At 54.8% G+C, this 461,373-nt stretch carries 440 protein-coding genes, 6 tRNA genes, 2 other RNA genes and 3 pseudogenes (2 of these 451 running past the window's edge); 185 read left to right on the top strand and 266 right to left on the bottom strand.

The genetic code is table 11. From position 1 onward, the window contains the following. Positions 1-246, bottom strand: partial view of a YebC/PmpR family DNA-binding transcriptional regulator gene (locus DY252_RS09960; RefSeq protein ID WP_064790152.1) — the 5' portion only. Its footprint begins 501 nt before the window's first position; only the first 246 of its 747 coding nucleotides appear in the window; its start codon is at positions 244-246; its stop codon lies off the left edge, out of view. A 509-nt stretch (positions 247-755) separates the two neighbouring features. On the opposite strand from DY252_RS09960, the gene DY252_RS09955 reads away from it, so the two are divergent. Together DY252_RS09955 and DY252_RS09950 are read left to right on the top strand one after the other, a co-directional pair. Beyond that, entirely contained in the window at positions 756-2,930 is a 2,175-nt protein-coding gene (locus DY252_RS09955; RefSeq protein WP_064790150.1) for a HAMP domain-containing methyl-accepting chemotaxis protein, read from the top strand. 374 nt (positions 2,931-3,304) lie between these two features. Next, the gene (locus DY252_RS09950; RefSeq protein WP_064790147.1) at positions 3,305-5,542 is read left to right on the top strand and encodes a methyl-accepting chemotaxis protein; all 2,238 of its coding nucleotides are present in this window, start codon (positions 3,305-3,307) and stop codon (positions 5,540-5,542) included. 81 nt (positions 5,543-5,623) lie between these two features. Here DY252_RS09950 and DY252_RS09945 read toward each other — a convergent pair whose 3' ends face one another. The 4 genes from DY252_RS09945 to DY252_RS09930 all read right to left on the bottom strand — a co-directional run bounded on the left by DY252_RS09945 (position 5,624) and on the right by DY252_RS09930 (position 7,468). Further along, entirely contained in the window at positions 5,624-6,439 is an 816-nt protein-coding gene (locus DY252_RS09945; protein WP_064790145.1) for a TIGR00282 family metallophosphoesterase, read from the bottom strand. A 112-nt stretch (positions 6,440-6,551) separates the two neighbouring features. Further along, positions 6,552-6,712: non-coding RNA, 6S RNA (gene ssrS / locus DY252_RS09940), on the bottom strand. 144 nt (positions 6,713-6,856) lie between these two features. Continuing rightward, positions 6,857-7,198 carry a cell division protein ZapA gene (locus DY252_RS09935; RefSeq protein ID WP_064790143.1) on the bottom strand — a complete coding sequence of 114 codons (342 nt, stop codon included), beginning with the start codon at positions 7,196-7,198 and terminating at the stop codon, positions 6,857-6,859. 3 nt (positions 7,199-7,201) lie between these two features. Then, positions 7,202-7,468, bottom strand: coding sequence for a hypothetical protein (locus tag DY252_RS09930; RefSeq protein ID WP_063087178.1), 267 nt, complete (start codon positions 7,466-7,468; stop codon positions 7,202-7,204). A 410-nt stretch (positions 7,469-7,878) separates the two neighbouring features. Between DY252_RS09930 and tkt the strand changes: the two genes are divergently transcribed. The 11 genes from tkt (at position 7,879) to DY252_RS09875 (ending at position 19,149) form a co-directional block, all read left to right on the top strand. Then, a complete protein-coding gene (tkt, locus tag DY252_RS09925; protein WP_064790141.1) occupies positions 7,879-9,861 on the top strand; it encodes a transketolase in 1,983 nt (660 codons plus the stop codon). Positions 9,862-9,974: 113 nt separating this feature from the next. Continuing rightward, on the top strand, positions 9,975-10,982 hold the full coding sequence (gene gap / locus DY252_RS09920) for a type I glyceraldehyde-3-phosphate dehydrogenase (RefSeq protein WP_063087176.1): 1,008 nt from the start codon (positions 9,975-9,977) through the stop codon (positions 10,980-10,982). A 113-nt stretch (positions 10,983-11,095) separates the two neighbouring features. Beyond that, positions 11,096-11,818, top strand: a complete 723-nt coding sequence (locus DY252_RS09915) for a polyamine aminopropyltransferase (RefSeq protein ID WP_064790139.1) — start codon at positions 11,096-11,098, stop codon at positions 11,816-11,818. Positions 11,819-11,829: 11 nt separating this feature from the next. After that, entirely contained in the window at positions 11,830-12,279 is a 450-nt protein-coding gene (locus tag DY252_RS09910) for a hypothetical protein (RefSeq protein WP_129542709.1), read from the top strand. Between the two features lie 63 nt (positions 12,280-12,342). Beyond that, positions 12,343-12,984: a thiamine phosphate synthase gene (gene thiE / locus DY252_RS09905; RefSeq protein ID WP_064790135.1), complete on the top strand. Its 642-nt coding sequence runs from the start codon at positions 12,343-12,345 to the stop codon at positions 12,982-12,984. Positions 12,985-13,150: 166 nt separating this feature from the next. Next, the gene (gene efp, locus DY252_RS09900; protein WP_008891362.1) at positions 13,151-13,717 is read left to right on the top strand and encodes an elongation factor P; all 567 of its coding nucleotides are present in this window, start codon (positions 13,151-13,153) and stop codon (positions 13,715-13,717) included. Between the two features lie 54 nt (positions 13,718-13,771). Beyond that, on the top strand, positions 13,772-14,581 hold the full coding sequence (locus tag DY252_RS09895) for an inositol monophosphatase family protein (protein WP_197482600.1): 810 nt from the start codon (positions 13,772-13,774) through the stop codon (positions 14,579-14,581). Positions 14,582-14,848: 267 nt separating this feature from the next. After that, positions 14,849-16,066, top strand: a complete 1,218-nt coding sequence (locus tag DY252_RS09890) for an OmpA family protein (RefSeq protein WP_064790133.1) — start codon at positions 14,849-14,851, stop codon at positions 16,064-16,066. A gap of 12 nt (positions 16,067-16,078) precedes the next feature. After that, positions 16,079-17,263 (top strand): hypothetical protein, encoded by a 1,185-nt coding sequence (locus DY252_RS09885; RefSeq protein WP_008891359.1) that lies wholly within the window; start codon positions 16,079-16,081, stop codon positions 17,261-17,263. A 4-nt stretch (positions 17,264-17,267) separates the two neighbouring features. Continuing rightward, the gene (locus DY252_RS09880) at positions 17,268-18,431 is read left to right on the top strand and encodes a peptidoglycan -binding protein (protein WP_008891358.1); all 1,164 of its coding nucleotides are present in this window, start codon (positions 17,268-17,270) and stop codon (positions 18,429-18,431) included. A 145-nt stretch (positions 18,432-18,576) separates the two neighbouring features. Then, positions 18,577-19,149, top strand: a complete 573-nt coding sequence (locus DY252_RS09875) for a hypothetical protein (protein WP_064790225.1) — start codon at positions 18,577-18,579, stop codon at positions 19,147-19,149. A gap of 176 nt (positions 19,150-19,325) precedes the next feature. Here DY252_RS09875 and DY252_RS09870 read toward each other — a convergent pair whose 3' ends face one another. After that, complete coding sequence (locus DY252_RS09870) at positions 19,326-19,979, bottom strand: peroxiredoxin (RefSeq protein ID WP_064790131.1); 654 nt, start codon at positions 19,977-19,979, stop codon at positions 19,326-19,328. A gap of 328 nt (positions 19,980-20,307) precedes the next feature. Here DY252_RS09870 and DY252_RS09865 point away from each other — a divergent pair, with 328 nt between their 5' ends. Next, the gene (locus DY252_RS09865; protein WP_064790129.1) at positions 20,308-21,498 is read left to right on the top strand and encodes a benzoate/H(+) symporter BenE family transporter; all 1,191 of its coding nucleotides are present in this window, start codon (positions 20,308-20,310) and stop codon (positions 21,496-21,498) included. Positions 21,499-21,526: 28 nt separating this feature from the next. On the opposite strand, the gene DY252_RS09860 is transcribed toward DY252_RS09865, so the two are convergent. The 5 genes from DY252_RS09860 to DY252_RS09840 form a co-directional block, all read right to left on the bottom strand. Continuing rightward, positions 21,527-23,293, bottom strand: a complete 1,767-nt coding sequence (locus tag DY252_RS09860) for a SulP family inorganic anion transporter (protein WP_064790127.1) — start codon at positions 23,291-23,293, stop codon at positions 21,527-21,529. A gap of 64 nt (positions 23,294-23,357) precedes the next feature. Then, on the bottom strand, positions 23,358-25,031 hold the full coding sequence (locus DY252_RS09855) for a bifunctional protein tyrosine phosphatase family protein/NAD(P)/FAD-dependent oxidoreductase (protein WP_064790125.1): 1,674 nt from the start codon (positions 25,029-25,031) through the stop codon (positions 23,358-23,360). A gap of 24 nt (positions 25,032-25,055) precedes the next feature. Continuing rightward, on the bottom strand, positions 25,056-25,940 hold the full coding sequence (locus tag DY252_RS09850) for an MBL fold metallo-hydrolase (protein ID WP_008891352.1): 885 nt from the start codon (positions 25,938-25,940) through the stop codon (positions 25,056-25,058). Positions 25,941-26,162: 222 nt separating this feature from the next. Beyond that, complete coding sequence (locus tag DY252_RS09845; protein ID WP_064790124.1) at positions 26,163-26,816, bottom strand: Crp/Fnr family transcriptional regulator; 654 nt, start codon at positions 26,814-26,816, stop codon at positions 26,163-26,165. A gap of 167 nt (positions 26,817-26,983) precedes the next feature. Further along, the gene (locus DY252_RS09840) at positions 26,984-27,430 is read right to left on the bottom strand and encodes a VOC family protein (protein ID WP_064790122.1); all 447 of its coding nucleotides are present in this window, start codon (positions 27,428-27,430) and stop codon (positions 26,984-26,986) included. Positions 27,431-27,822: 392 nt separating this feature from the next. Between DY252_RS09840 and DY252_RS09835 the strand changes: the two genes are divergently transcribed. Beyond that, the gene (locus DY252_RS09835) at positions 27,823-31,308 is read left to right on the top strand and encodes an indolepyruvate ferredoxin oxidoreductase family protein (RefSeq protein WP_064790120.1); all 3,486 of its coding nucleotides are present in this window, start codon (positions 27,823-27,825) and stop codon (positions 31,306-31,308) included. 45 nt (positions 31,309-31,353) lie between these two features. On the opposite strand, the gene DY252_RS09830 is transcribed toward DY252_RS09835, so the two are convergent. From DY252_RS09830 to DY252_RS09795, 8 genes are all read right to left on the bottom strand, one after another. Further along, positions 31,354-32,532, bottom strand: a complete 1,179-nt coding sequence (locus DY252_RS09830) for a patatin-like phospholipase family protein (RefSeq protein WP_064790118.1) — start codon at positions 32,530-32,532, stop codon at positions 31,354-31,356. 404 nt (positions 32,533-32,936) lie between these two features. Next, positions 32,937-33,407: a cache domain-containing protein gene (locus DY252_RS09825; RefSeq protein ID WP_008891347.1), complete on the bottom strand. Its 471-nt coding sequence runs from the start codon at positions 33,405-33,407 to the stop codon at positions 32,937-32,939. Positions 33,408-33,486: 79 nt separating this feature from the next. Then, positions 33,487-35,187 carry a methyl-accepting chemotaxis protein gene (locus tag DY252_RS09820; RefSeq protein WP_008891346.1) on the bottom strand — a complete coding sequence of 567 codons (1,701 nt, stop codon included), beginning with the start codon at positions 35,185-35,187 and terminating at the stop codon, positions 33,487-33,489. 36 nt (positions 35,188-35,223) lie between these two features. After that, complete coding sequence (locus tag DY252_RS09815; RefSeq protein WP_064790117.1) at positions 35,224-35,661, bottom strand: hypothetical protein; 438 nt, start codon at positions 35,659-35,661, stop codon at positions 35,224-35,226. Positions 35,662-35,957: 296 nt separating this feature from the next. Continuing rightward, positions 35,958-36,404: an MmcB family DNA repair protein gene (locus DY252_RS09810; RefSeq protein WP_064790115.1), complete on the bottom strand. Its 447-nt coding sequence runs from the start codon at positions 36,402-36,404 to the stop codon at positions 35,958-35,960. Between the two features lie 78 nt (positions 36,405-36,482). Further along, a complete protein-coding gene (locus DY252_RS09805; protein WP_007090950.1) occupies positions 36,483-36,728 on the bottom strand; it encodes a DUF2312 domain-containing protein in 246 nt (81 codons plus the stop codon). Positions 36,729-36,840: 112 nt separating this feature from the next. Next, on the bottom strand, positions 36,841-38,010 hold the full coding sequence (locus DY252_RS09800; RefSeq protein WP_008891343.1) for a carboxylate-amine ligase: 1,170 nt from the start codon (positions 38,008-38,010) through the stop codon (positions 36,841-36,843). A 1-nt stretch (position 38,011) separates the two neighbouring features. Beyond that, on the bottom strand, positions 38,012-38,812 hold the full coding sequence (locus DY252_RS09795) for an N-formylglutamate amidohydrolase (protein WP_064790113.1): 801 nt from the start codon (positions 38,810-38,812) through the stop codon (positions 38,012-38,014). Between the two features lie 294 nt (positions 38,813-39,106). On the opposite strand from DY252_RS09795, the gene DY252_RS09790 reads away from it, so the two are divergent. Further along, entirely contained in the window at positions 39,107-39,856 is a 750-nt protein-coding gene (locus DY252_RS09790; protein ID WP_063087159.1) for a FadR/GntR family transcriptional regulator, read from the top strand. 44 nt (positions 39,857-39,900) lie between these two features. Further along, positions 39,901-41,163 (top strand): glycerate kinase type-2 family protein, encoded by a 1,263-nt coding sequence (locus DY252_RS09785; RefSeq protein WP_082923583.1) that lies wholly within the window; start codon positions 39,901-39,903, stop codon positions 41,161-41,163. 10 nt (positions 41,164-41,173) lie between these two features. On the opposite strand, the gene otnI is transcribed toward DY252_RS09785, so the two are convergent. The 3 genes from otnI to gcvA all read right to left on the bottom strand — a co-directional run bounded on the left by otnI (position 41,174) and on the right by gcvA (position 44,349). Next, positions 41,174-41,965, bottom strand: a complete 792-nt coding sequence (gene otnI / locus DY252_RS09780) for a 2-oxo-tetronate isomerase (protein WP_064790109.1) — start codon at positions 41,963-41,965, stop codon at positions 41,174-41,176. Positions 41,966-42,044: 79 nt separating this feature from the next. After that, complete coding sequence (locus DY252_RS09775; RefSeq protein WP_064790107.1) at positions 42,045-43,304, bottom strand: NAD(P)/FAD-dependent oxidoreductase; 1,260 nt, start codon at positions 43,302-43,304, stop codon at positions 42,045-42,047. 136 nt (positions 43,305-43,440) lie between these two features. After that, positions 43,441-44,349, bottom strand: coding sequence for a transcriptional regulator GcvA (gcvA, locus tag DY252_RS09770; RefSeq protein ID WP_064790105.1), 909 nt, complete (start codon positions 44,347-44,349; stop codon positions 43,441-43,443). Positions 44,350-44,469: 120 nt separating this feature from the next. Here gcvA and DY252_RS09765 point away from each other — a divergent pair, with 120 nt between their 5' ends. From DY252_RS09765 to hemN, 4 genes are all read left to right on the top strand, one after another. Continuing rightward, a complete protein-coding gene (locus DY252_RS09765) occupies positions 44,470-45,162 on the top strand; it encodes an FMN-dependent NADH-azoreductase (protein ID WP_245960877.1) in 693 nt (230 codons plus the stop codon). A 153-nt stretch (positions 45,163-45,315) separates the two neighbouring features. Further along, a complete protein-coding gene (locus DY252_RS09760; RefSeq protein ID WP_064790103.1) occupies positions 45,316-45,744 on the top strand; it encodes an HIT domain-containing protein in 429 nt (142 codons plus the stop codon). Between the two features lie 61 nt (positions 45,745-45,805). Next, positions 45,806-46,162, top strand: coding sequence for a DUF3088 domain-containing protein (locus tag DY252_RS09755; protein WP_064790101.1), 357 nt, complete (start codon positions 45,806-45,808; stop codon positions 46,160-46,162). Between the two features lie 69 nt (positions 46,163-46,231). Then, the gene (gene hemN, locus DY252_RS09750; protein WP_064790221.1) at positions 46,232-47,587 is read left to right on the top strand and encodes an oxygen-independent coproporphyrinogen III oxidase; all 1,356 of its coding nucleotides are present in this window, start codon (positions 46,232-46,234) and stop codon (positions 47,585-47,587) included. A gap of 53 nt (positions 47,588-47,640) precedes the next feature. On the opposite strand, the gene DY252_RS09745 is transcribed toward hemN, so the two are convergent. Continuing rightward, positions 47,641-48,591 (bottom strand): EamA family transporter, encoded by a 951-nt coding sequence (locus DY252_RS09745; protein ID WP_064790099.1) that lies wholly within the window; start codon positions 48,589-48,591, stop codon positions 47,641-47,643. Between the two features lie 82 nt (positions 48,592-48,673). Further along, positions 48,674-49,663 carry a mitochondrial fission ELM1 family protein gene (locus DY252_RS09740; protein WP_064790097.1) on the bottom strand — a complete coding sequence of 330 codons (990 nt, stop codon included), beginning with the start codon at positions 49,661-49,663 and terminating at the stop codon, positions 48,674-48,676. A 302-nt stretch (positions 49,664-49,965) separates the two neighbouring features. Between DY252_RS09740 and DY252_RS09735 the strand changes: the two genes are divergently transcribed. From DY252_RS09735 to DY252_RS09700, 8 genes are all read left to right on the top strand, one after another. Continuing rightward, positions 49,966-51,918 (top strand): sensor histidine kinase, encoded by a 1,953-nt coding sequence (locus DY252_RS09735; protein WP_231959805.1) that lies wholly within the window; start codon positions 49,966-49,968, stop codon positions 51,916-51,918. A gap of 47 nt (positions 51,919-51,965) precedes the next feature. Then, positions 51,966-53,315 (top strand): sigma-54-dependent transcriptional regulator, encoded by a 1,350-nt coding sequence (locus DY252_RS09730; RefSeq protein ID WP_064790095.1) that lies wholly within the window; start codon positions 51,966-51,968, stop codon positions 53,313-53,315. A 322-nt stretch (positions 53,316-53,637) separates the two neighbouring features. After that, complete coding sequence (locus tag DY252_RS09725; RefSeq protein ID WP_064790094.1) at positions 53,638-54,630, top strand: TRAP transporter substrate-binding protein; 993 nt, start codon at positions 53,638-53,640, stop codon at positions 54,628-54,630. Between the two features lie 43 nt (positions 54,631-54,673). Next, a complete protein-coding gene (locus DY252_RS09720; RefSeq protein WP_008891328.1) occupies positions 54,674-55,243 on the top strand; it encodes a TRAP transporter small permease in 570 nt (189 codons plus the stop codon). A gap of 22 nt (positions 55,244-55,265) precedes the next feature. Further along, entirely contained in the window at positions 55,266-56,675 is a 1,410-nt protein-coding gene (locus DY252_RS09715) for a TRAP transporter large permease (RefSeq protein ID WP_008891327.1), read from the top strand. A 165-nt stretch (positions 56,676-56,840) separates the two neighbouring features. Then, complete coding sequence (locus tag DY252_RS09710) at positions 56,841-57,353, top strand: DinB family protein (RefSeq protein ID WP_082923582.1); 513 nt, start codon at positions 56,841-56,843, stop codon at positions 57,351-57,353. A gap of 198 nt (positions 57,354-57,551) precedes the next feature. After that, positions 57,552-58,769, top strand: coding sequence for a Bcr/CflA family multidrug efflux MFS transporter (locus DY252_RS09705; RefSeq protein WP_064790092.1), 1,218 nt, complete (start codon positions 57,552-57,554; stop codon positions 58,767-58,769). A 52-nt stretch (positions 58,770-58,821) separates the two neighbouring features. Continuing rightward, positions 58,822-59,331 carry a DinB family protein gene (locus DY252_RS09700; RefSeq protein ID WP_082923581.1) on the top strand — a complete coding sequence of 170 codons (510 nt, stop codon included), beginning with the start codon at positions 58,822-58,824 and terminating at the stop codon, positions 59,329-59,331. Between the two features lie 27 nt (positions 59,332-59,358). Here the strand turns inward: DY252_RS09700 and DY252_RS09695 are convergent, their stop codons facing one another. The 3 genes from DY252_RS09695 to DY252_RS09685 form a co-directional block, all read right to left on the bottom strand. Continuing rightward, the gene (locus DY252_RS09695) at positions 59,359-60,144 is read right to left on the bottom strand and encodes an enoyl-CoA hydratase/isomerase family protein (protein ID WP_064790091.1); all 786 of its coding nucleotides are present in this window, start codon (positions 60,142-60,144) and stop codon (positions 59,359-59,361) included. Positions 60,145-60,261: 117 nt separating this feature from the next. Further along, positions 60,262-61,986, bottom strand: a complete 1,725-nt coding sequence (locus tag DY252_RS09690; protein ID WP_064790090.1) for a SulP family inorganic anion transporter — start codon at positions 61,984-61,986, stop codon at positions 60,262-60,264. Positions 61,987-62,114: 128 nt separating this feature from the next. After that, positions 62,115-62,387 (bottom strand): helix-turn-helix domain-containing protein, encoded by a 273-nt coding sequence (locus tag DY252_RS09685; protein ID WP_064790089.1) that lies wholly within the window; start codon positions 62,385-62,387, stop codon positions 62,115-62,117. 262 nt (positions 62,388-62,649) lie between these two features. On the opposite strand from DY252_RS09685, the gene DY252_RS09680 reads away from it, so the two are divergent. Next, positions 62,650-63,339 (top strand): orotate phosphoribosyltransferase, encoded by a 690-nt coding sequence (locus DY252_RS09680; protein ID WP_044828964.1) that lies wholly within the window; start codon positions 62,650-62,652, stop codon positions 63,337-63,339. Positions 63,340-63,430: 91 nt separating this feature from the next. Here DY252_RS09680 and DY252_RS09675 read toward each other — a convergent pair whose 3' ends face one another. Both DY252_RS09675 and DY252_RS09670 read right to left on the bottom strand, forming a co-directional pair. Continuing rightward, positions 63,431-64,138, bottom strand: coding sequence for a glutathione S-transferase family protein (locus tag DY252_RS09675; RefSeq protein WP_064790088.1), 708 nt, complete (start codon positions 64,136-64,138; stop codon positions 63,431-63,433). 39 nt (positions 64,139-64,177) lie between these two features. Next, positions 64,178-64,549: a VOC family protein gene (locus DY252_RS09670; protein WP_064790087.1), complete on the bottom strand. Its 372-nt coding sequence runs from the start codon at positions 64,547-64,549 to the stop codon at positions 64,178-64,180. Positions 64,550-64,668: 119 nt separating this feature from the next. Here DY252_RS09670 and DY252_RS09665 point away from each other — a divergent pair, with 119 nt between their 5' ends. The 7 genes from DY252_RS09665 to DY252_RS09635 all read left to right on the top strand — a co-directional run bounded on the left by DY252_RS09665 (position 64,669) and on the right by DY252_RS09635 (position 71,305). Beyond that, positions 64,669-65,544 (top strand): LysR family transcriptional regulator, encoded by an 876-nt coding sequence (locus tag DY252_RS09665; RefSeq protein ID WP_064790086.1) that lies wholly within the window; start codon positions 64,669-64,671, stop codon positions 65,542-65,544. A 192-nt stretch (positions 65,545-65,736) separates the two neighbouring features. After that, positions 65,737-66,345 carry a hypothetical protein gene (locus DY252_RS09660; RefSeq protein ID WP_064790085.1) on the top strand — a complete coding sequence of 203 codons (609 nt, stop codon included), beginning with the start codon at positions 65,737-65,739 and terminating at the stop codon, positions 66,343-66,345. A 157-nt stretch (positions 66,346-66,502) separates the two neighbouring features. Further along, positions 66,503-67,345, top strand: coding sequence for a universal stress protein (locus DY252_RS09655; protein ID WP_063087139.1), 843 nt, complete (start codon positions 66,503-66,505; stop codon positions 67,343-67,345). Positions 67,346-67,953: 608 nt separating this feature from the next. Beyond that, positions 67,954-69,171: a 5-aminolevulinate synthase gene (hemA, locus tag DY252_RS09650; protein WP_063087138.1), complete on the top strand. Its 1,218-nt coding sequence runs from the start codon at positions 67,954-67,956 to the stop codon at positions 69,169-69,171. 27 nt (positions 69,172-69,198) lie between these two features. Continuing rightward, on the top strand, positions 69,199-69,804 hold the full coding sequence (locus DY252_RS09645) for a hypothetical protein (RefSeq protein WP_064790084.1): 606 nt from the start codon (positions 69,199-69,201) through the stop codon (positions 69,802-69,804). Positions 69,805-69,921: 117 nt separating this feature from the next. Beyond that, positions 69,922-70,461: a hypothetical protein gene (locus DY252_RS09640; RefSeq protein ID WP_008891313.1), complete on the top strand. Its 540-nt coding sequence runs from the start codon at positions 69,922-69,924 to the stop codon at positions 70,459-70,461. Between the two features lie 337 nt (positions 70,462-70,798). Continuing rightward, positions 70,799-71,305, top strand: coding sequence for a GNAT family N-acetyltransferase (locus DY252_RS09635; RefSeq protein WP_064790083.1), 507 nt, complete (start codon positions 70,799-70,801; stop codon positions 71,303-71,305). A gap of 26 nt (positions 71,306-71,331) precedes the next feature. Here the strand turns inward: DY252_RS09635 and DY252_RS09630 are convergent, their stop codons facing one another. Beyond that, the gene (locus DY252_RS09630; protein ID WP_008891311.1) at positions 71,332-72,075 is read right to left on the bottom strand and encodes an SDR family NAD(P)-dependent oxidoreductase; all 744 of its coding nucleotides are present in this window, start codon (positions 72,073-72,075) and stop codon (positions 71,332-71,334) included. 175 nt (positions 72,076-72,250) lie between these two features. Here DY252_RS09630 and DY252_RS09625 point away from each other — a divergent pair, with 175 nt between their 5' ends. Then, a complete protein-coding gene (locus tag DY252_RS09625; RefSeq protein WP_231959804.1) occupies positions 72,251-72,973 on the top strand; it encodes an SOS response-associated peptidase in 723 nt (240 codons plus the stop codon). Between the two features lie 61 nt (positions 72,974-73,034). On the opposite strand, the gene DY252_RS09620 is transcribed toward DY252_RS09625, so the two are convergent. Next, the gene (locus DY252_RS09620) at positions 73,035-73,214 is read right to left on the bottom strand and encodes a hypothetical protein (RefSeq protein ID WP_063087136.1); all 180 of its coding nucleotides are present in this window, start codon (positions 73,212-73,214) and stop codon (positions 73,035-73,037) included. Between the two features lie 207 nt (positions 73,215-73,421). Further along, complete coding sequence (locus DY252_RS09615) at positions 73,422-74,279, bottom strand: universal stress protein (RefSeq protein WP_064790082.1); 858 nt, start codon at positions 74,277-74,279, stop codon at positions 73,422-73,424. 340 nt (positions 74,280-74,619) lie between these two features. On the opposite strand from DY252_RS09615, the gene DY252_RS09610 reads away from it, so the two are divergent. Further along, positions 74,620-74,928 (top strand): ArsR/SmtB family transcription factor, encoded by a 309-nt coding sequence (locus DY252_RS09610; protein WP_008891308.1) that lies wholly within the window; start codon positions 74,620-74,622, stop codon positions 74,926-74,928. Positions 74,929-75,009: 81 nt separating this feature from the next. Here DY252_RS09610 and pdxH read toward each other — a convergent pair whose 3' ends face one another. Then, entirely contained in the window at positions 75,010-75,630 is a 621-nt protein-coding gene (gene pdxH / locus DY252_RS09605; RefSeq protein ID WP_008891307.1) for a pyridoxamine 5'-phosphate oxidase, read from the bottom strand. Positions 75,631-75,776: 146 nt separating this feature from the next. Between pdxH and DY252_RS09600 the strand changes: the two genes are divergently transcribed. The 7 genes from DY252_RS09600 to DY252_RS09570 all read left to right on the top strand — a co-directional run bounded on the left by DY252_RS09600 (position 75,777) and on the right by DY252_RS09570 (position 83,196). Beyond that, positions 75,777-76,253, top strand: a complete 477-nt coding sequence (locus tag DY252_RS09600) for an RT0821/Lpp0805 family surface protein (protein WP_008891306.1) — start codon at positions 75,777-75,779, stop codon at positions 76,251-76,253. 216 nt (positions 76,254-76,469) lie between these two features. Beyond that, positions 76,470-77,399, top strand: coding sequence for a DnaJ C-terminal domain-containing protein (locus DY252_RS09595; RefSeq protein ID WP_064790080.1), 930 nt, complete (start codon positions 76,470-76,472; stop codon positions 77,397-77,399). A 171-nt stretch (positions 77,400-77,570) separates the two neighbouring features. Continuing rightward, complete coding sequence (locus DY252_RS09590; RefSeq protein ID WP_064790079.1) at positions 77,571-78,911, top strand: mechanosensitive ion channel family protein; 1,341 nt, start codon at positions 77,571-77,573, stop codon at positions 78,909-78,911. A gap of 101 nt (positions 78,912-79,012) precedes the next feature. After that, positions 79,013-79,711, top strand: coding sequence for a thermostable hemolysin (locus tag DY252_RS09585; protein ID WP_064790078.1), 699 nt, complete (start codon positions 79,013-79,015; stop codon positions 79,709-79,711). A gap of 8 nt (positions 79,712-79,719) precedes the next feature. Next, entirely contained in the window at positions 79,720-81,756 is a 2,037-nt protein-coding gene (locus DY252_RS09580; protein ID WP_064790077.1) for an AMP-binding protein, read from the top strand. Continuing rightward, positions 81,728-82,531 carry an SDR family NAD(P)-dependent oxidoreductase gene (locus DY252_RS09575; protein WP_231959802.1) on the top strand — a complete coding sequence of 268 codons (804 nt, stop codon included), beginning with the start codon at positions 81,728-81,730 and terminating at the stop codon, positions 82,529-82,531. Before DY252_RS09580 ends, DY252_RS09575 begins: the two co-directional genes overlap by 29 nt. Further along, positions 82,528-83,196, top strand: coding sequence for a tetratricopeptide repeat protein (locus DY252_RS09570; RefSeq protein ID WP_064790075.1), 669 nt, complete (start codon positions 82,528-82,530; stop codon positions 83,194-83,196). Before DY252_RS09575 ends, DY252_RS09570 begins: the two co-directional genes overlap by 4 nt. Positions 83,197-83,542: 346 nt before the next feature. On the opposite strand, the gene DY252_RS09565 is transcribed toward DY252_RS09570, so the two are convergent. Next, positions 83,543-84,901 carry a YihY family inner membrane protein gene (locus DY252_RS09565; protein ID WP_064790215.1) on the bottom strand — a complete coding sequence of 453 codons (1,359 nt, stop codon included), beginning with the start codon at positions 84,899-84,901 and terminating at the stop codon, positions 83,543-83,545. Between the two features lie 202 nt (positions 84,902-85,103). On the opposite strand from DY252_RS09565, the gene fabI reads away from it, so the two are divergent. The 7 genes and pseudogenes from fabI (at position 85,104) to DY252_RS09530 (ending at position 91,063) form a co-directional block, all read left to right on the top strand. After that, positions 85,104-85,934: an enoyl-ACP reductase FabI gene (fabI, locus tag DY252_RS09560; RefSeq protein WP_008891298.1), complete on the top strand. Its 831-nt coding sequence runs from the start codon at positions 85,104-85,106 to the stop codon at positions 85,932-85,934. Positions 85,935-86,017: 83 nt separating this feature from the next. Continuing rightward, positions 86,018-87,120 (top strand): annotated as a pseudogene (gene aroC, locus DY252_RS09555) (chorismate synthase). Positions 87,121-87,180: 60 nt separating this feature from the next. Then, a complete protein-coding gene (locus DY252_RS09550; protein ID WP_129542708.1) occupies positions 87,181-88,431 on the top strand; it encodes a prolipoprotein diacylglyceryl transferase in 1,251 nt (416 codons plus the stop codon). A gap of 181 nt (positions 88,432-88,612) precedes the next feature. Then, positions 88,613-89,227 carry a dioxygenase family protein gene (locus tag DY252_RS09545; RefSeq protein ID WP_064790072.1) on the top strand — a complete coding sequence of 205 codons (615 nt, stop codon included), beginning with the start codon at positions 88,613-88,615 and terminating at the stop codon, positions 89,225-89,227. 143 nt (positions 89,228-89,370) lie between these two features. After that, positions 89,371-89,988: a TetR/AcrR family transcriptional regulator gene (locus DY252_RS09540; protein ID WP_064790071.1), complete on the top strand. Its 618-nt coding sequence runs from the start codon at positions 89,371-89,373 to the stop codon at positions 89,986-89,988. Positions 89,989-90,028: 40 nt separating this feature from the next. Then, positions 90,029-90,505, top strand: a complete 477-nt coding sequence (locus tag DY252_RS09535; RefSeq protein WP_064790070.1) for a DUF2269 family protein — start codon at positions 90,029-90,031, stop codon at positions 90,503-90,505. A 129-nt stretch (positions 90,506-90,634) separates the two neighbouring features. Next, positions 90,635-91,063 carry a GlcG/HbpS family heme-binding protein gene (locus DY252_RS09530; protein ID WP_008891292.1) on the top strand — a complete coding sequence of 143 codons (429 nt, stop codon included), beginning with the start codon at positions 90,635-90,637 and terminating at the stop codon, positions 91,061-91,063. Between the two features lie 34 nt (positions 91,064-91,097). Here DY252_RS09530 and DY252_RS09525 read toward each other — a convergent pair whose 3' ends face one another. After that, positions 91,098-91,838 (bottom strand): TlyA family RNA methyltransferase, encoded by a 741-nt coding sequence (locus DY252_RS09525; RefSeq protein ID WP_064790069.1) that lies wholly within the window; start codon positions 91,836-91,838, stop codon positions 91,098-91,100. 62 nt (positions 91,839-91,900) lie between these two features. Continuing rightward, positions 91,901-92,578, bottom strand: a complete 678-nt coding sequence (locus DY252_RS09520) for a GntR family transcriptional regulator (protein WP_064790068.1) — start codon at positions 92,576-92,578, stop codon at positions 91,901-91,903. Between the two features lie 318 nt (positions 92,579-92,896). Here DY252_RS09520 and dctP point away from each other — a divergent pair, with 318 nt between their 5' ends. The 7 genes from dctP to DY252_RS09485 all read left to right on the top strand — a co-directional run bounded on the left by dctP (position 92,897) and on the right by DY252_RS09485 (position 100,750). Next, positions 92,897-93,904: a TRAP transporter substrate-binding protein DctP gene (gene dctP, locus DY252_RS09515; protein ID WP_064790067.1), complete on the top strand. Its 1,008-nt coding sequence runs from the start codon at positions 92,897-92,899 to the stop codon at positions 93,902-93,904. Between the two features lie 106 nt (positions 93,905-94,010). Then, positions 94,011-94,700: a TRAP transporter small permease gene (locus tag DY252_RS09510; protein ID WP_008891288.1), complete on the top strand. Its 690-nt coding sequence runs from the start codon at positions 94,011-94,013 to the stop codon at positions 94,698-94,700. Positions 94,701-94,712: 12 nt separating this feature from the next. Beyond that, complete coding sequence (locus DY252_RS09505) at positions 94,713-96,029, top strand: TRAP transporter large permease (RefSeq protein ID WP_008891287.1); 1,317 nt, start codon at positions 94,713-94,715, stop codon at positions 96,027-96,029. Continuing rightward, on the top strand, positions 96,029-97,345 hold the full coding sequence (locus tag DY252_RS09500; protein WP_064790066.1) for a malonyl-CoA decarboxylase: 1,317 nt from the start codon (positions 96,029-96,031) through the stop codon (positions 97,343-97,345). The genes DY252_RS09505 and DY252_RS09500 overlap by 1 nt, the downstream gene beginning before the upstream one ends. Before the next feature lie 12 nt (positions 97,346-97,357). After that, entirely contained in the window at positions 97,358-98,884 is a 1,527-nt protein-coding gene (locus DY252_RS09495) for a malonate--CoA ligase (RefSeq protein WP_064790213.1), read from the top strand. Between the two features lie 267 nt (positions 98,885-99,151). Then, positions 99,152-99,859, top strand: a complete 708-nt coding sequence (locus DY252_RS09490; protein ID WP_064790065.1) for a YkgJ family cysteine cluster protein — start codon at positions 99,152-99,154, stop codon at positions 99,857-99,859. A 102-nt stretch (positions 99,860-99,961) separates the two neighbouring features. After that, positions 99,962-100,750, top strand: coding sequence for an SDR family oxidoreductase (locus DY252_RS09485; protein WP_064790064.1), 789 nt, complete (start codon positions 99,962-99,964; stop codon positions 100,748-100,750). A 78-nt stretch (positions 100,751-100,828) separates the two neighbouring features. Here DY252_RS09485 and dxs read toward each other — a convergent pair whose 3' ends face one another. From dxs to DY252_RS09455, 6 genes are all read right to left on the bottom strand, one after another. Beyond that, positions 100,829-102,748, bottom strand: coding sequence for a 1-deoxy-D-xylulose-5-phosphate synthase (gene dxs, locus DY252_RS09480; RefSeq protein ID WP_064790063.1), 1,920 nt, complete (start codon positions 102,746-102,748; stop codon positions 100,829-100,831). Positions 102,749-103,113: 365 nt separating this feature from the next. Next, a complete protein-coding gene (locus DY252_RS09475; RefSeq protein ID WP_064790062.1) occupies positions 103,114-104,082 on the bottom strand; it encodes an alpha/beta hydrolase family protein in 969 nt (322 codons plus the stop codon). A gap of 25 nt (positions 104,083-104,107) precedes the next feature. Further along, positions 104,108-104,989: a polyprenyl synthetase family protein gene (locus DY252_RS09470; protein ID WP_064790061.1), complete on the bottom strand. Its 882-nt coding sequence runs from the start codon at positions 104,987-104,989 to the stop codon at positions 104,108-104,110. A gap of 43 nt (positions 104,990-105,032) precedes the next feature. Further along, the gene (locus DY252_RS09465; RefSeq protein ID WP_008891279.1) at positions 105,033-105,296 is read right to left on the bottom strand and encodes an exodeoxyribonuclease VII small subunit; all 264 of its coding nucleotides are present in this window, start codon (positions 105,294-105,296) and stop codon (positions 105,033-105,035) included. A 139-nt stretch (positions 105,297-105,435) separates the two neighbouring features. Continuing rightward, positions 105,436-106,368, bottom strand: a complete 933-nt coding sequence (locus DY252_RS09460) for a histone deacetylase family protein (RefSeq protein ID WP_064790060.1) — start codon at positions 106,366-106,368, stop codon at positions 105,436-105,438. A 306-nt stretch (positions 106,369-106,674) separates the two neighbouring features. After that, a complete protein-coding gene (locus DY252_RS09455) occupies positions 106,675-106,923 on the bottom strand; it encodes a hypothetical protein (protein ID WP_129542707.1) in 249 nt (82 codons plus the stop codon). A gap of 133 nt (positions 106,924-107,056) precedes the next feature. On the opposite strand from DY252_RS09455, the gene DY252_RS09450 reads away from it, so the two are divergent. Further along, on the top strand, positions 107,057-107,374 hold the full coding sequence (locus DY252_RS09450; protein ID WP_008891276.1) for an ArsR/SmtB family transcription factor: 318 nt from the start codon (positions 107,057-107,059) through the stop codon (positions 107,372-107,374). A gap of 77 nt (positions 107,375-107,451) precedes the next feature. On the opposite strand, the gene DY252_RS09445 is transcribed toward DY252_RS09450, so the two are convergent. Both DY252_RS09445 and DY252_RS09440 read right to left on the bottom strand, forming a co-directional pair. After that, complete coding sequence (locus DY252_RS09445) at positions 107,452-108,306, bottom strand: EipB family protein (RefSeq protein ID WP_008891275.1); 855 nt, start codon at positions 108,304-108,306, stop codon at positions 107,452-107,454. Continuing rightward, positions 108,306-109,247: an SPOR domain-containing protein gene (locus DY252_RS09440; RefSeq protein ID WP_231959801.1), complete on the bottom strand. Its 942-nt coding sequence runs from the start codon at positions 109,245-109,247 to the stop codon at positions 108,306-108,308. The genes DY252_RS09445 and DY252_RS09440 overlap by 1 nt, the downstream gene beginning before the upstream one ends. Positions 109,248-109,467: 220 nt before the next feature. Between DY252_RS09440 and DY252_RS09435 the strand changes: the two genes are divergently transcribed. Beyond that, positions 109,468-110,013 (top strand): hypothetical protein, encoded by a 546-nt coding sequence (locus tag DY252_RS09435; protein WP_064790059.1) that lies wholly within the window; start codon positions 109,468-109,470, stop codon positions 110,011-110,013. Positions 110,014-110,064: 51 nt separating this feature from the next. Here the strand turns inward: DY252_RS09435 and aspS are convergent, their stop codons facing one another. Both aspS and DY252_RS09425 read right to left on the bottom strand, forming a co-directional pair. Further along, the gene (gene aspS / locus DY252_RS09430; RefSeq protein ID WP_064790209.1) at positions 110,065-111,852 is read right to left on the bottom strand and encodes an aspartate--tRNA ligase; all 1,788 of its coding nucleotides are present in this window, start codon (positions 111,850-111,852) and stop codon (positions 110,065-110,067) included. Positions 111,853-112,094: 242 nt separating this feature from the next. Beyond that, positions 112,095-112,631: a SixA phosphatase family protein gene (locus tag DY252_RS09425; RefSeq protein WP_064790207.1), complete on the bottom strand. Its 537-nt coding sequence runs from the start codon at positions 112,629-112,631 to the stop codon at positions 112,095-112,097. Between the two features lie 190 nt (positions 112,632-112,821). Between DY252_RS09425 and DY252_RS09420 the strand changes: the two genes are divergently transcribed. The 4 genes from DY252_RS09420 to DY252_RS09405 all read left to right on the top strand — a co-directional run bounded on the left by DY252_RS09420 (position 112,822) and on the right by DY252_RS09405 (position 117,887). Further along, positions 112,822-114,969: an RNA degradosome polyphosphate kinase gene (locus DY252_RS09420; protein ID WP_008891271.1), complete on the top strand. Its 2,148-nt coding sequence runs from the start codon at positions 112,822-112,824 to the stop codon at positions 114,967-114,969. Between the two features lie 26 nt (positions 114,970-114,995). Continuing rightward, positions 114,996-116,477, top strand: a complete 1,482-nt coding sequence (ppx, locus tag DY252_RS09415; protein WP_064790058.1) for an exopolyphosphatase — start codon at positions 114,996-114,998, stop codon at positions 116,475-116,477. Between the two features lie 97 nt (positions 116,478-116,574). Continuing rightward, positions 116,575-116,916, top strand: a complete 342-nt coding sequence (locus tag DY252_RS22465) for a hypothetical protein (protein ID WP_231959800.1) — start codon at positions 116,575-116,577, stop codon at positions 116,914-116,916. Continuing rightward, positions 116,916-117,887, top strand: coding sequence for a DUF1835 domain-containing protein (locus tag DY252_RS09405; RefSeq protein ID WP_064790056.1), 972 nt, complete (start codon positions 116,916-116,918; stop codon positions 117,885-117,887). The genes DY252_RS22465 and DY252_RS09405 overlap by 1 nt, the downstream gene beginning before the upstream one ends. 23 nt (positions 117,888-117,910) lie before the next feature. Here the strand turns inward: DY252_RS09405 and DY252_RS09400 are convergent, their stop codons facing one another. Then, positions 117,911-118,825, bottom strand: coding sequence for a LysR family transcriptional regulator (locus DY252_RS09400; RefSeq protein ID WP_064790055.1), 915 nt, complete (start codon positions 118,823-118,825; stop codon positions 117,911-117,913). A gap of 100 nt (positions 118,826-118,925) precedes the next feature. Here DY252_RS09400 and DY252_RS09395 point away from each other — a divergent pair, with 100 nt between their 5' ends. Further along, positions 118,926-119,792, top strand: coding sequence for an SDR family oxidoreductase (locus DY252_RS09395; protein ID WP_064790054.1), 867 nt, complete (start codon positions 118,926-118,928; stop codon positions 119,790-119,792). 334 nt (positions 119,793-120,126) lie between these two features. Here DY252_RS09395 and DY252_RS09390 read toward each other — a convergent pair whose 3' ends face one another. Continuing rightward, positions 120,127-120,591 carry a nuclear transport factor 2 family protein gene (locus DY252_RS09390; protein WP_064790205.1) on the bottom strand — a complete coding sequence of 155 codons (465 nt, stop codon included), beginning with the start codon at positions 120,589-120,591 and terminating at the stop codon, positions 120,127-120,129. A gap of 95 nt (positions 120,592-120,686) precedes the next feature. Next, the gene (locus DY252_RS09385; protein ID WP_064790053.1) at positions 120,687-121,235 is read right to left on the bottom strand and encodes a carboxymuconolactone decarboxylase family protein; all 549 of its coding nucleotides are present in this window, start codon (positions 121,233-121,235) and stop codon (positions 120,687-120,689) included. A 176-nt stretch (positions 121,236-121,411) separates the two neighbouring features. Between DY252_RS09385 and DY252_RS09380 the strand changes: the two genes are divergently transcribed. After that, positions 121,412-121,990 carry a TetR/AcrR family transcriptional regulator gene (locus tag DY252_RS09380; RefSeq protein ID WP_064790052.1) on the top strand — a complete coding sequence of 193 codons (579 nt, stop codon included), beginning with the start codon at positions 121,412-121,414 and terminating at the stop codon, positions 121,988-121,990. Between the two features lie 86 nt (positions 121,991-122,076). On the opposite strand, the gene DY252_RS09375 is transcribed toward DY252_RS09380, so the two are convergent. From DY252_RS09375 to DY252_RS09340, 8 genes are all read right to left on the bottom strand, one after another. Then, positions 122,077-122,709, bottom strand: coding sequence for a hypothetical protein (locus DY252_RS09375; protein ID WP_064790051.1), 633 nt, complete (start codon positions 122,707-122,709; stop codon positions 122,077-122,079). Between the two features lie 144 nt (positions 122,710-122,853). Further along, positions 122,854-124,017: a ribonuclease D gene (gene rnd / locus DY252_RS09370; RefSeq protein ID WP_064790050.1), complete on the bottom strand. Its 1,164-nt coding sequence runs from the start codon at positions 124,015-124,017 to the stop codon at positions 122,854-122,856. Between the two features lie 103 nt (positions 124,018-124,120). Continuing rightward, positions 124,121-125,209, bottom strand: coding sequence for a succinylglutamate desuccinylase/aspartoacylase family protein (locus DY252_RS09365; protein ID WP_082923579.1), 1,089 nt, complete (start codon positions 125,207-125,209; stop codon positions 124,121-124,123). 17 nt (positions 125,210-125,226) lie between these two features. Next, positions 125,227-126,132, bottom strand: a complete 906-nt coding sequence (rimK, locus tag DY252_RS09360; protein WP_064780554.1) for a 30S ribosomal protein S6--L-glutamate ligase — start codon at positions 126,130-126,132, stop codon at positions 125,227-125,229. Between the two features lie 132 nt (positions 126,133-126,264). Then, positions 126,265-126,765, bottom strand: a complete 501-nt coding sequence (locus DY252_RS09355; protein ID WP_008891259.1) for an ATP-dependent zinc protease family protein — start codon at positions 126,763-126,765, stop codon at positions 126,265-126,267. 90 nt (positions 126,766-126,855) lie between these two features. After that, positions 126,856-127,578, bottom strand: a complete 723-nt coding sequence (locus tag DY252_RS09350) for an HdaA/DnaA family protein (protein ID WP_082923578.1) — start codon at positions 127,576-127,578, stop codon at positions 126,856-126,858. A 35-nt stretch (positions 127,579-127,613) separates the two neighbouring features. Beyond that, positions 127,614-128,708 (bottom strand): AI-2E family transporter, encoded by a 1,095-nt coding sequence (locus DY252_RS09345; RefSeq protein WP_064780553.1) that lies wholly within the window; start codon positions 128,706-128,708, stop codon positions 127,614-127,616. A 40-nt stretch (positions 128,709-128,748) separates the two neighbouring features. Further along, positions 128,749-129,873, bottom strand: a complete 1,125-nt coding sequence (locus DY252_RS09340; protein WP_231959799.1) for a DUF2066 domain-containing protein — start codon at positions 129,871-129,873, stop codon at positions 128,749-128,751. A gap of 370 nt (positions 129,874-130,243) precedes the next feature. Between DY252_RS09340 and purM the strand changes: the two genes are divergently transcribed. From purM to DY252_RS22350, 4 genes are all read left to right on the top strand, one after another. Continuing rightward, positions 130,244-131,317 carry a phosphoribosylformylglycinamidine cyclo-ligase gene (purM, locus tag DY252_RS09335; protein ID WP_064790201.1) on the top strand — a complete coding sequence of 358 codons (1,074 nt, stop codon included), beginning with the start codon at positions 130,244-130,246 and terminating at the stop codon, positions 131,315-131,317. Further along, on the top strand, positions 131,305-131,979 hold the full coding sequence (gene purN, locus DY252_RS09330; protein ID WP_064790048.1) for a phosphoribosylglycinamide formyltransferase: 675 nt from the start codon (positions 131,305-131,307) through the stop codon (positions 131,977-131,979). The genes purM and purN overlap by 13 nt, the downstream gene beginning before the upstream one ends. Positions 131,980-132,157: 178 nt before the next feature. Beyond that, positions 132,158-132,538, top strand: a complete 381-nt coding sequence (locus tag DY252_RS09325) for a hypothetical protein (protein WP_165374902.1) — start codon at positions 132,158-132,160, stop codon at positions 132,536-132,538. A gap of 143 nt (positions 132,539-132,681) precedes the next feature. After that, positions 132,682-132,810 carry an aa3-type cytochrome c oxidase subunit IV gene (locus tag DY252_RS22350; protein WP_197482599.1) on the top strand — a complete coding sequence of 43 codons (129 nt, stop codon included), beginning with the start codon at positions 132,682-132,684 and terminating at the stop codon, positions 132,808-132,810. Between the two features lie 101 nt (positions 132,811-132,911). Here DY252_RS22350 and DY252_RS09315 read toward each other — a convergent pair whose 3' ends face one another. Next, positions 132,912-134,234, bottom strand: a complete 1,323-nt coding sequence (locus DY252_RS09315) for a HEPN domain-containing protein (RefSeq protein ID WP_064790045.1) — start codon at positions 134,232-134,234, stop codon at positions 132,912-132,914. An 81-nt stretch (positions 134,235-134,315) separates the two neighbouring features. Then, complete coding sequence (locus tag DY252_RS09310) at positions 134,316-134,870, bottom strand: P-loop nucleotide/nucleoside kinase family protein (RefSeq protein WP_231959798.1); 555 nt, start codon at positions 134,868-134,870, stop codon at positions 134,316-134,318. A gap of 333 nt (positions 134,871-135,203) precedes the next feature. Here DY252_RS09310 and DY252_RS09305 point away from each other — a divergent pair, with 333 nt between their 5' ends. Next, positions 135,204-135,341 (top strand): aa3-type cytochrome c oxidase subunit IV, encoded by a 138-nt coding sequence (locus tag DY252_RS09305; protein ID WP_114129841.1) that lies wholly within the window; start codon positions 135,204-135,206, stop codon positions 135,339-135,341. A gap of 91 nt (positions 135,342-135,432) precedes the next feature. On the opposite strand, the gene ndk is transcribed toward DY252_RS09305, so the two are convergent. Beyond that, positions 135,433-135,855 carry a nucleoside-diphosphate kinase gene (ndk, locus tag DY252_RS09300; protein WP_064790043.1) on the bottom strand — a complete coding sequence of 141 codons (423 nt, stop codon included), beginning with the start codon at positions 135,853-135,855 and terminating at the stop codon, positions 135,433-135,435. A 427-nt stretch (positions 135,856-136,282) separates the two neighbouring features. On the opposite strand from ndk, the gene DY252_RS09295 reads away from it, so the two are divergent. Continuing rightward, on the top strand, positions 136,283-138,190 hold the full coding sequence (locus DY252_RS09295; RefSeq protein ID WP_064790042.1) for an ABC-F family ATP-binding cassette domain-containing protein: 1,908 nt from the start codon (positions 136,283-136,285) through the stop codon (positions 138,188-138,190). 27 nt (positions 138,191-138,217) lie between these two features. Here DY252_RS09295 and DY252_RS09290 read toward each other — a convergent pair whose 3' ends face one another. Further along, entirely contained in the window at positions 138,218-139,414 is a 1,197-nt protein-coding gene (locus tag DY252_RS09290) for a DUF3644 domain-containing protein (protein ID WP_064790041.1), read from the bottom strand. Between the two features lie 516 nt (positions 139,415-139,930). Between DY252_RS09290 and DY252_RS09285 the strand changes: the two genes are divergently transcribed. Further along, the gene (locus DY252_RS09285) at positions 139,931-140,596 is read left to right on the top strand and encodes a hypothetical protein (RefSeq protein ID WP_129542705.1); all 666 of its coding nucleotides are present in this window, start codon (positions 139,931-139,933) and stop codon (positions 140,594-140,596) included. Between the two features lie 8 nt (positions 140,597-140,604). On the opposite strand, the gene DY252_RS09280 is transcribed toward DY252_RS09285, so the two are convergent. After that, the gene (locus DY252_RS09280; RefSeq protein ID WP_129542704.1) at positions 140,605-140,793 is read right to left on the bottom strand and encodes a hypothetical protein; all 189 of its coding nucleotides are present in this window, start codon (positions 140,791-140,793) and stop codon (positions 140,605-140,607) included. Positions 140,794-140,906: 113 nt separating this feature from the next. Here DY252_RS09280 and DY252_RS09275 point away from each other — a divergent pair, with 113 nt between their 5' ends. From DY252_RS09275 to DY252_RS09245, 7 genes are all read left to right on the top strand, one after another. After that, a complete protein-coding gene (locus DY252_RS09275; protein ID WP_064790038.1) occupies positions 140,907-141,218 on the top strand; it encodes a type II toxin-antitoxin system RelE/ParE family toxin in 312 nt (103 codons plus the stop codon). Positions 141,219-141,231: 13 nt separating this feature from the next. Next, a complete protein-coding gene (locus DY252_RS09270; protein ID WP_231959797.1) occupies positions 141,232-141,540 on the top strand; it encodes a HigA family addiction module antitoxin in 309 nt (102 codons plus the stop codon). Positions 141,541-141,677: 137 nt separating this feature from the next. Then, positions 141,678-142,064 carry an ArsR/SmtB family transcription factor gene (locus DY252_RS09265; protein ID WP_064790036.1) on the top strand — a complete coding sequence of 129 codons (387 nt, stop codon included), beginning with the start codon at positions 141,678-141,680 and terminating at the stop codon, positions 142,062-142,064. Beyond that, positions 142,064-142,540 carry an SRPBCC family protein gene (locus tag DY252_RS09260; protein ID WP_064790035.1) on the top strand — a complete coding sequence of 159 codons (477 nt, stop codon included), beginning with the start codon at positions 142,064-142,066 and terminating at the stop codon, positions 142,538-142,540. Before DY252_RS09265 ends, DY252_RS09260 begins: the two co-directional genes overlap by 1 nt. Positions 142,541-142,760: 220 nt before the next feature. Then, the gene (locus DY252_RS09255) at positions 142,761-144,410 is read left to right on the top strand and encodes an MFS transporter (protein WP_064790034.1); all 1,650 of its coding nucleotides are present in this window, start codon (positions 142,761-142,763) and stop codon (positions 144,408-144,410) included. Between the two features lie 93 nt (positions 144,411-144,503). After that, positions 144,504-145,232 (top strand): DUF899 domain-containing protein, encoded by a 729-nt coding sequence (locus DY252_RS09250; RefSeq protein ID WP_064790033.1) that lies wholly within the window; start codon positions 144,504-144,506, stop codon positions 145,230-145,232. Between the two features lie 349 nt (positions 145,233-145,581). Then, positions 145,582-146,889: a calcium-binding protein gene (locus DY252_RS09245; protein ID WP_064790199.1), complete on the top strand. Its 1,308-nt coding sequence runs from the start codon at positions 145,582-145,584 to the stop codon at positions 146,887-146,889. A 121-nt stretch (positions 146,890-147,010) separates the two neighbouring features. Here DY252_RS09245 and DY252_RS09240 read toward each other — a convergent pair whose 3' ends face one another. From DY252_RS09240 to DY252_RS09215, 6 genes and pseudogenes are all read right to left on the bottom strand, one after another. Continuing rightward, positions 147,011-147,811 carry a MetQ/NlpA family ABC transporter substrate-binding protein gene (locus DY252_RS09240; RefSeq protein WP_129542703.1) on the bottom strand — a complete coding sequence of 267 codons (801 nt, stop codon included), beginning with the start codon at positions 147,809-147,811 and terminating at the stop codon, positions 147,011-147,013. Between the two features lie 80 nt (positions 147,812-147,891). Beyond that, positions 147,892-148,551, bottom strand: a complete 660-nt coding sequence (locus tag DY252_RS09235; RefSeq protein WP_064790032.1) for a methionine ABC transporter permease — start codon at positions 148,549-148,551, stop codon at positions 147,892-147,894. A 90-nt stretch (positions 148,552-148,641) separates the two neighbouring features. Continuing rightward, a pseudogene (locus DY252_RS09230) lies at positions 148,642-149,370 on the bottom strand (methionine ABC transporter ATP-binding protein); the annotation flags it as partial. A gap of 285 nt (positions 149,371-149,655) precedes the next feature. Then, a complete protein-coding gene (locus DY252_RS09225) occupies positions 149,656-150,111 on the bottom strand; it encodes a DNA polymerase III subunit chi (protein ID WP_064790030.1) in 456 nt (151 codons plus the stop codon). An 85-nt stretch (positions 150,112-150,196) separates the two neighbouring features. Continuing rightward, positions 150,197-151,666, bottom strand: a complete 1,470-nt coding sequence (locus DY252_RS09220; protein ID WP_064790029.1) for a leucyl aminopeptidase — start codon at positions 151,664-151,666, stop codon at positions 150,197-150,199. 146 nt (positions 151,667-151,812) lie between these two features. Continuing rightward, entirely contained in the window at positions 151,813-155,613 is a 3,801-nt protein-coding gene (locus tag DY252_RS09215) for an SIR2 family protein (protein WP_064790028.1), read from the bottom strand. Positions 155,614-155,801: 188 nt separating this feature from the next. On the opposite strand from DY252_RS09215, the gene DY252_RS09210 reads away from it, so the two are divergent. Further along, positions 155,802-157,034, top strand: a complete 1,233-nt coding sequence (locus DY252_RS09210) for an NnrS family protein (protein ID WP_064790027.1) — start codon at positions 155,802-155,804, stop codon at positions 157,032-157,034. 10 nt (positions 157,035-157,044) lie between these two features. Here the strand turns inward: DY252_RS09210 and DY252_RS09205 are convergent, their stop codons facing one another. The 3 genes from DY252_RS09205 to amrS all read right to left on the bottom strand — a co-directional run bounded on the left by DY252_RS09205 (position 157,045) and on the right by amrS (position 159,102). Further along, on the bottom strand, positions 157,045-157,509 hold the full coding sequence (locus tag DY252_RS09205; protein WP_064790026.1) for a GNAT family N-acetyltransferase: 465 nt from the start codon (positions 157,507-157,509) through the stop codon (positions 157,045-157,047). 82 nt (positions 157,510-157,591) lie between these two features. After that, the gene (locus tag DY252_RS09200) at positions 157,592-157,990 is read right to left on the bottom strand and encodes a (R)-mandelonitrile lyase (protein WP_064790025.1); all 399 of its coding nucleotides are present in this window, start codon (positions 157,988-157,990) and stop codon (positions 157,592-157,594) included. Positions 157,991-158,025: 35 nt separating this feature from the next. Further along, entirely contained in the window at positions 158,026-159,102 is a 1,077-nt protein-coding gene (gene amrS / locus DY252_RS09195) for an AmmeMemoRadiSam system radical SAM enzyme (RefSeq protein WP_064790024.1), read from the bottom strand. A gap of 399 nt (positions 159,103-159,501) precedes the next feature. Here amrS and DY252_RS09190 point away from each other — a divergent pair, with 399 nt between their 5' ends. From DY252_RS09190 to DY252_RS09145, 9 genes are all read left to right on the top strand, one after another. Continuing rightward, positions 159,502-160,341, top strand: a complete 840-nt coding sequence (locus DY252_RS09190) for a HEPN domain-containing protein (protein ID WP_064790022.1) — start codon at positions 159,502-159,504, stop codon at positions 160,339-160,341. A gap of 228 nt (positions 160,342-160,569) precedes the next feature. Continuing rightward, on the top strand, positions 160,570-162,036 hold the full coding sequence (gene amrB, locus DY252_RS09180; RefSeq protein ID WP_064790197.1) for an AmmeMemoRadiSam system protein B: 1,467 nt from the start codon (positions 160,570-160,572) through the stop codon (positions 162,034-162,036). 5 nt (positions 162,037-162,041) lie between these two features. Continuing rightward, positions 162,042-162,425, top strand: a complete 384-nt coding sequence (locus DY252_RS09175) for a DUF2750 domain-containing protein (protein ID WP_064790021.1) — start codon at positions 162,042-162,044, stop codon at positions 162,423-162,425. Positions 162,426-162,536: 111 nt separating this feature from the next. Beyond that, positions 162,537-163,352, top strand: a complete 816-nt coding sequence (gene cysQ / locus DY252_RS09170; RefSeq protein WP_064790020.1) for a 3'(2'),5'-bisphosphate nucleotidase CysQ — start codon at positions 162,537-162,539, stop codon at positions 163,350-163,352. A 426-nt stretch (positions 163,353-163,778) separates the two neighbouring features. Continuing rightward, positions 163,779-164,774, top strand: a complete 996-nt coding sequence (locus tag DY252_RS09165) for an L-threonylcarbamoyladenylate synthase (RefSeq protein WP_064790195.1) — start codon at positions 163,779-163,781, stop codon at positions 164,772-164,774. 12 nt (positions 164,775-164,786) lie between these two features. Next, complete coding sequence (locus DY252_RS09160) at positions 164,787-166,208, top strand: FAD-binding oxidoreductase (protein WP_064790018.1); 1,422 nt, start codon at positions 164,787-164,789, stop codon at positions 166,206-166,208. A gap of 68 nt (positions 166,209-166,276) precedes the next feature. After that, positions 166,277-167,398, top strand: a complete 1,122-nt coding sequence (locus DY252_RS09155) for a hypothetical protein (RefSeq protein ID WP_064790017.1) — start codon at positions 166,277-166,279, stop codon at positions 167,396-167,398. 196 nt (positions 167,399-167,594) lie between these two features. Then, a protein-coding gene (locus DY252_RS09150) for an IS3 family transposase (RefSeq protein ID WP_086013190.1) occupies positions 167,595-168,727 on the top strand; the annotation gives its coding sequence in 2 pieces (ribosomal slippage) (positions 167,595-167,844 and positions 167,844-168,727; 1,134 coding nt in all). Between the two features lie 38 nt (positions 168,728-168,765). Further along, complete coding sequence (locus tag DY252_RS09145) at positions 168,766-169,515, top strand: DUF4336 domain-containing protein (protein WP_064790796.1); 750 nt, start codon at positions 168,766-168,768, stop codon at positions 169,513-169,515. Between the two features lie 15 nt (positions 169,516-169,530). Here DY252_RS09145 and DY252_RS09140 read toward each other — a convergent pair whose 3' ends face one another. The 8 genes from DY252_RS09140 to DY252_RS09105 all read right to left on the bottom strand — a co-directional run bounded on the left by DY252_RS09140 (position 169,531) and on the right by DY252_RS09105 (position 177,525). Continuing rightward, entirely contained in the window at positions 169,531-170,451 is a 921-nt protein-coding gene (locus DY252_RS09140; RefSeq protein WP_064790793.1) for a DMT family transporter, read from the bottom strand. 158 nt (positions 170,452-170,609) lie between these two features. Further along, positions 170,610-171,461: a 5'-nucleotidase, lipoprotein e(P4) family gene (locus tag DY252_RS09135; protein ID WP_064790791.1), complete on the bottom strand. Its 852-nt coding sequence runs from the start codon at positions 171,459-171,461 to the stop codon at positions 170,610-170,612. Between the two features lie 171 nt (positions 171,462-171,632). Next, the gene (locus DY252_RS09130; protein ID WP_064790784.1) at positions 171,633-171,947 is read right to left on the bottom strand and encodes an acylphosphatase; all 315 of its coding nucleotides are present in this window, start codon (positions 171,945-171,947) and stop codon (positions 171,633-171,635) included. A gap of 39 nt (positions 171,948-171,986) precedes the next feature. After that, a complete protein-coding gene (locus DY252_RS09125; protein WP_231959831.1) occupies positions 171,987-172,370 on the bottom strand; it encodes a DUF1244 domain-containing protein in 384 nt (127 codons plus the stop codon). Further along, a complete protein-coding gene (locus tag DY252_RS09120; RefSeq protein ID WP_064790782.1) occupies positions 172,363-173,097 on the bottom strand; it encodes an HAD family hydrolase in 735 nt (244 codons plus the stop codon). Before DY252_RS09120 ends, DY252_RS09125 begins: the two co-directional genes overlap by 8 nt. Positions 173,098-173,282: 185 nt before the next feature. Further along, a complete protein-coding gene (locus tag DY252_RS09115) occupies positions 173,283-173,837 on the bottom strand; it encodes a hypothetical protein (protein WP_129542702.1) in 555 nt (184 codons plus the stop codon). 132 nt (positions 173,838-173,969) lie between these two features. Further along, complete coding sequence (gene accC, locus DY252_RS09110; RefSeq protein ID WP_064790776.1) at positions 173,970-175,970, bottom strand: acetyl-CoA carboxylase biotin carboxylase subunit; 2,001 nt, start codon at positions 175,968-175,970, stop codon at positions 173,970-173,972. Between the two features lie 22 nt (positions 175,971-175,992). Next, positions 175,993-177,525 carry an acyl-CoA carboxylase subunit beta gene (locus tag DY252_RS09105; RefSeq protein ID WP_064790774.1) on the bottom strand — a complete coding sequence of 511 codons (1,533 nt, stop codon included), beginning with the start codon at positions 177,523-177,525 and terminating at the stop codon, positions 175,993-175,995. Positions 177,526-177,875: 350 nt separating this feature from the next. Here DY252_RS09105 and DY252_RS09100 point away from each other — a divergent pair, with 350 nt between their 5' ends. Further along, complete coding sequence (locus DY252_RS09100) at positions 177,876-178,841, top strand: ABC transporter ATP-binding protein (RefSeq protein ID WP_064790771.1); 966 nt, start codon at positions 177,876-177,878, stop codon at positions 178,839-178,841. 25 nt (positions 178,842-178,866) lie between these two features. On the opposite strand, the gene DY252_RS09095 is transcribed toward DY252_RS09100, so the two are convergent. Both DY252_RS09095 and DY252_RS09090 read right to left on the bottom strand, forming a co-directional pair. Continuing rightward, positions 178,867-181,056 (bottom strand): diguanylate cyclase domain-containing protein, encoded by a 2,190-nt coding sequence (locus DY252_RS09095; RefSeq protein ID WP_064790768.1) that lies wholly within the window; start codon positions 181,054-181,056, stop codon positions 178,867-178,869. 289 nt (positions 181,057-181,345) lie between these two features. After that, on the bottom strand, positions 181,346-182,059 hold the full coding sequence (locus DY252_RS09090) for an ATP12 family chaperone protein (RefSeq protein WP_231959830.1): 714 nt from the start codon (positions 182,057-182,059) through the stop codon (positions 181,346-181,348). Positions 182,060-182,342: 283 nt separating this feature from the next. On the opposite strand from DY252_RS09090, the gene DY252_RS09085 reads away from it, so the two are divergent. The 3 genes from DY252_RS09085 (at position 182,343) to DY252_RS09075 (ending at position 185,039) form a co-directional block, all read left to right on the top strand. Then, complete coding sequence (locus tag DY252_RS09085; RefSeq protein WP_064790765.1) at positions 182,343-183,365, top strand: ABC transporter substrate-binding protein; 1,023 nt, start codon at positions 182,343-182,345, stop codon at positions 183,363-183,365. Between the two features lie 98 nt (positions 183,366-183,463). Further along, the gene (locus DY252_RS09080; RefSeq protein ID WP_064790763.1) at positions 183,464-184,249 is read left to right on the top strand and encodes an ABC transporter ATP-binding protein; all 786 of its coding nucleotides are present in this window, start codon (positions 183,464-183,466) and stop codon (positions 184,247-184,249) included. Positions 184,250-184,268: 19 nt separating this feature from the next. Continuing rightward, positions 184,269-185,039, top strand: a complete 771-nt coding sequence (locus DY252_RS09075) for an ABC transporter permease (RefSeq protein ID WP_008892212.1) — start codon at positions 184,269-184,271, stop codon at positions 185,037-185,039. Positions 185,040-185,107: 68 nt separating this feature from the next. On the opposite strand, the gene DY252_RS09070 is transcribed toward DY252_RS09075, so the two are convergent. Beyond that, positions 185,108-185,932, bottom strand: coding sequence for a dienelactone hydrolase family protein (locus tag DY252_RS09070; RefSeq protein ID WP_064790761.1), 825 nt, complete (start codon positions 185,930-185,932; stop codon positions 185,108-185,110). A 281-nt stretch (positions 185,933-186,213) separates the two neighbouring features. Here DY252_RS09070 and DY252_RS09065 point away from each other — a divergent pair, with 281 nt between their 5' ends. Continuing rightward, positions 186,214-186,828 carry an HAD family hydrolase gene (locus tag DY252_RS09065; RefSeq protein ID WP_082923639.1) on the top strand — a complete coding sequence of 205 codons (615 nt, stop codon included), beginning with the start codon at positions 186,214-186,216 and terminating at the stop codon, positions 186,826-186,828. Here DY252_RS09065 and DY252_RS09060 read toward each other — a convergent pair whose 3' ends face one another. Both DY252_RS09060 and DY252_RS09055 read right to left on the bottom strand, forming a co-directional pair. Further along, positions 186,829-187,302: an SRPBCC domain-containing protein gene (locus DY252_RS09060; RefSeq protein ID WP_064790760.1), complete on the bottom strand. Its 474-nt coding sequence runs from the start codon at positions 187,300-187,302 to the stop codon at positions 186,829-186,831. It lies immediately after the preceding gene. Further along, positions 187,289-187,987, bottom strand: a complete 699-nt coding sequence (locus DY252_RS09055; protein ID WP_064790759.1) for an HAD-IA family hydrolase — start codon at positions 187,985-187,987, stop codon at positions 187,289-187,291. The genes DY252_RS09060 and DY252_RS09055 overlap by 14 nt, the downstream gene beginning before the upstream one ends. Positions 187,988-188,217: 230 nt before the next feature. On the opposite strand from DY252_RS09055, the gene DY252_RS09050 reads away from it, so the two are divergent. Continuing rightward, the gene (locus DY252_RS09050; protein WP_063087045.1) at positions 188,218-188,484 is read left to right on the top strand and encodes a hypothetical protein; all 267 of its coding nucleotides are present in this window, start codon (positions 188,218-188,220) and stop codon (positions 188,482-188,484) included. A gap of 94 nt (positions 188,485-188,578) precedes the next feature. Here the strand turns inward: DY252_RS09050 and DY252_RS09045 are convergent, their stop codons facing one another. From DY252_RS09045 to DY252_RS09025, 5 genes are all read right to left on the bottom strand, one after another. Next, positions 188,579-189,682: an RluA family pseudouridine synthase gene (locus tag DY252_RS09045; protein ID WP_064790756.1), complete on the bottom strand. Its 1,104-nt coding sequence runs from the start codon at positions 189,680-189,682 to the stop codon at positions 188,579-188,581. Beyond that, positions 189,679-190,071, bottom strand: coding sequence for a fluoride efflux transporter CrcB (gene crcB, locus DY252_RS09040; RefSeq protein ID WP_063087043.1), 393 nt, complete (start codon positions 190,069-190,071; stop codon positions 189,679-189,681). Before crcB ends, DY252_RS09045 begins: the two co-directional genes overlap by 4 nt. 131 nt (positions 190,072-190,202) lie before the next feature. Further along, entirely contained in the window at positions 190,203-190,745 is a 543-nt protein-coding gene (locus DY252_RS09035) for a DUF1499 domain-containing protein (RefSeq protein WP_129542701.1), read from the bottom strand. A 178-nt stretch (positions 190,746-190,923) separates the two neighbouring features. Next, entirely contained in the window at positions 190,924-191,529 is a 606-nt protein-coding gene (locus tag DY252_RS09030; RefSeq protein WP_064790752.1) for an FMN-dependent NADH-azoreductase, read from the bottom strand. Positions 191,530-191,647: 118 nt separating this feature from the next. Then, entirely contained in the window at positions 191,648-192,961 is a 1,314-nt protein-coding gene (locus tag DY252_RS09025) for a replication-associated recombination protein A (protein WP_064790799.1), read from the bottom strand. A gap of 206 nt (positions 192,962-193,167) precedes the next feature. On the opposite strand from DY252_RS09025, the gene DY252_RS09020 reads away from it, so the two are divergent. Further along, positions 193,168-194,391 (top strand): MFS transporter, encoded by a 1,224-nt coding sequence (locus tag DY252_RS09020; protein ID WP_064790749.1) that lies wholly within the window; start codon positions 193,168-193,170, stop codon positions 194,389-194,391. 65 nt (positions 194,392-194,456) lie between these two features. On the opposite strand, the gene DY252_RS09015 is transcribed toward DY252_RS09020, so the two are convergent. The 44 genes from DY252_RS09015 to DY252_RS08800 all read right to left on the bottom strand — a co-directional run bounded on the left by DY252_RS09015 (position 194,457) and on the right by DY252_RS08800 (position 228,579). After that, the gene (locus tag DY252_RS09015) at positions 194,457-195,914 is read right to left on the bottom strand and encodes a DegQ family serine endoprotease (protein WP_082923637.1); all 1,458 of its coding nucleotides are present in this window, start codon (positions 195,912-195,914) and stop codon (positions 194,457-194,459) included. 188 nt (positions 195,915-196,102) lie between these two features. Next, positions 196,103-196,531, bottom strand: a complete 429-nt coding sequence (gene rplQ / locus DY252_RS09010) for a 50S ribosomal protein L17 (protein WP_064790747.1) — start codon at positions 196,529-196,531, stop codon at positions 196,103-196,105. A gap of 197 nt (positions 196,532-196,728) precedes the next feature. Then, entirely contained in the window at positions 196,729-197,745 is a 1,017-nt protein-coding gene (locus DY252_RS09005) for a DNA-directed RNA polymerase subunit alpha (protein WP_008892197.1), read from the bottom strand. Positions 197,746-197,868: 123 nt separating this feature from the next. Continuing rightward, the gene (rpsK, locus tag DY252_RS09000) at positions 197,869-198,261 is read right to left on the bottom strand and encodes a 30S ribosomal protein S11 (protein ID WP_008892196.1); all 393 of its coding nucleotides are present in this window, start codon (positions 198,259-198,261) and stop codon (positions 197,869-197,871) included. A 15-nt stretch (positions 198,262-198,276) separates the two neighbouring features. Further along, positions 198,277-198,645 carry a 30S ribosomal protein S13 gene (rpsM, locus tag DY252_RS08995; RefSeq protein ID WP_008892195.1) on the bottom strand — a complete coding sequence of 123 codons (369 nt, stop codon included), beginning with the start codon at positions 198,643-198,645 and terminating at the stop codon, positions 198,277-198,279. A 119-nt stretch (positions 198,646-198,764) separates the two neighbouring features. Continuing rightward, a complete protein-coding gene (locus tag DY252_RS08990; protein WP_008892194.1) occupies positions 198,765-199,409 on the bottom strand; it encodes an adenylate kinase in 645 nt (214 codons plus the stop codon). A gap of 29 nt (positions 199,410-199,438) precedes the next feature. Next, positions 199,439-200,785, bottom strand: coding sequence for a preprotein translocase subunit SecY (secY, locus tag DY252_RS08985; RefSeq protein WP_064790745.1), 1,347 nt, complete (start codon positions 200,783-200,785; stop codon positions 199,439-199,441). An 80-nt stretch (positions 200,786-200,865) separates the two neighbouring features. Further along, on the bottom strand, positions 200,866-201,351 hold the full coding sequence (gene rplO / locus DY252_RS08980; RefSeq protein ID WP_008892192.1) for a 50S ribosomal protein L15: 486 nt from the start codon (positions 201,349-201,351) through the stop codon (positions 200,866-200,868). A gap of 29 nt (positions 201,352-201,380) precedes the next feature. After that, positions 201,381-201,575, bottom strand: a complete 195-nt coding sequence (rpmD, locus tag DY252_RS08975; RefSeq protein WP_007091489.1) for a 50S ribosomal protein L30 — start codon at positions 201,573-201,575, stop codon at positions 201,381-201,383. Positions 201,576-201,581: 6 nt separating this feature from the next. Further along, positions 201,582-202,157 carry a 30S ribosomal protein S5 gene (gene rpsE, locus DY252_RS08970; protein WP_008892191.1) on the bottom strand — a complete coding sequence of 192 codons (576 nt, stop codon included), beginning with the start codon at positions 202,155-202,157 and terminating at the stop codon, positions 201,582-201,584. 11 nt (positions 202,158-202,168) lie between these two features. Next, positions 202,169-202,522 carry a 50S ribosomal protein L18 gene (gene rplR / locus DY252_RS08965; protein ID WP_008892190.1) on the bottom strand — a complete coding sequence of 118 codons (354 nt, stop codon included), beginning with the start codon at positions 202,520-202,522 and terminating at the stop codon, positions 202,169-202,171. Positions 202,523-202,533: 11 nt separating this feature from the next. Then, complete coding sequence (gene rplF / locus DY252_RS08960) at positions 202,534-203,067, bottom strand: 50S ribosomal protein L6 (RefSeq protein WP_008892189.1); 534 nt, start codon at positions 203,065-203,067, stop codon at positions 202,534-202,536. A 12-nt stretch (positions 203,068-203,079) separates the two neighbouring features. Beyond that, positions 203,080-203,478: a 30S ribosomal protein S8 gene (gene rpsH / locus DY252_RS08955; RefSeq protein ID WP_008892188.1), complete on the bottom strand. Its 399-nt coding sequence runs from the start codon at positions 203,476-203,478 to the stop codon at positions 203,080-203,082. Positions 203,479-203,490: 12 nt separating this feature from the next. Further along, the gene (gene rpsN / locus DY252_RS08950; RefSeq protein WP_008892187.1) at positions 203,491-203,796 is read right to left on the bottom strand and encodes a 30S ribosomal protein S14; all 306 of its coding nucleotides are present in this window, start codon (positions 203,794-203,796) and stop codon (positions 203,491-203,493) included. Positions 203,797-203,809: 13 nt separating this feature from the next. Further along, on the bottom strand, positions 203,810-204,349 hold the full coding sequence (gene rplE, locus DY252_RS08945) for a 50S ribosomal protein L5 (RefSeq protein WP_008892186.1): 540 nt from the start codon (positions 204,347-204,349) through the stop codon (positions 203,810-203,812). 11 nt (positions 204,350-204,360) lie between these two features. After that, positions 204,361-204,678, bottom strand: coding sequence for a 50S ribosomal protein L24 (gene rplX, locus DY252_RS08940; protein WP_008892185.1), 318 nt, complete (start codon positions 204,676-204,678; stop codon positions 204,361-204,363). Beyond that, the gene (rplN, locus tag DY252_RS08935; protein WP_008892184.1) at positions 204,678-205,046 is read right to left on the bottom strand and encodes a 50S ribosomal protein L14; all 369 of its coding nucleotides are present in this window, start codon (positions 205,044-205,046) and stop codon (positions 204,678-204,680) included. Before rplN ends, rplX begins: the two co-directional genes overlap by 1 nt. 34 nt (positions 205,047-205,080) lie before the next feature. Then, on the bottom strand, positions 205,081-205,314 hold the full coding sequence (gene rpsQ / locus DY252_RS08930; RefSeq protein WP_008892183.1) for a 30S ribosomal protein S17: 234 nt from the start codon (positions 205,312-205,314) through the stop codon (positions 205,081-205,083). A 26-nt stretch (positions 205,315-205,340) separates the two neighbouring features. After that, entirely contained in the window at positions 205,341-205,541 is a 201-nt protein-coding gene (gene rpmC, locus DY252_RS08925) for a 50S ribosomal protein L29 (RefSeq protein ID WP_008892182.1), read from the bottom strand. A gap of 6 nt (positions 205,542-205,547) precedes the next feature. Continuing rightward, a complete protein-coding gene (gene rplP, locus DY252_RS08920; RefSeq protein WP_008892181.1) occupies positions 205,548-205,967 on the bottom strand; it encodes a 50S ribosomal protein L16 in 420 nt (139 codons plus the stop codon). A 12-nt stretch (positions 205,968-205,979) separates the two neighbouring features. After that, positions 205,980-206,666, bottom strand: coding sequence for a 30S ribosomal protein S3 (gene rpsC, locus DY252_RS08915; protein ID WP_008892180.1), 687 nt, complete (start codon positions 206,664-206,666; stop codon positions 205,980-205,982). Next, positions 206,666-207,046: a 50S ribosomal protein L22 gene (gene rplV / locus DY252_RS08910; RefSeq protein ID WP_008892179.1), complete on the bottom strand. Its 381-nt coding sequence runs from the start codon at positions 207,044-207,046 to the stop codon at positions 206,666-206,668. Before rplV ends, rpsC begins: the two co-directional genes overlap by 1 nt. Before the next feature lie 2 nt (positions 207,047-207,048). After that, entirely contained in the window at positions 207,049-207,327 is a 279-nt protein-coding gene (gene rpsS / locus DY252_RS08905) for a 30S ribosomal protein S19 (RefSeq protein ID WP_008892178.1), read from the bottom strand. Positions 207,328-207,343: 16 nt separating this feature from the next. Then, on the bottom strand, positions 207,344-208,171 hold the full coding sequence (gene rplB / locus DY252_RS08900; protein ID WP_008892177.1) for a 50S ribosomal protein L2: 828 nt from the start codon (positions 208,169-208,171) through the stop codon (positions 207,344-207,346). A gap of 4 nt (positions 208,172-208,175) precedes the next feature. Continuing rightward, positions 208,176-208,478, bottom strand: coding sequence for a 50S ribosomal protein L23 (locus DY252_RS08895; RefSeq protein ID WP_008892176.1), 303 nt, complete (start codon positions 208,476-208,478; stop codon positions 208,176-208,178). Then, complete coding sequence (gene rplD, locus DY252_RS08890; RefSeq protein WP_008892175.1) at positions 208,475-209,095, bottom strand: 50S ribosomal protein L4; 621 nt, start codon at positions 209,093-209,095, stop codon at positions 208,475-208,477. The genes DY252_RS08895 and rplD overlap by 4 nt, the downstream gene beginning before the upstream one ends. 5 nt (positions 209,096-209,100) lie before the next feature. Then, the gene (gene rplC, locus DY252_RS08885; protein WP_008892174.1) at positions 209,101-209,817 is read right to left on the bottom strand and encodes a 50S ribosomal protein L3; all 717 of its coding nucleotides are present in this window, start codon (positions 209,815-209,817) and stop codon (positions 209,101-209,103) included. A 16-nt stretch (positions 209,818-209,833) separates the two neighbouring features. Then, positions 209,834-210,142 (bottom strand): 30S ribosomal protein S10, encoded by a 309-nt coding sequence (gene rpsJ, locus DY252_RS08880; protein WP_008892173.1) that lies wholly within the window; start codon positions 210,140-210,142, stop codon positions 209,834-209,836. 120 nt (positions 210,143-210,262) lie between these two features. Continuing rightward, on the bottom strand, positions 210,263-211,453 hold the full coding sequence (gene tuf, locus DY252_RS08875; RefSeq protein WP_120225142.1) for an elongation factor Tu: 1,191 nt from the start codon (positions 211,451-211,453) through the stop codon (positions 210,263-210,265). A 28-nt stretch (positions 211,454-211,481) separates the two neighbouring features. Further along, positions 211,482-213,563: an elongation factor G gene (gene fusA, locus DY252_RS08870; RefSeq protein ID WP_064790826.1), complete on the bottom strand. Its 2,082-nt coding sequence runs from the start codon at positions 213,561-213,563 to the stop codon at positions 211,482-211,484. A 27-nt stretch (positions 213,564-213,590) separates the two neighbouring features. Further along, entirely contained in the window at positions 213,591-214,058 is a 468-nt protein-coding gene (gene rpsG / locus DY252_RS08865) for a 30S ribosomal protein S7 (RefSeq protein ID WP_007092426.1), read from the bottom strand. Positions 214,059-214,070: 12 nt separating this feature from the next. After that, complete coding sequence (gene rpsL / locus DY252_RS08860) at positions 214,071-214,442, bottom strand: 30S ribosomal protein S12 (protein ID WP_007092427.1); 372 nt, start codon at positions 214,440-214,442, stop codon at positions 214,071-214,073. 371 nt (positions 214,443-214,813) lie between these two features. After that, complete coding sequence (gene rpoC / locus DY252_RS08855) at positions 214,814-219,001, bottom strand: DNA-directed RNA polymerase subunit beta' (RefSeq protein ID WP_008892338.1); 4,188 nt, start codon at positions 218,999-219,001, stop codon at positions 214,814-214,816. A 108-nt stretch (positions 219,002-219,109) separates the two neighbouring features. Then, positions 219,110-223,276: a DNA-directed RNA polymerase subunit beta gene (gene rpoB, locus DY252_RS08850; RefSeq protein ID WP_064790827.1), complete on the bottom strand. Its 4,167-nt coding sequence runs from the start codon at positions 223,274-223,276 to the stop codon at positions 219,110-219,112. Between the two features lie 378 nt (positions 223,277-223,654). After that, on the bottom strand, positions 223,655-224,032 hold the full coding sequence (rplL, locus tag DY252_RS08845) for a 50S ribosomal protein L7/L12 (protein WP_008892336.1): 378 nt from the start codon (positions 224,030-224,032) through the stop codon (positions 223,655-223,657). Between the two features lie 55 nt (positions 224,033-224,087). Then, entirely contained in the window at positions 224,088-224,606 is a 519-nt protein-coding gene (rplJ, locus tag DY252_RS08840; protein WP_008892334.1) for a 50S ribosomal protein L10, read from the bottom strand. A gap of 279 nt (positions 224,607-224,885) precedes the next feature. Then, on the bottom strand, positions 224,886-225,584 hold the full coding sequence (rplA, locus tag DY252_RS08835; RefSeq protein ID WP_063087032.1) for a 50S ribosomal protein L1: 699 nt from the start codon (positions 225,582-225,584) through the stop codon (positions 224,886-224,888). 4 nt (positions 225,585-225,588) lie between these two features. Continuing rightward, positions 225,589-226,017: a 50S ribosomal protein L11 gene (gene rplK, locus DY252_RS08830; RefSeq protein WP_008892332.1), complete on the bottom strand. Its 429-nt coding sequence runs from the start codon at positions 226,015-226,017 to the stop codon at positions 225,589-225,591. A 107-nt stretch (positions 226,018-226,124) separates the two neighbouring features. Further along, the gene (gene nusG / locus DY252_RS08825) at positions 226,125-226,655 is read right to left on the bottom strand and encodes a transcription termination/antitermination protein NusG (RefSeq protein WP_008892331.1); all 531 of its coding nucleotides are present in this window, start codon (positions 226,653-226,655) and stop codon (positions 226,125-226,127) included. A gap of 2 nt (positions 226,656-226,657) precedes the next feature. Continuing rightward, complete coding sequence (gene secE / locus DY252_RS08820) at positions 226,658-226,855, bottom strand: preprotein translocase subunit SecE (RefSeq protein ID WP_040824880.1); 198 nt, start codon at positions 226,853-226,855, stop codon at positions 226,658-226,660. A 50-nt stretch (positions 226,856-226,905) separates the two neighbouring features. Then, positions 226,906-226,981 (bottom strand) — tRNA-Trp (locus DY252_RS08815). Positions 226,982-227,112: 131 nt separating this feature from the next. Next, positions 227,113-228,303: an elongation factor Tu gene (tuf, locus tag DY252_RS08810; protein WP_129542700.1), complete on the bottom strand. Its 1,191-nt coding sequence runs from the start codon at positions 228,301-228,303 to the stop codon at positions 227,113-227,115. An 81-nt stretch (positions 228,304-228,384) separates the two neighbouring features. Further along, positions 228,385-228,458, bottom strand: a tRNA-Gly gene (locus tag DY252_RS08805). Between the two features lie 36 nt (positions 228,459-228,494). Beyond that, positions 228,495-228,579, bottom strand: a tRNA-Tyr gene (locus DY252_RS08800). A 194-nt stretch (positions 228,580-228,773) separates the two neighbouring features. Here DY252_RS08800 and rlmB point away from each other — a divergent pair. Next, a complete protein-coding gene (gene rlmB, locus DY252_RS08795; RefSeq protein ID WP_008892100.1) occupies positions 228,774-229,646 on the top strand; it encodes a 23S rRNA (guanosine(2251)-2'-O)-methyltransferase RlmB in 873 nt (290 codons plus the stop codon). Positions 229,647-229,754: 108 nt separating this feature from the next. After that, positions 229,755-229,831, top strand: a tRNA-Thr gene (locus DY252_RS08790). A gap of 131 nt (positions 229,832-229,962) precedes the next feature. On the opposite strand, the gene DY252_RS08785 is transcribed toward DY252_RS08790, so the two are convergent. Next, complete coding sequence (locus DY252_RS08785) at positions 229,963-230,778, bottom strand: alpha/beta fold hydrolase (protein ID WP_231959821.1); 816 nt, start codon at positions 230,776-230,778, stop codon at positions 229,963-229,965. 151 nt (positions 230,779-230,929) lie between these two features. On the opposite strand from DY252_RS08785, the gene DY252_RS08780 reads away from it, so the two are divergent. Beyond that, on the top strand, positions 230,930-231,448 hold the full coding sequence (locus tag DY252_RS08780) for a sigma-70 family RNA polymerase sigma factor (RefSeq protein ID WP_064790547.1): 519 nt from the start codon (positions 230,930-230,932) through the stop codon (positions 231,446-231,448). 18 nt (positions 231,449-231,466) lie between these two features. Then, positions 231,467-232,111: an NrsF family protein gene (locus DY252_RS08775; protein ID WP_064790546.1), complete on the top strand. Its 645-nt coding sequence runs from the start codon at positions 231,467-231,469 to the stop codon at positions 232,109-232,111. Between the two features lie 84 nt (positions 232,112-232,195). Here the strand turns inward: DY252_RS08775 and DY252_RS08770 are convergent, their stop codons facing one another. The 8 genes from DY252_RS08770 to DY252_RS08735 all read right to left on the bottom strand — a co-directional run bounded on the left by DY252_RS08770 (position 232,196) and on the right by DY252_RS08735 (position 238,375). Next, positions 232,196-232,603: a GFA family protein gene (locus DY252_RS08770; RefSeq protein ID WP_064790556.1), complete on the bottom strand. Its 408-nt coding sequence runs from the start codon at positions 232,601-232,603 to the stop codon at positions 232,196-232,198. A gap of 15 nt (positions 232,604-232,618) precedes the next feature. Beyond that, positions 232,619-233,503 (bottom strand): isocitrate lyase/PEP mutase family protein, encoded by an 885-nt coding sequence (locus tag DY252_RS08765; protein WP_064790545.1) that lies wholly within the window; start codon positions 233,501-233,503, stop codon positions 232,619-232,621. A gap of 6 nt (positions 233,504-233,509) precedes the next feature. Next, positions 233,510-234,781: a TRAP transporter large permease gene (locus DY252_RS08760; protein WP_008892103.1), complete on the bottom strand. Its 1,272-nt coding sequence runs from the start codon at positions 234,779-234,781 to the stop codon at positions 233,510-233,512. Further along, entirely contained in the window at positions 234,778-235,266 is a 489-nt protein-coding gene (locus DY252_RS08755; RefSeq protein ID WP_064790544.1) for a TRAP transporter small permease, read from the bottom strand. The genes DY252_RS08760 and DY252_RS08755 overlap by 4 nt, the downstream gene beginning before the upstream one ends. Before the next feature lie 165 nt (positions 235,267-235,431). Beyond that, a complete protein-coding gene (locus tag DY252_RS08750; RefSeq protein ID WP_064790543.1) occupies positions 235,432-236,421 on the bottom strand; it encodes a TRAP transporter substrate-binding protein in 990 nt (329 codons plus the stop codon). Between the two features lie 301 nt (positions 236,422-236,722). Beyond that, on the bottom strand, positions 236,723-237,277 hold the full coding sequence (locus DY252_RS08745; RefSeq protein WP_064790542.1) for a GNAT family N-acetyltransferase: 555 nt from the start codon (positions 237,275-237,277) through the stop codon (positions 236,723-236,725). A 14-nt stretch (positions 237,278-237,291) separates the two neighbouring features. Beyond that, a complete protein-coding gene (locus tag DY252_RS08740) occupies positions 237,292-237,846 on the bottom strand; it encodes a helix-turn-helix domain-containing protein (protein ID WP_064790541.1) in 555 nt (184 codons plus the stop codon). Between the two features lie 124 nt (positions 237,847-237,970). Then, a complete protein-coding gene (locus DY252_RS08735) occupies positions 237,971-238,375 on the bottom strand; it encodes a RidA family protein (RefSeq protein WP_064790540.1) in 405 nt (134 codons plus the stop codon). 143 nt (positions 238,376-238,518) lie between these two features. Between DY252_RS08735 and DY252_RS08730 the strand changes: the two genes are divergently transcribed. Next, entirely contained in the window at positions 238,519-239,121 is a 603-nt protein-coding gene (locus tag DY252_RS08730; RefSeq protein WP_064790539.1) for a TetR/AcrR family transcriptional regulator, read from the top strand. A gap of 80 nt (positions 239,122-239,201) precedes the next feature. Here the strand turns inward: DY252_RS08730 and DY252_RS08725 are convergent, their stop codons facing one another. Beyond that, complete coding sequence (locus DY252_RS08725) at positions 239,202-239,540, bottom strand: rhodanese-like domain-containing protein (RefSeq protein WP_008892110.1); 339 nt, start codon at positions 239,538-239,540, stop codon at positions 239,202-239,204. Positions 239,541-240,151: 611 nt separating this feature from the next. Between DY252_RS08725 and DY252_RS08720 the strand changes: the two genes are divergently transcribed. From DY252_RS08720 to DY252_RS08705, 4 genes are all read left to right on the top strand, one after another. After that, positions 240,152-242,095 carry a PrkA family serine protein kinase gene (locus DY252_RS08720; RefSeq protein WP_064790538.1) on the top strand — a complete coding sequence of 648 codons (1,944 nt, stop codon included), beginning with the start codon at positions 240,152-240,154 and terminating at the stop codon, positions 242,093-242,095. A 97-nt stretch (positions 242,096-242,192) separates the two neighbouring features. Next, positions 242,193-243,530: a YeaH/YhbH family protein gene (locus DY252_RS08715; RefSeq protein ID WP_064790537.1), complete on the top strand. Its 1,338-nt coding sequence runs from the start codon at positions 242,193-242,195 to the stop codon at positions 243,528-243,530. Beyond that, positions 243,527-245,095 carry a SpoVR family protein gene (locus tag DY252_RS08710; RefSeq protein WP_064790536.1) on the top strand — a complete coding sequence of 523 codons (1,569 nt, stop codon included), beginning with the start codon at positions 243,527-243,529 and terminating at the stop codon, positions 245,093-245,095. Before DY252_RS08715 ends, DY252_RS08710 begins: the two co-directional genes overlap by 4 nt. A 170-nt stretch (positions 245,096-245,265) precedes the next feature. Further along, a complete protein-coding gene (locus DY252_RS08705; protein WP_231959820.1) occupies positions 245,266-246,141 on the top strand; it encodes a hypothetical protein in 876 nt (291 codons plus the stop codon). 102 nt (positions 246,142-246,243) lie between these two features. Here the strand turns inward: DY252_RS08705 and DY252_RS08700 are convergent, their stop codons facing one another. Continuing rightward, positions 246,244-247,059 (bottom strand): type 2 periplasmic-binding domain-containing protein, encoded by an 816-nt coding sequence (locus tag DY252_RS08700; RefSeq protein WP_064790534.1) that lies wholly within the window; start codon positions 247,057-247,059, stop codon positions 246,244-246,246. Positions 247,060-247,349: 290 nt separating this feature from the next. Between DY252_RS08700 and DY252_RS08695 the strand changes: the two genes are divergently transcribed. The 3 genes from DY252_RS08695 to DY252_RS08685 are packed head-to-tail and all read left to right on the top strand — an operon-like array spanning position 247,350 to position 250,108. Beyond that, positions 247,350-248,477, top strand: coding sequence for a zinc ABC transporter substrate-binding protein (locus DY252_RS08695; protein ID WP_082923615.1), 1,128 nt, complete (start codon positions 247,350-247,352; stop codon positions 248,475-248,477). Continuing rightward, positions 248,437-249,132 (top strand): DUF1007 family protein, encoded by a 696-nt coding sequence (locus tag DY252_RS08690; RefSeq protein WP_064790533.1) that lies wholly within the window; start codon positions 248,437-248,439, stop codon positions 249,130-249,132. Before DY252_RS08695 ends, DY252_RS08690 begins: the two co-directional genes overlap by 41 nt. Beyond that, a complete protein-coding gene (locus tag DY252_RS08685) occupies positions 249,080-250,108 on the top strand; it encodes a nickel/cobalt transporter (protein WP_231959819.1) in 1,029 nt (342 codons plus the stop codon). Before DY252_RS08690 ends, DY252_RS08685 begins: the two co-directional genes overlap by 53 nt. A 79-nt stretch (positions 250,109-250,187) precedes the next feature. Here DY252_RS08685 and DY252_RS08680 read toward each other — a convergent pair whose 3' ends face one another. The 4 genes from DY252_RS08680 to DY252_RS08665 all read right to left on the bottom strand — a co-directional run bounded on the left by DY252_RS08680 (position 250,188) and on the right by DY252_RS08665 (position 253,084). Then, a complete protein-coding gene (locus tag DY252_RS08680; RefSeq protein WP_129542699.1) occupies positions 250,188-250,634 on the bottom strand; it encodes a DUF7282 domain-containing protein in 447 nt (148 codons plus the stop codon). A gap of 125 nt (positions 250,635-250,759) precedes the next feature. Continuing rightward, the gene (locus tag DY252_RS08675; RefSeq protein ID WP_064790531.1) at positions 250,760-251,500 is read right to left on the bottom strand and encodes an anti-sigma factor; all 741 of its coding nucleotides are present in this window, start codon (positions 251,498-251,500) and stop codon (positions 250,760-250,762) included. After that, positions 251,497-252,039 (bottom strand): sigma-70 family RNA polymerase sigma factor, encoded by a 543-nt coding sequence (locus tag DY252_RS08670; RefSeq protein ID WP_064790553.1) that lies wholly within the window; start codon positions 252,037-252,039, stop codon positions 251,497-251,499. The genes DY252_RS08675 and DY252_RS08670 overlap by 4 nt, the downstream gene beginning before the upstream one ends. Before the next feature lie 175 nt (positions 252,040-252,214). Next, a complete protein-coding gene (locus DY252_RS08665; RefSeq protein WP_008892128.1) occupies positions 252,215-253,084 on the bottom strand; it encodes a LysR family transcriptional regulator in 870 nt (289 codons plus the stop codon). A gap of 149 nt (positions 253,085-253,233) precedes the next feature. Between DY252_RS08665 and DY252_RS08660 the strand changes: the two genes are divergently transcribed. Next, complete coding sequence (locus DY252_RS08660) at positions 253,234-253,467, top strand: hypothetical protein (protein ID WP_064790530.1); 234 nt, start codon at positions 253,234-253,236, stop codon at positions 253,465-253,467. Positions 253,468-253,578: 111 nt separating this feature from the next. On the opposite strand, the gene DY252_RS08655 is transcribed toward DY252_RS08660, so the two are convergent. The 10 genes from DY252_RS08655 to DY252_RS08610 form a co-directional block, all read right to left on the bottom strand. After that, complete coding sequence (locus tag DY252_RS08655) at positions 253,579-254,220, bottom strand: bifunctional 4-hydroxy-2-oxoglutarate aldolase/2-dehydro-3-deoxy-phosphogluconate aldolase (RefSeq protein WP_064790529.1); 642 nt, start codon at positions 254,218-254,220, stop codon at positions 253,579-253,581. 23 nt (positions 254,221-254,243) lie between these two features. Further along, positions 254,244-255,182, bottom strand: coding sequence for a glucokinase (glk, locus tag DY252_RS08650; protein ID WP_064790528.1), 939 nt, complete (start codon positions 255,180-255,182; stop codon positions 254,244-254,246). Next, entirely contained in the window at positions 255,182-257,014 is a 1,833-nt protein-coding gene (gene edd / locus DY252_RS08645) for a phosphogluconate dehydratase (RefSeq protein ID WP_064790527.1), read from the bottom strand. Before edd ends, glk begins: the two co-directional genes overlap by 1 nt. Before the next feature lie 5 nt (positions 257,015-257,019). Beyond that, complete coding sequence (pgl, locus tag DY252_RS08640; RefSeq protein ID WP_064790526.1) at positions 257,020-257,739, bottom strand: 6-phosphogluconolactonase; 720 nt, start codon at positions 257,737-257,739, stop codon at positions 257,020-257,022. Between the two features lie 74 nt (positions 257,740-257,813). After that, positions 257,814-259,307: a glucose-6-phosphate dehydrogenase gene (gene zwf, locus DY252_RS08635; RefSeq protein WP_064790525.1), complete on the bottom strand. Its 1,494-nt coding sequence runs from the start codon at positions 259,305-259,307 to the stop codon at positions 257,814-257,816. Between the two features lie 125 nt (positions 259,308-259,432). Further along, positions 259,433-260,563 (bottom strand): ABC transporter ATP-binding protein, encoded by a 1,131-nt coding sequence (locus DY252_RS08630; protein ID WP_064790524.1) that lies wholly within the window; start codon positions 260,561-260,563, stop codon positions 259,433-259,435. Positions 260,564-260,589: 26 nt separating this feature from the next. Further along, positions 260,590-262,221 (bottom strand): alpha-glucosidase, encoded by a 1,632-nt coding sequence (locus DY252_RS08625; protein ID WP_064790523.1) that lies wholly within the window; start codon positions 262,219-262,221, stop codon positions 260,590-260,592. Between the two features lie 38 nt (positions 262,222-262,259). Beyond that, positions 262,260-263,099 carry a carbohydrate ABC transporter permease gene (locus DY252_RS08620; RefSeq protein ID WP_231959818.1) on the bottom strand — a complete coding sequence of 280 codons (840 nt, stop codon included), beginning with the start codon at positions 263,097-263,099 and terminating at the stop codon, positions 262,260-262,262. A gap of 1 nt (position 263,100) precedes the next feature. Next, entirely contained in the window at positions 263,101-264,024 is a 924-nt protein-coding gene (locus DY252_RS08615) for a carbohydrate ABC transporter permease (protein WP_064790522.1), read from the bottom strand. Positions 264,025-264,191: 167 nt separating this feature from the next. Continuing rightward, positions 264,192-265,466: an ABC transporter substrate-binding protein gene (locus DY252_RS08610; protein WP_197482611.1), complete on the bottom strand. Its 1,275-nt coding sequence runs from the start codon at positions 265,464-265,466 to the stop codon at positions 264,192-264,194. A gap of 276 nt (positions 265,467-265,742) precedes the next feature. Between DY252_RS08610 and DY252_RS08605 the strand changes: the two genes are divergently transcribed. From DY252_RS08605 to DY252_RS08595, 4 genes are all read left to right on the top strand, one after another. Beyond that, a complete protein-coding gene (locus DY252_RS08605) occupies positions 265,743-266,732 on the top strand; it encodes an AraC family transcriptional regulator (protein ID WP_064790521.1) in 990 nt (329 codons plus the stop codon). A 252-nt stretch (positions 266,733-266,984) separates the two neighbouring features. Beyond that, on the top strand, positions 266,985-267,116 hold the full coding sequence (locus DY252_RS22675) for a hypothetical protein (protein WP_255356223.1): 132 nt from the start codon (positions 266,985-266,987) through the stop codon (positions 267,114-267,116). A gap of 701 nt (positions 267,117-267,817) precedes the next feature. Then, a complete protein-coding gene (locus DY252_RS08600; protein ID WP_064790520.1) occupies positions 267,818-269,107 on the top strand; it encodes a polyhydroxyalkanoate depolymerase in 1,290 nt (429 codons plus the stop codon). 157 nt (positions 269,108-269,264) lie between these two features. After that, complete coding sequence (locus DY252_RS08595) at positions 269,265-269,987, top strand: SDR family oxidoreductase (RefSeq protein ID WP_064790519.1); 723 nt, start codon at positions 269,265-269,267, stop codon at positions 269,985-269,987. 7 nt (positions 269,988-269,994) lie between these two features. On the opposite strand, the gene DY252_RS08590 is transcribed toward DY252_RS08595, so the two are convergent. The 4 genes from DY252_RS08590 to DY252_RS08580 form a co-directional block, all read right to left on the bottom strand. Continuing rightward, a complete protein-coding gene (locus tag DY252_RS08590; protein WP_064790518.1) occupies positions 269,995-270,609 on the bottom strand; it encodes an NUDIX domain-containing protein in 615 nt (204 codons plus the stop codon). Between the two features lie 15 nt (positions 270,610-270,624). Beyond that, positions 270,625-271,413, bottom strand: coding sequence for an alpha/beta fold hydrolase (locus DY252_RS08585; RefSeq protein WP_064790517.1), 789 nt, complete (start codon positions 271,411-271,413; stop codon positions 270,625-270,627). Between the two features lie 163 nt (positions 271,414-271,576). After that, entirely contained in the window at positions 271,577-271,738 is a 162-nt protein-coding gene (locus DY252_RS22145; protein ID WP_156518953.1) for an RSP_7527 family protein, read from the bottom strand. 496 nt (positions 271,739-272,234) lie between these two features. Further along, a complete protein-coding gene (locus DY252_RS08580; protein ID WP_231959817.1) occupies positions 272,235-273,785 on the bottom strand; it encodes an NAD-dependent succinate-semialdehyde dehydrogenase in 1,551 nt (516 codons plus the stop codon). 199 nt (positions 273,786-273,984) lie between these two features. Here DY252_RS08580 and DY252_RS08575 point away from each other — a divergent pair, with 199 nt between their 5' ends. Then, positions 273,985-274,449 carry a c-type cytochrome gene (locus DY252_RS08575; protein WP_064790516.1) on the top strand — a complete coding sequence of 155 codons (465 nt, stop codon included), beginning with the start codon at positions 273,985-273,987 and terminating at the stop codon, positions 274,447-274,449. Positions 274,450-274,558: 109 nt separating this feature from the next. Here DY252_RS08575 and DY252_RS08570 read toward each other — a convergent pair whose 3' ends face one another. Further along, a complete protein-coding gene (locus DY252_RS08570; RefSeq protein ID WP_064790515.1) occupies positions 274,559-275,260 on the bottom strand; it encodes a cytochrome b/b6 domain-containing protein in 702 nt (233 codons plus the stop codon). Between the two features lie 341 nt (positions 275,261-275,601). On the opposite strand from DY252_RS08570, the gene DY252_RS08565 reads away from it, so the two are divergent. The 4 genes from DY252_RS08565 (at position 275,602) to DY252_RS08550 (ending at position 280,798) form a co-directional block, all read left to right on the top strand. Beyond that, complete coding sequence (locus DY252_RS08565) at positions 275,602-276,870, top strand: imelysin family protein (RefSeq protein WP_064790514.1); 1,269 nt, start codon at positions 275,602-275,604, stop codon at positions 276,868-276,870. A gap of 92 nt (positions 276,871-276,962) precedes the next feature. Further along, positions 276,963-278,426 carry a di-heme oxidoreductase family protein gene (locus DY252_RS08560; protein ID WP_064790513.1) on the top strand — a complete coding sequence of 488 codons (1,464 nt, stop codon included), beginning with the start codon at positions 276,963-276,965 and terminating at the stop codon, positions 278,424-278,426. Between the two features lie 80 nt (positions 278,427-278,506). Then, positions 278,507-279,634: an imelysin family protein gene (locus DY252_RS08555; protein WP_064790512.1), complete on the top strand. Its 1,128-nt coding sequence runs from the start codon at positions 278,507-278,509 to the stop codon at positions 279,632-279,634. 24 nt (positions 279,635-279,658) lie between these two features. Beyond that, positions 279,659-280,798, top strand: coding sequence for a DUF1513 domain-containing protein (locus DY252_RS08550; RefSeq protein ID WP_064790511.1), 1,140 nt, complete (start codon positions 279,659-279,661; stop codon positions 280,796-280,798). A 455-nt stretch (positions 280,799-281,253) separates the two neighbouring features. On the opposite strand, the gene DY252_RS08545 is transcribed toward DY252_RS08550, so the two are convergent. The 6 genes from DY252_RS08545 to DY252_RS08520 are packed head-to-tail and all read right to left on the bottom strand — an operon-like array spanning position 281,254 to position 285,443. Then, complete coding sequence (locus DY252_RS08545) at positions 281,254-282,012, bottom strand: IclR family transcriptional regulator (RefSeq protein ID WP_064790510.1); 759 nt, start codon at positions 282,010-282,012, stop codon at positions 281,254-281,256. Between the two features lie 41 nt (positions 282,013-282,053). Then, positions 282,054-282,440 (bottom strand): RidA family protein, encoded by a 387-nt coding sequence (locus tag DY252_RS08540; protein WP_064790509.1) that lies wholly within the window; start codon positions 282,438-282,440, stop codon positions 282,054-282,056. A gap of 18 nt (positions 282,441-282,458) precedes the next feature. Beyond that, a complete protein-coding gene (locus DY252_RS08535; RefSeq protein WP_064790508.1) occupies positions 282,459-283,223 on the bottom strand; it encodes an amino acid ABC transporter ATP-binding protein in 765 nt (254 codons plus the stop codon). A 10-nt stretch (positions 283,224-283,233) separates the two neighbouring features. Continuing rightward, positions 283,234-283,893, bottom strand: a complete 660-nt coding sequence (locus tag DY252_RS08530) for an amino acid ABC transporter permease (protein ID WP_064790507.1) — start codon at positions 283,891-283,893, stop codon at positions 283,234-283,236. A gap of 11 nt (positions 283,894-283,904) precedes the next feature. Continuing rightward, positions 283,905-284,567 (bottom strand): amino acid ABC transporter permease, encoded by a 663-nt coding sequence (locus tag DY252_RS08525; RefSeq protein ID WP_064790506.1) that lies wholly within the window; start codon positions 284,565-284,567, stop codon positions 283,905-283,907. 27 nt (positions 284,568-284,594) lie between these two features. Beyond that, positions 284,595-285,443: a transporter substrate-binding protein gene (locus DY252_RS08520; RefSeq protein ID WP_064790505.1), complete on the bottom strand. Its 849-nt coding sequence runs from the start codon at positions 285,441-285,443 to the stop codon at positions 284,595-284,597. Between the two features lie 172 nt (positions 285,444-285,615). On the opposite strand from DY252_RS08520, the gene DY252_RS08515 reads away from it, so the two are divergent. Together DY252_RS08515 and DY252_RS08510 are read left to right on the top strand one after the other, a co-directional pair. Then, the gene (locus DY252_RS08515; protein WP_064790504.1) at positions 285,616-286,662 is read left to right on the top strand and encodes a D-TA family PLP-dependent enzyme; all 1,047 of its coding nucleotides are present in this window, start codon (positions 285,616-285,618) and stop codon (positions 286,660-286,662) included. A gap of 21 nt (positions 286,663-286,683) precedes the next feature. Beyond that, positions 286,684-287,595, top strand: coding sequence for a sugar kinase (locus DY252_RS08510; RefSeq protein WP_064790503.1), 912 nt, complete (start codon positions 286,684-286,686; stop codon positions 287,593-287,595). An 81-nt stretch (positions 287,596-287,676) separates the two neighbouring features. On the opposite strand, the gene DY252_RS08505 is transcribed toward DY252_RS08510, so the two are convergent. Both DY252_RS08505 and DY252_RS08500 read right to left on the bottom strand, forming a co-directional pair. Next, positions 287,677-290,097, bottom strand: coding sequence for a heavy metal translocating P-type ATPase (locus DY252_RS08505; RefSeq protein ID WP_064790502.1), 2,421 nt, complete (start codon positions 290,095-290,097; stop codon positions 287,677-287,679). 179 nt (positions 290,098-290,276) lie between these two features. After that, positions 290,277-290,711: an ArsR/SmtB family transcription factor gene (locus DY252_RS08500; protein WP_082923613.1), complete on the bottom strand. Its 435-nt coding sequence runs from the start codon at positions 290,709-290,711 to the stop codon at positions 290,277-290,279. Between the two features lie 177 nt (positions 290,712-290,888). On the opposite strand from DY252_RS08500, the gene DY252_RS08495 reads away from it, so the two are divergent. The 4 genes from DY252_RS08495 (at position 290,889) to DY252_RS08480 (ending at position 293,090) form a co-directional block, all read left to right on the top strand. Next, positions 290,889-291,443 carry a DUF2975 domain-containing protein gene (locus DY252_RS08495; protein WP_064790501.1) on the top strand — a complete coding sequence of 185 codons (555 nt, stop codon included), beginning with the start codon at positions 290,889-290,891 and terminating at the stop codon, positions 291,441-291,443. Continuing rightward, positions 291,443-291,652, top strand: a complete 210-nt coding sequence (locus DY252_RS08490) for a helix-turn-helix domain-containing protein (RefSeq protein WP_064790500.1) — start codon at positions 291,443-291,445, stop codon at positions 291,650-291,652. The genes DY252_RS08495 and DY252_RS08490 overlap by 1 nt, the downstream gene beginning before the upstream one ends. A gap of 130 nt (positions 291,653-291,782) precedes the next feature. Beyond that, on the top strand, positions 291,783-292,199 hold the full coding sequence (locus DY252_RS08485) for an MAPEG family protein (protein ID WP_064790499.1): 417 nt from the start codon (positions 291,783-291,785) through the stop codon (positions 292,197-292,199). 132 nt (positions 292,200-292,331) lie between these two features. Next, positions 292,332-293,090 carry an SDR family NAD(P)-dependent oxidoreductase gene (locus DY252_RS08480; protein ID WP_064790498.1) on the top strand — a complete coding sequence of 253 codons (759 nt, stop codon included), beginning with the start codon at positions 292,332-292,334 and terminating at the stop codon, positions 293,088-293,090. Positions 293,091-293,266: 176 nt separating this feature from the next. Here DY252_RS08480 and DY252_RS22775 read toward each other — a convergent pair. From DY252_RS22775 to guaA, 4 genes and pseudogenes are all read right to left on the bottom strand, one after another. Further along, positions 293,267-293,404: pseudogene (locus DY252_RS22775) on the bottom strand (GSCFA domain-containing protein); the annotation flags it as partial. 520 nt (positions 293,405-293,924) lie between these two features. Then, positions 293,925-294,620, bottom strand: a complete 696-nt coding sequence (locus DY252_RS08470; RefSeq protein ID WP_064790496.1) for a Wzz/FepE/Etk N-terminal domain-containing protein — start codon at positions 294,618-294,620, stop codon at positions 293,925-293,927. Positions 294,621-294,856: 236 nt separating this feature from the next. Further along, positions 294,857-295,531, bottom strand: a complete 675-nt coding sequence (locus DY252_RS08465; RefSeq protein WP_064790495.1) for an FkbM family methyltransferase — start codon at positions 295,529-295,531, stop codon at positions 294,857-294,859. A 1,216-nt stretch (positions 295,532-296,747) separates the two neighbouring features. Further along, positions 296,748-298,301 (bottom strand): glutamine-hydrolyzing GMP synthase, encoded by a 1,554-nt coding sequence (gene guaA / locus DY252_RS08460; protein WP_064790494.1) that lies wholly within the window; start codon positions 298,299-298,301, stop codon positions 296,748-296,750. Between the two features lie 290 nt (positions 298,302-298,591). Between guaA and DY252_RS08455 the strand changes: the two genes are divergently transcribed. Further along, the gene (locus DY252_RS08455; protein WP_064790493.1) at positions 298,592-298,885 is read left to right on the top strand and encodes a hypothetical protein; all 294 of its coding nucleotides are present in this window, start codon (positions 298,592-298,594) and stop codon (positions 298,883-298,885) included. A gap of 131 nt (positions 298,886-299,016) precedes the next feature. On the opposite strand, the gene DY252_RS08450 is transcribed toward DY252_RS08455, so the two are convergent. The 5 genes from DY252_RS08450 to DY252_RS08430 form a co-directional block, all read right to left on the bottom strand. Then, the gene (locus DY252_RS08450) at positions 299,017-300,354 is read right to left on the bottom strand and encodes an RsmB/NOP family class I SAM-dependent RNA methyltransferase (RefSeq protein WP_008892167.1); all 1,338 of its coding nucleotides are present in this window, start codon (positions 300,352-300,354) and stop codon (positions 299,017-299,019) included. Between the two features lie 199 nt (positions 300,355-300,553). Next, complete coding sequence (gene guaB, locus DY252_RS08445; protein ID WP_064782292.1) at positions 300,554-302,020, bottom strand: IMP dehydrogenase; 1,467 nt, start codon at positions 302,018-302,020, stop codon at positions 300,554-300,556. Between the two features lie 197 nt (positions 302,021-302,217). Next, positions 302,218-302,742 carry a PAS domain-containing protein gene (locus tag DY252_RS08440; RefSeq protein ID WP_040824713.1) on the bottom strand — a complete coding sequence of 175 codons (525 nt, stop codon included), beginning with the start codon at positions 302,740-302,742 and terminating at the stop codon, positions 302,218-302,220. A 188-nt stretch (positions 302,743-302,930) separates the two neighbouring features. Further along, positions 302,931-303,737, bottom strand: coding sequence for an RlmE family RNA methyltransferase (locus DY252_RS08435; protein WP_082923611.1), 807 nt, complete (start codon positions 303,735-303,737; stop codon positions 302,931-302,933). A gap of 60 nt (positions 303,738-303,797) precedes the next feature. After that, positions 303,798-304,988, bottom strand: coding sequence for a Ppx/GppA phosphatase family protein (locus DY252_RS08430; RefSeq protein ID WP_231959816.1), 1,191 nt, complete (start codon positions 304,986-304,988; stop codon positions 303,798-303,800). Between the two features lie 245 nt (positions 304,989-305,233). On the opposite strand from DY252_RS08430, the gene DY252_RS08425 reads away from it, so the two are divergent. The 3 genes from DY252_RS08425 to DY252_RS08415 all read left to right on the top strand — a co-directional run bounded on the left by DY252_RS08425 (position 305,234) and on the right by DY252_RS08415 (position 305,950). Continuing rightward, positions 305,234-305,307 (top strand) — tRNA-Gln (locus DY252_RS08425). Between the two features lie 80 nt (positions 305,308-305,387). Continuing rightward, a tRNA-Gln gene (locus tag DY252_RS08420) sits at positions 305,388-305,461 on the top strand. A gap of 123 nt (positions 305,462-305,584) precedes the next feature. Next, positions 305,585-305,950: a GFA family protein gene (locus DY252_RS08415; RefSeq protein WP_064789850.1), complete on the top strand. Its 366-nt coding sequence runs from the start codon at positions 305,585-305,587 to the stop codon at positions 305,948-305,950. Positions 305,951-305,973: 23 nt separating this feature from the next. Here the strand turns inward: DY252_RS08415 and DY252_RS08410 are convergent, their stop codons facing one another. The 3 genes from DY252_RS08410 to DY252_RS08400 all read right to left on the bottom strand — a co-directional run bounded on the left by DY252_RS08410 (position 305,974) and on the right by DY252_RS08400 (position 307,919). Beyond that, on the bottom strand, positions 305,974-306,645 hold the full coding sequence (locus tag DY252_RS08410; protein WP_064789851.1) for a 5-formyltetrahydrofolate cyclo-ligase: 672 nt from the start codon (positions 306,643-306,645) through the stop codon (positions 305,974-305,976). Positions 306,646-306,786: 141 nt separating this feature from the next. After that, entirely contained in the window at positions 306,787-306,993 is a 207-nt protein-coding gene (locus DY252_RS08405; protein ID WP_008892097.1) for a cold-shock protein, read from the bottom strand. A gap of 200 nt (positions 306,994-307,193) precedes the next feature. Beyond that, positions 307,194-307,919 carry a hypothetical protein gene (locus DY252_RS08400; protein WP_129542698.1) on the bottom strand — a complete coding sequence of 242 codons (726 nt, stop codon included), beginning with the start codon at positions 307,917-307,919 and terminating at the stop codon, positions 307,194-307,196. Positions 307,920-308,463: 544 nt separating this feature from the next. On the opposite strand from DY252_RS08400, the gene DY252_RS08395 reads away from it, so the two are divergent. After that, on the top strand, positions 308,464-309,489 hold the full coding sequence (locus DY252_RS08395) for a GGDEF domain-containing protein (RefSeq protein ID WP_064789853.1): 1,026 nt from the start codon (positions 308,464-308,466) through the stop codon (positions 309,487-309,489). A gap of 212 nt (positions 309,490-309,701) precedes the next feature. Beyond that, a complete protein-coding gene (locus DY252_RS08390) occupies positions 309,702-310,736 on the top strand; it encodes a hypothetical protein (protein ID WP_064789854.1) in 1,035 nt (344 codons plus the stop codon). A gap of 84 nt (positions 310,737-310,820) precedes the next feature. Here the strand turns inward: DY252_RS08390 and DY252_RS08385 are convergent, their stop codons facing one another. Both DY252_RS08385 and DY252_RS08380 read right to left on the bottom strand, forming a co-directional pair. Beyond that, positions 310,821-311,153, bottom strand: a complete 333-nt coding sequence (locus DY252_RS08385; protein WP_008892093.1) for a hypothetical protein — start codon at positions 311,151-311,153, stop codon at positions 310,821-310,823. Between the two features lie 130 nt (positions 311,154-311,283). After that, positions 311,284-311,907 carry a LysE family translocator gene (locus DY252_RS08380; RefSeq protein ID WP_064789855.1) on the bottom strand — a complete coding sequence of 208 codons (624 nt, stop codon included), beginning with the start codon at positions 311,905-311,907 and terminating at the stop codon, positions 311,284-311,286. Between the two features lie 629 nt (positions 311,908-312,536). Here DY252_RS08380 and DY252_RS08375 point away from each other — a divergent pair. From DY252_RS08375 to rodA, 7 genes are all read left to right on the top strand, one after another. Continuing rightward, positions 312,537-314,087 (top strand): 2-isopropylmalate synthase, encoded by a 1,551-nt coding sequence (locus tag DY252_RS08375; protein WP_008892090.1) that lies wholly within the window; start codon positions 312,537-312,539, stop codon positions 314,085-314,087. A 116-nt stretch (positions 314,088-314,203) separates the two neighbouring features. Continuing rightward, on the top strand, positions 314,204-315,127 hold the full coding sequence (locus DY252_RS08370; protein WP_064789857.1) for a dienelactone hydrolase family protein: 924 nt from the start codon (positions 314,204-314,206) through the stop codon (positions 315,125-315,127). Positions 315,128-315,309: 182 nt separating this feature from the next. Next, a complete protein-coding gene (locus tag DY252_RS08365) occupies positions 315,310-316,350 on the top strand; it encodes a rod shape-determining protein (RefSeq protein ID WP_008892088.1) in 1,041 nt (346 codons plus the stop codon). A gap of 126 nt (positions 316,351-316,476) precedes the next feature. Then, the gene (gene mreC, locus DY252_RS08360; protein WP_064789858.1) at positions 316,477-317,472 is read left to right on the top strand and encodes a rod shape-determining protein MreC; all 996 of its coding nucleotides are present in this window, start codon (positions 316,477-316,479) and stop codon (positions 317,470-317,472) included. Beyond that, positions 317,469-317,984, top strand: a complete 516-nt coding sequence (mreD, locus tag DY252_RS08355; protein ID WP_008892086.1) for a rod shape-determining protein MreD — start codon at positions 317,469-317,471, stop codon at positions 317,982-317,984. Before mreC ends, mreD begins: the two co-directional genes overlap by 4 nt. 165 nt (positions 317,985-318,149) lie before the next feature. Further along, positions 318,150-320,066, top strand: coding sequence for a penicillin-binding protein 2 (gene mrdA, locus DY252_RS08350; protein WP_064789859.1), 1,917 nt, complete (start codon positions 318,150-318,152; stop codon positions 320,064-320,066). A 3-nt stretch (positions 320,067-320,069) separates the two neighbouring features. Continuing rightward, positions 320,070-321,233, top strand: a complete 1,164-nt coding sequence (rodA, locus tag DY252_RS08345; RefSeq protein ID WP_064789860.1) for a rod shape-determining protein RodA — start codon at positions 320,070-320,072, stop codon at positions 321,231-321,233. Between the two features lie 56 nt (positions 321,234-321,289). On the opposite strand, the gene DY252_RS08340 is transcribed toward rodA, so the two are convergent. From DY252_RS08340 to DY252_RS08320, 5 genes are all read right to left on the bottom strand, one after another. Next, positions 321,290-322,756, bottom strand: coding sequence for a GGDEF domain-containing protein (locus DY252_RS08340; protein WP_064789861.1), 1,467 nt, complete (start codon positions 322,754-322,756; stop codon positions 321,290-321,292). Between the two features lie 47 nt (positions 322,757-322,803). After that, positions 322,804-323,889, bottom strand: a complete 1,086-nt coding sequence (locus DY252_RS08335) for an ABC transporter substrate-binding protein (RefSeq protein WP_269451533.1) — start codon at positions 323,887-323,889, stop codon at positions 322,804-322,806. 308 nt (positions 323,890-324,197) lie between these two features. Beyond that, a complete protein-coding gene (locus DY252_RS08330; protein ID WP_064790000.1) occupies positions 324,198-324,398 on the bottom strand; it encodes a hypothetical protein in 201 nt (66 codons plus the stop codon). Positions 324,399-324,635: 237 nt separating this feature from the next. Further along, the gene (locus tag DY252_RS08325; protein WP_064789863.1) at positions 324,636-324,977 is read right to left on the bottom strand and encodes an Hpt domain-containing protein; all 342 of its coding nucleotides are present in this window, start codon (positions 324,975-324,977) and stop codon (positions 324,636-324,638) included. A gap of 86 nt (positions 324,978-325,063) precedes the next feature. Then, a complete protein-coding gene (locus tag DY252_RS08320; protein WP_231959782.1) occupies positions 325,064-325,957 on the bottom strand; it encodes a phytanoyl-CoA dioxygenase family protein in 894 nt (297 codons plus the stop codon). A gap of 117 nt (positions 325,958-326,074) precedes the next feature. Here DY252_RS08320 and cobD point away from each other — a divergent pair, with 117 nt between their 5' ends. Next, positions 326,075-327,175, top strand: a complete 1,101-nt coding sequence (cobD, locus tag DY252_RS08315; RefSeq protein WP_064789865.1) for a threonine-phosphate decarboxylase CobD — start codon at positions 326,075-326,077, stop codon at positions 327,173-327,175. A 6-nt stretch (positions 327,176-327,181) separates the two neighbouring features. On the opposite strand, the gene DY252_RS08310 is transcribed toward cobD, so the two are convergent. Then, entirely contained in the window at positions 327,182-328,792 is a 1,611-nt protein-coding gene (locus DY252_RS08310; RefSeq protein ID WP_064789866.1) for a sigma-54-dependent transcriptional regulator, read from the bottom strand. A gap of 182 nt (positions 328,793-328,974) precedes the next feature. Between DY252_RS08310 and DY252_RS08305 the strand changes: the two genes are divergently transcribed. Continuing rightward, positions 328,975-329,280, top strand: a complete 306-nt coding sequence (locus tag DY252_RS08305; protein ID WP_063090454.1) for an STAS domain-containing protein — start codon at positions 328,975-328,977, stop codon at positions 329,278-329,280. Between the two features lie 3 nt (positions 329,281-329,283). Beyond that, the gene (locus DY252_RS08300) at positions 329,284-331,341 is read left to right on the top strand and encodes a SpoIIE family protein phosphatase (RefSeq protein WP_064789867.1); all 2,058 of its coding nucleotides are present in this window, start codon (positions 329,284-329,286) and stop codon (positions 331,339-331,341) included. A gap of 12 nt (positions 331,342-331,353) precedes the next feature. Here DY252_RS08300 and DY252_RS08295 read toward each other — a convergent pair whose 3' ends face one another. The 4 genes from DY252_RS08295 to DY252_RS08280 form a co-directional block, all read right to left on the bottom strand. Further along, positions 331,354-331,965: a hypothetical protein gene (locus DY252_RS08295; RefSeq protein WP_064789868.1), complete on the bottom strand. Its 612-nt coding sequence runs from the start codon at positions 331,963-331,965 to the stop codon at positions 331,354-331,356. Between the two features lie 164 nt (positions 331,966-332,129). Then, complete coding sequence (locus DY252_RS08290) at positions 332,130-334,082, bottom strand: putative bifunctional diguanylate cyclase/phosphodiesterase (protein WP_064789869.1); 1,953 nt, start codon at positions 334,080-334,082, stop codon at positions 332,130-332,132. A gap of 140 nt (positions 334,083-334,222) precedes the next feature. Next, positions 334,223-334,579, bottom strand: coding sequence for a TfoX/Sxy family protein (locus tag DY252_RS08285; protein ID WP_064789870.1), 357 nt, complete (start codon positions 334,577-334,579; stop codon positions 334,223-334,225). Further along, entirely contained in the window at positions 334,563-335,267 is a 705-nt protein-coding gene (locus tag DY252_RS08280; protein ID WP_008892071.1) for a helix-turn-helix transcriptional regulator, read from the bottom strand. Before DY252_RS08280 ends, DY252_RS08285 begins: the two co-directional genes overlap by 17 nt. 124 nt (positions 335,268-335,391) lie before the next feature. On the opposite strand from DY252_RS08280, the gene DY252_RS08275 reads away from it, so the two are divergent. Continuing rightward, positions 335,392-335,829 carry a VOC family protein gene (locus DY252_RS08275; RefSeq protein ID WP_064789871.1) on the top strand — a complete coding sequence of 146 codons (438 nt, stop codon included), beginning with the start codon at positions 335,392-335,394 and terminating at the stop codon, positions 335,827-335,829. A 67-nt stretch (positions 335,830-335,896) separates the two neighbouring features. Here the strand turns inward: DY252_RS08275 and DY252_RS08270 are convergent, their stop codons facing one another. After that, positions 335,897-336,529 carry an alpha/beta family hydrolase gene (locus DY252_RS08270; protein WP_231959783.1) on the bottom strand — a complete coding sequence of 211 codons (633 nt, stop codon included), beginning with the start codon at positions 336,527-336,529 and terminating at the stop codon, positions 335,897-335,899. 146 nt (positions 336,530-336,675) lie between these two features. Between DY252_RS08270 and DY252_RS08265 the strand changes: the two genes are divergently transcribed. Next, a complete protein-coding gene (locus tag DY252_RS08265; protein WP_231959784.1) occupies positions 336,676-337,875 on the top strand; it encodes an AbrB family transcriptional regulator in 1,200 nt (399 codons plus the stop codon). Positions 337,876-337,893: 18 nt separating this feature from the next. Here the strand turns inward: DY252_RS08265 and DY252_RS08260 are convergent, their stop codons facing one another. Together DY252_RS08260 and DY252_RS08255 are read right to left on the bottom strand one after the other, a co-directional pair. Then, positions 337,894-339,327: a methyl-accepting chemotaxis protein gene (locus DY252_RS08260; RefSeq protein WP_064789872.1), complete on the bottom strand. Its 1,434-nt coding sequence runs from the start codon at positions 339,325-339,327 to the stop codon at positions 337,894-337,896. Between the two features lie 232 nt (positions 339,328-339,559). Then, the gene (locus DY252_RS08255; RefSeq protein WP_064789873.1) at positions 339,560-340,480 is read right to left on the bottom strand and encodes a DMT family transporter; all 921 of its coding nucleotides are present in this window, start codon (positions 340,478-340,480) and stop codon (positions 339,560-339,562) included. Positions 340,481-340,655: 175 nt separating this feature from the next. Between DY252_RS08255 and DY252_RS08250 the strand changes: the two genes are divergently transcribed. Further along, positions 340,656-341,447 (top strand): hypothetical protein, encoded by a 792-nt coding sequence (locus DY252_RS08250; RefSeq protein WP_064789874.1) that lies wholly within the window; start codon positions 340,656-340,658, stop codon positions 341,445-341,447. Between the two features lie 40 nt (positions 341,448-341,487). On the opposite strand, the gene DY252_RS08245 is transcribed toward DY252_RS08250, so the two are convergent. The 4 genes from DY252_RS08245 to DY252_RS08230 form a co-directional block, all read right to left on the bottom strand. After that, positions 341,488-343,104: a fumarate hydratase gene (locus tag DY252_RS08245; protein WP_064789875.1), complete on the bottom strand. Its 1,617-nt coding sequence runs from the start codon at positions 343,102-343,104 to the stop codon at positions 341,488-341,490. Positions 343,105-343,284: 180 nt separating this feature from the next. After that, positions 343,285-343,824 carry an SspB family protein gene (locus DY252_RS08240; RefSeq protein ID WP_064790003.1) on the bottom strand — a complete coding sequence of 180 codons (540 nt, stop codon included), beginning with the start codon at positions 343,822-343,824 and terminating at the stop codon, positions 343,285-343,287. A gap of 139 nt (positions 343,825-343,963) precedes the next feature. Next, positions 343,964-344,331, bottom strand: a transfer-messenger RNA (tmRNA) gene (gene ssrA, locus DY252_RS08235). A gap of 78 nt (positions 344,332-344,409) precedes the next feature. Next, positions 344,410-344,970, bottom strand: a complete 561-nt coding sequence (locus tag DY252_RS08230; RefSeq protein WP_231959785.1) for a putative glycolipid-binding domain-containing protein — start codon at positions 344,968-344,970, stop codon at positions 344,410-344,412. 209 nt (positions 344,971-345,179) lie between these two features. Between DY252_RS08230 and DY252_RS08225 the strand changes: the two genes are divergently transcribed. From DY252_RS08225 to DY252_RS08205, 5 genes are all read left to right on the top strand, one after another. After that, on the top strand, positions 345,180-345,974 hold the full coding sequence (locus DY252_RS08225) for a thymidylate synthase (protein WP_064789876.1): 795 nt from the start codon (positions 345,180-345,182) through the stop codon (positions 345,972-345,974). Continuing rightward, a complete protein-coding gene (locus DY252_RS08220; RefSeq protein ID WP_064789877.1) occupies positions 345,974-346,498 on the top strand; it encodes a dihydrofolate reductase in 525 nt (174 codons plus the stop codon). Before DY252_RS08225 ends, DY252_RS08220 begins: the two co-directional genes overlap by 1 nt. A gap of 117 nt (positions 346,499-346,615) precedes the next feature. Beyond that, a complete protein-coding gene (locus DY252_RS08215) occupies positions 346,616-347,197 on the top strand; it encodes a TetR/AcrR family transcriptional regulator (RefSeq protein ID WP_064789878.1) in 582 nt (193 codons plus the stop codon). A 109-nt stretch (positions 347,198-347,306) separates the two neighbouring features. Beyond that, complete coding sequence (locus DY252_RS08210) at positions 347,307-347,930, top strand: class I SAM-dependent methyltransferase (protein ID WP_064789879.1); 624 nt, start codon at positions 347,307-347,309, stop codon at positions 347,928-347,930. A 124-nt stretch (positions 347,931-348,054) separates the two neighbouring features. Beyond that, positions 348,055-348,612, top strand: coding sequence for a peroxiredoxin-like family protein (locus tag DY252_RS08205; RefSeq protein ID WP_064789880.1), 558 nt, complete (start codon positions 348,055-348,057; stop codon positions 348,610-348,612). 92 nt (positions 348,613-348,704) lie between these two features. Here the strand turns inward: DY252_RS08205 and DY252_RS08200 are convergent, their stop codons facing one another. Then, positions 348,705-349,343 (bottom strand): glutathione S-transferase family protein, encoded by a 639-nt coding sequence (locus DY252_RS08200; protein WP_064789881.1) that lies wholly within the window; start codon positions 349,341-349,343, stop codon positions 348,705-348,707. A 269-nt stretch (positions 349,344-349,612) separates the two neighbouring features. On the opposite strand from DY252_RS08200, the gene DY252_RS08195 reads away from it, so the two are divergent. Then, positions 349,613-350,866: a DUF2235 domain-containing protein gene (locus DY252_RS08195; RefSeq protein WP_064789882.1), complete on the top strand. Its 1,254-nt coding sequence runs from the start codon at positions 349,613-349,615 to the stop codon at positions 350,864-350,866. 8 nt (positions 350,867-350,874) lie between these two features. On the opposite strand, the gene DY252_RS08190 is transcribed toward DY252_RS08195, so the two are convergent. The 5 genes from DY252_RS08190 to cyoA all read right to left on the bottom strand — a co-directional run bounded on the left by DY252_RS08190 (position 350,875) and on the right by cyoA (position 355,986). Further along, positions 350,875-351,654 (bottom strand): SURF1 family protein, encoded by a 780-nt coding sequence (locus DY252_RS08190; protein ID WP_064789883.1) that lies wholly within the window; start codon positions 351,652-351,654, stop codon positions 350,875-350,877. Positions 351,655-351,748: 94 nt separating this feature from the next. Then, positions 351,749-352,129 (bottom strand): cytochrome o ubiquinol oxidase subunit IV, encoded by a 381-nt coding sequence (locus DY252_RS08185; RefSeq protein ID WP_064789884.1) that lies wholly within the window; start codon positions 352,127-352,129, stop codon positions 351,749-351,751. Continuing rightward, complete coding sequence (gene cyoC / locus DY252_RS08180; RefSeq protein ID WP_008892053.1) at positions 352,126-352,746, bottom strand: cytochrome o ubiquinol oxidase subunit III; 621 nt, start codon at positions 352,744-352,746, stop codon at positions 352,126-352,128. Before cyoC ends, DY252_RS08185 begins: the two co-directional genes overlap by 4 nt. A gap of 10 nt (positions 352,747-352,756) precedes the next feature. Further along, entirely contained in the window at positions 352,757-354,766 is a 2,010-nt protein-coding gene (cyoB, locus tag DY252_RS08175) for a cytochrome o ubiquinol oxidase subunit I (RefSeq protein WP_062957991.1), read from the bottom strand. Positions 354,767-354,855: 89 nt separating this feature from the next. After that, a complete protein-coding gene (cyoA, locus tag DY252_RS08170; protein WP_165374901.1) occupies positions 354,856-355,986 on the bottom strand; it encodes a ubiquinol oxidase subunit II in 1,131 nt (376 codons plus the stop codon). 450 nt (positions 355,987-356,436) lie between these two features. On the opposite strand from cyoA, the gene DY252_RS08165 reads away from it, so the two are divergent. Next, complete coding sequence (locus tag DY252_RS08165) at positions 356,437-357,777, top strand: MFS transporter (RefSeq protein WP_064789885.1); 1,341 nt, start codon at positions 356,437-356,439, stop codon at positions 357,775-357,777. 80 nt (positions 357,778-357,857) lie between these two features. Here the strand turns inward: DY252_RS08165 and DY252_RS08160 are convergent, their stop codons facing one another. Further along, positions 357,858-358,550, bottom strand: coding sequence for a glutathione S-transferase family protein (locus DY252_RS08160; RefSeq protein WP_064781919.1), 693 nt, complete (start codon positions 358,548-358,550; stop codon positions 357,858-357,860). Positions 358,551-358,704: 154 nt separating this feature from the next. Between DY252_RS08160 and DY252_RS08155 the strand changes: the two genes are divergently transcribed. Beyond that, positions 358,705-359,406 carry a glutathione binding-like protein gene (locus DY252_RS08155; RefSeq protein WP_064789886.1) on the top strand — a complete coding sequence of 234 codons (702 nt, stop codon included), beginning with the start codon at positions 358,705-358,707 and terminating at the stop codon, positions 359,404-359,406. Positions 359,407-359,482: 76 nt separating this feature from the next. Here DY252_RS08155 and DY252_RS08150 read toward each other — a convergent pair whose 3' ends face one another. Further along, positions 359,483-361,174, bottom strand: coding sequence for a methyl-accepting chemotaxis protein (locus tag DY252_RS08150; protein WP_064789887.1), 1,692 nt, complete (start codon positions 361,172-361,174; stop codon positions 359,483-359,485). A 245-nt stretch (positions 361,175-361,419) separates the two neighbouring features. On the opposite strand from DY252_RS08150, the gene DY252_RS08145 reads away from it, so the two are divergent. The 3 genes from DY252_RS08145 to zigA all read left to right on the top strand — a co-directional run bounded on the left by DY252_RS08145 (position 361,420) and on the right by zigA (position 364,507). Beyond that, complete coding sequence (locus DY252_RS08145) at positions 361,420-362,640, top strand: alpha/beta hydrolase (protein ID WP_064789888.1); 1,221 nt, start codon at positions 361,420-361,422, stop codon at positions 362,638-362,640. Between the two features lie 21 nt (positions 362,641-362,661). Then, complete coding sequence (locus DY252_RS08140; protein ID WP_082923563.1) at positions 362,662-363,177, top strand: TspO/MBR family protein; 516 nt, start codon at positions 362,662-362,664, stop codon at positions 363,175-363,177. A 115-nt stretch (positions 363,178-363,292) separates the two neighbouring features. Beyond that, entirely contained in the window at positions 363,293-364,507 is a 1,215-nt protein-coding gene (gene zigA, locus DY252_RS08135; protein ID WP_082923574.1) for a zinc metallochaperone GTPase ZigA, read from the top strand. An 84-nt stretch (positions 364,508-364,591) separates the two neighbouring features. Here zigA and DY252_RS08130 read toward each other — a convergent pair whose 3' ends face one another. Beyond that, positions 364,592-365,431: a DUF3750 domain-containing protein gene (locus DY252_RS08130; protein ID WP_231959786.1), complete on the bottom strand. Its 840-nt coding sequence runs from the start codon at positions 365,429-365,431 to the stop codon at positions 364,592-364,594. A gap of 137 nt (positions 365,432-365,568) precedes the next feature. Beyond that, entirely contained in the window at positions 365,569-366,543 is a 975-nt protein-coding gene (locus tag DY252_RS08125; RefSeq protein WP_064789891.1) for a helix-turn-helix domain-containing protein, read from the bottom strand. Positions 366,544-366,935: 392 nt separating this feature from the next. On the opposite strand from DY252_RS08125, the gene DY252_RS08120 reads away from it, so the two are divergent. Beyond that, positions 366,936-368,393, top strand: coding sequence for an aldehyde dehydrogenase (locus DY252_RS08120; protein WP_064789892.1), 1,458 nt, complete (start codon positions 366,936-366,938; stop codon positions 368,391-368,393). 129 nt (positions 368,394-368,522) lie between these two features. On the opposite strand, the gene DY252_RS08115 is transcribed toward DY252_RS08120, so the two are convergent. The 6 genes from DY252_RS08115 to DY252_RS08090 all read right to left on the bottom strand — a co-directional run bounded on the left by DY252_RS08115 (position 368,523) and on the right by DY252_RS08090 (position 373,269). Then, positions 368,523-368,996 carry a YaiI/YqxD family protein gene (locus DY252_RS08115; protein ID WP_064789893.1) on the bottom strand — a complete coding sequence of 158 codons (474 nt, stop codon included), beginning with the start codon at positions 368,994-368,996 and terminating at the stop codon, positions 368,523-368,525. A 38-nt stretch (positions 368,997-369,034) separates the two neighbouring features. Continuing rightward, the gene (locus DY252_RS08110) at positions 369,035-370,291 is read right to left on the bottom strand and encodes an MFS transporter (protein WP_082923564.1); all 1,257 of its coding nucleotides are present in this window, start codon (positions 370,289-370,291) and stop codon (positions 369,035-369,037) included. A gap of 127 nt (positions 370,292-370,418) precedes the next feature. Further along, the gene (locus DY252_RS08105; RefSeq protein WP_064789894.1) at positions 370,419-371,147 is read right to left on the bottom strand and encodes an amino acid ABC transporter ATP-binding protein; all 729 of its coding nucleotides are present in this window, start codon (positions 371,145-371,147) and stop codon (positions 370,419-370,421) included. Beyond that, on the bottom strand, positions 371,134-371,787 hold the full coding sequence (locus DY252_RS08100; protein ID WP_064789895.1) for an amino acid ABC transporter permease: 654 nt from the start codon (positions 371,785-371,787) through the stop codon (positions 371,134-371,136). Before DY252_RS08100 ends, DY252_RS08105 begins: the two co-directional genes overlap by 14 nt. Continuing rightward, positions 371,780-372,451 (bottom strand): amino acid ABC transporter permease, encoded by a 672-nt coding sequence (locus tag DY252_RS08095; protein ID WP_008892037.1) that lies wholly within the window; start codon positions 372,449-372,451, stop codon positions 371,780-371,782. Before DY252_RS08095 ends, DY252_RS08100 begins: the two co-directional genes overlap by 8 nt. Before the next feature lie 35 nt (positions 372,452-372,486). Further along, positions 372,487-373,269, bottom strand: coding sequence for a transporter substrate-binding domain-containing protein (locus tag DY252_RS08090; RefSeq protein ID WP_064789896.1), 783 nt, complete (start codon positions 373,267-373,269; stop codon positions 372,487-372,489). Between the two features lie 209 nt (positions 373,270-373,478). Here DY252_RS08090 and DY252_RS08085 point away from each other — a divergent pair, with 209 nt between their 5' ends. Continuing rightward, complete coding sequence (locus tag DY252_RS08085) at positions 373,479-374,156, top strand: FadR/GntR family transcriptional regulator (RefSeq protein WP_064789897.1); 678 nt, start codon at positions 373,479-373,481, stop codon at positions 374,154-374,156. A gap of 91 nt (positions 374,157-374,247) precedes the next feature. Here the strand turns inward: DY252_RS08085 and DY252_RS08080 are convergent, their stop codons facing one another. The 5 genes from DY252_RS08080 to DY252_RS08055 all read right to left on the bottom strand — a co-directional run bounded on the left by DY252_RS08080 (position 374,248) and on the right by DY252_RS08055 (position 380,689). Continuing rightward, positions 374,248-374,457, bottom strand: a complete 210-nt coding sequence (locus tag DY252_RS08080; protein ID WP_008892034.1) for a cold-shock protein — start codon at positions 374,455-374,457, stop codon at positions 374,248-374,250. A gap of 78 nt (positions 374,458-374,535) precedes the next feature. Continuing rightward, complete coding sequence (locus DY252_RS08075; protein WP_064789898.1) at positions 374,536-376,344, bottom strand: DEAD/DEAH box helicase; 1,809 nt, start codon at positions 376,342-376,344, stop codon at positions 374,536-374,538. 950 nt (positions 376,345-377,294) lie between these two features. Beyond that, a complete protein-coding gene (locus DY252_RS08065) occupies positions 377,295-378,506 on the bottom strand; it encodes a YeeE/YedE family protein (protein WP_064789899.1) in 1,212 nt (403 codons plus the stop codon). Positions 378,507-378,875: 369 nt separating this feature from the next. Next, positions 378,876-379,799 carry a sulfurtransferase gene (locus DY252_RS08060; protein WP_064789900.1) on the bottom strand — a complete coding sequence of 308 codons (924 nt, stop codon included), beginning with the start codon at positions 379,797-379,799 and terminating at the stop codon, positions 378,876-378,878. A 155-nt stretch (positions 379,800-379,954) separates the two neighbouring features. Continuing rightward, positions 379,955-380,689 carry a TetR/AcrR family transcriptional regulator gene (locus DY252_RS08055; protein WP_064789901.1) on the bottom strand — a complete coding sequence of 245 codons (735 nt, stop codon included), beginning with the start codon at positions 380,687-380,689 and terminating at the stop codon, positions 379,955-379,957. Between the two features lie 214 nt (positions 380,690-380,903). Between DY252_RS08055 and DY252_RS08050 the strand changes: the two genes are divergently transcribed. Continuing rightward, a complete protein-coding gene (locus tag DY252_RS08050) occupies positions 380,904-381,671 on the top strand; it encodes an NAD kinase (RefSeq protein WP_040824675.1) in 768 nt (255 codons plus the stop codon). Continuing rightward, positions 381,668-382,846 carry an acetylornithine deacetylase gene (argE, locus tag DY252_RS08045; RefSeq protein WP_064789902.1) on the top strand — a complete coding sequence of 393 codons (1,179 nt, stop codon included), beginning with the start codon at positions 381,668-381,670 and terminating at the stop codon, positions 382,844-382,846. The genes DY252_RS08050 and argE overlap by 4 nt, the downstream gene beginning before the upstream one ends. A 305-nt stretch (positions 382,847-383,151) precedes the next feature. Here argE and DY252_RS08040 read toward each other — a convergent pair whose 3' ends face one another. The 5 genes from DY252_RS08040 to DY252_RS08020 all read right to left on the bottom strand — a co-directional run bounded on the left by DY252_RS08040 (position 383,152) and on the right by DY252_RS08020 (position 389,341). Next, entirely contained in the window at positions 383,152-384,114 is a 963-nt protein-coding gene (locus DY252_RS08040; protein WP_064789903.1) for a hypothetical protein, read from the bottom strand. A 157-nt stretch (positions 384,115-384,271) separates the two neighbouring features. After that, a complete protein-coding gene (locus DY252_RS08035) occupies positions 384,272-384,832 on the bottom strand; it encodes a sarcosine oxidase subunit gamma (RefSeq protein WP_064789904.1) in 561 nt (186 codons plus the stop codon). Next, positions 384,825-387,800 (bottom strand): sarcosine oxidase subunit alpha family protein, encoded by a 2,976-nt coding sequence (locus DY252_RS08030; protein WP_064789905.1) that lies wholly within the window; start codon positions 387,798-387,800, stop codon positions 384,825-384,827. The genes DY252_RS08035 and DY252_RS08030 overlap by 8 nt, the downstream gene beginning before the upstream one ends. Beyond that, positions 387,797-388,075, bottom strand: coding sequence for a sarcosine oxidase subunit delta (locus tag DY252_RS08025; protein WP_064789906.1), 279 nt, complete (start codon positions 388,073-388,075; stop codon positions 387,797-387,799). The genes DY252_RS08030 and DY252_RS08025 overlap by 4 nt, the downstream gene beginning before the upstream one ends. Before the next feature lie 12 nt (positions 388,076-388,087). After that, positions 388,088-389,341: a sarcosine oxidase subunit beta family protein gene (locus DY252_RS08020; protein WP_425451909.1), complete on the bottom strand. Its 1,254-nt coding sequence runs from the start codon at positions 389,339-389,341 to the stop codon at positions 388,088-388,090. 138 nt (positions 389,342-389,479) lie between these two features. Here DY252_RS08020 and DY252_RS08015 point away from each other — a divergent pair, with 138 nt between their 5' ends. The 4 genes from DY252_RS08015 (at position 389,480) to DY252_RS08005 (ending at position 394,908) form a co-directional block, all read left to right on the top strand. Further along, positions 389,480-390,490: a GlxA family transcriptional regulator gene (locus tag DY252_RS08015; protein WP_197482593.1), complete on the top strand. Its 1,011-nt coding sequence runs from the start codon at positions 389,480-389,482 to the stop codon at positions 390,488-390,490. Between the two features lie 306 nt (positions 390,491-390,796). After that, complete coding sequence (locus DY252_RS08010) at positions 390,797-392,143, top strand: ammonium transporter (RefSeq protein ID WP_064789907.1); 1,347 nt, start codon at positions 390,797-390,799, stop codon at positions 392,141-392,143. Between the two features lie 36 nt (positions 392,144-392,179). Continuing rightward, complete coding sequence (locus DY252_RS22140) at positions 392,180-392,344, top strand: hypothetical protein (RefSeq protein WP_165374900.1); 165 nt, start codon at positions 392,180-392,182, stop codon at positions 392,342-392,344. Positions 392,345-392,523: 179 nt separating this feature from the next. Then, positions 392,524-394,908 carry a trimethylamine N-oxide demethylase gene (locus DY252_RS08005; protein ID WP_064789908.1) on the top strand — a complete coding sequence of 795 codons (2,385 nt, stop codon included), beginning with the start codon at positions 392,524-392,526 and terminating at the stop codon, positions 394,906-394,908. Between the two features lie 127 nt (positions 394,909-395,035). Here DY252_RS08005 and DY252_RS08000 read toward each other — a convergent pair whose 3' ends face one another. From DY252_RS08000 to DY252_RS07980, 5 genes are all read right to left on the bottom strand, one after another. Beyond that, entirely contained in the window at positions 395,036-396,397 is a 1,362-nt protein-coding gene (locus DY252_RS08000) for an NAD(P)-binding domain-containing protein (protein WP_064789909.1), read from the bottom strand. 70 nt (positions 396,398-396,467) lie between these two features. Further along, positions 396,468-397,508: a heme-dependent oxidative N-demethylase family protein gene (locus DY252_RS07995; protein ID WP_064789910.1), complete on the bottom strand. Its 1,041-nt coding sequence runs from the start codon at positions 397,506-397,508 to the stop codon at positions 396,468-396,470. A gap of 14 nt (positions 397,509-397,522) precedes the next feature. Further along, positions 397,523-398,488, bottom strand: a complete 966-nt coding sequence (locus tag DY252_RS07990) for a PDR/VanB family oxidoreductase (RefSeq protein ID WP_064789911.1) — start codon at positions 398,486-398,488, stop codon at positions 397,523-397,525. Beyond that, positions 398,485-399,096 (bottom strand): dimethylamine monooxygenase subunit DmmA family protein, encoded by a 612-nt coding sequence (locus DY252_RS07985; RefSeq protein ID WP_064789912.1) that lies wholly within the window; start codon positions 399,094-399,096, stop codon positions 398,485-398,487. Before DY252_RS07985 ends, DY252_RS07990 begins: the two co-directional genes overlap by 4 nt. 80 nt (positions 399,097-399,176) lie before the next feature. After that, a complete protein-coding gene (locus DY252_RS07980; protein ID WP_064789913.1) occupies positions 399,177-400,310 on the bottom strand; it encodes an aminomethyl transferase family protein in 1,134 nt (377 codons plus the stop codon). Positions 400,311-400,702: 392 nt separating this feature from the next. Between DY252_RS07980 and DY252_RS07975 the strand changes: the two genes are divergently transcribed. The 6 genes from DY252_RS07975 to purU all read left to right on the top strand — a co-directional run bounded on the left by DY252_RS07975 (position 400,703) and on the right by purU (position 406,945). After that, a complete protein-coding gene (locus DY252_RS07975; protein ID WP_174713875.1) occupies positions 400,703-401,407 on the top strand; it encodes a helix-turn-helix domain-containing protein in 705 nt (234 codons plus the stop codon). Between the two features lie 118 nt (positions 401,408-401,525). After that, a complete protein-coding gene (locus DY252_RS07970) occupies positions 401,526-402,422 on the top strand; it encodes a class II glutamine amidotransferase (RefSeq protein ID WP_064789915.1) in 897 nt (298 codons plus the stop codon). Between the two features lie 83 nt (positions 402,423-402,505). Then, positions 402,506-403,192, top strand: a complete 687-nt coding sequence (locus tag DY252_RS07965) for a GltB/FmdC/FwdC-like GXGXG domain-containing protein (protein WP_064789916.1) — start codon at positions 402,506-402,508, stop codon at positions 403,190-403,192. 66 nt (positions 403,193-403,258) lie between these two features. Beyond that, on the top strand, positions 403,259-404,587 hold the full coding sequence (locus DY252_RS07960; protein ID WP_064789917.1) for an FMN-binding glutamate synthase family protein: 1,329 nt from the start codon (positions 403,259-403,261) through the stop codon (positions 404,585-404,587). An 86-nt stretch (positions 404,588-404,673) separates the two neighbouring features. Then, the gene (gene glnT, locus DY252_RS07955; RefSeq protein ID WP_064789918.1) at positions 404,674-405,978 is read left to right on the top strand and encodes a type III glutamate--ammonia ligase; all 1,305 of its coding nucleotides are present in this window, start codon (positions 404,674-404,676) and stop codon (positions 405,976-405,978) included. An 82-nt stretch (positions 405,979-406,060) separates the two neighbouring features. Then, positions 406,061-406,945, top strand: a complete 885-nt coding sequence (purU, locus tag DY252_RS07950; protein WP_064789919.1) for a formyltetrahydrofolate deformylase — start codon at positions 406,061-406,063, stop codon at positions 406,943-406,945. A gap of 85 nt (positions 406,946-407,030) precedes the next feature. Here purU and DY252_RS07945 read toward each other — a convergent pair whose 3' ends face one another. Both DY252_RS07945 and DY252_RS07940 read right to left on the bottom strand, forming a co-directional pair. Beyond that, complete coding sequence (locus DY252_RS07945; RefSeq protein WP_064789920.1) at positions 407,031-409,193, bottom strand: dihydroxy-acid dehydratase domain-containing protein; 2,163 nt, start codon at positions 409,191-409,193, stop codon at positions 407,031-407,033. Between the two features lie 73 nt (positions 409,194-409,266). Continuing rightward, a complete protein-coding gene (locus tag DY252_RS07940) occupies positions 409,267-410,028 on the bottom strand; it encodes an SDR family NAD(P)-dependent oxidoreductase (protein WP_064789921.1) in 762 nt (253 codons plus the stop codon). 241 nt (positions 410,029-410,269) lie between these two features. Between DY252_RS07940 and xylF the strand changes: the two genes are divergently transcribed. The 5 genes from xylF (at position 410,270) to DY252_RS07915 (ending at position 416,041) form a co-directional block, all read left to right on the top strand. Then, positions 410,270-411,301: a D-xylose ABC transporter substrate-binding protein gene (gene xylF / locus DY252_RS07935; RefSeq protein WP_064781950.1), complete on the top strand. Its 1,032-nt coding sequence runs from the start codon at positions 410,270-410,272 to the stop codon at positions 411,299-411,301. 101 nt (positions 411,302-411,402) lie between these two features. Next, positions 411,403-412,668: a sugar ABC transporter permease gene (locus DY252_RS07930; RefSeq protein ID WP_082923566.1), complete on the top strand. Its 1,266-nt coding sequence runs from the start codon at positions 411,403-411,405 to the stop codon at positions 412,666-412,668. Positions 412,669-412,679: 11 nt separating this feature from the next. Beyond that, entirely contained in the window at positions 412,680-413,507 is an 828-nt protein-coding gene (locus DY252_RS07925; RefSeq protein WP_008892004.1) for an ATP-binding cassette domain-containing protein, read from the top strand. Positions 413,508-413,524: 17 nt separating this feature from the next. Continuing rightward, complete coding sequence (locus tag DY252_RS07920; RefSeq protein WP_064789923.1) at positions 413,525-414,706, top strand: fumarylacetoacetate hydrolase family protein; 1,182 nt, start codon at positions 413,525-413,527, stop codon at positions 414,704-414,706. Between the two features lie 57 nt (positions 414,707-414,763). Then, a complete protein-coding gene (locus DY252_RS07915) occupies positions 414,764-416,041 on the top strand; it encodes an ROK family transcriptional regulator (RefSeq protein WP_064789924.1) in 1,278 nt (425 codons plus the stop codon). Positions 416,042-416,106: 65 nt separating this feature from the next. On the opposite strand, the gene DY252_RS07910 is transcribed toward DY252_RS07915, so the two are convergent. From DY252_RS07910 to araD, 3 genes are all read right to left on the bottom strand, one after another. Beyond that, complete coding sequence (locus DY252_RS07910; RefSeq protein WP_064789925.1) at positions 416,107-417,621, bottom strand: aldehyde dehydrogenase (NADP(+)); 1,515 nt, start codon at positions 417,619-417,621, stop codon at positions 416,107-416,109. A 69-nt stretch (positions 417,622-417,690) separates the two neighbouring features. Beyond that, positions 417,691-418,410, bottom strand: a complete 720-nt coding sequence (locus tag DY252_RS07905) for a ribonuclease activity regulator RraA (protein ID WP_064781953.1) — start codon at positions 418,408-418,410, stop codon at positions 417,691-417,693. An 11-nt stretch (positions 418,411-418,421) separates the two neighbouring features. Further along, the gene (araD, locus tag DY252_RS07900; protein ID WP_064789926.1) at positions 418,422-420,155 is read right to left on the bottom strand and encodes an L-arabinonate dehydratase; all 1,734 of its coding nucleotides are present in this window, start codon (positions 420,153-420,155) and stop codon (positions 418,422-418,424) included. Between the two features lie 209 nt (positions 420,156-420,364). Between araD and DY252_RS07895 the strand changes: the two genes are divergently transcribed. After that, positions 420,365-421,093, top strand: a complete 729-nt coding sequence (locus DY252_RS07895) for a GntR family transcriptional regulator (RefSeq protein WP_231959787.1) — start codon at positions 420,365-420,367, stop codon at positions 421,091-421,093. Positions 421,094-421,118: 25 nt separating this feature from the next. Here the strand turns inward: DY252_RS07895 and DY252_RS07890 are convergent, their stop codons facing one another. The 8 genes from DY252_RS07890 to DY252_RS07855 form a co-directional block, all read right to left on the bottom strand. Further along, positions 421,119-422,030: a dihydrodipicolinate synthase family protein gene (locus DY252_RS07890; RefSeq protein WP_064789927.1), complete on the bottom strand. Its 912-nt coding sequence runs from the start codon at positions 422,028-422,030 to the stop codon at positions 421,119-421,121. Positions 422,031-422,267: 237 nt separating this feature from the next. After that, a complete protein-coding gene (fdhD, locus tag DY252_RS07885) occupies positions 422,268-423,077 on the bottom strand; it encodes a formate dehydrogenase accessory sulfurtransferase FdhD (RefSeq protein WP_231959788.1) in 810 nt (269 codons plus the stop codon). Beyond that, positions 423,074-423,298, bottom strand: coding sequence for a formate dehydrogenase subunit delta (locus tag DY252_RS07880; RefSeq protein WP_063090392.1), 225 nt, complete (start codon positions 423,296-423,298; stop codon positions 423,074-423,076). The genes fdhD and DY252_RS07880 overlap by 4 nt, the downstream gene beginning before the upstream one ends. Positions 423,299-423,391: 93 nt before the next feature. Next, positions 423,392-426,271: a formate dehydrogenase subunit alpha gene (gene fdhF / locus DY252_RS07875; protein WP_064789929.1), complete on the bottom strand. Its 2,880-nt coding sequence runs from the start codon at positions 426,269-426,271 to the stop codon at positions 423,392-423,394. 4 nt (positions 426,272-426,275) lie between these two features. Beyond that, the gene (locus DY252_RS07870; RefSeq protein ID WP_064789930.1) at positions 426,276-427,832 is read right to left on the bottom strand and encodes a formate dehydrogenase beta subunit; all 1,557 of its coding nucleotides are present in this window, start codon (positions 427,830-427,832) and stop codon (positions 426,276-426,278) included. Beyond that, complete coding sequence (locus DY252_RS07865) at positions 427,829-428,293, bottom strand: formate dehydrogenase subunit gamma (RefSeq protein WP_064789931.1); 465 nt, start codon at positions 428,291-428,293, stop codon at positions 427,829-427,831. The genes DY252_RS07870 and DY252_RS07865 overlap by 4 nt, the downstream gene beginning before the upstream one ends. Before the next feature lie 111 nt (positions 428,294-428,404). Next, the gene (locus DY252_RS07860) at positions 428,405-429,298 is read right to left on the bottom strand and encodes a LysR family transcriptional regulator (protein ID WP_064789932.1); all 894 of its coding nucleotides are present in this window, start codon (positions 429,296-429,298) and stop codon (positions 428,405-428,407) included. 300 nt (positions 429,299-429,598) lie between these two features. Further along, positions 429,599-431,323 carry an OFA family MFS transporter gene (locus DY252_RS07855; RefSeq protein ID WP_064789933.1) on the bottom strand — a complete coding sequence of 575 codons (1,725 nt, stop codon included), beginning with the start codon at positions 431,321-431,323 and terminating at the stop codon, positions 429,599-429,601. Positions 431,324-431,740: 417 nt separating this feature from the next. On the opposite strand from DY252_RS07855, the gene DY252_RS07850 reads away from it, so the two are divergent. Next, a complete protein-coding gene (locus tag DY252_RS07850) occupies positions 431,741-432,289 on the top strand; it encodes a GNAT family N-acetyltransferase (RefSeq protein WP_064789934.1) in 549 nt (182 codons plus the stop codon). Positions 432,290-432,358: 69 nt separating this feature from the next. On the opposite strand, the gene DY252_RS07845 is transcribed toward DY252_RS07850, so the two are convergent. The 4 genes from DY252_RS07845 to DY252_RS07830 form a co-directional block, all read right to left on the bottom strand. After that, positions 432,359-434,371, bottom strand: coding sequence for a sensor histidine kinase (locus DY252_RS07845; protein WP_064789935.1), 2,013 nt, complete (start codon positions 434,369-434,371; stop codon positions 432,359-432,361). After that, the gene (locus tag DY252_RS07840) at positions 434,368-435,801 is read right to left on the bottom strand and encodes a sigma-54-dependent transcriptional regulator (protein ID WP_064789936.1); all 1,434 of its coding nucleotides are present in this window, start codon (positions 435,799-435,801) and stop codon (positions 434,368-434,370) included. Before DY252_RS07840 ends, DY252_RS07845 begins: the two co-directional genes overlap by 4 nt. A 138-nt stretch (positions 435,802-435,939) precedes the next feature. After that, positions 435,940-436,698 carry an SDR family oxidoreductase gene (locus DY252_RS07835; protein ID WP_064789937.1) on the bottom strand — a complete coding sequence of 253 codons (759 nt, stop codon included), beginning with the start codon at positions 436,696-436,698 and terminating at the stop codon, positions 435,940-435,942. A gap of 36 nt (positions 436,699-436,734) precedes the next feature. Beyond that, a complete protein-coding gene (locus DY252_RS07830; protein ID WP_064789938.1) occupies positions 436,735-437,469 on the bottom strand; it encodes a TSUP family transporter in 735 nt (244 codons plus the stop codon). Positions 437,470-437,665: 196 nt separating this feature from the next. Between DY252_RS07830 and aptA the strand changes: the two genes are divergently transcribed. After that, on the top strand, positions 437,666-438,985 hold the full coding sequence (gene aptA, locus DY252_RS07825) for an omega-aminotransferase AptA (RefSeq protein ID WP_064789939.1): 1,320 nt from the start codon (positions 437,666-437,668) through the stop codon (positions 438,983-438,985). 54 nt (positions 438,986-439,039) lie between these two features. Here aptA and pdxR read toward each other — a convergent pair whose 3' ends face one another. Next, the gene (pdxR, locus tag DY252_RS07820; RefSeq protein ID WP_064789940.1) at positions 439,040-440,554 is read right to left on the bottom strand and encodes a MocR-like pyridoxine biosynthesis transcription factor PdxR; all 1,515 of its coding nucleotides are present in this window, start codon (positions 440,552-440,554) and stop codon (positions 439,040-439,042) included. A 234-nt stretch (positions 440,555-440,788) separates the two neighbouring features. On the opposite strand from pdxR, the gene DY252_RS07815 reads away from it, so the two are divergent. The 4 genes from DY252_RS07815 (at position 440,789) to DY252_RS07800 (ending at position 445,277) form a co-directional block, all read left to right on the top strand. Then, positions 440,789-441,931 carry a substrate-binding domain-containing protein gene (locus tag DY252_RS07815; RefSeq protein WP_008891981.1) on the top strand — a complete coding sequence of 381 codons (1,143 nt, stop codon included), beginning with the start codon at positions 440,789-440,791 and terminating at the stop codon, positions 441,929-441,931. A 158-nt stretch (positions 441,932-442,089) separates the two neighbouring features. Then, entirely contained in the window at positions 442,090-443,187 is a 1,098-nt protein-coding gene (locus DY252_RS07810) for an ABC transporter ATP-binding protein (RefSeq protein ID WP_064789941.1), read from the top strand. A gap of 12 nt (positions 443,188-443,199) precedes the next feature. Next, entirely contained in the window at positions 443,200-444,120 is a 921-nt protein-coding gene (locus DY252_RS07805) for an ABC transporter permease (RefSeq protein ID WP_064789942.1), read from the top strand. Beyond that, positions 444,117-445,277 (top strand): ABC transporter permease, encoded by a 1,161-nt coding sequence (locus DY252_RS07800; protein ID WP_064789943.1) that lies wholly within the window; start codon positions 444,117-444,119, stop codon positions 445,275-445,277. Before DY252_RS07805 ends, DY252_RS07800 begins: the two co-directional genes overlap by 4 nt. Positions 445,278-445,362: 85 nt before the next feature. Here DY252_RS07800 and DY252_RS07795 read toward each other — a convergent pair whose 3' ends face one another. The 15 genes from DY252_RS07795 to DY252_RS07725 all read right to left on the bottom strand — a co-directional run bounded on the left by DY252_RS07795 (position 445,363) and on the right by DY252_RS07725 (position 460,080). Then, positions 445,363-445,758: a RidA family protein gene (locus tag DY252_RS07795; protein WP_008891977.1), complete on the bottom strand. Its 396-nt coding sequence runs from the start codon at positions 445,756-445,758 to the stop codon at positions 445,363-445,365. Then, the gene (locus tag DY252_RS07790) at positions 445,751-446,182 is read right to left on the bottom strand and encodes an acyl-CoA thioesterase (RefSeq protein ID WP_064789944.1); all 432 of its coding nucleotides are present in this window, start codon (positions 446,180-446,182) and stop codon (positions 445,751-445,753) included. The genes DY252_RS07795 and DY252_RS07790 overlap by 8 nt, the downstream gene beginning before the upstream one ends. A 1-nt stretch (position 446,183) precedes the next feature. Next, the gene (locus DY252_RS07785) at positions 446,184-446,873 is read right to left on the bottom strand and encodes an ABC transporter ATP-binding protein (protein ID WP_064789945.1); all 690 of its coding nucleotides are present in this window, start codon (positions 446,871-446,873) and stop codon (positions 446,184-446,186) included. A 1-nt stretch (position 446,874) separates the two neighbouring features. Next, on the bottom strand, positions 446,875-447,624 hold the full coding sequence (locus DY252_RS07780) for an ABC transporter ATP-binding protein (RefSeq protein ID WP_064789946.1): 750 nt from the start codon (positions 447,622-447,624) through the stop codon (positions 446,875-446,877). Further along, positions 447,617-448,603, bottom strand: coding sequence for a branched-chain amino acid ABC transporter permease (locus DY252_RS07775; RefSeq protein WP_064789947.1), 987 nt, complete (start codon positions 448,601-448,603; stop codon positions 447,617-447,619). The genes DY252_RS07780 and DY252_RS07775 overlap by 8 nt, the downstream gene beginning before the upstream one ends. Further along, positions 448,603-449,520: a branched-chain amino acid ABC transporter permease gene (locus DY252_RS07770; RefSeq protein WP_008891972.1), complete on the bottom strand. Its 918-nt coding sequence runs from the start codon at positions 449,518-449,520 to the stop codon at positions 448,603-448,605. Before DY252_RS07770 ends, DY252_RS07775 begins: the two co-directional genes overlap by 1 nt. A 79-nt stretch (positions 449,521-449,599) precedes the next feature. Further along, the gene (locus DY252_RS07765) at positions 449,600-450,739 is read right to left on the bottom strand and encodes an ABC transporter substrate-binding protein (RefSeq protein ID WP_008891971.1); all 1,140 of its coding nucleotides are present in this window, start codon (positions 450,737-450,739) and stop codon (positions 449,600-449,602) included. 137 nt (positions 450,740-450,876) lie between these two features. Further along, positions 450,877-451,725, bottom strand: coding sequence for a tryptophan 2,3-dioxygenase (kynA, locus tag DY252_RS07760; RefSeq protein WP_064789948.1), 849 nt, complete (start codon positions 451,723-451,725; stop codon positions 450,877-450,879). Between the two features lies 1 nt (position 451,726). Then, complete coding sequence (gene kynU, locus DY252_RS07755) at positions 451,727-452,920, bottom strand: kynureninase (RefSeq protein ID WP_064789949.1); 1,194 nt, start codon at positions 452,918-452,920, stop codon at positions 451,727-451,729. After that, positions 452,917-454,542 carry an AMP-binding protein gene (locus DY252_RS07750; protein WP_064789950.1) on the bottom strand — a complete coding sequence of 542 codons (1,626 nt, stop codon included), beginning with the start codon at positions 454,540-454,542 and terminating at the stop codon, positions 452,917-452,919. Before DY252_RS07750 ends, kynU begins: the two co-directional genes overlap by 4 nt. A 25-nt stretch (positions 454,543-454,567) precedes the next feature. Then, positions 454,568-455,719 carry an acyl-CoA dehydrogenase family protein gene (locus DY252_RS07745; RefSeq protein WP_064789951.1) on the bottom strand — a complete coding sequence of 384 codons (1,152 nt, stop codon included), beginning with the start codon at positions 455,717-455,719 and terminating at the stop codon, positions 454,568-454,570. Further along, a complete protein-coding gene (locus DY252_RS07740; protein ID WP_064789952.1) occupies positions 455,719-456,531 on the bottom strand; it encodes an enoyl-CoA hydratase family protein in 813 nt (270 codons plus the stop codon). The genes DY252_RS07745 and DY252_RS07740 overlap by 1 nt, the downstream gene beginning before the upstream one ends. Next, on the bottom strand, positions 456,524-457,018 hold the full coding sequence (locus DY252_RS07735; protein WP_231959789.1) for a MarR family winged helix-turn-helix transcriptional regulator: 495 nt from the start codon (positions 457,016-457,018) through the stop codon (positions 456,524-456,526). The genes DY252_RS07740 and DY252_RS07735 overlap by 8 nt, the downstream gene beginning before the upstream one ends. Before the next feature lie 2 nt (positions 457,019-457,020). Further along, entirely contained in the window at positions 457,021-457,779 is a 759-nt protein-coding gene (locus tag DY252_RS07730) for an SDR family NAD(P)-dependent oxidoreductase (RefSeq protein ID WP_064789954.1), read from the bottom strand. A gap of 6 nt (positions 457,780-457,785) precedes the next feature. After that, positions 457,786-460,080, bottom strand: coding sequence for a bifunctional salicylyl-CoA 5-hydroxylase/oxidoreductase (locus DY252_RS07725; protein WP_064789955.1), 2,295 nt, complete (start codon positions 460,078-460,080; stop codon positions 457,786-457,788). 180 nt (positions 460,081-460,260) lie between these two features. On the opposite strand from DY252_RS07725, the gene DY252_RS07720 reads away from it, so the two are divergent. Continuing rightward, the gene (locus DY252_RS07720; RefSeq protein WP_064789956.1) at positions 460,261-461,097 is read left to right on the top strand and encodes an alpha/beta hydrolase; all 837 of its coding nucleotides are present in this window, start codon (positions 460,261-460,263) and stop codon (positions 461,095-461,097) included. A 1-nt stretch (position 461,098) separates the two neighbouring features. Then, positions 461,099-461,373, top strand: partial view of a 3-hydroxyacyl-CoA dehydrogenase NAD-binding domain-containing protein gene (locus tag DY252_RS07715; RefSeq protein WP_064789957.1) — the beginning only. The gene runs 1,687 nt beyond the window's last position; only the first 275 of its 1,962 coding nucleotides appear in the window; the start codon lies at positions 461,099-461,101; its stop codon lies beyond the right edge, outside the window.

The following is a 461,373-nucleotide window of genomic DNA, read 5'->3' as shown; positions in this document are numbered from 1 at the left end:
CTCATAGTTGTCGCCCTCGCCAGCACCGGTCGCCTTTTTGATCGCGCGATCGATATTGTCCTTGGGCATGTTCTGCGCACGGGCAGCAGAGATCGCGGCGCGCAGACGCGGGTTGCTGTCGATATCTTCGCTGATTTTTGCAGCAACCGTGATCTCGCGGGCGAGCTTGGTGAAGATCTTGGCGCGCTTTTTATCCTGCGCACCTTTGCGATGCATGATGTTCTTAAATTGGGAATGGCCGGCCATAACCTGTAACCTGTCGTCATTGAACTCATATTGGAACGGTATCGGGCGATACCATGCCGGTCATACGGGTGTTCCCTGAGAGACCAGCCCGTTCGGGCATGAAGAGCATGCGCATCCGCAGGCGCGACACACGCGAACGAAAATTTCGAACGCTCCTATATCCTGTTTACCAGGCAAGGTCCAGCCATGCGTGGTTGGCGGGCAGAACATCGCGAAAAATGGCGACCGTTTTAAACTTTTACTGGCATACGCCACGCCCCTATCCCGGAATAGTCCTGTCCTATACGTGGATAGATGTTGCAGACACGTTGATATTCTTTCATTAATAATCCGATAGTAGAGATTAAACTAAAGAAGTACACGCCACGTGGTCCAATTCATGGGGCCAACTCAGGGGGTCCAAGCTGGCGCTACCCATACAGGATGCCATTTTATCCTGTGGCGTCAGAAACACCCTGCAGGGACACAGAAGCCATGCGGGGACAGCCAGGAAACAAAGGTTAGATAGAATGGGAACTAAATTCGGGGTTCAAAGCAAACTGTTGATATCGTTTGCGGTTGTCGGATTGATGGCGGTTATCTCCGCTATTGTCGGCGCAGTATCCTTCAATCAGTTTGGCAGCGCGCTGAGGACGATTACGGAAGAAAAGCTTCCGCCGATTGCAGCAGCGCAAGCGCTGGCGACCGGTAGCGCAGAAATCGTCGCCATTGCCCCGCGTATCGTCGCAGCAGCCAATCCGGAAGAAGAAACCGCCATCAATGACGAACTGGCGGTGCGCCTTGAAGAGCTTGGTGCTCTGATCAGTGAAATCGAGTCAACCGGCTTCATGCCCGCTGTCATCGCAAGCATCAATGACAATCGCACACTGCTTGAGGACAATCTCAAACAGTTGCATGATGTCACCCAGGAACGCTTCCAGATCAGTGATGAAAAGGCCGGAAAGCTTGAAGAGTTCCAGAACCTCTCCAAGCGGTACGGTGATACCCTCAAGCCGGTTTTGTCCTACACCCAGAATGACATTGCGCAAGGAAACGAATATGTCTCCTCCTTTGCTGATGATCCCTCGAAAAAATACAGCGCGGACAAGGACGAAATTCTTTCAACCTTCCAGAAATTCGCATCCGCAATCGATACACGCACCCCGATTCTCGAGCTTGAACGCCTGGGATCAGCGGCATCGAACATGATTATTGCCAGCACCACCGAGACACAGGCTGTACGCCTGTCAATCATCCCGGTGCGTATTCGCGGCACATATACCGACGCACTCAGCCAACTTGATCAGCTTGAAAATGACCGCCTCAAGGCATTTTATGTCGATCTGATCGACAAGATGCAGAAGCTTTCGGTTGGTGATGGCAGCCTGCCGGATCTGCGCAAACGTGAACTTGAGGCGACGGAAAAAAGCCAGGCACTTGTTGTTCAGAGTGGTGAATATGCCGACGCGATGCGTAACAGCGTCGCCGAACTGGTCGCCGGTCTGAATGCCGAGGTAGACCAGGCTGCGGCAGAGGCGTCAGTGGTTGAAAAGCAGAGCCTGACCGCACTGACTGTTGTTGCTGCCATTGGTGTTGTGATTTCGCTTCTGATTTATGTTCTCTATGTCCGTGGCAACGTTTTGCGTCGCCTTGGTCTTTTGCAGAAAACCATGGTTCAGCTTGCTGATGGCAACCTTGAGGTCGCAGTTCCGGCAAAAGGCAATGATGAAATCAGTGCCATGGGCCGTGCTGTTGAGGTGTTCAAGAAAAACGCTCTCAAAGTTCAGGAGATGCAGGCCGAGGAAGAACGGCTTAATCATGAACGCAACGAAGCGCTGCGTGATGAATTGCTGTCGCTTGCAGACACCTTGCAGAACGAAGTTGAAAGCGCCGTCAACGAGATCGCAGCCCTTGGTGATCAGCTGCAGGGTGTTTCCGGGCAGATGACGTCAAGCGCGGAGCTGGTTTCGGGTCAGACCGAAGAAGTTGCAAGCTCTGCACAGGAAGCGACCGGCAATGTTGAAACCGTTGCCGCCGCAACCGAACAGCTGTCGGCATCGAATGCGGAAATCAACCGTCAGATGGCAGAATCGACCCGCATTTCGAACGAGGCATCCAACCGTGCGCAGGAAACCAACGAACTGGTTGTCAGTCTGTCGCAGTCGGCAGATCGCATTGGTGAAGTGATCGCGCTGATCACTGATATTGCCGAGCAGACCAACCTTCTGGCCCTCAACGCCACCATCGAGGCGGCGCGTGCAGGTGACGCCGGCAAAGGCTTTGCCGTTGTTGCGGCCGAGGTCAAAAACCTTGCCAACCAGACGGAAAAAGCCACCGAGGAAATTTCTGGCCAGATTTCGGGCATTCAGAAAGCCACCGGTGAGTCCGTCAATGCCATCGGCGATATCGGCCGTATCATTGAAAACATCAATGAGATCGCGACCACCATTTCGGCTGCGGTCGAGGAACAGGGTGCCGCCACCGACGAGATCACGCGCAACGTGCGCGGGGCTGCGGATCGCACGCGTTCTGTATCGGCCTCGATCAACGAGGTTGCCAATGAAACCAGTAAGACAGGCGAACTGTCCAGTCAGGTTCTGGCAACTGCACAGGATGCATCGCAGAAGGTCGAAAACCTGCGTTCGCGGATCAACGGTATTCTGGATGATCTGCGCAAACAGGCACATGATCGCGCAGCGTCCTGATCACAGGCAAAACTTGATGACAAAAGGCCCGCCATTGGCGGGCCTTTTTGTTTGACGGCAACACTGAAAAACATCGCCTTGCGGGCTGAAAAAGCACAGGCGTCGCAAAACTACTTGCTGGCCTGCGCATGAAATCTATACGGCCTCGCAGAATTGGCCGAAAATTCATGATCTCCCTGAGATTACTGTGCTACATTGGACAACAATAATAATAGTTCGAGCCCCAATTTTTTTCCCGAGATCCTTTCAGGGTCGGATATCGGGTATTCCCCAATGTGGCTTGGCAGGGAACAGACGTTCAGACGACGTACATGCATGCGTCGGCACCAGATGTGGCGACGCATGTCTCTTTGGTCTACGGGGTAGGTTTAATTATGGGTTTAAGTTTCAAGCGCGGCGCAAAGCCGTCATCGTCAAAAAAGAAGAACACAACAAAGACGAACAAAGCAGGGCTTGGCGTACGTGAAAAGCTGGCTGGTGCCTTCTTTCTTGTCGGTCTGATTGCAATCTTGGCTGCGGCTGTATCGGTCTTCTCTTTTACCAAATTCGGCAACCAGCTTGACACGATTGCCTACGAGCAACTTCCGCCAATGTTTGCTGCCCAGCAGCTTGCAACAACCAGTGCGAAAATTGTGGCCTCCGCACCACGCATTATCGCGGCATCCACCGTTGAAGAAGAACAGGCGGTCAAGGCTGACCTTGATGTGATGCTTGCAAACTTGCAGGAAAATCTTGCGGTGCTGAGCCAGTCCGGACTTCCGGAAGAAACGCTGTCGGTGATCGAAACCAATGGCCAAAGCCTTGCTGAGTCGCTTCAGGAACTTCATGACACGACGATTGAACGTTTCGAGGTCGCAGGCCAACTTTCGGATTCCCTTGCCAAGTTCCAGCAACTGACCGGCAAATACAACTCGATGATCCAGCCGATCCTGTCGGCATCCCAAACCAAAGTCACCGAAGTTACCAGCCAGGTTCATGACCTGCGTCAGGCCGGCGCTTTCTTGACCGAGGAACAGGAAGCCTCAACCAAGGGACTTCTGTTCAAACTTGATGAATTGATGGCAGCCCAAGCCCCTATTCTGCAGCTTGCGAATAGTGGTGCTGAAATCAGCAACACCGTTCTGTCCGCCGCGTCATCAGACGATCGCATGCAGCTTCGCATCATGGGCGTTCAGGTTCGTGGGGCGGTTGGTGTCGTTGCCAATACCATTGGCGAACTTGAGAACGAGAAGCTCAAGAAATTCTATGAAGGCCTGCTTGGCGATATCAAAAAGCTGTCGATGGGCCGCAAAAGCATTTCATCCCTGCGCAGCGAAGAACTTAAGCTGGCTGACGACCAGATCGACATCGTTGAAGACAGCGCCGAATTTGCCGCCGCGATGGAAGATGGTGTGAACGCGCTTGTCGCCGATCTTCAATCCGGCGTCGACAAATCAGCTGATACCGCAAGCACCCTGACCCAGCAAAGCTCGCTGGTGATGTACGGCGTTGGTGCCGCGGCGATCATTATCCCGCTTCTGATCTATCTGGTTTATGTGCGTGGCAACCTGTTGCGTCGTCTTGCCGGTCTTCAGAAATCGATGATTTCGCTGGCCGATGGCGATCTTGACGCGGCCGTTCCATCAGGTGGCAGTGACGAGATTTCTGCCATGGGCCGGGCAGTTGATGTGTTCAAGGCAAACGCAATCAAGGTCCGCGACATGCAGGCCGAGGAAGAGCGCCTGAACCGTGAACGCAACGAGGCACTGCGCGATGAATTGCTGTCACTTGCCGATACCCTTCAGGGTGAGGTCGAAAGTGCGGTAACTGAAATTGCCACCCTTGCCGAACAGCTTCAGGGCGTATCAGGTCAGATGACCGACAGTGCCGAACTGGTGTCAGGTCAGAGTGACGAGGTTTCGAAATCGGCCGATGAAGCCACCGGCAATGTCGAAACCGTTGCCTCGGCGACCGAGCAGCTTTCAAGTTCGAACGCGGAGATTAACCGTCAGATGGCGGAAACGACGCGTATTTCGAACGAAGCCGCGCAACGCGCGCAACACACCAACGAACTGGTCAACAGCCTGTCGCAGTCGGCAAGCCGCATTGGCGAGGTGATCGCGCTGATCACCGACATTGCCGAGCAGACCAACCTCCTGGCCCTGAACGCCACCATCGAGGCCGCGCGTGCCGGGGATGCGGGCAAGGGCTTTGCGGTGGTGGCGGCAGAGGTCAAGAACCTCGCCAACCAGACCGAAAAAGCGACCGAGGAAATCTCGGGTCAGATTTCCGGCATTCAGAAAGCGACCGGTGAGTCTGTCACCGCCATTGGTGAAATCGGCTCGATCATTGATAGCCTCAATGAAATTGCCACGACGATTTCGGCCGCAGTCGAGCAGCAAGGGGCCGCAACGGACGAAATCACGCGCAACGTGCGTGGGGCGGCGGACCGTACCCGTGCAGTTTCCGCATCGATTGCCGAGGTTGCCAACGAAACCGGTCGCACCGGCCGGTTGTCTGGCGAAGTACTGAACACGTCGCGTTCAGCATCCGAGAAAGTCAGTGAACTGCGCACGCGCATTACTGTCATCCTTGATGATCTGCGTCAGCAGGCACGTGACCGCGCGGCGTAATTTGCAACCAACATCTGAAACGACAAAGGCCCGTCATCTGGCGGGCCTTTTTCTTTGATCGTTTGACTGTTGCCCTGGGCGTCAGGCGCTGGGCCAGCTGCCTTTCAGGCGGCCACCGATACGCACCGCTTCAATCCGCTTTGCCAGCCCGGTCTTGTCATCGGTTTCAACATAGACGCCACACACCGTTGCCGGACCTTCTGCCGGTTCGAACCGGCCGGCCGGCATCTTGGTGATGAATTTGCGAACCGAGTTTTCTTTTTTCATGCCAATGACGGAATCAAAATCGCCGCACATGCCAACGTCGGTCTGATAGCCGGTGCCATTTGGCAGGATCTGGGCATCGGCCGTCGGCACGTGAGTGTGGGTTCCCAGTACAAGCGACGCACGCCCATCGCAATGATGGCCAAACGCCATTTTTTCCGACGTGGTTTCGGCGTGGAAATCGACAATAACGGCATCGACATTCTTGCCAAGCTTATGCTTGTTAAACAGCTTGTCCGCGCCTTGGAACGGGCAGGACAACGGATCCATGAACAGACGGCCCATCATGTTAATCACGCAGACCTTCTTGCCCGACTTGGTCTTGAAGACATAATCGCCGTTGCCCGGCGTTCCATCGGGGAAGTTCCAGGGACGCAGCAGTTTTTCATCTTCGTCGATATAGGCCATGATTTCGCGCTGATCCCAGACATGATTGCCCGTGGTCAGGACATCGGCACCGGCGTCATAGAATTCCTTGCAGATTTTTGCCGTGACGCCAAAGCCGTGCGCTGCGTTTTCGACATTCACCACCGCGATATCAACCGACAACCGATCACGTAGCATCGGGAGCGCTTCAAGCGCTGCCTTGCGACCGGACTGCCCCAGAACGTCGCCAAGATGAAGTAAACGCATTGTGCTTCCTGTATTGCGTCAGCCAGCAGGCAGACATGTTTCGTTTAATGCACCCTGCCCCGGGACGCATGACCGGCATCACGAAATGGAAAAGGGATTTTTAGCAGAATAAGCGGGAGCCACCACTGCCGTTGGCCATTTGGTAATTCCTCGTGACCTGCGAGTGCAGGTGGGCGCCGTATAACGAGACCACGGCCTCGACAGGGACAGCTCCCTAGAGAAATGAGCATCGGCCCCGGGAATTAGCGAACCTGACGAACAGGGCAGCTCCCTTGTGCTGGGTTCTTGATCGCCGCGAACGACGCATCGCAAACTGTCAGCGACCGGAACTTAGTCCTCGACCAGCTGAATTTCAAGTAGATTGCATGAATTCAGCCCGTGATCAGACCAGCCATGCAGCAGAAAACAGTCGCCTGATCAGCCTTTGCCAAGACGATCGGCAAGCACCTCGACCCTTTCGGCCATGCTTTCGATATTTTCTGCCAGTGCGTCACCTTCGGCGGCGGACAGGCTGCCGACCTCTGCAACCGCTGAGCTTTGGCCGGTATTGAGTTTTTCCTGTGCCATGCTCAGCTCGTCGGCAATCAGAAGACTTGTCATGACCAGCAGACGCTGTTCACCGATCTGGCCCACCGCATCGGAGATTTCCTTGACCCGCTCGTCGACATAGCTGGCAAGCGCGTGAATGCGTTCTTCCTGGCCGTCGTCACATGCGATGTCGTAGCTGCGACCGTTAATACGAATGGAAACCTGTGCCATGAATTATGCCTGTTTCTTTGCGGGTTCTTCATCAAGGACGAGTTTGAGCTGATCAACAGCGCCATCAAGGCGGTTTGAAACCGTTTCGGTGGTGCGGCAAAGCCGATCATAATCTTCGCGCAGTGCCGAAAGTTGCCCGCGCAGGGTTTCGACCTCTGCCGTGTCAGCGTCTGTAGCCTGGCTTTTGGCTTCGATTGCCGACTCCGCAGCCGTTTCCAGACGTTCCAATGCTGCTTTCAGCCGATCACTTGCCTGTTGCAACCGCGACATAACCCTACCCGAATGTTTGCTGTTTACCCAAAGAACGCAGACATTGATTGTCTGCGGCGACTCATCGAAAACCGATCTGACCTGTCGAAGATGTCATGATCATGGCTGATTTGACATCACAGATTCCGATCAACAACCGTTTTGCCCCGGCGAAGTCAAACCGCGTCAACGATGCCCGATCCCCTGCCCCTGTTCAAAACATAGAACTGGCGCGCTAAACTGGTCAACAGTACGGCCAATCTGCGATGGCGAAGGACGGCGTGGTTAATCTGAATCAAGATAACATGGCAGATTTTCGATAGAAGCGGTTGACGTATGCCCCCTGTAAGGGCATCTTCCGCGCGAATTCCGTTAATAAATGGAAAAGTGTTTTCATCGCCCGACCGCGAAACCCCCAGGAACCGCATCACATGACGACGCAAGTAGAACACAACCGCATGGCCAATGCCATCCGCTTCCTCTCGGCAGACGCTGTTGAGAAGGCCAAATCCGGTCACCCGGGCATGCCGATGGGCATGGCAGACGTTGCGACTGTTCTTTATACCAAATTCTTGAAATTCGATCCGAAGCACCCGAACTGGCCGGACCGCGACCGTTTCATCCTGTCCGCAGGTCACGGTTCGATGCTTCTTTATTCGCTTCTGCACCTGACCGGGTACGAAGACTTCGATCTTGATCAGATCAAGAATTTCCGTCAGATGGGCTACCGCACCGCGGGCCACCCGGAATACGGCCACGGCGAAGGCATTGAAACCACCACCGGCCCGCTGGGTCAGGGTATTGCGACCTCGGTCGGTTTCGCCCTTGGCGAGCGCATCATGAATGCCCGTTTCGGTGACAGCGTTGTTGACCACTACACCTATGTGATTGCCGGCGACGGTTGCCTGATGGAAGGTATTTCCCAGGAAGCCATTTCGATGGCCGGTCACATGAAACTGTCGAAACTCATCGTTCTGTTCGATGACAACGGCATTTCGATTGATGGCCCGACCTCGCTTTCGACATCGGAAGACCACAAGAAGCGCTTTGAAGCTGCTGGCTGGGACGTTCAGCAGATCGACGGCCACGATCCGGCCGCGATCGAAGCCGCGATTGCCAAAGCCAAAACCACCAACACGCCGTCGATGATTGCCTGCAAAACCGAAATCGGTTTTGGCGCACCGACCAAGGGTGGCACCTCGGCAACGCATGGCTCCCCGCTTGGTGCCGAAGAACTTGCTGGTGCACGCAAGAAACTCGGCTGGGATTCCGAGCCGTTTGAAATCCCGGCAGATGTCCGTGACGCATGGCTTTCTGCGGGCGCACGCGGTGCCGAGGACTTCAATGCCTGGGGTTCGCGTTTCGAAGGTCTGGAAGCAGCCCTGAAAGACGAGTTCGAGCGCCGCATCGAAGGCAAGCTTCCGGAAAACTGGATCGAAGCCTTCAACGACTACAAAAAACAGATCACCGAAGACAAGCCGAAGGTCGCAACCCGTAAGGCGTCCGAGAATGTTCTCGAAGTGCTGACCAAGGCGATCCCGGAAATGATCGGCGGCTCTGCCGACCTGACCGGGTCGAACAACACCAAGACCAGTGTTCAGGCACCGATCACCGCCGATGGCGGTTATGAAGGTGGTTATATCTATTACGGCATCCGTGAGCACGGCATGGCAGCCGCCATGAACGGTCTGGCACTGCATGGTGGCGTTCTGCCTTATGGCGGTACCTTCCTGGTGTTCACCGACTATTGCCGCCCGGCGATCCGTCTTTCGGCGCTGATGAACCAGCGCGTTGTTTACGTCATGACCCATGATTCCATCGGTCTTGGCGAAGATGGCCCGACCCACCAGCCGGTCGAACATGTTGCGTCGCTTCGCGCCATGCCGAACGTCACCGTGATCCGCCCGGCCGATGCGGTTGAAACCGCCGAAGCATGGGCAATGTCGATCACCAACGAAACCGGCCCGACCATTCTGGCACTGACCCGTCAGAACCTGCCGGTTCTGCGCACCGAATACCGTGAAGACAACCTTGTCGCACGCGGCGGTTATGTGATTTCCGATTGCGATGGCGACCGTCAGGTCACCCTGATCGCGACCGGTTCGGAAGTCGAGATCGCGATGGACGCGCAGGCGAAACTCAAAGCAGACGGCATCAAGGCCGCTGTTGTTTCACTGCCGAGCTGGGAACTGTTTGACGCCCAGTCGCCGGAATACCGCAAGGACGTTCTGGGCAGCGCACCGCGCGTTGCCATCGAAGCGCTTTCGGTGTTTGGCTGGGAAAAATATGTTGGCGATAACGGCAAGGTTATCGGCATGCACGGCTTTGGTGCCTCGGCACCGGCACCGGTCCTTTACGAGCATTTCGGCATCACCGCCGACGCGCTGGTCAAAGCGGCCAAGGAACTGGTTTAATTTACAGGGCCGGATCGGTAACATGCCGATCCGGCCTTTTTTCTATGGGTTCTTTACCCTAAGCCGTGATTGATACTCCCCAGGTACCAATCATTATAATTTTGGAGGGATGAATGGCTATTCGCGTAGCGATTAATGGTTTTGGCCGTATCGGCCGTCTGGTTCTGCGTTCTATCGTTGAAAGCGGCCGCACCGACGTTGAAGTTGTTGCCATCAACGACCTGGGTGACGTCAACACCAACGCACATCTTCTGAAATATGATTCCGTTCATGGCGTTCTGGCCAATGACGTCAAAGCCGAAGGCGAAAACCTCGTCATCGACGGCAAGACGATCAAGGTTTGCTCCGAACGTGACCCGGCGAACCTGCCGTGGGCCGACCTCAAAGTTGACATCGCGTTTGAGTGCACCGGTATCTTCCTTGACGAAGCTGGTGCTGGCAAACACCTGACCGCAGGTGCCAAGCGCGTCCTGATTTCCGCCCCGGCAAAGGGCGACATCAAGACCGTTGTTTACGGTGTTAACTCCGACACCCTGACCGCTGATGACGTGATTGTTTCAAACGCATCCTGCACCACCAACTGCCTTGCACCGGTTGCAGATGTTCTGAACAAAACCGTTGGCATCACCAAGGGCTTCATGACCACTGTTCACGCCTTCACCGGCGACCAGAACACCGTGGACAGCCTGCATAAAGACCTGCGTCGTGCACGTGCGGCATCGCTTTCGATGATCCCGACCTCGACCGGTGCTGCAAAGGCTGTTGGCCTTGTTCTTCCGGAACTTAAAGGCAAGCTCGACGGTACCGCGATCCGCGTTCCGACCCCGAACGTCTCCATGGTTGACCTGACCTTCGTTGCTGGTCGTGACACCACGGTTGACGAAGTCAACGCGGCGATCAAAGAAGCAGCAAACGGCCCGCTCAAAGGCGTTCTTGGCGTTTGCGAAGCACCGCTGGTTTCGGTTGACTTCAACCACAACCCGAACAGCTCGACCTTTGATGCGACCCAGACCCAGGTCATGGACGGCAACTTCGTTCGTATCCTGTCCTGGTATGACAACGAGTGGGGCTTCTCCAACCGTATGAGCGACACCGCTGTCGCCATGGCGAAGTTCCTCTAAGCGTCGCTTAGGTTCAGATTTACGAAGTGCCCGAAGTTCTGCTTCGGGCACTTTTCTTTTGTCCGATGATCGGTCACTCTTGGCACAAGCCATCCAGCAGACAGGAGAAGGCCGTGAGCCATTTATTCAAGGAACTTGATTACCGCCCGACACCGATGGGGGTGCTGAGTCTGCGTCGCCGACGTGAGCTGAGCCTTGATATCGATGTCTACGAGATCAAGCTTGATGAAGAATATCTGATGTCGAGCCTGTTTACCGATGCCGAGATCGCGCTGGCCGACCTTGGTCTGGCGGAGCTTGATCGCGCCAACCTTGATGTCGTGGTCGGCGGGCTTGGCCTTGGTTATACCGCAAAGGCTGCGCTCGATAATCCCAAGACTAGCAAGCTGACCGTGCTTGATACCCTGCCCGAGGTCATCGAATGGCATCAACAAGGGTTGCTGCCGCTGGGCGAACAGCTTTCAAATGATGCGCGCTGTGCGCTGGTGCATGGCGATTTCTTTGGCGTGTCGCTTTCCGAGACACCGGGGATGAACCCGGATGCGCCCGAGAAACGGCATGACGCCATCCTTTTGGATGTTGATCATTCGCCGGGCAATGTCCTGCATGAAGACCACAAGCGCCTTTACACCAAGGATGGTCTGGCAAAGCTCGCGGCCCATCTTGTGCCGGGCGGGATTTTTGCCCTGTGGTCGACCGAGATGCCCGAACCGTGGTTTGAAGAAAACCTCGGGTCCGCGTTCGAGACGATCCGGGCTGATGTCATTAAATTCAAACACCCGCTGATTGACCGTGAAGATATCAACACGGTCTATGTCGCGCGCACCAAAGCATAAGAACAACGCAAATGAGTCCCCTGCCCGATCCTGTCATTCGCATTCATGGTATAACCGGCGCCAGATCAGCCTGCCGGGTGATGGGGGATCGCGCCTTTGGGTTGCTGTCGGCGGAACATGCCGCACAAACGCACGGGGCACAGTGGTTTGCCGATCTGGTCAAGCTGGTGCGTGAAGAATTCCCGGCATGTGATTTCACAGCGATCCTTGATTGTCGTGGACGGGTTTCTGGCGCGTTGGCCGCAATTGAGCTGGGCATGGACGCGGTAATCGTCGAGCCCACATCAGATAACCGGATTGAAAAACTGGCGGATATAGCGCGTCAGGCCAATTGCAGCGTCATCACCGATTTACCGGCGACTGATACAATTTATCAGATGGCAGATGATCTGCTACCCGATCACGAGTTGGATAGGCGATTGCGCGCCCATATCGATGGCCTTAGGTCGCAGATGCCCTAGGCAATTGCCAAAACCGGCGTCAAAGGTTACATAACACGCAGGAAATCATCAGGAATTATCATCGTGAATTCAGACGAACTTGCCGGTCTTTATCTTCTGACCCCGCCGAAAATCGACCTTGCACCCTTTGGCGAGAAGCTGAAATCTGTGCTGGACACCGGTGCGGTTGATTGCCTGCAATTGCGCCTGAAGGATGTCAGCGATGACGAAATCCGCAAGGCGATTGATACCATCCTTCCGATGTGTGCGGATCGTGACATTCCGCTGATCCTCAATGACCGTCCTGACATTGCCAAGAAATCGGGCTGTGACGGTGTGCATGTCGGCGAAGAAGACGCAAGTTACGACGAAGCACGCGCCATCATGGGCGAAGAACATATCGTTGGTGTGTCGTGCTATGACAGCCGCCATAAGGCGATGATCGTTGGAGACAAAGGGGCCGATTACGTCGCATTCGGCGCGTTCTATCCGACCGAAACCAAAGAAGCCAAAACCAGCGTCACCCCGGAAATCCTTGAAATCTGGACGACCTTTACCACGGTGCCCTGTGTGGCGATTGGTGGCATCACGGCTGATAATGTTGCGCCGCTTGTTCTGGCAGGTGCCGACTTCATTGCCGTTACCGGCGGTGTCTGGAACCATCCGGACGGGCCAGAGGCCGGTGCAAAGGCCATCAAGGCGGCGATTGCAGCAACCGAGATCTGATTCCGTTCATTGGTCCAGCCATGCGCGAATGATGGGGTGTTATGCGCGCAAACCCGGATCAATCTGCTTGCAGCAAAACAGCCAAACTGGTAGGTAGAGCGCCTGAAATGGGGCGCTTGCCCCTTATTGCATTGTGAATCTGTGATCTGAAAGAACGGTTTGTGCCATGAAAATCAACGGCAACGAAATCCGTCCGGGTAACCTTATCGAACATAAAGGTGCCCTGTGGCGTGCAGTAAAATGCCAGGCTGTGAAGCCGGGTAAAGGCGGTGCTTTTAACCAGGTTGAACTCAAAGACATTCGTACCGGCACCAAGCTGAACGAGCGTTTCCGCGCTTCGGAAACCGTCGAAAAGGTTCGTCTTGAGCAGAAAGAGTACACCTATCTGTTCGCCGATGGTGACATGATCACCTTCATGGACAGCGAAACCTATGAACAGATCACAGTAAATGCCGACCTTGTCGGTGAAGCGGCTGTCTATCTTCAGGATGGTATGGTTGTGACCATCGAATCCTTCGAAGGTGAGCCGCTTGGTGTGACCCTTCCCGAGCATGTCGTCTTCCAGATTGTCGAAGCCGACGCGGTTGTCAAAGGTCAGACCCAGTCTTCTTCTTTCAAACCGGCTGTTCTTGAGAACGGTGTTCGTGTGATGGTGCCCCCGCATATTGAATCGGGTACGCGCATTGTCGTGAACACTGTTGAAGGCACCTATATCGAGCGTGCCAAGGACTAAGGGCGAAACCCGCCCTCTGGTTTTCATTTTAATTCAAACACCGGGAGATATGCCGTGCGAGGCGCCGCCCGTCGTTCTGCGAACATCAATGTGATGTACAAGGCTGTCGAAAAGGCAGCCTACGGACTGAAACGCGACTTCGGTGAAGTCGAGAACCTTCAGGTTTCGATGAAAGGCCCGGCAGATTTCGTATCTGCGGCTGATCACCGTGCCGAAAAACGCCTGCGTGAAGAGCTTGAGCGTTCCCGCCCCGGTTATGGCTTCCTTATGGAAGAAGGTGGCGAGATCAAGGGCACCGATCCTGAACACCGCTGGATCATTGATCCGCTTGATGGCACCACCAACTTTCTGCATGGCATCCCGCATTTTGCGATTTCGGTTGCCCTGCAGAAGGGTGACGAAATCATTGCCGGCATGATCTATGACGTCGCCAAGGACGAATGCTTCTGGGCGGAAAAGGGCGTTGGTGCGTTTCTTGATAACCGCCGCCTGCGCGTTTCGGGCCGTCGTCGTCTGAACGAATGCGTTCTGGCATGCGGTGTTCCGCATCTTGGTCATGGTGATCACGCGGTATTTGAAAAGCAGCTGCACTCGGTCATGGATCGTTGTGCCGGCGTGCGTCGTATGGGGGCCGCGGCCCTTGATATGGCCTATGTCGCGGCCGGTCGTTATGACGGTTATTGGGAATCCCACCTTAATGCGTGGGATATTGCAGCCGGGATTATCCTGATCTCCGAAGCTGGCGGTTATATCCGCGATGACAAAGGCGGCACCAACATGCTTGGTACCGGCAGCGTCGTTGCAGCCAATGACTATATCCAGCCGGTGCTGGCCAAAACGCTTAAAAAGGCAATCGCGGGCTAACACCCGGCTTTTGTTACTGTTTTTTGAAAGGGGCGCTTCGCAATTTGCCGAAGCGCCCCTTTTGCGTTTTCGGTCAAAGCGGTTGTCCATCATCTGTCTCTAAGCTATGGTGCTTGGGACTGTGCGGTCTGATTGCGGGCCCACGGACACCAAGGGGGGGCATTCGGAAAGTTTTGCGGGTGCCTAATGATCGACACAAAACTGTGTGAAATAGAACAACGTTACCAAACGATTTCAAACACAGGGTATTAAGGGGCCTGCGATTTGATGATGGGGTATTCCAAGATTTCGGTGCTTGCGATGACGGCTGCACTGGGCACAACCGTGTTCTTTGCGTCAAACGCATCGGCGCAACAATACTCCCCCGTTTCGAATGACAGCAGCGTTCAGGTAAACTGGGACGTTGCAGATGGCTATGGAGGGCAGCCGACCGTTCCGCAATATCTGTCTCCCACCGTTTCACGCGATCATATCGTCATGCCGGGCGCTGATCTGATTTTCCCGGAAACCCGACCGAAATCGACATTCCTCGCCGCTGAACAATTTGCCAGTGCTACCGGCAACGCTGGCTATGACGGCGGGTTTGAAACCGTTGTCATCGACGGATCAAGTGGCGGCGGCAATGCCTTCCCGACCCAATCAGAATTTTATGGCGTTCCTGGCGTCGTCCCAAATGCAAACCAGCGTGTCGCGGACATGGACGATGGCGCAAACCAGACCATTGCGCTGACCCAGCCGGAACCGACCGCCGCACCGCGCAGCAAACCGGTTGCACCACCTGTGACTGAAAGCAGCGCATCGAACGCACCGACGCCGCTGACCAAGCCTACTCCGGCACCGGAGCCTGCGCCGACTGTCGCACCGGCGGCACCGGAACCAACCCCGGCGGCCCCGACCACTTCCCCGGCGACCGAGACGGCAGAAGTATCTGATGCCCCTGTGGCACCGCCCGCCCCGGTCGAGCAAAACAACGCAGCACCCGCACCGGCAGCACCGAAAGTCGCACCGATTTCCGACACACCTGCGCCCCCGGCAGCCCCTGCACCAGACACCACCCAGCCTGCGACCGAGATGGCAGAACCGGCCCCCGCGCCGACTGTGCCACCGGCACCGGCTGAAGAAGCATCCATCCCGCCAGAAACCTCTGCACCGGCTGCAATGCCGGCCACCGGTGGCGATGAATACAGCCTTGGCTTTGCCGCTGACAGCTTCGAGCTGAGTGCGGCCGCCAAAAGCCAGCTCGACAGCGTGATCGCAACGATGGGGCAGGATGAAGATCTTCGAATTCAGTTGCAGGCCTATGCGCAGGGTGACGGGGCGAATGCCTCCAAGGCGCGCCGTCTGTCGCTGTCACGCGCGCTTCAGGTGCGTTCCTATCTGATTGACAGGGGTGTGCGCTCCACGCGCATTGATGTTCGTGCCCTAGGTGCGAATGTTCCGTCCGGCCCCGCAGATCGCGTCGATATCAAAACCGTTCAACGCTAGGATTAATCCGCTATGAGCAGCAATTCGGCCAGTGGCACGGGATCCCTCCCGCCTATTACCAAACCCGGTAGTTATCTGACACGCATGGCAATCTTTGTTGCCATCATCGCCGGGGTTGGCGCCCTGCTGTTCCCGGCACTGTCTGATGCCTTTATGGCCAATGCTGTTCTCAATGGCCTGATCCTTGGCGTGTTTGTTGTAGGTGTCATTTACACCTTCCGCATGGCCGCAAGCCTGTCACCCGAAGTGACATGGATCGAGGATTTTCGTCGCTCCCGCCCTGGTCTGACGTCGCAGGTGCCACCGAAACTTCTGGCCCCGATGGCCAGCATGATGGCCGAACAGCGCCGCGATCGCCCGCAGCTTTCGACCACCTCGACCCGGACCATCCTTGACTCGATCCGCTCCCGCCTCGATGAAAGCCGCGAATTGTCGCGCTATGTCGTTGGCCTTTTGGTGTTCCTGGGTCTGCTCGGTACCTTCTGGGGCCTGCTTCAGACCGTGAACTCGGTCGCTGGGGTGATCAGCAACGTCAATGTCGGCAGCGGGTCCAACATGGACCTTTGGTTCTCTGAACTCAAAGACGGCCTGTCCGAACCGTTAAGCGGCATGGGCACGGCGTTTTCGTCCTCGCTGTTTGGTCTTGCAGGATCCCTTGCCCTTGGCCTTCTCGACATGCAGGCCGGTCAGGCGCAGAATCGGTTCTTCAACGATCTTGAAGAATGGCTTTCAAGCTTTACCCGCCTTGGTTCGGGTGGCGGCATTTCCGATGGTGAACAGTCTGTTCCGGCCTATCTTTCGGCCCTGATCGAACAGATGGCCGATAATATGGAAGGGTTGCAAAACTCTATCCAGCGGTCGGAAAGTTCACAGATCAAATCGCACAACACGCTGATTGATCTGGCGGATAAGCTATCGACCCTGACCGATCAGATGAAGGCGGAACAGCAATTGATGGTCAAGCTGGCGGAAAACCAGATGCACCTCAAACCGGTTCTCGATCAGTTGGCAGATTCGATGAAAATGGGCAGCTTCGGGATTGATGATAATACCCGCGCCCACATTCGTTCGCTTGATAATACGCTTGGCCGTATTGGCGAAGAACTGACCATGGGCCGCCAGCAATCCACACAGGAAATCAGAAGCGAGATCAAGCTCCTCGCCCGTACCATCGCCGCCATCGCCGAGGAGGGCTGATCGAATGATCGGGCTTTCGCGCCGTCGTAACCGCGATGTAAATACCTGGCCGGGCTTTGTTGATGCGCTTGCCACACTTTTGATGGTGATCATCTTTCTTCTGATGATCTTTGTCATTGCACAGGTGTATCTGGGTGCAGCCCTTTCCGGGCGTGACGAGGCGCTAAGCGATCTGACCGCCCAGGTTAACGAGCTGACCAACTTGCTGTCGCTTGAGCGTGGCAACAATCAGCGTATGGAACTCGAACTCACCCAGTTAACAACCGAGCTTTCCAATACCGCTGATCAGCGTGATGATCTGCGTGCACGCGCTGCCACCCTTGCCGATCAGTTGGCGGCGGCTGAACTTTCAACTGACGAAATCGAACAGAAACTTTTGGCCGCCCTGGCATCGCTTGAAGACAAGGAAGCCGAACTGACCGAGCTTCGCGAAACCACGGGTGAAAAGATCACCGATCAGGAAACCCGCATTGACGAGCTTTCGGCCCTTCTGGCATCGCGCGCAGCCGAGTTGGAAGAACAAAAGAACCTGAGTGACGAAGCCAAGGCACAGGTCGCGGCGCTTAATCAGCAGATGTTGGCCCTGCGCCAACAACTCGCACGGATCGAAGCAGCCCTTGAAACGTCCGAACGCGAGAACGAGGAAAAGGACGCCCAGATCGTCAATCTTGGCAATCGCCTGAATGCGGCCCTTGCCACCAAGGTTGCCGAGTTGCAGCGATATCGTTCTGAATTCTTTGGCCGCCTGCGTGAAGTGTTGGGTGATCGTCAGGATATCCGCGTGGTGGGTGACCGCTTTGTCTTCCAGTCCGAAGTGCTGTTTGGATCGGGTGAGGCAGAGCTTGGCGAAGAAGGCAAGGATCAGTTGGCCAAACTGGGCGAAACGCTGACCACGATTGCCGCCGACATTCCCGATGACATCGACTGGGTGATGCGCGTTGATGGCCATACCGACAAGGTGCCGATCCGAAACCTTCAGTTCGCCTCGAACTGGGAGCTTTCGGCTGCACGTGCGATTTCAGTGGTGAAGTTCCTGATCGATCAGGGCGTCCCACCGAACCGTCTGGTTGCCGCAGGTTTTGGCGAGTATCAGCCGCTTGATAACCGCGATGATGAAATCGCCTATCGCCGCAACCGCCGCATCGAGTTCAAGATTACCGAGCGGTAAGTTAAGGCACCACAATATAGCGTTTAACGGCACCCTTTAGGGGTGCCGTTTTCATTTGGGGCATTGAAATCCAAGAAAAATGGAACCAATCCGCGTTGTGTTACGTTCAATACAGATGAGCCTTTCAACAAAAAAGGAGGCCCAAATGACCAAAACACATCGCGAGACCGTTGGCGTTTTTGACGACATCAAAATACTCCAACAGGCGGCTGATGATCTGGCGCAAGCCGGGTTTGATCAGCAAAAGGAGCTTAGCCTTCTTGCGAGCGAGAAAACCGTCGAAGACAAGCTTGGCCATATTTATCGCAAGGCCGAAGATGTCGACAACGATCCTGATATGCCACCACTGGCCTATACAACGCCAACACCAATTGGTAATGCCGAAGGCGCACTGATCGGTGCCCCGATGTATGCGGCGGCCTTTGGTGCAGCTGGTGCGGTGATTGCGGCGGGTGGCCCGATTGCCCTGACAATTTCGGCAATCCTCGGTGCGGGCGGCGTTGGTGCCGCAGCAGGCGGGGTGATTGCCGCAATGGTTGGAAAGAAGTACTCCACCAAACTGCAAGAAGAGCTTGATCAAGGCGGCTTGTTGCTGTGGGTCAGAACACCCGATCCGCAAACCGAGGAACGCGCCAAGGATGTACTTGGTCGTCACGACGCGCGCCTGATTGAAACCCATGAGGTATCAAATGCCACGACCAAGCGTGACGTGGTCTGATACGCGTTCGCCACCAACAGAGTGAGCGCAGCATTCCAGATGGGCGCAATTGCAGGCGTCCCCAAACCGACGTCGCGTGATGCCTGACAAACGAAACAAAACCCCGCCAGAGCAATCCGGCGGGGTTTTGCCTTTGCACGGTCCCTTGCCCCCGGGACCGCACATCGGAGTTTTGATCAGAGGGACTTTGTGCAGAAATAGAAGTCCACATAATCATAGGCGGGATTGGATGCGCGTTCTGCGGCGGCCTTGGCGGTATGGGCCGGCGGAACAATAACCTTGTCGCCCGGTTTCCAGCCTTCTGGCGTGGCAACGCCGTTCTTGTCACTGGTCTGCATGGCGTCGATCATGCGCAGGCATTCGGTAATGGAGCGCCCGTTGCTCATCGGGTAATAGACCATGGCGCGCAACATGCCATCCGGGTCAATGATGAAGGTCGCACGCACAGCAGATGTGTCCCCCGCCCCCGGATGGATCATGCCATAGGCCTGGGCGACTTCCATCTTCAAGTCTGAAATAATCGGAAACTGGATTTCCACACCGAAATTCTGCTGGATGTTACGCATCCAGGCGATGTGCGAATGGGTGCTGTCAATCGACAGGCCCAGCAATTCGCAATTACGCTTGGCGAATTGGTCGGCATGTTTGGCAAAGGCGATAAATTCGGTCGTGCAAACCGGGGTGAAATCAGCAGGATGGGAAAACAGGACAAGCCATTTGCCGCGATAGTCTGAAAGGGCTCTGACACCATCGGTGGTCGGGGCCGTAAAATCCGGTGCGGGTTCATTGATCCGCGGCAGACCGACACGAATCTGGGGGGATACAGTCATTGTCAGGCTCCTTGGTCAGGAAATATCGTCCACTCCATCTGAATACATTATAATTATTTAATTCTTCGTCCTAGACGATGATGTAAATCAATCATGTGTTGGTTTTTTACGCAGAAGTTCGCCAAGCAACGCCGTTTCTGGTTCGTGTAACTATGTTGGTCCTGCGCCATGACATCCCATCTGGGCAATACCGCGCTGCGACCGCCGAGCACAACCGGGTACCACCATTGCGCCTTGTGCTTTTTCACTGGCCTGCCTTCTTGCTTCTGGTTAAGGTCAGCGCGCTTGCCACCATACTTTCAACGACTTACAACCCTGCGGAGCTCCCATGCTGCGTGATATTTCGCCCCAAAGTATTTTCATGGGCCTGCTGGCCGGTTTTGTTGGCTCTGCCAGTTCGTTTGCGGTTGTGCTGCAAGGCCTTACCGGCGTTGGTGCCAGCCCGGAACAGGCGGCATCGGGCCTGATGGCGCTTTCCATTTCGATGGGCCTGTGTGCGATTGTTTTATCCCTTAAAACCCGCCTTCCGATCAGCATCGCCTGGTCCACACCCGGTGCGGCCCTTCTGGCGACATCCGGTGCCATTGAGGGCGGCTTTGCGGTTGCCGTTGGCGCGTTCATCGTTTGCGCCATCCTGATTATCATCAGTGGCGTTTGGAAGCCGCTTGGCCGCGCGGTTGCTGGTATCCCTGCCCCCTTGGCAAACGCGATGCTGGCCGGTGTTTTGCTGGGTCTGTGCCTTGCCCCGGTCAAGGCGGTTGCCTTTGATCCGTTGCTTGGTCTTCCGATTGTGATTGCATGGATTGTCATGGGCCGGTTCAACCGGTTGCTTGCCATCCCGGCCGCTTTGTTGGCCTTTGTTGCCGTGATGGTTTTCGGCATCGAGTTCCCTGAAAATGCGCTTGCCGATCTTGGCGGAGCGATTGCGCCGCCCGTTGAATTCGTCATGCCGGAATTCACATTGGCCGGACTGGTCGGCATTGCCTTGCCGCTTTTCATCGTCACCATGGCATCACAAAACATTCCGGGCACAGCGGTTCTGCGTGCCAATGATTATGATACCCCGCCGGGGCCGCTCTTTACCGTGACCGGGATCTTCTCGTTACTTTCAGCCCCGTTTGGTGGGCATGCGGTAAACCTTGCGGCGATCACCGCTGCCCTTTGCGCAGGCAAAGATGCCCATCCAGATCCGGCCAAACGGTATTGGGCCGCTATTTCGGGCGGTGTTTTCTATATCGTGTTTGGCCTTTTGGCCGGGCTGGTTACGGCGTTTATCAGTCTGGCACCGGGCATCCTGATCGAGGCGGTTGCAGGTCTCGCCCTGATTGGGGCATTCGCCGGATCAGCCGTTGCGGCCTTCAAGGACGAAGACGGACGTGAAGCGGCCGCAGTGACCTTTATCGTCACCGCAGCTGGCCTGACATTCTATGGGATCTCGGGTGCGTTCTGGGGCTTGCTGGCCGGTGGTTTGATTTACTTCCTGACCCATCTGCGCAATGGCAAAAAGAAACCGGACTGAAGACTCAATCCGGTTTCGATCTTTGGTCCTAGACCAGTTTGATTTTGGGTTCGGTGCTTGGTGGTGTTTCCGCCACCTGCCCGTCTGTCAGTTTCGAAACAGCTTCGAACTGGGACAGGAAAACCTCGCCGGTCAGTTCATCAAGGAAGTGGGTCTTTTTCAGTCGGTCCATGACCGGGCCTTTGACCTCGGACATGTGAAGGGAAATCCCCATTTCCTCAAGCCGGTGATTGATCGCCTCAAGCGATTCAAGCGCGCTTAGATCAATCTCGTTCACAGCCGAGCACATCAGAACCACATGTTTGAGGTTCTTGCACCCGACCACCCGGTCATAGAGGTAATCCTCGAGGTATCGGGCATTGGCGAAATAGAGGCTTTCATCAATCCGGATCGTCAGAACCGACGGATGGGTGATGACCTTGTGGCGCAGGATGTTGCGGAAATGCTGGGTGTCCGGCACAAGGCCGACCTCGGCAATATGCGGGCGCGATGTTTTATACAAAAACAGCCCGATCGACAGAACAACGCCGGCGGTCACCCCGACCTCGACCCCAAGACCAAGGGTCAGAAGGATGGTGGCCAGAACCGCAATGAAATCTGCCTTGGAATATTGCCAGCTGGTTTTCAGGATCGAGAAATCGACCAGCGACAGCACCGCAACAATGATGGTCGCGGCAAGGGTAGCTTTGGGCAGGAAATAAACCAGCGGCGTCAGCGCCACGGCAGCAATCGCCAAACCAACGGCGGTAAAGGCACCGGCAGCAGGTGTCTGCGCCCCGGCATCAAAGTTCACGACCGAGCGGGCAAAACCACCCGTCACCGGATAACCGCCCGTAAAGGCCGCCCCAATATTGGCCGCCCCCAGACCAATCAGTTCCTGATCCGGGTTGATGCGTTGACGGCGCTTGGCGGCAAGTGTCTGCGCGACAGAGATCGATTCAACAAATCCGATCACAGAAATGAGGATCGCGGGTACCAGAAGATCGGCCATCAGCCCCGGGCTGAAGTCCGGCATGGTGAGCGGCGGCAGGCTTTGCGGTACCTCGCCCACGATCTTGACCCCTTTATCAGCCAGACCAAGATACCAGGTCGCCGCCGTAGTCGCGAACACAGCAAAGACCGGACCCGCCTTGGTCAGGACATCAGCCATCCGCACGCCAAGGCCAAGTTTACGTAAAGTGGGTTTAAGGCCCTTGCGCACCCAGAACAGAAAGCCCGTGGCGCAAATGCCGATGATCAGGGTCGTCTGATTGGTTTCCGGGATATGGGCAATCAGGGAGGTGACAATTTCCCAAAGGTTATGGCCACCGGCATCCACACCAAGGATGTGTTTGAGCTGACTGGCAGCAATGATCATGCCCGATGCTGTGATGAAACCGGCAATCACCGGGTGGGAGAGGAAGTTGGCCAGAAAGCCCAGCTTGAACACCCCCATCGCAAGCAGGATCGCCCCGGACAGGGCGGCAAGCGTCAGGGCGGCCAGTGCATAGCCCATGGTGCCGGTTTCGGCAATATTGCCCACGGCTGCCGCCGTCATCAGGGAAACAACCGCAACCGGACCGACCGCAAGCGCGCGGCTGGTGCCAAAGATGGCATAAAGAATGATCGGCGCGATGGAGGCATAAAGCCCCGCCTCGGGCGGCAGACCGGCCAGCAACGCATAGGCAAGCGATTGCGGGATCAGCATGATCGTCACGATCACGGCTGCAATCATGTCATTGCCAAAGGCCGTCCTGTCATAGGTCTGTCCCCAGTCAAAAATCGGGACATATTTCCGAAGCATTTTGAAACGCATTGATCGATCTCTTAGATCAAGGTTGATCCAAGGCAGCATGATCGCTGCCTTGGACGAAGGGGTTTTAGGTGCCGGTAACTTTTTCAGGCTTGGCCAGCCATTCCTTGCCGCGCAGCATTGCCTTCCAATAGATCGGCGGCAGCAGCTTTTCCTTAAGCAACCAGGCAAGGTGCGAAGGTTTGGTGCCATCAATCAGCCACTTCGGGAAGGACGGCAAAAGTGTCCCGCCATACCCGAATTCAGCCAGAACGATGCGGCCACGTTCCACGGTGAGCGGGCAGGACCCATAACCGTCATACTGCGCGACTGGGGATTTGCCATCGATATCGGCAACCACGTTTTCGGCAACAACCGGGGCCTGTTTGCGGGCCGCAGCAGCCGTTTTGGCATTGGGCGCATTCATCACATCACCCAGCGACCAGATGTTTGTAAATGACTTGTGGCGAAGGGTCGCCTGATCGACATCCACCCAGCCAGCAGCATCTGCCAGCGGCGAAACGCGAATGAAGTCCGGTGCCACCTGCGGCGGGCAGACATGGATCATGTCAAAGGACTTCTCAACGCGTTCGACCTTGGTGTCGGGTTTGGCCACATCGAACCAGGCCTTTTTCGCCTGCCCGTCAATCGCCACCAGATTGTGGAAGAAATCGAGATGTGCATCGTATTTCTTCACATAGCTTTCAAGCGCCGGGACATAGTCCTTAACCCCGAACAGAACCCCACCGGCATTGCAGAAATCGATATCAATGTTCTTCAGAACACCGGTGCGATGCCAGTGATCAGCCGAAAGGTACATCGCCTTTTGCGGCGCACCGGCACATTTGATCGGCATGGGTGGCTGAGTGAAGATCGCCTTGCCTTCACGCATCGAGGAAACCAGTTCCCACGTGTAAGGGGCAAGGTCATAACGATAGTTCGACGTCACACCATTACGACCGAGCGTCTCGACCAGACCTTCAACCCGGTTCCAGTCAAGCTTCAGTCCCGGACAAACGATCAGACGGTCATATTTGACCACCCGGCAGCCATCAAGGATGACAGCATCGTCTTGCGGCTCAAACGCGGCCACCGCCGCCTTGATCCAGTGCACGCCCTTGGGGATCAGCGATCCCATGGTCTGGGCTGTCGTGCTGGCTTCAAACACGCCACCACCAACCATGGTCCAGCCCGGCTGGTAATAGTGGATATCGGCCGGGTCGATTACTGCGATCTCAAGCCCCGAACGACGCGCGATCAAGCTGGATGCCACAGAAATACCGGCAGCACCGCCACCGATGATCACGACGTCATATTTTGCATCGCCCTGATCGGTCGGCGTTTTACCGCCATTGACAATCCGGCGAACAACCCCGCCCATGTCGTAACCGGCCGCCTTGGTGGCGCGAAGGATTTCGCTGGTATCAAGATGCGCAGCCTGGCTCAGCGACCAAAGTGTCGTTGAACGGGTGCCGGTGCGGCAATAGGCAAAGACCGGCTTGGGCAATTCATCATAAAGGCGACCAAAGTCGCGGGCGTCATCATCGCTGACCTTGCCCGAAACAATCGGCTGATAGCGAACCTCAAGCCCGGCTTCCTTGGCCGCGTTTGAAATCTCTTCAAAGGTTGGCTGATCGGCGCCCTCGCCGTCCGGCCGGTTACAGACGATGGACCGGAAGCCGCGCTTGGCGATTTCCTTGATATCGTCTGCAACGATCTGCGGACTGACTGAGAACCCGTTGCTTATTGTTTTGATTTCCATGGCTTTTCCTCACCTGAGTGTTGATCAGAGCCCGTTTACCGGGACTTTCAGCATTTTTTTGCCGCTGCTATCCGTCGGCACCTGACCGGCGCGCATATTGACCTGAAGCGACGGGATGATCAGACGCGGCATATCAAGCTGGGCATCACGCTCGGTGCGGAACTTGATGAAGTCTTCGCGGGTCTTGCCTTCACCAACGTGGATGTTGTGTTTTTTCTCTTCGCCGACGGTGGTCTCCCACTTGATCTCGCGACCGTTGGGGCCGTAGTCGTGGCACATGAACAGACGCATATCGTCCGGCAGGGCCAGAAGCTTCTGAATGCTGTCATAAAGCGTCCCGGCATCACCGCCCGGGAAGTCGGCACGGGCCGATCCGCCATCAGGCATGAACAGGGTATCGCCGACAAAGGCGGCATCGCCCATGACATGCACCATGCAGGCCGGGGTGTGGCCCGGGGTATAGATGGCAAAGCAGGTCATGGAGCCAACCTGATAGGTATCGCCATCTTCAAACAGGCGATCAAACTGGCTGCCATCGCGCTGGAATTCGGTGCCTTCGTTAAACACCTTGCCAAACGTGTCCTGCACAACGGTAATCTTGCTGCCGATGCCAAGCTTGCCGCCGAGCTTTTGCTGAATATAGGGTGCTGCCGACAAGTGGTCGGCATGGACATGGGTCTCGATGATCCATTCCAGTTTCAGGCCGTTATCCTTGATAAAGGCAATGATGTTATCGGCGTGGGTAAAGGTGATCCGACCCGCTGCATAATCGATATCCATCACGGAATCGACAACCGCACAGGCGTTGCTTTCCGGGTCCTTGACCACATAGCTGATCGTGTTGGTGTCTTCGTCGAAAAAGGCCGTAACTTCGGGTTTTACGGACATATTGACCGGGTATGCAGACATGGAGTCCTCCTAAACAACTGCCTCCGTGCCGCCTTATGACTGGCGCGCACCGGATGGATTTGCGATGTCCCTTGCCCGCCTTGTTTGCGGACAAAACATCTGGCTATGGTCTTTATTTTAGGAGTTCGCGATGTGCACTTCAGTGATGAAGTCACCAAACATCGCAATATTAACACCTAATAATTCTAGAGTCGTAGGGTGGCCGGGCTTGCGGCTGAAATTCTAGCTCTGCGCCAGTTTTTCCAATTCCGCGCGATCAATCAGCCGGATGGTGCCGCGTGATTGTTCGATCCAGCCGCGACGCTGGAATTCCTGAAGCTGTCGCGAAATCACTTCACGGGCAGAACCGAGTTCGACGGCCAGTTTCTGATGGGTTGCCGACACCGTATCATTGTCCCCGGCCAGTTCGATCAGCTTGTGGGCCAGACGGATATCAAGCTTCTGGAACGCGATTTCCTCGATCACCATGAACAGGTCGGTGATGCGCTTTGAATAGGCGGTAAAAACGAACTGGCGGAACTCGATTGAGTCCGAGACAAGCTTGTCAAACACCTTGCGCGGGATCGCCACCGCACGGGTTTCGGTTTCAGCAATCCCCTCGGCCGAGTAATCCTCATAGGCCAGAAGGCAGGCCGTGGTCAGAACGCAGCTTTCGCCCGCATGAACCCGATAAAGAACGATTTCACGACCGGTATCGGATGTCTGCTGCACACGCACAGTGCCATCAAGTAGCAACAGCAGGTGCTCCGGCGATTTTCCCGGTCCGAAAATGACCGTATTGGCCGGAACGGTGACGATCTTGCTTTCTTCGACAAGGTAGGATCGGATGGCATCGGGCAAACGTGACAGACCCGGAAACTGGTCGATCCAACTCAAAACCTTATCCCCCTTGGAAGCGTGGATTAAAACTACATCCCGTTCGATGTAAAAGCAAATTATCCCCGATGCAACTGTACTTTGGAATATCTATGAAAACGGGCAGCAAATTGCTGCCCGTGCTGTGTAAGTATGCAGCGATGCCGTGATGGCGCGATGGACGCGCCCTACTCGGTTTTCTGTGACGGGATGTGCAGATTGCCCTTGTCATCAATTTCCCAGAACGGATTAAACGCCACTTCCCACGCATGGCCATCCGGATCACGAAAATAACCGGAATACCCACCCCAAAAGACCTTTTCGGCAGGCTTCTGGATTTTGGCCCCGGCCTTCTCAGCCTCTGCCATAACCTGATCGACTTCTTCTTCGCTGCGCGCGTTATAAGCCAGCGTCAGCCCGGCAAAACTGGCACCTGTGTCGTCATCAAACTGCCCGTCTTCCTTAAGCGCTTCGCGCCCGAACAGACCAAGGGCCAAACCATTGGACAGCTGGTAAAACACTACTTGCCCTTCAACCATTTCGGTCATCTGCCAACCAAGGCCACCTTCGTAAAAACGCCGCGATCGATCCAGATCCGCAACACCCAGAGTAATCAGCGAAACACGCTGTTCCATTTCACGCTCCTTGCTGTGCGCACCCGAAACCCGACTAAACTTAACACGCCAGATTTTCACCGCCGAGCACAGACTCGGCCCTATTCGCAATTTCGCAGCGCAACAGCGCCGCAATTTTATTGCGCGCAAATTGGTACCGGAATAAGTAAATAATAAGTTGACCTTACGTCAACAGATGCAATCAGGCGTTTTGCATAGTGCGATGCGACTTCGCTTTGAAAAAAGGTCAGTCTTTATTACCATTTCAAGGTCAGGCACAGGTCCCGCACACCAGACCTGACAGATAAATTAAAGGTCATACCGAAACACTGCACAAACACCCATATCAATAAAAGCAGTGCATTGGGCCCGAAATGACCCCGCATATCAGAGAGATCCCAGGGAGACCGGTCATGGCACAACAATTGGCGGCAGTCCAACTCGACGACAAATACACGCTTGAGGAAGGCCGGGTTTACCTTACAGGTATCCAGGCACTGGTCCGTTTGCCTCTGATGCAGCGCCAGCTTGATGCGCGCGCAGGGCTTAATACCGCCGGGTGCATTTCGGGTTATCGCGGATCGCCGCTTGGTGGACTTGATCAGCAACTTTGGCGCGCCCAAAAATTCCTGACCAAACAGCAGATCGAGTTTCAACCGGGTGTGAACGAAGACCTTGCCGCCACCGTCGTTTGGGGCAGTCAGCAGGTTAATATGTACAAGGATGCCAAATATGATGGCGTCTTTGGCATGTGGTATGGCAAGGGCCCGGGCGTTGACCGGTCCGGTGACGTTTTCAAACACGCCAACCATGCCGGCACGTCCAAGCATGGCGGTGTTCTGGTTCTGGCCGGTGATGATCACAGTTGCAAATCATCTACCCTGCCCCATCAGACCGAATATGCCTTTATCGATGCGCAGATCCCGGTTCTGAACCCGTCCGGTGTTCAGGACATTCTGGATTACGGCCTACATGGCTGGGCAATGAGCCGCTATTCCGGTTGCTGGGTGGCGATGAAAACCATTGCTGAAACGGTGGAAAGTTCGGCCGCGGCCGATGTCGCCCCGGATCGCATTACCCCCATCATCCCGACCGACTTCCCCATGCCCGAGGGCGGCCTGCATATCCGCTGGCCCGACACGCCCAAGGAGCAGGAACATCGCCTGATGAAATACAAGCTCTATGCCGCACTGGCATATGCGCGGGCGAACAAGCTGAATAAAACCGTGATCGACAGCCCGAATGCGCGGCTTGGTATCATCACCACCGGCAAGGCTTATCTTGATGTCATGCAGGCATTCGATGACCTTGGCATTTCCGAAGAAGACGCCGCCAAGATCGGCATTCGCGTGCTCAAGGTCGGCATGAGCTGGCCGCTGAACCGCGAGGATGTCCGCGAATTCGCCCTGGGGCTTGAGGAAATCATCGTCGTCGAGGAAAAGCGCGCGGTGATGGAAAACCAGGTCAAGGAACAGCTTTATAACTGGCGCGAAGACGTTCGTCCGACCGTGATCGGCAAGTTCGATGAAAAGGGCGAATGGATTCTGCCATCGATGGACGAACTGACCCCGGCCCGAGTTGCCGTGGTTCTGGCCGAACGGATCAAGCGGTTCTATGACAGCCCGGCCATTCATGAACGCATCGACTGGCTTGCCGAAAAAGAAAAGGAAATTGCCGAACCGCGCCCGGATGTTGCACGCATTCCGTGGTTCTGCCCGGGTTGCCCGCATAACAGTTCGACCAAGGTCCCCGAAGGCAGCCGTGCGATGGCCGGTATCGGGTGCCATTACATGGTCAACTGGATGGATCGATCCACCGAAACCTTTACCCATATGGGCGGCGAAGGTGCGACATGGATCGGACAGGCACCGTTCACCCATACCAAGCACGTCTTCCAGAACCTGGGCGATGGCACCTATTACCATTCAGGCTCCCTTGCCGTGCGGGCCGCGGTCGCATCGGGTGTGAACATCACCTATAAAATCCTGTTTAACGACGCAGTCGCCATGACTGGCGGACAGCCGGTTGACGGGCCACTGACCGTGCCGCAGATCACGCGCCAGATGTTTGACGAAGGTGCCAAACGCATCATCGTTCTGTCAGACGAGCCCGAAAAGTATCCAATGGGTGCGGACTTTGCGCCAGGCGTTGATATCCGTCATCGCGATACGCTGGAAGACACCCAGAAAGAACTGCGTGAAATCGAAGGCGTTTCGATCCTGATCTTTGATCAGACCTGTGCGGCCGAAAAACGCCGTCGTCGAAAACGCAAACTGATGGTTGATCCGCCCAAGCGCGTGTTTATCAATGATCTGGTCTGCGAAGGCTGCGGTGATTGTGGCGAACAATCCAACTGCCTCGCCGTTGTGCCGGTCGAGACCGAGTTTGGCCGCAAACGCGCGATTGACCAGTCGGCGTGCAACAAGGATTTCTCCTGCCTTAAGGGCTTCTGCCCAAGCTTTGTCACCATCGAGGGCGGCGAACTTCGCAAACCCGATGCCGCCGCCAAGGGGGATACAGGTACGGACGCAGTCTTTGCCAGCTTGCCGCGCCCGACCCTGCCTGAAATTGACGAACCCTGGTCGGTTCTGGTCACGGGTGTTGGTGGCACCGGTGTTGTCACGATCGGTGCGTTGCTTGGTATGGCCGCCCACATCGAGGGCAAGGGCATTGTTGGTCTTGATATGGCGGGCTTGGCACAAAAAGGCGGGGCGGTTGTCAGCCATATCCGCTTTGCCAATGACCAAAACAAGCTGCATGCTGCGCGCATTCCGGCCGGTGAAGCCAATGTGGTTCTGGGTTGTGACCTTCTGGTTGCGGCAAGCTATGAAGGGCTTGCCAAAATGCGCCGGAACTTTACCCAGGCGGTGATCAACACCCATGAAACCGTTACCGGTGCCTTTACCCATAACCCGGATTTTGAGCTTAAAACCAACGAGCACATGAAGGTCATCAATGATGCCTGTGGTGCTGATGCGGTGCATTTCGTCGAAGGCAGTGACATTGCGACCCGCCTGATGGGCAATTCGATTGCGACCAACCTGTTCATGCTGGGCGTTGCCTGGCAGCGCGGCCTGATCCCGATCAGTGAAGAGGCGCTTATGCAGGCGATTGAGCTTAATGGCGTGTCGATTGACATGAACAAGCAGTCCTTCCATTGGGGCCGCCTGTATGCCCATGACCGCGACCGCGTGATCGGGATCGTCGGCCCGAACGAGGCCGAAGCCCACCCGATTGCGACCGAGCTTTCCGATATCATCGCCAAACGCCGTGCGTTCCTGTCCGATTATCAGAACGTGGCCTATGCCGATCGTTTCACCGACCTTGTTGATAAGGTTGCAGCCGCCGAGAAACGCCTTGGCGACGAAGATGATCTGGCCCGGACAGTGGCAAAATACTACTTCAAACTGCTGGCCTATAAGGACGAGTATGAGGTTGCCCGTCTTTACACTGATCCGGCGTTCCTTAAAAAGGTCACCCAGACCTTTACGGGGGATTACAAGATCAACTTCCATCTTGCCCCGCCGTCACTTGCCAATGCCGATCCGGAAAGTGGCAAGCCGCAAAAGTCGGTTTACGGTCCGTGGATGATGTCGGCGTTCCGCATGCTGGCGAAACTGAAGTTCCTGCGCGGCACCAAACTTGATCCGTTTGGCCGCAACCCGGAACGCAAGATCGAACGCCAGTTGATCACCGATTACGAAAAACTGGTAACCGAAGTCCTTGATGGCCTTAGCCACGAAAATGTCCGCATCGCCAAGGCGTTGCTGGCCCTGCCCGAACACATCCGTGGTTACGGCCACATCAAGGAAGACCACATCGCCAAGGTCAAGGTGCGCGAAGCCGAACTGCTTGAACAGTTCCGCAACCCGCCCGAACATCTCAAGGCGGCGGAATAAGCCAAAAATCAAAAGGGCCGCATCATGCGGCCCTTTTTTTATTGCTCACACAAAGCGCGGAAAGCGGCTTTGGAATTCAGGCAGAATGCGCATCGCCCCTTCGCGCAAACTTTTAACAGACTTTTCCTGACGTTTGCGTTGGCGGTAATCCGCAATCATGTGATCGGTTGAATCAAAGCCATCCTCGATCCCGCGATCAAGGTTTTCCCACGTCCAGTCATAGTTGATGTGCGGCGAAACCGGGATTTCAACGATATCGATCTTGCGGCCACTTTCGGCGACTTCACGTTTGAAGGCTGCAACAGCATCTTCGCTGGCCGATGCGGCAAACAGCATGATCAGGTTATTCAGTGCGTCATAAAGGTTTTCAGGCTGACGCACCTGCTTAAGATCAAGAATACGGCTGACCCACACCTCATCGACATCCGGATGCAGGCGCAGGAAGTCAAAGAAGTTGACCGTATCAACAGTCGCCCCCTCACAATAGGTATCGCCGTTGATTTCGACCGGCTCTTCGATAAACGGCAAGGCAGAACAGGCACACAGCGTCTGCGCGTTCATCTGTGGCAAGTCGTAGTGATCGGGTTTGTTGGTGAAAAGTTCAAGCCGCTGCTTGGAAAGGTTATAGGCGTTGTGGAACATGGCCGGCTTGTCGGGCTGATACAGCCGATCAAAGTTCAGCCGGTCCAAAAACATGCTGTCTGGTGAATAGATCTTGGCCAGTCCCTTGGTCTGGGTCTGATAGATCGATCCGACCAGAAGACGCGACAGGGGATTTGCCGCCAGAAAACCGTTTAGCAAAACATCGTTGAAATTGTGCGGCGTCCAGTATTTCGGATTGCCCATGAAATGCTGCACATGTTCAACGGCCTCGCCGATGGCGTCCGGCACGATCAGCCCTTGATAGCTGTTGGGGTTAAAGAAGTAATTGAGTTTGTTGGTGAAATCAGAAAAGAAGTCCGGTGCAAAGGCCGATGCAATCGGGAACCGTTCATAGACACTTGCAGGTCGGAAAATTTTACGAAAGAAGGCGATGGTCTGGTCAAGTTCCTGACCCTCGTCGGCCTGATGCCAGGCAACCGAGAGCCAAGCGCCGATACAGGCAGACGACCAGATATCAAATTTTATATCCGGTTCCTGCTGCAGACGCTTAAGCACCCCGATGCTTAAGCCAACAGCAGGCCCGCCGCCTGACAGAAAGATAGCTCGTTTGATCTTTTCCACGTCGCGATCTCCTTGTTGAAAACCGAATGGTTCGGTCCAAACAACATGGCGCAAACGATAAGAATGCCATCGCGTGCACCACCGCTCACCCCCAGGAGATACCAGTCCGTCTTTGCGGACCTGTAGATACAGCCATCATTATAATGATTTTAAGCCGCTACATTTGAGACAATTCTTCAATAGTGATGTGACAAAACACGCGATTACATATACTTAAATATATTAAATATATTAATTCATATACTAAATCGCACTTTTGATCAGAGTCATGTTAAGTATTTTCTAAACTATTCGCTCAAACACCTACCCATTTAACTTAACAAATATTTTACAAATCGATCCATTTTACTTGAAACACAAAAACCGCCCGAAGGCGGTTTTTGCTTTCTGGATATGATTACTTTTTAGTCGTAATAACCCACCATGAAAATCTTGCCGTCATGGGCTTTCACCCAGGTTTTCTTTTCGGCAAGTTTTTTGGTCTGCGGATGAGTCCAGGTGTAGTTGGACCAACCACCATCCGGCGATGCCTTTCCGGTTTCGACCATGTCACGAATGATGAACTTGCTGTTCACATCCTGAAGATCCCAAAGGCCCGGGTTGTTAACAAGCTTCGGGTTGATCGCGTGTGTCAGGAACGTGCCTTTTTCGCCATCAGCAACAATGACGTAAAACTCGTCAAATACGAATTCACCGGACTTGTCGTTGAACATATCAAAGGATTTCTCCTGCCCGACGTCGTCATAAAGGGCGATTGCCTTATCCACCAGATCCTTGGCGGTTGCTTCCTTATCCTGGGCCATGGCCGACGATACACTCAAAACCATCAGCAACGACGCCAGAGCCGCACCGAAAGAACGCAAAACCTTATTCATCCTGAATTTCCCTTGTTGATCATATATAGATGTCGTGATTGACGATTGGTTGGTTGAAACAAATGAACACAAAGGTCCGTCAGACGGCGCGCAGCCGTGCAACAAGACCATCAACCGAACTGCTTAGCCCTGCCATTTCGCGGCTAAGCTCAGCGGTTGCCTCGCCCACACTTCCCGCAGAATCACGGGTCGCCCGGGCAATGTCGCGCACATCACCAATGCCGCCTGACACGGTTTCCGCATAACCGGCAGCCTCGGTGATACTGGTGCTGATCTGGCCTGTCGCATTGCCTTGCTCCATAACAGATTCAGCCGTCAGTCTCAGAATTTCATTGATGCCTTGAACGCTTTCGACAATCGTTCGGATCGCCTCGACCGCCTGCCCGGTTTCGGCACGGACATTGGCAATTTCAGATGCAATTTCCTCGGTCGATTTCGCCGTCTGGCTGGCAAGGTTTTTGACCTCGTTGGCAACAACGGCGAACCCTTTGCCGGCCTCACCGGCACGGGCCGATTCAATCGTGGCATTAAGGGCCAGAAGGTTGGTCTGTTCGGCAATATTGCCGATCAGGGCTGCGACATCCTCGATACGGATGCTGGCTTCTTCAAGACGGCGGATTTTCTCATCCGCGTCGCGGGCCTGCTCGCTGGCTTCCTGTGCCTGACGGCTACTTTTCTGGATTTCCTCGCTGATATTGGCAATCGCCGAAGCCAAGCCGGATGCCGCCTGGGCGATCTCGCCCATGTTGTGGCTGGATTTGCCGGATGCATCAAAGGCGTTCTCGCTCTGATGATCGGTGCGTTCGGCATTGTCGAGAAGGGCCGATGCAGAAGCGCCGATCTCCTCGATCGCGGCACTGACCGCCGTTGCTGTGCCCTGTACCGACGTTTCAATATCGCGCGCCAGTTCCTGCATGATCTGGCGTTTTTCCTCGACTGCGCGGGCTTCGTCCTGCAGGCGCTGTTCTTCGGCGGCTTCAAGGCTTTCAGCGTTCTGGCGGAACACTTCAACCGCATCTGCCATCTTGCCCATCTCATCCTTGCGTGCGGTATAGGGAACCGAAATATCGGTTTTGCCTTCGGCAATTTCGCGCATGACATGGGTCAGCTTTTTGACCGGCGCCCCGATCAGGCTTGCGATGACAAAACTGATCACCGCCATGGCGATCGATGCCGACACAGCTGCGATAATTGTCTGATCCTGTGCAGAACTGCCAACCGCCATGGCCGCACCGCTCGCACTGTCCATTCTGAGTTCTGCGGTTCCCCGCAGCTTGGAAAGAATATCCATCAGTGCTTCATAGTCGGACTGTGCAGACCAGGAAAAGCTGAGCGCCCCGGTATAGTCGATGTCGAGCATGCCAAGGACCTGATTGACCTTGCCAAGATAGCCATCAAAGCGTTCCTGCGCATCAACCGACATCTGGCGACCGGATTCTGGGAGACTTTCGTTTTCAAGCAACGTCACAAAGGACTGACGCGCTTCTTCGATCTGGGTTTCAAGATCCTGGGAAACGGCTTCCATCCGGTCGCCTTCAACACCGGCGGCCGACCAGGACAGCATGCGATAAAGGGTTTGGTGCACCCGGGTCACATTACGATCAATCTCGCCAATATCCTTGACCTCGGGATATGCCTTGCTGACAGCGAATTCCAGACCATCAGAAAGTGACATGATGGCCCGCCCGCCAATCAGGCTGACAGCGATGATCGCAATAACCGCAATAACCGGCAAAATGGAAAGTTTGGTCCCGATATTCAGATTCGCAAAAGTCTTCATTCTTTGGATATCCAAAATTGACATTCACAGATGACATCAGGCGGCGTCGTTACTTGCCGCCAGAAGTTTGGCAACAGTCACGTCGCCGGTGGTATTTCGATATGCAGAAAGAACATCGTTGGTCGCGCGATAGCCGTCCTCGATGCTTTGATCGAGGTTTTCCCACGTCCAGTCGTAGCTGATATTGGCTTCAACCGGGATTTCGATGCCCCGGATATCGAGCCCGCTTTCGGCGACCTTGTATTTGAAGAGCTTGACGTCATCTTTGCTGGTGGTTGCGGCAAACAGCATCACCAGATTGTTCAGCGCGTCATAAAGATTTTCGGGTTGGCGGATCTGTTTGATGTCGAGGATACGGCTGACCCACACCTCGTCGAGATCGGGGTTCAAGCGCAGCCTTTTTAAGGCGCCGATGCTCAAACCAACTGCTGGTCCACCCCCAGCCAAAGCGATCGCACGTTTCTTTTCCGCCATGTCATCGTCCCCCGACGAAGGAACCGGGCGTTACACCCAACACGGGCCAGTCGACACAAAGGTCAAAGACAGAAATCGAAAACTGCTCAGTCTGGCCCAAACGTTCTCGCAATGCTTATATTGCATCGCACAAACACAACCCTTAGACCAGTGCGCTTCGTCACACCTAAACCTATACGTTTTGATGCCATTCCGATGTATATTGCAAGTTGAAATCTATATTTTCACTTATATATCAATAACTTATTTGTATTCATAAATATGAAATAATAACAGGAAACTATCCTTTCGAGAGCCTATCCCAATACATTTTCCTTTGAAGAAAACTTGTTCACTCGCCCTGCTGCGGTCTGTCCGAAGGAGATCAGGAGCTTTTTTCGACGCGCTGCGGAAAGCTTTTTTTCCGCACTTGCACGGATGATCGCGGCCTCGAACCGGTCGGCAACGATCAGTCCGACATCCTCAGGAATCAGATCCTTGGGAAAGTGCATCGGAACGGCAAAAAAGAACCGGTCACAGTAATCCAGATAGCTCTGCCATTTTTGGTCGACACGGAAATCCTCGACCGATGACTTGACCTCGACCGCCCAAAGTTCCCCTTTGGGGCCAAGCGCCAACACATCAAGCCTGCGACCATTGCCCAGACGAAGCTCCGTCAGGCAGGCCATTTCATGATGATATAACAGCCGACAGACACCTTCGGTGACTTCAGCGGTGATTTCGGGGCGGGATGCGGTTGACATGTGCCAAGATTACAAAAGCAAAAGCCCGCTTGAAAGCGGGCTTTTGGTATTCTCGGCACGTCTTCTGACAGGATGGTGTCAGCTCATACCCAGCGCACGTTTGTAGACTTCCAGGATTTCTTCCTGTTCGGTGCGCTCGTGGTCTTCCATTTTGCGTAGACGAATGATCTGGCGCAGAATTTTCACGTCATAGCCAAGCGCCTTGGCTTCGCCGTAGACTTCCTTGATATCAGCCATCAGGTTGGCTTTTTCTTCTTCAAGACGTTCGATACGCTCGACATAACTCGCAAGCTGATCGGCTGCGATACCACCGACTTCGGTCATCAATTCTTCTCCGATGATGGATTGCACAGCGGATATCCGATGCGCGGAATTCAAAGGGCCCAAACCCGTTTCGGCGCGACGATACTCAATGCACCGGTCGCTGACAAGCCCGTTAGGTGTCCGATCTTGCGTTGGGATCTGTCCGTTCAATCAGCACATCGGCAACCGCAATCAATGCGTCCTTTGACGAGGCGCCGAGTTCGATTGCTGCGTCATAGATTTCGCGCTGTCTGCGCGCACTGGTGCCGCGTTTTATAATGGTGCGCGCATGTTCGACTTCATCGACACAGCCAAAGAATTCGGCGTCGGGTCGGATCAGCTCCAAGATTTCCTCAAGCAGATCGGCATAGGGCACGATTTCACCCCGGCCAAAATCGATCAGCCCGGCCTTCTCGCCCGGATCGCTGCCATAACGACACGCCCGCCAGCGGTTTTCACGCACAAGCATGTTGGCATAAATCCGCCAGCGTTGATTGTTGCGCCGCAAACGATACAGCATGCGCATCAAACATCGCGTAATCGATGCAACACAGACCGCGTCCTCAAGGTCGGTACAAACATCGGCGATCCGCATCTCAAGGGTCGGCCAACGATCAGAGGGCCGCAAATCCCACCAAAGCTTCGTGCCATCTTCGATCACACCGGCATTAATCAGCATATCGACATGGCGGCGATATTCCGCCCACGAGCCAAATACTTCCGGAAGGCCGGTGCGCGGCAGGTTATCAAACACCGACAAACGGAATGTCTGAAGCCCGGTCTCCTTGCCGCGCCAGAATGGCGAGCTTGTGGTGAGCGCGAGAAGATGGGGCAAGAAATAGCTCGCCTGCGCCATCAGTTCGATGCGCAAGTCATCATCTTCGATCCCGACATGGACATGCATGCCGCAAATCAGCAACCGGTCGACCACGGTGCGCAGATCGCGCGCGATGGTGTTGTACCTTTCGCCATCGGTATGTTTCTGATCGTCCCACTGGGCAAAGGGATGGGTCGATGCCGCCAGCAGCGCCATATCGTATTTCGCCGCCACCTCGGAAAGCGTGCTGCGCATTTCAATAAGCTGCTCGCGCGCCTCAAGTGCGCTGTTGCACACCTTGCTTCCAGTTTCGACCTGACAGCGCATGAACTCGCTTGAGACCTGATCGCCAAGCTTTGCCTTGGCATCCTTTAGGAATTCGGCAGGCGGGTCTTTGGCAAGATCGCGGGTTTCACGATCCACGAGCCAGAATTCTTCTTCTATGCCGATGGAAAATCCCGGCTCACGCGCGTTGGCCCCTGCCAAATCAGTCTCTCCTGATCTTGTATAGGTTCGGATCCGCAAGGATGTCAGCAAAGGCATCGCCAAGGATTTTTGCCCATTTTTCACATCCCGCATCAGTATCAATCAGATCCTGACGGATTTCAATCGACACACAGGGAAGACCAGCCGCCTCGCCGTGATGGTCAATCGTGTAATCGGCCAAATGACGCCCGGAATAAGGTTCGTTATCGCCGATGGTCAAATCCGGGTTTTGCGCCCGAAGAGTCTCAAGCAACGGCACCGGAATGCGATCATCCTGATCCCACAAAACACCGATTTCCCAGGGGCGTTCAAAGCCCTGAAACACGGGTGTAAAACTGTGAATGGCGATCAGCGCCGGGGCAATTTTATGGGCGTGGAAATTGGCAATCTGTTCTTCGATCGCCCAGTGATAAGGCAGAAAAATCTCGCGGATGCGCTGCATATGTTCGCTGGGCGAGACGTTCTTGTTGCCCGGCACCACCGTCTGATCGGCAATTTCAGGCATCCCGGTCGGATCCCATAGCTGGCGGTTGCAATCAATGACAAGGCGTGAAAATCCGCCCAGAACTGCGCGGCAATCAAACCGTTCGACCAGAATTTCGGTCACCTTGCGTGCACCGATATCCCAACCGATATGGCGTTTGCGCTCTTCCTCGGGCAGGCCAAGCGTACCAAGGCTTTTGGGGATTTCCCGGGACGCGTGGTCACAGACAAAAAGCGAATGACCCTTGCCGTTTTCGTTCAATACCTCAAACGGGGCTGGATCATCATGGCCCAAAAGGGTCCCGGCTTGGTTCGGCACGCGAGTTCTCCTGAAATCTGGTGGTCTTTGGGTATCTGCAAGGTCCGATGGCGGTATCCCTCGGTATCACTGCCGCCGAAGCGCCAGTGAAAGTGGGGCGGATACGCCACTCATCCCCTGTTGAACTATCAATTTATCCCTACCGAAACAAGATTGCACTGCAATAAGCGCGAGTGGTGCATATCGACACTTTGCGTCGCCGCCAAACATCTCGTAAACTGGTATGACCATTGCGCGAACCAATATCGATATCGCTGCACTGGCAGAGAAAAACACGATTGGAGACAACCCAACATGCCGTCTGCCAAGACGCTTCAGGCACAAGACGACGCGGAAACCAAGCGTCCCAAAAGGATTGCCGATCAGGTTGCCGATCAAATTCTTGAAAAGATCTCGGATGGCATTTTTCTGCCCGGTGATCGCCTGCCCGGCGAACGTCAGCTTGCCGAAAGCATGTCGGTCAGCCGCGTGTCTGTGCGCGCCGCCTTGCAAAAGCTCAAGACACGTGGGTACTTGCGTGCGGTTCAGGGTGGCGGCACGGAAATCCTGTCATCCACCGGGATCGACATGGACACCGCGATGACCGATCTGGTGCGCGATTCGATCAGTAATCTGCGCGATCTTCAGGAAATTCGCTGCACACTTGAAACGTGGGCCGCACGGCGGGCTGCGATCAACGCCAGTGACGAGGATATCAAACTTCTGCGCATGGCCTATCGTCAGGCGCATGACCCACGGCGGGCCGCCAAATACCGTGCGGACGATGACCACCGCCTGCACATGATGATCGGGCGGGCGACGGGCTCGATCATTTACTATCACGTGATGAAAATGCTGCATGATGTGTTGCAGGCAGCACTCAATGAAATCCGCTTCAACGGCATGGTCGGCCCGACCTTTGATCGCATGGTGCAGGAACATCACCGCGATATTATCGAAGCCATCGCGGCCCACGACCCCGACGCCGCCGAAAAGGCGATGTCAAACCATCTGCAGGCCGTGATCGATTTCTTCAAGACCGCATCTGACAAGCAGGCGACCTAAAAACCCGGACCAAACCGGCCACAATCCAATCAGGGAAACCCGATATGACGACTTCGCGCGAAAAACTTCTGGCTTTGATGGATGCGGCACTGAAGGCCGCCGACCCCGGGGTTCAGATCCCGCGCAATCTGCCCGAACCGCCAAAGGGCAAAACCATCGTCATTGGTGCGGGCAAGGCATCGGCCAATATGGCACGCGCGTTCGAGAAAGCCTGGAAAGGTGACGTCGAAGGTCTGGTCGTCACCCGCTATGGCCATGCGGTTGAGTGTGATCAGATCGAAATTGTCGAGGCATCCCACCCGGTCCCCGATGCTGCGGGTGAAAAGGCGGCCAAGCGTATCCTTGATATTGTTTCCGATGCCGGCCCCGATGATCTGGTTGTCTGCATGATTTCCGGTGGTGGATCGGCCCTTCTTGCCCTGCCCGGTCCGGGTTTGACTCTTGAAGACAAGCAGGCAATCAGCAAGGCGCTTTTGCGCAGTGGCGCAACGATTTCGGAAATGAACTGTGTGCGCAAACACCTCTCCGCGATCAAGGGGGGCCGCCTGGCCAAGGCATCGGCACCGGCGCGCATGGTGACCTATCTTGTATCTGATGTGCCGGGCGACGATCCGGCGATCATTGCATCCGGGCCGACGGTGTCTGATCCGACGACCGGACAGGATGCACTTGATATCATCCGCCATTATCAGATCGACATCCCGCAGGCCGCCAAGGACCTTTTGCAAAGTGCCGGGGACGAAACGATTAAACCCGATGATCCCTGCTTTGACGGCCATGAAACCATCATGCTTGCCCGCCCGCAGGACAGCCTCGAGGCCGCAGCATCGGTTGCACGTGACATGGGGCTGAATGCCGTCATCCTTGGTGACGCCATCGAGGGTGAGGCACGCGAAGTCGCCATCGTTCATGCCGGGATCACCCATCAGGTTGCCAATCACGGCCAACCGGCGGCAAAGCCCTGTGTTCTGCTTTCGGGCGGTGAAACGACCGTCACCGTGCGCGGCAAGGGTGGCCGCGGTGGTCGCAATAGCGAGTTCTTGCTGTCACTTTTGCTGCAACTTCGTGATCAACCGGGTTTCACGGCACTGGCAATTGATACCGATGGCATTGATGGCAGCGAAGACAACGCCGGGGCAATCATTGACGCCAAAAGTTGGCAAAACGCCAAGAAGGCCGGTATCGACCTTCGCGAATATCTGGCCAACAACGATGCCTATAGCGCGTTTGCCAAGATCGATGATCTTCTGGTGACCGGCCCGACGCTAACCAACGTCAACGATTTCCGTGCCATCCTGATCGAATAAATCCGGGCGATCAGGCGCCGGGTTTTGGCATCCATGGCCGGACCCAGCCAAGCCCGTCTTCGGTCTTGCCGTGCGGCTTGTATTCGCAGCCGATCCAGCCTTCATAGCCAATGCGATCCAGCATATAGAACAGGAAGGGGTAATTCAGTTCCCCGCTGTCGGGTTCATGCCGTCCCGGCGCTCCCGCGACCTGCACATGGGCGATGCTGTCGATATGCTTGTCCAATCTTGCGGCGATGTTCCCGCCAACAATCTGGGCGTGATAAATATCGAACTGCAGTTTCAGGCGCGGGTGATCAAGCTGTTCAAGGATCACGGCCGCCTGTTCGATGGAATTAAGCAGATAGCCCGGCATATCGAGCGGATTGATCGGCTCGATCAGGATATCGACGCCGGCCTGATCGGCAAGATCGGCAGCATAAAGCAGATTGTCGCAATAAAGCCGGGCGAGTTCGTCGGGATCTTCGCCCTTGCCGATAAGCCCCGCCATGCAATGGAGCATCTTGCAATCGGTTGCCGCCGCGTAATCAAGCGCCTGCACGACAGAGTCGCGAAAAGCTTCCTCGCGCCCGGGACGACAGGCTAGACCGCGGTCACCCGCCTCCCAGTTACCGGCGGGCAGGTTAAATAAAACCTGTTCCAGACCATTGTCATTCAAAAGCGATTTGACCATCGATAACGGCATGTCATAGGCGCCGATATATTCCACCCCGACAAAGCCTGCATCTGCCGCCGCGGCGAACCGTTTTTCAAACGGCAAGTCGGCAAACAGAAACGAAAGGTTGGCGGCAAAGCGGGGCATGGGTCACCTGATGGGAGTTGCTGAAATCGCGTCGATGGTTTCGCATCCACACAATGAGGTCAACGATATTCGGTTAGCCTTACGGTTTTGACTGCGCATCAGAGCCCGTGATCAATCGCGCGCCCTTTTTGCGGAACAGGTAACTCCAGACCCACTGCACCATCACAAGTGCGGGGGCCCGAATGCCGATCAGGAAGTAAATATGGGCCAAGCCCCATATCCACCAAGCCAGCCAGCCCTTGATCTTGAACCCGTTCAGATCAATCACAGCACGGTGGCGACCAATGGTCGCAAGGTTGCCTGCATGGCTGTACTTGAACGGCGGCGTGCTTTGTCCTTTCAAAACATCAAGGATACGACCGGCAACATATTTGCCTTGCTGCTTGGCCGCAGGGGCAATACCCGGAACGGTCTGATCGTTGCCCCACTTCACATGCGCCGCATCGCCAATGACAAAGACATTGTCATACCCCGGCAAAGACAGATCGCTTTCGACAATAACGCGCCCGCCACGATCAACTGGCTTTTCCGTCCAGTCCTTAAGGTCGGGCACCTCGACGCCCGCGGCCCAGATGACATTCGCACTGGGGATGAAATCATCGCCAATCTTGGCACCTTCCACTGTAATATCGGAAACTTGCTGCCCCAGACGGACATCGACACCCATCGTCTCAAGCGACTTTTGGGTATAGTCCGATAAATCATCCGGAAAGGCTGCCAGAAGCTTCGGTCCGCCTTCTGCCAAGATGATATTGGCATCGCGCGGGTCGATACGGCGGAAATCATGGGAAAGGGCCTGCTTGGCGAGCTCTGCAATCGCGCCTGCCATTTCAACACCCGTCGGCCCGCCGCCAACCACGACGAAATTCAACAGTTTGCGTTTTTCTGCTTCGTCCTCGCTGTTTTCAGCGCGTTCGAACGCCAGCAAAAGCCTTTTTCGGATATCGGTGGCCTCGGAGATGTTTTTCAATCCTGGCGCCGCCCGCGCCCAGTGATTTTTCCCAAAGTAGGATGTCACCGCCCCGGTCGCGAGAACGAGAAAGTCATAACCCAATTCCCGATCACCACCGATGATCCGTTTGCCGTCAAGGTCAATGCCGGTCACTTCCCCCATAAAAACAGAAACATTCGCAGACCGACTGAAAATGCTGCGGACCGGCCAGGCGATTTCCGCTGGCGAGAGATCGGCTGTTGCCACCTGATAGAGCAAGGGCTGAAACAGGTGATGATTGCGCTTGTCGATCAAAACGACGTCGACATCTTTGCCCGCCAGTTTTTTGGCGACACTCATACCAGCAAAACCGGCTCCAACAACAACGACCCGTTTGCGTTCTGACATGAGTTTTGTGCTCCTGCTGTGCTGACAAACCTTATGCGAAAACACCGTTGTTACGCATGTCGCAAAAGGGCGTCGATTAACTGCCTTTAAACAGAACGCGAAACATCCCAATGCGTTCCATCCACACGGTCAATCGTCAATCACTGGACTGATCGGTAACCGGGACCGAAGCGGAAACCTCGCTTTCAATCCAGGCACCGAATGCTTCAACTTCGCGGAGGTTATCGCCCCGGCCGGTATGCACATAGTGATAACAATGACCTTTGATTTCCGGGCCAAATGGCATCACCAGCAATCCTGCATCAATTTCTGCGCGTGCCATCACCGGACTGGCCAAAACAACGCCTTGGCCTGCAATCGCCGCCTGAATGGCGTGACTGTCATCAGAAAAACTGATCCCGGCGGACGGCAAGTGATCGGCAACACCTGCCACCTGCCCCCATCTTTGCCATGTCGGAGTCGCATCATCGGGGCGTAACCAGTCAAAATGCAGTAAGGTCGCATTGCGCAAGTCTTCCGGCTTTTTCAGGCCCAGTGCCGGACTGCAAAGTGGCACGAACTGTTCACGAAACATCGTGTGTGCAACCAGTCCCGGATAGGGTCCGACACCATATCGAATGGCAGCATCCGCCACACCACGGTCAAGGTCGACGGCCTCTGGCGAGGTGTGAAGTCGCAAGTTGATATCGGGGTATTCTGCCTGAAACCGCGACAGGCGTGGCAACAGCCATTTTGCCGCAAAGGATGGAATGACCGAAACCGTCATGCTGCGCGATACCGGGCGGTTCCGCACCCGATCAACTGCCTTGGCAAAGGCGGCAAAGCCATCACGCAAAACCGGATACAACTCCTGCCCGACATCGGTCAGAACAACCTGCCGTGGCTTGCGGTCAAACAACCGGACACCCAGCGTGTCTTCAAGAAGGCGCACTTGATGGCTGATCGCGGTCGGCGTGACGCCAAGCTCGGATGCGGCATTCTTGAAACTTTGATGGCGTGCTGCGGCTTCAAAGGCGCGCAGCGTCGCAAGCGGCGGCAACGACATATGAATGAATTCAACTCATCTGTTGGCTGAGGAATTCGATTTTGCCGTGTGAATGAAATTCCGTCAATCCTTGGTCATCAAACCAAAACACAGATGAACCATTTTCATCACATGGAGAACATGATGACCAGAATTCTTCATATCGACAGCAGCGCCCGGCCCGGCAGGTCCGATCAGAAACAACATGGTTCGCACAGCCGCCGCTTGACGGCCAAGTTCATCGAACACTGGCTGGCCAAGCGACCGGAAACCGAAATCATCTATCGCGATGTCGGCGCAAATCCGCCAAGCCCGGTGACCGGAGATTGGGTTCATGCAGCATTCACCAAACCCGAAGACCGCGAAGAATGGATGCGTCACACCTTGCGCGAAAGCGATCAACTGGTCGACGAACTGCTTGCCACCGACATCATCGTTGCCGGGGTACCAATGTATAATTTCGGCATGCCGTCACAGATGAAGGCCTGGGTCGATAACATTGTCCGCGTTGGCCGGACATTCGGCTTTGACCGTACGCGTGGCGACGTCCCCTATTGGCCAATGGTGACCGGCAACAAATCGATTGTCGCCCTGTCATCACGTGGCGACTATGGCTATGGGCCCGATGGTCGTATTGCGCACCTGAACTTTGTCGAAGGCGGGCTGTTTACCCCGCTGCAATATATCGGCATCACCGATCAGTTTGGTGCCGCCATTGAATATGACGAGTTCGCCGACGAACGAACCGAGGCCTCCATTCACGCAGCCGAACAAGAAGTCATCGGTCTTGTTGATCAGCTTCTTGCCAAACATCGCGATGTAAAGGTCGCATGACTTCCCTGGCGGGAGGGCCCGACCTTCCCGCCAATTTTCGCACCTATCCGCAAAGCTATCTGACGGATTTCACACCACAGACCAAGACAGAGAAAGCACGGCAGGTTATAAGCAGGGACATTGATCGGGCTATCACGATAACAAGGACTGACCATGAATAACGCATTCACCCTTCATCCCCAGCTTGCCGCCGATACCACCCTCGTCACCGACGGGCCGCTATCGCATGTGCTTTTGATGAATGATGCGCGTTATCCTTGGCTCATTCTTGTACCCAGACGCCCCGACCTTGTCGATTATGACGATCTGAGTACGGAAGATCGCAAAATCCTGGGCGATGAAGTGGCTGCCGTTTCAAGCGTCATCAAACGTCGCTTTGATGCCTTCAAAACCAATGTCGCGATGCTGGGTAATATGGTGCCGCAGCTTCATTGCCACGTCATTGGCCGCTTCAAGGACGACGCCGTATGGCCAGGCCCGGTTTGGGGTGTTGGCACCGCCAAACCCTATGACGAAGACGAGGGCCGTGACCGTCTGGCCGCCCTTCGTGCCGATCTGATATCGGCCTTCAAGCATCTTTGAAGGCCGCCCCTGACATCGCCACGGCGCAAGCACAGTGCCACCACCAAAAGGGCCACACCCGATGCCGGATCTTGAACGCGATACGATATTCCTGCTCAAACCCGACTTTGAAGATCCCGCATGGCCAAACCAACGCTTTTACTGCTGGCATTGTGCGTTGATTGATGGGGTTTTGGGATCTTTCCCAGACTTGCTTGCCGGGCTTGATATTCGTCATATCAATTGGCCCCGTCCTCGGCACGATGTGATTGCGCTTCTGGGCGAAGATCATCAGTCACTTCCGGTAATGATCCTGAAATCCGGCGATACATCATCGCTTCAAACCGGCACCGCAAATGGTCATGCCTTCATTGATGGCAAGGACAACATTTTGCTGGCGTTAAGCGAACGACACGGCTTCCCTGTTCCCCACCCTTGACGCATATCAAGGAAGGCAAGTTTGGAATAATGCAAAAGACGGACAGAACGAATTATCGGGATGTCCGTCATGCAGCTTGCCCTTTACGAAAAATACGACCTGCGACTGCCGCGCTATACCAGCTATCCGACCGCGCCGCATTTCCATGCCGATGTGAATGGCGAGGTGTTTGAAGGTTGGCTGGGTGATCTTGATCCCGCACAGCCGCTTTCGCTTTATCTGCATGTCCCCTATTGCGAGGAAATGTGCTGGTTCTGCGGCTGCAACACCAAGATCACCAAAACTTACAAACCGGTGAATGGCTATGTCACAGCCCTTCTGACAGAGATCGAAGGCACCCTTGGCAAACTGCCCACAGATCAGAAATTCACGGTGTCGCACATTCACTTTGGCGGCGGCAGCCCGACCATCCTCAAGGCCGACGATCTGCGCGCCATCATGGCCGCAATTCGTTCTCGCCTTGATATCCTTGATGATGCCGAAATTGCCATTGAAATGGATCCGCGCACCGCGACCGATGATTTCATGGAAGCCATGGTCGAATGCGGCTTTAACCGTGCCAGTATCGGCATTCAGGATTTCAACCAACAGGTCCAGACAGCGGTTAACCGCATTCAAAGCATGCAGCTTGTCCGTGATGTGATTGCCAAATTGCGCTCGCACGGGATTGCCGGCATCAATGTCGATCTGATGTATGGCCTGCCGTTCCAGACCGTCGACTCACTGCGCGAAACGGTTGATCAGACTGTGGAGCTTTGCCCCGATCGCCTGTCGGTCTTTGGCTATGCCCATGTGCCATGGATGAAAAAGCATCAACAGCTTATCCCGACCGAGGCCCTGCCAGATACCGGGGAACGCTGGGCGCAGTATGAGGAAATTCAGAACCGCCTTGCCAAGCATGGCTTTGTCGCCATCGGCCTTGATCACTTCGCCCATCAGGCCGACAGCATGGCGCGCGCCCTGTCTGATGGCCTGCTGCACCGGAACTTTCAGGGCTACACCACCGACCGGGCAGAAGCCCTGATCGGGTTTGGCCCGTCTGCAATTTCGTCCCTGCCGCAGGGTTATGCGCAAAATGACCCGGCGCTGGCCCGCTGGCAGCGCGCGGTCGAAGACGGCAAATGCGCTATTGAAAAGGGTGTTGCCCTGACCAATGAGGACAAATTGCGCCGCGACATCATTAATGAGTTGATGTGCAATCTTGCCGTTGACCTTGACCCGGTTTGCGCTAGCCACGGCATTTCGGCCGATCGCTTCGCACCAGAACTTGAGCGCATCAAGGCAATGACCCGGGATGGCATTGTCGAGGTTCAGGGGAACTACATTAAACTGAGCGAGTTGGGCCGTCCGTTGGTGCGTGCAGTCTGTGCCGCATTTGATACCTATCTCAACCACGCGCACGGGCGGCATTCACAAGCCGTCTGATAAAACAAACACACTGCAAGAAGGGAGCCAAATGGCTCCCTTTTTTATTCAGCTCATGCCCCTTTGCGCAGGGTCAGGATGACAATGCCGCTGACCACGACCAGCCCGCCCAGCATCTGGATCGGGCTGATCATCTGCCCCAGAATGACCCAGCCAAACAGCAATGTCGCGATTGGCTCCATATTCATTACTGGCGCATTGCGCGCCATATCAAGACGCGGCACATTGATGAACAGAACCGCGAACGCCCCGCCATAAAGCAGCATCAAGGCCAAAAGCCCCATCCATCCGGGCGTGGCATTCGGAAGCCCCATGCCACCCGGCACAACATCGCCGATCCCGGCAATGATCATCGAAACAAAAACAACCAGCATGGTGAACATCGAGCGCACCGGCCCGCTGATACCGGCAAGCTTGTGATCGGTTACCCAGAAGGCCACCGAAAGAACGGTCGCTGCCATCAGCGCAAAGCCGATGCCCAGCCACCAGCTTGACGTCACCTCTGCCCCACCGCCGAGAATACCCGGCAGATCAAGCGCCAGCACAAGGCCCGACAGGATAAACAACATCAAACCTGCCGCACGCAAGGTCGGGCGTGGACCGCCAAGCCCCCATGTCAGCAAGGCCAGAATGATCGGAAACGTATTTGCCGTCAGCAACGCCAGGGCGACCGGCACACGGGCCACTGCGGAATAAAGACACAGGCTCTGGATCGTGATCATCAGGCCAAGCACCAATTGCCAGCGCACCAGACCACGCGGCAAACGAATGGAATGACGTTTGAAATAGACAATCGCAATCAGGATCGAAAGCGCAACAGCCGAGCGGCATAAAACAGCCAGAAGCAGCCCTGTCCCGTTTTCAAATGTCAGACGTGCGGCAACATGGTTTGCCGCAAAAAAGCAGGCAACAGCAGCCAAAATCGCAACCGCAATGTGGCGTGGAAACAATTGCGGTGCGTTTAACGCACGCACAGCGGTGGGATCGGTCGGGGACGAAGACATCGGGGCGATATTCCTTGGTGGTGGTGCCCGGCGAATAGACCCGATACACCACAACAAAACAAGGTGTTATCGACCTTTCAGGTCAGGGGGCGCCCAAAAGCTCCAGACAGCGCTGCGCAACCATGCGGGCTGGCTGCAAGGACGGATGCTTGAATGGCACCAGTTCGGTGTCGGGCAAAAGCGGTCTGGCGTAGCCGCCTTCATAAAGGCTTTGATGCAGGCGTTTGTGCCGCTTGTTGGCCAGACCATCGGGATCAAAGATATAGACACCACCCGGTGCCGCCGCCGCCTCGCAGCACATCGAAACGGAATCACTTGTCACGATCTTCACATCGGCAAGCGCGAGATAGCCGAAATACGGGTTTTCGGCCCGGGATGTCCAGTCATGCAGGTGATAAGGCACACCGGACGCTGCCAACCGCTCGGCAATCAGGGCTTCGTTTTCCACACCCGTACGGCGGCTGGTGGTGACAAGCAAAGACCCGTTGACCGCACTTGCAGCCTCAACCGCCTTGTCGATCAGTTGTTCTGCCATGTCTTTGGTAAAGGTCGTGCGCTTGGTACTTCCGCCAATGATCAGGGCGAACTTTGGCTCCGGCAGGCCTTTGAAATGTGGGCGCCATTTGTCGGCCTCGATCAAAAGCCTGCTTTCGGTCACACGGTGCGGCGCACCCGGAATTTCGACGATATTTTCACGAATGACAGAACGGTCATGTGCCGGCACGGCAATCAGGTCAAAGGCACTTTCGAAGCCATCCGGTCGCATGATGATGCAAATGCGAGTATGGCCGCGACTTTGCTTTTTGATCCAGCGTGCCACGGGTGCAGAACGCCGCCCGCAACAGATGACAAGATCCGGCCAGGGCGCCACCAGTCGCCTGCGCGATGCCTCATCAATCCCGATCAGACTGGTTCTGCGGATAAAGTTCGGAAGACGCACAAATTTCGTAAACCCGATATCAATGCGCTTGAAAGGCTGTGCCAATGCCTCGGCAACCCCCAAACACTGATTGACATTGCCGGTCCGGTCATCGGCCAGAACCCAGATCAGGTGTGTGTCTTCGTCGTTCATGCAGGGAACTTTCCTGACAGGTTTGTTCGGGCTTGATCAACCGTGCATAAATATGGTTTGAAAATCCCGCGGATGCTTTCCTGATAGGTACAGCCTGATCCAACGATTATCAAGCATGAGAAACATCGGTAAAATTTGCGCTGGGCTTTGAAATCTTTTTGTAATCTAATCCCGGCGCCCCACCTTTAAGGGAAGACTTCCCACCCTTAAGAAGGGGTCGATCAAAGCCCAACGCCAACGTGGACAGAATGCTGAACTCTTCGGTTTCAATCAAAAGAATATCCCGGATCGTATTATGCGGTTTGCTTGCACTGCTGCCGGTAACCGTGTGGTTGGTCACGACGTTCTGGCATGAGGCAAAGCTGATCGACATCACGGAAGATGGGCGCAACAAGCTTGAACTGTATCGATCCAACCTTCAGGGCGCGATCAAGGAACACGAATATCTGCCGATTACGCTGGCATCGGATAAGCGCATCATCGATCTTGCAATCTATGCCGATCCGGTGATTGCCAAGGCCGTCAACATTTACCTTGAAAAACTGGCAGCCGACAGCGGCGCCTCAGACATCTATTTCATGGATCAAAATGGCGACACCCTGGCTGCCAGCAACTGGAACAGCGATGCGTCCTTTATCGGGCGCAACTTTTCCTTCCGCCCCTATTTCCAGCAGGCCAAAAGCGGCCTGACCGGTCATTACTTTGCCTTCGGGATTACCTCGAACGTACCGGGTTATTATATCTCCCACCCGGTGCGCCCGGACGGGACGCGTTTTGCTGGGGCCGTGGTGGTCAAGACCCACCTTGAAACCCTTGTGCAACGTTGGGCGCGCGGCAGCGAAAGCGTTCTGGTCACCGATCAGAACGGCGTCGTTATCATTTCATCCAACCTCGATTGGCGGTTTCGCGACCTTGCCGGGCTCGGTAACAATGACCGTCCCCGCCTGATCGCGTCGCGCAAATATGGTGACTATCCGCTTGAACCCATGCCGTTGCTGGATGGGGCATGGCCGGTTGACGATAACCCGGCAATCCTCAGCCTCGGCCCGGTTGCCAGCGAAGACGAGGCACGAACCGCCAACGAACAAGCAACCGGCAAACCGCAAACGCGCCAGACCACGCCAGACAAGACAACCTATCTGGTCACGGCAAGCACACTTCCCAAGCAGGGCTGGCGGATGTTTCTTTTGACCGATAAATCCGTGCTGGATCGATCCGTGATCAGTGCCGGTGCAATGGGCGGGGCTGCGCATATCATTCTGACCGGTCTGATTTTCATCATCCTGCAACGCCGGCGCGCGATGCTTGAACAGCTTGAAATCCGCGACTGGTCGCAACGCGAACTGGAACGTCAGGTTCGCCTGCGCACGACCGATCTTATGAACACCAACCAGCGCCTGGCAGAGGAAATTACCGAGCGATCCCGTACCGAAGACGCGCTTCGCACAGCCCAGGCCGAACTGGTCCAAACCAGCAAGCTTGCCGCCCTTGGTCAGATGTCCGCCGGGATCGCCCATGAAATCAACCAGCCCCTGACCGCCATTCGGAACTATGCGGAAAACGCGATGAAGTTCATCGCGCGCGACAATAAGGAAACGGCGAACCGCAATCTGCAACGGATTTCAGAACTGACCGACCGCATGGGGCGGATTACCGGCAACCTCAAAACATTTTCGCGCCGCCCGGAACAGGATAATCATCCGGTCGATGTCCCGGCCCAGATGCAGATGGCAATTGATCTTGCGATTGAAAGCGGACGTGCGGGTGTCGAAAACATCACCCTGCACCAGCACGGCGATGTCAAACACGTCATTGCCGAGGCCAATCAGCTGACCCAGGTCTTTACCAATCTCATCAATAACGCGGCGGATGCCTGCCAGAATATGGCCAACCCCGAAATTGATATCGCGATCACCGGCGGCGAAGACCGTGTGATTGTGAAGGTTAATGACAACGGGCATGGCATTTTGCCAGACAACCTGCCCAAGCTTTTTGATCCCTTCTTTACCACCAAACCGTTTGGTGATGGCCTGGGGCTTGGCCTTTCAATCTGTTATGGCATCATTCGAAGCTTTGGTGGAACGCTCCGTGCGGAAAACCGCCCGCAAGGCGGCGCATCCTTCATTGTCGAGCTCCGCTATGATGGCCCCGGCGATACGGAACCGAAAAACAGCATCTCGACGCCCGCCTTCACGGCTGCTAAAACACCCTCAGAAACCCGCACATACCTTGCAAACCATCACGATCAGGGCTGACAAGCAAATTGTCCTCTGATCGTGTTATCGGGTCAAAGGATAAGCCAGTGCCAACCAGTGCCGAATGCGTTCTGTTTGTTGACGATGACGAAGATGTGCGTGAAGCCGCACACCAAACGCTGGAGCTTGCCGACATCCCTGTCGAAGTTTTCTCGGACGCCGCGTCTGCGGTTGAACGCCTGAAAAAAGGCTGGCCGGGCATTGTGATTTCCGACATTCGCATGCCGAAAATGGACGGCCTTGATCTGCTGACAGAGGTCAAAAAGATCGATCCGGAAATGCCGGTAATTCTGGTCACCGGGCATGGGGATGTCGCAACCGCCGTTCAGGCCATGCATGACGGGGCATTTGATTTTATCGAAAAGCCCTATGCCCCGGATCTGTTCATCGACATTACCCGCCGCGCAATGAGCCACCGCGCCCTTGTGCTTGAGAACCGCACACTCAAGATCGAACTCGCGCGCCATTCCAAAAACGCATCGGACTTCATTGGTCGTAATCCGGCGATGGAAAAGCTGCGCACCCTCATCGGCAATGTCGCGGCCACCAACGCCCATGTCCTGATCAACGGCGAAACCGGATCGGGCAAGGAAGTAATCGCACGAAATCTGCATGAAATGTCGGGGCGCCCCGGCCCGTTTGTGGCGGTGAATTGCGGCGGCATGCCCGAACATCTGATTGAATCAGAACTGTTTGGCCACGAAGCCGGCGCCTTCACCGGGGCCGATCACAAACGCATCGGCAAGTTCGAATTTGCCGACAAGGGCACGCTGTTCCTTGATGAAATCGAAAGCATGCCGCTAGCGCTGCAAATCAAGCTTCTTCGGGTTTTGCAGGAACGCGCGGTTGAACGGCTTGGATCAAACCGGGTTCTGCCAATCGACTTGCGGGTTATTGCTGCCACCAAGGTTGATCTGCGGTCCGCATCGGCACGCGGTGCGTTTCGCGAAGATCTTTATTATCGCCTGAATGTCGTGCAACTGCATATCCCGCCACTTCGTGATCGCAAGGATGACATCGCGCTGTTGTTTGAATATTTCACCCGTGATGCCGCCAAGCGGTTCGACCGTACCGTCACCGCCTTGAGTGCGGCGGAACTGGCACGGTTCAATGCCTATGACTGGCCGGGCAATGTGCGCGAGCTCCGCAATGCCGCCGAACGCCGTGTTCTTGGTCTTGATCCCCTGACAAACAACGAGGATGGCGAAGACAATTATGCCGTCCCCCTGCCCCAGCAAGTCGAGGCATTTGAAAAAAGCCTGATTACCGAAGCCCTGCGCGAACATGGCGGCAATGTTACGGCCACGGTCAGTGCGCTTGGCGTGCCGCGCAAGACGTTTTACGACAAGCTGACCAAATACAACATTGTCCCGGCCGAATTCCGACGCCCGCGCTAATCAACCGATCACGAGCCCGTCAGTTAGACGGGCTTTTTTCTGTCGTCCGGTCCGTCAAATCCGCGCCCGGCATAGTGTGCGGCAGTCCGCACACTGCCGCGAAATACGTGTGCGCCTTCACGCACGAAATAGCTAAAATTTGTTGCGCCGCAGCAACATGAAATCAACCTTATTTCATTGATATAATTACATAAATCCAACTGATTTCGAACTGGCCCGGTGCTTGCTGATTACGGCACAGCGCCAAACGGCGTTTTAGAACGACGCCAAAAATGGCGCGCTAACGGGAAAACAGATTTAATTCATCAAGGGAGACGTTTTGATGCGTCCTATCAGCAAAAGCATTCTTGCTGCTGGCGTTGCCGCCGCAGCACTTCTGGGGTCCAACTTTGCCGCCTCGGCACAGGAAGTGATCAAGTTCGCGCACGTTGTTGCGCCGAACACCCCGAAAGGCCAGGGTGCCGACTTCTTCAAAAAACGCGCCGAAGAAATTCTTGGCGACAAGGTCCAGATCGAAATCTATCCGAACTCGCAGCTGTTTGATGACGACAAGGTTCTTGCCGCCATCCTGCGTGGTGACGTTCAGTTCGGTGCACCGTCGCTCGCAAAATTCGGCAAATGGACCAAGAAACTTCAGGTCTATGATCTTCCGTTCCTGTTCAAGGACATGGATGCGGTTTCCTGCTTCCAGAATGGCGAAAAAGGTCAGGAATTGCTGAACGCAATGTCGTCCAAAGGTCTGACCGGTGTTGGTTACTGGCACAACGGCCTGAAACAGCTTTCGGCCAACAAGCCGCTGCGCGCACCGGAAGATGCTGCTGGTCAGAAATTCCGTATTCAGTCGTCTGACGTGATCGCCGCCCAGTTCGAAGCTGTTGATGCGGTTCCGCAGAAAATGGCCTTCTCGGAAACTTATTCGGCCCTTCAGACCGGCGTTGTTGACGGTCAGGAAAACACCTGGTCGAACATCTATTCCAAAAAGTTCTTCGAAGTTCAGGATTACATCACCGAATCCAACCACGGTCTGCTTGACTACATGGTCGTTACCTCGACCAAGTGGTGGGAAGGTCTGGATCCGGAAATCCGCGACGGCCTTGCGCAGGCGATGAAAGAAGCCAGCGATTACGCAAACGGCCTGTCGGCGGAACTAACCGCAGAACAGCGTCAGGCAGTTATTGACTCCGGCGAAACCGAAATCCTGCAGCTTTCCGGCGAAGAATTCGCCAAATGGCAGACTGCAATGAAACCGGTTTGGGATGAGTTCTCTGGCGATATCGGCCAGGACATCATCGACGCCGCTGCTGCGTGCAACTGATCCGTACTTTTTTCCCAACATCATCGGAAAAGGGCCGTTCAAGATGATCTCAACGGTCGTTAACCGGCTGGAGGAGGGCATTATTGCCCTCCTGCTCGCCGCTATGACGTCGCTTACCTTTGTAAACGTCGTCATGCGTTACGTGTTCAATTCCGGCCTGACCTGGGCCTTGGAAACCACGGAATTTCTTTTTGCCTGGCTGATCCTGTTTGGCATGTCCTATGGGGTCAAGGTTGGGTCGCACATCGGGGTGGACGCCCTCGTTCGCCTGTTCCCCAAGAATGCCCAGCGCGTCATCGGTCTGATCGTTGTCGCGGCCGGCATTCTGTATTCAAGCTGGCTGATTATTGGCGGCTGGGAGCTGGTCAGCTTCAACCACATGCTTGAAATGGAAGCTGAAGACAGCCCGATCATGCTGTGGATCGTCTATCTGATCATGCCGGTGGGTGCCGCTTTGCTGGCATTCCGTCTGGCACAGGTTGGCTGGCGCATCATTACCGGCCAACAGGTTGGCTTCAATCTGGCTGACGAAGCGCGCGAAGCGATTGATCAGCTTGGCGCAAGCACCGTGGAGGACGACAAGTCCGCCACCGCTTCGACGCCAAAGTCGTAAGCCGGACAGGGGGAACATTCAAATGACTATCGCATTCCTGTTTATCCTGCTGTTTGGCTTGATGGCGCTTGGCGCACCGATTGCCATTTCGCTGGGTGTTGCGTCGCTTTCGACCATCCTTCTTTTTGGCGACGATAGCCTTGCCACCCTGGCAGAAAAGCTTTTTGGCGGGATGGAACACTACACCCTTCTTGCCATTCCCTACTTCATTCTGGCATCGGCCTTCCTGTCGACCGGCGGGGTTGCCCGCCGTCTGATCCGCTTTGCCATTGATACCGTGGGCTGGTTCCCCGGTGGTCTTGCCATGGCATCGGTTCTGGCCTGCATGCTGTTTGCGGCTGTTTCGGGGTCAAGCCCGGCAACCGTCGTTGCCATCGGCTCCATCGTGATTGCCGGTATGGTGCGCGCAGGTTACCCGCAAAGCTTTGCGGCTGGTGTGATCTGTAATGCCGGTACGCTTGGTATTCTGATCCCTCCATCCATCGTGATGGTTGTTTACGCCGCCGCGACCGAGGTTTCGGTTGGTCGCATGTTCCTTGCTGGCGTTATTCCGGGGATCATGGTCGGCCTGATGTTGATGATTGCGATCTATATCGTTGCACGCATCAAGAAACTGCCAAGCCAGCCCCGCCCGACCCTTGGTGAATGGGGCGGTGCGCTGTTTTCGGCATCGGGTGGCCTGTTGCTGGTTCTGCTGATCATGGGTGGCATTTATGGCGGGGTCTTCACCCCGACCGAGGCCGCGGCGGTTGCCGCGTTCTATGCCATGTTTGTTGCGGTGCTGTTTTACCGCGATATGGGCCCGATCAAGGAACTTTCATGGGTGCCAGAAAACGGCAATACCGGCATTGGCAGCCTGATGGCGCACAACCTTCCGAAAATGGGCAAGGCACTGGTCCTGATCCCGTTTGACAAGGAAGTCCGTCACGTCCTGCTGGATGCCGGTAAAGTCACTATCATGCTGATGTTCATCATCGCCAACGCGATGCTGTTTGCCCATGTTCTGACCTCTGAACGTATCCCGCACACCATTGCCGAAACCATCATTGGATGGGGCCTGCCGGCATGGGGCTTCCTGATTGTTGTTAACATCGTTTTGCTGATTGCCGGCAACTTCATGGAACCATCGGCGATCCTTCTGATCATGGCGCCGATCCTGTTCCCGATTGCCATGCAGTTGGGCATTGATCCGATCCATCTGGGCATCATCATGGTGGTCAATATGGAAATCGGCATGATCACACCACCGGTCGGATTGAACCTGTTTGTGACATCCGGGATTACCGGCATGCCGTTGCTCAAGGTCGTGAAGGCTGCCTTCCCGTGGCTTCTGATCCTGCTGGGCTTCCTGATCCTGATCACCTATGTCCCGGTGATATCGACTTGGCTTCCGACCACCCTGATGGGCCCGGAACGGATCATGACCCACTAACCGGGTTTGATCGCAAACACACAAAAAGCAAGGGCGGCATTCAATCGGATGCCGCCCTTGATGTATTTCAGTGCCACGGCCCGCGACATGCGGTAGTATTGGTTAAACCCATGACAACCAAGAAAAACCAGGCCTGATTGCGCCTCTGGAAGGAGCGGTTTCAAAATGTCCAAGATGAATTTCAACGACTATGGCCGCTGCATGGCGACCTATAACAGCTGGCAGAACGGCGTGCTGTTTGACCTCTGCGATCAGATCGGCGATGTCGAACGGCGGTTGGATCGCAATATGTTCTTTGGCTCCATCCACAACACCCTAAACCACATCCTGTATGTTGATCTGCGCATTCTGACCATACTGCGTACCGGTGAAGCTGGTCCGTTCGCACCAACCACCATCGTTGCCGACGATTTCGAAACGCTCAAGGCCATGCGGGCCGAAGTCGATGCCGACATAACCGAATTCGTCGAAGGCGCCGATCACAGCTGGCAGGATGAAATCCGCGAACTTCCCTTCCCCGATGGCGTCACCCGCAAGCTGCCCCGACAGCTGTTTCTGGTGCAACTGTTAAATCATCAAACCCATCATCGTTCCCAGATCACAAGCGAACTGCACAAGATGGGCCTTGATTACGGCAACACGGACGTGCCCTACACGCCCGATCTGCCAATAAGCTAAGACGCAATCCAAGCAACCGCTGGCAGAAGCCTGAATTTTATGGATAATACAGGGCTCGGGATTATCACACCCGACGCCCCACATTGCTGCGCCTTGGTCACTTTGCTTACCTGCGCGTGCTTGCATACTCCGCGCAACGCGTGTCCTCTGCTCGGGGACTCTGACCCGCCGCCAAACACTGAACGGAATTGATTGCGCATGTCCACGCCCCTGCCCAGCGCATCGCTTGACCCGAAAAAGCTTGCCATCTTGCTTGCCGCACTGGTTGCGACGGCACCATTTGCCATTGATACCTATCTGCCGGCGATCCCGGCAATGGCGCGCGACTTTGGCGAAGCCACCCATGCTGTTGAAGTTTCCGTCAGTACCTTCTTGATCGGATTTGCCTTGGGACAACTGATCGGCGGACCTTTGTCTGACCGGATTGGTCGACGTCCCATCGCCTTGGTCGGGTTGGTAATCTATATCGTCACCAGCGCGATTATCACCACCGTCGACAGCGCCTTTTCGCTGAATGTCATGCGTTTTTTCCAGGCGATTGGCGGCGGATTTTCGATTGTGATTGTCGGTGCGTCGGTGCGCGATCTGTTTGATGGCAAGGAAGCTGCGCGCATGTTTGCGCTGATTGCGGTGATCATGATGATTGCACCGCTTGTCGCACCAACCATCGGCTCGTTATTACTGGTCTGGTCAACATGGCAATCGATCTTCGTGCTGCTGATTGTCTATGGCAGCCTGATGCTTGCCATCGTTTACCTGAAACTGCCCGAAACAAGCTTGATGCGCCGACGCCATCCCGGCCCGGTACGCCGGGTTTGGTGGACCTATCTGGAAGTCCTGCGCACGCGCAAGGCGGTTGGCTTTATGCTGACCCATGCCGGGGCCAGTGCGGTGATGTTCAGTTTCGTCACCGACAGCCCGTTTATGTATATCGATTTCTTTGGCGTGCCGCAGGCATACTTCCCGTATCTGTTCGGGGCCAATGTTGCGGTGATTATCATCTGTAACCGGCTCAACAATCCGTTGCTCAAACGCCTCGAATGTCATCAGATTCTAAAAATCGGTACCGGCATTCAACTTGTCGCGACCATCGGCTTGTTCATTGCGACAAATGTCTTTGAGCCAAGCTTGTGGACGGTGGTGCCGTTCATCATGTTCTCGGTCGGACTGATCGGTCTGACGGCCCCGAATGCCACGGCGTCCTTCATGCAATACTTCCCGTATATCGGCGGTACGGCGACGGCCCTGTTGGGGACGATCCAGTTCGCCACCGGCGCGGTTGCAGGCATCGTCATCGGTCATTTTCATGACAACACTTTGTTTCCACTGACCGTATCGATGCTGGGCTTTGCGATTTTTGCCAATCTGATGGTCCATTTTATGGCCGACGCAAAACAGACAGAATCCCCCACCTGATCAAGCTGCTGATCAAACTGACCCCGCCACCACTTATTTCAGGATATCTTCAATGGCCCGGATGACATTTGACGACTATGGCTGCGCAATGGCCAAATACAACACGTGGCAGAACAACGTGCTTTATGATCTTTGCGATCAGATTGGCGACGAAGAACGCCGCCGTGATCGCGGCATGTTCTTTAAGTCGATCAATGCCACCCTTAACCATCTGGTGCATATAGACCGTCGTATTCTCAGCATCATGAAAACTGGAAACGCCCCGGTCTATGATGCCCACACTCAGGTCGCCGATGATTTTGATGAGTTGCGCCAAATCCGCCGCGACCTTGATGCCGAGATCGAGGCTTTTGTCGCCTCGGACGATCGTGACTGGCAGGATGGATATCGCAAGTTCACCGGTGTCGACGGCATCACGCGCACCCTGCCCCGCCCGCTATTTTTGGTGCAGTTTTTCAATCACCAAACCCATCACCGTTCCCAGATCACCAGCGAATTGCACAAGATGGGCATTGATTACGGCATCACCGACGTGCCGTTGACACCGGATTTGGGACTTTAACAGGCCGACTGTTAAAGCCCTCGATGCCTATTTCCCGGTGAAGATCGGTTTACGCTTTTCAAGAAACGCGGTGTAGCCTTCCTTGAAATCGGCACTTTCAAAGGCGCGGTAGCCTTCATCAAATTCATGCATGTCAATTGAGCCACCCTGGCGCAGACGGTTCAGCATGCTTTTGTGCGCCCGCTGCGTCAGCGGCGCGCCACCGGCAATACGTTTGCCGGTCTTGGCAACTTCCTCGTCAAACGCCTCAAGTGTGACATGACGGGCGATAAAACCGATCTCGCGCGCCCGGACGACATCAAACACCTGCCCTTCAAGCAGGATTTCGAACAATGCCGCCTCGCCCAGCAGATCAAGCATGATTTCGAGCTCGGGATAGCCAAGTGTTGCGCCAAGCTTCATCGGCGGTACAGCGAACTTTGCGTTATCGGCGGCAATGCGCATGTCGCACGCTGCCGCCAGCACGAATGACGCCCCCATGCACGGGCCATCAATCGCGGCAATCACCGGATGGGTGCAGTTCTGGATGGTCTGAAGCGCCTCGGCATGCAACATGCCGTAATCGCGCGCTTTGTCGAACCCGGACCGTTCCCGCACGAACTCATGGATATCTGCCCCGGCGCCAAAACCGGCGCCCTCGCCACCCCGAATAATCACGCAACGCAGATCAAGATCATCCGACAATTCGTGGACAATCGTCGCCAACGCACCCCACATCGGTTTGGTCAGGGCGTTCTTGCGTTCCGGCTGACAGATCGTGATGGTGGCAACGCGATCATCAATGGTGACATTCAGTCCGGTCTGATCAGTCATGGCATTTCCTTTTGGGGCTTGCTGTTTGGGCACAGCTTAAATCGGCATAACGATACCGAATAAACCCAAAATGCTGTTTTGCCAACAAAAGACCAATTGGTTGCGCCCGACTGCGGGTTAATCCCGCAATGTGCCAAGCTTCTCGCCCAGCCATTTGACAGCCTGTTCAACATCGGCCTCATAATGGATTGCTGGCGGCTTCATCCCGTGCACAAACAAATCGCGCCGGATATCGTGTTTCGTGCCGCTAAAGACAATCAGCCCGCCCCGGCTGCGCACTTTTTGAACCAGGCTTGCCAGCGTATTGGCGGCTGTGGAATCAAGAAAAGGCACGGCTGAAAAATCAACAACCAGTGCGCGGCGCGTATCACCGATACGATCCAGCACCGACCCGAAGGCCGCCGTCGCCCCAAAGAAAAAGACGCCGGAAATTCGGTAAACAACGATGTCGGGATCACCAGCCGATACAGGATCCGATGCCATCAAGACGACCTGATTATCCGCCCGGTCTTCGGCAACAAAAGGTGTGGCACTTTCGATATCGGCCATGCGTGACATACGCCGGATGAACAGAACCGATCCCAATGCAAACCCGACAACAATCGCTTCAAGCAGGTCGCGAAACACGGTCAGAAGCAACGTTGTCAGCAAAACCGCCGCATCACCACGCGATGATCGCAGCAAAGTAACGATGGCGTGCTTTTCGATCATGTTCCAGGCAACGGTCGCCAACAGACCGGCAAGGCATGCCAGGGGAATGAACCCCGCCAAGGGGGCCGCAATCAGAATGAACAGCAACAGAAACACGCCGTGTAAAATTCCGGCGACCGGACCATGCGCCTTGGATCGCACATTGGTTGCTGTGCGCGCGATGGTGCCGGTGACGCAAATGCCCCCGAACAGGCCCGAGGCCACGTTTGCAACACCCTGTGCTACCAGTTCGCAGTTCGATCTGTGCCGACGTCCGGTCATGCCATCGGCCACCACAGCAGACAACAACGACTCAATCGCCCCCAAAAGCGCAAATGCAATTGCGTTCGGCAGCACCGCCTGCGCCTTGGCAAAATCAATTTCGGGCAAGGATGGCATTGGAAAACTGCTTGGAATGCCGCCGTAAATACTTCCGATCGTTGCGACCGGAAGATCAAACACAGCCGTTATCAACGCGGCACCGACCACGGCAATCAGCATGCCCGGCCAATGCGGGCGAACATATTTAAGCCCGACAATCACCAGAATAGTCGACCCTGACAACATCACGGTAGCAAGATCCATACTCGGCAAAGCGGCCCAGATAACCGGCAGCTTTTCAAGAAACGGTCCTGGCTCCGCACCACCAAGATCAAGTCCAAGCAGATCCTTGATCTGGCTGGCAAAGATGATGAAGGCAATTCCGGCGGTAAAACCAACCGTCACCGGATAGGGAATAAACTTGATATAGGTGCCCAGCCTGAAAAGGCCGATTAAAACCAGAATCCCGCCCGCCATGATCGTTGCCAGCAACAGGCCATCCATGCCGTGCGCCTGAACGGTGGCTGCGACCAGAACAATAAAGGCACCAGCCGGTCCCCCGATCTGAAACCGGCTCCCGCCCAGAAGCGAGACCAGTATCCCGCCAATAATTGCGGTATAAAGGCCTTGTGCCGGTGTCGCCCCGGATGCAATTGCAATCGCCATCGACAATGGCAAGGCAACGATGGCAACGGTCAGCCCCGCAATCGCATCTGCACGCAATTGGGCAAGACCGTACCCTTCACGCAGAACGGTGATCAGTTTCGGTGTAAACAGTTCGACAAAATCCGGTTTTGGATACCAGCTTTTCTCTGGATTTTCTGGCTTCATTTTGCTTGGCACCCTCATTGGGTGATTGCACACATCAATTCCCCGGCCGGGCCGGGATGATACAGGCTCTTACCGATCAGCCGTCACCAAATTTGGCGACTGCACGAACCGGCATTTTTGACTGCACGCTAACCGTTACCCGAATGTCGGGTTTCCGCTTCCTTCAGCCGAACACCCCGACCAGCCCCCATACTCGGAGCCTGTTCGCCAATAAGCTCGATACCGGCACGGTCAAGCGCCTCAACCACCTTTGAAAGGGTATCTACGACTCCTCGTACATTGCCCTGACTGGCTTCCATGCGCTGAATGGTCGGAACCGAGACGCCTGACATTTCTGCCAGCATTTTCTGGTCAATTCCCAAAAGGGCCCGCGCGGCCCGCATCTGTCCGGCTGTAATCATCAAGTCACCCTTCCAACAGGCAGATCATCAAACTCCAGATGTAACAAATTCACCTTATAACTTCAATTATGATATCTCAGATATCACTACTGGTGCATTATGTATCATCATAATGACAACAGAACCCCACTTGCATCCCCTTGCTCGGGCAACAGAAACCGCAAAGAAACCTGACCAAATGGTCAGCGGCTTTTCTTTGCGCTTTTCGGTCAAAAGCGCTAAGAGGTCCGCAAATAGTCGATCCGGAGAAGGTATAGCCGCCATGACCACTGAAAAGCCGACCGCGCATTGCACCTATGCTGCCAAAACTGTCGCCAAGATTTTGCTGGATATCGGGGCTGTGAATTTCCGCCCGGAAGAGGCCTATATCCTGACATCCGGCTGGGCCAGCCCGGTTTACATCGATTGCCGCAAACTGATTTCCTTCCCGCGCGCCCGCCGCAAGGTCATTGAACTCGCCGCCCGTCAGGTATCCGATGCGGCTGGCTACGAGGCCTTTGACGCGGTTGCTGGTGGTGAAACGGCTGGTATTCCCTATTCCGCATGGCTCGCCGATGCGCTTGACCTGCCGATGCAGTATGTGCGCAAAAAGCCCAAGGGCTTTGGCCGCAAGGCGCGCATCGAAGGCGACATCCACGAGGGACAGCGCGTTCTTCTGGTCGAAGACCTTGCCACCGACGGCGCATCAAAGGTCAACTTCGTCAACGCCATCCGCGAAGCCGGTGCCGAGTGCAAACATGCATTTGTCGTCTTCTTCTATGACATCTTCGAAGGCGCGCTTGATGAACTGCGCAAGGACGACATCGAAATGCATTATCTTGCGACCTGGGCCGATGTCCTCGCCGTTGCCGAAGAAGGCGAATATTTCAGCAAGGATGCTATCGAAGGTGTGCGCTCCTTCCTGAACGACCCGATCGGCTGGTCAAAGGCCAATGGCGGCAAGCACGACTGATCCAACGGATCCCAAACACGAAAAACGCCCGCACGATAGATTCGGCGGGCGTTTTTGTTATGCCTTTTTGGCGGCTCACGGCGCAATCACATCACCGACTTGGTGATGCAAGCATGATGTTGTCTTGCGGTATCATGCGTAAACGGTTTGCCAGATATCCGTCCTTGCACGCGATGAATTCGTGCAGTTCCCGATAATAGGTGGCGGGCACTGCGTTTCGGACCGTCTCGTGCTTGGCCAAATCGCTTGCCCAGCCACGCAACCCGGGAAAGCCGGCAAACAGATCCCGGTTGAGCCCGACCGCGATCAGGGCAAACGGCCGAAAAACCGTCGCAAAAACGATATCAAGCATCGAAAGCTCTCTGTCCGCGTCCAGGGCCTGTGGCGATATCAGATCCGACACAATCGACATCTGTTTGTGGATCTGATGCATCGTCGCATCGACGCTGCTTTCAGACAGATCGCGATAAATCAGATCCGCGGTAAGGGATAATAACTTATCCCCTATCGCAACCACCGCCTGCGCCAAGGCAAGGTCATAGGCATCCGCCCCACACGGTTTTTTACCCGTAATTGTCTCAAGGTACTGGCAGATGGCTGCGGCCTCAAACAAGGTCCGCTCATCATCAACCACCAGAACAGGAACGTTTCCCGTCGGACTCAGTGCCAGAAACCAGTCCGGCTTGGCATCAAGGGCAATGTCGGTGCGTTTATGGGCAATGCCATTTTGCGACAGAACCATCGCCACACGCTGGACATAGGGGCAAAGCCGATGACCAATCAAATGATATGATGACATCAGCCCCACTCCCGCGCCGCATCACAACCAATCATCGCCTTAGCCCATATGATGGATGTTGAGTTTGTTACCATCGAGATCGCGGAAGTAAGCCGCGTAAAACCCATTTTCATGGCGCTGCCCCGGCTCACCTTCCGACGATGCACCAAGCGAGATCGCCTTTTTATAAAGCGCATCGACTTGGTCACGTGACGCGGCGGAAAGGGCGATCATCGTGCCGTTTCCAACCGTTGCCGCATTCCCGTCAAACGGAACATGCACCGAAAATGCCGGGCTGCTTTCGCCAGCACTCCAGACGATAAAGTCCGGCTGTTCAAAGACGCGTTGCGCCCCAAAATCGGCAAGCAATGCGTCATAAAACGCGCCCGAACGCGATAGGTCATTGGTGCCGAGTGATGTGTATCCGATCATGTTTTCTTTCCTGACATATGAAGGTGAATTCCTTGATACCGTCACCGTAAGGAATTTCAATTTTGCAATACATAGGCAATTTTGTAGTATCTGATTGCAAATTTGAAACGGAGCACCGATTGGACTGGAACTATATCAAGTCGTTTCTCGCCATCGCGGAAACAGGGTCGCTTGAATTGGCCGCGCAGAAAATCCGGGTCAGCAACACCACGGTGTTTCGCCATATTCATGCGCTTGAAGAACAGGCAGGCACCCGGCTTTTTGATCGCATACGCGGCCAGTACAGCCTGACCGATGCCGGGACAGAAATGCTTGTTCCCGCCCGTCAGATCATGAACAGCTTTGATGTCATCAACACCACCATTGCGGGGATAGATGCCGCTCCGGCCGGTTTGGTACGCATCACCGCACCAACCAGCTTTTCCTATTTCTTTCTGCCAGACCATCTTGCCCGGTTTCAGGACCAATGGCCCGACATTCAGATCGAACTGCTTGCCAGCAACCTCGAATTCAATATGACGCAGCGATATGCCGATATTGCCGTTCGGGTTGCGGCCAACCCACCCGAACATCTTGTTGGCAAGGAAATCCGCACACTGGAATGGGGCATCTATGGTGCCGCAGAAAAATATCAGCCCGCAAAGCTTGATGACCTGCTGGCGGAACCCTTCATCGGCGCGTCCGGAACGCTGGCAAGCTACGCACCTTATAAATGGCTCGATGCGAACCGCCGCACGCCGCATAAACAGCAAACCGATGATCTGATCGCGATGGCGCATCTGGTGCGCGCCGGATGCGGTCTGGCCTGTTTGCCATCCGACCTTGCCCTTCCGGGTTTGCGGTTGCTTGCGCCGTTGCCGGAAATACCGGCAAACAAGCTTTGGGTTTTAACCCATCCTGATCTGCGCAACATTTCGCGGATCCGCGAAACCATGCGATGGATCGCCAAATCATTAAAGGACGAACCGCGGCTGTCGCCGGGCAAAGAACGGTGAATGTGACGGAGGCTCGATATTACCGTCTGATTGCGTTCCTTGGCCACGCACTTGCCCGGACTGGACAGACTCCGTAACGACGTTCAATATGTTCGCAAGCAAAAGCAAAGTCATAGCAGCGACTGTGGCAGAGTTCGGGACAACAAACTGACGTGACCAAGGCGCGCCCGCCACCGGTCGGAGGAACAACGCATGTCGATGCGCAAGATTGCCAAATGCCTGCCCGCAATCGGACTGGGCCTTGCCCTGTCGGGGTGCATGGCCCCGGTCGAAGAACCGGTCACGATGTCCAACAGTTCCGACACCATCGTTACCCCGTGGGGTGCACCGGCCCAGAATACCCGCCCGGTATCATCCCCGGCCACCATGCAGGGGGCTACGTCTGCGGGGGGAAATGATAATCTGGTCATGATGGACGATCCCAATCGCAAGGCGATGGATGAAATGCGCCAAAAGCAGATCGACGAAGCCCGTATTGCGCTGGGCATTCTTGATCGGATGGCGCAGCGCTGCGTTCAATCCGGCGATGCCGCGGCCTGCACCACGCTTCAAACCAATTGGAGCACCCTGTCACAGCAACTGCACAAGACGCTTTCGATGATGTCAGGCGACACAATGCAGATGCCAAACAGTGTCCCGACCGATGATCCGGCGATGCCCGCCATGCCCGCGATGAACGACAGCGCACCGATGACACCTGCCCCCGTCACGCCCCCTGCCACCACAGGCGTTCCGGCTGGCGGCGACATTCCGACCATGGAAAAAACCATCCCGATGACCGAACCGGGTGCGGACGGGTGATACTTGGCCCGAAATTACAACTTGGAATAATTTAATTTGAGATAGAGCAAAGAAACCATACCGAGACGACGATAGGGTAGCCACAGACATTAAGGCCAAGGGCAATTTGACAGATTTCGGGTCAGCCCCACGCCACCTACCGAATGGAGATCGGATCATGTATCGGGATATTCTTGTTCATATCGACACCTCAGCTGCCTGCAAGGAACGCCTTTCTGTTGCGTTGAAAGTTGCCAAGGCGCAGGACGCGCACCTTACCGGTCTTTTCCTGCTGCCCTATCCTGAAATTCCGCGCTTCATGGAAGTCCAGATCACCGAGGAAATCATCAATCAGCAGCGATCTGCGATGGCGGAAACCGCAAAGGCTGCACGCACCCAGTTTGAAGAAACCTGCAACGCGGCCGGTGTTGCTTTCAGTTGGCAAGAAACCTCCTGCCCGGCGTCCGAAATTGCCGACACCACCGCAATGTATGCCCGCCATCATGATCTGACGGTTCTTGGCCAGCACGACCCGGAAAGTTCCGATCCGTGCTCTGTTTCGGAAATGCCGGACAAAGTCATCCTGACCGCAGGCGCGCCGGTTCTGCTTGTGCCCTATGTCGGCAAGTTTGATACCATCGGTGATCGCGTCATGGTCGCCTGGAAGCCCTATCGCGAGGCCGTGCGCGCGATGAATGACAGCATGCCGTTCCTCGAGGCCGCAAAATCCGTTCTGGTTCTCTGTGCCGACCCGAACAAGGGTGCCCGCGATACCATGCCGGTTCCGGGTGTCGATATTGGCGAACGCCTGAAATGCCATGGCGTGAATGCCAAGAAAGAAAGCATGAACGCATCCGGCATCAGTGTTGGCGATCTAATTCTGTCGCGCGCAGCCGATGAAAGCATCGACCTGATGGTGTGCGGCGCCTATGGCCGTCCGCGCCTGCGTGAACTGATGCTTGGTGGCGTCACCCAGCACCTTCTGCGTCACATGACCGTTCCTGTCCTGATGTCACACTAGGCAACAACATTTCGCATTCCCAAAAACCGGCTGGAACTTTCGGCCGGTTTTTTATTGGCTATGCCGATTGCAAGCTTGCTAACAAGCAGCCGCACACAGACTAATCCCTTGTCTAGCCACGGAAAAATCAAGCAATCCGTTTTTAGCTCCGCCATCAAATCCAAAATTTACCCGCAAATTTATCTGATCATCAACATTAATACATATTGAAAATCATATGTAATTTCTGTCATGATTGATTTTTCCGATGGATGAAAACGATTTAATTGTGGCGCAAAAGCTGTTCGAATCCTTGCCAAATGACGCCAACGAGGCCAAATTGGGTCTTAAGACAAAACGGAGCTTGCTCCGAAAAGAGATCGACACAAGAGAGATGGATCGCCTTCTCTGATCTGATGGTTCCAAACAAGACTGGAATCGCTTTAATTTTTGACAAGGGTCAATGCCGTATCCGCCGTCATGGTTGATAAGGGAACCATAAAGACCCGGTCGAACCGGAGGATATGTCCAGAATCAGGTCGCTGATCTGGACGAGACCAGAGCTTTGTGATGCCACGACCAGATACAAAGTCCGTGACACTGCAAAGAGACAGGCGAAAGAAACAAGTATGAATTACAACACCTTCTTCAAAGATGCGCTGTCCGGCCTCAAGGCTGAGGGCCGCTATCGTGTATTCGCCAATCTCGAACGTATTGTCGGAAAATTCCCCAAGGCGCTTTATCACCCCGATAACGGCGAAGCCCCGCGTGAAATCACCGTATGGTGCTCGAACGATTATCTTGGCATGGGCCAACACCCCAAGGTGCTTGAAGCCATGCAAAACGCCATCACCGGTCAGGGTGGCGGTGCGGGTGGCACGCGCAATATTTCCGGTTCCAACCATCTGCATGTCGCGCTTGAGCGGGAGCTCGCCGACCTGCATGGCAAGGAAGCCGCCCTTCTGATGACCTCGGGCTATGTCGCGAACTGGACCACGCTGTCAACGCTGGGATCGAAGCTCCCGGATTGCGTGATCATTTCCGACTCCGAAAACCACAATTCCATGATCGAAGGCATGCGCCACTCCAAGGCAGAGCGCCGCATCTGGAAACATAACGACGTCGCCCATCTTGAGGAAATCCTCAAGGATCTCGGGCCGCAGCGCGCCAAGATCGTCGCGTTCGAGTCTGTCTATTCGATGGATGGCGATATCGCGCCGATCAGCCAGATCCTTGATCTTTGCGAAAAATACAACGCGCTTTCCTATCTGGACGAAGTTCATGCGGTTGGCATGTATGGCCCGCGCGGCGGCGGTGTTGCCGAACGTGATGGCGTCATGCACCGCGTCGACATCATTCAGGGCACCCTTGCCAAGGCCTTTGGCGTGATTGGTGGCTATATCGCAGCCAAGCCTGAAATCGTCGATTTCGTGCGCAGCTTCGGCAATGGCTTTATCTTTACCAGTTCCCATCCGCCAAGCATCGCGGCGGGTGCGCTGGCAGCCGTGCGTCATCTGAAAGAAAGCAATGTCGAACGCCTCGCCCAGAAGGAACGCGCCGATACCCTGCGTGCACGCATGCGCGCGGTCGACCTTCCGGTCATGGACGCGCCAAGTCATATCGTTCCCCTGATGGTGGGCGATCCCGCCATGTGCAAGGAAGCCAGCGACCGTCTGTTGTTCGAACATGACATCTATGTCCAGCCGATCAACTATCCAACCGTCCCGCGCGGCACCGAACGCCTGCGCTTTACGCCGGGCCCGCTGCATAATGACGAATTGGTCGATCACTTGATCGACTCGCTCCTGTCGGTCTGGAGCAAACTGGGCATTTCCAAGGTCGCCTGAGGCAATTCCAGATTTAAGTGATCAAGGATGAACGAAAACAGCGGCAACCTCTATTCTAAAGGTGTTTTGCGTTTAGTAAATCTGCTAAGCGCACTCATTTTCTTTGGCTCTGTAACATACGTGGTGTATTTCGCTTTCAATTATGAGCAGATGCCTGCTCCCGCTGAGCTAGGAATACCATACTTCCTTATATTGTCGGCAGTTTGCGCACTTCTTATCAATGCAAATCACGAACGTCTCAGTTCAATTTTCACAAAAATTGGGCCTGTAGAGTTTCGTGAAATGCTTGAAGAACAAACTGAAGAAGCGAACGAGGTAATTCTCGGAATTGAGGAACGGTTTGAATATATTGAACACAGTCTCAAAGAAAATGATGATCCCGCCGGTTGGCAGCATATGTTCTCTCATGACAGAATTTCGAAGCTGATTATCAATTATTTGGATTTCTCCAACAACAAGCCAATCTCAGCCCTGCGTCTGCAACGGGTAGCAGGCAAACAACACGGTTACGAAGAATTAGCGACGACGAATTCACTAGCTCTCCGAACAACACTTAGTGAAATGGTTCGAAACGGAACACTTACAACATCTCTTAGTGCCCGAGGAAACCGCTTGTATCAGCTTGCCAACTAGCAGCGAAGGCCTTGCAGTTCCTTACCATCACAATATATCTAGTGTGCATAGAGCTATAGTTTGCAATTAAGAACCGTTCGCCTTAATGTCGGACCTGTCATCAAACAGGGACCGCCCATGTATTCGGATAAAACCTTGCTCCCCAAAGAATGTCTCCGCCTGTGCGCACTTGGCACCCTTGCCCTTTCCGAAAAGCCGATCAGCTATGGCGATCTGGCCAACGAGGTGCGCCATTTCATGTCGCACATCATGGGGCCGTCCTTGGATATGATGGGAAGTTCGCTTCAGCTGCTCAAGCTTGAAGGCCTGGTCAAGGAAGATACCTCAAGCGGCGGGTTGTCTGACGCGCAACTGAGCCTGACCGATGCCGGGCACAAGAAGTTCATCGAACTAATGCAGGGCAATGTCCGCGATACATCGGGCGAGCTTTCGCGCCTGATCATGGCGCTCAAGATGCGGTTCCTGCATCTGCTTGATCATGACATCCGCACCGAACAGATCGAAATCCTGCAAGACGTCTGCGAACTTGATCTCGAACGCGTCCTGGCCCTGCGGGACGAGCACGCAAACGAGGCCGAAAACTTCACCAGTTGGCTTGAAATGGAAGTCAAACGCCTGGAGCAAAAACGCGACTGGCTTAAAAGCCTTTCAGCGTAAACCGTTTTCCCGTTATAGTCGTGATGTAGACCATAATGCATTAACTCTGATGCACTTTGCCGGAGGCATGGTTTTGTCGAGCAAGGAAAGGTTCGCCGAGCGTAGCGGGGCTACGGTCAAGAGCCTTGACGCTGAGCGGCAAAACCATGTCCCGGCCCGAAGGGTTTGAAGTTGGCGGCCTTTGGCGACGTTACAACACTTGAACGATGCGCCGCATCGTCCTGCATGCTGTGCCTTGCCAAGCGACACGCCAATTTCAAACAAAGTGAACCAGACTTAATGCATTATGGTCTGAACCCGCAGGAAGCAGGTCCAACGTCACAGGCAGGGACGGAAAATGTTGATACGTGAAGAAACCGAAAAAGATATCGCGGCGATTCACGCGTTGCTGGATGGTGCCTTCGCAACTGCACCCCACAGTCAGCAGACCGAACATTTGATCGTCGATGCGCTCCGAAAAAGTGGTCAACTCACCCTTTCCCTGATCGCGGAACAGGACGATGAAATTGTTGGCTGCATCGCGTTTTCACCGGTGAAGATCGATGGCAAAGCCTGTGGTTGGTTTGGCCTTGGCCCCGTTGCGGTCACGCCGGATCGCCAAGGCTTGGGCATTGGCTCCGAGCTGATCCAAAGCGGTATCCGCCATTTGCGCGCAGATGATGCCCACGGCTGTGTCGTGCTGGGCGAGCCGGATTATTATGGCCGGTTTGGCTTTGCGCCCCTGCCCGATCTGAAACTTGAAGGCGTGCCCGACGAATATTTCATGGCACGCCCATTGGTTGATGAAATCCCGGCGGGTTTGGTCGAATACGATCCGGCCTTTTACGTCAAGGCTGACAGCTAAGAAGTCATCCAATCCCAATCGGCTGATCAGTACAGATGCTGCCCGCCGGTGACAAAGATTTCCGTGCCGGTGACATAGGTACTGTCATCCCCCACCAGATAATGCACCGCCGCCGCCACGTCTTCGGGCGTGCCCATCCGGTTCATCGGAATACGTGGCACAAGCGCCTCATATTCCGGGGAAATCATATCAGTCTTGATTTCGCCCGGTGCCACTGCATTGACCCGCACCCCAAGCTCGGCAAACTCAACGGCCATTTCACGCGTCAGGCCCGAAAGCGCTGCCTTTGAGGTCGAATAGGCCGACCCGGCAAACGGATGGACATAATGCCCCGCGATCGAGGTAATGTTGCAAATCGCCCCCTTGCCCCGATGCAGTGCTGATGCAAACCCGCGCGAAAGTGTAAGCGGCGTAAAGAAGTTCAGCTCAAACACATCACGCCAGGCGGCAATATCACCATTCAGACAACCAAGCCGCTCCTTATAGGGGGTCTTTGGCGACACACCGGCATTGTTGATCAGGGCATGCAACGGATCATCGCCCAGAACTTCGTTCGCCTCGGCGATAAAGGCTTCGACCTCTGCCGGTTTGGACAGGTCAGCACGGATGTGGATGCCCAATGCCGGATCGCGCGGGCAACTTGGCGGCGGGGCTTCGCGTGAACAGCAAATCACCCGCCAGCCGCGCTTGGCAAAATATCCAACCGTAACATGGCCGATGCCACGACTGGCACCTGTCAGAACGACTGTTTTCGGGGCATTGCTGCTCATTGGTGTACTCACTTCACAAGATACGCAGGCAAACAGAATTTTGCTGACTTTCTTATAGCACCACAGGCCCCGCCATCGAAGGAAAAGCCTTGTACTGTAAGATTTTTCTGCAGTCACCGTCGCGATATAGGCTGCCCTACAGGCATTTGGCAAGGGATGCGAAACAGGCTATGTTTTGGCCATTGTAAAGATGGGCAAGACCATGTGCAGCCGCTTTGATCTTAACAGCGATATCCGCGCCTTTCAGGTTCAGCTTGGCCTGGAAATGGAAGATATCATTCGCATGCCATTACCCGACGGGTTCAGTCGCAACGGATCAGATGACGAGGACGAAGACGCCGCCTTCGACAGCCTGACCGGTACGCGTCGGCCGACCGATCCGATTGCCGTCATTCTGCCGCATCAAAAGGCCGTCATTCGATATTGGGGGCTGAGCATCCCGGGCATGAACAGCCCGATGATCAATGCGCGCGCCGAAACCCTGAGCGAGAAGCCAACCTTCCGACCACTTTTGAACCGCCGCTGCCTGATCCCGGCAAGCGGTTGGTATGAATGGCGCAAGGACGGCACGGCAAAGCACAAGAACCGGATCACCCTGCCCGATCATCAACCGTTTCTGTTTGCGGGCCTCGAAAACGGTCGTGAGGCCACGATCATCACCTGCGCGCCATCGGGCTCAATCGCCCATATTCACAACCGGATGCCGGCTGTGATCGGCCCGAACCATCTGGCGGCCTGGCTTGATCCGCACATGGCGTTCGAAGATCTGGGATACATGCTGGGTCCGCTTCCTGATCATGTTCTGTCATGGCAGGAAGAAAGGTCGGATCGTCCCAAAACAGATCAGAATACGGATGCGGATGAGAAAACAAACCAGATTGATCTGTTTTCAAAATAGGCTGCTTGGGCAGGCATGCAGCCTGTCTGGCCCAATCAGTCCAAAATTGAGAATAAGATGATCAGTCGCTGTCAACGTCGTTGGCGGCACATGGTGCCGCATTGCATGACTGCAACGCACCGCCAGCTTGACCAGACAGCAACGCAGCAAGATCAGGCACACCAACATTCGGATTGTTAAGTTCCTGTGCCAGGTCTTCGGACATCGAAGCGAAATCGATGATATCGCGCAATGACAACATGGGTTTTCCCCTGTCAGACGTTGATTTCCCACAATGCGAAACACCTCGTTCATCGGGGTTTCGTCACTTTCTTATTTCTGTAACCCTGTTCCTATTTATCCCGCAACGCAACAAAAAAAGGCGCATCAAAAATGCGCCTTTTCAGTCATATACCATCGGTTAGGTAATATAATTTCGCGATATCAGGCGCTTAAGCAGCCCCTTGGCTTAGTGCATTATCCAAAGCGGCAAGGCACATTTTGCCAACATATCCTGCGTCACACCGCCAAGGATCATCTCCTTGAAGCGTGAATGGCTGTACGCCCCCAGAACAATGGTATCAGCACCGCATTTTTCTGCCTCGGAAATCAAGGTATTAGCAACCTGTCCGGTTTCCGTGCTCTCAACCACGGCCGCATCGACTCCGTGCCAGCTGAACTGTTCAGCCAACGCCTTGGCGCATGCACGGCCATAGGGAACCTCGCCGACACTGACAATCGTGACTTCCTTGGCATTGCGCAACATCGGCATGGCGGAAGTAACCGCGCGCGCGGCCTCGATCCCGCCATTCCAGGCGATCATGACTTTTTCACCGATGGTCGCCGGGGTTACTTCTGGTGCCACCAGGATCGGACGTCCGGTTTCCATCAGGGCCGCATCAAACGTCAGCGATGCGGAGGCTTCCTTGGGATCCCGGCCAATCACCACCAGATCAAACAGACGCCCGCGCCGCGCCACTGTTTCGTCTTCGCGTCCGCTATCCTTGCGCCAGGCGCAGGTCGGCTTGGCATCTGCGCTCGGTGTGTTGGACTCTTCAATGCCGGCCTCTTTAACGGCGGCGGCAAAGGATGCCTTGCCGCTGGCTTCGCGTTTTTCGGTTTCGGTGGTGGCGGCCTGGATCATTTCTTCGATGATCAGGCCGGACATGCCTTCGCCAACAATCGGAATGGCGTCTTGTGGTTCGGCCGCAACAAAAAGCGCCTCAAGATGCGCGTTGAATGACTTGGCCAGCTTAAAGGCTGTCGCCATCACACGTTTGTCGATTGCCGTGCCTGCTACCGGTGCCAGAATGGTGCGAATTGCCATGTTAACTACTCCCGCCTGTCGAACAGGTCATTGAACCTGCCTGAAATACCGACTGATGATGCCTTTACTGCCAAGCAGTCTGAGGTCTTTTGCCCCAGCTTTCTTTGTTCAAGATCAAAAATTTGCGAAAGTTATTATTATTCTTATACTTTGTTGGTGTCGGTGGTTGGTGCCGGATCGGTTTTTCTCAATCGACCGTGCACAAAATGATTGTAACATGAATGCCAACGATTACGATGACGCTTTAAAGATCGAGATATTATTCTCTTGGGTAGGATACCGGGCATTCAAAGCAAAAATGCGACCTGGTGTGCAGAGTTAAGAACGGGGTTACTCGCGGATGGACTATACGGCACTGCACGAGAATGCACGTGAAGCTGCAGAATTTCTCAAAACGCTCGGCAATGAGTGGCGTCTGCTTATTTTGTGCTCTCTCGGCGACACGGAAAAATCCGTTGGCACGCTGGAAAATGAACTGGGCATCAAACAATCCGCCCTGTCACAGCACCTTGCACGCCTGCGCCGCGAAGGGCTTGTGAAAACCCGCCGCGATGCGCAAACGATTTATTACTCGCTGGCCAATCCTGACATCATGAAAATCATCGCCGTGCTGCAGGACACCTTCTGTCCGCCAGAACCCGCAGTCTAAAGTGCACCGATCCAAAATACAAAAACGCACAAGGCTTGATCCCCTTGTGCGTTTTTTGCGTTCTGGAGTCTCGTGGCTTCCTTACGGAAACAGCTTTTGCGTATCCCAGCCGCTATCGGCGTCATCGCGGGTAAACAGCTTGCGGTCATGCAGGCGGAATTTGCCCTCTGCCCAGAACTCGATCCGGTCCGGGACAAGGCGATAACCGCCCCAATGTTCCGGACGCGGCACTTTGCCAAGACCAAATTTGGCGGTGAATTCCGCAACCCGTTTTTCAAGATCAAACCGGCCACTCATCGGGCGCGACTGAATGGATGCCCACGCCCCCAACTGGCTGCCACGCGGGCGGGATGCAAAATATTCATCTGACTCGGCCGCATCGACCTTGGCAACCTTGCCCTCGATACGCACGCACTTTTCAAGCGTCTTCCAGTGGAAACACAGGGCGGCAAAACCGTTCTCGGCCAGTTGATCCCCCTTGCGGCTTTCATAGTTGGTATAGAAAACAAATCCGCGCGGATCAAAACCCTTAAGCAGCACAATGCGCGCCGACGGGCGACCTTGCGCATCGGCAGTCGCAAGCGTCATCGCATCCGGATAGGCAGTCTCGACCTTTTTTGCGTCCGCAAACCAGGTTTCGAACATGTCGAACGGGGCATCGTGGGGTTCATGCCCAATTTTTGGCGCATTTTTCTCGTTCATTGCGAAAGGATTTCCTTTGGCTGATTAAATTTGTTGCCGTCAGGACGACATATTTCGGAACTACGGTGGCAGCAACAACGTTGGATCAATATATATACCCAAAGAATATCGGTTGGGACTGTAAAGACAAGATGGGCAAATTAAACATGAAATTCCGTCAGATCGTTATCCCGGTGGTCATGACCGCCTTTATCGCTGGCTGCGCCCAGGATCAGGGTCAGAAGCAAACGGCCGGCACACTTCTTGGTGCCGTCGGTGGTGCCGTCGCAGGCGCACAGTTCGGCAAGGGCAGTGGCCAGCTTGTCGGTGTTGCGCTTGGTACGCTTGCTGGTGCCTTCATCGGCAGCGAAGTCGGCAAGTCGCTTGACAATGCCGACCGCGCCATCATGGCAAAAAGCACCCAGCGCACGCTGGAAGCCACCCCGACTGGTCAAACCACCACTTGGAACAACCCCGATACCGGTGTTCAGGGTACGGTGACCCCGACCCGCACCTATCAGGAACCGAAAACCCAGGAATATTGCCGCGAATACCAGCAGACGGTGATGATCGGTGGTCAGGAAGAAACGGCTTATGGCACCGCCTGCCGTCAGCCGGATGGCAGCTGGAAAGTCGTCAACTAAGCCTTGCTAAAAATCTGAAATGACAGGCGGTGCGGTCCTTGCGATCTGCGCCGCCTTTTCATATCTGGTCATCGGTTCGGGCGACAAACCCGTCTTAATGTCATTGTTTCGGATCAGATGCGGCAAAATGGTTCATCTTTTGCGGCGCATGATCTAATAATGAACACAACGTGCAAATCACATAACGTGCTTTTAGTTTCTGGAACCGGTCAGTAAATGCAGGATCCCTACAAGACACTTGGCGTTGCCAAAAACGCCAGTCAGGAAGAAATCAAAAAGGCCTATCGCAAACTGGCGCGTGAACTTCACCCCGATGTCAATCCGGGCGATGCCAAAATCGAAGAACGCTTCAAAAAGGTATCGAGCGCCTATCATCTTCTCGGTGATGCGGAGCGCCGCAAGAAATTCGACAATGGTGAAATCGACGCCGATGGTCGCGAAACCAGCCCGTTTGCCCGTGGCGGCGGACATGCCGGTGGCGGCTTTGGCGGCGGTGATCCGTTCGGCGGCTTTTCCGGTGCCAATGCCGAGGACATCTTTGACGAAATTTTCGGCAAGGGACGCGCACGTTCTGGCGGCGGCGGTTTCGGTGGCTTTGGCGGGGAACGCAAACCCAGAAAGGTCAAAGGCCCGAACATCTCCTATGAGCTGAGCCTTGATTTCGCTGAGGCCATCCTTGGCACGACCAAGCGTATCAATCTTGCCAGCGGCAAAAGCCTTGAGGTCCGCATTCCACCCGGAAGCGAAAACGAACAGACGCTCCGTCTTAAAGGCCAGGGTATGGCGGGCATGAATGGTGGCGAGGCCGGTGATGCGCTGATCAAGCTGCATGTCCATCCGGATAAAACCTTCCGACGCGAAGGCAATGACCTGCATTGTGATCTGGCAATCAGCCTGTCTGAGGCCATTCTGGGTGGCTCCATCGAAGTGCCGATTGTCGATGGCAAGGTCAATATGAAGCTGCCAGCCAACGCCAACAGTGGCACCAAACTGCGCCTGCGCGGCAAGGGCGCGCCCTATGACCGGGGCAACAAACGCGGTGATCAATATGTTCACCTGACGGTCAAGCTGCCCGAAGAACGCGATGATGAATTGGTCGAGTTCATCAAGGACTGGTCTGAAAAGCACCCCTACAAGGCGCGCTAACCCATCCATCCAAAGCCGGCATTCGCCGGCTTTTTTCTTGGTCCGTTGGCACTCGGGGTTGGGCGATACAAAAGGCCCTGCGTTGAAAGGTGCCTGTTAATCCCGTTCCGTGTTACCATATTGTTTTAACGGGCTTTGTCGCAAAGAACGAAACCTATCATCAGGGACAATATGGAACAGCTCAGCAATCCGGACATCTATTTGCAATGGCTTGAACAGGCAATCGCCTGGATCTCTGCAAATGTCCTGCTGGTCCCGATCCTGATCCAGATTGCTGCCTGCCTGCTTGCCACCATCCTGGCCTTTTTGCTGCGTGGTCGTCTGGCGTCGCTTCTCGCACGCTTGCAGGACTGGAAGCCGCTTTTACCCTATGCCGGGTTTCGACGCTTTGCGTTGGTGCTGCCCAGTCTTGCCTTCCCGCTGATTTTTGTCACTGCCATCTGGCTGCTCGATGCCATCGCCATTCAGGCTGGCTACCGCCATAACATCATCCGGTTGGTGGCAAGTCTTCTGAATGCATGGATTGTCATTCGTCTCGCCGCGGCCGTTGTGAATGATCCTGTCTGGTCACGCACCATTGCCACCGTCGCCTGGACGTTGGCAGCACTCAACATTGTCGGATGGCTGGAACCAAGTATCGCAATACTCGACGGGCATGCGATTGAATTCGGCGAATTCCGTATTTCGGTCTATGGCATCATCAAAGCCGTTCTCTCGCTTGCGGTTTTGCTGTGGGTGGCATCCTTTGCCTCACGCCTGTTTGAACAACGCATCCGCAAGGTCCATCACCTGACCCCGTCGGTGCAGGTTCTGATGGCAAAGCTTCTTAAGCTTGTCTTGCTCTCAATCGCCGTTTTGTTTGCGCTTTCGACCATGGGTGTCGATCTGACGGCACTTGCCGTATTTGGTGGTGCGGTCGGTGTCGGGATTGGATTTGGTCTGCAACGCATTTTCGCCAACCTGATAAGCGGCGTGATCCTGTTGCTCGACCGCTCGATCAAGCCCGGTGATGTCATTGCAATTGGCGATACCTTTGGCTGGATTCAGTCACTGGGCGCACGCTATACCGCCGTTCGGACCCGCGACGGAACAGAGTTCCTGATCCCCAACGAAGACCTGATCACCAATCAGGTCGAAAACTGGAGCCACTCGGACGTCAAGCTGCGCCTGAAAGTCCCGGTCGGCATTTCCTATAACTGCGATCCCCATCTTGCGATCAAGCTGTGTAACGAGGCGGCGGCAAAATGCGCACGCGTGCAGGACAATCCCGGGCCCAATACCCTGATGCGCGGTTTTGGGGATAACTCGGTCGATCTTGAAATCCGGTTCTGGATCAACGACCCGCAAAACGGACGCGGCAATATCATCAGCGAAGTTTTGCTCAATGTCTGGGATGCCTTCATCGAACACAATATCGAAATCCCGTTCCCGCAACGCGATTTGCACCTGCGCAGCAGCGATGAACCGATCCGCGTGGAAATGACACAAAGCCCCTCCTCCAAACGATCCTGACCCTGCCCAACACCTCGATTTAAGTTGATTTCAGCTCTTCAGCTTGCTGTCAGGTTGCGACGCCAGAATGCGTTATTCACGTATCAAAAGGCGTCCACTGAATGCTGCAGCTTAATTACAACGAAAACGGCAATCCCTCGGCCAGACTTCGTTTGCAGAAGAACGGGTTTCTGTCCCGCGTGCCGACGCATGCTTGCGCCATTTCAATCCTGACCAATACGGCGCGCGAACGCGCCGAGGTCGAGGATTTTATCTCTGGCATCTATGCCCGCACTTATGAGGCAAAAATATCGGTTCATTACGACACACTGATGAGTGTGCGCGATGATCACGGCGATATTGTCGCGGCCCTTGGTTTTCGATCCGCCGGGCATGGTCCGCTGTTTCTCGAACAGTATCTCCGCCGACCGATCAATTCGATTCTGGGCATTCCCCGCCACGAGATTGCTGAAATCGGCAATCTGGCATCAAACGGATCAGGCGCGTCATCCTTCCTGTTCACCGCCCTTTCGGCTTATTTGCATCATAGCGGCTTCAAACAGGCGGTCGTAACCGGTACCGCAAGTCTTGAAAAACGGTTCCAGAAAATGGGGTTGGCGCCGGTGCGTCATGCACTCGCCGACCCGGCCCTGCTTGAATGCGGCAACACCGATTGGGGCCGGTATTACGACACGCGCCCGCATGTTCTCTCGGGCTCGGTCTCTTTGGGATATCTGCGCCTGCAATCGCTTTTTGGCGCCGAATACAGCCACATGCGCCCGCGCCTTTATCCCCGTCTCCAACATAATGGCGAGGTCTGAGTCTGATCATGCTGTTTTCACGCATCGGCCAACACCCGGCCGACAAAATCGCCCTTAAAAGCCAGACCGATCAGATCACCTATGGCGACCTGATCAAGCGCATTGACGACCACGCCAAAGACCTTACCGATGTCGATGTTCTTGGCATCGCGCTTGATAACGGTATCGACTGGGTACTTTGGGACTTGGCGGCACTCAAATCGGAAACCATCTGTGTTCCGATCCCACCCTTCTTTACCAAAGCACAGATTGATCACGCCGCCGCAGCCGCTGGCATCACTCACATGATCACACCAGATGGCATGGTGCGAACCGGTCTTGCCAAATCCACGACCATCCCGGCAGGAACTGTAAAAATCACCTTCACATCCGGCACCACCGGCACCCCCAAAGGGGTCTGTCTGCCTGCAACCGCCATGATGAATATCGCAAGCTCGATCTATCAGATGCTGGGCGACGGATTTGCCGGCACGCATTTTTCCGCCCTGCCCCTGGCCGTCTTGCTGGAAAATGTTGCTGGCGTCTATGCCGGACTTCTCGCCGGTTGCACCGTGCATCTTACGTCCTTGCGGAACTTTGAGGCGCAGTACGAAAACCTGCATGGCTTGCTCAAGGGGGCTGATGCCACCTCGGTCATTCTGGTGCCGGAACTGCTGCGCGCCCTGATGATGCAGGTCATGCAATATGGCCCGCTGACCAAACTTGATTTCATTGCCGTTGGCGGCGCGCGGATTGATCCCGCCCTGATTGCCAAGGCCCGTCAGATCGGACTTCCGGTTTACGAAGGATATGGCCTTTCTGAATGCGCATCGGTGCTGTCGTTGAACGTTCCAGGCAAGGACAAACCGGGCACGACGGGCACGCTGTTGCCGCATGTCAGCGCAGAAATCGTCGATGATGAAATCGTCATTCGCAATCCAGGCTTCCTTGGCTATGTCGGCGATCCGTCCTCGGCAAACGCGTCCCTTTCGGAACGCTTCGCCACCGGTGACCTTGGCCAGATTTCGAACGATGGCTTTGTGTCCGTTACCGGACGGCGCAAAAACGTCCTGATAACCTCAAACGGGCGCAACATATCACCCGAATGGCCCGAGGCCGCCTTGCTGGCCCAAACCGCCATTTATCAGGCAATCGTTTTTGGCGACGGCCAAGCCCATCTTGAAGCCCTGATCGTACCAAGCAGCACTGATGCTGACATCCCTGCCGCAATTCAGGCCGCAAATGCCAGCCTCCCCGACTATGCCCAAATCAAACATTTCACGCTTTGCGCACCCTTCACCGCGCAGAACGGCTGCCTGACCGGAAATGGTCGGCCCAAGCGTGATGTGATCGTCAAACAATTTGTCTCCTCACAAAACACTTCGGAGCTCCCCATGAATTTCTATGATCGTTTGGTTGCCCAGACCGCTGACGCCCGCAACGCGCTTTATCACGTTCCGCAACTCGTTGACGGACTGTCGGGCAATATTTCGAGATCGACCTACGTCGCCTACCTGACGGAGGCCTATCACCACGTCAAACATACCGTTCCATTCCTGATGGCAATGGGATCGCGCCTGCCCGATGACAAACGCTGGCTGCACAAGGCGGTGATTGAATATCTCGAAGAAGAAGAAGGCCACGAAGAGTGGATCCTTGATGATATCGAGGCCGCCGGTGGCGATCGTGAAGCGGCGCGCAACGCAACGCCCAACCTCGAAACCCAGGTGATGGTCGCCTATAACTACGACTACATCGCGCGCAAAAACCCGGTCGGTTTCCTTGGCATGGTCTTCATGCTTGAAAGCACCTCGACCCAGATCGCAAGTCAGGGTGCAGACGCCGTCATGACCGGTCTTGATTTGCCGAAATCGGCCTTCAGCTATCTGTTCTCGCACGGATCGCTGGATATCGAGCACATGAAATTCTTCGAGAAAACCGTCAACCAGATCACTGACCCGGACGATCAGGCCGCGATCATCGAAGTCGCCAACAACACCTTCCGCCTGTTTGCCAACCTGTTCGCAGCGATCCCGCATGAAGGACAACGGAAAAATGTTGCTTGAGGGAAAAGACATCTTTCTCACCGGTGCAACCGGCGGGATTGGAAAACCCCTTGTGGAAATCCTGAAAGAACGCGGTGCGAATGTCCGGTCTTATGACCGGGCATCCGAAGGCGATCTGATGGAACGGATCGATACGACCTGCAAGGCGCTTCGCGAAAACACGCCTGATATCCTGATCAATCTCGCCGGGATCAATGATTTCGGCTATGCCGAAGATCAGGATTACGACGCGCTGTTAACCCTGAACCTGCTGGTGCCGATGCGTCTTTGTCAGGCGGTTCTGCCCGCCATGCGACGCCGCAACCACGGTCAGATCGTCAATATCGGCTCGATGGTCGGCTTGATCCCACTGCCGCACATGACGGGTTACGCCGCCGCCAAATCCGGCCTCAAAGGCTATAGCGACGCGCTTCGCCGGGAACTGTGCGGCACATCGATTACGGTCAGCCATATTGCACCCCGTGCTGTCAGTACCAGCATGAACAGCGGCAAAATTGGCATGCTTAATCGCATGACCAAAGCCAGCGAAGATACCCCGCGCGATGTTGCACTTCGCATTGCCAACGCCATTGAACGCAACGCCAGCGATTTTCGCATTGGCTGGCCAGAACGCCTGTTTGCCTCGCTCAATGCACTTGTCCCCTCGATGATCGACAAAGGACTGCGCAAGAACACCCGGATCGGCGAAGAAATACTCCAGACCGGTACGATACCAACCCGGCCGGAACTGATCACAAAAGCCGACCGGCAAGACGCACAGAGGAACATCGCATGAAAATCAAACGCCAGATTACCTCATTCGCCATTGCGACCGGTCTTCTTCTGGGTCTGTCGGCAGCGACATATGCCCAAAGCGCACCCCCTGCTGCAATGGACGGTGTCCGACATTTGCAACGCGAATGGGCGCATATCAAATACGACATCACAGACGAGGATGCGCAACTCGATGCCATTCACAAGCTTGAGGCCGACGGCGAAAAGCTGCGCGCACAGTTCCCCGACAGCCCGGAAGTGCAAATCTGGCAAGGCATCATTCTTTCGACCGATGCCGGAATTGTCCGTGGCATTTCAGCACTTGGCAAAGTGCGCGATGCCCGTGAACTTTTTGAAAACGTGATCGAAACGGCCCCGACCGCGATGGATGGCTCTGCCTATACCTCGCTCGGATCGTTGTATTATCAGGTCCCGCCCTGGCCACTGGCTTTTGGCAGTGACACCAAGGCCGAGGAAAACCTCAAAAAGGCGCTGGCGCTTAATCCAAACGGTATTGACCCGAACTTTTTCTATGGCGATTTCCTGCGCCAACAGGAACGCTATGACGACGCCCGGGTCTATTTTGAAAAGGCACTGGATGCGCCTGATCGTCCTGACCGCCCGCTTGCCGATGCCGGACGCCGGGCCGAAATCGCCCGTGCGCTCAATGAAATGGCCAGCCGATAACGACTGCCAATCATCAGCTCATCAAAAAGGCCGGGAAGACTGCAAATCCCGGCCTTTTTCCTAAAGCACGTCGCGTTTAATCGGTACCATTTTGCCGGAGGCAGCCTTCTGTCGCACAAGGAAAGATCCGCAGAGCGTAGCGGGGCTACGGTCAAGGATCCTGACGCAGTGGGTACGAAGGCTGTCCCGGCCCGACGGGTTTGATTTTGGCGACGTTTCGCGGCGTTACACCGTTTGACCGATGCGCCGCATCGCTCTGCACGCTGTGCCTTGCCAAACCACTCGCCAAAAACAAACAAAATGATGCCGATTAAACGCGACGTGCTTTAAAGCTGCGAAACAATGATCAGTTCATGATGTCTGTCATGTCTTTCTGATCAATGTCGTTCCGCCCGTCCTCATCGGAGTCTTTCCTGGTTCGTTCGGGGATCTTGTCTTCGGGGCGCGGGGTATCAAGCAACTCGCCCACTTTCACATCCAGAACCGTTTTGCGTTTTTCTTCCAGTTCGATCAGGCGTTCACGCATGGCAATCGGCCAGCCGCTATCGGTCTGCACGACCAACAACCGGTCGTAATCCAGAAACAGGCCAAGGCGGCTCATCAGATCCATCAACGAAATCCGCGACAGGTCGCCCGAAAGCAGCCAGCGATGATTTTCGGAACGATCAATCAGCTTTTCACGCCGCAATGCTGCCAACGCCCAGTTCAGGTCACGCCCACCCAGTTTGACGTCGCGCATCATTCTGCGATAGGTCGGCGGTTTGGCGGCCTCGTGGAAACGACTTTGCAGATATTCCAGAACGCGCAGCACGGCGATAATGCGCTCCATATGCCCCGGCACGGCCCCCCGCGGATCGGGGATCAGACCAGCCGCCCGTGCAGCCCGCCATTCGGACCGCGCAGCTGCCACCTGTGCGCCCAAAAGGATCACGATCCAGGTCAGATACATCCACAACAGGAAGATCGGCACAATCGCCACCGCACCATAGATGGTCTGATAGGTCGGGAATGTCGTGACATAGAATGCGAAGCCCTTTTTCAGGGTTTCGAACAAAACGGCGGCCACCACGCCACCGGCCACACCATCAATAATCTCGACCGAACGGTTCGGCATGCCGATAAACAGCAATGAAAAGGCCACCGCCGACAGGACAAACGGCGCAAGAAACGTCAGTTGACCGATATGCTCGGCAACCGCTTCGCCGCCCACCAAGTATCGCATGGCAAAGAAATAGGACGCCAGTGACAAACTCAAGCCCAGCAACATCGGCCCAACCGTCAAAAGTGTCCAGAACACCACAAGACGCGCCAGGAGTTTCCGTGGGCTGGTCACGCGAAATACATCGTTCATCGCCCCTTCGATGGCGCTGAGCAACATGACCGCCGTCAGGCCAAGAACGATTGTGCCAATCGCGGTCATCTGTCCGGTGTTTTGCAGGAAATTGCCAAGATAGTCTGTGACCTGCGCGCCGGTTTCTGGCAGGAAATTGCTCAGAACCACCGTCATGATCTGGTCCTTGAACTGGTCAAACACTGGAAAGGCCGACAAAACCGTCAGGGCAATCGCCAGAAACGGCACCATCGCCAAAAGCGTCGTATAGGACAAACCGGCAGCACGTTGTATAGATTTGTCATGGACAAAACGCATACCGGCATAGCGCCAGAATGCGGTTCGATCAGCGAGCAATTTCTGAATTTCGGCCATTAAACGCTTATCCCCACGCATTTTCCGGTTATACTGCACCTGATCAACAAGATAACGTGCCTGCACAGGTTATGACAGGTCAGATTGACCTTGGCCGCGCTTTGTGTAGGATGCGCAAAATGTCTAATGCCTTCTGGGCCGGTCGCGGCTTTTCTTGAATGCCTCTACCTGCCAGAGAGAGATCGTGGGAACGAGAGGAAATATGAGCCTGTCCACCGACAATATTTCGGGCCTTATGGCCGGTAAACGCGGCCTGATTATGGGTGTCGCCAACGATAAATCGATTGCCTGGGGCATTGCACGTGCGGCTGCTGCGGCCGGCGCCGAAGTGGCCTTTACCTTCCAGGGCGAAGCCCTTGAAAAACGTGTGCGCCCGCTCGCAGAGTCCGTTGGCAGCAACATCGTTCTGCCATGTGACGTGACCGATGCGGCCAGCATGGATGCCGTGTTCGAGACGCTTAAGGAAAAATGGGGCAAGCTTGACTTTGTCGTGCATGCCATCGGTTTCTCCGACAAGAACGAACTGCGTGGTCGCTATGTCGATACCTCGCCGGAAAACTTTGCGCTTTCGATGAACATCTCGGTCTATTCCTTTACCGCGATCGCACAGCGCGCGGAAAAGCTGATGACCGATGGTGGTTCGCTTCTGACACTTTCCTATTACGGCGCAGAAAAGGTCATGCCGCACTACAACGTCATGGGCGTTGCCAAGGCGGCCCTTGAAGCCAGCGTCAAATACCTTGCCAATGACCTTGGCCCGGATCGCATTCGCGTTAACGCCATTTCGGCGGGCCCGATGAAGACCCTTGCGGCATCGGGGATTGGCGATTTCCGCTATATCCTGAAATGGAACGAATACAACTCGCCGATGCGCCGTAACGTTACGCTTGATGATGTTGGCGGATCGGGTCTGTATTTCCTCTCGGATCTTTCGACCGGTGTTACGGGCGAAACCCATCATGTCGATTGCGGTTACCACACCGTTGGCATGAAACAGGCAGACGCACCTGACATCACTGTCCAGAAATCCTGATCTGGGCCTGATACGATTTTGCGGGCTGCCCTGATGGGCGGCCCGTTTTGTCTCTTAAATATTTGAATTCTGGATAATCGGTTATGGCTGGCAACAGTTTTGGAACACTTTTCCGCTTCACCACCTTTGGCGAAAGCCACGGCCCGGCCATTGGCTGTGTTGTTGATGGTGTGCCGCCCCTGCTTGAGCTGACCGAGTCCGATATTCAGAATTATCTCGAAAAACGCAAACCCGGTCAGTCGCGCTTTACCACACAGCGCCGCGAACCTGATCAGGTCAAAATCCTTTCAGGCGTGTTCGAAGGCAAAACCACCGGCACCCCGATTGGTCTTCTGATCGAAAACGTCGATCAGCGTTCCAAGGATTATGGCGAGATTAAAAACCAGTTCCGCCCGGGTCATGCCGATTACACCTATTGGGAAAAATACGGCACGCGCGACTATCGCGGCGGCGGGCGGTCTTCTGCCCGTGAAACCGCCATGCGGGTTGCCGCAGGTGCCATCGCGCGCAAGATTTTGGGTGACGATATCAAAATCCGTGCGGCCCTGGTCAAGATGGGCACCAAGGAAATCAATCGCGATAACTGGGACTGGGACGAGGTTGATAACAACCCGTTCTTCTGCCCGGATGCGCAAGCCGTGCCGGTGTTCGAGGAATATCTTGATGGCCTGCGCAAGGATGGATCATCTGTTGGTGCGGTGATCGAAGTCGTCTGTTCCGGCGTTCCGGTTGGTCTGGGTGACCCGGTTTATGACAAGCTTGATGCTGATCTCGCCAAGGCGATGATGACGATCAATGCCGTCAAGGGGGTCGAGATCGGCAATGGCTTTGAAGCCGCCGAACTGACCGGTATCGAAAATGCCGATGAAATGCGTCTGGGCAAAGATGGCAAACCGGTCTTTGGTTCCAACCATGCCGGGGGATTCTGGGCGGGATTTCATCAGGTCAGGACATTGTCGTGCGCTTTGCCGTCAAACCGACCAGCTCGATCCTCACCCCTCGCAAAAGCCTTGATATCTATGGCAAGGAAGTCGATGTCGTCACCAAGGGTCGCCATGATCCGTGTGTTGGCATCCGCGGCGTTCCGGTGGGCGAAGCCATGGCCGCCATCACGCTTGCCGACCACCTTTTGCGCCACCGCGCACAGTGCGAAGGCTGGAACACCAACAAGCATTTTCCAAGCTAGTTTTCGGGCTAGTTTTCCGACGCAATCGGAACGCGCGAATATCGCATCACAACTGGTTTCATGCCGCGTCTAAGTGGCATGAACCCGATATTGCTCAAAACCCTGATCCAACTTGCTGCATCCAACAAAAAACCGGCTCCCAGCGGAACGGTTGGCAGTGACGCGCAGCTGAAAAATCGCATCGTCCTGTTTGCGGACGAAGCCGTCGCCCTGCCCGACTGGGGGATTTCAGGGCTGCCGTCCATGATCCTCGGCGCGGCACCGCAAACCTGCCTGTTTGTCAGCGACCTCACTGTCGATGATGACGGCGAGGATAAGGACGATACCGGCAGTTCCGATAGCAGTAACGATGACGCGTCCGATGCAACAGCCAGCGGGTCGGTATCTTTCTCTCTGACCATCAAGGCTCCGCCTGCCGCCGACAGCAGCCTTAAGTCGCGCACCATTGTCTGGAAGCTGACCTTGCCCGTTGCGGGCTTTCGCGATGTACAAACCGGCGCCAGCACCCCGCCCGTGCACGCCCCTGTGATCAAAACCCGCATCAAGCTGGGCGGCGTTATCCGTGATGTCGAAATCGGCCTTCTGGAAATGGGCCCACTGGATCAACCGCTTCTGATCGGCAAGGACACGCTCTCGAATAAATTCCTGATCCGCCCGGACCGGCCCGAAGATCAGAAGACACCATCCGCCCCCACGGTTGACCTGACACCAGTGCCAGCCGAAGCCGCAAAACCGGACGACAGCAAGACTGGGGCAAGCACGGATAAAGACACGACGGCGTCCTCATCGGGTGCGGGCACGGAAACCTCGACTGCTGCCACAGATACCAAGGCATCAGACGACACCAAACCGGATACTGACAATAAGGCACCCGACGCTGCCGCCAAGCCAGACACCACCCCGGCGTCTGAAACACCAAATGCGGCACAGGCAAATGAACACCCCAAGCCCGAGGCAGATGCAGAGGCAAGCGACACCGCCAAACCCGCCCCGGATCCGCAGCAATCCTCAGACGGCACACAATCGTCCGATGCGTCCCCAACCACTGCGTCGCAGGACACCCAGGCAGCGGCAACCGACGATGACGGGAAAACGGCCGATGCTGATCCGCCCCAAAACAGCATGTCATCAGAAGACAGCGATAAAACTGAAAACGCGACGGAAGCCGATCCAAACGACAGTTCGAGCAAGCCCGAGGAAGACACCGCTACATCAACGACATCGGCAACACCAATCGCACCAGAACCAGCGGCAACCAACCCAGACACCCCGAAAACTCAACCGGCTGAGCAGGAAAACAACTCCGCCTGATGCAGACCCGAACCCTGAAGCGCCAGACTTCCCTCGCGCCATCCCGTCACGGGTGGCGCATTTTTTTTGTCGATCAAAGTAATTTTCGACCCACCTCACCTTGTAGTTTCGCGCCGCGACCACATCTGTACCTCATAACAAAAAACACGGTCCCAAACGCGGTTGGGAAAAGGCAAAACCAATGACCATCGATCTGGACTTGGCCGGTCTGTCGCGCAGATCTGCGCTTAAGGGCTGGTTTGCTGCAGGCTCGGCACTTATCGGCAATTCCATTCTTTCACCGGTTTCCTACGCCAGTGACAGAACCCTTCCGGCGACCCCGGCCTGCGGGGAGGATATCGGCCCGACACGCGCCATGACCGAAGGCCCGTTCTATAGCGAAAACCCGCCCGAAAAGCGCAACTTCCGAACCGATACCGGCGGCACGCCGGTGACCTTGCTGGGCTATGTGCTGAACGCGGCCTGCACGCCGATTGCCAATGCGATTGTCGATCTGTGGCATGCGGACTCAGATGGCCGTTATGACAATCAGGGCTTTAACATGCGCGGCTATCAGCGCACTGACGGCCAGGGGCGGTATTATTTCGATACCATCCGCCCGGCCGAATATGCCGGACGCACCCCGCACTACCACGTCAAGATCACCCCGCCCAACGGCCGAACCCTGACCACACAGCTCTATTTCCCGGATGAACCGCTGAACGAGCTTGATCACCTGTTTGACAGCGCACTTCTGATGAATATGCATCCGGCAAGTGACGGCGAAATCGGCCGGTTTGATTTCGTTCTGGCCTGATTGGCCAGCACCCTCACATCACGATAACCCGCAGCCTTCCACGATCAGATCCGTATGAAAAAACGTGATTTTTGGTCTTGCGCCTTTGTGTATCCCGCTTTAATGTTAACGAAGTTAACATAAGAAAAACGAGATACGCGCAAATGGGAAAGTATCACCACGGTGATGTCCGGAATGTCCTCCTGCAACAAGCTGAAAACATCCTGACGGACGAAGGCCCGGCTGGCTTGTCGCTACGCCGTCTGGCGCGGCTGACCGGTGTGTCCGAAGCCGCCCCCTATCGCCATTTTGACGGTAAGGATGGCATTTTGGCGGCAGTCGCGATTGCCGCCTTTGAAAGGTTCGCCGAACAACTTGAAAACGCTGCGGAAAGTCACCCCAATCACGAAGAACGCATTATGGCACTAGGGGCTGCCTATGTGCAGTTCGCGGTCGAAAACCCGCAGCATTTCCGTCTGATCTTTGGCCGCGAACGACCGCCACTCGATCAATATCCCGAATTGCGCGATGCCGCCGATAACGCCTTTGACGTTTTGCAACGCGCCGTCACATCGGTTGATCGCAAGGCCGAAATGACCCTGGCCGAAGCCGCCAGTGCCTATAACCGTGCCCTTGCCGCTTGGAGCCGCGCCCACGGCATCGCCATGCTGGTGATTGATGGCATGATCGTACCGCCCGCTGATCAGGATCTTTCAAGCTTTGTTCTGGGCCTTCTGGCCGAAGATCTGACCATGCCGGTCAACTCCACCAAAGCCCCTTAACCCATAACGGGCATCTGCCTGTTACCAACCGGAAAATCAGATGGAATACGCAACCGTCAAACTCATACACGTCATTGGCGCCATCCTGTTTTTGGGCAATATCATCGTATCCGCCGTCTGGAAAATTCAGGCCGACCGGACCAACAATCCGGTCGTTATCGCCTTTGCCTGTCGACTGATCAACGTCACCGACCTTGCCTTTACGGCACTCGGTTCGGCCCTGATCGTGATTGGTGGCATCGGGCTTTTTCATGCGACCGGCATCGCGCTCTCGGATGCGCCCTATCTGATCTATGGCATTGGTCTGTTTGGCATGGCGGCGATGCTGTGGTTGGTGGGTTTGCTCCCGCTTCAGATCTATATGTCAAAGATCGCGGCAAAGACCGTCGCAAACAGCGAAACCGAAATGCCCGCAAGCTACGAGAAATGCCGCAGACTGTGGAACATGGTCGGGCGGATTGCCATCCTGTTTCCACTGGGCGCCCTTTACCTGATGATCATGCGTCCCGACTTCTAAGTGGTGGGCGCAACATGCTGCGCCTTCCACCATACGGAAAGCCGTTTTATCTGATTGATCGGCTTTTGGCGCAGGCCCTAAGATGCCGCCAGTTAATTGCATCAAAGAAAACGTCCCGGGAGAAGTCCAATGCTGACCATCAAACGCCTGTCCATTGAGGATGCCTATATCCTGATCGAAGGCGCACGCAACCGCGCCAATGAAATCGGGGTGCCGATGTGCATCGCGATTACCGACGAATCCGGTGTGCTGATCGCGTTTGAACGCATGGATGGCGGCAAGGTCACCAGCACCACCATCGCCCAGGATAAATCCTTTACCGCATCGGGCGCGCGCAAGGGCACGCACGAATATGCCGCGGCCGCCCAGCCGGGCAAACCGGCCTATGGCATCGATTCTGAAATTGGCGGTCGCCTGTCGATTGTCGCTGGCGGCCTGCCAGTTTTCGTTGATGGCGAATGCGTTGGCGGCATCGGGGTCAGTTCCGGCACCCCGCCGCAGGATCAGGATTGCGCACAGGCCGGTATTGATTTCTTCATGAAAAAAATCGGCAAGTAATCTGAAAATCGCGGGTGGAAATCAGGCCTGTTGATCAGGCCGTTTTCCGCCCGCAAATCAGGAATTCAACATTGCCTTCGGGACCGGTGATCGGGCTTTTGGTAACGCCAAGCACCTCCCAGCCCGGAAGGTTTGCCAGCCAGTCGGAAATCGTATCGCAGACTTCCTGATGCAATTCGGGTTCGCGCACGACACCCTTTTTGCCAACCCGTTCCTTGCCGACTTCAAATTGCGGCTTGATCAGCGCAATCAGATACCCGCCCGCCTTGACCCGTTCCATACTGGCCGGGAGCACGGTGCGAAGCCCGATAAAGCTGGCATCACAAACAACGATATCAATGTCATCCGGGATCTGTTCTTCGGTCAGGTGGCGCGCATTGGTCTTTTCCATCACCACAACGCGGTCATCATTGCGCAGCTTCCAATCAAGCTGCCCCTGCCCGACATCGACGGCATAAACCTTGGCCGCCCCGTTCTGAAGCAGAACATCGGTAAAGCCCCCCGTCGACGCACCAACATCAACAGCGACAAACCCGGTGACATCGATCTCGAACTCGGCCAACCCTTTTTCAAGCTTGAGCCCGCCGCGTGACACCCACGGATGGGGCTGCCCGCGCAGCGTAATGGAAATGTCTTCCTTGCACGGCATGCCCGGCTTATCAAGCCGTTGCTCGCCGCTAAAGACATTGCCTGCCATGATGAAGGCCTGCGCCTTGGACCGGCTTTCTACCAATCCACGTTCCACAAGCAACTGATCCAAACGTTTCTTTGCCATGAGCGCGTTTTAACGCACCCGCCCAAAAAGGTCACGCATTTGGTAAGGGAAACAAGGAGGTTTTAGCTTGCCAGCGGCTCAAGATAGCCGCGCGGTACAATTGCGAGAAGATCATTAAGCGATTCGCCCTGCACCGCCACATGCTGCTGCATCAGCTTGCCGGCTGTTTCCGCCTCGCCATTCGAAATCGCATTAAGAATATCGGCATGTTCGTTGTTTGACGTCTTCACACGTCCCGGACGGTGCAGTTGCAAACGACGATAAGGGGCAAGACGGTTGCGTACATTCTTGGTCTGACGCTCAAGGAAGCTGTTGCGACATCCGGCATAGATCGCCTCGTGGAAACGCACATTGGCCTCGTAATAGGCATCGGCATCCGCGTGATCCTTAAGCGCACTGCATTCCTCAGACAGCGCGATCAGGTTTTCAATATCAACACGCGGCATGCGCCGTGCCGCCAGACGGGCACACATGGCTTCAAGCTCGGCCATGACTTCGAACATTTCGATCAGTTCGGCAACCGTGATCGAGGCAACGATGGTGCCCCGACGCGGCATGGTCGCCACCAGCCCTGATCCGGCAAGGGTCTGCAAGGCCTCCCGCACAGGGGTCCTCGAAACGCCAAAACGCTCACTCAATGAACGTTCATCAAGCTTGTCGCCGGGCTTGAGCACGCCGGTAACGATATCGCGTTCAAGTTTCTGCACCAGATCGGTGGCAAGCTTTCCGTTTTGCGACATGTGGGACCTCGTTTTTCGTCACTTACTGGTATACCAGAACACATATTCTGGTACCAATCAAAGCCTTTTCGATGCTGCTTTGCGATGATTTCCTGCTGCATCGCAAAAGTTCAGGCCCGGTTTTCCTAAATCCCCCGGCAAATACTAGGGCGCGGATTTGTGGCACTGCAAAATGACGTTCTGGTATACAAAATTGCGTGGACAGCATGCCAGAAATCTGTAACGCTTTCTTCCAATGCGAAAACCGCATCAATAATAAGACGCGCAAAAAGCCGTTAAAATGCATTCAAAACGCATGCTTCATCCGGGAGGATAAAGATGAAGATTTTCAAGAAGACTCTTACGGCGTCTGTTGCCGCCATCTCCATGTCTGTTGCTGCCTTTGGCATGTCCGCATCTGCTGGTGCCGAGACGCTCAAACTGTCTCACCAGTGGTCGACCAGCGACATCCGTCACAAGGTTGCACAGATCGTCGCCGATGAAGTCAAAGCCGCAAACGTTGATCTGGAAATCCAGATCTTCCCGTCCGGCTCCCTGTTCAAGGCAAAAGAACAGTGGACCCCGATGACACGCGGGCAGCTCGACATGATCGTTTATCCGCTGGCCTATGCCGGTGGTCGCGTTCCGGCAACCAACCTGACCCTGATGCCGGCACTGGTTAAAAACCATGACCACGCCAACCGCATCAACGAATCCCCGTTCATGGATAAAATCGAAGAACTCCTGAACGAAGATGGTGTTGTCACCGTTGCCAAGGGTTGGCTGGCCGGTGGCTTTGCCTCGACCAAGGGCTGCATCCGCAAGCCGGAAGACGTAAAAGGCCTTCAGATTCGTGCCGCCGGCAAATCGTTCGAGCAGATGCTTGAAGGTGCCGGTGCATCCATCGCCGCCATGCCGAGCTCGGAAATCTATCCGGCCATGCAGACCGGCGTTCTTGATGCCACCAACACCAGCTCCTCAAGCTTCGTTTCCTATCGTATCTACGAGCAGGTCAGCTGCTACACCCCGGCCGCAGGCAACGCACTGTGGTTCATGTATCAGCCGGTCCTGATGTCGAAGAAAAGCTACGACAACCTCAATGATGCGCAGAAAGAAGCCCTGGCTGCTGCTGCGAAAAAGGCTGAGGAATACTACACCACCGAAGGCCGCAAGCAGGACTCTGACAGCATCGCTGTCTTCAAGGAAAACGGCGTTGAAATCGCCGAACTGACCGACGAAGACTTCGCTGCATGGCAGGCTCTGGCCAAGGAAACCTCCTACAAGAAGTTCGTTGAAGAGACCCCGAACGGTCAGGAACTTCTTGATATGGCACTTGCAGTCGAGTGATCGGTTCTTGACGTGAAGTGATGGTGGTGCCGGTTCGTCCGGCACCACCCCATTCCTCAAAATACAAAAATATAGACCAATACGGTTCCGTCAGAGGAGAACGCGCGTGTCGAACGCCATGTCCCCGCACCCACTTCCGATTGATCTGCCAGACGATTTCACGCAGACACCAAGTGCGTCGCATTCCGTTAAATCAGATATGCCTCCCCCGCCTGATGTCGAGCCGATCGACCATCAAAACGCCATGGCCGCAAACCGGTCCCAGGCGCCAAAGGGCCCGCTTGATGGCGTCATTTCTGCCATCCATTTCTTATCGCGCATTTGCGGGATCGCATCGGCCAGCATGTTTGCGATTGCGATGCTGATCATCTGCCAGCTGGTCTTCATGCGCTATGTGCTCAATGAATCCACTGTCTGGCAGACCGAGGCCGTCATCTTCCTGATGATCGGCGCAACACTGGTCGGCTTGCCCTATGTTCAATTGCTGCGCGGCCACGTCAATGTTGACCTGTTCCCGATGTACCTCAAACGCGGCGCACGCATGACCCTTGCCATCCTGACCCTGTCATGTGGCATGGCGATCAGTGCCCTGTTTGGCTTCTATGGTCTGGAACTGGTGATCGAGGCCTATGAAGGCGGCTGGTTGTCTGAAACCATCTGGGCCGTCGCACTCTGGAAACCCTACACCGCGCTGCCGATCGGCTTTGGCTTGCTGTTCCTGCAATTCTTTGCCGATTTCCTGTCGCTCATCACCCGCAGATCGACACCGTTCGATATTCGCGACGACATTTCCTAAGGAGGCCGCATCATGGATCCCTTGCTTCTTGCGGCCGTTGTCGGCATCGCAACCACCCTTGTTCTTTTCTCCGGCATTCCGGTCGGCATTGGCCTGCTTTTGGTCAGTGTTGGCTTCATCATCACCTTTGATGGCACCGGATCACTGCCGCTGTTGCCGGAAATCCTGTTCGGCAAACTCGAAAGTTTCGAAGTTCTCGCCATCCCGATGTTCATCCTGATGGGGGCGGTTGTTGCTTCCTCACGGGCCGGTGGTGACTTGTATTCTGTTCTTGATCGCTGGCTGACCCGTATTCCGGGCGGGCTTGTGATTTCAAACCTTGGTGCCTGCGCGATCTTTTCCGCCCTGTCGGGTTCATCGCCTGCCACCTGTGCCGCAATCGGCAAGATGGGCATCCCGGCGATGCGCGAACGCGGCTTCCCCGATACGGTCGCAGCCGGCTCGATTGCCGCTGGCGGTACACTGGGCATCCTGATCCCGCCAAGTGTCACCATGATTGTTTACGGCATCTCGACCGAAACCTCGATCGGGCGCCTGTTCCTTGCCGGTCTTCTGCCGGGTCTTCTGGTCACCGCCCTGTTCATGGCCTGGTCGCTCTATTCGACCTGGCGTCAGGGTAACGCCCAGGCCGCCCTTGGTGTTGTCAAATACACCTGGAAGGAAAAGTTTGAAATCCTTCCGCGTGTTCTGCCCTTCCTTGTCATCATCGGTGCGGTTCTGTTCGCCCTTTATGGCGGTGTTGCCACCCCTTCGGAAACGGCTGGCGTTGGTGCACTGTTCTGCCTGATCACCGCGATGATCGTGTATCGCATGTGGAAACCGGGTCAGCTTTGGAATGTCATGCGTGACACCACCAAGGAATCCGTGATGATCCTTTTGATCATCGGGGCTGCCGGCCTGTTTAGCTACATGCTGTCATCGCTGTTCATCACCCAGTCGATTGCACAGTGGATTTCCGCCCTTGAGGTTAACCGTTGGGTTCTGATGGGCTTCATCAACGTGTTCCTGCTGATCAGTGGCTTCTTCCTGCCGCCGGTCGCAGTCATCCTGATGAGCGCACCGATCCTGCTGCCGGTGATCATCAATGCCGGTTTCGATCCTTACTGGTTTGCCGTGATCCTGACGATCAACATGGAAATCGGCCTGATCACCCCGCCGGTTGGTTTGAACCTGTATGTCATCAATGGCATTGCACCCGATATCCGTCTGCAGAGCATTCTTAAGGGCGCCTTCCCTTACGTGATGTGCATGATCGCAGCGATCATCATTCTGTGCTTCTTCCCGCAGATCGCCACCTGGCTTCCGGAAACCATCATCGGAGGACGCTAATGTCAGGCATGTCTGTCAAAAGCTGGCTTTCAAGCATTGCCGACCGTGGTCGTGAACTGCTTGATCTGCCACTCTCGACCCCGCAGGACCCGCTCAAGCAGCTTGGCGCCATGTGCAAGGACCTTGTTTCGCAAAAGGGCGAGGCACGTGGCACCGCGGCTGCACGCGAAGTGGTGCGGCTTTGGGAAAACCTGCCCGAAGAAGACCATCTGGCCTTCTTCCGGATGATGCAAAATGACTTTAGTGCTGATCGCGCCAAGGTCACCAAGGCCTCCGAGGCCTTTGCCAAGGATCCGTCCGAGGCAAACCTCGCCGTCCTGACCCAAACGTCCGAGCCGATCCGTCAGGAACTGCTGCGCAAGATCAACATGGCACCGGGTGGTACGCGGGCCATTGTCGATATGCGCGAAACCCTGATCGCACTTCTCAAGAACAACCGCGATCTTGAACCGCTCAATGCCGATATGCAGCACCTGCTGACCAGCTGGTTCAACCGTGGCTTCCTTGAACTGCGTCACATTGATTGGGATACCTCAGCGGCCATCCTTGAAAAGCTGATCCGCTATGAGGCGGTCCATGAAATTCAGGGCTGGGAAGATCTGCGTCGCCGTCTGGCGACCGACCGGAAATGCTTTGCCTTCTTCCATCCGGCCATCCCCGACGATCCGCTGATCTTTGTTGAAGTCGCCCTCGTGCACGGCTTGGCCGATAGCGTTCAGGCGCTTCTGGCCCCGGAAATCGATGAAAAGGCCCCGGAAACCGCCAACACGGCGATCTTCTATTCGATCAGCAACTGTCAGGCAGGCCTTAAGGGCATTTCGTTTGGCAACTTCCTGATCAAACAGGTGGTCGAGGAACTCAAACGCGAATTCCCGCAGCTCAAACAATTCGCCACCCTGTCGCCCATTCCGGGCTTCATGGGTTGGCTGCGCACCCGCCAGAAAAGCAAGGCCGACGATGCCGAGCTGGCCGGTCAGGTGCTTGACGGGCTTAGCGAAGATGACTGGATCAACGATCCGATCAAGGTCGCCAAGCTGCAAAAACCGACTTTGGCGCTGTGTGCCACCTATCTTGCCACCTGCAAACGCGGCAAGTCCCCGCTTGATCCCACTGCCCGCTTCCATCTGGGCAATGGTGCACAGCTTGAACGCCTGAACTGGCTTGGCGATACCTCCGAAAAGGGTCTGCGTCAGGCGGGCGGCATGATGGTGAACTACGCCTATCACCTCAATGATATCGAGAAAAACCACGAAGCACTGATGAACGACGGAAAGATCGCCACATCGAAATCCGTCGCACAGCTTGCCGGAATTTAAACAGGTATGACCATGTCAGATAATCTTCTTCAAACATTTCTGGACCGTTTTCCGGCCGACAAATCCCGCACGTTTCTCATTGAACGCGACGGCACCGAACGCAGTTTTTCGTGGCTGCTTGATCGCACCGGTCGTTATGCCGCCGTGCTGGCATCCCATGGTGTGGTCAAGGGTGACCGCGTTGCTGCCCAGGTCGACAAATCATCCGATGTGATCGCGCTCTATCTGGCTTGCCTGCAACTTGGCGCCATTCACCTGCCGCTCAACACCGCCTATACCGGTGATGAAATCGCCTATTTCCTCGGTGATGCCGCACCGCGTGTCTTCGTCTGCCGTCCGGGCCATATCGCTGCGGCCAAGGAACTGGGTGACAAGAATGACGTCGCGGCGGTCCTGTCGCTCGGATCAAACGGCGATGGCAGCCTCAATGACGAAGCCGCAAACGCCACCGCCATGACCGACATCGTCGCCGCCGACAAGGATGACGTTGCCGCCATCCTGTACACATCGGGCACCACGGGCCGGTCGAAGGGCGCGATGCTGACCCATAACAATCTGGGCTCGAACGCCAAAACCCTGCATCAGGCATGGGGCTTCAAGCCGGGGGATACCTTGCTGCATGCCCTGCCGCTGTTCCACACCCACGGGCTGTTTGTTGCGATCAACATCATGCTGATGAATGGCGGCAAGGTGATCCTGCTTCCGAAATTCGATGCCGATGACGTGATTGAACGTCTGCCGCAATCAACCGTCCTGATGGGCGTTCCGACCTTCTATACCCGCCTGCTCGCCCATCCGGAATTCACCAAGGATGTGACCGCCAACATGCGTCTATTCGTATCGGGTTCGGCCCCGCTTCTGGCCGAAACCCATGACGCATTCTTTGAACGCACCGGTCACAAGATCCTTGAACGCTATGGCATGACCGAAACCTGCATGAACACGTCCAACCCGCTCGATGGTGAACGCCGTCCGGGTGCGGTTGGCCCGACCCTGCCGGGGATCGAGGCACGCGTTTGTGACAAGGATGGCAATGTTCTGGGGGCTGGCGAAATCGGTGTGCTTGAAGTCCGGGGCCCGAACGTTTTCAAAGGCTACTGGCAGATGCCGGAAAAAACCGCGTCCGAGTTCCGCTCAGACGGCTTCTTTATCACCGGCGATCTCGCCACCATCGGTGAGGACGGCTATGTCACCATCGTAGGCCGCGACAAGGACCTGATCATTTCCGGTGGCTTTAACGTCTATCCCAAGGAAGTCGAAGAAGTCATCGCTGAATATGACGAGGTCGATGAAGTCGCGATCTTTGGCCTGCCGCATCCCGACTTCGGCGAAGCCGTTGCCGGCGTGATTGTGGCCGCCAATGGCGATAAAGCCGATCCCGAAGCCATCATCAAACGCACCCAGGACAAGCTGGCGAAATTCAAGGTGCCCAAGCGCATCTGGGTGATCAAGGAACTGCCGCGCAACACCATGGGCAAAATTCAGAAGGCCCAGCTGCGCAAACAATACGAAGACACCTTTACCTCCCCTGCAGCATAAGCGTTGCAGTCTTATACTCCCGCTGCCCGGAGCCTTTCCTGCTAACAGAAAGCTCTTTCCCGCAGCACCCATCGGGTCTCTGACCCTACCTCCCCGGCCGGATTTATCTGGCCGTTTTTTTTTGCTGCACGCCCAAAACCCGAACGTCACAAATTCCGCCGTTATGCAATTTTTAGGGAATAACGCCAAACAATGCTAAATTAGACAACGACCAACAACCAATCTGAAGGCCTGTCTTGAGTACCAGCACGAAAGTAACTGGGATTGATGACCAAGCTTGATGACGCAATAGACCGGGTTTCGCGCAACATCGCCCAGACAGGCGCCCTGACGACCGAGGCCTCGCGGCGCTACGAACAGATGTTTGCCGATTTCCGCACCGAACTGGACCGCGCCCTTGATGCGGCCGATACGCTTGCTGATGCCGCCGGGGCGACCATGGCGATACTCGAACAGGCATCAAGCCTCTTGCGGCAAAGCTTCCCCAACCCGCACCCGCGTGCCTGTCGCGATCAATGCAGCGCCTGCTGTCACCTGTTTGTCAGTGTCCCGCCCGGTGTGACCGACCTGATCGCTGCCCACATCACGGCGACTTTCACCACGCCACAGATCGATGCACTGAAAGATCGCCTGCGCAATGCCGCAACCGAAATCGAACAGTTTACAAAAGCCAGTGATGTCCGGGTGCGTTGCCCCTTGCTTGACGCACAGGATCGCTGCAGCATTTACGCCATCCGCCCGCTGACCTGTCGCACATTTACCTCGGCCAATGCCGGTCTGTGCCACTCCATGGTCTTTGGCGACAGTGCGCAACAATCCACCCGCATTGATCAGGATCCCGGCCATTACCGCCTGCATATCGCCGCGACCGAGGCCCTGCAAAATCTGGCAACCCGTCGCGGCCTTAACGGGCGGCAGGAAGGCTTCGTTCACGCCCTGCTCAATCGGCTTGAAAACGGGTCAGTATCCTCCTGATACAAACGCCTTGCAATTTCGCGCAAACAAGACCATTTCCCCAGAGTTCCTCAAGGGCTGCGCATCCGCCCGGCCTTGCCATCAAAACCAAATGGGGCAGACATGGATAACCCGTCCGCAAAATCACCGCGCGTGGCCTTTGTCACCGGTGGAGCCCAGGGCTTGGGCCTTGGCATCTCAAAGCATCTTCTGGGCCTTGGCTGGAAGGTCGCGATGTTTGATCTTGATGCCGATGCGGGCGAGGACGCGCTTGATAGCCTGACGGACGCTGAACGTGACCGCACATTGTTGCTGCAGGGCGACGTCGCCAATGAGGCCGATATCAAACTTTGCATCCAGCAATGCGTTGACCGGTTTGGCCGCATCGATGGTCTGATCAACAATGCCGGGATCGCCAATCCCCATGTCCCCAACATCGAAGACCTTGAATGGGATCAATGGCAACGCGTGATCAATGTCAATCTGGGTGGTGCGTTTCTGGCAACCAATCACGCGACACAGCACCTGCGCGATACCAAGGGCGCGATTGTCAATATCGCCTCCACCCGCGCCTTCCAGTCAGAGGCCAACACAGAACCCTATGCCGCGTCCAAGGGCGGCATCGTTGCCCTGACCCATGCGCTGGCGGTCAGCCTTGCAGGCGACATTCGCGTTAACGCCATCGCACCGGGCTGGATCGAAGTTGGCGACTGGCAGAAAAACGCCAACAAAACCAACCCCGATCACAGCGAAGCCGACAAGGCCCAACACCCGGTTGGCCGTGTCGGCACGCCTAAAGACATCGCACAGGCCGTCTCCTTCCTGCTGGATGGTGATAAATCAGGCTTCATGACCGGTGAAACCATCCGCATCGATGGCGGCATGACGCACAAGATGATTTACGTCGACTGACGAACGCGAAGAACGAAAAAGGCCGGTCTGTCATTTCCGACAACCGGCCTTTTGTTCATTTCGAAATCTTTGACCTGATCAGGCGCGCGCCTTGCTTTCGCTCATGCCAAGCGCGCCAAGGGCGGTCTTGACGATGGCCTTGGCATCAAGCCCGGCCTTCTCGTACTGGATTTCCGGTTTGTCATGATCAATCAGCGCATCTGGAAGTGCCATGGTGCGGATTTTAAGCCCGTTATCAAGCAATCCGTGCCCTGCCATATGTTGCAGAACCATCGCGCCAAAGCCGTTGATCGACCCTTCTTCAATGGTGATCAGGACTTCGTGGTTGCGCGCCAGGTCGGCAATCAGTTCATGATCAAGCGGCTTGGCAAAGCGCGCATCGGCAACCGTGGCAGGCAAACCCCGTGCAGCAAGATCTTCGGCGGCAATAAGCGCCTCAGCCAGTCGCGTGCCATAAGACAGGATGGCAATCTTGCCCCCCTCGCGCAGGATACGACCCTTGCCGATTTCAAGGACTTTGCCCTCGGCCGGCATTTCAACGCCAACACCTTCGCCGCGCGGATAACGGAACGCGCTTGGTCGATCATCAATCGCCCAGGCGGTTGTGGTCATATGGACAAGCTCTGCCTCATCGGCGGCCGCCATCAAAACGAAGTTCGGCAAACAGCCAAGATAGGCAATGTCATAGGCGCCCGCATGGGTCGCGCCATCGGCCCCGACCAGTCCGGCGCGGTCCATGGCGAAACGCACCGGCAGGTTCTGGATCGCGACATCATGCACGACCTGATCATAACCACGCTGCAGGAAGGTCGAATACAGCGTGCAGAACGGCTTGTACCCTTCGCACGCCATCCCGGCGGCAAAGGTCACGGCATGCTGTTCGGCAATCCCGACGTCAAAGGCACGATCGGGGAAATGATCGGCAAAGATATTAACCCCGGTGCCAGACGGCATCGCGGCGGTGATCGCGGTAACTTTCTCGTCCTTCTCGGCCAGCTTCACCAGCGTTTCGCCATACACCTTGGTGTAGCTTGGCGCATTCGGGGTCGGCTTGGCCTGTTTGCCGGTGACGACGTCAAACTTGGCAACGCCATGGTATTTGTCGGCGGCATTTTCCGCCGGGCCATAACCCTTGCCTTTTTGCGTGACGGCATGGATCAGGATCGGGCCATCGACATCGGCATCGCGCACGTTTTTCAAAACCGGCAACAGATGATCCATATTGTGACCATCAATCGGCCCGACATAGAAAAAGCCCATTTCCTCAAACAGGGTGCCGCCCGTGACCATGCCACGGGTATATTCTTCAAGCTTGCGCGCAGCTTCTTCGATCTGGCGCGGCAGATGCTTGGTCAGGCCCTTGGCCGCATTGCGCAGCCCCTGATAGCCCTTGCCTGAAATCAGGCGCGACAAATAACCCGACATTGATCCCACCGGCGGGGCAATCGACATGTCGTTATCATTCAGGATGACAATCAAGCGCTGATCGGTGGCGGCGGCATTGTTCATCGCCTCATAGGCCATGCCCGCACTCATCGATCCATCACCGATCACGGCAATGACGTTCTTGCGTTTGTCATTGGAAAGCTGGTTGGCGACCGCCATACCAAGACCGGCCGAGATCGAGGTGGAGCTATGTCCCGCCCCGAACGGATCATATTCGGATTCGGATCGTTTGGTGAAACCGGACAAACCGCCACCCTGACGAATGGTGCGGATACGATCACGCCGCCCGGTCAGGATTTTATGCGGATAGCACTGATGACCAACATCCCAGATCAAACGATCATAGGGCGTATCAAACAGGTAATGGATCGCAACCGTCAGCTCGACCACACCAAGCCCTGCACCCAGATGCCCGCCGGTCACCGATACCGCATCAATCACCTCGGCGCGCAACTCGTCTGCGACCTGCTTCATCTGGGCAGGCTGCAACTTGCGCAGCTCTTCGGGGGTGTTGATGGTATCCAGCAGCGGGGTCTTGGAGGTCGTGCTCATTCCGATCTCGATTTCAATTTTTTATATGGCGTTGGTTAGGGTCAGGACCCATTAATTTGGTTTGAATGGTTCACCTGATTTGTGCGGATACGCGGAGCAAAGCCGACGGAAGATATTCATCTTTCAAGGCTTTGCGACAAAGTAGTCCGTGCAAATCAGGTTAATCCGAAGGACAGACGTTATATTTGCAAACTCCTGCGTCAAACCCCTTGGCCGGGATACCAGCCCGCCCGGCGGGCCTTTCCTTGGATTTCACAAATATAACGTCTGCCATTCAAATCAAATTAATGAGTCCTGCCCCTGCAACAGGGTGACTGTTATGGCGCCATGTTGCAAGCTGCGTAAAATAGCGAGGTTCGACCGAATTAGCGACCCTGAATTTCACCGGTTTTTACCTTATCGAGGAAACGGTGGATCACTTGCTCGACAGTGCGGTGAATGGTGTCGCGATCCTGACCAAAATCGCGGCATAAATAGCCAAAATTCTCTGCAATATATGGGGTGCATTTCGGCAAGAATGAATAATGCCCGGCCCCCTTGACCTTCACAAACTTTGCCCGCCCGCGCAACAGCTTGCGGAAGTGCGCGGCGTTAACATGGTCATGCAGAATTTCATCCGTATCGGCCTCGATAAACAGCATCGGGATATCGATATCGCCAAGGCCTTCATCTGTTGCCGCAACCCCGAAGGCAGGCGTAATCGCGATGATGGCAGCAATCCGGTCATCGCGTTCGGATATCACCGGCCCGCCATACACGTTATGCAGCCGATCAATGTGATCATCGCTTGGCGCGTGCTGGCAAATCACCCGATCATTCTCGGCATTGATTTCACAATAATCCTGCCAGGCCCGGGCATCAAAATCCCACCCGGCCAGCTTAAGCACCGTCGCCCCACCGGCCGAATGCCCAAGGGCAAAGATTTTATCTTGGTCAATCTGCGGCCCGATCTCGTCATGGGCCAACAACAAATCAAGGGCCAGACGCATTTCCTGCGGGCGGCGCTCGATAATCGCCAATTGCCGCGCCTCAGACGCATCAAGGTAATTATCGCCATGATGCTGCGGGGCAGCCACGATATAGCCCCGCCTTGCAAGATATTCCGCCAACCAGAACTGATTGAACCGATGCCCTTCCGATCCATGCGAAAACAAAACGATGGGAAACGGGCCATCACCGGCAAAACCGGCATTGCGTGCCGCACGCGATGCCACCCCCATATGCCGCACCGAACTTTCCGGCGCCGTCGCCGGATACCAGATCGCCAGCGTAAACGGGTCCTTGTCAAACAGCCGATCGCGAAAACCGGCTCTATATGGGGAATGATCGGTCATGGCGATGATCTATGACCGCAGCCGCTTAACGACCACGCTCCACCACAAAACGCGCCACCGCACGCAGTGGTTCGGCCTCGTCGTCAAAGCAGTTCAGGTGATTGATCGCCTGATCACACAGCATTCTGGCCTGTTCGCGGGCTTGATCAAGGCCAAGCAATTTGACGAAGGTTGATTTTTCCTGATCGGCGTCCTTGCCAGCCGTCTTGCCAAGCTCTTCACTGCTGGCTTCGACATCCAGGATGTCGTCCTTGATCTGAAACGCCAGCCCCATGTCATGGGCATAGGATCGAAGCGCCAAACGAATGCTTTTCGGCGCCTTGCCAAGGATCGCACCGGCTTCGCAGGCAAAGGCAAACATCCGCCCGGTTTTCAGCAAATGCAGGTGTGTCACCTGTGCCTGATCAAAACTCTGCCCTTCGCCGGCCAGATCGATCATCTGCCCCCCGACCATGCCATATGGCCCCGCCGCACGGGCAAGGGCGCGGACAAGATCGGTGCAAACACGCGGATCAGGATGGGTGTCTTCGTCGGCCAGCACTTCAAACGCCTGGGTCAGCAACGCATCACCGGCCAAAATCGCCGTCGCCTCGTCAAACTGCTTGTGGCAGCTGGGCTTGCCGCGACGCAGATCGTCATCATCCATCGCCGGCAGATCATCATGGATCAGCGAATAGCTGTGTACCATCTCGACCGCCGCAGCAACCCGAAGGGCGGAGCGACGTGAAACCTTGAACAAGCCGGCAGAGCTTAGCACCAGAAACGGGCGCAAGCGTTTGCCATCGCCCAGCGTCGAATAGCGCATCGCCTGATACAGGCGCTGTTCGATCTGGCCATTGGCGCGGGGCAGGATCCCGTCAAGCGTCTCGCCCAGATCAGCAGACGCCGCACTCAGTTCGGCAATCATGTCGTAACTCACGACGGTCTCCGAAAGTTAAGGGGCAATCGCCCTATTCAATTTCAGTTGGGGTTGCCGACGGGCGGCCATCCGCATTCAGGGTGATTTTTTCGATGCGCTCTTCAGCCGCGCGCAGTTTGTCCGCGCAATGGCGTTTCAGCGCCGCACCGCGTTCATAGGACGCAATGGCGTCATCAAGCCCGACCTGCCCCTGTTCAAGCTGACGTACAAGGGTTTCAAGCTGCCCAAGCGCCTCTTCGAAACTCAGTTTCGCGATATCTTCAGGAAGTGCGGGAGATGCAGTAGCCTCGGACATGTAAACTCCATTTCTTAGATCGGCGCGGAGTTTACGCGCAAGTCGCGATCAGGGCAACCGAACAGAACGCAATTTCGTCTGACTGAAACGCTTTTGTCGGGCAACACCCCGGTGATATTTCGGTGATCTTGGACTGCCCTTAATGGGCACCCATCAGTGTCCGGACATGTTGCACGGCACTGGTTGCAAGCGACGGCAAATCATAGCCGCCTTCAAGCAAGGATACCACACGTCCACCACACTGCTCGTCGGCAAGATCCATCAACTGCTTGGTCATCCAGACAAAATCATCCGCCACATAGCAAAGCCCCGCCAGCGGATCATTCTTGTGCCCGTCAAAGCCCGCCGAAATGATCAGAAGTTCCGGCTTGAACGCGGCAATACCGGGCAACACTGTCGAATTGAACGCTTCCTGTACTTCGGCAGTGCCCGACCCGGCAACCATACCGACATTCAGAATATTGTTCGCACATCCGCGTTCGCTTTCGGCCCCGGTGCCGGGATAAAGCGGCCATTGGTGGGTGGAGCAATAAAACAGATCCGCGTCGTTATAAAACAGGTCCTGCGTGCCATTGCCGTGATGAACATCGAAATCCATCACCGCCACCCGCTTGATGCCGAATTTGTTGCGCGCATGGTGGGCCGCAATGGCCGCATTGTTAAACAGGCAAAACCCCATCGCCCGATCATATTCGGCGTGATGTCCCGGCGGCCGGGTGGCGACAAAGGCATTCTTTTCATGCCCCTCCATCACCGCATCAACCGCGACACAGGCCCCGCCGACCGATCGCAATGCCGCCCTGCCCGACCCCGGCGACACATAGGTATCGCCATCAAGCGGCTCGATGCCGTGGTCGGGGATGCTTGCCATCACCTTGTCGACATAGGCCGGGTCATGCACTTTCTTGATCAGGTCGATATCGCCCAGCGGCGCCTCTTCGCGGTGAAGAAACATGAATTCCTCGGCCTCGAAAACGCGCTGGATCACGCGCAGACGATCGGCACATTCCGGGTGTCCCGGGCCGGTATCATGTTCAATACAATCGTGATGGGTCACGAACAAAGTCGCCATTTTTCTGGGTCGCCTTCCTGAATGGTCCGCTATGGTGTGGCGCCGGGACCAGGCCCGGGTCACAGGATCGCGTTGACCGCGTCCGTATTTTTATCCTGCTTTGCTTGTTCTAGCGCAAAACGGGATGCTTCTCTTTGTTCTAAATCAGCACATCACCGAACGATAAGGCAAGCTCTTTGGCCTTCGATCTTCGCATCATCTGGCGCGTGTCACGTCTGCTACTAATACTTTCACAGTTTTGCCGTTTTCTCGGGTTTGTATATGCTGGTATCGATTATGTTTCAAACCGAGCAAACGGGAACATAATCAAATAAAAACAGGTCCTGTCGGAATCGGTGCAAAGGTTTCATTCGCCCGCACACCGTCCAAGGGATCAAATTCGCGATCGCCAGAGAAAAATCTGGTGCATGGAAGGAAGTTCGACAGGCCGGATTCCGGCACAAACACCATCAGCAGCAGGACAGATACGAGTAAACACTCTCTTGACAGATTTGTAATATACTTGAGAATAAGTTTACCGATGAATTCCTGTAATTTGTTGGTGGCAGAAGTCACTATCCTTTAGGTATTATTACCGCAGTGACTTCGCGCCAGTCGGATCAGAAGCCACCCGATGGCTCCGTCTGGTGATTTGTCGAATTTTCATTGGGACAATGGCCGCTTGCGGTCAGGCTCATAAGGAAGCCAAATGGAACTTAACAACCTAGAAGAAAAGGCCGAACAGGCGAGCACCCTGTTAAAGGCCATGAGCAATCAGAGCAGACTGCTTATCCTTTGCCAACTCAACGAAGGCGAAAAGTCGGTTGGCGAACTCGAACGTATTGTCGGGCTAAGCCAGTCCGCTCTTTCGCAGCATCTTGCACGCCTGCGTCGTGACAAGCTCGTCCAGACTCGTCGCGAAGCACAGACCATCTACTATTCGCTGAATGGTAACGATGCTCTGCGCGTGATCGAGACCCTCTACGGGCTTTATTGCAACGCCTCACGCAATTCTGCTGCTGCGTAAAACACCCGGGCACTCCCCACTAAAAAAGCCTGCCTTTTTTGGGCAGGCTTTTTTACGTCTGGATTTTAAAATCTATCTTACTGCGATCCGCATTCCGGCAGCGGCAGCTTGGTGACCTTGTCAAGCGTGCCCAGCACTTCAAACTCGCCATAGTCAAAACGCATACCATGCGCGACACCGTTATCGCCAAAATCAACCGCCATCTCGGTTGACGGGCCATTTTCCGCAGCCCCGATCGGATAAAATGCCAGGTTCATGCGATGAAACGCACCGCGCGCAATCGCATCGGGATCGTTGGCGGTGTTATCGGCATCCTTGCTGCCTGAAATCACCACTGCCACCCGGTTGGTCGGGGTATCGCCGCTGCCATCAAACACCAGATCATTGGCAAACCGCACGCCGTCTTTCGCACGTTTCAGCAACACCAGCGAATGCTGGGTCGGGAACATGGCATCGGCCGGAAGCTCTTCCTCGACCTCGACCGGGATTTCGTAACTGACCTTGACCATGTCATCCTTGCGGACCGCCTTGCCGACGATCTCGTCAACCTTGGTGCCATCAAGATAATCACGCATGCGGAAACGATATTCCGTCCCGTCGAAATCTTCCCACTGGGTCATGGAATAGGCCGAATTGATCGGCGTGCCTTCGCTGCCCTGAAGGATCATGATCTGCTGCATCTCCGTGACCCAGCCATCGCACATCTTCTCAAAGCGATAGCCAAGCACACCGGACGCATCAACAATCGAGCTGCCCTGTTCGGCATGGCTCAGCTTGAAGTGATATTCCGCCACATGCGGCACGATGGCATCTTCGATGCCCGTCACATTACCAGCCTGCGCGGCACAGCCACCAAGACCCAAACAAAAGATCAGCGTTCCTTTAAGGGAACGCTGACGTTGCTTAATCTCTGAAAAAAATCCAGACAACATCACTCTCCGGTGGCGCCAACTCCGACAATCCAAGGATCTTTAACCCCCTTTTTGGCAGCAAGAAGGCGCAAATCATGTGCGTGTTCTGCCGAAAGCGGCCCGACCGCAACACGAAGATACGGCTTGCCCTTCACTTCGGCATTCAAAAGGCGCGGCTGGTATTCCTTATAAAGGCCCAGCGCCCTGTTGGCACGCGCTTCATCTGCAAAGCTTGCCAATACCACATAATCACCGGGCAGCGGCGCGGCAAGGTCATCGCCTGCAAGCGCGTCCCCGTCAAGTGCTGCATCCACCGGTTTGACCATCACATCATCCCCGTCACCCATAACAGCCGGATCGACCAATGCAGCGGTGACGGTTTCCTTCGGCGTGGCAATTTCGGTTACCGGTTCGTCACTGACATAGCCCGCAACGGCGGCATCCGCCTCGACCTGCGGGTCGATCGGGCCAAGGTCACTGCGATCAACGGCAACGTCTTCGACTTCGATCTGATCACGTGCAGAGGCAACCTCAACCGCATCAACCGCATCATCAGTCGTCTTTTTCGGGGTCAGTGGCGGCAGGTTGGTGGTGACAATCGCGTTGGATTTAAGCGCCGTCGCACTCGGGCGTGACCAATCCTCTGCCGGGGCATTCACCGCATAGATTTCCGGGCGGGCAACGCGCAGTTCCTGTTTAATCTCAGGCTCGCCCATTACGGCAAGGGCTGCGGCCTCTTCGGCCAGGATGGTTTCGTCGTCCTTGCAGATGGTCTGTTCCAGAAGCGGGCGATGCAGCGCACAATCGCGCTCGGCAACGAAAGAAACCGCATGGTCGGTTGTGCTTTTGCCGGTCGACACATAGCTGATCAAATCACCGGCAAGCTTTGCCACCGTCAACTCAATCGGCCCCCCGCACGCGCCAAGCGCCAAAGGTGCCGCCACCACAAGAATTTTTCTCAACAGGCCATCCCCCGAAGGATCGAAGTTTCTTTTCCTCCGCTACAGTGGCCCAAAGCCCGTTAATATTAGGTAACCAAACCGTTTTCAGCTGAAGTTACGATGATCTCTGCCACCATAGCACCATCTCAATTAATGAGTCTTTGATTGACAGTGCAGAAACATAAAAAGAACATGGATTGAAATAGGAAAGATACTTCAAAACACATTCTTAGGTAGATAAATGAAAGCAATTGAGCAGTTTAAATCTTTGCTTTGGCTTGCCGGGGCTATGTTTACAGCAGTTGGTATCGGTTTTGGTGCCGGAAACTACGTTACCCAGAAAGAACTCGAAACTGCGGAAGGCCTTTACAAAGAAGCCTTACTAAATCAAGCAAAGGCAATGGGTGAGATAAACTCTCTGCAGACAGAGAATCAAAATCTCAGCCAAACGATTGCCGAATTGATTGCAGATAAAAAAAAGACCCAAGAATCTCTGGAATTTAGAAGAAAGCTAAGCGGAGAAGTAATTTTACCACCTGGAGAGACTAAGGAAATTCTCCCAGGCATTTTCCTCGGCGTATATAGTACAGGTTTCTCCAGCCGAGGACAGTATGCTAGCGTTGGATTGGGCGCAAGATTTGAAACAATTACATCCGGTCAAACAATAACAGAAGAATTTTTTAATGAGATTAGCTGTAGCGCAACATTCTCATACTTTGGGGCGTCTGAAGCCGATGCAAAGGAACGCGCAGTCGTACTCTACAATTGTAGAAATCTAAAAAAATAGGGTGCCTTTCACAAGGTACCCTATTTACGACTTTGAGTAGTGTTTTTTAGATCAGTCTTTTTTCGCTTTCGGCGGCAACTGCACACGCAGGTGCAATTCTTTAAGCTGCCTGTCATCGACCTCTGCCGGCGCATTCATCATCAGATCCTGTGCCTGCTGGTTCAGCGGGAAGGCAATGACTTCACGAATGTTCGGCTCATCGGCCAGAAGCATGACGATACGGTCAACACCCGGGGCCGAACCACCGTGCGGCGGGGCGCCGAATTTGAACGCGTTGATCATGCCACCAAAGCGGTCATCGACAACGTCCTTGCCATAACCGGCGATCTCAAACGCCTTGTACATGATGTCCGGGCGATGGTTACGAATGGCACCCGATGACAGCTCGATACCGTTACAAACGATGTCATACTGCCACGCCTTGATATCAAGCGGGTTCATGTTTTCCAACGCGTCCAGACCACCTTGGGGCATCGAGAACGGGTTGTGGCTGAATTCGATCTTGCCGTCGTCGTCTTCCTCATACATCGGGAAGTCAACAATCCAGCAGAACTTGAACATGCCCTCTTCGCGCAGTTCCAGCTCGTCACAAACCTTGTCACGGACCTTACCGGCAAACTTGGCAGCGGCCAGTTCCTTGTCACAGGCAAAGAATACCGCATCGCCATTGGCAACGCCGGTGATTTCCTTGATCTGTGCGATACGATCGGCATCAAGGTTCTTGGCAATCGGGCCTTTTGCTTCGCCGTCTTCGCCGTAAACGATGTAGCCAAGACCAGCCGCACCTTCATCACGGGCCCAGTTGTTGAGCTTGTCAAAGAAGCTGCGCGGGCGCGATGCGGCACCGGTTGCCGGGATCGCACGAACAACCGAACCTTTTTCGATGTTCGATGCAAAGATACCAAAGCTCGACCCGCGGAATGGCTCGGTGACATCCGAGATGATCAGCGGGTTACGCAGGTCCGGCTTGTCGGATCCGTATTTCGCCATCGATTCATCGAACGGAATGCGCGGGAACGGATACGGGGTCACATCACGACCACCGCCGAACTCGACAAAGATGTCATGCAGAACCGGCTCGATTGCGGCAAACACGTCGTCCTGGGTGGCAAAGGCCATCTCGAAGTCGAGCTGGTAAAACTCACCCGGCGAACGGTCGGCACGTGCGTCTTCATCGCGGAAGCACGGTGCAATCTGGAAATATTTGTCAAAGCCCGAAACCATCAACAGCTGCTTGAACTGCTGGGGCGCCTGCGGCAGGGCATAAAACTTGCCCGGATGCATACGCGACGGCACCAGGAAGTCACGTGCACCTTCCGGCGAACTTGCGGTCAGGATCGGCGTCTGGATTTCAAGGAAGCCCTGCGCGGTCATTTTCTGACGCATGGCCGAAATCACCTGCGAACGCAGAACGATGTTCTTGTGCACGCTCTCGCGACGCAGATCGAGATAACGGTGACGCAGGCGAACCTCTTCGCCGTACTCGACATCGCCAAACACCGGCATCGGCAGAACTTCGGCCGAAGACTGAACTTCGATGTTCGATGCATAAACTTCGATCTCGCCGGTCGGCAAGTTGGGGTTGATGGTTTCGGCCGTACGTTTGACAACCTTGCCATCGACCGTGATCACGCTTTCGGCGCGCGCTTTATCAAGCGTCTCGAACAGCGGGCTCGAAATATCGATCACGACCTGGGTGATGCCGTAATGGTCGCGCAGGTCAACGAACAGAAGGTTGCCGTGGTCACGTTTACGGTGAATCCAGCCAGACAGGCGAACTTCCGCATCGGCGTCAGTCGCGCGCAGCGCATTACAGTTATGAGAGCGAAAAGGATGCATTGTCATTCCAGGTTGCTTTATATTTTGGGCCGCAAATTTGGCCGCAAAGGTGCATGCCAGACCCGCGCTGTCAAACAAAAAACGCACCACAACATGTGCGCCACGGTGCGACCCACAGCGCTTACGTGTGATGTTTCCCCGCCCGATTGGCACGGCATCTCAAAATTTCAGCGGTATAAAACGCGGACAGGCCGCCTTCGTCAAGTGCCAGTAATGCAGATCAGTCAACGCAGATCATCAAATCATTCGGCACTAATCTTGACCGCCTGAAGATCCTTGACCTTGATAAAGTCGATCAGCCGTCCGCTGCCCGGTGTGATTTCACCCCAGTGATCAACATCGAACTCGAAATGCGCAAGCCCGCAGGTCGGATATTTGCGCGCCATGATCTCGCGCGCCTCAATACTGCCACCGCCATACAGCGACTGGGCAAAAATCTCGATCCCCGGATTATGACCGATGAACATCACATGCTTGGCGTCTTCATGGGTGTGATGCAGGCTTTCAAGCAACACCCGTTCGCTCGCCATATACAGGTCTTCGTTATAGATCACGTCGGCATCGGTTGCGAAATCCCGCCCCAACAGGCCAAGGGTCTGCACCGCGCGCGCCGCCGTCGAACACCAGATCAGGTCCGGCACCAGTTCATGCTGACGCAGATAGCGCCCCATAAAAGGGGCTGCCTTTTCACCACGACGGTTCAGTTCGCGGTCATGGTCGGCTCGACCCGGATCCGCCCAGCTTGATTTGGCATGCCGAAGCAGCAGCAACGTCTTCATATCTTCGTTTCGCGAATGATGATCAACGGTGTACCTGCATGCCATATCGAAGGCTTTGATGCCATCAGAAAAACTGACACATAAATTTAAGAAAATTGCACCCACCCAAGCAGTTATCCTATACTCCATTTGCAACCGGGAACTGTCGCATAAGTTCAAGGACGTTCCCTCAATCCGCAGGAGGCATAGCGTGACACACGCCGCTGCAGTTCAGTCAAGCGCGATCACCATTGATTCGGAAAGCCGCTTCATTAACCGCGAATTATCGTGGCTGGCATTCAACAATCGCGTTCTTGAAGAGGCCCAGAATACCGGCCACCCGCTGCTTGAAAGACTGCGTTTCCTGTCGATTTCGGCCAGCAACCTTGATGAATTCTATATGGTGCGCGTCGCCGGTCTCGTCGGTCAGGTCCGCGCTGGCATGACCAAGGTCAGTCAGGATGGCATGAGCCCGTCCGAACAGCTGCGCGCCATTACCTTTGATGCCAACCAGTTGATGCAGGATCAACAACGCGTCTGGCGCCAGCTCAGCAGCGAGATGGAAAAACAGGGCATCTCCGTCATTGATCAGGGCGACCTGACCCAGACCGACCGCAAATGGCTGGATGGTTATTTCACGCGCGAAATCTTCCCGACGCTGACCCCGCTTGCCATTGATCCGTCGCACCCCTTCCCGTTCATCCCGAACCTTGGCTTTGCCATCGTCATGCAGCTGTTTGATCCGGCTGACGGGCATAATATGCGCGGGCTTATTCCGGTACCGCAAAAAATCGGCCGTTTCCTGCGCCTGCCGGGCCGCAATGAACGTTATCTTCCAGTCGAACAGGCGATCTTGCTCTATCTCGGCAAGCTGTTCCCGGGCTTTGATATGATCGAACACGGTTTCTTCCGCGTCATTCGGGACTCGGACGTTGAAATCGAAGAAGAAGCCGAAGATCTGGTGCGCGTTTTCAAAACCGCACTGAAACGTCGCCGTCGCGGCAGCATCATCCGCCTAAAGGTCAATGCGGCGATGCCCGAAGACCTGCTTGATTTCGTCATCGATGAACTTGATGTCGCACTGGAAGAAGTCGTCAAGGTCGATGGCCTGCTCGGCGTTGTTGATGTCAAACAGCTGATCGATTCTGATCTGCATCATGACTTGCTGTTTTCGCCCTATGCCGCACGTTATCCGGAACGGGTGCGTGACTTTGGCGGCGATTGCTTTGCCGCGATCAGCAAAAAGGATCTGGTGGTTCATCACCCGTTCGAAGATTTCGACGTGGTGGTTCAGTTCCTGTTGCAAGCCGCCCGTGATCCGGATGTGGTCACCATCAAACAGACACTTTATCGCACATCGGAAAACAGCCCGATCGTCAAGGCGCTGATCGCCGCGGCCGAGGCTGGCAAATCCGTCACCGCCATGGTCGAACTGAAAGCCCGCTTTGACGAAGAAGCCAACCTGCGCTGGGCGGCTGACCTTGAACGTGCGGGCTGTCAGGTGGTCTATGGTTTCCTTGATTGGAAAACGCACGCCAAGGTGTCGCTGGTGGTCCGCCGTGAAACCCACGGCCTTAAGACCTATACCCACTTCGGGACCGGCAACTATCACCCGATCACCGCCAAGTTCTATACCGACATCTCGTTCTTCTCGTGCGATCCGGCACTCGGGCGTGATGCGGCCAGCATCTTTAATTTCATGACCGGCTATGCCACCCCGCGCTCGCTTGAAAAAATCGCGATTGCACCGCATACCCTGCGCCCGACCCTGCTCACTCACATCGATCAGGAGATCGAGAACTGCAAGGCCGGCAAGCCATCTGGCATCTGGGCCAAGATGAACAGTCTGGTCGATCCGGTGGTGATTGATGCGCTTTATCGCGCAAGTCAGGTTGGCGTTCATATCGAATTGATCGTGCGCGGCATTTGCTGCCTGCGTCCGGGGGTGCCGGGCCTGTCGGAAAATATCCGCGTCAAATCGATTGTCGGCCGGTTCCTTGAACATTCGCGCATTGTTGTCTTTGCCAACGGGGCAAAACTCCCGTCGCGCAAGGCCAAGGCGTTTATTTCATCTGCCGACTGGATGCCGCGTAACCTGAACCGCCGTGTTGAAACCCTGGTTCCGGTTGAAAATCCGACCTGTCAGCAACAGATTGTTGAACAGATCATGATTGCCAACCTGAAAGACACAGCACAGGCATGGCATCTGCAGCCGGACGGCTCCTATGAACGCTGCGAGGCAGGTGAAAATGCATTCTCGTCGCACAAGTATTTCATGACCAACCCGTCACTTTCGGGCCGCGGAAGTGCGCTGGATCAAGCCGACCCGAATGTTCCCGTGCTACAGCTTGACGACTAAAGACGACCAACAGGTGCCAACATCTTATGCTGACTGACCAACGGGCTTCCAACCGCATCGCGATCATAGATGTTGGCTCCAACTCTGTGCGGCTTGTCATTTTTGATGGCATGACCCGCGCACCGATGCCGATCTTCAATGAAAAGGTCATGTGCGGCCTTGGCCGTGACCCGGAAAACACCGGTCGCCTCAATCCCGAGGGGGTGGAGCTTGCCGTGGTCGCCATGCACCGCTTTGCGAAACTGTTGCGTGCGATGAAGGTCACCCATGTCGATGTGCTGGCCACCGCTGCTGTGCGGGCTGCCAGCGACGGCAAGGAATTCTGTGATCGCGTGGCATCGGAAACCGGTCTTACGGTCAAGGTGATTGACGGACTTGAAGAAGCCCGCCTGTCGGCCCTTGGCATCATATCGGGTGATCCGATGGCATCGGGCATCATGGGTGATATCGGCGGCGGATCGCTCGAACTGGTTTTACTGGATCAGGGCGAGATCAAAAAACGTGTCAGCCTGCCCTTGGGCGCCATGCGCCTGCATACGGTCTTTGGCTCTGACCGGGCCCGTCTGACGGCTGAAATCAATCAGCACCTGGATACAGTCGATTGGCTGGCAGAGGGCAAAGGCCAACAGCTTTATGCGGTTGGCGGCTCCTGGCGATCAATTGCCAAACTGTTCATTGCCCAGGAAAACTATCCGATTTCGGTGGTGCATAATCTTGCCATGCCGCAATCGGAAATGGCCGAACTGACCCACATCATTTCCCAGCAAAGCCGGGTCTCGCTTGAAAAGATCGGCGGTGTTTCCAAACGCCGTATCGACAGCCTGCCGCATGCATCGCTTGTCATGAATATGCTGATGACCCGCATGCAGCCAAAGGAAGTTGTCTTTTCCGGCCACGGGCTTCGCGAAGGCTGGATGTATGAAGTCCTGCCCGAAGATCTGCGTCAACGCGATCCGGTGCTTGAAGCCTGCTTTAGCTTTGCCGAAGACGGCGAACGGTTCCACCAGCACGGCGAAGAAGTCGCCCAGTGGTGTGCGCCGATCTTCTCCGAACTGCCGGTCAATATCGAACGGCTGCGTTTGGCGGCCTGCATCATCGGGGATATCGGCTGGAACGAACATCCCGATTACCGCGCAGAACAAAGCTATAACCGCATTCTGCGCCACCCCTATATCGACCTCAACCACCACGACCGGGTGTTTCTGGCCTACACCATCGGCTCGCGCTATACCGGCAATTTCAAGGGCGATGAGGCCAGCGACCGCATCCTCAGCGACGAGGATCGCCTGACGGGCCGTTTGTTTGGCCATGTCATTCGCTTGGGTCATACGCTTTCTGGCGGGGTCGAAGGCATCCTGCCGCAAACGCAGTTGCTGCTCGAAGAAGGCAAACTGATCCTGCAATTCGAAAAGCAGGCATCGGCCCTGTACGGCGAAGTCGTTGAACAGCGCCTGTCGAAACTGGCCAAGCTGATGAACCGCGAAAGTGTTGTCCGGCTCGCCGAATAGGGTTCAGACGCGCACAATCAGACCGCGCATTTTATTGACGCCCCACACCAAAACCGGCACGATCATCGATCTCTTTTCTGATCAGGAGTGCCGTGTCATGACCGACACCAAACAGCCATCCGATCATACCGCGCGTGACATCGTGGGCGCACTGGCACACATGTCCTTTCAAACGCTTTGTCAGGAAATAACCGTTCTGCCAGATACCGACGAAGACATTGAAAAGCTTCGCGCTGCCGCCCGCGATGATGAGAAATCACTGATTGACCTTCTGATTGCACTGCGGTCTGCCCGACTTGGCGATATTGCGCCCTTGTTTGCCAATCCGGACGACGATCCGGCCAATGCCAAAATCGCCGCATCCGATGTGCCCGACAACATGCTCTCATTGCTGAGTGCCCTTCGGGCGAGCACGGGCGCCCCGATCCCAGGCGAATAATGAAACCGCTCGACACCCAGGCCACGCTGCATGTCCGTTGCGGATCCGATATCCGCGATGGCCTCAAACACGCAGGCTTCATCGGCGATTTTCTGGAATTCTCCGATCCGTTTTGTCAGGGCCCGGTGCCCGATCTGCCGCGCGATGCCTTCATCGAAACCCGTGCGGCCTTTATTGCCGGTGCTTACGACCTGCCCGGTGAGGCGGCACTTGAACGTCTCAGGCGCGAATATGATGCGCTGGGTCGCCTTGGGCAGTATGACCATGTCGTGCTCTGGTTCGAACATGACAGCTACGATCAGCTGATCCTGGCCTTCCTGATGGATGCCATCGCCACCATCCAGCCCGAAACCAACATCGACGTCATCTCCGTCAATCACGCGCCCCCGTCCGAAGCCATCGACCGCTTCATCGGCCTTGGTCAACTCTCCACCGATGGTCTGATCTGGTGCTGGAACACTCAACGCCAGCCGCTTAACAGCGACATGCTGACATTTGGCAGCAAAGTCTGGAAGGCCGTCCGCAAAGATACCCCAAACGACCTTAAAACACTTGCGGAAACCGGCAACGCGCCCCTGCCCCACATGCCAGAGGCCGTCAAACGCCACCTCGCCGAACTGCCTGATCCGCAAACTGGTTTAAGCCTGACCCAAAAACTCACCCTGCAAATCATCAAGGACCAAGGCGCGCTCCCCATCGGCAAGGTCTTCGGCCACCTGATGCGAAGCTATGACCCGCTCCCCTATCTCGGCGATCTGATGTTCTGGTCAGAAATCCAGTGGATGATGGACTGCCAAGACCCGCTCTTCAGACTCTCGCCCGCCGATGAGAACACCTATTGGGCAGAACGCACCATCACCCTAACCGAAACAGGCGAAGAAACCCTGGCTGGCAAGCTGAATTTCCTTGATAACTTCACCGGCACACGGTGGGTCGGCGGCATCCAGATCACGCCGTCGGCCGTGGCGTAACAGACGTGCTTTGTCGCCTGCTGCTACCCCAACCCGCGCGACGCCCGGAAAATCTCGGCTCTCAGCCACTTATGCGCCGCATTGGCGGCGTTGCGGACGTGCCAGTATTGGGCAAAGCCATATTCGCGGAACGCGAGCGGCAGGTCGAACTGGCCAAACCCTTGCATCATGGAGCCTGACAGGCGCGATGGCAGGGTGGCGATGATATCGGTGCCGCGGATCAGGTTGGCAACACTGGCAAAGGTCGGCACCTGTAATACTGTACGGCGGGATCGACCAAGGCCACGCAGGATGTCATCAATTTCCGAACTGTCATTGGCCCCGATCATCACGCGCGCATGACTGGCCGCACAATACCGGTCCAGCGTATCGGGCGGTGTATCGTGAAATGCCGGATCATAAAAGCACCGCATCCGTTCGCGAAACAGGCCCTGGCGGGCGATATCGCCATGTTTGCCAGATGAATCGATCGTGATCGCATGATCAATCGTGCCGTCGCGCAGCCATTTGACCATGCGGTCTACCCCGGGCACCGATACGACCTGAAGCCGCACATCCGCCGCACTATTTTGCAGCCGCTTCATCAGGGCCGGCAAAATCACCGCTACCTCGTAATCATTGGCACCAATCACAAAGCGCGCACCATGATCCGGGTTACTGGGATCAAACGCCACCACGCGGGTCAGACCGCGCATCCCCTGCAACAACACGCGCACCTGTGGCGCGATTTCATCGGCATGCGCCGTTGGCGCAACTGAGCGGCCCGATCGCACAAACAGCGGATCACCAATAATCTGGCGCAACCGTTCCAGCCCGTGACTGACGGTTGGCTGCCCGACATCAAGGCGATGTGCAGCGGCTGTTACCGATCCCTCGTCATAAATCGTCAGGAACAGCCGAAGCAGGCGATAATCAAGATCCAATTCATCGATTTTCATGCATATATATTATCATACCCATCGAATTGATCATATGCGTTATTTCGGTCAGATTCCCCTTATGAACAGGCAATGCCTGCCCCTTAACGGAGAAACTGACATGACCATCCTCATCACCGGTGCGACCGGCCAACTCGGAAGCCTTGTTGTCAAACATCTGCTGGATCGCATCCCGGCAAGCGACATTGCCGTAAGTGTGCGTACCCCGGAAAAGGCCGCAGAGCTCGCCGCCAAGGGCATTGATGTCCGCAAGGGCGATTTTAATGACCTTGCCCTGATGACCAAGGCCTTTGCGGGGATCGACACCGCGCTGATCATCTCGGCCGAGGACGACAACGCCACCCGTATCAAACAGCACAGAACGGCCGTTGATGCCGCCAAGGCCGCAGGCGTCAAACACATCGTCTATACCGGCATTGTCGATCCCAAGGCGGATGCCGATTTCACCTATTCGGCCATTCACCTTGATACCGAAAATTACATCCGCCAATCCGGCCTCGCCTTCACCATTTTGCGCAACAGCTTCTATGCCGATCTTCTGCTGGCCGGCGTGCCGCATGCGCTTGAAACCGGCGATTACGGCGCACCGGCCGGGGATGGCAAAATCACCTATATCCCGCGCAATGACCTGGCAGAGGCCGCCGCGGTCGTGCTTGCCAACCCGTCCGATCACATCAACAAGATCTATGATTTGACCGGCACCAAGGGCGTTACCCACGCCGAAATCGCAGGCTATATCGCGGACGCCACCGGCAAGCCGGTGAAGTTCGTTGACCTACCAGCAGAGGTCCATACCGGCATCCTCAAAAACCTCGGCCTGCCCGACCATCTGGTTGAGGCCCTTTCGGGTCTTTATGTCGGTGCGAAAAAAGGCGACTACGAAACTGTCAGCAATGATTTCGAAACCGTGGTGGGTCGCAAACCGCAATCGGTTGAAGCATTCATCAAATCCGCACTGGCAAGCTAAGCGAACCGTCCCCTCTCCAGACACTAAAAAAACGGGCCCCGAAAGGGGCCCGGCAAGTTTTCAGGGAGGCATCAGAAACGGACCAAACGGTCCCTGACCTTCAGGGGGTAAAGGTCAGCAGAGAAGAAACAAAAAGCACGGCGGTCGAGGTAATCGAAAAAGCGATATATTTGATAATCATGTTCAGGCTCCTTTGCGGGGGGGCGGGGGGACAGGCAAGACAGCACCGGGGACGTACCATCTTGCCTGCCTGGGGTAAGGCCCCAAGTAGAACGCGTTTCCGCCGAACTTTCCTTTCCCCTCAGGGAACCGGAACATGGCGGGGTTATCGGGACTAAAGCCCCAGGTCTGACAGCCCCGGATGATCATCCGGACGGCGGCCAAGTGGCCAATGGAACAGCCGGTCTTCAGCCGAAATCGGCTTGTCATTGATCGATGCCACGCGATGGCGCATCAGGCCGTCTTCATCAAATTCCCAGTTTTCGTTGCCATAGGCCCGAAACCAGTTGCCGCCATCATCGCGATACTCATAGGCAAAACGCACCGCGATGCGGTTTTCGTGAAACGCCCAGAGTTCCTTGATCAAACGGTACTCCAGCTCCTTGGCCCATTTGCGGGTCAGGAATTGAACGATGTTTTCCCGGCCCTCGAAAATCTCGGCACGGTTCCGCCAACGGCTGTCTGGCGTATAGGCCAGCGACACCTTTTCGGGATCGCGGCCGTTCCAGCCATCCTCGGCCATACGGACCTTCTGTTTGGCGGTTTCGACGTTAAAAGGCGGAAGAGGTGGCCGTGACATCATCTGATCCTTTGGTGTTTGGTCGATAAAGGGACCCCGGTCGGCGCGCAGCAACATGCGGAGGGGGGAATGCCGACCGGGGGAGTTGCCGGTTGTTACGCTGCGGAGGCGTTAACCACCGGGAAATCAATCGGGGTATCAAAGGCTTCGTTGAGGTAATTGGTCAGAGTATTGAGCGCGACATGGGCGACAATCTCCACCAGTTCGGCCTCGCCATAACCGGCAAGTTTGGCGGCACTGACGTCGGCCTCAGACACCTGGCCACGGTTTTTAACCAAAGCCACGGCAAAGCGTACAGCCGCATCGGCCTTCTGATCGCTCGAAGTCCCATTGCGGTTTGCCGCGATCTCGGCATCGTCAAGTTTGGCAATGTTCTTGCCCAGATAGGTATGCGCCGACAGGCAATAGTCACAGCCATTCAACTGTGCGACCGCAAGGGCAATGCGTTCGCGGGTCTGCGGATCAAGCGCCCCTTTGGCAAGCCCCCCATTCAAACCAAGATACCCTTCAAGGGCGGCCGGGCTGTTTGCCGTCAGACGAAACAGGTTCGGAACCGAACCAAGCATCTTGTTCACACCTTCAAGAAGCGGCTGGGACGCTTCCGGTGCAGCATCGATCGAAGCAGGCAGGGAAATACGGGTCATTGAAACTCTCCTAAAACAAGTTCGGGTTGATCAGCGTTGAAAACATATATACAGACCAGTCTGTCTATTTGTCAAATATATTTTTGGAATGATCATTCTTGTATCTGAAACGCTTGCAATTCTGCGGTTTTCCCGCCACAAGAATACAGACCGGTCTGACTATTGGAGTAAGAAAATTGAAGTCTAAACGCGACGTTCTCGTCGATACGGCCCTGCGTCTTTTCTATACACAGGGCTTCAACGCCACCGGAATCGACAAGATTCTGGCCGAGTCCGGCGTCGCCAAAATGACGATGTACAAACACTTCAAGTCCAAGGATGAACTGATCCTGGCCGCCCTTATGCGCCGCGATGAACAGTTCCGCGACTGGCTGACCGCTGAAATGCAAAAGGCATCAACCAATCCGCGCGATCAGTTGCTTGCTATGTTTGACGCGCTCGAAGAATGGTTTCATGGCCGCGCCTTCAAGGGCATGGGATTTTCCGGCTGCGCGTTTATCAATGCCTCAAGCGAGTTCGCCAAACTTGATCACCCCGCCCACCAGATCGCCGCCGAACACAAACGCTGCGTGCTCGAACATATTGCCGATCTGTGCACAAAGGCGGGCGCGTCCGATCCCAGACAACTTGCCGAACAACTCGCCCTGCTGAAGGAAGGGGCGATTGTCACAGCCCAGGTACGCGGCATGCCCGAATCGGCCCAAATTGCCAAAACCATGGCAGCAGCATTGCTTGATGCGGCCCTGCCCGCCTGATCGTTTGGTCAAACCGGTTCGAAAACAAAAACGGGGCCAGACGGCCCCGTTTGATGTATCGCCATAGCCCGCCTTTGGCGCAGGGATTACTCTTCAACGAGCTTGCGCACGTTTAACATCATGCTGCCTTCCGGACTCGGATAGACCGGATACCCCATTAGGCCACCACCATCCATGGCTTCAAGCCCCTTAACACCAGAAGTCGTCAAATCAATTTGACCGGCAAATTTCTCTGCAATTCTGGAATTGTCTGCGGCAACCAAAACATAGTAGTCCCCCGCTTTGGTCGGGACAAAAATGATCCCGCCACCACCGCCCATACCCTGAATATCGCCTTTGATCGTCTCGATCTGTTCATAATCAGGGTCAAACAGGTAAGCGTTAAACGGCATCACTTTCTTGCGAAAGCCCAAGCATTCGTAGCAAAGCGAACTGACATGGATCCAGTATTTCTGATCGGCATCCAGTGTGGTTCGACCGACCTTGAAGTTATTCAGGCTGCCACCCTGCGAAAGTGCAGGATCGGTAATGCGAACCCCGAATGTCTTCCAGTCATCGGCCTCGACAAAAAAGCTCGGTTCGCTTTTGACTGCCTCCGCAACTGTTTCATAGGTTTTGGGCGGATTCTCCAACAACCTTTTGTAATCATCTGTCCCAGAACTTGAGCATGCCCCCAATGCCAGCACCCCAAGCAACCCGACAATCCCGATTAATCTCATGCTAGAGCCTTTCTCTGCGTCGAAACGGCTCCACCATCAACTTGCTGCACCATCCTAAATAGATCAGTTTCAGGGTTTTACAACAAAGAAAAACGGGCCGAAGGCCCGTTTCTTTTTCGTCAGTTTCAAAGGCAGTGTTCTTGGCTATTTATCAAGCTCGACAAACACCACTTCGCCGTCTTTAAGCTTAAGGCCAAGCTGCCCGTGTTTCAGGCGCAGCGCATATTGCCCGAAAAGCTCGCGCCGCCAGCCACGCATGGCCGGAACGTCTGCGTTATCGTCGGCGGCGATGTTCTGAAGATCGTCGCTTGAGGCCACCAGACGCTGGGCAACGCCCTTTTCCTCGGCACAGAGTTTAAGCAGAACTTTCAGAAGCTCCACCGTCGGGCCGATCCCGGCTGGCAGTTCGATGCGTTCCTTTGGCTTCGGCCACTGATCCTGCGGGCTATCAAGTGCGGCCTTGATCGCCTCGATGATCGCCTGGCCCGGTTTGGAGCTGCCAAAGTTCCGGCCAACGCCACGCGTTTTATCAAGGTCCTTGTCGGTCATTGGCTGACGGGCGGCGATATCAAGCAAGGTATCATCGCGCAAAACCCGGTTGCGCGGCAGGTTCTTGCGCTGCGCCTCATTCTCGCGCCATTCGCCAAGCGCGCGCGTCACGGCCAGGAATTTCGGGCTGTTGGACCGGGTTTTAAGCCGCTTCCAAGCATCGGCCGGCTCAATCGAATAGATCGACGGATCGGTCAGGCGTTCCATTTCCTCAAACAGCCAGACAGCACGGCCATTGGCCTCAAGGCGCTCATGAAACGCTTCATAGATCACGCGTAAGTGTGTCACATCCGACAATGCGTAACTGATCTGTTTGGTCGAAAGCGGACGGCGCGACCAATCGGTAAAGCGCATCGACTTATCGATGTTTTTGCGCGCCACCTTGTTGACCAGCGTCTCATAGCCGACCTGATCGCCATAGCCCAGCACCATCGCCGCCACCTGGGTATCAAACACCGGATGCGGGACCTTGCCCGACAGATGGACGAAAATCTCGATATCCTGACGGGCGGCGTGAAACACCTTGACCACCGCCTCGTCCTGCATCAGCTCGAACAGCGGCGCAAGATCAATGCCCTCCGCCAGCGGATCGACCGCAGCCCCGTTATCGGACGGCTCCGGACTTGCCAGCTGCACCAGACACAGTTGCGGCCAATAGGTCGAGTCCCGCATGAATTCGGTATCGACAGTGACATATTCGAACTTGCGCAATCTTTCACAGAGATCGCGAAGTTCTTCTGTAGTTGTAATTGGTTCCATGCCGACTGCTATAGCATTGCCCGCCACAATTCGCCAGTGGCTTCGATGCAGGGCTGATCTTCGCCATATTCAGGCAGAAACACCCTGAAACGCTCTAGCGCGACTAGATAATCTCGTCCTCATCCAGAAGCGGATCGGATTGCAGATGGGTTTCGATGGCGTCCATGCGTTCCTGGACTTCCGACGGGCGCTTGATCGACGCAATGTGAAACAGCGCGTCCCCCTGATTGACAATCGGGTGGTTGGTCCGCCCGATGATCAAGCCTTCCTCGCGCACGATGACTTCTTCGTCACGTTGCCCGAACGGATCGGATACCGCCGCGGCCACGTCCCCGGCCCGGACAAACTCCCCGGCCAGTTTAAAGGTCCGCAAAATGCCGCCCGCCGGTGCGCGCAGCCAATGGCTGTTGGAAGATTTGAACGACGGCACGCGTGGCTCGCGCACGGTGCGTTGCGATGTCATGCCCAGTTTGCGCATCACGCGCAAAACGCCCGACACGCCGGCCCGGATCGACATTTCATCAAAACGAAGCCCCTCACCCGCCTCAAACAGCAGGATCGGCACGCCAAGCTCGCGCGCGGCTTCGCGCAGTGATCCGTCACGCAGCGGACTGGTCAGGATGATCGGCGCACCAAACGCCTCGGCATATTCCATGATATTCGGGTCATCTTCATTGACCCGGATCTGCGGCAGGTTAACCCTGTGAACCGCCGCTGAATGCAGGTCGATACCGAAATCGGATCTCTCGACAATTTCATGCAAAAACAAATGGGCCAGCTGTGCGGCCAGAGATCCACGCGAATGCCCCGGGAAGCAGCGGTTCAAATCGCGCCGGTCAGGAAGATAGCGGGTGTTGTTCAGAAACCCGAACGCATTGACCACGGGCACGGCCAGCAACGTTCCGCGCATGCCGCGCAACGCGGTTGATTTCAAAACGCGGCGGATAACCTCCACCCCGACAATCTCGTCCCCATGGACAGCGCCACTGACGAAGATCACCGGTCCCGGTCGTTTGCCATGCACGACATTGACCGTCAGATTGACCGGCGTGTGGTTGGACAAAAGCGAGATCGGGATATCAACAATCTGGCGCGTACCCGGAGCAACCTTTTTCCCAGCGATTTCAAAATCAGGGTTCTTGGGGGTTCTGGGCGCTTTGCCTTTCCCCTTGGGTGATCCGGTTTCGCTCATTGTGATATCCCTTGTTCTTATCCCTTGCCTTTGGTCCGCACCTTACCGGGTTTGAAATCTTTTTCCATGAATTCAATGATCATGCCCGCAATGTCCTTGCCCGTCGCGTTCTCAATGCCTTCCAGTCCCGGTGACGAATTCACCTCCATCACCACCGGCCCGTGATTGGATCGCAGGATATCAACACCACAAACATTAAGCCCCATCGCCTTGGCGGCTTCAACGGCGGTTGAGCGTTCCTGCGGCGTGATGCGGATCGCACGCGACGAACCACCGCGATGGATGTTGGACCGGAAATCGCCCTCCGCCCCTTTGCGTTCCATGCTGGCAACCACCTTGCCACCAATCACAAAGCAACGGATATCGCTGTTGCCAGCTTCCTTGATGAATTCCTGCACCATGATCGCAACATTGGCACCACGGAACGCCTCGATCACGGATTTGGCGGACTTTTCGGTTTCGCCCAGAACCACACCGATGCCCTGTGTGCCTTCCAGAAGCTTGATCACCACCGGCGCACCGCCCACGATCGACAGAACTTCATCGGTCTTTTTCGGGTCATGGGCAAAGGCGGTCACAGGAAGGCCAATACCACGGCGTGCCAGGATCTGCAGCGAACGCAACTTGTCGCGCGACCGGCCAATGGCAACAGACTCGTTTAACGGATAGACGCCCATCATTTCAAACTGGCGCAAAACAGCCAGGCCGAACTGGGTCACCGACACACCGATACGCGGGATCACCGCGTCATAACCGGTAAGCTTGTCACCGCCGTAATAGATTTCCGGTTTCAGCGACGTGATGTTCATCGACACCCGCAGGGTATTGATGATGTCCAACTCATGCCCGCGTGCTTCGGCCGCCTCGACCAACCGTTTGTGGGAGTAAAGGTTTGGATTGCGTGCAAGCATCGCGATTTTCATAAGATGTCCCCCAAGGTCGGCAAAACGAAGTGCGACCGGTATAATACCGGTGGCTGGCGAATGCGGAATTGTCAGAAAGTAAAACGACCCTGTCGGGATCTTGTTCCGGCAATGGGTCGTTCTTCTGCGCGTCTATCTCTGTTCCGGCTTCCCTGCAAGATAAGATTTCGATGGCAGCACCAAAAATCTTCCTGCTTTCATCGCTGTGCGGCCCAAAAGCATGGGAAAGCCCATGATTGACCGGTTTGCCAGCGATACTTCAACTTTCAATTTGTGATGCCCAACCTGGATATGGGTGGCAATCACAAACCGTTCTTCGGCATTTCCGTTCGAAGAGCGAATCTCGCGCATTTCAATCAGCGGCGCCAGACAATCGATCCGCCCATGCCCGTCCCCGCGATAATGCGGCAGGGTAAATGATACAAAATCCTGCCCGTCACGCACCACCTTCTTTGGATTAAGCGCATGCAGCGACGATGTTCGGGCCCCGGTATCAACCTTGGCCTTGATCAAGGGCACGCCAAGATCAGGAAGGCCGATCCATTCCCGCCACCCCAAAACATGTCCATCGGAAATCAGGGTATCGGTCTGGCTCTTAAGCGACGGTTTTGCTTTTACGCGTTGCGGGCTCACATGCAGCTTCCGGTTATTGAATGCAATCTGTTAGGTGGTGGTGATGATAACCTGTAACAACCTGATCGGCTTACGAAATTCGTTTCAATGTTACGATTTCGCAGCCATGTCATCCATGACACTGCGCACCAATGGCAAGGTCACCGCCCGCTTTTCGGCCAGTGCCCGGCGATCAATCGCTGCCACCAATTGACTTAACGCCGCAAAGGATCGCTCGATCCTTGGCAAAACATAACTGATGATTTGCGGGCTGGCCGGGATTTGCCGGTCGGCAAACAGCTTGATCAGAAGTCCGACAATCAAATCATCATCCGGCGGCGAAATCTCGCACACCAGTGCTGCGCCCAGCCTTGATTTCAAATCGGGCAAATCAATCTGCCAGCGCGATGGCGGCTGGCTTGCGGTCAACAACAAATGCCCACCGCGTTCTTTCAGCATATTGTAAATATGGAAACAGACGGTTTCATCAAGGCCCGCACCGGCCACAAGGTCCGCATCCTCGATCACAAGACCGGTGGCATCGCCCAGAAGCTCATCGGGATTGATCCCGTTCAAATCCGATGCCGCGACCTGCAACGCACCGGATCGCGCCCGCCACACTTCCGCCAGATGACTTTTTCCGCATCCCTTTGGCCCATACAGGCACAAGGCCGGGGCGGGCCATTTCGGCCACTGGTCGATCCACGCCACCGCTTCGCTATTGCAATCGGCCACCATGAAATCATCACGGCCAAGTGCCGGGCGCATTTCAAGCGCCAGCGGCAATTGCTGCGGGTCGTTATCTTTATCCGGCTTGGATGTCACCCGGGTCACAGTAAACTCAATTTGCTGATCTCGATCTCTGGGGGCTATTTCTCGGTCTCGGTCGTGGCATTGTTGCCAGCGTCCGGTCCGTGATCATAAAGCCTGCTATCGAGATACTGCCTTAAGCCATAACGTACAAGTACGCCTATCACGGCGGCCACCGGCACGGCCAGCATCACGCCAAGAAGTCCGAACACCGCACCCCCGGCAAGCAAGGCAAACATCACCCAAACGGCATGCAGCCCGACCTTGTCGCCGACAAGCTTGGGTGTCAGGAAATTGCCCTCAAGCACCTGACCGATCAAAAACACCAGCGCCACCAGGCCAAGATCAAGCCCAAAGCCAAACTGGGCCAGCGCGACACCCATGCCAACCGCAAAGCCGGCAATCATCCCGAAATAGGGCACAAACGACACAAGCCCGGTCATCAAACCAATGACAAAGCCGAACTCAAGCCCCGCCAGCGTCAGGCCAAGCCCGTAAAACAGGCCAAGCAATATGCACACCGTCGCCTGCCCGCGGACAAAGCCTGCAAGGGTTTCGTCAATCTCGCTAACACACTGGCGGATATCCTTGGCCGAACGCCGTGGCAGGTAACTGTCCACCTTGGCAACGATCTTGTCCCAGTCACGCAGCAGATAAAACGACACCACCGGCGTAATGAACAGCAAGCTCAGGAAGTTCAAAAGTGCCAACCCGCCCGAAAGCACATTGGTCAGAACATTACCGACCCATTTAAGGGCATTGGCACTCTGTCCCTTGATCGCATCCGATACGCTTTGCAGCGTTTCTGGTGCGACGCGATCGAGCACATTTTGCAAATACGGCGCGACATTGGTGCGCAACGTATCGACATAGCCCGGAAACCGTTCAAGGAATCCTGCCAACTGGCTGCCGATCATCGGCACGACAATCAACATCACCAGAATGAACACAAGGAAGAAAAGGAACGTGATGATGCTGGTCGCAATCACCCGGCTGGCGCCGCGTTCCTCAAGCCGATCGGCAAGCGGATCAAGGAAATAGGCAATCGCCATCCCGGCCACGAACGGCAACAGGATGCCCGAAAACAGCCAGATCAGGAAAAAGAATCCAACAACAAAGATCAGCCAGAAACGTGCTTGCTGTCGTAATGTCATTCCCCGGCCCCTGTTAAACTGTCCCTGTCATGCAAAAGGCTTATCCGCCTAATGACAGCCCCTGCAAACGATCCGCCCCGCTCGGCTGGATGAACCAAAGTTCTCCCATCCGCGACAGGCTAAGGTTCTGCTGATTAAGTGCTGTCTGCAACTGATTGGCCGATCCGACATATTCGATTGATACCTGCACTTCGCGTTTCGACATCGCGATCACCCGCGAATTGCGCACCACCGGCAGCCCGATCAGCTTGTTCTCGATCCCTGCCCAGTCGGCAAGACCGGTAATCGGGATAAACACCATCAGGTTGCCACCCGTGCTGTAATTGATCAGGTTGGCGCGTTTCCAGCCATCGGCCAATTGCTCCTGAACCGATTTGGCAGCACGCACCAGCGTTTCATTCAATGTCTCGCCCGCTTGCGTCTTTTCCTGCACGCCAAAAATCTGCGGTGCGCCATTGGGCTCATAGCGGGTGACGGAAACATCAACCGTCTCGCCACCTTCGGGCCCGCTGACCTCGGCACTGGCGACCACGGCGACATCCGCGCCATAACGCTTGGCAAGCTGGGACAGACGTTCCATCGATCCGCTTTCGGCCTGCTCGGCCGAGACGGTGCTGATATCGGTCAGATCGCCAATCGGTGCCTTTATCGGCACCAGTCCCGATGTCGCGATATTGCGCGCCCAGACATCGCGCCACGGATTGGGATCATCCCACAGATTGACGAAATTATTCGTGCGATAGACCGGCACGATCATCACCGGTTTGGACTGCAATTCGGCAAATGAAATATCGCGGAACCGCAAGAACCGGCGAAGCTGGTCATCCTTGAAGCGCACGGTCATGTCGGCGATATAGCGCACCGATGATGTCTTTTCGTTCGACACCCCGAAATCGCGCACCATATTGATAATCGTTGATGTATCGGGCATCGCAAGCCCGGCGCGATCTTCGGGCAGGGTCAAGCGGGCAACCACTTCTTCAAACGCCTTGCGCTGACCGATTTCAAGGGCGCGCTCGCGCGCAGCAGCCGCGGTTTCTGCGCGCTCGTCAACATGAACACCGCTGACGGTGAAAATGTCCTGTGCCGCTGCCGGAAAGGCCATAATGGCTGCTACGGTGGCGGCACCCGCCCACATCTTGATGTTTTTCAATGAAGTAAGCACGTATGCCTCTTTGCCCTAGTCTTATTTTAAGTCGTGTCTTGTTGTATTCTTCTATAACGCTCTTTGTGGCATGTTGAACGCATTCTGCAAAGAAAACTCTGTCATGCGCAGGTGATCATTGCATATTGCCCGCGTTTGAGTATTTTCGGCCCAGCGGAAATTATCAAGCCCGCGTTTTTTATCAGCAGGATCGCTTTGTCCTCTATATCTGATTAAAGGCGTCAGTAAGGCGGATTGGTCAAACAGCAGGTTCCCTGCGACCCGGACCGCAATGCGACAGGTGCCCGTCGATTGGACGTCGATACGTGCTGATGAAAAACGCGGTTTTGCCGCCTTTTATTCATGCATGTTTGATGCCAGGGACCCCGAAATGACCACCTCTAACGGCCTTACCTATAAGGACTCCGGTGTCGATATCGATGCCGGGAATGACCTTGTCGAACGAATCAAACCGCTTGCAAAAGCAACAACCCGTTCCGGTGTTGCCGGTGGTCTTGGCGGCTTTGGCGCCCTTTTTGATCTGAAGGCCGCCGGATATAACGACCCGGTTCTGGTTTCCTGCACCGATGGTGTCGGCACCAAGCTGAAAGTCGCCTTTTTGGCCGACAAGCATGACACGGTCGGCATCGACCTTGTCGCCATGAGCGTCAATGACCTCGTCGTTCAGGGCGCAGAACCGCTTCTGTTCCTTGATTACTTCGCCACCGGCAAACTTTCGGTCGATAACGCCGCAAGTGTCGTTGGCGGCATTGCCGAGGGCTGCAAACAGGCGGGTTGTGCGCTGATCGGTGGCGAAACCGCCGAAATGCCCGGCATGTATGCCGACGGCGAATATGACCTTGCCGGTTTCGCGGTTGGTGCGGCCGAACGCGGCGAACTGCTTGATGGTTCCAACGTTGCCGAGGGCGACGTTATCCTCGGCCTCGCCTCAAGCGGTGTTCATTCCAACGGCTATTCGCTGGTGCGCAAGGTTGTCGATATGGCGGGCCTTGGCTACGCCGATGACGCCCCCTTCGCACCGGGCAAAACCGTTGGCGAAGCCCTGCTTGAACCGACCAAGGTTTATGTCAAAAGCTGCCTGGCGGCGCACAAGGCCGGTCTGGTCAAGGCACTTGCCCACATCACCGGTGGCGGTTTGACTGAAAACGTCCCGCGCGTTTTGCCCGAAAACCTGACGGCTGTGTTTGATGCCAGCACCTGGGAATATCTTCCGGTGTTTAAATGGCTCGCCAAACAGGGCGGCATTCCGGCGACCGAAATGGCGCGTACCTTTAACTGCGGCATTGGCATGTGCGTCGTTGTCCCTGCCGACAAAGCTGATGAGGCCGAAGCCATCCTGCGCGAGCACGGCGAAACCGTCAGCCAGATCGGCGTCATCGGCCCGCGTGCTGGCGATGGCCCGCAGGTCGTGATCAAAAACATGGCCCGTTCATGGGAAAAGTAACCAAGTTGAAGCTCGCCGTTCTGATTTCAGGCGGCGGGTCCAACCTGCAAGCCATCATCGATGCCTGCAAGACGCCCGACTACCCGGCCGAAATCGTGCTGGTCTTTTCCAACCAGCTTGATGCGGGCGGGCTTGAACGTGGCCGTCGTGCGGGCATCCGGTCGGAGGCCATCTCGCACAAGGGCTATCCCGGCGGGCGCGAGGCCTATGACAATGCCGTCAGCGCCCTGATCGAAGAAAGCGGTGCCGACCTTGTCGTTCTCGCCGGTTACCTGCGTCTGGTCAGTGAAAGCTTTACCGCGCGCTGGAAAGACAAACTGATCAACATCCACCCGTCGCTTCTGCCAAGCTTCAAGGGCCTCGGTGTGCATCAGGCCGCCCTTGATGCCGGTGTGAAGTTTGCCGGCTGCACCGTGCATTACGTCGTCCCCGAAGTCGATAGCGGCCCGATCATCGCCCAGGCCGTGGTTCCGGTCCTGCCCGGCGACGACGCTGGCAAACTGGCGCAACGCATCCTGAGGCAAGAACACCGCATTTACCCGCAGGTCATCCGCTGGATCGCCGAAGGCCGCGTCTCGGTCGATGCCAAGGGCATCGTGACTGTGGCCGACGCACCGCAGGCCGATTTCGCTGAAATCAACCCGGCCCTTGAGCCCGGATGAAAGAACCTTTGGCGCTGGCTGCGCAGGTTTCTGAACGCATAAAAGGCGGGGCATAATCATGTGTCCCGCCTTTTTCATGGCCTGCTGCCAGATCCGCAAACCGGGGTCATAATCTTTGCGCATTCTGATGCTGTTATGGGATCATCAAATGCCACCACCGCCACGGAAAACCGATATCATGATGCGCACCATCCCCGGACTTCTCATCGCCGCCCTTTTGGCCGCTCTCACCAGTCCTGCGATGGCCGATTCCGATCCGGAACTGGATTCTTACAAGGCCGATATGCAAACGGGTGAAAAATCCTGGCGGGCGCAAAAATGTGCTGTCTATCAGGAAACCCGGGATGAAATGCTCGATGAAATTCCGCGCGGCGCACTCAGCCCCGAATTTGCCAAGGCCGAAGAAGACTATATCGAAAATGGCTGTGCCGGGCGCGCCTATGCCTGCCCGAAATCCAAGACGGAACTCGACTATGCCAACAAGATGTCGTTTGCGATGATGAGCCACGGGCTTTCAGGCACCTTCCTGCCCTATGGCTGCAAATCCAGCATCCAGTAACCCCTTGGGATCAAAGGTGAACCACAACAGATGTGAAGTCGGTCAAATGTCTAACATCTATGGTTAATCTGCATCTTGCACTGCATCAACTTCGTGGATATACATTTGAACAATCCCAAAATATCCAATCCAAGGAGGCAAATTTGCAGGGTAACGATTACGAACTCACCGACACCCACGTCAGCATCTATCACGGCTACACCAACTTCGTGAAATGGGGCACCATCTCGATCATTGCCCTTCTGATCCTGATGGCGATCTTCCTTCTGTGATCTGCCAACCGGCATTGATCCGACCAATTAAAAAGCTGCCGTTTATCGGCAGCTTTTTTCTGTTTTTGGCCTTTTTTTAGCTCGAGAAGGTAGCTGCATGATTATTTTGCCCGCTCAGAGCGGCCCCCTCTATTGACCCTAGTTAATTCATCAAAAGTACTTTCTAATTTATTTTCACTGTCGAAGCCGATTTGCTCGAACAATTGGATGGCATAAAACAAGGAAAGACGACACAATCTCTCTGCACGTGTGACATCCGACATAGTAATGGTACCTTGCCGTTTTCTTCCGTGAACAATGTCTGATCTGATGCCATACAGCCATTTAAAATCACGCATGGCTTGCGCATCCTTTGCTTCTTCCAGACCTGCAAAAAGGGCTTGCCCCCTTAGGCTAAAAACACGCGTTTTTTCCCTGTCTTTGAGAGCCCCAGTTAGCAGCAGTATTTCAATGGCAACTGTGAACTTTACTATACGGGCACTTTTGTTTACGTCGTTTGCAGCATCTCCATACCATCTCAATGAATTTAAAAATCTATGAGCCAGATTAAAGGCTGGATTGTCATAGATACTCGGCATCAGAATCCGACCTATAGCACTCAGAAATTTATTGAAATCTAGTTCAGTGACCGCTGACAACCAGTCGTCCTGCAGGCTGTGCTGCTGCCAAGAAACATTGTGAACTATTTGGACCCCGCTATTCGAGTTTGCGGTGACCTCAAATGACCTCTTTGGAACGGGTGGACCACCTTTAAAGCCGAGTTGTTGAGACTTTGAGCTAGAGAATGTTGCGGTTAAGGCATCAAACACAAGCTCAAGAATTTCGTGAGCTCTGGCGCTGGACAATTTAGGGGAAGATTTCTCAACTGATATCCGCGCCACCCAATTGAATTGGCTATAATACTCAGTTGCACCGTCGAGGTTTGCGTCAGAATGTTCCAACGGGGACTCACGGATTTCTTCAAAAGCTAGTTCAGGCTTAGTAAAACGGACTGGCCCAATAGAAAAGCTCTCTTGATGAGAGTCTTTTGCTAAATTGCAAGGAATGTAGAATGTCCTGTCTTGAAGAACTTTCTTGGCCGCATATCGAGCGTCACGAACCAATTGCGTGATATCTTTATCTGTCACGGTACCGCGTGCCCCAAGGATACGGCACGTAAAAGCTTGCTTCAAAAAAGGAACAAGTTCCTGCGGAAGAATTTTTCCGCAAAGAGCAGGACTTTTTGAAATTGCTTTTTCCGCGATAGAACGGAACCGAGCACCTGCTTTTTCGCCACAGATGATTGATCCCCTTCCATCTACGGCGTCAACACTGGAAAGCACGTCGTAAAGTGAGAGTTCCTTTTGCCAATTTTCGGGCGCAATTTTCCGAAAACGAACGATTTCCTCAATAATGAACTTAAAATCGTCAAAGTAACTCGACATCACGAACTCACCCAAGATTGGTTGCCGACCTCGTATGATTAGATGAGTAAAGCACCAACCAACACAACCAAAAACAATCCGTCAGAGTATATCTGTCTCATAGCGCATGACGTTAAACCCCTCCTCCTCCATCGGTGGGACAAAGGCCGCATTGATCTGATGGAACTGGGCATCACTGGCGGCGAACTGATGGCTTCCGGCCCGGTTGCGCACCCGAAGGCGGTTGATACAGACATCATCGTCCATATCAAGATAATGCAAAACATGATCGGCCCCGGCATCATCAAGGATGCCCCGCATCCACCGCCTGAGGCCGACTGTATTGGCCGGAAAATCCAGCACCACCGAAACACCCGCACCCAGCACCATCGCCACATGCGGCCCCATCACGCTGCGCAATTTGTCCGATAGCCGGACATAATCCGCAACCGAGCACATCTGATCACCAAAAAGCGTCGAGAGCCATTCATCCTCGGCAATCAGAACCGTGCCGGGCTTGCGCGCGAGTTCCGCGGCAAGGGTTGATTTACCCGCGGCAATCTTGCCACACAGCAAATGAAGGGTTCCGACCTTGGCACCGTCTTGCGGCATCAAGGATCGATCACGTGGTTGTAACGCTGATAAGGGCTTGGTCATTGTCATCTCCCGGATTGCACATCGCTGGTCTGGCCGGGAGACAGCCACAAAAAAACCCGCCTCGCCGGCGGGTGGGTCTCATTTGGTCAAAACGTCGCTACCCCGCCACTCTATGAGAGGCGGTAAAAATTCGTACCGATTTCTGGGTCAAAACGTTTTCCATGCGCAAATACTGCCACACGCGACACCACCTTGTCCATCCGGTTGAACGGCTAAAAACAGTCAACAACATCAAAGCAATTCACCCCTGAGTTGATTTGCGCTACCATCACCCTGTTGTCTTGCGTGATAACAGCAAACCAAAACAATGGTCCCAACAACAGGGAGGAAACAATGCAAGGAAGCGATTACGACGAAGGCCTGGTGCACCACCACGAGGAAGGCTGGCACCACTGGACAAAATTCATGCTCTGGAGCGTGATCTCGATCGGGGTCCTGTTGCTGCTGATGGCCGCATTCCTGATCGATTGACGCAATAGATTTCCAAATTTGCCAACAAAAAACGCCCCGCAACTTGCGGGGCGTTTCATGCCGGAAGAACCGGTAATTCTGTATTCTTGGCTTAGCCGACGATTTCGGTCTGAGCGAAGAAATATGCAATTTCGATTGCAGCGTTTTCGAGCGAGTCCGAACCGTGGACCGAGTTCGCTTCGATGGATTCTGCAAACTGTTTGCGGATGGTGCCTTCCTCGGCATTTGCCGGGTTGGTTGCGCCCATGACTTCGCGGTACTTGAGGACGGCATCTTCGCCTTCGAGAACCTGAACAACAACCGGGCCAGAGACCATGAAGTCTACCAGCTCGCCAAAGAACGAACGTTCTTTGTGAACTGCATAGAAACCTTCAGCCTGAGCGCGGGTCAAAGCGACGCGCTTCTGTGCGACAATGCGCAGGCCAGCTTCTTCGATGACGGCGTTGATTTTGCCAGTCAGGTTGCGGCGCGTTGCGTCCGGCTTGATGATCGAAAGAGTGCGTTCGACAGCCATTGGTTTCACCTAGCTTTGTAAAATTTCGTTACCCCCAAAGAAGGCCTTGAACAAGCCCCCCGAGTACAAAGGGCCTGCGGAACATAAAGGAGCATAAATAAGAACTCCCTTATGATCCACAGACCCGAAGGTTGGCGCTATATAAACGGGGTTGGATCGCAACGCAACACATAGTTCTACCCCCGCAAACCAGACCTGCAGCCGTTGCATTGGCCCATTTCGCCTGCAAAACGCCGCCAAAAGGCATAAAACTGCGATTTAGCGCCGGTTTCACCCCGATCTGTCATCCAAATCACACCCGTCATGACAATTTGAAGAATCCTTGCGTCAAAGCCGCACCTGCCCTATTGAAAGCACAGAAATCCTTGCGATTCCCCCTAAACCGCGCCAAATGCGCCTGCAAACCAGTTCAAGAGATCCACCGAAAATGCTGCAAATTACCGACCTCACCTATCGCATTGGCGGACGTGTCATTCTTGACCGGGTCTCGCTGACCATCCCCGATGGTCACAAGGTCGGCCTGATCGGGCGCAACGGTGCGGGGAAATCGACCCTTCTTAAACTGATCTCGGGCGACCTGCCCGGCGATGGCGGCGATATTGTCCTGTCCAAGCGCGCCCGCATGGGCGTTGTCTCGCAAGAAGCCCCGGCGGGTTCGCGATCCCTGCTTGAAACCGTTTTGGCGGCCGATACCGAACGCGCCGATTTGCTAGCCGAGGCTGAAACCACCACCGACCCGCACCGCATTGCCGAGGTCCATACACGTCTGGCCGATATCGAAGCCCATACCGCCGAGGCGCGTGCAGCCGCCATTTTGTCCGGCCTTGGCTTTGACGGCGAAGCGCAACAACGCCCCTGTGATGACTTCTCGGGTGGCTGGCGCATGCGTGTGGCCTTGGCGGCCACCCTTTTCCTGCGCCCGGATTTGCTGCTGCTCGATGAGCCAACCAACCACCTTGATCTCGAAGCCACCATCTGGCTTGAAAACTATCTGATCAACTACCCCGGCACGATCATCCTGATCAGTCACGATCGCGATCTTCTGAACCGTGTGGCCAAATCGATTGCCCATCTGCATGACGGCACCGTCACCCTTTATGGCGGCAATTACGACAAATTCGCCAAGACCCGCCGCGAACAGATGGAACTGGCCTCCAAGCATTACGAAAAACAGATCGCCCAGCAAAAGCATCTGCAATCCTTCATCGACCGCTTCCGCGCCAAGGCCAGCAAGGCCAAGCAGGCGCAAAGCCGTGTCAAGATGCTTGAAAAAATGGGCCCGGCCATCCCGGTGGTCGAGGATCGCGGCATTTCCTTTGACTTCCCAAGCCCCAAGGAACTGCCGCCACCCCTGATCAACATTCACGAAGGTGATGTCGGCTACGAAGAAGGCAAACCGATCCTGCGCAATATCAGCCTGCGCATTGATATGGATGACCGCATCGCCCTTCTCGGCGCCAACGGTAACGGTAAATCCACATTGGCAAAGCTTCTGGCCAACCGCCTTACCTTGATGTCGGGTGAAAAGCATGCGTCAAACAAACTGCGCATCGGCTATTTTGCCCAACACCAGACCGATGAACTGCGCGGTGATGAAACCCCCTATCAGCACATGGCCGCCCTGATGCCCGACGTCATCGAACACAAGGTCCGCGCCCAGCTTGGCCGCTTTGCCTTCGAAGGCCAGAAAGGCGACACCAAGGTCAAGGACCTTTCAGGCGGCGAAAAGGCGCGACTTCTGTTCGCGCTCATGACGCTTGATGCCCCGCATATGCTCATCCTCGACGAGCCGACCAACCACCTTGATATCGACAGCCGCGATGCGCTCAACCATGCGCTCAATGCCTATGAAGGGGCGGTCATCATCATCAGCCACGATCCTTACCTGATCGAAGCCTGCGCCGATCGTCTGGTGCTGGTCGCGGACGGCACGGTCACATCGTTTGACGGCGACGTTGCCGAATACCGCCAGTATCTTCTGGATCGCGCGCGCATGGAACGCCGCGCCAACAAGAATGGCGGCGAAGACGGTAATGGCAATGGCAAACCCGCCAAACGCGACCGCAAGGCCGAACGCCAACAGGCCGCCGAAAAGCGCAAACTCGCCGCCCCGATCAAGCGCGAAGTCGAAAAGCTCGAAAAGCAGATGGAAAAGCTCTCAGAGCGCAAAGCCGGCATCGAAGAAAAAATGGCCGACCCGACCCTGTATGAAGATGCCAACGCCCAGAAACTCGCCGACATCCAAAAGGAACTCGGCCAGATCGAAAATGAGCTGGCCATGACCGAACAAAAATGGCTCGACAAGCAGGAAGAGTATGATGCGATGGTGGCGTGATCTGCTTTTTCCGCAAGGCCCAACGCTTTAACGTAGTCGCATGCAGGTCAGCTCTGCGTACTCTTCGTCTGACTGGATTCGCTCAACAACGAATTTAACCCACGCATCATTGTACGTGTAATCGCCATGTGAACGATGGAATATACAGAAATCCTTGTCTGTCTGCCCTCGGTCCTTCGCATTTGACAAAGGACGAACCTTGTAGCGTCGCCAAGCCTGAGTGTGGTTATAGGACGTGAATTTTCGCCCAGATTTTTCAGCGATTAAGTTTGCGGCCTGCGAAGGTTTGTATGGATACTGATCATCTGCAATGACCCGCTTTTCCAAAATACTGTGTATTTGTTTACCTTCGTCTGATCCCGGCTGGATAAACTCGAAATGTGCTTTGCTCTTTGACGTGTGGTCCAGAGTGTAGATAACACGGAAGCGGTAATCTAAGTCGCTTCGCTCCTCCTCTGTAAGCCTGTCATTCAATTCTGCATTCAGCGTTTGAATGTGCTCTGGTATGTCAAATTTCTGAAGTTCTACTGCTTGCGTAAAATCCAACTTAGTGAATTGAAGAGCGATGGAGAGTTCACTTTTCAAGGATAACCTCTCGCCAAAAAGCTGACAGATTGACTTATCAAAGTTCAAACAGCTTGCTTGAAATAGAGGAAAGAAATTTTTATCCGCGTGACGCAAAATTTGGTGCTCTACTTTGTCTCGAACATCAATCATATCTCTGATGTTGTTAGCTATCCCTCGCGACAGAGGAAATTCTCGACGCTTAATCATTTGGGAAAGCAACAAAGACCGTCCGTCTCTCCCAACAATGTTACCTAGCTTCCGTTCAAAATACTCATGCAGCAAATAGGTCCAAGCAATGTTTGACTGAACTGCAAATTGCTCGGTTTTGAATTTCAGGACCGGGCTGTTGAAACTTTGGACTGCCAAGATCATCGCTTCCCTGGAGCGAATCAATCTTTCGTCATCATAAAAATTTAGACCTGTCACAGGATCATAAGAGTTCTTCTTTACGATAAAGAACTCAACATCGTCATCTTCAGCAGGTCGAATAGCCTCATCTTTCTTAACTTCGGTTATTCTGGCACTGTTAACAGTGGCAATTCTCTCTCGGTTCAGTAAATGCTGGATATCTTGGTTTCTCCATCCACGACTTAGTAGCGCTTTTACGATAGGTTTTTCATCAGGAGTTAGTGCCCCCTCCTTCTTCTTTTCAACCATAGCTTCCCCTTTTCACACTGCGATCTTAGTCTAGAGCTCCAAAGTCGGCTAACACAAGAGAATACACCACCTAAAGGCGTCCCTGCTCAAAGACACACTACCTTAGCGCAAATTCTACCGTTTGCCCTGTGAGTACTCCCATCATTGGACTGACAACACAGAAATAGAACTGATGGAAATTTGAAAAGAGTTTGAGGATCAACTGCCTGCAAACGTTCACCAATGTTGATCCGGTCAATGTCAAACATTTCAGCCATTCAGAGCCTCATAAGAACCAAATTGAGAGGTGGCGGCAGCGCGGGGGTTGCTAGAGGCATTCACGCAGCCAACACTTTATCCCTATGACCGCAATTGATCAGACAAGGAACTAAAAGGTGTTGTCTTAGACGAAATTTCCCGTGGTGATTGATGAAACAACTTGCTAAAAGTGTTGCGAAGGGGTGTGTCCGCTCCCACTCCGCTTTGTACAACACCGAAAAGGAAAACAAAGATGTCAGACAAAAAGGATGACAAACCATGCCCGGCCCCGAAGACGCAGAACGAGGGAACAGCAGCAACCCGCCAGAGCCCGTTGAGGGAAGGAGTGGAGAACTTTTCGGAGCAGGCGATCGAGAGGAAACGATACGATGTGAAGTCGACTCTGCCGGAGCCGGATGTGGACCCGGACGACTGAGAAAGCGGCGCGGCAAGCTGATCTACGGCATTAATGTTTCGGTACGTTACTGTTCGAAACGTGCTCACTATTACGCTTGGCTGTCCGATGTAACGACAGTCCTAAACCTGATTGGTGGATCTGCGGTCGTCGCCGATGTTCTTGGTAACGTCCCAATCGCTTCTAAAATTGGTGCCGCATTGGTTGTTGTATCTTCCCTCTGCAGCCTGACATTTCGCTGGCCTGACAAGGCAAGGTTTTGGCAAGACCAACGCACCAAATACGCGGCCCTCGAAGAACGTTTTTACCGCATTGGCCACGCCATGACCGAGGAACAGGTGAATAACTTCAAGGCCGATGTCGCTGCACTTGAAGCCGATGCTATGGAAGGTCGCACCTTGAATGTCCTCATGACGATTTGTGACAATGAGGAACGTAACCGACGTAACATCAAGGACCGTCACAAACTCTGGTTCTGGCAGCGCTGGTTTGCAAACGTCAGGGATTTGCCGCCGACGAATTGGGAATAGACCCTTGCTCACGCCACTTCTCCTTTTAGACAGTGACGAAGGCGCAGCCGATCCGTATAGTTCTGGGAAGGTTGAGGTCTGAGGCGTTTGCCTTTGGCATCGTAACCGGCCCCCTTCATCGCCCGACCACCGGAAAAAGCGGACGGGACCGAAACTTCACCTCCCCGTAACCCTTGCAAAAATACCATCTGCTTCATTTTAGCTCTCCTTCATAGGAACAGCCTAAAACCGGACAGATCGCTTAATAGTGACATGAGTCTATAACTGACTTGATTATTGTACCACTGAGCGGTACAATGGCTCAAAACTGATGGAGCGTAGCCGTGTGATCGGATTTTTTCGCGACAGGTGGCTTGAAGACTTTTTCATACTTGACCAAGCAGGAAAGAAAATTCCCGCCGACATCAATGCCCGACTGTTCCGGAAATTGCAGTTGATTGACGATGCCACATGCAGCAACGATTTACGCATACCACCCAGCAACCATTTCGAAGCCTTACAGGGCAAACTGACCGGCTATCATTCCATCCGAATTAATCGCCAATGGCGGCTGATATTTCGCTGGAATGATGCCAAAGGCGAAGCAACCGATCTTTATCTCGACAACCACAGTTACCGATGAGGCCCCCATGATCATGACAGCAAGAAAACCCGTCAGCGTTGGTGAAATGCTCGTCACCGAGTTCATGGAACCAATGGACCTGACGCAAACCGCCCTAGCCGAGGCCATGGGGGTTCAGCGCAAACATGTGAACGAACTGTGCAACAATCGTCGCCGGATTACCGCCGACACCGCCCTGATCCTTGCCCGCGTTTTTGGCAACAGTGCCGAATTCTGGATCAACACCCAGATGCGAAACGACCTTTGGGATGCCCTGAACATCCCGGACCGACGCGAACGGATTGAGCGCGCCCGCCCGGTCACCTCTCCGGTAGCGGCATAACATCCCCTTTCCGCCTGCCTGAAATTCCGAAGACCAACACTACTCCTGACACCAGCCTGTCAGGAGCGGTATGCTTTTATCCCGCCGCAAACAAACCATGATTGACTTCCCGGATTTTTTCTTCAATACTTAACCACATGGTTAAGTATCAAGAAGCCGACCTGAACGACATTTTTGCAGCCCTCGCCGATCCGACGCGCCGCGCCCTCCTTGCCCGGCTGGAGCAAGACGAAGACGCGCTTTCGGTCAGCGAACTGGCAGAGCCGTTTGATGTGTCATTGCCTGCGGTGATGAAGCATCTCAAGGTATTGTCAGGTGCCGGGTTGATTGCCCGGCAAAAAACCGGGCGCACGGTGCGCATTCGGCTTCAGCCTGAAAAGATGGCGCACGCCATGGAATGGCTGAAGCGCTATGAACGGTTCTGGACGGATCGGCTTGATCGGCTGGCCGCCTTTGTCGAGAACGCGGCACAAAACGAGACACCGACACATCCCGCCGCCCCGCAGGATCAGGAGGACCAGTAATGCACCCGCACCCGCAAACCTCCCCGTATGATGAAAAACCAAGCCTGACCATCCGGCGGCGCATTGCCGCCCCGCCCGCGATGGTCTTTGCCGCCTGGACCGATCCGCAAAAACTGGCGCAATGGTGGGGACCGGGGGATTGCGAGATGATCGATGCCAATGTCGATGCCCGCGTCGGCGGCACGTTTCGCATCCGCTTCAAGGAACCCGGCCCGGAGGGTGAGATACATGATGTCAGCGGCACCTATGACGCGGTTGACATTGACCAGAAGCTGTCCTTTAGCTGGCAATGGATCACCATGCCCGAACGCAAATCCCACGTCACCCTGACCCTTGCACCCGACGATGACGGCAAGGCCACCATCCTTGTCCTGCATCACGAACAATTCGCCGATGAAGCAGCACGCGACGGCCATCACAGCGGCTGGAGCAGCGCGCTCGACAAGCTCGAAACCTTTTGCAGCCAGGTATCATAAAGCGCTTGACCTCAATTGGGGTTGAGGTCCGACCATTGCCGCGAATAATGAAAACCGCAGCATCCGGACTCCCGCCTGCCCGAGCGTGACGAGTACAAAGAACATCCCGCTTCCGTCATGCCCGCGCAGGCGGGCATCCAGACAGCACCGCAAAACAACACAAAACAAAACTCAAGGCGGCCAACCATACACCACCGCCAAGGAAAAACAGGAACAAGACATGAGCGCCCCAACCCGCCGCGACACCGCCCCGCAAGGCACCGACACCAAGGCCACCCGCCGCGAATGGATCGGCCTTCTGGTCCTGGCACTACCCTGCCTTTTGATCGCCATGGATATGACCGTCCTGCATCTTGCCGTGCCGCACCTGACCGCAAGCCTCAACCCGACCAGCGACCAGTTGCTCTGGATTGTCGATATCTATGGCTTTTTCATTGCCGGGTCGCTGATCACCATGGGCACACTGGGCGACCGCATCGGGCGGCGCAAACTGCTGATGATCGGTGGCGCCTGTTTCGGGGCGGCATCGGTTCTGGCGGCCTTTGCCAATACATCGGAAATGCTGATCTTTGCCCGCGGTGTTCTCGGTGTTGCCGGGGCCACCTTGATGCCCTCTACCCTGTCGCTGATCCGCAACATGTTTCACAATGAAAAGGAACGCTCCTTTGCCATTGCCGCATGGATGACGACCTTCATGGTCGGCACGGCGGCCGGGCCGTTGCTTGGCGGTGTGGTGCTGAGTTACTTCTGGTGGGGGGCGGTTTTCCTGCTCAATGTGCCGGTCATGGCACTGCTGTTGCTGGCAGCCCCGATCCTTTTGCCCGAACACAGGGCGGAAAAATTCGGGCGGATCGACCTGCCAAGTGCCGCACTTTCACTAACATCTGTATTGGCAATCATTTACGGGGTCAAGGTTATGGCCGCCTATGGCTTTGGTGGTGAAGCACTTAGCGCCATCATGCTTGGCCTTCTGGGTACATGGGTTTTCATCCGCCGTCAGCGCAAACTTGACGATCCCCTGCTTGATCTGGGTCTTTTGTACCGACGCACGATTTCGGTTCCGATTGTCATTCAGACGGCCGTAATCTTTGTCGGGATGGCCTATTTCATGTTCCTGTCCCAGTCCCTGCAACTGGTGATCGGCCTCACGCCCATTCAGGCCGGCATGGCCATGCTGCCCGCCACCGTTTCGGGTATTGTCGGCTCCCTCGGGGCCCCGGTATTGCTGGGCCGGTTCCGCCCGGGCTCCGTGATGACGGGCGCCCTTGTCCTGACCGCGTTTGGCTTTGGCCTGCTGTCCTTTCCCGGTTCAGCCGGCAGTCTCTATATTCTTGCCACCGGGGCGGCGATCTTTTCACTCGGCATCACGCCGGTTGCGATGATCTGTACCGATATGGTGGTCACCGCCGCCCCGACAGACCGGACCGGGTCGGCGGCCGCCATGTCCGAAACCAGTGCCGAACTGGGCGGGGCCCTTGGCATTGCCGTTCTGGGCAGTGTCGGCACCGCGATCTATCGCGACGCCATGCTTGATACCGACCTCCCCGCCAATCTCACAGCCGGGGCGATTGATGCGCTCCGCAGTACGCTGGGTGGTGCCGTCCATGCGCTGGCTGACGCCCGGTCCGGCTTGGCCGGTGACGTCTTGTTACAGGCCCGCACAGCCTTCTCCGACGGCTTGCAGGTGATTTCAATCATCTGTGCGCTTCTGATGGTTTTGTCTGCGATTGGCACCGTTATCGTCTTGCGCAATGCCAAGGCAGAGACCGATGCAGGATCTGACGCCGATTCCAATGACACCCCGGATGGCGATACGGAAATCGACCCTGCCCTGCAACCGGCGGCCTGTGCGGCTGGTCGCATCGACTAAAAACACGAGGCACGGGCACTGCGTCAATCTCGGCGGTGCCCGACACACGGGAAACATTCCCCCCGACGAACCCGACGGAAAAGGAGAACCGATATGACCCGTCCCCAAATCGTCTCCCGCGCAGAATGGCTCGAAGCCCGCAAGGCGCACCTGAAACGTGAAAAACACCATATGCGTGCGTGGGACCGTCTGTGTGAAGAACGCCGTGCCTTGCCCTGGGTCAAGGTCGACAAGGAGTATGAATTCGACACGCCCACCGGCAAAAAGTCGCTCGGCGAGCTGTTTGACGGTCGCAGTCAAATGATCGTTTATCACTTCATGTTCGGCCCCGGCTGGCAAGAAGGCTGTGACGGCTGTTCCTTCCTTGCCGATCATTTTGACGGCGCCAATCTGCATCTGCGTCATCATGACGTGACCCTGATAGTGGTCTCGCGTGCCCCGCTGGCGGAATTCCTGCCCTTCAAGAAACGGATGAACTGGCATTTCCCGTGGGTGTCCTCGCATGGCAGCGATTTCAATTATGATTTTGATGCCTCCTTCCGCCCCGATGATGTCGAAGCGGGCAAGACGACCTACAATTTCGCGCCCTATAGCGGCAAGATGGAAGACTTGCACGGCATCAGCGTGTTTTACCGCGATCCCGACACCAACGAGATTTTCCACACCTATTCATCCTACAGCCGTGGGGGCGATCCGTTGATCGGGGCGCATGCCTTTCTTGATCTCACGCCCTTTGGTCGCAACGAAAACGGCACGATGAGTTGGGTAAAGCTGCACGATCAGTATGAAGACCACAAAACAGCGGGCGCATGCTGCCATTGATCGGTACAAACCCCGATAATCCATGACCCGTCGCTCTACGAAGACGCCAACGCCCAAAAACTCGCCGCCATCCAAAAGGAACTCGGCCAGATCGAAAACGAACTTGCCATGGTCGAACAGAAATGGCGCGACAAGCAGAAAGAATACGACGCGATGGTCGCCTGACACCCTCGCCTCAATCTGATCAACACACAGGCCCGCAATACATGATTGCGGGCCTGTGTTGTTTCTGCCATTTGCGCAGCACTTCCGCACGGAACAAGCCCGTCGGCAACCAGTCATCAAGTCGCCAAAATTCCAACGCAACCTTGGATTGCCGGGGTAAAGGCACTTCATGCAGGAGTCTGGCATGGTTAATTACATCGTAGGAACCGAGGGTGACGACAATCTGATTGGAACAGAACAGGATGACCGGATATCCGGGCTCGAGGGCGACGATTACATTCGTGCCCTTGGCGGGAATGATTCTCTTTCCGGCGGCTATCGTGGGCCTGGGAACGATACGCTTGATGGCGGGGCCGGACATGACGAACTTGATGGCGGTGACGGCAACGACACACTGATTGGCGGGCCGGGCAACGATGAACTGACCGGTGGCCCGGGGGCCGATGTTATCGATGGTGGTCCGGGCCGCGATGAAATCAGCTTCGGATATAGTCGCAATCCCGAAAACCAGGGCGTCTATGTCAATCTCGAAACCGGTATCGGGCTTGGCGGGGATGCCGAAGGCGACCGCTATTTCAATATCGAGGATATCCGCGATACGACCTATGGCGATGTGTTGATTGGCGATGACGGCAAGAACGCCTTTTATCAGGTCTACAACCGCACCGATGACGGTGACGTCATGCAGGGACAAGGCGGCGATGATACCTTCTATGCCGCGGCCAGCACCGACTTTTCCGAGGACCGCACAAATATCTTTGATGGGGGTGACGGGATTGACACCATCAGCTATATCGCCGGCTGGGGCAATGATGCGCCTTATGGCGAACATGGCCCACAACCGGTCATCAATCTTGCAACCGGCACGGGCCGCACCGGCGATCATTTCATCAGCATCGAAAATGTCGATGGCAGCAATCAAAGCGACCTGATCATCGGCGATGAAGGCGACAACCGTCTTGTCGGCAATCGCGGAAATGACACCATTTACGGCGGTGATGGCGACGACACCCTGTTTGGCGAAAACCTGTATGGTGAGGCGGGAAACGACACGCTGACGGGCGAAACCCGCGACGTGTCGCTCTATGGCGGAGACGGGCACGATACGCTGCGTGCCGGTCCCGGCGGTAATCCGGTTTTCGGCGACAACCTTTTGTCTGGCGGGGCCGGCAATGACTGGCTCGAAGGCAATAGCGGCAATGATACCTTTGTTTTCGATGCCGAGGCCTCAAGCCGCGACCGGGTTGTCGGGTTTGAAACCGGTGACAGCGATGAAACTGGCAATCATCCCGATACCCTGCTTCTGACAAGCGATCTTCAGGAACGCTCTGGCATCACGGATTTCGACAGCTTCCTCGATCACACCACCCAGACCGGCGATGATCTCTATGTCGATTTCAGCAATGGCGACCCATGGACATTTGGCGTCATCATCGAAGACACCGACAAGGATGATCTGACCGCCGATCATGTCCTGTTTGGCAACGTCTGATGAGGGCAAACTCAAATCCTCATACAATTTGATTTTGACCGTCCTTCGGTGGCGACATAAAAAAATCCCGTGAAGCGCGCGCCTCACGGGATTTTTCATTTCTTTTGAACAATCGGACTGATTATTCAGAAATTTTGAAGACCGGCAGGACCGACCCTTCATACTTGGTGTCGATGAATTTGCGGACCGCATCATCGTGATAAGCTTCGACCAGCGTCTTGACCCACGGCTCGTCCTTGCGGGCGGTTTGGGTAACAATAACATTGGCATACGGGCTGTCATTGCCTTCGATCGCAATTGAATCCTTGATCGGGTTCAGACCGGCTTCGAGTGCGTAGTTGGTGTTAATCGCCGACGCATCCAGATCATCAAGCGACCGCGGAAGCTGTGCGGCGTCAAGCTCTACAAAGCTGATATTCTTCGGGTTTTCGATGATATCAAGCGGGCTGACGACAAGGCCAACCGCCGGATCAACCTTGATCAGACCCTGGGATTGCAGGACCAGCAACGCACGGCCACCATTGGTCGGATCGTTCGGAATGCCGACTTCAGCACCCTCAGGCAGGTCATCCAGGCTTTTGATTTTGTTGGAATAAATGCCCATCGGCGTCAGGATGTTATAGCCGACAACCGACAGGTCATAGCCGCGATCCTTGATCTGGTTATCCAGATACGGCTTGTGCTGGAAGCTATTGGCATCCAGATCGCCATCATCAAGCGCCTGGTTAGGAATAACATAGTCCGAGAAGCTGACGATTTCGATGTCCAGGCCCTTGGTGGCCGCGACTTTCGCGACTTCTTCCATGACTTCTTCATGCGCACCCGGGGTGACGCCGATTTTGATCGCATCATTGGCAAGTGCCTGACCGGTCAGGGCCGATGCCAGAACGGCCGCAGCCGTCAGTTTAAGCAGAAACCGCATTGTAAAACTCCTTGATTTCATTTTGTTTTGTGCGGGAATTCGATGAATGTGAGCATTCCTCACATTTGGATTTTATTGGCTCAGATGTTTCGTTTGTCGGCCTTGCGCGCCAGATAATCGCCAAAGCTTTGCACCGCCTGCACCACGACAATCAGCGTGATGACAACCGCCGCCATCACATCCGGGCGGAAACGTTGATAGCCATAGCGAATGCCAAGGTCGCCAAGCCCACCGGCCCCCACCGCACCGACCATCGCCGAATAGCCAATCAGCGTCACCGCCGTCAGGGTCAATCCGTGAATGATGCCCGGCAGTGCTTCGGGCAGCAGAACCTTGGTCACAACCTGTACCGGGCGCGCCCCCATGGCCTGTGCGGCTTCGATCAGACCGCCATCAACTTCGCGGATCGCACCTTCGATGATGCGGGCGATGAACGGAATGGCCGCGACCGTCAGCGGCACAATCGCCGCAGACGTGCCGATGGAGGTCCCGACGACGAAGCGGGTAAACGGAATGATTGCGACTGCCAGAATGATAAACGGCACGGAACGGGTCGCGTTGACCAGCGGACCAAACACGCGCTGGAACCAAAGGGCTTCAAATAGTTCGCCCCGGCCAGAGGTTGCGAGCAAAACACCAAGTGGTAAGCCAAAGGCGGTCGCAATCGACAGCGAGACCGCGACCATATAAAGGGTTTCCCAGGTCGCCTGAAGCAGAATGGGTGCAAGGGTTGAAAACATGACTTAGCCCTCCTGCCCGACGGCGCCGCCGGTATTGTTCGCACTGCTGGATGCATCGGAACCAGCACGGAAATCCATGAATTCATCGGCCAGAAGCGACCTCGTGGTGGCGTGTGTCGGATTGGCAAAGATGCCCTCAACGCCGCCTTCTTCAACGATCACGCCGCCATCCATCACCGCGACACGGTCACAAAGCGCCTTGACCACCGCCATTTCATGGGTGATCACGACCATGGTCAGGCCAAGGCGTTTGTTGATGTCCTTAAGGAGTGTGAGGATCTGACGGGTAGTTTCCGGATCAAGGGCGGATGTCACCTCGTCACAGAGCAAAACCTTGGGATTTGAGGACAGTGCGCGCGCAATGCCGACACGCTGTTTCTGACCGCCGGACAACTCTGCCGGATAGCGATCACGCTTGTCTTCAAGCCCGACCAGCGGCAACAGCGGATCCACCGCCTTGGCGATATCGGCCTTGGAAGCGCCCGCCAGTTCAAGCGGCAGTGCGATATTATCGAACACCGTGCGTGAAGACAGCAGATTGAAATGCTGAAACACCATGCCAAGCTGGCGGCGGAACAGCGGCAAGTCGCGTTTGGAAAGCCGGGTGACATCGGTGCCATCAACCGTAACAGACCCGGAGGTCGGCATTTCAAGCAGGTTGATGCAGCGGATCAGGGTTGATTTACCCGCACCGGAGCGGCCAATAACGCCGACGATTTCGCCAGCAGCGATATCAAGATTGATGCCGCGCAGCGCAACATGTTCGTCGCTGCCACGTCGGGCTGCATATGTTTTCTGGACGTTCGAGAGCCGGATCATGGATCCCAACCTTTCCGTAAATACAAAAAAACCGCCGCGGCGTTACCGAGGCGGTCGTACATACGGAGCATATACGCCCTCTCGCTTTAGCCGCATTTTTAGCGCGCCCGCAAGCTGAGGAGCAAATCGGCGCGTTCAACACCCCTTGTCTATCTGACCCGGTGTCATTGTTCAATGGGGAAAATCATGCATTTTACGCATGGCGCGTATGATTACCCATTATATTACAGCATTTTATGTGTTTATTGATGTCTTGCCAAGCACGATACACAGCCCTGAAAGCACTCAGCTTTCGGCCTTTTTCTCCCACGCGCCTTGCGGGGTTTGCTGCCAGTAGGACAGCTTGTGTCCGGCGTCTTTCCAGTCTTTCCAGCGGGTGCGGGCCTCGGCCACCGCATCGTGATCGCGGTCATCAAACAGCATGATCACGCGTTCATAATCGCCGACCTTGTCGCTCATGGCGCGGTCGGTCAGGAACAGGAACTGGGCATTGTTGGGATTTTCATCCTCGGATGTCAGCCAGACCGGCTGCATTTCCGCATCACCATCGGACTTGGAGCCATGCGGCAACCAGCTTGCGGCGTCATAGGTCCATAGCAGGGTATTGATGGCCTCGACCCGTTCTTCAACGCCGGTCATCACCACGGCACGCTTTTCGCGCTCCAGCGTTTTGGAGAGCAGCGTGGGCAAGGCCCGTTCCAGCGGCATGCTGGTGAGATGGTAAAACCAGATATCAGCCATAGCCAATTGAGTATCGCGAAAGCAAAAACGGGGCAAGATGATCATCACCCTGCCCCGTCTTTTATTCAGTTATGCGTTCCTGAAATCAGGACTCGTAGTTATCGGCAACAAAGCGATCGAGCAGACGGACACCAAAGCCGGTGCCGCCTTTTGGCACGACTTCCTTGTCCGCGGTTGACCAGGCCATGGCGGCGATATCAAGATGCGCCCACGGGCGATCCTTGGTGATAAAGCGCTTGAGGAACTGGGCCGCGGTGATTGATCCCGCCGGACGACCGCCAACGTTTTTCATATCGGCAATGTCGGATTTAAGCTGCTTGTCATAGGCTGGCGACAGCGGCAAACGCCAGACACCCTCATCAACCGCAAGACCAGCCGTGGTGATCTGGGACGCCAAGTCATCATTGTTGGAAAACAGACCGGCATTTTCATGACCAAGCGCGATGATGATTGCGCCCGTGAGGGTCGCGAGATCGACAATCAGACGCGGATCGTATTTTTGCTGCACATAGGTCAGGGCATCACACAGCACCAGACGGCCTTCGGCGTCGGTATTGATGACTTCGATCGTCTGACCCGACATCGAGGTAACCACATCGCCCGGGCGCTGTGCGGTTGAGGACGGCATGTTTTCAACAAGGCCAAGCACCGCAACCACGTTGCATTTCGCCTTACGACCGGCCAGTGCCTTCATCAGGCCCGATACCACACCGGCACCGCCCATATCCCATTTCATGTCTTCCATGCCGGCAGCCGGTTTGATCGAGATACCACCGGTATCAAAGGTCACACCCTTGCCAACGAAGGCGACCGGGGCGTCCTTTTTCTTGCCACCGTTCCAGCGCATGACGACCATGGCCGGTTTGCGGGCCGAGCCCATGGCAACGCCCAGCAGTGCGCCCATGCCAAGCTTCTTCATTTCCTTTTCATCAAGCACGTCAATCTCGACACCCAGTTTTTCAAGGGCGGAGACTTCCTTGGCGAAGCTTTCCGGATACAGAATGTTGGCCGGTTCTGATACCAGATCGCGGGTGAAGAACACGCCTTCGACGACCTTTTTGGCACTATCGAACTGTTTCTTGGCGTCCTTGTGATCGCGGGTGGCGATATCAAGTGATTTCAGGACCGGTTTGTCTTCCTTGGTCTCGGTGGTGCGGTATTTATCGAAACGATAATCGCGCAGCATGGCACCGGTTGCGAAATCACACGCCATACCTTCCATGTCGAACAGAACGGAAAGCTCTTTCTCGCCGGTGGAAAGCGCGCGGGCGGTGACGGAACCGCCAAGCTTCTGGGCGGCAATCACGTCAAACTCGGCTTCCTTGCCGATCCCGAAAATGATCACGCGCGACAGATCGACATTGGCCGGTGCCAGAACCTGAAGGCTTTGGCCCGACTTGCCCTTGAAGGTCGACGCCTTGATCGCCTTGGTGATCGCACCCCCGGTTGCCTCATCAAGTGCGACGGCACTGGGCATCAGATCGGCACCCTCGGTCGCGAAGGCGATAACGGCACCGGCTTTCGGAATGGCGAGATCGGAAAACGTGATCTTCATGGTGAACAGGACTCCTGTCATGTTTCGGGGCGCAGCCCTTGATCAAGCAACTGCAAATAAATTGATGCTCCTAATCTAGCGCGTTAAACGCGGTTGAAAAGGCTTATCGTGGAAAAAGAACGCGATGTTGGGTCTATCGGCAAAACTCAAACACTCTCGAGAACATCACTTAGCCGATGGAAGTGCCTGCTGTTGACAAGCTCCGGATTGTTTTGCTCAATTTCTTCAAGAATTCGTCCCAACTCAGAGAGATCATCAGAGGCGGCGTCAGGCACAACAGTGTTAAGTAGAGATAGAACTTCCTCTGGATACTTTGCGACCAGGGCATCTTCATCTGCAATCTCGCGCGAAAACCTGAAAATCTCGTGATTTACCCTTATTGGAACCAAAAATTTCATCACTACTTTCAACAACTTTGGGAAAGCGTCACCCGCGCTACTTAACGTTGACAACCAAGCGGAAGCAGAAGAACTAGTTCGAAACTTTCTTTCCAGTGGCCAAACTGTTGAGACGAATGGAATAACATACTTGGCCCAGCCATCTTCATTTTCTTTTCCGAACCTTGAAAGCAGATAAATCGCATCGGCCCTCATTTCATCATCCATTGACCTGAGAGACCTTCGAACTTCCTTTGCTGTCACACCGTCTGTCATCTCCAGCCGGAACATTCCTAAGACTAGCAGTATATGAACAGCTGCTTCTTTCTGATTTGAGGAAAGCTGCCACTTTATGTTTGGCGTAAAAAGCTCGAGAAAACTGTCTTTTATCGTCGCCCAAATTTGGTCATGAAACGGTTCAAAGCGAAGTAATGCACCTTCCCAAGCAGGCTCCGAGTAAGGGTGTTCAATATTGAAAAATGGGATCAAGTATTTTTTCACCCACTCAGCATCCAAAAAATGAAGCCATCGTATTCGCTTTGCGATCAAACACACGGCATGATCGCTTCCTTCGCCTTCGACATGCATTAGCTCAATTAGGCGACAAGAAAACTCTTTAGGAAGACCATGACCTTTATCGAGTTTCAACTCAGTCAATGCGTCCAAAACACCTTCAGTTATATTTCCAATGGGGCCATTGATTGCATGATCTATCGTCCTTCTTGATCTTTCGTTTTTCTCACCATCAAACGACTGAGTTAAGATTGAACTTTCTGTCGCCTCGTGAATGTTTTGACTTAAGGCTCTGACGATATTATCGAAAATTTTCCAAGCGCAATTCGGATCGGCGCCATGGAGCCCGGGTAAACTCTCTTTAACCCAGCTAGATACTTCATGCCTAAGCTCACGGATTACCCCGTCAGGTAAACGATAGATTCGCCGTAAAAACACATTGGTCAATCTGGGGCCTGTGTCTTGTGGCCAGTACTTTAGAAGCTCAGACCACCTGTCTTTTGGGTACTTTCCTTCTTTCGTCTGTATAGAAAGTGCGGCCAAGGCAGTGCGGGGGTTTAGCTTAACCAATCCCGAAAATGGCCTTCGCTCAGTAAACTCACCCCAGCCACGTTGAGATTGGGATTCTGCGATATCAGCGATTTTACTGAGCGGCTTTCCAAATAATGCCTCTGGGTTTTCATCTACACTTACTGTGTGGACCATCGCACCAGAGATAAAGGTTAATCCTTTGGCTGACCTATCATCCCAATCCGCTAAACCTGCCTTGAGTTCTGCAAGACGATTTATTTGCTCTGGCGGCAGTTCGCATCCGTGTAAAGTCAACCAAGAGAGATAGGAAGCAATCATATTAAGGCGCCAATTCTCATACTCTTCCGGAGACTGATCAGCCAGTTTATCGGGCCCCTGGAAAACTCGCTCAATCAGCCGCTTGCGTTCCTGCGAGCTAAAGCCTTCCCAGCGGTCTTCAATAAAGAATAAAAGCTCACGACGCGCATTCAGGTCCCAGAATGCTTCATTCTCACAAAACAGAAGAAACGATGCTGCTTCACTATCATCAAAAAGTTCTTTTCTCGAAAACGCAAAAAATTTCAGTTTTCTAAAGAAATAAGTATCCTTTTCTGACCAAAGAGCCGCTCGATTACGCGCTATTTTGGGAGACACAATCGATAGTTTTGCAAACAACTCTAAAAACCACTTAAAGAATCCTGATGTCCTTCGATCTTCGCGCTCTCCTTCTGCCTCTCGATCTGGATAGCAAGTCGCGGTCGTAAACAGGATTACATCGAGTTCCGAAAGCATATCACTGCCGCGAATTAGGCATCTCTCAGCTACCAAAAATATTGCTTCCAAAACATCATCCGGCAGCTCTCCAACCGAAATCCGTGGCTCGGGAAACTTCACTTCCAAACGAGTCACTTCGGAGACCCTCGTTGCAAACCAACCATCCATAGGTGGTTTGCCTGCCGCTATTTCAAAAGGTCGACTGGACCGAAACTCGGGAACCATGATGCGCTCGAGTTCACGAAGAGCGCTTTGGGTCCAGCCTTCCAAACTAATCCGGCCCTTTAATTGGTGAAGAGAGAAATTCCTGTCGGAGTTGATGGGATCAGTGTGTATTTCCAAAAGGATATTAAGTAGCTTGCGCGCTTTTCTACTTAGATCCTTTTTGTCTCTAAGCATGTGCCTAAATGCATCTAGTAAACTGGGATGAAGCCTAAACTGGCGAAAAGCCCACCATGCTGTTATCGGATTATCCAAATTCTGTGCAATCCACCAAAGGAGTGAATTGAGCCTTGAAGGAAGAGGCATACGAGATGGTAGAGGAAAAGTACCTAAACTATGAATTTGGTTTTTGTTTCCATCTCCGAAGTGCCAATTCGTTAGATCATCAAATACTCTACCTTTCTTATCTGTGTTTGCAGATAACCTTTCTAAATCATCATCTAAGCAGTATTCCTTGAATGGATCGAAAACTTCAGAGTCCTTGGCATAGCCGGAGGCAGGCTTACCTGTACGGCAACTAGCATCGAATACGCAGAGCCATTCTGGTGTTATGATTGGCGTGGACCTAGCAAACAACTTTGCGCCAGCAGTCGTGCGAACAAGATGTACCACCTGCCCACGTTCGTGAGCTTGCAGGGATCTGGGACCTTTCTTCGCTTGCTCAATAATATTTCTACACCAAACTCTTGGGTTATCAGCTCTATCTGCCCAAGCTTCGATGGTGTCCCACAAAGCCGAATGATCTTGCCCTTCACCAGAATAAGCAATTGGTGTTACGCCTCTGTCAGCCCACTTAGCCTCAATATCTTCGTGTCGTCCACGATCAAAAACATAGAGTTTTTGAGGGTCGATACCGTCTACCTGACGAAGCCCCTGCAAAAGATATTTTACTGGCGGGTCTTCAGCTCCGTACCCCACGAGGACCACCGTGTAGTGTTTGATAAGCTGCATTACAAATGAGGTTGCCCAAGCCTCAGCCAGGTAAGCTCTCCCAAAATCCGCACTTCCCAAAACGTAACTGTCTGATTTCCCCACACGACCATGCAAATACGTGATGCCTGAGATCATTTCTCCATGGTCGATTGAAGCCAATGCCGGAGCAATGCGCACGTCAACATTTCCGCTAACAGCATCCTCAAAAAGATGATCAAAATTGGTTGTTACAACCTGAGGGTTGCGATCTAGGTCAGCCGATATTCTCGCGATGAGCTGATGCTCTCTACTAGGGCCCGTCACCTTTTTCTCGGTGAGACGTTTCTCAACCAATGCATTCACTTCTTCACGCCCGTATTCTTGATACAAAGCGTTGAATATCTGGTCCAATGGCGTTTTAGCCCCAGATTTTCCATCTCTCCATGGCTGAAAATCCGCCATAATTGTTCCGTCTTCAGGCGGATCTAATTTATCGATGACGTATTCAGCCAAGCCATAGAATTGAGGCATTCCGGACGGAATCGATACACCAGCACCACACAGGAATATGCACCGACCTTCATCTCTCTTTTTCAGCAGATGATCAGGAATGTTTGGGCCGTTGGCTAAAAATCTCATTATTGAATACCTGAAAACAAATGCGGAAGAGTTCCTGTAAACAGCATCCTAAAATAGAAACCCTGAGACCATAAAAATCTTCAGCAAACCGGAAATACGCAGAGCTTCCTCTCATAAATTGCTCAACATCAAGGCGGGATCGGTTTTGAACGCTATTATGACGCATTCCAGTTGTTTGGAGAGCCGTCATGAATGCCAATGCCACACCGATTTCGATTACAGAGCCGCAAAAATCCCCCCACCCATTCTGGAGCGGCGCATTTCGCCCGCTTTTCCTGTGTGCGGGTCTTCTTGCGATTGTTGCGGTGGTCTGGTGGGTTGCAGGATTTGTGCATGGTTATGGCGTGCCCAGCCTTGGGACTTCGTCCTATTGGCACGCGCATGAAATGATTTTCGGGTTTGGCGGGGCGGCAATTGGTGGATTTCTGTTAACCGCGATTGCCAACTGGACCGCACGGCCGCCGATTGCAGGCCCCATGTTAATGGCCCTTACATTGACATGGCTTGTCGGACGCCTTGCCATTGGCCTTGCCGAAAACCTGCCGTTCCTTGCCGTGATCTGTGGTGCATTGGCCTATTTCGCATTTCTGATCGCCCTTGCCATGCGCGAACTGATTGCCGCACGCAATTTCAAGAATATGCGGGTGATTGCGGTGATCAGTGTGATTGCGCTTTTTGACGGGCTGTTTATTGCATCCTGTCTTGATGTCATCGCGCTTGATCCGGTGATGCTGTATCAAACCGCGATCCTTGCGATCATTTTGTTGATTTCCCTGATTGGCGGGCGGGTGATCCCGGCCTTTACCCGCAACTGGATGACCCGCGAACAGATTGCGGCCCCGCTGCCCGCCATGTTTGGCCGATTTGACATGATCTGTCTGGCCAGTGTGGTGGTTACGATTCTTGCCGGGATTATCAGCCCGTATGGCGCCTTATTTGGCTATTGCGCCTTGGCTGCATCGCTTTTGCATGCCGTGCGGTTGATCCGCTGGCGGGGTATTCATAGCTGGCGCGAACCGATTGTGGCGATGTTGCATCTTGGTTATTTCTGGGTGCCGGTTGGCTTGGCATTGCTGGGCACCGCGATCCTGTGGCCGGACATGCTTGGCAGTCGCGATGCGTTACATGCCCTGACCGGCGGGGCGATGGCCTGCATGATTATTGCAATTGCCGGGCGGGCCGCCCTTGGTCATACGGGGCGTGAATTGCGGGCCGGTATCGCACTTAATAGCGCATTCGGGTTGATCTGGCTTTCGACGGTGGCGCGGGTGGCTGTTGGCTTTGACGGATCGGCCTATGTGTCGGTGCTGGCGATTGCGACCCTGATGTGGATTGGCGGTTGGCTGGCATTTTTGATTGGTTATGCGCCGGTCCTTTTGGGACCGAGCCAAAAGAAAACGCGCGGTATTCCGGTGCGCTAGGGCCACCTGCCTAGCCGAAATCAAACAGCGAAAGCGACGGGTTGGATTTGATGTATTCGACTTCGTCGTTTTCGACATCGCCCGTGGGATGCCAGCCGTGGCTTTCGTAAAAGCCGTGTGCGCGGTTGGCGGGGTTGGCCCCGGTGGTCAGCGAGATGTCATTGCATCCTTGGGCAAACAGCCAGTCCTCGGCGGTGCGCAGTAATGCTGCCCCTACCCCGCGTCCTTCAAACTCCGGATCGACAAACAATGCCCAGAGGGTAGCCTCATTCGGGATGGCAATCGCGAAGCCGGCGGCAGAGCCATCGAGATCGGCAAGCCAGATGCCATAGCCCTGGGTGAGCCACTTGCCAAAGGCCGCCTTGGTGATGCCGCGTTCGGCCAGCTCAGATGCGGAAAGGTGGTTTTCACGCACGCGGCTTCGGATGGCAAAAATTGCCCCGACATCGCCCAAGCGGGCTTTGCGAATTTTCATCCCGGCCACTGCGTGTTCTTTCTTTCCAACCGCGTCAAACGTCGCGGCAATGTAGCGATATAGCGCCAGAGTGCTAGCAAAATTATTGCCCGAGATAGTCCGCATCGGTCACGGGTTCGAGCCAATCCACCGGCGAACCATTGAGCTTTTCCTGAATGGCGATATGGGTCATGGCGGTTTCGGGGCCGGCCCCATGCCAGTGCTTTTCACCCGGTTCAAACCAGACGATGTCGCCGGGACGGATTTCCTCGACCGGGCCGCCGTCGCGTTGCACGCGGCCAAAGCCAGCCGTGACAATCAGGGTCTGGCCCAGCGGATGGGTATGCCATGTGGTGCGCGCGCCCGGCTCAAAGGTCACATTGGCGGCCGCAACGCGTGCAGGATCAGGGGCACTGATGATCGGCTCGATACGGACCTGCCCGGTGAAATATTCGGGTGAGGCAACGGTCGAGGCCTGCGATCCGGCGCGTTTGATTTCCATGATGTTTTTCCTGTGGGTTTATTGGGTGTGATGATTTATTGCCCGGCCATCAAGCGCACCGGCTGGCGTTTCGGGCCCCATGTGCCGGGCGTTGCGCGAAACACACCGGCACAATGCGTGCCACAGCTTTTGCATGCGCCATGGGCATCAAGGTTCCAGTCAGACAGTTGATACCAGTCGCGCCCGATCAGGATATCGCCACAGCCATGGCAGAAGGTGCTGCTGTGGGATTTGTCATGCACGTTGCCGACATAGGCATAACGAATGCCGTTATTCATGGCGATCTTGCGTGCGCGCACCAAAGTTTCGGGCGGGGTGGGCTGCGTATCCATCATTTTCCAGTCGGGATGAAAGGCCGAAAAATGCATTGGCACATCGGGGCCGAGTTCTTCATGGACCCACTGGGTCATTTCCGCGAACTCGGCGTCGCCATCATTTTCGCCGGGAATGACAAGGTTGGTCAGTTCCATCCACACCCCGGTTTCATGGCGGAGATATTTAAGCGTTTCCAGCACATCATCCAAATGGGCCGAGCACAGCTGATGATAAAAGCGATCCGTAAACCCCTTCAGATCGACATTGGCGGCATCCATGTGGCGGAAAAATTCCTCGCGCGCCTTATCGCCAATGTAACCGGCGGTAACCGCGACGGTGCGAATGCCCATTTCCCGGCAGGCCTGCGCCACGTCAACGGCATATTCAAGGAAGATCACCGGATCATTATAGGTAAAGGCGACGGCCGAGCAACCATGCGCTTTGGCGGTTTTGGCGATCATTTCCGGGGTGGCGAGGGATGAAAGCTTATCCATCTCGCGCGCTTTGGAGATTTCGTAATTCTGGCAGAACTTGCAGGTCAGGTTACAGCCCGCCGTGCCAAAGGACAGGATCGGCGTGCCGGGCAGAAAATGATTGAGCGGCTTCTTTTCAATCGGATCAATACAAAAGCCCGATGATCGGCCCCAAGTGGTCAGCACCATCTGATCGCCTTGGCGGGCGCGGACAAAACACAAGCCCCGCTGCCCGTCTTTCAGCTTGCAAAAACGCGGGCAGACATCGCACTGAATACGGCCATCGTCGAGATGGTGCCAATATGTAGCTGAGACGACATCCATTTCGGTCAATCTATCAGAACTGAGCAGTTTAAATGAGCCTTAAATTAACCGCTATAAAATTATAAAATAAAGTGTATAAAATGCTAAACTATCAACCATAGGAGGTTAACATGATTGGAATTGTAATTTTTGAAAAAAACAATCAAGAGGTTTTTCGGTGCGAGTTCCCATTGGAAGCGGAGGACACCCACTTTGGCATGAACTGGCATCAAGGAATACACTTTGCCGTCGAAGAGTTCCGCAAACAAACAAACGGACTCTCTTTGTTTGACACTAATATCAAATTTTCGACACGAACATAGGAACACAAGCATATATTTCAACCCTAAGATTAAATCCCTTACTAAACAATGACCGAAATACGCAAAAACCAAGAAATCCGAAAATGGGAGATAGCGTATGGCCTATTATACACAAATAGCGGTTTTCCAATCTCGATCACTGAAGCCACCTCTACCTAAGATCGTAGTTCACCCGGTTAAAATTGAATTAGTTTCAGGGCCAGTAGACCTCAAGATTCCTAAACAACACACGCGCATCCACGTACTTGGGAAATCTGATAAACTGGTTGAACTCGGCAATTTACATTTACCTAAAGGCCATAACTACTTAATTCTCTCTGTTCAGAGCAAAGATGGGAGCATTGAGGGGCTGGAAGAGTTAAACGGATATTTGGATAGGACAATCACTGCGGTCTCTTTCCTGTATCAGCCTCAATTTTTCTTTGAACAAATTTATCGCGGCCCGCTCGCTGGCTCCAAAATGGCCATTTCCGCATTTACAAGAGCAGCAGAATACGAGCAGATTGACTCAAAATTTTTAGCAGATGAAATTCGGAACCTTTATGCAAAATTTTCTGGAGATTCTAAAACTTTTCAGCGCTTCACCTTAATGTCAAAATTCTACCGAAGGTCTCTAGACTTCGACCCAAGTGAAGAAAAGTTCTTGATGCTGTGGACTGCGTTTGAAGTATACCCAATGGACGGCACCTCAAACATTAAGAAACTGAAAGAACTCATTGAGAAGATTACCGGCCGCACGATAGACGAAATAGAGAGAAATATCGGAATTGGGCGGCTTTACGGTTTGAGGTGCAATCTCATTCACGACGGACGTCTTGATAAGGAATTGTTCGAAGATATTTTTCGAAAACTCGAATTACTATTACATGAGGTATTCAGGGAAATGGTTAGATTACCCTACTCTGGTAGCCTAGAACGATTTTTCGAAAAAAATTAAACATAAAGAAAACACAAGCCCCGCTGCCCGACTTTGAGCTTGAAAAAGCGCGGGCAGACATCGCATTGAATGCGGCCATCCTAAAGATGGTGCCAGTAACGTCCGGGGACGGTGTCGGTGTTGATCGCGGGATCAGTCATCAGCTTTTTCCAAATGCAAAGCTTCCTCTTTGAAAATCTAGTCCTGATCGCTATCTTTTTCAAAGGAAGTCATGCGATTGGAAATATTATGTCCATCATCCGCCCGCCTGCTGTTGCCGGGACGTTTTATCCGGCCGATGCCGACTTGCTTCGCAGCGAGATTGACGGGTTGTTGGATGCGGCCCTGCATTCAGACGCTGTATCGGGATCGGCGATCCCGAAGGCGATCATTGTGCCGCACGCGGGATTGATGTTTTCGGGTAGTCTCGCAGCCCTTGGCTTTGCCACGGTGCGCGCGCTTAGAAACACGGTCAAACGCATTGTGATTATTGGCCCGGCGCATCGCATGGCGTTTCAGGGGATTGCCTTGGCGCGCGCTGATCAGTTTGCGACGCCACTTGGGTCGATGCGCTGTGATTTGCCCGCCCTGCAATCAGCCCTTTCACTGCCGCATGTTCAGATGCTGGACGAAGCACACACGCTTGAGCACGGACTTGAGATTGAATTGCCGTTTATTCAGCGCCTGTTTGGCGAGGGGGCGGATATCGGCATTGTGCCGCTTTTGGTCAGCCGGTGCAGCCCGCGTCAGGTGCATGAGGTGATCGAAAAGCTTTGGGGCGGGCCGGAAACCCTGATCGTGATTTCATCGGATCTGTCGCATTTCCATGATTATGACACCGCCCAGCGCATGGATAACCGTACCCGAGCGATGATCGAGAATTTCGATGCCGAGAATATCGACACCAGTGATGCCTGTGGTGCGTTGCCTGTTGCCGGGATGCTGATGGCGGCGCGCAATCGCGCCATGAAGATCAAGACGCTGGGTATGCGCAATTCCGGCGATGTGACGGGTGACAAGTCGCGCGTGGTCGGCTATGGCGCCTGGGCGATTTATCAGGCGGATGCATCAGATATGGCTGAGGATGACGAGACTGATTTCACCAAGGCGACCGAAAATCTGATCAAGGCGCATGGGGCGGAGATGCTGGGTCTGTGTCGGCAATCGATCCTGCATGGGATCGAGACCGGGGCGCCGTTACAGGTTTCGCCTAATGAGTTTGGTCCAGAACTGTCGGCACCGGGGGCATGCTTTGTGACGCTCAAGAAAGCCGGGCAGTTGCGCGGCTGCATCGGGTCGGTAATGGCCCACGCGCCGCTTGCAACCGACCTGTGCGAGAACGCGTTCAAGGCGGCGTTCCGCGATCCGCGCTTTGCCGGGCTGGCACCAAGTGAGATCAATGATGATCTGGAGCTTTCGATTTCAGTCCTGTCGCCACCCGCCCCGTTCGCGTTTGACGGCGAGGCCGATTTGATTGGCAAGCTGACCCCGTTTGAGGACGGGATTATTTTATCTGATGGCAACCGGCGGGGATTGTTCCTGCCGCAGGTTTGGGATCAGCTGCCGGACCCGAAAGACTTTCTGGCCTACCTTAAACGCAAGGCGGGGTTGCCGATGGATCACTGGTCCCCACATATGCGCGCAGAGCGGTTTATTACCCGAGGGATTTCATCCAAAGACGTCCGCCCCAGCGGGTTCTGGGATCAGCAGGATTAAACGCCATGGCAAGCAAGACACAAGATGATACGCGCTATGCCGATTTCATCGCCGAGGTGGCGGAATGGGAAGGTGTCTGGGCGCTGTATCATAATGGCTGGTTGCTGCAAACAACCGCGACCGGAGACAAATTCTGCCCGATCTTTGCGCTGCGTGATGAGGCCAAAAGCTTTGCGGCGGGCATCCAAAGCGACCATGTGCCGACCGCGATCACGCTTGTGGAACTGATGGAAAGCCTGATGGTGCAATGGCGGGCCGAAAACATCATGGCGGGCATTTGCCCGACCCCGGCCCTGCCCGCCATCGTGGTCAGCCCCGATCAGCTCAGCAATGACTTGATGGCAGCCCTTAAGGACGTCATGGACGAACGGTTTGGCAACCAAAGCTGAGAAGACGGCAATCCTAAAAGAACGTCATTGGGTAAAGCCGGACTGGACCTTGGGCGGAAAATTCCCTATCCAAAACCCATCAGACATTCACGCCAAACAAATGAGTACCCAATGACCATTGCCCTGCCCGCCGATGCACATGCCCTTGAAAACGGATTGATCGAGATTGCCCGCAAGGCAGGTGCGGCGATGATGGCCATCTATCAGACCGATTTTGAAGTGCGTTCGAAGGATGACGCAAGCCCGGTGACCGAGGCCGATGATGCGGCAGAGGCCGTGATCCTGCCGGGCCTGCACGCCCTGACCCCGGATGTTAAAATCGTGTCGGAAGAAAGTGCCGCCAAGGGTGATGTGCCCGATGTGAATGGCGATACCGACTTTTTCTGGCTGGTCGATCCGCTGGATGGCACCAAGGAATTCATCAAGCGCAATGGCGAGTTCACGGTCAATATCGCGCTGATCGCCCAAGGCACGCCGGTTCTGGGCGTGGTTTATGCCCCGGCAATCGACAAGCTGTATTACGGCGGGCCAGATGGTGCGAAACTGATCGAGGGTGATCTGGAAACCAAGACCACCGCGATTTCTGTCCGTGACATGCCCGCGGATGGCGTTGTTGTCGTCGGATCACGATCCCACGGCGATCCGGAAGCGATGAAGGCGTTTCTGGGTGATCTTGCAGTCAAGGAACTGCGCCCGGCGGGAAGTTCGCTCAAGCTCTGCCTTGTTGCGGCGGGCGAAGCCGATCTGTATCCCCGCCTTGGCCCGACCATGGAATGGGATATCGGCGCGGGGCATGCGGTTTTGAAAGCCGCCGGTGGTGTGGTTGAAAATATGGACGGATCGCGATTCCTTTATGGCAAGGCCGACTTCCGCAACCCGTTCTTCATCGCGCGCAGCCCATCGGTGCCGGTAACCTATCAGGATTAATCCTTCGCAGAGCGGGATCAAAGGCGAATTTCAAAGCCGCATCAGCGGCTTGTCCTTTGCGCACTGCAACACGGACGGAACAAGCATTTTTCGCGAAAGCTTACAACTGCTATACACCGCAGTTTTCTTGACTTTCCGGATGTTTTGCGCTATCAATTCCTTATCGCCACACAGAGTGTAGGTGACGTAAATAGCCGCCGGAATCACGGCGACGCGGTCTTGTCTCACCACCGCGGGGCGAGATGAGGCTAGAGCGTAAAATGGAGCCGCCATTCTTTATGGCGGCTCTGCGCTGTTTGGGCATATGCAATCCAATATGCGATTGTTTTTTGTCTGCCATACAGACAATGCAGCCCGTTCTTCCTTGTCATGGCACTGCATCATCGCTAGGTATTTCATAGCGCTGTATTTTTCATGGAATGCCTGATGTCCCCTGCCCTTACCATCCGCCCCTATTCCGAAGGCGCGCTTAGTCAGGCGGCAGCGAAGCTGCGCGCGGGCGAGCTGGTGGCCTTTCCGACCGAGACGGTTTACGGGTTGGGCGCGGATGCAACCAACGCCGATGCCGTGGCGGGGATTTATGCCGCCAAGAAACGGCCGAGCTTTAATCCGCTGATCAGCCATTTTCCCGACCGCGATGCGGCCGCCAAACATGCCGAATTTGATGACCGCGCCGACAAGCTGGCCGCGGCCTTTTGGCCGGGTGCCCTGACCCTTGTTTTGCCGCGCAAGGCGGACAGTGATGTTTGTGATCTGGTCACAGCCGGTCTTCCCAGCATTGCCGTGCGGGTTCCAGCCCATCCGATGGCGCGTGAATTGTTGCGCGCGGTAGGTCGCCCGGTCGCCGCCCCGTCCGCCAACCGATCGGGCAAGATCAGCCCGACCACCGCCGCCCACGTTGCGCAGTCGCTGGGTAATGCGATTGGCATGATCCTCGATGGTGGGCCGTGCGGTGTCGGGCTGGAAAGTACGGTGATTGACCTGACCACGGATCGGGTGGTGATGCTGCGCCCCGGCGGAGTGACAGCCGATCAGGTTTCAGAACTGCTGGGTACGGATGTTGTCATGGCAGAAAGCGATGACACCGCGCCCAAAAGCCCCGGCATGATGACCAGCCATTATGCACCGGGCCTGCCGGTGCGGCTTGAGGCCACCTCCGCCGATCCGGCGAAATATGGCGATGAGGTCCTGCTCGGCTTTGGCGATTGCAATACCAAGGGATTTGATGCGGTTCTTTGGCTGTCGAAATCGGGCAATGATATCGAGGCCGCCGCCAACCTGTTTGCCAAGCTGCATGAAGCCGATCAGAGCCACTTTGCCGGGATTGCGATTGCACCGATCCCCGATAAGGGACTGGGCATTGCGATCAATGACCGCCTGAAACGCGCAAGCGCCCCACGCGCGCCGCATGATGCCAAGTAAAGGAACAGCGCCATGTCGTTCCTGCCAGAAGCCGCACTTGACCAATTAAAGGACCTGCTGGGACCCAAAGGTTTCAGCATGGAAAGCGACGTTTTGGCCGCCCACAACGCAGAGGCACGCGGCAAGTTTGAAGGCCATGCCGAGATCATCCTGTTTCCGGCCAGTACCGAAGAAGTCGCCAAGGCGGTTGCCATTTGTGCCGCACATGACATCGCGATTGTGCCGCAGGGTGGCAATACCGGGCGCTGCGGCGGGGCAGTTGCCGATAGCAAGCAGGTCCTGATCAACCTCAAACGCATGAACCGCGTCATCGAGATTGACGAGCGTGATTTTACCGCGACTGTCGAAGCCGGTGCGATCCTGCAAAACATTCAGGAAGCCGCCGAGGAGCACGATTTGCTTTTCCCGCTGTCACTGGGTGCCGAGGGAACCTGTCAGATTGGTGGCAACCTTGCGACCAATGCCGGGGGATTGAACGTTATTCGCTATGGCAATGCGCGTGATCTTTGCCTTGGGCTTGAGGTCGTGCTGCCCGATGGCGCGGTATGGAATGGGCTATCGAAGCTTCACAAGGACAATACCGGTTATGACCTGCGCGATTTGTTTATCGGCGCGGAAGGCACGCTTGGCATTATCACCAAGGCGACGCTGAAGCTTTTTGCCCAGCCAAAACACATCGCCACCGCCTGGATTGCCGTGCCATCGCCGGAATGTGCGATTGATCTTCTAGCCTTGGCGCGCCGCCATACCGGCGATGCGATTGCGGCGTTTGAGTTGATCAGCAGTTTCGCCCATGATCTGTCGGTAACGTATCTTAAGGGCCTGACGCGCCCGCTTGCGACCAAGACAGACTGGCATGTGTTGATCGAGCTGACCTCGTCACGCCCGAATGATGATCTGGAAACGCTTCTGGTGGACCTGTTGGGACAGGCGGTCGAGATTGGTCTTGCATCTGATGCCACCCTTGCCCAGTCCGAAGCGCAGCGTGAAAACCTTTGGGCGATCCGCGAAGGCATCCCCGAGGCGCAAGGCTTTGAAGGCGGATCGATCAAGCATGATGTGTCGGTGCCCATCTCGAAAGTGCCCGACCTTCTGAAACGCGGCATGGCGGCGGCAGATGCGCTTATTCCCGGCATTCGCCCCTGCCCGTTTGGCCATGTCGGCGATGGCAATATCCATTTCAATTTCACCCAGCCTGCCACCATGGACAAGGAGCGCTACCTTGCAGAGTGGCAAAGCCTGAACAGCGTCATTCACGACATCGTCACCGAGCTTGGCGGATCGATCAGTGCCGAGCACGGCATCGGGCAGCTTAAACGTGACGAGCTCGCGCTGCGCGCTGATCCCGTTAAGCTTCGGCTTCTGAAAGATATAAAACGGGCACTAGACGGGAAAAATAGATTAAATCCGGATAAAGTCATTTCATTCCGGTAATCTCACATCTAGGATATTTTTCAAATGTAACGCTCTTCGTTACCAAGATTTTGTGAGAATTATACAAGATGAAAAAGTTTATCCTTCATATCGGATCTGGAAAATGCGCGAGCTCGAGCATCCAAGCGTATTTTGGACAAAACTTTTCCGTTGTTCCTGAACATGAAAGCTCATCGGGCCCGCAATACAGGTACTTTTGCATTCGTCCCGGCGGTGAAATCGTCTCCGGTGAGGACTTGCTTCTGGCGCATCAAAGCAGTCCATCAGGATATGTTTGCAGTTGCGCAATTCGAGCTTTTTACAACAACGCAGTTCAAACATTTAAGAATATAAGAGATCGTTTAGCTGAAAATGAAGTGGCGGTCTTAAGCTTTGAGGCCTGGGCAGAAGAAATACGATCTTTTGATCTCTCCCATGTTTTCAAGGAAGCAGAAATTGAGGTCGAAGTCATTTTCGTCGTGCGTTCTCCAATTGACTTGCTCAATAGTGCCTGGTGGCAATGGGGCGTATGGACTGGCAATACAATTGAAGCAGATACGAAGAAAAGAATCGGCATGGTCAAATTTGCCGAACTGGCCGAGAGATGGGGAAACTTGCCCAATGTATCAAAAATTCATCTGATTGAATTGCAGCAAAACCCGTTCAAGCGCCTTCAAGAAATACTTGAATTGGATAGCGCACCGGCACCCCATTTAAATGTTTCTACGCATCCTGCACTGCTAGAACATCTGATCAAATATCAGCAAGAATTCGGACGCGGGGAGCACAATAGTGGCATGGAATTTCACCTGAACAATATACTCGACCTCCCCAAAAGAAAGGTTCCGTTTGTCCTTGATGCTGACCTAAGACACTACATTCTCAGCGAAACACTTGAATCGAGCACCAAAATCGCGAAACCAATGATCACAGAGGACTCATCCTTGGAAGCTGTGTTTTCTGAAAAGTACCTTTCGGATCGCCTCTATCAGGAACGCCACGTGTGCAAAGATTTCACAAACTTTGCAACCAGTGAAGAACGCGACGAGCTTACGACTGCTCTTATCCGAGCAGCGCTTGGAAATAACCTGATTAAGCTACCATTTTCCGCATATCGTTATTATCGGCTGAATCCAGATGTCCAACAAGCAGGTGTAGATCCCTATAAACACTTCTTATTACAAGGGATAGCGCAGGGCCGCAGATACTAACAAAGTCTCATAATGTTATAACGAATGCTCGCAAGAGACTCTATTACGCTTGTGTAGACGACGCTTTCCCAACCACCCGAACTACAGAGCTTTGCTACCTGCTTCATCTGCTAAGCCCAAGCCGCTAGAGCCCCACTGAATAGCCCCTGGAATTGTAGACACCCCATCACTTATAAAGTGAGGCAAGGAGTTTACGATGCCCAAGAGTCATTTTACCGATGAGTTCAAAATCAATGCCGTTCGCCAGATTACAGAACGAGGTTACTCAGTAGCGGAAGTTTCTGCTCGTCTCGGTGTCAGCACACATTCCCTGTATGTGTGGAAGAAGAAGTTCAGCAAGTCCCCTGATACGATTGCTGAAGCTGATCAACAATCATCCGAGATACGCCGCCTGAAGCAAGAACTCGCGCGGATCACCGAGGAGCGCGATATTCTAAAAAAGGCAACCGCGTACTTCGCCAGGGATGCAAAATGAGGTACGCGTTTATTGACCAGCATCGCCGGGTCTACTCGGTGCGCACCATGTGCCGGTGTTTGCAGGTTCATCCCAGTGGCTTTTATGCCTGGCAGAAGAAACCACACAGCGCCCGGTTTCTGGAAGATCAAAGGCAGACCGCGCTTGTTCGCCAGATATGGGAAGACAGCGGTCAGGTATATGGCTACCGCAAAATCCATGATGATCTGCTGGATATGGGAGAGAGTTGCAGTCCGAACCGTGTTGCCCGACTGGCCCGCAATGCAGGCATACGCGCCCGGATCGGTTACAAGAAGCGTCCCGGCAAATATGGCGGCAAACCGGCTGTCGTCGCTGACAACAAACTGGATCGGCAGTTTGATACCGCCAGACCAAATACCGTTTGGGTGACCGATATCACCTATATCAAGACACAGGAAGGATTTGCGTATCTTGCCGTCGTAATTGACCTTTATTCCCGCATGGTGGTTGGCTGGGCATTGAAGCAGCGACAAGATACAGAGGTTGTTCTGCAAGCCTTGCTGATGGCCGTCTGGCGGCGTAAGCCAAAGAACAGGGTGCTGATCCATTCTGATCAGGGTTCCCAATATACCAGCATCGACTGGGCCGCTTTCCTTCGTCAGCACAATCTTGAACATAGTATGAGCCGCCGTGGGAACTGTTATGACAATGCTGTTGCCGAAAGTTTCTTCAACTTGCTTAAACGCGAACGCATCCGCTGCAGGGTCTATAAATCACGGGATGAGGCACGTCAGGATGTCTTCGATTACATAGAAATGTTCTACAACCCGAAGCGCAAACATAGTACCAACGGGATGTTGTCACCCGTCGAATTCGAAAGACGAAAAATCTGATCAAACCGGGTGTCTACAATTCCAGGGGCTATTCACACATGTTCTCTGTCGATACCTATGCCCCAATTGATACGCCCAAACAAATTGCCAAGGATGTCTGGGTGATTGATGGCCCGATCATCGGGTTTCAGTATGCCGGGCTTAAGCTGCCCTTCCCGACCCGGATGACAATCATCCGACTTCAAAGCGGTAAACTGTTTGTCCATTCGCCGATCCGCCTGACCGAGGCGCTTAAGGCCGAGGTCGATGCGCTGGGCGAGGTTGCCTATGTGATTGCGCCCAACACCATCCATTATGCCGGGGTGCCCGATTGGCAAAAGGCCTATCCGGATGCAAAGGCGTTCTGTGCACCCGGTGTGATCAAACGCGCCAAATCGGTCGGGATTGCGGTTGCGTTTGATGCGGAGCTTGCCGATACGCCGGAGTCTGAGTGGGCCGGTGAAATCGAACAGGTGTTGGTGCGGGGCAGTTACCTCAATGAGGCGGTGTTTTTCCACAGCAAGTCCAAAACCCTGATCCTGACCGACCTGATCGAAAACTTCGAAGCGCCTAAAATCAAAAGCCCGATCTGGCGGTTTATGGTCAGGCTGTTTGGCACCATGGACCCGCATGGCAGCACGCCACGCGACATGCGCCTGACCTTTGCCGGGTATAAGGACAGCGTGCGCAAGGCGGTCCTGACCATGATTGACTGGAACCCGGACTACGTCGTTCTGGCGCATGGGCGGTGTTACGACACCAATGCGGTGGCGGAGCTTGAGCGTGCCTTTTCCTGGGTTTTGAAGTAACTGGCGATATCCCGGTTACTGGCGAAGCGCCATCACCCCTGCCCCGACAATCAGGACAATGCCGATCAGAGACAGAGCATCGGGGGTTTCGGCAAAGAAGACCACACCCCAGACAAACGAAAACCCGACATAGGCAAAATCAAACGTGCCGATCATGGCGGGCGGGCCGTTTTGATAGGCAATGGCGGCCCCGATGCTGCCGATCAGGATGGATGCCGCCAGAAGCGCCATCGTGCCCAAGCCGGTTAGGTTCATGGTGCTCCAAGGGGCAAGAAGGAAGCCATCGCGCATATCATCAGACAGCAGGCTGATCACCAGCGCAGCAATCGCCCCGACCGCAACAAAGGCGATGTTCAGCGCAAGCGAGAGCTTGATCGGATGTTCGTCCCGGCATTTGGTGCGGGTCAAGATCATCGCCACCGCATACAGCATGGCCGCAAACAGTGGCAGCAATGCATAACCATTAAAGTTTCCGGCATCCGGACGCAGAATAAACAGCACACCCGCAAAGCCGATGACGACGGCAAGCCAGCCTGTTTTACTGATTTTGGTTCGGGTCGTGATGGCGCTAAACAGCGTGATGAAAATCGGCAAGGTGTAATAGGTTGCCGCCGCCACCGACAGGGTCAGATGCGGCAGGGACAGATAATAGCAAATCCACATCACGACCAGCAAAAGGCTGCGCAACGTGGTCCAGCCAAAAGCATGACCAAGGCGCAAGGCCGACGGGACACGAATTGCCAGATAGCCCACCAGAAAGGGAATGGCGATTGCCGATCTGATGACGAATATTTGCCAGATGACGAACTGGCCGCTCGATTGCTTGATCAGCGCATCGCCCAGTGACAGGGCGAAAACGGTAAAAATGATCGTCCCGACAGCCAGTGGGACACGATCACGGTGCGGGGTGGCGGCGTTGGCGGCAGTCGCTTTCATAACATCCTGCGTGGTGGCGCGTGCAAAGCGGTTAAAGCCTGATGCATGACCCTAACACCATTGCACGGCAAAGATGAACCCCGGAGGTCGCGCAGAAGGTTAGATATAAAAAAGGCGCCCCGGTCGGGACGCCCTTTAACGTAAGTACGCGGCAAGGATTACTCGGTCGGGCCTGCCCACGGGGTCATGGCATTGAGTTTGTCCTGACGGCGTTCGTCGCCCGACTTGCCCCAATCGCCACCGAAGGCGGCTTCTTCCCATGAGCCGTAGCTTGGGTTTGGCAGCATGAACCAGCGTTCCCCCCAGTAATTGCCGTATTTTTCCATGACAGCGAGACGATCAGAAATCGAGCCATCGATTTCATCGGTGAAGTCACCGAAATTGTCACCAAACTGCATGATCACACGGTAATCTTCAGCAACAGCCGCCCGGCGCGGGGTTTTGTTCGAGCCCCATTCTTCGACTTCACCGCGAAGCATGACATGCTTTTCATCCGCATAGGGGAAGCCATATTTCTTGAGGTTTTCGATGGTCGGTGCTTCTTCCGGTGCCTTGCGGTTTGAGACATAGAAGACTTCAACACCACGGGCGGCAGCCGCCTTGGTGAATTCCAGCGCGCCCGGCGTCGGGGTGGAAATCATGTCGTGCACAAAGGCCGCCCAGGTTTTGGAGCTGTAATGGGTTTTGTCGGTGACAACCCATGCCTGATAGGCGGAGTTATCGAGAACCGTTTCATCGACATCAAGGATAACCGCCGGCGGCTTGGTCATATAATTGCCGTCCTGCTCGAGCGCTGCCGTCCAGCTGTGATCGCCAATGGCCGCATCAAGCAAACGGGTGGCACCGGCATAAACCGACATGGCGGTCGTTTTGTATTCGACCGAGGTTTGCAGCCAAAGTGTGCCGTTCAGGCCATCATTCTGTTCCGGCTCTGCCTGGGCGCCGAACGCGCAAAGCGCACTGGTCGCAACAATGGCAGCAACGCCAAATGATTTTGCGATAAAGGTCATGTGTAGTCTCCCTGTTGATTTCCCGACGCATTGCGTCTGACCATGCAGTCAGGATTTCATAACCATGCCACCGCAGTGCGATAAAGAAAAAGCCTTTTTCCAGAATCAATTGGAAAAAGGCTTTTGCAATCGGTTTAACAAAGCCGCCAACGCCTTGGCGGACCCGCTGTTTCAGGCGGTTGGGCGCTTTTCAAACGTGGCAAAACCGTCTTCAAGCGCCGGTTCTTCATGGATGCGATCAACGCGCGCATGGGTCGGGCCATCGTGGCAGGCGGTGATCATGGATTGCACCACCTTGGCCGGGCCGCAAAATACCGCCTCGACCGAACCATCATTGCGATTGCGTACCCAGCCGGTCAGATCGCGTTTGCAGGCTTCTTCCACGGTCCATGCGCGATACCACACGCCCTGCACCCGGCCTTCGATCCGGGCATGGACGGCGATGTTGCCGTCACCGGTTGACGGGTCGGGGCTTGTATCGGTCATGATCGGGCCTCCTCCCTTGTCGATGGTTTTATCCGCGGCTTACTTCGCGCCGGGGATTTTGGCATGCAGATGGGCGGTGTCCTGAAACTTCTGTTTCTGCTCATCAGATGCCGGCGCCTGATGATTGTCCTTCCATTCGTCATAGGTCATGCCATAGACAACTTCGCGCGCCCCATCATAATCCATCGCAACACCGTGTTCGCGTGCGGCGGCCAGATACCATTTGGCGAGGCAATTGCGGCAGAACCCGGCAAGGTTCATCAGATCGATATTCTGAACATCCTTGCGATCCTGAAGGTGCGTCACAAGGCCACGAAAGGCAGCCGCTTCGAGTTCGAGTTTGGTTTGCGGATCAAGATCGGCAGCCGGGCCGTTGGCGAGAACCGCCTCGGTGGACATTTCAGAACCGGCGCAATCAGACATTTTCCATTCTCCCACTCGCCATTTGCTGTTCGAGTTTTTCGATGATCCCGGGTACATCGGCAATGCTTTCGGCCGTGATGACCTTGTCATTGTCGATCTCGGTCTGGTCGACCATTTCGTGAACCCAGGTGATTTCATAGGGAATGTGGATCGCAGTGCCACCGCACGCAAGGACCGGCAGAATATCGGATTTCATCGAATTGCCGATCATCACGGCCTGTTCGGGCTCAACACCATAGCGGCCGAAAATATTGCGATAGGTCAGCGGATCTTTTTCCGAGACGATCTCGATACCGTCAAACAGGTCTTCAAAGCCGGAACGGTCAATCTTGAGCTGTTGGGCGATCAGATCGCCCTTGGTGACCAGAACTACCTTGTAGTCCGGGTGCTTGGCATAATGTTTCAGCACGCTTTCCGCCCCGTCGATAATACGGGTTGGCGCACGCAGCATCGATTTGCCTATTTCGGCCAGTTTGTGGATGTCCTCGGCGCTGATTTTACGATCAGACAATTCGATCGCAGTTTCAATCATCGACAGGGTAAAGCCCGTCACGCCATAGCCATAGATGGAAAGGTTGGCCAACTCGGCCTGATAAAGACGATCATCAACCTTTTCGGGATCAACATAATGTCCCAGCATTTCGCGCAACTGCACATGGGCTTCGCGGAAAAGCGGCTCATTGTGCCACAGGGTATCGTCGCCATCAAAAGCAATCAGCTTATACATATACACGCCTCGTTTCTTGTTCTTGGATGGCCGCAAACAACGGGATTACAGCCTCGATTAATGACCATATGGCAGTGCAAACGCGCCGTAAAGCCCCGTTATCTGTATTTAATATGCGTGAAACGGATCCGAAAGCCCTTGAAAACACAAGTGTTTGAACAGGTTAAAGAAAAGACGCTGCTGAGCTAAGCCCAACCATTCTCGATCTCATTGCAAGCAAGGTTAACCCTGTCAACCGTCGCTATTATTTGAGCGGCTCCTGAGGATTCTGGCGAGAAATCAAGCCTACGGATTATCTCACAACCTTTTCGAATACCTCTGAGCAAGAAATCATCCTTAAATTCATGAGTGGTGGGCCTCGGATGTTCGATTTGATCCCGAACCAGTTTTAATTCATCTAAAACCGTTTCGTCCTCTTCAGACACACCTCCGCCAAGAGCGATAACAAGAACCTCACGTCCCGCTTTGACGTCAGTCCTCAAAAAATCATGACGCGAACGATTTACGATTTGGTACTCCTTCAACACATCTCGCGTTTGCAGAGCCTCTTTTGCTTTGTCGGAGAAAGCTAAAAATGCATCATCATCTGATATTACGGCAGTAGCAGCGTTGATAACCGCTGTACTCATACTTTTATTTGCGAGTACTAACGCACCGACGCGTTTTTTGTATCCCTCAAGATGATAGTTACATTCTTCGAGATACCAAACACAAAGACGATGACAAGAGATTACAGTCATTAGAGGCCCTTCTCACTGAACCAGTGTGGAATGGCGATCATAATATGCGTGGCTTGAACACAAATCAAAAATGGCGCCAGCGGTAACTCGCCAGCGCCATAATCAAGCATCATCCTTGAGGGATCGGGTGGTTTATTCGTCTTTTTCGAACTCGATGATGATGGCATCGACCGAGAGGTTTGCGCCCTGCTCGGCGTGGATCTTTTTGACCACGCCTTTGCTTTCGCATTTAAGGACGTTTTCCATTTTCATCGCTTCAAGGATGCAAAGTTCCTCGCCCGGCTGGACGGTCTGGCCTTCTTCGACCGAGACTTTCACCAGCAGGCCCGGCATTGGCGAAAGCAGGAAGTTTGACATATCCGGCGGGGCTTTGAACGGCATCAGCTTTTGCAGTTCGGCCACGCGGGGCAGCATGACTTTGAAGTGGCGCTGAATGCCGTTGGCGGCAAGTTTGTAGCCCACCCCTTCGATGTCGATCTGCACACAGACCGGGGCACCATCGATTTCACCGACAAACATCGGATCGCCGATCTTCCAGTCCGACACCACGCCATAGCTGCGATCGCCGATGGCGACAATGTAATCGCCGTTAACACCATCAAACTCGATATCAAACGCGGTATGCTCATCGCCACAAACCGCCACCCAGCTTTCGGCGATTTCAAGCGGATGGTCGCTGACCTGGCCTGTGATGCCGGCATTGCGTTCCGCAACGCGCTGATTGATATAGGCCGCAACCACGATCAGGGTTGCGGGATCATCATTGGGCAGATCATCGGCGGAGAAGCCGTTGGGATATTCCTCAGTTATGAAGTTGGTGGTGATGTTGCCATCCTGGAAGCGTTTGTTGGCCATGACAGCGGCCAGGAACGGGATGTTGTGCGAAATGCCACGAATGTAATAGGCATCAAGCGCACGACGCATTTCCCCAATCGCCTGATCGCGATCCTCGCCATAGGTGATCAGTTTGGCGACCATCGGGTCATAGAACATCGAAATCTCGCCGCCTTCATAGACGCCGGTATCGACACGTACGGTATCCGATTCCGCAGGCGGCTGATAGCGCACCAGACGCCCGGTCGAGGGCAGGAATTCGCGGAAGGGATCCTCGGCATAGACGCGGGTTTCCATGGCCCAGCCGGTGAGCGTGACGTCATCCTGCTTGAGCGTCAGTTTTTCGCCATCGGCGATCTTGATCATCCATTCGACGAGGTCCTGACCCGTGACAAGTTCGGTCACTGGATGTTCGACCTGCAGGCGAGTATTCATTTCAAGGAAGTAGAAGTTCTTGTCCTTATCGACAATGAATTCCACCGTGCCGGCCGAGCAGTAATCCACCGCACGCGCCAGTGCAACGGCCTGTTCGCCCATGGCCTTGCGGGTGGCGGGATCGATAAAGGGTGACGGGGCTTCTTCGACGACCTTTTGGTGGCGACGCTGGATGGAGCATTCGCGTTCCCCCAGATAGATCGCGTTGCCGTGCTTATCGGCCAGCACCTGAATTTCGATATGGCGCGGTTCTTCGACGAATTTTTCGACAAAGACGCGGTCATCGCCAAAGGAGCTTGCGGCCTCGGACGTTGCACGTTCGAAGCCTTCGCGGCATTCGGCATCGTTGCGCGCAATACGCATGCCCTTGCCGCCACCGCCCGCGGATGCCTTGAGCATCACCGGGTAGCCAATCTCGTTGGCGATCTTGATCGCCTCGTCGGTATCCTTGATCACGCCCATATAGCCGGGCACGGTCGAGACACCGGCATCAGCCGCGATCTTTTTGGAGGTAATCTTGTCGCCCATGGCGGCAATCGCACCATTCGGCGGGCCAATGAAGGCGATGTTGGCGGCATCAAGGGCCTTGGCGAAGGCCTGATTTTCCGACAGGAAGCCATAGCCGGGATGAACGGCCTCGGCCCCGGTGGATTTGCAGGCCTCGATAATGTTTTCAATAATCAGATAGGACTGATTACTGGGTGCCGGGCCAATGCGCACCGCCTCGTCGGCCATCTGGACATGCAGGGCCGCCTTGTCGGCATCGGAGTAAACCGCAACGGTCTTGATGCCCATTTTGCGGGCTGATTTGATCACACGGCAGGCGATTTCACCGCGGTTGGCAATCAGGATCTTGCTAAACATTTTTTATCTCTCCCAATTTGTCTTACAGCGGAATGTTGCCGTGTTTCTTTTCAGGGTTCTTGATGTCCTTGTTGCGCAGCATACCCAGCGCCTTGCAAACGCGGCGGCGTGTGCCGTGCGGCATGATGACATCATCAATGAACCCCTTGCGGCCCGCGACAAACGGGTTGGCGAATTTTTCGCGGTATTCTTCGGTGCGGGCTTCGATCTTTGCCGGATTATCCATATCCGCACGGAAGATGATTTCCACCGCCCCTTTTGGCCCCATCACCGCAATTTCGGCGGTCGGCCAGGCATAGTTGACGTCGCCACGCAGATGTTTCGAAGACATCACGTCATAAGCCCCGCCATAGGCCTTGCGGGTAATGACAGTAACCTTGGGCACGGTGGCCTCGGCATAGGCATAAAGCAGTTTGGCACCATGTTTGATGATGCCGCCATATTCCTGTGCGGTGCCCGGCATGAAGCCCGGCACATCAACAAAGGTGACAATCGGAATGTTGTAGGCATCGCAGAAACGCACAAAGCGTGCGGCCTTTTTGGAGCTATCGATATCAAGGCACCCGGCCAGCACCATCGGTTGGTTGGCGACGACACCGACCGTGCGACCATCCATACGCGCCATGCCGATAATGATGTTTTTGGCGTAGTCGGCCTGAATTTCAAAGAAGTCGCCCTCGTCGACGATCTTGGTGATCAGTTCCTTCATGTCATAGGGCATGTTGGGATTTTCTGGCACCAGGGTATCAAGCGAGAAGTCATCACGATTGATCGGATCCTCGCAAAGACGCGCTGGCGGATCTTCCTTGTTACACAGCGGCAGAAAGTCCATGAAACGGCGGGTCTGAAGCAGCAGATCGACATCATTGTCAAAGGCGAGATCAGCCACACCCGACACACTGGTATGGGTCGATGCCCCGCCCAGCTGTTCGTGGGTGACTTCCTCGTGGGTGACGGTTTTGACCACATCCGGGCCGGTCACGAACATATAGGAGCTGTCCTTGACCATGAAGATGAAGTCGGTCATGGCCGGGCTGTAAACAGCACCACCGGCACACGGGCCCATGATCAGGGAAATTTGCGGGATGACGCCGGATGCCTCGACATTGCGCTGGAAGACATCGGCATAGCCTGCCAAGCTTTCAACACCTTCCTGAATACGTGCCCCGCCCGAATCATTAAGGCCAATCACCGGTGCGCCAACCTTCATCGCCTGATCCATGATCTTGGCGATCTTGCGCGCATGCGCACCCGATAGTGCGCCGCCGAACACGGTGAAATCCTGTGAGAAAACAAAAACCAGACGGCCATTGATCGTGCCATGACCCGTGACGACACCGTCGCCGGGAATGCGGTTTTCGCTCATGCCGAAATCGACGCAATCATGTTCGACGAACATGTCCCATTCTTCGAAGGAGCCCTCATCGAGCAATACATCAAGGCGTTCACGCGCGGTGAGCTTGCCCTTGGCATGCTGATTATCAATGCGGCGCTGGCCGCCGCCCATGGCAGCTTCGGCGCGCTTCGCTTCGAGTTTGGCGACAATATCCTGCATGTTGCGTTTTCCTTGCTGTGGTCGGCCTTCTGGCACTTTTCGGCCCGGTATGCGCGTCTGGAGAATGAAATAGCATTATTCGGTACTGGAATGCCAATTATTTTTACTGTTCTCACACAGCTCCAGAATAGTCCCTAAACGCCTGATTTCCCTAACGTCATTTCGATATATCCGCGTGGGCTGAACTAAAGTCTAGAGCAGCATATCCCCCCGTCCCCGCCGCTGGATCATTTTGATGCGCAAGACGTTGGCATTATGGTGCACACTGCAATCGCCCCTGATCCGGGGCACCCAGAACACGTACACCAAGCATACCTTTATCGCCTTCGTCACCACAATCGATTGAGCCCATGTTTAAATTCAGCCCGCGCAATCCGGAAAAAACCGGCGACGACCGCCCTGCCAGCTCCCTATGGGGGTATGTCTGGCGGATGAGTGGCTGGCATCAGGTGGTGGTGTGCAGCCTTGCTGTGCTGGTGGCCGCCCTTGGCATTGCACCGATCGAGCTGCAACGCCGGATTGTTGATAACGCCATCACGCCACAGGACTTTGATCTTTTGATCACGCTGGCCGCGCTTTATCTCGGCCTGATTATCGTCCATGGCGGGATCAAGTTCGTGCTTCGGATTTACGAAGGGTGGCTCAGTGAAAGTGCGATCCAGTATAACCGCAAGCACCTGACGCGCCTGCATGCCCATAACGAGGCCGGCAGCCAGGATGAAAGCAACGGGCGTGCGGTTTCGATCATCGGGTCCGAGATCGAAAAGCTTGGCGGGTTTGTCGGTGACGGCCTTTCACAGCCGGTGGTAAATAGCGGCATGCTGATTTTCGGGCTTGGCTATATGATCAGTGTCGAGCCGATGATCGGCCTGATTGGGGTGATCGCCCTGATCCCGCAGGTCGCCCTTGTGCCGGTCATTCAGAAACGCATCAACGCGCTTATTGAAGCACGGGTTGAGAAGATGCGCGATGTCAGTGACGAACTTTCGGAAATGTCGACCGACAAGGATGATGACGAACAGCTTCGCCCGATCAATAAGGGCATCACCGCATTGTTTGACAACCGCATGCAGCTTTTTGTTTTGAAGTTCGGCATGAAGTCGCTGATCAATCTTTTGAATGCGCTGGCGCCGATTTGCGTGCTGTTTGTTGGTGGTTACCTTGTGATCCAGGGCCAGACATCGGTCGGTATCATTGTGGCGTTTATTTCAGGCTTTGACCGGATGTCATCGCCGATGCGTGAATTGCTGTCCTATTACCGGGTGGCGGCACAGGCCGCGGTGCAGCACAAAATGATTGCGAAGTGGATGCAGTAGGTCTGCGAACGACCGGCAATCTTAACTAGCAGTCATGGCTTTGCGGGTTCAGGGCGTATCGACCGCACAATTCCCGATCAAGGGCACCGCATTCGTTGCAGCCGCCTTCGACATAGAAGCAAAAACGGTTGCGCCCGCAATTCTTGGCGCGATAAAGCGCCTTGTCGGCATCGCGATAGATTGAGTCCGGCGTTCCATTATGATCGGCACAGGTCGAGATGCCAATGCTGATGCCGACATGGACTTCGTTGCCATCAATGATCAGGGGACGTGACACTTCTTCGATAATCCGCTGGGCCGGAATGGCGGCATCGCGGACATCATCCATCAATGGCAGGACCACGGCGAACTCATCGCCGCCAAGACGGGCGACGACGTCGGCTTCGCGGCAATTGCGTTTGATGATTTCGGCAACTTCGACCAGAAGCTTGTCCCCGACCGGATGACCGAACGTGTCATTGACTTGTTTGAAGCGATCAAGATCAAGCAGCAGCAAAACGATGCTTTTTTCAAAGCGCCGGTTGATCTGAATGATCTGCGACAGCATGGAATTGAACTGATAACGATTGGAAAGACCGGTCAATTGATCGGTCTGGGCAAGCCTGCGAATTTCGGCTTCGACCGCCTTGGTCGGCGTGATATCGGCATGAGTGCCAGACATGCGCAGCGGATTGCCATCCGCATCCCATTCCACGACCTTGCCACGATCAAGAACCCACACCCAGTTGCCATCCTTGTGGCGCATCCGGCATTCGCACTGATAGTGATCGGTTTCACCCCGGAAGGTGCTTTGCAAGGCAGCCTCGGACTTTTTGAGGTCTTCGGGATGGCAATATGCCAACCATGTGTCGATGCTTACGGGACCAAGTTCGTCGAGCGTATAGCCGATGATTTCGGCCCAGCGTTCGTTAAAGCGGGTTTCGCCGGTCTGAACGTTCCATTCCCATGTGCCCGCACTGGTACCCCAGATGATTTCATCAAGACGCTGGCGTTCCTCGGCCAGTTTGCGGTTGGCATCCTTGAGCATGCGTTCGTAATGTTCGCGCTCGGTAATATCGACATTGGTGGTGTGAATGTATTTGCGTTCATGCAGCTCTATCAGGCCGGCATGCACCTGCATCTTGCGGATTTCGCCATTCCCCAGGCGATGCTGAACGACAAAAGACACCGCGCCATGTTCGAGAACCGCACTGACATGCCTGTGCATGGATGGTGCGCCATCGACATCAAGTTCCGGGATCGTCCGACCGACAAGACCGCCATCCGAAAAACCATAAAGTTCTTCTGCCGCACGGCTGGCATCAACAATCCGGCCATCTGCCGGATCGACCAGAATGTTGATCGCCGTTGTGTTGCTAAACATCTGGCGATACAGCAATTCACGTTCGCGGAAGGCGACCTCGGCCTGTTTGACATCGTTAATGTCGGCGAATGAAACGATGACGCCGTCAAAGGTGCCGGTCTGTTCATTATGCAGGGGTTCTGCATTTACCCGGATCCAGGCAAATTCGCCATTCGGGCGATTGACCCCCAGCACAACACCATATTCGCGTTCACCGGTTGCAAGGACCCTTTTGCCGGGAAGCTCATCGCGGGTCAGCGGCACACCATCTTCGCGCACAAAGGTGCACGGCGTTTCGGGCATGGTCTTTCGGCAAAGTTCGTCGCCCGTGAGACCAAGAATCTCAAGCGCAGTATTATTGAATTCGACCACCGTACCGGCGGCGTCATGCACAACCACCCCCTCGGCCAAGGAGTTAAGAAGGCGCTTGTGCAGATTGCCACCCTTTTGCAGCGTTTGACTGGTTCTATCCGATGACGACAAGGTTTGCGCCGCGTCAAGACGGGTCAAGCATCCCGACGTCACAACATCACCACTGGCCAACTCGTGGATCGTCGCGCAATCTTCGACCGTGATCCAATTGCCATCCTTATGGCGCAAGCGGAAGGTTAGCCGCCGATTGGTATTATTTGTGGCCTGTTGATTGCGGTGCTGCGCGAACATCGCGACATCATCGGGATGAAGCAAAGACGCCCAACCCTGCGTGCGATCAAAGTCGCTGTCGGCGGGGTCGTAGCCAAGCAGTTCAAAAACGCCTGCGCCGAAATAGTTCCGTGACGGGGTGTTGCGGAAAAACTCGTAGAGAACCGGCGCCGCACCAGCAGCGCAAGCGTCCGTTCCTGTCTGTTTGGTCAAGTTTACCGACAAATTCATCCCGTCGCCGTACTGGCGTCTCCTTCAGGAAATCAAAATAACCGATACCAATGTATAGGTATCTTTTTATACCTATTGAAAATTGATGCAAAGCAGATTCTGCAGCGAAGACGCGAAATCGTCTCCCCGAACGAGCTAACTTATTGAACTGAAGCCCCGGATCGACAATCCCTTCAAAAGTAGAACACCGATAAACAAGGCGCTGGCATGCACAGGAAACAGGCATAAAAAAAGGAGCAGTTACCTGCTCCTTTGTATGGGTATCCCTGTTTGCGCGGCCAGTTGCGGGTTAGCCCAGCAACTCCAGGTAACGTCCGGCGGCCAAAAACTCTGCCCGGTGACGGTCGAGACGGGCGATCGCCTCAGCATCGTCGCCCCACTTTTCCATCGCGTAGCCTTCGTCAAGGATTGAGGCCTCAAATGCGGTTGTGGTGTCAAGCTTGCGGTTCATCACCGCAAGACCAATGATCACCGAGCCCGAAATCGTCGTCAGACTGTGCAGGGCTGTCAGGTAATAGTCGTCAAAACCTTCGACATGATCCTGCAAACGCAGCAATGCGTGGTCATCCTGGCTGATCGGCATCACACCTTCGGTGACCGTCAGCACCACACCCAGATGGTCTTTTGACCAATCGAGCAGCGGCTGCCAGGTCTTGGCCTGACGTTCGATCAGGTCTTCGGGGAAGGATGCGCGATAGCACAGCAAATCCGATCGGCCATAGCCGGTCAGCTCGGCGATCACCGCATCACGGTTCGGACGCACCCGGTCAATCGCAGTCGCAGCAAGCTGCATGATTGGCATGGTGGACGGCTGGACTTTCTCGCCCTGCGCGTCCCATTCCGCCGCAATTTCACGCGCAAGGATTTCGGATGGCAGCAGGAAATCGGCCTTGGCCGGGGTTTTCACCGCACGGCCATCAAGAAGCACGCGCCAGCCTGCGCCGGTTTCATCGGCGCCAGCATCGGCCTTTTTATAGAAACGTTTGATCGATTGTGTAAGCATGACCGCCATATGCCCAAAAGCAGCGGATTGCGCAAGTGATTTGCCACATAATTTGCCAGATAAAGAGCGCCAATTGAGCGATTATCAAGAATTTCTGTATAATTTTTGATCAAATTGCCCCATTGACCAAATAATAAACACCCTTACTCTGCTGGGCGAAGGTTACAAAACCGCAACAAAGCGGGCGCACAGGCGACATGGCATGACCATTGCTAAGTGCGCATTGGATTTATCAGGTGGCTGGATTGTTTCATCGATCCGCATTCAGGAGGCTTCTTTAGACATGACCACGTTTACGAACCGACTTTTGGGGGCTGCTATCGGGGCGGCTGTTGCCCTTGGCGCGCAGGCGGCCCTTGCAGATATGGCGATCAAATTCTCGCTCGACTGGAAATACGAAGGTCCGGCGGCACCGTATCTTCTAGCCAAGAAGAACGGCTATTTTGAAGAAGAAGGCCTTGATGTCACGATTGACTCGGGCAACGGTTCGGTCGGCGCGATCACCCGTGTTGCCAGCGGTGCCTATGACGTATCCCTTGCCGATATCAACTCGCTGGTTGAATTCAACGCATCCAACCCGGATCGCGCCATGAAGTCGATCTTCATGGTCTATGACCGCCCGCCTTTCGCGCTGTTCATGAAAAAAGATTCCGGCATCACCAAACCGGAAGATCTGGTTGGCAAGACCCTTGGCGCGCCGGTTTTTGATGCATCGCGCAAACTGTATCCGGCATTTGCATCGGCAACCGGTCTTGATCTGGATGCTGTGACCTGGGAAAGCATGGACCCGCCGCTGCGTGAGCCGATGCTGGTGCGTGGTGATGTGGATGCGATTTCCGGTCACTATTTCACCTCGATCCTGAACCTGCAGGCGCAGGGCCTTGCCAAGGAGGACCTGACCGTCTTCATGTACAAAGATTATGGCATGGACTTCTATGGCAACGGCATCCTGGCATCGCCGGACATGATGGAAAACCACCCGGAAGAGCTTAAAGGCTTCTTGCGCGGTGTGGTCAAAGGCTGGGCCGCGGCGATTGCCGATCCGGCAGCAGCCATCGAAGCGCTTAAAGAAGCGGATCCGCTGATCAACCCGGACCTTGAACAGCAGCGTCTGCAGATGGCGATTGATGAAAACGTCGTCACCCCTGTCACCCTTGAAGAAGGCATGGGCCTTGTCAAAGCCGACCGTATGGCCAAGGCCATCGATCAGGTTGCCCTGGCATTCGGTTTCGAGAACAAGCCGTCTGTTGACGACATCTATACCGATGAATTCATGCCGTCTGCCGAAGACCGCATGCTGAAGTAATCATCTTATGAGGCGGGGCAGTCGGATTTTCTGACTGTCCCGTTTTCCATGACAGAGAAACAAGAATACGATCAGGCCAAGCAGGGGGAATAACTGCAGTGTCCAAAAGCTTCGTCGAACTCAACGACGTCAAACTTCGCTATAGCGAAGGCGATGAACTGGCGCTTGAAACCACCAACATGAAAATCGACAAGGGCGAATTTATCGCCGTTGTCGGCCCATCGGGCTGTGGCAAGTCATCCTTGCTGAAACTGGTTTCCGGGCTGATGCCACCATCTGAGGGCAATGTGATTGTCGATGGCAAGGAGGTTTCAGGGCCGCTCAAGATTGTCGGCATGGCGTTTCAGAACCCGACCCTTCTGCCGTGGAGAACGACCCTTGATAACGTGCTGTTGCCAATGGAAATCGTCAAACCACACCGCAATCGACTGCGCAAGCATCGCGCGGAATATGAAGAACGCGCGCGCAAGCTTTTGGCAACCGTCGGGCTTGAAGGCCACGAAGACAAATACCCGTGGGAGCTTTCAGGGGGCATGCAGCAGCGCGCATCGCTTTGCCGGTCATTGATCCATGAGCCGGATCTTTTGATGCTGGATGAGCCGTTTGGTGCGCTGGATGCCTTTACCCGTGAAGAGCTATGGGACATTTTGCAGAACCTTTGGATGATCAAGCCGTTTACGGTTATTCTGGTCACTCATGATTTGCGTGAGGCGGCTTATTTGGCCGATACGATTTATGTGATGTCCAAACGCCCGGGCAAGATCCTGGTGGAACGTGAAAACACCCTGCCCCGCCCGCGCGATCAGGAAACCACCTTTACCCAGCCTTTCACCGATCTTGTCCACGAATTGCGCAGTCACATTCGTGACGTGCGAGAATCATAAGGAAGGGCGGGAAAAAATCATGAAAAAGAAATTGAACCTTCGCAAAGCAACGCCGTGGCTGAGCGCCATCGGGCTTTTCGTTCTGTGGGAACTGATTGTGCGGATTTTCAATATTCCGCCCTATGTCCTGCCGACCCCGTCTGAAAGCATCATTGTCGGCTGGCAGTTCCATGAAGCGATCTGGATGCATGCCTATCACACGCTGTATACCACGCTGGCGGGCTTTGCCATTGCCGTGGTGTTTGGTGTGGTGCTTGGCGCGCTGGTCGGATCCAGCCGGGCGATTTATGATGCGGCCAACCCACTTTTGGTTGGGTTTAACTCTGTGCCCAAGGTCGCGCTTGTCCCGGTTCTGGTGATGTGGTTTGGCATCGGGACGGTACCGGCGATCATCACGGCGTTTTTGATTTCGTTCTTCCCGATTGTGGTCAATGTCGCCACCGGCCTTGCGACGCTGGAGCCGGAATTGCGTGATGTGTTGCGGTCGCTTGGTGCGACACGGCGCGACATCCTGATCAAGGTCGGCTTCCCGCGTGCGATGCCGTATTTCTTTGCATCGCTTAAGGTTGCGATCACGCTGGCCTTTGTCGGATCGGTGATTTCCGAAACCGTGGCGTCAAACGTTGGTGTTGGTTATTTGATGCTGTCGGCGTCGTCGAAATTCAACATGCCGCTGGTGTTTGCCGGATTGCTGGTGATCGCGGTGATGGGGATTGCGATGTATGAGATTTTCAACGTGATCGAACGCCGGTCGACCAAATGGGCAAACCGTGGCAATCCAACGAATTAAGCCCAATCATCAGACAAATAAAAAGGCCGGGTTTACCCGGCCTTTTTTCATCGTACCATTGGCTGTGATCAGCTGAGATGCTCGTCAAAGAAGGCCATGGTGCGTTCCCAGGCCAGCATGGCATCTTCGCCGTCATAGCGACCGCCGGTCGGGTTGGCGAAGGCGTGATCGGCGTCATACCAGAAGAACTGGTAATCGGTTTTGCCGGCGATGCGCAGCGATTCTTCGAAGCCTTCGACCATTTCCTTGTTGATGTTTTTATCAAGGGTGCCGAAATGGCCCATGATCGGCGCATTGAGCGTTGCGACCTGTTCCGGGGTCTTTTTGACATTGCCGTAATAGATCACGGCTGCGTCAATATTGGTGGCAAGTGCTGTATTGAGCGACCAGCCACCGCCAAAGCACCAACCGACCGAACCAACCTTGCCAGTTGAGTCCTTGTGGTTACGCAGGAATTCAACCGAGGCCTGCAATTTGCGGGTCGCAACCGCCGGATCCATCGACGACATCAGGGAACGTGCCCCATCCGGCGTGGTGGCAGGCGGTTTGCCATAAAGATCAACCGCAAGCGCGATATAGCCCTGCTTGGCATATTCAGCCGCCACCGCGCGAATATGATCATTAAGCCCCCACCATTCATGGATCAGAATGACCGTGGGTGCAGGCAGGGTTGCCGGCATGGCGACTTCGGCGACCATTTCATCGCCTTCTGGCGTGGTGATGGTCACTTTATCAAGGCCGTGGCCGGCCGCATGGGCCAGCATCGGGTCGGCAAGAATAACAGCCAAAGGCAGGGCAACTGCGCCCTTCAGAAACAGTCGGCGTTCTTCATCGGTTGCCTTGGGCGGCGGACCGAGATGTTCGTGGGAGCCACATCCGTCTAGCGTACACATGTTCTAGCCTCCTCTGATTCCTGTTTTCGGGTTTTCCCGTATCACCATCATTCGCGATGGCACGCCCGGTTGGCAAATGAATTTCTTGTCATCAGATCAGTAACCATCGATCAGACGCTACCGAATTTTGTTCGAGTTTGTTTACGGTGCCAATCGCAACAAGGATCATGATTCCACAGAGTATTGCATAGAGTTCTGTCACTTAACTGCTGCTTGCGCCATAGCACGCCACCTGATTAAAAGGGGCACCAAGCAGCCACACCAAGCCAGATGGAGAAGACATGCGCGATATTGAAACGGTTTTGTTCGACCTTGGCGGCGTTCTTGTCGACTGGGATCCGCGCTATCTGTATCGCAAGATGTTCAAGGACGATGCGGAGATGGAGCGTTTTCTGGCCGAGGTCTGCCATCCGCACTGGAACCATCTGCATGATCAGGGGATGCTGAGCTTTGCCAATTCCATCCCCGACCTTCAGCACCGCTATCCGCAGCATCATGACGAGATCGCTGCATGGCAGGAACGCTGGCCGGAAATGCTGGGCGGGGCGATTGAGCGAACGGTCGGGATTCTTGAAGACCTTAAAAAACGCAAAAAGGTGCGCCTGTTTGCCCTGACCAACTGGTCGGCAGAAACATGGCCGCATGCGTTGGAACGCTTTGAGTTCCTTGATCACTTCGAAGACATTCTGGTGTCTGGCCAGGAAAAACTCGCCAAGCCCGATCCGCGAATTTTTGATCTGGCGATTTCACGCTTCAAGCTTAACCCGCGCGAAACCCTGTTTATCGATGACAGCGAGCGCAACATTCAGCAGGCGCGTGAACTGGGCTTTATCACCCACTGGTTCCGCGATCCGGTGAAATTGCAGCGTGAATTGATCGAATACCAGCTGTACTGATCAGCGCTTTTGGCGCAGGTAATTGCCAAAGCATTCGCCAAAGGCAAATTCCCAGCCTTTGAGGTAGCCTTCACGAAGTGCCGGTGCGATTTCGCCGACATTTTCCCATGCCTTGTGTTCAAGACGGATTACGCAGCGACCAAACTCGTTAAGGTCAAAGGACACCTCAACCAGCGTAAAGTCACCTTCATTCCAGCCCGGATGCCAGGTAAAGGACACATGTTCGCCCGGTTGCCAGCTTCTTACCCTCCCCCAAGGGATATCATCCTGCCCCTTGACCCGTTCGATGATTTCCCCGCCGACACCGTCATTGAATTCGACCGTGATGCAGTCCTTTTTTGAGATCGAATGGGTATCGGTCGGCCACCAGTCGCCAAAGCCCGATGTGAAGGCGTTAAACGCATCATCGGGATCGACGGCCAGGGTCAATTCAAAGCGGATCGGGGCAAGGTCGGGATTCTTAAGCGGCGTCACGGTCAATTTCCCAAATCGTATCAAGGGCAGTCGTCAGTTCATCAAAGTGGCTGATGACGGCGTGCGCACCTGATTTATGCAGCGTATCGACATCATGATAGCCCCAATCAACACCGATGGCGATCATGCCAGCCGCCCGGCCCATTTCGATGTCATAGCTGGTATCGCCGACGATAACCGCATTGGGCGCATCCACCCCGGTTTCTTCAAGGGCCGCCATCAACATCGCGGGATTGGGCTTTGACGGGTGATTGTCACAGGTCTGAAGGGTGACAAAGCGGCCTTCAAGTTCGTTGCGCGCCAGCACCGCATCAAGGCCACGACGGGCCTTGCCGGTTGCCACACCGCTTAGCCATTTGCGGCCATCGATTTCCATCAGAACTTCGTGCACACCGGGGAACAGCGGTTCGTGGAAATCAGGGGTCTGGCGCAGGGTAAAGAACGCGGTTTTATAGGCCGCTGTCACGGCTGCGATGATGTCCTCATCCACCCGTGCCGGGCTTGCCAGCTTTGTGATGGCTTCGGGCAGGCTCAGACCAATGATGGTGCGCGTGTTTTCAAGTCCCGGACAGTCCAGACCGTGCTGCGCAAAGGCATGATCCATGCAATGCGCAATGGCGTGCTGGCTGTCAACAAGGGTGCCGTCGCAATCAAAAATCACAAGTCGGAGCGGATCAGTGGTCATGTGGGGTCTTTCATCAAAAATTTGGAACGCGGAGACTAATCGAAAGCGTTTCAAAGATCGAGTCTCCCGCGGTTGTATTGCCATGCATTTTTTGTGCTGTGCGGGAAGCAACAGAAACCACAAGTGAATTTTGTATTACTGTCTAAGCGGTGCAATGCGCGCTACAATTGAATTCTGGCCCACAGGGCCCTGCCCGACAGAGGCAGGCTCTCTGCGACAGGAGGCAGATCATGCTTACACTTCGCGACTGCATCGACTTCAGCGACCTCACCGAGGAGGAAGTGCTGGCTATTGCCGAGTGCGAGCATATTCCATTGGTCACCGCCCTTGAGGAGGGTGAGTGCATGGTGCATACCAAAAACGGCCGCAAACAGCTTGCCGTGATGATCAAGGGCCAGGCCGAAATGTGTGAACGCATGGGCAATACGGTTCATGCCCAACACCTGAACCGGGTCTATGACGCCTTCATGAGACGTTTCGACAGCAAAAATACCTAGTACAGACTGTGTCCCAACGCCGTTTGATCAGGAGGACGAAAAAGCCGACGCAGTGCGTCGGCTTTTCGGTGTCTGGTGCTGTTTCGACAACACCTTATTTCTTGCGCGAACGCGACGGCTTTGCCTTTGGTTTGGGCTTTTCTTCCTTTTCGCGGTGAATTTCCGGGGTCAGGAATTTGGTCGGCGTTTTCGGATCGAAGTTCAGCTTTTTGAGCGTTTCGGCGAAATGTTCCGGCACGGGTGCCTCGATCACGACGCGATGGCCGGTCACGGGATGCGGGAAATCAATCGCACGCGCATGCAGATGCATCTGATTGGACAGGCCATCAATAAACGCCTTGGGTCCACCATATTTGCCGTCGCCGAGGATCGGGCATTCGATGGCCTCGCAATGAACACGCAACTGGTGAGTACGACCGGTCAGCGGTGACAGGGCAAGCCATGCCGCCTTGCGCCCGGCGCGGTGAAGCTGACGGAAGACGGACTGTGCCGATTTTCCGAGCTTCTCGTCGATGACCATTTTCTCCCCGCCCTTGCCTGCGATTTTGGCAAGCGGGGCATCAATCATGCCTTCGCGTTCCGCAGGCGCACCGGTGACAATCGCCCAGTAAAGCTTGCGGGTCGATTTATCCTTGAACGCCTTGGTCAGCGCATGGGCCGCCGATGCCGAACGGGCCAGCAACAGAACACCACTGGTGTCCTTATCCAGACGGTGGACCAGCTTCGGGCGTTCCTTGCTGTCGAGTTTCAGCGCATCAAGCATGCCATCGACATGAACATTAGTGTTGGTCCCGCCCTGCACGGCAAGGCCGGCGGGCTTGTTGATCGCCAAAACCAACTCGTCATAGAAAATAACGGAATCGCGCAGTGCTTGCAGCTCTGCCTCGGTCGCATCCGACTTGGCGGGGCCGGCCTGTTTGCGTTGCTGGACTTCCGACGGGTTATAGCCCGAACCGTCTTCGGCCCATGGGCCGGTGCCGCCACCAGACATAACCGGCGCGGGCGGCACACGGATTTCCTGGCCCGGCTCAACACGTTGATTGGCCTTGGCACGTTTGCCATCGACACGGATCTGACCGCCACGCAGGAATTTCTGGACCTGACCAAATGTGAATTCGGGACAGTTGCGCTTGAACCAGCGATCAAGCCGAATGTCGGCCTCGTCTGCCTTGACCTTGCGCAGAGTGACACCACTCATTGCAGAATACCCCTTACCAGCGCGATTGCGCCAAACAATGCCGAAATACCGACCACCACGGAAACACCAACATAAAGGGCGGCAAGCCCCATATTGCCCCGTTCATACAAGGTCGCGACATCCAGCGAGAACGTCGAAAAAGTTGTAAACGCCCCCAGAAAACCGGTCACAAGGAGTGCGCGCGTTTCAAGCCCCATGGATAGTTTAAGGGCGGAAACCTCGATCAACACCCCCATCAGGAACGAACCGACGACATTGACCGTCAAGGTTCCCCAGGGAAATCCAGTACCCATCACAGAGCCCATCATGACGGAAACACTGTGACGCGCAACGGCACCAATGGCACCGCCCAAGGCAATGGATGCGATTAACAACGGTGAAAATTGCATGGCGCGGAACCTATTCCCTCAGTCCTGAAATGTCACGTGTGAATACGGCATGGGCCCATGCCAGCCAAGGGTATCAAACAGCATGGCCAACGGATAATCAATCGCATTGGCCTTGGCGGTTTAATCCCGGTTTATTGATTTTGTCCCATGCGGGCTTCGACATCGGCAAGCCAGGCCCGTGTGCGTTTTTCATTTTGCCCGAAATCATCGTGGCCATAGACCGATTGGGCGAACAAACAGAAAGCCACATCATTGCCGGTTTCAGTATCGACCTCAGGCAGGATCAGCTCGATCTCGACCCAGTCGGGAAAACGAAATACTGCCGAGCGTGCCAGGAAATAAAGGCGACCGGCCTTGCCACCCGAAACATCGGTCATCAACGTCATGCCGTGATCCGGGGCGGTTTCGATCAAGACTTCGGTCAGTGTCGCGACCGATGCCGCAAAAGACGGACTTTGCATGGCGCGATCACTGTCAGGCAGCCGGTCAGCCGGACAGGCAAGGAAGAAATTCGGCACATTCGGAAGGTCGGCATCGCGACCGAAAGTCATATTGGGGGGATCGCCTGCAGGCAACATATGATCCATCAGCCCGGTAAAACGGACCGTTACGAAAATGCCTGCCAGTACCAGCAGTCCCCAGATTGCAACCATCGCCAGCCGTTTCAATGACACCACCTGCCCTTTTGCGAACTCCGATACATTAACCACAAAAGGTTAAGAATCAAAATGCCCGAACGGGAGGGAACCGTCGGGCATTTCGGGAAACACGCCCGTCAATCAGCAAACCAAGGGGGGGATATGGAAATTCGCTGATCGGCGGGAATGTATCGGAGTTTTTTAACCGGGATGCTTAGGCAGCGACCGGAAGCTTGGCCGCTTCGACATTGGCAATGGCCTTCGCCATGGCTTCTTCGGCGTTAACACCAAAGCCAGACGCTTCGACGACTTCAACATCGGTGATGCCGATAAAGGCCAGAACCTGTTTGAGGTACGGGGTCGCGAAATCAGCCGGGCTATTGACCGGAACGCCACCGGTTGCGGCAACGATGTAGGCTTTTTTGCCTTCGACCAGACCAACCGGGCCGTTTTCGGTGTAGTTGAAGGTCACACCAACGCGGGCAATCAGGTCAACCCAAGCCTTAAGGGTCGAGGGGATGGAGAAGTTGTACATCGGTGCACCGATGACAAGAACATCAGCATCCATAATCTCAGCCACCATCTTGTCAGATGCGGCGATCACTTTTTTCTGAGCTTCGGAACGGTTTTCAGCCGGGGTGTAATAGGCACCAACGGTTTCGCCGGTGATCGCTGAAACGACTGCCTCGTTGGTATCGCGTTCGATAACGGTTGCCGAAGAATCAGCGGCCTTGATGCGGTCGATCAGTTTGAGGGCGATCTGACGGGAGTTCGAGTTCTCACCATTCACAGATGCGCTAACATGCAGAACTTTAGTCATTTTCAGTCTCCGAGTCCGGGTTCGTTTGTTGCCCTGAACTTACGCCTACCAAACCGATCTGTTTAGCCAGAGACTCTTCACCAGATTGTTTCCAATTTGGAACCTAACACGCCTTACGCTAGTTATTGTCGCGTTTCTTTTGACGCTCTGCGCGCAGGCGGTCGAAATATTCGACGCGTTTTTTAAGATCACGTTCAAAGCCGCGTTCAACCGGCTCGTAGAAATTCTGCCTACGCATGCCTTCGGGGAAATAGTTCTGGCCGGAAAAGCCATCTTCCTGATCATGGTCATAGGCATAGCCGGTGCCATAGCCGATATCCTTCATCAGCTTGGTGGGCGCATTAAGGATATGGGCGGGTGGCATCAGCGAGCCGGTATCGCGCGCGATTTTGAGCGACTTTTTATAAGCCGCATAACCGGCGTTGGATTTGGGGGCGAGGGCGAGGTAAATCACCGCCTGTGCCAGGGCCAGTTCGCCTTCGGGACTGCCAAGGCGTTCGTAAGATTCCCACGCGCCAATGCAGAATTGCTGGGCCTGCGGATCGGCAAGGCCGATATCCTCGACCGCCATGCGGGTCAGACGCCGGGCAACGAATTTGGGATCCTCGCCCCCGGCCAGCATGCGGTTAAACCAATAAAGGGCCGCATCCGGGTCGGAGCCACGAATGGATTTATGCAGCGCACTGATCAGGTTGTAGTGACTGTCATCGCCCTTATCGTAAATCGGCATGCGCTTTTGCACTGTGCGGGCCAGCTCCGCCACACCAAGCGGACCATCATCCTCGCTGGGCGGCAGGGAAAACAGTTCCTCTGCCAGATTCAGGCAATAACGCCCGTCGCCATCGGCCATGGCACGCAGGGTTTCACGTGCCTCTGGCGTGACCGGCAACTCAAAGCCCATTTCCTTTTCGGCCCGCACCAAAAGTTCTTCAAGCCCCTGATCATCAAGACGCTTGAGCACCAGCACCTGACAGCGTGACAACAAGGCTGCATTCAGCTCAAACGACGGATTTTCGGTGGTGGCACCAATCAGGGTGATGGTGCCGTCTTCGACATAGGGCAGGAAGCTGTCCTGCTGGGCCTTGTTGAAACGGTGGATTTCATCAATGAATAGCAACGTTGCCCCGCCGGTCGAACGGCGCGCACGGGCACGTTCAAACACCTTGCGCAGGTCGGCAACGCCAGAAAAGATCGCCGAGAGCGGTTCAAACGCCATATCGGCAACATCGGCCATCAGGCGGGCCAGTGTCGTCTTGCCACAGCCCGGTGGTCCCCAGAGGATCACGGACGGTACACGGCCGGTCTTGATCATGCGGGTGATCGGCCCATCATCGCCAAACAGATGCCCCTGGCCCACCACTTCATCGAGTTTGGCGGGGCGCAATCTGTCGGCCAAAGGGCGCGTGACCTGACTTTCAAACAGGGAAACCATACTGGAACAATACGATGTTGGTTTTTGGGGCGTCTTGACCGGAAAGTAACACGCAGATGACATTGATGACAGACGAAACATCGTCGATTGACGCTGGCATATGTGCGGCATAGCTTTCAGGCTTGTTTCCATCCAAGCAACAAAAAGAACACGTTCGTGACGCTCGTTTTTGCCTGCCTGCCCGACCTTGACTGTCGGGGCCTGCCATGACGTCAACATCACATGGCACGCCCGCAAAATTGCCGATTGTGATCGGGTTGGGCACGGGACAGACCCTTGCATTTGGCACCACGCTATATCTACCGGCTATTCTGGCCGAGCCGATGGCAATTGAGCTTGGCATTCCGCCGGGTTGGGCGTTTGGCGCCTTTTCACTTGCGCTGGTGTTTGCAGCGTTGCTCGGCCCCAAGGCCGGGGCGCGGATTGATCAGTTTGGCGGGCGCACGGTTCTGGCGGTGTCCAGCCTGATCTTTGCCGCGGGTCTTGCGCTCCTGGGTACGGCCGATAGCCTGACCATGATGTGTGTTGCGTGGTGCGTCATTGGTGTTGGCATGTCGATGGGGCTTTATGAGTCGGCCTTTGCCACGCTGAGCTGGATTTATGGCCATGATGCACGCGGACCGATCACCGGCATTACCCTGATTGCCGGTTTTGCCAGCACGATCTGCTGGCCGATTACCGCCGGGTTAGAAGCCGAATTTGACTGGCGCACGGCGTGCTATTTCTGGGCGGCGATGCATATCGTGCTGGGCTTGCCGCTTAATCTGTTTCTGATCCCGCGCACCAAAGGTGACGCGCCGACCATAGCAGAATACAACAAGAGCAAACCCGTCCCTGCCCCGCCCCCGGCCAAGCTATCGCGTTCGGATATCTTCAACATGCCAATGATCTTGCTGGCCATCGTGTTTGCCGCCAGCTGGTTTACCGCAACCGCCATGGCGGCACACCTACCGCGCCTGTTGCAAATTTCGGGGATGGATGCGGCCGGTGCACTGATTGCGGCATCGCTGGTTGGACCAGCACAGGTTGCGGGCCGGTTGGCCGAGTTCGGGTTGCTGAAAAAGATGCATCCGCTGATTTCATCACGGCTTTCGGCCCTGACCCACCCCATCGGCGCTGTATTGCTTTTGATTTTTGGCGGGCCGGTCGGGATGCTATTTACCAGCCTGCACGGGATCGGCAATGGCATTTTGACAATCGCCAAGGGCACCTTGCCACTGGCGACCTTTGGCCCGGTGGGATATGGCGCCCGGCAAGGCTATATCATGGCGCCATCGCGCTTTGCGCAGGCGGCCGCCCCGTTTGTCTTTGGGCTGTTGATTGATGATTACGGGCAGTATGCGATTTTACTGACCATTGCGCTCGGCCTTGTGACCTTTGCCGCCCTGATGATGCTGCGTCATCGGCCCGTGTCTGGCAATGCCGACTGACCAAGATACAAAAAGGCGCGCACCACAGCGGTGCGCGCCTTTGTTTTGGGTATCCGGCCTGACAGTTACAGGGTGAAATCACCGGTCAGGACCTTGCCATCGCGTTTGACGGAAATCTTCCAGTCGCGGCTGCGTTCACCGGCACGGACGACTTCCTTGAAACGCGCGACGGTATCAATCGGCTGTCCATTGACCTCGACAATATAGTCACCGGCCTGAAGACGGGTGCGACGTGCGAGGCTATCGCGGGCAACGGCCAGGATGACAACGCCTTCACTGAGGGTGTCGATGCCCAGTTCATCAGCCAGTGCCGGGTTCATATTGGCGATCTTGGTGCCGCTAAACGGGTTGCGGCCATCGATGATGCTTTCGTCACGGGCGGGAATTTCCGGTGCGACTTCCAGCGGCATGGCAAGGATGGTTTCGGCCCCGCGCCGCAGAACTGACAGCTTTGCCTCGCCGTTCAGCTCAAGCGTTGCGATACGGAATTTAAGCTCGTTCGGGTTATCAACCGCCAAGCCATTGACCGCAATCACAACGTCCCCTGATTGCAGGCCGCCGCGTTCAGCCGGGCTGCCAGGGCGAACCTTGTTGATCAAAACGCCATGCGGGCGATCCAATTCAAGGGATGCCGCCAGATCGGCCGTCACCGACTGCCCGGCCGCACCCAACCACGGACGGCGAAGATCGCCACTGATCAGGCCGCGCATCACCACCTTGACCATATTGGCCGGAACCGCAAAACCGATGCCGTTCGATCCGCCAGATTTGGTAAAGATCGCCGAGTTCACGCCGATCAGGTTGCCATCAATATCGACCAATGCCCCGCCGGAATTCCCCGGGTTAATCGCGGCATCGGTCTGAATGAAGGATTGGTAATCCTGGCCGGTGACACCGGCACGTGCCAGACCCGAAATAATGCCGCTGGTGACAGTTTGACCGACACCAAAAGGGTTGCCGATGGCAAGGACAAGATCCCCAACCTCGACCGCATCAGAGTCGCCAAACGGAATGGCCGGCAATTCGGCATCCACATTGCGCAGTTTCAACACAGCCAGATCGGTGCGTTCGTCCGAGCCAACCAGATCGGCATCGAATTCACGGTTGTCATGCAAGACGACGCGGATCTCGCTGGCGCCATTGATGACATGATGGTTGGTGATGATCGTGCCGTTGCCCGAGACAATTACCCCCGATCCAAGCGACCGTTCAACCCGTTGGCGCGGGGCACCAAAGGCACCGTCGAACCGATCACCAAAGAACTGTTTGAAGAACGGGTCATTGAAGAACGGTGTGCGCTGGCGCTGTTCGACGACCTTTTTGGTGTAGATGTTGACAACCGCCGGGGCGGTTTGTTTGACCAATGGCGAAAGCGACATCTTGATGTCCGCCTGGCTTGACGGCAAACGCCGGTCCAGGGTGGCTTCATCGCTTTGGGCATGGGCCAGATTGCCTGTGCTCGAAATCGTCGTCAGTCCGATTATGGCAAAGGCGACAATCTTTGAAATCCATCTTGCCTGCACGTCACACTCTCTCTTTTGGTTTGCTTGTTCGCGGTCCCGTGACCGACAAAGACTTGTCATCAATTAGGGAAACTAGACCTTACGCGCAACCTTGTCGGAAATATGAAATTTATGTCATTTAGCAAAAAGAAAACGGGCGACGCCATAAGGCATCGCCCGTTTCTGTTTCTTAAAGGCCGAAGCGTTGCTTATTCAGCTGCTTCTTCGCCTTCGCCCTCTGCTTCGAGGCGAGCACGGTCTTCCGCGCCTTTTGCATCGGCGTTGCGATCGACAAGTTCAATCACAGCAACCGGAGCCGCATCGCCATAACGGAAGCCGGCCTTGAGAACGCGGGTGTAACCACCAGCACGCTCTTTGTAGCGGTCAGCGATTTCGCCGAACAGCTTGGCTACGACTTTGTCGTCACGCAGGATCGAAATGGCCTGACGGCGTGCATGCAGGTCGCCCCGCTTGCCCAGCGTAATCAGTTTTTCGACATACGGGCGAAGATCCTTGGCCTTCGGAAGAGTGGTTTTGATCTGCTCGTGGGTGAGCAGTGAAACTGCCATGTTGGCAAACATCGCCTTACGATGGGACGAAGTACGATTAAGCTTACGGCCTTGCATACCGTGACGCATGGTAACTCTCCTTAATAGCCTGGCTTCGCTCACGAAACCGATTGTAAAACCGCGCCGCCACCCTGATCACTTTTACGCAAAGGCCAGGTTATGCACGTGCGGTGTGGGCAACAAGCCCGCCGGATGCCCAAACAACTGGGGTCTCCGGTTTGGAACATGAATGTTCCGATCTCGGCCCGAAGGCCGAAGACCCGTTCTTAGAACGGATCTTCGAACTTGCGAGCAAGTTCTTCGATGTTTTCCGGCGGCCAACCGCCGACTTCCATACCAAGATGCAGACCCATCTGAGCCAGAACATCCTTGATTTCGTTCAGCGACTTACGGCCGAAGTTCGGCGTACGGAGCATTTCTGCTTCGGTCTTCTGAACAAGATCACCGATATAGATGATGTTGTCGTTCTTCAGGCAGTTAGCCGAACGTACCGACAGCTCAAGCTCGTCAACCTTACGCAGAAGGTTACGGTTGAACGGAAGTTCGTCTTCTTTCTTCTCTTCGACAACCGCTTCCGGCTCTTCGAAGTTGACGAACAGCGACAGCTGGTCCTGAAGGATACGGGCAGCAAGCGCAACCGAATCTTCCGGGGTCAGTGCACCGTTGGTTTCAACGGTCAGCGACAGCTTGTCAAAGTCGGTATCCTGACCAACACGGGTGTTTTCCACCTTGTAGGCCACTTTACGGATCGGGCTGAAGATCGCATCGATCGGAATAAGACCAATCGGCGCGTCCGACGAGCTGTGCGAGCTGGCTGCAACATAGCCTTTACCGTTATCAACGGTGAATTCGATGTTGAGCGTAGCACCATCGTCAAGATGGCAAAGCTCGAGATCCGGGTTAAGGATTTCGATATCCGCACCGGTTTCGATCTGACCTGCGGTGACGGCACCGGGGCCGGTCGCCTTCAGAGCCATTTTCTTCGGACCTTCAGCATGCATACGCACGCCCATGGTCTTGATGTTCAGGATGATGTCGGTGACATCTTCACGCACACCCGGGATCGACGAAAATTCGTGCAATACACCGTCGATCTGGATCGCGGTAACTGCCGAACCCTGGAGCGACGACAGCAGAATGCGACGCAGCGCGTTACCCAGAGTCTGACCAAAACCGCGCTCCAGCGGTTCTGCCACGATCGTACCAATACGGCTGGCATCAGTACCCGGAGTAACATCAAGCTTCGTCGGCTTAATCAGTTCCTGCCAGTTCTTTTGAATCACGAGACCCACCTTCGCAACTGGAGCCTATGGAAAGGAGGGCAATAAACTTGCCCCCACGAGAAACGCGAAGAGGCCCGGTCATCCCGGGCCCAAACGCGGGGTCGTCCGCAAGGATCGACGCGATTAGACGCGACGACGTTTACGCGGACGGCAACCGTTGTGCGGAATCGGCGTTACGTCTTTGATCGACGTAATGGTGAAACCGACAGCCTGAAGCGCACGCAGTGCAGATTCACGTCCCGAACCCGGGCCTTTAACCTGTACTTCGAGGGTTTTCATACCGTGTTCAGCAGCTTTTTTACCTGCGTCTTCGGCAGCCATCTGTGCAGCATACGGAGTCGATTTACGCGAACCGCGGAAACCCATACCACCAGCGGTCGACCAGGAAATGGTATTTCCCTGTACGTCGGTGATGGTGATCATGGTGTTGTTGAAGGTCGCGTTTACGTGCGCGATACCGTTCGTAATGTTCTTGCGCTCGCGGCGACGCACGCGAGTCTGAGGAGTCTTCGCCATTGTCGTTCCCCTACCTTACTTCTTCTTGCCAGCAATCGGCTTAGCCGGGCCCTTACGGGTGCGAGCGTTGGTGTGGGTACGCTGACCGCGTACCGGGAGACCGCGACGATGACGCAGGCCGCGATAGCTGCCCAGGTCCATCAGACGTTTAATGTTCATTGCGGTTTCACGACGGAGGTCGCCTTCGACGGTGTAATCAGCGTCGATGACTTCACGAACCTTCAGAACCTGGTCATCAGAAAGCTGATGAACGCGGGTTGCGGATTCGATTCCGACCTTTGCGCAAATTTCTTTGGCTTTAGCCGGGCCAATACCGGTGATGTAGGTAAGCGCAATCACGACACGCTTAGCGGTCGGGATGTTTACGCCAGCAATACGAGCCACTATGTGAACTCCTGTTTCCTGTTAACAAACCCAGGGGCAGATCCGGTAGGGTAGGACGCTGCAAAAGCGGGCCAGCATTACTGCCAACCCGCCAGCAAAAAAACGCCCTGCCCGGGAAATTACCCCAGGATGGCTTCAATCTCGCGCGTAACTTGGTCGATTTCAGCCATCCCGTCAACTGTTTTCAGCTTACCGACCTTTTCATAGTAAGGAATGATCGGTGCTGTCTGCTTGTGATAAGCTTCCAGTCGCGAAGTGACCGTCTCGGCATTGTCGTCCGCACGGCGTTTAAATTCGGTGCTGCCACATACGTCACAGACACCTTCCTTGGCGGGTTTCTGGAACTCGTCGTGATAGCCCTGCCCGCATTTCGCGCAGGTATAGCGGCCAACAATACGGGCCACCAGTGCTGCATCGTCAACACGCAGTTCAATCACATAATCAAGTGCCAGTCCCTTGGATTCCAGCATTTCGTCCAGAGCTTCTGCCTGGGCGGTGGTGCGTGGGAACCCGTCCAGAATGAAACCACCCTTGGTATCATCCTGGTCAAGTCGTTCGGAAATCAGACCGATCATGAGATCGTCGGATACGAGCTGGCCCGCATCCATGACTTCCTTTGCCTTCTGCCCCAGTTCCGTGCCAGCAGCAACCGCCGCGCGGAGCATGTCGCCCGTCGAGAGCTGGATCATGCCGCGTCCTGTTTCAAGACGCTTGGCCTGGGTACCTTTCCCTGCGCCGGGAGGGCCAAGAAGGATAATGTTCATCGTCTTCCCCCTGAATGCGGTGGTCGCCTTTAACGGCGGCGACCACGCAGTTTGGATTTCTTGATCAGGCCTTCATACTGATGAGCCAGCATATGAGACTGAACCTGCGCAACGGTATCCATGGTTACCGTGACAACGATCAGGAGGCTAGTCCCACCAAAGTAGAAGGGAACAGACCATTCCGCGATCAGCAGTTCCGGCAGGATACAGACGAATGCGAGATACGCTGCACCGATCACCGTCAGACGGGTCAGAATGAAATCCAGATAGTTGGCTGTATTTTTACCCGGACGAATGCCCGGAATAAAGCCACCATGTTTCTTCAGGTTGTCTGCCGTATCTTCCGGGTTGAAAACAACCGCGGTGTAGAAGAAGGCAAAGAAGACGATCAAACCGATATAAAGCGCAATATAAAGCGGCTGACCACGGCCAAGCAGTGCCGTTGCAGTCGTCAACCAGGCCGGGGCATCAACACCGGTGGTGAACTGGGCAACCGACAGCGGCATGAGCAGCAGCGAGCTTGCGAAGATCGGCGGAATAACACCGGCAGTGTTGATCTTGAGCGGCAGGTGCGAGCTCTGACCTTCCATGACCTTCATGCCGACCTGGCGTTTCGGGTACTGGATCAGAACGCGGCGCTGCGCACGTTCAACAAAGACGATGAAAGCGATAACTGCGATTGCCAGAACGATGATTGCAACGATCACCAGTGCAGAGATCGCACCGGTACGACCCAGTTCAAGGGTGCCTGCAATCGCGCTTGGCAGGCCGGCAACAATACCGGCAAAAATGATCAGCGAAATACCGTTACCAATGCCGCGCTGGGTGATCTGCTCACCAAGCCACATCAGGAACATGGTGCCACCAACAAGGGTGATCACCGCGGTAATGCGGAAGAACATGCCCGGATCCGGAACAGCAGCACCGGTTGAACCGGTCATGCTTTCAAGACCAACGGCAATGCCCCACGCCTGCACCGTTGCAATCAACACCGTCAGATAGCGGGTATATTGGTTAATCTTTTTGCGACCCTGTTCGCCTTCTTTCTTGAGCTGCTCAAGGGTTGGCGAAACAGTCGTCATCAACTGAATAATAATCGAGGCCGAGATGTACGGCATGATATTCAGCGCAAAGATCGTCATACGACCCAGCGCACCACCGGCGAACATGTCAAACATGCCCAGAACACCGCCCGCATTCTGACGGAAAATGTCAGCAAGAATGGACGGGTCGACACCCGGAACCGGAATATAGGTTCCAAGGCGGTAAACAATAAGCGCGCCCAAAGTGAACCAAATACGCTTTTTAAGCTCGGTCGACTTTGAAAAAGCGGACCAATTCAGGTTCGCGGCAAGCTGCTCGGCGGCCGATGCCATGCACTCATCTCCCAATACACATAAACTGGAGGGTCCGGTCCCGTGTACTGGAACCGGACCCTCTCGAAGTCAATTTAGGCTTATTCTGCGGATTCTGCAGCAGCGACCGGAGCAAGAACCTTGACCGAACCACCAGCTTTCTCGACAGCTTCGACAGCTGCTTTGGAAGCACCGGAGATTTCGATGTTCAGTTTCGCTTTCAGTTCGCCTTTGGCAAGAAGACGCAGACCGTCTTTCTGCGGACGAGCCAGACCTTTTTCCGCAAGAACAGCGACGGTGACATTTGCACCTTCTTCAAGAACGCCGTTATCAACAGCAGTCTGAAGGGTACCAAGGTTCACAACGCCGAACTGTTTCTTGAACGGGTTTTTGAAGCCGCGTTTCGGAAGACGGCGATAGATAGGCATCTGCCCACCTTCGAAGCCATTGATGGCTACACCCGAACGGGACTTCTGACCCTTCTGACCTGCGCCAGAAGTTTTGCCTTTGCCCGAACCGATGCCGCGACCGACGCGGGTGCGCGCCTTGCGGGCACCCGGGTTATCGGCGAGTTCGTTGAGTTTCATCGTTCAACACCTTTTCGATCTGGGGTCAATCAAGCCTCGTCCACACGGACGAGGTGTTTGACCTTTGCGATCATACCGCGAACAGCCGGAGTATCTTCCAGCTCACGAGTCCGGTGCAGTTTGTTCAGGCCAAGACCAACGAGGGTCTGGCGCTGATCAGCCGGACGTCCGATCGGCGAACCCGTCTGGGTAACGCGTACGGTCGCTTTTTTCTTAGCAGCCATATCGAATTACTCCTTTTCGAGAACGGCGGCAGCAGCCGAACCGCTATCGCGACGGGCAACGACGTCACCGACTTTCAGGCCACGCTTAGCAGCGACCTGACGCGGGGAAGCACCGTTGACCAGAGCGTCAAGGGTTGCGCGGATCACGTTGTGCGGGTTGTTCGAACCGGTGCATTTGGACACAACGTCCTGAACGCCCATGGTTTCGAAAACCGCACGCATCGCACCGCCTGCGATGATACCGGTACCAGCCGGAGCGGAGCGAAGGATAACCTTGCCTGCACCGAAATGGCCCTGCGTATCATGGTGAAGGGTACGGCCTTCACGCAGCGGAACGCGGATCATGTTACGTTTAGCAGCTTCGGTGGCCTTACGGATCGCTTCCGGAACTTCACGGGCTTTACCCGTGCCGTATCCGACGCGACCGCGCTGGTCACCGACAACTACCATTGCGGAGAAAGCAAAGCGACGGCCGCCCTTAACGACTTTCGCGACGCGGTTGATACCAACCAGCTTGTCGACGAGTTCGTTTTCTTCACGGGCTTTCGGCGCCTGCTGCTGTTGATTCTGGTTACGTGCCATGGTCGTGCTCCTTAGAAGTCCAGACCGCCCTCACGGGCGGCATCGGCCAGAGCTTTCACCCGGCCATGGAACAGATACCCGCCACGATCGAAAACGACCGTTTTCACACCAGCTTTGACTGCGCGCTCGGCAATTGCCTTGCCAACCAGAGCAGCGGCGTCGGCATTGCTGCCTTTCGCCTTCAGATCTTTCTCCATGGTCGAAGCAGCCACCAAGGTGGTGCCTTTGACGTCGTCGATGATCTGAGCATAGATGTGGGCGTTCGAACGGTGCACGCTGAGGCGCGGGCGACCGGCCGCTTTCTGGCGGATCGCAAAACGAACGCGACGCTTGCGGCGTTCGAATAGGCTTCTCACGTTTTTCATCGTGCCTGTCCTTACTTCTTCTTGCCTTCTTTGCGCAAGATATACTCGCCTTCGTAGCGGACACCCTTGCCTTTGTAAGGCTCCGGACCGCGCCAGCCGCGTGCATTCGCAGCGAACTGACCAACGAGTTGTTTATCTGCGCCAGAAATGGCGACGAGGGTCGGCTTTTCAGCAACGACGTTAAGACCCGCAGGGATCTCCATTTCTACGTCATGTGAGAAGCCAAGCTGCAGAACCAGGTTTTTGCCCTGAACCTGCGCACGGTAACCAACACCGGTGATTTCCAGTTTCTTGGTGAACCCTTCCGAAACCCCGGTAACGAGGTTCGCGATATTGGCACGGGTGGTACCCCAAAGGGCACGTGCGCGCTTGCTATCGTTTTTAGGTTTCACGAAGATCTGGTTATCTTCCTGAGTGACGGATACGTCCGAGGTCAAAGCCAAGTTAAGCTCACCGAGCTTGCCTTTTGCGCTGATCTGCTCTTCGGTCAAGGTGATGGTAACGCCGTTAGGCACGACCACCGGGTTTTTTCCTACTCGCGACATCGTTGGCCCTCCTTAGAATACCTTGCAGAGGATTTCGCCGCCGACATTCTGCTCGCGAGCCTCCTGATCCGATAGAACCCCTCGCGGAGTGGACAGGACTGCGATGCCCAGACCGTTATATACCTTCGGAAGATCTTTGATCTTCGAATATACACGACGACCCGGGGTCGAGACGCGGTCGATCTGCTTAATCACGCCATCACCCTCAAAATATTTGAGTTCGATGGTGATTTCGCTGACGCCCTTGCGAATTTCATTAACATTGTAACCGCGGATATAACCTTCGCGCTGGAGAACATCCAACACACCGGTACGCAGTTTCGAAGCCGGCGAAACGACGCTGGATTTACCAACGCGCTGGCCGTTACGGATACGCGTGAGCATATCACCGACTGGATCAGTCATCGACATGTGATGTCCTCCTTACCAGCTCGACTTCACCATGCCCGGGATCTGACCACGTGAAGCAAGTTCACGAAGCGCGATACGGGACAGGCGGAATTTGCGATAGACACCACGCGGACGACCGGTGATCTGGCAGCGAATACGCTGACGGATACGAGCCGAGTTACGCGGCAGCTGGGCGAGTTTCATCACAGCAACGATACGATCCTCAGGGGTCGTCTCGCGATTTGCGATAACCGCTTTAAGGGCGGCACGCTTGGCAGCATATTTTTTTGCCAGGCGTTCACGTTTGAGTTCACGCTCTACAGCGCTTTTCTTGGCCATGGGCCAACCTCCGTTAGTTTCCGAACGGAAGATCAAAGCCCTTAAGAAGGGCGAGAGCTTCATCGTCGGACTTAGCCGTGGTACAAATGATGATATCCATCCCGCGAACAGAGTCGACTTTGTCGTACTCTACCTCAGGAAAGACGAACTGTTCTTTCAAGCCCATGGCAAAGTTGCCACGACCATCGAAAGATTTTTTGTTCAGGCCGCGGAAGTCACGAACGCGCGGCAGCGCGATGGTGACCAAGCGGTCCAAGAACTCAAACATACGGTCGCGACGCAAGGTCACTTTACAACCGATGTTCATACCTTCACGCAGCTTGAAAGCCGCAACGGACTTTTTCGCTTTGGTGAAGACAGGCTTCTGACCGGTGATAGCAGCGAGATCCGCAGCAGCACCTTCCAGCTTCTTACGATCCTGGGTGGCGTCGCCGACACCCATGTTGATCACGATTTTCTCGAGGCGCGGAATCTCCATGGTGTTCTCGTAGGAGAACTCCTTCTGGAGTGCGTCACGCACCACTTCTTTGTAATGTTCGCGCAGGCGCGTCATTTTTCCGTCCCTCAGTTGTCGATGACTTCGCCGCTGAGCTTCGCTACGCGAACCTTGCGACCATCATCGAGGGTCTTGAAACCGACGCGGGTCGGCTTGTTTTCTTTCGGGTCAACAATCGCGACGTTGGAAACAGCAATTTTTGCTTCCTTTTCGACGATGCCACCAGCATCAGCACCGGTCGGGCGCTGGTGACGTTTCACCAGGTTGATGCCCGAAACCAGAACTTTGTTCTCGGTCGGGAAAGCGGCGAGAACTTCGCCGGTTTTCCCTTTGTCTTTACCCGTCAGAACAACGACGCGATCGCCCTTTTTAATCTTGGCAGCCATTACAGCACCTCCGGAGCGAGCGAAATGATCTTCATGTAACCTTTAGAACGAAGTTCACGGGTTACCGGGCCAAAAATACGCGTGCCGATCGGCTCGCCGTTCGCATTAATGAGAACGGCAGCGTTGCGGTCAAAGCGGATCGCCGAGCCATCGGCACGACGAATTTCCTTTGCGGTGCGAACGATGACAGCTTTGTGAACTGCACCCTTCTTTACGCGACCGCGCGGAATGGCTTCCTTGACGGAAACCACGATAACATCACCAACGTTGGCGGTTTTGCGCTTCGAGCCGCCCAGCACCTTGATGCACTGGACGCGGCGAGCGCCGCTGTTGTCGGCGACGTCCAGATTGGACTGCATCTGGATCATGGGTTTACCCCTTGACTATGATTGGGCTGAGGACTCACTCCTCGACCACTACTTCCCAAGACTTCAACTTCGAGATCGGTTTGCATTCGCGAATGCGAACAACGTCACCCGTTTTGAAGCGGTTCTCTTCATCGTGCGCGTGGAATTTCTTCGACTTACGCACGTACTTTTTATACAGCGGGTGCATGACCTGGCGCTCCACTCGGACCACCACGGTCTTGTCGTTTTTGGTCGAAACGACTGTCCCCTGCAATACACGCCTCGGCATGTGTGTCTACTCCTCTGCGTGTCCAGTTAGGCCGCGGTTGCACCCTTCTCGTTACCGAGAAGGGTTTTAATGCGGGCAATATCACGACGGACCTGGCGGACCCGCGCAGTGTTCTCGAACTGCCCCGAAGCCTGCTGGAAACGCATATTGAACGATTCCTTACGCAGGTCCAGAAGCAGCTGCTTCAGTTCGTCAGCGCTTTTAGCGCGGAGATCAGCAATTTTCATCACTAATTACTCCCCTTCACCAAGACGGGTGACAAACTTGGTCTTGATCGGCAATTTTGCCGCTGCCAGCTCGAAAGCACGGCGTGCAAGATCCAACGGAACACCGTCGAGTTCAAACATGATCCGACCCGGTTTAACGCGTGCCGCCCAATATTCAGGCGAGCCTTTACCTTTACCCTGACGGACTTCGGCAGGCTTCTGCGAGACCGGGAGATCCGGGAAAACGCGAATCCACACACGGCCTTGACGGCGCATGTGGCGGGTGATCGCGCGGCGAGCCGCTTCGATCTGACGCGCCGTTATACGCTCCGGCTCCATGGCTTTCAAGCCATAAGCGCCGAAATTAAGTTCGGTACCACCCTTGGCTTCGCCTTTGAGGCGGCCTTTGTGGGCTTTGCGGAACTTTGTACGTTTCGGAGAAAGCATATCGGGATCTCCTTACTTACGACCGGAACCAGCCGACTCGAGAGCGCGACGCTCAGAAGCCAACGGATCATGTGCCATGATTTCGCCCTTGAAGATCCAGACCTTCAGACCGCAAACACCGTAGGTGGTGTGTGCTTCCGAAGTGCCATAATCAACGTCCGCACGCAGGGTATGCAGCGGAACGCGACCTTCACGGTACCATTCGGTACGGGCGATTTCTGCGCCACCAAGACGACCAGCAGCATTAATACGAATGCCACCGGCACCGAGACGCATTGCGTTCTGAACCGAGCGCTTCATAGCGCGACGGAACGAAACACGGCGCTCAAGCTGCTGGGCGATGTTGTCAGCGACCAGCTTGGCATCGAGTTCCGGCTTGCGAATCTCGATGATGTTAACCTGCACTTCGGCATTTGCCAGTTTCTGCAGATCGTTCTTGAGCTTCTCGATGTCCTGGCCTTTTTTCCCGATCACAACGCCCGGACGAGCGGTGTGGATCGAAATGCGGGCTTTCTTCGCCGGACGTTCGATAATCACCTTCGATACACCCGCCTGTTTCAGACGGTCGAAGATGAAATTGCGGATCGCGAGATCTTCGTGAAGAAGACCAGCGAAATCGGCCTTGTTGGCGTACCAGCGGGAATCCCAGGTACGGTTAATGCCAACGCGCAGACCGATCGGATTAATTTTCTGACCCATTACTCGGCCTCCTCACGTTCGCAAACGACGATGCGCATGTTGGAGAACGGCTTAATGATTTTGCCAACACGACCGCGTGCACGGGCGCGCCAGCGCTTCATTACGAAGGCCTTACCAACAGATGCCTCTTTAATATAGAGACGGTCAACATCGAGCTGATGGTTGTTTTCGGCATTAGCGATTGCCGATTCCAGCAGCTTTTTGACGTCTTGCGAAATGCGTTTATTGGAGAAGGTCAGCTCTGCCAAAGCAGCTTCTGCCTTCATACCACGAATCGACTCGGCGACGAGGTTGAGCTTACGCGGGGAAATGCGTACTGCCCGGAGCGAAGCCGCGGCCTCGTTATCCGCCAGCCGACGGATGTCAGCTTTCTTACCCATCGTTACTTCCTCTTCGCCTTTTTGTCGGCCGCGTGACCATAGTAGGTACGGGTCGGCGAGAATTCACCGAACTTGTGACCAATCATATCTTCGGTCACGAGCACCGGCAGGAATTTCTGGCCATTGTAAACCCCAAAGGTGAGGCCTACGAATTGCGGCAGAATCGTCGAACGCCGCGACCAGGTCTTAATTACCTCATTCCGGCCTGAGGCACGGACAGTATCGGCTTTCTTAAGAAGGTATCCGTCAACAAACGGACCCTTCCAAACGGAACGCGCCATAGTCTAGCCTCCTCCGTTAGCTCTTGTGACGACGGCGCATGATGAGCGCGTCGGTCTTTTTGTTCGAGCGGGTACGTTTGCCCTTGGTAGGCTTGCCCCACGGCGTAACCGGGTGACGACCACCCGACGTACGACCTTCACCACCACCATGCGGGTGATCGATCGGGTTCATGGCAACGCCACGAACCGAAGGACGCTTGCCAAGCCAGCGATTACGGCCGGCTTTACCAAGGTTCGAGTTCTGATGGTCCGGGTTGGACACGGCACCAATGGTAGCCATGCATTCACCACGAACCAAACGTACCTCACCGGAGGACAGCTTAAGCTGGGCGTAACCCTGGTCCTTACCAACAAGCTGTACATACGAGCCTGCTGAACGTGCGACCTGACCACCTTTACCGGCTTTCAGTTCGACGTTATGGACAATGGTACCGACCGGAATGTTCTTCAGCGGTGCGGCGTTACCCGGCTTAATGTCTACGCGTTCAGCGGCAACAACGTTGTCGCCGACAGCGAGACGCTGCGGTGCGAGGATGTAGGCCAGCTCGTCGTCGGAATAGCGAACCAGTGCGATAAACGCGGTACGGTTCGGATCATATTCCAAACGCTCGACGGTACCGACGACGTCAAACTTGGTACGTTTGAAGTCGATGAGACGGTAACGACGTTTGTGACCACCACCAATACGGCGGGCGGTGATACGACCAGTGTTGTTACGGCCACCTTTCTTGCGAAGACCTTCGGTCAACGCTTTGATCGGCTTGCCCTTGTGGAGATCAGAACGATCCACGAGAACCAGCTGACGGCGACCAGGAGAGGTTGGTTTAAACTTCTTCAAAGCCATTGTCTTAGATTCCCGTAGTCACATCGATGGACTGGCCCTCTTCGAGGGTCACCATCGCTTTCTTGAAATCGCTCCGACGACCGGAAATACCGCGAAAACGCTTGGTCTTTCCTTTTACCACAGAGGTATTGACCGCCTTGACCTTCACCCCGAACAGACCTTCCACAGCAGCCTTAATCTCCGGCTTGGTGGCGTCGATCGCAACTTTGAACGCAACTGCGTTGTGTTCAGAAATCAGCGTCGACTTTTCAGTGATATGCGGGGCGCGGATGACTTCGTACATCCGCTCTTTGCTGATGATCGTCATTTGAGACGTGCCTCCAACGCTTCGACCGCACCCTTGGTCAGCACCAGGGTGTCACGGCGCAGGATGTCATAGACGTTAGCACCAATCTGCGGGAGCACATCAACCTGCGGGATGTTGCGCGCTGCGCGTGCAAAACCTTCGTTGACCTGCGCACCGTCGATGATCAGTGCAGACTTCCAGCCGAGTTTATTGAAAACTGCGACCAGATTCTTGGTTTTGGCGTCCGAGAATTCCGCATTATCAAGAACGATAAGCTTACCGTCTTTTGCCTTAGCCGACAGAGCGGTTTTCAGCGCGAGTTTACGGAACTTCTTGGTCAGATCGTGTGCGTGGTCGCGAACGCGCGGACCGTGCACGGTACCACCACCACGGAACTGTGCGGCTTTACGGGAACCGTGACGTGCACCGCCACTACCCTTCTGACGCACGAATTTTTTCGTGGTTGCGGAAACTTCGGACTTTTCCTTTACCTTGTGGGTACCGGCACGGCGTTTTGCCAGCTGCCAGTTCACCATGCGGTGCAGGACGTCACGACGTACTTCCAGACCAAAGATGTCTTCTGCAAGATCAATCTTACCGGACTTGGAAGCGTCAAGTTTGAGAATGTCGAGCTTCATGATGCTTATTCCTTATCCTCGGCGACAGCTTCTTCAGCGGCCGGGGCAGCACCCTTGAGCGCGGCCGGGAACGGCAGACCTTCCGGTGCAGCACGCTTCACGGCATCCTTGACAAGGACATAGGCACCCTTGTGACCCGGAACGGCACCATGCACCAGGATCAGGCCTTTGTCGGCGTCCGAAGACACGACTTTAAGGGACTGAACGGTTACACGTGCGGCACCGAGGTGACCAGCCATCTTCTTACCTTTGAAGACGCGGCCCGGGTCCTGGCACTGACCGGTGGAACCATGCGAACGGTGCGACACAGACACACCGTGCGACGCACGCAGACCACCGAAGTTGTGACGCTTCATCGCACCGGCAAAACCTTTACCGATGGACGTGCCGATTACGTCAACGTACTGGCCTTCGACGAAATGGGTTGCAGCAAGTTCTGCACCAACTTCGATCAGGCCATCTTCGCTCACGCGGAATTCAGCAAGTTTGGCTTTCGGCTCAACCTTGGCTTTGGCGAAGTGGCCACGCATCGGCTTGGATACGTTTTTCACTTTCGCTTTGCCATAACCAAGCTGAACAGCGACGTAGCCGTCGGTGTCGTTGGTACGGTTGGCGACAACCTGAAGATCTTCGACCTTCAGAACGGTTACAGGAAGGTGGGAACCGTCGTCGTTGAAGACGCGGGTCATACCGACCTTCTGGGTAATAAGTCCACTACGCATTGCGGCTTACTCCCGATTAAAGTTTGATCTCGACATCGACACCGGACGCAAGGTCGAGCTTCATAAGAGCATCGACGGTTTGCGGGGTCGGGTCGACAATGTCGAGAAGACGCTTGTGCGTACGGATTTCAAGCTGTTCGCGTGACTTTTTGTTCACGTGCGGAGACCGCAGAACAGTGTACTTTTCGATGCGGGTCGGCAGCGGAATCGGGCCGCGGACCTCTGCGCCAGTGCGCTTCGCCGTATTGACGATCTCACGCGTGGACTGATCCAGCACGCGATGGTCAAACGCCTTGAGGCGAATGCGAATGTTCTGACTATCCATGTAATTATGTACCGGAGCCCTCAAAAGGACACCGGCCCCTCAACTGGAGTTGACGATTGCCGCAAAAGTGTTGCGGGCGGCTTACATAGCCGCCCGCTCCACAAAGATCAAGAGAAAAAATTATTCGATGATCTTGGCAACAACGCCCGCGCCGACGGTACGACCGCCTTCACGGATTGCGAAACGCAGACCTTCGTCCATTGCGATCGGTGCAATGAGAGTTGCGGTCATCTGAACGTTGTCACCCGGCATAACCATTTCCGTACCTGCCGGCAGCTCGATCGAACCGGTTACGTCAGTCGTACGGAAGTAGAACTGCGGACGGTAGTTCGAGAAGAACGGCGTGTGACGGCCACCTTCATCCTTGGTCAGGATGTAGGCTTCTGCTTCGAATTTGGTGTGCGGGGTGATCGAGCCAACGTGTGCCAGAACCTGGCCACGTTCGACGTCTTCACGTTTGGTACCACGCAGCAGCGCGCCAATGTTGTCGCCAGCTTCGCCCTGGTCGAGCAGCTTGCGGAACATTTCAACGCCGGTAACGGTGGTTTTAACGGTGTCTTTAATGCCGACGATTTCAATCTCTTCGCCAACTTTAACAACGCCGGTTTCAACACGACCGGTTACAACCGTACCACGACCCGAGATCGAGAACACGTCTTCGATCGGCATCAGGAACGGCTTGTCTTTCGGACGCTCAGGAGCCGGGATGTAGTCGTCAACCGCTTTCATCAGTTCGAGGATAGCGTTTTTGCCGATTTCATCATCGCGACCTTCCAGAGCAGCAAGAGCAGAGCCCTTGACGATCGGAATATCGTCGCCCGGGAAGTCGTAGGACGACAGAAGTTCACGGATTTCCATTTCGACGAGCTCGAGAAGCTCTTCGTCGTCGACCTGGTCAACTTTGTTCATGAAGACGACGAGAGCCGGAACACCAACCTGACGTGCGAGCAGGATGTGCTCACGGGTCTGCGGCATCGGGCCATCAGCAGCCGAAACGACGAGGATACCGCCGTCCATCTGTGCCGCACCAGTGATCATGTTTTTAACATAGTCAGCGTGGCCCGGGCAGTCGACGTGTGCGTAGTGACGGTTCTCGGTCTCATACTCAACGTGCGCGGTCGAGATCGTGATACCACGAGCTTTCTCTTCCGGTGCCTTGTCGATCATGCTGTAGTCCTGGAACGAAGCGCCACCGGCTTCTGCCAGAACTTTGGTGATTGCTGCGGTCAGCGTGGTTTTACCGTGGTCAACGTGGCCGATGGTGCCAACGTTAACGTGCGGTTTTGTACGCTCAAACTTTTCTTTAGCCATTTCTAACTCCGTTTATTCTAGCTGGCCCTTAGCCGGCCGATTTGGCTTTGACTTCGTCCGCAACTGCCTGCGGGACGTCGGCATAATGATCGAACTGCATCACGAACTGGGCACGGCCCTGGGACATGGAGCGCAGCGTGTTGACGTAACCGAACATGTTCGCCAGCGGTACGAACGCGTTAACAACGCGTGCAATACCACGGGAGTCCATGTCACGGACCTGGCCACGACGGCTGTTCAGGTCACCAATGATATCGCCCATGTATTCTTCCGGGGTCACTACCTCGACCTTCATGATCGGCTCGAGCAGCTTCGGAGAAGCTTTTGCCAAACCTTCGCGGAATGCTGCGCGAGCAGCGATTTCGAAGGCCATGACGCTCGAGTCAACGTCGTGGTATGCACCGTCCGTCAACTTGATAGAGAAGTCGGTTACAGGGAAGCCTGCGATCACACCGCTCTGCAGCGAGCTTTCGAGACCTTTCTGTACGCCCGGGATGTATTCCTTCGGAACGTTACCGCCAACAACGGTATCGGAGAAGGAGAAGCCCGAACCCGGTTCACCCGGGGTGAAGGTCAACTTGATACGTGCGAACTGACCCGAACCACCCGACTGTTTTTTGTGGGTGTAGTCGATATCGACTTCTTTCGAGATCGTCTCACGGTAAGCAACCTGCGGCGCGCCGACGTTTGCTTCGACTTTGAATTCACGCTTCATACGATCGACAAGAATGTCGAGGTGAAGTTCGCCCATACCGGAAATGATGGTCTGGCCGGATTCGTGGTCGGATTTAACGCGGAACGACGGATCTTCCTGTGCAAGACGTGCAAGGGCGAGACCCATTTTTTCCTGGTCGGCTTTCGATTTCGGCTCAACAGCGATTTCGATAACCGGATCCGGGAATTCCATACGCTCGAGAATGATCGGCTTTGCCGGGTCACAAAGGGTATCACCAGTGGTGGTGTCCTTCATGCCAACCAGAGCAACGATGTCGCCCGAGCATGCGTATTTGATTTCTTCGCGGTTGTTTGAATGCATAAGAAGCATACGGCCGATACGTTCTTTTTTCTCTTTAACAGAGTTGAGAACATACGAACCGGCATCCAGAACACCGGAATAGATACGAATGAAGGTCAAGGAACCGACGAACGGGTCGGACATGATCTTGAACGCAAGAGCCGAGAACGGTGCTTCGTCGGTCAGCGGACGGCTATCCGGCTCGTCTTCGGTGTTCGGCTTAACGCCACGAACATCGTCGATGTCATCCGGAGCCGGCATGTAGTCGACAACAGCATCAAGAAGCGGCTGAACGCCTTTGTTCTTGAACGCGGTACCCAGAAGGACCGGAACAAGGTTGCCAGCGATCGTACCTTTGCGGATGCACTTCTTGATAACTTCCTCGGTCGGCATTTCGCCTTCGAGGTAAGCTTCCATTGCTGCTTCGTCGCACTCGACAGCCTGTTCGATCAGGGCTTCGCGGTATTCCGCAGCCTGGTCAGCAAGCGAGTCACGGATGTCGCGATATTCGAATTCTGCACCAAGGCTTTCGTCTTTCCAGACGATTTCCTTGTTGCGAACGAGATCGACAACACCTTCGAATTCGCCTTCGGAACCAATCGGCAGCTGCATAACAGCAACATTCGCACCGAGACGTTCTTTCATCATCTCAACGCAACGGAAGAAGTCCGCACCGGTACGGTCCATTTTGTTGACAAAGCACATACGCGGTACGTGGTATTTGTCAGCCTGGCGCCAAACGGTTTCGGTCTGCGGTTCAACACCGGAAACGGCATCGAATACCGCGCAAGCACCATCGAGAACGCGGAGCGAACGTTCAACTTCAATCGTGAAGTCAACGTGGCCCGGGGTATCGATGATGTTGACCCGGTGATCGTTCCAGAAGCAGGTAGTTGCAGCAGACGTAATCGTAATGCCGCGTTCCTGTTCCTGTTCCATCCAGTCCATGGTCGCGGCGCCGTCGTGGACTTCGCCGATCTTGTAGGACTTGCCGGTGTAGAAAAGAATTCGCTCGGTTGTCGTGGTTTTACCAGCATCGATGTGTGCCATGATGCCAATATTGCGATACCGAGAGATCGGAGTACGTTGTACCATAATCGACTCTTGATCCTGAGGTCTGGGTTACCAGCGATAATGAGCGAAAGCCTTGTTGGCTTCGGCCATACGGTGGGTATCTTCGCGTTTCTTGACGGCCGAGCCACGGTTGTTGGCTGCGTCCATCAGTTCGCCTGCAAGACGACCAACCATGGTGGTCTCGGAACGTTTGCGCGCAGCGTCAACCAGCCAACGAATGGCCAGAGCCTGACGACGCTCGGAACGAACTTCAACCGGAACCTGATAGGTAGCACCACCAACACGGCGCGAACGAACTTCGACGTTCGGCTTCACGTTATCCATGGCTTCGTGGAACTGGGCAACAGGGTCTGCACCCTTGCCTTCCATAACTTCCAGGGCACCATAAACGATCTTTTCAGCTGCGGATTTTTTACCATCCAGCATCAGACCGTTCATGAACTTGGTCAGAACCTTATCGCCATATTTGGCGTCAGGCAGAACTTCGCGCTTTTCAGCAGCGTGACGACGTGACATCTGAGCTGCTCCTTATTTCGGACGCTTCGCGCCGTATTTCGAACGACGCTGTTTACGGTCTTTGACACCCTGCGTATCGAGGGTACCGCGAATGATGTGGTAACGGACACCCGGCAAATCTTTTACACGGCCGCCGCGGATCATTACGACGGAGTGTTCTTGCAGGTTGTGGCCTTCACCCGGAATGTAAGAGGTAACTTCGTAGCCGTTGGTCAAACGAACACGAGCAACCTTACGAAGTGCCGAGTTCGGCTTCTTCGGGGTAGTGGTATAGACACGGGTGCAAACGCCGCGTTTCTGCGGGCATGCTTCCAGTGCCGGAACCATATCGCGCTGGGTGCGCGGAGTCCGCGACTTGCGGATCAACTGGTTAATAGTGGGCATTAACTTTCCCTTTTACTTTAACGGACGCCACTAGGGCGTTGCTCTTATCGACGCACGACGAGCGACCACGCGTCTTTGTGCAAGTACAAAAACACGCGCGGACGCCCATAAAAGCAGGAGTTCCTGCCTCGACGGCCGTCAGAGTCGCACTCAAGCGATGGGGGGCGAAAACCGCCCGCTACCGCACAAAGCGGCACCGGCACAGTTGCCCCCCCCTAGATTCGGTGGGCGCATACTAGTGACGGGCCCCTTTTGCGTCAAGCAAAACCCTCTGGGCCTTCGAGTTGGCGCTTCAAACGCCGAAACGAGCCGGTGCGTCGATAAGAGTCCGGCTCGTTTCTGATTCTTTTTAACTGTCTGACGCGACGAACTTATTCGCCTGCCGGCAGTGAAGCAGTATCGGATTGCGGACCAAAGTTGTCGCCGATTTCCTCTTCTGCTTCGATCTGTACATTCTTGTCGCGTTCGGCAGCCAGTGCACGGAAGCGGTTCATCACCGCACCGGTACCAGCCGGGATCAGACGCCCCACGATGACGTTCTCTTTCAGACCGATAAGAGTATCGGTTTTGCCCGAGACAGCAGCCTCGGTAAGAACGCGCGTGGTTTCCTGGAACGACGCGGCCGAAATGAAGGAGTGCGTCTGGAGCGAGGCTTTGGTGATCCCCTGGAGGACCGGTGCGCCTTCGGCCAGTTCGCCGCCTTCTTTAAGAGCACGTTCGTTTTCAGCATCAAAATCAACGCGGTCAATGATTTCGCCAACCAGAAGCGTGGTGTCACCCGGTTTGGTGATTTCCACTTTCTGCAGCATCTGACGTACGATGACTTCGATGTGCTTGTCGTTAATCTTCACGCCCTGCAGACGGTAGACTTCCTGGATCTCGTTGACCAGGTAATCTGCCAGTGCCGGAACGCCCATAACACGCAGAATGTCGTGCGGAACCGGTGAACCATCAAGAAGCTGATCGCCCTGTTCGACGAAGTCGCCTTCCTGAACGGCAAGGTGCTTGCCTTTCGGGATCAGGTATTCGACCGGTTCGGTCAGACCCGAGTCTTCGAGCGGATGAACCACGACGCGACGCTTGTTCTTGTAGTCCTTGCCGAATTCGACGCGACCCGGGATATCCGAGATAATCGCGTGTTCTTTCGGTTTACGGGCTTCGAACAGCTCGGCAACGCGCGGCAGACCACCGGTAATGTCACGGGTTTTCGAACCTTCACGCGGGATACGCGCAAGCACATCACCAGCAGCGACCTTCTGACCGTTCTCGACCGAGAGAATAGCATCAACCGAGAGGAAGTAACGGGCTTCAAGACCGTTATCCAGGTTGATGACCTCGCCGTTTTCGTTACGCAGGGTAACGCGCGGCTTAAGGTCGGATGCCTTCGGCATGCTCTTCCAGTCGATAACCGTCTTCGAGGCGATACCGGTCGCTTCGTCATAGACTTCGCGAATGGTTACGTTCTCGAGAAGGTCGACATAGTTCACGTAACCTTCTTTCTCGGTGATGATCGGCAGGGTGTACGGATCCCATTCAGCCAGTTTCTGGCCACGGGTAACCTGCGCGCCTTCATCGGTCAGAAGTTTCGCACCATACGGAACACGATATTTCGCACGTTCACGACCGGTCTTGTCGATCAACAGGATCTCGAGGTTACGCGCCATGACGATGTTCACGCCCGACGAGTTCTCAACAACCGCGCGGTTTTTCAGTTTCACGGTGGCATCGAAGTTTGCTTCGACACCGGAAACTTCTGCACCACGCTGCGCGGCACCACCAATGTGGAACGTACGCATGGTCAGCTGGGTACCCGGTTCACCGATCGACTGTGCGGCGATAACACCGACAGCTTCACCGATGTTGACCGTGGTACCGCGGGCCAGGTCACGACCATAGCAATGGCCGCAAACACCGGTTTCGGCGTCACAGGTCAGAACCGAACGGATACGCGCCATTTCGACGCCAGCCTTTTCGATCAGATCAAGGTGATCTTCTTCGACCATTTCGTTCTTCGGTACGATGATTTCACCGGTCGACGGATTGACAATCTCGTCAGCGGTGAAACGACCGAGGATACGATCGGAAAGGGTTTCGATAACCTCACCGGAGTCGACGACGGCTGCGATGTCGAGGCCACGATCGGTACCGCAATCATGCTGAGTGATGATGCAGTCCTGAGCCACGTCAACGAGACGACGGGTCAGGTAACCCGAGTTCGCCGTTTTCAGTGCGGTATCAGCCAGACCTTTACGAGCACCGTGAGTGGAGTTGAAGTACTCCTGCACGGTCAGGCCTTCTTTAAAGTTCGAAATAATCGGCGTCTCGATGATCGAGCCATCCGGTTTCGCCATCAGGCCACGCATAGCAGCCAGCTGACGCATCTGGGCGGCAGAACCACGGGCACCGGAGTGCGCCATCATGTAAACCGAGTTCACATTGTCACCTTCAGCCGTTGCCGAGATGACTTTCATCATCGCTTCGGAAACGTCGTCGGTGCACTGTGCCCAGGCGTCAACAACCTTGTTGTATTTCTCACCACGGGTGATGAGACCATCCTGGTACTGCTGCTCGTATTCCTTGACCTTTTCATGGGTCTCGCCAACCAGCTTTTCCTTGGCGTCCGGAATGATCATGTCATCCTTACCAAACGAAATACCGGCTTTACATGCCCAGTTGAAACCAAGGCCCATCATGCGGTCAGCAAAGATAACGGTCTCTTTCTGGCCACAGTGACGATAGACGACGTCGATAACGTTCGAGACGTCTTTCTTGGTCAGCAGCTTGTTGATGGTCGAGAACGGAATGCGCGGATGACGCGGCAGAAGTTCCGACAGCAACATGCGGCCCGGGGTGGTGGCAACACGAACGGTGATCGGTTCGTTGTTTTCATCAACCGTGTGGTAACGGGCATTGACCTTGGAATGCAGGTTTACAACACCTTCATCCAGAGCCTGCTCGATCTCGGCGATGTTGACAAACGACATGCCCTCGCCCGGCTGACCATCACGCTCCATGGAGATGTAGTACAGACCGAGGACGATGTCCTGCGACGGCACGATGATCGGTTTACCCGATGCCGGCGACAGGATGTTGTTGGTCGACATCATCAGGGTACGTGCTTCAAGCTGGGCTTCAAGCGACAGCGGTACGTGAACAGCCATCTGGTCACCGTCGAAGTCCGCGTTAAACGCAGTACAAACGAGCGGGTGCAGCTGGATGGCCTTACCTTCGATCAGGGTAGGCTCGAACGCCTGAATACCAAGACGGTGAAGCGTCGGTGCGCGGTTAAGCATGACCGGATGTTCACGGATAACCTGTTCAAGGATATCCCAAACTTCGGCACGCTCTTTTTCCACCATGCGCTTTGCAGCCTTGATGGTGGTCGCCATCCCGTACAGTTCCAGCTTCGCGTAAACGAACGGCTTGAACAGTTCGAGCGCCATTTTCTTCGGCAGACCGCACTGGTGCAGTTTCAGGTTCGGACCCACGGTAATAACCGAACGACCGGAATAGTCGACGCGTTTACCCAGAAGGTTCTGACGGAAACGACCCTGCTTACCTTTAAGCATGTCCGACATCGATTTGAGCGGACGCTTGTTGGCACCGGTGATCGGACGACCGCGACGGCCGTTATCAAACAGCGCGTCAACCGATTCCTGAAGCATACGTTTTTCGTTACGCACGATGATATCAGGCGCACGAAGCTCGATCAGGCGCTTCAGACGGTTGTTACGGTTGATCACACGACGGTAAAGATCGTTCAGATCCGAGGTCGCGAAACGGCCACCATCCAGCGGAACCAGCGGGCGCAGTTCCGGCGGAATAACCGGGATCACTTCAAGGATCATCCATTCCGGGCGTGCGCCAGATTCCTGGAAGGCCTCAATCAGCTTGAGACGCTTGACCAGCTTCTTGCGCTTGGCTTCGGAATTGGTTTCCTTGAGGTCGATTTTCGCGGTTTCGCGTTCTTCATCAAGGTCGATCGCCGCAAGCATATCGCGGATGGCCTCTGCACCGATACCGGCGCGGAAGCTGTCTTCGCCATATTCTTCCTGGGCGGTCATATACTGGTCTTCGGACAGAAGCTCACCCATTTTAAGCGGGGTAAGGCCCGGTTCGATAACCACATAGTTTTCGAAGTACAGAATGCGCTCAAGATCCTTGAGCGTCATATCCAGCAGCAGACCCAGACGGCTCGGCAGCGACTTCATGAACCAGATGTGGGCAACAGGTGCCGCCAGTTCGATATGGCCCATACGTTCACGACGTACTTTGGCCAGAGTCACTTCGACGCCGCATTTCTCACAGATAATGCCGCGATACTTCATACGCTTGTACTTGCCGCACAAGCATTCGTAGTCCTTCACCGGACCAAAAATGCGCGCACAGAACAGGCCGTCGCGCTCCGGTTTGAAGGTCCGGTAGTTGATGGTTTCCGGTTTCTTGATCTCGCCGAAAGACCAGGAGCGGATACGCTCCGGGCTGGCAATCTGAATCCGGATCTGATCGAAGCTCTGGGTGCCCTGCGGCTGCCCGAAGATCTTCATCAACTCGTTCATAAAGGCTCTCCCGCTATGCCCGGTCTCGCCGGGTTTCGCCAATTTCAGGCCGAAAGATGCGATTTGGCGACCGGGATGCCCGGATGGGCACCCCTGTCAGCCAAACACTTAGAAATCGTTCTGCTCAAGCTCGACATTGAGGCCAAGCGAACGGAGTTCTTTAACGAGAACGTTAAAGGATTCCGGAATGCCGGCTTCGAAGGTGTCTTCGCCGCGAACAATGGCTTCGTAGACCTTGGTACGGCCCGAAACGTCATCCGACTTGACCGTAAGCATTTCCTGGAGGGTGTATGCAGCACCGTAAGCTTCGAGTGCCCACACTTCCATCTCCCCGAAACGCTGGCCACCGAACTGCGCCTTACCACCCAGCGGCTGCTGGGTAACAAGAGAGTACGGACCAATCGAACGTGCGTGGATCTTGTCATCGACCAAGTGGTGCAGTTTGAGCATGTAGATATAGCCCACTGTCACCTTGCGATGGAATTTCTCACCGGTACGACCGTCATAGAGGTCGACCTGGCCAGAACCATCAAGGCCTGCTTTTTCAAGCATACGAACAACATCCGGCTCACGGGCACCGTCGAAGACCGGGGTGGCCATCGGGACGCCGCGACGCAGGTTGTTACCAAGTTCAATGACTTCGCCATCAGAAAGCTCTTTGATGCCGGCAATGTATTCTTCGCCTTCGTAGACATCATTAAGCTTGCTGCGCAGGTCATCCATCTCGCCACGACCATCGGCAACAGCATCGACGAGTTCGCCGATCTGTTCACCCAGACCACGAGACGCCCAACCAAGGTGGGTTTCAAGGATCTGGCCGACGTTCATACGCGACGGAACACCCAGCGGGTTCAAAACGATATCGACCGGCGTACCGTCTTCGAGGTGCGGCATGTCTTCAACCGGCATAATGCGCGATACGACACCCTTGTTCCCGTGACGGCCGGCCATTTTATCACCCGGCTGCATTTTACGTTTAACTGCGACGAAGACTTTCACCATCTTCATCACGCCCGGCGGCAATTCGTCACCGGCCTGCAGTTTGTCGACCTTGTCATCGAAGCGGGCCTGAAGAACAGCAATCGATTCCTCGAACTGTTTTTTCAGAGCTTCGATGTCAGACATGACATTGTCATCTGCAACAGCGATCTGGCGCCAAAGACCACGGGCTACACCCGACAGGCTTTCTTCGGTCAACTCGCCGGTCAGGCCCTTCGGACCATCAACCAGTTTCTGACCAACCAGAAGGTTCTGCAAACGACCATAGAAGTTACGCTCGAGGATCGCGCGTTCGTCATCGCGGTCCTGTGCGAGACGTTCGATTTCTGCGCGTTCGATTGCCAGAGCACGTTCGTCCTTGTCAACGCCACGACGCGAGAACACGCGGACTTCAACAATGGTACCGAACTGTCCCGGCGGGACACGAAGCGAGGTATCGCGAACGTCAGATGCTTTTTCACCGAAGATGGCGCGCAGAAGTTTTTCTTCCGGCGTCATCGGGCTTTCGCCCTTCGGCGTTACCTTACCGACAAGGATATCGCCCGGTTTGATTTCCGCACCGATGTAGACAATGCCCGCCTCGTCGAGGTTTTTGAGCGCTTCTTCACCGACGTTCGGAATATCACGGGTGATTTCTTCCTGACCGAGCTTGGTATCGCGGGCCATGACTTCGAATTCCTCGATGTGGATCGAGGTATAGACGTCATCGCGGGCAATACGTTCGGACAGAAGGATGGAGTCCTCGAAGTTGTAACCGTTCCACGGCATGAACGCGACGAGCACGTTACGGCCGAGAGCCAGTTCACCCATATCGGTACACGGACCATCCGAAATGATGTCACCCTTCTGGACAACATCGCCAACTTTCACCAGCGGACGCTGGTTGATGCAGCTACCCTGGTTGGAACGCTGATATTTCAGCAGGGTGTAAATATCGACACCCGATTCCGAAGCAGCAATGTCACCAGTTGCGCGAATGACCATACGGGTCGCGTCAACGGATTCAACAACACCATCACGGCGTGCGATCAGGGTTGCACCCGAATCACGTGCCACCGGAACTTCCATACCGGTCCCGACATACGGAGCCTCGGAGCGGATCAACGGAACCGCCTGACGCTGCATGTTCGAGCCCATCAGTGCGCGGTTCGCGTCATCGTTCTCAAGGAACGGAATGAGCGCGGATGCGACCGATACCAGCTGCTTCGGCGAGACGTCCATCAGGTCGATCTCTTCGGAGCGGGCCATGTAGTGGTCACCGGCCTTACGGGTGTTGATCAGTTCGTTGGTAAAGCTGAAGTCAGCGTTAAGCGGTTCGTTTGCCTGTGCGATGACATAACGGCCTTCCTCGATCGCCGAGAGGTAAAGAACCTCTGCGGTGACGTTACCGTCGACAACCTTACGATACGGACTTTCGATGAAGCCGTACTGGTTGACGCGGGCAAAGGTCGCCAGCGAGTTGATCAGACCAATGTTCGGACCTTCCGGCGTTTCAACCGGGCAGATACGACCATAGTGGGTCGGATGAACGTCACGCACTTCAAAGCCTGCACGCTCACGGGTCAAACCACCCGGGCCAAGCGCCGAAAGACGACGTTTGTGGGTAATTTCCGAAAGCGGGTTGGTCTGGTCCATGAACTGCGACAGCTGCGAGGAGCCGAAGAATTCACGAACAGCAGCCGCAACCGGCTTGGCATTGATCAGGTCATGCGGCATGACGTTGTCGATCTCGACCGAGCTCATACGCTCGCGGATCGCACGTTCCATACGCAGCAAACCAACGCGGAACTGGTTTTCCATCAGCTCGCCAACCGAACGCAGACGACGGTTACCGAGGTGGTCAATATCGTCAATCTCGCCACGACCATCTTTCAGGTCGATCAGAACACGGACGACTTCCAGAATGTCTTCGCGACGCAGGATACGAACGGTGTCTGCACATTCGAGGTTCAGACGTGCATTCATTTTCACGCGGCCAACCGCGGAAAGGTCATAACGCTCTGAATCGAAGAACAGGCCCTTGAACATGGCTTCCGCACCCTCGAGGGTCGGCGGCTCACCCGGGCGCATCACGCGATAGATGTCCACAAGGGCTTCTTCACGGTTGCTGTTCTTGTCCAGCGCCATGGTGTTGCGCAGATACGGACCAACCTGGTTGTGGTCGATCATCAGCAGACGAACGGAATCAACACCCCATTCTTTCAGCTGCTCGAACACTTCCTCAGTCAGTTCGTGGCCGGCTTCTGCCAGGATCTCGCCGGTTTCACCATCGATGAGGTCATCAGCCATGAACCAGCCGTTAAGCTGCTCTTCGGGCACGAGGATCTCGGTGACACCCTGTTCGGCGATTTTGCCAGCAGAACGCTTGGTGATCTTGGAACCAGCCGCAGCAACAACTTCGCCGCTTTTGGCATCGATCAGATCGAAGACAAGCTTCTGGCCAATGTAACGCTCGACGCTGAAATCGGTAACCCAACCATCCTTGGTGCGGCGGTATTCAGCCGACTCATAGTAATAGTTGAGGATTTCTTCCGGGGTCAGACCTTCGATTTCCGACGGATCGACAGAGCGGCCTTCTTCGGCACGCTGTGCACGCAGCTGTTCGGACTCTTCGTTTTCAAGAGCCATCAGCAGCGTGGTCGCCGGCAGTTTGCGGCGACGGTCGATACGGACATAAAGAATGTCTTTGGCATCGAATTCGAAATCGAGCCAGGAACCACGATACGGAATGACACGTGCGGCAAACAGATATTTGCCGGAGCTGTGGCTCTTGCCCTTGTCATGGTCGAAGAAGACGCCCGGCGAACGGTGCATCTGGGAAACAATCACACGCTCGGTGCCGTTCACGATAAAGGTACCGTGTTCGGTCATGAGCGGCATGTCGCCCATGTAAACGTCCTGTTCCTTGATATCGCGGATCGAACGGGCACCCGTGTCCTCGTCGATATCCCAGACAACCAGGCGCAGGGTAACGCGCAGCGGTGCGGCAAAGGTCATACCACGCTGGCGGCACTCTTCGGTATCGTATTTGGGCTGCTCAAGCTCATAGGAAACAAATTCAAGAGTTGCGCGTTCCGAAAAATCTTTAATCGGAAAGACGCTCTTGAATACTTCCTGAAGACCTGCATCGTCTCGCTGCTCCTGCGAGATTCCGGTCTGCAAAAACTTATCGTAGGAATTCTTTTGAACCTCGATGAGATTCGGGAGCGGAGCGACTTCGCTGATCCGTCCAAAGCTTTTGCGGATGCGCTTTCGACCAGTAAAGGACTTATCCATCATCGTTCCTTTAATCGCGCCTCCCCACACCGTCCGAACTCGTTCGTCCCTGCTCTGTCACGTTTGCGATTCGCGCAAAACGCATACAGCACAACGACGCCCGAGCCCCGTACGGGGCGGGCGTTCACTTGATTATGACTGTGGATGTTATTTGACATCCAACTTGATTGAGATCACTGATCCCTCGGCTGTCGACGCCGTCAAAGATAACCTCTGACCTAAACGGCCTTACGTTATGTACGATTACCTTTGGCAGCGTCAACCGTTAAATTCCTGTTCGCGCCTCTGCACGGGCTCGGCACGATTGCCGTAGTGCACAGAGACGGAAGGGCCGGCGCCCGAAGGACGCCGACCCAGACCTTGGCAAGAAGCCGTCGATTATTTGAGTTCGACGGTTGCGCCGGCTTCTTCCAGCTTCTTCTTGATTTCTTCGGCTTCGTCCTTAGCAACGCCTTCTTTGACGGCTTTCGGAGCGCCTTCAACCAGGTCTTTGGCTTCTTTGAGGCCAAGACCGGTGATGCCGCGTACTTCTTTAATGACGTTGATTTTCTTGTCGCCAGCAGAAGCGAGGATAACGTCGAATTCGGTTTTTTCTTCTGCAGCAGCAGCACCGGCAGCAGCGCCACCAGCAGCAGCAACAGCTACCGGAGCAGCGGCGGAAACGCCCCACTCTTCTTCGAGCATTTTGGAAAGTTCTGCAGCTTCAAGAACGGTGAGCTTGGAAAGCTCGTCAACGAGTGCCTTAAGATCGGCCATTTTACTATACTCCTAGGCTTGAACTTAGATATCTGAGATATCTGATTACTTTGGTTTACGCGGCTTCGCCTTTGTCGGCATATGCCTTCAGCACCTGGGCGATCTGGCCCGCCGGCTTGGAGGTCAGCGTAGCGATACGCTGTGCCGGGGTCTGGATCATACCAACCAGTTTCGCACGAAGTTCGTCCAGCGACGGCAGTTCTGCCAGAGCTTTGATGCCCTGTTCATCGAGAACCTGTTCGCCGATGGCACCAGCAACAAGAACCAGCTTGTCGTTGGATTTCGCGAACTCGGAGGCTACTTTTGCGACCGAAGCCGGATCAGCTGAATAGCCAATCGCGGTCGGACCGGTGAAGTAGTCTGCAAGACCAGCAAATTTGGTGCCTTCCAGAGCAAGTCGCGTAAGCCGGTTTTTGGTGACCTTGAAGCCCGCACCAGAATCACGCATCTGTGCACGAAGAGCGGTGATTTCAGCAACCGTCAGCCCCTTATACTGGGTGATGACGACGCCTTCCGCACCTTCGAACACTTCGCGCATTTCTGCTACGAACTGTTGTTTTTCATCGCGGTTCACTTTTAGTCTCCGACATTGCTTATTGCCCTGAACCTCACAAGGAGGTTCACAGACGCGACCAGTCCTTTCGAACTGGTCTGTGACGCCCGTCCGTTTGCCAGATGTTCAAGCCTTGTGTGAATCCCCGATGGGGAAAACTAAGAACCGGAACCTCTGCCTATGCAGGGAATTAAGAGTGGCAAATCCCACTCACCTGCAGTCTGGGACAGACAGGTAGAGAGGGCACTGAGCCCTCTCCGGTCCTGACCGATCCGAAGACCGGTCAGAATTCGAATTTTCTTACTTCGACGCGATGTCAGCAATCGACAGTTTCACGCCAGCACCCATGGTGGAGCTGATCGCAGCGCGCTGCAGGTAAACACCTTTTGCGCCTGTCGGTTTTGCTTTAACGATCGCATCGACGAATGCTTTTGCATTCTCAAGGATCTGTTCTTCGCTGAACGATGCCTTGCCGATACCTGCATGAACGATACCGTTTTTCTCGGCGCGGAACTGGACCTGACCAGCTTTTGCGTCGGAAACAGCGGTCGCAACATCCATGGTCACGGTGCCGAGTTTCGGGTTCGGCATCAGGCCGCGCGGGCCGAGAACCTTACCGAGACGGCCGACAACAGCCATCATGTCCGGGGTTGCAATAACGCGATCATAGTTCAGATCGCCTTTCTGCATTGCTTCCATCAGGTCTTCGGCGCCAACAGCGTCTGCACCAGCTTTCTGGGCTTCTTCTGCTTTGGCTTCTTTTGCGAAGACAGCAACGCGCATGGTTTTACCGGTACCATGCGGCAGGGAAACAACACCACGGACCATCTGGTCAGCGTGACGCGGATCAACACCAAGGTTCATGGCCATTTCGATGGTTTCATCGAATTTGGCTTTTGCACCTTCTTTGACGAGCTTTACAGCAGCTGCAAGTTCGTACTGGGTGTTACGGTCGATGCCCTCATAGGCCTGGGCAAGGCGTTTACCAGTCTTGGCCATCGTCTTACTCCACAACCTCGAGACCCATCGCACGGGCAGAGCCCTCGATCATTGCCATCGCGCCATCAACGTCAAATGCGTTGAGGTCAGCCATTTTGGCTTCTGCGATTTCTTTGACCTGTGCTTTGGTTACTTTACCAACATAACCTTTACCGGTGGTGCCGGAGCCCTTGGCAATGCCTGCTGCCTTTTTCAGGAAGTAGGATGCCGGCGGGGTTTTGGTTACGAAAGAGAAGGAACGGTCGGAATAAACGGTGATGACGACCGGAATCGGCATACCAGGTTCCATCTGCTGGGTCGCTGCGTTGAACGCCTTGCAGAATTCCATGATATTCACGCCGCGCTGACCAAGAGCCGGGCCGACAGGCGGCGACGGGTTGGCTTTGCCGGCGGGAATCTGCAGCTTAAGATAGCCGTCGATTTTCTTCGCCATTAGGGTACCTCTTAAAGAAGCGCGCGGTACGGCCATGGCTGACCTCCCGCGCCTTGATTGCTGCCTGCGTATACAAGCAGCGACTTAAATTTTCAAGATCGTTTTTTTTAAAGCTTCTCGACCTGGGTGTATTCCAGCTCGACCGGAGTTGAACGACCGAAGATCGAAACAGACACCTTCAGGCGTGCACGTTCTTCATCAACCCCTTCGACAATCCCGTTAAACGATGCAAACGGACCGTCGGAAACACGTACTTCCTCGCCGATATCGAATGCGATGGTCGGCTTCGGACGATCAACACCTTCCTGCACCTGATGCAGAATGTGCTGAGCTTCCTTTTCGGAAATCGGCATCGGCTTGCCACGGCTACCGAGGAAATCGGTAACCTTGGCGGTGTTCTTGACCAGATGCCAGCTTTCGTCAGTGAGATCCATCTTCAGCAGGACATAGCCCGGGAAAAACTTCCGCTCGGCATTGACCTTTGCGCCGCGACGTACCTCGACAGTCTCTTCGGTCGGCACCAGAACCTCTTCGATCTCGCCTTCCAGACCTTTCTTGATGGCCTGTTCGCGGATCGACTGGGCGACCTTTTTCTCAAAACCGGAGTGAACGTGCAAAACGTACCAGCGATGCGCCATAATCAACCCCCAACACCAAAGACCAGCTTAACACCCCATGCGAGGAGCTGATCGACAACAAAGAAGAAAACAGACGCAAGAGCAACCATCACGAAAACCATGATGGTCGAAACAGTCGTTTCCTTACGGGACGGCCACGAAACTTTTTTCGCTTCGGAGCGGACCTGCTGTACGAATTGTGCTGGCGACGTTTTAGCCATTGTCGGGGTTACACCGCTTTCTAATGCTTTATTTCACAACCCGGAAAAAGTGGCAGGAGAGGAGGGACTCGAACCCCCGACACTCGGTTTTGGAGACCGATGCTCTACCAACTGAGCTACACTCCTACAAGACATCAGAAAGTTGAAAAGCTTATCTTCTTCCTGACTAAATCCCGCCCGGGTGGCGGGGTGTGCGGGCGGGTTATAGCCGCCCGCACATCCAAGATCAAGCACTCAATCGTGCAAAATCTCAAAAATTATTCGATGATTTTCGCAACAACACCCGCACCGACGGTACGACCGCCTTCACGGATTGCGAAACGCAGACCTTCGTCCATTGCGATCGGTGCAATGAGAGTTGCGGTCATCTGAACATTGTCGCCCGGCATAACCATTTCCGTACCTGCCGGCAGCTCGATCGAACCGGTAACGTCAGTCGTACGGAAGTAGAACTGCGGACGGTAGTTCGAGAAGAACGGCGTGTGACGGCCACCTTCATCCTTGGTCAGGATGTAGGCTTCTGCTTCGAATTTGGTGTGCGGGGTGATCGAGCCAACGTGTGCCAGAACCTGGCCACGTTCGACGTCTTCACGTTTGGTACCACGCAGCAGCGCGCCAATGTTGTCGCCAGCTTCGCCCTGGTCGAGCAGCTTGCGGAACATTTCAACGCCGGTAACGGTGGTTTTAACGGTGTCTTTAATGCCGACGATTTCGATCTCTTCGCCAACTTTAACAACGCCGGTTTCAACACGACCGGTTACAACCGTACCACGACCCGAGATCGAGAACACGTCTTCGATCGGCATCAGGAACGGCTTGTCTTTCGGACGATCCGGAGCCGGGATGTAGTCGTCAACCGCTTTCATCAGTTCGATGATTGCGTTCTTGCCGATTTCATCATCGCGACCTTCCAGAGCAGCAAGAGCCGAGCCCTTGATGATCGGAATATCGTCGCCCGGGAAGTCGTAGGACGACAGAAGTTCACGGATTTCCATTTCGACGAGCTCGAGAAGCTCTTCGTCGTCGACCTGGTCAACTTTGTTCATGAAGACGACGAGAGCCGGAACACCAACCTGACGTGCGAGCAGGATGTGCTCACGGGTCTGCGGCATCGGGCCATCAGCAGCCGAAACGACGAGGATACCGCCGTCCATCTGTGCCGCACCAGTGATCATGTTTTTAACATAGTCAGCGTGGCCCGGGCAGTCGACGTGTGCGTAGTGACGGTTCTCGGTCTCATACTCAACGTGCGCCGTCGAGATCGTGATACCACGAGCTTTCTCTTCCGGTGCTTTGTCGATCATGTTGTAGTCCTGGAACGAAGCGCCACCGGCTTCTGCCAGAACTTTGGTGATTGCTGCGGTCAGCGTGGTTTTACCGTGGTCAACGTGGCCGACGGTGCCTACGTTAACGTGCGGTTTTGTACGCTCAAACTTTTCCTTGGCCATTGCCCTCAGATCCTATTATCCGAACCAAAAAAACACGTAGTAACCCACCGCACGAGCCGACGGGTTGCATCATAAGAATAATGGAGCGGGTGAAGGGAATCGAACCCTCGTCGTAAGCTTGGAAGGCTTCTGCTCTACCATTGAGCTACACCCGCATATTTATGCTGCGAGCTCTCGCGAGGGCGAGAGAGTGGTGGAGGGGGCAGGATTCGAACCTGCGTAGACTAAGTCGGCGGATTTACAGTCCGCTGCATTTGACCGCTCTGCCACCCCTCCATCAGGGTCGTAACGCCACCCGGGTTTGACCCCGGCCTCGTTGCGGCGAGGGAGGGAATACGGCGAAGGCACCTACCCTGTCAACAGCAAAAAAAGCACGAAATCGTATTTCCTTTCCTATATGTTCGCCAAGTTTCGCCGATCAAACGAAGCAAACTGCATTCAGTCCCCTACGGCCCGGAGGTTTCCGCCATATGTCGCGTCGCAATAAATCCCGTTCAGGAAATCGTCATCAAGGTGACGGGGCACCCGATGCCCTCCCGCAAGGCGATGAAAACCGTGAAGGCAATTCGCGCCGCGGACGAAAACGCGGTCGTGACGGTGGCGGATCGGGTGGCAATTCGCGCCTGATTCTATTTGGGCGTCACCCGGTAATGATGGCAATTGCCAATCCGCAGCGCACGATTCACAAAATCTGGGCCACCGAAAACACCCGTGATGAAGTCATGGCCGCGCTTGCCGACGCCGAGCGCGATGACATCGCAGTAGATTCGGCCGGACGCACCGACCTTGATGAAATGCTGCCGCCGGGCACCGTGCATCAGGGCATGGCCATGCATTGCGCCCCCCTGCCCCAGCTTTCTGTCGAAGAACTGATTGCCGATCACCGCGATTCTGAACAATGCACGGTTCTGATCCTTGATCAGGTGACCGACCCGCATAACGTTGGCGCGATTCTGCGCAGTGCGGCGGCCTTTGGCGCATCTGCGGTTATCGTACCCGACCGTCATGCGCCGCCCGAAACCGGCGTGCTTGCCAAATCGGCCAGCGGCGCGCTTGAAACCGTTCCCTATATCCATGCCGGCAACCTGAACCAGACGCTTGATAAGCTTAAGGGTGCGCATTTCTGGCTGGCAGGTATGGATGGCTATGCCGAACAGACATTAGCAGAAGCCAAACTGCATGGCCGTGTCGGGATTGTAATGGGATCCGAGGGTGAAGGGCTTCGTCGTCTTACGCGCGAAAGCTGCGACTTTCTGGTCAAGCTTCCGATGTCGGATCGCATCGAAAGCCTTAATGTTTCAAACGCAGCCGCCGTCGCGCTTTACGAACTGTATCGCAAGTAGGTCACAGCCCACGAACACGCGCGTTTGAGGCGTTTTCACGGGATGTAAATTTCCGTGCTTCAAACTCTTGCAATCATCAGCGGCCCGGATTATGTTCGCGCCGCTCACGCCGGCATAGCTATAATTGGTAGAGCAGCTGATTTGTAATCAGAAGGTTGGGAGTTCGAGTCTCTCTGCCGGCACCACTTAAAAGAAACCCCCGCAAGCCATCGGCTGCGGGGGTTTCTTTTGGTTATATGGGATATCGCCGATCTTTTAGTGATCGGCGATATCGTAATTTGAAGCCATCCCGCGTATTTTGCGGTACGAGTTATTGTTAACGACCTGCTGCTTTCAGGATCAAATTGGCAATCTCCATTGGATGGGAGACCATCGGAAGATGTCCTGCATCCAGCGTGACGGTCTGAGCCCCCATCCGTTTAGCAAGAAAGCGCTCGAATTCAGGCGAGATCGTCATGTCGTTTGCCGCCACGGCATAAAAACTCGGCTTATTCTTCCAGGCAGTGTGCACTGTTTTTTCCGAAAATAAAGAAGCTGCAGTTGGCTGTTGTACCGCGTAGTAAACTTTAGCTTCGTTTTCAGGAATACCATTGGCGAAGTATTTCAGAAATGCGTCTTCGGAAACCGTCGTGAAGCCATCCACCTTTTTAACACCGGCTCGAACCGGGGTATCGGGAAATGTCTTCTGAAGAGCAACAAAGTCCTCACCAGCCTGTGGAGCGCGCGCTGCAACGTAAACAAGTGCAGATACATTTTTCGCATCGCCGACGTCACTGATCGCAGTCCCACTCCAAGAATGCCCTGCAAGAACAGTGGGACCATCCTGCTGTGCAAGCGCCCGGCGGACATCCTCGTTCGAATCTTCAAGTGACGTCAACCGGTTCTGGACCGCCGTAACTTTCAGTCCTGCTTTTTGAAGAATTGGAATCACCTTAGACCAGCTAGAACCGTCTGCCCACGCACCATGGACAAGAACAACGTTTTCTGCCTTCACGGGAGCCGGGATCAATGTATCAGTCGCGTCTTGCGCGAACGCATTGCCCATACCCAGAACACCGGCAATAGCAGCCGCAGCGATTTTAATCATCATGGATTTCATATTCACACCTTTATGATTGTTGAAGCGTCTCAAATGCGCTTCCTATAAGTTTTCGGGTGTGCAGCACTTAATGAAACATTGGCACTGTTCACATGCGATCACGAAACTGCGATGTTATGGTCCTGACTTCCTTTGCATTGGGTAGTATTCGTTGAATCAAAGTAAAACCGGTTGGGAAGAAGCAATGCTTGCCGAGCGTCGGGGCGATACCGGTGCGTACAGCAACTTGCTCGACGAAATTGCCCGCAGCCTTCGCCGCACAATTCCCGGAAAGCTGATACGCATGGGGATTGATCCGCAAGAAACCGAGGACATCATTCAGGAAATTCTGATTGGCCTCCATAACAAGCGCCATACATGGGATTCCAATCGTCCGTTTAAGCCTTGGCTTGCAGGAATCGTTCGCTACAAACTGACCGATGCTGTGCGACGTTTATTTCAGGAAAAGGCGAAACATGCGGATATCGAAATTGAAGAGCTGACCGAAATGATCGGGACGACACCTGATCCTTCGAAGGCGATTGATGCGGAGCGTAACCTTGCAAAATTGCCCCCCCAACAGCACGAAGTTGTCAAAGCACTCGTACTTGAGGGTCAAAGTGTTCGAGCAACGGCTGAAAAACTTGATCGTAGCGAAGCCGCAGTCCGCGTAACTTTCAGCCGTGCTTTAAGTCGGCTTTTTACGATCTCGCGTTCAGACTAGTGCAAACAGGGATACTTCATGAAAACGGCTAAAACAGATTTGCTGATTAACTCCCTTGCGAAACAGGCAGGTCAGTCGGCTCATCTCTCGCCCAGTCGGCTTGGACTTTTGCTCGTGCTTGGTTCGGTTATGAGTGTAGGAATTCTTTTTACCGCAATCCTGTTACTGCTCGGTGCGCGAAACGATTTAACCACCGCACTTCACGAACCAGCCACATATTTCAAGCTTGCAGCCATGCTCAGCTTAGCTGTCGTAACTCTTTACATGACGTATCGCGCAATTTCACCTGATCGCCAAAATGCATCAAGGATACTATTTTCCCCCACTCTAGCGATCATTCTTCTATGGGCCGCAACAGATCAATCCAATGCATCGTGGTTGGGAGCTTCTGAATATGCTGTCATATCCTGTGTGCTGACCATCATCATCGCTTCACTTCTACCGCTTTTGATTATTTTCGGTTTGCTGCGGCTTGGGGCCCCGGTTGCTCCGACGCGCGTGGGAGCAATTGTCGGCATGCTGGCGGGCGCTCTTGCAGCTACGGCTTATACGATTACTTGTCGAAACGACTCAGGCCTCTTTTTGCTGATTTGGTATCCTTTTGCTGTCGCCATCGTGGCGGCATTCGGCGCTGCCGTCGGCCGACGCTTCCTCGCGTGGTAAAAAATGTAAAACCGACAATCGCTTTATTTACACCTCCAACAGAGGAATAGCTGCGGGGTTTTCTTTTGGTGTCAGCTCGGATGGTTATTCGGGAAGACCATCAAGCTTTGCGATTTCATCAAGCCCGTCATCCCACGCTGCCTTGCTGCCCAGCATGATATGGGCGTTTGGGCGTATTGATACCGGGCTGTCGAGACTGCCAGCAGGCACAACCACGAGCTTTCCTGCCATCTGCGTATAGGGAAGCGCTGAGCCGCATGTTTGGCAGAATGCCTTTTCATGACGCGTACCGGGAACGGTAAAGGACTTTATCTGCTCCTGTCCGGCAAGCCAGCTAAGCGTTGACTTGCCTGAAAACAGATTGGCCGCATGGGCCGAGCCGGTGTCCTTTTGGCAATATTTGCAGTGGCACAGGAAGAACGCATCAAAGTCACCCGTGATTTCGTAGCGCACAGCCCCGCACAGACAACCGCCGTGATGTTTATCAGCCATGACCATTCCCCTGCCCTAGCCGTCGCGTCTGGACGACGCATAGCGTTCCGAAACGTCGTAATAGTCATCAAAGCCGATGCGTTGGCGCAGGTCCGCCCAGCTCATCAGTTTGTCATCCCGCGGCTGGCCGACCTTCATGGTTTGCAGGCATTCGACCATCGCCTTCATGGCGGCTGCCATCAGCGATAGCGGATAGGCTGCGATCTGATAGCCGATCTGTTTGAGTTCTTCGGGCGACAGATCCGGGGTTTCGCCGCCTTCCACGATATTGGCCATCTTGGGACCGGGAAGTTCGGCACAAAGGGTGCGCATTTCATCGACCGATTTCGGGGCCTCGACAAACAGGATGTCGGCACCGAGTTCCTTGAACTTCGCGGCACGGTCAATCGCCTCGGTCAGGCCATGCTGATGACGTGCATCGGTGCGGGCCAGGATCAGGATATCTGCCCCGGCTTCGCGGGCATCGACGGCGGCCTTGATGCGGTCAAACGCCTCATCCCGGCCAACGACTTCCTTGCCCTTGGTATGACCGCAACGTTTGGGCGCCAGTTGATCTTCGATCATGACCGCCGCACAGCCCGCCTTGGCAAAGCCTGTGACGGTTCGCCTGACATTCATCGCATTGCCATAGCCGGTATCGCCATCGCCGATCACGGGGATCGATACTGCATCGGTGATGTTGCGGGCCTGATCAAGGACCTCGCCATAGGACATCAGGCCGAGATCAGGTTCGCCAATCCGTGCGGCAGAGGTCGCAAAGCCCGACATAAAGGTCAGACCAAATCCTTCCTGTTCGATCAGTTTGGCGGAAAGTGCATCAAAGCAGCAGGGCATCGTGATCAGATCACCGGTGGCAAGCAGTGCGCGTAGGGTATCGGCAGGTGATTTTACTTTGGTCATCGGTCTTTACAGCTTGAAGGGAATATAAAGGGCGAGATCGTGCCACACATACAAAAGGGCGGCACAAGCAAACATCAGCAGCAGGAACGGTGCAACACCCCGGGCAACCTCGCCCAGTCTGGCCTTTGCCACCGACTGGATCACATAAAGGTTAAGCCCGACGGGTGGTGTAATCAGGGCGCATTCGACCATGATCACCATGTAAACACCAAACCAGATCGGATCGAATCCAAGGGCAAGGGCGGCTGGCAACAGCACTGGTGTCATGATCAGCACCATCGAAAGCGCTTCAAACACCAAGCCCATCACCAGCAGAACCGCTGTGACAATCAGGATGAAGCCAAGTTCGGTATCAACCCCTTGGGTGATCATTACCGAGATGTCCTGCGGGATGCGATAGAGCGTGATCGCCTTGCCAAAGACCTTGGCCCCGGCAATGATCAGAATGATCGCAACCGTGGTTGCCATGGAATCAAACACCGCCTTTTTCAGCGCATCCCAGGTCAAAACCCGCATGATCGGGCCGGTGATGATCAGGGCGGCGGCAAAGCCGATGGCCGCAGCCTCGGTCGGGGTGAAGGCCCCTGAATAAATGCCCGATATGATCAGCACGGCCAGAACAACCGATGGCAGTGCGCGGATGGTAGCGCGTTTGCGTTCGGCCCAGTCTTTTTTCGGTTCAAGTTCCTGCCCGCCCATACGGGCATAAATCATCGAAAATATGATAAAGAACACCAGAAGCGCTATGCCCGGTCCGATCCCGGCCAAAAACAGCGAGATCACCGATTCTTCGGTAACAAATCCATAAATGATCATCGGGATCGATGGCGGGATCAGAATGCCAAGGGTACCGCCCGCGGCCAGCAATCCATAAACAAACCGCTTGTTGTAGCCACGATTGATCATTTCCGGGATGGCAACCGTGCCGATGGTCGCCGCCGTCGCAACCGAGGACCCGGAAATCGCGGCAAACACGCCACAAGACAGAATGGTCGCCACCGCAAGACCGCCCGGCCAATGGCCGACCCAGGCACTGACAGCGGCAAACAGGTCATTGCCGACACCGGCACGCAGCAGGATGTTTGACATCAAAAGGAACAGCGGCACGGCCAGCAGGATAAAGCCATCAAGCGTAGACAGAACCGCCTGTGGTGCCATCAAGGGCGAAAAGCCGCCAAGGATCAGCATGGCAAGGCCAAGCCCGCCGAGTGCGAAGGCAACCGGGACACGCATCAAAAGCAATGCGAACATCGCAGCAAGGGTCAGGACGATGGTCATTCGTGCGCCCCTTTCGGAATATCCTTGCCGCGTGCAAGCCCGATAATCTCGATCACCGCCTGAATGGCAAGCAGCGCAAAGCCGATGGCGACCGGCAGTTCGGCAACCCATGCCGGAAGATCAAGCATCGTGCCGCTGGTGCGGCCGCGCTCAAAGCTTTCATAAAAGATTTCCCAGCCCTTGATCGTCACCATCACCGAAAAGGCCAGAATGCAGGCCATGGCGATAATTTCGACAAGGCGGTGGACCTTGGGCGCGAGAAGACGGGTGATGGCATCCACCGAAATATGGCGGCGTGCGGCCAGTGCCCAGGGCATCCCCAAAAGCGATCCCCAGATCAGACACAGTTGGGAAAGCTCGGCCGCCCAGATGGTCGGGTGCACGAAGAAATACCGTGCCAGCACTTCGTAGGTCAGCATGCAGCCGGCAAGCACAAACAGGATGGCCGCGACCCACGCAATAATAAGCGTCAATCGATCAAACATGATTTAAACAGTGCATGTTGGAAAACGGGGCGTCATCACCACACATTATGGGCATTGGCCCGAATATGCGCGGTGATGACAACAAATCAAAATACGCCCCGGTCGGCGTCCAAGCACAATCATGCAGCGCATGGCACATGGCACCCGACCGGTGACGTTAAATCCTTAGAACTTCTGGGCGGCCTCGAAGACCTGTTTGCCAAGATCACCGGTATTGGCAAGGAATGCCTCGTAAACCGGTTTGGCAGCTTCGCGCCATGCAGCCATTTCGTCGGCCGTCGGGGTGTAAATGGTCATGCCGTTGGCTTTGGCTTCGGCAAAGGCCTCTGCCTCGATCGTCGACATGCGATCACGCACATCGTTCTCGGCATTGATGGCCGCGGTTGAAATGATGTCACGCTGCGCATCGGTCAAACCGTTCCAGAAGTCGGTATTCACAACGACGATGAATTCGATATCGGCATCGTTGGTGGTGGTGACGGTGTCCATGACTTCCCAAAGTTGACGGGATTTCACACCCGACATGCCGGTCATGCCGACATCAACCGTGCCACGCTGATAGGCGATATACTGCTCGGAGCCTGAAATCAGGGTCGGTGCCCCACCAGCAGCGGAGATGAAATCACCCTGGGTTTTCGAGAACACGCGGACTTTCTGGCCTTTCAGACCGTCCGGGCCTTTGATCGGGCCACCGTTCGACAGCATGATCGACCCGCCGTAAGCCTGCCACCACAGAACCGTCGAACCGGTTTCAGCAATGGCTTTATCCAGCGGCGCACGTACCGGGGAATCCGGCGAAACGGCCTTACGGACCTTTTCTTCGGTATCGAGCAGGAACGGCTGATAGAAGATATCAACCGCCGGGACATCACCGACGTAACGGGTCAATGACGCGACACCCATTTCAATCGCGCCAGATCCCACCGCCGCAGGAACTTCCTTGTCCTTGTAAAGCTGAGCGGAATCGTAGATCTGAACTTCGATATCGCCGTTTGATTCTTCCTCGACCTCGTTCTTGAACATCAGAAGGTTCTGACCGAGGTGGCTTTTCATCGGCAATTGCAGGGATATACGCAGTGTCAGGTCTGCGGCCTGAACCGTGCCGGAAAATCCGACGGCTGCCATCAGTGCGGCAGCAAGGGCAAATTTTTTCATGATGGACGTCCTCCGAGAACTTTTATTCTGTTTCTTTATTCAGGACGGCAAGGATGCGCCCATTTTTCGGCGGTATTCAACATGTTTTGACTACGGCGAAACCCTGACCGGGCTATCACTAGTGCAGCGCACATAAGACCGGAACTCAGCAAGATGAAGACATACAGACGAGAAGCACAGCTTTGATAACGGCACTGCGGTATTGAAATAATTTGCGATGGAAATGTCTATGTTCCCGGCCTGGCATGCCAGAATGATCGTTCTGAATACAAAACCGGGAATCGCAAGCCGTTTCAGAACACTATCTGTTAATGCGCTTATACATCACAGTGGTGCCGCTGAGCTTTTCGGAGTCTGGATCGCGGGCAAAGTCCGGGATGACGCCGGTGGTCTCGAACCCGAGTGAGGTATAGAGGATCTCGGCGCTATCGCCAGTTCGGGTATCAAGGGTCAGCAAGGTTCGCCCAAGTTCACGTGCGCGGTTTTCGGCCGCCTGCATCAACAGCCGGGCAATGCCACGCCGACGACAGTCTGGGCGCACCATCAGTTTGCTGATATCGCCGCGATGGGCCTGATTGGGCATGGTGTCATAATCAAGCTGGACCGTGCCAACCACGCGATCCTGATCAAGGGCGGCAAACAGGACCCGTTTTCCGCTCTTAAGTGCCGGGATGGTTTTATCGCGCCAGAAGGCTTCGGCCTCGTGCATCGGGAAGGGTTCGATAAAGCCGATGCTGGCCCCATCATGGACGCAGGCGTGCAGCATGTCGGCGAACTGATCAAGGCGCGCTGTGACGCCATCAGCATCAAGAGTGACGATGTCGAGATCGGGGGTGGTGCGCGTCGTCGATGGCATAACGGTTCTTTCGCTTAGTCGATGATAAACAGGTGATATTTCGCACCCTGATCGCGAGACGTTTGAAACACATTGCCACCGCGCAATTGATAGCGCAGGCAATCGCCCGCCATCAGATGATGGGTTTGGCCATCGACTTCCATCGAAAGCGCGCCAGACAGCATCACCAGATGATGTTCAAGCCCGTCACGCGGGGAGCCGTCATATTCAATGCGCTGGCTGGGGCCGATTTCGACTTCGATCACCTCGCCCGATAACTGTTTGGATGTCGGGGAAACCAGCCGTCTTTGATAGCCAGTATCGGGATCGGTCCAGACTTCCTGATCGGCACGGACGACCAGTGGAACAAAATCGTCTTCGACCATCTGCATCAGGCGCGACAGGGTGACGCCAAAAGCAACGCACAGCTTTCCCAGCACATTGGCGGTCGGGCTGACCTCGCCCTTTTCGATCCGCGACAAGCTAGCGCGACTGACCGCACTTTTTTGCGCAAGTTCATCAAGCGACCAGCCCCGTTCGGCGCGCAAGGCGGCCAACCGTTGGGCCAGTCTTGTTTCAATCTCATCCATGGCAACGTCCTTTAATCTCTTATTTGGGATATTTTTCCATTTATGAGAAATCGTCAAGATGAAAAAACCGACCCCGCTTTCTTTGCAGGGCCGGTTCGTCATGAGTTCGAAGCATTACAACGGATCAGGCAATGCCTGTCGGGATGCGCGCAATCACCTTGATCTCGAAATCAAAACCGGCAAGCCAGTTAACCCCGACGGCCGTCCAGTTCGGGTAAGGCGCCTGATCAAAGATCGCGCCCTTCACTTCCATGATGTCTTCAAACTGGTTTTCCGGATCGGTGTGAAAGGTCGTCACGTCAATGATGTCATCAAAGCTGCATCCAGCGGCCGCAAGGATCGCCTTGAGGTTATCGAATGCGCGTTCGACCTGCTGTTTGAATTCAGGTTCCGGGGATCCGTCTTCGCGACTGCCGACCTGGCCAGACACAAATAACAGATCGCCGGACTTGATGGCCGGGGAATAGCCATGCGCGTCATAAAGCGCATGGCGGTTTGGCGGAAAGACGGCTTGGTTTGAGAGGGCCATGAAGACCTCCTTGTTCGAGTAAAATTCGGTATCTGTGGTATTTCGAATTCAGTTCAGATACGCTGCGTATGTGAAGCAGATATATTCACATACGCAGCGTATGTCAATTCGCATACGTCACGTATGTTAAATTGGAGTGCCCGATGACTGCCAAAACGCGCGCTGAAAAAATGGAAGAAACCCGTATCAAATTGATCAAAGCGGGACGCAAGGCCTTTGCCGAAAAGGGATATGCGGAAGCCTCAATGGACGAGCTCACCGCAAGTGCGGGACTTACGCGCGGGGCGCTGTATCACAATTTTGGGGACAAGCGCGGGCTGCTGGCCGCTGTGGTCGATGAAATAGACTCCGCCATGGCACAACAGGCCAAGGATGCGGGGGATGCCGCAGGCGGAGGCTGGAACGGTTTGATGGCCGAGGGCAGGACATATATCGAACTGGCCCTTGATCCCGAAATACAGCGGATCGTTTTGCGCGATGGTCCGGCCTTTCTGGGCGATCCATCACAGTGGCCCAGCCAAAACCGCTGCTTGCAGGCGACAATCGCAACCCTGACGGAACTGGCCGATCAGGGTGCGATCAAACCGGTCGATATTGAAGCCTTGGCAAGGTTGCTAAACGGGGTCGCGTTGAATGCCGCCCTTTGGGTCGCGGCCAGCGATGATCCGAAAGATACCCTTGGCAAGGCAATTGCCGCCTTTGAATGCCTTGCGGCTGGCGTATTGGTAACGCCCAATGCCAACTGATGGTGGCGTGAAGTCGACCACCGCGCGCAGTCGAGTACGCGATCACATTCCGGCCCCTGCCCCGTCAAAGAAGGTCGGGATTATTTGCCATTTTCAAGGTCAAAGCCCGCACGGGTCCAGCTTTGAATGCCGCCTTTAAGGTTACTGACGGAGCAATCGACATGGGGCAGAACAGCATTGGCTGCCCCAAAGGAACGCTGACCGACGGCACAGACAAAAACCAGATCCGTATCGCTTTCATCGGTCAGATCGACCAGGGCCGGGATATCGAAGTTTGAGGTCGGGATATTGATCGCGGTTTCAATATGGCCGGTTGCAAATTCTTCGGCCTCGCGGACATCAATAATGGTGACGGCTTCTTCGCCGATCAGTCGATCAAGTTCGTGTGGTTCGATAAACTGTACGGTTTCGTCGCTCATTATGAAGTCCTTTGGTGGCTTTTGCGGCCCGATCCTGCCCACCTGTGATAGCTGTCGGCTTGCGGATTTTGCAAATGCAAAATATTTTTGTGCAAGGCTGTGGGAATGAAAGCGGCATCAAAGCTGGACGAGCGGTCACTTACATGTGAACATGAACACACGATTTTACGATGTTCGACAGAAGTATCGTCTTGCGAAATCAGTTCGTTATTCCCACGTCTGAATAACAGGGCAAATTGCCTCGGCAGGCTCAAAGGTCACTTTGAAATTCATTCGACAGAAGCCTGCCCCGACACATTGATGGTCGGTTTGTTGGTCGCCGCAACGGGACCCAAAAAGAGTCTGATCAAGACTGCACTACGGCGCTGACGCCGCAACTGCACAATCGAATTTTCACACGTTTGGCATGATCCGCCAGAGATTAACCGCGAACGCCATTTGTTAATTCATGACCGTCTGGCGGAGTCCCTTCACAGGAGACCTGCCGACGCCACCAGATCAGGATCGGGTTCGTCCCGTGCAAAAGCAAAACGCAAAAATTGCGCAAAAACAGGATTGAGACAGGAAACGTAAGTTTGACAGTGCGATAACGTTTGAAAGGAGACCGCGCCATGGCTGAGAAGGATATCTTCGAGCTGTATGCGGAAGGCTATGACGGAAAGCAGGAAACTGAACTGACCATCCGCGATTATCTTAATTTGTGTCGCGAAGACCCAAGTGCCTATGCCTCTGCCGCTGAACGCATGATCAAAGCGATTGGTGAGCCGGAACTGATCGATACCTCGACAGATTCCCGACTTGGCCGCATTTTCCTGAACCGAACCATCAAACGTTATCCCGCCTTTGAAGATTTCTTTGGCATGGAAGAAACCATCGAGCGCATTGTCGGTTTCTTCAAATATGCCGCCCAGGGTTTGGAAGAACGAAAACAGGTTCTTTATCTTCTCGGCCCGGTTGGCGGGGGTAAAAGTTCCCTTGCCGAACGGCTGAAAGAGCTGATGGAACGTGAACCGATTTACGTTCTGAAGGCCGGCGATGAAATCAGCCCGGTGTTTGAAAGCCCGCTTGGCTTGTTTAACCCGGCCAAGATGGGCGATGCGATTGAAGACAAGTACGGCATTCCCAAACGTCGCCTCACGGGACTTATGTCGCCATGGGCAGTCAAGCGCCTTGATGAGTTTGGCGGGGACCTGACCAAATTCTCGGTCGTTAAACTGATCCCGTCACGCCTGCGCCAAATTGCGATTGCCAAGACCGAACCGGGTGATGAGAACAACCAGGATATCTCATCGCTTGTTGGTAAGGTCGATATCCGCAAGCTTGAATATTTCAGCCAGAATGACCCGGATGCCTATAGCTATTCCGGTGGTTTGAACCGCGCCAACCAGGGCATTCTTGAATTTGTCGAGATGTTCAAGGCGCCGATCAAGATGCTGCACCCGTTGCTGACCGCCACACAGGAAAGCAACTATATCGGCACGGAAAACCTTGGCGCCATCCCATTCCAGGGGTTGATCCTTGCCCACTCGAACGAGGCAGAGTGGCAGACATTCAAGGCCAACAAAAACAACGAGGCCTTCATTGACCGTATTTCCGTGATCAAGGTCCCCTATTGCCTGCGCGTCACCGAAGAAACGATGATTTACGACAAGCTGTTGCAAGGATCAGAGCTTGAACACGGATCCTGCGCGCCGGGCACCCTTAAAATGCTGGCACAGTTTTCTGTCCTTTCGCGGCTGCAGGAACATGAAAACTCCAACCTCTATTCCAAGATGCGGGTCTATGACGGCGAAACATTGAAGGATGTCGATCCCAAGGCGAAATCCATGCAGGAATACCGCGATACTGCCGGTGTTGACGAAGGCATGGACGGGATTTCAACCCGCTTTGCCTTCAAGGTGCTTTCAGAGACGTTTAACCACGACACGCACGAGGTTGCGGCGGATCCGGTGCATCTGATGTATGTCCTTGAACAGGCGATCCGGCGCGAACAGTACCCGGAAGAACGCGAAAAGGCCTATATGGACTTCATCAAGTCCGAACTGGCCCCGCGCTATGCCGAGTTTATCGGGGCAGAAATCCAGAAAGCGTATCTGGAAAGCTATTCCGATTACGGTCAGAACCTGTTTGATCGTTATGTCGCCTATGCCGATGCCTGGATCGAGGATCAGGACTTCAAGGATCCTGATACCGGTCAGCTTTTGGATCGCAAGATCATTGATCAGGAACTGTCGAAAATCGAAAAACCGGCGGGTATCGCCAATCCCAAGGATTTCCGCAACGAGGTCGTCAAGTTCGCCCTGCGCGCACGTGCCAATAACAAAGGCAAGAACCCGGCATGGACGTCCTATGAGAAACTGCGCGATGTGATTGAGAAACGCATGTTCAGCCAGGTCGAGGACCTGCTGCCGGTGATTTCGTTCGGCTCGAAGAAAGACAGTGAGACTGAGAAGAAACACAACGAGTTCGTCAAACGCATGATTGATCGCAAATATACCGAACGTCAGACCCGCCGTCTGGTCGAATGGTATATGCGTGTGAACAAGGCCGGATAAGTTCCCCCCTGTCTTACCGGCCCTCGCCGGGCGGTTACCCCTTGTCCGCCCGGCTCTCTTTCCCGGCAGGATGGCCTGCCAAAGGATGTGAGTGCCCATGCTTTATATTGTGGATCGTCGCAAGAACCCGACCGGAAAAAGCCTTGGCAACCGGCAACGTTTCATGCGCCGTGCAAAAGCCCAGATCAAAAAGGCGGTTGAAAGTACCATCCGGTCGCGCGGCATTACGGATATCACCAGTGGCGATCAGATCACCATTCCCGGCAAGACGTTAAAGGAACCGGGTTTCCATCACCAGGGCCGTGGTGGTAACCGCAATTATGTCCTGCCCGGCAACAAGAAGTTTGTCCAGGGGGATCGCATCGCCCGCCCGCAAGGCGGCGATAGTGGTGCTGGCGGCTCACAAGCCAGTCCGGATGGCGAAGGTGAGGATGAATTCCAGTTCACGCTGACCCGTGACGAGTTCCTTGATATCTTCTTTGAAGATCTGGAACTGCCTGACCTTTTGAAAAAGAGCTTAAAGCAGACCACTGCATTTCGCACCGCACGCGCGGGCTTTTCGGTTGAGGGCACACCATCAAACCTTAGCCTTGTGCGGACCATGCGCAATTCACTGGCACGGCGCATCGGACTGCGTCGCCCCAAAACAGCCGAAGTGCGCGAACTTGAAGAAAAGATATCCGCCCTTCAGGCCAAGGCGGAACAACGCCCGAATGGCAAATTGACCAAAACGGACGAGGATACACTTCATACCCTGCTGGCGGATCTGGAAGAAGCCAAACGGCGCATGAAGGCAATTGCGTTCATTGATCCGATTGATACCCGCTATAACCAGTTTCAAAAATTCCCCGATCCCAATACACAGGCAGTGATGTTCTGTCTGATGGATGTTTCGGGCTCAATGTCCGAACAGATGAAAGAACTGGCCAAACGGTTCTTCATGTTGCTGCATCTTTTCCTGCATCGAAAATACGAGCATGTCGAGGTCGTGTTTATCCGCCATACATCCCGCGCAGCCGAAGTTGACGAGGAAACCTTTTTCTATTCGCGTGAAACCGGCGGCACGATTGTTTCCTCCGCACTGGAAGAAATGAAAAAGGTGCTGTTGGATCGCTACCCCACCGATCAGTGGAACATCTATGCCGCCCAGGCATCCGACGGCGATAACTATTCCAATGACGGGGCAAAATGCACCACCCTTCTGGCCGAGGACCTTTTGCCCAAATGCCAATATTACGCCTATATCGAAATCACCGATGAGCGCGAGGCCGAGATTTTCGCCGCCGCCGAAGGTGAAACCGCCCTTTGGAAGGCTTATGCCCCGATTGCCAAGGTCAATCCGCGCTTTGCCCTGAAACGGGTGACGAAGGCCGCCGATATCTTCCCGGTCTTCCGGGAACTGTTTGCCAAAAACCGTGCGGAGGCAGGCCGATGACCAGCAAGACCAAATCCGCTGACAAACTACTTTTCACCAGTGCCGACTGGGATTTCGATACGCTAAAGGTCACCTATGACGCCATTGAGGATATCGCGCTTAATGAGCTTAAGCTTGATGTCTATCCCAACCAGGTCGAGGTGATCACGTCCGAGCAGATGCTCGATGCCTATTCGTCGATTGGTATGCCGCTAATGTATCATCACTGGTCGTTTGGCAAACGTTTCGTGCGTGATGATGTCATGTATCGCAAAGGGTATCAGGGGTTGGCGTACGAGATCGTGATCAATTCCAACCCCTGCATTTCCTATGTGATGGAGGAAAACACCATCGTCATGCAGGCCCTGGTGATGGCACACGCAGCCTTCGGCCATAACCATTTTTTCAAGAACAACTATCTGTTCAAACAATGGACCGATGCCGACGGCATCCTTGATTACCTGCAATTTGCCAAAAGCTATATCGCCAAGTGCGAGGACCGATACGGCTTTGACGCGGTTGAGCGTATCCTGGATGCCGCCCACGCCCTGATGGATCAGGGCGTCAATCGCTATTCCCGGCCGGAAAAACCGAACCTCGCAGCCGAACTTCAGCGCGAACGCGAACGCGCGAAATATGAAGACGAAACCTATAACGATCTATGGCGCACCCTGCCCCAAACTGATCAAGGCGATCAGGACATGGATGAACTCAAACGCAAGATGCGGGTTGAGGAACGCCGCGCGCAGTTTGGTTTGCCCGAAGAAAACCTGCTTTATTTCCTCGAAAAGAATGCGCCATCGCTTCAGGCGTGGGAGCGAGAGATTCTCCGCATCGTGCGTAATATAGGACAGTATTTCTATCCGCAGAAACAGACCAAGATGATGAATGAAGGCTGCGCGTGCTATGTGCATTACGCCATCATGAACAGCCTGTATGACAAGGGCCTGATTTCCGAGGGCGCGATGATGGAGTTCATTGATTACCATTCGCGTGTGGTGTTTCAGGCAGAATATGACGACCAGCGTTATTCGGGATTCAATCCCTATGCCCTTGGCTTTGCCATGATGCAGGACATCCACCGCATCTGTGTTGATCCGACAGAGGAAGACCATCAATGGTTCCCCGATATTGCCGGCAACAACGCGCCAGTCGAAACACTGAAAGAAGCGTGGGCGCATTACCGCGATGAAAGCTTTATCCTGCAATTCCTGTCGCCCAAACTGATGCGCGACATGCGAATGTTCATGATCGATGATATTAATTCATCACCGCATCTCGAAGTTGCCGCCATCCATGATGATAATGGCTATCGCAAGGTGCGCCGGTCCTTGGCCCGCATGCATGACATATCCGTGCGCGAACCTGACATGCAGGTGGTTGATGTCGATATTCGCGGCAACCGCCAACTTTACATCCAGCATACCGAACACGAAGGCATCCGTCTTGAAAAGACCGAAGCAGAAATGACACTGGGCTATATAGGGCAGTTGTGGGGCTATGGCGTTACCTTGCAGGCCGTTGATTATGAAAGCGGCGAAATCCTGCATGAGGTGAATTATACGCCCGAAGACCTGGCAAATTGATCTCCTGACGTCGGGTTGTGTCGATTGCCATCAAGGGGTTGCTGCAAAGGGCCTCTTACAAAGTGGTCAGTGAAGCACAATATCAGCTATCAGCTGCTGTGTTTTGTTTTCGGATCGCCAGGAGCAACAGATTGCAAAACCGCTTTTGGGTATTGCTGATATCTGCCGTCATGTTTTCATTTACCGCCCCACCCGCACGGGGCGAAGAAATCGTGCGCATGGCCTTCCCGACCGTTGCGGTTGAGTTTTTCAAATACGAGTTCGGTGTTATCGAGCTTGCCCTTGACCATGCCGACGGCGACTTTCGGCTTGTGATCGAAGAATTCGAGGGCATGACGCAGGCGCGCATCAGCTCAATGATGCAAGAGGAAACGGTGGATGTCATGTTCACCGGTTACAGCCTCGAGCGAGAAGCAATGTTTTTGCAAGTTGACGTTCCGATGACACGAGGCTTGCTGGGATATCGTGCTTTCATCACGCATAAGGAAAACATCCCGGCTCTTAGTCAGGCAGCTTCTCTGGAAGAATTGAAAAAATTCTGCATTGGCACCGGGTCAGATTGGCCGGATGCCAGCATCATGGAGAAAAGCGGGTTTTGCGTTGATCGCGCACCGCGTGATCAGCTTTGGCCGATGGTCGCCAATAAAAGATTTGATCTTCTCAGCCGTGCGGTGCACGAGGGCTATCGCGAAATTGATGTTATCAGCCGGGAATATCCCAACGTCGTTCTCAGCCCGTCACCGGTTCTGGCGTATCCGTTTGATCTGTTCATTTACGTGAACCGCAATAATGAACGACTGCATGCGATTTTGACGCAGGGACTTTCGCGGGCCTATAGCACTGGCGACTTCATGCGACACTTCTTGTCGAACCCGCATATTCGTCAGGCGCTCGAAACACTGAAGGATCCTGACACCCATATTATCCAGATTGAAAATCCGGATATGAGCCAAAAGTCGCGCGACATTGACCCCGCACTTTGGGAAAATATCGTGCGCCGCAAATATGATGATGACTTTGGCTATGAACCCCGGGATCAGATGTAAATCCGATATTTATCAACAGATATCTGATTTACTGCATATGCAGATTTTTCGTTCTCAAAACGGAATAATCTTATTTGGATCAGGCAATGATCCTTAATCGGTTTAATTTTCCAGCCAGTATCGGTGAATGTCGGCGCTGTTATGCTCTGTCATTTCCGGGTTACCAAGATCAATTATCCGCAAATCTGGATGGTCCTGCAGGAACCGGGTTGCATAGGCAATTCCGGGATGTGCCTGAAAATACCTGTCGATCGCGCCGTTTTCTGTCGCCGCCTGAAACCCTTGTTCGATCAGGTCATGAAGGGGCTTGCTGTCGCGGCGAACATAAAAATAGAAATCATACGGATAGCGCACCAACAGGTTCTGATAGACCATCAGGCCATGCTGACTGAGCAGGTTCATGACGCTCTTTGTTCTGAGCTCATTAAGTGCCAGGTGCATGACATCGAACCGCCCGTTTTCAAGCATGGTATAAAGATTGTGCCCCGGCCCACCAACCACACACAGACCAGCATGTTCGAGAATGAGGGTATCAACCCAGGAATTCCCGGACCCGATGCAGACACTTTTCAAATCATCCTGACTTGCCACATCATCGAGTGCTTCAAATGTGTCCTCACGGGTGATGAATAGCCGATATCCCTGCAACCCCTTGGTCAGAGGATAATCGATTTGCAGCAAATCAGCCTCAGCTTCGCGACTATACCCGGCAAGGAGAACATTGACCTGACCTTCATCAAGCATGTTGAACATCCGCTTTTGCGACAAACCTTCCAGGGAAATAATTTCAAGGCTGTGATCACCGGGCGCGTATTGCAGTGCCAGTTCAAGCAAACCGGTCTCAAAGGCAAAATGCGTTTCGCGACCAGCCGGCAAGGGCAGTGTAAGTGTTTCGGCAGCAACGGGCCGAACCAGCATCAGGGGAAGGACAACCAACCCGCACAAACATCTGAAAAATGAAACCATTCCGCCTGCCACTATTCCCCGAAGTATCAGAAGCTTATCTTTGTTGTTTCAGGTGGGGATTGTTGCGTCTGGAAACACCCCTTCTGGTATGAAAACACCTGAATCAGAATTGAGTTTCATAGAAACCGCTGATCAGCAGCGGTCATTTTGCCAGTCGCAGTCGTTTCTTCTTGACGATTTGTTATGTTATATCATAACAACACATACCAAGTAACACACCCATTGCAAACCGGATCAACCATATGCCTTCCTTGCGCCGAGCCCTCCGTCACATTCTTTTTACCGCCCCGATCCTTGTTGCCGCCCCGCTGACCGCGGTTGCCCATGGCGAGGATGCCCCGAAAGTCGTGACCTCGATCAAGCCGGTCCACGGCATCACAAGCGCGATCATGAAAGATATCGGGGAGCCGGTTTTGCTGATTGATGGCGCGTCTTCGCCGCATACCTATTCTTTGCGTCCAAGCGAGGCGCGTGCGCTAAACGATGCCGATCTGGTGATCTATGTTTCGCATGCACTCGAAGGCTTCCTTGAAAAGCCGCTTGAAAGCCTTTCTGGCCATAGCCATCAGCTTGAACTGGTTTCCCTGCCGCAACTGTCATTGCGCAACATGCGCGAAGGCGGCACGTGGGAAGGTCACATGCACGCGCATGAGGGCGACGCGCATGATGATCATGAGGAGCATGAGGATCACGACGACCATGCCCACGATGGTGACCATGATCATGACCACGAAGCCGAATACGATCCGGCGGCACATGATGATCATGGTCACGACCATGTGGACGAACATGAAAAACATGACGATGATGACGCCCACCATGACGTCGCTGAACACCACGAACATGAGGGTATCGACACGCATATCTGGATGGATCCGGCCAATGGCGCGACCATCGCGATTGCCATCGCCGATGAACTGGCCGAGATAGATCCGGAGCATGCCGAGGACTATCGCGCAAATCTTGAGACGTTACTTGCAAGCCTGACCAACCTTGGTAATGATCTTCGGGAAAAAGTTGCACCGGTTCAGGACAAGCCCTATGTGGTCTTCCACGATGCCTACCAGTATCTCGAAGCAGGCTTTGGCCTGAATGCGGTCGGATCGATTACCGTTTCGCCAGATCAAAAGCCCGGAGCCAAACGCCTTCATGAAATCGAAGACAAAATCCACGATACTGGCGCTGTCTGCATATTTGCCGAACCGCAATTCCGCCCGGCAATCGTTCAGGCCGTCGTGTCTGACACTGGCATCCGGACTGGCACGCTTGACCCGCTGGGTTCTGACATTGCTGCCGGCCCCGATGCCTATCAGGAAATTCTCGCACAAAATGTCGACGCACTTGTCGATTGCCTTGGCGACGCTTCGTAAGCGCACCGCAATGCTTTTGGTTGCCTGCATGACGATGCTGGCAACCGCCCCTTCGGCATTTGCGCATCCACATGTCTGGATCGACGCGAATGCCGAATTCGTTTTTGAGAACGACAAGATTACTGCCATTCGCGTGCGCTGGCTGTTTGACGATCTGTTTAGCATGACCATGATCGACGAGTTCGACAAAAACCACGACACCCGGTTCTTTGACGAAGAAAACACCGCCGCACACGACAATGCCTTTGCAGCCCTTTCCGAGTTTTCCTGGCTGACACATCTGCGCAAGAACGAAGAACTGGTATCCTTTGCCAGTGCGACTGATTTTGTTGCCGATATCACCGATGACCGCCGGGTAAGCTATGACTTCAAGCTGATGCTCGAAACACCACTCGATCCGATCAAGGATGCCATCAGCCTGTCGGTCTATGATGCCGAATACTATATCGATGTCGCCTACACACAGATCGATCCCGTCCTGTTTGCGGGGGCCAAAAACCTGTCCTGCCATTTCGAGATGAGCGAAGATGAAAAGAACCGCATCTATTTTGACCTTGTCGCTCCGGTCCGTGCCGATGTTGTTTGCGCGGCCAAGGTGGCGGATGGCAGCAGTTCTAACGGCCTTGCTCCTGGCGATTTCGTTCTCGTCGAATAATCCGGCAGCCGCACAATCATCAAACCTTCTGGGTCGCGGGGCAACTGATACCCCCCAAAACAGTCCTGCGCCCAATCCGGATGCCGACAACGCCGAAGACAGCCTGATTGCCCTGCCCGACTGGCTTTCAGACCTTATTGGTCAAACGGTGATTATTCAGACCAAACTCAATCGTGAAATCACCGCCACGCTCCGCGAAGCCAAGGACGGTGAAAGCTTCTGGCCAGGCCTTGTCATTATTGCCCTGTCCTTTGGCTATGGCGTTTTTCACGCGGCGGGGCCCGGACATGGCAAGATGATCACCACCACCTATTTCCTGTCGCGCGATGCCGGATGGAAACAGGGTGTAGCAATGGGCAGCCTGATTGCCACCGTTCAGGCCGTTTCGGCCATCGTCATGGTCGGTGGACTGACCCTGATCCTTAATCTGGGTCCGGCAGCGGTCACTAAGAACGGCCTGATCATGGAGGCGGTTTCATACGCCCTGATTGCCACGTTGGGCGCAGTGATGGCGCTTCGCATCCTGCAAGGCCGTGATGATTGTTGTGATCACCACGGACCGGGCGAGCATCATCATGCACATGATCATAGTCACGACCATGACCACAGCCACCATCACACCCATCACGATGCCCCGGCAACTCAATCCAACTGGCAGATGATCTCAACCGGTGTTGTCGCAGGTTTGCGCCCCTGTACCGGGTCGATCCTTGTGCTGCTGTTTACCTTGGCCAATGGCATGTTTCTGATCGGGATTGGCGCTGCCTTTGCCATGGCGCTTGGGGTTGCGATCACCATCAGCCTGATCGGACTGGCAGCCATCGGCATTCGCACCGGCACACAGCATCTGTTCAGCGTTTCGGAAACGTCTTCCGGCATCATTCGCCGTACGGTCGGCTTTACCGGGGCTGCAATCATTACCCTGTTTGGTGTGATGCTGTTGCTGGCATCGGCAAGACAGCTTGGCTGGCTTTGACCCGGACATAAAAACAGCCCGCAAGGGGCACTTGCGGGCTGCAAACGATCGCGTCTATTTGGGCAAAACGGCCTCTGCCTTACTGGGCAGAGACAACTTTCATCACCAGTTTCCCGTCCGGCTTGATCGGGCCGTCTTCCTTGGCGCCCAAGGTGTATTCGAATACGCCCGTTTTCATGCCACCGGCTTCGGAATGCACCATCAGCATCAACATTTCGCCGGACTTGACCGGTTCCTGCAGGATGGCTGTTACGTCCATGTTTTCACCCTTTTTAAGCGGTGCATAGCCAACGACCGGTCCCGGCTTCATATCGCTGTTGGTGCGATGGACAACCAGCCAGCCATTTTCACCAGCCATGATTTTCGATGCGGTCACCACGCCACCCGAAACATCCTGATCCATGGCTTCGACCATCGGACCCATTGCGTTTGCCCCACCGGCACCGCCGAATACAAAACCGGCACTCAGCATCATTGCCGTGATCACGCCGGTTGCTTTTGCAGTTGCTTTGGCTTTGAAGGTCATGTGAAGTCTCCTTTGCTTTTGATCTGGAACGCGCTGTTTTCTGCGCTCGCTCATGTCATGCGTTTCATCGCACACACAGAAGCTACGCAGCCAAATCAATCGGGTTTCAGCAAAGGTGATTTTTTTCACTGAGCGACGGAAATCAGACGCCCATGGATCGCAGGACCGGTCGGCTGACCGGTCGGAGAGCCGCCTTCGGGCTCCAGACTGATGCCAAACGTCGCATTGCGCAACATGGCGGGATCAAATCCGCCAAGCTGTTTGGTTGTCGGATTGGCGATGTTTTCAAGCAGGCCAAGCGATTTCGGTTTTGGCCCGGTTTCCTCGGTCACAATCCAAAGCTGATAGGTCTTGCCTTCGGGTACGGTCGCCTCGACCGGGCGAATGGTAACTTCGCGGGTTTCAAGATCAACACTCATGACAAAGGCCGGTTGGGTGTCATCCCGGTGGAAGACGGCAACAAACTGCCCGTTCTGGACCGGGGAATTCAGATCACCTGAAAGCACAACCACAATCAGACTGGCCGCAATCGCCGCAGCCCCCAGCGCACCAGCGCGCCAAACAGCCAGCCGACGTTTGAGTTTGGCGAATTCCACCACACCCGGCACGTGTTGGCTGGCGGCTTGGCGCGTGGCCTGTGCGGCACCTTCGATCCGGGCACGAATACCGGCAAACAGATCGCGCGACGGGGCAACCGCATCATAATGGGTATTTAACGGCGACAGGCGCGCTTCCCAGTCAGAAATCGCGCGATCAAGTTCGGGTTCATGGCTGCGACGTGTCTCAACGGATTGGCGTTGCGCGGGCTCAAGAGTCCCCAACACATATTCCGCCGCCAACATGTCAATATCATCCCGGTCCGTCATGTTCCCAGGCATTCCTTTAATTGTCTCAGGCTGCGATGCAGCCATGTCTTGATCGTTCCGACCGGTTGGGCAAAGCGTTCTGCCAGTTCGGCACGTGACCAGCCTTCAATGTAGGCCAGCTTTACAATCTGCTGGCGGTCGTCTTCGAGATCGTTCAGGCAATGGTCAAGCTGACGCATCTCGTCTGCAACCGCCATCTGGTCAAATGCAGAGCCCGGCGATATCAGCGTTTCAATATCTGCATCCTCGATATCGGCTTCCGGGCGTTGCCGCCGGACGATATCAATCGCCCGGTTGCGGGCAATGGTTGCCATCCATGTGATGATAGAGGCACGACCGGGTTCGAAATCCCCTGCCTTTTGCCAGATACGCACATAGATGTCCTGAAGGGCGTCCTCGCTCTCGGCGCGATTTCTCAAGATACGCAGGACGATACCGAAAAGTTTCGCTGATGTTGCATTATAAAGCTGTTCGAAGGCATCCGTATTGCCTTCGATCGACTGCCTCAGCAGGTTTTCCAAATCCCGGGTCGATGTCATACCCACCGCCACATGCATACAGCCCGCCAGAAGTGCGGCTGTATGAAAGAAACAAATACGGGACCGCGCATGATCCCGAGCCAAAACTCTTTACGCCGCCAGATAGCAACCTGATCAATTTTATTTCAAAGAAAACAATGCGTAGGGTTGCCTGCATGCATGACTGGTTTGCCGCTCAGACCTGATATTCCTCGGCGATATTGTTGGCCGCCTTGATCAGGGCATCCATCACAAGACGCACGCCGGGCGAACGGCGCATATCCGGGTGCACCACCATCCACACACTTTCACGGCTGCGGCCTTCGACGTCTGCGTGGATCAATTCAAGTTCATCATCGCGATCACCAAAATAGCGCGGCAAAACGCCAACGCCATGGCCGGCGGCAATGAACTGACGGACGGTTTCGGTATCATCAGCACGGAACCGACAGGGCAATTCGCGGTCAAGGACCGTGCGCACCCATTCCCGTTTGGATGCGCCATATGTGGTGTCCTCATAACCGCAGAATTCCCAATCCATTTCCGGCACGCGGTCCTTATAGCCAACCCCGCCATACAGCCCCACACCCAGCTCAACCAGTTTGCGGGTAATCAGGCCCGGTTCGCGCGGCGTGATCATGCGTACCGCGACATCGGCTTCGCGTCGCGCCAGATTTACGATATTGGCCGCGCCAATGATTTCGAATTCGAGTCCCTTATGCGCCTTGAGCAATCGAGCAAGGCGCGGTGCGAACAATACGCGTCCGGCAACCGGGGGCACGGAAATGCGCACAACCCCGTGGGCGGCTTCATCGCCCTTTGCCTGTCGCTCGAATGTCAGGGCTTCTTCTTCGACTCGTTCGGCCACAGGAACAAGGTTTCGACCCGCTGATGTCAGCTGCCAGCCACGTGGTAATCGGTCAAAAAGTTTTGTACCAAGATCACTTTCGAGCGCCTCGATCCGCCTCGCAACGGTGGTATGTTCTTTACGCAAACGTCGCGCTGCACCGGACAGGCTATTTTCTTCCGCAAGAACAAGGAAGTAGCGTAAATCATTCCAATTCATAGGCGTTATTTGGTCCCTTGGAATCTGTCAAAATCGTCGTGCATTTTTGCACAGTAGCTATGCAAAACAAAGTAGTTCCCGTTTTATTTCGCATATGACATTTTCCGCCCATCGAAACGCAAATCAACCGTAGATCATAGGAGGCCATCATGGCACACACGGTTTCCGCTGCACCGCAATTCAATGCTGCTACCGACCCGTTCGCGAAACGCATGCCGTTCGGATCGCTTCTGAGCCAGATCGCCAACAAGATCGGTAAGGCACGTGCACCCAAAGCCGCGAGCTACGGTTGGGATTCACTGAGCCATGCTGAACTTGCCGACCTTGGTCTGCAGCGCAAATTCAACGGTTCGACCTGGTATGTTGACCGCATCTCGCGCTAAGGCGTGATCGGGCGCGGCACCGGTATCGCCGCATAGACGAACCTGATAGAAAAAGGGACCCAACCGGGTCCCTTTTTCGTATTTCGGCTCTGGGTACTGAGCTCAAAAATTTCAGCCGCGCAGCGCCTTGACCTTGTCGGTGGCTTCCTGCGCAAGCTTGGTGATCTTGCCCCAGTCACCTGCCTTGACCGCATCCTTGGGCGCGATCCACGATCCACCCACCGTGATGATGTTTGGCAGGGCCAGATAATCCGCAAGGTTGGAAAGCGACACACCACCAGTCGGGCAGAAACTGACCTGCGGCAACGGGCCCGAAAGAGCTTTAAGCATCGACACCCCGCCCTGCTGTTCCGCCGGGAAGAATTTCAGCGTGTCATAGCCATGATCAATCAGGTTCATGATCTCGGACGGGGTTCCTGCGCCGGGAAGCAACGGGCAGCCGGTATCTTTGGCAGCCTTAAGCAAGCCATCGGTATGGCCCGGCGACACCGCAAAGGCACAGCCGATTTCAGCCATGCGTTCCATCTGTTTGGCATTGATCACCGTACCCGCACCGGTAATCGCATCAGGTACTTCGGCGATGATGCGTTTGATGCTTTCTTCGGCCGCGGCACTCCGCAGGGTGATTTCAAGTACCGGCAGACCACCGGCGACAAGCGCCTTGGCCAGCGGCACAGCGTCATTTGCGTCTTCGATCACCAGAACCGGAACAACCGGCGCCTTGGACAGAATTTCACGCGATGAAAGGCTCATAACATCTTCCTTTTGTTTGCCAGTTACGCCGTTAAAATCTTGGCGCAACCGATCAGGGCCGGGTATTTCGCCGTCATCAGACGTACCGGCACATCATTCATCAAATCACGGAACCGCCCCTTGGCGATCATGCGGTCCTTAAGCGCGCTTTTCTTCATGTAATCGGTAATGCGCGGACCAATCCCGCCACCGATAAACACCCCGTCAAAGGCCCCGAGGGTTAAAACCAGATCCCCGGCGACACCGCCAAGGAACATGCAAAACCGATCCAACACCTTAAGACACAAGGCATCGCCGTCTTTAAGCGCACCATCGACAACCTCGGCCGCGGTTTTGGGTTCGACATCAATCCCATCAATCGCGGCAAGCGCCCGATAGAGGTTTTCAAGCCCCATGCCCGATAACACACGCTCGGCCGATACGCGATCAAGTTCCTGGCCGAGAAACTTGACGATCTCGTAATCAAGATCATCAATCGCGGGCAGTGACACATGCCCGCCTTCGCCCTGGATCGGCAGCCATTTGCCTTCATGCGGCAAAAGCCCGGACACACCAAGACCGGTGCCAGCCCCAACAACTGCCAATGGCAGCCCCGGACGCCCCGGACCATCAAACAGCGTGATCAGATCTTCGTCACCAAGATAAGGCACCGACATGGCAAGACCGGTAAAGTCATTGACCACCACAAGCCGATCCAGATTGAACTCGGCCTTAAGGGCGTCTTTGGAAAACACCCACGGATTGTTGGTGAACTTGACCGTATCAGCCATCGCCGGGCATGCCACGGCAACGGCGAATTCACGCAAATCCGTGCAATCGGTTTTGGCCATGAAGTCCCGCATGGCATCGCCGATGGTGGCATAGTCACGCACCGGCAATGTCATGGGTGTATGGGGATCGCCCGCCGCATCCAGCCAGGCAAAGCGGGCATTGGTCCCGCCAATATCACCAACCAGCTGCATTACGCGACTTCAGCCTCCCCCGGGAAGGCAGCAGAGGCGCCAAGTTCGGCCAGACCAACATGGTCGCGGAAGACGCCAAACATCTCGCGGCCAAAGCCATCCTGATGTTCGGCCTTATTGTCAAAGGTCGCGAAATCACGTTTGGCCAGTTCTGCGTCGGTGACGTTCAGCAACAGCTGGCCGCTTTCGGCGTCAACACGAATAATATCGCCGTCTTTCACCTTGGCGATCGGGCCGTTCATCATGCCTTCTGGGGTAACGTGAATGGCGGCCGGAACCTTGCCCGATGCGCCCGACATGCGGCCATCGGTCACAAGGGCGACTTTGTAGCCAAGGTCTTGCAGCACACCCAGCGGCGGGGTCAGTTTGTGCAGTTCAGGCATACCGTTGGCTTTGGGGCCCTGGAAGCGGACAACACAGACGACGTCACGATGCAGTTTACCTTCCTTGAAGGCCTCCATCATTTCTTCCTGGGATGTGAATACCGCTGCCGGCGCTTCGATCACACGGTTTTCCGGCTTAACGGCGGAAACCTTGATGACAGAACGGCCAAGATTGCCCGAAAGCATCCGCAAACCACCGTCGGCACTGAATGCCTTTTCGGTCGGACGCAGGATGTCTTCGTCCTGACTGATTTCCGGCGCATCACGCCAGGAAAGCTTGCCATTATCAAGATACGGCTCGGTGCCATAGGCCGCCATGCCACCGGTGTGAATCGTTTCAAGATCCGGGTGCAAAATACCGTTCTTGAGCAGATCGGAAATCACAAAGCCCATGCCACCAGCCGCATGGAAGTGGTTCACATCGGCCTGCCCGTTCGGATAAACACGGCAGAGCAACGGCACAATGCGCGAAAGTTCATCGAAATCATCCCAGCGAAGCTCGATCCCGGCTGCACGCGCCATGGCCGGAAGATGCAGGGTATGGTTGGTCGAGCCGCCGGTGGCGAGCAACCCGACAATCCCGTTCACAAATGCCTTTTCATCAAGGATTTTGCCAATCGGGCGATAGTCATTGCCAAGCTTGGTGATGGCAAGCGCACGACGTGCGGCTTCTTCGGTCAACGCATCACGCAGATCGGTGTTGGGGTTAACGAAGGCCGCCCCCGGCAGATGCAAGCCCATGACTTCCATCAGCATCTGGTTGGAGTTTGCAGTGCCATAGAAGGTGCAGGTACCGGGGCTGTGATAGGACGCGGTTTCGGCCTCAAGCAGTTCCTTGCGGCCAACCTTGCCCTGGGCATAAAGCTGACGCACACGGGCCTTTTCATCGTTGGGAAGCCCCGATGGCATCGGACCGGCCGGCACAAACACCGCCGGAATATGGCCATAGGAAAGCGCGCCCATGACAAGACCCGGAACGATTTTATCGCAGACACCAAGATAAAGGGCAGCATCAAACACATCATGCGACAGCGACACAGCCGTCGACATGGCAATGACATCGCGTGAGAAAAGCGACAGTTCCATACCCGGACGGCCTTGCGTCACGCCATCACACATCGCCGGAACACCACCAGCAACCTGTGCGGTGCCGCCCGCTTCAAACACGGCCTTTTTGATGCGGTCAGGATAAACGCCCAACGGCTGATGGGCCGACAGCATATCGTTATAGGACGTGACGATGCCAAGGTTTGCACCGTCTTCGCCGTTGATGCGCTGCTTTTCTGCTGCGCCACACCCAGCCGAGGCATGGGCAAGGTTGCCACATGAAAGGGCGGAACGATGCGGGCGATCAGATGCCGCTGCCTCGATCTTGGCAAGATATGCTTCGCGGGTTGGTTTGGAACGCTCGATAATGCGTTTGGTAATCTGTTCTATTTCACGTTTCATGGGGTTCAGCCTTTCGGGTTCTCGGCGCTCCACCACAGATCGACGGGGACATCGTTCTGTTGCAAGATTGCGCGAACCGGCATCTCTTCGATTTCCGTGCCGTTTTTCGCGGTTTCATAGGTCGACCATTTGGATTGTCCGGTAATGTGGATGGCAATGTACCGGGCATTGAGGATGGCGGGCAAAGTCATGCTGATGCGCGGGACCGGGGATACGGTCGGGCGGGCAGCGGCAACCAGTTCGCCATGCTTGGGATAAAGCCCGTTACCCAGGGCTTCGGGGGTTGAGGACGGGAAAAGCGATGCGGTATGACCATCATCCCCCATCCCCAAAAATACGATATCAAGCGGCCAGTGCATTTCAGTACGCAAACGCGCGCTGACGGTTTCCACCGCGTCTTCCGGGCTATTATCGGCTGTTTTCAGCGACACAAAGCGGGCGTTCTGTGCTTCGTTGATAAACAGGTTATCTCGTACCAGTTTTTCATTGGACTGATCATCATCAAGCCCGACCCAGCGATCATCGCCAAGGGTTACAATCACCTTTGACCAGTCAAGGCGCGCCTGTGAAAGGGTTTGAAACAGCGGCTTGGGAAAGCGTCCACCGGCGACAGCCATGCTGGCATGGCCGCGGGTTGCGATAGCAAATTCCAGACGATCAATGGTTTCCTTGACCATTGCCGCAAGCATTTCATCGCCGCTTTTGAATGTGCGTTCGTTTGTCATGTCTTCTTCCCGAAGTTGGGGTCATGGCGAGTTTGTGCAAGGCCCCGGCACATACGCACCGGGTATGCACAATGCTAGAACCCGGCTTCTTCGTTCCAGGTCCGGCCATCGCGTTCGATCAGGGCGATGGCAGCAGACGGGCCCCACGTTCCGGCGGTATATCCCTTGGGCGTGATATGATTGTTCTGCCACGCATCCTGAATGGCGTCGACCCACTGCCAGGCAATATCCTGTTCATCGCGGCGGACAAACAGGGTGTTGTTGCCATCAATCGCATCCAGCAAAAGACGCTCATAGGCATCCGGGCTTCGTCCCCCGAACGCCTCTGCAAAGGACAGGTTCAATGCCGTCGGGCGCAGACGCACAAGACCCGGCCCCGGGTTCTTGTTATTGAGCACAAGATGGATACCGTCATCAGGCTGCAGGCGCAGGACCAGCTTGTTGGCCTGATAGTTGGTCATGGATTTTGCCAGCGGGAAAATCTGGTGCGGGACGTCACGGAACTGGATGACGATTTCCGAATGACGCTTGGGCAAACGTTTGCCCGTACGCAGATAGAACGGAACACCAGACCAGCGCCAGTTATCAAGCTCTGCCCGGATCGCAACAAAGGTTTCGGTGGTGCTGTCGGTATTGGCCCCTTCCTCTTCGAGGTAGCCCGGCACTTCCTTGCCACCCACAGCGCCCTTGCGGTACTGGCCGCGCACGGTGGAGCTGTCGATATTGCTATCGTTGATCGGCTGAAGCGCTTTCAGCACCTTGACCTTTTCATCGCGGACCGCATCCTGATCAAGGACATAGGGCGGCTCCATCGCAACAAGGCACAAAAGCTGCAACATATGGTTCTGCACCATATCGCGCATCGCACCGGCATCGTCGTAATAGGACCAGCGGCCCTCGACCCCGACTTCCTCGCCTACCGTGATCTGAACGTGATCGATATGCGCGCTGTTCCACAGCGGCTCGAACATCGCATTGGCAAAGCGCAGGATCATCAGGTTCTGCACCGTTTCCTTGCCAAGATAGTGGTCGATACGGAAAATCTGGTTTTCCTCGAACACTTCACCGATCTGGCCGTTGATTTCGCGGCAACTGTCCAGATCATGGCCCAGCGGCTTTTCAAGCACGACACGGGAATTCGGCGTTACCAGACCGGCCTTTTTCAGATTAAAGGCCATGTCGGCAAACAGCGACGGACTGGTCGAAAAATAAAAGACGCGGTCACGATCAGGCTGATCGGACAGCTTTTCATACAGGACCTTGAACCCGCTTTCATCGCCGGCAGAAACCTGCACATAGGCAATGCGGCTGGCGAACTTCGCCCACGTCTCGGGTTCGAATTCGCCTTTGGGAATGAATTTCTTCCCGGCTTCTTCCAGCTTGGCCCGGAAATCTTCGTCGCTATGTTCGCTGCGCGATGCGCCAAAGATTCGGGTCTCATCATCGAAACGCCCGGTGCGTTCCATTTCATACAGTGCGGGAAAAAGTTTACGTAACGCCAGATCTCCGGTCCCACCGAAAATCACGATATCCGCGATACGATGCTTAAGCCTTTGCCTTTGTTTCATTATGCCCTTAGCCTTCCAACGTTTCCTTCCCGTCGCCAAGGTGGGACCCTGGATCTTGCGATCCTGGCAGACAATCGGGGCACGGCATTTTGCCGTGGTGGCAATCCCGGCCTTTCCGGAACTGCCTATCTGGCAGACAACTGCGCCGCAAGCGGAGCGTTATCGACCGCAAGCCGGCGTTTCGCCTTCCCATTCTGGTCGAACAAATAGCAATCCTGTACCCGGGCAGTTACCCCGACAGAGCTCCCTGATGCGATTGCCGTATCGCCAGCAACACGGGCAACAAAAAGCTCTTCGGCACCGGTCTGCACATAGACGAGGCCAGCCTCGCCCAAATGTTCAACCACATCGACCGTTCCTGCGAACAATGCTGTGTCCTGATCAGCAATGCTGCAATGTTCCGGCCTGACGCCCACTGTTACACGATCTCCTGTGGCAAGACCACTGCCATCAACGGGCAGATCGACGTCTTTACCAGAATCCAGTTTAACCGTAACAGTTTGTTGCGAGACGGCCCCAACAACCGCCGGAACGAAGTTCATTTTAGGCGATCCGATAAAGCCTGCAACAAATTGATTTTGCGGGTGATGATAAAGTTCCAGCGGGGATCCAACCTGCTCGACCCGACCGGCCCGCAAGACGACAATTTTATCGGCCATCGTCATCGCTTCGACCTGATCATGCGTCACATAAATCATCGTGGACTTCAATTTTTCATGAAGCTTTGTCAACTCGATGCGCATTTGCACACGCAGTGACGCGTCAAGGTTCGATAGCGGTTCGTCAAACAGGAACACGCCGGGTTGGCGCACAATCGCACGCCCAATCGCGACACGCTGTCGCTGACCACCGGAAAGTTCCTTGGGCTTGCGGTCAAGAAGCTCTTCAAGCTGCAAGATCTTGGCCACCGCCATGACGCGTTCATGCTGCTCGTCCTTGGACTTTTTCGCCAGATCGAGCCCGAATGCCATGTTGTCAAACACCGACATGTGCGGATAAAGCGCATAGGATTGAAACACCATGGCGACACCACGATCCTTGGGCGCGACATTATTGACGACCTTGCCGCCAATCGACAGTTCCCCGCCAGAGATATCCTCAAGCCCTGCGATCAACCGCAGAAGCGTTGACTTTCCACACCCCGACGGGCCGACAAACACGCAGAACTCGCCATCGCGAATATCAAGATTCACGCCATGAATGACATGGACCGGCCCGAACCGCTTTTCGACCTGCTTTAAAACAACATCAGACATCTTAAACTTCCCTCAGACTTCTTTTGTTATATGGTCCCGAAATAAAAACCCCACCCCGGCAGCGTCAGGCGATCACCTGCAACTGTGCCGGTGGCAAACGGGCAGTTCGGTTCGGATTGTCCGGGCAGTGTGACTGTCACCGGATCAGGGGTGGTGTTGAACACGCAAATCGTGCGCACAACGCCAGACATTCGGGCATAGGCAATGACATCACCGCCCAGATTTTCCAGCATCTCGATATCGCCATTGATGATTTCCGGATGGCTTTTGCGCCATGCCAGAAGATCGCGATAGAAATTCAGCAACGAGTTCGGATCGTCAGTCTGATCTGCCACTGCAAGTGCGCTGTGCTCTGGCGGAACCGGTAACCAAGGCTGATCACCAAAGGTAAATCCACCATGTGGTGCATTGGCATTCAGCCATGGCATCGGCGTGCGGCAACCATCACGGCCCTTGAATTCCGGCCACATTTCAATGCCGTAGGGGTCCTGAAGTAGTTCATAAGGTACAACTGCTTCTTCAAGGCCAAGTTCTTCGCCCTGATAGATGCACGGGGTTCCACGCAGAGAGGTGTAAAGTGCCGGGATCATGCGCAGGCGCGCATCATTGTCCCCGCCCTTGTCCTTGCCCCAGCGGCTGGCAACGCGCATGAAGTCATGGTTGGACACTGCCCAGCACGGCCAGCCATCCCCCAGCACATCAAACACGTTTTTGAGCATGTCCCGCACAAGCCCGGTTTCAAGCGGGCTTTCAAGCAGGTTGATGGTGTAAGCCATGTGAAGCTTATCCCCGCCTGAGGTGTATTCCGCCATGGTCGCAAGCGAATTGTCCGAGCCGATTTCACCCACTGTCGTACTGCCGGAATATTTATCCATCACCGCGCGCAGCTTTTGCAGGAAGGCTATATTTTCCGGGCGCGTCTTGTCATAGACATGCATCTGGCGCGTATAGGGGTTTTCCTTTGGCGCACCTTCCGGGCGATGTGTGCCCGGAACCCATGGCGGGTTATCACGCAGTTCCGCGTCATGAACATAGAAGTTCGCCGTATCAAGCCGGAACCCGTCGACCCCGCGCCGCAGCCAGAATTCGACATCTTCAAGCAACTGCGTCTGTACATCCGGGTTATGGAAATTCAGATCCGGCTGACTGACCAGGAAGTTGTGCATGTAATATTGCTGACGCGTGGTATCGAACTTCCACGCCGACCCGCCAAAGATCGACAGCCAGTTATTGGGTGGCGTGCCATCGGGTTTTGGATCGGCCCAGACATACCAGTCGGCTTTGGGGTTATCACGCGATGAACGACTTTCCTTGAACCAGTCATGCTGATCCGAGCTGTGTGACAGCACCTGATCAATCGTGACCCGCAGGCCCAAGTCATGGGCGCGTTCAACCAGATGATCGAAATCGGCCAGCGTGCCAAACATCGGATCGACATCACGATAGTCGGCCACGTCATATCCGAAATCCTTCATCGGCGAGGTAAAGAACGGCGACAGCCAGATCCCGTCCACACCAAGCGACGCGACATATTCCAGTTTTTGGGTCACCCCCGGCAGATCGCCGATCCCATCACCGTTGGAATCAAAGAAACTGCGCGGATAGATTTGATACAGGACGCCACCGCGCCACCAGTTTTGATCACCGGCCAAAGCCATTTTTGATCACCTTCAAGTCAATTTGGGACGAGATCGCATCAACCTTTGACAGCACCAGCCGTCAGGCCGGACACGATGCGACGTTGGAAAATCAGAACCAGAACAATCAGTGGAACCGTCACGATGACCGATGCCGCCATGATATTGCCCCAAGGCATTTCAAACTGGCTCGCACCTGAAATCAGGGCGATGGCGACCGGCACGGTGCGCTGTTCATTGGTCAGGGTAAAGGTCAGGGCAAACAGGAACTCGTTCCAGGCCATGATGAAGGCCAGAAGTCCGGTGGTTACCATGGCCGGCCACATAACCGGCAGGAACACCCGCGTGATCACCGTCCATGGGCTGGCGCCATCCATGACAGCCGCTTCTTCCAATTCACGGGGCAGTTCGCGCATGAATGCTGTCAGGATCCAGACCGTAAATGGCAAGGTCAGCATCATGTATGAAATCGCCAAACCGAACATGCTGTTATAAAGTCCGACCGCACGGATCAGCTCAAACATGCCCGACAGAACAGCCACTTGCGGGAACATCGACACCGACAAAATGGTGATCAGCAGCAACCCACGTCCGGCGAACTTGACGCGCGCCAGCGCATAGGATGCGGTTACCCCCATCAGAAGGGAAAGAGCAACCACCAGTACGCTGACAAAGATCGAATTGAAGATATTCCGCCCGAACGGCTGGCCTTCGAACACTGACAGATAGTTCGCGAAGCTGAAGCTTTCGGGCAGATAATTGACTTCAAACAGGGCCGATCCGGTTTCGAACGCGGTCAGGATCGCATAGTAAAACGGGAACACCGCAAACAGGACGATCACACCGACCAGCAAATAGAAACCGGCCTTTTTGACGATGTGATTAAAGGTCATATCCATCTTAGTGCCCCCCTTCATCAAGGCGCACACGGCCAATCATGATATAAGCCATGATGCAAAACGCGATTACCAGGAACAGCAAGGTGGATGCGGCAGAGCCATATCCGACTTCCTGAAAATCGACCAATATCTGTCGGGCATAGACCGACATGGTCATGGTGTTGGGATTGTTTGGCGTCAGCACGTAAATCACGTCAAACACCCGAAGAGCATCAAGCGCACGGAAGATAACCGCAACCATCAGGGCTGGCTTGATCAGCGGCAAGGTCACCTTGAAGAACACCTTGACCGGGTGAATGCCATCGACCTTGGCGGCTTCGTAACAGTCACTTGGCAACATCTGAAGGGCTGCAAGTGTCAAAAGCGCCATAAATGGCGTCGTTTTCCAGACATCGACCATGATGACGGCGGCCATCGCCATTTGCGGATTGGCCGTCCATGCGATCGGTGCGTCGATAAAGCCAAGGGCAATGAACAGGTCATTGATGATGCCGAACTGATCATGAAGCATCCAGTTCCACATCTTGGCTGACACAATCGTCGGAATTGCCCACGGGATCAAAACAGCAGCACGGACAAGCGCGCGCCCCTTAAATTCCTGATTGAGGACAAGGGCAACAATGATGCCCAGAACCGTCTCAAGCGAGACCGAAATCACCGAGAAATAAATCGTGTTCCAGACCGCCTGCCACCATTCCGGGTCGGCCAAAAGCCCGAATGTCTCGCCGTCATAAACGGCATAGAAATTCTCAAACCCGATAAAGCCGTAGCTGCCAAGATCAGACAGATTTGCATCGGTAAAGCCGAAGATAAACGTTCGAAGCAAGGGCCAGCCTGCCACTGCGGCCAGAATGACCAGCATCGGGGTCAGGAATAACCAGGCCGAACGCCGTCTTGAACGTGTCAGGGACGAAACCTGCGCCATGTTACTGCTCTTGATATTGAAGTCAGACGGAGCAATGCCCGTCAGTCACCCGGCTTGCCGTTTTGCGATATTAACAGCCGCTACTTCGGATGCGTTCATCACGGCAAACCGGCCTTGTGTCCGTCGGCGGGGCATCGTGTTTTGACGCCCCGCTCGACGGATGGGCGTTACCAACCGGAACGCTTGATGCGTTTAAGGCTACGTTCAAGCCCGGTAAGGGCCTCATCAGCAGTCTGGTTGCCAGAAAGGGCGCCATGAACAGCCTGCCAGAACTCGCTTGAAACCTTGTTATAGTTTGAACCGGTCACAGTTGATGGACGCGGTGCGGCATTGACAAAGGTGTCATAAAGATCGCCAAAGAACGGGTTGACCGAAAGCACTTCTTCGTCCTGATAGAGATCGGCAATCGTCGGGTTATAGGACCCCTTGATGGCACGGCGTTTCTGTTCCTCATAGGAGGTCAGGAACTTCACAAGGTCTGCGGCCAGTTCAGGGTTTTCGGAATATTTGGAGACTGAGAGCTGCCAACCGCCAAGGGCTGCTGCCGAACGGCCATCTTCACCACCCTTTGGCAGGGCAGCGACGCCTACCTTGCCCTTGACCGGGCTGTCAGCAGAGTTTGCCAGCGACCAGGCATAAGGCCAGTTGCGCATGAAGACCGAGTTGCCCGACTGGAACACACCACGTGCTTCTTCTTCGGCATAACCAAGAACGCCTTCCGGCGAAATCGTACCAACCCAGCCCGCAGCAGTGCGGATGGCTTCCTTGGCGGCATCGTTATTGATCGAAATGTCACCATTTGGCTCAACAACCGATCCACCGTTATAGGAAACAACCCATTCCAGCGCGTCGCAGGTCAGACCTTCATACGCACGGCCCTGGAACACATGGCCCCACATCTTGTCATTGCCTGCCTTGCGTTCGCCTTCCTGAATTTTCTGGGCAGTTGCGGTCAGTTGTTCCCAGGTTTCCGGGACGGGCTCACCGTACTTTTCCAGAAGATCCTTGCGGTAATAAAGAACACCTGCATCGGTGTACCACGGCATCGCAACCAGACGATCTTCAAAGGTGTTGTTGGCAACAATGGCTTCAAAGTGTGCTTTGGCCTCTTCGGCCATATGATCGTTCAGATCAATGAAGTGATTACCAAGAATACCTGGCCAGATCACGTCGATCTGAAAGACGTCGATATCGGCCGAACCGGCGGCCAGAATTTGCTGGTAAAGGGCCAGACGTTCCGTGGTGGAGTTCGGAGTGGAAATCACCGAAACCTCGTTACCGGTTTTGGCCGCCCAAGCATCGACACCTTCCTGACACAACGCAAGTTCCTGACCAACCGCGCCACACGAAATCGAAATTTTGGCTGCATGTGCCGCCCCGGCGATGGTGATGGCTGCGCCAAAGACGCCCGCAGTCGCGAGCAACTTTTTCATCAAGGTCATGGAGACCTCCCTATATTGATGTTTGTTTTCCATGCAGCCTTTTGGCGGCTGCCTTGTTTGTTCTTATTGGACGTATTTCTGTGCAGGATGGGTTCCGCGCCAGAACCCCAGTCGCACTATCCGGCTACAATCAATTCGGATTTTGCTTTCCCGGCGCGGAACCATCCGATTGAAAAAGGATACGCCTGATATGACCTTTTCAAAGTGTCATATCCTTCAAAGGATGATACTATTCTGCAAATTCAACGCCAATAGTCCTACAATTGACGGGTTAAAATGCGAATCATCCAGGAACGAATTACCAATCCAGATGGGTATAGCTGGGGTTATTTCCATTATGTCTGGGATGATTTCCGTTGTAACTGGCACCAGCACCCGGAATATGAGATGACCCTGACGCTCAACGCCAAAGGGTCGCGTCTGATTGGTGATCATCGTCAGGATTTCGATGGCATCGACTTTGCCATGGTCGGCCCCAACCTGCCCCATTTATGGGAATGCAAACGTATCGACCCGTCCCGCCCGATTGAAGTTTATGTCATGTGGCTGTCTCAGGAATGGGTGCAGAACCTGACCCATGACTTTGTCGAATTTGCCGACTTCCACGAATTGTTTGATCGGGCACGCCGCGGTCTTTCCTTTACCGAAGACGCGGTTGCCAAGGTAGAGAGTATCTGTCCCAAGCTTGATAGTGCCAAACCACGCGCACGCTTCATCCTGATGATTGAGATGCTGGAAACCCTTCTTGCCGGGATTGACCGTCCCTTGGCATCCGCCAATTTCCGGGGCGAGGCTGGTCATAACAGTGAATCGATCCGGGTTGACCGCGCCCTTGCCTTCATCCATGCCCATCACGCTGAACCGCTACGCGTTTCTGCTTTGGCCGATGTCGCGGGTGTAAGTGAAAGCAGCTTCTATCGTCTGTTCAAACGATATACCGGGCGCAGCGTGGTGGAATATTTGAACGAATACCGCATCTCGCGGGCGTGCGTTCAGTTGTCACGCACCGATCTGCCAATTTATCAGATTGCGGAAAATAACGGCTTTCCCAACCTGTCCAACTTCAATCGTCGCTTCCGGCAATATCGCGGCAAATCGGCCAATGCCTATCGCGAGAACATCCGCGTTCATGGCCAGTTCCCCGATCATCCGCCGACACCGGCCGCAGTCGCAGGTGCCGTTCCCGCCCGACCGCTTCCAAGCGAAGTTGATGGCATCCCGTCACGCACAGCCATCCCGGCAGCAACGATTGATGCGGCCGAGTAAAAGAACATCGGCGTTCTTTTTATCATGACTCGCGCAAAGGCACTGTTTTCTGCGGATTTCATTAAACCCGAGTCTCACCCTTTAACGTAAATGTTCTCATTCTCACCCAAAAATGAGAACATTTGAGAACAGAATATTTATATTTAATATCAAATACTTAATATATGTATCCGCATTTTGTTCCAATTTTGTTCTTGCGAGAACAAAATCAGAACAGTATGGTTTCCTCAGACAGATTGAGAAGGACACACCATGTTGAAACTGATCGAGAACCCGACCCGCTTAAACGAGCTTTGCAGCACAGTCGCTGTTGTCGGCAGCACAGGATTTTTCCTGTTTGTGATCGGACTTGGCATGGCCCAAACCCTTCGCGGTCTTGTCTAGGAATTCCCAACACACGTTATTTGTGTTTCTGAGGCCCGGACCATAAGCCACCCAGCTTTTGTCCATCACGGGCGTCTGACCGGCAGGCAACCCCGCACCCAAACCCTGTCCCGCCTGTCGGTCAGACCTTCCCTACGCCCGGTCTTCCCCATGGGGCCTCATGGACCGCAATAATTCTTTCCGCATACTCCGCCTACTGGCGCCGCTATTTCCCCAATAGCGGCGCTTTTTTTTTGATTTGCACGTACCCGGCACCAGATTGACCCCAACAAAAAACATGAGCCTTCCTCACATTTTCTCCGTCAATCGACCGCCAAGCTCCAACGTTACGTGCCAAAAACTTTTTATTGCATCGCAACAGTTTACGCTGCATTGCAAAATTTCACTCGACAAACCGGCAAAATTTCGTTTGAATCAGGCTGAAAAAAGATAATTCGTCATTTCCTCATACTTTATGGCTATTGCTTGTCTGCGGAACTCAAGTAGGCTTTGAAGCAACAATTGGATTTCAGAACGCTGATCCCCAGATAATGAGCAACGGGCGTCAGATCGGACAACGGAAATTATTCGTCCCGACCGGAACTCTGAAAAAAGCCAGATTACGCGCGCAGGTACGCTGTGCGCGGATAAAACAGGGTGAAATGCCGTAAACCAGGTCGGTGACCACACAAACTTTGTCGGTCACCCGGGAGTGAGAATAAATGCTGTATCACCTTTATGAATTGCAGCACGCCACAATAAGCCCGCTTCGCATGGCCGCAGATGCCAGCAAGAAGTGGCTGCGCAATCCGGCCAATCCAATGTCCTATACCCATCAGGGTCGGGCAGCGGCCGCAGCGTGTGACGTGTTCACGCATATTACCCATCGTTACGGCAAACCGGAATTCGGTCTGGACACGACGGTGATCAACGGTGAAACCGTGCCGATCACCGAAGAAATCGTCCACAGCGAAGCTTTTTGCAATCTGTTGCATTTCAAGCGCGAAACCGACCATCTGAAAACGCAGCCCGATGACCCGCGCCTGTTGATTGTGGCACCGCTTTCTGGACACTTTTCAACACTTCTGCGTGGCACGGTCGAAGCACTTCTGCCCGATCATGATGTCTATATCACCGACTGGATTGATGCCCGTCTGGTGCCCGTCCACCTTGGCCATTTCGATCTGGATAGCTATATCGATTATCTGATGCGCTTCTTGCGCAAGCTTGGCCCGAACACGCATATGATGGCCGTTTGTCAGCCCTCTGTGCCGGTGGTTGCCGCAGCATCCCTGATGGCAGCAGGCAACGAAGCCTGCCAGCCGGCATCGATGACCCTGATGGGGGGCCCGATTGATACCCGCGAAAACCCGACCGAGGTCAACAAGTTCGCCAAGCAACATACCCTTGACTGGTTTGAGCAGCATGTAATTTCACACGTGCCCCTGCCGCATGCGGGTGTGATGCGCCGGGTTTACCCGGGCTTTATGCAGCTTGCAGGCTTCATGAGCATGAATTGGGATCGTCACGTTTCCGCCCATCACGACATGTTCAATCACCTTGTCGAAGGTGATGGCGAAAGTGCCGATGCCAAGCGTCATTTTTATCAGGAATATCTGGCGGTCATGGATATGACAGCCGAGTTTTATCTGCAGACGCTGAAGGTCGTGTTCCACGAACACAGCCTGCCCGAAGGTACGATGCGCTGGCAGGGTGTTCCGGTTGATCCATCCGCCATCACCAAAACGGCCCTTCTGACGGTTGAAGGTGAACGTGATGACATTACCGGCATGGGACAGACCCGCGCGGCCCACAAACTGACCACCAATCTGCCTGACAATATGCGCATGCATCACCTGCAGCAGGGTGTCGGCCATTACGGCGTCTTTAACGGGCGTCGCTGGCGTGAACAGATTAGCCCGCGGATCAAGGAATTCATCCGCCGTCACGATCATGAAGGCAAAGGTGCGCGAAGCGCTCCCAATGTCACGCATATCAACGCGGCCGAATAACACCTAACCGCAACCATATCAAAAGCCGCCTGCATAAAAGCAGGCGGCTTTTTTGGTTTGATCACAGTACTGCCAATGACAAAAAGGCACAGGTGAACCGCCCTTCGCGGCAACGCGTAAAGTCTTAAACAGCAAAACAACGACTGAGCCCACCACCATGACCAGCTTGACGACATTTGACACTTTTCCAAAAGACAGCCTTGCCGTCGTCTGTGGCGCAACAGGCGGCATCGGAAAGGCCTTTGTCGATCATTTGCGGGCCAGCGGGCGGTTTTCCGGGGTGATTGCGCTTTCGCGATCCAGCAGCCCTGCCCTTGATTTTGATCGCCCGGAAACCGTCGCCGAATGTGCGGATTATGTCAAATCGGTTGGTGGCGAAGTGCGCCTGATCATTGATGCCACCGGCTATCTGCATGATGAAACCTTCCAGCCGGAAAAATCCCTGCGCCACATTGATGCCGACTACATGGCCAAGCAGTTTCAGATCAACGCGATTGGCCCGGCGCTTTTGATGAAGCATTTCTGCCCTCTGTTGCCGCGTTCAGGCAAATCGGTGTTTGCCACCCTGTCGGCCAAGGTCGGCAGTATTGGTGATAATCGCATGGGGGGCTGGTACGGATACCGTGCGGCCAAGGCAGCGCTTAATCAGCTGGTCAAATGCACCGCGATTGAAATCGGGCGGAACAAACGTGATTGCGTTTGCGTGACCCTTCATCCCGGCACGGTCGATACCGGGCTTTCCGGTCCGTTTGCCAAATCCGGACTGAAAGTACAAAGCCCGGACGAGGCGACGGCCAATATGCTCAACGTTATTGATCAGCTTGATGCCCAGAAATCGGGCGGGTTCTTTGCCTATGACGGCACGGAACTGCCTTGGTGATCCGTGCTTAATCAAACAGCTTGGTCAGAAGGGCGTGCTGTAAAAGGATCACGGTCTTGGCATCGCGGATACGACCATCGGCCATCATCGGAATGATGTCGTCAAAGCCGATCTCAAGCACATGGATATCCTCGCCCTCCTCGTGCAGGCCGCCACCATCCCCTTCGCGGTGATCGCGGGTGACTTCGGCAACGAACAGATGCAGACGTTCGGTCACAGATCCCGGGCTCATGAACAGATCAAAGACTTGACGGGGCTTTCCGATCTTATAGCCGGTTTCTTCTTCGACCTCGGCAATGACGGCTGCGGCCGGATCACGATCATCCAGCACACCTGCCGGGACTTCGATCAACATGCCGTCTTCGTTGCCATTGACAAAGCTTGGCAGGCGAAACTGTCGGGTGAGGATGACTGTGCGGTCCGTGCGGTTATAAAGCAGGATGCCCGCACCATTGCCACGTTCATAAGCTTCGCGCGTCTGACTTTGCCATGATCCATCTGATCGTTTCAGATCAAAGCTGACGCGATAAAGCCGATACCAGTTGTCCGACAGACATTCGATATCACTGACTCGGACGTGATCCTGATCGGGAATAGACCAACCTTTGGGCAGATCGAACATGATGGCGTCACCGGACTAGCGTTTCAGGAAGGCAGACAGGGTCAAAAGCACGGCATCGGGTTTCTCGGCATGGACCCAGTGACCAGCGCCCTTGATGCTGGTAAAGGCCGCCTTGGGGAAAAGCGATTTGATGTGATCACGGTCCTTGGGATCGACATAGTGCGAATTGGCACCCGAAATAAACAGCACGTCGCCATCATACTGATCGGCAAGCCCGTCCGTTGGCCAACCGATGATATCGTCAAGATGGTTGGCCATGGCGTCGATATTGACCTGCCATGACATCGCGCCCGTTTCCTTGTCAGTCGCGACATTCTGGGCAAGGAATTGACGCACGCCTTTTTCCGATACGCCAGAAGACAGGGCGTCTTCGACCTCGGAGCGGCGCGAAATGGTGGAAAAGTCGACATCGCGCATGGCGCTGATATAGCCGCTATAATCATGGTCATAGGAAACCGGGGCAATATCGACCACGACCAGATCGGCAACCAAACAGGCATCGGCCGAAAGGGAAAGCACCATTGATGCCTTACCGCCCATCGAATGCCCGACCAGATGCACCGGTTTATCGGATACCTCACTGATCAGTTCGGCCAGATCGGCCGCCATGGCCGGATAGGTCATTTCCGCGTCCCAGTCGGAGCGGCCGTGATTTCGCAAATCAGCGGTAACAACGTGATACTTTTCCGCCAGTCGCCGTGCGATGGCCGTCCAGTTGCGGGCCTGACCAAACAGGCCATGGACAATCACGATGGTGCCGTTGTCACGGCTTTCTTCGCCAAAGGCGTAATGGGCAAGTTTCATAAAGACCAACTTCTGCGCAATTCGAACGGGGTCGATCCCCCTTAATAGCGGTGCAAACTGCGAAGGTGAAGTGCCCAAACAAAAACACCTCCGCAACAACGAGATGCGGAGGCGTTTTTAAGCGTACCGATTGAACGGTCGCAGGGTGTGGTTGGCTGCGCAATTACGCGCCAGCAGCAACACCACCGTGGGGTTTGTTGTGTGCGCCAAACAGGGCACCAACTTTGCGTACCAGTGCAACAAGCATCTGACGCATAGCCTGTGCACGGAGATATTCAGCTTCGCGCTGCAGGGCAACCAGGTCATAATCACGATACATTTTCATGTCCGTTTCCTCTTAAAAGCATCCGGCGTTGTTCCCGCCGGGGTTTCGCTGTGTGTTTCGTTAAACCCGGTGTACGCCTGTTTGATCATACCGACGAGAAGAGTTTTATCACCCCAAACATGCACTCAACGCATACCTATGATCAACAATGAGATAATTCCGTCATGCATATTTCACATATTTGTATCATGACAAATAAGGCGTTCGTTTTGCTCACATTTTCACACTCTGAAACCCTTAACATCCCGTCAGATCTATGATGACCCTAATATGAAGATGCTGCCCGACGGTATTTCAAGTCCTGCGCAGAAGAAAAATCATCGAAAAATACTTGGTGCAGATCGATTTTTCGCCAAATGCGGTCAAAATTGCAGATATTTTCGCCAGAGTCACACCGCACAATTTTGCATAGCTCGCCCAAAAGCAGAAAACGGCAATACCCGGTCAGGATATTGCCGTTTTACGATCCGCCTATCCGGGGATTCTTTACACGCCTTCAGATGCCCGACTTAAGGGCGTAATTGAGGTATTTGGGTTCAAGATATTCCTCAAGCCCCCAATGACCGCCTTCGCGGCCCTGACCACTTTCCTTGACCCCGCCAAACGGCGCACCTTCGTGGCTGGTGGTGCCATCATTGATGCCGACCACACCGACTTCCAGACGATCGGCAAGCCGTTGGATACGCCCGATATCGCGACTGTAGATATAAGAAGACAGTCCGGTGCGCACCCGATTGGCAAGTGTGATCACGTCATCTTCGGTGCCAAACCGATAGATCGGCGCCACCGGGGCAAACAGTTCCTCGTCAAAGCAATCTGCATCATCGGGCACATCGGTCATCACAAGTGGCCGGGTGAAAAAGCCTTCGTCGGGCAAGGGCGCGCCATAGATCAGGTTTGCACCGCGCTTTTGGGCATCGGCGACAAGGCGTTCGACCTTCGCCACCGCTTGACGGTTGATCAGTGGCCCCAATTCCGTGCCGGGCACAAATCCATTGCCGATGGTCTGTACCTTGCTGGCGGCAACGAACTTTTCGACAAAGGCATCATAGATACCGTCCTGGACAAAGATGCGGTTGGCACAAACGCAGGTCTGGCCACCGTTGCGGAACTTTGAAATCATCGCGCCCGCAACGGCCGCATCAAGATCAGCATCATCCATGACGATAAAGGGCGCGTTGCCGCCGAGCTCCAGCGAGAGCTTTTTCATCGTCGGCGCGCATTGTTCCATCAACCGTTTGCCCACCGAGGTTGAACCGGTGAAGGACAACATCCGAACGCGCTGATCGCCTGTCAGGGCCTCGCCTATCGGGTGGGGCAAACCGGTCACGACGTTAAACACACCGGGCGGAAAACCGGCCTGCTCGGCCAGCTTGGCCGCCGCCAATGCCGAAAGCGGGGTATCCTCGGCCGGTTTGACAATCACGGTACAGCCCGCCGCCAATGCCGGCGCACATTTGCGCACCACCATGGTCAGCGGGAAATTCCACGGCGTAATCGCCGCGACCACACCTACGGGGTGTTTTTGCACAACAACACGCCGGTCTCGCTGGGTAGCAGGCATGGTTTGACCATAGGCGCGCTTGGCTTCTTCGCCATACCATTCGGCATAGGCAATCGCACCGACCACTTCGCGAAGTGCCTGATCAAGGGGTTTGCCCTGTTCAAGCGTGATCAGCGCTGCCAGATCCTCTTGATGGGTTTCAAGCAGATCGCGCCAACGGCGTAAAATATCGCTCCGTTCGCGCGCCAGCATCCGCGACCAGGCCGGAAAGGCGTCGTGGGCGGCATCAATCGCCTGACGAGCTTCGGAAGTCCGCATGAAGGGAACGGCACCGACGACGTCGCCCTTTGCCGGATCAATAACGTCCAGCGTTTCACGACTGTCCGCTGCCCGCCATTCACCATTGATATAGGCATACTTGAGGTTCCAGTCGCGGATAAGGGCGCGTGCACGCGCGCGTCCCTCACGAATAAGGGTCTCATTGGCCTGTGGATCCGGGGCGGATGATGCGGAGGGTGAATTATTCCGGGTGGCAGCGGACATGGGCGGGACTTCCTTGGCACGCAATAACAAAAACTTTGGTGATCACGCGCTTGTGATTACTGTTTCGGGGGCGTTGCTGGGACACTAAGCCTTGCGGCGGGCTAATGGCAATAACGTGCTTACATCTCAATATAAAAAACTAAAACTGAACGCTGCACTCAGAGAGACACTTTAACGCGTTTTGGAGAGAGAACCCAAGATGAAGAAGCTCCTTTTTGCCGGTCTCCTCGGCACGATCATAACTGCAGGCGCCACATTCCCGATGACGGCACAGGCCGATGAAGCATCCGACAACGCCGCGGTTGAAAACCGCAAGATGCTTATGGATGGCATTGGCGGCGCAATGGGTACACTTGGCTGCTATATGAAGGGCGAATGCACCCTGCCCGATCCGGTTCTGGCCAATCTGGCCAAAGGCATTGCGTTTTCAGCGGGGGCTGCCCCAGCAGCATTTGAACCCCAAACACCCGATGCAACCGTCAAAACCACGGCAACTGCCGATGTCTGGACCGATTGGGATGATTTCGCCGGTCGCTTCCCGGAATTGCAAACAGCCGCCCTCGCCCTTGCCGATGCTGTCGGTGACAAGGGTGCCATGGGTGCAGCGATGGGCAATCTTGGCAAGAACTGCAAAGCCTGCCACGACGAATTCCGCACCAAGTAAAATTTGATCTTGCGGCCCCACCCGGTCATGGGGTTTGCAGGCAAATCAAAAAGGCCAACGTTCCATCAAGGGAACGTTGGCCTTTGTCATTATCATTTGTTTTCCCGCACTAACCGCGCGCCAGCGTCACACCGCCCCACACCACAAGCGCACAGATAATCAGGAGCACAATCCCCAGCACAGGTGAGGCAAACCGGATATTTGCAAAGCGCCCTGCCAGTTCGACCGGCACGCGGCGAGTGCCAATGACAATCGCCCGGATCAGGTTTTCGCGTTTGACGACAAGATAGAACAGGGCAGCGAACACGTGCAGACCAACAGCGGCATAGATCAGATTGATGTTGGTGTGATGGATCCAGTTCATGATGCTGGCAACATCGGAACTGACATAGGCAACAAGTGGCCCGTCAAAGAACAGGAAGGTATCCTCGCTGGCAAACAGGCCAGATACCGCTTGCACCCCGACCAGTAAAATCATGACCAAAACCATCCAGCCCCCTGCCGGATTGTGCCCGGCATAGGTCAGTTCGGACATTGTCCCGTTCGGAATTTTAAGCACGTAATTGATCACGCGCTTGGGGCCGGTCAGGAAATCGGCAAAGCGGGCGTTTGAACTGCCAACAAAGCCCCAGATGATGCGAAAGATCACAAGGGCGAGGACGCTGTAACCGGCAATCGCATGGATATCAATCATCACCTGCCGATTGGTCCACCAAGCGGTGACAATGGCAATGACAAGGGCCCAGTGAAAAAGACGAACCGGGAAGTCCCAAAGTTTGACTTTCTTTTCGTCTGCGGATGGGGTGCTCATCGGATCTCTCTCTTTGCGCGAACGGTGGTTCTTGGATTGCGGAAAAAATCGCAGATCATTTTCCGTCAAGAAACTTAAAGACAGATCAATTTTCCATACCACTAAAAATTGTCCGCGATGCTGGGGCAACCAACGGTTATCACATTACCGAAAACTAAAACTTTGCGAATTGCCAATTCTTTAATTGAAAATCATTCTCACAAGCAGTATCAATTGGCGGAAGCAAAGTGATCAGGGTCACAGTTACTGTGCGCGTTCAGTTTTCGGGCGTGACGGATTTTCACCTTGATCGAAGGGGCTTTTGCCCTTGGCTCACCATTCAGGGATAGATGGGAACTCCTATGAAGATCGCAAAGATTCTGGGTACGGCCGCACTGGTCACTACCCTTGGCGCGCAGGCTTATGCCGCACCGGCCGCCAAAGACGTGCTGACCACTTATGCCGATATCGCGCATGCCGGTTACGAAGATTCACTGATCACCGCCAAGGAACTGCAGGCGGCGATTGATGAGCTGGTTGCAAATCCGTCGGCTTCGACCTTTGATGCCGCGAAATCCGCATGGCTGGCGTCGCGCGCACCCTATCAGCAGACCGAAGTTTATCGTTTCGGCAACGCGATTGTTGATGACTGGGAAGGCAAGGTTAATGCCTGGCCGCTTGATGAAGGTCTGATCGACTATGTCGAAACCGGCCTTTACGGCGAAGAAAGCGAAGAAAACCCGGCTTACACCGCCAATGTGATTGCCAACCCGACCCTGACCATTTCGGGCGAAACCATTGATGCATCGACCATTGATGCAGCTTTGCTTGAAAGCCTGCATGAAATCGACGATGTCGAAGCAAACGTTGCCACCGGCTACCACGCGATTGAATTCCTTCTTTGGGGGCAGGACCTGCATGGCACGGATGCCGGTGCTGGCGAACGTAAATGGACCGACTATGCATCGGGTGATACCTGCACCAATGGTAATTGCGACCGTCGTGGTGAATACCTTCAGGCGGCAGTTGATCTGATGGTTTCCGATCTTGAATGGATGACCGCACAGTGGGCCCAAGGCGGCGAAGCACGCGAAACCGTTCTTGAAGGTGATGGCGTGCCGGGCCTGACCGCGATTGTGACCGGCATGGGTTCGCTTTCTTATGGCGAACTGGGCGGCGAGCGCACCAAGCTTGGCCTGCTGCTGCATGATCCGGAAGAAGAGCATGACTGCTTCTCGGACAACACCCACAACAGCCACTTCTACGACGCACTGGGCATCCAGAACGTTTACCTTGGTCGTTACACCCGTGTTGATGGTTCGGTCGTTGAAGGCCCGTCGCTTTCTGATCTGGTTGCGGCCAATGACGCGGCACTGGATACCGAACTGCGTGCCAAGCTGGCGGCATCGGTTGTTGCCGGTAAAGTCATGGTCACCCGCGCGAAGGGCGGCGAAGCCTTTGATCAGCTGATCGCCATGGGCAACGAAGATGGCAATGCCGTCGTTCAGAACTTTGTTGATGCACTTGTTGATCAGACCAAATCGATCGAACAGATCATTGCCGCAGTTGGCATCGATGGTATCGAGTTCGAAGGTTCTGACAGCCTCGACAATCCGGCTGCTGTCAACTAATCCTGATCATCAGGCACCTGCCTGACTGACTGTGAACGGCGGGGGATGAAGTCTCCCGCCGTTTTGCTTTGACCTCGAATTAGAAGACTTCCATGAACCGTCCCGCACGCACGCCCCTGTTTTCATTCCCGTTCTGGCTGGCATCCATTGGTCTTGCTATTGCGCCAATCGCCGTTAATGCACAGACCATCGGTGACCCGGCGATGCCCGGCGGTGAAACAAGCTGGACCGGGGCAAAGGGCCGCAATGCCTTCGTGCACCAATCAGCCAACATGAGCTTTGAAAAGCGGCTTGATTTCAAGCTGGGGGAAGCTCTTTTTCAAAGATTATGGGTCACCGCCCCAACCCGTACCAAGGCAGCAGACGGATTGGGACCACTGTTTAATTCACGCGCGTGCAGCGGATGCCATATCCGCAATGGCCGCGGTCATCCGGTCGACGAAAATGATAGTGAAGCCGGGGCAACATCAATGTTGTTGCGCCTGTCCATCCCGCCACAGACCGCCGAGCAACTCCGCGATCATCTGGATGGTAAACTGGCCACCATCCCCGACCCGGTTTATGGCGGCCAGTTTCAGGATTTCTCGATCCCCGGCATTCAGGCAGAGGGAAGGGTCAAGGTGACCTATACAACAACCAATGTTCCTTTGGCCGGCGGTGAGACGGTTACCTTGCGCAACCCAAAATATGAAATGACCGATCTGGCCTATGGGCCGCTGCATCCAGACATTATGGTGTCCCCGCGCCTTGCCCCGCCGATGATTGGACTTGGGCTGCTGGAAGCCATTCCTGACAGCACCCTGATCGCGACCAGCGATCCGCAGGATAAAGATGGCGACGGCATTTCCGGGCGGCTTAATCAGGTTTGGGACATTGCCAATTCCAAGATGGCGATTGGCCGGTTTGGCTGGAAGGCGGGGATGCCGACCCTTGATCAGCAAAACCAGAATGCGTTCCAGTTTGATATCGGCCTTTCCACTCCGCTGTATCCAAATGCCAGCGGTGATTGCACGGCTGCGCAAACGGACTGTATCAATGCGCCCGATGGCAATGACGAAGAATTCGATGGGCTGGAAGTCCATTCCGTAATGACCGATCTGGTACTTCATTACGCGCGCAACATCGCCCTGCCTGCGCGCGCCAACGCCAATAATGCGGACGTCGTCGCGGGCGAAGCGATCTTTGAGGCGATTGGTTGCGCATCCTGCCACACGCCGCGCTATGAATTGCCCGAACGTGCTGACATGCCCGAACAATCCGGGCAGGTGATCTGGCCTTACACGGACCTGTTGTTACACGACATGGGCGACGGCCTTGCCGATCATCGGCCGGAGGCGCAGGCATCGGGCAGTGAATGGCGCACGCCACCGCTTTGGGGGATTGGCCGCGCGCAAGAGATTGATCCACGTGCCCGCTTCCTGCATGACGGACGGGCGAGAACCATTCTTGAAGCGATCCTGTGGCATGGGGGCGAGGCTGCGCGCGCCCGCGAGGCAGTCACAAAGCTGCCACCATCGGAGCGCAGTCAATTGTTGGCATTTCTAAAGTCATTGTGACGCGGTATATGTCGCAAGACCGAATGCCAAACCGGATACCAAACCAGATACCAAATCACGTGAATATCGGAATAAGTCATATGTTCTGCAAACCGAGCTGGCGCACCTTGTTGCTTTCGACCACCACCGTTCTTGCTGTTGGTGTGACCAGCCCCGATGCCCGTGCCGATATTCCCGATGAAAACTATCAGCCGGTTCTGGCGCACTTGCTGGGCACCGTAATGCCGCCGAAGCTTGATGACTTCCACGCGGCGACGGAAAATCTGACCAGCGAGTTCAAGGATTTCTGTTCAGATCCCGATAAGGGCGGACTTGAAGACACCCAAGCGGCCTTTCACAAAGCGATGGATATCTGGCAGGAAATCCAGCCCTGGCGCATGGGGCCGCTGGTTGCCAATGGCCGTGATCAGCATATCGAATACTGGCCGGACAAACATGGCACGGCCGCACGTCAGTTCCGCAAACTGATGTTTGACAAACCGGCCGCCTATACCGATCCCGAAAAGCTTTCTGGCGCCAGTGCAGCACTTCAGGGTTTCCCGGCACTCGAAGAAGTCCTGTTTGCCGATGATCACGGTGATCAGATGATTGCGGCCAATGAAGATGGCGTGTTCCTGTGCCAGTACGGCACGGCAATTGCCACCAACCTTGTTACGCTTTCGGGCGAATTGCAGGCCGATTGGCCGGAATTTGCCACGGCAATGGAAAATGCCGGACCGGACAGCATGGATTATCCCACTGCCAAGTTTGCCGCGACCGATCTGTATCGTGCCCTGCATGAAGGGCTTTTGATCATCTCAAGCCAGAAGCTCGCCCGTCCGCTTGGCGATGGGGCCGAGGACGCCAGTGCAGGCCGTGCGGAAAGCCCGATCTCGGAACGATCCCTTCGTAATATCGAACATAACCTTATTGGACTGTTTGCCATCTATGACGGCACGTGGGGGGATGTTGGCGAAGAAGGCAAGGGCCTGGCCACGTTGATTGACAACAGCCTGCTGGATCGGTCGTTCAAGCTTAACTGGCAGACTGTTGGCGACACAGTGGCAGGGCTGCCGCCCTCTGTTGCCGAGGTGCTGGAACAGCCCGATGGTTATGCCGTGCTGACAGACCTTAAGGGGCAGATTGATTTCCTGATCACGCTTGTTGAAAACGATGTCGGCGGCAATACCCAACTTGGTGGCGGCTTTAACGCGCTTGATGGTGACTAGGGCCCAGACGGCAGGAGATCAAAGATGGCATATCAACGTCGCAGCTTCCTGAAGCTTATGGGTGTTGGCGGGGCTTTCACCCTGTTGCCGGTGGGCCTTGCCCGTGCGGCAACCACCCCAAATCCCGAAGACCGCGCGGTTTATATCTCGGCCAGTGCCGGGGATAATGGCGATTATTATGTCAGCGCGTTCAATGCGTCGGGCAAGATCCTGTTTGAACAACCCCTGCCCGGCCGTGGTCACGACATCGGTCTTCGCCCCAACCATGTTGATGTGGCCGCGGTGGAACGCCGTCCGGGGCTTTATGGCCTGATCCTGGATCGCCATACGGGGGATGTGCGCGCCAAACTGCATTGCCCGGAAGACCGCCGGTTTTATGGCCATGCGATCTATTCCAATGATGGCCGATATCTTTACATCACCGAGAACGACTTTGATCACGCCCGCGGTGTGGTTTCGGTCTGGGATGCCGAGGATGGCTATCGCCGGGTGGCGGAGTTTGACAGCTTTGGCACCGGCCCACATGAACTGCATCTGATGCCGGGTGGCGACCATCTGGTGATTGCCAATGGCGGATTGCACACCCATCCCGATCAGGACGGGCGCACACCACTTAATATCAGCTCGATGCAACCCAACCTGTCAATCATTGATCGCCGGACTGGCAAGCTTGTTCATCAGGCGGCGCTTAAACATGACTGGCACAAACTTTCGATCCGCCATCTTGATGTGGCATCGAATGGCACGATTGCCGCAGGTTTCCAGTATCAGGGCGATTTGACCGATCAGGTGCCGCTTGTCGGTATCTGGCAACCGGGATCAGACATCCGCCCGATTGAGGCCCCCGACACGGTCCAATACCGTATGCGGCAATATTGCGGGTCGGTGCGATTTGATGCATCGGGTCAGGTATTTGGTATTTCCTGTCCGCGCGGCGGGCTTGTGACCTTCTGGGATGCGCAAACCAATGACTTCCTGACTCATATCGCCGCCCCTGATGGCTGCGGCCTTGCCGCGACGGATCGCGCCGGTGAGTTTGTTGGTACCAGCGGCCTTGGCAATGGCTGGCGAATGGATGCGATTCGCCGCAAACGTATGGAACTGCCCGACGATTCTTTGAAATCGCAGCATTGGGACAATCATTTACGCCGGATGATTGCCTAAAAAACCCAACGATAAAACCATTCAAAACCCGCACAAACCCTGCGGGTTTTTCTATTCCCAGCATCTGAAAATCGCGGAAATCCGGGCATAAACACCGCGCTTAACCAACTGTTTTTGTCGGGATATTTATATCAGAAAGGCATCAACCAAAAGTTTTTCGCAAATGAGAACGATTTTCACTTGCGTCGGTGTTTTTTCTTACCTATAACGGGTCTCGACACAGCCCGCGAATGCAACCCATTCGCACTTGTCCCCAAGCGGCTTGTCTCTCAGACCTATGGGTCCTCTCTCCCCATAGGCCTCTCAAGGTGGAAAAGCGGTGGTTATCGATGCGGGAAACGATAACCGCCGCTTTCTCTTTTCTGGCACAACTCTTCAGAACACCAACGCACAAAACAAAAACACCCGGACGATTGATCCGGGTGATGTGTTTCTATAACTGATGCCGTGTGGGTTCAGACGGTTTTGGAAAGCTTGTCGCCCGCTGTCTGAAGCACGGTTTTATAGAGATCATAGTTTTTACGTGCGTCGTCCTTGGGGGCGACGATACACAGCGTGGCAGAACAGATACCGCTTTGATTATAGACCGGTGCGGCGAAGCAATGGGTGAAGGTATCCACAATGCTGTCGAACGAGAAAAAGCGTTCATCATGCGCGCGACGGATTTCGGCGATATAGGCAGCAATATCCATTTGACGCCCGTCGGGCAGGATAAAGTCCTCAGCCGGGATCAGATCGCGGATTTCCTGATCACTCAGGTGCCCCAGCAAAAGCCGGCCAGACGCCGTCCATGGAATAGCAGTCCGTTCCCCGACATCGGCAGAAATACGAAATGGGCGGCTGCCTTCGCGTTGCAGGGCAACGGTATACTTGTTGCCATCAAGCATACAAAACTGGGAGGTTTCCTTGGTGCTTGCGGTGATTTCATCAAGCACCCCAGCCGCCTGCCGGGTCAGGTCGAAATAGTCCCGATAGGCAAGCCCAAGGAAATAAACCCGACGCCCCAAAAAGACCGAGCCATTGGCATCGGTAACTTCAAGCATGCCGTGATCGATCAGCGTGCCGATCAAGTCATAAACCGTCGAGGTCGGCGCGCCCAAAGCCTGGGCGATTTCGGCAGGACGCTGAGAGGTTCTGACATTACGCAGATGATCAAGAATATCGAACGCACGGTCAATGCCGCGCGCACGCTTTCGTATCTGCTGTTCTGTCATAAACCCCTCGCTTAACGTCTTACCGCAATAGTTGCAGACTGTTATGCCTTACGAAAGGCAATGCAGTCGACCTCTACTTTGCAGTCAACAACCATTGATGACTGAACACAGGCACGTGCCGGGGGATTTTCGCTGAAATATTCCTCGAACACGCCATTGAAGGACCAGAAATCACGCGCGTCATCAAGCCAGACACCAATACGCATGATGTCAGCTGCGGTGTAACCGGCATCTTCAACGATTTTGAGCATGTTCTCAATCGCGATACGAGACTGTTCGACGATGCCGTTGCCGACAACTTCGCCATCACGCATCGGGGTTTGTCCGGACACATAAAGCCAACCATCGGCTTCGGTGGCCTTGGCAAAAGGCAGTGCCTTCTGACCGTTGCCTTTACCTTCGCCAACGCCGTGTCTTGTAATGCTCATAAAAATATCTCCTGCTTCTTAAAATTCAGAATTTGCAAGGAAACCCTGCAAACGTTCGGTTTTCGGCGCACCGAAAATTTCCTCAGGGGAACCTTCTTCGTGAATACGCCCCTGATGCATGAAAACGACCTTGGTTGACACATCGCGCGCAAACCGCATTTCGTGCGTCACGAGCAACATGGTCATACCCTCAGTCGCCAGATCACGGACCACGGCCAGCACTTCGGACACCAGTTCGGGATCAAGTGCGGAGGTCACTTCGTCAAACAGCATGATTTGCGGGTTCATCGCGATGGCACGTGCAATTGCCACGCGCTGTTGCTGACCACCGGAAAGCTGCCCCGGATAGTGATCGCGACGCTGCCCCATCCCTACACGATCGAGCCATTTTTCGGCAATCGCGCGTGCGTCGTCCTTGGCCATCTTCTTGGTCTTGATCAGACCAAGCATGACGTTGCGAATGGCCGTCATATGCGGGAAAAGGTTGAACTGCTGAAATGCCATGCCGGTCATGGCGCGCTGACGGGCAATTTCACGTTCTGACAGGCGGCGACGTTGGCCGCCGTCCTGTTTGTAACCGATGGACTGACCTGCCAGTTCGATCGAGCCCTGCTCAAAATCTTCCAGAAGGTTCACACAGCGCAGAAGCGTGGTCTTGCCCGAACCGGAAGATCCGATCAGCGACACCACATCGCCCTGCTGCATGGTCAGGTCAATGCCCTTAAGCACTTCGACCTTGCCAAAGCTTTTGTGAAGGCCGGAAATAGTCAAAATTGGGGACATGATTGCCTCTTTATGGGATCGAAATGCGGCGTTCGACGGCACGACCAGCCTGCTCGATCACGAAGTTCAAAAGGAAATAGACAAAGCCCGCAAAGAGATAGAACTCGAGGCTGAGGTATGTGCGCGAGATGACCTGCTGGGTGGCCAGCAGAAGCTCCACCACACCAATGATCGACAGAAGCGTTGATGCCTTGACGATCTCGGTCGCGGTATTGACCCAGGTTGGCAATATCTGTCGTAAGGCCTGGGGCAGCAGCACGTAAACAAAGGTTTGCCCGAATGTCAGGCCGACCGATTTGGCGGCTTCGGTCTGGCCCGCCGGAATAGCGATCAAGGCACCACGGACGATCTCGCCGACATGCGACGAACAAAATAGCGTCAGTGCCAAAACACCGGCCTGAAACGCTGTCAGATCAAGACCTACAACCGACAGGATATAGAAACAGGCCAAGATCAGGACAAAGACCGGGGTTCCGCGCAGGAAGTCGATATATAACCGCACGATAAAGCGCAGCCACTTCGCCCCATAGGTCATTGCAAGACCGATAAAGACGCCAAGGACTGAACCCATAACCACAGATGCCGCAGAAATCAGGATCGTATCGCCCAACCCGGAAAGCAGACTTAGACGGGCGTTCCACAGTTCTGTCAGGAAAAGAGAGAAATTCATCTGATACCCCTTTAGCGTGGAACTGCAAGGCGCAGTTCAAGACGGCGCAGCAGAGCAGCGATCACATAACAGGCAACCACATAGATCATTGAGGCAACCATCCATGTTTCAATCACACGGAAGCTTTCGACATTGATCTTGCGCGCATAAAAGGTCAGCTCCGGCACGGCGATGGCCGCGGCAAGGGACGTATCCTTGAACAGCGAAATGAAGTTGTTTGAAAGTGACGGCAGAACATTTCGAAACATCACCGGAATGATGATGTTTGTCTTGATCTTGAATTCTGTCAGACCAATCGCAAGCCCGGCTTCGCGCAGTCCCTTTGGCAGTGCCATCAGACCGGATCGGAAAACCTCGGCCAGATACGCCCCGGCATAGATCGAAAGCGTAAAAATAAAGGACGAGATTTTATCGAGCGCGATGCCCAGTTGCGGCAGGGCAAAATAGCAAAACAGGATAAGAACAAGGATCGGGGTATTGCGGATCGCGGAGACATAAGCCACCGCGATCCAGCGCAAGGTTCTGTGACGCGAAAGCATCCCGAACGCCGCCAGAAGACCGATCCCGCATCCGATCGCAATCGAGACAATGGCCAAGAACAAACCCAGCCCGAGCCCCTCTGCGAGGAGATCCCAGTTACGCCAGATGACGTCAAAGTTGAAATCGTAATTCACAACGGAGTTCCCGGATGCTTGCGTTGATTACTTGTACTCGACAGGGAAGCCGATTTTCGGCGTGTCGAGCTCTTCACCAAACCAGGTTTTGAAGCTTTCAGCGTAGAACGGGAACTCAACACCGGTCATGCCTTCATGCAGAACGGTATTGACGAAGTTCAGCCAACGCTGATCGCCCGGTTTTACACCACAGGAATAGCTTTGCGGGTTCCATGCATAACCGGCGTCTTTGTAACGATCCGGATTCTGAACCATGAACCAGCGAAGCGCGGACTGATCAGTTGCCGCAGCTTCGGCACGGCCGGAATTCAGAGCCTGATACATCAGATCGACGCTGTCATACTGATCAACTTCAGCTTCTGGCAGGGCCGCATGCACCATTTCTTCGGCATAGACGTTCTGCAGAACTGCGACGGTGACATCATCACCACCTTCTTTCAGCGCGTCATAATCCGCGTAGTCGCCATTTGCCATCAGCAACAGACCAACACCTTCGCGATAGTAAGGAATGGTGAATTCGATCTGCTGGGCACGTTCGGCAGTGACCGTCATGAACTGGCAGGCCATGTCGACCTTGTCGGTGACCAGGTTCGGAATACGTGCGTCGCCCGACTGCTGGACATACTCGATCTTATCCGGGTCGCCAAACAGGGCCTTCGCCACAAGACGGCCCATATCAACGTCAAAACCTTTGAGCTTGTTGTCTGAATCAACAAAGTGCCACGGCGGATTGGTCGACCCGGTCCCAAGGACCAGATAGCCGCGATCAAGGACCTGCTGAAGTTTGCTTGTTTCCTGAGCGGATGCAGTACCGAGTGCTGAAGCCGCCGTCGCGGTCATGACAGTTGCGACCGCCAGAGTTTTAAGAAATGCCATTTTTGTCTCCACTTTCAAATGAGCCACACATTCTTGGATCGTTTTTTGTTTTTCCGTTATAACGGAATATATCCCGTTATTTCGGATTTACCCTAGCAGCGGCGTTCAAGATATGTCAATTTCGTTTTGCAAAAAGCTGAGAGCGCCAACCTCAAACCAATCAGGAACCAGCATGCTCGACACCCCCTGCCTTGTGATTGATCTCCCCGTCGTTGACGAAAACATTGCGCGTTTCCAAAACCTTGCCGTTGCGGCGGGCCTAAAGACACGCCCGCATATCAAGACGCACAAGCTGCCGTTTTTTGCCAAACGACAGATTGAGGCCGGGGCAATCGGCATCACCTGCCAGAAGATTGGCGAGGCCGAGGTTATGGTTGAGGGCGGACTCCGCGACATATTGCTGACCTACAACGTCATTGGTGATGCCAAACTTGATCGTCTGGTGGCACTGGCACGCAAATGCACCCTGTCGGTCACCTGTGACAACTTGACCGTTGCCAAGGGCCTATCCGCGCGCTTTGCGGATGAAGAAACCGAATTGACCGTGCTTGTGGAATGCGACACCGGTGCAGGACGGTGTGGCGTGCAAAGCCCGGTGGATGCCACCGAACTGGCTTCGAAAATCAACGAGCTGCCCGGATTGAGATTTGGCGGCTTGATGACCTACCCGCCGATGGACCACGCAGACAAAGTTGATAAATGGCTGAGCGATGCCAAAAAACGCATCGAGGACACTGGACTTTCATGCCCGGCTGTCTCGACCGGCGGTACGCCAAACCTTGACGCGCTAAACGCATTCGACCACGCGACCGAACACCGCGCCGGGACCTACATTTACAATGACCGTTCCCTGATTGCGCGTGGTGCATGTTGCGTTGAAAACTGTGCCGCAGTTGTTAAGACCACTGTGGTTTCCCGCCCAACCAAAACCCGTGCCATCATTGATGCCGGATCAAAGGCGCTCAGTTCCGACCTGCTGGGATTGGAAGGCTTTGGGATGGTTCGAGAGGCACCGGATGCGTCAATTGTCGGCCTGTCCGAAGAACACGGCATCATTGAGCTTGGTGACAGCGATTGGGACCCGGCAGTCGGTGACGTGATTTCGATTATCCCCAATCACATCTGCGTCGTGACCAACCTGTTTCCAACCGTCTGGATCAAGGATCAGAACGGCGAAGTGATGGAAATGCCGGTCGCCGCACGCGGCATGCTGCGCTAGTTCACCTCAGGGAGTTTTGTGATGTCTGTTGATGTCATTTGCATTGGCGAAGCCATGGGCGAAATTTCTTTCGACCCGGCCGGAAACGCCAGCGTCAAGGTTGGCGGTGATACGTTTAATACTGCGGTCTATCTTGGTCGCCTTGGGATCAGGTGCGCCTTTGCCTCTGCCGTCGGCGAAGACCCGTTTGGTGAGCAGATCCGGTCCGTGCTGAAAGACAACCACGTCAGTGATGCGTTCCTGATCACTACGGATCAGGCAAATACCGGACTTTATTCGATCACCAACCGTGCAGACGGCGAACGCTTTTTCCATTACTGGCGCAATCAGTCTGCGGCACGCCAAACCATGTCACTGGCTGGCCCGGCCTATTTGCAGGCGCTTGAAGATGCGCCATGGCTGTATCTTTCCGGGATCAGTTTGCATGTGCTTGAAGATGACACGACGCTTCTGTTCCAGACCCTTCAGGCCCACAAGGACAAGGGTGGCAAGATCGCCTTTGATGGCAATTTCCGGCCCAAGCTTTGGTCTGGCAAGGAAGAACAGGCGCGTGAGACATACGCCCGCATCACCGCCCTTGCCGATGTCATGATGCCGACATTCGATGACGAACAGCTTCTTTGGGGAGATAAAACGGCGCAAGACACCGTGGGCCGCATTGCCAAGCTGAGCTCTGCCCTGATTGTCGTCAAACAGGGGGAACAAGGTTGCCTTCTTTATGAAGGAGGGGGAACCCGACACATTCCGATCCCGGAACCGGTCACCCCGATTGATACGACGGCCGCCGGTGACAGCTTTAACGCAGGCTTTATGGCAGGCTTGCTTAAGGGACAGGACGGCGTGACAGCAACCCTTGCCGGACACAAGCTTGCCAGCAAGGTCATCACCCATCGCGGAGCGATCATTCCAGCCGAGATGATGGCAGACCTTTAAGCACCGGAACAAACCATTATCACAGCACAAAGCCCGGCATCATGCCGGGCTTTGTTCATTATGGCCGATGTTCACCCTGTTCTATGCCTTGCGCAAGGCGATCAACAGTCTCAGCGAATTGATGGTCACCAGAACCGTCGCCCCCGTGTCGGCCAGAACGGCAAGCCAGAGGCCGGTCAGACCGGTGATGGATGTCACCAGAAAGACCGCCTTAAGCCCCAATGCAATCGTGATGTTTTCACGGATCACCCGGCGTGCCGCACGTGACAACTTCACCAGATTGACCACATCACTCAGCCGGTCCTTGACCGCCACCGCATCGGCGGCCTCAAGCGCGATATCAGTACCCCCGCCAATCGCGATACCCACATCGGCGGATTTCAGCGCCGGGGCATCGTTGATGCCATCCCCGACCATCGCCACCGGACCGGATCGTTTCGGATCATCCCGCAGTTCCGCCAAGGCATTCAATTTGTCTTCGGGCATCAGTTCGGCGCGATACTCCATGCCAAGCTCTGCGGCCATGCGTTTGGCAACCCGATCCGCATCGCCCGTCAACATCACCGGTGTGATGTTAAGCCTGTTAAGTTCGCCAAGCGCGTTCTTCGCGTCACTGCGCGCAACATCGCGCAAGGCAAGGGCGCCGATTACCTGCCCGTCTTTCAGGACAACAACCGCAGTGCTGCCATCATCTTCTTGCTCAGTAAGCCAATCGCCCACCTCGCCATCCGGCATACCGTTCAGACGTTTGGCCGCCCCCACCCGATACAGCGCCCCGTCAATGCGACCTTCGACACCGGCACCGGCAATGGTTCTGGCCTGTTCGACCACTGGCAGATCAAGATTACGGTTTTCAGCGGCCGTGACGACAGCACGTGCAAGCGGGTGCGATGTGACGGCCTCAAGGGCTGCGGCAATCGTCAGAATACCATTCTCGCCATAACCATCGGCTGTTTTGATTGCGCTTAGTTTTGGTTTGCCTTCGGTCAACGTGCCGGTTTTGTCAAACGCCATAGTGCGCACAGCTCCGATCAGCTCCAGCGCAGCCCCCCCCTTGACCAGAAGGCCGATCCTGGTCGCGCGTGCGAGGGCCGAGGTGACCGCCGCCGGTGTCGAGATCACCAAGGCACAAGGGCAGCCAATCAGAAGCAGGGCCAGACCGCGATAAATCCATTCTTCCCACGCCTGCCCGAACAGGAGCGGCGGGATCACGACCGTGGCGAGCGCAAGCCCCATGATAATCGGGGTGTAGATGCGGGCAAACTTGGCAACAAAGCGTTCTACAGGTGCCTTGTGCTTTTCACTTTGCTCGACCAGCTCAATCACCCGGTCCAGCATGGTTTGGCCCGCCGCACGGGTCACGCGAATGCGGACCGGACTGTCGGTGACAATCGCACCGGCAAAAACATCTGTGCCCGCGTCGCTATAGACCGGGACCGATTCACCGGTCAGGTGGCTGTTGTCAATCTCGGCCACACCACTTTCAATCACGCCATCGGATGGCACCCGTTCGCCCGGGCGGACTTCGATGATGTCATCAACAACAAGATCACGCGGGGTCACGGTCTCAAAACCGGCATCAACAACACGCCGTGCCTGTTCCGGGGCGAGCTTCATCAACGCCTTCACGCCACTTCTCGCCCGGCCGGCCGCCACACCTTCAAGCCGCTCGCCAATGGCAAACAACAAGACCACCATCCCTGCTTCAAGGCTTTCGCCAATCGCCACTGCACCAATCACGGCAACCGACATCAGAAGCTCGATCGAAAACACCGCCCCGCTTTGCGCCAACCGCGCCGCCTTTTTCATCACAGGCAATGCTGCCAACAGGGAGGCCACGGACATGGCATAAGGCAACGTCACCGGGAAAATCGCACCAATCAGTCCGCCGAGTGCAAGGCAAATGGCGGCAAAGGCGATTTCATCATTTTCCGAGGACCATGGCGCGAAACGACGCAGAAGGCTCTGTTTGGGGGCGTTTAGCGAACCACTCTCAGCCGACGCTGCGCCCGCATTCGCGGCACTCGAGCCGCAACTGTTGCCAGCACAGCAAGACGATCCGCTTGCCTTTGCCGCCCCCTGAGGATTCTTTTCATGTGCCGGGTATCCAAGCTTATTGAGGGTTTTGGTAATGTCTGAACGGGTTTTATCGTGGGCTTCATCGATGCCAAGTGTCACGGTTTCGCGCATCATCGAGACATCAATGCATGAAACACCCTCAAACTTGCCAAGGGCGTTTTCAATCTTCGTAACACATGACCCGCAATCCATCCCGGCCACCTGCCAATGGTAATGGTTCACCGCACCGCCATGCTGGCGCAGGATTTCACGCATTTTTTCATCGTCGGCCTGACTGATCGGGGCGGCGGCCGAAATGCCCTGCGCATCACTGACAAAGCCATGATCAGGCACGGCCTTATTCAGGGCATCAATCAGCGTATCACGGCATTGCGTGCAATTGCCGATGGCAGGCAGGTCATCCCATTTGGCGACGAAAGACATTCAAGACCTCTTACGATCAAATTTCTGTTCATATGTTATATTCAAACTATGGTTCATATGTCTTACTGTCAATCACATTCAAACCGTCATTTGAATATAGCGATTGCGCACAGAAATGCCACCGAACCACTCCTGGCGAAACGGTAGGTCAAGATATTGAATTCACAACCGAAATAGAATTAGTCGTGGGTCACATGCGCAAACACATCGCGCACCACGCACGAGATATGTTCATCATCAATCTGATAGAAAATATGCCTGCCGCGCCGTTCGGATGCCAGAATCCGCTGGTCGCGCAAATGACGCAAATGATGGCTGCACAGCGATTGCGACATCTCGGTCGCGTCGGCAAGCTCGGAAACGGTTTGCGGCTTTTCCATGCAGCGTAAAACAAGCTGAAGCCGCCCGGCATCCCCCAACAGGGAAAAGATTTTCGCTGCCGCCTCAACATCTGGCAAAGCCAAATCCGCGCCAACGGCCCGTGATGCATCGCGGGTCACGGCTTCGCCCTGCTCGGCACTCAGACCAAGGCGGGCAGCCGCATCGCATTCCTGGCAATCATCAGGATCGGTCGCAGGAACAGGCGTGCGAGGTTTTGTTTTGCTTTCTGACATGGGGACTATTTTCCACGCCTGCCCGCACAAGGCAAGCAACACATAAAAATTCGCCTAAATCGCCGTCGCTTTCGGCAGATCGAAAACAATACGGATTGACTCATTGCGATAAATTATTAACGTTTTACATGAATTATATAACTTGATTCGGAATTCCCCTGTTCAGGAGCCCCACCGATGTCTTCCACCCAACACACTGATACGCTTAAGAATGTGCGCACCATCAGCACCCTTCTTTACTGGGTCTGCGCAATTGCCATCATCTTTCAGATTCTAGTCGTACCATTGGTGTGGTACGCGCCGGGCTGGGTCGAGGCCAGCACCAGTCAAATGACCGTCAGCCTTGCCGATCTGCACGCACTGTCAGGCTGGCAGAAATACGCTACCATGGGCGTAATGATGATCCCGTCACTTGTTCTGGCCTATGGCCTGTATCGCTTGCGCAAGATGTTTGGCGCCTTTGCACACAACGCCATTTTCCAGCCTGAACCCATCAGGCACCTCAAGGCATTTGGCATTGCCCTTCTGGCGCAAACCCTGATCAAACCGCTGACGGGTGCCGCCACCTCGGTTCTTGCGACTTTCCACCGCCCGGCGGGTGAACGGGTTCTGTCGATCGGGCTTAGCAATGCCGAGGCCAGCACGCTGTTTCTGGGCGGGCTGATCATTGTCATTGCCTGGGTGCTGGGCGAAGCCGCCCGCATTGATGCCGAAAACCGGAGCTTCGTTTAATGGCCATTATCGTTCGGCTGGACGTCATGCTGGCCACCCGCAAGATGAAATCCAAGGACCTTGCCGCACGGATCGGGATTAGCGAACAGAACCTGTCGCTTTTGAAGTCCGGCAAAGTCCGCGGTGTGCGATTTGAAACGCTATCGGCCATTTGCAAGGAGCTTGATTGCCAACCCGGCGACCTTTTAGAATATGAAACGGACAGCTAGGAACACATGCCGGAGGCGATCAGTTGCCTCCGGCCTTCCTAAATTCACGCTCGAATTAACCCGCCATGATTGATCTATCGCCTGCTTTGACAACGTAAGTCAGATACCGTTCTCAAAATCAGGATTTCCAGTGACTTACGAATTAACCATTCTGGTTCTCAACACGCTGCTCTGTCTGGCTTTCCCATGGGCCTATAACTATGCCTACGCCAAGCAGCCCGGTGTCGGGGGCAAGCGCCTTATGGGCAATCGTGATTCCCTCCCCGAACGGACCGGCATGGCAGCACGCGGGGCGCGGGCCCATCAAAACCATCTGGAAAACCTTGTTCCCTTTGCGATTATAGTTCTGTCTGCGCATGCCATCGGTGTGTCCAATACTGTTACCGTTGTCTGCGCCGCCATATTCCTTGCAGCACGCATTGCACATGGCGGGTTTTATCTTGCCGGCATTACCCGGCTTCCGCGCATCAATGGCGTACGTTCAATTGCCTATTTCGTCAGCCTGTTTTCAATGCTGGTTTACGCATCCCAACTGCTTTTGGCATAGGTTACCGCGATCATTTACGCTGGCGATTGATCCCATGCTTGCCGGCAGTCCTTAGTTTTGCCTAAATGCATACCAACAATGCCGCGCACAAAGCAGCGGCAACAGGGAATGGTTCAGGAAAGGACGTTTTACATGACGCAGAAAGTCGCACTGGTCACCGGGGCCGCACGCGGGATCGGACTTGCCACCACCAAACTGTTTATCGATCAGGGCTGGAAAGTCGCCATGATTGATCGCGACGGACCGGAACTAAGCGCTGCGTCAAAAACTGTGTCGGATGCGGCTTCGCCCTTTGAATATGACGTCTCCGACCCCGCACAGGTTGACCAGATGGTCGAAGCGGTGCTTTCGGCCCTTGGTCGGTTAGATGCTGTCGTCAACAATGCCGGTGTTGCCGACTTCCTGCCGGTCGAGGACACCAGCTTCGCCACCTGGCGCCGGATCATGGAAACCAACCTTGATGGCGTGTTCCTTGTCTCCCAGGCGACCATACCAGCACTCAAGGAAACCAAAGGTGCGATTGTGAATATCGGCTCGATCTCCGGCCTTCGGGCATCGACGCTCCGCGTGGCCTATGGCACATCAAAAGCTGCGGTCATTCACATGACCAAACAACAGGCCGCCGAACTTGGCGAATATGGTATCCGCGCCAATTGTGTTTGCCCGGGCCCGGTCAAAACCAAACTGGCGATGGCCGTGCATTCACCAGAAATCATCTCAGCCTATCTCGACGCGATGCCGCTGGGCCGTTATGGCACAGAAAACGAAATCTCCGAAGTCATCCACTTCCTGTGCTCCGACAAGGCAAGCTTTGTCACCGGCCAGATCGTTGCCGCCGACGGTGGGTTCGAAACCACCGGCGTTGGCCTACCCGCCCTTCGCAGAGAGTAAAGGCAATGATCATCCCATGCGCCCGCTTCGCCTGATCATAGCGTTGACCGCCATATTGGCACTGTCGTCCTGCCTCACCTTTAACTGGCAGCGCAGCGTACAACAGGCATTGTCAAATGCATGCAACGCAAGCGGGGATTGCGGTTCGGATGGACCGGAAAACAGATAACAACTGATTACTCCGTGCAATAAGCCCGCGCGAACAGCTCCATGATCTCTTCAACGTATTCTTTCTTGGGATGCCTGTTATCGTCGACAAACGGATCAGGATAAACTTCCTTGATCAACTCATAAGACGGGAAATAATAGACTTTATCGCGCTTCTGGCTTGGATACCCGTATCACGGTTTCGGATACAATGAATCATGCAACAAGCAGGGCTGCCATCGCCGTCTATTCGAATGGTGCTGCACGCGACCTTGGCCGTCGCAATATCACTGTGAATATTGTTCAGGCGGGAATTATGAATATGGCATTCAAATCAAAGAACAAACTTCCCGTATCATTTTAGATAGCCACACAATCCAGAGAGCATTGCAACGTTAAGATGAAGTTTCCGCCGCAATACTGATTCTTGAGGCCCTTGACGATGGCTTAATCGCAGGAACACCAATGGATGTTAATGGCGAATTTACTGAATAGAGCACCAACCACGGATTATTTGCACCTTAAACAACAAAACGGTGCGCCATTGATGGGCCGCACCGTTTGCAGTTTCAGCACTAGAAAATCTATTCCCACTCAACAATAGTAACGATGGAAATAATTGATTTATATGGAATCATCTTCCATTTCCTTAGAAAACACGAGAAGAAACATTAAATCTCAATAACATTAAAGCGCCGAAGACTTACTTCCTCTTTCCCATGCCTCAGACAACTGCTGTTTACGCTTACGCACAGCATTGCGAACAAGAACAAAGGTGACGCCAAACATCCCACCGAACAATGCAGACAAAGTAATTATCAGCGAAAACTTTGGCGACGGCTCAATAGAAATTGAACCAAAAGATATGATTTTCTGCCCGCCATCAACTAAGCGAATAATCCTTTTCGCATTCAACATATTGGTAGCGACAACCTCTGTACTCAAAAAGGCGTCGTCAAGTTCGGTCTGAATCAATGCGAGTTCATTCTGTGCTTCATCGTAAGCACCTGCAGTCAACAAATCATTTAGGTGCACAAGTTTTTCTTCGTACTTATTTACATCTAACGGATTTCTTGTTGTAAGCGACAATTCTGGACCATCTTCTTCCCAACCTTCGCCCAGTAAAGAAATCACAGAATTTCTTGCTTCATTTTTCATGCACTTAATATTAGGGCCACATATCTGCTGGGAACTCACTGAATACAATTCCACTTTAAGAGGAACAGAAACTTCGTACTTTGGTTGTCCAACTTTCGAATAGCTGAAACCAACTACAGTCGCCAACGAAACGAAGGCTGCTATTAGCCACTTTCCGTCCCATAAAGCTTCAAAAAAATCAAACAAGTCGATTTCGTCGTCGTATGCTTGACGCACTTCAGACATCAAACCTTCTCCATAATTACTGGCCCCAAAAGTGCAAATTAAAGCTGAACACTCCACAAAATCCACACAATGCAGATTTTGGCAATCGAAGCGTAACGTATTAATTTGCCTACAATACTCGGAGGGGTGTGGATTTGAACTGTAATAAATCAGTTGAACGTCAAATCCCCTTAAAGCATCAAACAAAGTTGGAAATCTGCGTGCCAACCGCCATTAAAGCAAGGATAGAGGCATTATCAGTGCCAATCAAAAAAGAACTTTTCTTCGTAGCCTTCTGCCCTAACTCTCGCCTTTAATGCCTGTGTAGCCGGAACCAATTCTTTAAATTTCCGCTCGTGTGTCTCAACGTAAAAAGCACCTACTTTATCCACCATCTTTGTATCTAAAAGATGGTTTAGCAGTTGAATCTCATACCCTTCTATATCGATTTTTATCAATTCCACAGGTTCATTTAGTGCTCTTAGGAACTCAGAAAAATCCACTTCATTTATCAACTCAAAGTTTTCACGCGACACATTTGGCTTACCATCAAGCAAACTACTTGCCTGCGTTAAATCCTCTGTAGTGGAAGCAACATTTCTGTGGAGATACAGTTTTGTTTCTTGATTATTCACTCCAGCGGCCTCATTTCGCGGCTCAATGTTTGGATATTTTTTAGCAACAATCTGTAACTTAGAAAATGCAGAAGAGTTAGGCTCGAATGCTATAACTCGAACACCTCTTCTTGCTATGCACTCAGACACCAGACCAACGTTTGCACCTACATCAATCGTCAAATCAGATGGAGAAAGCTTTTTTACATGCTTCATAAACTCTACTGGAAGCACATACTTCTCATATCTAAACTGTCGAATCTTGGAGTAAACACCCGGCAAATGCTTCGCCAGAGTTCTTTTGACGTAATTTTTCATTAATTCACCTAAAGTGATACAATAACTATAACCTCAACCAACCCAAGGTTCAGCTTGGGAAAAAATCTTAACTTTGATATTTTCTTCACTTTACTCATTATGCAGCATTTCAACGTCGCCCCGAATATCCTATCAACCAAACATCACATCTCAAACAACGAATTTTTTCTACTTGGCATTCGAATTTCCAGAGTATGCACCTGTCAGTTAAACGTTCACTTCTGTGATTCGAGTACCAAAGCAAGAGATAACAAAATAAATCACTACAAATAGAGTCATACTGCAGAGACCTAAGCGATATATCACATCTGCTCTGCACGACATATAAAGCTTTTTATGCGTAACCGATGGGACCGGAATGAGGACCGGCGTCTTCCGTTACAGAACAATGATCAAAAGTCACTCGTTACAAGATTTGGCAACCATGCACATCATGTTCTTCTAACCAACAGCCATGTAATGCACTCTCTCGCAACCAGACTTGAAGGATCCGCTTGAAACTGAGACTTCTCAGAAAGTGTAAATTCCAGTGGATACCGTAAACATGCGGCCGACCTACTTACCCAACACCTAAGCTGGCGATCTAAAAGCAAGACCAATGCCTCAATCCCCAGCATAAACGCACTACGCAGGCAATAGATACTACGCCTTTTAACTTAACCAATCTTGTAGCTTCTGGAAAAATCACATCTTTTTTACACTTGGCGGAATGTACTGGATTTTGGGGAAAGTATTTAAATCGCGTCCCATTATACCAAACATTCATAGTGTCAACCATATAGCCAATGCGCTATGAACCATGTGATTTTCAGCGCTTATCTCTGTCGTGTTGTCGATTAGGCGACGGTGGCTGTTCATGAATGGGTTTGGATTGTGCTCGTGCTGCGCATTTTTGTGTCGTACACTGTTGTGGTCTTGCCTGACTATCCTTGTCTTTGTTACAGCAGCAGTGCGCGTCACAGCCTTCGTTTCTGGCTTCGACATCTTCGAAGCAGACACTACCATATGCCCGCTTCGCCTGATCATAGCATTGACCGCCATATTGGCCTGTCGTCCTGCCTGACATTTAACTGGCAGCGCAGCGTGCAGCAGGCATTGTCAAATGCATGTAATTCAACTGGCGACTGCGGGTCGGAAGGGCCGGGCTCGAACTAGGCCAAAAGCAAAACGGTGCGCCCTTTGGACGCGCCGTTTGTTGGTTCCGGTATCGGAAAACTTATTCCCACTCAATCGTTCCCGGGGGCTTCGAGGTGAAGTCATAGGTGACACGGTTAATGCCGTTGACTTCGTTGATGATCCGATTGGCGATGCGGCCAAGCAGTTCCGGCGGGAACGGGAAGAAATCGGCGGTCATGCCGTCGGTTGAGGTCACGGCACGCAAGGCGCATGCATAATCGTAAGTACGACCATCGCCCATGACGCCAACGGTACGAACCGGGAGAAGCACAGCGAATGCCTGCCAAATGGCGTCATAGAGGCCGGCATTGCGGATTTCTTCGAGATAGATCGCATCAGCCTTGCGCAGCACATCAAGCTTTTCACGCGTGATCGGCTGACCCGGGATACGGATGGCAAGCCCCGGTCCAGGGAACGGGTGACGGCCAACGAAGCTGTCAGGCAGGCCCAGTTCACGGCCAAGGTCGCGGACTTCGTCCTTGAACAGCTCACGAAGCGGTTCGACCAGCTTCATGTTCATGCGTTCCGGAAGGCCGCCGACGTTGTGGTGTGACTTGATGGTGACCGACGGGCCACCGGTGAATGACACACTTTCGATCACGTCGGGATAAAGCGTTCCTTGTGCGAGGAAATCTGCACCGCCGATTTTCTTGGCTTCTTGCTCAAACACTTCGATGAACAGACGGCCAATGGTTTTGCGTTTGGTTTCCGGATCGGTTTCGCCTTCGATGGCACCAATGAAGGTATCCGACGCATCCACATGCACAAGCGGGATATTGTAGTGATCACGGAACAGGGTCACGACCTGATCAGCTTCACCGGCACGCATGAAACCATGGTCAACAAACACGCAGGTCAACTGATCGCCAATCGCTTCGTGGATCAGAACCGCAGTCACCGAGCTATCAACACCGCCTGACAGACCACAAATGACCTTGCCATCACCGACCTGTTTGCGGATTTTGTCAATCGCATCGTCTTTGTAGGCATTCATGGTCCAGTCGCCGGAACAGCCGGCAACACCGTGCGTGAAGTTCTTGAGCAACTGGGCACCATGCGGTGTATGCACCACTTCGGGGTGGAACTGCACAGCGTAGAATTTCTTGTCGTCATTGGCGATAGCCGCAAACGGTGCGCCGTCAGACTTGCCAACAACACGGAAACCATCAGGCAGCGCATCAACACGGTCGCCGTGGCTCATCCAGACCTGTTCGCGGGCGCCTTCGGCCCAGACCCCTTTGAAGAGGTCGCAATCCTCGATCACATCGACAAAGGCGCGACCGAATTCACGGTGGTCAGAGGTCGCAACCTTGCCGCCCAGCTGATTGACCATGGTCTGCTGACCATAGCAGATGCCCAGAACGGGAATGCCAAGCTCAAACACCTTTGCCGGTGCCGAGGGGGCCTTGTCCCAATGGACAGACGCCGGGCCACCCGAAAGGATCACGGCCTTGGGGGCATATTCATCCAGGAACGCGTCCGAGATGTTGTTAAAAGGATGGATCTCGCTATAGACACCGCTTTCGCGCACGCGACGTGCAATCAGCTGGGTGACCTGGGATCCGAAATCAATAATCAGCACGCGATCAGTCATCGGGCCGTATCTCCGTCGAAGATTGGGTTGCGCCGTACATACGCCAAACCATCGTGATGGGCAACCCGGCGCAGATGGTCCCCCAACGATACATTCAAAAAACTTGTCTTGTTGTTACGGTTGTCGCGGTGCAATTGCGGCGGATTTGCGCGCAGAGCACCCCGAAAACCCCACAATTGATCCCTTTTTTCTGCGCAATGGGCGCGCAGTATCTGAGCTAACGGAACGCGGGAAACACCGCGTCCAAGCACGAGCATCAAACGATTGATCAACGCAAGGGACACATCATCATGAGCACTTCCACCGGTAGCAAAATTGCCATGGCCGTCGCGGGCCTTATCCTGATTGCCGGCACGGCAACCGCCATCGCCATGACCCAGAAAGACGGTGGCACCAGCCTGCCGCTTATTGGCACCGAGGAAACCGCACCTGCGCAAAACGGCAAAGACCTGATCCCTGATAGCGCCGAAGAAATCGTTCCGGGCATGAAAAACCTTGAGAACGGCGACGCGTCCAAAGGAAGCGACGGTAGCGCAACTGGCACCGGCACCATCTTTGACGAGCCGGTACAGACCACCGAGTAACGCGCAAACGCGTTGACGGTTAAACAAAATCGGCCCTGCGAGCATCACTCGCAGGGCCTTTTGATTTGCAGGCAGAACAAGGGCGGTGTGAGGCTGGGACTGGGTTCCATATGCCATTACCGCCAGTGTCATTACTTTACCTTGCCTTTTGCAGTGCGCTCGAACACCGCAACAAAGAAACCGTCCGTTCCATGCACATTCGGCGACAAACGCAGCCACGGCTTGTCCTTGCCGCCCGGTACAGGCACTGATTTTGGCGCATCCGGCCAGATTTCATTAACCGGCACCGGTTTGAAATCCTTGCGATCACGCATGAAGGTTTCTATGAGACGTTCGTTTTCCTCGGGCATGATCGAACAGGTCGCATAAATCAGGCGACCGCCCTTGGTCACCTTGGCGGCACCGGCCTTAAGGATTTTGCTTTGTTCAGCCATCAGGCCGCGCAGGTCACGCTGCCCAATGCGCCAGCGCAGTGCGGGGTTACGACGCAGCGTCCCAAGGCCCGAGCACGGAACATCAAGCAACACCCGATCAAAGAAGCCCGACTTGTTACGCAGCCAGCTGTCACGTTCATCGGCAATGATGCGTTGTTGGATGCAATCGCCTGCCCCGGCACGACGTGCACGTTTGCGCGCATTGTCGAGACGACCGCCATGGGTATCACAGGCAAGAATACGGCCCTTGCCGCGCATGTCTGCTGCAAGGCCAAGCGTCTTGCCGCCACCGCCCGCACACATATCCAAAATCGTCATGCCCGGCTTGGCATCGACCAGATGAACACAAATCTGCGATGCTTCGTCCTGGATTTCAATCAGGCCGTCTTTATAGGCCGCCGTGACCAGCATGTTCAAACCAAGCGGCAAACGAAGGCCATTGGGCGCATAGGGGGTGCGTTCGATATCCTTGATGCCATCAGCCTTCAGCGACTTGATTGCGTCTTCGACAGTCCCGCGCAAGCGGTTCACGCGCAGATCAAGTTTGGCCGGCTGGTTATACGCCGCCATTTCGGCTGCAAGGTTTTCGTGATGCAGCTTCATCAGTTCGGTATAAAGCCATTTCGGCAATTCGGCCTTTACCGCACCGGGCTGCGCATCATGATCAAGTGTTTTGCCCGAAAGCTTGTTGATCAGATGCTTTTCATTGGGACGCAAAATATCGGGGCAGAATTGTTCGCCGCAGAAACGGTCTTCGATGTCGCTGGTTGTCAAACCGTCATGCAACACCAGATCGGCGATCATGCGCGCACGACCGTCCTGGAACTGATAATCGCATTCCGCCAGCCACCAGCCCAGACGCGCCTGATGACGGATCAGGTTATAGAAACGTTCGCTGATTTCACGACGATCCCCGCCGCCGATATACCGGCGTGATCCGAAATAGCCTGACACAACGCGGTCAGCGTCATCTCGGTTATGGGTCCAGCCATCGTAAAGTTCGATAACGGCTGCTATGCGGGCACCGGGTTTCAAAGCGTAAAATCCAACCTGTTTGCGGGTGAAAGACTGCTCCGCATATGGGAAGCAAAAAATCACTCTACGATAAAAAAGCTGATGACGGCAGGAAGGCCTGCCGTCATCGAAATTTGAATGCGCCTCATATCATGGCAAAGACCATTCGCCAACAGCGTCAAACGCAAGGCTGGTCAGCCAATCAGCAGGCGCAAGTCCATCAGCCGCCCGGACGATAGTTCGGTGCTTCGCGGGTGATGGTCACGTCGTGCGCATGGCTTTCACGCAGGCCCGCATTGGTGATGCGAACAAATTCTGCACGTTCGCGGAAGTCTGCAAGCGTTGCCGAACCGGTATAGCCCATGGATGCCTTAAGACCGCCAACCAGCTGATGGATGATCTGACCAGCCGGGCCTTTGTAAGGAACGCGGCCTTCGATGCCTTCGGGAACCAGTTTGAGGTTATCCTGAACATCCTGCTGGAAATAACGGTCTGCCGAGCCGCGTGCCATCGCACCGACCGACCCCATACCACGGTAGGATTTGTACGAACGGCCCTGATAGAGGATGACTTCACCCGGGGCTTCGTCAGTACCGGCCAGAAGCGATCCAACCATGCAGGTGCTGGCACCAGCCGCCATCGCCTTGGCAATGTCGCCAGAAAACTTGATGCCGCCATCAGCGATGATCGGAATATCAAGCTTATGGGCCATTTCACCACATTCAAGAACAGCGGTCAGCTGCGGCACGCCAACACCGGCAACGATACGGGTTGTACAAATTGATCCCGGGCCGATACCGACCTTGACCGCATCTGCACCAGCCTCTGCCAGCGCCTTGACGGCGTCTGCGGTGGCGACGTTACCGGCAATGATCTGGGTATCGCCAACCTGGGCCTTGATCTGTTCGACTGCCTTGATCACGCCGGCCGAATGGCCGTGTGCGGTATCAATGACCAGAACGTCGACACCTGCCTCGATCAGGGCAGCGGCGCGTTCAAAGCCGGCCTCGCCGACACCGGTGGCGGCGGCAACGCGCAGGCGACCGCTTTCATCCTTACAAGCGTTCGGGTGCAGTTTGGCTTTTTCGATGTCCTTGACCGTGATCAGGCCGGTGCAACGATAGGCTTCATCGACAACAAGCAGCTTTTCGATACGATGTTGATGCAGAAGCTTTTTGGCCTCGGTGGTGTCGACATTCTCGGTGACCGTGACCAGACCTTCGTGGGTCATCAGTTCGGAAACCGGCTGCGAACGGTTGGAAGCAAAACGGACATCGCGGTTGGTCAGAATGCCGACCAACTTGTTCGAACCACGTTCGACAACCGGGATACCGGAGATGTGGTTGGCATCCATCAGGTCAAGCGCATCGGCAAGCGTTTGATCAGGATGAATGGTGATCGGGTTGACGACCATACCCGATTCGAACTTTTTGACGCGGCGAACTTCTTCGGCCTGCTGTGCGATATCGAGGTTCTTGTGAATGACCCCCATGCCGCCATGCTGTGCCATGACAATCGCCATTGCACTTTCGGTAACGGTATCCATTGCCGAGGAAAGCAGCGGGATTCTGAGTTCAATATTCTTGGTAATGCGGGTGTTGGTCTGCACCTGAGCAGGCAGCACTTCTGATGCTGCGGGTTTGATCAATACGTCGTCAAACGTCAGGGCTTCGGCAATGCGGGTCATCTGGCCACCTCGTTAATCTGAGTTGGCGCGGAATTTATACACGTTATGCCCCAAATGCCAAGTTTTGTGCGCCCATAACAGCCCTGTGATTTTATTGATGCTTTATTTTGCGCATTCCGTTAGAAACTGGTCGATGGGGCTGCCGTCAGGCGAGCCCCTTTTTCATTTCCGCACATGCAAGCCTTGGGAACGCGGACCTAAAGGCTAAAGACAAACTGGTCGTAATCCATGCCAGCGTCATTCAGAAGGTCGGTGACCATCTTGATCCCGCGCGCCATGCCTTCCTTGCGGTTGGCTTCCTTGGCCTCTTCTTCACACAGAGCCTTATAAAGCGGGATGACCTTTTCGACAGCATCACGACGCGGCACGCGGCGGTTGGAATGATACCCGATGATCTTGCCATCCGGACCGAAGCTTGGCGTAACGTTTGCCAAGACCCAATAATGGTCGCCATTGGCGCTGCGGTTGATCACATAGGCGAAAATCTCGCGCCCGGCCTCAATGGTTTGCCAAAGCAGGGCAAAGACCGACCTTGGCATATCGGGATGGCGGATGATGCTGTGTGGCTGACCAAGGATATCGCGTTCACGATACCCAGCGACACGCAGGAACGTGTCATTGGCATATGTAATCCTGCCCTTGAGATCGGTCTTTGAGACGATGATCTCGTGCTCGTCAAAATGACGTTCCACCCCTGTCAGGCTAAGATTGTCCTGTTTCATCAGATAAACCCCACAAGCAATGGCCACCCCACATGGCCCGTTCCACCCGGAATGCAAGATTAACTTCTTGCCACCTTGATCATTAACACCTTGGGCGCGATCAGGGTTTGATGTAACGCAACAATGCCTGAAGAATTATAACTATTCCAGCCTAGCCCATTGTATGAATTGGAATAATTTATTGATGCTTATTCGATCGGCGACCAGTTGTCGTCTTCGCGGATTTCGGCATTCCTGATGTCGTCCTCGGCGTTATTCTGGCCGCGGAAACCGGTTGCGATCAGATAGGCCTCGGGACTTTCGGGGCGCGATGCTGGCGGTTTGGCGTGCTTGGTCACACGGAAGTTCTTTTTGACACGATCAAGAAGCTCGTTCTCGGTACCGCCCTTGAACACCTTGGCAATGAAAATGCCGCCCGGTGCCAGAACTTCCTCGGCAAACAGCAAAGCATGTTCGACCAGATCAATAATACGAATGTGGTCGGTCTGCCGGTGACCGGTGGTTTCCGGTGACATGTCGGAAATCACGGCATCAACCGCGCCCTGCAATTCGTGCTTGATCATGTCCGGCGCCTTGGGATCAAGGAAATCGGCCTGCAAACAGGTCGCACCCGAAATGCCTTCCCATTCAAGGATATCAAGGCCGACAACCTGGCCCTTGCCATGTTTGGAGCCGACCATATCAACAGCCACCTGCGTCCAGCCGCCGGGGGCCGCACCAAGGTCAACAATGCGCATGCCCGGTTGCAACAGATCAAACTGGTTGTTGATTTCAATCAGCTTGAAGGCCGCACGCGAACGATAGCCAAGACGCTTGGCTTCTTGCACATAGGGGTCGTTGAGTTGGCGATCAAGCCAGCGGGTCGAGGAAATCTTGCGCCCCTTGGCACTTTTTACACGCGTACGCAGGCCACGGCGTGCGCCGGTGTCGATGGCTGCAATGGCCGAACCCTTGCGGCGGCGCTGCCCGCCTTTTCCGCTGCGATTGTCGCTCATGATTTATCCTGAACTGAATTCTGTTTTGGCCAGACCTGCCGGGACATGGATGTCAACCGATCAGGAAGAAGCCGGAATATGCGACACTGTATGACGGCGTGCGTCGCATGGGTCAATAGCATGGCCATCTGCGCGCATCAAATCGACCAGAATGCCTTCGCGAAGACCACGGTCGGCGACCTTAAGCGTCGCCAAAGGCCAGATATCACGAATCGCGGCAAAGATCGCCGCCCCGGCATCCATCAGTTCGGCGCGCTGATTGCCAATGCACGGATGGCCCTTGCGTTTGTCCGATCCCATGCGCAGCAAAAGCTCGGTCACGCGTTCAGCATCATCAAACCGCAGATCAGACCCATCGACCTTGTGACGCTCATATCGTTCAAGACCAAGGGCAATGCCGCAGAATGTGGTGACGGTCCCGGATGTGCCAACCATCTGGACCTTATCATCATCAAGCATGTCCGAGCAGCAATTGCGCTTGGCAAATTCTTCAAGACGTTGACGGATTTCGGTGCGCATGGCTTCAAACCGTTCGCGGCGCTCCTCGACCGTGGCATAACGTTCGGTCAGGCACAGAACGCCGCAGGGCATCGACAGGGTTTCAATGCACTGGGTCTTGCCGGTCTTGTCGACCTTGATCCAGCAGATCTCGGTACTGCCACCGCCAATATCAAACACCACCGCATAGGGACGTTCATCCAGAAGGGCCGAGCAGGCCTGAAGCGCCAGACGGCTTTCCTCGTCCGGATTGATGATATCAAGCGAGATACCTGTTTCATCGAAAACGCGATGAACGAATTCATCACGGTTATTGGCAGTGCGGCAGGCCTCGGTTGCAACGGCACGAAGCTTTGCCCCCGGATGGCGGCGCAGTTTTTTGGCACAGACCCGAAGCGCATCAATCGCCCGGTCCATCGCGGCCTCACACAGATAGCCCTTTTCACGCACACCTTCGCCAAGGCGCACGACACGTGAAAAGGCATCAATCACCTTGAAGCCATCATTGCACGGCCGCGCGACCAGAAGTCGGCAGTTTGAACTGCCCAAATCAATCGCGGCATAAAGCGGGGCTGTAATGCAATCGACGATGCGCGATGATTTCGCGCCACCGTCAGGGACCTGAACGGCGGTTCCCGGTTGCGGCATGCCCGGTTTATCGGGGCCATCAAGCACGGCATGCCCGCCCATCGCAGCGCCGCCTGCCGGGCTGCTGCCCCTGTGCGAGTTGCTATGGGGGGATTGGTGCTTCACCGTTCGAAAACCTGCCTTCTGTTACACGCATAATTTCTATATCGCGGATCATCATGATATTTATGTGACGATCTCGCGAATCAACTATATGAGTGTAACGACAATCCCCGGCAAGGCAAATCCCGTATGCGGTAATCGCATGGTTGACCAGATGGAAACAAAAAAAGGGTTGCCAAAACCGGGCGGGTTTTATACATAGCGGCCCACACCGCGCCGCACGTCGCGCACGGTGGACCAAGTTTTGTTGGGGAATAGGTTAACGGTAGACCTACGGACTCTGACTCCGTCAGTCCTGGTTCGAATCCAGGTTCCCCAGCCAACCTTTCCGGACATCGCAGCGCATTCTTCGTCCTGCAATTTGTACGTTCCGGGCTATAAATGACGTACGCAAAGTTCTGTTGGGGAATAGGTTAACGGTAGACCTACGGACTCTGACTCCGTCAGTCCTGGTTCGAATCCAGGTTCCCCAGCCACTTTGCCCCTAACCTTCCCACGGCACTTTCCGACCAACCGCAATGTCGCTGAATTGCAGCGCAAACACGTTCGATTTAAAGTGCCTGATCATTGATGGCATCTATTTTGGACGGAGACGTCGCATGAAGAAGGTTTCTGGTGGCTGCCTGTGCGGTAAAATCCGCTTTGAGACAGGAAATGAGCCGCTTCGGGTCGGGCTGTGTCACTGTATGGATTGCCGCAAGCATCACGGGGCGCTGTTTCACGCCTCGGCCATTTTTCCGGAAACGGCGGTCGAGATTACTGGAAAGACCCAAAGTTATCAGGGGCGGCATTTCTGTCCTGATTGCGGATCGTCAGTGTTTTCATGCAGCGATGACGAGATCGAGCTTCATCTGGGCGCCATGGATGCCCCGGATCAGTTCATCCCGACCTATGAGCTCTGGACGATCCGACGTGAAAAGTGGCTGCCGGAATTTCCTGTCAAACACCTTTACGAGCGCGACTGAACGATCAATCGCGGTAACAGCACCTACTCACTTAAATGGCAAGGCGGTGATGTTTGATCGGGTTTGTCCGCATCACCTGTGGCCTGCCCGTCAATATAGCGCGTCCCCTGATCGGTGATCAGCACATCGACAGGCACGTCATATTGATGAGGAAGAATGTCATCAAGCCGGGTGGCTTCTAGTCCGATACCCACCACCAGCGGTTTTCGCGTCGCGGCCGCCAGTGTCCGGTCAAAAAAGCCGCCGCCATATCCCAGACGATACCCTGCCGGATCGAACCCGACCAATGGGGCCAGAAGCACATTTACAGCGACTTCCTTGCTATTGGCTGGTTCGGGGATTCGTGCAAATCCCGGCACCATTTCGGTATCGGGCGTCCAGTCATGAAAGATCATCGCTTGATCCTTGCCTGGAACCACCGGAAGGGCTGCCTTCCCGCCTGATTTGACATGGGCAGCGATCACCGGACGCAGATCAATTTCGTTCTGGATCGGCCAATAAAAACCGATCGTTGCGGCGGGCCGATCTTTCAGGAAGGTCGCGAAATGACCACGGACTTGATCGGAGAGTTTCTGGTGGGTTTGCGCATCAAGACCGGCGCGCCAGCCAAGCAAAGCGCGCCTGACCGCGTGGCGCCATTCCGACTGTGTGGTTGCATCACCGCCAACAGGTGCGGCAGGAAGATCAAGGATCATGAATGCTCGGAGAGTTTGCTGGTTTGATAAAAGTCACGCGTTAAGGCCACACCAAAAAGCGGGCCCCAAAAACGCATAACGCGCCGGAAGGCCGGCGCGTTAACGGTTGTCAGCAAAGAAAGCTGCAAGCCAGATAGAAATTTAGAGAATGGCGAGTTCTTCTGCCGACATGCGGCCGTTGCGACCTTCAATCAGCTCAAACTGAATTTTCTGCCCTTCATCAAGTCCCTGCAGACCAGCACGCTGAACAGCGGTGATGTGCACGAATGCATCTTTGCCGCCCTCGTCCGGGGTGATGAAGCCATAACCCTTGGTCGCATTGAACCACTTAACCGTTCCGGTAGCCATATCCGTAGTCGTCCTTAGTTTAGTATGCGCATCCCCAAAGTCAGGAATGCATGAAAACAGTCCCTGCAGTACACCGACCAAATGCGCAACCACCATCAACCAGAGAGCGACCACACACTTGAAAGATGCACTGCATCGTTTCAATAATTACCCAATTTTCGGCTTAGTGCAATGGATTCATGCATGAAGTTCTTTTTTCGCTACCACGCGTAATCGACCATGTGACGCAGGTCACCATGCGGCACCTGCCCGGAACCGGACACACCCATAGATGAATCAAATGCCGAAACGAATTCCCGTAAAGGTTCTGTATCGCGGCAGATCAGCGAGATGTCGACGGTGATCACCGGGGGCAGCTCGGCCTCGATGATCTCGGTTCGGCCAAACATGCGGATATTGGTGCTGTCACCGATGATCCCGGTCAGTCGTCCGGCCGCAAGCAGCTCGACAGCCTGCTCGAGACTTCCAAGATCATGCCAGACGATCTCACCACGCAGCGACAGACTCGGCCTTGGCAGATTGGCAAGAATTCCGATATCGACCTGCGGCAGGGTGCGGATATCGGCACCGATACGCTGGAACACGCGAAGTTCGAAGCGAACCTTGCTTTTTGAGGCAATGGTGTCCTCAAAACGTGCCGGGTGGGATGCAAGAATACAGTCGGTCAGCCCCGCATCAAGCGCATCACGAAAACGGTTATAGGGAAAAACATCAAAGGCAACCGGACGCTGTTGCGCGCCAAGCAGGGTAATGAACCGCCGCTGACCGGGAAGAGCATATTGGCTCCATTTGGCGTCAAACACGATATTGCTGGCAACGCGCACCGCATCAGTTGCGTTCGCGCCAGAAACACCAAGACCGCAGACAACAAAAAGCCCGACAAACAGGGCTGCTCGCATCGCTATTCGGCTGGTAACAAGGATCAATTAAACGCCCTGCCCTAGTGGTTATTACAGATGCCGTCACGCGCAAGCCGTTCCCGGGCAACATTCGACTAATAGCCATATAAGGTCGCCCGATCTGAATACCAGATAGTGATAATAGAAAGACTGCCCCGCACACCGTCAGGAAGGATGAAATGAAGTTCTTGCGCCAAATTGGGGCAGAAGGCCCGACAGCCTGAAAATGGATAAAATCAGCAGATTTTCATGGCAGGCAGAGTGATCATTCTACGATCCGGCGTCGTATATGCCAGTACCGACTTTTCAGGCGTCAAGCGCAAGACGCCGTTGTCACCTGACAATTATAAAGCCATTCATTCGGGATGTCTGAATTTGTCATTGTCTGAGGGGTAGAAGTGCGTGACAAAGCCCCTTGCTTTAGACGATGATAGAGCAAGCCTAATATAAAAAGTATATCTTGCACCTAAATGTGCACGGGCACCCTAGAGCATCGGTTAATAGCGATGCAGGGTCTAAGTTGGGACACGCTTGACTGAATGGATATGATATTCGGATCGGATAACAGGAAGTGACAGCGACAACCAAGATCGCAAACCCACGCGACATTGCGCATAACGTTATGGCGCTCGTCAACGAGCTCAACTTGCAGCCGACGCCACAGGTTTACCATGTTTTCTACAGCTACCTGACAGACGAGGTGCCCGAACTCAGTCAGTTGATCAAGGTCTTGATCCGCAACACGCAGGATCTTGATGAAGAGACTGTTTTCCGAATTTACCACAAGTACCTCGGCACCCACGCGATGCAACAGCATCTGAAACAGGGGGTCGAGGGCCTGCAGTCTGCTGTCGAACGTGTGGAAATGGCAGTTACGTCGGTCATGCGGGAGACGGATACTTTCTGTGGCGATATCGAGGTCGCATCACAGCAGTTGCTGGCCTCGGACATCTCATTGGAGGACGCCCGGTCTGTCAGCCGTGGCTTGTCAGAAAGATCCAGCAAAGCGCGCGATACATACAGCTCCTTTAACGGCAGCCTTGAGGAATATCACAAGGAAGTTCTCAGGGTTCGTACCGAGCTTGAGCTTGTCCGCCGGGATGCCCTGACCGACACCTTGACCGGAATTGCCAACCGCAAGAATTTTGACACGTCGCTTCGCGATGCGGTGACGACGACAATGGAGTCCGGCGCGCCATTATCGCTTTTGATGATCGATATCGATCACTTCAAGGAATTCAACGATAATTTCGGGCACCGTGCCGGTGACGGTGTCCTGAAGGCTGTGGCGCGGGTGCTGGTCAGTTCGACAAAGGGCGCAGACACTGTTGCCCGTTATGGAGGCGAGGAGTTTGCGATCATCCTGCCCGATACCGAGCCGGAGAACGCCGCAAAACTCGCCAACAAGTTGCGACAAAACGTGTCAAACCAACATATTATAAACAAAAAAACCGGCAAGGATTTCGGCAAGTTAACCGTTTCAATTGGCTTGACGGCCTATAATCTTGGAGAGAATATAATGGAGTTTGTGGACCGTGCGGACAAAGCGCTTTATATGGCAAAGCAGGATGGCAGGAACACCTGCGTCACGCAGTAAAAAGCGCTCTGGCGGACCACGTCAAAACAGGGCATGAATGAAGACATCTCTGAAAACAGAGAGTTCGAAGACAAAACCAAGAACCGACCAAGACACCGAGCTAACACACATGTCCGAATAGGCCAAAAGAGCAGAACCGATGACCTAACAATCGGACCTGCGATGTACAACATAGTAATGTGTTGCACCGGCTTTGCAGGGCGGAGAAGCAGATGAAGACACCCAATAGCGAACGTAAAATCGAGCTAACGCACAAGATTTTCAAAACGTTCGAAGAATGCCACTTTCAGAAGTCTGATATCTCAGACGAAGCTCTTTTTGTCCTGAAAATGGCAGAAGGATCGGTTGTGTCTTTGCCACTTAAGGCCATTTGCCGCGAATTCGACATCGACCCGAACTCTGCGGATGGTGAGCTGATCGGTCTGATCGACAAGTCGCTTAACTTTGTCAACGTCCTGCGCCCGGGCGACAACCTGCCGCTTGAAGTTCTGACCGGTGAAGCATCATGGGCTGTTGACGAAGATCACAAGGCGATTGCCTATAACCGTATTACCATGCAGTTGGTAACCTGGATGTCGGGGAGTGAAGAACTCATCACCGACCCGGACCAACTGATGCAGATCGCCGAAGATCCGAACACCAAAAAGAAGATCAACCAGGCTTTTGACGAAGTTGCCGAAAAGCTCGGGTTTGGCAAAGAAAACCGCGAAGAAGTCGTCAATCTTGTACATCAGGTCGCTGATGAGCTGTCCTATATTGAGACGCTCCGCGTGAAGTATCGCAAGATCCTGATGGTGGATCGCAAGTTGCAGGACCTTCGCCGCATCTATGCACATGAAAAAGGTGTTCTCGAAACCGTCACGCAGGCTATTCGCCTGCTTGATGACGCCAAGAAGAAGTTCGAAAACACGTTTGACGAACTGGATGCCAATACCGGCGAGATCATGTCAGTTCTGCGTAACTTCACGTCGCAGCGCCAATATATCCGCAGCCAGCGTGATGACCTTTACAAACGTCTGCGCGCGTGGGAACCGCTGATCGAACAGTGGGAAGAGCTTGAACTGGAACGCGGTCCAAAGGCTGTCAATCTGGTCAAACAGACCTATCAGTTCCTGGCCCCGCGCTTCATGAAGGTCAAGCAATGGCTGCTGATGACCAAGGTGCAGGACGGTGTTTCCGAACAACACAGCTTCAAGAACGAAGACGAACGCATGGGCAAGCTCAAAGGCAAAATGATGCAGTGGTAGCCCTGCCCGCCGTGCTAGGGAATAGAAAAAGGCGCGCTGTTCAAGCGCGCCTTTTGTGTTTCGAAACTGCCTTGTCGACCTGCCTTAGCGGGCCTTCTCACCGGTCATGGTGATTTTAAGCGCCACATGATCATCCAGAACGGCAATCGATTTTGACGCATTGGCCGGCACCGGGACCTTGCGATCAATGCAATAGGCAATCATCGCAGCCGCAAGTTCTGCGCCTGCAGTTGGCACAATCAGCTTTTGACCTTCATCAGAAGTAACCGTCATACGCGCGATGACTTCCGGTTTGCGTTCCACCTCAAAGCTGCTGATCTGACCGGGCGGAAGCGCCTTTCCGGTGCGTCGACCATGGGCCAGAATTGCCTTGATCAGTTCGCCGTCCTCGAAAACGATACAGCGTATCTCGCGCATGGTCGGAAATCCTCAAAACAGTTGTTTGATTACATATTGTTATGATGAAACAACAAAACAAACATCAAATTCAGTCAACGCGTTGAAATAATGCCCAAAGCACGACCAAACGCCGCGAGCGGCCACCAGATCAGCTGCTTGCCAACCAGATGCCAACGCCGATCATCAATGTTCCTGCAACCCGATTGAGGATGCGCACGTTACCGCTTTTTTCAAGGAAGCGACGCAACGACCGCCCACCGGTGGCATACATCGTCATGCAGATCAGTTCGGTGACCAGAATGATCGCGACCAGCACCGAAAGCTGTGGCGCGATGGGATGCTGCAAACTGATAAATGGCGGCAGCAGGGAAATCATAAAGGCCCAGCCCTTGGGGTTGGCAATCGCGGTAACAAAGCCCTGTGCTGCCAGCCCGGCTGCTGTTGCTGTCTTGACACCTTCGACTTCGCCGGAAATTGCCATGCGCCCGCGCGAGCGCCACAACTGAATGCCAAGCCACGCCAGATAGGCCCCGCCGATATACTTAAACACCGCGAACACGGCCGGATATTGCAGCATGATCGCCGCCACGCCCAGTGCCGAGGCAACCACCACAATGCCCACACCGATCAGTTCACCCACCATCATCCAGAGTGTGCGTTTCAGACCAATTGTCATGCCAAGGGTCAGCGCAAGTGTCATGCACATACCCGGCGTAATGGAGACAAAGAAGGCCGTGGGGATGAAAGCCCCGATCAACGACAAACTCAGCATAATGGTTCCTGTGGCTTGGATGGCGCTCCGCCCTGACCGTCACCATTGGGGGCGTGACGTCATCAGGGACGAAATCACTACCCGATTAGTCAAATTCCGACCAGTATCTTTTTGGTATGGCCGAAATGACATTTCGGTTGCCGTATCGACGGTACCAAAACAGCACAATGGCTCGAATATCGTAACAGAAACGCACGAGCCAAACCCGGCCCCGCTAAATTCCACTCAAAAAACAGACCAAAAGGTACAAAAATTACTTGACCTGAAGGGGCCCGCCGACGAAATTGGGGACGTCGCCAGCAACAGCTGGCATTCAAAGCCAATTGATGAAGACCGATGACCGCAGACATTTGCAACATTGATGCATATGCCGACCGTGCCGAAGCCACCGCTTCGCGCGCGCTTGCGCTGTCTGCCCTCAACCTAATTTCCGGTCTCCTTGGTCTAGCAGAGCTAGGCGCTCTACGACTTACTCGCCCCTGAGCGAATCATGCCGGTCCGGATCACACGAATAGCTTGTCGATCCATTTACCGCAGCTCAGGGGAAAAAGTCGCGCCAGACGGCCCGCACTCCTTCCAGACAGAATTTACATACCGGGCAAAGACCCGTTTGATCAGGAAACAAGATAATGGCTAGTGCAAACGACAATCGCGTCATCATTTTTGACACCACCCTGCGTGACGGGGAACAGTCCCCGGGTGCATCGATGACGCTTGATGAAAAGCTGCGCGTGGCGCACGCACTGGCGGAACTGAAGGTTGATGTCATCGAAGCAGGCTTTGCCATCGCATCGAACGGCGACTTCCAGTCCGTCCATGAAATCGCCAAGCAGGTCAAAGGACCGACCATCTGTTCTCTGGCACGTGCCGCCAAGGGCGACATCGAACGCGCGGCAGAGGCATTGGAACCGGCTGAAAACAAACGTATCCACACCTTCATCTCCACCAGCCCCCTGCATATGAAATACAAATTGCAGATGGAACCGGAACGCGTTCTGGAAAAGGTGATTGAAAGTGTGACACTGGCGCGCAAGTTCACCGACGATGTTGAATGGTCGGCAGAAGACGGTTCGCGTACCGAACATGACTTCCTGTGCCGTTGCGTCGAAGCGGCCATTGATGCCGGTGCGACCACCATCAACATCCCCGATACGGTTGGCTACACCACGCCGACTGAATATGCCGAACTGATGACCATGCTGTTTAACCGCGTGCCCAACATCGACAAGGCGATCCTGTCGGTTCACTGCCACAACGATTTGGGTATGGCGGTTGCCAACTCGATCTCGGCGGTCAATGCAGGGGCGCGTCAGATCGAATGCACGATCAACGGTCTGGGCGAACGTGCCGGTAACGCCGCACTTGAAGAAATTGTGATGGCCATCAACACCCGTAACGATGCCTTCCCGTTCACCACCGGCATTGATACCACCAAGATCATGAACGCATCGCGTCTGGTTTCCGCTGTTTCCGGCTTTGTCGTACAGCCAAACAAGGCAATCGTTGGTGCCAATGCGTTTGCCCATGAAAGCGGCATCCATCAGGACGGCTTCCTGAAGAATTCCGAAACCTATGAAATCATGAAGCCGGAATCGATTGGCTTGAACAAATCAAGCCTGGTCATGGGCAAGCATTCCGGTCGTCATGCATTCAAGGAAAAGCTCAAGGAACTGGGCTTTACCGATTTGGGTGACAACGCGATTGAAGATGCCTTTGCACGCTTCAAGGACTTGGCCGACAAGAAAAAAGAAGTCTATGACGATGACATCGTCGCTCTGGTCGATGACGGCATGCGCGACAACGAACATATCAAGTTCGTTGGCCTGACCGTTACTTGTGGCTCCAAAGGTCCGCAGACCGCAGAACTGGAATTGACCGTCGACGGCGAAACCCGCACGGCCAAGACCACCGGCGATGGCCCGATTGATGCGACGTTTAACGCGATCAAGGAAATCTATCCGCATGACTGGCGCCTGAAACTCTATCAGGTGCATGCCGTAACCGAGGGCACCGACGCCCAAGGCACGGTCACAGTCAAACTCGACGGCGAAGATCGCACGGTTGTCGGCAACGCATCGGATACCGATACCGTGGTTGCATCCTGCCTTGCCTATGTCACGGCAGTGAACAAGCTGATCGAAAAAAGCAAGAAAACCGCACCGGATGCGATGGCATCCTAAGCATATCTTACCGGTTTACATCCAAAGGGCGGCACCTGTGCCGCCCTTTTCTTATGTGTGAATGGTGGCATGGCCAACGCTGTGATAGAATTTGGCACCCATGAATGGAGTTGCCCATGGCCCGGCCAAGCAAAGCTCTGCGTGCGTTTCCATATGTTCTGATCGTTACGATTGCTGTGGCCCTGTCTGTTGGCATAGTCACAAACTCTACAAACGCGTTCGCACAAACGCCGACAATGCCGTCGGGTCAGTCTGTCACCGTGCCGTCATTGCCCTACCCCAAAAGCGGTTTGAGGCAACGCCTGATTGCCGCCGGGAAAGCCATCCCTAGCGTTGATGAAAGCCTGCAAGCGGGTATTCCAGCAGTTTATTTCGAACCGGCTGCTGGCAATGGAGACACAAAGCCACCTTATCCTGCCATCGTCGCCCTACCCGACTGTGACAACCATTTTCCCGAAACATGGATCACGATCCTGCGACAAAGCGGATATGCGGTGCTTTTGATCTCACCACCTAACGCCCATCCGACGCAGGATTATTGTGGTGGCGGGGAACTTCAAACGCCAAAACACGGTCTGTCCTACTGGGCGTTCGATGCCATCAGCGCGCTTCATTACCTTGCCGGGGTAAAATCCACTGCGCCTGAAAATATTGCCGTCTTCGGATATGGCTATGGTGCCGGCGCAGCTCAGCTGGCGATATATCGGGATGGCCATGCCAAGCACTACCAACACCGATTTAAGGCGCTTGTCGGGCTAAGACCGCAATGTATGTCGGAAATGGACAACTTTGTGCCCAGCCTGCTTGTGGCTATCAAAAATGATCCGTTTAACCCGCCGGCATGGTGTGAATGGCGTATGGATCGCGACCTTTACAACGGGCGCGAACCCGTTCGGTTTGAAGCCGTTGAAAGCAGCGAAATGATTGAAAAACAAACGACTCGCACAACGTTGCAAATAGAAAACAGTCCGCTTGTAGTCTCACTGGTGACAGATTTCCTTTCTGCAATGGGCATCTCAGAAAATATAGGACGAAATTGAATTTCTCCGCCAAGACCATATTACTGATCATGTTTTTGATGCCTTATTTCAGGAAAATTACGCGCCTTAATTATTCCTCAATCCCCTGAGCAGATTATTCGTGCATCGGCTTATTCCTTACGCTATCAAAGCCGGTACATTCGCTTTTGAGATTTTACTTTTAACCGGGGCATAGGGCAGGAATGTTTTCCAAGCTTCTTGGGGTTTTATCCTCCGACATGGCGGTGGATCTGGGCACCGCGAACACACTGGTTTACGTTAAGGGACGAGGCATCGTTCTGAACGAACCATCCGTGGTGGCCATTACCGACGAAAAAGGCAAGAAACAGGTCCTTGCAGTTGGTGAAGAAGCCAAACAGATGCTCGGTCGTACCCCGGGGTATATTCAGGCGATCCGCCCGTTGCGTGACGGCGTTATTGCGGAATTCCACATCGCCGAGGAAATGATCAAGCACTTTATCCGCAAGGTCCATAACCGTCGCAACTTTGCCAGCCCGGAAGTCATCATCTGCGTACCGTCAGGTTCGACCGCAGTTGAGCGCCGCGCCATTCAGGAAAGTGCAGAAAGTGCCGGCGCGCGTAAAGTCTGGCTGATTGACGAGCCGATGGCCGCTGCCATTGGTGCCGGCCTTCCGGTGACGGAACCGACCGGCTCCATGGTTGTCGATATCGGCGGTGGTACCACCGAGGTTGCCGTTCTCTCGCTGGGCGGTATCGTCTATGCGCGTTCGGTACGTGTCGGTGGTGACAAAATGGATGAAGCGATCATTGCTTACATCCGTCGCACTCATAACCTTCTGGTCGGCGAAAGCACCGCCGAACGCATCAAGAAGGAAATCGGTTCTGCCTGTGCACCGGATGACGGTGATGGCGCAACCGTAGAAATCCGCGGTCGTGACCTGATGAACGGCGTTCCGAAGGAACTGCTGATTTCTGAACGTCAGATCGCAGAAAGCCTTGCAGAGCCTGTTTCGGCAATCATCGAGGCGGTGAAAGTCGCCCTCGAACAGACCCCGCCGGAACTTGCTGCTGACATCGTCGACAAGGGTATTGTTCTGACCGGTGGCGGCGCGATGCTTGGCAACCTTGATTACGTTCTGCGTCATGCAACCGGTCTTCCGGTTTCGATTGCAGATGATCCGCTTTCCTGCGTTGCACTGGGTACCGGTCGCGCGCTGGAAGAGAAAAAGATGCTGCGTAACGTCCTGCACACAGCATACTGATAAAAAAGCGGCCTTGAATATCATCACCGGGTCGTATCCTTACTGGACGCGACTCGGTGATTTCGTTATGGTTGAATATCCCGCACGGGATGAAGAACAACCTTTTGGGAATTCGCGGGGAATACATTGGCACAGCATGGTGGTCCGCAGCAGCGTATCTTTTCGCCGTTACGCACGGCCCTTCACCGCTTCGCTTTCATACTGCTGATTTTATCGGCTTTTGGCCTGATGCTTCTGGGCAAGGCCGATACTGTTCTGATCGAGCGGATCCGCGCCGCGTCGGCTGATCTGGTATCGCCGGTGATGAACGTCATTTCCCGCCCTGCGGCCAGCATCAACGAGCTGACCGACAAGATCTACAACCTTGCCCATCTTTACGAAGAAAACGAGCGCCTGCGCCGCGAAAACCAGCAATTGCTGGCCTGGCAGCAAGCGGCACGCAATCTTTCGCATGAGAATGCCCGCCTTCGCGATCTGGCAAGCTACACCTCCCCGCCTGCCCTGCATCTGGTAACCTCCCGCGTGATCGCGGATATGGGCGGCGCCTATGCCCACAGTGTAATGATCTCCGCCGGATCGCGCGACGGCGTTGCCAAGGGGCAAGCCGTGATTTCGGACGAAGGCCTGATTGGCCGCGTTGCCGAGGCGGGGTATCAGGCGTCACGTGTTCTTTTGATCACCGATATCAACTCGCGTGTGCCGGTTGTTGTGGAAAACTCGCGTGATCGGGCATTTCTTTCCGGTGACAACACCAACCGCCCGCTCCTGACCTTCCTGACTGCGGATGCGGCCGTGGCACCGGGTGACCGTATTCTGACATCCGGCCATGGTGGTGCTTTCCCACCGGGCATTCCAATCGGGGTTGTATCATCGGTTTCGGAAAATGCCGTTCGCGTTGCCCCAATGTTCCGCCGCCATCAACTGGAATATCTGCGGGTTGCTGATTACGGCCTTCAGGGCATCCTGAGCGAGGACCGCATTCGCCAAAGCCAACCGTCCAACGATGCAAAAATCACAGAAGTATCGCCGGACCTCCCTGATGGCGTCGGCATTGTTCCGGCAGACCCGACCGGCAATGACGGCACATCCCCCTCCACCAGCGCGGCAGGGGAAGCCCAGTGAAACCCGGCGTCTGGCATCGACTGGACATTATTGCCCGCGGCCTTTTTCCTGCCTTCAGTGTTTTCGCTCTGTTGCTGATTAATCTTTTGCCGCTCAGCGTGCCGTTGTTATCGACTGCCTCACCGGCACTGGCATTGATGGCTGTGTTTTACTGGTCGGTGAACCGCCCTGACCTGTTAACGGCTGTTACAGCCTTCCTGCTGGGCCTGTTGCAGGATCTGTTGATGGGGTTACCGCTTGGCGTCAGTTCGCTTGTGCTCGTACTGGTGCAAACCGGATCGGCAAGTCAGGGGCGCTTTTTCCATAACAAGCCGTTCAGCGTGATGTGGTGGGGCTTTGCATTGGTGGCCATTCCGGCACTTTTGGTTCAGTGGCTGCTGAGTTCGGCTCTGATCGGTGCATTGTTGCCCTTCAAGGCCACCATGATCAGCTATGTGTTGACGGCTGCCTTGTTCCCGATTGTTGCCTGGGTTCTGGCGCGCGCACAAAATACCCTTTTGCGTTATGTCTAGACTGCCATGCGCGAATGATGAACTGCGCAATATTGATGTTTTGGCAACGGCTACTAGCTATGATGGGTAAAGGCTGTTTTAATCCCCGATCAACCGGGATAGAACGGGCCAGAAATTGAACACTCGGCCTTACGGCTACTGACGAAATACAGGTAACCAACGCCCATGTGGCATCGTGACTCAGACCGGTTCAGACTGTTTACCCGACGCGCCCTGATGCTGGGTGCGGGCAAGGGTGTATTGCTGACAGGTTTGGCCGCGCGCATGTACTACCTGCAGGTCCTTGAAAGCGACCGCTATCAGACGCTGGCCGATGAAAACCGCATTTCGCACCGCCTGCTGCCGCCGCCGCGTGGACTGGTGACCGACCGTTTCGGTGCCCCGCTTGCCGTAAACCGGCAGAATTATCACATCATGATCGTGCGCGAACAGACCCCTGATGTCCGCCGCACACTTGAAATCCTCGATCAGATCATCGAGCTTGGCCCCGACACAATCGAGCGCGTTGAACGCGATGCCGCCCGTCGGCGTTCCTTTGTTCCGGTGACAGTGCGCGATAACCTGACATGGGATGAGGTCGCACGCGTCGGTGTCAATGCCCCTGACCTTCCTGGCCTGATCATTGATGCCGGACGATCACGAGACTATCCCGAAGGCCCCCACCTTGCGCATACACTGGGTTATGTTGCCGCGGTATCCGAAAAGGAACTGACAGGCGATCCGCTTTTGGAACTGCCCGGCTTTACCATTGGCAAAAGCGGCGTTGAAAAGGTTTATGACCTGGCACTGCGTGGCACGGCCGGCACCAGCCAGGTCGAAGTCAACGCACTGGGTCGCGTCATTCGCGAACTGGAACGCGAAGAAGGGGACAGTGGTAACACGGTTGTCATGACGCTTGATCTTGAATTGCAGCGCTACACCAATCAGCGGCTGTCGGATCAGGAAAGTGCGGCCGCCGTGGTTATGGACATCCATAATGGTGAAGTGCTCGCCCTGTCGTCGCACCCGGCCTATGACCCGAATGCCTTTACCAATGGTATTTCGCACAAGCTTTGGAACAGTCTGGTCAACAACCCGTATGCACCGCTTTCCAACAAGGCGGTAAATGGCACCTATGCGCCCGGTTCGACTTTCAAGATGTGTGTCGCACTTGCCGGACTGGAAGCAGGCATTATTTCGCCAAACCAGAAATTCTTCTGTAACGGGCATCTTGATCTTGGCAATGCACGTTTCCACTGCTGGAAACGTGGCGGTCATGGCTGGATGAACATGCATGACTCCATCAAGCATTCCTGTGACGTCTATTACTACGAAATTTCCCAAAAAATCGGGATCGACCGGATTGCTGCGATGGCGCACAAGCTGGGCCTTGGCGAAGATACCGGCATTGACCTTCCCAACGAACGTAGCGGCCTGATCCCGACCAAGGACTGGAAGGAAATCCAGCTTGGCAAACGCTGGCAGGGCGGTGAAACACTTATCGCCTCTATCGGACAGGGATATGTTCTGGCAACACCGTTGCAACTGTGCACGATGACAGCGCGTCTGGCCTCCGGCAAGGCGGTGCGCCCGCACCTGACGCGTGACAACGTCACCCCAGAAGGCGTCACCAGCCGCCAGGCCGAAGAATTTCCGGAACTTCAGGTCAGCCGCGCCAATCTGGCCCGAATTCGTGACGCAATGAACGGTGTGACCAACGAATTGCGTGGCACAGGCCATGGCGCACGGATCGCCATCAAGGGCATGGAAATGGCTGGTAAAAGTGGCACCAGTCAGGTTCGCCGCATCACCATGCGCGAACGCCAGACAACCGGGGTGCTCGACAATAATGACTTGCCGTGGAAATACCGTGACCACGCCCTGTTTGTTGCCTTTGCGCCGGTCGATAACCCGCGTTACGCCTGCTCTGTGGTCGTTGAACACGGTGGTGGTGGTTCGAGTGTTGCGGGTCCGATTGTCCGTGACCTGCTGCTAAAAGCGCAGGAACTGCAATCTGCGCGTCAGGGCATCTCGGCCGCTGACCAGCCCAATAGTGCAAATCTCCGGCGCAATCCGGCCCACAGCGATCAGGACGAGGGTTAAGCCATGGCAGGAAGCAGATTTCGCATTGGTGAAGACCCGGATTATGTGCCGATTGGCCGCCGATTGTTGTTGCTGAACTGGACGCTTGTTCTTTTGATCGCAGCCCTATCTGGCATCGGCTTTGCCATGCTCTATTCAGCGGCCAACGGATCACTGCAACCCTGGGCCGAACGTCAGATGATACGTTTTGCCGTGGGTGCTGCACTGATGATCATCATCGCGGTAACCGATATACGTGTCTGGTTGAAGCTTGCCTATTTCTCGTATTTTGTCGCGCTGATTTTACTGGTGGCGGTCGAAATCAAGGGCGATATCGGCATGGGCGCGCAGCGCTGGATCAATCTGGGTTTCTTCCAGTTGCAGCCGTCCGAACTGATGAAAATCTCTTTGGTTCTTGCACTTGCGCGGTATTTCCATGGTTTGACGACCGAAGATGTCGGTCGTATCCCGCTTTTGATTCCACCAATTTTGATGGTTCTTGCGCCCTCTGCCCTCGTGTTACGCCAACCTGACCTTGGCACCACATTGCTTCTGATTGCCGGGGGTGGTGTGATTTTCTGGCTGGCCGGGGTGCGCATCTGGAAGTTCGCGCTTGTTCTCGGCACGGCACTTGCGGCCATTCCGATTGGCTGGCAGTTCCTGCGCGAATATCAGAAGAACCGCGTTCTGACCTTCCTGAACCCGGAAAATGACCCGCTTGGTGCGGGCTATCACATTACCCAATCAAAGATCGCGCTTGGGTCTGGCGGGCTGTTTGGCAAAGGGTTCATGTTGGGCTCCCAAAGCCATCTGAACTTCCTGCCGGAAAAACAGACCGACTTTATCTTCACCATGCTGGGCGAAGAATTCGGCTTGGTCGGCGGCATGGCGTTGCTGGGCCTTTATGCGCTGGTGATCACCTATGGCTATGTCATCGCACTGCGCTGTCAGAACCAGTTTGGGCGCCTTGTCGCCATCGGTGTGACCTCGACCTTCTTCCTTTACGTCTTTATCAACATCGCGATGGTGATGGGGCTGATCCCGGTGGTTGGGGTCCCGTTGCCGCTTGTGTCTTATGGCGGCACGGTGATGATGACAATTCTGGTCAGCTTCGGGCTTTTGATGAGCGTATCGATCCACCGCGACATCCGGATTTCCCGGCAGGGCAATGACGACGGCCGGAATTAAAGACACGCATTCCTGATGCACATGCATCCGGCGTCGCACCGGAACTATCCGATCAATCAAATGTCGGACGGCAGCTGATCCTTGAATTCCGAAAGCCTGCTGAAGTCAGCCAGCTTGCATTGATTACGCCCGGCTGCCTTGGCATCATAAAGTGCCCGATCCGCCAACGAGTACAATATCCCCGGGATATCGGTGCTTTCAGAGTTCCTCAGAACATCAAATTGCACAGCAACGTCCTGATCAAACTCAGCCAAACCCTTCGCAGACGGCAAGCCCGACACCCCAAAGCTTGATGTAAAGGAAAGCTTGCTACCGCCATACTCGACACTGTTCTGCTCCAGGCCCTTGCGCAAACGTTCAGCAAGGATCATCGCCCCCTGCAATTCCTCCCCCGGCAGCAACACAGCAAACTCTTCACCGCCCATGCGCGCCGGAATATCAATGGAGCGCAGTGTTGTTCTAAGTGTGTCTGCCAAGGCAACCAGAACCGCGTCACCAGCCTGATGGCCATAGGTATCGTTCAGCGCCTTGAAACGGTCGATATCAAGAAGAATGAAGGATACAGGCGTGTCCCTGCGCCGCCAGACGGCAACAGCGTCCTCCAACCTGCCCAGAAAGGCACGGCGGTTAGGTAACCCGGTCAATGGATCCGTTGACGCAAGCACCTCAAGCTTTTGCATCGCGGAATTGAGTTCTTCTGTACGCTGCGCGACACGTTCTTCCAAAGTGATGTTCGCATTCTGCAGTTCGTCGCGCGCTCTGCGCAATTCCCCGACTTGCTTGCGGATCATTCCGAAAAGCCCGACCGTCACCGAACCAAGCAACTGAACTTCGTCGTCATGACGATGTTCCGGCGGCATCTGAAGCGGGCGACTATCGTCTGTTGGGTTCGCGTTAACGATATAGTTTCCAAGCCGGATCACGGGTCGTGAGAAAACGAAGTAGCTCATTGCCGCAAAACAAAGGGCCATCACCGCCGCCAAAATCATGGTCGCAAGGAACGACCACGAAAGACGCGTCATGTAGGCGTTCACATAAACCTGTGGATTAAGCTCAATCACCATCTCGCCAATGGTGGCGACAGGTTTGCGTTCGGGGTCGCGCACCGGAACAGTGATGGTTTGCAGCCCGCCAAACATCTTCTCGGCCCAGCGCGAGACCGGTATTTCGCCTGCGGGTCGTTTTAGCTCAAAAAAAATACCGTCATTGGCGTTGGTAAGCATAACGCGTGCAATGGATCTATTGTTGAGCATCCCGCGCGCCATAATATCGGCCAGTTCGCGGTCGCGCTTGATCATGACTTCAGTCGCGACAGGCGCACTGGAGGAAAAGATACGCTGGTTGCTCTGCTGATAGACACCTTCGAGCCAGAGATAATCCTGGTATCCGCGTATGGCGACGATGACGAGGCCAAGAACAACAGCCAAGAAAAGAGAGTACTTTAACTGGCGGGCCGCAATTGTGCTGCCCAATCGCATCCCGGCAAGAGCATCAAAATGCTTTTCGTCTGATTCTCGTGCCAAGCGTCTCGACCTTGTCTTTCTAAAGAGTTACCTGATGATGGCTTTTGCTATTCACGCATGCCATCGCCGGGATGTAACACAAAATTATACTCTGTGCCGAATGGGGAATTGGCAATACTAAAATCCTTAAAATCCAAGCTGTTCCAATCCCTGCTGCCCAGGACATCGACAAAGTGAGATATGTTTTCGCGTGTGATCGCCTCCATCCTGAAAGAGATTTCGGGATGATGGGAAAGAAATTCAACGCCATGAATGTAATCATGAAGCAATACCATGACCCATGCGCCAGCAAAAAAGTGCCCCCCGTGGGTCATGGTCATCTTGCCGTCTGCAACGTTGCGCAACCCCGCGGGTGACCAGTTCAGCCCACCGACAAAGACGTCTTTCCCGGGTTTCCGCCCTGCTTTCTCCAGAGCCGCAATTGCACCCAGTGCAATATCATCATTGGCAGCCCAGACCGCATCGACGCATCCGCCCCGTCTAAGCCAGTTTTCTGTCTGACGGTATGCCTCATCGTATGACCAGTTTGCCACCAGACGACGCTGTTCGCGAAGAAGCGGAAAACGACTAAGCGCATGATCAAGTCCCTGCAATCGCTGAAGCGAGGCTGGTGTCTTGCTGTCCCCGGCGATGGATAACAGGCATAGCGGCGCTGGTTGCCGATTTTCGGCTTGAAGACGTGCACTATCTATCAGGGACTTGGCGATGTCATAACCGGCACGCTCGTTGTCCGGCGTCAGGGAGAATATCCAGTGATCAAAGTCCCTGCCCGGATAGCCATATGCGTTCTTCTGCTCTTTTGTCAGGTCATTGAGCAACATGATGACCGGGATGCCCCGTTCTTCTGCCTCCAGAACGATGCGCATTCCCTGCTGATGTTCGTTAACGGCAATGATGTAGTCAGGCGCGGGCTCAAGGGCAAAAACCTTCTGCGCACTTTCGATCATCATCTTGCTGTCGCGGTTGCTATCAAAAACGATCAGTTCATAGCCAAACTGATCTGAAGCCGCCTGCATGGTGTCGCGCACATCCTTCCAGAAACCGCGATCCCCATAACCCGGATTGATAAAGGCGACGCGGGTTGGAACGTCAGTGGCGTCATGCTCGGTCGCTTGTGGGGTTGCCAATGGCATGCACCAAAGCATAAGCACGAAAAGCACAACCACCGCGCACGACTTCAAACCAATTTTCTGTACTTGCTCTTTTCGCTGCGGGCTACAGCGTCGGACTAAACAACCCACTTAGGCATACCTCGATTTATAATACATCGCTTCAAACCGGCAACGCGTGCATGCTCGCGCCATGCCACAGCTGCAAACGGTGGCGGAAGCAACAGGCGACCTCCACCCCGACCGGTTAGTTATAATATACGATGGTATACATACTTGATGTCAGGATGGGAACCGGTTCTTTGCAAAATCGAGGTAAAATAAACGCGAGATCAGCCGCCGGTTGATTGCGTACGCTTCAACGCTTCGACCAATTCCTTGTTCGACATGTTGGCCCGGTTCTGTATGCCTTTTTGCGCGGCCAAATGATACAGATCATCTCGACGCCACTTGTCGTAACTTGGCGCGCCGTGAAGACGCTTTGCAGAAGTTTCCTGATCTTTTTGCCCAGAAATTTTATTAAAGCTCGCCACTGTTGCCTCCATGTTGGGACGGTCACAAGCAGTCTTGGCACTGCGTACAGTGCTGGTGGATGAAAATCCGTTCTAGATTTCATGTAGGGGGAATTGCCTGATTTTCTATTCCCCGGAACGCATTTTTCATCGCCAAACGGCGTAACAAACTGAGTAATCTCGCAAAAATAATGAAAAAGGCAGATCCAATTGATCTGCCTTTGGGGTTACTCACACGATTGAAGCAACAGATAACAGCTATGGCGTGGCAAGGAGCGCGCGCATGGCGCCAACCGTCTGCTGTGTTATCCCGTCGAGTTCCTTGATCTTGTCATCAAGCGCGGGATCGAAATCACCCTCGAAACGTTCAAACGCCAATGCAGCTTCTGCAAGTTCGGGCGCCGCCATATTTCTGGCCATCCCCTTGATGGCGTGTCCAGACCGTTTAATACCATCAGGGTCCTTTGTAGCTGCGGCTTCGATCAGTCGGGCGCGCTCTTCGTCGTAGGACGCCGGGAGCAAATTCACCAACAGCAATACCTGATCCTTACCAAGGGCCTGGCACAACTCGTCAAAACGGGCGTTATCAATCAATTCCATCGACAAACCTTTCTGTGCAGCCCAAGACAATATCACGTCTTGCACAACACCACTCAACCAATGCCAAGTCGGGGGCATTCCGGCTTTTACTGCATATGGTTAATCGTAGCACAGGCGTCCACAACGTCATTTGCCCATTTAAGGGTTTCGGTATCCATTGATTGCATATGACGGTATTTTTCAAACTGCTTGGCAATCAACGCCAGACGTTCCAAAAACACCGGCGGATGATCAAGTCCCAACAATTGATCGGCAAGCGGATCAAAGGCGGCATTCTGAAATTCAACTGACAGGCTGATTCTGGGTTCGCTGGCATACGGGCTTGCCCTTCCACCCCAATGATAAAGATCCTGTCGCCAGCCCATCACCGCACCAGGCTTGGCCGGAAGGGCGCGAATGTCTTGAAGGCGGACCTCACCCGGCTCTGAAACCGGTGCCGGGTAACCTTTTTCGAAATTGCGGGGCAAGACATGCATACAGCCATTTTCAGGCGTGGCATTGCTTAGCGGCACCCAAAGAGAAAGGCTGATCAGCATCTCATCGCCAATCGTACTTTCACCCTGATAATCGCGATGCGGTGGCCAACCACTTCCATCAGCATCGGGATCGACATGCCACGCCCAGAAGTGCGGCAAAAGCGCAATACGATCGCCCAGAAAATGGGTCAGAAGCGGTCGTAAACGACGAAACACATCCCACGCTTCATCGTAAAGATATATCAGCGCGGGTGACAGGCCACTGGCAACAAGCACTTCAATCCCTTTACGAAGTTTTTCAAGCTCGCCCGCCGGCAAAACATCGTGGATCAGGAAATATCCCTCATCCCAAAACCGTTCAGAAAGCGCGCCCCCATCAAAACCACCTTTATCGGCTCCAATTTCCGCGACTTCGGTGCCTGGACTTACACCGTTGGAAATCGACAGTTGCGGGTTAAGCTTCTGCCATACCTGAATGTTGGTGGCATTTTGGGCTGTGATCATGGGAAAATGTCCGGTATTGAGGATGGCCGGACGATACGCAGCACTTTCCGCAATGGCAAGCGCGGAAACTTGATCCAAACCGCAGACAGTTCACTTTCGATCAGGCCTGGCCCCATCATGACAAACAGCCATATCACGCCCAAACAACAACCGCCGATCAATCACGGTGGCGCAGTTGATCGGGCGGCAAGCAGATATGGCATTCCAACAAACGACTGGTTGGATTTATCGACCGGTATCAACCCGATAGCCTACCCGGTTCCCGATATTGAAAATGCCTACTGGCAACGCCTGCCACTCACCTCGGAGCTTGATGGCCTGAAAGCGGCAGCCACGCAGTATTACCACCTGCCGACGACAGATCATCTTGTTTGCGCCCCGGGCACACAGGCCCTGATCCAGATGATCCCGTTCTGGCTGAAAGACCGGATGGCAGATCAGGCGACTAAAAACGTCCATGTCATGGGCCCGACATACGGTGAACATGAACGGTGCTGGCGACGTGCCGGGTACCATTGCCAACCCCACCAAACCGATCCGGCTAACAGGATTGCCAAGGCCACGGATATTCTAAGCACTGCCGAAACGGGAACAGTCATCATCCTGGTCAATCCCAACAACCCGGACGGGGCCATGTTTGCCCCTGACGATATCTTCAAGCTGGGCAAACTTGCAAATGCACGCAATTGCTGGCTTGTGGTCGATGAGGCCTTTATGGATTGCCAACCGGACCAATCGGTTTGCTCGCGCATTGATCAATTGCAAAACACCATTGTGTTGCGTTCATTTGGCAAGTTTTTCGGCCTTGCCGGGGCGCGACTTGGCTGTGCCGTCATGGATCGCAACCTTGCAACTGATCTTGAAAGCCGCATTGGCCCATGGGCCATTCCCGGCCCGACCATGGTCGTGGGCGCACAAGCTTTTTCCGATATGCACTGGCAGCAGCAAAGCCGAACACGTCTGACGGCAGACGCAGCGCGGCTTGATGATCTCATCACCAAGAACAGCAGACTGGCTCTATCAGGCGGCACCGATCTTTTCCGCTACTACGACGGCGAGGATTGTGTTGCCTTGGCAGATCACCTCGGACACCGGGGCATTCTGGTCCGGCTATTTGATCATGATGCAAACAAGGTTCGGTTTGGCCTGCCCGGAACCGATGCAGACTGGAAACGCCTTGCAGAGGCGATGGCAGATTGGCACAGCCCAAACCGCTAAAATGACCTAAAGGCCACTTTCTTCCCAGGATTGCTTTTTACGATAGATTGTTGACGGGCTGACACCCAGGGCATCGGCTGCACGCGGGATGGATCCGCCACAACGCTCAATCGCCTCTTCGATCGCCTGTTTTTCAACCTGCCAAAGCGGCCTGATCTCGCCAAACCCCAGCCTTCCCGAACCGGATGCTAACGGCGACAATGCAGTTTGATCTTCGTCCCCAAAGTTGCCGCCCGCGCCAGCACCAAGCAGTTGGTTGCTGCGCCCGGAATTATGGTTTTCGACAACCTTGCGCATTTGTCGGGCACCGGCAAGGAAGGCCAGGGCCTCTGGATCACCGGCCCAATGACGTCCGGGACCGCCCGGCTCGTTTGAGACGACCGGATGGGGTGGCGGGGCTTCAATCGTCCCTGACCCGAACTGGTCACCGTCAGTGCCGCTATTGACCGGCCTTGGCACCATTGAAAGCGCCACCTCGGTCCCGTTATTGAGCACAACAATGTTGCGGATGATATTTTGCAACTGGCGAATATTGCCCGGCCAGGAATACCGAGCAAACAGGGCGGAAACTTCGGGACTGAACCGTTCGAAATCGCGGCCTTCCTCGCGCGTGAAGCGTTGCAGATAGAAATTGGCAATTTGCAGGATATCGTTATCGCGATCACGCAGGGGCGGCATATGCAGCGGAATAACGTGCAAACGGTAATAAAGGTCTTCACGGAACCGACCGGAACGAACTTCTTCAAGTGGATCGCGGTTGGTCGCACAGACAAAGCGCACATCAACTTTTTCTATCGAACTGCCGCCGACTTTCTGGAATGACCCGGTCTGGATAAAGCGCAGAAGCTTGGTCTGCAGGTCCAGGTCCATTTCGCAAATTTCATCCAGAAACAGCGTGCCGCCATCGGCACGATGTGCCGCCCCTTCGCGGTCGGAAACAGCACCGGTAAACGCCCCTTTGACGTGACCGAAAATCTCGCTTTCCATAAGGTCTTTGGGAATGGCACCGCAGTTCAGCGGAATGAACGGATCCTTTGCCCGTTCCGAACGACGATGGATTGCCTCGGCGGCGAGTTCCTTACCGGTACCGGACTCACCGGTGATAAAGACAGTCGCACGGCTGGGGGCAGCATTTTCGATAATGCGATAGATATCACGCATGTTTTCCGACCCGCCGATGATGTCGAAATACATCTCGTCGGCATCGGGACTTTCCAGATCAATATCCGGGGCAGTCTGAAGGGCGGGCGCACCTTTGATCGCCTTTGTCACGGTGTCGCGTAACTTGTCAGCGGTGAAGGGTTTTAACAGGAAGTCCCATGCCCCTTCGCGCATCGCCTCGACCGCGACATTGATTGATCCGTGGGCCGTGATAACAACAATTTTGCAATCCGGTGCGATTTGCGCGGCAGCACGAAGAACCTCGCGCCCGTCCATATCGGGCAAAATAAGATCCAGAACAAGGACATCCGGCGGATCATGGCGTAAACGTTCTATGGCATTTGTGCCACTGACGACGTGATCAACAACGTGACCGTCGGCACGCAAGTAATCCTGATACACGCGCGCCAGCGACAGCGTATCTTCCACAATTACAATGCGTGCCTGCTCTGGCATTTTCTTGTTCGTATCCCGATATACCAATGTAGGTCAGCATACCGATAGTGTTGCTCATCTCACAACTACTAACATGTATTGCAGTCACTACCCAAACCATACACAATCAGATTAACGTTAAGAAAAGCATAGTCTTGGCCGGGATTCCGCCACTGGCCAAACGCTTCAAGGAGAGTCCAGACTTGAATTACAAGACAGATTTCGCCAATGGAACAACCACAGTCGAAGTGACCGGTCGCTTCACATTCGGCGATCATTCGAGCTTTCGCAAACTGATCGAAGAAGTTCGCGGACATGGCTCATCGACGCTTGTTCTGGACATTTCCGGTGTCGATTTCATTGATTCCGCCGGTCTTGGCATGTTGCTGCTTGCACGCGACGAGGGCGAAAAATCCAACACAAACGTCATCCTGCGTGGCGCACAGGGACAGGTCAAGCGCATGCTTGAAGTTGCCCGCTTCGATACCTTGTTCCAGCTGGAAAACTAACCAATGCCCGTTGGCCGAGACTCACGTGCAAAGTACTTGGTTGCAGTGCCGCACTCCGTCGCGCAAGAAGACCTGTCAAAGCTTGTCGCTGGCATAAACCTTTGGGACGCGACGGAAGCTGCAGCTAAATACATATCCGGGCAATCGCCCGAGGATTTTTCAAGCCAACGGCGTTTTTCATTTTGTATCTTGCCATCACAGGTCGGTCGCGACTGGCTTGGCAGCCTGATCCGTCTGAACTGTGACACCTTTGTCGAATGTTTCCCCGAACTCGACCTTGGCGACTTGGCACCGCTGGTCGGTAAGAAATCACTGCCAAAACATGACCTGCTGGTCTGTCTTTCAACACGCAGCGCCTATCATTTACCGGTGGCACGCAAATTTGTGACCAGCCTTCGGCATCGCGGCCTGATTGGTGATGGCGTCGCGTCCTCGGTTGAAATGGCGGTTCAGGAAGCGTTTGCCAACTCGCTCATACATGGCAATCTCGAACTTGCAACCGGCGGCCATCTGTCGATGGATCGCTTCAAGGAGCTCGGCGAAGAAACCGAACGCCGCCTTGCATCCGGCCACCATGGCGCCCGTGCGATTATCCTGACAGCACGTCGGCGCAAAAATGGCCAAGTCGTCATCACCATCAATGATCAGGGCAACGGATTTTCACCGCCTGATGCAAACGCAACCGCCCCGATTTCGCGTAAGGACACGACCTTTGGCCGCGGCCTCCCCCTGATCAGAAGCCTCTGCCACTCTGTGAATTTTCTGCGGGATGGCCGAACGATCGAACTGACTTTTGATGACAGTCAAAGCACGACGGCGTTGGGCGACACGGCATTCCTCAATGATCTTGAAACACGCCTGACGACGTCGCCCGATGCACTGCGTATTGCACAGAACGCAACCATCCTGATTGCCGACGACACCCTCTTGTCGCGTGAAATCATTGCGTCCTATCTCCGGGCTGACGGGTTTACCAACCTGGTTTTTGCCAAGGATGGCGAAGATGCGATTGCCCAGATCAAGGCGCATAATCCCGATCTGATCATTCTTGATATCATCATGCCGAAACTGGATGGTTATGCCGTATGCAAGGCCGTCCGTGCTGATCCTGCCTTTGCAAAAACGCCGATCATCGCCCAAACAGCGCTTGAAGAGAACGAAGGACGCACGCGCATTTTCGATGACGGGGCAACCGACCTTATCCTCAAACCGCTCAACAAGGCAGAACTGATCGCGCGCACCAAGATCCATCTCGAAAACCGGCTGCTGGTGCAACAACTTCAGGCCTATCAGGCACGCACCCAGTCAGAACTGGAACTTGCGCGCAACATGCAAGAAAACCTGAACCCGACACCGGAACACTATCGCGGGGTCGGCATGGATTACGGCATGCGGATCAGTGCGACATTCCAGATGTCGTCCGAGCTCGGCGGCGATATGTGGGGGTTAGTACCAATTGATGCCCATCGGCTTGGCGTTTACATCGTTGATTTCGCAGGTCACGGGCTTGGTGCCGCACTCAACACCTTCCGCCTGCATTCCCTGATATGGTCCGAACAAGTCGACGATCAGACTCCGGATGTGTATTTGCAGCGGCTTAATCGTCATCTCAAGGGGCTTTTGCCTGTCGGGCAATATGCGACAATGCTGTATGGTATCGTTGATCGACAGAATAACACCTTTGCCTATGCCAGTGCCGCCTGCACGTCACCTGTTCTGGGCAACACTGCGACCGGCGAGGCACGCTATCTTGATGGCTCCGGGGTGCCACTTGGTGTTATCAGGGACGCCCGATATGAAACCCGCGAAGTCCCGTTCGACAAGGACAGCTTCCTGCTGCTTTACAGCGACGCACTGATCGAAACAACCTTGGACAATGGTCAGTTTCTCTGTGAGGCAGGCTTGCTCAAGATGTTGCAAGACACCGTTCTGGAAGGCGGTCGTGACATTGATCTTGCCGCACAGATTGCCGATCAGTTCATGGACCGTGCACCGGCAAAGCTTGATGATGATTTCACGATCGTTTCCCTACAAGCAGCCAATATCCCGTCTGCCGGCTAAAAACCTGCCGGATCAGGAAACGCGGCCCCCACGACCAATGGTGGACTGGATCAGGTCGCCAAACGGCTCGACATCCCCCCATATGACCTCTGTGTGATCAAGTGTCGGTTGCGGTCGCGTCTTGCGGTCATCATGCGAAACGGTATGCATACGGTTTGCGACCACGGTGCGTATCAGGTTGGCAAGCCCCTTGCGGGCACCGGCATGATCGGGTTCGGCGGCAAGAACAGCACCAAGCTGATCAAGTGCGCGCATCTTGTCCCGGCATCCCAGCAAATCAGCGGCAAGTACGCGCAACTCCCGCGCATCGGGGCGCAGGCTGATGGCGATTTCAAGATGTTCAAGCCCAAGGTCACGTCGACCGGTCTGGATATAAACCCTTGTTAGGCCCAGATGCGTCGCCCCATCAAGATCATCAATCAGCAACGCCCGGCCAAACGCATTCAGCGCAAGATCACATAGACCAAGATCAAGCAAAACGTGGCCCAGCACACGAAGGCGGGCGGGCTGGTCGGGAAGACTGTCGATCAGACCGCGCAGACGGGTACGGATTTCCGGGGCAAGCTCAATATCGCCCGTAATCGCCATTGCGGATGTTTGCAAAATCTCTGTCTGCGACGACATGGTCAACGGCCTCGTTCCCGCCAAAAATCGGGACCGGTGGTTGTGTCATTTCACAAAGTACCGTTCCCGCTTTTGACAGAGTAGCGCCATCTGGTTGCAGGAAGATTAACCGAGTCGCAGCTTATCGTATCCAAGGGCCGAGGTTTACGGCACTTGGCCCGACGTCACTTGCCAACACCTTCGGCCAGCGCATCAAGTTTGACTTCGCGAACCGGGCGGGCAAAGAAATACCCCTGCATCAGCCGCCCTCCCAACGTGATGATCACATCGCGCTGGCTGTCGTTTTCGATCCCTTCCAGCACGCAATCAATGCCGAGGTTCTGGCACATATCAATCACCGTCTTGACGATACGGCGGCTGCGTTCGTTATGCGACAGCGGGGCGACAAAGCTGCGATCAACCTTGAGCACGTCAAATTCAAGTTCGTGGACATAGCGCAGGCTGGAATAACCGATGCCGAAATCATCAAGCGCAATGCGCGCCCCATGATCGCGCAAATACCGGATGCTGGTCCGGGCGGCCTCAAAGTCACGCAAGAACGCCGTTTCAGTGACTTCAAAGGTCAATCTTCCCGGGTCGATACGATGCTTTTTGATCTCGTCAATCAGCCACTCGACCGTATCGGACAGAACAATATCGCGCGCCGAGAGGTTAAACGATACAGGCAGGTTTTCCGGCCAGTCCTGCATATCGACCATCAGCTTTTCGAACAAAACCCGTGTCAGAAAACCGACCTGGCCGGTCTTTTCTGCCACCGGAAAGAACGTGCCTGGCGAAACCGCCCCCATCTGGGCACTTTCCCAACGCGCAAGCGCCTCAAGCGAGCTTACCTGCCCGGATCGAATATCAAATACCGGTTGATAATGCAGGCTGAGCTCGGTCGATAAATCCGCCTTGCGCAGCGCCTGTTCAATCTGGGAGTCATGGCGGATCAATGTTTCGTGGTGGGCGGCAAACAAAACCGCCTCGCCGCGCGCATTCTTTTTTGCATGATAAAGCGCAAAGTCAGCCCGCTCGAACAGACCGTTCGGGCTGCGCGCCACTGTGGGATAGGTCGCAAACCCCAGTGATGCCGAAACCTGCACGGTCACACCATTTAGGACAAACGGTCGATTGAGCGCGTCACAAAGCTCCTTGCCAAGGGCAATCAGTTCAAGTGCATCGTCATAGCCCTTAAGCAACAATCCGAACTCATCCCCGCCCAAGCGCGCCAGAAGCGTCTCGTGACCAAGGACTTTGCGAAGCCGCCTGCCCGCCTGCTGCAACAGCTCATCGCCCGACGGGTGACCATGCACGTCATTGACCGGTTTGAAACCGTCCAGGTCAATCATCGCCACCGCGAATGTTTCATTCTCGGTGGCGGCATTCACCGTATCTTCCAGCACGGAAAAAAAGGCCCGGCGGTTGGATAAACCGGTCAGCGGATCAATCAGCGCCAATGCCTCGTTCTGGCGCGACAGTTCGATCATCGTCTGGTGCTGTGCTTCAAGGTCGTTCTGGGTCTGGATCAGGCCAGAAAAATTGGCATAAAAGCTTCGGATGATCTGAATGATCATCAACGACACAAGCGCCATATTGACTGCGATCGCGACATAAACTTCGTTGCCACTGGTTCCGAAGAAAAACACGAAGGTGCCCAGCACAATCGCAACAACCAACAATGCCGCGGGCGGGAAATTCACCAGACAGAAAATACAGCCAACAACCGTGATCGATATGAAATAGGCAACGTGGCCGCGCTGATAGGCGTCGCCATAATCAAACATCGTGATCGCCCAAAGGGTGAACAGGACGGATATCACCACCGCCAGCACCCTGATGCGTTTCAGATGTTTGATACAGACATCAACATCATCGATATCAACGCGGGCGCGGTTCCAGGCAACCGCACGAAAAATACAAATGACACCCAGAACAATCACCGCATGGACTGTCATCCAGTCGGGTGCTGTTCCGTAATGGGTATAGGCAAGGGCGACTGCGTTGGCCAGCAGCAGCATATAAAGGACAGGTATCTGACGCGAAAGAGCACCAACCTGGGCCCGCAACAGTTCCGGCTTGTCTGTCCGAATTTTTAACGTGTCGGCAAAACCTTGCCAGAAACTACCGGCTGCCACTTGTCCAAGACCTAACGCGTTCTTTATCCCGAAAAAATACTATACAGGAAAAGTGCGACCGAACATCACTGATTGCAAGCGGCGTCTCAATACCCCTTCCCGGAATAACTGGGGATCTGTTTGGTTTGGCCTAGGTCTGGTTACGTCTTGGCAGTTCGACCCTTCTGCGCCTGTGAACGGCGCGCAGCCCCAAGCGCCAAAGTGGCAAACTCAAGAATTTGTTCTTCGTTATCAAGCCATTCACCGGGCACTTCGAAATAAGACAGGGTCACCGGCCTTCCCGACGGTACGGCAAATGGCTGCATCCCCATCGCGTCAAAGCGGTCCCTGGTCTGCGCGTCTCCTTTGAGATACAGGACATCATCGGAAATGATCGCAAAGAAGGCGCCGTCACAATAAAGCCCGACGGCGCCAAACATCCGTCTGGACCTGATATGCCCCAAAGGTGCCAGAAGCTCTGACACCAGCAGAACGAACTCGCTATCGACCGATGCCATTAAGGATCTCGCCTTCAACACCTTCGGAAATCAGATAATCACGCAATGACCGCCCCGGAACCGGGCGAAAGCGCGATGTCGATATTTCCATATGGGCAATCCGGTCCGCCCGAAAAACGCGAAAGGCCTCGCGCAATTCGCACCAGCTGGCCAGAAGCCACGTACTGCCAAAAAACAACATGCCAAGTGGCCAGACCCGGCGACGGGTATTGTCGCCCTTTGCATCGGTGTAATCGATATCAATCAGAAACCGTTCGCGGATGGCCCGCCTGAGGTCTGGCATCGAAATGGCAATCGGTTCCTGCGCGATTTCGGCAATCGCAATCGGGACACCACCAACCAGACCACGGATTTTTTCGGGCAACACGGCCTCGATCTTGGTCAGGGCATCACCGGCGGCACGTGCCATTTGCGGATCGGTCCAGCTTTGAACCATGCGGGCGGCGACAACAAGTGCCTCGATCTCGTCGGCATCAAACATAAGCGGCGGCAGGTCATACCCATCGCGCAGGATATACCCCACGCCCGCCTCCCCCTCGACCGGAACACCCGATGCGGCAAGGTCGCGAATGTCGCGGTAAATCGTGCGTTCGGAAACTTCAAGTTCCTCGGCCAGGTCACATGCGCGGCACAGTTTGCGTCGGCGCAAGATTTGAACAAGGCGAAATAATCGGTCAGCCCGTCTCATGATCACTCCTTTGTCATCCTGCCCCAAAAATTATCATACCGCTCCTGACAGGCTCCTGTCAGGAGGGATGTGCAACCATTGACAAATCGGGACAGGATTTACCCCCAACGTCAGGAGCATGACGATGAAAGTCACCAACGCCTATCAGATCATCATCACCGAAAAATTCACCCAAAGCCGCACCTTTTACAAAAAGCTCGGCTTCACACCGGTCTTTGACGGAGACTGGTATTGCCAGCTTGTCTGGCCGTCCGCACCATCCGTTCAACTTGGCCTGATGAAACAGGGTCACGAAACCCAGCCGCCTATGTTCCAGGCGGCCACCATCGGCGAAGGAACGGTTCTTACGCTGGAAGTCGAAGAAGCCCGCGATGCAGCAGATGAATTGCGTGAAGCCGGGTTTGAATTCGCCCTTGACCTTCGCGATGAGCCATGGGGCCAGCGCCATTTTGCCCTTCTTGATCCCAATGGCGTGCGCATCGACATCGCAAGTGCCACCGCCGAACTTTCCCCGGAATATGCCCAGCAGTTCAAGGAAACCGGCGAAGGCGTACTTGCCTGACCTCCCTCGCGCACCAAGCCCCGCAAACTTTCTGCCAACGGCCTGCCCAAGTGGCGGGCCGTTTCTTTTAACCGAGCATCTTTGCAAACCGGGATATCGCTGCCGCGGCATCGGCGATGTTCTGGCTTTGGGTACGTCCGGAACTTTTGCGCGGCTTGAAGTCATGTTCACCGTCTTCAACCCAGTGAAGGGCAATACGATCCGAAAGCCCGTAACCCGCAATCTCATCCGGACTGCCAAACGGATCGCGCGTGCCATGACAAATCAGGCTCGGCGTTTTCAGGGTTTTAAGATGTTCTGTGCGCAGGTTTTCAGGCTTGCCCGGTGGATGAAACGGATAGCCAAGGCAGACAAGACCGGCCACACCAAGGTCATCTGCCACCATGCTGGCGATCCGTCCGCCCATGGATTTTCCGCCGATGATCAACTTCTCTGGCCCGCCAAGTGCGCGAACAACTTCACCGTAATACTCGATCAAAACCGGTGCCCGATCCGGCCCGCGCTTTTTGCCATCAATTCGGCGTTTGGCCATATAGGGGAACTCAAAGCGTGCAACGCGCAGGCCCGCCTTGGCAAGCTCGCCCGCCATTTCGTTCATGAACGGGCTATCCATAGCGGCCCCAGCCCCATGGGCCAGAACGATTTTCAGGGCAGCGTTTTCATCGCCATCAAACTGAAACTGGATCGGATCGGTGCTCAAAACAGGTTCCCTACTGGCTGGCCGATATTGCTTACTGTCATACAGAACCTGCCGATATTCTCCAAGTCCGACATGGCCTTCATCCGGCGGGATCACGCAAATACTCGCATCCATCGCACAAGCTGGCTATAATTGTGATCCCCACCTTGACGCCCCCCACAGGCGCCAGCACGCCATCACATCGCGCCACCCGCGATCAGATGCCTTCCATCCATGACAAAGGCCGCATCGTGTCATCCGAACCAACGTCACCGATCATAAATCCCCCGAAAGAACGGCTTGGCCGTCTGCCGAAACCGGTTCAGTGGTTATTGCTGATTTCCACCTCCGTCGTGTTTTCCGTTCTGCTCCATCATTGGCAAGTCCCGGCCTCACTTCTGGTGGGGCCGATGATCATCGGCATTCTGATGGGCACCAACGGCGCAACGATTGCCGCCCCCAAGCAACTTTACCTTGGCGCACAATCGGTGTTGGGCGTGATGATCGGCGGGTCGATGACCATCGGGATTTTGACATCCTTTGCCACGGACTGGCCGATGATCCTTGGCGTTACCGGCATCACTTTGCTTGCCAGCAGCTTTTTGGGCTGGGTCCTGTGCGTCAAACAGGTCCTGCCCGGAACCGCAGGGATCTGGGGATCAACGCCCGGTGCGGCATCGGCCATGGTCATCATGGCAGACGCCTTTGGCGCCGATGCAAGGCTTGTGGCCTTCATGCAGTATGTGCGCGTGGTGATCGTTGTCGGTGTCGCGTCCAGTGTCGCCAATTTCTGGGTTGATCCGGAAACGCTGGTTGCCATGGGACCCCATGACTGGTTCCCGGCTTTTGACCCGGCCGGTTTTGCGCTGACACTCTGTCTGGTGGTTGCCTGCTGCTTTGTCGGTCAAAAAGTACGTTTGCCATCCGGTCCGCTTCTGGTGCCGATCATTGTCACCATGATCCTGCATGTCAGCGGTTTTTTCGATGTCGTCCTGCCGGAATGGTTTCTCGGCCTGACCTACGCAATGATCGGTTGGGTAATCGGTTTGAAATTTACCCCACCGGTCCTGCGCCACGCAGCACACGCATTTCCCAAAATCCTGTTATCGATCTTTGTTCTGATCGGCTTCTGTGCCGGGATTTCGGGGCTTTTGGTGTATTTCATGGATGTTGACCCACTGACCGCCTATCTCGCGACCAGCCCGGGCGGCCTTGATTCTGTGGCCATTATCGCGGCCAGCACGAATGTCGACCTGTCCTTCATCCTCGTGCTGCAGGCAACACGCTTTTTCATGGTGCTGGCCTTTGGGCCGCCCCTGGCACGGCTGGTCGCCCGGCGCACCCCCATCACGTCGAAAATCGGATGAACGGATCAACCTAGGTCATTAGACGATGCGTATCTTGCCAACAAACCCTTCGACGCGGGCGCTTAACTCTGCACCCTGTTTTTCAAGGTCATGGGCAGCGTTCCCAAGCTCGCTTGATACGTGCTCACTGTGTTTGATCGCTGCGGTTATTTCCGAGACACCATCACCAACCAAACGGGAGTCCGCGACCGCGGCATCGACACATGACACAACCGAAACGCAGGTTTCTGTTTGCTGATCGGCTTGTGTCGCCGTCGCCTCTGCCCGGTTCTGAAGATTATCCATCGCCACGGCAATCTGTTCGATATCGTTACCCGCTTTAGAAATCGCATTGAGTATTTCACTCATCCAGCGGGCGATATCCTCGGTCGCACTGGCAGACTGGCCTGCAAGCGCTTTGACCTCCTTGGCGACAATCGCAAACCCCTTGCCTGCCTCACCGACGCGCGCCGCCTCAATCGAAGCGTTCAGTCCCAGCATCTTGGTCTGCGCGGCGATGGCAGAAATGGAAGCCAGCATCTTCTCTGCATCAGCAGCACGATCTTGCAGCACGGCAAATCCGGCGCGCATTTCGCGGGCCTGACTGCCCATATCGTGGGTAATCTTGACGGTTTCGGACGCATCCGTACCAACGACGGCCAACGCATCCTTAAGACTTTCCATCTGGTCTGCGACGTCTTCAATCCGTGAAATGGCCCGCCCGGTCGCATCATCAATGCCGCTACTGCATTTTCGGGTTTGATCTGTGCTTTCGGCCAATACATCAAGCGCACCACGCATTTGACTGACAGCAGCCGCCACCATGCCAACAGTTCCCTGAACTTGCGACTCAAAGCTTGAGGCCAGGGCCTCACGCGACCGAATGACGCGTTCACGTTCCAGCACACGCGCAACCTGCCCGCCAACAAACCCAAGAAGCTCAAGCATTTCGTCATCAAGCTGTGCGACGCCCGGGCTAAAGAATTCAATGACCGCCTCTGTCTGTCCCTCCAGCTTGACTGGCAGGGCAAAACAGCCACGCAACCCGTTTCTGGACGCCGCCGCAGCACGCAAAAAGCCGTCTTTCACGGTGACATCGGCGATACACACAGGCGAACCCGTTGCCGCGACAGCGCCAATAAGACCCTGCCCGATCGCAAACACAGTCTGTTCGGACTGGGTGCGAAATTCGGCAATGTCACCTGCCGAAATCGAAGAACTGATTGACCAGATACCCGCAGACGAAAGTTTGTCATCCACACGCAGATACGCATGCCCAACCGGCCACTGACAATAATTGCAGACTGCCGAAAGGATTTGGGTAACTGCCGTTTCCTTGTCTGCGACCTCATCGGCGACAGCACTGACCGTCCGCAACAGCCGCAGGATGTCAGTCATGCTGGTTTTGCGATTGGGGCCGTTAAATTCAGGATCGTTTTCAGGGGAAATAGAGCGAATAAAACCAGCAAGCATTTGACTAACTCCGAGGCATAACCGTCGAGCGTCACCAAAAGACGCTGACAAAGTTGCGCAAGCCTCGTTGCCTGCCGATGAATCATTGAGTGAGTGGCGTCGTTGCCATCACGTGCATTACAATAACCTAAAGCTGCACACGCGAAAAGAATATTTCGCACGTGCAGCACACTTAATTGATGTTTATCAGATGGTGAAAATGCCCTGACTGAAAAACAGTCAGTTCACGGGTCTAAATTCGTGCGCGGCGAAACACACCAGACGCCGTCATCACGCCAAGGATCACCAGAACCACTGCCAGAACCAGCGCGAGGTTGCCCGGTTCGCCCAACAGGATCACACCGCCAAGTGCGGTCAGGGCCGGGGTCATTGCACCAAATGCGGACGCACCGGTCGATCCGATATGGCGCACGGCAAGGCCATAGGTAATCACGGCAACACACCCGGCCAACAAACCCTGCGCTGTGAGCAACATCATGATATCCCCCATCGGGGCATCGCCAATGGTGGTGCCGGTAAACAACGCGATAATCGCCATCACGACAAACGACCAGAAACCGACAAAGGATGCGGCTTCAAGCGCGCCAAGGCCGCTTTGACGCATGGCATGGGTATAGCACGCCCACATAAAGGCCCCGGCCGAAACAAGGCCATAGCCCATCAGCATGTCATCACTGATCACACCGGCCGGTTTGAGCGCCACAAGCGAAGCCACGCCAACTACCACGGCGGCATAGCCAACGATGCGGACCTTGCCCGGACGCTCACCAAACAAAAGCATCGCAATCAGAACCGCCCACACGGCCATCACACCGGGCAAAAGAATGCCAACGTGGCTTGCCGGAACGAACTCAAGGGCGCTTGCAACCATCAGGGTATAAAACGCGCCGGAGCCAACGATCATCAAAATACCATTGGTCACTGAAAGGCCCTTGGGCCAGATGCCTTTTCTTATCCAGATCGGGGCAAGCAGGACAAAAGGCACAACAAAGCGCATCAGGCCAATATCAACAGCGGTAAAGCTTGAAGTCATGGCATAGCGGGTGGCAATCAGCCAACCGGCCCAGATGCAAACCGTCGCAAGTGCGGCGGTCACACCAACCAGTCGGCTTTCCGTCGCACCGGTGGCAGAGAGCGCGGAAGTTTCAGACATAACAGGTTATCCAGTAAGGGGTTGATTTTGCCCAAATCAGAGCATTTCTTGCGCACCGCAGCAACCCCTTTGACCTGAGGTCAGCTATGCGAAGGACAAAATAGTTCTTTCCTAGATTGATTCGAGATACAGTTTTTTTAGGTTTTGCTACGTTCTCCTGCAATCAAGGTAAACTATGTACAGAAGCGAAATCACAACAATAGCGTTACTTGGCACCGGAACAGTTTGCGGGGCTGTTACCGTCGTTGCTTGGCAGGGGAACATTGATTGGAAAGATTGGATAGGTATTGGTACAGCTATCTTAACACCGATAATAACTCTTATCGGTGTTTTGGTTGCAATCCGGAATGTCGACCGAACATTGGCTGAACAACAAAGGCAGACTACAGAGAGTTTGGCTAGAGAAGCTAGCGAGCGAAAGAAGCTAGCAAAGGTAGAGTTGATCAGCCTTCCGCTTTTGCTCCACGAGATAACCACTCATTGCGTGGAAGTCGTTTATGAACTCGTCCCATACCTTCATCATCTCAGGTATGATTTTGCAAAGCCGATTGAGATAGATGTTCCTGATCCGTTACCTCAGTCAGTACCAGAACGTCTTGGGCGCATAGTTCGACATCAAGCGCCACAACTTCAAGACGCCGCGCTTTCTATTGGGGCAGACATCCAGACCTGTAGCTCCAGACTATACCGTTTTATAGACGAGACTGCGGGCCGAAAAGTCGATAGATCCTATGGCAATTCAGGACAAAAACTAGAACAGCTTGAGAGGATAATCGCCGACTACGTGGTCCTCCACAGTCGATGCGTTGCACTGTTCGAAATCAGCAGGGGACGCCCAGTTGAAGATTTCAAGAACCTCTTCCCAGAGAGCGACCATATTGTCGAATCACTCCGAAGTTGTGGAGTGCACGACAAGCAAAATATCAGAGAATCGGTTTTCCTACGTTTTCCTAAGTCCGAAAGTTAGGGTTACTGGTAAAATCCGACTATCTCAGTAACCCTAAAAATCAGATGCCGAATTCGGCGAAGAAATCGTTGCCCTTGTCATCAATCACGATGAAGGCCGGGAAGTCTTCGACTTCGATCTTCCAGACGGCTTCCATGCCAAGTTCCGGATATTCATGGACTTCGACCTTCTTGATGCAATCCTGTGCCAGACGGGCGGCCGGACCACCGATAGAGCCCAGATAGAACCCGCCATACTTGTTGCACGCATCCTTGACCGCCTTTGAACGGTTACCCTTGGCAAGCATCACGAACGAGCCGCCAGCGGCCTGGAACTGTTCGACATAGGCATCCATACGACCGGCCGTGGTCGGGCCGAACGATCCGGACGGCATCCCTTCCGGCGTTTTGGCCGGACCGGCATAATAAACCGGATGGTTTTTAAGGTATTCCGGCATCTCTTCACCGGCATCAAGGCGTTCCTTGATTTTGGCATGCGCGATATCGCGGGCCACGATCACGGTGCCGGTCAAGGAAAGACGGGTTTTGACCGGGTATTGCGACAGCTGCTTGCGGATTTCGTCCATCGGACGGTTCAGGTCAACCTTGACCACTTCGTCATCAAGATGCTCATCGGTGACATGCGGCAGGTACTTCGCCGGATCATGTTCGAGATCCTCGATGAAGATACCGTCCTTGGTGATTTTACCCAGAATCTGACGGTCGGCAGAGCACGACACACCCAAACCAACCGGGCAGCTTGCGCCATGACGCGGCAGACGGATCACACGCACATCGTGGCAGAAATACTTGCCGCCGAACTGCGCGCCGATGCCCATTTCGCGGGTCATCTCAAGGATTTTCTGTTCCCATTCCAGATCGCGATAGGCCTGACCATGATCGCCACCTTCGGTCGGAAGGTTATCGTAATAACGCGCTGACGCCATTTTCACGGTCTTCAGACACGCTTCCGCAGAGGTACCGCCAATGACAACTGCCAGATGGTAAGGCGGGCAGGCAGAGGTGCCGAGCGTACGGATTTTTTCATCCAAAAACTTGCGCAGGCTTTCCGGGTTCAAAAGCGCCTTGGTCTGCTGAAACAGGAAGGTTTTGTTGGCAGACCCGCCGCCCTTGGCCATGAACATGAATTTGTATTCATCGCCCTTGGTCGCATAGAGATCAATCTGTGCCGGAAGGTTCGAGCCGGTATTCTTTTCCTCGAACATATTTTTCGGCGATACCTGCGAGAACCGCAGATTGTGTTTCTGATAGGCCTGCCAGATGCCTTTGGACAGGGCTTCTTCATCGGAACCATCGGTGATGACCTTGCCACCGCGTTTGCCCATGACGATGGCCGTACCGGTATCCTGACACATCGGCAAAACACCGCCCGATGCGATGGAGGCGTTCTTCAAAAGATCCATCGCCACGAACTTGTCATTCGGGGTGGCTTCTTCGTCATCAAGGATTTTGCGCAGCTGTTCGAGATGCCCCGGACGCAAAAGGTGCGAGCAATCAAAGAAAGCCTGAAGGGTCAGTTTCTCGATCGCCTCGGGCTCGACTTTCAAATAGGTCTCGCCATTGACGTCAACGGTCGAAACACCCTCGTCCCCGATCTTGCGGTAAGGGGTGGTGTCCTTCCCCTGCTGAAACATGGGTTTATAGACAAAATCACTCATCGGAAGGTTCTCGTCTCTCTCAAAAACAAGGTGGGTTTGTTCTTTGTGTGGCTGGTTTTAGCGCCAAATGGATCAAATTGCCACGATACATTAGCGTAATACGCCCTGCCCCGGACGCGGGAACCATCAACGGGAATCAGGCAAAGAAAAAGGGCGGATCAAGCCCGCCCTGTAAATCTTCTATTTCTTGCGGAACGCATCAAGTGCGATGACCTCGCCGGTTTCATTGGCATCCGGCTTGTGTTTTTTGCGCGATTTGGATGGCTCGGTCACGAGCGTCGGCGCACCGTCTTCGCCTTCAATCAGATCGGCATCAAGATCATCATCTTCGTCATAGTCGAAATCTGCGTCATCCATTTCTTCTTCGACACTGAATGTCAGCATGAAGTTGGCGGACGGATCGACAAAGGCCAGCATCGCGTCATAGGGCACGACAACCGTGGTCGGCATGCCATCAAAGCTCATTCCGACCGAGAAGTGATCATCTTCGGATTTCAGATCCCAGAACCGGTGTTGCAAGACAACCGTGATGTTGTCTGGATGCGCCTTGCGCTGACTTTCAGGCAGGGCCACACCGGGATGGTTGGTCTGGAACGTGATGTAATAGTGATGCTCTCCGAAAAGGCCCTCTTCGGCCACACGCGCGAGGATATCTTTCACCACACCGCGCAGCGCCTGGTCGACCATAAGATCGTAGCGGAATTCTTCCGGTTCTTGCATCAGTAATCCTGTATCTGGCGGAACCACCGGCAATGTCCAGCGCGTCCCGTCATTGTCATATAGCATCTCTGCACGCCAATTACATCTTGGCGTGTTTGATAATCACTCTATTCATAACGAAGCGGGAAAGAAATACAAGAGTGGGGCGTTCTGTTGCTAGGTGCCCCGTCCCCCACCAAATTACCGCTCCCGGCAATCGGAATTTCGCTTTGGTGCTAGTACCGCTTAGGCGGCAACAGCAACCGGAGCATTGTTGTCGTTTGCATTTACAAACATTGGCCCGATGCGGTGGTACCATGCCGAGCGCCCACATTGACTTTTACTGCTCACGTCGATCCTATTTCGGCCCCACGAAGATTGTCTGAGTCGGACAACCGATAATTTTGGTGGAGCCGCCGGGTACCGCCCCCGGGTCCGTAAAGCCTATTCTGTCACGCAGTTTAGCGCCGTAGTCGGGTTGCCCCAACAGCCCCTATATAGGGCAAATGACCCCCTTTTCACAAGGGGAATCGGGAAATCTTTTTTTTGATTTTTGCGGGAACATTTCGGGCTCCGGCAAAGTCCGATTGCCCGTTTTAGTCGATATCACACCCGACGGAACGTATCGGGATAATCGATCACAAGCCCCATATCATCGATCTCAAGCTCTGCTGAGAAATTGCGAAACAGCCCCTCATAGCGGTAACGACGATCCGGGATCAGACAGGTGTAACGTTGTGGTGCGCTACGTGGCAGGAAATCGCCCTCTATCTGGCTTGGAAGCGGCACATAGGCAGCCGAAATTTCCCGCGCTTCGCCCTCGGCCAGTTTTAATCGTTTGATCGGAAGCATGTTTGTCGCGGGCGTTATGCCGATATCGACATCAAAGCACCCCGCCAAAGACGGCAATTCACGCTTTGCAATGCAGTCAAACCAGTTTCCCTTGCCGTCCGAGGTCACATGCATCTGCGCCCCGCCGACATAACTTACCTTCACTTCACGGGTGGCAAACATCGCATCCGTCACCACAAGGTAAGACCCGCCATAATGACCATGCCGCGTCCCGACCACGACTCCTTCAAGCTCTATCCCGTCCGGATCTGACTGACAGACACAGTGCTCAAGACCGTTTCCATCCCAATCAACCCACTGAACAGCTTTTTGCAAGGCCAACACTCCCATACGCCAAACGCGCCCAAAATTCAGATAGTTGAGTATATCCACTGTTCTCAAGTTTACCTGACCTGTCCTGACACCTCCTGTCAGCAGAAACGGTTCAAATAACGGTCCGGCAAAGATCGGATGGCGTCGCTTGCCCGTGACCATCGACCTGACTATGCTGCGACAAAAGTGATTCTTAAAATGCAGGACTGAGCATGCAGCAATATCTTGATCTGATGCGTCTGGTGCGTGACACCGGGACGCGCAAGGAAGACCGGACGGGTACTGGCACGGTTTCGATCTTTGGTCACCAGATGCGCTTTGACCTTTCCGAAGGTTTCCCGCTGGTCACTACCAAAAAGCTGCATCTGAAATCGATCATTCATGAATTGCTGTGGTTCCTGGATGGCGACACCAACGTCAAATACCTTCAAGACAATGGTGTGCGCATCTGGAACGAATGGGCTGATGAAAACGGTGACCTTGGCCCGGTTTATGGTGGCCAGTGGCGTTCATGGCGCGGGGCCAATGGCGAAACCATCGACCAGATCACCGGCCTGATTGACCAGATCAAAAACAATCCCGATTCCCGCCGCCTGATCGTGTCGGCTTGGAACGTTGCGGACGTGCCCAACATGGCACTGCCGCCGTGTCACTGCCTGTTCCAGTTCTATGTGGCTGATGGCAAATTGTCCTGTCAGCTGTATCAGCGCAGTGCGGATATCTTCCTGGGTGTGCCGTTCAACATTGCGTCCTATGCGCTTCTGACCATGATGATTGCGCAGGTCTGTGATCTGGACGTCGGTGATTTTGTCCATACCCTTGGCGATGCGCATCTTTACACCAACCACCTTGATCAGGTCGAAGAACAGCTGTCGCGTGATACCCGCCCGCTTCCGACCATGAAGATCAATCCCGCCGTCAAATCGATCTTTGATTTCAAGTATGATGATTTCGAACTGGTTGGTTACAACCCGCATCCGCATATTGCTGGCAAGGTTGCTGTTTGATGGCGGATCAAAAGATCGAACGGGTTGCCGTGGTTGCCGCAGCCGCCAATGGCGCAATTGGCAAGGATGGCTGGATGCCTTGGGAACTGCCCGAAGACCTTAAACGGTTCAAGGCACTCACCCTTGGCAAGCCGATGATCATCGGGCGTGTGACATTCGAGGCCATCGGTCGTCCTCTTCCCAAACGCACATCAATTGTTGTGACCCGTGACACCGACTGGTCCTTTGACCACGAAAATGTGAGGGTTTGTCACACTATCGAAGAAGCCATTGAATTGGCAGACGAAATCGCCGTGCGGGATGGTGTCAATGAAGTGATCATTGGCGGGGGTGCGCAGATTTATCACCTCGCCCTGCCGTTCACGACACGTTACGAGCTGACCGAAGTCCATGCCGAGATCGAGGGCGACACCTTCCTTGATCCGCTGCCCGCTGATCAATGGCGTGAAACCAAGCGTCAGAAGATCGATAATCCTGACGGGCCGGATTACAGCTTTGTCACACTGGATCGGATCGCGTCGTAACCCCAAGTTTACCAGCAAATCACAAGCTCTTGTTGATTTTGCGGCCAGGTCGGCCCATCTTCAAAGCAATTACAGAACATTCGTTCCAAAGTACGGATCTGATCGAAGGAACTGCCAATGCCACGGCCACGTGCGTTTGATGAAGAAAGCGTTCTTGATAACGCCATGAACATCTTCTGGAGCAAGGGGTTTGAAGCCACCTCCATTCAGGATCTGGTGGATGAAACCGGCCTGAACCGGGCGAGCATGTATGCAAGCTTTGGCGACAAGAAGGCACTGTTTCTGCGTGTCCTTGATCATTACAGCCAGAAAATCAGTGCTGAACGCTTTGCCGATCTGCGCAATATCGAAGATGGTCGCGCCGCGATTGAAAAGACATTCCGTGACGCGGCCAAAACCGGCACCGCAGAAGGACGGCACAAAGGCTGCCTGATGGTGAATTCGGGCATGGAGCTTGCCCCGCACGATCCGGAAACCGCCGCCATCGCCCATCAGGCATTCCGTCGGGCCGAGGATACCTTTGCCGCCGCACTGAACCGCGCAATTGGTCAGGGAAAAATTACCAAAGGCAAGAATGTCCGCGCCCTTGCGCGCTTTTTGGCTGGATCGTTTCAGGGGGTTCAACTGATGTCGCGCCGTGGTGCGGATCAGGAAACCTTGAACGACTATTGCGAAACCATTCTGGCCGCACTCGACTAAACCTGCGCGATTTTTCGTAACCCTTTCTGGTTGCGCATTGCCCTGCACTCCTTGATAGTCACGCGCTTGTTTCAATGCCCGCACATCGGGTGCAAAAGCCGGATATATCATGATACGCAGCGACACGTTCTGGGACTCTGCCGCCGACAAATACGCCCGCAAACCAATCGGCAACGAGGCCGCCTATGCGCAAACCCTTGATCGCACGCGCGTCTATCTTTCCCCGGACCAGAACGTGCTTGAAATCGGCTGTGGGACCGGCACCACGGCCCTGAAGCTTGCCCATAGTGTCGGGCAGCTGACAGCCACCGATATTTCCGCACGCATGATCGAAATTGCCCAAGGCAAGGCCAAAGATCAGGCGACCAACAATGTCACCTTCGCCCAAAAGACGATTGATAATATCGGCAAAGGGGCAGAGCGCTTTGACGTGGTGCTTGGCTTTAACATCCTGCATCTGCTTGATCAGCCGGAAGTTGCCATTGCGGCGCTACATAAGGTCATCAAGCCGGGTGGCATGCTCATTACCAAAACGCCCTGCCTTGGTGAAAAGCTTTGGTATCTCAAGCCCCTGATCTGGGTCATGCAGAAAATTGGCAAGGCGCCGCACGTTCATTTTCTGAATTATGCCCGCCTCGATGGCATGATCCAATCTGCCGGGTTTGACATCATCGAAACCGGCTCCTATCCGGCCAGCACCGGATCACGTTTCATCGTCGCCAAACGGGTTTAACAATACCACCGCACCAAAGAGTTCCCATCACAGTTCAGTGATGGCAGTCCTTTGTTGTTGATTTATAGAATGATCGTTCCATAATCGCTTTCAATTAAACCTGACCCAAGTCATGAGGAACGAAATGTCTGTCATTACCCCGCTGATGCCGCGCCAGAAGGTGCCATCCCTGTCCGTCCCGCTTGTCGGTGGCGGCACATGGTCGCTTGCCGACCAAAGCCCGGAAAACTTCACCATGGTCGTTTTCTATCGCGGCCTGCATTGCCCGATCTGCGGCAAGTATCTCAAGGATCTTGATAGCAAGCTTGCAGACTTTGCCAAGCGCGGCGTGAATGTCGTTGTTGTTTCGTCCGATGGCGAAGATCGCGCGACCGAAGCCAAGGCGAAGTGGGAGCTTGAGAACGTTGACCTTGGCTATGGCTTGGATCTTGATAACGCGCGCGAATGGGGTCTTTATATCTCGACCTCCAACGGTGTGACGTCGAGTGGTTATGAAGAACCGGCTGTTTTCTCGGAACCTGGCCTGTTTTTGGTGCGTCCGGATGGCACGCTATATTTCGGGACTGTTCAGACCATGCCGTTTGCCCGTCCGGCGTTTGATCAGATCCTTGGCGCGCTTGATTTCGTGATTGCCAAAAACTATCCGGCACGCGGCGAAGTGATTGATCATACAAATCCCTAAACCCGCGACCGAAAGCCGATAAAATGCCAAAGGGCTGGTTCCAAAGCGCAGGAACCGGCCCTTTTATTCTTCATACAATTGGATCGCTTCGATTAACCCGCCATTGCAGCGGCAAAATGCGGCGCATCCAGTTCCTGTGCACGCCGATAGGCCGGGCGGGCATCAATCCGGGCGATGTAGGCCTCGAATTCCGGATATTTCGGCAGAATGCCGAACATGCAGCCAAACCGAATGGTCGAACCAAACACCACATCAACGGTGGTGAAGTTCTTCCCCATCAGCCACGGGTCGGCCTTGCCAACAAAATCGACCAGAATGGGCACCAGCGTTTCCCAGTCGCGATAGGAATTCTGGCTGCTGTCTTCCGCCTTGTACTGGCGTACACGGTCAATCAGGGCCGGTTCGATGGTTGCCGGTGAAAAGAACAACCAACGCAGATATTCGCCGCGTTTCGGATCATCCAATGCCGGGGCCAGACCAGCCTCGGGATACAGATCTGCAAGATAACAGCAAATAGCAGCTGCCTCTGTTACGACAGTATCGCCATGCACGATGGTTGGCACTTTACCAAGCGGATTGAGTGCTAGGAATTCCGGCGTTTGCCCTTCCCCACCCCGGATGTCGATTAGTTTGACATCAAACGGGATGCCCAGTTCCTGCAACATCCAATGTACGGTACCGCTGCGTGATGGTACGGCGTGATAAAAGGTCAAGTTCCGCTGTGATGGCATTCTAAAGGCTCCTGCGTTTGCGCGTGTGATTATGTTTGAAATCCGGCGGCAATTTCCCCTTGTTTCCCAACAATGTAAACCACGCGACATACAGGTTCCTGACAGCTGTGTGTCAGCAGGATGTCGGTCCTCGAACTGACCACAACATCACATCAGCAGCATTTTATTATATTTAATATCCCTTAATAAAATCACCCCAGAGTTGTATAGTGACACCCAAGAAGATCCAAAGAAGATCGCCCGGCATCACATCACACAGGGGACTTCACATGGCCAAACGCAGACTGATTGTATTTTTCGACGGCACCTGGCAGGAGCCTGCCAACACACCTGAACCGACCAACGTCGTCAAACTTCTGCGTGCCGTACCGAGCAGCGACAAGGATGTTTCGCAGATCGTGTTCTATGATCGCGGGGTCGGGACTGGCGATGTGATCGATAAAATTCGCGGTGGTGCGTTTGGTAACGGGTTGCTTGAAAACGTCGTTGATGGCTATCGCTTTCTTGGCAACAACTATCAACCCGGCGACGAGATCTTTATCTTTGGATTTTCGCGTGGTGCCTTTACCGCGCGCAGTCTGGCGGGATTGATCGGGCTCTGTGGTCTTTTAAAACCACCCTATCTCGGCCATCCGCTCCAGACCGATATCGCGAAAATTGCCAGCTCGGACCTATCGCCAGAGGCAAAACGCACCAAGATTTCGACCCTTGATATCAAAACCCAACCGGATGTGCCAATTGAATGCGTCGGCGTTTGGGACACAGTCGGGTCGCTTGGCATTCCGGGCGACCTTGGACGCCGCCTGATCCCGGCGAAGTATCATTTTTACGATGTGCAGCTTGGCGGGCACGTTCGGGTTGCCCTGCATGCAATGGCGATTGACGAGAAACGCAGTGCCTTTTCACCAACGCTGTGGGTCAAGGAAAAGGGCACCAAATTGCCGGACAAACAGATTGTCGAACAAGTCTGGTTCCCCGGCGTACACAGCAATGTTGGCGGGTCTTACGATGATTGCAGGCTATCTGACATCACGCTCGACTGGATGATCAAGCGACTCAAGAAACACACCAAGCTCAAGCTTGATGAGTCACACCTTAAGACCAAACTGGCCCCGTCGGTCGACGGGCGCGGGTATGAAAGCCGCACCATGCTTTATGCGAGCTCCCGCCTTTATCCCTATCAGCGCCTGATCGAACAGATTACACCGGAAACCCGAAACTTCTGGGACAAACTGCGCATCAAATGTCCGAACTTTGACCGTCGGAACATCATCCCGGATGGGCTTGAGACGATCAATGAGGCCATCCATGTCAGCGCACTGGAACGTTGGAATATCTCTACCGGCGTCTTGCATGACAATTCGCACGAAGGGTCGCTTGAACGCGTGCTGTATCGCCCGCCTAACCTGAATGCGGTGCTTAAGGCCCATTATGCCGGTAAACGTACGCCCAACATCATCAACTGGAGCGGCGCGACCATGCGCAAGGACATTCCATGGCCCGATCAATCGACCCTGGAATAATCGGCGGATCAATCGTCGCTATCTGATCTCTTGCGCGGGCGCAGTACAATCCACGCCGCGACAAGTGTCAGCAATGCCAAGCCAAACCATGTCAGGGCATAGGTCAGGTGGTTGTTGGGGAAGCGAATTTTGGTCAGGCCACCCAGTGGCAGCTTGGCCGGGTTTTCTGCCCCGTCACCGTCAATGAAATATGGCGCGACGTTGGTCGCGTCCAGCCCCCGCTTGGTGGCCATCGCCTTTACATCGCGTGAATACCAGCGTTCCTCAGAGGGCACATTATCACGGATAAAGGTGCCAACCGGCTCGTTGATCCGAAGCAGGCCGGTCACGGTGACTTCGCCCACAACCATGCCCTCAGCCCGCGTGTCAGGGGCTCTCTTTTCGGTCGGAACGAAACCGCGATTAACCATGACAATCGTGCCATCATCCCGCATCAGCGGTGTCAGAACCCAGTAGCCCGCCCCGTAATCAGTGGCAGTATAGACCTGCGTTTCAAGATCGTTGCGATAGGTGCCCATCACACTGACCTTGCGATATTCATCGCGTGCGCGGGTTACATTTTCCCAGTCATCACGCGTGGGTGCGGCAACCGCATCACCATGCACACGCCCATCGACCCGTTCGATCAGATCAAGTTTCCAGGCCCGGCGTTCCACCTGCCAGTAACCAAGGGCGCAGAACCCCGAAAACAGGATGGCAGCCAACATCAGAACGACAATTCTGGTCGTCGTTGACGGGCCTCTTTTCGGGCTATCGGATGCAGCAGCGGAAACGCGATCGTCGGACATGCCGGGTTCTTTCAAATGGCAATATGTGGGTGGTTAAACAAAAAGGGCGCGATCCCGCTACAGGTATCGCGCCCCCTTTAAATATCAAGCCAGACTAGCCGAAGCTTGGGATCATATCGTGATCCATCTGCGGCATCATGTTGGTGTTAAGGTGATACATTACCCACAGCGACCCGGCGATGGCGATGGCCACGATCACAAGGGTAAAGATCAGTGCCAGCATGTTCCACCCGCCTTCGGATTTGGTGTTCATGTGCAGGAAATAGACCATGTGAACAATGATCTGAATCACACCAAGTCCCATCACCCAAAGGGCGGTTGCAACCTTGCTGTCCAGAACACCGTCCATGACAAGCCAGAACGGGATCGCGGTCAGAATGACCGACAGAACGAACCCGATCACATAGCTTTTATAGGTGCCATGCGACGCCCCGCCATCATGATGGCCATCATGTGCGTGTGAATGTGCGCTCATCCCAGAACTCCCAGCAGGTAAACAACGGAGAAGACACCGATCCAGATCACGTCAAGGAAGTGCCAGAACATCGACAGGCACATCAGACGGCGCTTGTTCTCAACGATCAGGCCACGCTGGGCGACCTGAACCATCAGGGTCACAAGCCAGATGATGCCAAAGGTCACATGCAAACCGTGGGTCGCCACCAGCGTGTAGAACGCCGAGAGGAAACCACTGCGCATCGGGGTCGCCCCCAGGCTCCAGAGGTGATGGAACTCATAGATTTCCAGCCCCACGAACGCGACGCCAAACAGGCCGGTAATCGCCAGCCAAATCTGCGTTCCCTTGATGCTGCCCTTTTCCATCGCCAGCATGGCAAAGCCATAGGTGATCGAGGAAAACAGCAACATCGACGTGTTGATCGCTACCAGTTCGAGATCAAACAGATCAGCAGGCGAAGGACCTGCGGCATAGTTCTGGCCAATAACGGCATAGGTTGCAAACAGAATCCCAAAGATGAGGCAATCGCTCATCAGATAGATCCAGAAGCCAAGCATCGTCCCGGTTTCCGGGTGATGCTCTTCTTTCAGGTAAAAGACCGGCATTTCGGTCTGTGCGGCAGTGTTATTCGCCATTGTCATTCCCTTACGCCTGCTGTTTTGCCAGAAGGGCAGTACGTTCGTCTTCGGTTTCCACGACTTCAGATGCCGGGATGTGATAATCGCGGTCATAGTTGAAGGTGTGGGCAATTGCACCGACAACCAGGGCAATGAAGCTTGCAATCACCAGCCACCAGATATGCCAGACCAGCGCGAAACCAAGAACAAGCGACAGAGCGGCAAGGATAAAGCCAGCGCCGGTATTTTTCGGCATATGGATATCCAGGAAGCCTTCCGTCGGACGGACATAACCACGTTTCTTCATGTCGGCCCATGCATCAAGATCATGGACAACCGGGGTAAAGGCAAAGTTGTAGGCTGGGGGCGGCGACGAAGTCGACCATTCCAGCGTACGACCATCCCCCCATGGGTCACCGGTTTCATCACGAAGCTTGTCACGTTTGATCACCGCAACAACGATCGACAGAATGAACGAACCGATCCCCCCGGCAATCAGAAGCGCACCAAAGGCGGCAATCACGAACCAGATCTGAAGCGACGGATCGTCAAATTGGCTCATGCGGCGGGTAATCCCCATCAGACCAAGAACATAAAGCGGCATGAAGGCGAAATAGAACCCGACAAGCCAGAGCCAGAAGGACATTTTGCCCCAGAACGGATCAAGCTTGTAGCCGTATGCTTTCGGGAACCAGTAAACGATACCGGCAAACATCCCGAACACCACACCGCCGATAATCACGTTATGGAAGTGCGCAATCAGGAACAGGCTGTTATGCAACACAAAGTCAGCAGGCGGAACGGCCAGCATAACACCCGTCATGCCACCGATCACAAAGGTCAGCATGAAACCAATGGTCCACAGCATCGGGACATCAAAATTGATGCGCCCCTTATACATCGTGAACAGCCAGTTAAAGACTTTCGCACCGGTCGGGATCGAGATGATCATGGTCGCGATACCAAAGAAGGCGTTCACGCTGGCACCCGAGCCCATGGTGAAGAAGTGATGCAACCAGACGACATAGGACAGGATGGTGATAACCACGGTGGCATAAACCATCGAGCTATACCCAAACAGACGCTTGCGCGAGAATGTCGACACAACTTCGGAAAACACACCAAACGCCGGCAGGATCAGGATGTAAACTTCCGGGTGCCCCCAAATCCAGATCAGGTTGATATACATCATGGCGTTACCGCCAAGATCGTTGGTGAAGAAGTTGGTGTCTGCGTAACGGTCAAGCCCAAGCAGAACCAGAACAGCGGTCAGAACCGGGAACGCAGCCACGATCAGAACGTTGGTGCAAAGTGCCGTCCAGGTAAAGACCGGCATTTTCATCATGGACATGCCCGGTGCGCGCATTTTGACGATGGTCACAACCAGATTGACCCCCGAAAGCAACGTCCCGACACCGGCAATCTGCAAGGCCCAGATATAATAATCGACCCCGACCCCCGGACTGTAGACAATGTCAGACAGCGGCGGATAGGCCAGCCAGCCGGTTTTCGCGAACTCACCGACAAACAGCGACACCATGATCAGCGCGGCACCACAGGTGGTCATCCAGAAGCTGAAATTATTCAGGAACGGGAACGCAACGTCACGCGCGCCGATTTGTAGCGGCACGACAAAGTTCATAAGCCCCGTCACCAGCGGCATGGCCACGAAGAAGATCATGATTACGCCGTGGGCGGTGAATATCTGATCGTAATGATCAGGGGGAAGGAAACCTTCCGAGCCGCCAAAAGCCATCGCCTGCTGGGCACGCATCATAAGCGCATCGGAGAAACCACGCAAAAGCATGACAAGCGCCAATATGATGTACATAATGCCGATTTTTTTGTGGTCAATCGACGTGATCCACTCGTTCCAGAGATATCCCCAGAGGCGGAAATAGGTGATACCGCCGACAACAGCGATACCGCCCAGAACCACCGCCGCAAACGTCACCACAAGGATCGGTTCATGGAACGGAAGTGAATCAAGTGACAGCCGGCCAAATATAAAATGTAAAAGGTCCGGATTAGAGAACATCGGATTACTCTTCTTTCAAATGCAGACAGGCATCGTAGCCGATGCCAAAACTGCGAAGGGCCGGTTGGCTTTTACCAACCGGCACTGCTTCAGAACCCTGTTGAAACACCTGACGGCGCAACACTCATGGCACGCGAGACCTGTTCATTGTCAAACAACGGCAGGTTCGCAAGTTCACCAGCCAAGCCACCTTCCGGTGCAGTGCAAAGCGTCGCAACGTAGGACTTGCTTTCGGGCAATGGCTGACTGCCACGCATCTGCGGCACGTCATAGGTCAAGGACATGACGTTATTGATACCGGCCAGACCGCCGCCACCATTTTCGTCAATATGCATCATCTCGTTCATGCACATTTTCGACTGGTCAACGCACATGTTGAGGATCGCGTTGTAAAGTTCCGGATCTACCGAGCTGAAGTACCGAACCGGTTCCTTGATGCTGGGTTTTTCAAGCTCAAGATATTGCGAACGCCCCAAAAGGTTTTCATCGGCCTTCACATTATCGACCCAGGCATCAAACCCGTCTTGGCTCAGCCCGTGGAACTTAAAGCGCATATGAGAGAACCCCTCACCGCTGTAGTTCCCCGAGAACCCGTCAAAAACACCTTCTTCATTGATTACGGCATGGAGTTTTGTTTCCATCCCCGCCATCGAATAAATCTGGCCCGCAAGAGCCGGAATGAAGAACGAGTTCATGATTCCCGAAGAGGTGATTTTGAACTGGATTGGCGTATCGACCGGAGCTGCGAGTTCGTTGACAGTCGCAATGCCCTGTTCCGGATACAGGAACAGCCATTTCCAATCGAGAGAAACGACTTCAATCACCATCGGCTCATGATCTTTTGGCAGTGGACGTTCAGCATCAATACGGTCGAGCGGACGATACGGATCAAGCGTATGGGTCGTAACCCACGTAATCGCGCCAAGGGCAATAATGATCACCAGCGGGGCAGACCAGATGACAACTTCCAATTTGGTGGAATGATGCCATTCGGGATCGTATTCCGCATCCTTGTTTCCCTGCCGGTATTTCCAGGCAAAGAAGACCGTCAATGCCATGACCGGAACAATGATCAGCAGCATCAGGATGGTTGATACGATAATAAGGTCGGCCTGCTGAGAGGCAATATCGCCCGACGGATCGATCACAACAAGGTTGCAACCGGCCAGAAGCGAGAACATTGAGGTCAATGCGACGCCACGTACAAGTTTTGAAAGCATGCGCTTCATACTTCCTCAGTCTCTGGAAGATGTTCTCACAGACAACCATATGCCTGCGAGCCGCATAGCGACCCACCAAAGATCGCCACGCGTCGTACCCTGCCGCACACGCATATAGGAATTATAATTCCAGACATCCACGGAAAGGGCACAAAGAAAGCAATTTTTTTTCAAAAAAATGCCAAATCGGAAATTCGCGGGAATTGCTATAGCTGCGTTGCAGCAATGTCAAGCTACCCGCGGCGCATAGCAGGGTCGTAATGACAATTATCATTCGGATGTAAACCACGCGTTGTGCGGTGCATCACAATAATTGACACTGACGTTTGCAATTCACATGTCTATAATTAGACTCGATCCAAAGTCGTATCGTTCTTCGAACCGGATTTGTGATCCAATCAAAAGCAGTGAGGGCCCAAATGGTCCGACAAGTGAATTAGGGAGAACGGCGTGAACCAAACGACAGAAAACTACGCGACCGCCACCTCTTCGGGTTTGGAACGCGACGCACGGCATCACAATGCCGACGCCACCAACGATCCGGGACAAATCGCGCTTGGCGTGATTATTGGCCGGACATCAGAATTTTTTGACTTTTTCGTCTATTGCATCGCATCGGTGCTGGTCTTCCCGCAATTGCTGTTTCCGGGTGAAACCGCATTGGTGGGGACGATGTATTCCTTTGCCATTTTCTCCTTGGCCTTTATCGCCCGCCCTGTCGGGTCGCTTGTCTTTATGACAGTCGACCGTGCACACGGGCGCGGAGTAAAGCTGACGATTGCCATGTTCCTGCTTGGCGGTTCCACCGCCGCGATGGCCTTCCTGCCAAGCTTTGAGTCCGCTGGCGTTCTTGCCATTTACCTGTTGTGTGCCTTCCGCTTCCTGCAGGGATTGGCATGGGGGGGTGCCTGGGATGGCCTGGCGTCGCTTCTGGCACTGAACGCACCGGATAACCGCAAGGGCTGGTACGCGATGATCCCGCAACTGGGCGCGCCGCTTGGCTTCATGCTGGCATCTTCGCTGTTTGCTTATTTGCTACTCACACTTCATCCCGACGACTTCCTGGCCTTTGGCTGGCGTTATGCGTTCTTCGTTGCCTTTGCAATCAACGTGGTGGCGCTGTTTGCCCGCCTGCGTCTGGTGGCAACGTCCGAATTCGGCCATCTGCTTGACAAGAACGAGCTTGAGGCAGCCCGTGTCATCGACACGCTCAAACATAATGGTCGTACCGTTGTGCTGGGTGCGCTGGTCCCGATGGTCAGCTACGCGCTGTTCCATCTGGTAACGGTCTTTGCGCTGACTTGGGTCTATCTTTATGCCAATGGCAATCCGGGGCAGTTCCTTCTGACCCAGGGTGTTGGCGCAGTGTTGTGTGCCTTTGGCATCATTGCATCGGGCTTCATTGCCGATCAGCTCGGCCGTCGTCGCCTGCTTGGTTACAGTGCGGGTATCATCCTTCTGGGTGCGATCCTGACACCGCTGCTTTACACCTATAACATCATCAATGAAGGCATGATTGTTCTGGGTGGCTTTGCGGTTCTGGGCCTGTGCTTTGGTCAGGCGGCCGGGACGCTGGCATCGAACTTCAAGCGTGAATACCGCTACACCGGATCGGCCCTGACATCCGACCTTGCATGGTTGCTGGGCGCAGGTTTCGCACCGCTGATCGCACTTTATCTGTGTGACAAGTTCGGTCTGGCCGGTGTTGGTGCCTACCTGCTTTCGGGCGCGGTTGTCACCCTGCTGGTGTTGCAATTCAACAAGCAGTTCGGGGCAAAAACCACCGACTGATTGCCAAGACATATACGTCAAAGCAAACACCCCGGCCAATCTGGCCGGGGTGTTTTCGTTTGCAGAGCCGTTTCGTCGGCTTATGCGTAGTTCGACGGGAACATGGCGCGTTTTGCGTCTTCGTCCATTTCCGTCTTAAAGGTGTGGTCCTTGCCAACCTCGCGCGCACTGACCGCTGCCGGCAGGCGATTGATCGCATCAAACCAGCGTTTGATGTTGGGATACTTGTCCCAGACATCCGGGTTCTTGTGCACGAACGGGGCCTTGTCGATCCAGCCCCAGGCCGAGATATCAACAATCGTCATTTCATCGCCGACGATGAATTGGCGACCTTCCATATGGTCTTCCAGTACCTGATAGTGGCGGGCGATCTCGTTGCGATAACGGTTTACACCATAGTCACTGCCCTCAGGGGCGACATGCTGGAAATGCACCGCCTGCCCAGAAAACGGACCCAGACCCGTGGCAATAAACATCAACCACGACAGGAATTCACCGCGATCTTCCGGCTTACCCAGGAACTTGCCGGACTTTTCAGCGAGATACAGCAGGATCGCGTTTGAATCAAACACGCGCACTTCCTTGCCCCCCGGCCCGTCGGTATCGACAATTGCCGGGACCTTGCCATTCGGGTTGATGGCGCGGAAGGCCGGGTCATGCTGCTGACCTTTACGGGTATCAACCGGCAGGACCTCATAAGGCAAACCACATGCCTCAAGCATCATCGAGATTTTCTGCGGGTTGGGTGTGGGGTGGTAATAGAAGCGGATCATGACACGTCTCCTTGCCAGGTATCGCCGTTACACAATGGCGTGACCGGCTCTTGCATTTTGGAATGATCGTTTTAAATTGACCGATAACAACCTGATTGGCAAGCTTCGATTATCGAATTCGCCATCACGAATAGTTTAAAGGAGCCTTTGGCCCATGATTGATCTGTATTACTGGCCAACCCCCAACGGCCATAAAATCACACTGTTCCTTGAAGAAGCCGGACTGGACTACAAGATCGTGCCGGTCAATATCGGTACCGGCGATCAGTTCAAACCGGAATTCCTGGCCTTTTCACCCAACAACCGCATGCCCGCGATCATTGATCACGATCCGGCCGATGGTGGCGAGGCCATTACGGTGTTTGAATCCGGTGCCATCTTGCAATATCTGGCCGAGAAAACCGGAAAGTTCATCCCGACCGATGTGCGCGGGCGCAAAACGGTGATGGAATGGCTGTTCTGGCAGATGGGTGGCCTTGGCCCGATGGCCGGTCAGAACCATCATTTCGGCACCTACGCGCCGGAAAAGATCCCGTATGCGATCACCCGTTATGTCAACGAGACCAACCGTCTTTATGGTGTGCTGAACAAGCGTCTTGAGGGCCGCAAATTCATTGCCGGTGACGACTACACGATTGCCGATATGGCCTGCTATCCATGGATCGTCAGCCACGAAAAGCAGCAGCAGGACCTTAATGAGTTCCCGAACCTGAAACGCTGGTTTGAAGCCATACAATCCCGTCCGGCAACGATTGCGGCCTATAAGGCGGGCGAAGGTCTGCGCGCTGGCGAAATGAGTGAAGAAGACAAAAAGGTCCTGTTTGGTCAGACGGCGAAAAGCACCCGCGCCCGTTGAGAATGTTGTGATCAACGAAGAAGCCGCCGGATTTTCCGGCGGCTTCTTGCATTGCGATTTTGATCAATCGACGGCCTCAGGCACTCCGCACTTCTGCGAGGAAGGCCTCAACCGCCTTGTTAAGATCTTTTGCCTGTCCACCGAGACCCTCGGCAAGCGCAAGAACCTCGTTCGAAAGGCGGTCTGCCTCGTCGGCCGCAGTTGATACACCCGTGATGTTTTCTGTCACTTCACGTGTACCTTGTGCGGCTTGTTCGACATTACGGGCAATTTCCTGGGTCGCGGCCCCCTGCTCTTCAACCGCTGCGGAAATCGTTGTGGTCGACCCGTCCAACTGACGAATGGTCTCGGCAATTTCGGCAATGGCATCGACGGCATTGCGGGTTGCAACCTGAATATCCTCGACCTGGGATCGGATATCTTCGGTGGCCTTGCCGGTCTGGCTTGCCAGATTCTTGACTTCGTTTGCCACCACGGCAAACCCCTTGCCTGCATCACCGGCACGCGCCGCCTCAATCGTTGCATTAAGCGCCAGCAGATTGGTCTGTTCGGCAATACTGGTGATCAGCGACACCACCTCGCCAATCTGATTGGCGGCATCGGCAAGCAGCTCGATCTTTTGGTGGGTTTCTTCGGATGTGCGGACCGCACCATTGGCAATCGAGGACGACTGGGAAACCTGATTGCTGATTTCCGCAATCGATGTACTGAGCTCTTCTGCCGCGGCTGAGACCGTCTCAACATTCGTTGACATCTGTTGTGACGCTGCCGAGACAACAGTGGATCGCTGGCCAACCTGTTTGGCGGTATCGGTCATCGCATTGGCCGAAGACTGCATATTGCCCGACGCCTTGATAACCTGGGCTACCACCTGGCCAACTGTGGCTTCGAAATTATCCGCCATCTTGTTCAATGCTTCGCGTTTTTCGATTTCAGCCCGACGCTCCTGCTCTTCGCGCTGGGTCCGCATCTGTTCCATCTCGATGGTTTTTTCGCGGAAAACTTCCATCGCACGGGCCAGATCACCGATTTCGCTTTTCTGATCGGTATATTCGACCGACACGTTGTGATCGCCGCCTGACAGCTTCAACATGTTATCGGAAATGGCAAACAGCGGAATGGCGATACCCCGGCTGATCATCACGGCACCTGCGATCACGACCAACAAAATGCCGCCGGCAACCGCCCCCATCACGATCATGCTGTTGATAAAGATCGCGTTGACGTCATCAATATAAATGCCGGTCGCGATGATCCATTCCCATGGCTCGAACTTTTTCACAAAGGACAATTTGGGACGGGTGCCGCTGCCATCGGGTTTTTTGTAAGTGTAATCGACAAAACCCTGACCATTTTTTGCCGCCATATCGGCAAAGGCGGCATAGTGTTTTTTACCCGCCCCGTCGGTTGCCTCGCGCATGTCACGTCCGATCAGATCGGGCTTGATATCGTGGAACAGCACAACCGGTGTATAGTCAAAAACAAAGAAATAGTTGGTTTCGTCATAGCGCATACTTGAAATTGCCGCACCGGCGGTTTTCTGCGCTTCTTCTTCGGTCATTTCCCCGGCAAGCTGCTTGGAGTGATAGAAATCTGCGATGCTGATCGCCGTTTCCACCAGACCGCGTGTCTTGACCTTGCGGTCTTCAAGCATGTTGCTGCGCAATTCATAAAGGCCGAATGCCCCGACGAGAAGTGCCGCGATAATAGCAGCACCAACAATCAGCAACAAACGCGTGCCGATTTTGATAGACCCGAGCTTTAGCATGAACGTCCCCAGTTCAGTATCACAATTCAATAGCGGATATGTTTGTTTTCACAGGCTTTTTTCAAGACATGTAACAATTTATTTCTACACATTCTTTGTGAACAACCTATTACACGCCTACGTTGATACGGCGATCCAAGCGATGCTAAGATCACCAACCGATGTGATCGCTACGCTTGCAGTCTCCGTAACAATTCAAACGATTCCGGCCCAACACCGTCCCCATATCAACCAGCGGAGAACAGATGCACCCGAGAACGCCGGATCACCGGGCCTTCCCCAAGAAATTTGTCGCATTCATTCGCAAGTCTCATTTTGCCCTTTTGATGCTGGCACCGGCATTGATCCTGACGGCTTGCGCCTTTCCACCCGAAAGCGAGCTTTATCGGCAATCCCCTGACATCCCGCCATACAAGCAAGACAGTTTTGCGCAATATGTTTCAGAAACTCGTGATTGGGTTGCGGCACATCGCGTGTTTATCACCGATGATCGCGACACCGAACTGGCGCGCAACATTCCTTTTGAACTGGGGCGGACGACAACGGATGGCACCGCGCCAAAGCGTGGCATCCTGTTCATCCATGGCTTGGGGGCAAGCCCGTGGTATTTCCATGACATCGCCACCGAACTAGCAAAGAAGGGCTGGCTGGCACGGTCCATGCTTTTGCCCGGTCACGGCACACGTCCGGCCGATCTTGGCATTCCGGATTATGCGGACTGGAAACAGGCGGTTGCCCATCAGGTCGCGCTTTTGCAAGATAAAGTCGATGAAGTCTGGCTTGGCGGTTTTTCGACCGGCGGGAACCTTGTCACCAGCTATGCGGCGGAACATTCCAAAATCGCCGGATTGTTGTTGCTTTCGCCGGGCATTTATCCCGATAACGGCTTCCTTTTTCTGACGCCGGTTATCAAATATCTGTGGGACTGGGTTGATGCCGATCCCGAAGACAATGCCATCAACTATCAATCACTGTCGACCAGGGCAGCGGAGCTTTATTACCGAACCGTACAGGATGCGCAGGACCATCTGGAGGCAAAGCCGTTTGATCGCCCCGTGCTTCTGGCCATGAGTGCTGATGACAGTGTGCTCAATCCTTATGAGACACTTCAGGTTTTTGAAAAGCGTTTCACCCACCCCAAATCACGCTTTGTCTGGTACGATGACACACCAGCACCAAGCAACGACAACCGGGTTAAAACGTTCAACAGCAAGCTGCCAGAACAACAGATCAGCTCATTTTCGCATCTGAGCCTGCTGTTCTCGCCCGACAACCCGTATTATGGCGTGAAGGGCAGCTTTGTTTTTGTTGAAAACGGTCAGGAAGACATCGCCCTGCCAGATGATCTATCGACCATCTGGCGCAGCAGCTGGGGCTATACCGAACCGGGGAAATACCACGGCCGGTTAACCTGGAACCCCTATTTCGATGCGATGATCGACACAATCGGTGATGTCACCCAATAAGTCAGAGGACCCGCCAATATCATGACCAGCGTTGAACAGGAAACGATCACCCCGCGCCCCAATCACCGCACACGGGTGTTTGCCCTGATTGCCTTTATGGTGCTGTGCCTGATCATCTCGGCATCTGGCGGGGCGGTGACTGCAACCAGCGTCAATGACTGGTACGCAGCACTGAACAAACCGTTTTTCAATCCGCCCAACTGGCTGTTCGGGCCGATGTGGACGTTGATTTACTTCTTGATCGCGTTCAGTGGCTGGCGGGTCTGGTTGAAAACCGGGATCAGCAACGCAAAGGGCCCATTTGCGCTTTATGCAGCGCAGCTGACACTTAATCTTGCATGGTCGTTTTTATTCTTTGGTGCGCAGTCACCGCTTCTTGGCCTGATTGATATTGTCATCCTGCTGGCCGTGATCATCGCCAACATGATTGCATTCTGGCGGATTGACCGCCTCGCCGGAATGCTATTGGTGCCATATGCGGCATGGGTCGGCTTTGCCACCCTTCTGAATGCCACCATCTGGCACCTGAACGGCTAAAATCACATCCCAACATTTACCGGGCAACCGACTTTTTGTTTGCGTTCCTCGTGCTTGATCGATAAATGTTACGTTATAACATAACATTTATCGCAGCATCCAACCGAGGTCAATGATGAAGCGCCTTCCCGTTACTGTTCTGTCCGGCTTTCTCGGCGCGGGCAAGACCACTCTTTTGAACCATATCCTGAACAACCGCCGTGGATTGCGGGTCGCCGTGATCGTCAATGATATGAGCGAGGTCAATATTGACGCCGATCTTGTGCGCAATGGCGGGTCTGAGCTTTCGCAAACCGACGAAAAACTGGTCGAAATGACCAATGGCTGCATCTGCTGCACACTGCGCGATGACCTTCTGGCCGAGGTTCGCCGCCTGGCCGAGCAAGAACGGTTTGACTACCTGCTTATTGAATCAACCGGCATTTCCGAACCGCTGCCCGTTGCGGCGACCTTTGATTTCCGCGATGAAAATGGTCAGTCGCTGGGTGACATTGCCAAGCTCGACACCATGGTGACTGTTGTCGATGCCGCGCGGATGATCGCTGATTACAGTTCGACCGACATGCTGACAGACCGTGGCGAAAGCCTGGGAGAAGAAGACAACCGCAGCATTGTTGATCTGCTGGTCGATCAGATCGAATTTGCCGATGTCATTGTCATGAACAAGCTTGACCTGATTTCGGACGACGAACGCAAAACCGTCCTTGCGATCATCAAGGCACTGAATACCGATGCCGAAGTGATTGAAACCAGCAACAGCGTCGTTGTGCCCGAACGGATCCTGAATACCGGTCGCTTCGATTTTGATCGCGCCCAAAGCCATCCGCTGTGGGTCAAGGAGCTTTATGGCTTCGCCGGCCATGTTCCCGAGACCGAGGAATACGGCATTAAAAGCTTCACCTTCCGAACCTCCCTGCCGTTTCACCCCGAACGCTTCCATGACTTCATCAACAGTGAATGGCCCGGCGTTCTGAGGGCAAAGGGGCATTTCTGGTTGGCTAACCGTCCGAACTGGGTTGGTGAAATCAGTCAGGCCGGTGCAGCGGTCAAGACCGAAGCACTTGGCACCTGGTGGTGTGCGGTTCCACGCGAACAATGGCCGGACAATCCGGCATGGCGGGATATGGTTCTGTCAAAATGGGATCCGGTCTTTGCCGACCGACGACAGGAAATCGTCTTTATCGGACAGGATATGGACGAAGCCGCCCTGCGCGCCCGCCTGTCGGAATGCCTGATTGATGAGAACGAAGACAGTCTGTCACTCGGTTTTGATCCGGCGCGCTATGCAGGCCTTGCCGATCCGTTCCCACGCTGGGGGCAAGCCGCCTGATCGAAATGCTCAAAAACAAAACGCCACCTTTCGGGGTGGCGTTTTGTTGTTTTAGACGCTGGATAGGATCTGCGCGCAAGCTTGTTAGCTGCTTGGTTCAAGGGCTGCTTCCGCACTTTCGGCTTTGGCCGCGTTATCATTGTCCGTGTCCTCGGACTTGACCTGCGCGACGCTATCCATCCCCAGCCGCCCGATAGACGGCAACCTCAAGGCCGGACGATTGAAATCAATCCCGAAATTCAGACCCATCAGGTTAAGTTCGATCCCCTCTTCCAGACCAAGCGACATACCAAGAACGCCTAACAGGTTCGCCTGCACGCCCTGTCCGCTGGAAGAAAGCCCAACCGGATTGGTGATCGGGCGATAATCCTTGCCGATCGCATTGGCCGGCATATCAAGGTTAAGCCCCGGCACTTCCCGGCCGATATGGGCGATGAAGGTGTTGCTGTTCGGGCCTGGATAACTGCGATATTCGCGCGGGAACGGATAGGATTTGATCGCCTGTTCGATCTCGGGGATCAGCTTTTCGGCCGCCTCGCCCCGATGAGCCGCCAGAAGTTCCGGCTTCGAGCCATACCAAAGACCATCCGGGATCGCGTAATTCTGGCGCACGACATTGCCACTGCCCCACCCCACCACGTCATAGCGGGTATATCGGGTTTCACCCGCACGCTTATAGATGATCCATGGATGAACCGCGAAATAGGCGCGCCAGCCAAATGTTTCGGCCGCCATCACCATGACAATTGCCTGATCCCGGTTGGCGACCGCGTCAGGTGCCACACCCGAAGAATGGCGCGGCGCATTGCGCCACGTATAGCGTTCCTTGGCTTTTTCACCCGGTGGGTCTTCTGCCAGACTGATGCCAAATGGCAGGACAAGAACGGCCAAAAGACCAAGAAACAGGGTTTTGCCTTTACGCAACGTCGATCCAATCAAACTAACAGGTCATGACTTTGTTATTACGGATAAAGCAGACAAGTAGGATCAAAAAAAGGCAACGCAACCTTCTATCCTGAGTGGAATTCATCTGTATTCCGCTAGAGACGGCCAAGGCGGGCCTATGGCCAGGCCGCAAAAGTATCATCGCGCACACGCTCGTGCGCGCGGCGCAGGCGGCGATAGGCGCCGGGCGCCTCCCCCATATAACGTTTGAAGAACCGGCTGAAATAGGCTGGATCGCGGAAGCCCAAACCATAGGCAATCTGCGCCACACCAAGCGGGGATTGTTCCAGACGCATGCAGGCCTCGCGCAGGACACGTTCATGGATGATCGTTAAGGGCGGCTTGCCGGTTGCGCGCAACACAGCAGACCCCAATCTGCGTTCACTGACGCCAAGAGCCTTGGCATAATCAGCAACATTCCAGTGTTCGCGAAAATGCAGCTCCAGCACCTGCAAAAATCGCTGAAAGGTGATTGAACCCGGACCGTGCTGGTTGCGTTGCGCCATCACGCCCTCTGCCAGACGCAGAACCATGGTCAGAATAATCTGTAAATGCGCGCCAACCACAAGACTGGCACCAAGCGCATTTCCCATCAGCTCAGACCGGATGGCTTCAAAGCTGCGCTCAAGCAACACCAGATTGCCACTGCCCTCTTGCGGGGTAACGTTATGAACGGTGTCTGCGGCAAAGCGCAAAGGCAAGCCATTCCCGGCCAGACCACCTGCGACTGAACTGCAATCGCCGCAATGGCGTGCGACCAGATCCTCGGCAACCGAAAGCAAATAACCGTCACTGCCGGGACCAACACTAAACCGCTGCGTTTCGCCAAGCGGCAACCAGACAAGGGCGGGGGCCGTGCAACTGATCGTGCCATGCCGCAAGCCAACCTCGGCCCGGCCACTTTGCAGCAACACTGCATAACAGCGATCTCGCCGCGCCGGATCGTTCATCACCCAGGCCTGTTGCGACAACGGGTGATCAAAACGATCCATCATTGCCTGTGCTGCGACAGGGACAAGATCTGTAAACGGGCTGTCGGTACCTTCGTTCTGGCTTGCGGCCGGAAATGGATGACCTTGTCGATCAATCATGCCTTTTTATCGCCCATCTATTCCCAAATAGTTATAGGTATAAATGTACAATTTTTCGTCTTAAATTGTCAATTTAGGCACCTTTACATTGGAACCGTTCCATTGCCTACTGGAAAAAAGGTCAAAGAAACCGTCAAAAACAAAAAAATGTAACGAATACAAACCTGTTATTTTGAAACATCAAAACAACAGTGGGGAGGATAACCACCAATTTTACTTCGTTATGCGAAGTATCTTGGTAAAAATGCGACCGTATCCTCCGAAAAACACATCAACCGGGCCAAGGTCCGGGTCATCACCCTGCTGTGTCAGGCGACGTTTGACCGCTTGGTCATGAGCGATATTTTGCTTCGTTGCAGTCCGGCAGATAATGAAAATTCAGGAGAAACGTCATGAATCAGGCCCAGCTTTTGATCAACAATCAGGACGTAAGTGCGTCAAACAACCGCACTTTTGAACGCAAGAACCCAGTCACCGGCGAAGTCGCGACTGTCGCAGCAGCCGCCAATGCCGCCGATGCCCGCAAGGCGGCTGATGCAGCAGCCGCGGCCTTTCCGGAATGGTCGAAAATGGGTCCGGGCGCACGGCGCAAGATCCTGCTTAAGGCCGCCGACATCATGGAAGCCAAGGGCGATCAGTTCGGTCAGCTGGTCCTTGATGAAACCGGCAGCACGCGCATGTGGGGTGGATTTAACGCCCATCTTGCCGCCAATATGCTGCGTGAAGCCGGTGGCATGACGACACAAATTCAAGGCGACGTCATTCCGTCTGACACGCCGGGCCTGATGGCCATGGGCATTCGGCAGCCGGTTGGTGTGGTTCTGGGCATTGCGCCCTGGAACGCCCCGGTGATCCTTGGCACGCGTGCCATTGCCATGCCGCTGGCGTGCGGTAACACCGTCATCCTCAAGGCGTCCGAACTTTGCCCGGCCCTGCATCGTTTGATCGGTGATTGCCTGGTTGAAGCTGGTGCCCCTGAAGGTGTCGTCAACGTTGTGACCAATGCCCCGGAAGATGCCCCGGAAATCGTAGAGACCCTGATTGCCCATCCGGCCGTGCGCCGCATCAACTTTACCGGTTCGACCCGCGTTGGCCGCATCATCGCCAAGCTTGCGGCTGAACATCTTAAGCCGGTTCTGCTTGAACTGGGTGGCAAGGCACCATTCCTCGTTCTGGATGACGCCGACCTTGATGAAGCGGTCAATGGTGCGGCCTTTGGCGCCTATATGAACCAGGGCCAGATTTGCATGTCGACCGAACGCCTGATCGTTGACAATGCGGTTGCTGATGACTTTGTTGCCAAACTGGCGGCCAAGACCAAAACGCTGACCGCTGGCGATCCGGCCAAGGCCGAGAACATCCTTGGCGGTGTTGTCAGTGTCGAGGCGGTCAATCGCATCGAAGAACTGGTCGAAGACGCGGTTTCCAAGGGTGCGAAACTGGTTGCCGGTTCGGGCAAGGCCAAGGACGGCGTGTTGATGGATGCCACCCTGCTTGATCACGTCACCCCGGCAATGAAAATCTATTCCGAGGAGAGCTTTGGCCCGATCTGTGTCGTCATTCGCGCAGGCGATGAAGACGAGGCTGTGCGCATTGCCAATGACAGCGAATATGGTCTGTCTTCTGCCGTCTTCTCGACCAACATTCCGCGTGCGATGGACGTTGCCAAACGCATTGAAAGCGGCATCTGCCACATCAACAGCCCGACCGTTCAGGACGAGGCACAGATGCCATTTGGTGGTGTGAAGTCGTCCGGTTATGGCCGTTTCGGATCCCAGGCATCGATTGATGAATTCACCGAAATGCGCTGGATCACGATCCAGAGCGGCAAGCGCCACTACCCGTTCTAAGCGCTGCTGTTCATAAAGATACGCAGGGGGGAAGCCTGGTTTCGTGGGAACTGCTCCCTCACCAAATCAGGACCTGTGTGCGGGCCGTCAGATGCGTCATCTGGCGGCCCGCTTTTTATAATAAGCGGATCAGCCGCGCAGAACGGCCTGCACCAAAACTTCCAACGCGCTTGAAAACTTCGATCTGTCTTTTTGGGTAAAGGCGGCATTCCGGCCCTGCTCGCCGGTAACTTCGCGCATGTGAGCGGCAATTTCACGGCCCGCCAGCGCATTGCCAATATTGGCCTCGGTAAATTCCTGACCGTTGGCTTTTAAAACCCTGGCACCGATTTCAATCCCGCGCGATGCCAGCGGAATATCATTGGTGATGATCACATCACGTGCGCGCGCGTTTTCCGCAATCCAGTCATCGGCGGCATCGGGCTCCGGTGGGACAATGACGATTTTGATCAAGGGATTGCGTGACGGGCGAATGCCGCCGTTTGATACCATGATCATCTCAATCCGGTGGCGTTCGGCGACACGTTCGCACTCTGCCTTCACCGGGCAGGCATCGGCATCAATAAACAAACGTGGACGGGTGTTTTCAGTATTTTCGTTCATGGCGCGATAATCGCCGGGACGCGATCAAAGTCAAGCCATCATGAACCCTGCCTGACCGACGCAGAATGCTTTGCATCGCGCATCACGGCCAAAACCACCGCCCCGACAAAGGCAAACGCGCAGGCCATCAAAACGGTTGTCTGGAAATCAAAGGCACTGGCCACCACCCCGGTCAAAAGATTGCCGATCAGCCCCCCGACAAACAGCGTGCTGACATAGTAACTGGTGGCAACACCGGGCTGATCGGTGGCGAAGTTTTGGACGAACGTCATGCTGATCCCGGCAAAGATGCCGTAATAAAGCCCATCAATCGCGGCGAGTGCCAGCACATCGACAAGTGTTGTGGCATGATAAATCAGGCCAAAAAACACCGCCCCCAATAGGGCTGCGATCAGCATGCCTTTGCGTTCACCAACACATTTGATCAGCGTTGCGCAGAAATAAATCACCACCACTTCAACAAAGCATTTAACTGTCAGGGCAAAACCCGCCGAGGACGCGACCAACCCCAACTCGGTCGAGAAATAAAGCGGCATTGCCGAAACAAACACCACATTGGCCACCCCGATGAAAAACACCGGCACACAGGCCGACAACAGGCCAAAGTTGAACGGGACTTTCTGCCCGGTTTTCAGACTGTTGGGGTGATGGCTTTTAAATGCGCCCGGCACAATCACCAAACAGGTCACACACCAGATCGCGGCAAGTCCGGCAATTGCATAATAGGTCGGCGCAAAACCATAGACGCCATAAAATGACAAGGACGCCGCCGGCCCGACCATCCAGCCAAGCGATGTCTGGATGCGAAGGAAGCCGTTGAACTTGACGACATCGCGCCCGGTCTGTTCGGCAAACAGACGCCCGAATGAATACATCACCGAAAGCGCACCGGACCCAATCCCCAGAAGGATCGATGCAATGCCAAGATAAACCCAGTAAATCTGAAACAGACCCAGCAGGGTCATGCCAATCCCAAAGCACAGAATACTGGTGACCAGCAGGAACTTGACGGGTACTGCCCGGTCAATCGCGTGGCCAAATGTGCGGTTCACAATCAGGGTCACACACACCTGCACAATCGCCACCAGGCTTAGCTTCCAGGGGGCTTGCCCCAATCCTTCGACAACATAAAGCCCGGCCAAGGGTGCCGCACTCGACGAGGCAAAAGCCCCAACGAGGAGCAAGCCAAGCACAAGAAACGGATAGCGATCCAGAACCGCCATGATCGGCGACAGCCCGGCCTTTTGGCCAGACCCAACATCACTTACCCCGTCATCTGCCCCATCACCCTGCATCGAAACCGCCCCCTAACCTGTCATGGCATCACGGGAACCGTTCTAGCGCTTCAACCTGAAATCGTTAAACATTTCTGCGCCTTGCGCATCAGATGTCATAAAAGCATCACGAACGACGCGAATTTGATCAGGCAAGACCGCCAACGAAACTTGAAAGTTCCGGCGTTTTTGGATTGGAAAAGACTTCTTCCGGATCGCCGGTTTCATGAATGCGGCCCTGATGCATAAAGACCAGCTTGTCGCAGACTTCACGCGCAAAACGCATTTCGTGTGTGACCATGACAAGCGTCATGCCCTCTTCGGCAAGTTGGCGGACAACCGCCAGAACCTCGTTGACCAGTTCGGGATCAAGTGCCGATGTCACTTCGTCACACAAAAGAACCTTTGGCTTCATCGCCAGTGCACGGGCGATCGCCACGCGCTGCTGCTGCCCGCCCGACAATTGATCGGGGTAATGAATCATCTTGTCCGCCAAGCCGACCTTGGCCAGCATTTCCTCGGCGATTTGTTTGGCTTCGGCCTTGGATTGCTTTTTGACGACCTGTGGGGACAGCATGACGTTTTCAAGGGCCGTGTAATGCGGGAACAGGTTGAACTGTTGAAACACCATGCCGACCTGAAGCCGAAGCGCCAGCAAATCCGTATCCCGTTCGCTGATCTTTTTGCCGCCAACCATGATGACACCGCTGTCAATCTGCTCAAGACCATTGATGGTCCGCAACAGCGTGCTTTTGCCCGATCCGCTTTTGCCAATCAGGGCAATCACCTGCCCCTCATCAATCGTCAGATCAATACCCTTGAGGACTTCCAGCTCGCCAAAACTTTTGTGGATGGCATGCAATTCAACGAGCGACATGGCGGAACTTTCCTTCGAGGTGGCGGGCAAAAAGCGATAGCGGATAGCAAATCAAAAAATACATCACCGCCACACAGCCATAGACCGTGAATGGCGCATAGGTGGCATTGGTGATCATGGTGCCGGCCTTGGTCAGTTCGACAAAACCGATGATCGATGCCACCGCGGTCCCCTTGACCACCTGAACCGAAAAACCGACGGTTGGCGGAACAGCAATGCGAAGCGCCTGGGGCAAAACGATATAGCGCATCTGCTGGGTGAAATTCATGCCAAGGCTTGCCGAGGCTTCCCATTGGCCCTTGCCAACCGATTCAACACATCCGCGCCAGATTTCGGTCAAAAACGCGCTGGTAAACAATGTCAGACCAAGAGTTGCCGCAATCCATGGCGACACATCAATTCCGATCAATGGCAGACCGAAAAAGACAATGAATAACTGCATCAAAAGCGGCGTGCCCTGAAACAGTTCGACATAGCCGCGCACCAGCCGGATCCCCCACGGATTGCCCGCCGTGCGCACCATCAAAAGCAACAACCCGACCAGCCCGCCCAGCACGAAGGCCGTCAGCGACAGCAACACCGTCCAGCGCGCCGCAAGCAGCAGGTTATAAACAATATCCCACAGGGTAAATTCAGACATGACGCCGCCGTTCAAACAGGAAGTTGCCCAGAACCTTCAACCCCATCCGAAGCAGGATCGACATCACAAGATACAAACCCGTCACCACGAAATAGACCTCAAACGCCCTGAAATTAAGCGCCTGGATATAGTTGGCCCCAAATGTCAGCTCCTCGGCCGCGATCTGCGAACAGACCGACGATCCCAGCATGACAATCACGATCTGACTGGAAAGGGCCGGCCAGATTTTCTTGAGTGCCGGTAAAATCACGACATAGCGGAAAATCTGCACCCGGTTCATCGCAAGACTTTGCGCTGCTTCGATCTGGCCTTGCGGGATGGCCAGAATGCCTGCACGGATGATCTCGGTTGAATAGGCACCAAGATTGACGATCATCGCCAGAACAGCCGCCTGAAATTCGGTCAGCTTCACGCCAAGGGCCGGAAGGCCAAAGAAGATAAAGAAGAGTTGCACCAGAAATGGTGTGTTGCGGATCAATTCCACATACACACCAACAATCTGGCTGATCACCGGGGCGCGCGACGCACGCGCCCACGCCCCCATGATCCCGAGCCCGACGCCAACCACAGCACCGATGACTGTTAGCTCCGTGGTCAGGATGACCCCGTCAAACAGCAGCTGCCAATGCGGCACTATGGCGCCGAAATCGAATTTATATGCCATTGATCTATAACGATCCTGTCAGTCAGCCAAAAAGCTTAGAGTTTTTCCGGAAGCGGAATACCAAGCCACTTTTCGGCAATCGCATTCAAACGACCATCGGCGATTGAAGCCGCTATGATCTCATTGACCTTGGCCATGAGTTCCGGCTCGTCCTTGTTCAGGCCGACATAGCAGGGGGAATTTTTGATCAGGAATTTCGGCTCCGGCTTGCGCGGCGGGTCGCGTTCAATGATGGCGGCTGCCGTCACGTTACCGGTCGCGATCAGGTCAACCTGCCCTGACAGGAAGGCCGAAATCGTGCCGTTATTGTCTTCGTAGCGTTTGATATCAACATCAGAGGGCGCAATCTTGGTCAGTTCAAGATCTTCGATCGCACCACGGGTCACGCCAACCGACATACCCGCAAGGTCGGCTGCCTTTTCAACCGAAAAATCAGCCGGGCCAAAGACGCCGTTATAGAACGGCGCATAGGGATCGCTGAAATCAATCACCTTTTCACGGTCCGGGTTCTTGCCGAGGCTGGAAATCACCAGATCAACCTTGCCGGTGTTGAGATATGGGATGCGGTTGCTCGACGTGACCGGTACCAGTTCAAGCTTTACACCAAGCTCTTCGGCAATCAGGGCCGCCATATCAATGTCATAGCCCTTTGGCTGCATATCGGTCCCGACCGAACCAAATGGCGGAAAGTCCTGCGGCACGGCAACTTTGAGAACACCGGCCTCGGAAATGCTGTCGAGCGCGCTGGCAGACGCTGCCCCAAGCGGTGCGGCAAGCATTGCCACCGCAGCAATCGCAGTTTTGAAGAATTGTTTCATGAGCCTCTACCCGTCTGTCTAATCGTTTATGAAGTTATATGCGTTATTTTTAGCCTGATTTTGACGCTGCACATTTTTTGATCTTTTGTCTATGAATAATTTTTTCTTCAGCGTAAATTCAGCATGTGATTGATCATAATCCTTTAAAAATCAGCATTTTTTGAATATCAAAAACCATTCAACTGGTCTGACCAGATGTGGGACAATATATGACACGCAGTGAAACCACCCCGGAACGCGCCGCACGTGACATTCGGAACCTGATAAAAAACAAGGGTCTAAAGGCAGGTGACTCGCTGCCCGCCCAGCGCAATCTGGCAAGCGAACTGGGCATCAGCCGCACCAGCCTGCGCGAAGCTCTTGCCACACTTGAAGCACTTGGACTGATCCATATCCACGCCGGAAAAGGCGTGTACATCACCGATCGCCAGAACCTGCCGCCGATTGGTCAGGACCGAAATCGCCAGGCCGGACAGGTTTATCAGTTCCGACTTGCGATCGAGCCCTATGTTGCCGGCCTTGCGGCCCAGATGCGCAGCAAGGATCACCTCGATGCGCTTGAGACCAGCATCACCGATATGCGAAACGCACTAGAGACAGATGACCTGATTGCCGCTGCCACCGCCGATACGGAATTTCATGAAGTTCTTCTCTTGGCGTCGGGCAACCCTATGTTTGCCAAGGCCATGCATCCCGCAGCCCAGATCATTCACGAGAACCAGATGCTGCCCTTTGCAAACGCCAAGGCGATTGCCGCCCCGCTCGCCGAACACGAGCAGGTCTTGCGTTATGTGCGTGAACATAATCCATCCGGCGCGCGCGATGCCATGCATTTCCATGTCCTGAGTGCTGCCACCCGCGCCAAGATCGCCTTCTTGCGCCCTTAAGCACAACATTCAGCAAAACAAAACCCCCACCCGGTTTCCCGGATGGGGGTTTCGTTAATACGGTGCCCCTCACAAGGAAGGACAAGCCGAATTAGGCAGCGGTCAGATCATCTGCCGAAACGCGGCCCGAACGTGAGTCGGTGCGCAGTTCGTAGTTGATTTTGTCGCCTTCCTGCGGGTGGCCCATGCCAGCGCGTTCAACGGCGCTGATGTGCAGGAATACGTCATTTCCGCCTTCGTCCGGCTGAATGAAACCAAAACCTTTAGTTGCGTTGAACCATTTAACGGTACCAGTTGCCATCTTTAGATCTCCTATCGAGTATTGATTGGCGTTTCGACACACCCCGCGTGGGTGCGCCTATAGGGGTTTGAAAAACAATCAGGCGCGTTCACGCCTCGGCTGTTTTCCAGAAGTGTTTTCGCGGCCCGCACCACCCGGCTGCCCGCCGGACTGTGCGCCACGATGATTGCGATTGCGGTTTACACCGCCGCGCTTGCCTTGCGGTCCGGTATTTCGGGCACTATTGCTCCCGTTACCAGTCGCGCGGCGTTCCTCGGCACTGCCCATAAAGGACAAACCGGAAGAAATTGAATTGTCAGCTTTCGCCCCGTCGCGACGATTTCCATTGGAATCAACGCGTTTCGTCGGGCGCTTGCCACCATCATTCTGACGGGGGCCGTTTTCGGCGTTACCACCACGACCATTGGCAGGTTTCGACTTCAGGCCACCCTTGTAACGGCTTTTGGATTTTTCCAGTGCCGGGTTCGAAGGGGCCTTGTCAGCCGATGCTCTTGAAGCATTGTCTGCGCCATCGCGGCTTTGCGTCGTTTGTTTGCGGGCATCGTCACGATCACGACGCGGCGCAGAAGCGCGCGCATCACTGCGATCTGAACGTTCATTGCGGGCATTCCGGCCATTGGCCGGACGACCACCGCGACCATTGCCGCCCGATGCTCCACGTCCGCCATTTCCGCGCGACTGACCACCACCATTACTGCGGCGGCCACGGTTGCTTTCACGCGCTTCGTCGGAAAGTGCTTCCTGCTCGGCTGCGGCCTTGGCATCACGGCGATCAATCACCGGAATGCTTTGGCGGGTGGTTTTTTCGATATCGCGCAGAAGACCGCGTTCTTCTTCATCACAGAACGCAATTGCCGATCCGCTCGCACCACCGCGGGCCGTACGGCCAATACGGTGAACATAGCTTTCCGGCACGTTCGGCAGTTCGAAGTTCACAACGTGGGTCACGCTATCGACATCGATACCGCGCGCGGCGATATCGGTTGCGACAAGCACGTTGATCTGACCATCCTTGAAGGCGTTCAGAGCACGTTCGCGCTGGTTCTGGCTTTTGTTGCCATGAATGGCGGCCGCACTGATTTTATTGGCTTCAAGATGGCGCGCGACACGGTCGGCACCGCGCTTGGTCCGGGTAAAGACCAGCGTACGCTTGAAAGCCGGATTATCAAGAAGCTCTGCCAGCAGCTGACGCTTACGCGTGCGTTCGATCAAATAGACCGACTGTTCGACACGTTCCTGGGTAGTGGCAACCGGGGTTACCGACACCTTGACAGGATCAGACAGCATGTCACCCGCCAGCTGACCAATCTGGGTCGGCATGGTGGCAGAGAAAAACAGGTTCTGGCGATCGCGCGGCAACATCTTGATGATCCGCTTGATCGGCGGCAAGAAGCCAAGATCAAGCATGTGGTCGGCTTCATCAAGCACCACCACTTCAACATGTTTAAGGCTGAGCTTGCCGGCGTCGACATGGTCAAGCAAACGACCAGGTGTTGCGACAAGAACCTCGACGCCAGGGGTTATCGCCTTGATCTGCGGACCAGGGGCAACACCACCAACAACGACAGCCGTGCGGACATTGAGAAAGCGGCCATAGGCACGGAAACTCTCGCCAATCTGGGCGGCAAGTTCACGCGTCGGCGCAAGAACAAGTACACGGCATGCCCCTTTGGGCGTGCGGGTTTGGGATTTGGAAAGGCGGTCAAGGATCGGCAATGCGAACGCTGCCGTCTTGCCGGTACCGGTCTGTGCGATACCAAGCAGGTCCTTACCGTCTAGAAGAGAGGGAATGGATTGTGCCTGGATCGGGGTCGGCGCGTCGTAGCCTTCTTGGGCAAGCGCGCGAAGGACCGGCTCGGCGAGGCCGAGTTCGGAAAACTGGGTCAAATAAGGGTAACTCGTAAATTGGAGGCTGCAGACAGCTGGGACTTCGCCCGGTGAAAATTAGTAATCAGGTCTGCGCCTTGCAGTTCTGGAAGCACCCGCGTAGCTGGATACTTCAATGCGTTCTTGGGTTAACCACTCGACAGTAGGGGCGTTAATTCCCCTCTACGCTTCTGGAGCGATCAAATAACAGCCACACCATGCGCAGAGTTTTACCCCCTTGTCAAACAGCTTATTTTTGACAGCCCCGCGTTTTACGCACAACGGCATGGCAGAATTGCGCTGCCATGCCGTTGTAAATTCAAATGCATACTGCCTTTGCTGGCATCAATACGCCGCACACGGGTTCCCTGCCCCGCACGGATTATAGGCAGCACACGGATTGCTGGCGGCACATGGGTTACTTGCCGCTGGCGCGCACGGAGACGCGGCACAGGGCGAGGCTGCACACGGGTTATAAGCGGCACACGGATTTCCTGCCGCACATGGGTTCGAAGCGCTACACGGATTGAATGCAGCGCAGGGATTGGCGCTGCATGGTGCAGCAGCGCAAGGGTTAACCGACCGCACACCGCAGGGGTTAAAGCCACCGCACGGACTGGAAGGGCTGCAAGGGTTTCCTGCCGCACACGGGTTGTAGGCTGCGCACGGATTGGCCGAACACGGGCTTGCCGCACAGGGGTTATACCCTGCACCGCATGGATTCGCGCCACAGGGATTCGCCGCACACGGATTATATCCTGCGCCACACGGGTTTGCAGCACATGGGTTCGCCCCACATGGACTTGCGCTACAGGGATTGGCAGCACAGGGATTGCTGCCCGCTGCCGGAAGTTTGGCCGGGGCCGGATTGGCAACTGCCGGGATATTTGCGGTGTGGCTGTAGTGATCCAGCGCAACGGCACCGGTTGCCGCAAGGAAGACCGCACCAAACAGGAGTGTGTTTTTCTCGCTCATTTCCGGAAACCATCCATTCCAAAGACAGGACGCAACGCAATGCCGATCCAGCTACCGACAAAGGCCAGCACAAACCACAGCCAGCCATGCACACTGCCGGACGCAATCCCGCTAAAGAATGCGCCGATATTGCAGCCAAACGCCAGACGCGCGCCATAGCCCATCAAAAGCCCGCCAATCGCGGCCGCGATAAGCGATGCAAGCGGAACAGAAACCTTCGGCGCGAACTTGCCCGCAAGCGCGGCGGCAAAGGCTGCCCCGATCACGATGCCGAAATTCATCACAGACGTATTATCCTGCAGGACCGAATTGCCAAGCGCACGCGCCGGGCCAGCCCAGTTCCAGAATTCCCAGGTTTCAACCGGAATGCCCATCACCTGCGCGATCTTTGCGCCCCAAAGACCAAAGCCAAAAGTGATCGACCACGGATGGCCCGCAATCAGAAGCGTCGCAACATTAAGCCCGGCCAAAAGCAAGCCGGTCCAGATCATCGGCCACGGGCCACGGATGAAACGCGCCAGACCTTCGCGCGGTGCGGTTGAAACAACTTCCAACCCGCCATGGGCACGCTTTTCGACGAACACGGTCAGCAACGCCACCAGCGCCAGACCACCAAACGTCACGGCAAGACCACCGCCAATGCCATATTCACGGCCAAGGCTCATTGGCGGCAAGGAGGGCAGCTCAAGCCACATCGGCAAATGCGCCGTCCCGATCACCGCCCCGATAATAAAGAAGACGAGCGTGATCAGCATCCGCGCACTGCCGCCGCCAACCGTGAACAGCGTGCCCGAACCACAGCCCCCACCAAGCTGCATGCCAAGCCCAAACAGAAACGCCCCGATCAGGACGGACATGCCGACAGGCGCAACCGCACCGACGACCGATCCGCCAAACGGATTACCAAGCGCCAGCAACGGGATAAAGGCCGCCGCCGCAACCCCGATCATCAGAAGCTGCGCGCGCAAGGCACGGCCGCGCTTCTCAACCGAAAAGCGGCGCCAACCGCCGGTGAAACCAAAGGATGCGTGATACAGCGCAATGCCCAGCAGTCCGCCAAGGCCATAAAGCACGGCCTGTTTAAGGTCGACCGCCTGTGAAATGGCGATCCCGACAAGGACAAACAGGACGGCGGTGATGGCAGCCGGTCCCTTGTCAAAGGTGAAACCCGGTGTTGCCGGATTTGCATTCAGGGTTGTTTCAGACATGGTGAGGCTCGATTACCTGAAATCAGATGCTTAGGCTCAGGACCTGTTAATTTGGTATGAATGGTTCACCGTATTTGTGCGGATACGCGGAGCAAAACCGCAGGAAGATTTACATCTTTCAAGGCTTTGCGACAAAGTAGCCCGTGCAAATACGGTTAATCCGAAGGACAGAGGTTATATTTGCAAACTCCTGCGTCAAATCCCTTGTCCGGGATACCAGCCCGACCTGCGGGCTTTTCCTTGGATTTCACAAATATAACCTCTGCCATTCAAATCAAATTAATAGGTCCTGAGCCTAACACAAACGGAACCGGCTGCGCGGTTCCGTCCAGAAATTTCGCGGTTTGGTGAAACCGTATGGCGATCCGGTTATTCCGGGATGACCATTTCACGGTTCGGATCTGCCGCCCATTCCGTCAGGGACCCATCATACATGGCGGTGTTCTTGTTGCCCATCACTTCAGACAGGCCAAACCATGCAACCGATGCCCAGTGGCCGGTATTGCAATAGGTGATTTCCTTGGCATCCTTGGAAACACCGACATTGGCAGCAAGGTTTTCAATCACATCCGCCGCGACAAAGGCACCGTCCTGATCGCTATAGAACTCTGACTGTGGAATGTTTTTTGCACCGGGAATGGCGCCCGGACGGGCAACAACACCGCTTTTGGCTTCGCCCTTGAACTGCGACACCGGACGGGCATCAACAAGTGCAACACCCTCTGCCCGTGCCTTGGCAACATCATCGGCACTCGCAACAAGTTCCGGGCGGAAATTGGCATTGAATGCAACAACCTCTGGCGTCACCGGATCGGTCGAAACGTCCTTGCCTGCCGCAAGCCAGGCGCGCTGCCCGCCATCAAGGATGGTGACCGCGTCATGACCAAGCACCTTGAAGGTCCAGTAAACGCGGGTGGCAGAACCGAAGTCGGAGCTGTTCTGGCCAGCAGGAACGACGACAACCTGTTTGTCATTATCGATGCCAAGCGCACCGATGCGTTTGGAAATCACATCAACCGGCGGCAGCATGCCAACCACATCATTGACCTTTGCCCGCCAGCCAAACTTGCCATAGGGCGCAAAGACGGCACCCGGAATGTGGCCAGCTTCATAAGGGTTACCGTCCTTGGTAAGCGAGCGGATATCAACAACAACCATCGACGGGTTATCAAGATTGTCCGCAACCCAGTTGGCATCAACCAGCGGCTTTTCGGTAAGACGTTCCGCCTGCGCAGCACTGCCCACAAAGGCAAAGGTGACCGCCGCAACGGCAGAAAGGATAAGGGAACGCATGGGACTGTCTCCAATGATCAATTCATCATGATTTTGTGCATTATACCTAATTGAACATAAATAAATGTCAATAGATCAATAAATACACTATTTTTTTGTTTTAATTGAGCAAAGGACGGGACAATGCGCGCCACAACGCACCGAACTCAGGCCTTTCAGGGGCGAAGATTGTTCAGATAACGGGCAAATTCGCGCGCAAATGAATCCTGGGTTTCCAGATTGCGCAAGGCGGGCGGGCGGGTCAGGAACCCGTGCAGGGCGGCAATGATGAATTCCGCCACGGCAGACGGTTCGATATCGGTACGGACTGTTTTGTTGAACTGCGCCTTGCCGATGTGGGACGCAAGTCCGCGCCGCCAATAGCGATACACACCATCAATACGTTTGCGCAGGCTTTCATCAAGTTCACCGGCACCGGATGCCAGACGCGCCAGGGGGCATCCGCCTGCCAGCATTTTCGGTGCATTTTCACCGCCCAGTCGATCCACCTGCCCCATCAAAACGGGCAATATGTCTTCAGCCCCTTCAAGGTCATCCAGCCAGACTTCATCGACATAGCCCGGCAAGCATTCCTCGATCACGGCATTGATCAGCTTGGCCTTGCCGGAAAAGTGGTGATAAAGCGCACCTTTCGTACAGCCGCTTTGTTCGAGGATGTTATTGATTGACGCCCCGCCGAACCCGGCGCGGCGGATTTCGCCAAACGCGGCACCCAGAAGCTTTTGACGGGTGGCATCCGGGTTGCGGATCCGTTTGGGGACGAGTGCTGTTTCGGACGAACCATCAAGTTCCATGCTTTCGCCGACTTCCAGCACATCATCATCATGACCTTCATCAGGACGTGAAATGCGGGAAAGGGCGGCAGAGAAGCTGAATGGTTCTTTTGACATCGCGCCGTTCTGTTTTTTTGATTTGAACCGGAGATCGGAACCCGTAACTTTCAGGTTCCACTGTTTTTTTCGTGCCGTCAATCATACTGGTGTTTAGTCAAAACATCCGCATGGGGACGAACATCACGCAGCCCCTTGCAATTCAGTGCAAAGCGTACTCTATTGTTCGGCCATGCCCTTTTCGGGCGAGCCCCAAACATCCGTTGGATCGAAGATGCAGCTTGATTCCATCGCCTTCGTTGCAGCCGAAACCAAAATCGCACAGGATGCGATGTACCGGCTAAAACACAGATACGGCCACATTGCGCCCGACAAGGCCGACGTGATCGTAGCCCTTGGCGGCGACGGGTTCATGCTGGAAACCCTGCACCGTTATATGGGCCGCAAGGTGCCGATCTATGGCATGAACCGGGGCACGGTCGGATTTCTGATGAATGAATTCCGCGAAATGAATTTGACCGACCGCATCGCAGAGGCCCAGACCGTGGAGCTGCACCCGCTTCAGATGGAAGCCCACACCGTTTCGGGAGAAAGCCTGTGTGCGCTGGCAATCAACGAAGTCTCGCTATTGCGTGAAACCCGTCAGGCCGCCAAATTGCGCATCAAGGTTGATGGCGTCGAACGCCTGGCCGAACTTGTTTGTGATGGCGCGCTTGTTTGTACGCCGGCCGGAAGTACCGCGTATAACCTGTCGGCACATGGTCCGATCCTGCCGATGGGAAGCGGGTTGTTAGCCCTCACACCGATCAGTCCGTTTCGCCCGCGTCGCTGGCGTGGCGCGCTTTTGCCCCATGGCGCAGAAGTCGTTTTCCAGATCGAGAACCCCGAAAAGCGTCCGGTTTCGGCCGTTGCCGACTATACCGAGGTTCGCGATGTCTCGAGCGTGAAAATCCGCGAAGACCGCAGCATGAAAATCAAGTTGCTGTTTGATCCGGAACACAATCTTGAAGAACGTATCCTCAAGGAACAATTCGTCGAATGACCACCGCCGCACTTGCCCCGTCAGAAAATACCATTGAATGGTGCCGCAAACTGATCCGCCATCAATCCGTCAGCATGACGCCCAATCTGGCACTGATTGACGAGGTGAAGGCGTTTCTTGACGGTTTGGGCTATGACACGCTGGTTGTGCGCGACCCGACGGATACCAAGGCCAACCTTTATGCCACCATCGGCCCGAACGTTGCGGGCGGTGTGATCCTGTCAGGTCACAGTGACGTGGTCCCGACCGAAGGCCAGAACTGGGCATCCGATCCCTACGAGATTGATATCCGCGACGAGAAGCTTTATGGCCGCGGATCGTGCGACATGAAGGGTTTTCTGGCCTGCCTTCTGGCCAAGGCGGAAACCTTTAAGAACGCCAACCTTCGGGTGCCGATCCATCTGGCTTTCACCTATGACGAGGAAGTCGGCTGTCTGGGTGTCCCCAGTTTGGTTGAGGCGATCAACAATCTGCCGCACAAACCGGCCATGTGCATTGTCGGCGAACCGACCGAGATGAAGGTCATCACCCAGCACAAGGGCAAGTTTTCGGCGCGTGCACATTTCACCGGTCGTTCGGGGCACTCGTCGTTGCCGCGCGAAGGGGTCAATGCGGTTGAATTTGCCGCCGAACTGGTGGTGTTCCTGCGTAAGCTTGGCCGTGAATGCCGCGAAAACGGCCCGCATGATGACGAGTTTGAGCCAAACCACACCACCTTCCATACCGGTGTGATCAAGGGTGGCACACAGCTCAACATCATTCCGCAGAATTGCTTTGTCGATTTTGAATTCCGCAATCTGCCCAATGATGACCGCGAAGCGCTTAAAGCCAAGATTTACGATTACATCGAAAATACCCTCGAACCCGAAATGCGCGAGATTTACGACGATGTCGGCATCGAGGTTGAAGTGATTTCCGATATGCCGGGCCTTGCGACCGGCGATGACGAGGAAGTCACCAAACTGGTTATGGCGCTCACGGGTGCCAACACCACCGGCAAGGTCAGCTTCGGTACAGAAGCCGGCGCGTTTTCAGCCCTTGGCGATATCCCCACGGTCGTCTGCGGTCCGGGCAATATCGAACAGGCCCACAAGCCCGACGAGTTCATCGAACTTGATCAGTTGGGCCGTTGTGAAGTGTTCCTTGATAAGCTTCTGGGTGTTTTGACGAGGTAACCCCCAATGACAAAGGGCTGCAATTTGAGGCCCCTTGCTCTTCTGCTAGACGGTTGTCAAAAATTCCTCTGTGTGAGCATTGGTGTAGAGCATTGGCGACATTGGCTAGCTGCCTCGCCATAATTCGGCTTGCGCTTTCACACCGAAGAGTTCCTTTATCACCACCATAACCCGCGCCGGAAGCACTATTCACGTTGCGACACAGGCATCACAAGCCGGACATAGGGTTAACTTTTTCGTCGCAATGCCACTACTGATTCAGGTGCTTTCACCCAGCGCGTAGGTCCTGACAAAACAATAGAAAATCAATCTTGCTGCCTACCCAAGAAAAACTTATTGAAGTCCAGAGCGGATTCCACATCGTATTCCTCACCAGAGATCGCCTTTTTATTTATTTCTATCAATTTCTCGCGTAATTCTAACATTGTTTGTAAGTTTTTATCTGTTAACACACCAGCATACATCGTGCTTCTCATAACCTCATCAAGGTCAGCTAAGCATTCGATAGTGTCCTCACCTTGCTTCATACTCCCAGTATATTGGCCGGAACCACCGGTTCCAACTGGCTGAGTCTGAAGCGCTGTTGCATGGACGCACGAAGACCATAATGAGACAACACGATTGAACGTACCCTGCTCTATTAAATGCTTGTTGTGCTCTGCATCGAACTTCAGCTGTTTTTCTAAACGAATATTTTCAATTTCAGCGACCTTTACGCTCGCTTGACTACGCTCTTTTTCGACTTCACCCAACGTAATGATGCGCTCTTCTTCGAGCTGCAACCTATCCTGCTCGAGCTGAACCTTTTGACGCTCTAGCCGCACTCTTTCCGTTTCCAACTCAAGCCTTTGAGCCTCGATTTGACCAACAAGCGCTCGATCATCCTTTGCGATTATAAAAGTAGCCCAAGCTCCAAGCGCTGCTGCTGTAACGAGTGCAATCGGCTCCGAGTATCTCACACGACTAGCCTGCTGATCATCAGAACCAGCAGCCCCACTTCGGCTAGGCAACAAAAGGTTAAGCAGGGAAACACATAAGCCAAAAAGGATAAGCGCAGCAACAAACTCCCACGCCAATATCAAGTAGTAAGCTCCGCCCTGGTCGGGAAGTTCGCTTAAATCACCAACCTTTCCACCATCCAGAATCAACAGAGCTATCCAGTTCCTCACAAGCCCTTCTTCATATGTTAGATAGAAGACAGAAGCGAAGAGCAAAATAACTGAAACACCGAATAACAGACGCCTTGCCTTATGAACAATTTGATGCATTCTCTTCACCTAACCCGTTGATTGCACACCTGTGAATATTGCAATCTTAAGTTAAGCTCGTGCAAAAAATAAAGACCTAATATAATACGTAAAATAAAGGAACCAATCCACGACGAACCTCTGAAAAAGCAACTAGCATACAAAAATACAAAATATATCAGGACATCGAAGCCGGCTTATTAAACTCGGTCGCCATATGCTGCAACTCGTCCCAAAGGCTACCTGCAAAGCTTCGCAGAACGATCAGTTCAAAACTGTCATCCTCAACACGGGTGATCATCGCACCGATATGCCCGATCTGGGTCATGGCCGACTGACCGATGGCAAAAAGGTCGGCTGACAAATCGACCATGGTGCCCTTGGCCAGAACCGTTCGCGATGACGCCCCCGAAAGGACCATGCGCACCCGCCCGTGTGTCTGATCGCAAAGGGCAAACTGGCTGGAAAGTGCCGACTGGATTTCAGCCCGCTGGTCAGAAGAAACATCCGCATCCCCCACCCAGAACCACTGATTTGGCGCGGATTTGCGCACATCCGCACCAAGTTCCTGGGCAATCTTTGCAAGCGCCTTTTTCAGGGCCGCTTCATCGCTTTTCGCATCGCCCAGCACGTGAAAGACAAAGCCCCCGGTGACAGGGGCAAGACGGATTGACGCCCCCTTGTCCGCCGCCGCGACATCTAGGAATGGCGAACGATTTTCTAACAGATAATCACGCATGGAGTTTCTCATTTTCCGGGTCGACAAAGGCAGGATCACACAGGATGCCGGTCACGGTTATTCCGGCCAGACCGTTCCAGATAACGACTTCCTCACCAACGCGGCTCGGGCCATTTTTGACCAGCGCCAAACCAATCGCATGGCCAAGCGTCGGGGAATGACACATTGAGGTGACATAACCCTGATCATTGGCAAGAGTAACCGCATCACCGGGATTAAGGATATGCGATCCGGTGGCGAACTTGTCAGACGGTGATTTCGGCTTGATCCCGACAAGCGCCGGTCGCGATGGATCAACCAGCCCTTCACGCAGGTTCATCACACGGCCGATGAAATCATCCTTCTTGGCTGACACCATCTTGCCCATACCAAGGTCCGCCGGTGTGACCGTGCCGTTGATTTCCGCGTGGGTGACATGGCCCTTTTCAATCCGCATGACGCCAAGGGCCTCTGTGCCATATGGCGTGATCCCGAATTCTTCCCCGGCAGCCATGATCGCATCGGCAACGCTTTCACCGTATCCGGCCGGCACGGCAATCTCATAGGCCAACTCGCCCGAGAACGAAATTCGGAACAACCGCCCCTTCAGGCGCCCGCCAAACATCGATACTTCACGCGCAGCCAGGAACGGGAATGCCTCGTTCGAAATATCGTCATCAATAATCTTGGACAGCACATCACGTGACTTCGGTCCGGCAATCGCCATCTGCGCCCACTGATCGGTTGCAGATGCCAGACGGACATCCAACTCCGGCCACAGCACCTGCGCGCAGAATTCCAGATGGGTCAGAACCCCTGCGGCAAGGGCGGTTGTCGTCGTCATGAAGTAATGATTTTCGCCAAGGCAACTCGTCGTGCCGTCATCATACACAAAGCCATCCTCGCGCAGCATGATGCCATAGCGCGCCTTGCCCACTGGCAGCTTCAGGAAGGCATTGCAGTAAACCCGATTAAGAAACTCTGCCGCATCAGCGCCAAAAATCTCGATCTTGCCAAGGGTGGAAACATCACAGATGCCGACGTTGGTTCGCACGGTATTGACTTCACGATCAACGCTGTCACGCCAGAAAGTCTCGCCGTCCTTCGGGAACCAGCTTGACCGATACCAAAGGCCGGTTTCAACAAACTTTGCGCCATTGCGCTCTGCCCAGCCATGCAGGGGGGATTTGCGCACCGGCTGGAAATCCATTCCCTTGGATGCGCCAACTAGCGCGCCGAATGATACCGGTGTGTAGAACGGGCGGAAGGTTGTTGTGCCGATTTCGCCGGGCGATACACCCTTGTTCTCGGCCAGAATGCCAATGGCATTCACATTCGATGTCTTGCCCTGATCGGTTGCCATGCCGTTGGTGGTATAGCGCTTGGCAAGTTCGACATGATCATAACCTTCGCGCATGGCGAGCGCGATGTCAGACGCCGCGACGTCATTCTGATAATCGACAAAGGCCTTACCCTTGCTTGATGCCACCCGCCAGACCGGCAGGATATGATCGACTTTTTCCTCGGCCTGCTCGACGCCCGGGAGCGAAGCGGCCTCGCCCATCACACCCAGTTCTGCAAGCGCCTTGACCGCAGCAACACCGCCGTCGGCGAAACAGGCCGCAATACCGAATTTTCCGGCAACTGCGCCGCAGGGCGTCATGCCATCGGTATTTTCCGGCGGCATGAAACCGACATGCGCGCCCGACCAAACCGGCTTGCCACCGCGATGGCAGGCCAGATGCACAATCGGGCTGTATCCGCCTGATACGGCCAGGGCATCGACCGCAATGACTTCATCACGACCGTCATCATGGCGCACCGCGATGGATTTGATCGCCTTGCGCCCAGCGGTATCACGCACCATCGCACCGGCAATCAGGCGCGCCTTACCGTCATAATCAATATTCGGGCAGGTGCGCGGATCAATGATCGCGGCGACCTCTATACCGCGCGCCTCAAGGTCCAGCGCGGTCTGATAGGCCTGACTGTTATTGGCAAACAGCGCCACCCGCTTGCCCGGTGCCACGCCATAGGCATTCAAATAAGTGCGCATGGCCCCGGCCATCATGACACCCGGGCGGTCATTGCCGCCAAAGACAATCGGGCGCTCTTCCGCCCCGGTCGCCAGCACCACCTGTCGGGCGACAATCCGCCACAGGCGTTCCATGGCGCGATGGGGATTAATCTCGTGTTCTGGCAGATGCTTCTGCACCCGTTCAACCGCGCCAAATACCTGATCGTCATAGGCGGCAAAAACGGTGGTGCGTTTTTTGATCTCGACATTGGGAAGGGCATGCAATTCACCAATGATATCGGCAAGCACTGTGTCGGCTGGTTTACCACCCACCGGGCTACCTTCGGCGATCAAACCACCACCAAGTTGCGCCCCTTCGTCGGCAATGATCACGCGCGCCCCGGCCCGCCCGGCCGTCAGGGCAGCAGCAAGCCCAGCTGGCCCCGCCCCGATCACCAAAAGATCACAATGCGCCCAGCATTTTTCGTAGTAGCCCGGATCGGGATCATAGCTTGCCCGGCCAAGCCCTGCGGCCTTGCGGATCAGCGGCTCATAAACCTTTTCCCAAAAGGCCGCTGGCCACATGAATGTCTTGTAATAGAACCCGGCGCCCAAAAGCGGCCCAAGCAACCCATTGGCCGCCCCGATATCAAAATTGACATTCGGCCAGCAGTTCTGTGATCGCGCCTCAAGCCCGTCAAACAGCTCCGCCATGGTCGCCCGGGTGTTGGGATCACGCCGCCCGTCCCGCCCGATGGTCAAAAGTGCATTGGGTTCCGCCGCCCCGGCGGTCAGGATGCCGCGTGGTCGGTGATATTTGAAACTGCGCCCGACCAGTTGCCTGCCATTGGCCAACAAGCTTGATGCAACTGTATCGCCACCAAAGCCAGTGAGTGCTTCGCCATTAAAGGTAAAGCGGCGCACATCATTGCGGTCAATCAGGGTACCGCCATCAATCCGGAAACTGGTCATGCCCTGCCCTCCGCCTTCAAGGTGCTGGCATCGACGACGTCAGACGTTTCGTGGGTAAGGGTATTGCGGCTTAGCACCAGCCAGCGGCGACACCCGCCGGAATGATGCCAGTATTCGCGATTTTCACCGCGCGGGTTGTCGCGCAGGTAAACATGATCAAACCAAACGGCTTCATCGGCACCGGCATCTGGGCGCGGGGCGGCAACTTCGCCACGGATTGTAAATTCCTCGCGTGGGCGCAAACCACAATGCGGACATTTGACAAGACTACTCATTTCCAAATTTCCTCAATGCAGGTTGGCCTGGGCGCCAACGCCCTTTTCATCCAGAAGATACCCGCGCGCAAAACGGTCCATGCGAAACGCGGTTGCGGTTTCATGCGGCGCATCGGTCGCCAGCAAATGCGCAAAGCAATATCCCGACGCCGGGGTCGCCTTGAACCCGCCATAACACCAGCCACCATTGAAATAGAGGTTGGATAAATGCGTGCGATCCATGATCGGCGATCCATCCATGCTCATATCCATGATCCCGCCCCAACTGCGCAGGATACGCACCCGCGACAGTGCCGGGATCATCGCCATACCGGCCTCGGCCACATGTTCCACGCATGCAAGGTTCCCGCGCTGGGCATAGGAATTATACCCTTCGATATCCCCGCCAAACACCAGACCGCCCTTATCGGATTGCGACACATAAAAATGCCCCGCGCCAAAGGTGACCACAGTATCGATAAACGGTTTCAACCCTTCGGACACAAAGGCCTGAAGTGCGTGGCTTTCAATCGGCAGGCGCATATCGACCATTTTCGCGACATGGCTTGAACTGCCCGCCACCGCCATGGCCAGCTTGTTGCACCTGATAGCACCCCGCGTGGTTTGCACCCCGGTGATCTGATCCCCATCGCGGTCAATGCCGGTGACTTCGCAGTTCTGGATGATATCAACGCTGTTCCGATCGGCCCCGCGGGCAAAGCCCCACGCCACCGCATCATGGCGCACCGTGCCGCCGCGCGCCTGCATCAACCCGCCCATGATCGGGAAACGGGCATTCTCATAATCAAGGAACGGCAGCTTTTCGCGCAACTGGTCCCGGTTCAAAAGCTCCGCATCGACCCCATGCAGGCGCATGGCATTGCCACGCCTTGTATAGGCATCGCGCTGGGCATCGGAATGAAACAGATTGATCACGCCGCGCTGGGACACCATGGCGTTGAAATTGAAATCCTGCTCAAGCCCTTCCCAAAGCTTCATCGAAAATTCGTAGAACGGGTTATTGCCTTCAAGCAGGTAGTTGGATCGTATGATCGTCGTATTCCGCCCGATATTGCCCGATCCAAGATAGCCCTTCTCAAGCACGGCAACATTGCGCACACCGAACACCTTTGACAGGTAATAGGCGGTTGCCAATCCATGCCCGCCACCGCCGATGATGATGACATCGTAATGCGGTTTCGGATCCGGATTGCGCCAGGCCGGCTTCCAGTTCTTGTTCTTGGAAAACGCATTGCCAAGCAATGACAGGGCTGAATAACGCATCATCGATCTTTCGCTGTTGCCCACATCGGGTACCCAGCAATCTTGACAGAGGTGCAAATTGCAGCTTGTCTATTAAAGACATCCAATAACACAAATGCGACATCGCGATATTATTGTCGCCCAACGCGGGATACCGGCGTCATGAGCCCAGCCCCCCAAAGCAGAACCACACGCACCCCGCGTACCGGGCAACTTGATGCCAAACCGGTTCCGGCGACCCAGAATATCGGTTTCATGTTGCTGCCCGATTTTGCGTTGATGTCTTATGCCTCGGCGATTGAGCCGCTGCGTGCAGCCAACCTTCTGGCCGGTCAGCCGATCTACAAGGTGTTGAATTATTCGGCGGCGGGTGGAAACGTGTTGTCCTCGTCGGGCACGATGGTGCCGACCACCCCGCTGTCGCAGGCCCCGACAAGTTTGCACACCCTGTTCATCTGTGCCGGTGGACATCCGTCGCAATGGCAGGCACCAGGCATGCTGGGCAATTTGCGCAAACTGTCCCGCTGGGGTGTGCGCATGGGCGGCATATCAAGCGGCGCCTATGTTCTGGCCGCCGCCGGGCTTCTGGGGCAGCGCCAATTCACCATTCACTGGGAACATGCCCCGGCCCTGATCGAAGCCTTTCCGGATCTGGAACCCCAACGCGCACGGTTTGTGATTGACGGGGATCGCATCACCTGTGGCGGCGGGGTGGCGCCGCTTGACATGATGCATGCCATGATCGCCGAAAACCTTGGGGCGGATTTCGCAACCCGGGTGTCGGACTGGTACCTGCATACACAAGTCGGACAATCGGGCGGCCCGCAACGGGCATCGCTTGCCGAACGCTATAACGTCCATCATGCCGGATTGCTCAGGGTTCTGGAAAAGATGGAAACCACCATCGAAGATCCGAAAACCCGCGACGAAATGGCGCGCTTTGCCAGGCTTTCAACCCGGCAGCTTGATCGCCTGTTTGATCAGCATCTTGGCAAGTCGTTCCTTGAAACCTATCGCCAGGTCCGGCTTGAACATGCGCGCAGGCTGTTGACGCAAAGTGCCCTGACCATTTCAGAAATCGCCTTTGCCACCGGCTTTTCCAACAGCAGCCATTTTTCACGCAGCTACAAAGACGCTTATGGCTTGAAGCCAAGCGAAGCGCGCGGTCACTAGATCGTTTCCATTGGTCGGTCGCCTGCCATTATCCCCCCATCCAACCAAGAGCTGCATTTCCCATCATGGAAATTGTCAGAATCGGCACGACTCCACGAGTCTGCATATTTTGAATGCATCAATTTTCTTCGTCTATTTTTTACTCAACTCAATCGTGACAGGCCAAGATAAAATTTTAAGTAATTGATTTTTATATAATTTTTGCGTCGCACAATAAAAAACACATTAGAACTTGTTCACTATAGGGAATTGATTTTTAATAAAAGGAATGTCCATCGGGGGGCATTTTGTGATGGAGAGACTAAAATGGAACAATCCGTACCAGAGTTGATGGCGAGGCTGGACAGCCTTGAAGCATCACTCAGCATGGCAACGACCATCAATTCCGAAGTATTCTATTGGTGGTGTACTGCACTGATGCTTGCAATTCACGCAGGCTTCCTTGCCTATGAAATGGGTGCATCGCGCGCAAAGAACGCGCTGGCATCCGGCATGAAAAACCTCATCGCGTTCGCATTCCTGATCCCGGCCTTCTATTATATTGGCTGGTGGATCTATCTTGCGTTCCCGACCGGCTTCACCATTTCCGACGGCTCCGAGGCAGGTCTGCCCTGGAGCGAATATATGGGTCCGAACCTGACTGATAACGCGTCAGGTATCTTCTATGCGGCCTTCACGCTGTTTGCGGCAACCACTGCCTCGATTATGTCGGGTTCGGTGATCGAACGTATCCGTATTTCCGGCTTCACCATCCTCGCCCTGTTCCTCGGCGCTGTTGTCTGGATCCTTGGCGCGTCCTGGGGCTGGCATCCGGATGGTTGGCTCACCACCGAGTGGGGCCTGCATGACGTTGGTGCGGCGGGTGCCGTTCACACCATCGCTGGCTTCTTCACACTTGGCGTTCTGATCAACCTCGGCCCGCGTATCGGTCGCTTCAATGCCGACGGTACAGTCAACAACATCAACGGCCACAACATGCCGATGTCGCTGATTGGCCTGATGCTCATTGTTATGGGCTTCTTTGGCTTCCTTGGCGGCTGCATCATCTATACCGGCGACACCTGGATGACCATTTACAACACCCCGGCAACCCTGTCGGCATTCGCATTCAACACCCTGATGGGCGTTGCAGGCGGCATGATCGGTGCGTATCTGGTCACTCGTGATCCGTTCTGGATGATGTCTGGCGCCCTGATCGGTGTGATTTCGTCTGCACCGGCACTTGACCTTTACTATCCGGGTCTTGCCTTCCTCGTCAGCTTCGGCGGCGGTTGCGTCATGCCGAAACTTAACGACATCCTTGTCGAGAAATTCAAGATCGACGATGCGGTTGGCGCGGTTGCCGTCCACGGCTTTGGCGGTGTCTGGGGCCTGGTAATGGCCGGTATCTTTGCGTCTGGCTACCAAAACGTTGCCGGTCCGGAGATCTCGTTTGTTGGTCAGCTTTCAAGTGCTGTCGTCTTCATGATCCTTGGCTTCGCACCGGGCTACGTTCTGTCCCTGGTTCTGAAGCTTGTTGGTCTGCTGCGCGTGTCTGAACAGGCAGAAGTGGCTGGTCTCGACAAGGCAGAAGTACCGGTAAGCGCCTATCCGGAAAGCACCGTTCCGGCGGCATTCGCCAACGATCCGACTTCGCCGACCCCGGCTGAGTAAGATCATTCTGACACATCGAAACAAGGAAACTGAAACATGAACTCAGCTCCGATTACCAGTTGGGAAGGCGCAGAAGCCTACTTCACCTTTGCTGACAAACCGGCTCTGCTCGTGGCGCTTACGCTTGTTGGTGTTGGCGTGTGCATCTGGACCATCGCCTCGATGGCCATTCACGAGAACAAAGCCTACAAAGACATGTAATCTGATTGACGTGACGCAGCACCGATCTGCCCTAACCCCTTAAGGTGCTGCCTTACTCAACCGACACAGCGAGAGGCCAGTGTCAAAGCTGGCCTCTCTGCCTTTTCCCGATAAAGTAAAAACACCAAATACCCTTCAGGCCCGCCGCTTTCAGATCATTCACCGCACACGAGGCCACAATGATCGACCTTGCCCGAACACCGGAAACCTATCCGCACGCTGTCCGCGCTGCGCGCCCCAGTCGCATCATCAATGCCGGACGCACCGCGATGGCACGCAACCGCGAACGCTATGAAATTCCCGGGCGGGGCGCGATCATGATATCGGTGCGCGAGGGCGATCAACTGGCACTGCGCAATTGTGAAGGCATGCAATCGGTCGAGCTGATCGGCCTGACACCATCGGGCGCCGCACGGCCCGAGATTTTTGAACCTTTGGCACATGGCGCGCCGCATGGTTTGATGGATCTGCTGTCTGATCCGTTTGATGACAGCCTGACGCGCTTTGCCAAGACCTTGCGCAAACGCGATATCAAACTTGAAACCTGCCTTGCCCATCGGCTTTTTGGCAATGCCAGCCCGCCCGGTGATACGGTCGAACTGACCATCCAGCTTGACGGTTTTGTCATCATCGCCACCCCGGCACCGCTGATGCGGATCGATGCGCATAATACCGCAACACCGATCACAGCCCTGATCAAGCGCGCCCATCATTCTGATACCTACAGCTTCGCGCTGCCCGATCCGCTGGCCGATCCGGTTGTGGATTTGCGTGTGCATTCCGCCACCGCCGAGGCCTATGAAATCAAGGCGGGTGATTACATCCAGATTCTCGATGTCGACGGGCGGCAATGTACCGATTTTCAGTGTTTTGATGCGCGCAAGCTTGATCGCGGCATTCAGAACCCGCTGGATGTGACGACCACGCGCACATTGATGGGTCATGCCTATCCAATGCCGGGCCTGCATGGGAAATACTTTGATCAGGATATGGACCCGCTGGTGGAGGTCGTTCAGGACACCTGCGGGCGTCATGACGCCTTTGCCATGGCCTGTGCCGCGAAATATTACGACGATATCGGCTATCCCGGCCATGTGAACTGCACGGACAATTTCAACACAGCCCTTGCCAAGCATGGCGTTGATCCACGCGCCGGCTGGATGGCGATCAATTTCTTTTTCAATACCGGTATTGATGATCACGGCGTTATGTATGCCGATCAACCGTGGTCGCGGCCGGGCGATTATGTGCTGTTGCGTGCGATAACCGATCTGGTCTGTGTGTCATCGGCCTGCCCGGATGACACGTCGGCGGCCAACGCCTGGAAACCGACCGACATCTATATCCGAAGTTACGACGGCGCGGAGAAATTCAGCCATGCCGTTGCCTGGCGCCCGACTGCAGAGGCCGAAGCAAAAATGACCAAAGAAACCGCCTTCCACCCGCGTTTAAGCGAACTGACGCGAAACTTCGTTGACTATAAGGGGTTCTGGCTGGCCCATGAATATACCGGCCACGGCATGATCGAAGAATATTATGCCTGCCGTGAAAAGGCCGTGGTCATTGATCTATCCGCCTTGCGCAAGTTTGAAATCACCGGCCCGGACAGTGAAGCCCTGATGCAATATTGCCTGACCCGCAATGTCAAAAAGCTTGGTATTGGTCAGGTCGTCTATTCCGCGATGTGCTATCCGCACGGCGGGATGATTGATGACGGCACGCTACTGCGTCTGGGGCAGGATAATTTCCGCTGGATATGCGGCGATGATTACAGCGGCGTATGGCTGCGCGAACAGGCTGAAAAACTTGGCCTGCATGTCCTGATCCGTTCATCAACCGATCAGATGCACAATATCGCCGTTCAGGGCCCCAAAAGCCGCGATATCCTGGACGAAGTCATCTGGACTCCACCGCATCAGCCCAAGGTTACCGAAGTCGACTGGTTCAAATTCACCATTGGCCGGATTGGCGATGCCAAGGGCGCGCCTGTTGTCGTGTCACGCACCGGATATACCGGCGAACTGGGCTATGAGGTCTGGTGTCACCCAAAGGACGCCATAACCGTTTTTGATGCCATCTGGGCGGCAGGCAAACCGCACGGTCTGACACCGATGGGGCTGGCTGCCCTTGATATGGTTCGGATTGAGGCGGGATTGATCTTTGCCGATTACGAATTTTCCGATCAAACCGATCCGTTCGAAGCCGGGATCGGCTTTACAGTGCCGCTTAAATCCAAGGAAGATGACTTTATCGGCCGCGATGCCCTGATCCGGCGCAAGGAACATCCGTCGCACAAACTGGTCGGGATCGAGATTGATGGCAATGTCACGGTCAGCCATGGCGATTGCGTCCATATCGGGCGTGCCCAGATCGGCGTGATCACCAGTGCCATGCGATCACCCATTCTGGGCAAGAACATCGCGCTGGCGCGGGTTGATATCGCGCATGCCGATATCGGCACCGAGGTTGAGATTGGCAAGCTGGACGGGCATATGGTCCGCCTGCCGGCGACCATCACAGCCTTCCCGCATTATGATCCCAAGAAAGAAAAGCCGCGGTCCTGAACACCGCGACTAACTGCCCCACAAAAGAAACCCCGCAGCCATAAAGACTGTGGGGGCGACTGCGAGTTTGGTTAAGGGAGACGGCGGGCTTGCGCCCGCTTCTTTGAAAGTCCTGAAAGTCGGCTGCCTATTCGGCAGCCGTTTTCTTTTCAACCTGCAAATAGGCTTCAAGGCTGTCGTCAAGTTCGTCGAGCCACGGCGTGTGATGGGCTGGCGACATATTACCGGTCATGAGCGACCGGTATGACTTGTTGCGATAGCCCATGATGTCGTGGGCCTTGTCATGTTCCCATTCTTCGAAAGTCTTGTTCACCCCTTCGATATCAAACATCGGATAATCGGTCATCTCGATCAGTTCGGCGGTGTAATCACCCTGGAACCAGATCATGTCGTGATCGTCCTTAAGGCCTTCTTCGCGATCACGCCAGGCTTGGCTATCTGCCTTCATCTCGTCCTTGGACGGCAGTGGAATGCGCCCCATGATGACATCACGGGCGAACCATGCCTGCGCATCAAACATGTTGAAGGTATAGAACTGGTCCTGCATGCCGAGATACATCAGTTTCGGATTTTCTTCCCAGACGACGCCTTTATAAAGCCCCAGCGGCCACAGACGGTTCGCGGTCTTAAGTCTTAGATCATCGGTCAGGAACGGGAAGTGATGCTGATAACCGGTGCACAGAATGATCGCATCGACATCACGCGATGAACCATCCTTGAAATAGGCCGTATTGCCATCAACCTTGGCAAGAAGCGGGACTTCTGCCCAGTTATCGGGCCAGTCAAAACCAATCGGGTTGGTCCGGTGGCTGACCGTGACGGACTTACAACCATATTTATAGCATTGCGATCCGATATCCTCGGCCGAATAGGATGTCCCGATGATCAGGATATCCTTGCCTTTGAACTCCAATGCATCACGGAAATCATGGGCGTGCAGAACGCGCCCACCAAAGGTATCAAACCCCGGGAATTCCGGCACATTCGGGGTGGAGAAGTGACCATTGGCAACAATGACATGATCAAATTCCTCGGTCGACACCACATCGTTTTTCAGATCATGCGATGTCACCAAAAAGGTTTGGCTTTCTTCATCAAACTCGACACTGCGGACCGGGGTCCTGAAACGCACCCATGGGCGGACATTGGCCTTTTCAACCCGTCCTTTGATGTAGTCCCATATCACCGCACGCGGCGGGTAGGATGCGATGGGTTTGCCAAAATGTTCTTCGAAGGTGTAATCGGCGAATTCCAGACATTCTTTGGGTCCGTTTGACCACAAATAGCGATACATCGATCCATGGATCGGCTCACCATATTCATCAAGACCGGTGCGCCAGGTGTAGTTCCACAAACCACCCCAGTCTTCCTGACGTTCGAAACACACGATTTCGGGGATTTCGGCCCCTTTGGCAGCAGCAGATTGAAAAGCACGCATCTGCGCCATGCCAGACGGACCGGCGCCAATAATTGCAACACGAAGTGTCATAGCCTTAAATCCCCAATAAAAGCGTTTTGTGTCTCCTTCATCCGGCAGATACCGGATCATTTCCTTGGTCTTAGTCGGGGAAAATCCCCGGTGACGTCGGCGCACCGTCGTCAAATTGTGAAAGCCACTCGACCAATATCGGGTGGTAGCGTGACAGTCCCTTATATTCGACAAGTTCCGGGCGCAGATCGCGCATCACACGATGCAGGCGACGGCCCCACTTTGGCTGGGTGACGACTTCGTTCATCGCCATCAAATATGTCCGAATTGGAAACAGAATCGCGTTGGAGCGTGGCAAACGCCAAAATGTCTGAAGCTCCACCCGCAGATGGATCTTTTCGCCGATATTTTCCGGCGTCACCGTCATGCGATCCGGGCCCCATTTGGGATAGTTTTCCGGGCTGGTATCGAGACGCGGGTTGACTGTGAGCGTCCAGTTCAAACGACGCGACGGCTGCCCCTGCGGCAAGGTCAGAAGGAATTTCAATGCGCGCTGAAACACACCCAATTCATGGGCCAACGGAACCGGCGCATGCCATTCAAAGAAATTCATGCCAATGTCAAAATCAAGCGACCAGTCGGCCTGTGCCGTGATGATCCCGGCATCCATCCAAAGGTTGCCATCGCGCTGATCAAGGATGGCGTGATCGCCCTGTACCTGACGCCCGATATATTCCATCGGGTGGCACGGCAATGTCGAACTGTCGCCAAAGGTAAAGGTATCGTCGATCTGAAGCGGCGTATTGATCCAGTGCCAGCGATCGCCATCCATGGTCAGTTTAAACAGATCGGGATAGTCGCGCGCCTTTGACACCATCACCAGTTCAAGGAAATCCCAACCCGCCGTTTCCATATGCGGCAGGGCCTGACAGCGCCCGGGGTCCTCGGCCAAGACAAGGGCTCGGTCCTTCATTTCCGCGACGTAATGTTCATCCACATCGAACGCATTTTCAAACGGGCTGCCCGTCCGGGCGGCATGATGCGGTTCGATATTGGTCGAATACATGTATTCGTCTTCCGGGAAAGGGAACGGAAAACGCGGAATATTTGACGGGCTGTTGGCGTAGGAAAAATCGCCGCGGAAGCTTTCGTCTTTAAACTGGATTGTCATGACCAAAATCCCCCTTACAGATCAAGTTCAAGGCGTTTGCCACGGAACCGCGAAACGCACGGCATGATCCGCTGCTTGGCTGCGCGCTGTTCTTCATCAAGCCAGTGGTCGTTGTGCATGATGTCGCCATCGCAGGCGACGACCACTGTTTCGCACTGACCACACGCCCCGCCCCGGCACATGCAATTGATCGGTGTGCCGGATGCCTCCACCGCTTCAAGCAGGCTTTGCTCTGCGCCAACGGTGATATCGATCCCGGCCTTGGCAAGATGCACTTCAAACGGCTCCCCAACCGGCGGAGCAAGGAAGTGTTCGAAATGAACGTGTGCTGCGGGCCACCCCAGACTGGAGGCGGTTTCAACCACCCGTTCGATCATGCCTTTGGGGCCACAAACATAAACGTGCGTACCAAGTGGCTGATTGGATAAAAGCACTTCCAAATCAACGCTTTCCCCCTGATCATCGCAGTAACACGACACATGATCGCCAAAACGATCCGCAAGGCTGTCCATATAGGCCGCCTGCGATACGGAACGCGCGGCATAGTGCAATTCGAACGGCACGCCGAGCTTATCGGCCTGGGTCATCTGGGCGATAAATGGCGTAATGCCGATGCCACCAGCGATCATCAGGTGTTTTCGTGCCCGCAGATCGAGCGAGAACAGATTAACCGGGGCAGAGATTTTCATCTGCATGCCAGGTCGCACCTGTTCATGCATGAATTTCGATCCACCGCGCCCGGTATCGTCACGGCGCACCGAAATGGCGTACTGGTCGCGCTCGAACGGGGAACTCATCAGCGAATAGGGGTTTTTGCGTTTGGTGCCGTCATCAAGCATCTCGACAACGATATGCGCGCCGCCTGAAAAGGCCGGCAGCTCATCACCATTCACATGCTTGAATTCAAACCGTTTGATGATCGGGTTGACCTCGACCACGTTGCTGACAACCACCGGAATCAAATGATCGGATGCACTCATTTGAACACCTCCTTGATCTCGATTTCCTCTGTCGGGTCTTCGGCATTGATGCAGACCCCCTGAAAGGCTGCCAGTCGACGGGAATAATGATCGCGCACCAATAACAGCAAATCGCAGGTCGGACATTTGACCGGTTGGGTGGTGACGTCCTCAATCATGGTTTTGCAGTGAACGCACTGGACACGTCGGGCCAGACTGCCGCGATGCTCACACTGCACGGCTGTATGATCCAGCCCGCATTCTTCACCCTTGGCGACACCCTGCCCGACCAACCCTTCGGTTCCGGCCAGATAAAGCTGGCTGCCCATTTTGGCATCTGAAAGCCATTCGCCCAGTTTGGCGACGGCTTCTTCGATGGTCGGGAAATGCTCGAACCGTTTTGCCCCCAGAGCATAAAGCGATGTGATCAGGGCGGCTTCGCCCGGTGTCGGTACATAGAGGATATGCACCTTTTCCATCATGTCGCGGGGCAGTTCCTGCACGTCCCGGATGATGCATTCGGCACCGGATGCATCGGCCAGAAAATAATGCGCCAGACCGGGCACGATTTTAAGCGTCCCATAGGTCGGACGGGAAAGAATGCTTTCTTCTATCAAGCTATCAGACATGGTAGCGGGTCCCATTCTGTCAGAAACCAAAGGATCAGGCGCATGATCCGGAGGCCTCTGACAGCCCCCGGTTGTTTGGCTTAACCCTTGGCTGTTCTTTTCAATTTTTTGGGGTCATCAAATGGCATGGTATGGGCCATCGCACCGAGCATTCCATCGGCACCCTCGACCTCAAGCCTGATACCTTGCTCCGCACATTCGACGGGCATACGGGCAATCGCCATGGTCTGATCTTTGAGCGGGGAATACATCGCACAGGTCACAACCCCGACCTTTTCGCCGTCCGTGAACAAGCCCGCCCCTTCGGCCGGGACTTCCTTGCCATCAAGCAACAGACCAAAGATTTTGAAGCGTTCCTTGCCCTTCAGGCGGTAATGTTCCTCGGCCCCGCGGAAGCCTGTCTTGCCCGGGCTAACGGTGAAATCAAGGCCAAGCTCCCACAGGGTATCGCCCGGACCTTCGTTTTCGAACGGGTACATCTGCGAGTTATCATAGGGATAAAACAGCAGGTAACTTTCGACACGCAGCATATCAAGCGTGGTAAAGCGGGTCGGAATGATGCCCATATCCTTGCCCTCGGCAACGATCCGGTCCCAGATCATTCCGGCATCCTGACCACGACAGAAAATCTCATAGCCGCGTTCACCGGTATAGCCGGTGCGCGAAATCATTACAGGCAGGCCAAACAACTGCGTCTGGGTGTGATGGAAATAGGGCAGATCGCGGATACCCGGCACATATTCCGCCAGATAATCCACCGCAAGCGGCCCTTGCAGCGACAAATCATGAAGGTTGTCATCAAAACGAACGGAGACATCACGGCCCATGGCGGCCTTGGTCAGTTCTTCATGCCCGGTGCCCGATCCGTGCACCACCATCCATGAATTCGGCCCCATGCGATAAATCACGCAATCGTCGGTAAACTTGCCCTGATCATTCAGCATGCAGGCATAGACAGACTTGCCCGGATAGATCTTTTCGACATTGCGCGTGGTGGCATAGTCAATCACGTGGGATGCATGCGCGCCGGTGATATGAACCTTTTTCAGACCTGAAACATCCATGATCCCGGCCTTGGTGCGGATCGCGATATATTCCTCGTCCCAATCCTTGTCATAGGTCCAGGCGGTGCCCATACCGCTCCAGTCTTCGAGATTGGAACCAAGCGCGCGATGCCGATCGGCAAGGGCTGAAAATCTCCAGCTCGCAGTCATAGTGATGGCCTCCTGATATGATCGCCTATGCGCACAATCAGCGCGCTATTATCGGCTTATTTTGTTCTATATTTTGGCGGCATATTGTTCGCGAGTGCAATAATTATTTTCATTTTATTCAAATTTTATTCCTTAAAAGCTATTTTCTACGGCATTGCAGCACCTTTCCCAACACCATTCATATATCCGCTATGGAAATTTATTTTCCCCGGAGTTGATAAATATTTCCTGCCAGTGTAAGTCATGACTGCGGCGTATCGTCGCCCAACAGGGGAAAACCCGGGCACTTACGACCGACAAAAAAGCAGGTCCCATCAAAGGGGCCGTTCGAGGAAACCAGAAACGAGCGGGACCCGCACCGGGACAAAACCGGTGACGGAGAACAGGCCAGCATGGCAAATAGCAAAACAACACAAGCACCGCAGACCACCGCCAATAGCGAGCAAGGATCAGGCATGGACACCAAGAGCAAACCCGCCGCCCTCACCCAGGACCCGCACGCGCTTCGTGAACCCAAGGAAAACAATCTGGAAATTGCCATCGGCCATGAAGTCCGAGCGCTCCGCAAGAAGCTGGGCATCACGATTTCCGATCTGGCGTCGGCAACCGGGATTTCGATGGGGATGCTTTCCAAGATCGAAAACGGCGTGACGTCGCCGTCGCTGACCTCGCTTCAGGCGCTGGCAAGTGCGCTGGGTGTGCCGGTGACCGATTTCTTCCGCCGTTATGAAGAACCGCGCAACGCTGTGTTCGTGAAATCCGGCGAAGGTGTTGCGATTGAGCGCCGCGGCACGCGCGCAGGCCATGAATATAACCTGCTGGGCCATATCGATAACAACACCAGCGGTGTCGTGGTCGAACCCTATTTGCTAACGCTTACCGAGGAGTCGAGCAGCTTCCCCGCCTTCCAGCATGAAGGCATGGAATTCATCTATATGCTTGAGGGTGAAGTCCGTTACCGCCATGGCGATCAGCTTTACTACATGAAAGAAGGCGACAGCCTGTTCTTTGATGCCGACGCCCGCCACGGACCGGAAGAACTTCTTTCATTTCCAATACGTTACCTATCGATCATCTGCTATCCCGCCCGGGGATAAGCATTCACTCCGGTGAAAACATCAATTCACTGAGAAGAAATTTTTATTCTTCATAGTTGATTCCGCATTCGCGAACAGGTAGTCTCCGTTTCAGAAACAGAATGGAGACTGTCCTGCCATGTGCGGCATTGTTGGTTTATTCCTTAAAGATAAAAGTCTGGAACCACAGCTCGGCGCGTTGTTGTCTGAAATGCTGGTGACCATGACCGACCGTGGCCCCGATAGTGCGGGCATCGCAATTTATGGCGCAGATCAGAATGATCTGGTCAAACTCACGATCCAGTCTCCGGAACCGGAAACAGATTTTGCCGGCCTGACCGAAGACCTGCGCAAAGCCGGGATCAAAAACGCATCGATCCTGCCCAAAAACACCCATGCAGTGATTACGGTTTCAAGCGATCAGATTGATGCAACCCGAAGCGCACTTGAAGACCTTCATCCGAATGTGCGCGTCATGGGAACGGGCACGGCGATGGAGATTTACAAGGAAGTCGGCCTGCCCAAGGACGTGCTTGAACGCTTCAAGATTTCCGACATGAGCGGCACCCACGGGATCGGCCATACCCGCATGGCGACCGAAAGTGCGGTGACCACCCTTGGCGCCCACCCGTTTTCGACCGGTTCGGACCAATGCCTTGTGCATAACGGTTCGCTGTCGAACCACAACAACCTTCGCCGCGAACTGACCCGCGAAGGCATTCGCCTTGAAACCCAGAACGACTCAGAGGTCGCAGCCGCCTATCTGACCGGCGAAATGGCCAAGGGCAAAAACCTGGGCGAGGCCCTGACAAGTGCGCTTGATGACCTTGATGGCTTCTTCACCTTTGTGGTCGGCACCAAGTCGGGCTTTGGCGTTGTGCGTGATCCGATTGCCTGCAAACCGGCCGTGATGGCGGAAACCGATGCCTATGTCGCATTCGGCTCCGAATACCGTGCACTGGTCAACCTGCCGGGCATCGAAGACGCCCGCGTCTGGGAACCGGAACCGGCCACGGTTTATTTCTGGGAACACTGATTAACACGAACCCTGTCGGCTGCTGCGATGCGCGCACCGACCCGACTGCACTCACCCTGCGGTCCTATGAGGAAGGAACACAAATGCCAGTGTTTGATCTTGCAACCACCGAACTGCGCGCGCTCAATCAGGCGCTTCATGCGCTTGATAAAAGTGGTGTGCCTGAGGATTTCGAAATTACCAATCCGCGCGGCGCGCATGCCGTAGCTGTCGGTATCGACGCACCGGTCAATGTCACGATTAATGGTAGCGTCGGTTATTACTGTGCCGGCATGAACGAACAGGCCACCGTCACGGTCAATGGCAATGCCGGTCCGGGTGTGGCCGAAAACATGATGTCGGGCAAAGTCGTGATCAAGGGCGATGCCAGCCAGTATGCCGGGGCCACCGCCCATGGCGGGTTGCTGGTGATCGAAGGCAATGCATCGTCACGTTGCGGCATTTCGATGAAAGGTGTCGATATCGTCGTTAAGGGCAATATCGGCCACATGTCGGCCTTTATGGCGCAGTCGGGCAACCTTGTTGTTCTGGGCGATGCTGGTGATGCGCTGGGTGATTCACTTTATGAAGCACGCCTTTTTGTGCGCGGCACGGTCAAAAGCCTTGGTGCCGATTGCGAGAAAAAGGAAATGCGCACTGAGCATATCGACCTTCTGACCAAGCTTCTTGCAGATGCAGGCATCGCGGATGTGAAGCCCGAAGAATTCACGCGATATGGCTCTGCCAGGACGCTTTACAACTTCAATGTCGATAATTTCGACGCCTATTGATGCGGCACGCTGAACCCGGCCCAACGATGCAAACGCTGCGGTTCAGCCCAAAGACAGGATCAGAAGATGAGCTACAAAAATCCCGTTACGACGCCGCGTAAATCGGCAACCTTTGATGACTACACCCTTTCGGAAATCCGCCGCGCAGCTGCGACGGGCATCTACGACATCCGTGGCGGTGGTGCCAAACGCAAGGTCCCGCATTTTGATGACCTGTTGTTTCTGGGCGCATCGATGTCGCGCTACCCGCTGGAAGGGTATCGTGAGAAATGCGAAACCGGCGTCACGCTTGGCACCCGGTTTGCAAAGAAACCGATCGAGCTTAAAATTCCGATCACCATTGCCGGCATGAGCTTTGGCTCCCTGTCCGGTCCGGCCAAAGAGGCGCTTGGCCGCGGTGCGTCTGCAGCGGGCACATCGACCACGACGGGTGACGGCGGCATGACCGAGGAAGAGCGCGGCCATTCCACCCAACTTGTCTATCAGTATTTGCCGTCACGTTACGGCATGAACCCGCGCGATCTGAAACGTGCCGATGCGATTGAAATCGTTATTGGTCAGGGCGCAAAACCGGGCGGTGGCGGTATGCTGCTGGGGCAGAAAATCTCGGACCGTGTGGCTGAAATGCGTAACTTGCCGATGGGCATTGATCAGCGTTCCGCCTGCCGCCATCCTGACTGGACCGGCCCGGATGATCTTGAGATCAAAATTCAGGAACTTCGCGAAATCACCGATTGGGAAAAGCCGATCTTTATCAAGGTCGGTGGCGCACGCCCCTATTATGACGTCGCCCTTGCCATCAAGGCCGGGGCAGATGTCATCGTGCTTGATGGGATGCAGGGCGGCACGGCCGCAACCCAGGAAGTGTTCATTGAACATGTCGGCCAGCCGACCCTTGCCTGCATCCGCCCGGCGGTGAAAGCATTGCAAGACATGGGCATGCACCGCAAAGTACAGTTGATCGTATCGGGCGGCATCCGAAATGGTGCCGATGTTGCCAAGGCGCTTGCCCTTGGTGCGGATGCGGTTTCCATCGGCACCGCCGCCCTTGTCGCGATTGGTGACAACGACCCGAAATGGGAAGCAGACTATAACCAACTTGGCACCACCGCTGGTGCCTATGATGACTGGCATGAAGGTCGTGATCCCGCAGGCATCACGACACAGGATGCCGACCTGATGAAACGGGTTGACCCGATTGCCGCCGGGCGGCGACTGGCCAACTATCTGAAGGTCATGACCCTTGAAGCGCAAACAATTGCGCGCGCCTGCGGCAAAAATCATGTGCACAACCTCGAACCCGAGGATCTCTGTGCACTTAATATCGAAGCGGCCGCCATGGCGGGTGTACCGCTTGCCGGGACCAACTGGATTCCCGGTCAGGGAGGATTCTAGAACATTAACGCACCACCCGACCCGGTGTGCCTTTTGGTACGCCGGGATAACGGTTGGCACTGCATAAAATTCGTCAGGGGACTTCGATGACCAAGGATCTATCAGCATTTGCCCGGGAACGCGGCATCAAATACTTTATGATCAGCTTTACCGACCTGTTTGGCGGTCAGCGCGCAAAACTTGTCCCGACCCAGGCAATCGCCGACATGCAGGAAGACGGTGCAGGCTTTGCGGGCTTTGCCACCTGGCTTGACCTGAGCCCGGCCCACCCCGACATGTTTGCCATTCCTGATCCTAGCTCTGTCATCCAGTTGCCCTGGAAACCGGAAGTCGCCTGGGTCGCAGCCGATTGCATCATGGAAGGCACACCAGTCGAACAGGCACCGCGTAATGTCCTGAAAGCCCAGATCGCCAAGGCCGCCGAACTTGGCCTCAATGTCAAAACCGGGGTTGAGGCGGAATTCTTCCTGATCACCACCGATGGTTCGGAAATCTCCGACCCGGCAGATACCGCCGAAAAGCCGTGCTATGACCAGCAGGCGGTCATGCGTCGCTATGACGTTATCGCCGAGATTTGCGACTATATGCTTGAACTCGGCTGGGGTGCGTATCAGAACGACCACGAAGATGCCAACGGCCAGTTTGAAATGAACTGGGAATTTGATGACGCGCTTAAAACCGCAGACAAGCATTCGTTTTTCAAGTTCATGGTCAAATCAATTGCCGAAAAGCACGGCCTGCGCGCGACCTTTATGCCAAAGCCCTTCCCGGGATTAACCGGCAATGGCTGCCACTGTCATGTGTCGGTCTGGGACACTGACGGTGCCAATGCCTTTGCCGATGATGACATGCCATTTGGCCTGTCAGCCAAGGGCAAAACTTTCCTTGGCGGCATCATGAAGCATGCCTCTGCCATGGCGGTGATCACCAACCCGACGGTCAATTCCTATAAGCGTATCAATGCGCCGCGCACCATGTCAGGTGCAACCTGGGCCCCGAACACAGTGACATGGACGGGCAACAACCGCACGCACATGGTCCGCGTTCCGGGGCCTGGGCGCTTTGAATTGCGCCTGCCCGACGGGGCAACCAACCCGTATCTTCTTCAGGCCGTGATCATTGCAGCGGGCCTTGATGGCATGGCAACCAATGCCGATCCGGGACCACATTACGATATCGACATGTACAAGGAAGGGCATTCGATCAAGGATGCACCGCGTCTGCCATTGAACCTGCTCGATGCCCTGCGTGAAATGGGCTCTAACGAAGAGCTGCAACTTGCGATGGGCAAGGAATTTTCAAGTGCCTATCTCAAACTCAAACAAACCGAGTGGAATTCTTACGTTTCTCACTTTTCCCGCTGGGAACGTGAGAACACACTTGATATTTAATGTTTCTGCCCGGCCTTATCTCATTCCCCGATGGACGGGGCCGGGCAATTTTTGATTATTCCAAACGAGAAAGCCAGACGCGATGAAAAGCTACGTTCTGACTGTTTCCTGCGATTCTCAGCGCGGGGTGGTTGCTGCTATTTCGACCTATTTGGCCGAAAATGGCTGCAACATTACCGATAGCTCCCAGTTTGACGACCAAGAAACCGGCTTGTTCTTTATGCGGGTTGCCTTCGTCAGCGAAGAAGGTGTTGATCAGGAAACCCTGATTGCAGGCTTTGAGGGTCCGGCAGCAGAACTTGGCATGAAGTACGAAATCCATGACAGCTCCGAGAAGATGAAGGTTCTTCTGATGGTGTCGCGGTTTGGTCATTGCCTGAACGATCTGCTGTATCGTTGGAAAATTGGTGCGCTTCCGATTGATATCGTTGGCGTGGTGTCAAACCACCTTGATTATCAGAAGGTTGTCGTTAATCACGACATTCCCTTCCACCACATCCCGGTGACCAAGGACAACAAGCCCGAAGCCGAGAAAAAACTTCTTGATGTTGTTTCTGACTATAACGTCGAACTGATCGTTCTGGCCCGCTACATGCAGGTTCTGTCTGACAGCCTGTGCAAGAAAATGAGCGGCAAGATCATCAATATCCACCATTCCTTCCTGCCAAGTTTCAAAGGCGCCAACCCTTATCGTCAGGCCTATGAACGCGGGGTCAAACTGATTGGGGCAACCGCGCATTATGTGACCGCCGACCTTGATGAAGGCCCGATCATCGAGCAGGACATTGCCCGCATTACCCATGCCCAGAACTCTGCCGATTATGTATCCATCGGTCGTGATGTCGAAAGTCAGGTTCTGGCGCGTGCGGTGCATGCCCATATCCATCACCGTTCGTTCATCAACGGTAACCGCACGATTGTCTTCCCGCCAAGCCCGGGAAGTTATGCATCGGAACGCATGGGATAACGACCCGCCGCGCACAAACGAAAAAACGCCCCGGCCATTGCGGCACGGGGCGTTTTGCATTTTGGATCGCGCGAAAACGTGCGGCTTAGCGCCAGGATTTGGTTGCCCGACGATCGACAGCACGCGGCACAATCCCGCGTGCGGCATTGCCAATCGCGTCCAAAACGTTGCTTGCGGCGATATCACACTGGCGATCGGCCATGCGTTTGAACCGTGCATCAAATACCGGCTTGCGATCGGCAATGTCGCGGGGATCGGATGCGACCTCTTCCCCGCGTTTGAATGCCTCGGGATCGAGCCAATCCAGCGTTAGCCCGGTCAGATCAAGACGCAGCACATCGCCATCCTTAAGATAGCCGATTGCACCACCTGTAAAGGCCTCGGGCACCATATGGCCGATGCAGGCACCCTTGGTCACCCCGGAATAGCGGCCATCGGTGATCAGCATCGATGAGGCTTCGAGAATGCGGTGATGGCGCAAGTTCTGTGACGGCGAAAACATTTCCGGCATGCCATAGGCTTCCGGCCCCTGCCCGCCAATGACGAAGGCAAAGGACAGATGGCCCTGCTCGAACATGTCCTTTGGCGCATTCATATCAACGCGGTTTCCACCATTCCGACGCACGACTGCCGCAATCAGTTCTTCATCAACGCCATCGGTTTCAATCAGGCGTGTAATCAAATCGGGCGAGGCAAAGTCAGCATTACAGACATGTTCGTTTTCGTAATAGCGCACGATGAAAACATGATCATCAAAGTGCGACAATAACCGGTCGCTCATACCCGAAGTTTTGACCGCACAGTTTTCAAAGAAACTGCCAGTCAGGACATCTACACCCGAACGCTGCCGGACCGGGTTGGCGCGAATGACCGATGCATCGCCAAGGGAGAGATCAACCGGGTTTTCCAGATTGGCAATCCGTTCTGCCCAGGTTTTCCCAAGGATGGTCGGTGCATCAAGATCCATCGCCACACCAAGATCGGCCAGAATGCGATAGATGCTTTCCATGCCGCGATTTTTGCCTTCGGCCATTTGCTGCGCCAAAACAAAAGTGTCGCGGTTTTCCGTCAGGCTGTGGGCGAAAATTTCCGGCACCGGCGTTTTGGTGCGCACATCCTGATAATCATCAATCGAGATATCAAAACCGGCATAGCGCATCATGAATGGCAGATGCAAAAGCATGTTACTGCTCGATCCCGTGGCATTATGAACACGCACGAAATTGGCGAAGTTGGCCTTAAGCAGATTGCCAATCGCATATTCCGGTTTGTTGAAAACACCAAACAGGGCATCGATCCCTGCGGCCACCGCCTCAAACGGTGGTACATCAGTCAGCAATTCCAGCTCCGGTGGGGTCAAACCGAACGCCGCCAACATGGTACGCGACGAATTGCCTGTCCCGTTAAAGGCACAAATGCCGCCCTTGGAGTCACAGGTCGCGGTTGCCAGTTCGTCCAGAACCCGACGTTCAAGTGCCCCGTCGATAATTCCCAGAAGCCGGGCACGTTCGAGCAACCCTGCAAACGCCTCGTCCGACGTGCATTGCAGGATATAGCGCATGTTTTCGCGGATATCGCCACCAAGGTCATCATGCCCGGCGGCATCGGAGTCAGCGGCGATTTTATCGAGCAACCGACGCGTGCCTTCGGGAATTTCACCGCCTTTAAGAACATGCGACGGTGCAAACACTGCCCAAACCGGTGCCTGATCACCACGCCAAGCACGTGCATGATCGGCCGCTGCCAGACCAGCCACCACAGCGGCAGGTGATTTGTCGCAGCCGGCAATCACATAGGCCGCGTGATAACTGTGGCCTTCAAAGGTGATATTGACCGCCGCCGCAGTATGGTTGCGCGATGCCAGTGAATAGCTTTGTCCGATATTGTTTTGCGCGGTGCCATCGCAAATCACCGGCACATGGAACAGGAACGGAACCCCGCCCATTTCCCAAATGCGCAGTGCCGCCATCAGGGCCTGCGGACGATCCAGAAGATGGGCCGGATGATCCGGCGCGCCGGCAATGATCGCAATGCGCGGGCGGTTTTCCACCAGACGCCCGACCACGTCCTTGATTTCAGGAACGGCAAAATTGCGACTACTGGCCACAACCGGGTTTTCGTTCACAGCATCGCGCAGCAACCGGACGACTGTGATCGGCTGGTTGGCGAGCCCCTGAATGCAGTCGCGATACGGGTTGGCTTTTTCATCGATGATGATTGGCTGATCAGAGATATTTGCAGGCGACATATACTGTTTTTTTCCAAGTTAGAGCAGTGGTCTCGGGGTGCGCAGCGGTCTTGGCACCCGTCGAAACACACGATCAGACGATGCCGCCATCCACGATGAAGTTCTGTGATGAACAGGCCGACGAAACATCAGATGCCAGGAAAAGAACCATCTGTGCAACATCATCCCCCACCAGCCGGCGTTTGACGCATTGCTGCTCCTGAATGCGTTCTTCATCCTCGGGAGAAATCCAAAGATCAAGCTGGCGCTGTGTCATGATGCAGCCCGGCGTCACCGCATTGACGCGAATGCCATATTCACCCCAGTCCCGGGCAAGCGCACGCGTGAGGCCAATAATACCTGCCTTTGCGGTCTCGTACGTTACCAGATCCGGCAGGCCCATCATATAACTCACAGAACTGAAATTGATAATACTTCCGCACCGTTTTTCCTTCATGCCCGGTGCGACTGCCTGGGCACAGAAGAAATGATGGTTCAGGTTCACATCCAGGCCATCACGCCACTTGTCAGGACTGATATCTTCGGGCGAATGCCGATCATCGCGCGCTGCATTGTTTACCAGAACGTCAATCGGACCAATCGCAACCGACATGTCGCGAACCGCATCGGAAATAGATGATTGGTTGCGCAAATCGAGCGATTTGTAGATCGGGGTTACGCCGTGCTCTTCCTTTATGGAGGCGATCAGTTTTTGCGCGGCGGCATCATCGATATCGAAGAACCCGACCCGCGCGCCCTGCGCACAGAATGCGCGCACGATCGAGGCGCCAATCCCGGATGCACCGCCGGTTACAAGCACGGATTTACCGTCAATGTCGTGATAACTCGCTGTCATAACGTTCCCTGTCTCTTTTAATATTATTTTAGGTGAACAAATTAATTGCTGCAGCGCACCACACTATAAACACCGCCAATTCAACCATTAATCGCAAACTGCGATATAAAAATGCGTGAAAAGCGATGAATTTAATTTATTCACTAAAAAATATTTGACAGGACGCCTTCTTCACGTCAACATTTTTTCGATAACAAAAATAAATGTCACCAGAAGACACATTTATTCAGGGAAGAAACCGATGAAAAAACTCCTATCAACGGCCATGTTGGCCGGAACCGTTCTGCTGTCTGCAAATGCCTTTGCTGCCGATCTGACTGTTGGTGTCAGCTGGTCGAACTTCCAGGAAGAACGCTGGAAAACCGATGAAGCCGCCATCAAGGCTGCTCTGGATGCTGCGGGGGCTGAATACATCAGCGCAGATGCCCAAAGCAATCCGTCCAAACAGCTTTCCGATATCGAAAGCCTGATCGCACGTGGTGCCGATGCCCTGATCGTCCTTGCACAGGACTCAGCATCAATTGGCCCGGCTGTCGAGAAGGCCCTGAACGAAGGCATTCCGGTCGTTGGCTATGACCGCCTGATCGAAGACTCGAACGCCTATTACATTACGTTCAACAACAAGGAAGTCGGCCGCCTTCAGGCCGAGGCCGTTTTTGCCGAACAACCGAAAGGCAACTACGTCTTCATCAAAGGCGCACCGACCGACCCGAACGCCAACATTCTGCACGAAGGACAGCTTGAAATCCTGCAGAAGGCAATTGACGCAGGCGACATCAAGGTTGTTGGCGAAGCCTATACCGACAGCTGGCAGCCAGCGATTGCGCAGCGGAACATGGAACAGTTCCTGACGGCTGCGGATAACAAGGTTGATGCTGTTGTCGCATCCAACGATGGCACCGCCGGTGGTGTTGTTGCAGCATTGTCTGCACAGGGCATGCAGGGCATTCCTGTATCGGGTCAGGACGGCGATCACGCTGCACTGAATCGTGTAGCACTTGGCACCCAGACAGTTTCGGTCTGGAAAGATGCCCGTCTTCTTGGCAAGCGTGCGGCTGAGATCGCCGTTGAACTTGCCAAGGGCACCAAGCTTGACGAGGTTGACGGTACCGAAGATTGGCAGAGCCCGAATGGTGTCACCATGAAGTCTTACTTCCTTGATCCGGTTGCGATCACCCAGAACAAACTTGATCTGGTGATTGATGCTGGCTGGGTATCGAAAGACGTGGTTTGCCAGGGCGTAACCAACAGCAAGGTTGCGGCCTGCAACTAGGCCAGCCTGTTTCCTCCGACCTTGCATAAACCCGGGGCCGACTGCATTTCACGCATCGCGCAGATATCGCAGTTCGGCCCCGCTGCTTTACGAGCTTTTTCATGTCACGACTACTTTCGAAAATGGAAGTCGACCGTCGTCTGGTTGGCCTCGCCGTTGTCCTGCTGATTATCTGGGTGGGTTTTGACATTGCCTCGGGTGGTCGCTTTATCACCCCCCGAAACATCTTTAACCTGTCGGTTCAGACTGCCTCTGTTGCGGTGATGGCGTGCGGCATGGTCCTGATCATTGTCACCCGTCATATCGACCTCTCGGTCGGGGCGGTCCTGGGTGTTCTGGCCATGATCATGGGGGTCGTTCAGACCGATGTCCTGCCACAGTTCCTTGATTACAACCATCCCCTGACTTGGCTGCTGACGCTTCTGGTCGGCATTGTTGTCGGTGGCCTGATCGGTTCCATTCAAGGCATGGCCGTCGGTTATCTTGGCGTCCCGGCATTCATCGTGACACTTGGCGGGCTTTTGGTCTGGCGCGGATCTGCATGGTGGGTCACACAAGGGCGCACTGTCGCCCCGCTTGATCAGAATTACATTCTGCTGGGCGGCGGCATCGAGGGAACGATTGGTGCCACCTGGAGCTGGATCGTCGCCTTGATCGCCATTCTTGCGATCATTTACGCCGCGATCATGGAACGCCGTCGTCGCCTTTCCTTCGAATTTCCGGTCAAACCAATCTGGGCTGAATACACCAACACGATTATCAAAGCAGGTTTGGTATTGATTGTTGTCGCGACACTGAATGCCTATCACCTGCCAACGCGTGCGGCAGAACGCCTTTTGGAAAACAAGGGCATTCCGGTCACGCCAGAAAACCTTGAAATTTCGCATGGCATTCCGATCCCGCTTCTGATTGTTGCGCTTGTCGCGATCATCCTGACCATCGCAGTCAAACGCACCCGTTTCGGTCGCTATGTCTTTGCGATTGGTGGCAACCCGCAGGCGGCTGAACTGGCCGGGATCAACGTCAAACGTATGACGGTGGCGGTCTTTGCCCTGATGGGCGTCCTTTGCGCGATCAGTGCGGCGATTTCATCTGCCCGCCTGCAGTCGGCCGGTAACGATTTGGGCACGCTTGACGAACTTCGCGTGATTGCAGCTGTGGTTATTGGCGGCACCTCGCTTGCCGGCGGTCTTGGGACGATCTATGGCGCGCTGATTGGTGCGCTGGTGATGCAAAGCCTGCAAAGCGGCATGGCGCTTTTGGGGGTCGATACCTCGTTGCAAAGCATCGTCATCGGCCTGGTTCTTGTCGTCGCCGTGTTTAGCGACAAGTATTTCCATCGCCGTTACAGCGACCCGACCGCGTAAGGAGACCCGTGATGACTGATCCAAACATGACCAAAGATCCGCTGGTCGAAATGCAAGACATCCATATCAGCTTTGGCGGGGTGAAGGCTGTTGATGGCGTATCAATCGATCTTTATCCCGGCGAAGTGGTTGGCGTTCTGGGCCATAACGGTGCGGGCAAATCAACGCTGATCAAAATTCTTTCCGGTGCCTATCAGGCCGATAGCGGCCAGATCATTGTTGATGGCAAGGAAGCGAAGATCGAGAACGCGCGTGATGCACGCGACAACAATATCGAAACGATCTATCAGAACCTTGCACTCGCCGACAATCTGGACGCCGCCCAGAACCTGTTTCTGGGACGTGAAATCACTGACAAGTTCGGGTTTCTGGATGATGCCGCCATGGAACACAAGGCGCGTGAAGTTCTTCATCGCCTGAACCCGAACTTCAAAAAGTTCACATCCCCGGTGTCTGCCCTTTCGGGCGGGCAGCGCCAATCGGTTGCGATTGCGCGTGCTTTGTTGTTTGAGGCACGCGTGTTGATCATGGATGAGCCCTGCGCGGCCCTTGGCGTTCATGAAACAAAGATGGTCGGCGAACTGATTGACCAATTAAAGCGTGACGGTTTGGGTATTTTGTTGATTAGCCATGATCTTCATGATGTGTTTGACCTTTCTGACCGGTTGCATGTCATGAAGAACGGAAAACTGGTTGGCAGCGTTAGAACCGAAGATGTCACACATGACGACGTACTTGGGATGATCATTCTGGGCAAAATGCCCGAGCACCTTCTGCATCTGGCTGGCCCCGGCGCGACCAATGCAACGGGTGCTGCGAATGGCACCACCCACAGATAAACAAGCGAGACACCGAGATGACCACAGGCTTCCCCATCAACGCCCAAGACATCCTGCCCGATGACGCAATTAATGCTGTCCTGATCGGGCGCATCTGGGACCCGCGCGTTTCAGGACCGACACCGGTGCTTCTTGATGGTGAAACGCTGCGCGATATCAGCAGTGTCGCACCAACCGTCAGCGAAATCCTTGAACTTGATGACGTTCTGGCAAAGCTTTCAAATCCGGCAAGCTTCCCGACTGTCGCCACACTCAGTGATATTCTGGACCAGTCCCGTCCGGGGGCCGATGAAAACACCCCGCATCTTCTGTCCCCCAATGATCTGCAGGCGATCAAGGCAAGTGGCGTGACCTTTGTGGCAAGCCTTCTTGAACGCGTGATCGAGGAACAGGCGCGCGGTGACTCAAGCAAAGCCGATCAGATCCGCACCGAAATCACCGGCATTATCGGTGATGACCTGTCGCAGATCGAACCGGGTTCGCAAAAGGCCGCCGATATCAAAACCGTGCTGCTCGAAAAAGGCGCGTGGTCGCAATATCTTGAAGTCGGGATTGGCCCGGATGCGGAAATCTTTACCAAGGCCCCCGCGATGTCAGCCGTCGGGCATGGCGCACATGTCGGTTTGCACCCGATTTCAAACTGGAACAATCCGGAACCGGAAGTGGTTCTGACGGTGACGTCAAAGGGCAACATCGTCGGCGCCACCCTTGGCAATGACGTCAATTTGCGCGATGTCGAAGGGCGCTCTGCCCTGTTGCTCGGCAAGGCAAAGGACAATAACGCATCCTGCGCCATCGGGCCGTTCATCCGGCTGTTTGATGGCAAGTTCACGCTGGAAACTGTCAAATCGGCAGATATCGCCATGGCCGTCGACGGGCCCGAGGGATATCACCTTGATGCGGTCAGCTCCATGAGCCAGATCAGCCGCACACCCGAAAGCCTTGTTTCACAGGCGATCGGCAAACATCATCAATATCCGGATGGTATCATGCTGTTTCTCGGAACGATGTTCGCCCCGACCGATGATCGCGGTGGTGCGGGCAAGGGCTTTACCCATGAAATGGGCGACCTTGTCAGCATCTCGACACCAAGCCTTGGCAAACTGGTCAATCAGGTCGACCGTTCGGATGCCATTAAACCCTGGACGTTCGGGATCAGCGCGTTGATGAACAACCTTGCGCGTCGCGGATTGCTCTGACCGCGGGCACATTAAATTGCCCGGATGGGCATGTTAACAAGGATACTGACCCACCACATGATGCGCCGTACAGAAAGCGAAACACCGCGCCAGCCCTCCCAGACGGCGATCTTGCGCTATCTGCGCATGCATGGCCCTGCTGCACGCATTGATATCGGTACGGCAACCGGACTAAGCCCTGCGACCGTTACGTCACTGACAGCCGACCTGATGGCGCAGGGCCTGGTGCAGGAAAGCGAAGGCGGCAACAATAACGGCAATGGAAACGGTAACGGAAATGGAAACGGTAACGGAAATGGGACAGCCACCACACGTGGCCGGCCAAAGGTGTTGCTTGATCTGGTGCCGAATGCTGCCTGTGTCATCGGGGTAAAAATTACGATCAATCAGATCGAAATTGCGCTGGGTAACTTTAAAGGCGAGATTGAGCGAAGTATCGAGCACAGCATCAATACCCGCGATCTTGGTGCGAACGAGTTGACCAGAACCCTGATTGCATTGATTGATCGTTTTCTCGAACGCAATCGCGATTTCTGCATCCATCCGCCCGCGGGCATCAGCATCGCCATTCAAGGGGTGACCGACAGCAATAGCGGCGAGATCATCTGGTCACCAGCGCTCCGTCATCGCCATATTCCCTTGGTCAAATCACTCAGCGAACGATATGGCAGCGCTGTTCAGATGTCGAACGATGCAAACTGCATCGCAACGGCGATCTCGCAAAATACCAACCTGCATAATGATGGCGACTTTGCCGTGATCATGCTGGGCTACGGGATCGGCATGGGACTGGTTCTGAATGGCAAGGTCTATAACGGTGATTTCGGGACTGCTGCGGAATTCGGCCATACCAAATACCAACCTGACGGGCCGCTGTGCAATTGCGGCCGACGTGGATGTCTTGAGGCCTATATCGGGGACTATGCCGTCCTGCGTGATGCATGCGGCGTGATTGACCTGCCCGATACCAATAATCTGCACCCCAGCGAAGAACAGATGATGGATCTGGTTGCCCGCGCCCGTCGTGGCGATACCGGCCTTGCCGAACTTTTCCGCCATGCTGGCAAGGTTCTTGGATATGGCATCGCCAATCTGATTGCCCTGCTGGGCCCCAAACAGATTTTCATTACCGGATCGGGTGCCCGGGCATTCGACATGATGGAACCGGAACTCAGGCGCGGTCTGGACGAGGCACAGGTGCCGGAACTCAGCCGAAATCCGAAAATCACCTATCTTCCTTGGGACAAGGACCTCGCCCTTCAAGGGGCGATTGGCCAAAGCCTGCTCAGGCATGACGAAAACATGTTTCAGGCCACCGCAACGGTCCGCGACTAACAAAAAAAAGCCGCCCAAATGGGCGGCTTCTTCTTTTCAGCAAAACTGTCGCGAAGAGATATCGCTTACGCGATGTCTTTCGGCAGAACATCGGTCGGAATGTTCTGATAGCAAACTGGACGCAGGAAGCGACGGATCGCCATGGTCCCAACCGAGGTTGCCCCGAAGTTGGTCGATGCCGGGTATGGTCCACCATGTACCATGGTGTCGGATACTTCCACACCGGTCGGGAAACCGTTGGCCAAAACGCGGCCAGCCTTGTGTTCAAGAATCGGCAGGAGTGAACGGGCATCTGCCGCATCGCCGGCATCAAGATGCAGGGTGCAGGTCAACTGACCTTCAAGCGATTTGGCAATCTTGCGCATTTCGGCAACGTCCTTGACGCGAACAACAAGGCCGAGCGGGCCAAAGACTTCTTCGCCAAGCTCATGGTTGGCAAGCCAGTTTTCACCGGTGGTCTCAAACAGATACGGCGTTGCATTGCGCAGATCACAAGACGTGGTCAGAACTTCTTTAACACCCGACGTCGCCGCAACACGCTTTGCACCAGCGCGATAGGTTTCTGCCATGCCATCGGTCAGCATGGTTTGCGGACCAACACCCGAAAGGCCTTCCTTGGCGGCGGCAACGAATGCATCGGCATCAGGACCTTCGATCACAACCGCGATGCCTGGGTTGGTGCAGAACTGACCAGCACCCATGGTAAGCGACCCTGCCCAGCCTTTACCGATTTCCGCACCGCGTGCCTTAACAGCAGTCGGCAGCAGGAACATCGGGTTTACCGAACCAAGTTCGCCAAAGAACGGGATCGGTTCCGGACGGGCAGCACACAGATCATAAAGCGCACGACCACCGCCAAGCGAACCGGTAAAGCCGACCGCCTTGATCAGCGGATGCTGCACCAGGCTCTGACCCACATCGCGTTTGCCGCCCTGGATCAGGCTGAATACGCCCGGGTGAACACCACATTTCTTGATCGCGGCATCAATCGCCTGGGCAACGATTTCACCGGTGCCCGGATGGGCCGAGTGACCCTTGACCACGACCGGACAACCAGCAGCCAGTGCCGATGCGGTATCACCACCCGCGACCGAGAAGGCCAGCGGGAAGTTGGACGCACCAAAGACTGCAACCGGACCAATCGGACGCTGCATCAAGCGAAGGTCAGGACGCGGCAGCGGCGCACGATCCGGCAGCGCTTCGTCATAACGACGATCCAGATATTCGCCGTCAAGGATGTGGCTGGCAAACAGGCGAAGCTGACCGACGGTACGACCGCGCTCACCCTGAAGGCGTGCTTCGGGCAGGCCGGTTTCCTGGGTACCGATTTCGGTGATTTCATCGCCACGCGCATCGATTTCATCGGCAATGGTGTTGATGAATTTCGCGCGTTCTTCGCGGGTTGAATAGCCGTAAGTCCAAAAGGCTTCTTCGGCGGCCTTTGCGGCCTGATCAACCAAGGCGGGCGTGCCGACCGGGAAGGTGTTGGCCGGGCCATGGGCCGGCTCGGACTGGAAGGTCGTCTCGCCAGCGACCCATTCACCGGCAATCAGATGTTTTCCTGTCAGGGTATAAGACATTTCAATCGATCCTTTGGAATGCGTGGATAGGGGTAAATTGATTACATGAAGGTCAACGTAACCGCGATTTTACTGACTTGCCAGCCATTCCTCATACTTTTTATGATTCTCTTCTTTGGTGCAGGGATAAAGTCCGATGATTGACGCCCCATTGGCCACCTGTTCGATCACAAACGCCTCATAACTTTCCATGCCTGCACAGGCATCGGCAATCTCGTCTGCCAGATGGGCGGGGATCACCATGACCCCGTCGGTATCACCAACAAGAACGTCGCCCGGGAAGACAGCAACATCGCCACACGCGATCGGAACGTTGATATCAAGCGCTTCGTGCTTGGTCAGGTTGGTCGGCGCTGACGGACCGGCACAGTAGGCAGGCATGTCAAGTTCACCGATCCCCTCGGCATCGCGGAAACCGGCATCTGAGACGATCCCGGCACCACCGCGCACAGCCAGACGGGTAACAAGGATCGACCCGGCAGACGCCGCAGACGCATCCTTGCGACCATCCATCACCAGAACATGGCCCGGCGGGCAGGTTTCAATCGCAACACGTTGCGGATGGTCTTCGTTGCGGAACACCTCGATCGGGTTGCGGTCTTCACGTGCGGGGATATAGCGCAGTGTAAAGGCCTGTCCGACCATGTTCTTCTTTTTCGGTGCCACCGGTCGAACACCCTGAATGAACTGGTTGCGCAGGCCCCGCTTGTAAAGCTGGGTGGCAACAGACGCCGTCGAGGTGCGCATCAGTTTTTCGCGCGTGGCATCAGACAATACATATTCCGTCATGGTCGGTGTCCTTAGAAAATGTCAGGTTCGCCGGCAGTTTTGCCGAAATCGGTTTCAAGGAAGTCAAAATCGCAGCCCTGATCGGCCTGGGTCACATGACGCGAGAACATGTAGCCATAGCCACGTTCGAAACGGGGCTCGGGCAGTACCAGGGCCTTGCGCCGCGCTTCAAGCTCTTCCTCGGGAACGAGCATATCAAGCGAGCGATTTGGCAGATCAAGGCGGACCGTATCGCCATTTTTCAAAAGGGCGAGTGGCCCACCAACATAACTTTCCGGGCTGACATGCAACACGCACGCGCCGTAAGATGTGCCGGACATGCGGGCATCGGAAATCCGCAACATGTCACGATGCCCCTGTTTGATCAGGGCCTTGGGAATGGGCAGCATGCCCCATTCCGGGAAGCCCGGGCCCCCCTGTGGTCCGGCATTGCGTAGAACCATCACATGATCAGGCGTGATTTCAAGGTTCTCGTCATCAACAGCCTTTTTCATTTCAGGATAGCTGTCAAACACCAGCGCCGGTCCTTCATGCACATGGTATTTGGGATCACAGGCGGCCGGTTTGATCACCGCACCGTTCGGGCAAAGGTTGCCCTTCAGCACGGCAAGCGAGCCTCCCTTATAGACCGGATTATCAAGCGGGCGGATGACATCATCATTATAAACCACCGCGCCCTCAAGGTTTTCACCAAGGGTCTTGCCGGTCACGGTCATGCAACTGGTATCCAGACGATCTTCCATCTGCTTCATCAGGGCGCGCAAGCCCCCAGCATAGAAGAAGTCCTCCATCAGGTAATCCTTGCCCGACGGGCGAACATTGGCAATCAGCGGCGTATTGCGGCCAAGTTCGTCAAGATCTTCAAGCTTGAGGCCCACACCTGCACGTTTGGCCATCGCAATCAGATGGACCACCGCATTGGTTGAACACCCGGTCGCCATGGCAACAATCGCAGCATTTCGGCAGGAGCCATCGGTGATGATCTGATCCGGTGTCAGGTCTTCCCAGACCATATCGACAATCCGGCGCCCACAATCAGCCGACATGCGCTGATGGCCGCTATCGACTGCCGGGATCGAGGATGCACCGGGCAGCGTCAGCCCCATGGCATCGGCAATCGCCGTCATGGTAGATGCGGTACCCATGGTCATGCAGGTCCCGGCAGACCGGGCAATGCCGCCCTGAATGCCAAGCCACTCGTCGTCGCTGATATTGCCGGCACGACGTTCATCCCAGTATTTCCAGGCATCAGAGCCAGAACCAAGGATTTTCCCGGCATAGTTGCCACGCAACATCGGGCCTGCGGGCAAATAGATCATCGGCACGCCAGCCGAAATCGCCCCCATGACCAGACCCGGGGTGGTTTTATCACAGCCGCCCATCAGAACCACGCCATCAAGCGGATGCGAGCGGATCATTTCCTCGGTCTCCATGGCAAGCAGGTTGCGATAGAGCATAGAGGTCGGCTTGGTGAAGCTCTCATCGACCGAAAGCGACGGCAGTTCGACGGCAAAACCACCAGCCTGTGCAACACCACGTTTAACATCAACAACGCGTTCGCGGAAATGGGAGTGACAGGTATTGAGTTCCGACCAGGTGTTCAGGACACCAATAATCGGCTTCCCACGAAAATCGTCTTCGGAATAACCAAGCTGCATCATTCGGGACAGATGTCCGAATGTGCGCAAATCGTCGGGGGCGAACCAGCGTGCCGATCTCAGGTCCTGAGGCTGTTTCTTAGTCATTGTCTTATCCTCGGAATGTAAAACGCGACCATGCTTGCAACGGGCGGCACTCAGAAAGGCGATCTCCGGTCTTGGACGCAAACGCCGTGGCCTGAGGATTTCCGCCGCCGCTGACAGGCACAGAAAGATATTCACTTGTGACTGCTTAATATAGTAATATATTAGTGCATGTCGGGCAAGACGCCTGTATACAAATTGTGTGACCAGAAATGAATTGCGGGAACATCATGGTCGAAAACCTGTTCAAAGAAGCACCGATCGCAAAAAAGCGCCTGCCCAAACTCAAGCGGGGCTCGGCAAGTACGCAGCTCCATGATTCCTTGCGCAAGCGCATCATCGATCTCGAACTTGCGCCAGGCCAATACCTGTCACGGGCCGAAATCGCCGAAGAATACGGGGTCAGCCAGACACCAGTACGTGATGCGTTGCTCAAGCTTGAAGAGGAAGGCCTTGTTGACACCTTCCCGCAATCCAAGACAGAGGTCTCGCGCATTGATGTCGAGCAAGCGCTGGAAACCCAGTTCCTGCGTCTGTCGGTCGAGCTGGAGGTCACCCGCCGTCTCGCCAATGCCAAAGACCCTGCCCTGACTGTCAAAGCGCACTCCATCCTTGCTCAGCAAAATGCGGTCAGTGCCGCAAACGATCTTGATACCTTTGGCAAGCTTGATCGCGATTTCCATTACGCGCTCTATGAGGCTGCCGGTGTTGCCCAACTTTACGGTGTGGTTGAAGCCAGGTCAGGCCACATTGACCGCCTGCGCAAGCTCAACCTGCCCGACCCGGGAAAATCGGCATCCATCCTTGATTGCCATGCGCGCATTCTGGCCGCGATTGACAAGGGTGACGCCGATACTGCCTGCGAGGTCGTTCGCGAACATCTGATGGGAACACTTGCCACCGTCGATGCCATTCGCGAACGCCATCCATCCTTCTTCTAGGACGGCGCGGTTACCCAAAGGCAACCTAACCGATCAGGCCGTTCCCCTTCATAAAGCTTGAAAGCTTTTCCTGCTGGGCGTCGGTCAGCGGCCAGGCTGATGGCGGGCGTGTAGCCCCGCAATCATCACCCAGTAATTTGAGCGCTGCCTTCACACCGGTGACGTTGGTGCCGTTCATTTCTTCAGCCCGGACTTCCTCGAATGCCTTCATTTCGGCGATCAACTGGCGCGCCTTGGCATAGTCGCTGGCTTCAAGGGCCGCGTGAATGGCCATGGACCGTTCCGGCCAGACATTAATCAGGCCCGAGGTAAATCCACGTGCGCCAACTGCATAAAATGCCGGTGCCCATGTTTCGGCAAGGCCCCCAACCCAAACGATATCCGGATCGCAGGCATGGATGGCCTCGGCCAGTTTCATCGGGTTGGGCGTCGCCCATTTAACGCCAGCGACACCTTCGACCGCGCACAATTCGGTAATTGCCTTAGTGCCGATGGCATCGTTACGCAGATACAGCATCATCGGCAGACCACCGGACGCATCGGCAACACGTTTGATGTAGTCAACAACACCGCGCGGGGCGACAAACGGGTCTGGCGGTTGATGGATCATCAATGCCTCTGCCCCGGCCTCGGCCGATGCCTTGGCCAAGGCGCAGGCATCACGCACTCCGCGTCCAATCCCGGCCAACATCGGTGCCCGGCCATCAAGTATTTCGGCCACCGACTTTGCCATCGTGATTGCCTCATCGGTGGTCAGAGCATAAAATTCGCCGGTATTGCCATTCACGACCGGGAAATGGACGCCAGCCGCCAGCGCACGATCAATCACCGGGACAAGCTTTTTGGGCGCGACATCGCCATTGTCATCATAGGGCGTGACCAGAATGCCCGAGATGCCAGACAAGACGGCGCGCAATTCAGTTTTTGAAAGTGCCATGGTTTTCTTATCCCCGTGCCGTGGCCCGCGTGCCGCGGATCAAATATCCGACTGACCGGCGGGACCATCTTGTAATATTTAATTACATCTTGAATAACAAGTATACGCGGATATGGCAATTCCAATTATGCGCTCAAGACACCGGAAAGCGCGGTTCAGGCAGACGTGTACAATTACACCTGTGTTGCAAACAGGTGATCATCAAAAAGTTACAAGTTGGAAAGAGCCGCTTACAGGTCAGGCAAAGCGGCGAAACAGACCACGCCGTTCGCGGCAGATCATGGTCAAACCGGCCTTCCGCGCGAGGTTTACCGCCGTCAATGTCGGGCCCGAAAGGGTGACAAGCCCGCCAACCCCGAATTGCACGGTCTTGGTAACAATTTCATAGGAGCAACGACTGGTCATCAGAATGAACCCGCCGGTCGGATCGATCCCCTGTCGCGCGATGGCGCCAAGCACCTTATCGAGTGCATTGTGGCGACCGATGTCTTCACGGACCAGAACGATGTTACCGCTAACATCGACAAAGGCGCTGGCATGTAGCAACCCACCGCCTTCGCGATTGCGGGTCTGATGATCGGGAAGCGCGTCAATCGCCCGCAAGACGACATCCTGCGTCATGTTGGACGGCGTGACCGTCCCGATCTTGTCCATGGCGACGGCTTCAAGCGACTGGACGCCGCACAAACCGCAACCTGATCGGCCTTCGAGTGTCCGTTGACGATCGGCAAGACGATCAAAGACATCTTCATGCAGATCAGCCTCGATCACATAACCCTGCAGGGTCTTGCGCACGTCGCGCAGCGTGATCTGGGAAATGTCATCGGCAATGCCTTCGGACAGGGCAAAGCCGACCATGAAGTCTTCAAGGTCGTGAGGTGAAACCATCATCACCGCATGGGAATGACCATTAAACGTCAAAGCAGCCGGGACTTCCGGCTGCAACATGATCGGTGCGTCATCATTACCATCATCGCCTGACACGGCGCGCGCAAGATCAACGTCGCGCCCGTCCAGAATGCGATTTTCCGATGGCTTGGCCATCATGCGGTTTCCTTGACCTTCCGGATTTTTGGCGCTGCCTTGATGACCAAAGGATGGAAGTCGGCCTTGCCTTCGGCGATCATGTCAAACAGCTGCTTGCGCATGCGCGGTTCCCAGAAATCGCTGATATGGTTGGCAACACCATCCACGCCCTCGCCCTCCGGCTGGGATTTGAAAAAGGTCGCGATCTGATTGGCCATATAGACAAGTTTGTCGGGTGCCATTGCGGTTCACTCTTTGAATGTAAGCTTTGTATTCAAGCAGGACGCGCCAGACATCATGCCAAGGGAGTATAGCACAATGTCTGGCTCGTTATCCTATTCGGCGGCATCAACGCGCGGTTTGATCCGACGCGACTGTTCGGCCTGACGATCATATTCGACCTGCCATTCGGTCGGGCCATTGGATGACGAAACCTGAACAGCAGTAACCTTGTATTCCGGGCAGTTGGTCGCCCAGTCGGTATAGTCGGTCGTAATCACGTTGGCCTGTGTGCCCGGATGGTGGAAGGTCGTGTAAACCACGCCCGGCGCAACACGATCGGTGATGGTGGCGCGAAGGGATGTTTCGCCCGACCGGGATGCCAGACGTATCCAGTCGCCTTCACGAATGCCACGCTGTTCGGCATCGTGCGGGTGGATTTCCAGAAGATCTTCCTTGTGCCAGGCGGAGTTTTCCGTACGGCGGGTCTGGGCACCCACGTTATACTGACTAAGGATACGGCCCGTGGTCAGCAGAAGCGGGAAGCGCGGACCGGTACGTTCATCGGTCGCCACGTATTCGGTCACAACGAACTTGCCCTTGCCGCGAACAAAGCCATCGATATGCATGACCGGGGTCCCTTCGGGCGCCTTATCATTACACGGCCACTGAACCGATCCTTTGGCTTCAAGCAGGTCATAGTTGACGTTGGCAAAGCTTGGCGTAGTCTTGGCGATTTCATCCATGACCTGCGACGGATGGGTGTAGTTCCAGTCAAGCCCCATCGCACGGGCCAAGTTCTGGGTAACTTCCCAGTCGGCAAAGCCGTTCAGCGGCGTCATCACCTTACGCACGCGGTTAATGCGGCGCTCGGCGTTGGTAAAGGTCCCGTCCTTTTCAAGGAAGGTCGACCCCGGCAGGAACACATGCGCGTAGTTGGCGGTTTCATTGAGGAACAGGTCATGGACGACCACACATTCCATCGCCGCCAAGCCCGCCGCCACATGTTTGGTATCAGGATCAGACTGAAGGATATCTTCGCCCTGAATATAGATGCCCTTGAACGTACCTTCGACAGCGGCATCAAGCATGTTCGGGATACGAAGACCCGGTTCGTCATCCAGTTTGACGCCCCAGATATCTTCAAAGATATCGCGGGTGGCACTGTCCTGAATATGGCGATAGCCCGGCAGCTCGTGCGGGAAGGATCCCATATCGCATGAGCCTTGCACGTTGTTCTGACCACGCAGCGGGTTCACCCCCACACCCGGACGACCAATGTTACCGGTCGCCATCGCAAGGTTGGCAATCGCCATCACAGTGGTTGAACCCTGACTGTGTTCCGTCACACCAAGACCGTAATAAATCGCGCCATTGCCACCGGTGGCAAAGGTACGCGCGGCCTTGCGCATGGTTTCGGCATCGACACCGATCATGTCGGCAACGGCCTCAGGGCTGTGTTTCGGATCGGATACAAACGCCGCCCAATCCTGGAACTCGTCCCAGTCGCAACGTTCACGTACGAAAGCCTCGTCAAACAGGCCCTCGGTGACGATCACATGAGCAAGAGACGTCAGAACCGCAACGTTGGTGCCCGGACGCAGCGGGATATGGGCAACCGCCTCGATATGCGGAGAGCGCACAAGGTCAATCCGGCGCGGATCGATCACGATCAGTTTCGCGCCCTGACGCAGACGCTTTTTCAGGCGCGAGGCAAACACAGGATGCCCATCGGTCGGGTTGGCCCCGATCAGGATGACAACATCGGTCTGTTCAACAGAATCAAAATCCTGCGTCCCGGCAGATGTCCCGAAGGTGGTTTTCAAACCATAGCCGGTCGGCGAATGGCAAACACGTGCGCAGGTATCAACGTTGTTGTTGCCAAACCCGGCACGGATCAGTTTCTGAACCAGGAAGGTTTCCTCGTTCGTGCAACGCGACGAGGTAATCCCGCCCAGCGCGCCCTTGCCGTATTTGGCCTGAATGCCCTTGAACTTGTCCGCGGTGAAACGAAGGGCTTCTTCCCAACTGACTTCCTGCCACGGTTCATCAACGCTTTCGCGAATCATCGGGTTGAGGATGCGGTCCTTGTGATTGGCATAGCCATAGGCAAAGCGCCCCTTCACACAGGAATGCCCACGGTTGGCCTTGCCATCCTTATAGGGGACCATTCGGACAAGTTCCTCGCCGCGCATTTCCGCCTTGAACGAACAGCCGACCCCGCAATAGGCGCAGGTGGTAACAACGGAGTGTTCCGGCTGGCCGATTTCAATAACGGATTTTTCCTGAAGCGTTGCCGTCGGGCAGGCCTGTACACAGGCACCACAGGATACGCATTCGGAATCCATGAAATCTTCATGCATGCCCGGCGACACGCGGCTTTCAAACCCACGACCTTCGATGGTCAGCGCAAAGGTGCCCTGTACTTCTTCACAGGCCCGCACGCAACGCGAACAGACAATGCATTTCGACGGGTCGTAGGTGAAATACGGGTTGGTTTCATCCTTGGCCATATAGCGGGGGTTTTCTTCACCGTTCTGGCGAACCTGAACGTGGTTTTCTCCCTCATACCCATAACGCACGTCGCGCAGGCCAACCGCACCTGCCATGTCCTGCAATTCGCAATCGCCATTGGCTGCACAGGTCAGACAATCGAGCGGATGGTCAGAGATATAAAGCTCCATCACGCCTTTGCGAATTTTCTTAAGCCGTTCGGTCTGGGTATGAACAACCATGCCATCAGATGCTGGCGTCGTGCAGGATGCCGGGGTGCCGTTGCGGCCTTCGACCTCAACCAGACACAAGCGGCACGAGCCAAACGCATCGACCATGTCGGTCGCACACAGTTTCGGGACCTGAATACCGGCCTCCATCGAGGCGCGCATGACAGAGGTGCCTTCGGGCACGGTAATGTCCTTGCCATCAATGGTCAGGGTTACCGTCTTTTCGGAATTCTTGGCGGGGGTTCCGTAGTCAACTTCTTTGATCAAGGACATCGTTTCACTCCGCAGCTATATCAAGCGCGCGTGGCTTGAAGTCATCAGGGAAATGGGTCAGTGCACTCAGGACCGGGTACGGGGTAAAGCCGCCCAGTGCGCACAGCGATCCGAATTTCATGGTCTCACACAGATCGCGCAGCAGCTCGATCTGCAATTCAGGCTGTTCACCACGTTCAAGCTTGTCGACGACTTCGGTGCCACGGATCGAACCGATGCGGCATGGCGTACATTTGCCGCATGATTCAATTGCACAGAATTCCATGGCAAAGCGGGCCTGCTTCATCATGTCGACCGTGTCATCAAACACGACAACACCGGCATGGCCGATCAATCCATCACGCTTGGCGAATTCTTCGTAGTCAAACGGCGTATCAAACAGTTCCTTGGGGAAATAGGCCCCCAAAGGACCACCGACCTGAACCGCCTTGACCGGACGCCCTGTGGCCGTCCCACCGCCGATTTGTTCGACAATTTCACCAAGGGTCAGACCAAAGCCGACTTCATAAAGCCCGCCATGTTTGACGTTCCCGGCAATCTGGATCGGGATGGTGCCCCGCGACCGGCCCATGCCATAATCGCGATAATATTCCGCACCCTTTTCCAGAATGACCGGCACAGAGCACAGCGAAATCACGTTATTGACGACAGTCGGTCGGCCAAGGAAGCCTTCAAGGGCGGGCAATGGTGGCTTGGCACGGACAACACCGCGCTTGCCTTCCATGCTGTTAAGAAGGGATGTTTCCTCGCCACAGACATAGGCACCAGCCCCCATGCGGACTTCCATATCGAACGCCTTGCCGGAACCAAGGACGTTATCGCCCAGAACACCGGCGGCACGGGCGACCTTGATCGCCTCGTTCATGACATCAATCGCAGTCGGATATTCTGAACGGGTATAGACATAACCCTTGGTCGCCCCGGTGGCGAGACCGGCAATGATCATACCTTCGATCAGGACAAACGGTTCGCCTTCCATGATCATGCGATCGGCAAAGGTCCCGCTGTCGCCTTCATCGGCGTTACAAACAATGTATTTCTGATCAGCTGGTGCTTCGCGCACCGTGTTCCATTTGATCCCCGTCGGGAAACCGGCACCACCACGACCTCGCAGGCCACTGTCGGTAACGGCCTTGACGATTTCTGCGTCCGTCATCTTCAGCGCATTTTCAAGCCCGGTCAAGCCTTCATTGGCGCGGTAATCTTCAAGCGATACCGGATCAACAATGCCGCAGCGCTGGAACGTCAGGCGCGACTGGCTTTTGAGGAACGGGATATCCTGGGTGCGGCCGAGATACAGTTTATGGGGGCCACCTGTCAGGAAGTCGGCCTCAAACAATGCGTCGATGTCATCGGTACTGACCGGGCCATAGGCGACACGCCCGCGCGGGGTTTCGACCTCGACCATGGGTTCCAGCCAATACATGCCAAACGAGCCGTTGCGCACAATCTTGACATCCGAACCGACCTTAGATGCCTTTGCAGCAATCGCGGATGCGACTTCATCGGCGCCCAGTGCGACGGAACCGGAATCAAGTGGAACGTAAACCTTCATGCTCATGACCCCACCTTTTCCAGAATGCGATCCGCACTGACGCGACCAACAACCTTGCCATCAATCATCGCGGCTGGCGCGCAGGCACAGAGACCAAGGCAGAAAACAGGCTCCAGCGTGATTTTGCGATCAGCGGTGGTCTGCGACCAGTCGACTTTCAAATGACGACGTATCTGATCACCAAGGGCATCGGCCCCCATGGCCTGACAGGCTTCGGCCCGGCAGATCTTGATGACATGCTTGCCGGCCTTTTCTTCGCGGAAGTCATGATAGAAGCTTGCCACCCCGTGGACTTCCGCCCGGCTGAGGTTCAGCTTCTTTGCAATTGTCTGAAGCGCGCCATCGGGGATATAGCCAAATTCTTCCTGCACCTCGTGCAGAATTGGCAATAACGGTCCTTCCAAAGTGATCAACTGATCACAAATGGCAGCGACGCGGACATTCTGGTCCTCGGTCGTTTCCGACATGCAAGCCTCTCTCTCAAGCATGTTATCAAATTCTTGTTTATTATGAACATTGTCGGGCATTGTCCCGACCTGTTCAATAAAGCCATCCCGTTACGCGATAGCGAAAACCTATCAAGCGGTTTGCAGCTCCGAAATCCGGGCGGCTTCTTTCAAAAGTGCTGAAACCACTGGGGTTGCAGGTTCGCGTTTTGCCGCGATCAGGCCAACCGTGTGGGTGGCATCCGGCTCAATGATCGGGATCGATTTGACCCGGTCACGCATCCCAAAACTTTCGACCATTTTTTCCGGCATGATGCTGGCCCAGTTGCCGGTTTGCACATGGGTAAACAGCGCAATCATGGAATCGCTTTCAAGTGTCGCACTGACCTTTGCCCCGGCGGCATCAAGATGCTGATCGATGATGCGGCGGTTCTGCATATCGGGTGTCAAAAGACATAGCGGCAATTTGGCTGCTTCGCGCCAGGTGATCGTTTCCTGGCCTGCCAGATCATCGATGTTTGATGTCAGCAATTGATAACGTTCGCGATAGAGCGGGATGGCGGTTACCTGCCCCAAGGGTTCGTTATCAAGATAGGTAATCCCGGCATCAATCCGCAGATCATCCAGCAATGCCTGAATTTCGGCCGAAGTCCGTGACAGGATGGCAAAGCTGACATCGGGGTGCTTTTCGCGAAATGGTGTCGTCAGCTCATGGACCATCGCAAGGGCTGTCGGGATGACGGCAATCTGCACCTGCCCGGTCAAACCGAACCGCATGGCGCGCATTTCATCACGCATTGAACGGGTGCTGCCGACAATATGGCGCGCCCATTCAAGAACACGTTCACCTTCGGGTGTCAGGCCCTGATAACGCGATCCGCGCTTAACCAGTACAACACCAAGATGATCTTCAAGCTGGCGCAAGGCGCTTGAAAGGGTTGGCTGGGTCACGCCGCAATGTTCGGCAGCATGGCCAAAATGCTGCTCGCGGGCGAGAACCATAAACATTTCGAGTTTATCAATCATGGCGTATCCGGCATCGCAAGGCGGATGCTTTTTATGGCGGTGACCGCGATCCTGTTTTCGGGTCGCTTTGTTTTTGACTGAACACTCTACGTCGCGGGGAAGTGTTCTGGTTGCAGGATAACCGATTACCCCTTCGGGCATAAAGGTTATTCCTGCAACAGAACGCAGATCCGGGCCGGATGAACAGAGCCCGGATCTGACCCCAGCATGATGTCCCACTCATGCCCGGTTTTGCCGGAAAGTGGAACCGGCAAAACCGGGCGCTGGCCATGGGTATGTTGGCCAGCACCCTTGGTCAGGTTAGGCCTTGGACGGAGCCTCGCTTCCGCCAGCTTGCTGCGTTTCCATGTGATGCTTTTCATGGATCGGGCTGACCAGTTTGTTGGCAACCAGCGCAATCGCAAGCAAAGCCGCCATGGCATACATGGTGGTGTTATAGAGGCTTGAGGTCGGATCAACCGTCCCTGCCGGTGCGATTTCCATCAGACGCCCGATGGTCACCGTTTTGGCCGCAACCAGTTGATCAAGCTGGGCAATACCGGCACCGAACTTTTCCTGGAAGGCCGCCGGATCCACCTTTGAGGCCAGATCCTTGATCGAACTTGTGACCGAGGCCTGACGCAACTGGGTGATGGCAAGCGGACCAAGCACACCGGCTGTGCTCCATGCGGTCAGAAGACGACCGTGGATGCCACCGACATATTTGGTACCGAAGATATCGGCAAGATAGGCCGGAATGGTTGCAAAGCCACCGCCATACATCGTGAAGATGATCATGGTTGCGGCATAGAACATGACAAGCCATGTCACAGCCGGGTTGATGCTGACCTGTTCTGCGGCAAACGGGATCGAAAGATAAAGCGCGATGCCCAGAATGAAGAAGCAGTAATAGGTGTTCTTGCGCCCGATATAATCCGACATCGACGCCCAGAAGAAACGACCGCACATGTTAAAGACCGAAATCATGAACACATAGGTCGCCGCAAAGGCAGAGTTCACAACCAGCGGCAAGGTCGTGCCAAAGATTTCCGTCATCATGGTTTTGGCAACGCCAATCACCCCGATACCAGCCGTCACGTTAAAGCACAGCACAATCCACAGCAGATAGAATTGCGGCGTTTTAAGCGCCTGATCGATATGAACGTTCGCATGCGTAATCATGCGTTTGGACGCGGCATCGGCAGTCGGCGGCGTCCAACCAGCCGGAAGCCAACCTTCGCGCGGCACGCGATAGGAAAAGGCCGCAATAACCATCACGATGAAATAGGCGACACCAAGCGTAAAGAAGGTCGCAGCCGCACCGGTGTTACCGGTTCCGACAACATATACGCCCTCTTCGATTGGCACCGGGGCCGAGGCAACTTGTGCGGCACCGGCAACCACGACTTCAACCATCTGGCCACCGACTTCGGCCATGCGTTTGCCGCCCTCGGTCACGAGGTTTACGGCACTTTCCGGGCCAAGATATTCCGGCACCTTATAGAACGCCGACAGCAGGCTTTCCTTGATCGGGGTTGCGATCATCGCACCACCGCCAAAGCCCATGATCGCCATGCCGGTCGCCATACCACGGCGGTCCGGGAACCAGCGAATAAGCGTTGATACCGGCGATACATAGCCAAGACCAAGACCACAGCCGCCAAGCGCGCCGTACCCCAGATACACCAGCCAAAGCTGATGGGTCATGATGCCAAGGCCACCGATGATGAAACCACCACCCCAGCAAAAGGCCGCAACGACACCGACCATACGCGGGCCGACTTCTTCAAGCCATTTGCCGCCAAATGCCGCTGCAAGGCCAAGAAAGACGATGGCAACAGAGAAAATCCAGACAACGGATTGCAGGCCCCAGTCACCGGAGCTTGCACTGACCACGCCAAATTCCTTGATCAGTGGCGGGTTGAAGATGCTCCAGGCATAGACGGAGCCAATACACAAATGAATAGCAATGGATGCTGGTGGCACTTTCCAGCGATTGAAATCGTCACCAGCGACGATGTGTTCTTTTTTGAGCTTGTCAAACATAGCGATGTTGTCCTCCCGGTCTTTGGATTTTCCTTGCCCTTCCCCGTCGCACAATCGGTCATGGTGCAGGGCAAACACGGTTAAATCCGGAACTCTCAACATCGCAATCGCCATGCCATTGCATAACAAGCGCCGTTTTCTGTCATTCTTCCAAACTGAAATGGACTGCTGCAGCGCACACGCATGGACAAAATGTCCACATCTTTTTTCGCGCATAACGTGCAAATGGACAAAATGTCCACTCGCAACCGCAGCAATTTTAACGAGAGAATCCAAACATTGAAGGCCACCACATCATCAGCAAGATACGCTTCAGGCAAGACGCCCCCCGCTCGCGATAACCTTTTGACTATCCCTTAACATTACTACGATAAGGGCTTGGTACTTTGACGATTGACCGACAAACGCAGGATCCACATGCGCGACATTGTTACCGACAGATTGATTATCAGGCGTTTTTCAGAGGCAGATGCCGCCGAGCTTTTTGAGTATATCTCCAACCCGCGCGCAAATTGCTTTATGGCTGATAAAGTCTCAACTTTGGAACAAGCGAAGGTAATGGCCCAAAAACGTGCGAACGATGCGTCTTGTGTCGCCGTGTGCCTGAAAGAAACAGGCGCTTTAATTGGTGAGCTCATGCTCCATCAAGATGACGAGCACCAAGCCGACACCTATTCCGTTGGATGGAACTTCAATGGAAAGTTTGAAGGCAAGGGATACGCCAGTGAGAGCGCACGTGCCTTATTCGAGCATCTGTTTACGCAACGGGACGCACGAAGGCTCTATGCCTATGTCGAGGACGATAACTTCAAATCGCAGAAGCTTTGCGAAAAACTTGGTATGCGCAAAGAAGCTTGCTTCATGGAGTTTATTTCGTTTGTTAACAATCCTGACGGCACGCCCAAATACGAAAATACTTTTCAATACGCCATCCTGAAAAAGGAATGGTTGCGCCGACACACCTAAAAAACAAAATTCCAACGCGTTACCACGTTCCGTGACTTAGACCCGACCCACTCCTAAAACATGGTTCATTTAATCTGCTTCAGGCAGCCAGATGGTAAAGGTCGTGCCCTTGCCCGGTTCGCTTTCAACATCAAGTGACCCGCCCTGCCGATCAATCAGGGTCCGGGTGATGGACAGACCAAGCCCCGTGCCTTCGCGCCGCTTGGTGGTATAAAACGGATCAAAAATGCGATTAAGCACCTTGGCATCCATACCGGTTCCCGTATCGCGCACGGTGATCTTTATGCCGGGCTTGCCAGCCTGATCAACATCGGCATCAATCAATGTCAGCGTACCGCTTTCAGGCATGGCATGCAGGGCATTGACCATCAGATTGACAAGCACTTGCTGCAACTCGGTCCGGTTCATCAGAACCAGCCGGGTTGATTGATGTTCACGCACGACCTCAATATCGGCCCGACTGAGCAAATGGGTAACCAGCGGCATGCAATCGTCAATCACCTCGGCAACGCTGTGGCGCTCGACAAATCCGGCATATTCCTCTGGCTTGGCGAATTGCAGGAGCTTGGTCACGATCAGATTGATGCGATTGACCTGTTCATCAATCAGGCGGAATTCGGTATCACCCAATTTGGCATGCTCACCCAACAGATCGCGCAAGACATCAAGGTTACCCTGAAGTACCGCCACGGGGTTGTTGATCTCATGGGCGACACCGGCAGTGATTTCACCAATCGCGGCAAGCTTTTCGGACATGATCAATTGCTTGGTGGTGGCTTCGAGCTGACGGTTGGCTTCTTGCAACTCGCTGGTGCGGGCATCAACACGCGCGTTTAGCTGATCATTCCAGGCGCGCAGACGTTTATCGCGTTCCTGCACCTGATCAAGCAGATCATCAAGATGTTCCGCCACCAATGATATTTCGTCCTGAACCTGGTCAATACTGGTTCGGGCGGAGAAATCACCGCTCTCGACGCGACGGATGGTATTGGTCATGCGTTCCAGCGGCTTGAAAATACCGCGCGCCCAACGCAGGAAAATCGGCACCGAAAGGGCCGCCACAAACAGGAAAGCCCCAATCAGGATCAGAAGGCTTTCATATTTTGTCTGGGCAAAGGGTGCTTCGAGGAACCCGACATAAAGCATGCCAACCCGTTTGCCATAGCTGTCCTTGATCGGCTCATAAGCCGATATATACCAGTCATTGACCACAAAGGCGCGATCAAGCCAGACTTGGCCGTCTTCAAGGACAGTTTTGCGCACCGCACTTGATACCCGCGTGCCCAAGGCGCGACGATCGGCAAACAGCCGGACATTGGTGCTGACACGCACATCATCAAGGAAAAGGGTCGCCGTCCCCTGACTGCCTTCGGGCAGGCTGCTTTGGCGATAGACAAGATCGTTGATCGTATCGATGAATGCCAAATTCTGGTTGAGCAGAATACCCCCGACCAAGGCAGCATTTTGCCCGTTTGGCAATTCAACATGACTTGCCGAATGCACAACCATGCCCCGCGTTTCAGCATTGCGTGTCGAGGGCACGGCATTGGGCGTATCAATCAGATCCAGATGTGCGCGTTCGGCCAGATCGGGCGAAATCGCTGCCAAGTCGGTGTTGCTGAAAATATCGATGCTGGTCATCGATTGCCCGCGAAAGGCACTGGCAATCACTGGCCAGTCGGCATTAGGTTGGCCAGAACCTGTGCCACCCGGCGCGGGTGACAGATAAAGGAAATCAAGGCCAAGCTTGCTTTGACGTTCTGCAAGCAGGCGGTCAACCTCTGCAACATCACCTTTGGCAAGCACTTCGCGAAAGGCGACCGATTGGCCAAGTGCCTGGATTTGTTCGCCGGTATTTTCAAGGATATGCGTGAAGTATTGATGGGCAATCGTCAGATCGCCACTGACCTTTGATGTTAACAGTGCATCGAACTTGGTATTCCACCGCACCATCATCACGCCAAGCAACAATGGCAGGATCACAAGCGTCGGCAAAAGCGCAATCGCCAGCAATTTGAAACGAACGGATCGTGTTCTTTTGGCTGGGGGCTTGGTGGCACCCGACAATGACGCGTCGGTCATTCCTGTTCCCAGCTTGCGCATTTGCGATCAATGGTCTTGCGCGATACCCCCAACCGTCTGGCGGCTTCGTTGCGATTGCCATTGGTCTTGTGCAACATCGCCAGAATGTGACGACGTTCCATCTCATCAAGCGTTTCATCACGGTCAACTGGCGATCCCTGATCGGCAAGTTCATCGCGGAATTCCGCCGGGAACTTGCCAAGAATAAGTGTCCGTTCAATCAGGTTACGCAATTCGCGCACATTGCCCGGCCAGTCATAGCGTGTCAGTCCGGCGCGCACAGCTGCATCCATTGGCACGGCGCGCACGCCAAGCTGCTTGGACAGTTTGGTCATAAACAGTTCAGCCAGTTCAAGGACATCATCCCCACGGGCCGAAAGTGGGGGCATTTCGATATGCATGACATTGATGCGATAAAACAGATCCGCGCGGAACCGACCGGCGTCGACTTCGGCCTCAAGATCGGCATTGGTGGCAAAGATAAAGCGCAAATCAACAGGTGCTTCGCGTTCTGAGCCCACCGGGCGAACACGGCGGCTTTCAATCGCGCGCAAAAGCTTGCTTTGGGTCGCCAGCGACAACTCACCGACTTCGTCCAGAAACAGGGTTCCGCCCTGCGCATGCATGAAAAGCCCATCGCGGGCAGATTGTGCGCCGGTAAAGGCCCCTTTTACGTGACCAAATAATTCCGCCTCGATCATTTCAGACGGAATGGCGGCACAGTTGATCGGAACAAACGGCTTTTCGGCGCGATCAGAAAGCGCATGCAACGAACGTGCGGTGACTTCCTTGCCCGTGCCACTTTCCCCTGAAATCAGAATGGATGTCGGAAGAGGTGCCACGCGGGCAATGGTTTCACGGATTTCCTGAATTTGCGGCGAATAGCCTATCAGCTTGTCGCGCAGCAACACATGATCAGACGTTGCGCGTAGTTCATGGCGCAGCACATGGTTTTCACGGCGCAACCGCATCCGATCCAGACAGCGCGCCACCGCGTTCAAAATCTGGTTGGAGCGAAATGGTTTCAGGACGAAGTCGACCGCACCGGCACGCAGCGCCTTGATCGCGGTATCAAGATCGGCATAGGCCGTCATCAGGATGGCGTCAGAGAAAAAGCCGATTTCGCGCTGTTCGGTCAGCCATTCCACCCCGCTTTTACCGGGCATGATGTTATCAAGGATGACGACATCAAAATGGTGCTGATCAAGAAGGGCTGTGGCTTCTTCGCAGTCGGCGGCCTCTTCGACGCGTTTGGCACGTGGCCCCAGTGTACGGACAAGGAAATTGCGCATGCCCGGCTCGTCATCGACGATCAGGATGGATGCCTTTTCAAGCCACGGACCAAATTCAGGCCCCGGCCCGCCATGGCTTGCGTCATTGCCGGCAGGCGGCGCTGCCCCATCTGACGCGCCCAGAACGGTCGATCTCATGATGTCCCTCCGATGAAACATGCTTTTTGTTTTTTTAAAAGCTTAGTTCAGCGGAAAGAGAAAAGCAAAACCGTTGGTGAGGGTTAGCTCATTCTGACGCAGAAGTTACCTTCACCAACGGATGTGCAAAATATGGGATCAGGCTTGCTTGCGATGAATGGCAAACGGCGACCAGCTTTGGCTGACCGGCATGACTTCCAGCGAGTTGACATTCACATGCGCTGGCAAGTTCGCCACCCAGAAGATGCTTTCGGCAATGTCTTCGGGCTGGATCGGATCGGCACCACTGTAAAGCTTGTCGTAGGCTTCCTTGTTGCCACCGGTACGCACCAGCGTGAATTCGCTTTCACAAAGCCCCGGTTCGATGGATGTCACACGAACGCCAGTGCCAGCAAGGTCACAGCGAATACCCAGCGAGAATTGCTGAACGAACGCCTTGGTTGCGCCATAGACGTTCCCGCCCGGATAAGGCCAGTTCGACGCGATGGAAGCCAGGTTAACAATCGCCCCTTTTCGTTCGATCAGCTTATCAAGCAGGATATGGGTGATGGCGACCAGCCCCTTGGTGTTGGTATCAATCATTGTCATCCAGTCTGACAGATTGCATTCCTGTGCCGGACCGGTGCCAAGCGCCAAACCGGCATTATTGACCAGAAGATCGATCTCGGCGAAGTCCGCCGGAAGGCTGTCAATTGCGTTCCGTGTCGCATCGACATCCTGAATATCAAAGCAAAGTGCATGGGCAACCGATGCGCCACCGAGTTCATCGACAAGGGCGTCAAGCCGTTCGGCACGCCTGCCGGTTACGATGACTTTCCAGCCTTCCTTGACAAAACGCCGGGCCGTTGCCGCGCCAAAGCCAGAAGTTGCGCCGGTAATGAGTGCTGTTTTGGTCATGGGGATCTCCGGTGGTGTGAGTAGATGGTAAATGTCTTACAGACCAAGTGCGATGGTCTGAGCGAAACCGATAATGGCAATAAGAACGAGGCTGATGGCACAAACGCGGCGCCAAGTGGTTGCCGACATCCGGCGATAGATCATCTCGCCGGGGAAATAGGCGATCATGGCAATCACCAGCAACGGCAAGACAAGTGCGATAAAATTATCAGGCAACATGCCCGCGGCCGCCCGGGTAATAAATCCCAGCACATCGACCGCACCGAAATAGATAGCAAGCGTATTACGCACGCGGACATCCTGCGTGCCACCGGCCAAAAGCCAGGCGGCAACCAACGGTCCGCCAACGGCAAAGCCCGACATAAGGATACCGACCGAACAGGCCAGCAATGCCCCGATGACAAAATGTCCCATCCATTTTGGCGGATGGTGCAACATGGCAACCAATGCCGCCACCGCAATCGCAAGATTGGTGGCAATCCGGATGGTCTGATCATCCAGCGCGAAGGCGACATAAGGGCCAAGCACCGCCCCGAAAAGGCCAAAACTCAGCAGGATCGAACAGGCCCGCCAGTCGACCTTGGCCCGATCAAAATCGCGCAGGATCAAGCCGGTCAGGACAATATCAATGATCAGGATGATCGGCGTTGCCGTTGCCGGGGCCAGCAAGCTTGACAGACCAAGGGCCGCCAGCAGTGCAAAGCCAAATCCAGTGACGCCACGAAACAGGGCGGCAACCGCGACGACCATGCCAGACAAGATCAGTTCCATGGAATTCCTCGTTGTTACAGACCTGAATTACGCCACTGATGGCGTCGGCAATAGAGCCACATCGTCCCTTTTGATGGAGCCACATAGCGATCTGGACCTAAATATTATCGAGTTCTGGCACTAACGCCATGCGAGGGGACGGGTTTAGCTAGCAGCATAAGATTTCCGCCCCACACTCTTGCCGACAGGAGCCAGCATGAACGTGTCCGTCAAGCCGAACATGACCAACCATTGGATGCCTTTCACCAACAACCGTCTGTTTCATGAAGAACCGCAGATGTTTGCCAAGGCAGAAGGTGTGAAATACTGGACCCCGGAAGGCCGTGAAATTCTGGATGGTTCATCAGGTCTGTTTTGCTGTGCGGCCGGTCATGGACGCCCGGAAATCGCCGATGCGGTTTACAAGCAACTCAGCACGCTGGACTATTCACCGCATTTCCAGCGCGCCGCCCCTGTGTCGTTTGAATTTGCCGAAAAGCTGGCCGGTATTCTGCCAGACGGGCTTGATCGTGTGTTCTTTGCCGGATCGGGTTCCGAGGCGGTTGATACCGCAATGAAGATGTGTCTGGCCTATCACCGTGCGACCGGCAATGCCCAGCGCACCCGTTTTGTATCGCGGGCATGGGGCTATCACGGGGTGAACCTTGGCGGTACGTCGCTTGCGGGGATGGTCAATAACCGTCGTGATTTTTCCGGGATTACCTGTGATGTCGTGCATATGCGCCACACATGGACCGAAGAACAAAAATTCACCCGCGGTCAGCCGGAAACCGATGCCGATCTGGCCAACGATCTTGAAGAAATCTGCAAGACCTATGGCGGCGATACCATTGCAGCGGTCTTTGTCGAACCGATTGCCGGATCGATTGGCACCATCGTACCCCCCAAAGGGTATCTCGAAAAGCTTCGCGCGATTTGCGACAAATACGGCATCCTGCTGGTATTTGACGAAGTGATTACCGGTTTTGGCCGAACAGGTTCTGCTTTCGCCTCCCAGGCATTCGCAGTCAAGCCGGACCTGATCACCATGGCCAAGGCACTGACCAACGGCGCTATTCCCATGAGTGCGGTTGCCACCAGTGCCGAAATTCAGTCGGCTGTCTTCGAGGCTGCTGGCGATGCGGACCGCCCGGAATTCTTCCATGGCTATACCTATTCTGCCCATCCGGTGGCCTGTGCCGCCGGGATCGCAGCACTTGATATCTATGCCAAGGACAAACTGTTCGAACGTGCCAACGAATTGTCTTCGCACTTCCTTGATGGCGTGTTTGGCCTTCGCAACCTGCCCCATGTCAGCGATCTTCGCGGCTATGGCATGATGTCGGGTATCCAGCTGACACCGGGTGATGCGCCGGGTGCAAAGGGCAGTTGGGCACAGCGCGCACTGTTTGACGAAGGCCTGCATGTCAAGGCAACGGGCGATGCGATCATTTTCGCGCCCGCATTCGTCAGCACAGAACAAGACATCGACGATATGGTTGCCATCCTTCAGAAGGTACTTGGCGCACCAATGTAATCTGCTTTGAGGAGGACAGATTCCGATCTCGGGGGAGTGGGATCGCCATACAGTTTATTGTGCGGCGGTCCCTTTCCTGTTTTCGGCTATCACCGCCATGATGGCATTACGCAATTGAGTAATGCCGGGCGCGATCTGATCACGTTCAATCACCGCAAACCCCAGCCTGAGGCGATCACGCGGTGCGCGATCAGGATCGCAATAATGCACATCGCCCGGTTCGACCAGAACGCCGCGTTTGGCGGCTTCGCGGTGGACGGCCCATGCATCGATATTGTCGGGCAGCTTAACCCAAACTGCCGACCCGCCCGTGGTCGGGGTGACATTCAATTCGGGTAATTGCCGGGAAATTTCGTTTTGCATCAATTGCCACTTTTCCGACAGGCGATCACGCGTCCGGCGCAGGTGTGAGTCCAGATGACCTTCGCCAATGAACAACGCCATGGCCCGCTGATCCTGCGCGGATGGGTGGCGGTAATTCAGGCGACGCAGCGCACGTAATTCCTTGATCAGTTCACTGTCAGCAAGGATGTAACCAATCCGAAGGCCGGGGAACATCAGTTTGGTCAGACTGCCGATATAGATGATGTGACCGGAATTATCGTAACTTTTTAGCGCCGCGCGCTGATGACCGAGATAGTTGAGCTCGTGCTCGTAATCATCCTCAACCAGTATGAAGTCATCCTTGCGCGCCCGTTCAACCAGCTGCAAACGGCGATCCAGCGACATGGTGACACTTGTCGGGCACTGATGCGACGGCGTGGTATAGACCATATCGCAATTCGACAGCACCGGTGAGTTGGCAAGACCTTCGCTATCAATCGGAAGCGGACAAATATCGGCCCCGGTGGAGGCAAAGATATTGCGCGCATCCACATAGCCGGGATCTTCGACGCCAACTGTCCTGCCCCGCCCTGCCAGAAGCTGCCCGACCAGAAACAGCGCGTTCTGCGCGCCAATGGTAATCAGCAACTGTTCCGGATGGGCGCGCAAACCACGATGGGGCAGAATGCGGGTGATGATCTGCTCAAGAAGTTGCGGGTCATCCATATCAACCTGATCACCGACCCAGCTTTGCGAATGGGCAAGCGACCCGGCCAGCCGCATGGAATCGCGCCAGCGCGAAATGGTGGTTTTGTCGGGTGAAACTTGCCCGTAAATGAACGGATAGGGAAAATCGCGCCAGTTGGCCGGTTTGACGATATTGCGCGCCTCGGTCGGGCGGAACTGCAAATGGCGTCGCCACAAATCGGGATCGCGTTCCTTGGTAAACAGCGAGGCGGTCCGCGTATCCACACTCAGGCGCAGTTGTTGGCGGATATATTGCTCATTGACGAAATGCCCCCGCCGCCAGACGGCGGTCAGATATCCATCATCGAGCAGGCGCTGATAAACCAGCACCACCGTATTGCGCGATACCTTAAGGGCGGACGCCAGATCGCGGGTCGATGGCAAGGGCTCATGCGACGGCAACCGACCTTCAAGAATCGCATCGACAAGGCCCTGATGCAGCTGTTGCTGAAGGGTCTGACCGGCAATTGCCGGATCCTCAAGTCGAATGTCGAGCATCGGTTATGCCCCTTTTTTTCGGCACTGCAGCACGTTAACCGGCGTGGCACCATAGTTTTTGCCTTGTGGCTCTATTACTAGAGTAACCGGCAGATATACCATTTTGTCAATGCGATAAAGCAGGAACAAGAACCGCGATCATAATGCGGTCGGTTCAGGGAAGTTATGTCCACCAGGGAGGCGCATGGTGCGCCGCACATAAGGGAAAAATCCCGGCTATCAGGAGACATACGGATGACCAAGTTCACTTCCGGCCCGAAACTTAACCGGCGCACACTTCTTAAAGGTTCGCTTGCCGCCGGTTCGGCACTTGCAATGCCTGCAATTATCAGCAGAAAAGCACTCGCATCCTCTGGCGAAATCAACATTCTGATGTGGTCCGATTATCTGCCAGAGACGTTCCTCAAATCGTTTACCGATGCAACGGGCATCAAGGTGAATTACACCGGCATCGGCTCGAACGAGGAAATCATCAACAAGATGAAGGCTTCCAAAGGTCGCGGCTTTGACATCGTATCGCCGACCAACAACCGTGCCCTTCAGTGGAAGGCACTGGAACTGCTTCAGCCGTTTGACATGTCCAAAGTCGCCATCGAGGCGGTGAACCCGGCAATGGCCAAGATCGGCAGCACCGATTGGGCGTTTGAGGCTGGCTCCACCTATTGGTTGCCGCATATCTGGGGCACCGAAGGCATGGCGTGGCGTACCGATATGTTCCAGCCAGAAGGCATGTTCCCGTCCTATGGCGATGTCTGGTCCGAAGCCAATGCCGGCAAAACCATGGGCCGTGCGCATTCCATGATGCTGGGTGCCGGTCTTTACATGGAAACCACGGGTGAACTGGCCCCGGGTTCGGTCTGGAAAGCATACACCTCCGAAGAAGAAATGCGCCCGGTTTGGGAAAAGATCACCGAATGGTGCATCGCGCGTAAAGGCAACATCAAACTGATCTGGAACGATGCCGATACCCAGAAGAACGGTCTTCTGAACGAGGGCGTCATTGTTGGTCAGACCTGGGATGGCCCGCCGCTTGCGCTTAAAACGGCTGGCGAACCGGTCATGTATCGTGCGCCGAAAGAAGGTGCGCTGGCATGGGTCGATGGCCTTGCCCTGCCGACCGGTGCCGAAAACATCGAACAGGCTTATGAGTTTATCAAATATGCCTACATGCCGGAACTGGCAGGTGAGGCAATTGACCATCACGGTTACAACTCCCCGGTTCTGGGTGCCGACAAGTTCGCAGGCGAAGCCTATGCCAAGAACTTTGCCGATGCCTATCCGGGCGAAGCATTGGCCAACCTCAACCCGTGGCCGTCCGAACCGCAGTGGTATGCCGACATGCGTACCGAATATGTGAACCGCTTCGAAAGCGCCTGATTCCGATCTTTAGGGCGGCACGACTTTGCGCGTGTCGCCCTTTTTGGGTTTCTAGGGACATGATCCTAGGGCCGATGCATTTCAAACAACAATAATTCCGGTATCGCCTGTGTTTGCGGGCGAACGGGCTTTGACGTTTTCAGGGGGTTGTCAGTTCTATGACCAAAGAAATTTCGCTTGAGCATGTCTGGGTAGAGTTCGGCGAATTCACCGCTGTCCATAAAGCAAATCTGAACATCGCGGGTGGCGAGTTCTTTTCATTTCTCGGTCCATCGGGCTGTGGCAAGACAACGCTTTTGCGCTGTATTTCCGGTTTTCAGGAACCGACACGCGGCAAGGTCAAAATCGGTGGTCAGGACATGCGTGGTGTTGGCCCGAACAAACGTCCCACCGCCCTTATTTTCCAAAACCTTGCCCTTTTCCCTTTGCGTTCGGTCGCTGATAACATCGCCTTCCCGCTTGAAGTGCGCGGTGTCGACAAGAAAACCCGGCGCAAACGTGCCGATGAGTTGCTTGAACTGATTGCCCTGCCCGGTCAGGGCGACAAGAAAGTCAGCGAACTTTCCGGTGGTCAGAAACAGCGTGTGGCAATTGCCCGCGCCCTTGCGGTTGAACCTGACATTCTTCTTCTTGATGAACCGTTATCGGCCCTTGATCTTAAACTGCGTCAACACATGCGCACCGAATTGCGCGCCATTCAAAAGCAGGTCGGTCTGACCTTTATCTACATAACCCACGATCAGGGTGAGGCCCTGACCATGTCAGACCGCATTGCGGTGATGAACAAGGGCAAGATCGAGCAAATCGGCGATGGCAAGGCGATCTATGATCACCCGACGACAAGCTTTGTCGCGTCATTTGTCGGTGAAAACAATGTGCTTGATGGCACGGTTTTGTCCAATGACGGCAAGACAATGAAAATCGATGCCGGTCTTGGCACCCCCTTTACGGTCGAAAACCATCCGGCGGGCGGCCCGGCGTTGGCGCCCGGGGATGCGTGTCATCTGTTCGTGCGCCCGGAAGCGCTTCGGCTTTCGAAAGACGATAGTGCGATTAATCAGTTCGAAACCAACTTCGTCACCGAAGAGTTCGAAGGCAATATGCGCCATATCGTGATGAATGCGAGTGGCACGGACCTGAAGCTTTCGCTGATCAATGATGGCACAAACGCGATTGATGCCAATGCCCCGGTCAAACTCGATTTCGCACCGGAAATGGGCATTGCGCTCAAACCGGGCGAATTGGCCAGCGCGTAAGGGGGCCGTATCATGCGTGATCTTTTTTACGACCTCGTCAGACGCAACGGGATGGCGGTCTCGATCTATCTGATGCTTGCGGTCACTCTTTGGGTGTTTATTCTGATCATCCTGCCGCAACTGACCATGCTGGATTACTCGTTCCGATTTAACCTGCCACCGGCCAAGATTGGCGGCCCCGAAGACGTTTATACCCTTGAGCAATATCGATATTTCTTCCAGGGGAGCGGGGCATCGGACGGGATAAACACCCTTGACATCGGCATCCTGTTCAAAACGCTGCTTGCGGCTGTGTTTGTCACAGTGTTCGATTTGATCATCTGTTACCCGGTGGCCTTTGTGCTGGCGAAATCATCGACCGGGGCCAAGGCGCGCTTGCTGGTACTGGCCCTGATTGTGCCTTACTGGATCAACGAAATTCTGCGTGCCTTTGCGTTTCGTATTCTGTTTGGCGCCACTGGTGTGATCAATGAAACTGGCATGGGGCTTGGTCTTTGGGATACGCCAATTGACTTTATCCGTCAGGATGTCGCGCTCTATGCCGGGTTGGCTTATGCCTACATCCTTTTGATGATCTTCCCGCTTTATAACGCGATTGAAAGCCTTGATCGCAATCAGATCGAAGCCGCGCGTGACATGGGCGCCAACTGGTGGCAGGTCCATGCCAAGGTTGTCATTCCCTATGCCAAGCCGGGCATTGCATCGGGCATGACCATGGTTTTCATGCTTACATCCGGCGCGCTTGCCGCACCCCAAATCTTAGGGGGCCCATCAAACCTGTGGTTCACGCAGTTGGTCTATCAATGGTTTAACTCCGGCGGCAACTGGCCGCGCGGGTCGGCCTATGCGATGGTTCTGCTGATCGTCTGTATCGCGCTTGTCCTGCTGGTGATGCGCCTGTTCAAGGTATCGATCGGGGAGATCAAACAATGAAGATGAAATCCCCGACTGCATTGATCCCCGGTCTGTACCTGACCCTGTTCTTTGCCTATTTGTTTGGACCGCTGATCATTATGGTGATCACTGCGTTCAACTCATCGACCTTCCCGCGTGTTTCACCGTGGGAGTGCTTTACCACCGACTGGTTTGGCAAACTTGCCAGCGATGACAAGCTTCTTTCCGGGCTTGGTAATTCGCTTTTGATCGGGGTGGGCGTTGTTTGTGTTGCCATTCCAATTGGTCTGGCAGCCGCAATCACGCTGTCACAGGTTGGTCCCAAATTACGCGCAGCCCTTTATACGATCTTCATTGCCCCCATTCTGGTGCCCGGCGTTGTCATCGGTCTTTCGACCCTGATTTTCTGGGATAGGATCGGCACACTTTTCAATGCACCGTATGAGAGCTTCTTTTATGACGGAACGTTCCTGACCATCTTTGGTCAGGTGACCTTTATTGCCGCTTATTCGATGCTGGTGTTCCTGTCACGTATCCAGCGGTTTGACATCACGCTTACCGAGGCAGCCCTTGATATGGGGGCGACGCCAACGCAGGCGTTTGTCAAAGTGCTTTTGCCGTTCATGGCACCGGCGATCGGTTCGGCCACGGTTCTGGCGTTTCTGGCATCGCTTGAAAACTACAACACAACCGTGTTCACGATTGTCTCAAGCAGCACCTTCACCACGGTCCTGTCATCGAAGGTGCGGTATGGTCTTGATCCGTCGATTTCGGCCGTGGCGGTGATCATTATTGCCATCACGCTCATCGGGGCGATCATTTATGAATGCCGCAATCGCTATTACACCAAGGGCTGGGCCCATGTGATTGCCGAACGTCCGGCTTTGAAGATCGCGACCCATCCGGGAACGGTTGCCGTGATTTTGGGTGTTCTGACACTTGCCGCGGTTCTGTTTATCCAGAACCATGATTCCAGTGTCTGCACGGCGCAAGTCCTTGAAGAAAAGCGCGCCCTGCAACAACAGTTGATGGAACAGCAATCGATCAACACACCACAACAGGCTTTGCCAGCGCCGACCATGCCCAACCTTGGTCCGCTTGGCGGTGATGAAGGCGGGGCATCGGCACCAAGCCCGTTTGGCAACAACATCTTCTCGCCCGAGAACCTTGGAACCAGTGCGCCGGAAGGCAATTAGAAATTACCTTTCGGCAAGCTGATCAACAAAAAGGGCAGCACGCGATGTGCTGCCCTTTTTTGTTCCGTCATACCCTGATGCCTGATCAGGATGGGATGGCGGCGGTTGCCTCGATCTCGACCAGTGCTTCGTCTTCGATGAGTTCCTTGACCACAACCATGGTCATCGCCGGGAAATGCTTGCCAAGGACACGCTGATAGGCCTGACCGACTTCGCGCTGATGGGCGAGATATTCCTTTTTATCCGTGACATACCAAGTCAGGCGGGCAATGTGTTCGGGTTTGCCGCCAGCGGCTTCAAGAACGGCGACAATGTTTTTAAGCGCCTGTTCCATCTGGCCGACAAAATCCTTGGCAACAAAGACCTGATCTTCGTTCCAGCCAATCTGGCCACCGATGTAAAGTCGGGCACCATCGGCCAAGACGCCGTTTGCATATCCCTTGGGCTGTTTCCATCCGTCAGGCTGAATGATTTTATGCATTGTTTTCTACCACTTGATTGATTTCTTTTTCGATTTTGGCACGCAAATCATCTGGCCATGCCACTGACTTTCCGGCCCCGTGTTTCGTAAAAACCAGGGTGACCGTTGTTTTCAGGCGTTGCTCGGCACCTGATCGTGCGGTGATTTCCAGATCTAAGCTGGAACGTCCGATCCGGGTCGGGATCAGACAGAATTCCAAAACATCGCCGAGCTTGCTTGGCGCAGTAAACGCGACACTGAGTGCCGCTGTCGGAACGGCAACCTTCATCGGGCCATGCATGGTCGGAAACCCGAACCCGATGACCTGATCAAACCATTCCTCGACCGTGGCATTCACCATCTCGAAATAGCGGGGATAGAAAACAATCCCCGCCGGATCGCAATGTTGGAACATAACTTTCTGGGTATAGGTGAATGCCGCCATATCAGACCCCCAGATACCGGTCAGCCAAATCGTCGGTCAGTTCGTTCACCGCACCGGTCCAGGCCGTGATGCCCTTTTCGACGATCACATAGCGGTCCGCCACACCTGAAAGTTCCTTAAGCGATTTATCGACCACAAGGATCGTCAGCCCCAATTGTTTAAGCTGATTGATCGCCGCCCAGATTTCCTGACGCACGACGGGTGCCAGCCCCTCGGTTGCTTCATCGAGGATCAGCAAACGCGGATTGGTCATCAGCGCCCGACCAATTGCCAGCATCTGTTGTTCACCGCCCGAAAGGGTCATGGCCTTTTGATCACGGCGTTCGGCCAGACGCGGAAACAGTCCCGCCACCCGGTCAAAATCCCATTCGCCCGGACGAGCGGCAGCAATCAGGTTTTCCGTCACACTTAGCTGGGCAAAACACCGGCGTCCTTCGGGCACCAGACCAAGACCAAGGCGGGCCGCCTTGTGCGATGGCATCTTCGCCAGATCCTGCCCGGCAAAGTGGATCGAACCATCACGATGTTCCATCATACGACAGATGGTTTTGATCGTTGTCGTCTTGCCCATGCCGTTGCGGCCCATAAGGGCGACGGCCTCGCCTTCGTTCAGGGACAAGTCAATGCCAAACAGGGCCTGTGACGCGCCATAAAACGCGGTAACGCCACCAAGTTCGAGAAGTGCAGTCATATCAGGCTTCCTCCCCGAGATAGGCACGTTTGACATCATCATTGCCGCGGATTTCGTCCACCGTGCCGGTGGCAATAATCCGGCCATAAACCAGAACCGAAATCCGGTCTGCCAGCGCAAAGACCGCATCCATGTCATGTTCGACCAGAAGGATCGGTGCCTGTCCGCGCAAACCATCAAGGAACCCGGTCAGACGTTTGGAACCCTCCGGCCCCATACCGGCCATCGGTTCATCCAACAGAAACGCCTTGGGTTCCAGGGCAAGGGCGACCGCCATTTCAAGCTGGCGACGTTCCCCGTGCGAGATATCGGCTGCACGCATCTGCGCCCGGCCCGCCAGGCCAACCCGTTCAAGCTGTGCCATGGCCGGTTCGACCAGCGACTTGTCACCCAGCACCGGCTTAAAGAAACGAAACACGTTGCCGCTGACCGACTGGCGCGCCAGCATGACGTTTTGCAGGACCGAAAATTCCGGCATCAGGGATGACACCTGAAACGTTCGGGCAAGCCCCACGCGGGATCGTGCCACCGCATCAAGCGCGTTGATGTTCTGACCGTTGAAATGGATATCGCCGCGGTCAGATTTAATCTCGCCCGCGATCTGTTTGATCAGGGTGGATTTACCTGCCCCGTTTGGACCGATCAGGGCGTGAATTTCGCCCGGTCGCAGATCAAGCGTGACACTGTCACTGGCCAGAAGCGACCCGAACTGCTTGGTGACATCAGAAAGCGAAAGAATGGCATCAGACATGTTTACGCTCCCCCGCCAGAACACCGACAAGTCCACCGCGCGCAAACAGCACGACCAGCAACAACAGAACGCCCAACGGCAATTGCCAGAATTCCCAAACACCGCCGAGCAAATGTTCCAGAATGATGTAAAGGGCCGCACCGGCAAGCGGGCCAAACAAACGCCCGACCCCACCCAGGATGACAAACACCATGATTTCACCTGACATATGCCAGGACAGCATTGTCGGGCTGACAAAACGGTTGAGATCGGCATAAAGCGCGCCGGCAAGGGCGGTGATCATCGCCGAAATCACAAAGGCAACCAGACGAATGCGAAACGGCGCAATGCCAACCGCTGTCATGCGTTGCGGGTTCTGACGCGCACCCTGAAGGGCAAGACCGAAGCGTGACCGGATCAGAACGGCCGAGAACACCATCGCAATCGCCAGCATCACGGCACAAAGGGCAAAGAAGCTGATCGGATCAAGGGTGTTGATCCCCGGGAAGCCATTACGCACATAGATCGACAACCCGTCTTCCCCGCCATAAGCCGGCCAGGAGATCGCGAAGTAATAGATCATCTGCGCAAAGGCCAGCGTGATCATGATGAAATAGACCCCGCTGGTGCGCAGCGTGATCGCCCCGATCACCAGCGCAACAAGTGCCGAGACCACAAGGGCAACGATCCAGATAACAATCATCTGGGTTGTACCTTCGATCACGAACGGGCTTTCCATGATCGGTTCATAGTTCAGCGCATGGCTGGCAAGGATACCGGCAGCATAACCGCCAATACCAAAGAACGCCGCATGTCCGAACGACACAAGCCCGCCATAGCCCAGCACAAGGTTAAGCCCGACACCGGCCATGGCAAAGATCGCGACCTTGGTGGCCAGGGTGATGATGAATGGTTCATCCATGCCAAGCGCGACCAACGGTACGGCGATGAGCGCAATCGCAAGAATGGAATTAATCAGAAACTCGCGGTTCATGGTCATCAGGAAGTCGCCCCGAACAGACCGCTTGGCCGCAGGAACAGAACCAGCGCCATCACGATATAAATCAACATGGATGCCAGTGCCGAGCCAATCGCCGTGGCACTTGACGGATCAAGGAAGGTCGCAAAAGCATGCGGCAACAGGAACCGCCCCATCGTGTCGGTAAACCCAACCAGCAAGGAGCCGACCAACGCGCCTTTAATGGAGCCGATACCGCCAATGACGATCACGACAAAGGCCAAAATCAGAACCGGTTCGCCCATGCCAACCTGAACCGACTGGGTCGTGCCGACAAAGGCACCGGCCAGCCCGGCCAACGCAGCCCCAAGGGCAAAAACGATGGTGTAAAGACGATCAATATCGACACCAAGGGCCGCGATCATGCCACGGTCCGCCTCGCCCGCACGGATACGGATGCCAAGACGGGTTTTGCCGATCAACAGGAACAAACCGACCGCAACAGCAAGCCCGGCGACAATAATAGCCAAACGGAAAAGCGGATATTGCGATCCGCCCGGCAAGATAACAGTGCCGGTCAGGAAATCAGGCACGCTTAAAAACAGCGGGAAGGATCCGAAAATCCAGCGGGTGCCCTCGGAAAAAATCAAAATAAGCGCAAAAGTCGCCAGAACCTGATCAAGGTGATCCCGGTTATAAAGACGGCGGATAATCAACATTTCGACCAGTGCACCGGCAATTGCAGCCGCCATCAGACTGGCGACAAGCCCCAGCCAGAAAGATCCGGTCCATGCAGCCACAGCCGCACAGGCAAACGCACCGATCATATAAAGGGAGCCATGGGCAAGGTTAATCAGCCCCATCACACCGAAAACCAGCGTCAGCCCCGATGCCATCAAAAACAGCATCACACCGGACTGAAGGCCGTTTAACAGCTGCTCCAGAAAAAGAGAGAACATTATTGGAAACTCCGTCACAAGGTGGTCAGGGGCCAATTACAAAATCGAAACCGGCCCCCGGCCTCTTGTCAGCTCTTTATTACATCGAGCATTCCGACGCATAGGCGTCAGAGTGATCCGTCAGCGCCGTACCAATGATCTTGTTGGTCAGCACATCGCCTTCTTTGACGACTTCACGGACATACAGATCCTGGATCGGATGCTGGTTCGGACCGAAAGTGAACTTGCCGCGCACGGAATTGAAATCAGCCGCACGCAGGGCTTCACGGAAGGCATCCTTGTCCGAAATGCTTGCCTTATCCATCGCCGACAGCAGCAGATTGGCAGTATCGAAGCCAAACGATGCATAGAGCGACGGCAGACGACCATATTCAGCCTGGAAGGTCTCAACGAAAGCTGCGTTGGTCGGATTGTCGATATCTTTCGACCAGTTCGAGGTGTTTTTCACACCAAGTGCTGCGTCACCAACGGCACCGAGGATGCCCTGATCCATCGAGAAGGCCGGACCAATCAGCGGCTTGTCGACGCCAGACTGGGCATACTGCTTCATGAACGCGATGCCCATGCCGCCCGGCAGGAAGAAGAATACGTGATCGGCATCCGACGCACGAATTTGTGCAATTTCAGCTGCGTAGTCGGTTTGACCAAGCTTGGTGTAAACTTCGTTGGTGATATCGCCAAAGAAGAAGCGCTTGAAGCCGGTCAGTGAATCTTTACCAGCCGGATAGTTCGGCGCAAGGATGAACGCCTTTTCATAACCGGCACTCGAAGCATAGCCACCGGCGGCTTCATGCAGGTTGTCGTTCTGATAGGATACGCTGAAATAGTTCTTGTTGCAGCCCTTGCCTGCCAGCTGCGATGGTGCCGCGTTAACCGACATGTAGATCTTGTCCTGAGCCACCGCAGACGGCACAACCGCCATCGCAAGGTTCGACCAGATGATACCGGTCAGAACATCAACCTTGTCCTGCTGGATCATTTTATCGGCCAGCTGAACCGCGATATCCGGTTTGCGCTGATCGTCTTCGATAACGACTTCAAGATCGGGATTGTTTGCCTGTTTGACAGCAAGCATAAAGCCGTCACGTGCATCAATACCGAGCCCTGCACCACCGCCAGAAAGTGTGGTGATCATACCCACCTTGACCGGCTCTGCCTGCGCAGCTCCGGCTGCAAGCAAAGCAGCAGCTGCTGCGATGGTTGTCTTAATACCCTTCATTTAAGCCTCCGTGTTTATACAATTTTTCATTTAGCAACACGTTGATCCCGCGACATTTATGTCTTTATGCGTCACGGTTTTAGTGAACCTGATGCCTGCCCCTGATTTTGCAGTATTTGCATCCGGTCCGTCCATCCTCAAAGCGCGGTTCGTACCCGCCAGAGTTCCGGAAACAGTTCTACTTCCAACATTTTCTTCAGGTAACTGACGCCTCCCGTGCCGCCAGTGCCACGCTTGAACCCGATCACGCGTTCGACCGTCGTGACATGGTTAAAGCGCCATCGCCGGAAATAGTCTTCGAAATCGACCAGCTTTTCCGCCAATTCATAAAGCGACCAGTATTTGCCCGGATCGCTGTAAACCTTTTGCCAGGCGGCAATCACCGCATCATCCGCCAGATAGGGTGCCGACACATCACGGTTCAGAACGTCTGCTGGCACTTCAATCCCGTCTTCTGCATTCAGCAAGCAAAGGGCTTCGTCATACAGGCTTGGTGTTGCCAGCTCCGCCTTGAGCATTTCGGTGATGTCTTCGCGGTGCGCATGCGGGCGCAACATCGCGTGGTTGCGATTGCCCAGCATGAATTCGATCAGACGATACTGATAGGACTGGAACCCCGATGACGGGCCAAGCGCATCGCGAAACGTCGTATAGTCGCTTGGCGTCATGGTACGAAGGACATCCCATGCGTTGTTAAGCTGCTCGAAAATGCGCGACACACGCGCCAGCATCTTGAACGCCGGGCGCAGATCACCACCATGGATCGCCTTGCGGGCCGCACTGATTTCGCGAATGGCAAGCTTCATCCAAAGTTCTGACGTCTGGTGCTGAATGATGAAAAGCATTTCATCATGGGCATCCGATTGTGGATGCTGCGCTGTCAGGATTGCATCAAGCGACAGATAATCCCCATAGGACATCTGATCGGAGAAATCCGTGCGCGCACCTTCCGCGCTTGGATCATATGGCGAGGTCTGCTTTGCCATCTCAGGTCACCGCGTTGCGTTTGTGGAATTCCGGCTTGTCCCAAGCGCGGATTTCCATGATTTCAGCCAAAATTTTCACCGCACCATCAACATCACCCTTGTCGATATAAAGCGGGGTAAAGCCAAAACGGATGACATCCGGTGCGCGGAAGTCACCAATCACACCGCGCGCGATCAAGGCCTGCATAACCGCATAGCCCTGATCAAACTTGAACGACACCTGCGATCCACGTTCTTGGGGATTGCGCGGGCTTGCCAGTTCCAGCATCGGGCAATTTGCCTCGACCCCGGCGATGAATTGTTCACACAACTCGATACTGCGTTTGCGGATATCGGCCATGTCAACGCCGTCCCATGCCTTCATCGCTTCTTCCAACACGGTCATCTGAATGACCGGCGGTGTGCCGACACGCATGCGCGATACATCCGGTGCCGGGGTATAATCGGGATCAAAGGCAAAGGGGGCCGCGTGCCCCAACCAGCCCGAAAGTGCCGGGCGGGCGACCTTGGCATGATCCGGGCGGACATAGATAAAGGCCGGTGCACCGGGGCCACCATTCAGATACTTGTACGTACAGCCCACTGCGAAATCGGCATTGCATCCCGCCAGATCAACCGGCACAGCCCCGCCCGAATGCGCCAAATCCCATATCACCAGCGCACCAGCGGCATGCGCCAGATCGGTTAGGCGTTTCATGTCGTGCATGCGGCCCGTGCGGTAATCCACCTGGGTCAGCATCAGCACCGCCATATCTTCGTTGATCAGGCTTTCGACATCTTCCGGGTTCGGGGTCTTAAGCACATGACCACGACCAAGCGACTTGATCAGACCATCCGCCATATAAAGATCGGTCGGGAAGTTGCCATTGTCAGAAACGATCACCTTGCGATCCGGGCGCATTTCAAGCGCGCTTGCCAAGGCCTGATAGACCTTGATTGACAGGGTATCGCCCATCACCACAGTACCGGGTGCCGCCCCGATCAAACGTGCGACAAGATTGCCGACACGTTCGGGTTGCTCCATCCATTTGGCATCGTTCCAGCCACGGATCAGCATTTCCCCCCATTCCTGTTCGATCATCTCCTTGGCGCGGTTGCCCGCCGTTTTCGGCAGCACGCCAAGCGAGTTCCCATCAAGGTAAATCACACCTTTCGGGATATGGAACAGGGATTTGGTGGCGGCAAAGTCGGTCATGCAGACGGTTCCTGTTTAAGTCTGAAGCGCTGGATTTTTCCAGTCGCGGTTTTTGGCAACGCCTCGATAAAGACGACGGAGCGCGGATATTTAAACGGCGCGATGGTCGCTTTTACATGATCCTGAAGCGCTTTGGCCATCTCGGGCGTTGGATCAAACCCTTCGGCCAGGACAATATGGGCCTGAACAATCGTTCCGCGTTCTTCATCGGGTGCGCCAACAACCGCACATTCCGCCACCGATGCATGTGCTAACAACGCCGCCTCGACCTCTGGCCCGGCGATGTTATAGCCCGACGACACAATCATATCGTCGTTGCGTGCCGCGAAATGATAGTAGCCGTCTTCATCAACAAAGAACGCATCCCCCGTCAGGTTCCAGCCATCGCGGACATAGACGCTTTGACGCACGTCATCCAGATAACGACATCCCGTGGGACCGCGCACCGCAAGGCGCCCGACGGTTCCGACAGGCACTTCGTTCATTTTGTCATCGACAATCTTGGCCTCGTATCCGGTTACCGGACGACCTGTACAGGCCGGGTGGCTGTCACCAAATCGGTTGGAAATAAAGATATGAAGCATCTCGGTCGCACCGATGCCATCAAGCATCGGCTTACCGGTTTTTTCCATCCACGCTTCATAGACCGGGGCTGGCAGGGTTTCACCGGCCGACACGGCGGCGCGCAGCGATGACAGATCCGCACCATCTTCCATGGCTGATAACATCACGCGATACGCAGTCGGTGCGGTAAAGCAGACCGTTGCCTTATAGGTTTCGATGATTTCGATCATGTTGGGTGGCGATGCCTTTTCAAGCAAGGTCGCCGTCGCCCCGAACCGCAGCGGAAAGATCGCAAGACCGCCAAGCCCGAATGTAAAGGCCAGCGGCGGGGAGCCGACAAACACGTCATCAGGGGTGACATTCAGCACTTCCTTGGCATAGCCATCGGCAATGATCAAAAGATCCCGGTGGAAATGCATGGTCGCCTTCGGACTGCCCGTGGTGCCCGATGTAAAGCCCAACAACGCAACATCATCGCGCCCGGTCTTGACCGCCTCAAACTTGACCGATTTGGTCAGGGCAATGCGATCAAGCTCTGCATCATGATTGGCCGTACCGTCAAAGCCGATCACCTTTTTAAGGAACTTGCTGTCCTTGGCGCACCCCACCAGTTCATCCATCAGGCGCGTGTCACACAGAGCAAATTCGATCTCGGCCTTGTCAACGATCTGGCCGAGTTCGCCAGCACGCAGCATCGGCATGGTATTGACCACAACCGCCCCGGCCTTGGTCGCCGCCAGCCAGCAAGCCACCATTGCCGGGTTATTGGCCGAACGGATCAGGATGCGATTGCCCGGTTTGACCCCGTAATCCTCAGCCAATGCATGGGCGATCCGGTTGGTCCAGTCTGCCAGCTCCTTATAGGTACGCTGGCGACCATTGCCGATCAGGGCTGTGTTATCGCCAAATCCCTGTTCGACCATCTTGTCGGTCAGTTCGACCCCGGCATTCAGATATTCGGGATAATCAAACCCATCCAGATTGATATCCGGCCATTCTGCAAACGGGGGTAATTTATCCCGTGTGAAGCTATCGGTATGTGCGGTTGGTCCGAGCATTTTGAAGTCCCTGATACAGCCATTATTACGCCAGCGTTTGCCGTGCGATGATTATTTTCTGGACGTCGGATGCGCCTTCATAAATGCGAAGGGCGCGAATTTCCCGGTAAAGCGATTCAACGATGTGCCCGCTACGCACACCATCGCCGCCATGAATTTGCACCGCCTTATCGATGACGGTTTGTGCATGATCGGTTGAATAAAGTTTGGCCATCGCCGCTTCGCGACTAACCCGCGCAGCACCACTGTCCTTAAGCCAAGCAGCGCGATAAACCAGAAGGGCCGAGGCATCGATATCAAGCGCCATGTCCGCGACATGCCCCTGAACCATCTGCAAATCAAAAAGCGGCGCACCAAACAGTTCGCGTTCCTGAACGCGGGTGATGGTTTCATCAAGTGCGCGACGCGCAAAGCCAAGGGCGGCTGCGGCAACGGTCGATCGGAAAACGTCAAGAACCGACATCGCGATCTTGAACCCATCCCCACCCTTGCCCATCAGGGCGGATGCCGGTATACGGCAATCGGTAAATTTCAAACGTGCCAACGGATGCGGCGCGATGGTGTGAAGGCGTTCCGCGATTTCAAATCCCGGTATGCCTGCCGGAACGATGAAAGCCGAAAGCCCCTTGGCACCGGGAGCTTCGCCGGTGCGAGCAAAGACACAATAGAAATCGGCAATGCCGCCGTTCGAAATCCAGGTTTTTTCACCGTTCAGGACGAAATCATCCCCATCACGTTTTGCCTCAAGCGCGATATTGGCAACGTCTGAGCCCGATTGAGGTTCGGTTAGTGCAAAGGCGGCAATCGCCTTGCCGGAACGAACTTTTGGCAACCAGTTATCTTTCTGGTCGTTTGTTCCGAACAAGGAGATTGCGCCACTCCCCAACCCTTGCATCGCAAATGAAAAATCAGCAAGCCCATCATAACGCGCCAGTGTTTCGCGGATCAGGCAAAGCGATCTGACATCAAGCTTTGATCCCGCGTCAGCCGGATCAACCGCCGCATGGCGCAACCACTCGCCACTGGCAAGACGCGCAACAAGATCGCGACAGGCCGCATCAACATCCTCGTGATTGATGCCCTTGATGTTGCTTGCGGCCCAATCATCAAGCTTTGCCGCCAGTTCACGATGACGATCTTCAAAGAATGGCCAATCAAGATAGGTTTTATCTGCCATCAGTCGCCCTCGAACACCGGTTTTTCCTTGGCAACGAATGCCTTGTAGGCGCGATTGAAATCCTCGGTCTGCATGCAGATCGCCTGCGCCTGTGCTTCGGCCTCAATCGCCTGCTCGATGGACATATTCCATTCCTGGGCCAGCATGGTTTTGGTCATCATGTGACCAAAGTTCGGGCCCTGGGAAATGCGGGTTGCAAGTGCAATGGCTTCGGCTTCAAGCGCGTCAGCTTCGACCAGACGGTTATAAAAGCCCCAACGCTCGCCTTCCTCTGCCGACATGGATCGGCCGGTATAAAGAAGCTCTGCCGCGCGGCCCTGTCCGATGATGCGTGGCAGGATGGCACATGCCCCCATGTCACATCCGGCAAGCCCGACCCGGGTAAACAGGAACGCGGTTTTCGATGCCGCCGTCGCCAGACGCAGATCAGATGCCATGGCAATGATTGCCCCGGCCCCGACACAAACGCCATCAACCGCGGCAATTACCGGCTTGCCACAGCCAATGATCGCCTTGACCAGATCACCGGTCATGCGGGTGAATTCCAGAAGGCCCTTCATGTCCTTGTCGATCAGCGGGCCGATGATGTCATGCACATCCCCGCCAGAGCAGAAATTGCCCCCGTTCGAGCCAAACACGACCGCCTTCACGTCATCGGCATAAACCAGATCGCGGAATGTATCGCGAAGCTCGGGATAGCTTTCAAAGGTCAACGGGTTCTTGCGATCCGGGCGATCAAGCGAAATGGCCGCAACGTCGCCTTCCATGCGCCAGTTGAAATGTTTGGGCGTGATGTTTGCCATCTTAGTCATGGTGGGGCGCCTCGTTATGATGGGAAATGTTGCGCAGGATGCGGATCAGGGCATCGGCATCGCCAGACGACAAATCGGAAAACAGATCCGAAACCCAACCTTCATGCACCAGCGCACGTTCAGCAAAATCCTTTTCACCCGCCGGGGTCAGGCGGACAATCGATGCCCGGCGATCATTTTCGACCGGCATGCGAACAACCAATCCCTCTGCCACCAGACGATCAACGATGCCTGTGACATTGCCGTTTGATACCATCAGCGACTTGGAAAGCTCGCTCATGCGCATGCCATCGCGTTCGCGATAAAGGGCGGCCAGTACGTCAAAGCGTGGCAAGGTCGATCCGAACTCAAGGCGCATCTTTTCACGCAACTCGCCCTCAATCTTGCGCGACACCTTCAGGATTTGCAGCCAAGCGCGTAACCGTGCCTTCGACAGATCAGACGTCTCATTTCTTGCCCGTTCGGAAAGTGCTTCGGATTTGTTCATGTTCATACTTCTCCTCCCGAAACGGAAATCGTCTGTCCCGTTATCGATGCCGCCTTGGGGCTGCAAAGCCACATGACGGTTTCAGCAACCTCTTCAGGCTGAATGAACCGGTTTTGCGGATTGATTTTGGCAAGGCTTGCGCGCGCGGCATCCTTGCTCATGCCGGTTTTGGCAACGATGTTTTCCACCGACTTTTCCAACATCGGCGTTTCCATGAAGCCCGGACAAACCGCATTGATCGTGATCGGGCTGGTGGCCAATTCTGCCGCCATGCCCTTGACCATGCCCACAACGCCATGTTTCGCTGCACAATACGCCGTGACATAGGCATAGCCCTTGAGCCCGGCGGTCGAGGCGATTGAAATCAGCCGCCCCGGCTTGGTCTTGTCCATTGCAGCCAATCCTTCGCGGAACGTCAAAAACGTCCCGGTCAGGTTGACATCCATGGTCCGTTGCCACAGATCGACCGATGTTTTACCAATCGGGGCACTTTCGGCCATGCCGGCATTGGCGATCACAAGATCGGGGGTACCGACCACATCGACCATGGTCGTGAACATATCTTGCACTGAAGTTTCATCGGTGACATCGGCCACGATGGCAGTGATGTTTTGATGTTCGGCAACTTCGGCCAGCACATCTGATCGCCGTCCGGACACCACAACCTTCACCCCGGCATCGGCAAGCATCCGGGCCATCACGGCCCCGACACCGGTACCGCCGCCGGTGATCAATGCGTTATGAACGGCAAGATCGGTCATCGGTGCTTATACCTTTCCGGTCATGGTTTCAGCCCGCTCGGCCAGACGGCACATCTGATCACGCCCGGCATAGTATGGCGCCGGCCAGTTTTCGGTGCGATTGCCAAGGCTGGCTGCCTGATGCAGCGTCCAATACGGATTGGCCAAATGCGGTCGCGCCAAACAAACAAGATCGGCACGCCCGGCCATCAGGATCGAATTGACGTGATCGGCCTCATAGATATTGCCAACCGCCATTGTCGGAATACCGGCTTCATTGCGGATACGGTCGGAAAACGGCGTCTGGAACATACGGCCATAAACAGGTTTGGCATCCGTTGTCGTTTGCCCCGCCGAAACGTCACAAATATCGACGTCATTGGCTTTCAGCATCTTGGCGATCTCGACCGCCTCTTCGGGCGTAATCCCCGCATCACCGACCCAGTCATTGGCCGAAATACGCACCGACATCGGCTTATTCTTGGGCCATGCCGCACGAACGGCATTGATGACCTCAAGCGGATAACGCATCCGGTTTTCAAGCGATCCACCATATTCGTCATCGCGGATATTGCTGACCGGGCTGATGAAGGATGACAGAAGATAGCCATGCGCGGCATGAACCTCGATCATGTCAAAGCCTGCACGATCGGCCATTTTGGCAGATGCAACAAACTGATCACGAACCATATCCATGTCTTCACGCGTCATGGCCTTGGGCACCGCATTGCGGTCCGACCATGCGATGGCAGATGCCGACATCAGCGGCCAGTTGCCATCCTTTAACGGTGCATCCATTTCTTCCCAGCCAAGCTGGGTCGAACCCTTGCGCCCGGAATGACCGATCTGCATGCAAAGCTTGGCATCCGTCTCGGCATGAATGAAATCTGTAATCCGCGCCCAGGCCTTCTCGTGGCTGGCATCATAGGCACCCGGACAGCCCGGCGTGATGCGACCTTCCGGCGAGACACAGGTCATCTCGGTATAAACCAGTCCTGCCCCACCCTTTGCGCGTTCGGCATAATGCACCAGATGCCAGTCGGTCGGGCAGCCATCAACCGCCTTGTACTGTGCCATCGGCGAGACAACGATGCGGTTCTTAAGCGACATGTCGCGCAACTGATAAGGCACGAACATCGGATGACGCACCGGCGCACTTTCCGGAAGGCCCGCCTGCGTCTGGAACCATTTTTCCGCACCTTCAAGCCATTTGGCATCGCGCAGGCGCAGGTTTTCGTGACTGATGCGCTGTGATCTGGTCAGAAGCGAATAGGTAAACTGGGTCGGATCAAAATCGAAATAGCGTTCGATTTCTTCAAACCACTCCATCGAGTTGCGTGCAGCTGACTGCAGCCGCAGGACCTCAAGACGGCGTTCGTCCTCATATTTCCCAAAGGCCGATTTAAGATCGCCTTCGGAATGCAGGTAGTTCGCCAGCGCAATCGCACTTTCAAGCGCAAGCTTGGTTCCCGACCCGATGGAAAAATGCGCTGTTGCCGCCGCATCGCCCATCAAAACGATGTTTTCATGTGACCAGCTTTTGCACAAAACCCGCGGGAAGCTCAGCCAGGCCGAACCACGAATATGGTGTGCATTGCTGATCAGATTGTGACCGCCAAGATGATCCTTGAAAATATCCTCGCAGGTCGCAATCGACTCTTCCTTCGACATCTCGCCAAAACCATAGGCATCCCAGGTTTCCTGAGTGCATTCGACAATGAAGGTCGCGGTTTCGTCATCAAACTGATAGGCGTGCGCCCAGATCCAACCCTTGTCTGTTTCCTCAAAGACAAAGGTAAAGGCGTCATCGAATTTCTGATGCGTGCCCAGCCAGACGAACTTGCATTTGCGGGTATCGATATCAGGCTGGAAATGTTCGGCAAATTCGGTGCGGGTTCTGGAATTCAGGCCATCACTGGCAACGACAAGGTCAAATTCCTTGGCGTAACGCGCTGCACTTTCGGCCTCGGTCTCAAAGCGCAACTCCACGCCAAGTTCGCGTGCCCGATCTTGTAACAGGATCAGAAGCTTTTTACGGCCAATGCCACAGAACCCGTGACCGGTGGAAATTGTCTTTTCGCCGCGATACTGAACCGCGACATCATCCCAATAGGAAAAGTTGGCGCGAATGGCCTCGGCACTTTTGGTGTCATTCTCGGCCAGATTGTCCAGCGTCTCGTCAGACAGCACCACGCCCCAGCCAAATGTGTCATCAGGCTTGTTGCGTTCAATCACAACAACCTCATGCGCAGGGTCGCGCAATTTCATCGAGATTGCAAAATAAAGCCCCGCAGGACCGCCACCCAGACAAGCTACTCTCACCAGCTTTTCCCTTCCTGATTTGTTTGGTTGTTTCGGGAAACTGATAAAACGGTACGCCTCGTTTTATTTTATTTCAAGCACAAATATTTTAAGTTTGAAATATCTACGGATTTGCCTAGAATTTGATCCATAACCAGAATGCACCAGACAGGTGCTGTACGAAATTTCAGGGAACCGACCATGATTACCGACTGGGATGATGCTTATGCCAATGGCGATTACATTGCCGATGCCGCAACCTATCCGGAAATTTGGGCGACCCAGTCGGCAAAGTTTCGCGACGAGCTCAGTGGCGACAATCGCGCCCAGATTGACATCTCATATGGCAACGCCCCCCGCGAAAAATATGATCTTTTCCTGCCGACTGGCACACCAAAGGGCTTGGTCGTGTTCGTGCATGGCGGCTACTGGAAGGCGTTTGATAAATCCAGCTGGTCGCATCTGGCGAATGGTGCAGTGACCAGGGGCTGGGCTGTCAGCATGCCAAGCTATACACTCGCCCCCGATGCACGCCTTTCCGACATTACCCGCCAGATCGGGGCTGCAATCACCCATGCCTCGGACCAGATTGCCGGTCCGATCCACATCACGGGGCATTCGGCCGGTGGCCATCTGGTCAGCCGCATGGTTAGTCACACGTCACCGCTTTCGTCCTCCGTTCTGGCACGGATCGAAAACACGGTTTCCATTTCCGGCCTTCATGATCTTCGCCCGCTGCTGAGGACCTCCATGAACGACACCCTCGGACTGGACGAGGCCGAAGCCGAACATGAAAGTGCTGCCCTTCTGAAGCCCGCCTTACCATGTTCGATCACCTGCTGGGTCGGGGCCGATGAACGCCCGGAATTTGTTCGCCAGAACGATCTGCTGGCCAATATCTGGACCGGCCTTGGCGCCCGCACGCGAAGTGTGCATGCCCCGGACAAACACCATTTCAATGTGATTGCCGATCTCACCGACCCGGATTCCGATCTCGTTGCCTGTCTGCTTACCCCCATCAGTGCAGAGGACGCATAAAATGTCGACCGTCACACTGACACTTGAAAACGCCATTGCAGTTATCACCGTCAACAACCCGCCGATTAACGCGACCAGCCACGCTGTGCGCAGCGGGATCGTCGATGCCCTCGATCAGATTGACGCCAATGATGACATCCGCGCCGCGATATTGATTTGCGACGGCAAGACCTTCATTGCCGGTGCTGATGTCAGCGAGTTTGGCCAACCGCCCAAGGCACCGATCCTGCCCGACGTGATCAAACGCATAGAGGCCGCAACCAAACCGGTCATCAC

This window comes from Thalassospira indica (genome assembly GCF_003403095.1).
Classification (GTDB): domain Bacteria; phylum Pseudomonadota; class Alphaproteobacteria; order Rhodospirillales; family Thalassospiraceae; genus Thalassospira; species Thalassospira indica.
Note: the sequence above shows the minus strand (reverse complement) of the source record. Positions and strands in the feature narration are given on the sequence as shown.

Bases quoted from the DNA above. Each gene is read 5' to 3' on its own strand.
- DY252_RS09025 (WP_064790799.1), bottom strand. From the start codon at position 192,961: ATGGTTTCCCTGTTTGAAAGTCAGGTCACGCGCCCTTTGGCCGACAGA.
- aptA (WP_064789939.1), top strand. From the start codon at position 437,666: ATGAACGTGTCCGTCAAGCCGAACATGACCAACCATTGGATGCCTTTC.
- DY252_RS08105 (WP_064789894.1), bottom strand. From the start codon at position 371,147: ATGTCGCTCGTTGAATTGCATGCCATCCACAAAAGTTTTGGCGAGCTG.
- DY252_RS08195 (WP_064789882.1), top strand. From the start codon at position 349,613: ATGGCCAAACGCAGACTGATTGTATTTTTCGACGGCACCTGGCAGGAG.
- DY252_RS08125 (WP_064789891.1), bottom strand. From the start codon at position 366,543: ATGATTGATCGACAAGGTCATCCATTTCCGGCCGCAAGCCAGAACGAA.
- DY252_RS09095 (WP_064790768.1), bottom strand. From the start codon at position 181,056: ATGAATTTGTCGGTAAACTTGACCAAACAGACAGGAACGGACGCTTGC.
- DY252_RS09930 (WP_063087178.1), bottom strand. From the start codon at position 7,468: ATGTCGCGGTTGCAACAGGCAAGTGATCGGCTGAAAGCAGCATTGGAA.
- DY252_RS09725 (WP_064790094.1), top strand. From the start codon at position 53,638: ATGCGTCCTATCAGCAAAAGCATTCTTGCTGCTGGCGTTGCCGCCGCA.
- rplK (WP_008892332.1), bottom strand. From the start codon at position 226,017: ATGGCGAAGAAAATCGACGGCTATCTTAAGCTGCAGATTCCCGCCGGC.
- DY252_RS09575 (WP_231959802.1), top strand. From the start codon at position 81,728: ATGAAGGACAACGGAAAAATGTTGCTTGAGGGAAAAGACATCTTTCTC.
- DY252_RS08150 (WP_064789887.1), bottom strand. From the start codon at position 361,174: ATGCTAAAGCTCGGGTCTATCAAAATCGGCACGCGTTTGTTGCTGATT.
- DY252_RS09325 (WP_165374902.1), top strand. From the start codon at position 132,158: ATGATGCGCACCATCCCCGGACTTCTCATCGCCGCCCTTTTGGCCGCT.
- DY252_RS09460 (WP_064790060.1), bottom strand. From the start codon at position 106,368: ATGGCGACTTTGTTCGTGACCCATCACGATTGTATTGAACATGATACC.
- rpsL (WP_007092427.1), bottom strand. From the start codon at position 214,442: ATGCCCACTATTAACCAGTTGATCCGCAAGTCGCGGACTCCGCGCACC.
- rpoC (WP_008892338.1), bottom strand. From the start codon at position 219,001: ATGAACGAGTTGATGAAGATCTTCGGGCAGCCGCAGGGCACCCAGAGC.
- rpsS (WP_008892178.1), bottom strand. From the start codon at position 207,327: ATGGCGCGTTCCGTTTGGAAGGGTCCGTTTGTTGACGGATACCTTCTT.
- DY252_RS07735 (WP_231959789.1), bottom strand. From the start codon at position 457,018: ATGAACAAATCCGAAGCACTTTCCGAACGGGCAAGAAATGAGACGTCT.
- DY252_RS08320 (WP_231959782.1), bottom strand. From the start codon at position 325,957: ATGATCACAGCCCAAAATGCCACCAACATTCAGGTATGGCAGAAGCTT.
- DY252_RS09885 (WP_008891359.1), top strand. From the start codon at position 16,079: ATGAGCAGCAATTCGGCCAGTGGCACGGGATCCCTCCCGCCTATTACC.
- DY252_RS08620 (WP_231959818.1), bottom strand. From the start codon at position 263,099: ATGGATATGACCTTTAATCACATCGTCAAAAAGGCCGGTTTCTATTTG.
- DY252_RS09465 (WP_008891279.1), bottom strand. From the start codon at position 105,296: ATGTCCGAGGCTACTGCATCTCCCGCACTTCCTGAAGATATCGCGAAA.
- DY252_RS08480 (WP_064790498.1), top strand. From the start codon at position 292,332: ATGACGCAGAAAGTCGCACTGGTCACCGGGGCCGCACGCGGGATCGGA.
- DY252_RS09615 (WP_064790082.1), bottom strand. From the start codon at position 74,279: ATGGCAATTCGCACCATTCTGGCACCGGTAGCAGGCACGGCAATCGAC.
- DY252_RS07905 (WP_064781953.1), bottom strand. From the start codon at position 418,410: ATGACGGAATATGTATTGTCTGATGCCACGCGCGAAAAACTGATGCGC.
- DY252_RS09590 (WP_064790079.1), top strand. From the start codon at position 77,571: ATGGAACAGCTCAGCAATCCGGACATCTATTTGCAATGGCTTGAACAG.
- DY252_RS08560 (WP_064790513.1), top strand. From the start codon at position 276,963: ATGAACCGTCCCGCACGCACGCCCCTGTTTTCATTCCCGTTCTGGCTG.
- rpsK (WP_008892196.1), bottom strand. From the start codon at position 198,261: ATGGCGAAGACTCCTCAGACTCGCGTGCGTCGCCGCGAGCGCAAGAAC.
- DY252_RS07880 (WP_063090392.1), bottom strand. From the start codon at position 423,298: ATGGCACCCGACAAACTTGTCTATATGGCCAATCAGATCGCGACCTTT.
- DY252_RS09765 (WP_245960877.1), top strand. From the start codon at position 44,470: ATGATGACCAGAATTCTTCATATCGACAGCAGCGCCCGGCCCGGCAGG.
- rpmC (WP_008892182.1), bottom strand. From the start codon at position 205,541: ATGAAAATTGCTGATCTCCGCGCTAAAAGCGCTGACGAACTGAAGCAG.
- DY252_RS09500 (WP_064790066.1), top strand. From the start codon at position 96,029: ATGTCAGGCATGTCTGTCAAAAGCTGGCTTTCAAGCATTGCCGACCGT.
- DY252_RS08205 (WP_064789880.1), top strand. From the start codon at position 348,055: ATGTCTGTCATTACCCCGCTGATGCCGCGCCAGAAGGTGCCATCCCTG.
- DY252_RS09270 (WP_231959797.1), top strand. From the start codon at position 141,232: ATGACAGCAAGAAAACCCGTCAGCGTTGGTGAAATGCTCGTCACCGAG.
- DY252_RS08685 (WP_231959819.1), top strand. From the start codon at position 249,080: ATGGCAGCAGTTCTAACGGCCTTGCTCCTGGCGATTTCGTTCTCGTCG.
- DY252_RS08020 (WP_425451909.1), bottom strand. From the start codon at position 389,341: ATGATGCGTTATTCAGCCCTGTCATTGCTTGGCAATGCGTTTTCCAAG.
- rpsC (WP_008892180.1), bottom strand. From the start codon at position 206,666: ATGGGTCAGAAAATTAATCCGATCGGTCTGCGCGTTGGCATTAACCGT.
- fusA (WP_064790826.1), bottom strand. From the start codon at position 213,563: ATGGTACAACGTACTCCGATCTCTCGGTATCGCAATATTGGCATCATG.
- DY252_RS08415 (WP_064789850.1), top strand. From the start codon at position 305,585: ATGAAGAAGGTTTCTGGTGGCTGCCTGTGCGGTAAAATCCGCTTTGAG.
- DY252_RS08755 (WP_064790544.1), bottom strand. From the start codon at position 235,266: ATGTTTGATCGATTGACGCTTATTATTGCGTGGGTCGCGGCCATCCTG.
- fdhF (WP_064789929.1), bottom strand. From the start codon at position 426,271: ATGTCCTTGATCAAAGAAGTTGACTACGGAACCCCCGCCAAGAATTCC.
- DY252_RS08760 (WP_008892103.1), bottom strand. From the start codon at position 234,781: ATGACCATCGTCCTGACCCTTGCTGCGATGTTCGCATTGCTTTTGATG.
- DY252_RS08185 (WP_064789884.1), bottom strand. From the start codon at position 352,129: ATGAGCGCACATTCACACGCACATGATGGCCATCATGATGGCGGGGCG.
- DY252_RS08690 (WP_064790533.1), top strand. From the start codon at position 248,437: ATGTCGACGCACTTGTCGATTGCCTTGGCGACGCTTCGTAAGCGCACC.
- DY252_RS09525 (WP_064790069.1), bottom strand. From the start codon at position 91,838: ATGGCAAAGAAACGTTTGGATCAGTTGCTTGTGGAACGTGGATTGGTA.
- rodA (WP_064789860.1), top strand. From the start codon at position 320,070: ATGGCAGGAAGCAGATTTCGCATTGGTGAAGACCCGGATTATGTGCCG.
- DY252_RS08115 (WP_064789893.1), bottom strand. From the start codon at position 368,996: ATGAACGAAAATACTGAAAACACCCGTCCACGTTTGTTTATTGATGCC.
- DY252_RS08895 (WP_008892176.1), bottom strand. From the start codon at position 208,478: ATGACGATCATCAGCAAAGAGCGGATGTACGAAGTCATCCGCGCCCCG.
- DY252_RS08325 (WP_064789863.1), bottom strand. From the start codon at position 324,977: ATGGAATTGATTGATAACGCCCGTTTTGACGAGTTGTGCCAGGCCCTT.
- tkt (WP_064790141.1), top strand. From the start codon at position 7,879: ATGACGACGCAAGTAGAACACAACCGCATGGCCAATGCCATCCGCTTC.
- DY252_RS09820 (WP_008891346.1), bottom strand. From the start codon at position 35,187: ATGAAGACTTTTGCGAATCTGAATATCGGGACCAAACTTTCCATTTTG.
- DY252_RS09945 (WP_064790145.1), bottom strand. From the start codon at position 6,439: ATGCGTTTACTTCATCTTGGCGACGTTCTGGGGCAGTCCGGTCGCAAG.
- DY252_RS08780 (WP_064790547.1), top strand. From the start codon at position 230,930: ATGCTTGCCGAGCGTCGGGGCGATACCGGTGCGTACAGCAACTTGCTC.
- DY252_RS08715 (WP_064790537.1), top strand. From the start codon at position 242,193: ATGCTTTATATTGTGGATCGTCGCAAGAACCCGACCGGAAAAAGCCTT.
- DY252_RS08380 (WP_064789855.1), bottom strand. From the start codon at position 311,907: ATGCTGAGTTTGTCGTTGATCGGGGCTTTCATCCCCACGGCCTTCTTT.
- DY252_RS07720 (WP_064789956.1), top strand. From the start codon at position 460,261: ATGATTACCGACTGGGATGATGCTTATGCCAATGGCGATTACATTGCC.
- DY252_RS08095 (WP_008892037.1), bottom strand. From the start codon at position 372,451: ATGGCATATAAATTCGATTTCGGCGCCATAGTGCCGCATTGGCAGCTG.
- DY252_RS07925 (WP_008892004.1), top strand. From the start codon at position 412,680: ATGACTGATCCAAACATGACCAAAGATCCGCTGGTCGAAATGCAAGAC.
- DY252_RS08510 (WP_064790503.1), top strand. From the start codon at position 286,684: ATGTCTGTTGATGTCATTTGCATTGGCGAAGCCATGGGCGAAATTTCT.
- DY252_RS08300 (WP_064789867.1), top strand. From the start codon at position 329,284: ATGCCCGTTGGCCGAGACTCACGTGCAAAGTACTTGGTTGCAGTGCCG.
- fabI (WP_008891298.1), top strand. From the start codon at position 85,104: ATGAGCCTGTCCACCGACAATATTTCGGGCCTTATGGCCGGTAAACGC.
- DY252_RS09485 (WP_064790064.1), top strand. From the start codon at position 99,962: ATGGATAACCCGTCCGCAAAATCACCGCGCGTGGCCTTTGTCACCGGT.
- rpmD (WP_007091489.1), bottom strand. From the start codon at position 201,575: ATGGCTGCTAAGAAAAAAGCGACCGTACGCGTTACCCAGACGGGTTCG.
- DY252_RS07730 (WP_064789954.1), bottom strand. From the start codon at position 457,779: ATGACCGATCTTGCCGTTCATAACGCATTGATCACCGGCGGCGGTACC.
- DY252_RS09470 (WP_064790061.1), bottom strand. From the start codon at position 104,989: ATGATTGCCGAACTGAGTGCGGCGTCTGCTGATCTGGGCGAGACGCTT.
- DY252_RS09175 (WP_064790021.1), top strand. From the start codon at position 162,042: ATGGCAAGCAAGACACAAGATGATACGCGCTATGCCGATTTCATCGCC.
- DY252_RS09190 (WP_064790022.1), top strand. From the start codon at position 159,502: ATGGCCTATTATACACAAATAGCGGTTTTCCAATCTCGATCACTGAAG.
- rplB (WP_008892177.1), bottom strand. From the start codon at position 208,171: ATGGCTTTGAAGAAGTTTAAACCAACCTCTCCTGGTCGCCGTCAGCTG.
- DY252_RS09690 (WP_064790090.1), bottom strand. From the start codon at position 61,986: ATGAAGCCAGAAAATCCAGAGAAAAGCTGGTATCCAAAACCGGATTTT.
- DY252_RS09085 (WP_064790765.1), top strand. From the start codon at position 182,343: ATGACCACGTTTACGAACCGACTTTTGGGGGCTGCTATCGGGGCGGCT.
- DY252_RS09075 (WP_008892212.1), top strand. From the start codon at position 184,269: ATGAAAAAGAAATTGAACCTTCGCAAAGCAACGCCGTGGCTGAGCGCC.
- DY252_RS09955 (WP_064790150.1), top strand. From the start codon at position 756: ATGGGAACTAAATTCGGGGTTCAAAGCAAACTGTTGATATCGTTTGCG.
- DY252_RS09475 (WP_064790062.1), bottom strand. From the start codon at position 104,082: ATGACCGATCATTCCCCATATAGAGCCGGTTTTCGCGATCGGCTGTTT.
- DY252_RS08335 (WP_269451533.1), bottom strand. From the start codon at position 323,889: ATGCCATTGGCAACCCCACAAGCGACCGAGCATGACGCCACTGACGTT.
- DY252_RS07910 (WP_064789925.1), bottom strand. From the start codon at position 417,621: ATGTCTTATACCCTGACAGGAAAACATCTGATTGCCGGTGAATGGGTC.
- DY252_RS09745 (WP_064790099.1), bottom strand. From the start codon at position 48,591: ATGTCTTCGTCCCCGACCGATCCCACCGCTGTGCGTGCGTTAAACGCA.
- DY252_RS08465 (WP_064790495.1), bottom strand. From the start codon at position 295,531: ATGAAAAATTACGTCAAAAGAACTCTGGCGAAGCATTTGCCGGGTGTT.
- DY252_RS09540 (WP_064790071.1), top strand. From the start codon at position 89,371: ATGGGAAAGTATCACCACGGTGATGTCCGGAATGTCCTCCTGCAACAA.
- DY252_RS08625 (WP_064790523.1), bottom strand. From the start codon at position 262,221: ATGGCTTTGGCCGGTGATCAAAACTGGTGGCGCGGTGGCGTCCTGTAT.
- pdxR (WP_064789940.1), bottom strand. From the start codon at position 440,554: ATGCTCGACATTCGACTTGAGGATCCGGCAATTGCCGGTCAGACCCTT.
- DY252_RS09295 (WP_064790042.1), top strand. From the start codon at position 136,283: ATGCTGCAAATTACCGACCTCACCTATCGCATTGGCGGACGTGTCATT.
- DY252_RS08595 (WP_064790519.1), top strand. From the start codon at position 269,265: ATGACCAGCTTGACGACATTTGACACTTTTCCAAAAGACAGCCTTGCC.
- crcB (WP_063087043.1), bottom strand. From the start codon at position 190,071: ATGCAATTTTCACCGTTGTTAATCGCATCCATTGCCTTGGGCGGTGCC.
- DY252_RS09565 (WP_064790215.1), bottom strand. From the start codon at position 84,901: ATGGCCGAAATTCAGAAATTGCTCGCTGATCGAACCGCATTCTGGCGC.
- DY252_RS08720 (WP_064790538.1), top strand. From the start codon at position 240,152: ATGGCTGAGAAGGATATCTTCGAGCTGTATGCGGAAGGCTATGACGGA.
- DY252_RS09345 (WP_064780553.1), bottom strand. From the start codon at position 128,708: ATGACATTACGACAGCAAGCACGTTTCTGGCTGATCTTTGTTGTTGGA.
- DY252_RS08580 (WP_231959817.1), bottom strand. From the start codon at position 273,785: ATGTCCGCTGCCACCCGGAATAATTCACCCTCCGCATCATCCGCCCCG.
- rplN (WP_008892184.1), bottom strand. From the start codon at position 205,046: ATGATCCAGATGCAGTCCAATCTGGACGTCGCCGACAACAGCGGCGCT.
- rlmB (WP_008892100.1), top strand. From the start codon at position 228,774: ATGTCGCGTCGCAATAAATCCCGTTCAGGAAATCGTCATCAAGGTGAC.
- DY252_RS07930 (WP_082923566.1), top strand. From the start codon at position 411,403: ATGTCACGACTACTTTCGAAAATGGAAGTCGACCGTCGTCTGGTTGGC.
- DY252_RS08200 (WP_064789881.1), bottom strand. From the start codon at position 349,343: ATGCCATCACAGCGGAACTTGACCTTTTATCACGCCGTACCATCACGC.
- DY252_RS09640 (WP_008891313.1), top strand. From the start codon at position 69,922: ATGTATTCGGATAAAACCTTGCTCCCCAAAGAATGTCTCCGCCTGTGC.
- DY252_RS08155 (WP_064789886.1), top strand. From the start codon at position 358,705: ATGATTGATCTGTATTACTGGCCAACCCCCAACGGCCATAAAATCACA.
- DY252_RS09155 (WP_064790017.1), top strand. From the start codon at position 166,277: ATGAAAAAGTTTATCCTTCATATCGGATCTGGAAAATGCGCGAGCTCG.
- DY252_RS09305 (WP_114129841.1), top strand. From the start codon at position 135,204: ATGCAAGGAAGCGATTACGACGAAGGCCTGGTGCACCACCACGAGGAA.
- DY252_RS09740 (WP_064790097.1), bottom strand. From the start codon at position 49,663: ATGAACGACGAAGACACACACCTGATCTGGGTTCTGGCCGATGACCGG.
- DY252_RS08285 (WP_064789870.1), bottom strand. From the start codon at position 334,579: ATGGCATCGGTCGATAGCGAGTTCGTTCTGCTGGTGTCAGAGCTTCTG.
- DY252_RS09495 (WP_064790213.1), top strand. From the start codon at position 97,358: ATGTCAGATAATCTTCTTCAAACATTTCTGGACCGTTTTCCGGCCGAC.
- purU (WP_064789919.1), top strand. From the start codon at position 406,061: ATGAAAAGCTACGTTCTGACTGTTTCCTGCGATTCTCAGCGCGGGGTG.
- DY252_RS22465 (WP_231959800.1), top strand. From the start codon at position 116,575: ATGACCGACACCAAACAGCCATCCGATCATACCGCGCGTGACATCGTG.
- DY252_RS08215 (WP_064789878.1), top strand. From the start codon at position 346,616: ATGCCACGGCCACGTGCGTTTGATGAAGAAAGCGTTCTTGATAACGCC.
- DY252_RS09790 (WP_063087159.1), top strand. From the start codon at position 39,107: ATGCCGTCTGCCAAGACGCTTCAGGCACAAGACGACGCGGAAACCAAG.
- rpsN (WP_008892187.1), bottom strand. From the start codon at position 203,796: ATGGCCAAGAAAAGCGCTGTAGAGCGTGAACTCAAACGTGAACGCCTG.
- DY252_RS08775 (WP_064790546.1), top strand. From the start codon at position 231,467: ATGAAAACGGCTAAAACAGATTTGCTGATTAACTCCCTTGCGAAACAG.
- DY252_RS09395 (WP_064790054.1), top strand. From the start codon at position 118,926: ATGACCATCCTCATCACCGGTGCGACCGGCCAACTCGGAAGCCTTGTT.
- DY252_RS08670 (WP_064790553.1), bottom strand. From the start codon at position 252,039: ATGACATCGACCCGGGATTTGGAAAACCTGCTGAGGCAGTCGATCGAA.
- DY252_RS09385 (WP_064790053.1), bottom strand. From the start codon at position 121,235: ATGACCCGTATTTCCCTGCCTGCTTCGATCGATGCTGCACCGGAAGCG.
- DY252_RS09130 (WP_064790784.1), bottom strand. From the start codon at position 171,947: ATGACCGATACAAGCCCCGACCCGTCAACCGGTGACGGCAACATCGCC.
- DY252_RS09165 (WP_064790195.1), top strand. From the start codon at position 163,779: ATGTCCCCTGCCCTTACCATCCGCCCCTATTCCGAAGGCGCGCTTAGT.
- DY252_RS08500 (WP_082923613.1), bottom strand. From the start codon at position 290,711: ATGTCAGAAAGCAAAACAAAACCTCGCACGCCTGTTCCTGCGACCGAT.
- DY252_RS08665 (WP_008892128.1), bottom strand. From the start codon at position 253,084: ATGAATTGGAATGATTTACGCTACTTCCTTGTTCTTGCGGAAGAAAAT.
- DY252_RS08660 (WP_064790530.1), top strand. From the start codon at position 253,234: ATGGCACACACGGTTTCCGCTGCACCGCAATTCAATGCTGCTACCGAC.
- DY252_RS08110 (WP_082923564.1), bottom strand. From the start codon at position 370,291: ATGCAGGGTGATGGGGCAGATGACGGGGTAAGTGATGTTGGGTCTGGC.
- DY252_RS09250 (WP_064790033.1), top strand. From the start codon at position 144,504: ATGACCCGTCCCCAAATCGTCTCCCGCGCAGAATGGCTCGAAGCCCGC.
- DY252_RS08710 (WP_064790536.1), top strand. From the start codon at position 243,527: ATGACCAGCAAGACCAAATCCGCTGACAAACTACTTTTCACCAGTGCC.
- DY252_RS08530 (WP_064790507.1), bottom strand. From the start codon at position 283,893: ATGAATTTCTCTCTTTTCCTGACAGAACTGTGGAACGCCCGTCTAAGT.
- DY252_RS08735 (WP_064790540.1), bottom strand. From the start codon at position 238,375: ATGGCCCTCTCAAACCAAGCCGTCTTTCCGCCAAACCGCCATGCGCTT.
- DY252_RS08295 (WP_064789868.1), bottom strand. From the start codon at position 331,965: ATGTCGTCGCAGACAGAGATTTTGCAAACATCCGCAATGGCGATTACG.
- DY252_RS08035 (WP_064789904.1), bottom strand. From the start codon at position 384,832: ATGCGTGATTATCTGTTAGAAAATCGTTCGCCATTCCTAGATGTCGCG.
- DY252_RS09675 (WP_064790088.1), bottom strand. From the start codon at position 64,138: ATGTCATCATATCATTTGATTGGTCATCGGCTTTGCCCCTATGTCCAG.
- DY252_RS09535 (WP_064790070.1), top strand. From the start codon at position 90,029: ATGGAATACGCAACCGTCAAACTCATACACGTCATTGGCGCCATCCTG.
- amrS (WP_064790024.1), bottom strand. From the start codon at position 159,102: ATGGATGTCGTCTCAGCTACATATTGGCACCATCTCGACGATGGCCGT.
- DY252_RS22145 (WP_156518953.1), bottom strand. From the start codon at position 271,738: ATGAAAATGTATCGTGATTATGACCTGGTTGCCCTGCAGCGCGAAGCT.
- rplE (WP_008892186.1), bottom strand. From the start codon at position 204,349: ATGACGCGCCTGCGCGAACATTACAAAGAAGTGGTGCGTGACGCACTC.
- DY252_RS09785 (WP_082923583.1), top strand. From the start codon at position 39,901: ATGACGACTTCGCGCGAAAAACTTCTGGCTTTGATGGATGCGGCACTG.
- DY252_RS07965 (WP_064789916.1), top strand. From the start codon at position 402,506: ATGCCAGTGTTTGATCTTGCAACCACCGAACTGCGCGCGCTCAATCAG.
- rpsH (WP_008892188.1), bottom strand. From the start codon at position 203,478: ATGTCGATGACTGATCCAGTCGGTGATATGCTCACGCGTATCCGTAAC.
- DY252_RS07805 (WP_064789942.1), top strand. From the start codon at position 443,200: ATGCGTGATCTTTTTTACGACCTCGTCAGACGCAACGGGATGGCGGTC.
- DY252_RS07865 (WP_064789931.1), bottom strand. From the start codon at position 428,293: ATGTCGGAAACGACCGAGGACCAGAATGTCCGCGTCGCTGCCATTTGT.
- DY252_RS09835 (WP_064790120.1), top strand. From the start codon at position 27,823: ATGGCACAACAATTGGCGGCAGTCCAACTCGACGACAAATACACGCTT.
- DY252_RS09435 (WP_064790059.1), top strand. From the start codon at position 109,468: ATGAAAGCAATTGAGCAGTTTAAATCTTTGCTTTGGCTTGCCGGGGCT.
- ndk (WP_064790043.1), bottom strand. From the start codon at position 135,855: ATGGCTGTCGAACGCACTCTTTCGATCATCAAGCCGGACGCAACGCGC.
- DY252_RS07810 (WP_064789941.1), top strand. From the start codon at position 442,090: ATGACCAAAGAAATTTCGCTTGAGCATGTCTGGGTAGAGTTCGGCGAA.
- DY252_RS07855 (WP_064789933.1), bottom strand. From the start codon at position 431,323: ATGTTTGACAAGCTCAAAAAAGAACACATCGTCGCTGGTGACGATTTC.
- DY252_RS09880 (WP_008891358.1), top strand. From the start codon at position 17,268: ATGATCGGGCTTTCGCGCCGTCGTAACCGCGATGTAAATACCTGGCCG.
- DY252_RS08140 (WP_082923563.1), top strand. From the start codon at position 362,662: ATGACCAGCGTTGAACAGGAAACGATCACCCCGCGCCCCAATCACCGC.
- DY252_RS09805 (WP_007090950.1), bottom strand. From the start codon at position 36,728: ATGACCGAAGTCGGTGGTATCGCAGCCGATCAGCTTGCGAGTTATGTC.
- DY252_RS09545 (WP_064790072.1), top strand. From the start codon at position 88,613: ATGACCATCGATCTGGACTTGGCCGGTCTGTCGCGCAGATCTGCGCTT.
- dxs (WP_064790063.1), bottom strand. From the start codon at position 102,748: ATGAGCACGACCTCCAAGACCCCGCTGCTGGATACCATCAACACCCCC.
- DY252_RS08455 (WP_064790493.1), top strand. From the start codon at position 298,592: ATGAGCACTTCCACCGGTAGCAAAATTGCCATGGCCGTCGCGGGCCTT.
- DY252_RS09490 (WP_064790065.1), top strand. From the start codon at position 99,152: ATGACCAAGCTTGATGACGCAATAGACCGGGTTTCGCGCAACATCGCC.
- efp (WP_008891362.1), top strand. From the start codon at position 13,151: ATGAAAATCAACGGCAACGAAATCCGTCCGGGTAACCTTATCGAACAT.
- amrB (WP_064790197.1), top strand. From the start codon at position 160,570: ATGTCCATCATCCGCCCGCCTGCTGTTGCCGGGACGTTTTATCCGGCC.
- guaA (WP_064790494.1), bottom strand. From the start codon at position 298,301: ATGACTGATCGCGTGCTGATTATTGATTTCGGATCCCAGGTCACCCAG.
- hemN (WP_064790221.1), top strand. From the start codon at position 46,232: ATGCAGCTTGCCCTTTACGAAAAATACGACCTGCGACTGCCGCGCTAT.
- DY252_RS09205 (WP_064790026.1), bottom strand. From the start codon at position 157,509: ATGAAAATTCGCAAAGCCCGCTTGGGCGATGTCGGGGCAATTTTTGCC.
- DY252_RS08080 (WP_008892034.1), bottom strand. From the start codon at position 374,457: ATGGCAACTGGTACCGTTAAATGGTTCAACGCAACTAAAGGTTTTGGT.
- DY252_RS08680 (WP_129542699.1), bottom strand. From the start codon at position 250,634: ATGACCTTCAAAGCCAAAGCAACTGCAAAAGCAACCGGCGTGATCACG.
- DY252_RS08435 (WP_082923611.1), bottom strand. From the start codon at position 303,737: ATGAGCGACAATCGCAGCGGAAAAGGCGGGCAGCGCCGCCGCAAGGGT.
- DY252_RS08730 (WP_064790539.1), top strand. From the start codon at position 238,519: ATGACTGCCAAAACGCGCGCTGAAAAAATGGAAGAAACCCGTATCAAA.
- DY252_RS08520 (WP_064790505.1), bottom strand. From the start codon at position 285,443: ATGGCATTTCTTAAAACTCTGGCGGTCGCAACTGTCATGACCGCGACG.
- rplL (WP_008892336.1), bottom strand. From the start codon at position 224,032: ATGGCCGATCTTAAGGCACTCGTTGACGAGCTTTCCAAGCTCACCGTT.
- DY252_RS09210 (WP_064790027.1), top strand. From the start codon at position 155,802: ATGAATGCCAATGCCACACCGATTTCGATTACAGAGCCGCAAAAATCC.
- DY252_RS09865 (WP_064790129.1), top strand. From the start codon at position 20,308: ATGCTGCGTGATATTTCGCCCCAAAGTATTTTCATGGGCCTGCTGGCC.
- DY252_RS09125 (WP_231959831.1), bottom strand. From the start codon at position 172,370: ATGTCTGATTGCGCCGGTTCTGAAATGTCCACCGAGGCGGTTCTCGCC.
- DY252_RS09610 (WP_008891308.1), top strand. From the start codon at position 74,620: ATGGACTATACGGCACTGCACGAGAATGCACGTGAAGCTGCAGAATTT.
- DY252_RS08695 (WP_082923615.1), top strand. From the start codon at position 247,350: ATGCCTTCCTTGCGCCGAGCCCTCCGTCACATTCTTTTTACCGCCCCG.
- glnT (WP_064789918.1), top strand. From the start codon at position 404,674: ATGACCAAGGATCTATCAGCATTTGCCCGGGAACGCGGCATCAAATAC.
- DY252_RS09635 (WP_064790083.1), top strand. From the start codon at position 70,799: ATGTTGATACGTGAAGAAACCGAAAAAGATATCGCGGCGATTCACGCG.
- ppx (WP_064790058.1), top strand. From the start codon at position 114,996: ATGCTGACTGACCAACGGGCTTCCAACCGCATCGCGATCATAGATGTT.
- cyoA (WP_165374901.1), bottom strand. From the start codon at position 355,986: ATGCTTTCAAAACTTGTACGTGGCGTCGCATTGACCTCAATGTTCTCG.
- secE (WP_040824880.1), bottom strand. From the start codon at position 226,855: ATGGCTAAAACGTCGCCAGCACAATTCGTACAGCAGGTCCGCTCCGAA.
- araD (WP_064789926.1), bottom strand. From the start codon at position 420,155: ATGACTAAGAAACAGCCTCAGGACCTGAGATCGGCACGCTGGTTCGCC.
- cobD (WP_064789865.1), top strand. From the start codon at position 326,075: ATGACAAACAGCCATATCACGCCCAAACAACAACCGCCGATCAATCAC.
- DY252_RS09580 (WP_064790077.1), top strand. From the start codon at position 79,720: ATGCTGTTTTCACGCATCGGCCAACACCCGGCCGACAAAATCGCCCTT.
- DY252_RS09595 (WP_064790080.1), top strand. From the start codon at position 76,470: ATGCAGGATCCCTACAAGACACTTGGCGTTGCCAAAAACGCCAGTCAG.
- DY252_RS09445 (WP_008891275.1), bottom strand. From the start codon at position 108,306: ATGTTGTCTGGATTTTTTTCAGAGATTAAGCAACGTCAGCGTTCCCTT.
- rpsG (WP_007092426.1), bottom strand. From the start codon at position 214,058: ATGTCACGTCGTCACGCTGCTGAAAAGCGCGAAGTTCTGCCTGACGCC.
- DY252_RS09760 (WP_064790103.1), top strand. From the start codon at position 45,316: ATGAATAACGCATTCACCCTTCATCCCCAGCTTGCCGCCGATACCACC.
- DY252_RS08495 (WP_064790501.1), top strand. From the start codon at position 290,889: ATGTCTTCCACCCAACACACTGATACGCTTAAGAATGTGCGCACCATC.
- DY252_RS08050 (WP_040824675.1), top strand. From the start codon at position 380,904: ATGCAGCTTGATTCCATCGCCTTCGTTGCAGCCGAAACCAAAATCGCA.
- DY252_RS08565 (WP_064790514.1), top strand. From the start codon at position 275,602: ATGAAGATCGCAAAGATTCTGGGTACGGCCGCACTGGTCACTACCCTT.
- DY252_RS07815 (WP_008891981.1), top strand. From the start codon at position 440,789: ATGACCAAGTTCACTTCCGGCCCGAAACTTAACCGGCGCACACTTCTT.
- DY252_RS07750 (WP_064789950.1), bottom strand. From the start codon at position 454,542: ATGCTCGGACCAACCGCACATACCGATAGCTTCACACGGGATAAATTA.
- DY252_RS07990 (WP_064789911.1), bottom strand. From the start codon at position 398,488: ATGAGTGCATCCGATCATTTGATTCCGGTGGTTGTCAGCAACGTGGTC.
- rplQ (WP_064790747.1), bottom strand. From the start codon at position 196,531: ATGCGTCACGGTATGCAAGGCCGTAAGCTTAATCGTACTTCGTCCCAT.
- DY252_RS08405 (WP_008892097.1), bottom strand. From the start codon at position 306,993: ATGGCTACCGGAACGGTTAAGTGGTTCAATGCGACCAAGGGTTATGGC.
- DY252_RS08605 (WP_064790521.1), top strand. From the start codon at position 265,743: ATGCGAATCATCCAGGAACGAATTACCAATCCAGATGGGTATAGCTGG.
- DY252_RS07985 (WP_064789912.1), bottom strand. From the start codon at position 399,096: ATGTCTGATAGCTTGATAGAAGAAAGCATTCTTTCCCGTCCGACCTAT.
- dctP (WP_064790067.1), top strand. From the start codon at position 92,897: ATGAAGATTTTCAAGAAGACTCTTACGGCGTCTGTTGCCGCCATCTCC.
- DY252_RS08700 (WP_064790534.1), bottom strand. From the start codon at position 247,059: ATGCTGGTTCGGCCCGTTGCTGCCGAAACACTTACACTGCCCTTGCCG.
- DY252_RS09100 (WP_064790771.1), top strand. From the start codon at position 177,876: ATGTTTAAATTCAGCCCGCGCAATCCGGAAAAAACCGGCGACGACCGC.
- DY252_RS08000 (WP_064789909.1), bottom strand. From the start codon at position 396,397: ATGACACTTCGTGTTGCAATTATTGGCGCCGGTCCGTCTGGCATGGCG.
- DY252_RS09140 (WP_064790793.1), bottom strand. From the start codon at position 170,451: ATGAAAGCGACTGCCGCCAACGCCGCCACCCCGCACCGTGATCGTGTC.
- DY252_RS09910 (WP_129542709.1), top strand. From the start codon at position 11,830: ATGAGTCCCCTGCCCGATCCTGTCATTCGCATTCATGGTATAACCGGC.
- DY252_RS07790 (WP_064789944.1), bottom strand. From the start codon at position 446,182: ATGGCGGCATTCACCTATACCCAGAAAGTTATGTTCCAACATTGCGAT.
- DY252_RS08245 (WP_064789875.1), bottom strand. From the start codon at position 343,104: ATGAGTGATTTTGTCTATAAACCCATGTTTCAGCAGGGGAAGGACACC.
- otnI (WP_064790109.1), bottom strand. From the start codon at position 41,965: ATGCCCCGCTTTGCCGCCAACCTTTCGTTTCTGTTTGCCGACTTGCCG.
- DY252_RS08090 (WP_064789896.1), bottom strand. From the start codon at position 373,269: ATGAAACAATTCTTCAAAACTGCGATTGCTGCGGTGGCAATGCTTGCC.
- DY252_RS08615 (WP_064790522.1), bottom strand. From the start codon at position 264,024: ATGGCGCAGGTTTCGTCCCTGACACGTTCAAGACGGCGTTCGGCCTGG.
- purM (WP_064790201.1), top strand. From the start codon at position 130,244: ATGACCACCTCTAACGGCCTTACCTATAAGGACTCCGGTGTCGATATC.
- DY252_RS07945 (WP_064789920.1), bottom strand. From the start codon at position 409,193: ATGTCGCCTGCAAATATCTCTGATCAGCCAATCATCATCGATGAAAAA.
- DY252_RS09115 (WP_129542702.1), bottom strand. From the start codon at position 173,837: ATGACTGTAATCTCTTGTCATCGTCTTTGTGTTTGGTATCTCGAAGAA.
- DY252_RS08225 (WP_064789876.1), top strand. From the start codon at position 345,180: ATGCAGCAATATCTTGATCTGATGCGTCTGGTGCGTGACACCGGGACG.
- DY252_RS07920 (WP_064789923.1), top strand. From the start codon at position 413,525: ATGACCACAGGCTTCCCCATCAACGCCCAAGACATCCTGCCCGATGAC.
- DY252_RS07775 (WP_064789947.1), bottom strand. From the start codon at position 448,603: ATGACCATGAACCGCGAGTTTCTGATTAATTCCATTCTTGCGATTGCG.
- DY252_RS09670 (WP_064790087.1), bottom strand. From the start codon at position 64,549: ATGATCGGATACACATCACTCGGCACCAATGACCTATCGCGTTCGGGC.
- DY252_RS08010 (WP_064789907.1), top strand. From the start codon at position 390,797: ATGGAACAATCCGTACCAGAGTTGATGGCGAGGCTGGACAGCCTTGAA.
- rplD (WP_008892175.1), bottom strand. From the start codon at position 209,095: ATGAAGCTCGACATTCTCAAACTTGACGCTTCCAAGTCCGGTAAGATT.
- rplX (WP_008892185.1), bottom strand. From the start codon at position 204,678: ATGGCTGCCAAGATTAAAAAGGGCGATCGCGTCGTTGTTCTGACGGGT.
- DY252_RS08370 (WP_064789857.1), top strand. From the start codon at position 314,204: ATGGCCCGGCCAAGCAAAGCTCTGCGTGCGTTTCCATATGTTCTGATC.
- DY252_RS08055 (WP_064789901.1), bottom strand. From the start codon at position 380,689: ATGTCAAAAGAACCATTCAGCTTCTCTGCCGCCCTTTCCCGCATTTCA.
- DY252_RS09070 (WP_064790761.1), bottom strand. From the start codon at position 185,932: ATGTGTACGCTAGACGGATGTGGCTCCCACGAACATCTCGGTCCGCCG.
- DY252_RS09935 (WP_064790143.1), bottom strand. From the start codon at position 7,198: ATGGCACAGGTTTCCATTCGTATTAACGGTCGCAGCTACGACATCGCA.
- DY252_RS08740 (WP_064790541.1), bottom strand. From the start codon at position 237,846: ATGGATGAGATTGAAACAAGACTGGCCCAACGGTTGGCCGCCTTGCGC.
- kynU (WP_064789949.1), bottom strand. From the start codon at position 452,920: ATGACCGACTTTGCCGCCACCAAATCCCTGTTCCATATCCCGAAAGGT.
- DY252_RS07845 (WP_064789935.1), bottom strand. From the start codon at position 434,371: ATGACCGACGCGTCATTGTCGGGTGCCACCAAGCCCCCAGCCAAAAGA.
- DY252_RS09310 (WP_231959798.1), bottom strand. From the start codon at position 134,870: ATGACCAAGCCCTTATCAGCGTTACAACCACGTGATCGATCCTTGATG.
- rplV (WP_008892179.1), bottom strand. From the start codon at position 207,046: ATGGGTAAGAAAGCTGACATCCGTCGGCTGGCGGATAACGAGGCCGCG.
- DY252_RS09050 (WP_063087045.1), top strand. From the start codon at position 188,218: ATGCTTACACTTCGCGACTGCATCGACTTCAGCGACCTCACCGAGGAG.
- DY252_RS08365 (WP_008892088.1), top strand. From the start codon at position 315,310: ATGTTTTCCAAGCTTCTTGGGGTTTTATCCTCCGACATGGCGGTGGAT.
- gcvA (WP_064790105.1), bottom strand. From the start codon at position 44,349: ATGTCGTTGCCGCCGCTTGCGACGCTGCGCGCCTTTGAAGCCGCAGCA.
- DY252_RS09600 (WP_008891306.1), top strand. From the start codon at position 75,777: ATGAAATTCCGTCAGATCGTTATCCCGGTGGTCATGACCGCCTTTATC.
- DY252_RS09685 (WP_064790089.1), bottom strand. From the start codon at position 62,387: ATGATTACAGCCGGACAGATGCGGGCCGCGCGGGCCCTTTTGGGAATT.
- DY252_RS08515 (WP_064790504.1), top strand. From the start codon at position 285,616: ATGCTCGACACCCCCTGCCTTGTGATTGATCTCCCCGTCGTTGACGAA.
- rnd (WP_064790050.1), bottom strand. From the start codon at position 124,017: ATGGAACCAATTACAACTACAGAAGAACTTCGCGATCTCTGTGAAAGA.
- DY252_RS08240 (WP_064790003.1), bottom strand. From the start codon at position 343,824: ATGCAAGAACCGGAAGAATTCCGCTACGATCTTATGGTCGACCAGGCG.
- DY252_RS09630 (WP_008891311.1), bottom strand. From the start codon at position 72,075: ATGAGCAGCAATGCCCCGAAAACAGTCGTTCTGACAGGTGCCAGTCGT.
- DY252_RS08100 (WP_064789895.1), bottom strand. From the start codon at position 371,787: ATGTCTGAATTTACCCTGTGGGATATTGTTTATAACCTGCTGCTTGCG.
- DY252_RS08550 (WP_064790511.1), top strand. From the start codon at position 279,659: ATGGCATATCAACGTCGCAGCTTCCTGAAGCTTATGGGTGTTGGCGGG.
- DY252_RS08385 (WP_008892093.1), bottom strand. From the start codon at position 311,153: ATGCGCGAGATACGCTGTATCGTTTTCGAGGACGGCGAACTGATCAAG.
- tuf (WP_129542700.1), bottom strand. From the start codon at position 228,303: ATGGCCAAGGAAAAGTTTGAGCGTACAAAACCGCACGTTAACGTAGGC.
- aspS (WP_064790209.1), bottom strand. From the start codon at position 111,852: ATGCATCCTTTTCGCTCTCATAACTGTAATGCGCTGCGCGCGACTGAC.
- DY252_RS08745 (WP_064790542.1), bottom strand. From the start codon at position 237,277: ATGCCATCGACGACGCGCACCACCCCCGATCTCGACATCGTCACTCTT.
- DY252_RS08255 (WP_064789873.1), bottom strand. From the start codon at position 340,480: ATGTCTGAAACTTCCGCGCTCTCTGCCACCGGTGCGACGGAAAGCCGA.
- DY252_RS08025 (WP_064789906.1), bottom strand. From the start codon at position 388,075: ATGAGTAGTCTTGTCAAATGTCCGCATTGTGGTTTGCGCCCACGCGAG.
- DY252_RS09200 (WP_064790025.1), bottom strand. From the start codon at position 157,990: ATGGAAATCAAACGCGCCGGATCGCAGGCCTCGACCGTTGCCTCACCC.
- DY252_RS08570 (WP_064790515.1), bottom strand. From the start codon at position 275,260: ATGAGCACCCCATCCGCAGACGAAAAGAAAGTCAAACTTTGGGACTTC.
- DY252_RS08585 (WP_064790517.1), bottom strand. From the start codon at position 271,413: ATGAAACTTGCCCATTACGCCTTTGGCGAAGAAAGCCGTGACAACGGC.
- DY252_RS09390 (WP_064790205.1), bottom strand. From the start codon at position 120,591: ATGTCACGGCCACCTCTTCCGCCTTTTAACGTCGAAACCGCCAAACAG.
- DY252_RS07915 (WP_064789924.1), top strand. From the start codon at position 414,764: ATGATGCGCCGTACAGAAAGCGAAACACCGCGCCAGCCCTCCCAGACG.
- DY252_RS09700 (WP_082923581.1), top strand. From the start codon at position 58,822: ATGGCCCGGATGACATTTGACGACTATGGCTGCGCAATGGCCAAATAC.
- DY252_RS09265 (WP_064790036.1), top strand. From the start codon at position 141,678: ATGGTTAAGTATCAAGAAGCCGACCTGAACGACATTTTTGCAGCCCTC.
- DY252_RS08040 (WP_064789903.1), bottom strand. From the start codon at position 384,114: ATGCATCAAATTGTTCATAAGGCAAGGCGTCTGTTATTCGGTGTTTCA.
- DY252_RS09550 (WP_129542708.1), top strand. From the start codon at position 87,181: ATGCCGCGTCTAAGTGGCATGAACCCGATATTGCTCAAAACCCTGATC.
- DY252_RS09585 (WP_064790078.1), top strand. From the start codon at position 79,013: ATGCTGCAGCTTAATTACAACGAAAACGGCAATCCCTCGGCCAGACTT.
- DY252_RS08655 (WP_064790529.1), bottom strand. From the start codon at position 254,220: ATGAGCCTTTCATCGCGTGAAATTCTGTCCAAGGCGCCGGTTGTTCCG.
- DY252_RS08250 (WP_064789874.1), top strand. From the start codon at position 340,656: ATGTACAGAAGCGAAATCACAACAATAGCGTTACTTGGCACCGGAACA.
- DY252_RS09695 (WP_064790091.1), bottom strand. From the start codon at position 60,144: ATGACTGATCAGACCGGACTGAATGTCACCATTGATGATCGCGTTGCC.
- rpsE (WP_008892191.1), bottom strand. From the start codon at position 202,157: ATGGCACGTAACCAGAATCAACAGCAGCAGGCGCCGAAAGCCCGTGAA.
- DY252_RS07970 (WP_064789915.1), top strand. From the start codon at position 401,526: ATGTGCGGCATTGTTGGTTTATTCCTTAAAGATAAAAGTCTGGAACCA.
- DY252_RS07960 (WP_064789917.1), top strand. From the start codon at position 403,259: ATGAGCTACAAAAATCCCGTTACGACGCCGCGTAAATCGGCAACCTTT.
- DY252_RS08030 (WP_064789905.1), bottom strand. From the start codon at position 387,800: ATGACCAGTTTCCGGATTGATGGCGGTACCCTGATTGACCGCAATGAT.
- DY252_RS07780 (WP_064789946.1), bottom strand. From the start codon at position 447,624: ATGTCTGATGCCATTCTTTCGCTTTCTGATGTCACCAAGCAGTTCGGG.
- DY252_RS08535 (WP_064790508.1), bottom strand. From the start codon at position 283,223: ATGTCCCCAATTTTGACTATTTCCGGCCTTCACAAAAGCTTTGGCAAG.
- DY252_RS09520 (WP_064790068.1), bottom strand. From the start codon at position 92,578: ATGTCGCAAAACGGAAAGCTTGCCACCGATCTGGTGCAGAAACTTGAA.
- DY252_RS09680 (WP_044828964.1), top strand. From the start codon at position 62,650: ATGACCACTGAAAAGCCGACCGCGCATTGCACCTATGCTGCCAAAACT.
- DY252_RS09280 (WP_129542704.1), bottom strand. From the start codon at position 140,793: ATGAAGCAGATGGTATTTTTGCAAGGGTTACGGGGAGGTGAAGTTTCG.
- DY252_RS08375 (WP_008892090.1), top strand. From the start codon at position 312,537: ATGGCTAGTGCAAACGACAATCGCGTCATCATTTTTGACACCACCCTG.
- DY252_RS08490 (WP_064790500.1), top strand. From the start codon at position 291,443: ATGGCCATTATCGTTCGGCTGGACGTCATGCTGGCCACCCGCAAGATG.
- DY252_RS09240 (WP_129542703.1), bottom strand. From the start codon at position 147,811: ATGCGGTTTCTGCTTAAACTGACGGCTGCGGCCGTTCTGGCATCGGCC.
- DY252_RS09815 (WP_064790117.1), bottom strand. From the start codon at position 35,661: ATGGCGGAAAAGAAACGTGCGATCGCTTTGGCTGGGGGTGGACCAGCA.
- DY252_RS08085 (WP_064789897.1), top strand. From the start codon at position 373,479: ATGACACGCAGTGAAACCACCCCGGAACGCGCCGCACGTGACATTCGG.
- DY252_RS09505 (WP_008891287.1), top strand. From the start codon at position 94,713: ATGGATCCCTTGCTTCTTGCGGCCGTTGTCGGCATCGCAACCACCCTT.
- DY252_RS09275 (WP_064790038.1), top strand. From the start codon at position 140,907: ATGGAGCGTAGCCGTGTGATCGGATTTTTTCGCGACAGGTGGCTTGAA.
- DY252_RS07830 (WP_064789938.1), bottom strand. From the start codon at position 437,469: ATGGAACTGATCTTGTCTGGCATGGTCGTCGCGGTTGCCGCCCTGTTT.
- zigA (WP_082923574.1), top strand. From the start codon at position 363,293: ATGAAGCGCCTTCCCGTTACTGTTCTGTCCGGCTTTCTCGGCGCGGGC.
- DY252_RS07850 (WP_064789934.1), top strand. From the start codon at position 431,741: ATGCGCGACATTGTTACCGACAGATTGATTATCAGGCGTTTTTCAGAG.
- pgl (WP_064790526.1), bottom strand. From the start codon at position 257,739: ATGACAAACGAACGCACATTCAAAAGCGGCGATGAAATGCTTGCGGCA.
- DY252_RS07860 (WP_064789932.1), bottom strand. From the start codon at position 429,298: ATGATTGATAAACTCGAAATGTTTATGGTTCTCGCCCGCGAGCAGCAT.
- DY252_RS09285 (WP_129542705.1), top strand. From the start codon at position 139,931: ATGCCCGGCCCCGAAGACGCAGAACGAGGGAACAGCAGCAACCCGCCA.
- DY252_RS07785 (WP_064789945.1), bottom strand. From the start codon at position 446,873: ATGACTGCACTTCTCGAACTTGGTGGCGTTACCGCGTTTTATGGCGCG.
- DY252_RS09245 (WP_064790199.1), top strand. From the start codon at position 145,582: ATGGTTAATTACATCGTAGGAACCGAGGGTGACGACAATCTGATTGGA.
- DY252_RS09055 (WP_064790759.1), bottom strand. From the start codon at position 187,987: ATGACCACTGATCCGCTCCGACTTGTGATTTTTGATTGCGACGGCACC.
- purN (WP_064790048.1), top strand. From the start codon at position 131,305: ATGGGAAAAGTAACCAAGTTGAAGCTCGCCGTTCTGATTTCAGGCGGC.
- DY252_RS07740 (WP_064789952.1), bottom strand. From the start codon at position 456,531: ATGACTAAGATGGCAAACATCACGCCCAAACATTTCAACTGGCGCATG.
- DY252_RS08440 (WP_040824713.1), bottom strand. From the start codon at position 302,742: ATGAAACAGGACAATCTTAGCCTGACAGGGGTGGAACGTCATTTTGAC.
- rplR (WP_008892190.1), bottom strand. From the start codon at position 202,522: ATGAAAAACGTGAGAAGCCTATTCGAACGCCGCAAGCGTCGCGTTCGT.
- DY252_RS07835 (WP_064789937.1), bottom strand. From the start codon at position 436,698: ATGACCAAAACAGCACTCATTACCGGCGCAACTTCTGGCTTTGGCGCG.
- DY252_RS08015 (WP_197482593.1), top strand. From the start codon at position 389,480: ATGAGCCCAGCCCCCCAAAGCAGAACCACACGCACCCCGCGTACCGGG.
- DY252_RS08260 (WP_064789872.1), bottom strand. From the start codon at position 339,327: ATGCTTGCTGGTTTTATTCGCTCTATTTCCCCTGAAAACGATCCTGAA.
- DY252_RS08470 (WP_064790496.1), bottom strand. From the start codon at position 294,620: ATGTCTGAAGTGCGTCAAGCATACGACGACGAAATCGACTTGTTTGAT.
- DY252_RS09860 (WP_064790127.1), bottom strand. From the start codon at position 23,293: ATGCGTTTCAAAATGCTTCGGAAATATGTCCCGATTTTTGACTGGGGA.
- DY252_RS07995 (WP_064789910.1), bottom strand. From the start codon at position 397,508: ATGACAATCCAGTTTAAAGACGAAAGCTTCCGCGGCGATTTTTCCTAC.
- DY252_RS08555 (WP_064790512.1), top strand. From the start codon at position 278,507: ATGTTCTGCAAACCGAGCTGGCGCACCTTGTTGCTTTCGACCACCACC.
- DY252_RS09715 (WP_008891327.1), top strand. From the start codon at position 55,266: ATGACTATCGCATTCCTGTTTATCCTGCTGTTTGGCTTGATGGCGCTT.
- hemA (WP_063087138.1), top strand. From the start codon at position 67,954: ATGAATTACAACACCTTCTTCAAAGATGCGCTGTCCGGCCTCAAGGCT.
- DY252_RS09105 (WP_064790774.1), bottom strand. From the start codon at position 177,525: ATGCAGGATATTGTCGCCAAACTCGAAGCGAAGCGCGCCGAAGCTGCC.
- DY252_RS08575 (WP_064790516.1), top strand. From the start codon at position 273,985: ATGAAGAAGCTCCTTTTTGCCGGTCTCCTCGGCACGATCATAACTGCA.
- DY252_RS09405 (WP_064790056.1), top strand. From the start codon at position 116,916: ATGAAACCGCTCGACACCCAGGCCACGCTGCATGTCCGTTGCGGATCC.
- DY252_RS07975 (WP_174713875.1), top strand. From the start codon at position 400,703: ATGGCAAATAGCAAAACAACACAAGCACCGCAGACCACCGCCAATAGC.
- mrdA (WP_064789859.1), top strand. From the start codon at position 318,150: ATGTGGCATCGTGACTCAGACCGGTTCAGACTGTTTACCCGACGCGCC.
- DY252_RS09950 (WP_064790147.1), top strand. From the start codon at position 3,305: ATGGGTTTAAGTTTCAAGCGCGGCGCAAAGCCGTCATCGTCAAAAAAG.
- DY252_RS09145 (WP_064790796.1), top strand. From the start codon at position 168,766: ATGTTCTCTGTCGATACCTATGCCCCAATTGATACGCCCAAACAAATT.
- DY252_RS07940 (WP_064789921.1), bottom strand. From the start codon at position 410,028: ATGACAGCGAGTTATCACGACATTGACGGTAAATCCGTGCTTGTAACC.
- DY252_RS07895 (WP_231959787.1), top strand. From the start codon at position 420,365: ATGAATTGCGGGAACATCATGGTCGAAAACCTGTTCAAAGAAGCACCG.
- DY252_RS08725 (WP_008892110.1), bottom strand. From the start codon at position 239,540: ATGAGCGACGAAACCGTACAGTTTATCGAACCACACGAACTTGATCGA.
- DY252_RS08190 (WP_064789883.1), bottom strand. From the start codon at position 351,654: ATGTCCGACGATCGCGTTTCCGCTGCTGCATCCGATAGCCCGAAAAGA.
- secY (WP_064790745.1), bottom strand. From the start codon at position 200,785: ATGGCATCGGCCGCCGAGCAGCTTGCCGCGAACCTGAATTGGTCCGCT.
- DY252_RS09090 (WP_231959830.1), bottom strand. From the start codon at position 182,059: ATGCTTACACAATCGATCAAACGTTTCTATAAAAAGGCCGATGCTGGC.
- DY252_RS09375 (WP_064790051.1), bottom strand. From the start codon at position 122,709: ATGAGATTAATCGGGATTGTCGGGTTGCTTGGGGTGCTGGCATTGGGG.
- DY252_RS09660 (WP_064790085.1), top strand. From the start codon at position 65,737: ATGTCGATGCGCAAGATTGCCAAATGCCTGCCCGCAATCGGACTGGGC.
- DY252_RS09365 (WP_082923579.1), bottom strand. From the start codon at position 125,209: ATGAGCGAAACCGGATCACCCAAGGGGAAAGGCAAAGCGCCCAGAACC.
- DY252_RS08545 (WP_064790510.1), bottom strand. From the start codon at position 282,012: ATGACAGAACAGCAGATACGAAAGCGTGCGCGCGGCATTGACCGTGCG.
- DY252_RS09045 (WP_064790756.1), bottom strand. From the start codon at position 189,682: ATGAGTGGTGTCACTCTGCGCAAGGTCAAGGCAGACGAGGCCGACATT.
- DY252_RS22140 (WP_165374900.1), top strand. From the start codon at position 392,180: ATGAACTCAGCTCCGATTACCAGTTGGGAAGGCGCAGAAGCCTACTTC.
- DY252_RS09875 (WP_064790225.1), top strand. From the start codon at position 18,577: ATGACCAAAACACATCGCGAGACCGTTGGCGTTTTTGACGACATCAAA.
- cysQ (WP_064790020.1), top strand. From the start codon at position 162,537: ATGACCATTGCCCTGCCCGCCGATGCACATGCCCTTGAAAACGGATTG.
- DY252_RS07840 (WP_064789936.1), bottom strand. From the start codon at position 435,801: ATGAGATCGACCGTTCTGGGCGCGTCAGATGGGGCAGCGCCGCCTGCC.
- DY252_RS08220 (WP_064789877.1), top strand. From the start codon at position 345,974: ATGGCGGATCAAAAGATCGAACGGGTTGCCGTGGTTGCCGCAGCCGCC.
- DY252_RS09260 (WP_064790035.1), top strand. From the start codon at position 142,064: ATGCACCCGCACCCGCAAACCTCCCCGTATGATGAAAAACCAAGCCTG.
- DY252_RS08770 (WP_064790556.1), bottom strand. From the start codon at position 232,603: ATGGCTGATAAACATCACGGCGGTTGTCTGTGCGGGGCTGTGCGCTAC.
- zwf (WP_064790525.1), bottom strand. From the start codon at position 259,307: ATGAAACAAAGGCAAAGGCTTAAGCATCGTATCGCGGATATCGTGATT.
- DY252_RS07795 (WP_008891977.1), bottom strand. From the start codon at position 445,758: ATGCATAAAATCATTCAGCCTGACGGATGGAAACAGCCCAAGGGATAT.
- DY252_RS08540 (WP_064790509.1), bottom strand. From the start codon at position 282,440: ATGAGCATTACAAGACACGGCGTTGGCGAAGGTAAAGGCAACGGTCAG.
- nusG (WP_008892331.1), bottom strand. From the start codon at position 226,655: ATGGCGCATCGCTGGTACGTTTTGCACGTTCACTCCGGTTTTGAGAAA.
- fdhD (WP_231959788.1), bottom strand. From the start codon at position 423,077: ATGATGGCCAAGCCATCGGAAAATCGCATTCTGGACGGGCGCGACGTT.
- argE (WP_064789902.1), top strand. From the start codon at position 381,668: ATGACCACCGCCGCACTTGCCCCGTCAGAAAATACCATTGAATGGTGC.
- DY252_RS09775 (WP_064790107.1), bottom strand. From the start codon at position 43,304: ATGTCAGAACGCAAACGGGTCGTTGTTGTTGGAGCCGGTTTTGCTGGT.
- DY252_RS09705 (WP_064790092.1), top strand. From the start codon at position 57,552: ATGTCCACGCCCCTGCCCAGCGCATCGCTTGACCCGAAAAAGCTTGCC.
- rpsJ (WP_008892173.1), bottom strand. From the start codon at position 210,142: ATGGATAGTCAGAACATTCGCATTCGCCTCAAGGCGTTTGACCATCGC.
- edd (WP_064790527.1), bottom strand. From the start codon at position 257,014: ATGAAACGTGAAATAGAACAGATTACCAAACGCATTATCGAGCGTTCC.
- DY252_RS08610 (WP_197482611.1), bottom strand. From the start codon at position 265,466: ATGACCTTGATGAAAAAGTTGCTCGCGACTGCGGGCGTCTTTGGCGCA.
- DY252_RS09570 (WP_064790075.1), top strand. From the start codon at position 82,528: ATGAAAATCAAACGCCAGATTACCTCATTCGCCATTGCGACCGGTCTT.
- DY252_RS07770 (WP_008891972.1), bottom strand. From the start codon at position 449,520: ATGTTCTCTCTTTTTCTGGAGCAGCTGTTAAACGGCCTTCAGTCCGGT.
- DY252_RS09160 (WP_064790018.1), top strand. From the start codon at position 164,787: ATGTCGTTCCTGCCAGAAGCCGCACTTGACCAATTAAAGGACCTGCTG.
- guaB (WP_064782292.1), bottom strand. From the start codon at position 302,020: ATGACCCGCATTGCCGAAGCCCTGACGTTTGACGACGTATTGATCAAA.
- rplP (WP_008892181.1), bottom strand. From the start codon at position 205,967: ATGCTTTCTCCGAAACGTACAAAGTTCCGCAAAGCCCACAAAGGCCGC.
- DY252_RS09135 (WP_064790791.1), bottom strand. From the start codon at position 171,461: ATGACCTTTATCGCAAAATCATTTGGCGTTGCTGCCATTGTTGCGACC.
- DY252_RS08280 (WP_008892071.1), bottom strand. From the start codon at position 335,267: ATGAGACGGGCTGACCGATTATTTCGCCTTGTTCAAATCTTGCGCCGA.
- DY252_RS09710 (WP_082923582.1), top strand. From the start codon at position 56,841: ATGTCCAAGATGAATTTCAACGACTATGGCCGCTGCATGGCGACCTAT.
- DY252_RS08505 (WP_064790502.1), bottom strand. From the start codon at position 290,097: ATGTCTTTCGTCGCCAAATGGGATGACCTGCCTGCCATCGGCAATTGC.
- DY252_RS09755 (WP_064790101.1), top strand. From the start codon at position 45,806: ATGCCGGATCTTGAACGCGATACGATATTCCTGCTCAAACCCGACTTT.
- DY252_RS09065 (WP_082923639.1), top strand. From the start codon at position 186,214: ATGCGCGATATTGAAACGGTTTTGTTCGACCTTGGCGGCGTTCTTGTC.
- rplA (WP_063087032.1), bottom strand. From the start codon at position 225,584: ATGGCCAAGACTGGTAAACGCCTTGCCCAGGCCTATGAGGGCATCGAC.
- DY252_RS09850 (WP_008891352.1), bottom strand. From the start codon at position 25,940: ATGTCTGCATACCCGGTCAATATGTCCGTAAAACCCGAAGTTACGGCC.
- DY252_RS09215 (WP_064790028.1), bottom strand. From the start codon at position 155,613: ATGAGATTTTTAGCCAACGGCCCAAACATTCCTGATCATCTGCTGAAA.
- DY252_RS08310 (WP_064789866.1), bottom strand. From the start codon at position 328,792: ATGCCAGAGCAGGCACGCATTGTAATTGTGGAAGATACGCTGTCGCTG.
- DY252_RS08675 (WP_064790531.1), bottom strand. From the start codon at position 251,500: ATGACGGACCGGGATGATATTGACATGTTGGCGGCGGAATATGTGTTG.
- kynA (WP_064789948.1), bottom strand. From the start codon at position 451,725: ATGGCAAAGCAGACCTCGCCATATGATCCAAGCGCGGAAGGTGCGCGC.
- DY252_RS09290 (WP_064790041.1), bottom strand. From the start codon at position 139,414: ATGGTTGAAAAGAAGAAGGAGGGGGCACTAACTCCTGATGAAAAACCT.
- DY252_RS08600 (WP_064790520.1), top strand. From the start codon at position 267,818: ATGCTGTATCACCTTTATGAATTGCAGCACGCCACAATAAGCCCGCTT.
- DY252_RS08160 (WP_064781919.1), bottom strand. From the start codon at position 358,550: ATGATCCGCTTCTATTACCACCCCACACCCAACCCGCAGAAAATCTCG.
- DY252_RS08705 (WP_231959820.1), top strand. From the start codon at position 245,266: ATGTTTTCATTTACCGCCCCACCCGCACGGGGCGAAGAAATCGTGCGC.
- DY252_RS09220 (WP_064790029.1), bottom strand. From the start codon at position 151,666: ATGAAGATCACGTTTTCCGATCTCGCCATTCCGAAAGCCGGTGCCGTT.
- DY252_RS09530 (WP_008891292.1), top strand. From the start codon at position 90,635: ATGCTGACCATCAAACGCCTGTCCATTGAGGATGCCTATATCCTGATC.
- gap (WP_063087176.1), top strand. From the start codon at position 9,975: ATGGCTATTCGCGTAGCGATTAATGGTTTTGGCCGTATCGGCCGTCTG.
- rplF (WP_008892189.1), bottom strand. From the start codon at position 203,067: ATGTCGCGAGTAGGAAAAAACCCGGTGGTCGTGCCTAACGGCGTTACC.
- rpsQ (WP_008892183.1), bottom strand. From the start codon at position 205,314: ATGCCGAGGCGTGTATTGCAGGGGACAGTCGTTTCGACCAAAAACGAC.
- DY252_RS08275 (WP_064789871.1), top strand. From the start codon at position 335,392: ATGAAAGTCACCAACGCCTATCAGATCATCATCACCGAAAAATTCACC.
- DY252_RS09450 (WP_008891276.1), top strand. From the start codon at position 107,057: ATGGAACTTAACAACCTAGAAGAAAAGGCCGAACAGGCGAGCACCCTG.
- DY252_RS08630 (WP_064790524.1), bottom strand. From the start codon at position 260,563: ATGTCTGATGTTGTTTTAAAGCAGGTCGAAAAGCGGTTCGGGCCGGTC.
- DY252_RS09030 (WP_064790752.1), bottom strand. From the start codon at position 191,529: ATGACTAAAGTTCTGCATGTTAGCGCATCTGTGAATGGTGAGAACTCG.
- DY252_RS08145 (WP_064789888.1), top strand. From the start codon at position 361,420: ATGCACCCGAGAACGCCGGATCACCGGGCCTTCCCCAAGAAATTTGTC.
- DY252_RS09425 (WP_064790207.1), bottom strand. From the start codon at position 112,631: ATGAAGACGTTGCTGCTGCTTCGGCATGCCAAATCAAGCTGGGCGGAT.
- pdxH (WP_008891307.1), bottom strand. From the start codon at position 75,630: ATGAACGAGAAAAATGCGCCAAAAATTGGGCATGAACCCCACGATGCC.
- cyoC (WP_008892053.1), bottom strand. From the start codon at position 352,746: ATGGCGAATAACACTGCCGCACAGACCGAAATGCCGGTCTTTTACCTG.
- DY252_RS09855 (WP_064790125.1), bottom strand. From the start codon at position 25,031: ATGGAAATCAAAACAATAAGCAACGGGTTCTCAGTCAGTCCGCAGATC.
- DY252_RS08060 (WP_064789900.1), bottom strand. From the start codon at position 379,799: ATGCGTTCCCTTATCCTTTCTGCCGTTGCGGCGGTCACCTTTGCCTTT.
- DY252_RS08005 (WP_064789908.1), top strand. From the start codon at position 392,524: ATGATCGACCTTGCCCGAACACCGGAAACCTATCCGCACGCTGTCCGC.
- accC (WP_064790776.1), bottom strand. From the start codon at position 175,970: ATGTTTAGCAAGATCCTGATTGCCAACCGCGGTGAAATCGCCTGCCGT.
- tuf (WP_120225142.1), bottom strand. From the start codon at position 211,453: ATGGCTAAAGAAAAGTTTGAGCGTACAAAACCGCACGTTAACGTTGGC.
- xylF (WP_064781950.1), top strand. From the start codon at position 410,270: ATGAAAAAACTCCTATCAACGGCCATGTTGGCCGGAACCGTTCTGCTG.
- DY252_RS08390 (WP_064789854.1), top strand. From the start codon at position 309,702: ATGAAGACACCCAATAGCGAACGTAAAATCGAGCTAACGCACAAGATT.
- DY252_RS09235 (WP_064790032.1), bottom strand. From the start codon at position 148,551: ATGTTTTCAACCCTTGCACCCATTCTGCTTCAGGCGACCTGGGAAACC.
- DY252_RS09255 (WP_064790034.1), top strand. From the start codon at position 142,761: ATGAGCGCCCCAACCCGCCGCGACACCGCCCCGCAAGGCACCGACACC.
- rplO (WP_008892192.1), bottom strand. From the start codon at position 201,351: ATGAAACTCAACGAACTCGCCGATAACCCGGGTGCCCGCAAGGCGCGC.
- rpoB (WP_064790827.1), bottom strand. From the start codon at position 223,276: ATGGATAAGTCCTTTACTGGTCGAAAGCGCATCCGCAAAAGCTTTGGA.
- DY252_RS09870 (WP_064790131.1), bottom strand. From the start codon at position 19,979: ATGACTGTATCCCCCCAGATTCGTGTCGGTCTGCCGCGGATCAATGAA.
- glk (WP_064790528.1), bottom strand. From the start codon at position 255,182: ATGCAGCTGGTTGGTGATATTGGCGGGACCAATGCCCGCTTTGCCTGG.
- DY252_RS09400 (WP_064790055.1), bottom strand. From the start codon at position 118,825: ATGAAAATCGATGAATTGGATCTTGATTATCGCCTGCTTCGGCTGTTC.
- DY252_RS09825 (WP_008891347.1), bottom strand. From the start codon at position 33,407: ATGAATAAGGTTTTGCGTTCTTTCGGTGCGGCTCTGGCGTCGTTGCTG.
- DY252_RS08765 (WP_064790545.1), bottom strand. From the start codon at position 233,503: ATGACCAAAGTAAAATCACCTGCCGATACCCTACGCGCACTGCTTGCC.
- DY252_RS22675 (WP_255356223.1), top strand. From the start codon at position 266,985: ATGTTGAAACTGATCGAGAACCCGACCCGCTTAAACGAGCTTTGCAGC.
- DY252_RS09645 (WP_064790084.1), top strand. From the start codon at position 69,199: ATGAACGAAAACAGCGGCAACCTCTATTCTAAAGGTGTTTTGCGTTTA.
- DY252_RS09890 (WP_064790133.1), top strand. From the start codon at position 14,849: ATGATGGGGTATTCCAAGATTTCGGTGCTTGCGATGACGGCTGCACTG.
- DY252_RS07800 (WP_064789943.1), top strand. From the start codon at position 444,117: ATGAAGATGAAATCCCCGACTGCATTGATCCCCGGTCTGTACCTGACC.
- DY252_RS07980 (WP_064789913.1), bottom strand. From the start codon at position 400,310: ATGACTGCGAGCTGGAGATTTTCAGCCCTTGCCGATCGGCATCGCGCG.
- DY252_RS08065 (WP_064789899.1), bottom strand. From the start codon at position 378,506: ATGTCTGAAACAACCCTGAATGCAAATCCGGCAACACCGGGTTTCACC.
- DY252_RS07870 (WP_064789930.1), bottom strand. From the start codon at position 427,832: ATGAGCATGAAGGTTTACGTTCCACTTGATTCCGGTTCCGTCGCACTG.
- DY252_RS08210 (WP_064789879.1), top strand. From the start codon at position 347,307: ATGATACGCAGCGACACGTTCTGGGACTCTGCCGCCGACAAATACGCC.
- DY252_RS09225 (WP_064790030.1), bottom strand. From the start codon at position 150,111: ATGGCTGATATCTGGTTTTACCATCTCACCAGCATGCCGCTGGAACGG.
- DY252_RS09315 (WP_064790045.1), bottom strand. From the start codon at position 134,234: ATGTCGAGTTACTTTGACGATTTTAAGTTCATTATTGAGGAAATCGTT.
- DY252_RS09655 (WP_063087139.1), top strand. From the start codon at position 66,503: ATGTATCGGGATATTCTTGTTCATATCGACACCTCAGCTGCCTGCAAG.
- DY252_RS09720 (WP_008891328.1), top strand. From the start codon at position 54,674: ATGATCTCAACGGTCGTTAACCGGCTGGAGGAGGGCATTATTGCCCTC.
- DY252_RS09020 (WP_064790749.1), top strand. From the start codon at position 193,168: ATGACGTCAACATCACATGGCACGCCCGCAAAATTGCCGATTGTGATC.
- rplC (WP_008892174.1), bottom strand. From the start codon at position 209,817: ATGCGTAGTGGACTTATTACCCAGAAGGTCGGTATGACCCGCGTCTTC.
- rimK (WP_064780554.1), bottom strand. From the start codon at position 126,132: ATGAAAATCGCGATGCTTGCACGCAATCCAAACCTTTACTCCCACAAA.
- DY252_RS08750 (WP_064790543.1), bottom strand. From the start codon at position 236,421: ATGAAAAAATTTGCCCTTGCTGCCGCACTGATGGCAGCCGTCGGATTT.
- DY252_RS07890 (WP_064789927.1), bottom strand. From the start codon at position 422,030: ATGGCACTTTCAAAAACTGAATTGCGCGCCGTCTTGTCTGGCATCTCG.
- DY252_RS09810 (WP_064790115.1), bottom strand. From the start codon at position 36,404: ATGTCAACCGCATCCCGCCCCGAAATCACCGCTGAAGTCACCGAAGGT.
- DY252_RS08990 (WP_008892194.1), bottom strand. From the start codon at position 199,409: ATGAACATTATCCTTCTTGGCCCTCCCGGCGCAGGGAAAGGTACCCAG.
- DY252_RS07745 (WP_064789951.1), bottom strand. From the start codon at position 455,719: ATGGCAGATAAAACCTATCTTGATTGGCCATTCTTTGAAGATCGTCAT.
- DY252_RS08410 (WP_064789851.1), bottom strand. From the start codon at position 306,645: ATGATCCTTGATCTTCCTGCCGCACCTGTTGGCGGTGATGCAACCACA.
- DY252_RS09840 (WP_064790122.1), bottom strand. From the start codon at position 27,430: ATGGAACAGCGTGTTTCGCTGATTACTCTGGGTGTTGCGGATCTGGAT.
- DY252_RS08120 (WP_064789892.1), top strand. From the start codon at position 366,936: ATGAATCAGGCCCAGCTTTTGATCAACAATCAGGACGTAAGTGCGTCA.
- DY252_RS09120 (WP_064790782.1), bottom strand. From the start codon at position 173,097: ATGTATAAGCTGATTGCTTTTGATGGCGACGATACCCTGTGGCACAAT.
- DY252_RS07765 (WP_008891971.1), bottom strand. From the start codon at position 450,739: ATGAAGGGTATTAAGACAACCATCGCAGCAGCTGCTGCTTTGCTTGCA.
- cyoB (WP_062957991.1), bottom strand. From the start codon at position 354,766: ATGTTCTCTAATCCGGACCTTTTACATTTTATATTTGGCCGGCTGTCA.
- DY252_RS08590 (WP_064790518.1), bottom strand. From the start codon at position 270,609: ATGTTCGATCTGCCCAAAGGTTGGTCTATTCCCGATCAGGATCACGTC.
- DY252_RS09620 (WP_063087136.1), bottom strand. From the start codon at position 73,214: ATGTTGTCATTGCGCGATATCATCGATTTCGCTTCGATGTCCGAAGAC.